This is a genomic window from Cronobacter condimenti 1330, from assembly GCF_001277255.1.
Classification (GTDB): Bacteria; Pseudomonadota; Gammaproteobacteria; order Enterobacterales; family Enterobacteriaceae; genus Cronobacter; species Cronobacter condimenti.
The window spans coordinates 1,899,462-2,360,834 of the sequence record NZ_CP012264.1 but is presented as its reverse complement, the minus strand read 5'-3'; the positions used below and the strand labels follow the sequence as shown (position 1 = coordinate 2,360,834).

Genomic DNA, 461,373 nt, shown 5'->3' with positions numbered 1-461,373 from the left:
CGGTTTCAACGCCCGCTGCTTTAAGCACAGAGGTGATTTGATCCGCATAACCGTTGTTAAACAGGAAGCGGTCAGTCACGATCATGGCGCGTTTGTGACCGTCGGTAATCACTTCGTCCATTGCAATCGGCAGCGAGCCGCGACGGAAGTAGATAGATTTCGGAAGTTTATGCCACAACATGTTTTCAGCTCGCTTAGCAACGGTTTTCTTGTTGATCAGGTGCTTCGGACCAACGTTTTCAGAGATGGAGTTACCACCCCATGAGCCGCAACCCAGCGTCAGAGACGGTGCCAGTTTGAAGTTGTAGAGATCCCCGATACCGCCCTGAGAAGCCGGCGTATTGATGAGAATACGCGCGGTTTTCATTTTGTCGCCAAAGAAGCTGACGCGAGCCGGTTGGTTGTCCTGATCCGTATACAGGCAGGAGGTATGACCGATACCACCCATGGCAACCAGTTTTTCCGCTTTTTCTACCGCATCTTCGAAATCTTTCGCACGGTACATAGCAAGGGTAGGGGAGAGTTTTTCGTGAGCGAACGGTTCGCTCTCATCAACGAGTGAAACTTCACCGATAAGAATTTTGGTGCTGGACGGCACGGTAATACCGGCCATTTCCGCAATTTTCACCGCAGGCTGACCTACGATAGCAGCGTTAAGACCACCGTTTTTCAGAATGATATTCTGTACGGCTTTAAGCTCTGCGCCCTGCAGCAGATAACCGCCATGCGTTGAGAAACGTTCGCGTACGGCATCGTAAACAGAATCGACGACAACAACAGACTGCTCTGAAGCACAGATGACGCCGTTATCGAATGTTTTGGACATCAGTACAGACGCAACCGCACGTTTGATATCTGCGGTTTCATCGATAACCACCGGGGTGTTACCGGCACCAACACCGATTGCTGGTTTACCAGAACTGTAAGCCGCTTTCACCATGCCCGGTCCACCAGTTGCCAGGATCAGATTGATGTCCGGATGATGCATAAGCGCGTTGGACAGCTCGACAGACGGTTCATCAATCCAGCCGATCAAGTCTTTTGGCGCGCCCGCAGCGATGGCTGCCTGCAGGACGATATCAGCCGCTTTGTTTGTGGCGTTTTTAGCACGCGGATGCGGAGAGAAGATAATGGCGTTACGCGTCTTCAGGCTGATCAATGACTTGAAGATAGCGGTAGAAGTCGGGTTAGTCGTCGGGACAATACCGCAGATGATCCCGATAGGTTCGGCGATGGTGATAGTCCCGAAGGTATCATCTTCATCGAGGATGCCACAGGTCTTCTCATCTTTGTAAGCGTTGTAGATATATTCAGAAGCAAAGTGGTTTTTGATCACTTTGTCTTCAACAATACCCATTCCGGATTCGGCAACAGCCATTTTAGCGAGGGGGATTCGAGCATCTGCAGCGGCCAGAGCGGCGGCGCGGAAGATTTTGTCAACCTGCTCTTGAGTGAAATTGGCATATTCACGCTGGGCTTTTTTGACGCGCTCGACGAGGGCGTTTAGTTCAGCGACATTAGTAACAGCCATAATGCTCTCCTGATAATGTTAAACTCTTTTAGTAAATCATCTGCTCGAAACGACAGTATAGTCAGCCCCAAACAGCGTGCGTTACAGACAGGTTTGCCAGCAAAACGACCAGAAACCTCCGCTGATTTACTAAAAGAGCCTTGCCTAAAAACATTCATCTGGAAAATGTTTTACTCCCTGGCGGCATCATCAAGATACTCACTTCTGAGTAGCAAAAGCGTGATCTAAATCAATTTAACCCCATGCTGACTCCTTTCAGCAGCCCTTCTGACGGTAATTCAGCGACGGTTAATATATTTGCTACATCTAAGGAATTTTAACTTACCATAAAACTAACAAAAGAATAACACAGGTCGACGCGGTCAATATGGCGCGAGATCGAGAAAGCATAACGCCGTAATGGCGTAGCGTATGCAGGCCTTTTGGATTACATTACGCGACGCCGTTGCCTACCCAATCTGCGGAGCATCCTTTGAACTCTATGCTGTTTGATTTACCCACGTTTTTTAAATTCTTTATTGGCCTGTTCGCGCTGGTAAACCCCGTGGGCATCATTCCTGTTTTTATTAGTATGACGAGCTACCAGACGGCGGTAGCCCGCAATAAAACGAACCTCACCGCCAATCTCTCGGTTGCCATTATTCTCTGGACATCACTTTTCCTGGGCGACGCGATTCTTCAGGTTTTTGGTATTTCGATTGACTCGTTTCGCATTGCGGGCGGCATTCTGGTCGTCACTATTGCGATGTCGATGATTAGCGGCAAGCTTGGCGAAGATAAACAAAACAAGCAGGAAAAATCGGAGACAGCTATCCGCGAAAGTATTGGTGTTGTACCGCTGGCGCTGCCACTGATGGCCGGGCCGGGTGCCATCAGTTCGACTATCGTCTGGGGGACGCGCTACCACAGCTGGCAGTATTTGATTGGCTTTACCCTTGCCATTGCGCTATTCGCCGCCTGCTGTTGGGGAGTGTTTCGTCTGGCACCCTGGCTGGTTCGGCTGCTCGGGCAGACCGGCATTAATGTTATTACGCGTATCATGGGTTTACTGCTAATGGCGCTTGGTATTGAATTTATTGTGACAGGCATTAAAGCGTTGTTTCCAGGCCTTGTAAGTTAGTCATCTTCCAGCTGATAAAAAGCGGAGCGGAAGCTTCGCTTTTTTCTTCTATTATTAGCATTTCCTATAACACGTCCCTTTCCGCGTTTCGACATATAACTTTATCTGATATTAGCCAAAACTTTATTAAAACAATGAATTACAGGCCCGGTTACATTCATTGCGTACACAAATAAAGCAATCAGTCTGTTATTTCCCTCACATGATACTTTGAGTATTGATGCGGGTTTAACGAAATGTTATTAGTAATTTCAACGCCACTGCAGATAAATGTGCTAATTTTTGTTCAATTGTTAACGTTATGTTGTGGCTGACTGTTGTAAGCATCACACGCCAGTTACTCGACTTGTTTTTTCATCAATGTATTGATAATAAAAAGAAAAATGGGTCATTTTGAGCTTTTAGAACAAGTTGGCGCAACGCCAGGCAATGCGACAAAAGAGAAGCGGTTAACAAATTTGTAAATTGTATTGGCGCACAATTCACGCATTTGATACTTTCCGGCAAAACATTTGCCTGCGAATTATCAGCAGATGAGAATGATTTTCGTATGAAAGCGCTTTCCCTCAACAGGTAGCGCGACAAGAGACTGTCCTTAAAACAGGGAAGGGCAGGAAAAGAATCGACGACAGGCTGCCACAGAGCAACCGTGATAAATAAAGTCGGTGATAGCACGTAGTAAAAATGAAAAACCACCTGGCAGACGCGAAAGCTCCTGCGCTGCACAGGTCCCCATTAGGGGAGAACGGGCTGGCTTTGGTCAGTAATAATAATGAGTGGAGTACCAACACAATGTCCATCATCACAAAAAAAAGTCTGGTAGCGGCGGGGATCCTTTCTGCGCTAATCGCGGGTAACGCAATGGCTGCGAATGTACCTGCGGGTGTGCAACTGGCGGAGAAGCAAACGCTGGTGCGCAATAATGGTTCGGAAGTTCAGTCTCTCGACCCGCATAAAATTGAAGGCGTGCCTGAGTCGAACATTAACCGCGATCTGTTTGAAGGTCTGCTGGTGACTGACGTAGAAGGCCACCCGAGCGCGGGTGTTGCTGAAAAGTGGGAAAACAAAGATTTTAAAGTCTGGACCTTCCATTTGCGTAAAGACGCGAAGTGGTCCAACGGCGAGCCGGTCACAGCGCAGGATTTTGTCTACAGCTGGCAGCGTCTGGCCGATCCGAAAACTGCCTCCCCGTATGAAAGCTATTTGCAGTACGGCCACATCACCAATATCGACGACATTATCGCGGGTAAAAAACCGGCCACCGATCTCGGTGTTAAAGCCATTGATGACCATACGCTTGAAGTAACCCTTAGCGAGCCGGTCCCGTATTTCTATAAACTGCTGGTGCACTCCTCCATGTCTCCGGTGCCTAAAGCGACCGTTGAGAAATTTGGCGATAAATGGACCCAGCCTGCGAACATCGTATCGAATGGCGCGTATAAGCTGAAATCCTGGGTAGTGAACGAGCGCATCGTGCTTGAGCGCAATACCAACTACTGGGATAACGCGAAAACCGTTATCAACGAAGTTACTTATCTGCCTATCTCTTCAGAAGTCACTGACGTAAACCGCTACCGCAGCGGTGAAATCGACATGACCTATAACAACATGCCGATTGAACTCTTCCAGAAACTGAAAAAAGAGATCCCTAAAGAAGTCCACGTTGACCCGTATCTGTGTACCTACTACTACGAAATCAACAACCAGAAACCGCCATTTAATGATCCGCGCGTTCGTACCGCGCTGAAGCTGGGTCTGGATCGTGACATCATCGTGCATAAAGTGAAAAACCAGGGCGACCTGCCGGCTTACGGCTATACCCCGCCTTACACTGACGGCGCGAAATTCACCGAACCGGCCTGGTTCAAAATGACCCAGGAACAGCGTAACGCAGAAGCCAAGAAACTGCTGGCTGAAGCAGGTTATACCGCGGACAAACCGCTGACGTTTGATCTGCTCTACAACACCTCTGATCTGCACAAGAAACTGGCGATTGCTGCCGCGTCCATCTGGAAGAAAAACCTGGGCGTGAACGTGAAGCTGGAAAACCAGGAGTGGAAAACGTTCCTGGATACCCGTCATCAGGGCAACTTCGACGTGGCGCGTGCGGGCTGGTGTGCGGATTACAACGAGCCGACCTCTTTCCTGAACACCATGCTGTCTGACAGCTCCAACAACACCGCGCATTATAAGAGCGAGGCGTTTGATAAGCTGATGGAAGATACGCTGAAGGTGAGCGATGAAGGCCAGCGTAGCGAGCTTTACAATAAAGCGGAGCAGCAACTGGATAAAGATTCCGCCATCGTGCCGGTTTACTACTACGTGAACGCCCGTCTGGTGAAACCGTGGGTCGGTGGTTACACCGGTAAAGACCCGCTGGATAATGTCTACGTTAAAAACCTGTATATTATCAAACATTAATGGCAATTCGTGGGGCAGGGTTTCCTGCCCCACTGTGTCTTATTTTTCCGTGAGTCAAAGGCACACGCCAGAAGGTACGGGCAATGTTAAAATTTATTTTACGTCGCTGTCTGGAAGCGATTCCGACGCTATTTATCCTTATTACTATCTCCTTCTTTATGATGCGTCTCGCGCCGGGCAGTCCTTTTACCGGCGAACGTAACCTGCCGCCGGAAGTCATGGCGAATATCGAGGCGAAATACCATCTCAACGACCCCATCATGACCCAGTACTTCAACTATCTGAAGCAACTGGCGAAAGGTGATTTCGGTCCGTCCTTTAAATATAAGGACTATTCAGTTAACGATCTTGTCGCGTCCAGCTTCCCGGTTTCCGCGAAATTAGGCGCCGCAGCATTTTTGCTTGCTGTGATTTTGGGCGTCGCAGCGGGTGTCATGGCGGCGCTTAAGCAAAACACGAAATGGGATTTCGCTGTCATGGGGGTGGCAATGACCGGCGTAGTCATACCGAGCTTCGTGGTCGCGCCATTGCTGGTCATGATCTTCGCCATCACTCTGCACTGGCTGCCGGGCGGCGGCTGGAATGGCGGGGCGCTGAAATTCATGATCCTGCCGATGGTCGCACTCTCCCTTGCGTACATTGCAAGCATCGCGCGTATTACCCGTGGCTCGATGATTGAAGTCTTGCACTCCAACTTCATCCGTACTGCCCGTGCGAAAGGTCTGCCGATGCGCCGGATAATTCTCCGCCATGCGCTCAAGCCTGCGCTGCTGCCGGTACTCTCCTATCTGGGACCTGCGTTTGTTGGGATCATTACCGGCTCTATGGTTATCGAAACCATTTACGGTCTGCCAGGTATCGGACAGCTGTTCGTAAACGGTGCGCTCAACCGCGACTACTCACTGGTGCTGAGCCTGACGATTCTGGTCGGTGCGCTGACTATTTTGTTTAACGCGATTGTTGATGTGCTGTATGCCGTTATCGATCCGAAAATTCGCTACTGACACTGGAGTACGCCATGATGTTGAGTAAGAAAAACAGCGAGGCGCTGGAAAACTTCAGTGAAAAACTGGAAGTAGAAGGGCGTAGCCTGTGGCAGGACGCCCGCCGTCGCTTTATGCATAACCGCGCGGCGGTGGCGAGCCTGATTGTGCTTGCGATTATCGCGCTCTTTGTGACACTTGCACCGATGCTGTCGCAGTTCAGCTATTTTGATACCGACTGGGGCATGATGTCGGCTGCGCCGGATACGGAATCGGGCCACTGGTTCGGCACGGACTCTTCAGGGCGCGATCTGCTGGTGCGTGTGGCTATCGGTGGGCGTATCTCGCTGATGGTCGGCGTCGCCGCGGCGCTCGTCGCGGTGATCGTCGGCACTCTGTACGGTTCGCTGTCAGGGTATCTCGGCGGTAAAGTGGATTCGGTCATGATGCGTCTGCTGGAGATCCTCAACTCCTTCCCGTTCATGTTCTTCGTTATCCTGCTGGTAACCTTTTTTGGTCAAAACATCCTGCTTATCTTCGTGGCTATCGGGATGGTGTCCTGGCTTGATATGGCACGTATTGTCCGCGGGCAGACGCTGAGCCTGAAACGCAAAGAGTTCATCGAAGCCGCTCAGGTGGGCGGGGTATCGACCGCCAATATTGTGGTGCGTCATATTGTGCCGAACGTGCTGGGCGTGGTCGTCGTCTATGCGTCCCTGCTCGTGCCGAGCATGATCCTGTTCGAATCATTCTTAAGCTTCCTCGGTCTCGGTACGCAGGAGCCGCTTAGCTCCTGGGGCGCGCTGCTGAGCGATGGCGCCAACTCGATGGAAGTATCGCCCTGGCTGCTGCTCTTCCCGGCGGGTTTCCTGGTGATCACCCTGTTTTGTTTTAACTTTATCGGCGATGGCCTGCGTGATGCCCTCGACCCGAAAGATCGTTAAGGAGTGCCGCCATGAGCACCATTGAACTCTCTGCGCAGCAAGCTTCTGCAACGTCATCAGCGACGCTGCTGGATGTGAAAGATCTGCGTGTCACGTTCGGGACCCCTGACGGCGACGTCACGGCGGTCAACGACCTGAACTTCAGCCTGCGCGCCGGTGAAACGCTCGGTATCGTGGGCGAATCCGGCTCCGGCAAATCTCAGACTGCATTTGCGCTGATGGGCCTGCTGGCCACCAACGGCCGCATCGGGGGTTCGGCAACCTTTAACGGTCGTGAAATCCTCAACCTGCCGGAACGCGAGCTCAACCGCCTGCGCGCCGAACAGATCTCGATGATTTTCCAGGATCCGATGACGTCGCTGAACCCGTATATGCGCGTCGGCGAACAGCTAATGGAAGTGCTGATGCTGCACAAAAGCATGAGCAAAGCCGAAGCGTTTGAAGAGTCAGTTCGTATGCTGGACGCGGTTAAAATGCCGGAAGCGCGCAAGCGCATGCGCATGTATCCGCATGAGTTTTCCGGCGGGATGCGCCAGCGTGTGATGATCGCGATGGCGCTGTTATGCCGTCCTAAGCTTTTGATCGCTGATGAACCGACCACCGCGCTCGACGTGACCGTCCAGGCGCAGATCATGACGCTTCTGAATGAGCTTAAGCGCGAATTCAACACCGCTATCATCATGATCACTCACGACCTCGGCGTGGTTGCAGGTATCTGCGATAAAGTACTGGTGATGTATGCAGGTCGTACCATGGAATATGGCAAAGCGCGCGACGTGTTTTACGATCCGGCGCACCCGTACTCTATCGGTCTGCTCAACGCCGTGCCGCGTCTTGACGCCGAAGGGGAATCCCTGCTGACCATTCCTGGCAATCCGCCGAACCTGTTGCGTCTGCCGAAAGGCTGTCCGTTCCAGCCGCGCTGTCCGCACGCGATGGACATTTGCAGCACGATGCCTCCGCTGGAGGAGTTCGCTCCAGGCCGCCTGCGCGCCTGCTTTAAACCGGTGGAGGAACTGAAATGAGCACCCTTGCTGAAGACAGAAAAGTGCTGCTCGAAGTGGCCGATCTTAAGGTGCATTTCGATATCAAGGATGGCAAACAGTGGTTCTGGCAGCCGTCCAAAACGTTAAAAGCGGTCGACGGAGTGACGCTGCGCCTGTACGAAGGGGAAACCCTGGGCGTGGTGGGTGAGTCCGGCTGCGGCAAATCGACCTTCGCGCGTGCGATTATTGGCCTGGTGAAAGCCACCAGTGGTCGCGTGGCGTGGCTTGGCAAAGATTTGATGGGCATGAAACCGAATGAATGGCGCGATGTGCGCAATGACATCCAGATGATTTTCCAGGATCCGCTGGCCTCGCTAAACCCGCGTATGACCATTGGCGATATCATCGCCGAACCGCTGCGAACGTATCATCCCAAAATGCCGCGTCAGGAAGTGCGCGATCGCGTGAAAGCGATGATGATGAAAGTGGGCCTGCTGCCAAACCTGGTGAACCGCTATCCGCATGAATTTTCCGGCGGCCAGTGTCAGCGCATCGGCATCGCCCGCGCGCTGATCCTTGAACCGAAGCTGATTATCTGCGATGAGCCGGTCTCGGCGCTCGATGTGTCGATTCAGGCGCAGGTGGTAAACCTGTTACAAAAACTGCAGCGTGAAATGGGGCTGTCGCTCATCTTTATCGCCCACGACCTGGCGGTAGTGAAGCACATTTCCGATCGCGTTCTGGTGATGTATCTGGGGCATGCGGTAGAGCTTGGCACCTATGATGAGGTCTATCATCATCCGCTGCATCCTTACACCCGCGCGCTGATGTCAGCGGTGCCAATCCCGGACCCGGATCTCGAAAAGAACAAAACCATCCAACTGCTGGAAGGCGAACTGCCTTCGCCTATCAACCCACCATCTGGCTGCGTGTTCCGCACCCGCTGCCCGATGGCTGGCCCGGAATGCGCAAAGACGCGTCCGGTGCTGGAAGGGAGTTTCCGACACGCGGTTTCCTGCCTGAAGGTGGACCCGTTATAATTGCAGGGGCTGGCAGGTGCCAGCCCTTCTTTATAGCGAGGACAACGTGTCAGGGATAACAGAGTTTCGTCAACGCGCTTACCACTTCCTCTTCGACCAGCATCAGCACAGCGGCCGACGCTTTGAAGCGTTCTGCGGTCTGTTCGCGCTCTTTAGCGTGGTGGTCGTTTTTATCGAATCCGGCATCGGCACGCAATATCATCTTACCTATGACGAATGGCATATTTTCGTCTGGCTGGAGATGGGCATTACGCTGATTTTCACGCTGGAATATTTGCTTCGTCTCGCCGTCTGGCCCAATCCGGCGCGCTATGTGCTGAGTTTCTGGGGACTTATCGATCTGGCGACGGTGTTGCCGCTCTATGTGCTTTGGCTCTGGCCGGAGCTTGGCATGAATTATTTGTTTATCTGGCGCACATTGCGTGCCGTACGCGTGCTGCGAATCCTTAAACTGCTGCGCATGATGGGGTCTGCCAGGCTGCTCTGGCAGACGATTGTTAACGCGCGACACCAGCTCATCGTCTTTTACGCGTTTATTTCGATCGTAATGGTGATAGCCGGGGCGCTGATGTATGGCATCGAAGGGGCGTCGAGCGGCTTTAACACGCTCGGTACATCGGTCTACTGGGCCGTCGTCACGGTGACAACCGTCGGCTATGGCGATATCACGCCGCATACTGCTGGCGGGCGCGCCGTGGCGTCACTGCTGATTTTGATAGGCTATTCGGTGATCGCTATCCCGACCGGCATTATCACCGCGCAGATGACCAGTGCGCTGACAGAGAAAAAAGCGGCGCAACGCTGCCCATCCTGCGGCACAACGTGTCAGGAGCAGGCGCATTACTGCCACGCATGTGGAACCAGAATCAAAGAAGAGAAGCAGTAGCGCGGCGACTGCCGCGCGGCGGGGTTATTCACGCCACAGAATGTGGCACAGCTTGTGATCTTTTTCGCGGCACAACAACACACGGGCGAAGACATCAGTTATTTCGTCGCCTTCTTTTTCCGCAAGTCCAATGACAACTTCAGAGAAGAAATCCGGGTTCAGATCGTAATCGACATGTTCATGCCACTCTTCCGACGGGTCGAAAAGTTCGGCACCGCCGCGCTCTTCAAACTGTAAATTAAACAGAATGATATCTGCCGGATCGAGATTGTCTGCCGCCAGCTCCAGAAAAATGTCATAAGCCTGTTCGAGCGTTTCGTCTTCCGTCAGGCGGTTATTCAGATCCATTTCCATCGTGACTACCCCAGTAAATGATGTTGGGCACGTTTTACAGCAACGGGCTGAAGAAGTAAAACAGTCGCTCCACGACGCGCTGCCAGAACGGCCGCTTTACCCACAGGCGCGCATCCAGCAGGCGGGAGCGAGAGATGTAATCATCCTGCACCTCCGCCAGATCCGACCCGAAACCGGTATCGTCGATCACCAGTGTGATTTCAAAATTGAGCCACAGGCTACGCATATCCAGATTGACGGTGCCCACAAGGCTAAGCTCGCCGTCCACCAGAACGCTTTTCGTATGCAGCAGGCCGCCTTCGAACTGATAAATTTTTACGCCCGCCGCCAGCAGTTCGCTAAAAAACGCGCGGCTGGCCCAGCCGACCAGCAGAGAGTCGTTTTTGCGCGGCAAAATAATGCTGACATCAACACCGCGTTGCGCCGCGGTACAGATGGCGTGCAACAGATCGTCGCTTGGCACAAAGTAGGGTGTGGTCATGATGAGGTATTCACGCGCCGCGTACACGGAGGTCAGCAGCGCCTGATGAATAAGATCTTCCGGGAAACCTGGGCCGGAGGCGATGGTGTGGATAGTATGCCCGCTGGCCTGTTCAAACGGCATGATATTGCCATCTGGCGCAGGCGGCAGCAGACGTTTACCTGTTTCAATCTCCCAGTCGCAGGAGTAGACGATCCCCATTGCGGTAGCGACCGGGCCTTCCATTCGCGCCATCAAATCGACCCACTGACCGACGCCCGCGTCCTGTTTAAAATAGCGCGGGTCAACCATGTTCATGCTGCCGGTGTAAGCGATGTAGTTATCTATCATGATCATCTTGCGGTGCTGGCGCAGGTCCATACGACGCAGGAAAACACGCAACAGATTAACTTTCAACGCCTCCACCACTTCGATGCCCGCATTGCGCATCATGCCCACCCAGGGGCTTCTGAAGAACGCGACGCTGCCTGCGGAATCAAGCATCAGCCGGCAATGTACGCCGCGCCGCGCCGCCGCCATCAGTGATTCCGCCACCTGATCCGCCATGCCGCCGGGCTGCCAGATATAAAAAACCATCTCAATATTGTGTCGCGCGAGCTGGATATCGCGAATAAGCGCCTGCATCACGTCATCGGAAGACGTCAGCAATTGCAACTGGTTGCCTTTTACCCCGGCGATGCCCTGACGGCGTTCACACAGCTGGAAGAGGGCGCTTGCCACCGCGCTGTTTTCTTCGGCGAAGATATGTTTGCAGGCTTTCAGATCGTTAAGCCATTTCGCCGTGGAAGGCCACATTGCGCGGGCGCGTTCGGCGCGACGCTTGCCCAGATGCAGTTCTCCCACAGACAGATACGCGACAATCCCTACCAGCGGCAGAATATAAATGACAAGCAGCCAGGCCATGGCGGAGGGCACTGCGCGACGTTTCATCAGGATGCGTAACGTTATGCCCGCGATAAGCAGCCAGTATCCCAGAATGAGCAGCCAACTCACTACCGTGTAGAAGGTTGTCATAGATTAAAAATCCTTTAAAAAGCGTATCGTTAAGAGTTTACGCACAACCCTGTCGCACTCCAATAAGAACGTGCCAGAAAAGCGCTGGTCTGCGGGCCGGAAGGGACTATAATGTCGGCTCTGTTTCAGTCAAGAGTAGTAGAAATGAGGCGTAGTAGAACCGAAGTTGGGCGCTGGCGCATGCAGCGGCAGTCTCAACGGCGTAAAGCTCGCTGGCTGGAAGCACAATCCCGACGCAATATGCGAATCCACGCTATCAGAAAATGTGTTCTGAATCGTCAGCGCAATTCGTTGCTGTTCGCCATCCACGATCGCTAAACGCAGTGAAAGGGCACCGCCTGCGGTGCCCCCGAATGTCTCCTTCACGCTTTTTCATACCGCCTTTTCCCGCCGCGTTAATAACGCCTGTTTTATCCCTTTTTTATCGGCTTTGCTCTTGTCCTGTTCGCGTTAAATTTCCCGAAGCAACTTCTCGCGCCGCGCTAATGGTTTTAAATAAAATTAGGAATATTCTGGTATAAGAATTTGCTTAATAAGGAAGGGCAAATTTGAATATTTCTTGCGTGGGAATATGCTGAATGTTTGCGAGAAAATCCTTAAAAAACAATGCATTGGTAAGGTTTTCAAAACTTAACGTAAATTCACAATTTGAAATATATCCTGTATTCCCGCTGGTGATAATTGCTCTTATGTAAAATGAAGCATTTTTAATGTTATTTCCGGCGATTGTTTCTGGTCTGTCCAGGTTAGATTAACAGCATCGACAGCTTGTATTCCTACAGGTGCTACTTTCATCCGTAACTGATGGAGCGTTTATGACTAAGCAAGAGGAATTTCTGACAGAAATCCATAAATTTTTGTTACGCAAAGGAGCCTGCGGCGCACGACCCAGAACTGTTGAAGACAGAAGTTTAACCAGCGGGATTTTCGGCTTTGCGAAAGAGGCGATTACCGTCAGCCAGCGCTTGCCTGAGAGTGTTTCTGCCTGTGAAGCGGCCCGCCAGTTTGTGACGTCGCATAAATGCCATGCCGGGCGAAACAACGCTTCTGTCACCATGCTGCGACTGGTGCCGGGCGGTAAATAACGCAACGCCTGCAAAACATGACCGCGCAAAAAAGGGCACGACGTCAGTCAATGCCCTTTGCGGTCGCGCAACCTGTACGCGGCTGCGGTCAGAAAACTTTTTTGTAAGGTTTCACTGCCACGGTCTTATAGACCCCTGCGGCGATATACGGATCGGCCTCAGCCCAGGCCTGCGCGGCTTCGAGTGACGCGAACTCCGCAATGACCGTTGAGCCAGTAAAACCCGCAGCACCCGGATCGTTGCTGTCTACCGCAGGCATTGGCCCTGCGGTCAGCAGCCGACCCTCATCACGTAACAGCTGTAAACGAGCCAGATGCGCAGGGCGCACCGACTGGCGCTTCTCCAGAGAATCAGCCACATCTTCCGCATAAATTACATAAAGCACGTCACACTCCTTTTATGAAACGGCGAGGTGAATAACGGTAGGTGAAAGCCGTAAAGTGTGCAACGCAAAGTTAAACGGCCTGTTAAGTCCTTAACATTTAAGCGGTAAATTTCGGCAGTCCATGGAACAAATTGGGCGGATGCGGGCTGAGTTGTTGAATATGATTGCTATTTGCATTTAAAATTAAGCTCTCATTCATTCAGTGAAACGACTATGACTTCAATGACCCTCGATATGCCTCGCCGTTTTCCGTGGCCGACGTTACTTTCCGTCGCTGTCCACGGCGCCATCGTGGCGGCGGCTGTGCTTTATACCTCGGTAAATCAGGTTGTTGAAATGCCCGCGCCCTCGCAGCCGATTTCGGTCACGATGGTGGCGCCCGAAGCGCTTGAACCGCCCCAGCCGGAAGTCGCACCACCGCAACCTGAGCCTGTCGCCGAGCCGGAAGTGGAACCTGAGCCCGTACCAGAGCCCCCAAAAGAAGCGCCGGTGGTTATCGAAAAACCGAAGCCAAAACCGAAGCCGAAACCGAAACCGGTGAAAAAGGTGGAAGAGCAGCCGAAGCGAGAAGTAAAACCGGCCGAGCCGCGACCGGCGTCGCCGTTTGAGAACGCCTCGCCGTCACGAACTACGGCAACGTCAAATCCTGCGCCGTCTGCGCCTAAAAACGTGGCGCCAGCGGGCCCGCGAGCTTTAAGCCGTAACCAGCCGCAATACCCGGCGCGCGCTTATGCGCTGCGTATGGAAGGGCAAGTGCGCGTGAAATTCGACGTTGCGGCGGATGGCAGCGTGGAAAACGTTCAGATCCTCTCCGCCAAACCCGCGAACATGTTTGAGCGAGAAGTAAAACAGGCGATGCGCAAATGGCGCTATGAGGCCGGTAAGCCAGGAACCGGGCTGATTGTGAATATTGTTTTCCGCATTAACGGCGGAGCAACAATGCAGTAATTGCCCTTAAATAAAAAAGCCAGAGCACTGTCTCTGGCTTTTTTATATCGCTATGCCACGGACGGCAGCGGGCGTGGTTTTCCTTCGTCATCCACCGCGACATAGATAAATAACGCTTCGGTGGCGCGATAACGCTGCCCGAGCGGCTCCGAAGAAACTTTCTTCACCCAGACTTCGATATTGATAGTCACCGACGTCGTGCCGCGCTTGACGCAACGAGCGTAACAACACACCACATCGCCAACCGCCACCGGGCGCAGGAAGGTCATGCCGTCCACACGCACTGTCACCACGCGGCCGTGGGCTATCTCTTTCGCCAGGATAGCGCCGCCAATATCCATCTGCGCCATCAGCCAGCCGCCAAAAATATCACCGTTTGCGTTGGTATCCGCGGGCATGGCCAGCGTACGTAACACCAGTTCGCCTTGCGGCGAGGTTTGCTCTGTCGTCATGGGGCTTCTCAATTGTGGTTAGCAGTTACCGGATCCGCGCGAGGGCAATGCCTGAAGGACGCGGAGCGACAAGATGATAACACTACGTATGGCGGGGTGAAGGCAGGAAAAGAAGAGAGAAAAGGGGGCTATCCCTGGCACATGAAAAAGGGAGGCGAATGCCTCCCTGCAAAACAGCAATCAGAAGGACATGGTCACACCGGCATAGTAAGCGCGGCCTGGCTCGTTATAGGTCGATGCGCCTTCGTTTTCACGATAAAGCGTTTTGTCGAACAGGTTACTGATACCGCCGTTCAGGCGCAGATTTTTGGTCAGTTCATAATTGACGCCGACACCGACGATGGAATACGCACCCACTTCTTTACGGGAAAGATTACCATCACCTTCCACACGGATCTCTGCGGCCTGACGCGGCTTCTGGCGGCCATAGAACGTCCAGTTCAGGTTAGTGGAGAGTTTATCGTTCACCTGCCAGTCCAGCATCGTATTGACGGTATATTTCGGAATGACTGACAGCGGATTCCCGTTCTTTTTCATCTCCGATTTAATCATATAAGTCGCGTTTGTACGCCAGTTCAACGCATCCTGCACCAGAGGGATCGTCAGATTACCTTCGAGCCCTTCTACAATCGCTTTACCGCCGTTTTCCCAGCGCAAAATATTATTGCCGTTAGAGGCGTAACCAAGTACGCGATCGCCGGAGACGATTTTGTTCTGGTAGTCGTTACGAAACCACGTCACGCCTGCATCAAAGCCGTCTTTCGTATATTCCAGCCCAATCTCTTTATTAATACTGATTTCCGGTTTCAGATTTTCATTGCCCAGCAGGTAGCAACTGCCGTTTACGCCAATCGGGCAGCCGTTGCCACGCGTAGCGAGCAGATAACCTTTGCTCGACTGATACAGGTTTGGCGCTTTGAAGGCACGTGCAATACCGGCTTTAAGTTTGACATTATCGGTAAGCTCCTGAGAGAGGTTCAGGCTCGGACTCCAGTTACCACCGAACTGATTGTGATGGTCGTAACGCAGGCCCGGGATCACGACAGTGCCGGGCAGCACGTCGATATTGTCTTCAAAATAGACGGCGGCGAGGGTGGCGCTGTTTTTACTGCTACGGGAAGCGGCATTACCGGAGACACCGCCAATCGTGATGTTGCTGGCATTGGTGGACTGCATAGACGCCGGATCGTTGAGCGCTTCGCGATCCCATTCGGCACCCAGCGTCATGGTTTGCTCAACAAGCAGGTTTAGTGGCACGTTGATTTCGCTGCTGGCGCGGTAGTTTTCAAGCCGACTGGTACTGTATTTCTCGTCGGTTATCATGCCCTCATAGCGGCCCGCGGTGCCTTCCTTAAGGCGGGTATTATTGGTTTTTTCATAATAAAACCCGGTCTTTGACTGACCCCAGTCCCAGATGCCGTTATGCGTAATGCCATAGCTCTGGCGATACATGCGGTTGGTTTCGTGCCCGTAAAGTGAAGGCACCAGACCGTCAGCGCTGGCGTCGCTGTTACTGTTTTGTGTATCGCCTGCGTAGATGTTGCCCTGACGGCTGTAACCATATTCAACATCAAGGATCTGTTCAGGCGTGATTTTCCACGACAGCACGCTGTTGATGTCTTTGTTACGCACGCCTTCACGACCGGCGGCATAAGACCCATTTTGTGCGGTATTGATATCGTAATCGTCAGCATCGGTCTTATTGAGGTTGCCAAAGAGACGCATGGTCAGCGCATCGCCCGCCAGCGGGCCGCTCAGGCTGAAATTGGCGCGTCGGGTTGCGCCTTCTTTATCATTTTCAGGCTGGTTGGTGAAAAGCGAAAACGAGCCGTGCCAGTCGTTGGTAGGACGTTTGGTAATGATATTAACCACGCCGCCTGCCGCACCACTGCCGTAGCGTGCCGCCGCCGGGCCACGCAAAACTTCAATGCGTTCTACCATCTCCGCGGGCACCCAGTTGGTATCGCCGCGCGTATCACGCTCACCGCGCCAGCTGTAACGCACCGCATTACGAGAGGTGACGGGGACGCCATCGACGAGGATCAGCGTGTTTTCCGGCCCCATACCACGGATATCGATCTGGCGATTGTTGCCACGACTGCCGCTGGCGCTGTTACCGGTCAGGTTAACGCCCGGCATTTTGCGAATAATGTCTGAAAGGTCGTTGACCGGAGGATCTTTCTCAATGTCATCAGCAGTAATAATGGAAACACCGGGCTGCTGTTTAAGCGCCTGTTCGGCGGTGGCCTGCACCACCATGACGTCGCCGCCGTCCATGCTTTCTGCCTGTGCGGCACAGGCGCCGCTTCCGATGAGCGAGGCCACTGCCAGTGCTAATGGCTTGCGAATGTCATGCTTTATTTCAAACATTATCAATTATTCCATATTGTGTAGAAATGTAATCACTCGCCTGCATGATAATGATAACAATTATCATTACAACATATAATTGTGATTCTCCATGATTTCTCCACAATGGGGTAATAATTGCGCAGGGCATTGTATTTCCTTGAAAAAAGTGTGGGTAAATGGTTTGAAATACGCAAAAAAAAGCCCCCGGGCGTAAGCTCAGGGGCGTTTTTACTGAAGGGCTGCGCGGGTGTTATTTGTCTTCTTGCGGCATATGGCGATACATATAAACGCCGCTCAACAGGGTAAAGACCAGCGTCAGGCCAGGAATGCCGAATACTTTGAAATTCATCCAGACCGCTTCCGGAAGCCAGAACGCGACGTAAATATTAAGCAGGCCGCAGGCAATGAAAAAAAGCGCCCAGGCGAGATTAAGACGAGACCAGGCGTGCGCCGGTAACGTTATCTCTTTACCCAGCATGCTCTGAATCAAGGGTTTCTTCATGACCCACTGACCAATCAGCAGTGCACCGGCAAAGAGCGCATAAATGATGGTCACTTTCCACTTAATGAATTCCGCATTGTGGAAATAAATGGTCAGCCCGCCGAACACCGCGACCAGGGCGAAGGTCACCAGCGTCATTTTTTCGACTTTGCGGAATTTATACCAGCTATAAATCACGGCCAGGGCGGTGGCCACAATCAGCGCCCCGGTTGCCCAGAAAATGTCGTGCAGCTTATAAACGACAAAAAAGACAATCAGCGGCAAAAAATCGAGTAACTGCTTCATACATCGGTTCCATCAAGAGGCCCGCGCACGATCGCCGCGCCCGGGCAAAAAAGGTTATTCCCGGATAAGCATATATAACCGGAATAAATAAATGAGGAGCAGCGCGGTCAACAGGTTGCTCAACGTCCCGGCGACAACCGCGCCTACTTGCGGCGTCAGCGCGGCAAAGGCGGGCGTAAACATCAGCAGGGCGGTTCGGGCCAGCAACCACACCAAAACTGCCGGCGCGACCAGACGCATATTCCGCCACGCGAGACGCATACTGTTGCGCATTGAGGCAAAAATACCCGCTTTATCCTGCGCCAGAATAACCGGTGCCAGCGACAGCACAATGGCGAGGATCACGCCTGGGACCACCACCAGCAAAATACCCATCTGCACCAGGAATGTCGTCAGGAAGATAAGGATAAACAGGCGCGGCAGCATCGGTGCGGCACCCCCAATGGCGCGCAACGCGCTGACGTTTTGCCCGGCAGAGACCGCCTGAATCAGCAGCAGCACGCCGCCTACCAGTAAGGTATTGCCGAACATCCCGGAAAAGGTGGAGGCCGCCGAAGCTTTCAGCAATACCTGCTGCTGTTCCGGCGTCATGTTTTGCACCAGTTCAAACAGACTGGCGCTGCTGCTTAGCGCATCGCCCTCGCTGAGGATAGCGAGTTGATCGGCATCCGGTGTAAACGCCCGGCCAAGAATCATAGAAATAAAGGCGCAAAGCAGCGCAATCAGCAGGATGGTTACGAGCTGATTGCGAAAAAAATTACCCGTGTCACGGTAAACGGATTTTGCCGTGATAGACATGCACTCTCCTTGGGTTGGCAGATATTATTCCGCCGGCAATTGTACCCTGGATGATGGCGCAGTGGCAGCGTTGTAAAGGGGCGCGACAGGTAAGGAATTGTCAGGAAGCGGCGGCAAACCGTAACGGGCGCGGGCGCGATTACACGCCTCGTTCACCACGCCGCCCTCGCCAGACATCGTGAACTCCCGGCATGGCGATGGACGATGTTCATAAACGGTGCAACGCACCGACTCGCCGGGCGTACCCTCGAGCGCTACGCAACGGCTCTGTTTCTGGTTAGTGCCGCACATACAGCGCAGAAAAGGGGTTAACGGCTCAGTGAGATGAACCGGGACAAGGCCGCCCGCGTCATCCGCCTCGGCCCAGTAGAAAGAGACACGAAAAAAAGCACAACAGGCACCGCACGTCATGCACGGGTTGAGATCGCTCATCATTCACCTGCAACTAAACAACGTATCGTTTCAAAATTGTGAAGAAGTTAAATTATTCCCCTCCGGGATGACTTTCAAGAGGGGAAAAGGGGAATATTTTTGGCGTGGCGGCAGGCAAAAATTGACCTGAAATCAAATTCATCGAAGCCGCAGTAAGGGTAAAAATTAATTCAGATCAATGAATGTTAAATTAGCGTCCTGAATGTGATCTGCGTTGGATCACTTCCTAACTCGTAGTGAGTATATTCACCCGGCAAATAAAACCACAGAAGGGAAACGGGAATGAAAAAACTCATAGTGGCGCTGGCGTTAGCGGGTTGTTTTTCAGGTATGGCTTCGGCGCATGAGGCAGGTGATTTCTTTATGCGCGCCGGTACGGCGACGGTTCGTCCGTCAGAAGGCTCAGACAATGTGCTGGGTATGGGCGGTTTTAAGGTTAATAACAATACGCAACTGGGCCTGACCTTTACGTATATGGCGACCGATAATATTGGCGTTGAGCTTCTGGCGGCCACGCCGTTCCGCCATAAAGTCGGGCTCGGCGCGACCGGAGACATCGCGACGGTTCATCATCTGCCGCCCACGTTAATGGCGCAGTGGTATTTCGGCGATTCGCAAAGCAAGTTGCGTCCTTATATTGGTGCTGGGATTAACTACACCACTTTCTTCGACGAAGATTTTAACGACACCGGCAAGAAAAACGGTCTGAGCGATCTGAGCCTGGAGGATTCCTGGGGTGCGGCGGGGCAGGTGGGTCTCGATTATATGGTGAATAAAGACTGGATGATTAACATGTCGGTCTGGTACATGGATATCGACACGACGGTGAAATTCAAAGCGGGCGGTCAACAGCAAAGCATCGATACTCGCCTCGATCCGTGGGTATTTATGTTCTCGGCGGGTTACCGTTTTTAAGCAAGCGACGCCCGTCTTAAGGCATCAGCAATAAAAAACCAACCGCGAAAGGTTGGTTTTTTATTGCTGCCGGGTGAAATGGTAAACCGGCGACTCGCATGTGACCGCGTGCAAGGCTTGCGGACACGAGCTTCAGCGTCTCAGTTAAACGCGCTGGCGGCGGCTTGACGCATAATGCGGTTGGCTTCGTCCCATTTGCGGGCATTTCTTTTGGTTAACGCTTCACGAGCTGCACGGCGAGCTTTGTTCATCATATGCTGGTTAATCATCTTCACCTCCACCCTTTCCCGTAACCGAGCCAGACAACGCTGGTTGCGATTGCGCGTTACGTTTTCACGCGGTTTATGGTCTGAAGTCAGTTGCCACATCGTCCTCCGGCGGCCTTGCCGGGGCGGCGTCTGTGCCGTTGCGGGTGGCTCCAACGCTTATACCAACGAAACCTGCCGTTTCCTTTTAAGGCGGGCTCGCAAGTTGCTGTCGTTTGCGGCCAGGCTTCGTTGTCTTGAGTTTAAGTTTTGGTCAGGAATGCGACACGTGCCTTAAGATTTTGCTCAAAATCAGATCGTATCGCTGGACTCACAGGGGATTTTATGAATGGAACTCTGGATGTGACTGATTAGCAGGGATTTAAAAAGCGCGATCGCTCGCGCTTTTTTGTCGTCAAACGGGTTTACGCAGGCAAACTGGCCGCTTTAAGGTCGTGGACAAACGCTTTTAAGGCGTCCAGCATCGCGGCGCGATCGTCGAGGTTATTCTCGATGATCTTCACGATCGCTGAGCCGGAAATTGCCCCCGCCGCGCCTGCGGCAATCGCGGCTTGCACCTGTGCGGGCTCTGAAATCCCAAACCCCTGCAGCGGCGGCGCGGCGTGGTATTCAGTCAGTTTCGCTATGAGATGATTGAGCGGCAGCGCGGCACGATTTTCCGCACCCGTGACGCCCGCACGCGACAGCAAATACGTATAGCCGCGGCCATACGAGGCAATCTGACGTAGCAGGTCGTCATCGGCATTCGGCGGGCAGATAAAAATCGGCGCCACGTTATGGCGCATTGCCGCCTGGCGGAACGGGGCAGACTCTTCCACCGGCACATCGGCCACCAACACGGAGTCGACGCCCACAGCGGCGCAGCGCGCGTAGAATTCGTCAACGCCGCGGCTAAATACCAGGTTTGCGTACATTAACAGGCCGATGGGCAGCGCCGGGTATTTCTGGCGAATAGCGCCCAGCATTTCGAAGCACTGATCCGGCGTAGTGCCTGCGGCGAAAGCGCGCAGCGTCGCACTCTGAATGGTAGGGCCGTCCGCCAGCGGATCGGAGAATGGAATGCCCAGCTCCAGCGCGTCGGCACCGCCTTCTACAAGCGCATCGATAATCTGTAACGACACTTCAGGCGACGGATCGCCAAGCGTCACAAAGGGAACAAACGCGCCTTCCTTACGGGCTGCCAGGCGGTCAAACAGCTGCTGATAACGCTCCATTACATTTCCCCTCGTGCTTTGAAAATATCGTGAACGGTAAAGATATCTTTATCGCCGCGCCCGGACAGGTTGACTACCAGTAACTGCTCTTTCTCCGGGTCCGCGCGCATCATTTTCAGCGCGTGGGCGAGGGCGTGGGAGGATTCCAGCGCCGGGATAATCCCTTCCTGACGGCAGAGCGTCTTAAAGGCTTCCAGCGCCTCATCATCCGTAATCGACACATACTCCGCACGTCCGGTACTGTTGAGGTACGCATGCTGCGGACCGACAGACGGAAAGTCGAGCCCTGCAGAAATAGAGTAGGACTCTTCAATCTGGCCGTCATCGGTCTGCATCATCGGCGCTTTCATGCCGAAGTAAATGCCTACGCGGCCATGCTTGAGCGGCGCGCCGTGCTCGCCGGTTTCGATACCGTGGCCCGCAGGCTCGACGCCGATAAGCCCCACGCTCGTTTCATTAATAAAGTCCGCGAACATGCCGATGGCGTTAGAGCCGCCGCCGACGCAGGCGATGACAGCGTCCGGCAGACGGCCTTCTTTTTCCATGATCTGCGCGCGAGTCTCCTCGCCTATCATGCGCTGGAATTCACGCACGATGGTCGGGAATGGATGCGGGCCAGCCGCGGTACCGAGCATATAATGCGCGCGATCGTAACTGCCGGACCAGTCGCGAAGCGCCTCGTTACACGCATCTTTCAACGTCGCCGAGCCGCTGTAGACCGGTATGACCTCTGCGCCCATTAGCTTCATGCGAAACACGTTTGGCGACTGGCGCTCGACATCTTTGGCGCCCATATAAATGCGGCATTTCAGGCCGAGCAGCGCGCTTGCCAGTGCAGACGCCACGCCGTGCTGTCCGGCGCCGGTTTCGGCGATGATTTCCGTTTTGCCCATACGTTTGGCAAGCAGGGCCTGCCCCAGCACCTGGTTGGTTTTGTGCGCGCCGCCGTGCAACAGATCTTCACGCTTAAGATAAAGCGTGGTGCGGGTACCTTCGGTAAGGTTTTGACATTTCGTCAGCGCCGTCGGGCGCCCGGCATAGTTTTTTAAGAGATCGGTAAACTGCGCCTGAAATTCCGCGTCGCTCTGGGCGCTGACAAACGCCTCTTCCAGTTGACGCAGGGCGGGCATCAGGATCTGCGGCACATACATGCCGCCAAATTCGCCGAAATAGGGGTTTAACAGTGTGCTCATCATCTTTTTCCTTTAGTAAGCCCGCAGGGTTCTGAAGACCGCCGCCAGTTTTTCGCTGTCTTTTATGCCCGGTGCGCTCTCCACTCCGGAGTTAAAATCAAGTCCCGCGCAGCCAAGCTGTGCGGCCTGCACGCAGTTATCTGCGCCGAGTCCACCCGCCAGCATGACGTTATCAAGCGTCTCGCCTTCCAGTAGCGACCAGTCGAAACGCGCGCCGCTCCCGCCCTGGCCGTTATCCAGCACGTAACGGTCAACATACTGAAGATTGCGGGTTGGGAGCACATGGCTGACGCTTTGCGCTTTCCAGATACCCGTCGTTTCCGGCAGGCTGGCGCGAAGGGCGCTGATATAGGTCTGGTCTTCGTCGCCATGAAGCTGGACGGCGGCCAGTGACAACCCCTTTGCTTTGGCGACGACGTCCTCAAGTGGCGCATCGCGGAACACCCCGACATAGCGCAGCGGGGCGGCGGCAATCACCGCACGGGCTTGGTCATCGTTAATGGCGCGGGGCGACGAGGGGACGAAAATCAGCCCGCCGAAAACGGCACCCGCTTCAAAAGCGCGCTGCGCATCTTGTGCGCGGGTCAGTCCGCACACTTTGTTTTCGCCAAGCAGCACCTGACGAACGGCCAGGTCTAAATCGTCATGCTCCATCAGCGCGGAGCCAATCAGAAAGCCATTAGCGAAACGACTCAACTCACGGACCTGACCATAGGTATGAATGCCGGATTCGCTGATTACCGTCACGCCAGCGCCAAGCCGCGGCGCCAGTTCGCGGGTGCGATTAAGGTCAATAGAGAGATCGCGCAGGTCGCGGTTATTGATACCCACCACTTTTGCTTCCAGACGAATGGCGCGCTCCAGTTCTTCTTCATTGCTGACTTCCGTCAGCACGCCCATGCTGAGGCTATGGGCCACTGCCGCCAGCTGGCGATACTGGTCATCATCCAGCACCGAAAGCATCAGCAGGCAGGCGTCTGCCTGGTAAAAGCGCGCCAGGTAAATCTGATAAGGGTCGATAATAAAGTCTTTGCAGAGCACCGGCTGGGGAGCAATGGCGCTCACGACAGGCAGGAAATCAAAGCTGCCCTGGAAATATTTCTCGTCCGTGAGCACCGATATGGCCGAGGCGTGATGCTTATATACCTGCGCGATACGCGCCGGGTCGAAATCGTCGCGGATCACGCCTTTGGATGGCGACGCTTTTTTGCACTCCAGGATAAACGCAGTGCGGGCGCCATGCAGCGCATCATAAAAGCGGCGGCCGGCTGGCACGACATCATTCTGAAAACTCGCCAGCGGCTGCTGTGCCTTACGGGCTTCCACCCAGCGCGCTTTATCGGCGACGATTTTCGCTAAAACGGTTTCCATCTTTTATCCTCTCGCTGCCAGTGCGGTTACGCGGTCATAAGCGGCGCCGCTGCGCAGCACCTCAAGCACATTGCGCACATTGGCCTGTAAATCCTCTTTGCCGTGCAGACGCATCAGCATCGCGACATTGGCGGCCACGGCGGCCTCGTGAGCGCGCTCGCCTTTACCTTGTAACAGGCGGCTCAGAATGTCACGGTTTTCTTCCGGCGTGCCGCCCGCCAGATCGGCCTGCGCATAAGGCTCAAGACCGAAGTCAGAGGCGGTTAACTGATAGCTGACTATCTCGCCCTCACGCAGCTCCGCCACCTGCGTCGGTGCATGCAGCGACACTTCATCCATGCCGCCGCTGTGCACGACCGCCGCGCGTTGGTAACCGAGTACACGCAGGGTTTCAGCAATCGGCAGCACCAGCTCAGGACTGTAGACGCCAATCAGCGCCAGCGGCGGATGCGCCGGGTTGATCAACGGTCCGAGTACGTTAAACAGCGTGCGGGTTTTCAGCTGCTGGCGCACCGGCATAGCATGGCGAAAGCCGGTGTGGTATTTCGGCGCGAACAAAAAGCAAACGCCCAGTTCATCCAGCGCCTTGCGCGAGGCATCGGCGTTCATCTCAAGGTTAATCCCAAAGGCGGCAAGCAGATCGGAGGAACCCGAGCGGCTTGAGACGCTACGGTTGCCATGTTTGGCGACTTTCAGCCCTACGGCGGCGGCCACAAACGCGCTGGCGGTTGAAATATTAATGCTATTGCTGCCGTCGCCGCCGGTACCCACGATATCGGCAAATGCATAATCCGGGCGCGGGAAGGGCGCGGCATTCTCCAGGAGAGCGCTCGCGGCGCCGGCAATTTCCACCGGATGCTCGCCACGCACTTTCATGCTGACCAGCGCGGCCGCCAGTTGTTCCGGCTTCAGTTCGCCGCGCACTACAGCGCTAAAGAGCTGGTGGCTCTCCTCCAGGGTTAACACTTCCGCCTGGTAGAGTTTCTCAAGGATCGGCTGCACGCTGTTTTGCTGCTCGGCGCGGGTCTGCGCCCAGGCGAGCGTCTGCTCCAGCAGGCGGGCACCCTGGGTGGTAAGAATCGATTCGGGGTGAAACTGAAAGCCGCACACGCGGTCGGCATCATGGCGAACCGCCATCACCATACCGTTGAAATGCGCGTTGACGGTAAGCCCTGCGGGAATATCGCTGCCGACCAGCGAGTGGTAGCGTGCCACCGGCAATGGATTCATCAGCCCGCTGAACATCGCCTGACCGTCATGTTCGATGCTGGAGGCTTTGCCATGCAGAATTTCACCCGCCTGGCCCACATAGCCGCCATAGGCTTCCACAATCGCCTGGTGGCCGAGACAGATACCAATGATTGGCAGTTTGCCACGCAGGCGTGTCAGCAACTCCGGCATACAGCCCGCCTCAGACGGCGCGCCCGGGCCTGGCGAGAGCATCAGCACCGGGTTGTGCATGGTCGCGAGACGCTCAATCAGCGTCTGGGCCGGAATATGGTTGCGGTAAATCACCACGTTATGGCCGTTCGCGCGCAGCTGGTCTGCCAGGTTGTAAGTAAAGGAGTCAATATTATCGAGCAGCAGAATGTCGGCCATCAGAAAGTCTCCTGTGCGTGATGGGCAGCGGCGATGGCGCGCAGTACCGCGCGGGCTTTATTACGGGTTTCGTCAGCTTCGGATTGCGGGACGGAGTCAAGCACTACGCCCGCGCCAGCCTGCACCGTGGCGATGCCGTTCTCTACCCACGCGGAGCGGATAACAATGCAGGTATCGAGATCGCCGTGGCCGGTAAAGTAACCCACTGCGCCGCCGTAGCTCCCGCGCCGCTGACCTTCTGCCTCGGCGATAAGCTGCATCGCACGGACTTTCGGCGCGCCGCTCAGCGTGCCCATGTTCATGCAAGCGCGATAGGCATGCAGAACGTCGAGATCGTGGCGCAGTTCACCCACCACGCGGGAAACCAGATGCATCACAAAGGAATAACGATCCACTTTGGTTAAATCTGCGACGTAACGGCTGCCTGGCGTACAAATCCGTGCCAGATCGTTACGCGCCAGATCCACCAGCATCAGATGTTCAGACAGCTCTTTATGGTCGGTGCGCATGTCAAGTTCGATGCGGCTGTCGAGATCGCGGTCGAGCGACCCGTCTGCGCGACGCCCGCGCGGGCGCGTACCGGCAATCGGGTAGATCTCAATCTGGCGCGAGTCTGCGTCATATTTAAGCGAGCTTTCCGGCGAGGCCCCGAAAAGCGCGAATTCGCTGTCCTGCATAAAGAACATGTACGGGCTCGGGTTGCTCTTCTTCAGCGTGTCATAAGCCGCGAGCGGCGACGGGCAGGGCAGGCTGAAGCGGCGTGACGGCACGACCTGGAAAATCTCGCCTGCGCGAATCGCTTTTTGCATCTCGCGCACGACCGCGCCGAACTCTTCATCGCTCTGGCTGCACTCGCAGCGCATTTGCGGCACGGAATCGACCGGCAGCGGCGCGGGCAGCTCCTGCAACTGAAGCTGGATGCGGGCAAGACGTTCGCAAAGTCGCGCACGTTCCGCTTCATCTGGCGTAAACAGGCTCGCCTGAATGCGGGTGGTGCGCGTCTGGTGATCGATAACCAGCAGCGTTTCCGCAAGGTAAAAGCAGTAATCCGGGCAGCTGTTATTGTGTGAAAGCGGAGGTAAGGCTTCAAAACCGGCGACCAGGTCATAGGCGAACAGCCCACCAAAGAACATCGCTTCGCGCTCGTCCTGTGGCAGCGTGACCAGATTCTGTAACAGCCGGAAGGCGTCAAACACCGATAATGAACACAGGCGTGCGTCTTCATCCAGCAGTGCACTCACCGGCGGGAAGCGCAGCGTGCGGCTCTGCGGGCGGGCTTCAACCGTAATTGTCTCCGGCAGGGTGTTATCAAGCAGTGCCAGAAGCGATGCGCCGTTAGCGCTCAGTGCGTCAATAGTGACAGTGTCACCATATGCGGTAATGCGCAGGGCGCTATCAACCAGCAGCAAGCTTTTCAGATCGTCTTTGCTGTCGATATCCGCCGACTCCAGCAATAACGTTGCCGGACGCGCGCCGCACAACTGGTGGAAGAGTGCGGTCGGGTTTTCGCGATAAAGGCCATCGCAGGTAAGCAGTTCGAGTGCCGGTTTTTCTGTTTGCATGGTCTGCATCTCTGTTTTGTGTTCAAAAAAAAGCCCGCACTGAGCGGGCCGGGTATCTGATTGCTTGCGCACAGGTAAAGATACCGCCCGGGATCAGGAGGTACGCCACCAGCCATGCAGAGAGAAATAATGCGTCATTTTTCAGATACCTTCTTCGTGTGAACTTGCGTACTAGTTAACTGGTTCATGGCGGGAATGTCAACACTGATTTTTGATAATTTCCACAAACCGTTATGATGAGCAAGACGATATAAAAGACCTTAGCCACTGGAGCCGTTTTGAGCGAACCTGAATCAGCGATTATTTACGACCTGCACAGCCACACAACCGCCTCGGACGGCCTGCTTTCACCGGCGGCATTGGTGCATCGCGCGGTCGACATGGGCATTCATACGCTCGCGATAACCGATCATGACACGACCGCCGGGCTGCCTGCCGCGCATCAGGAGATAGCCCGCGCCGGGCTTGCGCTAAGACTCATCGACGGCGTTGAAATTTCCACGCTCTGGGAAAACCATGAAATCCATATCGTCGGTCTGGGGATAGATATTACGCACCCAGAAATGGTGGCGTTTCTGGAGGCGCAGGCGCAGCGCCGCACGCAGCGAGCCGAAATGATCGCCGAACGGCTGGAGAAAGCGCGCATTCCCGGCGCGCTGGAAGGCGCGCGTCGGCTGGCGGCTGGCGGTATGGTTACGCGCGGGCATTTCGCACGTTTTTTGATTGAAGACGGGCGCGCGAATAATATGGCGGATGTGTTCAAACATTATCTGGCGCGAGGGAAAACCGGTTATGTTCCTCCCCAGTGGTGTACAATAGAACAAGCTATTGATGTAATTCATCATTCTGGCGGACTGGCGGTTGTCGCCCATCCGGGGCGTTATCAACTGAGCGCCAAATGGCTCAAACGCCTGCTGAACGTTTTCGCACAGGCGGGCGGCGATGCCATGGAAGTGGCCCAGTGCCAGCAGGCGCCCAATGAGCGCAGTCAGCTTGCAAGCTACGCCGGACAGTATGGGCTGCTGGCGTCGCAGGGATCGGATTTCCATCAGCCGTGCCCCTGGATTGAACTGGGGCGCAGGCTGTGGCTGCCGGAAGGGTTAACGCCCGTCTGGCAACGCTGGTCGCCGGAACTGAGTAAAGAGGGGGCAGTATGAGTCAATTTTTCTATATCCACCCGGACAACCCACAGCCGCGTCTTATCAAACAGGCGGTGGAAATTGTGCGTAAGGGCGGCGTCATTGTCTATCCGACCGATTCCGGCTACGCGCTCGGCTGTAAGCTTGAAGATAAAGGGGCTATGGAGCGCATCTGCCGCATCCGTGACCTGCCGGATGGCCATAACTTTACGCTGATGTGTCGCGATCTGTCTGAGCTGTCGACTTATTCGTATGTGGATAACGTGGCGTTCCGTCTTATCAAAAACAACACGCCGGGTAATTACACCTTTATTCTTAAAGGCACCAAAGAGGTGCCGCGCCGTCTGTTGCAGGAGAAGCGTAAGACTATCGGGCTTCGCGTGCCGTCGAATCCTATCGCGCTCGCACTGCTTGAAGCGCTCGACGAGCCGATGCTTTCTACCTCGCTGATGCTGCCGGGCAGTGAATTTACCGAGTCCGACCCGGATGAAATCAAAGATCGCCTGGAAAAACAGGTAGACCTGATTATCCACGGCGGTTATCTCGGCCAGCAGCCGACCACGGTGGTTGATCTGACTGACGATGCGCCGGTTGTACTGCGCGAGGGCGTAGGGGATGTTAAGCCTTTCCTGTGAGAGTGCTTACCGCTATACTACGCGGCCTGAAATCGGGGGGCGGCCGGAACCTGGCGCGCCCCATCCCGGTTATCCTGTTCGACGCCTGGGAAGGCGACACCTGAAGGAAGCTCCATGAGCGAAAAGTTACAGAAAGTGCTGGCGCGAGCCGGTCATGGCTCCCGCCGTGAAATTGAAGCCATGATCGAAGCCGGTCGCGTCAGTGTCGATGGCAAAATCGCCACCTTAGGCGATCGCGTTGATGTTACGCCCGCCCTGAAAATCCGTATTGATGGCCACCTGATCTCGGTTAAAGAGTCCGTTGAGCAAATCTGCCGCGTCCTGGCCTATTACAAACCGGAAGGCGAGCTATGCACGCGCAGCGATCCGGAAGGCCGCCCAACCGTTTTTGATCGTCTGCCGAAACTGCGCGGTGCGCGCTGGATTGCAGTCGGTCGCCTTGATGTCAACACCTGTGGTCTGCTGCTGTTCACCACCGATGGTGAACTGGCGAACCGCCTGATGCACCCAAGCCAGGAAGTGGAGCGCGAATATGCGGTGCGCGTCTTCGGCCAGGTGGACGAAGCCAAATTGCGCGATCTTGCTCGCGGCGTACAGCTTGAAGATGGCCCGGCGGCGTTTAAAACCATCCGTTTTAGCGGCGGCGAAGGTATTAACCAGTGGTATAACGTGACGCTGACCGAAGGGCGCAACCGTGAAGTGCGTCGTCTTTGGGAAGCCGTCGGCGTGCAGGTCAGTCGTCTTATCCGCGTGCGCTACGGCGATATCCCGCTGCCGAAAGGCCTGCCGCGTGGCGGCTGGACCGAGCTTGATCTGGCCCAGACTAACTACCTGCGCGAGCTGGTGGGCTTGACGCCTGAAACCGCAAGTAAAGTGGCGGTTGAAAAAGATCGCCGTCGTATGAAGGCCAACCAGATTCGTCGCGCTGTTAAGCGCCACAGTCAGGCTACCGGCGGTACGCGCCAGGCTGGCCCTGCACGTCAGACAGGTGCCGCACGTCCGGCAGGCAGCGCGCGCCCGACTGAAAACACCCGCGCAGGCGGGACATCTCGCACCGGTGGTTCTGCTCGCCCGGGCAGCAGTGCTCGCACAGGCGGCGCTGCACGCCCTTCTGGCAACGGTCGGCCGAACAGCGGCAATCGTCGCTCTGGCGGCGGCGGTCGCGGAAACTAACAAAAACGCCCTCAGATGAGGGCGTTTTTTTATGGCCGTTAATAGTCGATGCCGATTTGTGCTTTGATGCCAGCGTCAAACGCATGTTTCACCGGGCGCAGTTCGCTCACGGTGTCGGCCATATCCAGAATATCGCGATGGCAGCCACGGCCCGTAATGATGACTGTTTGATGTGCCGGACGTTCACGCAGGGCTGTCAACACCTCATCCAGCGCCAGATAGTCATACGCCACCATATAGGTCAGCTCATCCAGAATCACGAGATCGAGCGAGGCGTCCGCCAGCATGCGTTTACCGTGCTGCCACACTGCCTGACAGGCGGCGGTGTCGCTTTCACGGTTTTGCGTGTCCCACGTAAAACCAGTCGCCATGACCTGGAACTCTACCCCGTGAGGCTCCAGCAAGTTGCGTTCGCCGTTCGGCCACTCGCCTTTAATAAATTGTACTACGGCAGCTTTTCTACCATGACCGACAGCGCGGGTCGCGGTACCGAATGCGGCGGTTGTTTTACCTTTCCCGTTGCCGGTAAAGACGATAAGGATGCCGCGCTCTTCCTGGGCTGCGGCGACGCGCGCCTCGACTTTCTCTTTTACACGCTGCTGGCGCTGCTGGTAACGTTCATCACTCATTCGGCGATCCCCGGTTTGCGGCCCGGCTGGGCGTCAAAACTTATGCCGGTTTTGCGGCGGCTGTCATCGCCCATCAGCCACAGGTAAAGCGGCATAAGATCGGCGGGGGTTTTCAGTTTATCTGGATCTTCTGTCGGAAAGGCGCTGGCACGCATTTTGGTGCGCGTACCGCCAGGATTGATGCAATTCACGCGCAGATGACGGCTTTGATACTCTTCGGCGAGAACCTGCATCATACCTTCCGTCGCAAACTTCGAGACGGCGTAAGCGCCCCAGTTCGCCCGGCCCTGACGACCCACGCTGGATGTCGTAAATACCAGCGATCCGGCTTCCGATTGCAGCAGCAGCGGCAGCAATGCCTGGGTTAAAAAGAACGTGACGTTGACGTTCACCTGCATGACCTCGCTCCACACATCGGGACGTTGTTTATCCATCGGCACGATGTCTCCCAGGATGCTCGCGTTATGCAGTACGCCATCAAGGCGTGGCACGCGTTCGCTAATCGCCTGCGCGAGGCGCTGGCAGTCGTCTGGCGTGGCGGTAGCGTAATCCAGCAGGAACCAGTACGCCTCAGCGAGTCCTTCCGCGCTGATTTCATGAGCGACAGCGCGCAATTTTTCTTCATTGCGGCCAAGCAGGAGCACGTGAGCGCCGTAGCGCGCATAAGTCAGCGCCGCCTCGCGGCCAATACCGTCGCTGGCGCCAGTGACGAGAATAATTCGATTTTGCAGCAGATCGCGTTGCGGTTGATAGTGCACAGGTCACTCCTTGCTGGGGGCGAAATGGCGCGTGGCCGGGTTTCGCTTCGCATCGGGTAAAAACGCTTTATGCCTTAATCTTACGTGTATTTCAATCAGGCGGGGGGACGGTTGTGTCTGATGCGCTTTATTTGCAACTGTTTCATCAATAAAGAAATCTTCATCGAGACGCCTCGCACAGTTTCGCTTTGCTACAAGACGTGGGCGCGGGCCTCAGTTACACTAACGGCCGAGTCATGCCTGAATAAAAGGTGGAGAAGTGAATTTATTTGCAGAGTATGGACTGTTTTTAGCAAAAATCGTCACGGTGGTAATCGCCATTGCCATCGTTATCGCGCTTATCGCTAATCTTACGCAGCGTAAGAAAGCCCAGCGCGGAGAACTGCGCGTAACAAGGCTTGGTGAAGAGTATAAAGAAATGAAGGAAGAGGTTGCCGCCGCGCTGCTCGACCCTCATCAACATAAGCAATGGCATAAAAGCCAGAAGAAGAAAAACAAGCTTGAGGCAAAGGCGGCCAAAGCACGTGCTAAACGTGGTGACGCGGTGCCAGCCGGAAAACCCACGCTTTATGTCCTCGATTTCAAAGGCAGTATTGATGCCCATGAAGTTCGCGCGCTGCGTGAAGAGGTGACAGCCGTGCTCGCGGTGGCGAAGCCGCAAGATGAAGTGCTGCTTCGTCTGGAAAGCCCGGGTGGCGTCGTCCACGGTTATGGACTTGCCGCCTCGCAATTACAGCGGCTGCGTGAGCGTCAGATCCCACTGACCGTCGCCGTGGATAAAGTGGCTGCCAGCGGTGGGTATATGATGGCCTGCGTAGCAGATAAGATTGTGGCTGCGCCTTTTTCGATTATCGGCTCCATCGGTGTCGTGGCGCAGATCCCAAACTTCAACCGGCTCTTAAAGCGTAATGATATTGACATTGAACTGCATACAGCAGGGCAGTATAAACGCACGCTGACGTTGCTTGGTGAGAATACCGAAGAAGGACGTGAGAAATTCCGCGAAGATCTCAACGAGACGCATCAGCTCTTTAAATCGTTTGTACATAGCATGCGTCCTTCGCTCGATATCGATGCGGTTGCTACTGGCGAACACTGGTATGGGGTGCAGGCCCAGGAAAAAGGGCTGGTGGATGACATCAGCACCAGCGATGACCTGATTATTTCCCGTATGCAGGACCGCGATGTAGTCAGCCTGCGTTATATGCAGCGTAAACGGTTAATGGACCGCTTTACAGGAAGCGCTGCGCAAAGCGTGGATCGTCTGCTACTGCGCTGGTGGCAGCGCGGGCAAAAGCCGCTGCTCTGAAACGAAAAAAGCGAGGCGTTAAACCTCGCTTTTTTTATGAAAGAAACATTGGCCGTACTGTTATGCAACTCGCTTCAGGGTTGCAAATGGTATTTTTCAGAGAGCTGGTGCGCCAGGTATTTAAACATATTAAATACTGCTGTGGTTTTAGCTGTAGGCAACCCCTGGTCATCCATAAAATATTCGCCACGGAAAACGAGCACGCCATTTTTTTGCTCAACATCGGTGGCCTCCATGCCGACAATATAGTCCTCATGTTCACGGATCATTTTATTGGCATGAGCCAGCAGGGAAGCACGATCGATGGGTTGAGTTATCTCTTGCATAATCATCTCCTTACAAACAGGGTAATAGTGTACGCCCCGCCGGGTATAAGGGGCAAATTTTCCCTGCTGCCGGAAGGGCTTTTCAGGCGGGGCCGTTGGTGGCGTTTATCACTTTTGCATGCTAATAAAGTTGCGTAACGAATTTTATCAGGTAGAGTGTGACGCTTTCGCAAATCTGGCAACAGAATTGCTTGACATTCGACCGAACTTCCGTCGTGCTGTAGCGCATTTGCACGATAAAACCTGACAACTCAGCCACCTGCAATAGCGCAACCGCGTTGGGTGATGGATTAAGGGGTTGATAAGCTTTGCGACGGCCTCAATATACCAGGCTTGTCGCCAGAGAAGGCGAATCAACGTGCGACGTATTCTGGAAGAATCAAATCAGGTAAAGGTGAATATGGGTAAAGCTCTCGTCATCGTTGAGTCCCCGGCAAAAGCCAAAACGATCAACAAATATCTCGGTAAAGACTACGTGGTGAAATCCAGCGTCGGTCACATCCGTGATTTGCCGACCAGTGGCTCCGCCCCTAAAAAAAGCGCTGAATCCGCCTCGACTAAGACGGCTAAAAAAGTCAAAAAAGATGAACGTGGCGCGTTAGTCAACCGTATGGGCGTCGACCCGTGGCACAACTGGGAAGCCCAGTATGAAGTGCTACCCGGTAAAGAAAAAGTGGTCTCCGAGCTGCAAGCGCTTGCTGAAAAAGCCGACCATATCTATCTCGCAACCGACCTTGACCGCGAAGGGGAAGCCATTGCATGGCACCTGCGGGAAGTGATCGGCGGCGACGAGACGCGTTACAGCCGCGTCGTTTTTAATGAAATTACCAAAAATGCCATTCGCCAGGCTTTTGATAAACCGGGCGAGCTCAACATCGATCGTGTGAATGCTCAGCAGGCGCGCCGTTTTATGGACCGCGTCGTGGGGTATATGGTTTCTCCGCTACTGTGGAAGAAAATCGCCCGCGGTCTGTCTGCAGGCCGCGTACAGTCTGTGGCCGTTCGCCTGGTGGTTGAGCGCGAGCGCGAAATTAAAGCGTTCGTACCGGAAGAGTTCTGGGAAGTGGACGCGCTGCTGTCGACCCCGAAAAGCGATCAGCTCACTGTTCAGGTCACGCATCATAAAGATAAACCGTTCCGCCCGGTAAACCGTCAGGATACTGAAGCGGCAGTCGCGCAGTTAAAAGGGGCGAGCTACCAGGTTGTCGAGCGGGAAGATAAACCCACCAGCAGCAAACCTGGCGCGCCTTTTATTACCTCTACACTTCAGCAGGCAGCCAGCACCCGTCTCGGCTTTGGCGTTAAGAAAACCATGATGATGGCCCAGCGTCTTTATGAAGCAGGGTATATTACTTATATGCGTACTGACTCCACGAACCTGAGTCAGGATGCGGTAAGCATGGTGCGTAGCTATATTGGTGAGGAGTTCGGTAAGAAGTACCTGCCGGAAAACCCGAACCAGTACGCCAGCAAAGAGAACTCCCAGGAAGCGCATGAAGCCATTCGTCCTTCTGATGTAAGTGTGCTGGCGGAATCTCTGAAAGACATGGAAAACGACGCGCAGAAGCTCTATCAACTGATCTGGCGCCAGTTTGTCGCCTGTCAGATGACGCCTGCACAGTATGACTCCACCACGCTCACCGTTGCGGCGGGGGATTTCCGCCTGAAGGCGCGTGGCCGTATCCTGCGCTTTGACGGCTGGACGAAAGTCATGCCTGCGCTGCGCAAAGGTGATGAGGACAGAACGCTGCCGGCGGTAAATCAGGGCGATAAACTTTCTCTGCTTGAACTGACGCCTGCGCAACACTTCACCAAACCGCCTGCGCGCTTTAGCGAAGCGTCTTTGGTTAAAGAACTTGAGAAACGCGGTATCGGTCGTCCTTCAACCTATGCTTCTATCATTTCGACAATCCAGGATAGGGGCTATGTACGTGTAGAAAATCGCCGTTTCTATGCAGAAAAAATGGGTGAAATCGTCACCGATCGCCTGGAAGAAAACTTCCCGGATCTGATGAACTTTGACTTCACCGCGCAGATGGAAGATTCGCTCGATCAGGTAGCCAACCACGAAGCCGAGTGGCGCGCGGTGCTGGATACGTTCTTCGACGATTTCACCAAGCAGCTTGATACGGCGGAAAAAGATCCGGAAGAAGGCGGCATGCGCCCGAACCAGATGGTGCTGACCAGTATCGATTGCCCGACTTGCGGTCGTCCTATGGGGATACGTACGGCGAGCACCGGTGTGTTCCTCGGGTGTTCGGGTTACGCGCTGTCGCCGAAAGAGCGCTGCAAAACCACCATTAACCTGGTGCCGGAAAACGAAGTGCTGAACGTGCTGGAAGGTGACGACGCGGAAACCAACGCGCTGCGCGCCAAACGTCGCTGCCAGAAATGTGGTACCGCGATGGACAGCTACCTTATCGATCCGAAGCGCAAGCTGCATGTGTGTGGTAATAACCCGACCTGCGACGGCTATGAAGTCGAAGAGGGCGAGTTCCGCATTAAAGGCTACGACGGTCCGGTCGTTGAGTGTGAGAAGTGTGGCTCTGAAATGCACCTGAAAATGGGGCGTTTCGGCAAGTACATGGCTTGCACCAATGAAGAGTGCAAAAATACCCGTAAGATCCTGCGTAACGGTGAAGTAGCCCCGCCGAAGGAAGATCCGGTGCCGCTGCCGGAACTGCCGTGTGAGAAGTCGGATGCGTACTTCGTACTGCGCGATGGCGCCGCGGGTGTATTCCTCGCCGCTAACACGTTCCCGAAATCGCGCGAAACCCGTGCGCCGCTGGTTGAAGAGTTACAACGCTTTCGCGATCGCCTGCCGGAAAAACTGCGTTACCTGGCTGATGCGCCAGCGCAGGATCCTGAAGGCAACCCGGCCGTGGTGCGCTTTAGCCGTAAAACCAAACAGCAGTATGTCGCCTCTGAGAAAGAGGGCAAAGCGACCGGCTGGTCTGCGTTTTACGTCGATGGCAAGTGGGCAGAAGGGAAAAAGTAAACCTGACGGTAGTCAGAGTAAAAAGCCAGCGTATGCTGGCTTTTTTGCTTTTATAACAACCTTACTATTTTTTTTGATGACCTATACACAGAAGCTATAAATGATATAGTGGTTATAGTATCTTCCTTTCTTATTATGAAATCGTCTTAAGCCTGTGTTCCAGGCGTCTCTGATTCTGGATGGTCGGTCATGAAACTACAGCAGTTGCGCTATATCGTTGAGGTGGTGAACCATAACCTGAATGTCTCATCCACGGCGGAAGGGCTCTATACCTCCCAGCCTGGCATCAGTAAGCAGGTGCGTATGCTGGAAGATGAGCTGGGAATTCAGATTTTCGCCCGTAGCGGCAAGCATCTGACACAGGTTACGCCGGCAGGTCAGGAAATTATCCGTATTGCCCGCGAAGTGCTCTCGAAAGTGGACGCCATAAAATCGGTTGCGGGTGAGCATACCTGGCCGGATAAAGGCTCTCTTTATGTCGCCACAACGCACACGCAGGCACGATACGCGCTTCCGGGTGTCATCAAAGGCTTTATCGAGCGTTATCCGCGCGTGTCGCTGCATATGCATCAGGGTTCACCGACACAGATTGCCGAGGCGGTTTCTAAAGGCAATGCGGATTTTGCTATCGCTACTGAAGCGCTACATCTTTATGACGACCTGGTCATGCTGCCGTGTTATCACTGGAACCGTTCGATTGTGGTGACACCCGATCACCCGCTTGCCTCTAAAGAGAGCGTCAATATCGAAGAACTGGCGCAATATCCGTTGGTGACTTACACCTTTGGCTTTACGGGCCGTTCAGAACTCGACACCGCCTTTAACCGTGCAGGCTTAACGCCACGAATCGTCTTCACGGCGACCGATGCGGATGTGATTAAAACGTATGTGCGGTTGGGACTCGGAGTAGGGGTCATTGCCAGCATGGCGGTCGATCCAGTCTCAGATCCGGATCTGGTGCGCCTTGATGCGCATGATATTTTCAGCCACAGCACGACCAAAATTGGTTTTCGCCGCAGCACATTCCTTCGCAGTTATATGTATGATTTCATTCAACGTTTCGCGCCACACCTGACACGTGATGTGGTTGACGCCGCCGTAGCGTTACGCTCGAATGAAGATATTGAAGCAATGTTTAAAGATATCAAATTACCCGCCAAATAATTCCCTCGCGTACCTTTCGACTGGTTCAAAGGTACGCCTGTTTTACCTTCCTTATTCAAATTAAAAACATAATCATTCGCACTAAGTGAAACTATTAATCCTGTTTCTCCATATTAAGAGTGCGGGCAAGGTGTCGTCTCGTCACGACAAAAGTAGGAAATAATCTCTGAGCGCGCAAATTCGGAACTTCAATAATTTATTTCACGTCAAAAGATTGAATATTTCCTCCAAAAATGATCGTAAATACGCTGGATTTTTTACGCGATTAGCTTTAGGATTTATCTCAACTGATGATTACTTCTGCCAATTGTTTGGTGACCATATGATAAGCAATGTCGATTGTACGAGGTTAGCCATGCCATCAGAAAGCGACGAATCGCAAAGAGATCCTGATCTTAAGCGTAAAGCGTGGCTGGCTGTGTTCGGCATCTCAGCCCTGTTCTGGATTGGGATTGCGCTCATGGTATGGACATTTTGGGGTTAAGCATGGCTTTACAACAGCACGCTTTCACCCATTCGCCAATATGTCAATCTGATGACAGGCATGAAAACGGCCCAAAAGCAGGTTTTGCCTCCCTTCCTGCGGGCTGGAAGCTTACAAAAGAGCAACAAGATTTTATCGCTTTATTTGCTGAAGAAGATCACAAAAACAATAATCGCTGAATGGCGTAGATAATAAAAAACAAGAATTTAATTTATCTTAAATTTATCTCTTCTTGTTGTTAACGCAGCGAGAAAAATTACACACAGCAATCCTAACAAGTCTGGCCTCGCCAGAATGATCAACGGTATAAATTATTGGTGTAATAGGTATGAATAATCAGCTCACACTCAAATACTGGTCATGGATTGGCGCGTTTATGGTTTCCTCCCTGTTCTGGTGTCAGCTTGTCTGGATGCTTGCTCACTGATTCCACTGCGCCTGGCTTTCGCCGGGCGCTTTGCTTTTCCCCCTCTGTTTTTCCCCACTTTTAGCGATTTGGGTTGTTATCAAATCGTTACGACATGTTTGTGTTATCTTTAATACAGACCCTGATAACAATCGGGGCATCGCTATCTCAGGACTGAAGGAGGAGCTATGTCGTCGACCCTACGCGAAACCAGCAAGGATACTTTACAGGCGCAGGATAAAACCTATCACTACTACAGCCTGCCAAAAGCTGCTCAGGAGCTGGGTGATATCGCGCGGTTACCAAAATCACTGAAAGTGTTACTGGAGAACCTGCTGCGCTGGCAGGATGGTGAGACCGTAACGCTTGAAGATATTCAGGCGCTTGCGGGCTGGCTTGAACATGCCCATACCGATCGTGAAATTGCCTACCGGCCTGCACGCGTGTTAATGCAGGACTTTACCGGCGTTCCGGCTGTCGTTGATCTCGCGGCCATGCGTGAGGCCGTGCAGCGTCTTGGCGGGGATGTGTCTAAAGTCAATCCGCTCTCACCGGTCGATCTGGTTATCGACCACTCAGTGACCGTCGACCATTTCGGGGACGATAACGCGTTTGAAGAAAACGTGCGTCTTGAGATGGAGCGCAACCACGAACGTTATGCCTTTCTTCGCTGGGGCCAGCAGGCGTTCAGTCGCTTCAGCGTTGTGCCGCCCGGTACGGGCATTTGCCATCAGGTGAACCTTGAATATCTGGGTAAAGCCGTCTGGAGTGAGATGCAGGACGGCGCGATGGTGGCCTACCCCGATACGCTCGTCGGCACCGATTCCCATACCACCATGATTAACGGTCTCGGCGTGCTGGGCTGGGGCGTGGGTGGCATTGAAGCGGAAGCGGCAATGCTTGGCCAGCCGGTTTCTATGCTTATCCCCGATGTCGTAGGTTTTCGTCTGACCGGCAAACTCAGCGAAGGCATTACTGCAACCGATCTGGTACTGACCGTTACTCAGATGCTCCGTAAACATGGGGTGGTGGGCAAATTTGTGGAATTTTTTGGCGACGGCCTCGATTCGCTGCCGCTGGCCGACCGCGCCACCATTGCCAACATGGCACCGGAGTACGGCGCAACCTGCGGTTTCTTCCCGATTGATGATGTCACGCTCGGCTATTTGCGCCTGAGTGGGCGCAGCGAAGAACAGGTCGCTCTGGTAGAAACGTACGCAAAAGCGCAGGGCATGTGGCGTAACCCGGGGGACGAACCCGTTTTCACCAGCACGCTCGAACTGGATATGGGAACGGTCGAGGCGAGTATCGCGGGGCCAAAACGCCCGCAGGACCGTGTCGGGTTAGGCGATGTGCCGAAAGCCTTCGCAGCCAGCACCGAGCTTGAAGTCAATTCGCCAAAAAATGATCTGCATTCCGTCGGCTATGTGTTGAGCGGGCATCAGTATGAATTGCCGGACGGCGCCGTGGTCATTGCGGCGATCACCTCGTGCACTAATACCTCTAACCCAAGTGTGTTAATGGCCGCAGGTTTGCTTGCGAAGAAAGCCGTTAAGCTTGGTCTCAAGCGCCAGCCATGGGTCAAAGCATCCCTGGCGCCAGGCTCGAAAGTGGTCTCAGACTATCTGGCCCATGCCAAACTTACCCCGTGGCTGGATGAGCTTGGCTTCAATCTGGTGGGCTACGGCTGCACGACCTGTATCGGTAACTCTGGCCCGCTACCGGAGCCGATAGAGCAGGCTATCAAGAAGGGCGATCTAACCGTCGGCGCAGTGTTATCGGGTAACCGTAACTTTGAAGGCCGCATCCATCCGCTGGTGAAGACCAACTGGTTGGCGTCACCGCCGCTGGTGGTTGCGTATGCGCTGGCGGGTAATATGAATATCAACCTCGCAACCGATCCTCTCGGCCACGACCGCAAAGGCGATCCGGTTTACCTGAAAGACATCTGGCCGAGCGGGCAGGAGATAGCGAAGGCGGTAGAGGAAGTCTCTACCGATATGTTCCGTAAAGAGTATGCGGAAGTCTTCGAAGGCAGCGAGGAGTGGCGTTCTATTAAGGTGGAAGCCTCCGACACCTATGACTGGCAGAATGATTCAACCTATATTCGCCTTTCACCGTTCTTTGATGAAATGCTGGCCGAACCGGCACCGGTACAGGATATCCATGGCGCGCGTATTCTTGCGATGCTCGGCGATTCTGTTACCACCGATCATATTTCACCTGCAGGCAGCATTAAGGCAGACAGCCCTGCCGGGCGTTACCTGCAAAGTCATGGTGTTGAGAGAGGCGATTTCAACTCCTACGGCTCGCGACGCGGTAACCATGAAGTCATGATGCGCGGGACGTTCGCTAATATTCGTATTCGCAACGAGATGGTGCCGGGCGTCGAAGGCGGCATGACGCGCCTTATTCCGGGCAACGAGGTGATGTCGATTTATGACGCCGCCATGCGTTACCAGGCGCAGGGCACGCCGCTTGCGGTCATTGCCGGTAAAGAGTACGGCTCAGGTTCAAGCCGTGACTGGGCGGCCAAAGGTCCACGATTGCTGGGCATTCGCGTCGTCATTGCCGAGTCGTTTGAGCGTATTCACCGCTCTAACCTTATCGGGATGGGGATATTGCCGCTGGAGTTTCCGCAGGGCGTGACGCGTAAAACACTTGGGCTCACGGGTGACGAGACGCTCGATATCGGTGCTTTGCAAAGCCTGACCCCGGGCGCGACCGTACCCGTAACCTTAACGCGCGCCGACGGGAGTCGCGACGTTCTGGAGTGCCGTTGCCGTATCGACACCGGCAATGAAATGACCTACTACCGTAACGACGGCATCCTGCATTATGTGATCCGCAATATGCTGCGCTAACGGCGTGCGCAATTAAGAAATAAAAAGGCCTGCATCAGCAGGCCTTTTTTATTGCACTATTGCACCGGTTATTTACCGGAGAGCAGATGCCCCATTTTGGCGGCTTTAGTATCGAGATAGTGCGCATTATTTGGGTTGCGCCCGACAATCAGCGGGACGCGCTCCACAATGTTAATGCCTGCTTCCGTGAGAATCTCTACTTTGTGCGGGTTGTTGGTCAGCAGGCGCACTTCGTCGACGCCCAGCAGCTTGAACATATCTGCGCACAGCGTGAAATCACGCTCGTCCGCCGCAAAACCAAGCTGATGATTCGCTTCAACCGTGTCGTAGCCCTGATCCTGTAAGGCATAGGCGCGAATTTTATTGAGCAGACCGATATTACGACCTTCCTGGCGATGATAGAGCAGCACGCCGCGTCCGGCTTCGGCGATGTGCGACAACGCCGCTTCAAGCTGGAAACCGCAGTCGCAGCGCAGGCTGAACAGCGCATCACCAGTCAGACACTCTGAGTGCACGCGGGCGAGTACTGGATCAGCACCGGTAATATCGCCGAAAACCAGGGCCACATGATCCTGTCCGGTGGCCAGTTCTTCAAAACCTACCATCAGGAAATCGCCCCAGGGGGTTGGCAGTTTGGCTTCTGCCACACGTTTAAGCTGCATGTGATTCTCCGGATATTCTGACGCCCGCAGGCGTCTGCCAGTCTGTTGGCTTTCTGTTGTTACTGTGTATTTTGCCACATCCCGCCGGGATTCGCCTCACCATGACGTGCGCTGTTGAACAATCATATCAATAGCTAACTATCCTGCCGGACGCGATTTTCGGTTATTCTTGAAAGACTTCAGGAAAAAGGAGAGAACATGCTGGCAATTGCAAAACGTACCGCGGTGGGTGCCGCGCTGCTGCTTATTATGCCCCTGACCGTCTGGATTTCAGGCTGGGAGTGGCAACCGGGCGGCGGTTCGCTGTGGCTCAAAATGCTGTTCTGGGTAACGGAGACCGTCACGCAGCCCTGGGGCATTATCACACACGTTTTGCTGTGCGGCTGGTTCCTGTGGTGTCTGCGCTTTCGCCTGCGGCCGGCGCTAATGTTGTTTGCTATTCTCGGGCTCGTGATTACCGCTGGGCAATGGTCTAAGTCCTTGATTAAAAATAAAGTTCAGGAGCCGCGACCGTTTGTTATCTGGCTTGAAAAAAACCGTAACATCCCGGTAGACGAGTTCTACAATTTAAAACGTAAGGAACGAGGCGCGTTAGTTAAAGCGCAGCTTCAGAATGAAACGGATATTCCGGGCTGGTTGCGCAAACACTGGCAGAACGAGACGGGGTTCGCGTTTCCTTCCGGGCATACCATGTTCGCGGCGAGCTGGGCAATGCTGGGGTTTGGTCTGTTGTGGCCGCGTCGGCGCACGTGGACGCTGGCTATCCTGACCGCGTGGGCCATTGGTGTCATGGGCAGCCGGATGTTGCTGGGTATGCACTGGCCACGCGATCTGGTCGTAGCGACGCTGCTGTCATGGCTGCTGGTAACCATTGCCGTCTGGCTTGCGCAACGTCTGTGCGGCCCACTGACGCCGCCTGTGGAAGAGAAGGTGGAAATTGCGCGGCGAGACGCCGAAGAGTGACGGCGACTTGAGTTTCGCCGTTACGCCCCTATTTATAAAGAATGTCCTGGCGCTTTACCATTTCACGCGAAGGGTGGAAATGATAACGTATAGCGCGTTGAGCCGAGGCCGGGACATTGGTCGCACAAAACACATACGGGATGTCATGTGAAATATCTGATTATTTTTTTACTGGTATTAGCGATTTTCGTCGTTTCCGTCACGCTGGGCGCGCAAAACGACCAACAGGTCACGTTTAACTACCTGCTGGCGCAGGGCGACTATCGTATCTCTACACTGCTGGCGACACTTTTCGGTGCAGGGTTTATTATCGGCTGGATCATCTGCGGGCTGTTCTGGCTGCGTGTTCGTTTGCAGCTCGCGCGGGCTGAACGCAAAGTGAAACGCCTTGAGCAGCAGCTGACGCCTGCAGAGCCTGTCTCTGTCAGCACCCCTGCGCCTGCTGTTAAGGATTAACCCTCTATGCTGGAGTTGTTGTTTCTGCTGTTGCCTGTCGCCGCTGCGTATGGCTGGTATATGGGCCGCAGAAGTGCGCAACAGGATAAAGAGCAGGAAGCTAACCGCCTCTCGCGCGATTATGTGGCGGGCGTAAACTTCCTGCTTTCTAATCAGCAGGATAAAGCGGTGGATCTGTTCCTTGAAATGCTCAAGGAAGACACCGGCACTATCGAAGCTCATCTGACGCTCGGCAACCTTTTCCGCTCTCGTGGCGAAGTCGATCGGGCTATCCGTATTCACCAGTCACTGATGGAAAGCGCGTCGTTGACCTATGACCAGCGTCTGCTGGCCGTTCAGCAACTGGGGCGCGACTATATGGCTGCGGGTCTCTATGACCGTGCCGAAGATATGTTTAATCAACTGGTGGATGAAACCGATTTCCGCGTCGGGGCGCTCCAGCAATTGTTGCAGATTTATCAGGCGACCAGCGACTGGCAAAAGGCAATTGATGCCGCCGAGCGACTGGTGAAGCTTGGTAAAGAGCATCAGCGTGTTGAAATTGCGCACTTCTACTGCGAACTGGCCCTGCAGGCCATGAGCAACGAAGACATGGATCGCGCCATGTCATTCCTCAAAAAAGGCGCGGCGGCGGATCGCAACAGCGCACGCGTTTCTATCATGATTGGCCGTATTCTGATGACCCGCGGCGATTATGCTCACGCGGTAGAGATGCTTGAAAAAGTGATCGTGCAGGATCGCGAACTCGTGAGCGAAACGCTGGAGATGCTGCAGGTCTGTTATCAGCAGCTCGGGAAACCGGACGAATGGGCCGAATTTCTCAAGCGGTGTGTGGAAGAAAACACGGGCGCTGAAGCGGAGCTGATGCTTGCGCAGGTGCTGGAGCAGCGCGAAGGCGCGGACAGTGCTCAGGTTTATATTACGCGCCAGTTGCAACGACATCCGACGATGCGCGTCTTCCATCGACTGATGGATTACCATCTTCACGAAGCGGAAGAAGGGCGCGCCAAAGAGAGCCTGATGGTGCTGCGCGACATGGTAGGCGAGCAGGTGCGCACCAAGCCGCGCTATCGCTGCCAGAAATGTGGGTTCACCGCGTTTACACTCTACTGGCATTGTCCGTCGTGCCGTGCGTGGTCAACCATCAAACCTATCCGCGGCCTCGACGGCCAGTAAAGTCTTTCTTTGACTCTGCCGCACATCCCTGCCGCACATCATTGTTGCGGCACTAATCAACACTGCTTTTAGTTACAACATACTTTTAAGGGTAAAATACCGTTGCAACCACGGTGATCCACATCCGCAAAACCCGCTCGTCAGGGCTGTCTCGATCTCGCCTGTAAATTTTGCCTGTCGGCGGGTAGAATGCTTGCCGTTTATCAACTTCGCGCCGCGCCGGTGCGCCTGTCAGAAGGTCTGGTCATGACGTTAATTGCATCCTCCTCTCATTCTGTAACTCACTCCCCTGTGGTTGTCGCGCTTGATTACGACAACCGCGACAGCGCGCTGGCCTTCGTGGATGGCATCGATCCGCGTGATTGCCGGCTGAAAGTTGGCAAAGAGATGTTTACGCTGTTCGGCCCACAACTGGTTCGTGAACTCATCGCACGCGGCTTTGACGTTTTTCTCGATCTGAAATTCCATGATATCCCCAATACGACAGCGCGTGCGGTTGCGGCGGCGGCGGAACTTGGGGTCTGGATGGTGAACGTTCACGCAGGGGGTGGGGCGCGGATGATGACTGCGGCCAAAGAGGCGCTGGCACCGTTTGGTAAAGATGCGCCGCTGCTGATTGCCGTTACTGTGCTGACCAGCATGGAAGCGGAAGATTTACAGGGGTTGGGTATTACCCTTAGCCCGGCCGACCAGGCAGAACGCCTGGCGCGCCTTACGCAGCAGTGCGGGCTGGATGGCGTGGTTTGCTCCGCGCATGAGGCGGTGCGTTTTAAGGCCACGTTTGGTCACGACTTCAGGCTGGTGACGCCTGGCATTCGCCCGGCTGGCAGCGAGGCAGGCGATCAGCGCCGCATTATGACACCCGCCGAGGCGCAGCAGGCAGGCGTAGACTATATGGTAATTGGACGTCCCGTCACCCGTGCAGCCGACCCGGCAAAGGCGCTGCGAGATATTCTGGCCTCACTGAAGCAGGAGGGATAATGCGCGATAATAACAGCCGTCTGGTTTATTCCACGGAAACCGGCCGTATCGATGAACCCAAAGCCGCGCCAGCACGACCCAAAGGCGATGGTGTGGTGCGTATACAACGCCAGACCAGCGGACGTAAAGGGAAGGGCGTATGTCTTATTACCGGCATTGACGCTGATGACGCTACGCTAACAGCCCTTGCGGCAGAGCTTAAGAAAAAATGCGGATGCGGAGGCGCGGTCAAAGACGGCGTGATTGAAATTCAGGGGGACAAACGAGATTTAATTAAAAGCCTGCTGGAGGCGAAGGGAATGAAAGTTAAACTCGCGGGCGGTTAATTGTCAGCCACGGCGAAAACGCCGTGGCTATTTAGTTATGTTACTGCAGTATAGCCAGACCTGTAATTATTCGGTGATGCGAGTAATACGTCAAAGCGTTATGCTTTTGCGGGCCGCAGATTAATCAACCTGGTGACCGATAATACCGCCTACCGCTGCGCCGCCAAGGGTGCCGAGCGCGCTGCCATCGGTCAGCACGGAGCCACCGATTGCACCTGCACCCGCGCCGATCGCGGTGTTGCGGTCACGTTTGGACCAGTTAGAGCATGCGCTCAGAGAGGTTGCCAGAGTAACGGCCAGCAGTGCCGCGGCCACTTTTTTGTAATTTAATGACATAATACTTTCTCCTGAATAATTGATTCACGGAAAGGTGTTTCACTTTAAGTATAGTGGTTAATTCACATCTTAAAGTTCCTCACCGTGAAACGGTGCAGCGACACGGAATAAAATCACGCAGGTGACAATCGCCATCCAGTAATATCGCTAATGTTAATTTTAATTTCTTAAGCGAATTCAGACAGGTAAAAAGTCTTAATTGGCGCTGAGAATAGTCTCAAGCGAAGGCGCGCCTATCCTTGCGCGCCGGTGATGATTCAGGCTGGAAAAGGCGAGAGGATATCGAGCGTTAAACCGCAGGCGCTGAGCGTGTCACGCGCATCGTCATTCAGATTGCTGTCAGTGATGACGCGACTGAAGCGTGAAACGGGCCCTAGCGTATAAGGATGTACCGCGCCGAATTTGCTGCTGTCTGTAAGGATAATCGCCTCGCTGCCTTTTTCCAGCACGGCGTTGACCACATCCGCGCGCATCATGTCGCGACCGGTAAAGCCAGTCTGCGCCGACCAGCCATCAATACCAATAAACGCTTTAGAAAAGTGCACCTGCGAGATGTACTGGCGCGTTAACGGCCCGACCATCGTTTCGCTTTTCTTCTGATAAATCCCACCAAGTAAAATGATTTCACAGGATGTTTCTTTCAGAAGGTGTGCGATAAAGCTGCTCACGGTGATGAGCGTTATCTTTTTTTGTTCTGCCAGCGCGCGCGCCAGGAGGGCGTTAGTGCTGCCATTTTCAATGAACACCGTTTCACCATCATTTACGAGCGAACACGCGAAATCAGCGAGCCGACGCTTGAGTGCAAAATTGTTCATCATCCGGGTTTCCACATCATCGCTGTCCAGCGGAACCGCGAAACCGTGGGTACGGCGCAGATAACTTTGCTTTTCAAGAAGGTTAAGATCCTGACGAATGGTAACTTCAGAAACACCGGTGGTTTTTGCGAGATCCGCCACGCTCATGCGGCCGTGGTCAATCACCATCTGTAAAATGATTTGTTGTCGGGAGTTCATATCAGCATCGTTATGCGCGGTGGCATGACGCCACCGCGGTTTCATTTAAAGCGTATGTTCGGTACGGGCGATAATATCATCCTGCGCATCAGGGGATAAGGCCGTAAAGAACGCGGAGTAACCCGCCACGCGCACCACCAGATCGCGGTACTTATCCGGGTGTGCTTTGGCGTCCAGCAAAGTTTCACGCGACACAATGTTGTACTGAACATGCCAGCCTTTATGCACTTCAAAAAAGGTGCGCAGCATCTGCATCAATTTTTGGCGATCGCGTAAGTTGTCCAGTGTGGACGGGTTAAGCTTCTGATTCAACAGCACGCCGCCAAGAATTTTCTCAGCGGGCAATTTGCCGACTGAGTTAATCACCGCCGTTGGCCCCAGCCTGTCAGTGCCGGAGGCGGGGCTTGCGCCTTCCGCGAGCGGCGTTTTGGCTTTGCGTCCGTCCGGGGTTGCCATGGTGGCTGCGCCAAAGGGCACATTAGCGGAAATGGACGATGTCCCTGCGTAATAGGTGCCGCCAACCGGGCCGCGCCCGAAGCGGGTATTATGATATTGCTTCAGTTCGTCAATGTAGGTCTGGTAGGCGCGCGCCAGCAACAGGTCGACATCATCATCATCGTTACCGTATTTTGGAGCGCTGTTTATTAACCGCTGACGTAACTGCTCCCCGGTAAGCCCTGAAAAATCGTCATCCAGCGCTTGCGCAAGCTGTTGCTGGGTCACCACGCCTTTTTCAAACACGAGTTTACGCACTGCCGCAAGGCTATTGCCAAGGTTAGCAATGCCGACCTGCAAGCCCGACACCCAGTCATATTTCGCGCCGCCTTGCTTAATGCTCTTGCCACGCTCAATACAATCATCGACCAGCGCCGAGCAGAGAATATCGTGCGCGTTCTCCTCAAGCACGGTATCTACTACGCACTCAATCTCGATCGATTTACGGGTGTAGTAACGGATTTGAGTATCCCAGGCATCCATGACTTCATTAAATCCGTGGAAATTGCCTGCAGAGAGCGCCTTGTCCTGCGCCAGGAAGATTTTACCGGTGGTAGCGTCGCGGCCGCCTTCCAGTGCCGCCAGCATAACGCGCGCAAAGTTAATAAAGCTCATGCCGGTGCAGCGGTAACCCCATTTACCGCCGACTGCCGTTTCAATGCAGCCGATGGCCGCATAGTCATACGCGTCTTCACGGCTCACGCCGAGTTTGATGAACTCCTCAATGACAATTTCATCATTGTTAAAGGCGGGCATTCCGAAGCCGCAGCGGATCACCTGTACGCACGCATCGAGGAAATCACTGCTCATGCCTGCGTGATAGCGCACGCTGAGATTTGGCTGCGTTGAGCGCAGACGGCCGCACGATTCCAGCACGGCCCAGGAGAGCGGGTTGACGGCATCCACGGGCTTATTGTTTTGTAGCCGCTGACCGCCGATGGTGACGTTCTGGTAAAGCGGGCTGCCCGCTGAGGCTTTCGAATGGGAGCCGGATCGAATTTTATTCACCTCCAGCAGCTTCAGCCAGCAGCTCTGTAACAGTTCAATCGCGCGCTCGCGCTCAAGCGTATGCTCAAGCTCCACATCCCGGCGATACCACGGATAAAGATATTGATCGAGACGGCCAAAGGAGACCGAGTGCCCATTGGATTCAATCTGCAGTACCAGTTGTACGAAATAACAGAGCTGCAATGCCTGCCAGAATGAGGCGGGGGGCTGATGGGCGATATGCTCGCAGTTCGCGGAAATCGCCAGCAGTTCGTCACGACGCGCCGGGCGGTTCTCCTCTTGCGCCATACGAGCGGCAAGCCCGGCGTAGCGAAGGATATGCTCGCTTAACGCGCTGAAGGTGATATCGATAGCCTTCAGGAACTGTTCTTTGTGCAAGTCGGCCTGATCGGTGAGAGCCAGACGTGCGCGACGCGCCGCAACTTTTGCCCGCAACCCGTCGAGCCCTTTTTCCAGCAGCAACGGGAAATTGACCGCCAGATGGGCGTCGCCGGAGGTCATGTTGCCTTCAGCTTTGATAATGCCAGACGCCAGCAGCGCTTTTTGTTCATCGGTAAAGATGCCGTAGCAGCGATCCTGTACGGTCTGGCCGCGCCACCACGGGCAAATGTCATGCATCACGGCTTTATTCTCTGCGCTGACGGAGAACCCAGCGCCGGGACGATCAGCGAGGTCGTCAATCTCATGCTCAATCCAGCTGACGGTATATTCCGGGAAGAAGGGCGCCGCGCGCACCTGGCTTGCCTGGTTACCGACAATGAGCTCGTCATGTTTTATCCAGATGGTTCTGCTGGTCAGGTGGTGCGCCAGTGCCAGCGCGCGACGCACCGGCAGCGGCTTATCCTGATGCTTCTGATACATATCCGTGTAATGTTGCGCACGTTCGGTACAAACGGGCGGACGGACGATTTGCACCAGCGCCGCTTTATGCGCTTTGATGCGCTCGGGCAGAAAATCGAGATTCAGTTCAGTCATGGTAGTTATCCTCTTATCCAGGCGGTGAGTCCTTTCTGGCAGGCGTAATCTTCGGCGAATGCCAGCAGCGCCGGTTCATCAAGCGGCGTCGCCGGGGCCAGATAAGGCCAGTCCAGCAGGCGGTACTTGTTAATGCCAAGGGTGTGGTAGGGCAGAAAGTGAATATTTCTGACGCCTGCTTCATCGGCGGCGAAATTGGTAATGGCGCGAACTGACGCTTCATCAGCGTTAAAACCGGGGATCAACGGGACACGAATCGTTATCTCCGTGCCCGCTTTTGCCAGTCGCCGGAAATTATCCAGCACCCGTTCGGCGCTGCCGTCGGTCCAGGCGTGAAAGCGCTGCGGGTCGACATGTTTCAAATCGGCAAGGAGGAGATCAAGAAACGGCAGCGATGGGGCGATATGCTTCCACGGAACATGGAGACACGTTTCCACCGCGGTATGAATGCCTGCCTCGCGGCTACGCTGCAACAGGGCCTGCGCCAATTCAGGCTGCATAAACGGCTCGCCGCCCGAGAGCGTGATCCCGCCACCGCTGCGCGCATAAAAGGGACGGTCGCGCAGCACTTTTTCCATAATGTCTTCGACGCCTTGCGTTTCGCCGCAGACGCTGAGCGCCTGGGTCGGACAGCAGTCGACCAGCGCGTCAAGCGCAGCATCATCAAGTGCCGTGCGGTCAATCATCAGAGTCTCGCCGTGTCGACGAATTGCCTGCGGGCATGTTTGCGCGCACAACGCGCAGCCGCTCAGGCAGAGGCGTTCATCAAACAGCACGTCACGCAGGCGGCGTCGGCTTTCGGGGTTCTGACACCAGCGGCAACCCAATGAGCAGCCTTTAAAGAAGACGACGGTACGGATGCCCGGACCATCGTGCGTGGAATAGCGTTGCAGATTAAAAATCATCATCGTTGCGCCCGTTAACTTTCTTATGAAAATAATCTTACTTTCAAATGAAAGTTTTCTTGATGGCGATCAGCTTTATCTGCCAACGCTGATTTAAGATGGCGACAATGTTAACTTGCTCAAAACAGGAGTCGTTATGGAGCTGTATCTCGACACGGCGGACGTCGCGGCCGTCAAACGTCTGGCCCGCATTCTGCCGCTACAGGGCGTGACCACAAATCCTTCTATCGTGGCGCGCGCAGGCGTCAGACTCTGGGAGCTCCTGCCCGCGTTGCAGGAGGCGCTGAACGGCGAAGGCAAGCTTTTCGCGCAGGTGATCGCAGTGAGCGCATCAGAGATGGTGCGTGAAGCGGAGCGACTGGCGCAGAGGATCCCGGGTATCGTGGTGAAAATCCCGGTGACGGAAGAAGGGCTGTCGGCAATGAAAATCCTCAAACCATCTGGCATTCCGCTGCTCGGTACAGCGGTTTACGGCGCGGCCCAGGGATTGATGGCAGCGCTGGCGGGGGCTGACTATGTCGCGCCTTACGTTAACCGCCTGGATGCGCAGGGCGGAGATGGCGTGGCGACGGTGCGCGCCCTGCAGCAGTTGTTGACGCTACACGCGCCGCAATCAAAAGTACTGGCCGCGAGCTTTCGCACGCCGCAACAGGCGCTCGGCTGTTTGCTGGCAGGGTGCCAGTCCATTACCCTGCCGCTGGATGTCGCAGGGCAACTGCTTAACACGCCTGCCGTGACCGCCGCGGTAGACGCCTTCGGGCGCGAATGGCAGCAGGCGTTCGGCAGTCAGAGCTTATAATCTTCACAAGGCGTCAGATTTCCCAGGGCGCCTTCGCTTTTTTCTCGCCCGCCGTCTCTTCCTGCTGGCTCTGCGCCAGCAGTTCAGCCTTCAAAATTTCCAGATTATGGATGGCGGAGTGGTAATCGCCCGCCACCAGAATATCCAGAACGGTATCAATTCGGTCAGCCAGTTGTTGCGGATTTACTGTTGGCATCGTGTTTCCTTTTTCTGGTCGGTACAGTCCCCATGATGCAGAAAAGCGGCGTCAAAGAGAAGCCGTCTGCCGCTCTAATACCTCTTCTGACTCAATCATTTCGCGTTAAAAGATAAATAATGGTTATAAAACAGACCGGCATCCCGTGCGAAAAGCTGGCGTGAATTAGTCTGATCCTGCGCATAACGCGTTAACTTAACTGAGGAAAGACTATGTCAGTATTCAACCAATCGACCTGCAAACTCTTTACCGATACAGCGCGTTTCACCCAACTTTCCGGATTTTATGAGGAAGAACGGCGCATTATCTGGATGATGTTGCGGGCTCAGCCGCGTCCGTGTTTTAACCATGTCCTGATTGAAGAGATTATGAACTTAAGTTATCTGGTGCAGGAGGCCAGGCTGGAGGTTGATTTCTGGGTCACCGGATCGCTGGTTCCGGGCATGTATAATACGGGCGGCGATTTACAGTTTTTTGTTGATTGCATTCGCAACGGCAAACGCGAAGCGCTGCGCGCTTATGCCCGCGCCTGCGTGGATTGCGTACACGCCGCCTCGCGCGGTTTTGACTGTGGCGCTATCAGCCTTGCGATGGTGGAGGGTAGCGCGCTCGGCGGCGGTTTTGAGGCTGCCCTTGCGCACCATTTCGTACTGGCCCAGCGCGACGCGCGCATGGGGTTTCCGGAAATCGCCTTTAATCTCTTCCCCGGAATGGGCGGGTATTCACTGGTGACGCGCCGTGCCGGTATGCGGCTTGCCGAGGAGCTGATTTATCAGGGCGAATCGCACACCGCCGAGTGGTATCACCCACAAGGGCTGGTGGATCTGCTGTTTGAGCCGGGGCAGGGGTTCGTGGCCACTCGTACCTTTATCGATACGCTTAAGCCGCGTCTCAACGGGGTGAGGGCGATGCTCCGCGCGCGTCAGCGCGTGCTGCGGCTCTCACGTAACGAGCTGATGGAGATAACGGAAGACTGGGTAGATGCGGCGTTCAGCCTTGAGCCGAAGGATGTCAGCTACATGGAGCGTCTGATCCAGCTGCAAAACCGTCATACCGCCGCGGCCCTGCGTAAAGCAGGCTAACGGGATGCACCTCAGACGCCGTTTACGGCGTCTGTTTCCTGGCCCGATAGCGCCTATACCAGCGTTCTATCGCGCCTGCGGTCATGGGTCTTGCAAACAAAAAGCCCTGACGCGCATCGACCCCGTTTTGCGTCAGAAAGGCATCTTCCTCATGGCTCTCCACGCCTTCGGCAATCACCTGCAGATCGAGCGCCTGCGCCACAGCGACGATAGCGCGTACCAGCGACTGCGACACCGGTTGTTTATGGATATCGCGCACAAAGCTTTGATCGAGTTTTATGGCATCGAGTGGAAAGCGCGCCAGTTGTGAAAGCGATGAATAGCCGGTGCCAAAATCATCCAGATGCACTTCGGCACCGAGCGTGCTGAATTCATTAATCACCGACAGTGCCAGTTCGGCATTCTCGATCAGGCAGCTTTCGGTTATCTCCACATCAATAGGGCTTTTTGAGAAGCGCATATCGGCAAGCGCCTGGCGCAGATCGCTCAACAGCGTCTGATCGGCGAGCTGGCGTGCTGACACATTCACCGCGACGCGAAGCATAATGCCCGCCTCGCGCCACTTCGCTATCTGACGCACAACGTCCAGCATGACCCAACGCCCGAGCGGCACGATAAGCCCGGATTCTTCAGCATACGAGATAAAATCCAGCGGCGGGATCAGCCCGCGCTCCGGCGACTGCCAGCGCACCAGTGCTTCCAGACTGAGCACTTCACCCTGTGTTGTGATTTTGGGCTGGTAGTGAATGACCAGTTGGTTCTTCTCAAGCGCCTTACGCAGATTTGTGTCCAGCCAGAGATATTCAAACACCCGTTGGTTCATTTCCGGGCAGAAGACGCAGAATTTGCCACGTCCGTTCTCTTTGGCCGTATACATCGCCGTGTCGGCGTTACGGATAACGCTTTCGCGATCGTCACCGTGTTGCGGCGCAAGCGCGATGCCAAGCGAACAGCCGGTATAGACTTCGATAAGGCCGATGCGAAACGGATGCTTAAGCCGGGTGATGATGCGCGAGGACATTGCCTCCAGCGCCGCCTGAGACGTGTCGGTCGCCAGCACGATAAATTCATCGCCACCGAGGCGCGCCAGGACCTGGTCTTTCTCAAGGCAGCTTAATATCGCAAGCGACACGGCCTGCAATAACTGGTCGCCAAACATATGCCCGTAGGCATCGTTCACCTTTTTGAAGTTATCGAGATCGAGATAGACAATGCCAACCTGGGTGTCGCCACGACGGGTGATAGCATCGCTTATCATCTCGTGAATGGCGTTGCGGTTTGGCAGGCCGGTAATGGCGTCAGTATTGGCAAGCGTGCGTAATCGCTCCTGAGCGCGCCGCTCTTCAGTGATATCGGTACCGGAGCAGATGAGAAAGATTTCATTTCTGCCGCTACCGCTGTGAACAAATTTATTGCGAAACAGAAAGAGGCGCTGGCCTTTGCGGGTTTTGACCCAACGTTCAACCTCATAAGAACTGCCATTGCGAAAAAAACCGGTGATATTGCGGCGCGAAGCCGAGGCTTCGGCGGGCGTCATAAAGAGTTTGAAAACGTTCTGCCCGATGACTTCCTGCTCTTTCAGGCCGGTGTACTCTTCGCTCAGACGGTTGAAACGCTGAATATTGCCGTGGCGATCCAGAATGACAATGACCGAATTAGCCTCTGACACGACCTGCTCTGCAAACGACAGGCCCTGCACCAGGTCGCGCGCCACGGATGTCGTGTCGTTCCACGCAGACGCTGTACCTTCCCATTCTTTGCGGGAAACTTTTCGGCCCACCAGATGAACGGGCACCAGTTCGCCGAACAGCGACAGCGATAGCGTGACGCTTGAGGTGATGACCCCCATGGCACGGATTTGCGCGGCCTGTTCTGGGGTCAGCGGTACCACATGACTGGTGGCGGCCGCTTCCGTCGCGGCAAGCTGTAACGCGTTACTGTCCAGTGGCAGGCGCCAGTAGGGGCTTGCCGCGCCGGAATAGCGGTACAGCAGATTATTCTCCAGGTCGTCTTTCATGCTCTCTCCCGAACCCACACCAGGTATTACGCAAACGGCACGGCCGGGCTCTGCCGGCAATAACAGGCAAAACGTTTGTTTTTACGGGAATATATTTTTAGCGATGGCAAACACCAGGTGGTAAAGCGGCCATTTCGCTTAATTCTCAATGCGTTAAATTACGACGCACTCTGTTAGTGTGATCGTTTTTTGAAAAAATGCCCAAGTGAGACGGGAAAAATGTGCGCGCTCACACAGAGGAAAAACGGAGCGGGGGAAAGGAGAAACTCCCCGGCGGTGCCGGGGAGTCGAGGGTCAGGCAACCGGACGCGCGATAATACTGCGGGTTTCCATACGCACTTCTGCGATGGTGACGTCGATAACGTCGGTGACTTTATAGACGGTTTCGCCTTTGATCTGGACGGTACCATTTTCCTGGCTGCAGGCCAGTTCATCGCGCACCGCGTGCAGGAATGGCGCAGGGATAAAGGCAACCGCACCGTTATCCACCAGACGCACGCGCATGCCACCACGGCTGACATCGATAATTTCCGCAGCAAAACGGGTATCGGTGCCGGCTTTGTCTTTCAGGAAACGCGCATACAGCCAGTCACCGACATCGCGTTCGGCCATACGGTTAAGACGACGGCGCTCAGCCATCTGAACGGTAGACGCTTCCTGCGGACGTGTCGCACTCTCGCCTTTAATAATGGCTTTCAGCAGACGATGGTTAACCATATCGCCATACTTACGGATCGGAGAGGTCCAGGTGGCATATGCCTCAAGGCCAAGACCAAAATGCGGACCCGGCTCGGTGCTGATCTCTGCAAAGGACTGGAAGCGGCGGATGCGGCTGTCGAGGAAGCCTGACGGCTGCGCGTCCAGCTCGCGACGCAGTTTGCAGAAACCAGGCAGCGTAAGCACATCATTGGCGTCAACATGCATACCGTGGCTCTGCAGCAGCGTGGCCAGCTGTTCGGTGCTTGCCGGGTCGAAGCCCGCGTGGACGTTGTAAACGCCAAAGCCCAGCTTGTCGCGCAGCACGCGCGCCGCGCAGATGTTCGCCGCAATCATGGACTCTTCCACAATACGGTTAGCGATACGACGCGGCTCGGCAACGATATCCAGCACTTCGCCTTTCTCGCCCAGCACGAAGCGGTAATCAGGGCGGTCTTTAAAGACCAGCGCGTGTTTCTGACGCCAGGCGCTGCGGCGCTGGCAAATCTGTTGCAGCAGACGGATCTGCGCGGCGATAGCCTCGCTACCCGGCTGCCAGTCGCCTTTCTCTTCCAGCCAGTCGGAGACATTGTCATAGGCGAGCTTGGCTTTGGATTCGATGGTGGCGGCGAAGAAGTGAATCTCGTCGCTGATAGCGCCTTCGGCGTCAATAATCATGCGGCAAACGAGTGCCGGACGCGCTTCGCCTTCGCGCAGCGAACAGAGGTCGTCGGAAAGCTCGCGCGGCAGCATCGGGATATTAAAGCCCGGCAGATAGTTAGTGAACGCGCGTACTTTTGCGATGTTATCGAGTTTGCTGCCTTCGGCTATCCACGCTGTCGGGTCGGCAATCGCGACGGTCAGTTGCAGACGATCGCCATCCAGCGTTTCTACAAACAGGGCATCGTCCATATCTTCGGTGCTGGCGCTGTCGATGGTGACGAAATCCAGCGCGGTCAGATCTTCACGCGTCAGGTTTTCATCCAGCATTTCGGTCGCCACGCCATCCGGCGCTTCACGTTCGAGGTTATGACGCGCAAGAGTCACCCACCACGGCACGAAGTGATCGTCGCTAAAGGTAATAAACTGGGTGAGTTCGGCATAAAAGCCGCGATCGCCTTTCAGCGGATGACGACGCATTTCGGCCACAGCCCAGTCGCCATTCTGGAAATCATGGCTCACGCCGCGTTCAGCGCGACACGGGATGGCATCTTTCAGTAGCGGATGATCGGGAACAATGGAGAGACGATCGTCTTTCTTTTGCACCCGGCCCACAAAGCGGGTGAGGAAGGGTTCGATAAGCTCTTCCGGCTCGGCGGATTCTTTTTCCTTTTCCGTATGGATAACGGCAATGACGCGATCGCCGTGCATCACTTTCTTCATCTGCGGAGGCGGAATGAAGTAGCTTTTCTGCGCGTCAACCTCAAGGAAACCAAAACCTTTTTCCGTGGCTTTTACTACCCCTTCGGCGCGCGGCGTCTGGGAATGCAGTTGCTGTTTAAGCTGCGCAAGCAGCGGGTTATCCTGAAACATAGTGTCGAATTTTCGTGGCCAAAAGAGCGGCTGACAGTTTTACGCGATTGCGCGGCTCCCGGCAAGCGCTCTTTAGACCGGGGCGGCGCTACGCCGTGACGCCAAGCGCGAGTCGCAGGCGGTTGACCCAGCCGCAGGCGCTGCCGTAAGCAAGCAGGCGCAACGCGTCATGCGCGTCAACATCAGCCTCCAGGAGTGGCATAAGCTGTGCGTGGCTGAAACGTTCCGGCGCGCGGGTAAGCATTTGCATCGCCTGAATAATGGCGCGCTCGCGCGGGTGCTGATGACTCCAGGCGAGGATCGCGCGTTCACCGTTGCGCACGGCGTCAGGCAGATATGGCTCACGGCGTAAGCGCCGGGCGGCTTCGGCAAAGCAACTGGCGCTACCGTTGATGCGCGCAGCAAGCATTTCGGCAAGCGCCGCGTCCTCATCCGCTATTCCCGTACGTAGCGCATTAAGCAATCGTGCAAGGCCGTGGAGCGCACAGGCGTCATGCGCCAGTAGCGACAGCATTGGTTGCAGCAAGGCGTCGTTAAGGCCAACGTTATAGGCCTCCTGCTGTTCCTCGCTGGCCCAGCCCATTTCAAGGGTCGGTAGATCGGGCTGCCAGCGCGGGTCGGGCGCGTTGAACAGGCTTGCTGGCGCGTCTTGCTGCATATTGATGCCCGGCAGCCAGCGTGCCGGCTGGCCTGGCTGTGCCTGCAACAGCGCCACCGCGCGGGCCTGAAAGCCCACAAACCCAATAATCTGCGTGAAAGTGACGATGTCGTGGACTGAGAGACCTGCCTCTTCGAGCTGCGTACGCGCTGCGCTGTCGATAAGCGTAGGGGAGCTTGCGAGCTGGCGGGCCGTCTGGGTGAGTAAAGTCAGGCGACGGTTGCTTTCACGCGATGAGTCTGGCCCCGGCTCCGGCGCCAGACGCGCGGCGTAGTGGTTGCACAGCCGCTGTACGCCATAGACCTGGGCCACCGTCAGCGCGGTGCTGAGGCGATCGTAGACGCTTAAAGTATGCAGACGGGTGACGCTGCAGGTTTCGGGAAGAAGCGAGGGGATCATCGCGCGAGCGGCGTCACACCACGACAGATGTGCCGCACGTTGGGCGTCGTCCAGCGGCAGATCGAGCAGAAAACGGTCCTCCACCTTAGCGGCTTCGGGAACTAACGGCAGCGGATCTGCCGGACAGAGGCTGGACTGGGTTTCATGATACCAGTGGCTTTTGCCGGTAAGGCGGCGTTGTTCCATGGTCGTTCCTTGTCTGAAAATGAGCGCCCGGAACGGCTGACAACAACACAGAGGCGCCGGGCAGGTCACGCATGACTATCCTGGCGTAACACCTCGCGGCGATAAAAGATTGTTCGGTGATAACAAATATCAGAAAGGCATAAATAAAAAGGGCAGGTTGAAAACCTGCCCTTGCGCGAGAAGCCGGAGGATTATTTCAGTTCCAGCTCGTTCATCGCTGCGATGCTGAAGCCGCCGTCAACGTGCACCACTTCACCGGTGATACCACCGGAAAGATCAGAGCACAGGAACGCCGCGGAGTTGCCGACGTCTTCAATGGTGACAGTGCGGCGAATCGGGGTGACCGCTTCGCAGTGCGCCAGCATTTTACGGAAATCTTTGATACCGGATGCCGCGAGGGTGCGGATCGGGCCTGCGGAGATGGCGTTAACACGCACGCCGTCCGGACCCATCGCGTTCGCCATGTAGCGTACGTTCGCTTCCAGGGACGCTTTTGCAAGGCCCATCACGTTGTAGTTCGGGATAGCGCGTTCTGCACCCAGGTATGAAAGGGTCAGCAGGGCGGCATTCGGGTTCAGCATGCTGCGGCAGGCTTTCGCCATGGCCACGAAGCTGTAAGCGCTGATGTCGTGCGCAATTTTGAAGCCTTCACGGGTTACGGCGTTAACGTAGTCGCCGTCCAGCTGGTCGGCCGGTGCGAAACCGATGGAGTGCACGAAACCGTCAAATTTCGGCCAGACTTTAGCAAGCTCGGTGAACAGCGCGTCGATGCTTTCATCTTCCGCAACGTCACACGGCAGCACGATGCTGGAGCCCAGTTGAGCGGCAAACTCTTCCACGCGGCCTTTCAGCTTGTCGTTCTGGTAGGTGAACGCCAGTTCAGCCCCTTCACGGTGCATAGCTTGTGCAATACCGTACGCGATGGACAGTTTGCTGGCAACGCCAGTCACCAGAATGCGCTTACCGGTAAGAAAACCCATAGCTTTTAATCCTTATGTCATTGTTATGGCGGCGGGCTGAAAGCGCCAGCCGTCGTTAAAACGCGGCGATTCTAACATGACTCGCCGAATGAGTTAATCCGACCACTACAGATGGCGGATTAGCGGTCTTTTCGCCAGGCATCGGCGGTTAAGGCTTCGCCGAAATGACTGGCGATAAGCCGCCGGGTTAAATCGTGCAGCGGAGAAGCCAGGACATCGGCGGTACTGCCGCGCTCCACCACTTCCCCCTGATGCATCACCATGACCTGATCGCTGATGTGTTTCATCATGCCGATATGCTGGGTGACATAAATATAAGAGATACCCTGTTTTTCCTGTAATTCCAGCATCAGGTTGATTAACTGCGAACGCATCGACATATCAAGTGAGGCCAGCGCTTCGTCAGCGATGATGACTTTGGGACGCAGGATCAGCGCACGCGCCAGGCCCAGACGCTGCTTCTGGCCGGGTGCCAGCATATGCGGATAATAACTGACGTGGTCCGGCAGCAGGCCCACCATGCGCAGCGTCTCTTTAATACGCTTTACGCGTGCGTCAGGCTCCAGATCGGTATTGAGGCGCAGCGGGAAGTCGAGGATTTGCGAGATGCGCTGACGCGGGTTCAGCGAGGTCGACGGATCCTGGAAAATCATTCGGATGCGCTGGCTGCGAAATGAGTAGTCGCCAAACGTCAGCGGGTGATCGTCAATTACCAGATCGCCGGTGGTCGGCTCCACCATCCCGGCCAGCATTTTTGCAAGCGTAGATTTGCCTGAGCCGTTCTCGCCAATAATGGCAAGCGTCTGACGCTCGCGCAGGGTAAAGCTCAGCGGCTTAACCGCCTCGACGGTCTGGCGGCGAAACCAGCCGGTGCGATAGCGAAAGGTTTTGCTCAGGTTACGAACCTGCAACAGCGTTTCTACCATCTCACTCTCTCTCCATGTTCAGCGGGAAATGGCAGGCGAAAAGATGATTTTTCGGCCCATCGAGGCGCGGGGTTTCAATGCATTTGCGCTGGGCATACGGACAGCGCGGCCCAAGGCGACAGCCAATCGGCAAATGCTCCAGCAACGGGATTGCGCCCGGTAGCGTGTTAAGCCTGCTTTTATGCGGCATTGCGCTGCCAAAATCGGGTATCGCACGAATAAGCGCCTGCGTGTAAGGGTGGTGCGGCGTGGAGATAAGCTCTTCGCTCGGCGCCGTTTCGACCGTCTGGCCGCAGTAAAGCACATCGATGCGGTCAGCCCACTGGCTCAGCATCTGCATGTCATGGCTAATCAGCAAAATCGTGGTGTTGTTATTCTGGTTAAGCCGTGAGAGCAGACGGAAAATCTGTGCCTGGGTGGTCGGCTCCATTGCGTTGGTCGGTTCATCGGCAATCAGCAAACGCGGCTGATTAGCAAGCGCGATGGCGATCATGACCTTCTGGCATTCACCTTCGGTCAGTTCATAAGGGAAGCTTCGCATGGCATCTTTATGATCTTTAATGCCCACCCGGTGCAACAATTCAATCGCGCGTCGTTTGCGCCAGCCAAAGCGCTGCCACCAGCGGCCTTTATAAGTCCAACTGGGGATATTCTGCATAAGCTGACGGCCGACTTTCTCTGAAGGATCGAGGCAGGATTGCGGCTCCTGAAAAATCATCGATACGTTATGACCGACCAGGCGGCGGCGCTCGCCGGGTGACAGACGCAGCAGGTCGATATCATCAAAGCGCATGCGGTCGGCCGTAATGCGCCAGTTATCTCTCGTAACGCCGCAAATGGCTTTGGCGATAAGGCTTTTACCAGAGCCAGATTCGCCTACCAGCCCGCGAATCTCGCCTTCCGGCAGGCTCAGGCTCACGCGATCTACCGCCTTCACCCAGCCTTCGCTGGTGTTAAATTCAATGGTTAAATTACGGATATCCAGCAGCGGCATTATTCCACCCCCGCGTCAATGGCGCGACGAATGCCGTCGCCAAGCACATTTACCAGCAATACGCTCACCATAATCGCCGCACCCGGCAGCATAACTGTCCAGGGGGCGACATAAATCAGCTCCAGCGCGTCGCCCAACATCGCGCCCCATTCGGGCGAGGGAAGCTGGGCGCCGAGGTCGAGGAAACCCAGCGCCGCAATGTCGAGAATCGCAATCGACAGCGCACGCGTAACTTCACCCACCAGCAATGAGGCCGTGTTAGGCAGCACGGCGAAGAACAGGATGTTAAAGGTCGTCGCGCCGTCAAGACGCGCGGCGGTCACATAATCTTTTTCCAGCTCGTCATGTACCATGCTGTAGACCGAGCGCACCATGCGCGGCAGCAGCGCCAGCCAGACTGCGAACATTGCGTGGCTGAGCTGCGGGCCTGCGAAGGCGACAACGATAATTGCGAGCAACAGTGACGGGATGGAGAGCAACGTATCGAGCACATGGTTGAGCACCGCCGAGCGCAGCCCGTGGGTCGCCCCGGCAAGTACGCCGAGCAGCAGTCCGCAAACCGTGGCCGCAAGCGTGACGACAAACGCACCACCGATGGTCGGGGCTGCGCCGCTCAGTAAACGGCTTAATAAATCGCGCCCTAAATCGTCGGTGCCAAGGAAGAACGAGACTTCGCCGTAACGCGACCATGACGGTGGCAGCAACTGGTAACCCAGGAATTGCTGATCGATGCCGTAGGGCGAGAAGACCCGCCCGAAAATGCAGAGCAGTGCCAGACCCGCGCAGCCGTAGAGACCCACCATCGCCACGGTGTCGCCATAAAATTTGCGCCAGACGGTACGCAGCGCGCCCGGCGGGCGTTTTTCGCGATAGACGCTATCGTAAGGCATACCATTCCTTATGTTTCAGCGGGTTCGCCAGCGCGCCCAGAATATCAGACAGCACATTCACCAGAATCACCAGCGATCCAATCACCATGACGCCTGCGGAAATCGCGGCGTAGTCCTGTTGACGAATTGCGTTAATCAGCCAGCGGCCAAGCCCCGGCCAGCTAAACACCATTTCGGTGATCATCGCGAGCGTCAGCATGGTGGAAAACTGCAAGCCAAGACGGGGGATAACCGGCGGCAGGGCGTTGTGTAAGACATGGCGACGCAGGATAGTCAGACGCGACAGCCCGCGCGTGGCCGCCGCTTTGATGTAATTGCGCTCCAGGATCTCTACCGTACTGACGCGCACCAGACGAATGACTTCAGTCGTCGGCGCGACAGCAAGTGTCAGTACCGGCAGCACCATATGGCGCAGGGCGCTTAAAATCATCTCGTGACGCCATGGCGAGTCAGACAGCCAGGCGTCAATAAGCGCAAAGCCTGTGACCGATTTTACTTCATAAAGCAGATCAAAGCGGCCTGAAACCGGGAACCAGCCGAGCGTAAGCGAAAAGAAGAGAGTAAACAGCAGCGCCAGCCAGAATACCGGAATAGAGAAGCCGAGCAGGGCCAGCGCACTGATAAGTTTATCCTGCCATTTATGGCGCAGCGTACCCGCGACCATGCCAACAGGAATACCCACCAGCAGCGCCAGGCCAAACGCCAGCACGCAGAGTTCCATGGTGGCCGGGAAAACTTCACGCAACTGAGTGGAAATTAACTGACCGTTAATACTGGAGACACCGAAATCCCAGTGCAGCACGCTGTCGCACCAGAACAGCCAGGCATTCCACAACGACGCGCCCTGTAACGGCGCGTGGGGCGTGAAATAGCTCAGGCAGAACCCCACGATAGTCAGGAAAAACAGCGTAATGACCAACAGCGCCAGGCGGCGCAGGGTAAAAATAATCATGGCTGTTGCTCCTGCGTTTTCTCACGCGAAACGCCCGCGAATGAGGCGTTGCCGAACGGGCTTAATACCAGACCTTGCATATCGTAACGGTAGGCCTGAAGCCGCAGCGACGACGCCAGCGGCAACACCGGCAACTGGTCGGCGAGAATAGTCTGGGCGCGCGTATAGGCTTCAATACGATATGCCAGCTGCTGTGAGGAGAGCGCCGCCTGGAGCACGCCGTCGAAATCACGATCGCACCAGTGAGCGTAATTGGTCTGCGAGCGGATAGCCGCACAGCTTAGCAACGGGCGGAAAAAACTGTCGGGATCGTTACTGTCCGTCGCCCAGCCCGCAAGCGTCAGGTCGTGGTTCATATCCATCAGACGCGCCTCCTGGAACCGGCCTTCCACCGGCACAATCTCCACCGTCACGCCCACCTGCGCCAGATCGGCTTGCAGCAATTCGGCGGTTTTCAGCGGGCTTGGGTTCCAGGCCTGCGAGCTGGTCGGCACCCAGAGCTGAAGCGTCAGATTTTCAAGGCCCAGCGCTTTCAGTTGCGCGCGCGATTTTTCCGGATTGTATTCGGTGATTTTCGCATTGTTGTCATAGGCCCACGAGGCGCGCGGCAGAATCGACGCCGCCGTCTCGGCAGTGCCGTAATAGATAGACTGCATCAGGCGCTGGTTATTTATCGCGAGCGCCAAAGCATGACGCACTTTAGGGTTATCCAGCGGCGGTTTATGCGTGTTAAACGCCAGATACGCGATATTCATGCCAGGGCGTAGCGTCAGGCGCAGGCGCGGATCGTCTCTGAGGCTAGTGAGCTGGCTTGCGGCAGGCCAGGCGAGCACATCACACTCACCGGTCAGCAATTTTGACAGACGCCCGGTACCGCCGGAGCCGAGATCAATCACCACCTGAGGCATCTGCGGTTTGCCGCGCCAGTAATCGTCGTGGCGTTGCAGGCGGATAAACTGCCCGGCGCGATATTCGCCGAGGCGGAAAGGCCCGGTGCCGACAGGTTCGCGATCCATCTCTTCCTGATTGCCGCTGCGCTCAAGCGCGGCGGCGTATTCCGCCGACATGACGGATGCGTAATGGGTGGCGAGATGCCATAAAAACGAGGCGTCTGGCTGGCGCAAGCGAAACTCTACCGTACGGTTATCAAGTTTACGCACGCTGCGGACGTTATCGGCAAACTGCAGACTGTCGAAATAGGGATAACTGGCGCCGTTGACGTTATGCCACGGGTCTTTCTCATCGATAATGCGCCTGAAACTGAATACCACGTCGTCGGCGTTGAGCGCGCGCGTGGGGGTAAACCAGTCAGTGCGCTGAAACTGTACATTCGTGCGCAGACGAAAACGCCAGGTAATGCCGTCATCCGGCGTCTCCCAGCTTTCAGCGAGTTCCGGCACCAGACGATAAGTGTAAGGGTCGACATCCAGCAGCCGGTCATAGAGCTGCGCGGCGAGCGTATCAACCGTCAGTCCGCTGCCTGCTTTTTGCGGGTTAAAGGTATTGACCTGGCCATTAACGCAATAGACAAATCCGCTCTGGCGAATATCGCCGGGCGAATCAGGCCCGGCGGGAGGCGCAGCAAAAGCCTGAACGCTCAGGAACCCGAGCGTCGCTAATAAAGGGGAGAGAATTCCGCGCATAAGTTTTTGAGTTGTTTTAGTCACCAGGCAAAGTGTATCGCACTTACGCCAGCTTCGTAAAAAACTCTGCGGGCGTTTGGGTTAAAAGTATCCGCCCTTAGCGAATTTCATGTTTTTTCAGCAGCGCCCGGAGCTGGTGATAGGTCAGGCCGAGCAGTTCGGCGGCATGTTTCTGGTTATATTTCGCCGCTCTCAGGCTCTCTTCAAGCAGCCGTTTCTCTTCTTCATGCTGCCATTTACGCAAGTTCAGCGGAAGCGTCGGGCCGCTTGCGGCTGCATCCGGCGCCTCACGCAGCGTAGGAGGCGGCATTTCACGGCGAAACGGATCGAGAATAATGTTATCGACGGGCTCGTCGCTGCTGGCGTGGCGATAGACCGAGCGCTCCACCACGTTTTTCAGTTCGCGAATATTACCGGGCCAGCGATAGCCGAGCAGCGTCTCACGCGCGCGTTCGGTAAAGCCCGGGAAGAGCGGCAGGCCCAGTTCGCGGCACATCTGGATGGCGAACTGATCGGCAAGCAGCATAATGTCTGCATCGCGCTCACGCAGGGCAGGGAGCAGCACCACATCAAATGCGAGGCGGTCGAGCAGATCGGCGCGAAATTTTTCTTCTTCCACAAGTTGGGGCAGGTCTGCGTTGGTGGCGCAGATAAGCCGTACGTTTACCTGCAAAGGCTGACTGCCGCCGACGCGCTCCAGCTCCCCATACTCAATCACGCGCAGCAGCTTTTCCTGGACCAGCATCGGCGCGGTGGCCAGTTCATCCAGAAAGAGCGTGCCGCCATCGGCGCGCTCAAAACGTCCCGGGTGCCGCTTTTGCGCGCCGGTAAACGCGCCTGCCTCATGACCGAACAGTTCTGAATCCAGCAGGTTTTCATTCAGCGCCGCGCAGTTGAGTGAGATAAACGGCCCCTGCCAGCGGCGTGATAAATAATGCAGGCGATGCGCAATGAGCTCTTTCCCCGTTCCGCGTTCACCAATAATCAATACGGGTTTATCCAGCGGCGCAAGCTGTGAGACCTGTTCAAGCACTTCCAGAAAGCGGTTCGCCTCACCAATAAGGTTATCTTTGTATTCGGCCATGATGAAATTCACTATTTAGTAGCGTATATCACTACTCTAGCCTGGTTGTACGGATCGGGCCAGTTGAGGTTGGTTAATAAAATCAATGCGTTAAAAAGTTGGCACAACAATTGTATTAAGTACAGCAGCAAGGGCTTTGCCCGTCTTACTAAGTAGAGGATGAAATTATGGGTATTTTTTCTCGTTTTGCCGACATCGTGAACGCCAACATTAACTCCCTGCTGGAGAAGGCTGAAGATCCGCAAAAACTGGTCCGCCTGATGATTCAGGAAATGGAAGATACGCTGGTAGAAGTGCGCTCTACCTCTGCCCGTGCACTGGCAGAGAAGAAGCAGATAGCGCGCCGTATTGAGCAGGCGAACGCACAGCAGGCCGAATGGCAGGAAAAAGCCGAGCTGGCACTGCGTAAAGATAAAGACGATCTGGCCCGCGCTGCGCTTATTGAGAAACAAAAACTGACGGACATTATCCGTACGCTGGAAGATGAAGCGACGCAGCTTGATGAAACCCTGGCGCGGATGAAACAGGAAATCGGCGAGCTTGAGAATAAACTCAGCGAAACCCGTGCCCGCCAGCAGGCGCTGACGCTGCGTCATCAGGCGGCATCTTCCTCACGCGATGTTCGCCGTCAGCTCGACAGCGGAAAAATCGATGAGGCGATGGCGCGTTTTGAATCCTTCGAACGCCGTATCGATCAGATGGAAGCCGAAGCGGAAAGCCACGGCTTTGGTAAGCAGAAATCGCTCGATCAGCAGTTTGCCGAGCTGAAAGCTGATGATGACATCAGCGTACAGCTGGCGGCGCTGAAAGCGAAAGTGCAGCAGCGCGACGGCGAATAATCGCCCATGTCGACAAGGAGCGCGGCGGCGCAAGTCGTCGCATTATCTACATCTAAGGAGAACACATGAGTGCACTGTTTCTGGCTATTCCTTTAACGCTGTTTGTGCTGTTCGTGCTGCCCGTCTGGCTGTGGCTGCATTACACCAACCGGTCGGGCCGCGACGCGCTTTCCCAAAGCGAGCAACAGCGTCTGGCGCAGTTAAATGAAGAAGCCCAGCGTATGCGCGAGCGTATTCATGCACTGGAGCAAATTCTTGACGCCGAGCACCCGAACTGGAGAAATCAATGATGACGCGCACGTTTAGCGGCAAAAAGCTGGGACGCCTTCCTCGTGAGGGCATGGTAAAGGGGGTGTGCGCCGGTATTGCGCACTATCTCGATGTGCCGGTGAAACTTGTCCGGCTGATTACTGTGCTCTCAATGCTCTTTGGGCTGTTCTTTATCACGATTGTGGCCTACATCGTGCTGACCTTTGCGCTCGATCCGCTTGATGAGTCGCAGGAAGGGGAGGGTACACCGACCAGCAGCGAGCTGTTGAATGCGGTTGATGTCGAACTTGCCGCCGGGGAGCAGCGTCTTCGCACGATGGAGCGCTATGTCACCTCGGATGCCTTCTCGCTGCGTAGCCGGTTCCGCCAGCTATAATGACACTACAGGGGGCGATGCCCCCGGTATTAAAGGAGTCGCCATGAATTCGACCACTCGCTGGCAGCGTGTCTCGCGTCGCGCAAAGCCGGGTCTTAAAATCGCCGGAAAGCTTGCGTTGATGACGGCGCTACGCTACGGCCCGGCGGGGTTTGCCGGCTGGGCGATAAAATCCGTTGCTCGTCGCCCGTTGAAAATCGCCCTGGCCTTTGCGCTGGAGCCCTTACTGAACCGTCTCGCCCGACGCGTCTTCGCGCGTTATATCAATAAACCTTCCCGCAAATAGCCCGAGCCCCTCGGGCTTTGTTGTGTTCCTGCACTCTGCGCCTTCAGTTATTATCGCTTCGACTACAAGCGTTCTGTTTCTTGTGATCTACAGAACCTTTTTGCCCCATCATTTAAGAAGGTAAAAATGACACTGGTATTTATCCCTGCGCTCATCGTTTTGCTGGCTGCAAAAGAAAAAGCATTGGGGCGCGACTTGACCCGTGATGAAGTTGAAACACTACGCGACAATGCAACCGCGATGGCAATGCCTGAAGACGTGGCGTTAAAAATGAATGAGAGCCGTGGCTATTCTGACGTTGACCCAGAAAACGTCTGGAATGATTGGCTTGCTTATAAACGTGCTGCGGATGACGAATAAAGCGATAACGTTTTTGACTATAGGCTCCCTACATTATTGCCCATACTCACGCTGAGATTAACAGGGTATCATGGCCTGTGAGTCTGGCTCAATCCAGGCTGAATGAAACGGCTTCATAGGCGGTATGCGGTCGTCTTTTTAAAATCCGCTCCATACCCCTTATTACTTTCCTGATTTCTGGCTTTTTTGCGCTACTTCACAATTACTCACGCTCCTTTCCGGAAACCGAGTTTAATTCCTAAAAGCAAACTTTACTCGCGTTGACACACCATTTTGCCGGGAGTAGCCTTTCTGCGTGGGACCGCTACCATGAGAAATGTTATCAATGGAAAAAATAACAAACGATGCATTAAATATTCAGGCAATTAAAACGCTGGTTACGAATATTTACGGCGATAATTTTAACGAGCAACAGTTTAGTACGCTGGAAAAACATATTACGCAAGCGCGTAATGAAATAAGCATGCCACGTAAAAAGGGCTGGGATGAAACGGACGTTGTATTAATTACCTATGCCGATCAATTCAGCGCCCCGGGTGAAAAACGCCTCGCCACCTTACAGCGGGTCTTTGAGTGCTGGTTAACACCGTATTTTTCACATATCCATTTGCTGCCGTTCTATCCATGGTCGTCTGACGACGGGTTTTCCGTGGTGGACTACCATCGTGTCGACCCGCTGTGCGGTGACTGGGACGATATTGCACGGCTTGGCCGCCACGCACGGCTAATGTTCGATTTTGTCTGCAATCATATTTCCGCGCAAAGCGACTGGTTTGCCGCCTGGCTCGCGCAAAAGGCCGGTTATGAAGATTTCTTTATTGCCGTGGACCCAGACACCGATTTATCTGCGGTTACCCGGCCCCGCGCATTGCCATTATTAACGCCGTTTACGCTTAACGACGGGCGTGTAAAACATCTGTGGACCACGTTTAGCGAAGATCAGATTGACCTTAATTTCGCAAGCCCGGTCGTGCTGCTGGCCATGGTTGATGTGCTGCTACATTACCTTCGCGAAGGGGCGCAATATATTCGGCTGGATGCGGTCGGTTTTATGTGGAAAACACCTGGAACGTCCTGTATCCATCTGGAAAAAACACACCAGTTAGTGAAACTTTTCCGCGCGATTGTGGATGCCGTCGCGCCCGGTACGGTGATCATCACCGAAACCAACGTGCCGCATAAAGACAATATCGCGTATCTCGGCAATGGGTTTGATGAGGCTCATATGGTCTATCAGTTCCCGCTGCCGCCGCTGGTGCTACACGCAATTCATACCGCGTGCGCCCGCACCTTGTGTGAGTGGGCGCAGAACCTCAGTGAAAAACGCGTCGGGGAAACTACCTGGTTTAATTTTCTTGCCTCTCATGACGGCATTGGGCTGAATCCGCTTCGCGGTATTCTGCCAGAGGCGGAAATTGTGGCGCTGGTAGAGGCATTACAGGCCGAAGGTGCGCGGGTAAACTGGAAAAATAACCCGGACGGCAGCCGAAGCCCGTACGAAATAAACGTGACGTATATGGATGCACTCAGCGCGCGCGCAGACACCGATGCACAGCGCCTGGCTCGTTTTCTGCTGGCCCACGCGCTGCTATTAACGTTTCCGGGCGTACCGGCGATTTATATTCAAAGCATTCTTGGCTCGCGCAACGATGACGCCGGCGTAAAAAGGCTCGGTTATAACCGGGCTATTAATCGCCAGAAATATACCGAAGCGGAAATTAACGACGCGCTTAAAAACGAAGGCGGTTTACGTCACGCCACCTTGCAGCAACTTGGGAAATTAATCACGCTGCGTCGCCAGTATGCGGCTTTCCATCCTGATAGCGCCTTCTCCGCTCGCTGTATTAATGACAGTATTATGGAAATAATTCGCACCCCCGAAAAAGGTGAGCCGGTTACGGCGTTGTTTAATGTGAGCGATAGCGTGCAAGTAATTCCCTTTAACGCAAACGGGCTGCGTGAATTACTTTCTGGCGTAACAGTAAATAACGACTCACTGACTCTCGCCCCCTGGCAAGCAATGTGGCTTAGCAAAGCCTAAAAGGACTTAATATGCGAAATAACAACAGCGTGCTGATTTCAGCACTGGTTGCGTGCGCCCTGATTTCAGGTTGTAACGATGAGAAAAAAGATCATGTCGTCATTGAATTTATGCACTCGTCGGTTGAACAGGAGCGTCAGGCGGTCATTACGCAGCTTATTGCCCGTTTTGAAAAGGCAAACCCGGATATCACGGTGAAACAGGTCCCGGTAGAAGAGGATGCCTACAACACCAAAGTGACTACGCTCGCCCGTTCCGGTGCGCTGCCAGAGGTCATTGAAATCAGCCATGACTATGCCAGGGTGATGGACAAAGAACAGCTACTGGATCGTGATGCTATCAAGGCCGCCATCACGCAAGTGGGCGAGACGCAGTTCTTTGACGGCGTGCTACGCATCGTGCGGACTGAAGACGGCACAGCATGGACCGGAGTGCCGATAAGTTCGTGGTTACAAGGCGTCTGGTATCGTAAAGCCCGCTTAGCGCAGGCAGGGATCGCCGAACCGCAGGACTGGCTGTCACTGCTTAACGCCGCCACGCTGCTTAATAAACCCTCCGATAAAAAATATGGAATCGCGCTGCCGACGGCGGAAAGCGTCATGACGGAACAGGCGTTTTCACAATTTGCGCTCTCAAACGGCGCCAATGCCTTTGATGCTAACGGCAACATCACGCTCGACACCCCTGAGATGCGTGAGGCGCTGGAATATTACCGCCAGCTCGCCGCGCTCTCTATGCCAGGCTCCAGCGACGTGATGGAAATTAAAGACGCCTTTATGAACGGCACCGCGCCGATGGCGATTTACTCCACTTACATTCTGCCTGCCGTATACAAAGAGGGTGACCCACAGGATCTCGGATTTATCGTTCCGACGAAAAAATCCTCCGCCGTCTACGGCATGCTGACCTCGCTTACCATCACGGCCGGGCAGCGCGAAGAAGAAACGCAAGCCGCGAAGAAATTCGTGGTCTTTATGGAGCAGGCTGAAAACGCCGCCGACTGGGTGCTGATGTCGCCAGGCGCGGCGCTACCCGTGAATAAAGCGGTCGTAGAAACGCCCGTCTACCAGCAAAACCCGGTTATCAAAGCCTTCAGTGGGCTCACTCGCGAGCTCATCGCGCAGTATCCCAACGTGCAAATCTTCGGCTCGGTCGGTGACAAAAACTTCGCCCGCATGGGAGATGTCACCAGTTCCGGTGTGATCAACGAAATGGTCAACAGCGTCACTGTTGGCGGCGCGTCGCCAGCGACGGCACTGGCTAACGGGCAAAAACGCCTTGATGCGATGGTCGCCAGACCGTGAACCCGACGCAGGAAATGGCACTTATGAAAAAATTACCGTCAGGCAGCGCTGATCTGCCCTTCGCGATGCTGCTTCTGGCCCCCAGCTTGCTGTTGCTGGGCGGCCTGGTGGCGTGGCCGATGATATCGAATGTTGAAATCAGCTTCTTACGTCTGCCGCTCAATCCCCGACTGCCGTCGCAGTTCACCGGACTTGAGAACTACCTGAACATCCTGGCCGATCCAGGGTTCTGGCACTCGTTGTGGATGACATTCTGGTATACGGCGCTGGTTGTCATTGGGAGCACCGCGCTTGGGCTGGCGGTGGCTATCTTCTTCAACCGCGAGTTCCGGTTTCGTAAAACGGCACGCTCGCTCGTGATCCTCTCCTATGTCACGCCATCCATCTCACTGGTGTTCGCCTGGAAGTACATGTTCAACAACGGCTACGGCATCGTGAACTGGATAGCAGGCGACCTGCTGCACCTCTATCAGCACGCGCCGCTGTGGTTCGATAACCCGTCCAGCAGCTTTGTTCTGGTCGTGCTGTTCGCCATCTGGCGCTATTTCCCGTATGCCTTTATCTCGTTTCTGGCCATTTTGCAGACGATCGACAAATCGCTGTACGAGGCGGCGGAAATGGACGGTGCCAGCACCTGGCAGCGGTTTCGCATCGTAACGCTGCCCGCGATTATGCCGGTGCTGGCGACGGTCGTGACGCTGCGCACCATCTGGATGTTCTACATGTTTGCCGACGTGTATCTGCTCACCAGCAAGGTCGATATCCTGGGGGTTTATCTCTACAAAACCGCCTTCGCATTTAACGACCTTGGCAAAGCAGCCGCGATCTCCGTCGTGCTGTTCATCATCATTTTCGCAGTGATCCTGATTACCAGAAACCGGGTGAATCTCCATGGCAACAAATAACCGTCTGTTACGCCGCGTCGGGTTTTATCTCGGCCTTGCACTGTTCCTGATAGCGACGCTGCTGCCTTTTTTCGTGATGCTAATGACCTCGTTCAAAAGCCCAAAAGAGGCTATATCGCTGCATCCGACGCTGTTTCCACAGCACTGGACGCTCGCACACTACCTCGACATCTTTAACCCGATTATCTTTCCCTTCGTCACCTATTTTCGAAACAGCCTGGTGGTGTCGGTTATCGCGTCAGGCGTCGCGGTGTTCATCGGCATTCTTGGGGCTTACGCACTCTCGAAACTGCGCTTTAAAGGTCGAATGACCATTAACGCCAGCTTCTACGCGGTGTACATGTTTTCCGGCATTTTGCTGGTGGTACCGCTTTTCAAAATCATCACCGCGCTTGGCATCTATGACACCCAACTTGCCATCATCGTGACCATGGTGACGCAGACCTTGCCGACCGCCGTGTTCATGCTCAAAAGCTACTTCGACACCATACCGGATGAAATAGAAGAAGCCGCGATGATGGATGGATTAAACCGGCTGCAGATCATCTTTCGGATCACCGTGCCGTTAGCGGTATCCGGGCTGGTTTCAGTGTTCGTCTATTGCTTCATGGTGGCGTGGAATGACTATCTCTTCGCCTCGATTTTCCTCTCCAGCGCCTCGAATTTCACGCTGCCTGTCGGGCTTAACACGCTCTTTAGCACGCCTGATTACATCTGGGGTCGCATGATGGCGGCTTCGCTCGTGACCGCGTTGCCGGTTGTGGTGATGTACGCGCTTTCCGAACGTTTTATCAAAAGTGGTTTGACCGACGGCGGCGTTAAGGGCTGACCGGGTCATTTTCAGGGAGAAAGTAATGAAAAAATTAGTTGCTCAGGCACCGCGCGTCGCCGCGCTGGTGGATTATCAGGATAGCAAGGTGGCGGATAACGAAGTCAAAATCCGCGTTCGCTTCGGTGCGCCAAAACACGGCACCGAAGTGGTGGACTTTCGTGCCGCCAGTCCATTTATTGACGAAGCGTTTTCCAGCGAATGGCAGCTTTTTACGCCGCGTCCTGCAGACGCGCCGCGCGGCATTGAGTTTGGCCACTTTCAGCTCGGGAATATGGTCGTCGGGGACATTATCGAGTGCGGTGCGCAGGTCACCGACTATGCCGTAGGCGACAGGGTTTGCACTTACGGTCCGCTGATGGAAACCGTCATCGTCAACGGCATTGATAACTATAAGCTTCGCAAAATGCCGCAGGACGCAAGCTGGAAAAATGCCGTCTGCTACGACCCGGCACAGTTCGCCATGAGCGGCGTGCGTGACGGTAATGTGCGCGTCGGGGATTTCGTCGTGGTCGTCGGGCTCGGCGCTATCGGCCAGATAGCCATTCAGCTTGCCAAAAAAGCAGGCGCGTCAGTGGTGATTGGGGTTGATCCTATTGAGCACCGCTGCGCCATTGCGCGCCGTCACGGCGCAGACTACACGTTCACTCCGGCAGGCACCGATATCGGGCTTGAAATCAAAAAGCTCACCGGTAAGCAGGGTGCTGACGTCATTATCGAAACGAGCGGCCATGCCGATGCGCTGCAGGCGGCGCTGCGCGGCATCGCTTATGGCGGCACTATTTCCTACGTGGCGTTCGCCAAGCCGTTTACCAGCCTCAACTTTGGGCGCGAAGCGCACTTTAACAACGCGAAAATCATCTTCTCCCGCGCCTGTAGTGAGCCAAACCCCGATTATCCACGCTGGAACCGCAAACGTATCGAAGAGACCTGTTGGGCGCTGCTGATGAACGGCTATCTCGACTGTGAGGATCTGATAGACCCGGTGGTCACTTTCGCGCAGAGCGCGGAAAGCTACATGAAGTATGTCGATAAGCACCCTGAACTGAGTATCAAAATGGGCGTCACTTTTTAATTCATGGATGAAACCACAATGAAAATCGCAACACAAAATCAGGCTTTTTTCCCGGAAACGATCCTTGAGAAATTCCGCTATATCAAGGCCATGGGGTTTGAGGGTTTTGAAATCGACGGCAAGTTGTTGGTAGATAACCTTAACGAGGTCAAAGCGGCCATCAAAGAGACGGGTCTGCCGGTGACCAGCGCCTGCGGCGGTTATGACGGCTGGATTGGGGATTTTATCGAAGAGCGCCGCCTGAACGGGCTTGCGCAAATCACCCGGATTATGGAGGCGCTGGCAGACGTCGGCGGTAAAGGGATTGTCGTGCCTGCCGCCTGGGGCATGTTTACGTTCCGCCTGCCGCCAATGAAATCGCCGCGAAGCCTGGCGGGCGACAGAAAAGCGGTCAGTGATTCGCTGCGCTATCTCGACGAAGTTGCCGCTCGCACAGGCACCTGCGTTTTCCTGGAGCCGCTTAACCGCTATCAGGATCACATGATCAACACGCTGGCCGACGCCCGGCGTTATATCGTCGAAGGCGGCCTGAAGCATGTCAGGATCATCGGTGATTTCTACCATATGAATATTGAGGAGGATAACCTCTGCGCCGCGTTTCATGACCATCGCGATCTGCTGGGCCACGTTCACGTAGCGGACAACCACCGCTACCAGCCCGGCAGCGGGGCTATTGATTTCCGCGCGGCGTTCAACCAGCTGCGCACCGATGGCTATGACGGCTATCTCGTGTACGAGTGCCGCATACGGGCAGAGGATCCGGCGCAGGCTTACCGGCAATCGCTCGATTTTCTGCGTCAGTGCTAAGAGGCGGCGTGCGAAATGAGTGCTTACCCAAACTCGCTACTCAGGGTCGCCATTATTGGCGCCGGACAGGTGGCTGATAACGTTCATGCCTCGTTTTACCGCACGCGCGAAGAAGTGCAACTGGCGGCTGTCTGTGACAGCCGCCCTGAACAGGCGCAGGCGTTCGCAGAACGCCACGCTATCAGGCACATTTTCGCCGATGTCGGTGCGATGTTGTCAAAGATTCGCCCTGATGTGGTCAGCGTCTGCTCGCCGAACCGTTTTCATTATGAGCATGTGATGCAGGCGCTGGCGGCAGGGTGCCATGTTATGTGCGAAAAGCCGCCAGCCATGACCCCTGCGCAGGCCGATGAGATGCGCGAGGCTGCCCGACGCGCCGGACGCGTGCTGGCTTACGATTTCCATCACCGTTTTGCGCGCGATACCCGGCTGCTCCGCGAGCAGGTGGCGAACGGCACGCTTGGCGATGTCTATGTCACTACCGCGCGGGCGCTGCGCCGCTGCGGCGTGCCGGGATGGGGCGTGTTCACTAATAAAGCGCTGCAGGGCGGCGGGCCGCTGATTGATATCGGGGTGCACATGCTCGATGCTGCGATGTTTGTCCTGGGGTTTCCTGCGGTTGCGCGCGTGACGGCCCATTCGTTCCAGAAACTTGGCACCACCAAAAGCAGCGGGCAGTTTGGCCACTGGGATCCTCAACATTACACGGTGGAAGACGCGCTGTTTGCGACGCTGACGTTCGCAAGCGGCGGCATTTTGCGCCTTGAAACCTCTTTTGCGTTGAATATCGCGCCGCAATCCATCATGAACGTGGAGTTTTGCGGTGAGAAAGCCGGGGCCACGCTCTTTCCAGCCCATATTTATCAGGATAATGACGGTGAGCTTTTAACGCTGTTGCAGCGTGAGAAAGCGGACGATCAACGCCATCGGCGCAGTATGGAGGCCTTTCTCGACAGCGTGCAGGGCAAACCCGCGCCGATTGCGGATGGCGAACAAGGCTGGCAGATCCAGCGGCTGGTGGCGGCCATCTATCAGGCGGCAGAAACAGGGACGTGCGTTGAACTATGAATCCATTAACCACGCTGGTCGAAGCGCGCTTTGACCCGCATTGTCACAATAAATACGCCACGCTGATGGCGACAGGCAACGGCGCGCTCGGTGTGCGCGCCACGCATGAGGAGCCTTACACCACCCAGACGCGCGGTATGTTTCTGGCAGGCCTGTACCACGGGGCAGGTGAGGGCGAAACCAATGAACTGGTCAACCTGCCGGATCTGGTCGGTATGGATATCGAACTGAACGGTGACATTTTCAGTCTCCTTAGCGGTGAAATTCTTGCCTACCGCCGTGAACTCCATTTTGAAAGCGGCGCACTGACACGTGAGGTGCTGTGGCGCTCGCCGCAGGGGCAACGCTTCGCCATCAACAGCGCGCGGTTTGTCTCCGCTGCGCGGCTGGGTTTTTTGGGCCTGCGGCTTGCGATTACACCGCTCGACGGCACGGCTACGATCCGGGTTGCCACCGGCATCGACGCGACGCAAACCAACAGCGGGCGGCAACATCTGGCAGAGCGCGAGTTGCGCGTGTTTGAAAATAGCTATCTGCAGGGCCGCTACCGCACACTCGATAATGTCAGCGACGTCATCCTCGGTTGCGCATGTCGCGTCAGCCCACAGGCGCAGGTAAGTTTTTCCGCAAAAAACCGGCGCTTATTGCAGCATACGCAGCAGACAGTCGGCAAAGGTGAGCCATTTACGCTTGAGAAATGTGCCTGGGTCTGTGCGTCACTCGACGGGCCGGATGACAACGCCGTGGCACCCGCGCTTACCGCGCTGCGCGCGTGCGTCAGCGCAGGTTTTGATGCGCTGCTGGCAGAATCCTTACAGGCCCGTCGTAACTGGTGGTTACACGCACGCGTCGAGGTGCAGGGCACTTGCAGCCAAGATCAACAAGCGCTCGATTTCGCGCTCTATCACCTGCATGCCATGACGCCACGTCATGACGAACGCAGCAGCATCGCAGCCAAAGGGTTGACGGGCGAAGGGTATAAAGGCCATGTGTTCTGGGACACCGAGGTCTTTCTGCTGCCATTTCAGCTGCATACCGCGCCGCAAATAGCTCGTCAGCTATTGCGCTACCGCTGGCTGAACCTGGCGGGCGCGAAACGCAAAGCAGCGCGCGGCGGATGGCAGGGCGCGCTGTTTCCATGGGAGAGCGCGCGCAGCGGGGATGAAGAAACGCCGGCGTTTGCCGCCATCAACATCCGTACCGGGGAGCGGCAGAAGGTGGCCTCCGCCGAGGCGGAACATCATTTGGTGGCGGATATCGCCTGGGCTGTGGCGGCGTACGGGCAGGCTACCGGTGATGAGGTGTTTATGGCGCGGGAAGGACGCGCATTGCTGGAAGAAACCGCGCGTTTTTGGCTCAGTCGTGCGCAGGCGGTTAACGGGCGGCTGGAATTGCTTAATGTGATCGGCCCTGACGAATACACCGAACATATCAATAATAACGCCTATACCAGCTACCTGGCGCACGACAATGTCAGGCTGGCATGTGAGCTTCGCCGCCATCTCTGCGTGCCGGATGATGATTTCACGGCGCAGTGTGAAGATTTTCTCGCACGGCTGTACCTGCCCGCTCCGCGCGCCGACGGCGTGATCCCGCAGGACGACACCTTTTTCAGCAAGCCGGATATCGATCTCACGCGCTACCGCGAGCACGCTGGCAATCAGTCTGTCCTGCTGGACTATTCGCGCGCCGAAGTAAACGACATGCAAATCCTCAAGCAAGCGGATGTCGTCATGCTGCTCTATATGCTGCCGTGGCGATTTGATACCGGCACGCTTGCCGCCAACCTTGATTATTACGAGCCGCGGACGATTCACGACTCCTCGCTCAGCAAAGCCATTCACGGCATCGTGGCCGCCCGCTGCGGTCGGTGTGACGATGCTTACCGATTCTGGCGGGCAGGCTGTGAGATTGATCTGGGCAATGCCCCACACAGCAGCGACGACGGCATTCATGCCGCGGCGACCGGGGCGATATGGCTCGGAGCGGTGCAGGGTTTCGCAGGCATCAGCGTAAAACAAGGTCTGCTTTGCGTGACGCCGTCACTTCCCCCTCACTGGCAACGGCTTGCCTTCCCCTTCTGCTGGCAGGGAAGCACGCTGCGTTTCGTTATTACCCAGGACACCGTAACCGTAGTCTGCGACAGACCCGTGACGCTGCTTATCAACGATGTTGTGGTCGTGGCAAAAGGTGAAACGGCTTTTGTCCTTAGCGACCCTGCGGTGCGCAAGGAGGCGCAATGAAACCTGATGCAGTGATTTTCGATCTTGATGGCGTAATAACCGACACCGCGCATCTGCACTTTATCGCCTGGCGACAAGTGGCGTCGGAAATTGGCATCACTATTGATGAATCTTTCAATCAACAGCTCAAGGGCATCAGCCGAATGGATTCGCTTGAGCGCATTCTTGTGTATGGCGGGAAGCGCACACAGTTCAGTGCGGCAGAGAAAGCGGCGCTGGCGGCGCGAAAAAACGCCTGTTATGTCGAGGCTTTACGCACGCTGACGCCGCACGCCGTGTTGCCGGGCATCACGTCGTTACTGGCAGCACTGCGCCAGGAAGGCGTCGCAACGGGGCTCGCCTCGGTATCGCTTAACGCGCCCACGATTTTGCGCGCGCTGAAGCTTGCCTCGCAGTTTGATTTTTGTGCCGATGCTGCCCGGTTAACCCATTCAAAACCGGACCCGGAAATTTTTCTGGCTGCCTGTTCGGGGTTGGGGGTTGCGCCTGAGTGCTGTATCGGTATCGAAGATGCCCAGGCAGGCATTGACGCCATTAATGCCTGCAAAATGACGGCCGTCGGGATTGGCGCGGGGCTGCAAGGCGCGCAGCTTCGGCTGGATGATACTGCTCAACTGACCTGGTCGCGGCTTCACGCATTCTGGAATCAACAACGGCGCGCGGCGACGCGCTGCCAATAAGGATAGGGTATGGCTCAACTTTCGTTAAAACACATTCAGAAGATTTATGACAACCAGGTTCACGTTGTTAAGGACTTCAATCTGGAGATTGCCGATAAAGAATTTATTGTCTTCGTCGGGCCATCGGGATGCGGAAAATCGACCACGCTTCGCATGATAGCCGGGCTTGAGGCCATCAGCGGCGGCGAGCTGCTCATCGACGGCGTACGTATGAATGATGTGCCTGCCAAAGCGCGCAATATTGCAATGGTCTTCCAGAACTACGCGCTCTATCCGCACATGACGGTATACGACAACATGGCATTCGGGCTGAAAATGCAGAAAGTCGCACCGGAAGTCATTGAAGAGCGTGTCACCTGGGCGGCGCAAATCCTCGGGCTTAAGGAGTACCTTAAACGCAAACCGGGGGCGCTGTCGGGCGGCCAGCGCCAGCGCGTGGCGCTTGGGCGAGCTATTGTACGCGAAGCGGGCGTCTTCCTGATGGATGAGCCGCTTTCCAATCTCGATGCCAAGCTGCGCGTGCAGATGCGTGCGGAAATCAGCAAGCTTCATCAGAAGCTCAATACAACGATGATTTACGTCACCCACGATCAAACAGAAGCGATGACGATGGCGACCCGCATTGTCATTATGAAAGATGGCATTGTACAACAGGTCGGCGCGCCCAAAGAGGTGTATCACCGTCCGGCAAATATTTTTGTGGCGGGGTTTATTGGCTCGCCTGCCATGAATTTTATTCGCGGGGCGATTGACGGCGACTATTTTGTTACTGAAACCCTTAAGTTGCCGCTGCCAGCCAGTAAACTTGCGCAAATTAATACCAGCGACTATCAACGTAAGGCTGTCATATTAGGCATTCGCCCGGAAGATATTATGCCAGGCGCAACGGGTGAAAATGCCATCGAAGCGAAAATTACGGTCGCTGAATTAACCGGTGCGGAATTTATGCTCTACGCCACCGTCGGCGGACATGAAATGGTGGTGCGCGCCAGCGCCGATAAAGATTATCAGGCCGATCAGCGTATCCCCATTGTCTTCGATATGAATAAATGTCATCTCTTCGACAGCGACTCAGAAATAGCGATTGCCTGAAGTGAAAGAGAATAAGAAAAGCTCCGCATCAGGCGGAGCTTATTTTTTAAATCATCCTGGTGGGAATATGCGTTCTGGCGGGCACGCTTTCTCCGGCGATACGGGCAAACAGCAGCGCGCTGCTGACATCGCCTAATTGCCGGGTGGGAATATCAATACCGCCGGGCGGCGGGGTGAGCAGAAATGACAGCGTTTCATTACTGTAGCCGACCACCATTAACGCATCCGGGATGATAATGCCGCGCTCGGCGGCTGCGCGGTAGAGGCTCATCAGCTTCAGGCTGTCGGTCGCGAATACCGCATCCGGCGGTTCGGGCATGGCTAACAGCTGGCGTGCGGCTTCCAGCGCGCTTTCCTGGGTATAACCACCATCAACAACAAGCGCAGGATCGTCAACGCGCTGATGCGCCGCAAGGCTCGCGCGAAACCCGGCAAGACGGTCAACTGACACATGATAGTCCAGCGGGGCGTGCAGGCAGGCGATGCGCTGACAGCCTTTTGCAATCAGGGTATCGGTTAACGCGATGCTGTCGTGGTAATTATCAGTATCTACCGAACAAATATGCTGATACTCGCCCGCGACGTTACCGATCACCACCACGGGAATACCGCACGCATCAAGACGCGCGTAAAACGTTTCATCCCTCGGTGAACTCAGCATAATAATGCCTTTGATCATTTTCTGGCGAATACGCGTCAGGCATTTCTGCAGGTCATCTTCGCTATTACGTGATGTCTGAAGAATAACGTCAAAGCCAGTCTCTTCCGCCCGCGCCATAATCGCGTGCAGCACTTCGGAAAAATAGGGATTACCGGCCGTCGTTTTTGTGGAACGGGTGGAAATGACCATGATGGCGTCAAAGCCGGAAGAGGTCAGGGCGCGCGCCAGTTTATTAGGCTGATACTGCAATTCTTCAATGGCTTTTAATACCCGCTCTCGCGCCGCGTCGGAAATATTAGTCTGATTATTCAGGACGCGCGACACGGTCGATTTCGACACTTTCGCCACGCGGGCAATATCGTAAATGGTCGGGGACATTCGACCGTGCTCCATCACATCGATTTGAAAATTATCTTACTGAAGCCCCGGCAGGCTGTCCATGCAGCCCGTTTTTGTAAATCGACGTTAGCGGCGCTTGAATCGCCGGGATCGGGCCTTACCTGTTACTATCAGAGGAAATAACGCATCGGGGCGAAGGGATATGATCAAACAACTTCAAAGTGAAATGCAGGCGCTGATGAATCGCAGCGTAGATAGGCATCTGCGCCTGGCCGTAACGGGTCTGAGCCGCAGCGGGAAAACCGCGTTTATCACCGCCCTAGTGAATCAACTGTTATCGGTGAATACCGGCGCGCGGTTACCGCTCTTTACGCCGGTGCGTGAGGAGCGCCTGCTTGGCGTTCGTCGCGTGCCGCAGCAGGATATGGGCGTGCCGCGCTTTACCTATGACGAAGGCCTGGCGCAGCTTTACGGCACGCCACCCGCCTGGCCGACGCCGACGCGTGGCGTCAGCGAAATTCGTCTCGCGCTACGCTACCGGTCTCGGGATTCGCTACTGCGCCACTTCAGGGATACTTCCACTCTCTATCTCGACATTGTTGATTACCCCGGCGAATGGCTGCTCGATTTACCGATGCTGGCGCAGGATTACCTGAGCTGGTCTCGTCAGATGACCGGCCTGTTACAGGGCGACAGGGCCAGATGGGCGCAGCGCTGGCGCAGCCTTTGCGAAGGGCTCGATCCGCTCGCGCCGGGGGATGAAAATCGCCTGGCGGAGATAGCCGAAGCCTGGACGGATTACCTGCTGCAATGCAAACGTGAAGGACTGCATTTTATTCAGCCGGGACGTTTTGTGCTGCCAGGCGATCTGGCGGGCGCGCCGGTACTCCAGTTCTTCCCGTGGCCAGGTGTGGATGAGACAGGCGAGACGAAACTCGCGCAGGCGGCCAAAACCACCAATATCGGCATGCTGCGCGAGCGTTATCATTATTATTGCGAAAAGGTCGTGAAAGGGTTCTATCGCGATCATTTTCTGCGTTTTGATCGTCAGATCGTGCTGGTGGATTGTCTGCAGCCTCTGAACAGTGGGCCTCAGGCGTTCAACGATATGCGCCTTGCGCTCACCCAACTGATGCAAAGTTTCCATTACGGGCAGCGTACGCTGTTTCGACGACTCTTCTCGCCGGTCATCGACAAGCTACTGTTCGCTGCCACTAAAGCAGATCACGTCACGCACGATCAGCATGCGAATCTGGTCTCATTGCTCTCACAACTGGTACAGGAAGCGTGGCAAAACGCGGCCTTTGAAGGCATCGAAATGGATTGCATGGGCATCGCGTCGATACAGGCGACCGAAAGCGGCATGGTAGAAAGCCATGGTGAGCAGGTGCCTGCGCTGCGCGGGCATCGCTTAAGCGACGGCGCGCCGTTGACAATCTACCCGGGCGATGTGCCCGCTCGTCTGCCCGGCAGCGCGTTCTGGCAGCAGCAGGGCTTTCAGTTCGAGGCGTTTCGCCCGCGCGTGATGGATGTTGACCGGCCCTTGCCGCATATCCGCCTGGACGCGGTGCTGGAGTTTTTAACAGGAGACAAACTGCGATGAGCGAGATTAAACCGCGACGCGAATTTGACGAGCCGCTGCGCCCGGAACAGGGGCCGACACTGCGCGCCACCCAGGCGTTTGATGAGGCGCAGGCGCAACAGTTTATTCCGGTAGCGGAAGAAGACATGGCGGCCGCCGATGCGCCGGAACAGGTGGTGGAAAACGCCCTTAGACCCCGGCGCAGCCTGTGGCGGCGCATGGTGACGGCGGGGCTTGGGCTGTTTGGCGTAAGCGTCGTGGCGCAGGGCGCACAGTGGGCGATGAACGCCTGGCGCACGCAGGACTGGATAGCGCTCGGCGGCTGTGTCGCGGGTGGGCTGATTGTCGCGGCAGGCGTCGGCGCACTGGCAAGCGAGTGGCGGCGGCTTTACCGGCTGCGTGAGCGCGCCGTAGAACGTGACGAGGCGCGCGAGCTTCTGGCAAGCCACGGTAATGGCAAGGCGCGCGCGTTTTGTGAAAAGCTCGCCCAGCAGGCGGGGCTGACCCAGAGCCATCCGGCGCTGGCGCGCTGGCATGCCGCCATCCATGAAACCCACAGCGATCGCGAAGTGGTGACGCTGTACGCGCAGATTGTTCAGCCGGTGCTGGATGTCCAGGCGCGCAGCGCCATCAGCCGCTCGGCGGCGGAATCGACGCTGATGATTGCCGTCAGCCCGCTGGCACTGGTGGATATGGCGTTTATCGCCTGGCGCAACCTGCGGCTGGTCAACCGTATCGCTGCGATATATGGCATTGAGCTTGGGTACTACAGCCGCATTCGCCTGTTTCGCCTGGTGTTGCTGAATATGGCCTTCGCAGGCGCGAGCGAGATGGTGCGTGAAGTCGGCCTTGACTGGATGTCACAGGATCTTGCCGCGCGCGTCTCGGCGCGGGTGGCGCAGGGGCTTGGCGCGGGGCTACTCACCGCGCGCCTTGGCGTGAAGGCGATGGAACTCTGTCGGCCGCTTCCCTGGACCCAGGATGACAAGCCGCGCCTCGGCGATTTCCGCCGCCAGTTGCTCACGGAAGTGAAAGCGACGCTGCAAAAGCAGAAGCGCGAGCGCGACGACTAAGCCCAAGGGCGTCATGCCTGCTCAGGTTTACAGCATGACGCCGCTTTTTACCGCAGTCTGTCAATTTTTGTTGACAGAGCACTCCCCCGGCTGCGGCATCTGAAGTATTATCTCGCCATTCGTTGGCTCAATGCGTGAAGGTGCTGCCATGCGTCTTGAAGTGTTTTGTGAAGACCGCCTCGGTCTGACCCGTGAATTACTCGATCTCCTGGTGCTGCGCAGTATCGATTTGCGCGGTATTGAAATCGACCCGATCGGGCGAATCTATCTCAATTTTTCCACGCTGGAATTTAATGCCTTCAGCAGCCTGATGGCGGAAATCCGCCGTATTCCCGGCGTCACCGACGTGCGCACCGTGCCGTGGATGCCCTCAGAGCGTGAGCATCGTTCGCTGAGTGCGCTGTTAGAAGCGCTGCCGGAGCCGGTGTTCTCAGTCGATATGAAAAGCAAAATCGAGCTTGCCAACCCCGCCAGCTGCGCGCTGTTTGGCCAGAGCGAAGCACGGTTGCGTAACCATACCGCCGGCAGCCTGATTAATGGCGTTAATTTCCAGCGCTGGCTAGAGAGTAGCCCGGCGGACTCCCACACCGAACATGTGGTGATCAACGGCCAGGATTTCCTGCTGGAGATTACGCCTGTGCATCTGGAAGAAGAGAGCGGCGGGAGCGTGCTGACCGGCGCGGTGGTAATGCTGCGCTCCACCGTGCGCATGGGGCGGCAGTTGCAAAACCTCACAAGCCAGGATCTGCATGCGTTCAGCCATATTATCGCTGTCAGCCCGCGCATGAAGCAGGTGGTAGATCAGGCGCGTAAACTCGCGATGCTGAACGCCCCGCTGCTCATCACCGGTGACACCGGCACCGGCAAAGATCTGCTGGCTCACGCATGTCATCTGGCGAGCCCGCGCGCGGATAAACCGTATCTGGCGCTCAACTGTGCATCTATTCCTGAAGATGTGGTGGAAAGCGAGCTGTTCGGTCATGCGCCTGGCGCCTACGCCAATGCACACGAAGGGAAAAAAGGCTTTTTTGAGCAGGCTAACGGCGGTTCAGTGTTGCTTGATGAAATCGGTGAAATGTCACCGAGGATGCAGGCCAAACTGCTGCGTTTTCTCAACGACGGCACGTTCCGCCGGGTGGGTGAAGAGCATGAGGTGCATGTTGATGTGCGCGTAATCTGTGCAACGCAGAAAAACCTCGTGGAACTGGTGCAAAAAGGCGCGTTTCGTGAGGATCTCTATTATCGTCTGAACGTGCTGACGCTGAACCTGCCGCCGCTGCGCGACCGTCCGCAGGACATCATGCCGCTCACCGAAATGTTCGTGGCGCGCTTTGCCGATGAACAGGGCGTACCGCGCCCGAAACTGGCAAGCGATCTCGGCAGCGTATTGACACGCTACGGCTGGCCGGGCAACGTGCGTCAACTGAAAAATGCGATTTATCGCGCGCTGACACAGCTTGAAGGTTATGAACTGCGCCCGCAGGATATCCTGTTGCCGGATTTCGACGCCGCCGCGCTGCCGGTCGGCGAAGAGGCGATGGAAGGCTCGCTTGACGACATTACCCGCCGCTTCGAGCGCTCGGTGCTGACCCAGCTTTACCGCAGTTATCCGAGTACCCGAAAACTTGCCAAACGTCTCGGTGTCTCGCATACGGCCATCGCGAACAAACTGCGCGAATACGGCTTAAGCCAGCGCAAGGGCGAAGAATAACGCACCCACAAAAAAGCCTCCGCATGCGGAGGCTTTTTTTTAAACTGAAGCTTACGCTTTCAGCGCGTTCAGCGCCGCGTCGTAGTTCGGCTCGTGGGTGATTTCATTCACCAGCTCGCTGAATACCACTTCATCATTCTCATTGACCACCAGCACCGCGCGCGCGGTCAGGCCTTTCAGCGCGCCTTCTTCAATGCCAACGCCGTAAGACGCGGCAAATTCAGGGTTACGCAGCGTGGAGAGGGTAATGACGTTGCTCAGGCCTTCCGCGCCGCAGAAGCGGGACTGTGCGAATGGCAGGTCAGCAGAGATGCACAGCACCACGGTATTTTCCATACCGGTTGCCAGCTGGTTGAATTTGCGCACGGACGCGGCGCAAACGCCGGTGTCGATGCTCGGGAAAATGTTCAGCACTTTACGCTTACCGGCAAACTGGCTCAGTGAGACGTCAGACAGATCTTTTGCCACCAGGCTGAACGGCGCCGCTTTGCTGCCAGCCTGCGGGATCTGACCTACCACGGAAACCGGATTGCCCTGGAAATAGACGATTTGTGACATAGTTATCTTCCTGTTTACATATAGTTAACGTCGCCGCTAGTGTATGTGATCCCGTCAGCGATGAATATAAAAAACTGTCCCGGCAGGCTAACTTTCCAGCCGCTATACTGAGGCAAAGCCCGTTGCGAGGAAAATAATGAGAAGCGTAAACGTGTATCAGGAAGCCTGGCCGCTTCATTCGCCGTTTGTGATTGCCCGCGGCAGCCGCAGTGAAGCGGTGGTGGTCGTGGTGGAGCTGGAAGAAGAGGGCGTGCGTGCGTACGGCGAATGTACGCCGTATCCGCGCTACGGTGAAAGTGTCGCGTCAGTGCTGGCGCAAATAATGACGGTAGTCCCGCAGCTTGAAGCCGGGCTCGACAGGGCTGGCCTCCAGCGCCTGTTGCCCGCCGGCGCGGCGCGAAATGCCATTGACTGCGCCCTCTGGGATCTGGAAGCCAAGCGCGCCGGACAGACGCTGGCGGCGCATTTATCTGTCACTCTGCCGGATAAGCACGCTACTGCCCAGACGGTGATTATCGGCGCGCCGGAGCAGATGGCGGTTAATGCCGCGCTGCTGTGGGATAAGGGTGCGCGGCTTTTGAAAATCAAACTCGACGATACCTTCATTACCGAGCGCATGGTTGCTATTCGTGAAGCGGTGCCGGAGGCGACGCTGATTGTCGATGCCAACGAATCCTGGCATGCGGAGGGGCTGGCGGCGCGTTGCCAGCTGCTCGCGGATCTTGGTGTCCACATGCTGGAGCAGCCGCTGCCCGCCTCGGACGACCGCGCGCTGGAAAATTTCATTCATCCCTTGCCCATCTGCGCCGATGAGAGCTGCCACACGCGCGGCAGCCTGAAGACCCTCGCCGGACGCTATGAGATGATCAACATTAAGCTCGATAAAACCGGTGGCCTGACCGAAGCGCTGGCGCTGGCACGCCAGGAGACGGAGGAGGGGTTTACGCTGATGCTCGGCTGTATGCTCTGCACCTCACGCGCAATCAGTGCCGCACTGCCGCTGATCCCGCAGGCGCGCTTCACCGATCTCGACGGGCCAACCTGGCTTGCGGCGGATGTCGAACCCGCCTTACGCTTCACGCCAGGTCAGCTTTATCTTCATCCCGACGCCGGGCCTCAGGCGTTATCGTCGTAATGCAACAGCGCGGTCATCGCCGCCAGATAACGCTCAGTGGCGTCGTCGGCGGAGATGGCCGGAAACTCGGCGGTAATGCAGGTCAGCCCCAGATCCGCACACCAGCTGCCGAAGGACCCTGGCGTTTCATAGCCAACGCTTGTGACATGCGGCAGACCAAACGCGCCGGCAAGCCACTGGCCAAGCGGTGTTTGCCGAGGATCGTCGATACAGCCGAGCGGATCGTGAAACGACACGACCCAGGCCGGTTTCAGCTGATGAATTAACTGACACAGCGCCGCGGTTTCCGGCTCTGAACCCGGTTTTTCGCCGGTCGATAGCGTGACATCGCGCGCTTCAGCGGCGCTGTTCCAGCGATAAACGGTTTCACCAGGCTGCCAGTTCGCAGCCGGAAAATTGCGGTTGAGATCGACCCCACGAGCGTTGGCGCGCAGGCCAAGCTGGCAGCCGTCGGGGTTTACCGCAAGCACGACATGATGCCGCCGGTGCGCGGGCGCAAGGGTGCGCAGCGCGCAGGAGAGCGTCACCAGCGCCGCGTTCTCATCGCCATGCGTGCCCGCGATAATAAGCCCTGGCGCGCGTTGCGCCTCAGGGGCCGGAAACCAAAGCAGCGGCGCGCCAAGCACCGATTCGCCGTAACGTCTGGCGTCGTCAGATAAGGGGCCGCGCTGGGCACGGGGTCGAAGCGTGGTCTGGGTGGTCATAAGGGGCCGCCATCAAAGGGAGATAACAGGAGTGTTGACGACAACCCGCCGAAATTCAACAGCCTGACGGCAAATGCTCGTGGGCATCTGATGCGGGCGGCATGGCATTAACACGTTGATCTGGCGCGGGGTTAGTACGCAAAATCTGGGCCAGCGGTTTGCAATTTATATTCATCCAACAAATAATTCCCCGACAGCGCGCCCGGAGAGAGCGGTTCGGCGCGGGACTAAAGAGAACGAGGACCTCATGAAAATTCCTGTAAGTTTCACCCTGAGCGCATTATGCGTCGCGACCGCGCTGACCACGGCTTTTGCCGCCGACGTGCCGCCTGGCACTGTACTTGCCGAACACCAGACGCTTGTGCGTCATCTCAAAGACGAACCCGCGTCGCTGGATCCGGCAAAAGCGGTCGGGCTGCCGGAAATCCAGGTGCTGCGCGATCTTTTTGAAGGGCTGGTAAACCAGAACGAGAAAGGCGAACTGGTGCCAGGAGTCGCAACGCAGTGGCAGAGCAGTGATAACCGCATCTGGACCTTTAAACTGCGCGACAACGCGCAGTGGTCTGACGGCACGCCGGTGACCGCGCAGGATTTTGTCTACAGCTGGCAGCGCATGGTGGATCCTAAGATGACGTCGCCTTTCGCCTGGATTTTCTCGCTGGCGGGCATGACGCACGCGCAGGCTATTATCGATGGCAAGCAGTCGCCGACAACGCTTGGCGTCAGCGCTGTAGATGCGCATACCCTCAAAGTAACGCTGGATAAACCGCTGCCGTGGTTCCCGGCTCTTGCGGCCAATGTGGCGCTCTACCCGGTGAAAAAAAATAACGTAGAGCAGGGCGGTGACTGGACGCGGCCGGGTAATCTCGTTGGCAACGGCGCGTTCGTTCTTAAAGATCGCGTGGTCAATGAAAAGCTGGTGCTGGTTCCCAACAGCCACTACTGGGACCACGCGAAAACGGTCCTGACGCAGGTGACTTTTTTACCGGTCAATCAGGAGTCTGCGGCGACCAAACGCTATCTGGCGAACGATATCGACATCACCGAATCTTTCCCTAAAAACCTCTATCAGAAGCTGAAAAAAGAGATCCCGGACCAGGTCTTTACGCCACCGCAGCTCGGCACCTATTACTATGCGTTTAATACGCAGAAAGGGCCGACAGCGGACGCCCGCGTGCGTCTTGCCCTCAGCATGACCATTGACCGCCGCCTGATGGCGGAAAAGGTGCTTGGCACCGGTGAGAAGCCAGCCTGGCGCTTTACCCCGGATGTGACAGCCGGCTTCACGCCCGCACCGTCTGAATGGGAGGAGATGAGCCAGCAAGAGCTGAACGCGCAGGCCAAAACGCTGTTGCAGGCGGCCGGTTATGGCCCGTCGCGCCCGCTGGATCTGACGCTGCTCTACAATACGTCCGAAAACCATCAGAAAATCGCTATTGCCGTGGCGTCGATGTGGAAGAAAAACCTCGGGGTGGAGGTGAAGCTGAAAAACCAGGAATGGAAGACTTATATCGACAGCCGCAATACGGGGAATTTCGATGTGATCCGCGCCTCGTGGGTTGGCGACTATAATGAGCCGTCAACATTCCTGTCGCTACTGTCTTCTACCCATAGCGGCAATATCGCCCGTTTCAATAACCCGGATTACGACAAAATTTTGCAACAGGCCGCGCAGGAAACCTCCGCCACCGCGCGTAATGCCGATTACAACAGCGCCGAGCGCATTATTGCCTCGCAAGCGCCTATTGCCCCCATATACCAGTACACCAATGGCCGGTTAATTAAGCCGTGGCTGAAGGGTTATCCCATTAATAACCCTGAAGACGTAGCTTACAGCCGCACCATGTATATTCTTAAGCATTAACGTAGACGGCGTCAGCGTTGCACTGACGCCGAACTCGTTCAAATCTTCGTTATTTCTGTTCTGCCAGTGGATGAATCAGCGCCAGCTCTTCGGTGCGGCGCTGGTTCATCTTCATGACGCAGCTTAACGCGTGGGCGCTAAGCCAGGGCGTCCCGGCGGCTGATGCGCTCGCGGCAGTACAGAAGGCGTCCCGGGCCTCGGTCCACTGCTGCTGGCTGATTTTCAACGCCTCCACCATCTGCGTGCGGCGGGCCTCGTCACCTTGTGGCCAGCGGGTGTAGTCAAAATTTTGCAGCTCAGTTATTTTGGCATCAAACGCCTGTCGGAGCTGGTTGTCTGACGCTAGCCCTGCGGCTTCAAGGCAGTCACTGCTGTTTTCACCGGCCTGTTTGATACAGGCATCAGCGGCCGCACTGTGGGTGATTTCCTCTGCCTGTACGCAAACGGCGCTTAATGCCAGCGCAAGCAGAGCGGTATTCAAAAGGGTTTTCACCGGCATGAATTCCTGTTTGTTGAAAGGAATAAGACATTACCACGTCGCTAAGACAACGTATCGAATCAGGATTTTCCCATGCGACAGCGGGAAATACTATGTGAAACGCCTTATGGGTTAATGCAATTGAAACGGGCAAAACAGCAGCTTACAGGCGTGCCGGTAAGCGCAGCGATGCACCTGTTGTTGTTGATTGCCGGGACAGTGGGTATTACAACGTAAAAGGGTTTGCCAGAAGTCGGCGTTATAGGAAAGGGTGCGGTAGAGCGTTAACGTCACGGATTGGTCATTCACGGTTATTGCTTCACCTGCGATGGAGACATTATCGCCAGTAGATAAATAAAATGTCGCTTTATACCAGAGGATCCGTTTGATGGATTGTCGCGAGGCAATTAACGTAAATACAGAATTGGTGTCGGTGCTTACTACAGAATCAACAACCCGCCAGGTCATTCTACCCTCCATCATGGTTTCACGTAATACAGTGGCGTGCGCATCGGCTCAATGATGCGAATGCGTTAATTGTAACGTTATTAAAGTAAAGTTTTTGCGGGAAACAAGCAGCAGTGAAGAGAAGGGTAAAGAAGCATAATATATGCTTAACAGTCACTGTTGGTTTTATCGGCGAAATTATTTTGGCTGCAACTATAAATCCCTGTTTAAATTTTCTTTCTAATAATTACGTCGCTGCAATTATACAAAGATAATGGTTCAAGTTTGTCATATCTTAACGAAATAACGAATTTGTAGGCTTGCTGCATATAATTTGGCCAGCCCGCAGGACGACACCGTCAAATCGTGCCGCTTGTGATAGTGAAAAAAATTTAACTTAAAAAAAGCAACCGTTTGCTCAGTAAAACATCGACCGGGCGGACCCGGTCGGTGTTCTGTTGCAAAACGCCATCACCACGCGTAACTGACCGTTGCGGTGAGGGTGCGGCCCACGCCATAGAAACAGGCAGTATCAGACGCGCAAGCAGAGACATATTTTTTATCCGCCAGGTTGTTGACGTTAACCTGCAGCGCTGCGCTTTTGAGCTGGCCGTTAAGCGCGCCCAGGTCGTAACGCAGCATGGCGTCATACAGATCGACTGACGGCACTTTAAACGTGTTTTGCGCATCGCCATAGCTGGTGCCAATGTATCGCACACCCGCCCCTGCGGTCAGACCTTTTAACGGCCCGCCGGGTAAGGTATAGCTCGCGAAGGCGGAAGCCATATGCGCAGGAATGCGCGCGGGCGTTTTACCTTCGGTGCCTGCCACAGTAGTGCTGACATTTTCGGCATCGGTGTAGGTATAAGAAGCAATCAGATTCAGGTTGTCGTAGAGCGTGGCATGAAGCTCCATCTCCACACCTTTCGATTCCACTTCACCGGCGTTTTCAAAATAGCCCAGCGTGCTGTTGTACGTCGCCACGTTAGTCTGCTTCAGATCATAGAGCGCCAGTGACATCAACACGCTTTCGGTCGGCTGATATTTCAGACCCACTTCGGTCTGTTTACCTTCCATCGGTTTGAACGGCGCGGTGCCGTCGGCGCGGTTGGTTTGCAGGTTCGGTTCAAATGAGGTGCTGTAGCTGATATAGGGCGAGAGACCAAAATCAAACGCGTAGAGCAGGCCGGTACGCCAGGTGAATTTGTTATCATTCTGCTGAGTCACGGTGTCCTCCAGCAGATCGGTCGTGCGCACCTCTGAGACATCATACCGCCCCGAGAGCAGCAGCTCCCAGCGGTTCCAGCTCAGCTGGTCCTGCAAATACAGCCCCATCTGGTCCAGATCCTGTTGCTCGTTGGTGACGGGCGTGAGCGCGCTGTCCGAAATCGCGAGCCCGTAAACCGGGCGCGTCCAGTCCATGTCGTAGCGTGCGCCGCTGTCGCGCGCGAGGCGCTGATGATCGCGGTTTTGTTTATAGTCAAAACCGGTCAGGAGCGTATGGCTGACATCCGCTGTTTCGAAACGCGCCTCCAGCTGGTTATCCAGCCCGAACTCCTGGGTATCGCGCTGTTCATGCTGCGGGCGTCGCTGCAGGAGGGTCGACGCCGGGCCGCTGTTGGCGTAAACCAGATAACGGTACTCCTGCGTGATATGGCTGTAGCGAGCGTTCTGTCGCAGGGTCACCGCGTCGTTAAGCTGATGCTCAAGCTCATAACCGACGGAGGTTTGCTCACGGCGCGACGTATTGTAAGCAGGGTCGCTGACGTTGAAATCGCGCGCGATGGTGCGCCCGTCAGCGGTAGCTTTCACCGTACCGTATGCGGGCAGGAAGTTGCGATAACCCGCATCGGGGTCTTTCTGGTAGCTGGTCAAAAGCGTAAAACGTGTCTGATCGTTAGCATACCAGGTGAGGGCGGGGGCAATCGCCACACGTGACTCTTTATAATCTTCCACCTCATTATGCTGCGCGCGACCCAGTCCATTAAGGCGCCACAGCACGTGGCCTTCGTCATCCAGCGCGCCGCCCACATCGAACGCGCCTTCCGCCAGCCGATGGTTGCCGGTGCGCAGTTGTACCTGTTGCGTGGCATCCAGGGACGGACGTTTGCTGGTCATGCTAATCAGCCCGCCGGGGTTGACCTGGCCAAACAGCACGGACGCCGGGCCGCGAACCAGTTCGACGCGCTCAAGCAGCCACGGGTCAACCACACCGGTCTGCGAGCCGGCGGTGGCTCCAAAACTCAGCCCGTCGAGAAACTTCGGCACGTAGCTGAAACCACGCACAAACACTTCATCGTTGCGGTTAGAGCCGCCGCGATATTCCGTGAAGGCACCCGCGCTGTAGCGCAGCGCCTGCGATACCGAGGTGACGTCAAGCGCGGACATCTGATCGCGCGTCACCACCGAAACGGACTGCGGCGTACGCACAAGATCCGCGCTGGTTTTCGTCGCCGAGAGCGTTTTTGTGGCGACCAGGCCTTTAAGCGGCGCATGCGGATCTTCTGCCACGCCGTTGGTGACGACCATCGTCTCTTCACCCGGTTTGGCCGCAAGCGCACCCGAGACGCCCGCTGCAGCAAGACTGAGAATACCCAACTTAATTATCTTCTTATTTTTAAAGACCATTTCTTTCTTTTTCCTTGTCTTCATCATCAACCTGCGTCGCCCCGTCAACCGGCACGACGCGTAAATCACCACCCCACAAACCGCTTGATGATATTGAAAATCATTACCATTTGCATTAAGTTGTAAACAATTTTTTAGGGAGAGTCGAGTGAAGAGGACAACGTTCGCGATAAGTCTGCTGCTGGGGATGGCTGCATCACCTGGCGAAGCGGCGTCATGCCTGAAGAGCGCGGTTGACGGCGAGCTTGCCGGGACGTTTGATAACCGGGGACGCGTTTGCATTATCCAGCCGGTTCTCGGCGAAAATTATGTCGCCGCAACGCTGACCGGCGCGCGCGAGGCGCAACTGATGGATGGACAGCAGCAGCCGTTACGACGTCTGGTGACGCGTGGCCCGGCAGACGGTACCCATTCGTTGCTCTTTGCGCTGCCGGTCCGGCAGCCTTCCACGCTGATCCTGGAGGGGGCGGCAGGCACGACATGGTCTTTACGCTGGCAGGCCCAGGAAACGGTGCCGCTGGCGCGCGAGCAAGCGCCAGAACCCGTAAGCCCGACGCTTCAGGCGCTGGCGCGCCACCTGAGCGGCGGCGGCGATACGCAGGCGTTCTGGCGCAACATTGCGGAACGCGGCACGCCGCTTGTGGAACCCGTTGATGACAACCATCGACGCATCACATTTTTATGGCGCGGGGCCCGAAAAAACGTCTTTATTCTGGGCTCGCCCGCAGGCGACCACGATCCACTGTTTCGGCTCGGGCTGTCGGATGTCTGGTTTCGCAGCTATGTAGTGCCCGCCGATACGTTGATGCAGTACAAGCTCGCGCCGGATGTGCCACAAATCCACGGCACCCCGCGCGAGCAACGTCGCGCTATCCTTGCAACCGCTCAGGCGGATCCGCTGAACCCGCAGCAGTTTCTTCCTTCGCAGGAGGACCGCTGGAACCGTTATTCCTTAGTCACGATGGGCGGCGCACGCCAGTGCGGGGCGGCAGGCGATTTGAACGGCGTGCGAAACGGCACCCTGACGCGCCACGCGTTTACCAGCGCGCGGCTTAATAATACGCGCGACATTCAGCTTTACCGCCCGGCAACCCCCGCACGCTGGACGCTCATGGTCTTTGACGGCAACACTTACCAGGACGACTACCGGCTGGCATCCGTGGTCGATCGCCTGATAACCGCCCGACGCCTGCCACCGCTCAATGTGGTGTTTATCGACAGTCTGGATTTCACCCGACGCAGCAAAGAGCTGCCGCCTAACCGTGATTTCGCCGATATGATGGCGCTGGAGCTTCTGCCCTGGCTTCGCGCGCAGGGCCTCGCGCCGCAAGGGCGACGCACTATTGTCACAGGCTCCAGCTATGGCGGTCTGGCGGCGTCATGGGTGGCGCTTCGCCATCCGACGGTTTTCGGTAATGTCTTAAGCCTGTCAGGGTCGTACTGGTGGGCGCCAAAAGGCGAGCCGGCAAGCTGGCTGACACGCGAGTATGAGCGCGCGCCGCGCCTGACTGTGCGTTTCTGGCTAGAGGCCGGACGGTTCGAAACGCAGGGACCTGATGGAGGAATTTATCAGAATACGCGTGAGTTTGAGCACGTGCTGCGAGAGAAGGGCTACGCGGTGAGTTTTCACCCGTGGGCGAGCGGGCATGATTATGTGAGCTGGTGCGAGGCGATGATGCAGGGGGTAAAGTATCTCACCGAAAGCCGCCGTGAACACGGCGGCAGCGGGTAATTACAATGCGCTGAGTTCGCGGTACAACGCGCTCGCGTTTTTATCAAGCTGAGGAAACAGGCTCTGCGGCCAGAGGTCGGGCAGGGTATTATCTGACGCCTGGGTGAGAAAGCGATCCGGCTGGTTCACGCTATAGCTGAAACTGGCAAAGGTGGTAGTCGCTTTGACTTCGACATCGGCAAGGGCGGGCGCGGCACCCTTGTTAAAACGCCAGATATACAGCAGTTCAACGTTACGGATGCTCACTTCGCTCATCACGCGGGCCACATCCTCGCGATGGGCCGAGCGCCAGCGTGACGTTGTGTTCTGTTCAACCAGTTGATTGCTGTGCTCACGGTATTGCGCGGTTAAGGCAGCCAGTTCCGGGGCCGGTAGCTGGCAGGAGTAGAGCACCACATCGCGTCCGCCTGCGTCTTCAAAGGTGCGCCATTCGCCCTGCACGCAGTCGGTGCGGGCCGCGAAAACCTGGCCGAGGGAGCGGTCGCCGACGCTTAGCGACTGCACCTGGTCGATGCTGTTTGCATCACACCCTTGCAACAAAAACATTGCCCCGACTAAAGCCAGAATGCCGGACCGTTTCATCTCACTCTCCCTTGTCCTGCCAGCACGATGACACGCATCCCCGCTGACAGGTGTGATGGTTAGCTGGTGTGGCGTACCGGGATCCGCCAGCCGCAGGTTACTGCTTTCATGCTTATCTGTTATCGGCCGCGTTTCGCATCGCTTTAATTTTATTGATAAAGTCAGAAAGTTGCCGGATGCCGCTTCCCCTGGAAACACAAGGGTGAACTACACTTACCCTAACTGAGTCACGCGGGGAGCCGCTATGCCTTCTATCCAGTTGCATTTGAAAGACCGCCCGGAAGTGGATTTTACCGCCACCTATAGTGTCAGTGAACCCGATGCCGTCACCCAGGAAACGGTGAAAACCTTTGAGGTTGATAAAGCGCAGCAGATTGACGCGTTTGCGGGGCTGCATACAGGGGCGTCGGTATGTGTTGTACTGCCAAGCGGGGAGGCGCAGGAGGTATTTTTGCAAGAAGAAACGGCGCAAAACTATATCTTTAGCACAAGGCATGAATAACGCGGCAAGTGCCGCAATGGTTTTTTATAAAACCGAGTAAATGTCTTTATAAACACAATAAAAAAGAGAGCGCCAGACGCTCTCTTTAAATACCCTGATGTAAAATGGCCTGTTGATTATAGAACGCCTGCGATACTCCCGGCAGCGTTCCTTTCAGGCGAGGTGATAAATATCAGGAGCGACCGCCGCCATGACTATTTTCACCCCCTTTGCGCCCCGCCTCGGAGGCGCGTTCGCGGTCATTTTTAAAGTTACCGCCACTCTGCTGACCGCCTTTTTGGCCTGCTTCTGAGGCGCGTTTGGGGTCTTCTGCGAAATTACCTGAACCACCACGATGCTGAGTCATACATATTCTCCTCATGTTGTTGGTCTTGCTTAATTCAGCAGCGTTTGACTGCTGTCGAAAAGGTATTAGTAACTGTAGTCATGGCTTATACATGCTGCAAGTTAAATGATGGATAAAAATATCATCGCCGCTCAAAAGGTCTGTTTTTCGGTGAATTTTTTTGCGTGATGTGAGGCTTTTTTTAATTTTACGCTTCGCCTGATTATCGCTTGAAAATAAAAATTAAAGGTGTGGCAAATAAATTAATCGCTTTATATAAAACGCAATAAAATTAATCCTGTGAAACGTCATGACATATTTTGTCGTATTCAGGCGCCGTCGCAACAACCTCCTGGTCAGCACGAAAGGGGAGCGAATCTGATGGGCAGAGGGGCGCGGAAGGCCGCTAAACCAAGGAGGCGCAGGGGCAGGGTCAACAAGGAGGCATTACAGGATAGTGAGAAAAAGCGGTTCTTCCGTGAACCAATATTGTCCCGGGTGATGGCAAAGATAACCTTAGTAAAAGGCTAAGGTATGAGATAAGCGTAGACGGGAAATATTGCAGCATGAAAAAATTTATTTATTTAAGTGTGTCTGATCACACAATGCCGCAAGGTAATAATTTGAATGTGTATTAATATACATTTTGTCCTGACGTGAGGGGTGTCTTTAATTCCGCAGTAACTGGCGGGTTATTTTGTCAGGGGAAATATCCGGTGCGTAACGCACCGGAAAATAACAGTTATATCCATTGTGCGATAAAGTCAGGCTCTACCGGGCGGGAGAAGAAATAACCCTGCGCTTCATCGCAGCCGAATTCCAGCAGTAAACGTGCGGTTTCTGCATCCTCAACACCTTCTGCCAGCACGACGTAATCAAGTTCTTTAAGCATCTGAATGACATTACGCACGATTATCTGGCTGCTACGATCGTCGGCGATGCGACTGGTAAGCGAGCGATCCAGCTTAATGATATCGATAGGAACACGACGCAAGTAATTGATATTGCTGTAGCCCGCGCCAAAGTCATCCAGCAGGATTTTAAAGCCGCGCAATTTAAGCATATCCATTTCGCAAAGCGCGGTTTCACTCTCCAGCGCTTTTTCGGTTTCCAGACATTCGATGCGGATATCGTTTGGCGACAGGCCCGCGCGCAGGACGCGTTCTTCCAGCGCGTCGGCAAAGCCGCTGCGCGAGAGATCGCTGACGCTGATATTGACCGATACTGGCAGCACGATGCCCTGGCAGCGCCACTTTTGCAGTTGCAGCAGCGCGGCGCCGATGACCCATTGGGTGATTTCATCCATTAGCGTCGTGTTCTGCGCAAGCGGAATAAACACGCCCGGCGGAATTTCGCCACGCGTCGGGTGCCGCCAGCGCAGCAGCGCTTCAACCCCCACCGCTTTGTTGGTACTGAGTTTGATTTTCGGCTGATACATCAGATACAGCCCACGATTTTTGGCGATGCTTTCGCTAAGATCGTGCAGGAGCTGGAAATCGACGTTGCGTTTCTCATCGCGCTCGGCATCAAACGTCATATGCCGCTTATTAAGCCAGATAGCCTCATGCAGCGCGCTGATGGCGCGACGCAGCGCTTCGTTGGGCGTAGTTTTGTCAGGCTGCCAGCCCACTTCGCCCGCAAAAATATTAAGCCGGATATTGATGCCCTGCAGCATTCGCGCGTTAACCAGCGGGAGCATCGCGGCATTGCGGCGAATCGCTTTCTGGTTACGGGTTTTCAGCAGCAGGGCGTAGCGACCGGTCGCCACGTTATACAGTACGGTTTCGTTCTTGAGTCGCAGTTTCATGCGAAGCAGCGGGCCGAGATCGTTAAGCAGCGTTTCCAGCGCCGGCATACCGAGCGAACGCGCCAGTTCATACGCGGTAGGCATGTCGATGCAGTCAAAAATCATCAGGGTATAGCGCTCGGCACTGCCGCTTGCGGACAAGCGCTCCATATCCGCCAGCAGTTTCTGGCGGTTTGGTAAACGCGTGACTGGATCTAAAAAACCTACTGCATTGAGCGTTTCAAGCCACGCCCCGGTAAGCCCGGCGATAAGAGCGAGGGTGTGAGCGCGTTCGTCATCAAAGGGCTGCGGCGTCGGGTGCGTGATGCCGATGGTGCCGGTCAGGCTGCCGTCGCGCGTGCGCAGCGGCGCGCAGGCGTAAAAGCGCACGTCAGGGACGGCCAGCGGGTGCGAACGTCCCGGCTCATCAACCGCGGTATCGCTGCACCAGACGGCTTCGCCAGGCGCGCACAACGGCCTTGTCAGTATGGCGGGGTCAACCTGTAACGGCTCCGGATGGGCAAGGTGCACCGGCAGGCCTGCTTTGTCCACGACGGCAATAAAACAACCGGGTATGCCGAGCGCCAGACTCGCAAGCCTGGCAAATTGCAGCAGTACCGGGTCCTGATGCCCGTGATCACCCCGGAGCATGTCCAGGGCTGCCATGCGTCTGGCATCTTTTCTGTCGATGTGGCTAAACATAAGGGTGCTACCTTTAAGCGCGGCTTCTTTACAGGCGCGAGCGCCTCAGCTGTTACGGTCAACGCGGGCGTTGGTGTTATCTGCATCATCGGCAAGGCAGCGCGGAGCTTTAACCCTAAACGCGGTTTTCATCTTCTGGCGGGCACAGCAAAGCAGGGCGCGTCATCCATGCACCCCGTTCTGGCAACGTATCAGGACGTCAGAAATAACGTCGCGCAGGCCACTTCATACAGGCAAAACACCACCAGGCGATGATGTTCAGACCCGGCATCGTCAACAGCAGCGCCATCGACCAGCCAAAACCTGCCCGACGGGCGATTTTATAAGAAGGGATAAAAATCAGCAGCCAGACCGTAAAGGCCAGCGCAAGCGTGGGTATTCCAGTTTGCATGAGGGGCTCCCCCGTCCATTTTCAGTAGGTTATCGGCAGACAGGGGCGAAAGTTGAGAATTTTCTGAAAAAATTAACGTACCGCAAGGACGGTCAGAGGCGCCCGTAGCATAGTGAATATCTGAAACTGGCTGGCGTCCGAGACATCGCGGAGCACATCGCCGTTGCGGTAGATAAGGCTTTTGATATGCCCGAGCTGACGCCAGACCACGATGGCGGAGGCTATCAGCGAACAATTCTGTTCCGTTTGAATACACTCCAGCGTGGCGTACTGCGTTTCATCTAACTGATTGATAAAAACCTGCAACGCATCAGCGGGAATAATGGCTTTAATGTCATCGAGCATGGTGTCGCTGACGGCGTGGGAAAGACGTAACGTGACGCGCGTGGTTCTCATTGCGATGGAGCAGCCTCTGGTTGTAACTGATTCGATATACCGACGTTAACATATCACGTACGGATTTGATTCATCCTCGTAAACGGTGCGGGGCAGGTGAAGCAGATCAACTTTTACTGTTTCGTCATAAGAATTGATACTTGATCTGCGTCATAAAAAATCGCATATTGCGACCGCACTCTCAGTATGGATACGCAATCATGATGCTCTACCAACATATGCTCGTTTTTTACGCCGTCATGGCGGCGATCGCGGCGTTGATTACCTTTTTCATTGCGAAAGATAAAACCAGCATCAAGCTGCTTTGCGCCACGCTTATCGGCGCGACGTGGCCGATGAGTTTCCCCGTCGCGCTGCTGGTGGCGCTGTTTTAAACCGCAACCACCACGCTTTGGCTTGAAATTCCTGCGCAATGTACGACCATAAAGGCCAGTTAAATGACCGGAGCGTACTATGCTGCCTGAAAATTACTCCTCCCGCAGCGATGCGGAAAAACGTCTGCTGGCGGTAAACGCCGCGCTGGAACTGATTAAAGCCTCGGTGGCCGCGCCTAACAATTACGAAGGGCGCGATAAGCTTGCCAAGGATATCGAATATACCCGCCATCATCTGGCTGAACTGGCCGACGCCATTCAGGACGCGCTGGAAAACCGTTAACGCGGATTTCATGCGACGTGGCGCTGGCGCCCGCCAGCTTTTATTACCCCAATGAATCAGGAGATGCGATGGAGGCCATTAAGGGCTCTGAAGTCAACGTGCCGGACGCGGTCTTTGCCTGGATGCTGGATGGACACGGCGGCGTAAAGCCGTTACAGAATGACTGCCTTATCGATAAAGACCATCCCTGCTGGCTGCACCTGAATTACACCCATTCGGAGAGCGCGCAGTGGCTTTCCGAGACGCCGCTGCTGCCAAACCTGGTGCGCGACGCGCTGGGGGGTGAAAGCCTGCGACCGCGCGTAACGCGCATGGGCGAGGGCACACTCATTACCCTGCGCTGCATTAATGGCAGTACCGATGAGAGGCCGGATCAACTGGTGGCGATGCGCCTTTATATTGATGAGCGGCTCATCGTTTCCACGCGACAGCGTAAGGTGCTCGCCCTTGACGATATTATTCACGATCTCAACGAAGGCAGCGGCCCGGCGGACGTCGGCGGTTGGCTTGTGGATGCTTGCGACGCGCTAACCGATCACGCCAGCGAATTTATCGAAGAGCTGCACGATAAAATTATCGATCTCGAAGATAACCTATTGGAAGAGATCGTGCCGCCGCGCGGCGTGCTTGCATTACTGCGCAAACAGCTGATTGTGATGCGCCGGTATATGTCGCCGCAGCGGGATGTCTTTTCACGTCTCGCCAGCGAGCGGTTCAGCTGGATGAGCGATGATAACCGTCGCCGCATGCAGGATATCGCCGACAGGCTGGGACGCGGGCTTGATGAAATCGATGCCTGTATTGCGCGCACAGCGGTGATGGCCGATGAAATTTCGCAGACGATGCAGGAATCGCTGGCGCGGCGCAGTTATACGATGTCGCTGATGGCGATGGTGTTTTTGCCAAGCACGTTTCTCACCGGGCTGTTTGGGGTGAACCTGGGCGGTATCCCCGGCGGCGGCTGGCATCTGGGCTTTAGCGTATTTTGCGTGGCACTGGTGCTGGTGATAGGAGGTGTTACGTGGTGGTTACATCGAAGTAAATGGTTGTAAAAAATCGCTTTTTCTACACCTAAAGTATGAAAAAGGACCCCGATGTTGAGCGACATCAAGAAATGGCACGTCGTTTCACGGCATTATTCCTGTCGCAGGTGAATGCAACGTCAAGCGATGGGCGTTGCGCTCCATATTGTCTTACTTCCTTTTTTGAATTACTGCATAGCACAATTGATTCGTACGACGCCGACTTAATTAAGTCGGCTTTTTTTTGTGCTTTTTTCACCTTCCCGGCGGTGCGCGTTTCGCGTTTCGTTTCGCCTGTGCTGCGCGGGCAGGTGGCGAAGGCGGGCGCCTGCGTCGGCGTTACGAATTAATATAAACAATATATATCTTTTATTAATTATTCCCTTCATCAATATAAATACCTTTTATTACAAATCCAGAAAGAATGAATTGTCATTCTGAAATCGCCAAATTACAAAAATGGATATTCTCTTCTGGCGCCCACGGGTTGCATAACCAGTGAAATCAATTCCAGAGTGAACAGTAATGAAAAATAAATACAACAGGGTCGTTGTGGTTCTTCAGGTCATTCTTCAGCTCTCTACGTCGCTTTTTCCCTTTGCCGCGTTTGCGCACAATAGCGATCCGCCGCTGACCGTTTCTACAGGACCAGGCGGCCCGCAGAAGCAGGACGGCACGCTTGAACAGGCACTCTCCGGTGCCGAAAGCTATGGGGGGCAGTCGCTTGAGCGCTGGCTTAACCAGTGGGGCACCGCTCAGGTGTCGTTGAATGTCGATAATGAGGGTGACTGGGACGGCAGCGCTATTGATCTGCTCACGCCGCTCTGGCAAACCCCCAAAACACTGTTTTTCGCCGAGGCCGGTTTTCGCGCCCCGGATGGCCGTAACACCGGGAATATGGGCCTTGGCATTCGCCGCTTTCTCGATAGTCAATGGATGATCGGGACCAATATCTTTTTCGACGACGATTTCAGCGGCAATAACCGGCGCGTGGGAATAGGGCTCGAAGCCTGGCGGGATTATTTAAAATTATCTGCAAATAGTTATTTCGGCACTACCGGATGGCATCGCTCGGCGGATTTTGACCATTATCAGGAAAAATCTGCCGACGGTTTTGATTTACGGGCCGAAGGTTATTTACCGGCCTGTCCGCAACTCGGCGGGAAAATAATTTACGAGCACTACATTGGCAATGACGTGGCGTTGTTTGATAAAAACGACCGCCAACGTTATCCATCGGCAGTAACGCTTGGCATCAGTTATACGCCGGTACCGCTTATCAGCCTCGGCGCGGATTACCGGCGCGGCGAAAGCGCACGCGATGACGCGGCCTTTACGCTTGACCTCCATTATGAAGCTGGCATGTCCTGGGCTGCGCTCATCAACCCGGATAACGTGGCCGCCCAGCGCACCCTCACGGGCAGCCGTACGGCGCTGGTGGCACGTAATAATGAGATTATCCTGCAATATCGCCAGGAGCACGAGACACGTGCCATGGGTAGCTTCACCCTGCAACGTCTCACGGACAACAGCCCGGCGGATGGTGTGACCAGTAACCGCATCACGCTTCACGCCTCTACGCCTGATGGCGCGCCCGCGCCGAATATTCCTGTGCAGTGGCGGGCCAGCGGCCATGCGGCGCTCGGCACGGCGAATGGCGTCACCGACGCGCGCGGCGTTGCCGAAACCACGCTTACGGATACGCTCGCTGAGCCGGTTACGGTCGAGGCCACCGCTGGCGGCATCACGCATTCTGTGGTGAGCCATTTTGGTGAGAGCCAGGCGGCGCTGACGCTCGCGATGGAAAAAGACAACAGCCCGGCGGACGGCGTCAGCCAGAACCGCGCGCGGGCGCGCCTCACCAGCAGCGATGGCAAACCACGTGCGGGCGTGAAAGTGAGCTGGTCGACGAGCGGCAGCGCGACGCTTACAAACCTCACATCGGTGACGGATGAAACCGGCAGCGCCACCGTGGCGTTAACCAGCCAGACGCCGGGCGCGGTAACGCTTCGCGTCAGCGCCGACGGCAAAACGGCAACGACGACCACAACGTTCAGCGCGCCGCAGCCTGCGGGGCTGAGTCTTAGCATGGTGAAAGACCAGGTTGTTGCGGATAACCAGAGCCGCGCTCTGGCGCAGGCGCGCGTGACGGATGGGCAGGGCAGGCCACTGCCGGGCGTCACCGTACAGTGGCGTATTGATGGCAGCAACACCGCACAACTGACGTCACCTGCAAGCGTTGTGACCAGCAGCGACGGTATTGCGCGCGTAAGCCTTAAAGATCGCGTCGCCGAGGCCGTCACGCTCAGTGCGACAGCGCGAGACATGCACGGCTCGGTTGTCGCCACGTTTGTCGCCGCGCCACCCGCCGCGCTGACTGTCTCAATGACGCTTAACCACCAGCTTGCGGATAATCTTGCCATCAACCGCGCGCAGGCGACGCTTACCGATACGACAGGGCAGCCGGTCGCAAACGCCGCGCTGCACTGGCGTCTTGAGGGGAGCGCAACCGCAAGCCTTGCTTCGCCCGCGGATGTCACGACGGACGCCAGCGGCCATGCGACGGTGAACCTGAAAGATCCTGTCGCAGAGAGCGTAACCGTTATCGCAAGCGCAGGGCGTCTTGAAGGGCAGGCGACGGCGAGCTTTAGCACGGTGCCGGTGGGCGGCGTGACGGTCACGATCCCCACCAATAATGCCCCGGCAGACGGCGGGAGCGTGAATGAGGCGCAGGTAGTGGTAAAGGATATCCACGCAAGGCCGATGTCCGGCATCAGCGTGAGCTGGACGCTGAGTAGCGCCACCGCGCACGCGGCAAGCCCGGTCACCGTAACTACTGATGCACAAGGCCAGGCGCGGCTTACCTTCACCGACACGGTGCCGGAGACCTTATCCGTCACCGCGAGGGCGCAGGGTAAAAGCGGGTCGGCTGATGCACGGTTTACAGCGGTGGTTGCTAAAAATCTGGTGCTCAGTGTGCTTTCAGATAACGCTCCGGCAGATAACGCTTCAGTAAATCGTGTCAAAGCGCTGGTCACTGATGGCAGCGGTAAACCCGTTAATGGCGCCAGCGTGGCGTGGAGCATCAGCGGTAGCGGTACGGCGAAACTGACAACGCCCGCCTGGACCACCACGGACGCGCAAGGCGTCACCACGGCTGAGCTTAAGGATTCGGTCGCGCAACCGGTGAGTGTTATCGCAAGCGCAGATGGCATCACCAATCGCGCCACGGTGAACTTCGCGGCAGTTAGCCGGTAGCCGTTGAGGCACCCAATAAACGCCCGGCGTGTCCGGGCGTTTATTGCGCCACGTTCGCGGTGCGCTTTCCCCTTCGGCTACACATCCTCTACGCTTAGAGTATCCGCAACCACAAGAGGAAGAGGTTATGCATCATCCATCTGTGACGACTATGAGTGACCCGGTCCCTGTCGACCCGGTGCCGGTACCGGATCCTATCCCCACACCGCAACCCGTTCCCGACCCACCGTCGCCGGATCCGCGTCCTATTGACGATCCGCCGCCGCACATGCGTTAAGCGCAAAAAAATGCCCTCGTAAGAGGGCATCAGACTTATTTAATTTCCAGCACATCGAGGCGCTGCATCGGCGGGGCCTCTTCATCTTCCGGCGTCCAGCCAGCAGGCATTAACGGGATCTCTTCGCGGTCAAACGCCAGATCGCCGCCATTCACCACGTCCGAACCGTGATGAATGCCTTTGAAATCGAACAGTTCAGTATCGCACAGGTGGGACGGCACCACGTTCTGCATCGCGCTGAACATGGTTTCGATGCGCCCCGGATAGCGTTTATCCCAGTCGCGCAGCATATCGGCAATCACCTGACGTTGCAGGTTCGGCTGCGAGCCGCAAAGGTTACAAGGAATAATCGGGAAGCCTTTCGCCTGCGAGAAACGCTCAATATCTTTTTCGCGGCAATAGGCCAGCGGGCGGATAACGATATGTTTACCGTCATCGCTCATCAGCTTCGGCGGCATGCCTTTCATCTTGCCACCGTAGAACATGTTCAGGAACAGCGTTTGCAAAATGTCATCACGGTGATGCCCCAGCGCGATTTTGGTCGCTCCCAGTTCAGTTGCGGTGCGGTAGAGAATACCGCGGCGCAGGCGTGAGCACAGTGAGCAGGTCGTTTTACCTTCCGGGATCTTCTCTTTAACGATCCCATAGGTATTTTCCTCAACGATTTTATATTCCACGCCAAGGGTTGCCAGATAGTCCGGCAGGATATGTTCCGGGAAGCCCGGCTGCTTCTGGTCGAGGTTAACCGCCACCAGCGAGAAATTGACCGGCGCGCTCTGCTGCAAATTACGCAGGATCTCAAGCATCGTGTAGCTGTCTTTGCCGCCGGAGAGGCAGACCATAATGCGGTCGCCTTCTTCGATCATATTGTAATCGGCAATCGCCTCGCCGACGTTGCGGCGCAGACGCTTCTGCAATTTGTTCAGGTTGTACTGTTCTTTTTTGCTAATTTCTTGAATTTCAGACATTTAAAAGTGGCTCAGTTCTGCGTTGCGGCGCGCTCTGGCGGGTTGCCCGGCGCGCGAGTTCACCGTTGGCTTGCCCGCGCGCAGCGTTTATTGCTTCTCGCGCCAGCAGGCCCGAATGTTCAGGGTGTGCGTGGCGTGTATGGTACGGATTACGGCGACGAATGCCAGCGCGTTTTGCGCAAGCCACCCTGTTTTGAAGCCGTAACATTTTGCTGCCACACTCATAGCGGACGTAACGCCAGGCGCGGTGGCTGGCGGCGATGGATTACCATAACGGGAGGGGCTATGCGTCTGGCGTCATATAACGTTGAAAACCTGTTCGATCGCGCACGGGTCATGTCGCAGGGGAGCTGGTCGCAGGGGCGGCCGGTGCTGGAGAAATTCGCGAGGCTTAATCAGCTGCTAGGTGAGATAACCTACACCGAGGCCAGCAAAAAAGAGATGGTAAAACTGCTGGTGGCGCTTGGGCTTGAGAAATCGGATACCGGGCCGTTTGTCATTCTGCGCCGCAACCGCGGCAACCTGCTAAAACGCCCGCGCGACGGCGGTATTGACATTATCGCCAGCGGCCGCGCCGACTGGGTTGGGTCGCTCGAGCTTATTGAGTCGCCGGTCGATGAAGTCGCGATGCGCATCACGGCGAAAGTCATGAGCGATTTAAAGGCCGACGTGCTGGCGGTCGTGGAGGCGGAGAGCCGTCCGGCGCTGGCGGCGTTTAACCAGGAAATCATCGCAGCGCTCGGCGGTGAGCCGTTTTGCCACGTCATGGTGATAGACGGCAACGACAGTCGTGGCATTGATGTCGGCTTGCTGACGGGCCCCGATTACCCCATCGGGCCGATGCGCAGCCATGTCGACGACCGCGATGCCCGCGGGCAGCTAATTTTCTCACGCGACTGCCCCGAATATTCGGTACCGCTCGCCAACGGCGAGATGCTGTGGGTGATGGTCAATCATCTCAAAAGTAAAGGCTACGGCGGCAAAGCGGAATCGGATGCGAGACGTAAAGCGCAGGCGCAGCGGGTCGCCGCTATCTATCAGGCCCGGCGCGACGCTGGCGAGCGCTTTATCGCTATTGCCGGTGATTTTAACGACACGCCGGACAGCGACACGCTGGCACCGCTCCTGAAAGAGACCGATCTGCGTGACGCGTTCACGCACCCGTCTTTCGACAATGGCGGGTTCCCGGGCACCTGGGGCAACAGCGCCAAAAATAACAAGCTCGATTACATCCTTTTATCGCCCGCGCTCTGGGAATGCGTGACCGCAGGCGGCGTCATCCGTAAAGGCATGTGGCCCGGTGAGCGCCCCGTAAAATGGGAAGTCTATCCGGAGCTGAAAAAACCGCAGCAGGCCGGGTCCGATCACGCGGCGTTATGGGTGGATCTGGCGATATAAACGTAGCTTTCTTTCCTGTCGGGCACCGCATGTCGTTGCCCGACGTTATTATTATGACGTGATAAAGCATTCGCACTAATAAGCAAAAGTAAAACGCCTAAGAATATTTCGGTGTAAATCAAACCGAGAGTGAATTATTTAACTCATTGTTTTGTGTGTTTTTTATTGCATTTACTCCCGCCTCGATTAGCGTCATTTTTAAAACGTCGCTGCGCCTGAAAATAACCCCTCGCGGCGAATAAAAATTACCCGTCTGGTTTCCCGCTTCGCTTGCATAAATATCTCGTCAACTATACTGAAACCTGATTTTAACGTTGGCGCTCCTTAGCGTCAGGTTCCTGAAACCCGGATGTCTTTCGTGCTCAACCTTTTTTACAGGGTGCGAAAGGAAAGAAACAGGAGAGAAAACCATGACGACACGTCCACAACCGCCATTCCCTGAACAGCAACAACAGGTTCCAGGCACAACCGCCGACATGCAGCCGACGCCGGATCACGGCGAAACCAGCTATAAAGGATCAGGCCGTCTTACCGGTAAAGCCGCCATCATTACCGGCGGTGATTCAGGTATTGGCCGCGCGGTGGCGATTGCCTATGCCCGCGAAGGGGCAGATGTGCTGATTTCTTATCTTGATGAGCATGACGATGCCAAAGATACTGCGCGTCTGGTCGAAGAAGCCGGCCGTAAAGCGGTACTGGTGCCAGGCGATATCACCGATGCTGACCACTGCCGCGCGCTGGTGCAGAAAGCCGCCGATGCGTTCGGGAAGATAGATATCGTGGTCAACAACGCCGCCTTCCAGATGACACGCGAATCGCTTGATGAAATCAGCGATGACGAATTCGACCGCACCATGAAAACTAACCTCTACGGCATGTTCTGGATCTGCAAAGCCGCCGTGCCACATATGCCTGCGGGTGGGTCTATCATTAACACCGCGTCGGTAAACGCCGACCAGCCGAAGCCGAAACTTATCGCGTATTCCGCCACCAAAGCGGCCATTGTGAACTTCTCCGGCAGTCTTGCCGCGCTGCTTGCCGAAAAAGGTATTCGCGCCAATGCGGTCGCGCCAGGCCCTATCTGGACGCCGCTTATTCCGTCAACCATGCCGCCGGAGCAGGTCAAAGAGTTCGGCAGCCAGGTGCCGCTGGCGCGCGCCGGTCAGCCTGCGGAACTCGCGCCGGTTTATGTCATGCTCGCAAGTGATGAAGCAAGCTATGTGTCCGGCGCGACGATCGCTGTGACCGGTGGCCAGGCGGTTATCTGACAAGGAGAGAGGGATGCTCAACTATCCGCTGACGCTGACCACGCCGCTTGCGACCCATATCTTTGGCGGCACGCGCATTAAAACGCAGCTCGGTAAAGCGGAACTGCCGGAAACGCGCGTCGCCGAAACCTGGGAAGTGAGCGATGTGGACGGCATGATAGCGACCGTAACCAACGGCCCGCTTGCCGGTACCACGCTTCGTGAGCTGGTGACGCGCTATCCTGAAGAACTGGTCGCGCCGGGATGGCGCGGCCCGCATTTTCCTTTGCTCAGTAAATTCATCGACGGCAGCGGGATGTTGCCGGTGCATCTGCACGCGAACGATGAGATGGCACAGCGTCTTGAAAACCAGCCTAACGGTAAAACCGAAGCCTGGCATATTCTCTGGGCCGCGCCCGGCGCGACCTGTCTTGCGGGCATCAAAACTGGCATGAAGACAGAGGCCATCCGCGAGGCGTTGCTGGCAGGGGACTATGACCGCGTCATGTACCGTCTGCCGCTTAAAACCGGCGACACCCTTTATGTGCCCGGCGGCCAGCTCCATTCGTTCGGGCCGGATACGCTTATCTATGAAATCGAGCAGACCTCTGACATTCAGCAGCACGCGATGCCGTGGAATATGGAGGATGGCTCGCCGGTCCCGCCACAGGAGCAGGCCCGTAATATTGATAAGCTGCTTGAGGAGTTACGCCCGGCACTGCTGACCCAGCCGCAGCGCGGTCTGGTGCTGGAAGAGTGTTCGGCTGTGCAGCGTCTGCTGTGCTGCGCCGGGCCTTACTTCGCGCTGGAACGCTGGCGCTTTGACACCTGCTATGACTATCACTTTGCCTCGGTGCGCATCGTCACCAATATCGGCGCGCCGGTCACCATCAATACCGGTGGCAACGTGATGACCCTTGAGCGCGCGCAGTCCGTGATTTTACCCGCCGCACTTGGCGAGGCGGAGTTCTGCGGCAAAGGGGAGTTGCTGGTGGGCTATGTGCCTGATCTGGCGCAGGAGATTCTCGCGCCGCTGCGTGCAGCCGGTTATCCGCAAAACGCTATTGAGGCGCTGGGCGATGTGAGCGGGCGGCTGCGTTAACGTGCGGTCGCCCGTTGTTTCTCAAGCCGCCGGTAGAGTGTGCTGCGCGATACGCCAAGCTTGCGCGCTGCCTCGCTCATATTGCCCTTGACGCTATTTAACACGGCATCCACATCCACATCCGGTGCCGTCTGTTCAACAGGCGGCGCCGTTTCTTTACTGGCAGGCAGACCGTAGGAGGGCGGTAAATCGCTTAGCGTGACAACGTCACCTTCGTCCGCCAGGGCCAGCAGGACTTTCAGCAGGCTTAAAAGCTGGCGCACATTGCCAGGCCAGGGGAGGCGTGCGATATGCGCGATAAGATCATGCGAAAGCGTCACCCCGCGGCTTGTGCCGCCAAGCTCCTGCCAGAGCCGCTGCACGAAACGCGGCAGGGCGGGCCATTCGCGAAGCGGAGGAATACGCAGACGATATTCTTCGATGCGGTAAAAGAGATCTTCACGGAACGCGCCGCGCGCGACCATGTCATCAAGCGGGCGGTGGGTTGCGCAGATAAGCGTAAAGGCCACCGGCACCGCGCGCGTGCCGCCAAGCGGGACGACGCTTTTCTCCTGCAACACCCGCAACAGGCGGGTTTGCATCGCAAGCGGCATATCGCCAATTTCATCAAGAAACAACACGCCACCATCGGCTTCACGAATTTTGCCGATATAGCCGCGGCTGCTGGCACCAGTAAACGCCCCGGGCTGATAGCCAAAAAGCTCCGATTCAATCAGCTGTTCCGGCAATGCGGCGCAGTTTATCGCGACAAAGGGGCCGTCGCGCCACTGGCTTTGCTGGTGCAGGCGGCGGCTCAGATGCTCTTTACCGCAGCCGGTTTCGCCGGTAATGCACAACGCGATGCCAGCGTTGAGGAGGCGCAACGCTTTTTCGGTTTCAACACCGCTCTCTTCTTCCGGCGTGCGGGGCGGCTGCGCGGTCCAGACGCGTCGGGCCGGTCGTTGACTGCGGGCGTGGTAGCGGCGCTGATTAATGGCGGTGAGCGAGGCGTGCTCATCCGTCGCACGCGCCTGCGGGAAAAGCGCATCCAGCGAGAGCGTGCCGATATGCGCCGTAGAAAGGTTAAATTCATCCATCGCAAGCTTATTCGCGGCCACCAGTCGGTCATCGCGAAACGCCAGCAGCAATTCCTGCGCCGAGCCGAGCGCGCGCGGGTCGGCGTGCAGACTCAGCAGCCACTGCTGTGCGTCAAGCTGGGCGACCACCCAGTCATGTTCGAGTTGTCGCACTGCCTGGCGCATCAGTCTGCCGGCTTCCGGTACCGGTTGCTGCGCAGGCGTCGAAAGATCCAGCACGCCCGCTATCTGCCCGTCCGGGCGGAACACCGGCACGCCGTAGCAATACAGTCCGGCGTTTTGATTAAGAAAATGCTGGTCCCTGTGGACTTCGCACGGCGCGTGCAGCGCCAGCGCCGTACCGATGGCATTGGTACCGCGGGCGTGTTCGCCCCACAAGTTTCCGGGCGCGAGCGCGACACGCTGCGCCTTATGCAAGAACTGCTGGTTGCCGAACGTGTCCAGTACCAGGCCCGTATCGTCCGAGGCGACAACCACCGAGGGGACGCGGTTGAGGTTCTCGCCGAGCCGTTCCATGAGCGGACGGGCAAGCTGTTTCAGCCAGCCATGCTGGGAGCGTGCCTCTTCAAGCAGCGCACGGGTGACAAACGAGGTGGCGTCGTCGCTGCGGGTCAGGCCGTAGCGCTGGCTGCGCTGCCAGGAGTCGTTCACAAGACACGGAAAAGACCGCTCGTCGCAATACGGCGTTAAGCCTGCGGAGGTTAACGTGGCGCTGTGCGGCATGGCGTTCTCCCGTGAGTGCATATGTTTCAAATATGTAGCATTTAAGTGTTCCATGTGTTGCGACACATGACACAGTTCCGCGACATTTTCCGCAGGACGGCCCAGGCGCCACGGCATCTGCGCTTTCGGGTAGACATTTAACGTTATGTTTTGATTCGGGATTTTAAATTTTACTTTCTGTCCCGTTACTCTGGCATAAGAACTGCTTATCTCAGGCTGTCGCACAGCAGACTGTGCTTAACCGATTGTCGCTACACTGAGGAATCTGCCATGAAATACGCTCACCCCGGTCAGCCTGGTGCTCTCATTAGCTTTAAAACGCGTTATGGAAACTATATTGGCGGTCAGTTTGTCGAGCCTGTCGAAGGACACTATTTTACGAATACCACGCCGGTGACGGGCGCGACCGTGGCGGAGTTCCCGCGCTCTAACGGGGCGGATATCGAACGTGCGCTTGATGCCGCACATGCCGCCGCGCCTGCCTGGGGCAAAACCAGCGTGCAGGAGCGCTCAAACCTGCTGCTCGCGATTGCCGATCGCATGGCGGGCCATATCGAACAGCTGGCCCTTACCGAAAGCTGGGATAACGGTAAACCAATTCGCGAAACGCTGAACGCGGATATTCCGCTGGCGGTGGATCACTTCCGCTATTTCGCCGGTTGTCTGCGCGCCCAGGAGGGCAGCGTAGCGGAAATCGATCAGTACACGGTCGCCTATCATATCTACGAACCGCTTGGCGTCGTCGGCCAGATAATCCCGTGGAATTTCCCGATCCTGATGGCGGCATGGAAACTTGCGCCTGCACTGGCGGCGGGTAACTGCGTCGTGCTGAAACCCGCCGAGCAGACCCCGCTGGGTATTTCAGTGCTGATGGAGCTTATCGGCGACTTACTGCCGCCGGGTGTGGTCAATGTGGTGCACGGGTTCGGGCAGGAGGCGGGCGAAGCGCTGGCGCGCAGCAAACGTATTGAGAAAATCGCGTTTACCGGCTCAACCCCGGTCGGACGGCATATTCTTGCATGCGCGGCGGAAAATATTATCCCCAGCACCGTCGAGCTTGGCGGAAAGTCGCCTAATATTTACTTTGCCGACATCATGCAGGCAGAGCCGGAATTTATTGAGAAAGCGGCCGAAGGCCTGATTCTGGGCTTCTTTAACCAGGGGGAAGTGTGCACTTGTCCTTCCCGCGCCCTGATTCAGGAATCTATCTACGAACCCTTTATGGAACGTGTGCTGGCGCGTATGGCCAACATTCGTAAAGGCGACCCCTATGATACGGACACCATGATTGGTGCACAGGCCTCTCAGGAGCAGTTCGACAAAATCCTCTCATACATCGACATTGCACGCGGTGAGGGCGGCCAGATCCTTGCGGGCGGTTCGCGGCTCAACCACGGCGCAGCGCTGGAGAAAGGCTTCTACATCGAACCGACGCTGATTAAAGGCGAAAACGAGATGCGCTTCTTCCAGGAAGAGATCTTCGGGCCGGTTATTGGGATAACCACCTTTAAAGACGCGGATGAGGCGCTGCGACTGGCGAACGCCACCGAATTCGGCCTCGGCGCGGGCATCTGGACGCGCGACACCAATCTTGCCTGGCGTATGGGGCGCGAAATCAAAGCGGGCCGCGTCTGGACTAACTGCTACCACCTGTATCCCGCCCATGCCGCCTTTGGGGGATACAAAAATTCCGGTATTGGCCGCGAAACGCATAAGAAAGCGCTGGAACATTACCAGCAGGTGAAAAATCTGCTGGTCAGCTACGACATCCAGCCTCTGAACCTTTTCTGATCCATCTGAACAACATCTGAACTATCCGCTAACGAGGTGACTGATGAAAGTGATGAAAATGAAAGCGGCGGTTGTAAAAGCCTTCGGGCAGCCGCTTGAGATCCAGGAAGTCTTGGTACCGGAAGTAACGCCGGGCAAGGTGCTGGTCAAAATCGCCGCGACAGGCGTATGCCATACCGATCTGCACGCCGCGGAAGGCGACTGGCCGGTAAAACCGAACCCGCCGTTTATTCCGGGCCATGAAGGCGTAGGGCACGTCGTGGCGGTGGGCCAGGGGGTCACGCACATTAAAGAGGGCGATCGCGTCGGGGTGCCGTGGCTCTATTCCGCCTGCGGCCACTGCGAACATTGCCTCGGCGGCTGGGAAACCCTCTGCCACGGCCAGCAAAACTCCGGGTATTCGGTCAACGGCAGCTTTGCTGAGTATTGCCTCGCCGATGCTAACTACGTCGGTATTCTGCCGGACAATGTCGATTTTAACAGTATCGCGCCGATTCTTTGCGCGGGTGTCACGGTCTACAAAGGGCTGAAGATGACCGACACCAAAGCAGGCGACTGGGTAGTGATTTCCGGCATCGGGGGCTTAGGGCACCTTGCTATCCAGTACGCCACGGCGATGGGGCTGAACGTCGCGGCGGTGGATATCGATAACGATAAACTCGACTTTGCCAAACGTCTCGGCGCGCAGGTCGTGGCGAATGCGCTGGAAGTTGACCCAGGTAGCTATTTCCATGACACGTTCGGCGGCGCGAAAGGCGTGCTGGTGACGGCGGTGTCGCCAAAAGCGTTCGCCCAGGCGACCACCATGATGCGCCGTGGCGGCACGATGGTGTTAAACGGTCTGCCGCCGGGTAAATTCGATCTTTCTATTTTCGATATGGTACTGGATGGTACGACGGTGCGCGGATCGATTGTGGGAACACGTAAGGATTTGCAGGAGGCGCTGGATTTCGCCGGGCATAAAAAGGTGGCGGCGGAAATTGCCGTGGAACCGCTTGAGAATATCAACGATATTTTCGACCGTATGCGTAACGGGAAAATTACCGGGCGTATTGTGGTGGATATGTCGCTGTAAAAACACCAGCGCCGCAGGGATGCGGCGCTGGTGTGTAGGATTAACGCTTACGCTTTTTCATCGCCATGACGATAAAAATAACAATCAGTGCGCCAATAATCATTCCTAAAGTATGCATCTCTTCCTCGTATGTCACCGTAACACCCGTTTCAGGCAAGCGGCGAAGTATAGCCAATAACACCTTGAGATTATACCTGGTGGCCTCTCTTAATTCAGGGAGGGACAGTGGTTATGATTATATAAAACCCAATAGTGACTACGGGTAATTAAACCTGTGCGGTCAGGTTGCCACTAAAATTATTACTCATTATGGTGGGCGCCTATCACATTCGTTTTCAGACACAGGGAAGGTCATGTTCGCTTTACTGCATAAACTGTCGCGCCAGCTGCCCGCGCTTATCCTCTTCTGGAGTGTTAACTGGGTCATTACGCTCGTGCTGCTTGCTCTCGCTAATAAAACCCACCACCCGTCGCTCGTGGGCGCGGCGGTCTGGTTTAATATGCTGTGGATCTGTGCGTATCTCATCGAATATCAAGGGCGCGCGGCGTTTCACGCTCAGGAGCGCAAACGCCTGAAGCGGTTTTTACCGCGCCAGCAGTACAGCCGTGTGAAAGGGCTGATAGCGATGGCAAGAGCCACAATGGTTTTGCTCTCGGCAAGCTTTCTGCTGGCGGTCGCGCATGCGTCGGGTACGGTGGTGTGGTCGCTGGTCGCGGCCTGTTGCCTGTTAGGCGCCATCTGCCTTGTGCGCTTTTATTTGCTCTGTACATCAGTGTTGACGCCGCCAGTGGCCTCCATTCTCGGGAAAGCCTGGCCGCTGGTGCTCGCACTGGTGCTCTTTTTCGCCAAAATGCTGGCCAGTGCGGTGCTCATCGAATCCTGGGATATTTCGTCAGCGCAAATGCCCTATACCGCCTGGTGTCTGACGCTATTTATGGCCGCGTTTATTGCTTTTAATATCTCCTATATCTTAATCATGCTGGTTTCCGTTTTTATAGAAGCCAGCGTGCGGCGACGTAAAAAACGCGTTTCTGTTCCTATGAGCAGTCAGATATTACTGGTAGCGGCATTCGCCAGCGTGATGCCGGGTTTGATCATGGCAAATACCCGCACAATTGGCGGTGCGTTATTAAATTCCTTTTATCAGTTCGATACCCGCACTACCTTCCGCTGCGGCGAACGTTATCAAACCATTTATGAGCTTGGCGAAAAAGCGCGTTATTTAGCGGTGGGTGAAAATCAGTACCGTGGTTTTTTTATTAAGGACGGGGATCTACACGGCGTGGCGGTAAAATGCACAACAGGTGATAAATTTACCTGGTATCGGGTGTTAAGCCGGGAAGAGCTGGGTGAGAACGCCCCTGCCAAAAACAGGGGCGATAACGCGAAGCACTAGAACTATTCGCTGACCTTTTCGGCTTTGCCCGCAAGCTGCGCCAGGAAGTCGTAGCGTTTTTGCAAATCGGCCGCCGCGTCTTTCCAGAGCTGCTCTGCCACCTCCGGCTGTTGGGCGTTAAGCCGACGGAAGCGCTGCTCGGTCAGCAGGGTTTCTGCGAGCGCGTCTGACGGCGGGCGCGAGTCGAGCGAGAGCGGCAGCTTGCCCTCGTCGGCACGGCGCGGGTCGAAGCGATAGAGTGGCCAGAAGCCGGTCGCCGTGAGCTGGCGCATCTGGTCGTGGCTCAGCGCCAGATCGTAGCCGTGTTCCTCACAGGGGCTGTAGGCGATAATCAGCGACGGCCCGGGGTAGGCCTCCGCCTCCTGAATCGCTTTCACCGTCTGATTCAGCTGCGCGCCGAGCGAAATCTGCGCCACATAGACATGACCGTACATCATCATGCTGACGCCGAGATCTTTACGCGCTTTGCGTTTGCCATGCTCGCCAAATTTCGTCACGGCGCCAAGCGGTGTCGCTTTCGAGGCCTGGCCGCCAGTGTTCGAGTAACACTGCGTATCGAGCACCAGAATGTTGACGTTCTCAGTGAGGCTCAGCACATGGTCAAGTCCGCCAAAGCCAATATCATAGGCCCAGCCGTCGCCGCCAATCAGCCAGATAGATTTTTCCACCAGCGCGTCGGCGTCGGTCAGCAGTTCCTGCGCGCCTTCCACGCCCTGCAACTGCTGACGCAACTGCGCCACGTGTTCGCGGCGCGCCTCGGGCGTGGCCTCGGTTCGCAGCGCGTCATTCAGCGCCGGCGTCAATTGGCTGGCAAATTGCGCCAGCAGGCGTTCGACGCGCGCTTTATGCTGATCGACCGTCAACCGAAAACCGAGCCCGAACTCCGCGTTATCCTCAAAGAGCGAGTTCGCCCAGGCCGGCCCGCGCCCGTTTGCGTCGGTGGTGTAAGGCGTTGAGGGCAGGTTACCGCCGTAAATTGACGAGCAGCCAGTGGCGTTGGCGATAAGCAGCCGGTCGCCATAAAGCTGGGTCAGCAGCTTGATATACGGCGTCTCGCCGCAGCCGGAACAGGCACCGGAGTATTCAAAGAGCGGTGTGATGAGCTGCGAGGTGCGAATGTCGATGCGTTCCAGTTTGCTGCGGTCAATCTCCGGCAGGCCCAGGAAGAAACCGTAGTTGCGCTTCTCAACTTCAACATGTTCCAGACGCGACCGCATGTTGATAGCTTTGATCGCCGGATCCTGGCGGTCCTTCGCCGGGCAGACCTCGACGCACAAATTACAGCCGGTGCAATCTTCCGGCGCGACCTGCAACACATATTTCTGACCGCGCATGTCGCGCGATTTCACATCCAGCGAGGCCAGCGAGGGCGGCGCGTCGGCAAGGTCATCCGGGGCCACAACTTTGGCACGGATGGCGGAGTGCGGACAGGCGGCGACACAGTGGTTGCACTGGGTGCACAGCTCTTCTTTCCAGACAGGGATCGCTTCCGCGATATTGCGTTTCTCCCACTGGGTGGTGCCGAGCGGCCAGGTGCCGTCCGGCGGCAGCGCCGACACCGGCAGCGCGTCGCCAAGCCCTGCGAGCATCGCGGCGGTCACGGTTTTAACGAAATCCGGCGCGGCGTCGGAAACCACCGGCGGGCGCAGGTGGCTTTGTGTATCAACGGCCTCGCGGGGAACGTCATAAATTGATTCGCGCGCCAGCGCCAGCGCCTGCCAGTTGCGCTCCACCAGCTCCTGGCCTTTGCTGCTGTAGCTTTTGGCGACAGCGCCCTGCAATGCCTGAAGGGCGCTGTCGCCCGGCAGGATCTGCGTGAGGTGGAAAAACGCCATCTGCATGACGGTATTGATACGCGCCCCGAGCTGGCATTCGCGGGCGATTTTCGCGGCGTTAACTACGTAAACCCGCGCCGCTTTGTTATTCAGCACCGCCTGTACCTCCTGCGGCAGCCGGTGCCAGACCTCTTCTGGCGGGTAGGGGGTATTGATTAAGAAAATACCGCCGGGCTTCAGGCGCTCGGCCATCTGGTATTTATCGAGGAACTGCAGCTGGTGGCAGCCGACAAAATCCGCCTGGTTTACCAGATACGCCGAGTTAATCGGGCGCTCGCTGACACGCAGGTGTGACACCGTCAGGCCGCCCGCTTTTTTGGAGTCGTAGACGAAATAGCCCTGCGCATACCACGCAGTGGCATTGCCGATAATTTTGATGTTGTTTTTAGTCGCCGAGACGCTGCCGTCACTGCCAAGCCCGTAGAACAGCGCTTCGAGACGCGCGCGCGAAGGCAGGGTGTTTTCCGGCAGCGGCAGGGAGAGGTGCGTCACATCGTCGTAAATGCCCACGGTAAAGCGCGGTTTCGGCTTTTCAGCACGCAGTTCAGTAAACACCGCCAGCGCGCACTCCGGGCCGAACTCTTTTGACGACAGCCCGTAGCGCCCGCCAGTCACGCGAGGCAGGGTGTCGCGCTCGCCGCTGTTGAAGGCTTCTGCAAGCGCGGTCATCACATCAAGATACAGCGGTTCCGCCAGTGCGCCGGGCTCTTTGGTCCGATCCAGCACCGCGATGCGCTGCGCGCTCGGCGGTAGCGCCGCCAGCAGGTGACGTGCGCTGAACGGGCGGAACAGGCGCACTTTCAGCACGCCCACTTTCTCGCCGCGGGTGAGCAATTCATCGACCACTTCTTCACAGGTCCCGCAGGCCGAGCCCATCAGAATGATGACGCGCTCGGCCTGCGGATGACCGTAATACTCGAACGGCTTGTACTGGCGGCCCGTCGCGGCGGCAAAATCGTTCATCGCCTGTTCGACATGGTCATAAACCGCGTTATACCAGGGGTTGGTCGCCTCGCGGGACTGGAAATAGGTATCCGGGTTGGCGGACGTGCCGCGAATAACCGGGTGCTCCGGGTTCAACGCGCGGGCGCGATGCGCGTCGATCTCCGCCTGCGGGAGTAAATCGCGGATCGTCTCATCGGCGAGCGGCGCGATTTTATTGATCTCGTGCGAGGTGCGAAAACCATCAAAGAAGTGAATAAACGGCACGCGGCTTTTCAGCGTGGCGATATGGGAAATCAGGGCAAAATCCTGCGCCTCCTGCACGCTCGCTGCGCACAGCATCGCACAGCCCGTCTGGCGCACGGCCATGACGTCTGAATGGTCGCCGAAAATCGACAGCGCATGGGTGGCGACGGTGCGCGCCGCAACGTGCAGCACAAAGGGGGTTAACTGCCCGGCGAGCTTATAGAGCGTCGGGATCATCAGCAGTAGCCCCTGCGAGGAGGTAAATGAGGTAGACAGTGCACCGGTCTGCAACGCACCGTGGACGGTGGCGATAGCCCCCGCCTCGGACTGCATCTCCACCACGCGCGGTACGTCGCCCCAGACGTTTTTCATACCGTTGCCTGCCCAGGCGTCTGCCTGTTCCGCCATGGTGGAACTCGGCGTGATGGGATAAATCGCGATAACTTCACTGGTGCGAAACGCGACTGACGCGACTGCGCCATTGCCGTCGAGAGTAATCATAAAAGATCCTTACATTGCGCCACATGTGCGATCTGCGCTGTCACAACAGACCCTGTAGTAATAAGGGAATTTTAGCAAAGGGGTGGGCGCGGCATTTTCGTTTTTGTGTACTGACTATTCGCGAGGTGAATGATTTCATGCGCAGGATCAAGAGCGCGAGGCTGAAAATGGCAAAAAAATGTGTCTTCGTCCAAAAAAGCAGCAGAGTGAATCTCGACGCGCCGCGTCGGGCGGCCTATGATGCTCAGGTTTTGCTTGTCAACGAAAGGGGAGAACCATGCGAGCAGCGTTTTGGGTAGGATGTGCCGCGTTAATGTTATCGGCATGCAGCAGCGAACCCGTTCAGCAGGCTACTGCGGCCCACGTGCCGCCGGGAATGCGGGCTGCGATGTCGAACGCAGGTCAGGCGAACTGCGCGATGGTTGGAGGCTCGCTGTCGGTCGCGCGTCAGCTTGATGGCTCCACGACCGGCATGTGCGCGCTGCCCAACGGCAAACGTTGCAGCGAAGCGGCGCTCGCCACCGGTGCCTGCGCCGCGTACTGATTTGCTACATCAGATCCGCCAGTTTATAGACCAGACTGAACTGGCGGTACTTCAGGGTGAGTTGTTGTTTCTCCACGCTCACCGTCGCGCCCTGGCTTAACATCTCATTTATCAGTTTATCCAGCTCATTAAGCTGTTGCTCAGCGCACAGCATCCGTGTTGACGCCAGCCCGTTCACCTGCAGCGTATCGCCATTCAGTTCGCCCTGGCCCATAAAGCGGTTACACATACTGCCTGATACATGCATGTGCTCGCCAAAGCTTAACTCCGGCACGCGGCGTGTCGCGTCAAGCGGCGCGCCATTAACGGTTTGCAGGACGTAACGGTGATGTTGCAGCGTCTGCGCAGTGACGTGCGAGGCGGTAGAAACGCTGTTGCAGCCCGCAAGCAGCATGCCTGCCAGGAATGTCATCAGGATTTTTTTCATGGGTGTCTCCCTGAGGTCAAGGACGCGACGCGCCAGAGGGCGCGCCGGTCTGGATCACACGACTTCGTTAGGGCAGGTTTCGCCGCGCTCAAGCTGGCGCAGGTTTTCAAGCGTGGTTTCAGAGATGCTGATTAATGCTTCTTCCGTCAGAAATGCCTGATGGCCGGTAAAGAGCACGTTGTGGCAGGCGGAGAGACGGCGGAACACGTCATCCTGAATCACATCGTTGGATTTATCTTCAAAGAACAGATCGCGTTCGTTCTCATAGACGTCCATACCGAGGGCGCCGATTTTCTGGCGTTTAAGCGCGTCAATCGCCGCCTGAGAGTCAATCAGGGCGCCGCGGCTGGTATTAATGATCATCACGCCGTCTTTCATCTGTTCGAAGGCGTTCTGATTTAGCAGGTGATAGTTTTCCGGCGTCAGCGGGCAGTGCAGGCTGATGACGTCAGACTGTGAAAGCAGCGTCGGCAGATCGACATATTCCACGCCAATTTCCAGCGCGGCGGCGCTCGGATAAGGGTCAAATGCCAGCAGACGCATACCGAAGCCTTTCAGGATGCGCAGCGCCGCGACGCCGATTTTACCGGTGCCGATAACACCCGCCGTTTTGCCGTACATGGTAAAACCCGTCAGCCCTTCGAGGTTAAAGTTGGCATCACGGGTGCGCTGGTACGCGCGGTGAATGCGGCGGTTCAGGCACATCATCATGCCCACCGCGTGTTCCGCCACGGCTTCCGGAGAGTAAGCCGGGACGCGCACCACCTTGAGTCCGAGATCTTTCGCCGCATCAAGATCGACATTGTTAAAGCCCGCGCAGCGTAGCGCGATAAATTTCACGCCGTGTTTTTTCAGCTCTTCCAGCACCGGACGGCTGCCGTCGTCATTCACGAAAATGCAGACGCCCTCGCACTGAATCGCGGTTTTCGCTGTACGCTGGGTTAACAGGAAGTCATAAAATTCAAGTTCGAAGCCATATTCCTGGTTAACATGCTGCAAATACTTTTTGTCGTACTGCTTTGTGCTATAAACCGCCAGTTTCATAAGACTTTCTCCAGTGATTTTCTGTGATCACGTTAGCATAGTTAAAATTATCTTACAAAGTTTAAAAATTAATTGTTGAACAGTCGCTTACCTCTAATTCTAGGTCAACTATGCTTTCAGAGCCGCCCTGGCTTCACCTGGCCTGCCAAAACTGTCACAATACTGGCTTTCTTCGGCATAATTTCTCGCTGAATCAGGATATTAACGGCCCATGAAGGGTAAATACAGAGCCGTCATCGCTTTATTACTTCTGGTTGTGCTGCTCCCGCTGGCGCTGCTGTTAACCGCAGGCTACTGGTTGCCGACGCTCGCCGGTATCTGGCTGCCAAAAGGCACGCGCATTGCGCTTGAAGCGCGTCCACGCCTGACCCGCTCTGCGATAGTGCTGCCGGATCTGCGCTATTTCGCGGGGAATTGTGAACTTGCCTATGCGCAAAACGTGGTGTTAAGCCATCCGTCGCGCTGGCGGCTGCATCTTGACGCACTCTCGCTCAACACGGATTGCTTGAGCGCCATTCCCGACGACCCCGCGCCCGGTGCGCCGCGCACGCTGGCCCAGTGGCAGGCAATGTTGCCGCAAAGTGAGGTCGATATCGCACGGCTCACGCTTGCCTCTCTGCCGGATTATGTCGGCGCGCTCAAGGCGAACTTAAGCTCGCAGGCGCAGGTGGTGACATTCAGCGGTAACAATATTGATATCAAAGCGCGGCTGGTAGGCCAGGCGCTGAAGGTTGAACGATTACGTGTTCATGCTTTTGACGGCCAGCCGCCGGTCACGCTGCTGGGCGATTTCACGCTCGCGCTGATGCCAGACGGCATTCCCACAAAAGGCGAGGCGCAGGCGCAGTTTTCCCTGCCGCAGGCACCGTATCACGCCCGCGCAGAGCTGGCGTGGCGTGGCGGAGAAGGGCAACTGCTGGTCTTTGCTGAAGATGACCCCGATCCGCTGCTGGATCTTCCCTGGCAGGCGGGGCATGACGCTTTCGCCTTCAGCGACGGACGCTGGCACTGGCCGTATCAGGGCTTTCCGTTAAGTGGCCGCGTGGCGGTGCGCGTGGAGAACTGGCGCGGCGGCATTGAAGCGGCGCGCCTCAGTGGGCGCATGAACGTGGTTACGCAGGGCAATGCCGGTAAGGGCAACGCGGTGCTTACCTTCGGGCCGGGTAAACTGAGCCTGCGTGAGAGCAATATGCCGCTGCGCATCACTGGCGAGGCCAAACAGGATGCGCTGGCGTTTTATGCCACGCTTCCCGCCACGCTTCGCGGCCCGCTGCTGTCACCCGCGCTGCATTTCCAGCCGGGCGCGCTGCTGCGCTCGCGCGGGCGAATCATTGATGCGCTAAATATTGAGGAGATCCGCTGGCCGCTGGCGGGCGTGACGGTGACGGAAAAAGGCGTCGACGGACGGCTTCAGGCCATCGCACGCGCCAGCGAACCCGGGCAGGGCGACATGCTGCTGCATCTCGATGGGCGTGCCGAGGATTTTCTGCCGGATGCCGGGCGGTGGCGCTGGCGCTACTGGGGCGAGGGCACGTTTGTGCCGATGCGCTCGCGCTGGTCTGTCGGCGGGCGCGGCGAGTGGCGCGACGATGTTATTACGCTCAGCGAACTCACCACGCAGTTTGACCAGTGGCAGTACGGCAGTATGGAGATAGCGCATCCGCAACTGGCGCTCAGTTCGCCGGTGCGCTGGGTACGCGCAGGCGCGTCACCGTCGCTTGACGGCGCGCTGACGCTTAAAGCGGGTGCCACACGCTTTACCAGCGGTGCGAGTCTGCCGCCTTCAACGCTCAATTTCAGCATCAACGGGCGCGACCCGAGCGCGTTTTTGTTTAAAGGCGACCTGCACGCCGGAGCGATAGGGCCCGTGCGCGTTAATGGCCGCTGGGACGGCGAACGGCTGCGCGGGCAGGCCTGGTGGTCGCCGCAGCCGCTGGCGGTGTTCCAGCCGCTGATCCCGCCAGACTGGAAGCTGTTGCTGCGCGACGGTAATTTTTACGCGCAGGTGGCGTTTTCTGCCGCCAACGGTCAGGGCTTCGAGGCGGGGGGCCACGGCGTGGTGAAGCAGGGCAGCGCCTGGACTAAAGACAATCAGTTCAATGGCGTGGATTTCGTGCTGCCGTTCCGGTTCAGCGATTCCACCTGGCAGCTTGGCACGCGCGGGCCGGTGCGCCTTAACATCGCAGAGATTGCAAGCCAGGTGCCGGCGCGGGATATCACGGCGTCGCTACAGGGCAGTTACCCGTGGAGTGAAGCGCGTCCGCTGGTGTTAAGCGATGTCAGCGCGTCACTTCTCGGCGGTAAAATCCGGATGCAACAGCTCCGCATGCCGCAGCACACGCCCGCGCTGCTGCGCCTTGAACATATCTCGTCGAGCGAACTCATCACCGCCACCAATGTGAAACAAGTGGCGCTGTCGGGTGCGATTAACGGCGCGCTGCCGCTGTGGCTTAACCATCCGCAGTGGATAGTTCATGACGGCTGGCTTACCAGCCCCGGCCCGCTGACGCTGCGTGTGGATAAAGAGATGGCCGACGCGATGGCGCGCGATAACGCTGCAGCCGCGGCGGCGGTGAACTGGCTGCGCTATATGGAGATTTCACGCTCATGGACGCGGCTTGATGTTGATAATCTCGGCGTGCTGCGGATGCGCTCGGAATTCCAGGGCGAAAGCCATGTGGAGGGTAAAACCAGCGGCGTGCGGCTTAACTATCAACATCAGGAAAACCTTTTTACGCTCTGGCGTAGTTTACGTTTTGGCGACAATTTACAGTCCTGGCTTGAGCAACACGCAGCGCTACCCGCCGCACGCTGCACGGCAACGTCAGGGAAGACCTGCGAGGAACAACCATGAAACCGCTGTTTATGCTGCTTTGCGGCATCACCGCCACGCTGCTTTGCGGCTGCACGCCGCGCATCGAGGTGGCGGCACCGAAAGAGCCCATCACGATTAATATGAACGTGAAAATTGAGCACGATATCCATATCAAAGTGGATAAAGACGTCGAAGCGTTGCTGCAAAGCCGCAGCGATCTTTTCTGAGGAGGCGCGACGATGAGAAACCTGCTCGTCTTAACCCTGACGCTGCTGCTGGCAAGCCCGGCCAGTTTCGCGCTGACGCTTGAGGAAGCCCGCGCTGCCGGGCGCGTCGGCGAAACGCTGACTGGCTATCTCGCGCCGGTCACGCAGGACGCCGACACCACGGCGCTGGTGGCGCGTATCAATCAGGCGCGGGCGGAAAGCTACCGTCAGGTGGCCCGCCAGAACGGTCTGCCGGTGGATGACGTTGCCAGAATGGCGGGGCAAAAGCTGGTTACCCGCAGCAAGCCTGGCGAATATGTTCGCGGTATTAATGGTCAGTGGATGAAAAAATAGTACCGCTACCCCCCACGGGTAACAGACGTTGACGCGCGTCTGTGTCACGCTCAGAACGCGTTTTTAAAGGAGAAACGTTATGGCAACCGAATATACACTGGCGCTTGACCCGAGCCGGGCGTCGTCATTATCCGCCATCGCGGATACGCTACGCGCCAACGCAGGGCTGTTTAAAAAGCTGGTGATGTCCGAGCACCCGGATGATATCCGCTATGCGTATCAACCGGAGTCGTTTGAGATAACCGATATCACCGACAGTACTTTCACCTTCCGCTGCCTGGTGCACTATTTCGAACCGTGCTGCGATCGCAATATGCACGATCCGTACACCTATACGATCCGGTATCAGGTGCGCGATAACACGCTGGGGTTTGCACTCGACGAAACGCCGTGGGTGGTAGTGTAACGCGCTATCGTGCGTATAAAAAAACCGCCCCGAAAGGCGGTTTTTTTGTCTCAGGCGAGACGTAAACTCAGGCAGAGACCAGCGCGTCGATAGCCGCTTTTGCATCGCTCTGCGCTTTGGTCGCCATTTCCGGGCCGTAGGCAATGCCTTCGGCGAACACGAAGTTCACGTCGTTGATGCCGATAAAGCTCAGGAACAGGGACAGATACGGGGTCACCAGATCGGTCGGGGTATCTTTATGGATGCCGCCGCGGCTGGTCAGGATGATGGCGCGTTTACCCGTTACCAGACCTTCCGGCCCTTTCTCGGTGTAACGGAAGGTCACGCCAGCGCGCGCCACCAGGTCAAAGTAGTTTTTCAGCTGCGTCGGGATGTTGAAGTTGTACATCGGCGCGGCAATCACGATTACGTCGTGCGCTTTCAGCTCAGCAATCAGTTCATCAGACAGCGCCAGCGCGTCCTGCTGACGGGGCGTCAGCGGCGCATCGCTCGGGCGCAGGGCACCAACCAGTTCGCCATCCAGCACCGGAACCGGGTTCGCCGCGAGATCGCGCACGGTGATTTCGTCCGCGCTGTGTTTTTCACGCCACTGGTCGACGAAATAGTCGGAAAGCTGGTTGGACTGGGAGTAACCTGCCAGAATACTGGACTTCAGAACGAGTACTTTGCTCATTGGGTGTTCCTTTTTGATTTGGTTGTCAGGGCGGTTGCCCCCGTTGCTTGACGACAACTCTATTCACAAACCGATTACAGTGATAGCGCAATATATCGAATTCTATGTTCTAATTTTTTGAACAAGCCGCGCCAGAGCGTGGTGTGATATTCTACGCTTAATGAAACCTTTAGCTTTGACGGGCCGTTAACAGGCCATATAACTCAATGATGGAAAAACAAATTATTACGCTCTCCGCCCTGACGACGCGTCTTGACGATTTGATGCTGCGCGATAAAAGCCGCTTCGCACGTCGTCTGCATGGGGCAAGAAAGATTAAAAATACTGAATCTCAGCAGGCGCTTTTCGAACAGCTTTCCCAGGAGATGACCGAGGCGGCAGGGAAAGTCCTGCTGCGCGAAGCCGCACGACCTGCCATCACCTACCCGGAAAACTTGCCGGTCAGCCAGAAGAAACAGGATATTCTCAACGCGGTACGCGATAACCAGGTGGTTATCGTGGCGGGTGAAACCGGCTCCGGTAAGACGACACAGCTGCCTAAAATCTGTATGGAACTGGGCCGCGGCGTGAAAGGGCTGATTGGCCACACGCAGCCGCGCCGTCTTGCGGCGCGTACTGTCGCCAACCGTATCGCCGAAGAGCTGCAAACCGAGCCGGGCGGATGCGTAGGCTACAAAGTGCGCTTTAGCGATCACGTCAGCGACAACACGATGGTCAAGCTGATGACCGACGGCATTCTGCTGGCGGAGATCCAGCAGGACCGGCTGCTGATGCAGTATGACACCATCATTATCGATGAGGCGCATGAGCGCAGCCTGAATATCGATTTCCTGCTGGGCTACCTGCGTGAACTGCTGCCAAAGCGTCCCGATCTTAAAATTATCATTACGTCAGCGACCATCGACCCGGAGCGTTTCTCACGTCACTTCAATAACGCACCGATTATCGAAGTCTCCGGGCGCACGTACCCGGTAGAAGTGCGTTATCGCCCGATTGTTGAAGACGCAGACGACACCGAGCGCGATCAGCTCCAGGCGATTTTCGACGCTGTCGACGAACTGGGCCGCGAAGGGCCGGGCGATATCCTGATCTTTATGAGCGGCGAGCGCGAAATTCGCGACACCGCCGATGGCCTCATGAAACTGAATCTGCCGCATACCGAGGTGCTGCCGCTTTACGCGCGGCTCTCCAACAGCGAGCAGAACCGGGTGTTTCAGTCTCATGCCGGGCGGCGTATCGTGCTTGCCACTAACGTGGCCGAAACATCGCTCACGGTGCCGGGCATTAAATATGTGATTGATCCGGGCACAGCGCGTATTAGCCGCTACAGCTATCGCACCAAAGTGCAACGGTTGCCTATCGAGCCGGTCTCCCAGGCCTCGGCCAACCAGCGTAAAGGCCGCTGCGGGCGCGTCTCGGAAGGTATCTGTATTCGTCTTTATTCCGAAGACGATTTCCTCTCACGCCCGGCCTTCACCGACCCGGAGATCCTGCGCACTAATCTGGCGTCCGTCATTCTGCAAATGACCGCGCTGGGGCTTGGTGATATCGCGGCGTTCCCGTTTGTCGAAGCACCGGATAAGCGCAACATTCAGGATGGCGTGCGCCTCCTTGAAGAGCTTGGGGCCATTACCACCGACGAACAGGCGACGGTGTACAAGCTGACGCCGATGGGCCGCCAGCTCAGTCAGCTGCCGGTGGACCCGCGTCTGGCGCGTATGGTGCTGGAGGCGCAAAAACATGGCTGCGTGCGCGAGGCGATGATTATCACCTCCGCCCTGTCGATTCAGGATCCGCGCGAGCGGCCGCTCGATAAACAGCAAGCCTCAGATGAAAAACATCGCCGTTTCCACGATAAAGAGTCCGATTTCCAGGCCTTCGTGAATCTGTGGAACTATCTTGGCGAGCAGCAAAAAGCGCTCTCCTCAAACCAGTTCCGCCGCCTGTGCCGTACTGACTATCTGAACTATCTGCGCGTGCGCGAATGGCAGGATATCTATACCCAGCTTCGCCAGGTGGTGAAAGAGCTTGGTATTCCGGTTAACAGCGAACCGGCGGGTTACCGCGAGGTGCATACGGCGCTGCTGACTGGTCTACTGTCGCATATCGGCATGAAGGACGCCGATAAACAGGAGTACACCGGTGCGCGCAACGCCCGTTTCTCTATTTTCCCAGGCTCCGGGCTTTTCAAAAAGCCGCCGAAGTGGGCGATGGTGGCGGAGCTGGTTGAAACCAGCCGCCTGTGGGGACGCATCGCCGCGCGTATCGATCCGGAGTGGATCGAGCCGGTAGCGCAGCATCTTATAAAGCGCTCTTACAGCGAGCCGCACTGGGAGCGCGGGCAGGGCGCGGTTATGGCGAGCGAGAAAGTCACGCTGTACGGCCTGCCGATAGTCGCTGCGCGAAGCGTGAACTACAGCCAGATTGACCCGATACTGAGCCGTGAGCTGTTTATCCGTCATGCGCTGGTGGAAGGCGACTGGCAGACCCGCCACGCGTTCTTCCGTGAAAACCAGCGACTGCGCGCCGAAGTGGAAGAGCTGGAGCATAAATCGCGCCGCCGCGACATTCTTGTGGATGATGACACGCTGTTTGAGTTCTATGACCAGCGCATCGGCCACGAGGCGATTTCCGCTCGCCATTTCGATACCTGGTGGAAAAAGGCGAGCCGCGACACGCCGGATCTGCTTAATTTCGAAAAGAGCATGCTGATTAAAGAGGGCGCGGAGAAAGTCAGTAAGCTCGACTACCCGAACTTCTGGCATCAGGGCAACCTGAAGCTGCGCCTGACCTACCAGTTTGAGCCAGGGGGCGATGCCGACGGCGTGACGGTGCATATTCCGCTGCCGCTGTTAAATCAGGTGGAAGAGGCGGGCTTCGAATGGCAGGTGCCGGGAATGCGCCGCGAGTTGATTATTGCGCTTATCAAATCGTTGCCTAAACCGGTGCGCCGTAATTTTGTGCCCGCGCCGAACTATGCCGAAGCGTTTTTGGGGCGTGTGACGCCGCTTGAACTGCCGCTTTTTGACGCGCTGGAGCGCGAATTGCGCCGCATGACCGGCGTCACCATCGACCGAGAGGCGTGGCAGGCCGAACAGGTGCCCGATCACCTGAAAATGACCTTCCGCGTGGTGGATGAGAAAGGACGCAAACTGCGCGAGGGCAAAGATCTCAGCGCGCTTAAAGAAGGGCTGAAGGAAAAGGTACAGGAGACGCTGTCTGCGGTGGCGGATGACGGTATTGAACAGAGCGGGCTGCATATCTGGAGTTTCGGCGCGCTGCCGGAGCGCTATGAACAGAAACGCGGCGGCTACCAGGTGAAAGCCTTCCCGGCGCTGGTGGATGAGAAAGAGAGCGTCGGCATTCGGCTGTTTGATAATCCGCAGGAGCAGCAACACGCCATGTGGCGCGGGCTGCGTCGGCTGTTATTGCTGAACATTCCGTCGCCCATTAAATACCTGCACGAGAAGCTGCCGAACAAAGCGAAGCTTGGGCTTTACTTCAACCCGTACGGTAAGGTGCTGGATCTCATAGACGACTGTATCTCCTGCGGCGTCGATAAACTGATTGCGGAGCACGGCGGGCCGGTATGGACGCAGGAAGGCTTCACGCAGTTGCATGAGAACGTGCGCGCGCAGCTGAACGACACCGTGGTAGACATCGCAAGACAGGTGGAGCAGATCCTGACTGCGGTTTTCAATATCAACAAACGTCTGAAAGGGCGAGTGGATATGACGATGGCGCTCGGGCTTTCAGATATCAAAGCGCAGATGAGCGGGCTTGTGTATCGCGGGTTTGTGACCGGCAACGGGTACAAACGCCTGGGTGACACGCTGCGTTATCTTAACGCGATTGAAAAACGCCTTGAGAAAATGGCCGTCGATCCGCACCGCGACCGCGCGCAGATGCTGAAAGTGGAGGCCGTGCAGCAGGCCTGGCAGCAATGGCTTAACAAACTGCCGCCTGCACGACGCGACGAGGATGACGTGCAGGAGATCCGCTGGATGATTGAGGAGCTGCGCGTAAGTTATTTCGCCCAGCAGCTCGGTACGCCATACCCTGTTTCCGACAAACGTGTGTTGCAGGCGATGGAGCAGGTGGGCGGATAATCCAGAGAGTGACCGTGAAGGTGGGTGACACTTCACCCACCGCTGCGAGAAAATCGTCTATTTTACGACCGCGAGCGTAAAGCCGTCCCAGCCTTTATGCCCCACGGTTTGCAGCGCGGTGGCGCGCAGGCGTGGGTGGTTGCCGAGCATCTCGATAAACGTGCGCACGCCCTGAACGCGCAAATCCTCGCTTTGCGGGTCAGTGACTGCGCCGCCGCGCACGACGTTATCGCCGATAATCAACGTCCCGGAGCGGGAAAGCGATAACGCCCATTCCAGATAAATCGGGTTACCTGGCTTATCGGCGTCGATAAAAATCACATCAAAGGGCGGTTCGTCCACATACAACGGCAGGCTTTCTACGGCCGGACCGACGCGCAACTGCACTTTCGGCGTGACGCTCGCAAGCGCCAGGTTTGCCGCAGCCACCTGAGCGTGTTCAGCATTGGCCTCAAGCGTCACCACAAGGCCTTCTTCCGGTAATGCGCGCGCGAGCCATATCGTGCTGTACCCGCCAAGCGTGCCGATTTCCAGCACCCGCCTGGCGCCGGTCATCATCACCATGAGTGCCAGAAATTGCCCCTGTAACGGCGAGACATCGTGCGGGGGTAAACCCGCCAGTCGGTTATTTTCCAGTACCTGCGTCATCAGCGGATCGGTGGGAATTAGCGCCTGCGCGAGATACTCGTCCACTTCGCTCCATTCTTGTTGCTGCATCGAACCGCTCTCCAGAAAGCGCGCCGCGAAGGCGCGTTAAACTACGGGTGGGGGTTATAAGCAGCATAGCCGGGTTTCTCGCTCTGCGCCGCTGCGCCCGGCCATCCGCCGCCGAGCGCACGGTAGAGATCCACCTGCGCCAGCAGCAGATTATTTTTCACCTGCACCACATTGAGCTGGGCGCTGAAGAGCGTTCGACGCGCGTCCAGCTCGTCAAGGTAAGAGGCGTAGCCGTTCTGGTAGCGGTTATGCGCAATGCGCAGCGTCTCCTGCGCCGCCTGTTCCTGCGCCTGTAATTCGGTGAGCTGTTCGCCAAGCCGCTCGACGGCATCGAGACTGTCGTTCACCTCTTTAAACGCGTTACGTACGGTGCTTTCATAACTATATAACGCCTGATTTTTCTGTGACGTTGTCACGTCAATCTGTGCATTTAACGCCTCGCGGTTTAACAGCGGGGCGAGTACGCTCGCCCCGACGCTCCAGAGCCGTAGCGGGTTGGCGAGCAATTCCGGCAGGGTGTTCTCCTGAAGCGACCCCGACGCGGTGAGATTAATCCCCGGTAACAGGCGCGCACGGGCGACGGCCAGCTGTGCGTCGCTTGCCACCAGCGTCTGTTCCGCCTGCACAATATCCGGCCTGCGGTTTAACAGCGATGACGGCAGCCGTGAGGGGATAGGCAGCGGGCTTAAGGCATCAAATTCGCCACCGCGCGCAATGGGGCCGGGGTTCTGGCCAGTCAGGATGCTGAGCGCATTTTCCTGTGCCGTGATCTGGTGCTGGATCTGCGGGATTTGCGCCCGGGTGGCGCGCAGCTCCGATTCTGACTGCATCAGTTCCAGGCGCGAGCTGTAACCTGTTTCATACTGACGCTGCGCCAGTTTTAGCGCGTCCTGGCGCGAGGCGAGCGTTGAGGTTGTCACGCGTAACTGCGCATCAAGCGCCAGAAGGGTGATATAGCCGCTTGCGACCTGCGAGGCCACCGTCAGGTTTGCGGCGGCGGCGGCGGCTTTCTGGGCTTCCAGGCTCGCTTTGGCGGCATCGGCGGCGCTGCGGTATCGGCCCCAGATATCGACGTTATACGTCGCGTTCAGGTTGCCTTTGTAAAGGTCGCCGTACACCGGCAGGCCCGTCGCGGCAGATTGCGAGCGGCTGCGCCCGGCGCTGAAGCCCGCGTCGAGTGTCGGAAAGCGGTCGCCCAGGGCCGCCTGCACCTGCGCCTGATACTGATTCACCCGTTCGCGGGCGAGCAGCACATCGCTGTTATAGCGCAGCGCCTGATCCACATAACGGTTCAACGCCACATCGTGAAAATTACGCCACCAGAAGCCTTCGGTGGGTGACGACGGCCCGACTGCGGCGCGCCAGGCGGGGGGGATGATGAGCGACGGGCGGGCCTGCTCAACCCTACTCGTATGACAACCCGTCAGCAGCAGCGCGGCGGCAATGAGCGAATAAGGGCGACGCATTATTTCTCCTCGCTGCGCGTGTTTATGGTGACCTGCACCGACATGCCGGGGCGCAGACGGGCGCGTTTGTCGGCGTCGCCGAGCACGTCAATACGCACCGGGATCCGCTGGGCGATTTTCACAAAATTGCCGGTCGCGTTATCCGGCGTAATTGCGCTGAATTCGACGCCTGTCGCCGGCGAAATGCTCTGCACGCGGCCTTCAAATTTTTCATCGTTCAACGCGTCCACGGTAAAGGTCACCGGCTGGCCGGTTTTCACATCGGCAAGCTGCGTCTCTTTTAAATTTGCGATGACCCAGTTCTGCGGCGGCACCAGTGAGGTAAGGCGTGTCCCCGCAGTGACATAGCCGCCCTGACGTACGGCAATCTGGCCGAGCTGCCCGTCACGCGGCGCGATAATACGGGTGTTTTGCAGGTCTATCTCAGCAAGCTCCAGCGCTGCACGGGCATTTTCCACATCTGCTGCCAGCGAGGCGCGGTTCACAATCACGCTTTGCAGGTTCTGGCGCGAGACTTCAAGCTGTGCGGCGGCCTGCTCGACGCTCGCGCTGCCCTGGGCGGCGCTCGCAATAGCAGCGTCACGCTCGCGCACCGACAGCGACCCGTCCTGCGTCAGCTCTTTAACGCGGCGCAAATCCGCCTGATTATGCAGGCTCTGGGCGCGGGCGCTCGCCAGCGCCGCTTTATTCTGCTCGATGGTCGCCTCGGCGCTGCGGCGCTGTTGCAGGTTATTGGCAAGAGCGGCTTCACGCATGGCAAGCGTCGCTTTCGCCTGGTGTACGCGCTGTTTGTAGATGCGGTCATCGATGGTCATCAGCACATCGCCCTGTTTGACCTGCGCGAAATCCTGCACGTTCACGGCGGTGATATAGCCGTTGACCTGCGGGCTGATAAACGTCGTCATGCCGCGCACGTAGGCATTATCGGTGGATGCCGCATGGCGGGTGAACGGCGGCAGTTGCCAGGCGTACATAATCACCAGCAGACCGACCAGCCCGATGGCACCGGCGGCAAAAAAAGACACCACGCGCAGGTTGTTTTTTTCCGGCGACGCGGGGGTGGGGGCGCCTTGTTGGCTCATCACTACTCCAGAATTATGTCAGTCAAAAAATCGTCAGGTTACTGGCCACTCTGCATGGCTTGCTTTAGCGCCCGTCGTGCGGCGAGCCGCAGGCGGATAAGCCGCCAGAAAATCCACAGCAGCGTGGAAGCGGCGATGGCCGCCGTCAGTAAACAGGTATCGTTATAGGCCAGAATATTCGCCTCGGTGCTCGCGACGGTCTGCAACTGCTGTACCGCCTGGGCGTTAAGTAAGGTCGGATCGTTAAGCACATTGCCCCACAGGCTGCTGTACTGCGACAGCCGTTCGTTTACCAGCGGGTTAAGGGTGGTCAACTGATCGGCCAGCAGGCTGGAGTGGTATTTCTCACGCCAGGTCTGGAAGGTGCCGAGAAGGGCCGAGCCGATAAGCCCACCGAGGTTCTGGCTCATGCCGAACAGCACAGAAAAACTCACCAGGTTGCGCGGGTCGGCGATAACGCCGCCGATGCCCGCAAGCATCGCCGGCGCCAGAAAAAACGCGCTGCCAAAACCAAGCAAAAACTGGCTTATCAGCATTTGGTCGGCGCGGGTCTGGCTGGTGGCCTGACTGTCCATCAAGGAGGCGATAATCATCAGCGCCAGCGAAACCACAATCGGCCAGACGGTTTTCTGCGGGTTAATGGTTAGCGCGCTGGTGACGATGCCGCAGATAACGCCCGCCAGTATCGCCAGCGCAAGGTGCGTCATCTGCTCATTTTGCAGGCCGACATACTGGAGCCAGCCGATAGGCCCGGTGTTTTGCTCGGCCAGCACAATGCGAATCAACACCATGATAAGCCCGAGGCGCACGATGCTGCCGCTGGAGAGCCAGCGGGTGTTAAGCAACGGGTTACTGCGGTTATGTTCAAACGCAATCGCTGTCACGATGAGCACCAGCGCGCCGCCGAGCGCCCAGCCTATCCACGGGGCCTCAAACCACCAGTCGAGCCGCCCGAGTGACAGCGCGCCGCAGAGCAGCGCCATGCCCGGCGCCATCAGGCAGAACGTGATGAAATCCTTTTTCTCGAACACTTTGCGGCGATCGCCCGGCGGCAGTTTGAGCGCGATGACGCAGGCGAGCGAAATCATCGCCAGCCCCAGTTCAAACAGATACAGGCCGCGCCACTCTTCCAGCTCCAGTAATTCGGTGGAGAACAGGCGGGCGATGGGGATAGCAAGCTGCGATCCCGTAATACCGATAGTCAGTGCCTTAAGGCGGTGCTTCGCAGGCCACGCCTGGATCTGGTAATAGATGCCAAGGGAACTCAACGCCGCGCCCACCATCCCGTGGGCGGCGCGCACCATGATGGCCGTATTGATATCGTTAACGAAGAGGTGGAAAAACGTCACCAGCACATAGAGCACCAGGAACCCTTCGGTAAAGGCGCGCAGCCCGTACTGCTGGCGAAATTTCACCAGCAGCAGGTTGATGGAGACGTTCGTCATCACATACACCGCGGGCAGCCAGGCAATTTCCGTCGACCAGGCGGCGAAGGTGCCCTGCAAATTTTGCAGATTGGCGGTGACCATCGCATTACTGAGCGCGCCGGTCAGGCACACCAGCAGCCCCACGATGCCATAGGCGATACGCTTATAAGACGGGTGGTGCGGCGTCGACGGTGAGCCGAGCAGCATCGGTTTTTCATGGGGCGCCCACTCTCGCGGCGCGTAAGGGTCGTGTTTCACCGATCGCATGACTGTTTTTCGATTTCCTGCAACAAACGGTCCAGTACGCGACGCGTCACGGCCAGTTCTTCCGGGGGAATGGTGGAAAGGATAGTCTCCCTGAGACTGTCTGCCTCCACTTTCACTTTCGCAAACAGCGCCTGGCCCTGCGGGGTCGCGACCAGCAGGCGCTTGCGGCGATCGCCCGGTGGCGTGACGCGCTCAATGAGTGACTGCGCCACCAGCCGGTTCAGCAATGGCACCAGCGTAGCGCTCTCCACACCAAGCTGTTGCGCCAGTTCGCCCTGCGAGAGCGGAGTTTCATGGCGCGCGATAGCGGCGACAGCCACCCAGCTCGCCTGGCTCATGCCAAGCCCCTTCAGGCGGCGATCGACCGCCAGCCGCCAGTGATGGGCGGTCATCCAGAGCAGGTGAGAGAAGTTAAGGTCACGCGTTTCCACGGCAGGTATCCATTTCGTTAGTGCTCTAACTATTCTAGGGCCCGCTGTTTTAATAATTCAAGTGAATGTAAATTAATCTTTAAGTAATTCAGTGAATGTCTGAAGCGTGTTGTCTGAATTCCCACAGCACGTTTTACCGCTGCGCTATGCTGTCTGGAGGGGCGGATACCCTGATCACGAGAGAGAACAATGCCTGATTACCTGATAGAACCGACCGACCCGACACACCCGGATGCGATAGCCCTGCTGGCGGCCCTCTCTGAAACGCTGGCGGCGCTGACCGGCAGTTCCGGGCGACAGTCGTTTGATAATGACGATGTCCGTGCTGAAGGCGCGACATTTCTGCTGGCGCGAAATGCGCAGGGTGTGGCTGTTGGTTGTGTGGCCTGTCGGCCGCTGAAGCCCGGCATTGCAGAAATCAAACGCCTGTTCGCATTGCCGGACAACCCCGGCGCAGGCAGCCAGCTGTTAGGCGCGGCGGAGGATTTTGCCCGTAATTATGGCTACGATCAGGCGTGGCTGGAAACCCGGCGCACCAATCAGCGCGCGGTGGAATTCTACCTGCGGCGCGGCTATGAGATTATCGACAATTACGGGCGCTACGTGGGCCAGTGCGACGCGGTCTGTTTCGCGCGTCCGTTACAGGAGACGCCAGACGATGCTGACGGGGCTTAACCATCTGACGCTCGCGGTGGGGGATGTCGGGCGAAGCGTCGCGTTTTATCACGCCCTGTTGGGGCTGCGCCTGCACGCCCGTTGGGACGGCGGTGCGTATCTCTCCTGCGGTGAGTTATGGCTCTGCCTGTCGCCTGACGGCCAGGGCAGCGCGCCTGCTGGCTATACCCATTACGCGTTTAGCATCAGTGAAGCCGATTTCCCGGTCATGTCTGAGAAACTGACGCAGGCGGGAGTGCGCACGTGGAAAACCCATCGCAGCGAAGGGGATTCCTGGTACTTCCTCGACCCGGACGGATATCAGCTTGAGCTGCATGTCGGCAACCTTGCCACGCGCCTCGCCGCCTGCCGTGAACGGCCATACCAGGGAATGACGTTTTATAAAGGCTGACATAAACGACGAGCGCGATTTACTAAACACCCTGTTCAGCAAACCCGGTGTTCAGAAAGACAGATTTTCAGCAAGAAGAGTGCAGCCCAGGCCGTTTTAATTTCCTGAGTGCGCTTTGTTTTACCCAGCAAACATTATGCACGGTATACCCTTCAGTACTGTCTCTCTCCGCTTGCTCGCTCATGCCGTCTTAGAGCGCAGCAATGCGTCATGATTTGGAATTTGTAACAATTAACGGACCGCGTTGCCGGGAGATTAGGAGCTCTCCGGTAGGGGGGCTGTGCGGTGGTGGTTACGCTTAATGCTGGCTTTTTAAAAGGAGGTCACCATGAATATGATGCCTTTTCCTCTGCTTTCGGAAGGCACGCTGGCGCGCGTAAATCTGATTGGCAACTGGCTCGCCCGCAATGATTTTGCCACCGCACCTGGGGCTTCTGACGCGCAGCTTATTGTGCTGGCGGGCAACGCGGTGTTGCCGACCGTCGATGCTGCCGCGCGGCTTGCCAAAGAGAGCGGGTTGCCACTGCTTATCACCGGCGGGCTTGGTCACTCGACGACATTTCTCTATGCCGCCGTGGCACAACATCCGCGCTATAACCATTTGCGCACGACCGGGCTTACCGAAGCGGGCATTCTGGCCCGTATTGCCCGCGATTGCCATGAGGTGCCCGAAGCACAAATTATTGTTGAAGAAAAATCGACCAACAGCGGTGAAAACGCCCGCTTTACCCGCGCGCTGCTGGAGAGGCGCGGCGAGCGTCCGGCGCGGGCCGTGTTGATTCAGGATCCGGTCATGCAGCGACGGACACACGCCACTTTCACTCGCGTCTGGCGTGATGCTCCACACGCCATTCAGTGGCTGAGTTACCCGGGCGTTCAGCCGGTCCTGGAAAACGGCGCGCGAGCGGTGAGGTTCCGTGAACCGTCTGAAGGACTGTGGCCGGTTGAGCGTTATTTGTCGCTGGTGCTCGGCGAAATCCCGCGTCTGCGTAACGACGCTGAGGGCTACGGCCCGGCGGGCCGCGACTTTATCGATGCGGTAGACATTCCGCCTGCGGTCCTGGAGGCCTGGCAGGCGCTGCACGAGGAGCCACAGCTCACCAGCTTTCTGCGCCATCGTTCGCTTGCCTGACGTGAGCGCTGCCCGTTTGTGCGTTTTATGGCGCAAACGGGCAGTGGCATGTTGCTCTTTTGTTACTTTTTACGGCGTTATTCGACACATTTCCCAAGCTACCTCACAATTTCAGCCAAAACGCTTCGCACTATGGCCTGTTATTCGTAGTTTTTTAACAAACCATTCACCTGTTAAAAACATCAACGCGACAGCAGGAGTAAGCGATGACAGCATCCGTACAACATCCGATGTATATCGACGGTCAGTTTGTTCAGTGGCAGGGCGATGCGTGGATCGATGTCGTCAACCCGGCAACGGAAGAGGTGCTCTCCCGTATCCCGGACGGGACGGCGGAAGATGCACGCCGCGCCATCGACGCCGCCGCCCGCGCACAGGACGCCTGGGAGGCGCTACCTGCGATTGAGCGCGCCGGATGGCTGCGAAAAATTGCAGCGGGCATTCGCGCAAAAGCGGCGGAGATAAGCGCACTCATCGTCGCCGAAGGCGGAAAAATCCAGCAGCTCGCGGAAGTGGAGGTTAATTTCACTGCCGATTACATCGATTACATGGCTGAGTGGGCGCGCCGTTACGAAGGCGAAATCATTCAAAGCGATCGCCCGGGCGAAAACATCCTGGTCTTTAAACGCGCGCTTGGCGTCACCACGGGCATTCTGCCGTGGAATTTTCCGTTCTTTTTGATTGCCCGCAAAATGGCGCCCGCGCTCATTACCGGCAATACCATTGTCATCAAACCAAGCGAGTTCACGCCGAATAACGCGATTGCTTTTGCGCAGATTGTCCATGAAGTGGGACTGCCCGCGGGTGTGTTTAACCTCGTGCTGGGACGCGGCGAAACCGTGGGCCAGGAGCTTGCGGGCAACCCGAAAGTCGCGCTGGTCAGCATGACCGGCAGCGTTGGTGCCGGTGAGAAGATAATGGCGGCAGCGGCGAAAAATATCACTAAAGTCTGCCTGGAGCTTGGCGGTAAAGCGCCTGCGATTGTGATGGACGATGCCGATCTGTCGCTTGCCGTGAAAGCGATTGTCGATTCACGCGTCATTAATACCGGGCAGGTCTGTAACTGCGCCGAGCGTGTTTACGTGCAAAAGGGCATTTACGATCGCTTTGTAAGCCAGCTTGGCGAAGCGCTGAACGCTGTTGAGTATGGCAATCCGGCGGCGCGTACTGATATCGCCATGGGGCCGCTTATTAACGGCGCGGCGCTTGAGCGAGTGAAAGAGAAAGTGGCGCGGGCGGTCAGTGAAGGCGCAACGGTTGTGCTTGGCGGCAAAGCGGTCGAGGGCAAAGGCTATTTCTTCCCGCCCACGCTGCTGGTGGATGTGCGCCAGGAGATGAGCATTATGCATGAAGAGACCTTCGGCCCGGTGCTGCCGGTTGTCACCTTCGATACGCTGGAAGAAGCCATCGCGATGGCGAATGACAGCGATTACGGTCTTACCTCGTCGGTTTACACGCAGTCGCTTGCGACCGCGATGAAAGCCATTAAAGGCCTGAAGTTTGGCGAAACCTACATCAATCGTGAAAACTTCGAGGCGATGCAGGGCTTCCACGCGGGCTGGCGCAAATCCGGCATTGGCGGCGCGGACGGCAAACATGGGCTGCATGAATATCTGCAAACCCAGGTCGTCTACCTGCAAAGCTAAGCATGAACGGGCCGCCCACGAGCGGCCCGTTTACGCGAGCTTGTCTTCCAGCCAGTTCATCAGCAATTCCGGCCAGATATGCGCCGGTAAGTCCAGCGCATCGCGGATGCCAAACCCGTGTCGCCCTTTCTCGAACAGATGCATCTCCACCGGCACGCCGTGTGCGTGCAGCGCGTTAAACATCCGCAGACTGTTTTCCACTTTCACCGCCGGATCGTCCACCGCATGCAGTAAAAACGCGGGCGGCGTACGGTCGTTCACGGCGGTCTCTGGCGAATAGCGACGAATTGCCGCCTCATCAGGCATTGTGCCGATAAGCGCCTGACGGGAGCCGGGGTGTGCGTCAGGGGCCTCCATGGTCATCACCGGATAGACGAGCCCCATAAAGGCCGGCCGGGCGCTGCAGGCGTCCGTTTCATCAAGCGGTACGTAGACCGCGTCGTTCCAGCGCGTGCCGAGGCTTGCCGCCGCGTGGCCGCCCGCCGAAAACCCGAGTACGCCGAGCTTCTGTGGATCAAGCTGCCAGCGTGCGGCCTGGGCGCGGATAAGCCGCATGGCGCGCTGGAGATCGGCAAGCGGTGCGTCGGCGCCCTCGGCGTGGTCGTCATCCGGCAGGCGATAGGTCATCACAAACAGCGTATAGCCGCGATCGTTAAAGGCGGGCGCAAGCGCGCTGCCTTCTTTATCCAGCACCACGCGACGGTAAGAGCCACCGGGCGTGACGAGAATGCCCACACCATTAGGCGTTTGCGGCGCGTATACCGTGATGCGCGGGGCGCGAACGCCGGTGACCGAACGGTCAAGCTCGCTTGCCCCGGTGTGATGCGCTTCAAGGGTAAACACCGTATGGCTTGTCTGTGCGCCAGGGGCCTCGCCCTGCGGCCAGACGGACAGGTCGTGGGCGTGGGCGACGGCCTCGCGCATACGCGCCAGTAAGGCTTCCCGGGCGTGAGGGTCGTGTTTCATGCGCGCTCCTTTCTGCAATTGTTGAGTGAATGTATTAAAACTAATGAATATTTAATCTTCTGCCGTTATCCTGGTGTTTTCGTTGCGTTTAATCAGGATAGTCTTATGCGCAGTAAATACACGTCGTTGCAAATCACGCTTCACTGGCTGGTGTTTATTCTGGTGGTGATGGCTTATGCGGCTATGGAATTACGCGGGCTGGTGCCGCGAAGCGTCGGGCGAATGTTTATCTGGACGCACTTTAGCTGCGGCATCGCCATTCTGGTGCTAATGGTGGCGCGACTTGTGGTTCGCGTGAAATATCCGGCACCGGCTATCGTCCCGAAGCCCCGGGCGATGTATATCGGGCTTTCCCATCTGGTGCATCTCATCATTTACCTGATGTTTATTGGCCTGCCAGTGCTGGGTATCACCGCGAAATATTATGGGGGCGGTGAATGGTTCGCCTTTGGCATCCGCATGCCGGTGGCTGCTGAGCCGAATGAAGATCTGGAAATGGAACTGCGCGCCATCCACGCGTTTATCGCTAACCTCAGCTATTTTGTGATTGGGTTACATGCGGGTGCTGCGCTGCTGCACCACTATTTCTGGAAGGACAACACATTACTGCGCATGATGCCGGGCAAACGCAACGCGTCCCGGGGATAACACCGCGTCGAAAGTGTGATCGCGTCTGCTTTTTACGCGCGGTGGCGCGGCGGCGGTCACATTTTGTACGCCGAAAAGTGGGCGGTCTTGCTGAGGCGGCTTATAGATCTATATCTATTATAGAAACACAGCGTGCGCGGTGAGCCGCCGCGCCAGCCGGGAGAGTCATCATGACGCGGTCAGTGCAACGTGAAGTAGCCGGGACAGACGCAGACGAACAGGCGCAGCTGGCGCGCAAATTACGCAAGGTGTTACTCGCGACCGGCGTCGGCCATTTTGTCGAGTGGTTCGATTTCGGGCTCTACGGGACGCTTGCAGCCATCATCGGGATGCAGTTTTTCCAGACCGGCGACCCGGCGGCGGCGCTGCTTTCTTCCTTTGCCGTGTTTGGCGCAGGGTTTGTGATGCGCCCGCTGGGTGGGCTCTATTTCGGTTCGCTCGGCGACCGGATTGGCCGCAAGCGGGTACTGGCGACGGTGATTTTGCTCACTTCCGGCGCGACCTTCGTGATGGGGTTGTTGCCGACCTACCATCAGATTGGCCTGCTGGCGCCTGCGCTGCTGGTGCTTACCCGCCTGGTGCAGGGCTTTGCGGCGGGCGGCGAAACCTCGGGCGCCACGACGTTCCTTGCCGAATATGCACCGGTGCATAAGCGCGGTTATTTCACCTGCTGGATAGACAACTTCGGCTTTATGGCGTTTGTGGCAGGCTCCGGGCTGGTGTTTCTGCTCACCGCCGGGCTTGGCGAAACAACGATGAATGACTGGGGCTGGCGCATTCCGTTTTTGATTGCCGGGCCGCTTGGCTGGGTGGGATTGTATCTGCGTACGCACCTTGAAGACACGCCAGAATTTCAGGCAGCGGCGAAAGCAGGCACGACGCAGGCCGCGCCGCTTCGCACGTCGCTTAGAAGCGCCAGCGGCGCGCTGCTGTTCTGTGTGGGGTTTGTGGTTATCAAAGCCGTAGGGCACTGGATGCTGCAAACCTTTATGCCAGGCTACCTGATAACCCAGATGCATTTCAGCAAGCTTGATGCTTACGCCATTACCACCATCGGCCTGTTCGGCATTGCGGTGCTGGTGCCGTTTATGGGCTGGCTTTCTGACCGCTTCGGCCGCCGCCCGCTGATGCTGGCAGGGTGCGGCGGATTTATCCTTTTTACCTATCCGGCGCTGATGGTGATGGCTAACGGCGATATGCTCTCTGCCGTGCTGGCGATGCTGCTGCTGGGCGCGTTTATCGCCGCGTTTGACGGCGCGTGCAGCGCGGCGATGGCAGAACTCTTCCCGACCAGCGTACGTTACGGCGGCTTGTCAGTGGCGTATAACCTCTCGGTGGCCTTTTTTGGCGGTATCACGCCGTGGTTCTCGGCATTTCTTATCGCCTCGACCGGCAATCTCTTCTCGCCCGCGTTTTACGTGATGGGCGCGGCGCTGATTACCTTTATTACCGTCATGCGCGCTAAAGAAACCGCCGGTTTGCCGCTGCGGCGCTAGCACTTTGCTGCATGCCTGCAGTTAGTCGCGAAACCAGGTAATATCCACGGGCCAGGCGTTGCGCACGCGCAGAAGCTCGAAGCGTACAAACTGCGCCTCGCGGGTATACCAGAAGCCAAACGCGTGCGTCATCTGGTCGTTTACCGTGCGGTTCATCCTGACGAAGGGAAATCATTCTATTATTTCGTCGAATTTTACCGCCGCCGGTTTCAAATGCCTCGTGCCCCCAGGCCTCCTGCTTTTTACACCGCGCCGTGATGACCTTCTGTAAGAGGTTCCGCAATGAGCTATATCATGCTGATGATTTAGGTGAGGTAGTACAGGCAGAGGTAAACATTTTTTGTTCAGGAACATAGATGTGAACCACTTACAGCTATCGGGCAGAGAATAGTAATGCAAAGAGATAAAGCCGCCTTATCGACTGCCTTATGGAACATTCAAAAATGCGCTTATTTGAAGCGTGCAAACGGTAGTCGCGATAAATAACAAATTACAAGGCTGTTCAGGAAGAGGGCGGAAATTAACAGTATTGTTATATGAATATTATCCCATGCGACCGCATCTGTTTCTGTCTGTATGCCGTAGATAAGATTATAAAGTGATTCCTCAGGAATTATGACGAAAAGAAACGTAAGGATAATGACATACACGGCCGTGTAAAAATGCCAAATGAGTAAGTTTTTCAGGATGTTCATTAATATACCTGTATTACGCCATAGGCCCTAAGCGAGGTACCCACCATAACGGGTGGTGAAGCCAGCAATGCACTTCGCAATGTAATGAAGTGATCTTTTGAAGGCAGGGTAATGCAACCTTTACTGATTCCTGCATAACCCGCAGGATGAAGCCTGAAGAGGCCGGAAAAAAGCCGACGCCAGGGCAGCTCAGGTTTGAAAGCGGCTGGCTATTCAAATAAAATTTACAACGAAGCATTACGCATTCCTTTCTATTTAATAAAAATATCAATGACTCCATGAAAAGCATTAGAGCATCTTATTACCCTTGCCGAATATGATAACCGTCTTATGCCCAGATGCTTTTACACCTAAAGTAGGCTTCTTACGCCAAAATTGATTAACAAAAGGAGTTATTTTATTTGTCAATAAGTTCACTGCTCTTCAGTATTTATCAATGATCATAAAGATATTATTGCTGTTAATAATTTGCAGGGAATGCCAGCGAAGCGATTCTACTGGCATTGAGGGCGTACTGCTAAATGTTTCAGTCCTGACTTGCTAAAGCCAGCGTCTATCTACCCAAGCGCCATATACTCGATAAAGGCGGCAATTGGTTAATATTCTTAGATTTAAAACAGACGGTTACGCGCAGTACCTGGAAAGCCCGGGGGGTGATGCCGTAAGGATCGAATGACTTCAGAAGATGATGACGGAATTTTCGATGTGATCACACAGGCTGAAAATGACATGAGAACAAGCGTATTTGCAGATAAACCGGTGGTGTGAGGGATTGGAGCGCGCACATTCTGGGGCAGTTTGGCAGCGGTAAAAAGTCCTCGGTATCCATAGTACCTTCCTCCAGAGCGGATAAGTGTGCAGTAAATTTATGAATATTAATGCCTGCATAAACGTATTTAAAGTGATACCATACCCCCCTATAGTATCAATGAGGCCAACGCTATGCCACATTCTCCTGAGGACAAAAAACGCATTCTGACCCGTGTGCGCCGCATTCGCGGACAGGCGGAGGCGCTGGAGCGCGCGCTGGAGGCGGGCGAACCGTGTATCGCCATTCTTCAGCAAATCGCCGCCGTGCGCGGCGCTGCCAACGGCCTGATGGGCGAGATGGTGGAAATTCACTTAAAAGATGAGCTGGTCAGCGGCGACACCACGCCCGAGCAGCGCGCGCAAAAGATGGCAGAAATCGGTCAGCTTTTGCGCGCTTATCTAAAATAACTACGACGACTCATTAAAACGGAAGGACATTATGAAATCACGTGCAGCAGTCGCATTTGGCCCCGGCAAGCCGCTGGAAATCGTTGAAATTGACGTGGCACCGCCGCAAAAGGGCGAAGTGTTGGTCAAAATTACTCATACCGGCGTGTGTCACACCGATGCCTTTACGCTCTCTGGCGAAGATCCGGAAGGGGTATTCCCGGCCGTGTTAGGCCATGAAGGCGGCGGCGTGGTCGTGGAAGTGGGCGAAGGCGTCACCAGCCTGAAGCCGGGCGATCATGTGATCCCGCTTTATACCGCAGAGTGCGGCGAGTGTAAGTTCTGTAAATCTGGCAAAACGAACCTCTGCCAGGCGGTGCGCGCCACCCAGGGCAAAGGCCTGATGCCGGACGGTACCACCCGTTTCTCCTACAACGGCGAGCCGATTTACCACTACATGGGCACCAGCACCTTCAGTGAATACACCGTGGTAGCTGAAATCTCGCTCGCGAAAGTAAACCCGCAGGCGCCGCTTGATAAAGTCTGCCTGCTCGGCTGTGGCGTGACCACCGGCATCGGCGCGGTACACAATACGGCTAAAGTGAAAGAGGGCGACACCGTTGCGGTGTTCGGTCTTGGCGGGATTGGTCTTGCGGTTATTCAGGGCGCGGTCCAGGCGAAAGCTGGTCGTATTCTGGCGGTCGATACCAACCCGGAGAAATTCAAACTCGCCGGTGAAATGGGCGCGACCGATTTCGTTAACCCGAAAGATTACGACAAACCGGTTCAGGACGTTATCGTTGAGATGACCGATGGCGGTGTTGACTTCAGCTTCGAATGCATCGGCAATGTCAACGTTATGCGCGCGGCCCTGGAATGCTGTCATAAAGGCTGGGGTGAAAGCGTTATCATCGGTGTTGCAGGCGCGGGTCAGGAGATCAAAACGCGTCCGTTCCAGCTGGTCACAGGCCGCGTCTGGCGCGGCTCTGCGTTCGGTGGCGTGAAAGGGCGCACCCAGTTGCCTGGCATGGTGGAAGATGCGATGGCAGGCAAGATTGACCTCGATCCTTTCATCACGCACCGTCTGCCGCTTGAGCAGATCAACGAGGCGTTTGACCTGATGCATGAAGGGAAATCGATTCGTACCGTTATTCACTTCGGCGATAAATAACCTTATTTACCAGCGGCTTAACGGTCGCTGGTTTTTCCTCTCCCCCGACTTTAGTCCTTCTTTTCGAATCTGTGAGCCAGGTATCGCTTTTTAGGGTAAGCGTTTACGCAAATCTGCCGATGTCATAAAGGCAAGACTTTATTTGCATCTTACCCAAAGGGAAATCGTGGCCATGAATAAAACAACAACCCGTGATTCAGGGGCGCTAAGCTTCTGGCATCACATTCGGCTTGTCCCGCTGTTCTCTGTCATTCTGGGAGGGATTCTGGTGTTGTTCGCTCTTTGCGGCGGGCTGGCAGGATACTTCCTCATGCAGGGCGATAGCGCGCTTAATAACGTAACGCAGGAAATTCAGATCCGCAGTGGGCTTGCGGATAGCGCCAACCAGCTTCGCACGGCGCGTATTAATATGATCCACGCGGGTGCCGCCAGCCGTGTGGCGGAGATGGATGCGATGAAGCGCAACATCGCCGACGCAGAAAAGGCGATAGCGCAGGCTAACAAAGGCTTTAAACAGTATATGGATCGCGAGTCGCATGCGGCGTCGGAAGAGGCCGTCGACAGTGAACTCAAATCCCGCTATGACGCCTATATCAGCGGGCTTACGCCGATGCTGAAATTTGCCAAAAACGGCATGTTTGAAGCGATCATTGAACACGAAAACGAAACGGCCCGTAAGCTTGACGACGAGTATAACCAGGTGCTGGCGAAAGCCCTGAACAGCCGGGACGAGCGCGTGGAACAGCTTCGCAGCGACGCCAGCAGCCGCACCCATTTCAGCCTGATGGTGATGGTCGCTGCCTTTATCGTTGCGCTGGTCATGACGCTCCTGACCTTCGTGGTGCTGCGCCGCGTCGTTATCGTGCCACTGCAACACGCCGCGACCCGCATTGAAACTATCGCGAGCGGCGATTTAACGCTGCCGGAAGAAGCAACCGGCCGCAGTGAAATTGGCCGCCTCAGCCAGCATTTGCAGATGATGCAGCGTGCGCTGGTGAAAACCGTCAGCGCTGTGCGCGAAGGCGCGCAGGCGATTTATCAGGGCACCAGTGAAATCTCTGCCGGTAATACCGATCTCTCCTCGCGCACCGAGCAGCAGGCTGCGGCACTGGAGCAGACGGCCGCCAGCATGGAGCAACTGACCGCCACCGTGAAACAGAACGCCGACAACGCCCACCACGCCAGCAAACTGGCGCAGGACGCGTCCGGAAAAGCCACCACCGGCGGACAGATTGTCTCCGGCGTGGTGACCACCATGGGTAACATTTCCAGCAGTTCGAAGAAAATCTCGGAAATCACTGCGGTGATTAACAGCATCGCCTTCCAGACCAACATCCTTGCACTGAACGCCGCGGTGGAAGCGGCGCGCGCGGGTGAGCAGGGCCGCGGGTTTGCGGTGGTGGCAAGCGAAGTGCGTACGCTTGCAAGCCGCAGCGCCCAGGCAGCCAAAGAGATTGAGGGGCTTATCAGTGAGTCCGTCGCGCTTATCGATCGTGGCTCCAGTGAAGTCGTGAACGCAGGCGATACGATGAAAGGGATTGTCGAGGCGGTGAAACGTCTTACTGACATTATGCTTGAAATCGCTTCTGCGTCTGATGAACAGCGCCAGGGCATTGAGCAGGTGGCGCAGGCCATTGCCGAAATGGATAACGTCACCCAGCAGAACGCCTCGCTGGTCGAAGAAGCCTCGGCCGCCGCCGTTTCGCTCGAAGAGCAGGCCGGACGACTGACCCAGGCGGTAGGCACCTTCCGCTTAAGCGGCGTCTCTGCCACTCGTCACGTCGAACCGCAGGCATCAGCTGCGCAGCCGCTGGCGCCGGTCGTACCGCGCGCCGCACTCGCGAAAAGCGAACACTGGGAAACATTCTGATCCATCAAAGGCAGCGCAGTCTGCCCAACGCTCTACTCTTAGCCTGACCTTCGCCGCTCCCGTGAGCGGCTTTTTTTTGCGTATCGTTTTCGGAATATGCTGTATCACTTTTCGCGTTTGCCGCCTGGCTTGTTTTCGCGATCCTTGTCCAGGCTTAAAGGGCTTTACTTTTGATAACCCTAATGGAGGCAAGAGATGCAGATCAAAACCGCTCAGGATCTTTTTGTACATTTACTTTCAGACACCTATAGCGCAGAGAAACAGCTGACCCGCGCTCTGCCGAAGCTGGCGCGTGCCTCTTCTGATGAGAAACTGGCCGCCGCCTTCCGCGCTCACCTTGAGGAAACCCGGGGCCAGATCGAGCGCATCGATCAGGTGGTAGAAAGCGTGCCTGAGCTTAAACTGCGCCGTATCAAATGCGTGGCGATGGAAGGGCTGATTGAAGAAGGCCAGGAAGTCATTGACGAGATTGAACAAGGCCCGGTACGCGACGCTGGCCTTATCGCCGCCGCGCAGAAAGTCGAGCATTATGAAATCGCCGCTTACGGCACACTGTGCACGCTGGCGGAACAGTTAGGCTATAAAGACGCGAAAAAACTGCTGGCAGCAACGCTTGAGGAGGAGAAATCCACCGACGGCAAACTGACCACCATTGCAGAAACTGCAGTCAACGCCAAAGCGTCTAAAGCAGCGTAATCCCGCTTGCACGCGCTTTTACCTTCAATCAGGTAAAGCGTGACGCGCCCAACCCCCGGCTTGCCGGGGGTTTTTTTATGGCTTAAGCGAGCAAAGAAAAGGGCGCTTGCGCGCCCTGATGTGTTTACCCTTGCGATGCGCTTACTGCGCGTCGTCGTCCAGAAAAGGGTAGTCGGTGTAGCCGGTTGCGCCTTCGGCGTAGATAGTCGCGTCGTTAAGCGGATTGTACGGCCCGTTGCGGCGAAAACGCTCTACCAGATCGGGGTTGGCGATATAGAGCTTGCCGAAGGCGGCCGCGTCCGCTTCGCCGCTCGCAATCACTGCTTCGGCGCTCTCTTTGGTCAGTCCTTCGTTGGCAATCCACGCACCGCTAAATTTATGGCGGATTTGCGGACCGACACGATTAGGCGTGTCCAGCGCCTCGCGCGAGAACACAAACGCCAGACGGCGCGCATCCAGTTGCTCCAGCACATAGCCGAACATCGCAACCGGGTTGGAATCCTGCATGGAGTAAGAGTCAGACATCAAATTCAGGTGCACCCCGACGCGGTCGGCAGGCCATTCCGCCAGCAGGGCGTCGACGGCCTCCAGCAGAAAGCGCGCGCGGTTTTCAATGCTGCCGCCGTATTGATCGGTGCGCTGGTTAGAGCCGTCATGCAGGAACTGATCAAACAAATAGCCGTTTGCCGCGTGAATTTCCACGGCGTCGAAACCTGCGCGCTTGGCGTTGATCGCAGCGCGGCGGAAATCTTCAACGATGCCTGGGATCTCGTGCGTTTCCAGTGCGCGTGGGGTTTCATACGGGCGTTTGGGGCGCACGGTCGTCACGTGGCCTTCCGGCGCGATGGCGCTCGGCGCGACCGGTTTTTCACCATTTAAAAAGACCGGATCAGAAACGCGGCCCACGTGCCAGAGCTGCAACACCATTCTGCCGCCCGACTGATGCACGGCATCGACGATTTCACGCCATGCGCCGACCTGTTTTTCTGACCAGATGCCCGGCGTATTCGGATACCCGACGCCCTGCGGGGTTACCGACGTGGCCTCGGTAAAGATAAGCCCGGCGCTTGCACGCTGGCTGTAGTAGGTTTTCACGACCTCGCCCGGCGTACGATCGTTCACCGCACGCATGCGCGTCAGCGGTGCCATGACGACGCGATTTTTTAATTCAAGCGCGCCGATGTTTACCGGTTCTAACAGCGTTGACATCACAACTCTCCCGTCAGTATGAAGGCTTAACTGTCATTTAAACGATATCGCGCGCCAGATGGCAAGCCTGGCGTCTTATTACTTTTCACGATAAGGGATGCCGCCACGGCGTGGCGGACTCAGTTGAGCATCGATTTGCGGATGAAAGAGAGAAGCGCACGCGCGCCCTGTGAGAGCGGGGCATCGACGCGGGTAAGGATGCCTATCGGCTCGCCAGGCCCTGGAATAGCGACCGGCAGCGCGGTCAGCGTCCCCTGGCGTAAATCCTCTTTCACCGCGCCGGAGGGCACAAACCAGACATAGTTGTAATCGACGGTTAGCTGGCGCGACAGCGACGCTGACAGCGTCTCGATACAGGTAGCGGGGAGTTCGCACCCCTGGCTTGCCAGCAGCGTTTCGGCATTATCGCGCGGTACGGTGCCTTTCGGCGAGACCACCACCGGCCACTCCATCACGCGGCTTAGCGTGACGGTATCCTGCAACAGCGGATGACCGGGGCGCACAACAAGCTTCAGGGACTCCATAAACAGCAGTTCGTAATTGAGCCCGGTCATCAGTTCCGGATCGGACATCCGGCCCACGCCAATATCCAGCTCGCCTGATTTCAGGCCCGCCAGCAGCATGGTGTTATTCATGATGGCGACCTGCAGCGTGATATCGCTCTGCTGCTTATGGAACGGGCCTATCACCGCAGGCAACACCCCGAGGGCGGCGGTGGGCAGAGCGCCGATACGCACCACGTCGCAGCCTTCGTCCGGCTTGCGGTTGAGCGCCTGACCGGCGTGGTTTAGCGCATCCAGTACCTTCAGCGCATGGGTGAGGAACTGCTCGCCGGTGAGGGTGAGCTGGGCGCCGAGGCGTCCACGTTCAAACAGCCGCGAGCCGGTGAGCTGCTCCAGCTCGTTTAGCGTCTTCGAGAGTGCAGGCTGGCTCAGATTAAGGGTTTCTGCCGCGCGCCCGAGGGTTCCCTGCTGAGCGACGGCCACGAATGTATGCAGATGGCGCAAGCGAATGCGCTGGGAGAACAAACCGTTTTTTTCCATATCTGATGTTAAAAACAGAGCGGTAGCGGTGACAAGATAACTTGTTTAATTTTGATAACTTGCTAGCAAAATAATATTAACAAAACAGATAAATTTTCAACATCATCTTCCGGTGGGCAGAAGAGATATCCATAAGGCGGCCGCGTAAGCATATTTCCCTGTTATTGATTGTAAGCCAGACGGCACGCGGCTGGCGTCTATTACTCTGCGTTGTCTTTTGTTTTGTCGTGCTTTTTGCCGTCTGTGCTGCTCCGCGCGCGTTGTTACGTTTTGGATCACAAATTGTAAATTCTTCACCGCTGAAACTGCCGCCGTTCTCTACAATCTCAGCAATATTCACTGGAGGCACGACACCATGGCGAACAGCATCACGGCAGATGAGATTCGGGAACATTTTTCACAGGCCATGTCGGCCATGTACCAGAAGGAGGTGCCGCAGTATGGCACCTTGCTGGAACTGGTGGCGGACGTGAACCTGGCGGTACTGGAAAGCCACCCGCAGCTGCATGAGCAGCTCGCCAATGCCGATGAGCTGGCGCGGCTGAACGTCGAGCGCCACGGGGCGATTCGCGTCGGCACCGCCGCTGAGCTGGCGACGCTGAAGCGCATTTTCGCCATTATGGGGATGCACCCGGTCGGTTATTACGATCTCTCCGAGGCTGGCGTGCCGGTGCATTCCACCGCCTTTCGCCCGGTGGATGATATGGCGCTGGCACGCAACCCCTTTCGTATTTTTACTTCCCTGCTGCGCCTTGAACTGATTGAGGATGAAAAGCTGCGCAAACGCGCCGCCGCGGTGCTCTCCCGGCGCGATATTTTTACCCGCCGCTGCTATGAACTGCTCAATATGTATGACGAGCAGGGTGGGTTTGACGCCGCGCAGGCAGAGGAGTTTGTGCAGGAGGCGCTGGAAACGTTCCGCTGGCACAGCCATGCGACGGTGGATGCCGCAACCTATCACGCGCTTCATGATGAACATCGGTTGATTGCCGATGTGGTGTGCTTTCGCGGCTGCCACATTAACCACCTCACGCCGCGCACGCTTGATATCGACCGCGTGCAGGCGCTCATGCCGGAATATGGCATAGCGCCAAAAGCGGTGATAGAAGGGCCGCCACGCCGTGAATTTCCTATCCTGCTGCGCCAGACGAGCTTTAAAGCGCTGGAAGAGCCGATTCGTTTTGGCGGTGACAGCCCCGGCACGCATACCGCGCGCTTTGGCGAAATCGAACAGCGCGGCATGGCGCTGACGCCCAAAGGCCGGGCGCTCTATGACGAGTTGCTGGCGGCGGCGGGGAGCGGCAAGGATAACCTGACGCATCAGCTCCAGTTACAGGAGACGTTCAGCCGCTTTCCCGACAGCGATACGCTGCTGCGCCGCCAGGGCCTGGCCTATTTCCGCTACCGCCTGACGCCCGTTGGCGAAACGCACCGTCACGCCATTCGCCCCGGCGACGATCCGCAGACGCTCATTGAACGCGGCTGGCTGGTGGCGCAGCCGATTATTTATGAAGATTTTCTGCCGGTCAGCGCGGCGGGGATTTTTCAGTCTAACCTCGGCGACGAGGCGCGAGCGCGCCGTCACGGCAATGCCAGCCGTGACGCCTTCGAAGCGGCGCTCGGTTGTCCGGTGCTAAATGAGTTTACGCTCTACCAGGAAGCGGAAGATCGCAGCAAACGACGTTGCGGTCTGCTCTGAAACGGCTACGCTCCCAGGATTGCCATTAAAAAAGGAAGCGATGATGTGCAACCTGGAAGAGCCGATTGTGGCGACCACGCACGGCGATGTGCGTGGCAGTATTGATGGGGCGACGGCGGTTTTTAAGGGGATTCCCTACGCCGCGCCACCCGTAGGCGAGCGCCGCTGGCGCGCGCCGCAACCACCCGAGCCTAGGGGGCAGACGCGGGATGCGACGACCTTTTCCGCAGCCAGCTGGCAGAATGCCGAATTTTGTCGCGAACTGGCGGGGGGCGACCCGGGGGCGTTTAGTGAAGATTGTTTATACCTGAATGTCTGGACGCCGGTCGAGCGCGAGGAGCCGCTGCCGGTGATGGTCTGGCTGCATGGTGGGGGCTTTACGCTCGGCGCAGGCAGCCTGCCGCCGTATGATGGCCGCGCGCTGGCACGTCGCGGCGTGGTGCTGGTCACGCTCAATTACCGCCTGGGACACCTCGGTTTCTTCGCGCATCCTGCGCTTGAGGGCGAAGATACTGCCGGGCCGGTCTACAACTTCGCTTTGCTGGATCAGATAGCTGCCCTGCGCTGGGTGCAGGAGAACATTGCCGCCTTCGGTGGTAACTGTGACAACGTCACGTTATTTGGTGAATCCGCCGGCGCGCGCAGCGTGCTCTCGCTCATGGCCTCGCCGCAGGCGAAGGGGCTGTTTCACAAAGCGATTATCCAGAGCGGTTATACGCTGCCCGATATTCCTCGACGCAAAGCGCTGGCAAACGGCACGGCGCTGACACGCCATCTCGGTTTAAAAAACCCGACGGCGGCGGACCTGCGCGCGCTGCCCGCAGACACGTTCTGGCAACTGACCTCGCCTTATGTCATTGGTCCGGCACCGATTGCGGGTGATATTGTCCTGCCGGAACCGATGCTGGAGACGTTTTTCGCCGCACGCCAGCACCCGGTGCCGGTCATGGTCGGGAGCAATAGCGACGAGGCCAGCGTGCTGGCGTATTTCGGGGTGAATCTGGAAGAGCAGATCCGCAAGTTGCGCCGAGAGCGGCGCTTCGGGCTTGGGCTTATCCGGCTGCTGTACCCTGGCGTTCGCGGCGACCGGGAGCTTGGACGCCAGGTGTGTCGTGATATGGCGTTTACCACGCTGGGTTTTGTCGTCATGCAGGCGCAAAGCCGGCGCGGCGTGCCCTGCTGGCGTTACTGGTTCGATTATGTGGCAGAGGCGGAGCGCGATACCTACGCCCATGGCACCTGGCATGGCAATGAAGTGCCTTACGTTTTCGATAATCTCGCGCTGGCGGACCCGGTTAAAGACTACGCGACGCAGGCGGATCATGCCTTCGCTGCGCAGGTCGCGGATTACTGGGTGCGTTTTGCAAAAGAGGCGGGGGCGCAAAGCCAGGTGCTCGAAGGCCCGGTGCGCTGGCTCGCCTGCGTGCGCGGACGCGATCGCCTGCTGCGTATCGGGCGTAATAAAAAGGCGGGCTGGCGGCTGGAAAATCGCTTTATGCGCGCGCGCATGGCGCTGTTTAAGCGTGTGATGCGCCATCACGTGACGCTGGACTAGCCCAAAAACAAAACCCCGCGCCGGGGCGTGGGGTTATGGACGGTGTTTCCCGAAAGAGAACCCGGCCAGGCCGGGCCACCGTGAGCTATCATCATTAAAATTATGGTGTTGGCCGAAGGTTTTGTATCGTGCTGGTATCGGCCCCTCCCACAGGGAGGAATATAGGCATATACAGGGGCCTGAACGGCGTTACGCCGTCAGTCTCTGCGACGCCAGAAACTATCCTGTCGCGGTGCGGCTGGCAAGAGGACGTGTCATTGTTTTTTGTGATGGCTCTCCCGAATGCGCCTGAAACCCGGCGCTGGTCCTGCATTGCGGGATGTGTAGTAATTAACCGATTGATTTTCAAGCCTGGCATGCCCGCGCGATTGACATAAATTTACCCATCTTTATTCATCTATTCGCCTGAAATATAAGAATTTATCTAATTTTTCCGCCACCTGTTGGCTTCGTCCTGAATTTTGTCTAGAGTGGGCGGTCATATTGCTTGTAACATTTGCCGCCGCCAGGCTCCGGCCTTGCGAAATACTTCGACAAAAAAGGACGGTTTTTCAGGCATGAACCGCAGACGTTTCATCAAGGCCTCGATGGCCCTCGCCGCGGCATGCGGCACTCCAGGTCTCGCCACGCTTTTCTCACGCAACGCCTGGGCGCAGGAGTCTGATATTGCAGACGGCCAGACGCGCGCCTTTGATTTCAAAGTGTTGCAATCCATGGCTGCTGAACTTGCAGATAAACCGTGGGGCGGCGCGCCACGTCCGCTGCCGGAGACGCTCGCGACGCTGACGCCGCAGGCGTATAACAGCATTCAGTATGACGCGGGACATTCGCTGTGGAATAACCTTGATGGCCGCCAGCTCGACGTGCAGTTTTTCCACGTCGGCATGGGTTTTCGTCGCCGCGTGCGCATGTTCTCGCTCGACCCGGCCACCCGTCAGGCGCGGGAAGTGCATTTCCGCCCTGAACTCTTTAACTACCACGACGCGGGCGTCGATACCCGTCAGCTGGAAGGGCAGACCGATCTCGGCTTCGCAGGTTTTCGTGCGTTTAAAGCGCCGGAGCTGGCGCGCCGCGATATTGTCTCCTTCCTCGGCGCAAGTTACTTCCGCGCAGTAGACAGCACGTACCAGTACGGGCTTTCCGCCCGCGGTCTGGCGGTAGATACCTTCACGGATACGCCGGAAGAGTTTCCGGATTTCACCGCGTTCTGGTTTGAAACCCCGAAAGCGCAGGACACGACGTTTGTCGCGTATGCGCTGCTCGACAGCCCGAGCGTGACCGGCGCTTATAAATTCATCATCCACTGCGAATCAAGCCAGGTGATCATGGAAGTCGAAAACTTCCTGTTCGCGCGCAAGGATATCAAGCAGCTCGGCATCGCGCCGATGACCAGTATGTTTAGCTGCGGCAACAACGAGCGCCGCATGTGCGACACGATCCACCCGCAAATTCACGACTCCGACCGTCTCGCCATGTGGCGCGGTAACGGCGAGTGGGTGTGCCGTCCGCTCAATAACCCGCAGCGCCTGCAATTTAACGCGTTTTCCGACGAAAACCCGAAAGGCTTTGGCCTGTTGCAGACCGACCATAAGTTTGAGAGCTATCAGGATGTGATGGGCTGGTATAACAAGCGCCCCAGCCTGTGGGTGGAGCCGCGCAACCGCTGGGGCAAGGGGACCGTCGCGCTGATGGAGATCCCGACCACCGGTGAAACGCTCGATAACATCGTCTGCTTCTGGCAGCCGGAAAAACCGATCCGCGCTGGCGACAAACTGAACTTTCAGTACCGGCTTTACTGGAGCGCGGACGCGCCGGTACGCACGCCGCTCGCGCGCGTGTACGCGACCCGTACCGGGATGGGCAGCTTCCCCGAAGGCTGGGCGCCGGGCGAACATTTCCCGACGCAGTGGTCGCGCCGTGTCGCGGTGGATTTCGTGGGCGGCGATCTGAAAGGTGCTGCGCCGCGCGGTATCGAACCGGTGATTACGCTCTCCAGCGGCGAGGCGAAACAGGTGGAAATTTTGTATGTGGATCCTTTTGACGGCTATCGCATTCAGTTCGACTGGTATCCGACCTCCGATTCCGTAGACCCGGTCGAAATGCGCATGTACCTGCGCTGCCAGGGCGAGGCCATCAGTGAAACCTGGCTGTGGCAATATTTCCCGCCCGCGCCGGACAAACGCCAGTATGTCGATGACCGACAGATGCGTTAAACGCGCTCTGCAAGCCCCGTTTTGACGGGGCTTTTTTATAAGCGTCATACCGGCTGCGGCCACCGGTTCTCTTTCCTGTTTTCCGGCGCATCCCTACGGATTCAGGCAGTGTTTTCATGCCGTCGGCTATGGTAACTGTAGTGACTTACTCAACAGAAGGAGCCTCCCCTGGAAAACGCAACCAGCCTGACCTGGCAGGATGAGATTCTCACCGTCAATGACCGCATCGAACTGCATTCTGTTCATGAACGTTTCGCGCAACCGCTGTTTGATCTGGTGCAGCGCAACAAAGCGTGGCTGCAAAAAGCGATGTACTGGCCGCAATATGTGAACAAAGTCGAGGATACGTTTCAGACCATTCAGGGCAACTATATGTTGCACCACCGCGGCTACGCCAAAATGTTTATGATTTTGCTGGAGGGCGAGCTGGTCGGCGTAGTGTCGTTTAACCAGATTGAGCCTACCAACAAGGCGGGTTACATCGGCTACTGGCTTGATGAGCAACATCAGGGGCAGGGGATCCTCTCCAGCGCGCTGCAAACGATGATTACGCATTACGCCCAAAACGGCGAAGTGCGGCGCTTTGTTATCAAATGCATTGTGACCAACGAGGCGAGCAACCGCGTGGCACAGCGTAACGGCTTTACGCTGGAAGGGCGTTTAAAAGAGGCCGAATACCTCAACGGGCAGTTTCACGATCAGCATATTTACGGGCGGATTATCGACCCGGACAACGCCTAAGCCAGGCCCGGAAGGGGCGTGCGCAGGATGTGTGCGTTCCCGGTCAGCGTTTTAAATCCGCACAGCCGGATGGTTTCGCCGGGCGGCGCGGCGACCACCACGTCATCATGCAGGGTCACGCTATCTTCAATCATCACTTCGCCGCGCACGTGTGCGCGCCCGGTGATAGTCACATGGTTGTCGAGACGTACCGGGCCGCCGGTAACGACGGCGTGTTCATCCACACGCACATGATGGCCGAGCAGACAGTCGCCCTCAATGAGGGCGTTGCCCGCGACTTCTGAGCTGTAGCGCACCGTCGGCGAGGCGTTTTCTTCAACCCCCGCGACCAGCCGCGCGTTACCATGAATTTTCGCGCAGTCGCACACCCAGACATCGTTGTCGGCGTTGCCTTCAAGAATTGCGTTTTCAAACACCTCGGCCCGATGCTCAATAAACGCATGCGTGACCAGCGCGCGCCCGTAAATTTGTGCCTGATGTACCACGCGTGAGGCGCTCACCGTGGCATTGCCGTAAATACGCAGCGCGCTGTCGGCATCGGCGGTCAGCCCTTTGGCGCCAACGACCAGGCTGTTCTGCATCACCCGCGCCTCGCCAAAAAGATGGCACTCGCCACGCACCGTTGAACACTGCACCATGGCGCGCCCGCTCACATGCGCGCCATCGCTGATGTGCGCGCTGTCTATCCAGGCGTCATCGCTGATGACCGCGGCGTGATGAATCACGCACGTCTGGCTGACACGCGCATTTCCGCGGATTTTCGCGCCGGCGAACACGACGCTGTTATGATCGTAGACCCAGCATGTGCCCTGCTGGCTGAGGTTCTCCGGTGATTCCACCCAACCGCCGGGCGACCCCGCGCTCACATCGGCGAAATCACGCAGCGCAATAAGCTGACGCAGCGTCACATGGCAGGGTTCGCCGTTGTGCGTATAGCGGTAGACGCGCGTGGCCTCGCTCAGCTGGTATTTATTCATCATGGCTTCCTTCGGGGGCGATAATTAACCGTAGCAAATTTTAGCGTGACGGGAAGACGATAGCGTTCAGGACGGAATTTTTATAAAATGCATTCAAAATGTATCTTTACCGCCTCGCCGACAGGCCGCTGTGGCCATCGATCTCTGGCGGTCTCTTTGAGGAAATGCCATGAACGTTCGCGCTGACAATTATTTCACTGAAAAATATGGCCTGACGGCCACGCACTCTGATGTGGTTAACGCCATTAACTACGTGCAGCCTGGCCGCGCGCTGGATCTCGGCTGCGGCAACGGGCGTAATAGTCTCTATCTTGCCGCCCGCGGTTTTACGGTAACGGCGTGGGATAAAAACCCGGCGAGCGTCGCGAATCTTGAGCGTATTGTGGCCGCTGAAGGGCTGAATAATCTGCACACGGCGGTGAAAGATTTAAATACGCTGCATTTTGACGGTGAATATGACTTTATTCTTTCCACCGTCGTAATGATGTTTCTTGAGCGCCAGGCTATTCCGGGGCTGATTGCTAATATGCAACGCTGCACCGCGCCGGGCGGATATAACCTGATTGTGGCTGCGATGGATACTGACGATTATCCGTGCACAGTGGGGTTCCCGTTTGCCTTCCGTGAAGGGGAGTTGCGCCAGTATTATGAGGGCTGGGATCTCATTAAATATAATGAAGATGTTGGTCAGCTTCATAAGACCGATGCCAGCGGCAATCGTATCAGCCTGCGTTTTGCGACCATGCTCGCGAAAAAACGCTAAGATCTGCGGCGCAGCCGGAGCCCTTCGTCTCTGGCTGCCACTCATTTTTATAAACGGCGTATATTAATTTTATAATTGGCATCACATTTATTTATTGTTCTTATCCTATTTTACGTCCGCGATCGCTTTTTCTTCTCGCGTCTCGTTTTTTCACGATCTCTTTGCGCGCCCGTTTGCTATAAATTCAGTGCTCACCCACTCACAGGGATTTTCTTATGCACAGCACATCGTTATTTAAAGCTTCCGGACTGGCGGCGCTTTTGCTGCTGGCGGGTTGTTCATCGAGCGTCACCAAACCTGAACAATATTCTGGCTTCCTGAAAGACTATTCCGGTCTTGAAAAGGTCACCTCGGCTACCGGCAAACCGGCTATGCGCTGGGTCGCGCCGGGTTTTAACCTGAATAATTACGACTCGATTGTCTATAACCCTGTCGTTTATTACCCGACGCCAAAACCGACCGCGCAGATTTCACAAAAGGTACTGGACGGCCTGCTCAATTACACCAATACGCAGCTTAAAAACGCGGCCGCCAGCCGCAAACCGCTGGTGACCACGCCAGGTCCACGCAGCGTTATTTTCCGCGGTGCCATCACGGCGGTGGACAGCAGCAAAGAGGGCCTGCAATTTTATGAAGTGCTGCCGGTAGCGCTGGTGGTGGCCGGCACCGAGGTGGCGACCGGCCATCGCACCATGGATACCAGCCTGTTTTTTGAAGGTGAGTTGATTGACGCGACAACGCAAAAAACCGTGGTAAAAGTGGTGCGTAAAGGCGAAGGCAAGGAACTGAATAACGAGAAAACACCGCTTACGGTGGAGAACCTTAAGCAGGTTATCGACGATATGGCGACCGACGCGCGCATGTTTGACCCCACGCCCAGGTAATCGCATAACAGAGGGAGCCAGGCTCCCTCTTTTTATTTCGCCCGGCGCGCCAGCAGCGCGTAGCTTATCCCACCCGCTACCAGCCCCCAGAAAGCCGAACCGACCCCCAGCAGCGTCACGCCTGACGCCGTCACCAGAAAGGTTATCAGCGCCGCATCGCGGGCGCGCTCGTTCGCCAGCGCCTGATGCAGACTGCTGCCGATGGTGCCAAGCAGTGCCAGCCCGGCCAGCGTCTGTAGCCAGGGCGGCGGCAGGGCCGTCATCAGCGCGCCAATTGAGCCGCCGAACACGCCCGCCAGCAGATAAAAGACGCCTGCCATCGCCGCCGCCATCCAGCGTTTTTCCGGCACTGGATGCGCCTCCGGGCTCTGGCAAATGGCGGCGGTGATCGCGGCAATGCAGACAGAAAAGACGCCGAACGGCGCGAGCACCAGCGCCGTCAGCCCCGTCGTCACCATCAGCGGGGACACCGGCACGCGGTAGCCGGATGCCTGCAATGTGGCGACGCCCGGCGCGTTTTGCGAGGCCATCGTGACCAGAAAGAAGGGCAGGCCGACGCCGAGCAGCGACGAGAGGGTGAACACGGGCGATACGAATTCCGGGGGCGCGAAGCGAACCTGCAGCGCCCCGGTATTTATTTCGCCCTGCCAGAGACAGACTGCGACGCCCGCCAGCAGTGCAGCCACCACGGCATAGCGTGGGGCGAATGCTTTGCAAAAAAGCCACGCGCCCGTCATGGCGGCACACAGCGCGAAATGCCCGTCCAGCGTGGCGAATGCCTGCAACCCGAAGCGCAGCAAAATGCCTGCCAGCATGGCGGCAGCCAGGCCTGGCGGGATTATTTTCATCAGTCGGGCAAACAGCCCGGTGGCGCCGCATATCACGATAAGCGCAGAGGCGACGATAAATATTCCGATAGTTTCATGCAGATTGCTGCCGACAGGGCTTGTTGCCAGCAGCGCCGCGCCGGGCGTTGACCACGCGGTCAGCACCGGGGCGCGATACCACAGGCTTAACGCGAGCGTACTCACGCCCATGCCGATACCCAGCATCGTCATCCATCCGGCGGTCTGTGCGGATGTCGCGCCTGCTGCCGTGGCGGCCTGCCAGATAATCGCGGCAGAGCTGGCGTAACCGACCAGCACTGCGACAAAGCCCGCGATCACGGCGGGTGCGGGGGGGAGTGCTAAGCGCGGACGGGGAAAAGACATAAAAACTCCGCTGTGCGTTATAACGTCCAGAGACTCTAGCATCGTGCGCTATAACGCACAAGGCGCTATACTGGGCGCGACAAAGGAGAGCCTATGGATATCACCGCCCATCTTGCACAGACGCTGAAAACGCTGCGCCAGCAGAAATCATGGAGCCTGACGCAGGCCGCCGATGCGACCGGCGTGTCAAAAGCGATGCTCGGGCAGATCGAGCGCAATGAATCAAGCCCAACCGTCGCGACGCTCTGGAAAATCGCCACTGGTTTCAACGTGCCGTTTTCTGTGTTTATTACGCCGCCTGCGGCGGGCGCGCGTCCGGTGTTTGACGCGGAGCACGCCATGATTGTCGAGCCGCTCTTTCCGTGGGATGAACAGCTGCGCTTTGATATGCTCGCCATTACGCTCGCGCCCGGCGCGCAGAGCGACTCTACGCCGCATGAGAAGGGCGTCACGGAGCATGTGGTCGTGATTGAGGGCGAGCTGGAATTGCACACCGAAGGCGTCTGGCGGCGGCTTGGCCCCGGCGAAGGGCTGAAGTTTGCAGGCGACAGGGCGCATGGCTATCGTAACCCGACGCCGCTGCCGGTGCGCTTTCACTCACTGATCCACTACCCGCGGGCATAAAAAAAGCCGCAAGCGAACTTGCGGCCAACGACAATTTGCAACGACACGATGAAACTGAGGTGATAATTCAGGAATACCGCGCAATCGTACACCGTCTTGCGCGCCGCGCGAACGAAACCTTTGTGCAATACTTTCCCGCAGACTGGCAAACGGGCAGCCGCGCCGTGAAACAGTTTCCGTACGCCCCGAATGTGACTACAATAGCCGTCTTTCAAATAACGGATAACGACGAATTATGCGCCTGCAATCGCATCACCTTGAACTGCTCAGCCCCGCCCGCGATACCGCCATCGCCCGCGAAGCCATTCTGCACGGCGCAGATGCAGTCTATATCGGCGGCCCCGGTTTCGGTGCCCGCCACAACGCCAGCAACAGCCTCCAGGACATCGCAGACCTGGTGCCGTTCGCCCATCGCTTCGGCGCGAAAGTGTTTGTCACGCTCAACACCATTCTGCACGACGACGCGCTGGAGCCGGCCCGTAAGCTTATCGGCCAGTTCTACGACGCGGGCGTTGACGCCCTGATCGTGCAGGATATGGGCATCATGGAGCTGGATATTCCGCCTATTGAGCTGCATGCCAGCACCCAGTGCGATATCCGCAGCGTGGAGAAAGCGAAGTTTCTCTCCGACGCCGGTTTCTCGCAAATCGTGCTCGCGCGCGAGCTGAACCTCAATCAGATCCGCGCTATCCATGAAAACACCGATGCCACCATCGAATTCTTTATTCATGGCGCGCTCTGCGTGGCTTATTCCGGCCAGTGCTATATCTCTCACGCGCAGACCGGGCGCAGCGCCAACCGCGGCGACTGCTCGCAGGCCTGCCGTCTGCCGTACACCCTGAAAGACGACCAGGGCCGCGTCGTGGCGTATGAAAAACACCTGTTGTCGATGAAAGACAACGATCAGACTGCCAACCTGGCGGCGCTTATCGACGCGGGCGTGCGCTCCTTCAAGATTGAAGGGCGCTACAAAGACATGAGCTACGTGAAAAACATCACGGCACATTATCGTCAGATGCTGGATGCCATTATCGAAGACCGGGGCGATCTTGCGCGTGCTTCGGTGGGCAATACCGCGCACTATTTTGTGCCATCCACCGACAAAACGTTCCACCGCGGCAGTACCGATTACTTCGTGAATGCCCGAAAAATGGATATCGGCGCGTTCGACACGCCGACGTTTGTCGGCCTGCCGGTTGGCGAAGTGCTGAGCGTCGGGAAAGATTATCTGGATGTCGAGGCCACCGAGCCGCTCGCGAACGGTGACGGGCTGAACGTGATGATTAAGCGCGAAGTGGTGGGTTTTCGCGTTAACGTGGCGGAAAAAACGGGCGAAAACCGCTACCGCGTTTTCCCGAACGAGATGCCGGCCGCGCTGAAAACCCTGCGCCCGCGTCATACGCTTAACCGCAATCTCGATCACAACTGGCAGCAGGCGTTGCTGAAAACCTCCAGTGAACGTCGCGTGGCAGTGGATATCGAACTTGGCGGCTGGCAGGAACAGCTGATCCTGACCTTAACCTGCGAAGACGGCGTCAGCGTGACGCACACGCTGGACGGCCAGTTCGATGAAGCAAACAACCCGGAAAAAGCACTGACCAGCCTGAAAGAGGGGCTGGCGAAACTCGGGCAGACGATTTATTTCGCCCGCGACGTGCAGGTTACGCTGCCGGGCGCGCTGTTCGTGCCGAATAGCCAGTTGAACGCCTTCCGTCGAGAGGCCGTCGAGGCGCTGGATGCCGCGCGCCTGGCAAATTATCAGCGCGGCGTGCGCAAACCTGTCTCTGTGCCGCCGCCGGTCTACCCGGAAACGCATCTGAGCTTCCTCGCGAACGTTTACAACCATAAAGCGCGTGAATTCTACCAGCGTTATGGTGTGCAACTGATTGACGCGGCCTATGAAGCGCATGAAGAAAAAGGCGACGTGCCGGTGATGATCACCAAACACTGTCTGCGCTTCGCCTTTAACCTCTGCCCGAAACAGGCGAAAGGCAATATTAAGAGCTGGAAGGCGACGCCGATGCAACTGGTGCATGGCGATGAAGTGTTAACGCTGCGCTTTGACTGCAAACCCTGCGAAATGCATGTGGTGGGGAAAATCAAAAACCACATTCTGAAAATGCCACACCCTGGCAGCGTGGTCGCGTCTATCAGCCCGGAAGATCTGCTGAAAACACTGCCAAAACGCAAAGGCGCTTAACTTTCCTTACTCGTTAAAACCAGAGCTTATGCTCTGGTTTTTTTTCGCCTGTACCTTTTACGCCTGCATTTTTCGCGCTGGATCCTGACGCCCTCAGAGCCGCCGCGCATTTTCCTGTACTGAGGATCGCTACGATCCGCTCAGTAAAACCACAAAAATGGTCATTCTCCAGGCAATTACGCCGCTTCGCTTAAAAATAGGGTTGTCAGAATACCGCAATTCAAACTACTGTATATAAACACAGTAAACAATAACATAATAAACGGATGGAGCACGCCATGTTAATGATGCGTCTCTTGCCACAGCCTGATGCTGAGGGTTTGCCACTGTTTCTGGAGAAGGTGGCCTGCGGGTTTCCCTCACCCGCGCAGGATTACGTTGAAAAGCGTGTCAGTCTGGATGCGTATTGCATTGTGCATCCCAACGCCACCTATTTTCTCTGGGCGTCCGGGGAGTCGATGAACGGCGCCGGGATCGAAGATGGCGATCTTCTGGTGGTCGACAGCGCTTTAAAGCCGCAGGAGGGCGATATCGTCGTGGCGGCGCTGGAAGGGGAGTTCACGGTGAAAACCTTGCGCCTGCGCCCGGTAGCGCAACTGGTGCCGATGAACCCGGATTTCGCGCCAATAAACCTTGGAAGCGACGCCGAAGTGGTTATTTTCGGCGTGGTGACCTGGGTGCTGAAAAAGAGGCGCTGAGATGTACGCGCTGGTCGACGTCAACAGCTTTTACGCCTCGTGCGAGACCGTATTCCGCCCGGACCTGCGGGATAAACCGGTCGTGGTGCTGAGCAATAACGACGGTTGCGTGATTGCCCGCAGTCGCCAGGCGAAAGCGCTCGGCATCACTATGGCGGAGCCTTATTTCAAACAGCGCGCGCTCTTTGAGCGCCACCAGGTGACGGTATTTAGCTCCAACTACGCGTTTTATGCCGATATGAGCAAACGCGTGATGGATATTCTCGAAGAGATGGCACCGCAGGTGGAGATCTACTCGATCGACGAGGCGTTTCTCGATCTGCGTGGTGTCAGTAACGTGGTGTCGCTGACCGCCTTCGGCCAGACTATCCGCGACCGGCTCTGGCGCGAAGCCCATCTGCCGGTGGGCGTCGGCATAGCGCCTACCAAAACGCTCGCCAAGCTTGCCAATCTCGCGACCAAAAAATGGCCGAAGTCAGGCGTTGTGGTCGATCTCTGCGATCCGGCCCGGCTTCGCAGCGCGCTGCCGCATTTTAAGGTAGGCGACGTGTGGGGCGTCGGGCGCAGGCTCAGCAAAAAACTGGAGATGATGGGGATTGAAACCGCGCTTGATCTGGCGAACACGCCCTCGTGGGTCATCCGCAAAAACTTTAACGTGGTGCTGGAGCGCACCGTGCGCGAGCTGCGCGGCGAGCCGTGCCTCGCGATGGATGAATTTGTCGCGCCGAAGCAGCAGATCGTTTGCAGCCGATCGTTCGGCTACCGCGTGACGGATTACCAGGACATGCGCCAGGCGGTCTGCGCCTGGGCCGAGCGAGCGGCGGAGAAGCTGCGCCACGAGCATCAGTTCTGCCGTCAGGTGGCGGTGTTTATTCGCACCAGCCCACATGACGATCCGCAGGCGCGCTACAGCAATCAGGCGCTGGGGCAGGCGCTGACGCCCACGAACGACACCCGTGAAATTGTGCGCCTCGCCGTGAGCGCGCTGGACGCCATCTGGCGCGAAGGGTATCGCTATATCAAAGCGGGCGTCATGCTCGGGGATTTTTTCAGTCAGGGTGTGGCGCAGCTCAATCTCTTCGACGAACATCCGCCGCAGCCCAACAGCGCGCCATTGATGCATCTGCTGGATGAATATAATCGCTCTGGCAAGGGCAAGCTCTGGTTTGCAGGCCAGGGGATAGTCAAACCCTGGGCGATGAAACGCGAGTTTCTCTCACCCGGCTACACTACCCGGTTTAGCGAACTGCCGCGCGCGAGTGTGTGGTGAGGCACCGCTCCACCAGCTCGAACTCCTCGAACATCAAGGCCATATCGGGTGCAAAACAGCCGGCGCGAGTAAAAAATGCCTCATGTTCATTCCGCCAGTACTCAAGGCTTAAATCGCCTTCACCCTCCAGCGCTGCGAGTGGGGCGGTCACATCGCAGAATTTCACCAGGCGCAGCGTATGGGTGCGGATCACGCACAGCGGTTCGCCCGCGCCGTTGAGGATGATATGGTAATCCCCCGGCAGGGTTGGCTCGGCATCCTGCCGCCAGGCGTGGTAATCGCTGCATGTCGCGCGTTTGACACCGTGCGCCACCAGCGCGCCCAGCTCGTCCGCCATGTGCGGTGAATCGCCAAAGCCCCAGGCACGCGCACCGGAATATTTCTGTTGCAGTTCGTCTAAGGTCATCCTGATACTTCCTTGTTAACTTAATGTAAGAAAATAGCATATCGTGAAAATACACAGGCAGCTAATGATTAATTAATCTGCTGTCGTGATTAATTAATCAGGACTATAAATTAAGGCGCTGTTTTTACCGGAGTAAAACGTTAAAGTTTGCCGGTAAAGTCGTGTAAATGGGTTGAGAAAAACCTGACGGCATGGTTTAATTCCGGTGTGTTTGACTACCGAGGACATTTTTTTCCGCAACGACGAGAAGCAAGACCGCGGATAAATTGAATGATTATGGACAACCTGTTCAACCGCTTTATTTCATCGTTTTACGTTTTCTCTACACCTTTCCCTGCTGTTTTCGCCTGCGGCGAACAACACTGGCGCAACGCGCTGTAGTCAGTTTCTCTCTTTTTATTTCGACTCGGGCCGTCTTTGCGCGCCTGCTGCTATTTGTCGTTTTCGTGATGCGTATTAACGCGCCATCAGGTATGCCTGTTTATTTTTTTTCAGGCAGGAGAGAGACCATGCTTTACTGGATTTTATTAGCTCTGGCGATTATCGCCGAAATTACCGGAACGCTGTCATTAAAATGGGCAAGCGTGGGCGGTGGCCCCGTCGGATTTATTTTAATGCTGGTGATGATTTCCCTTTCTTATATTTTTCTTTGTTTTTCTGTTAAGCGTATTGCGCTGGGTGTGGCGTATGCCTTGTGGGAAGGTGTTGGGATTATCTTAATTACGCTTTTTAGCGTGCTGCTGTTTGATGAAACCCTGACGCTGCAAAAAAGCCTGGGGTTACTGGTGCTGATTGCCGGCATTTTACTGATTAAAACCGGCACCCACACCCAGAGCCATAAACCGGAGGTGCGTCATGTCGCAGGTTGAGTTACAGCATATTCTCTGGCTGCTGCTCGCGATAGGCCTCGAAATTATCGCCAATATCTGGCTGAAATATTCAGACGGTTTCCGTCGCCCGCTGTATGGCGTGGCGTCGCTTGCGGCGGTGCTTTGCGCGTTCAGCGCGCTCGGTCAGGCGGTGAAAGGTATTGCTCTGGCGGTCGCGTATGCGCTGTGGGGCGGGTTTGGAATAGCCGCCACCGTGGCGGCAGGCTGGATAATGTTCGGCCAGCGCCTTAACCGCAAAGGCTGGGCAGGGCTTGTTTTGCTGCTGGTGGGCATGGTGATTATCAAACTGGCGTAAGGCCGGACAGAGAAAAGGGGCGCTCGGCGCCCCTTTTTTATTCGTCTGCCAGCGCTTCGAGGCGCTCGCGAAAACCGGTCACCGAAATCGCGCGGTTATCGGCGCGCCAGCGGTCTTTGGCGGCGGGTGCCGAGCTTTGCACGCCAATTAACTGCCAGCCACTGTCGGTGCGCAGCATGAGTGGCGAACCGCTGTCGCCTGGCAGCGTGTCGCACTGGTGCGCCAGCACAGCATGCTGCGCCCAGCCGGTAATAAGGCAATCCTGATGGCTGTAGAGCGCATCGAGATGATCTTCCGGATAGCCCGACTGCGTAACGCGACGGCCTGTGGCCTTCAGCGCGCGGGACAGCGCCGCGCGGTCGCCTTCAAACAGCGGCAGCGGCGTCAGGCCGGATGGCGGGTTGCGCAGAATAATCAGCCCAAAATCTTCGGGTGCGGCAGAAGACGGCACAATCCAGCCATCGCCATCCGGCTTTAGCTTGCGGCCAAGCGACGGCGCAACGCGTCCTTCAATGCTGTGAATTTCATAACGCCACTTTCCCTTTTGCGAGACAAAGCGCAGCGCCACGGGGCGATCCGGCGTGCCGTCCGGCGGCGTCAGCAGACAGTGGCCAGCGGTTAGCGCCAGATGCGGGGAGATAAGCGTGGCCGTGCATAAATTGCCGCTCTCGGTTTCGAGCTGGCCAATAGCGTCCCACGGGGAAGAGGCCGGATCCGGCACGGGCGTGCGGTCGTCATGGCCAAAAAAGAGGGTTTGCACCTCGCTGGCGGCTTCTGAGGCGTCATCGCCCTCATCGGCGTGCGTAATAAAAGCAGGTAATAATAGCGATCCCAGTAACAAGAAAACGGTTTTGCGCATATCACTCTCTGGTGGGGCAATTATGATTATTAAAGTAACCCTGTGAGGTAACTATAGACGTGACGCGAGCAAAGTGAGAATAAAATCAGCGTGCTAGCGTGGTTCACCAGTAAAAAAAGGCCGTCAGCGCGCCGCACAGCAGCAGTAGCGTCAGGATTATCTCGAACTGATAACGGCGGATCATGTCGGGCCTCCGGAAACCGCGGCCCGCGCGTCCGGCGCAAACGGCAACGTGCGTGCCTGAGCGCGCAGGCCTGACAAAAGCGACGAAGAAAAAACGGCGGGGCGTGACAAAACTATAACGGCGCAGCGGGGGAGACGTCCGTAGGTGATTAGTATCGGCGTGTAACGGAATGTACAACGCCGGGCGCATGGCCCGGCGACAGGAAGGCGGCGTTACAGATAACGCTCAGTAAGATGTGCCTGGAAGTGGCGCGGGTTGAGATCTTCACCGGTAGCGTTAATCAACAGCTGCGAGGTGCTAAAGCGGCTGCCGTGCTGCCACACCGACTGGCGCAGCCAGTCGAACAGCGCGCGCAGGTCGCCTTCAGCAATGGCGGCGTCGAGGTTCGGCAGCGCCTTGCGTGCGGCCTGAAAAAGCTGTGCGGCATACATCGCGCCAAGCGTGTAAGAGGGGAAGTAGCCGAAACCGCCATCGGTCCAGTGGATATCCTGCATGCAGCCGTCGCGGTAATTGCCAACCGTGGAAAGCCCAAGCCAGCGCTGCATTTTTTCATCCCACAGCGCCGGAATATCTTCAACCTCAATATCGCCATCGATAAGCGCGCGCTCAATCTCATAGCGCAGCACGACGTGTGCCGGATAGCTGACTTCGTCAGCGTCCACACGAATGAAACCTGGCTTCACGCGCTGGTTCCAGGCGAGGTAGTTCTCTTCCTCAAGCGCGGGCTGCATCCCGAAACGCGCCACGACCTGCGGCAGCAGCAGTTTCAGGAACGGGCGGCTGCGCCCGAGCTGCATTTCAAAAAACAGGCTCTGGGATTCGTGGATAGCCGTTGAGCGCGCAAGCTGCACCGGCTGGCCCGGCCATTCGCGCGGCAGGTTTTGTTCATAGCGGGCGTGGCCGGTTTCATGGATAACGCCAAACAGCGCGCTGAAAAGCTCGTTTTCGTCATAACGCGTGGTAATACGCACATCTTCCGGCACACCGCCGCAGAACGGGTGCGCGCTGACATCCAGGCGGCCACCGTCAAAATCAAACCCGAGCAGACGCATGGCCTCAAGGCCCAACTCGCGCTGTTTCGCAACCGGGAATGGCCCTTGTGGGGCGGTCAGCGGAGTGCGCTGCTGTTTTTCCACCGCGCGGGCGAGGAGATCCGGCAGCCAGCCGCGCAGATCGCCAAACAGCGTATCAAGACGGGCGCTGGTCATGTCGGGTTCAAAAAGATCAAGCAGCGCGTCATAACGCGAGCAGCCTTTCGCCCCGGCGCGGATGGCGGCTTCTTCACGGCTTAGTCTGACCACTTCTTTCAGGTTTTCCGAGAAACCGTCCCAGTCGTTGGCCGGGCGCTGGCTGCGCCAGGCGTGTTCACAACGGCTGCCGGCGAGCGATTTGGCTTCGACCAGTGACGCTGGCAGCAGCGCCGCTTGCTGATAATGGCGTTGCATTTCGCGCAGGTTCGCCTGTTCAAGATCGTTAAGATCTTCCTGCTCGGCACCGCGTAGCCACTCGGCCATGTTTTTATCCGTCAGGATCTGATGCTGTAGTACGCTCAGTTCGGCGAGGGCTTCGCCGCGCGCGTGGCTGCCGCCTGGCGGCATCATGGCGAACATATCCCAGCTCGCGATAGCCGAGAGATGAGAGAAGCGGGAGAGCCGCAGGAACGTGCGGCTAAGCTGTTGATAATTTTTGTTTTCCATAAGGCCTCGTGACGTTGTCGGCAAGCTGAAAAGGTAGCATTAACCCTGACGAAACACGAGGCCTGCGCGCCGATTACCGGACGCGATGGTGCAGTCGGTTACCCACCAGCAGCGCCAGCACCAGCAGCAGGGCGATAAACCCGCCCACGCCGTTCCAGCCGAAGCGATGCCAGAACAGCCCGCCGAGCGTGCCCGCAACGCTTGAGCCTAAGTAATAGCTGAAAAGATAGAGTGACGAGGCCTGGCCTTTGGCGCGCCGCGCCCGGGGGCCAATCCAGCTACTGGCGACGGAATGCGCGGCGAAGAACCCGGCGGAGAAAAGCAACATACCTGCGAAAATCAACCACAGCGACGAGAGCAGCGTCAGCAGCAGCCCGCACAGCATCATGGCGGTAAAGCCGAGCATGACCGGGCCGCGCCCGAATCGCGCGGTCATCGCGCCTGCTTTTGGCGAGCTCCAGGTGCCGGTGAGGTAGGCAACCGACAGCAGGCCAACCGCTGCCTGGCTCAAATGCCAGGGCGTAAGCATCAGGCGGTAGCCGATATAGTTAAACAGCGTAACGAACGCGCCCATCAGCAGAAAGCCTTCGGCGAACAGCAGCGGCAGCCCGTCGTCGCGCCAGTGCAGACGGAAGTTAATCAACAGCGTGCGCGGGCGCAGTGAAGAGGCGCGAAAATGGCGCGAGGCGGGCAGGATCTTCCAGAACATCAGCGCGGCCGCCAGCGCGAAACAGCCAATAACAGCCATTGCCACGCGCCAGCTGGTGAAATCTGTGATCACACCGCTCAGCAGGCGGCCGCTCATGCCGCCGATGGAGTTGCCGCTGATGTAAAGCCCCATCGAAAACGCGACAACGCTTGGGTGGATCTCTTCTGAAAGATAGGTCATACCGACTGCCGCCACGCCGCTTAGCGAAAGCCCAATCAACGCGCGCATCAGCAGAATGCCGTGCCAGCTGTGCATCATGGTGGCAAGCAGGGTGCAGACAGAAGCCAGCAGCAGCGAGGTGACCATCACGTTTTTCCGCCCGATGGCGTCGGAAACGGGCCCGGTAAAGAGTAAACCGACCGCGAGCATGACGGTCGCGACCGACAGCGAAATACTGCTGGCGGCGGGCGTGATGCCGAACTCCTGTGACAGCACCGGCAGGATCGGTTGTACGCAATAGAGCAGGGCGAACGTCGCAAGACCTGCGGAGAAAAGCGCGAGGGTTACGCGCATGAAAGCGGGCGTGCCGCGTTTGATATATGTCGCCGGCGCGGCAATAACAGCATCGTCAGCAGCCTGCGCCGGCGCGGCGCTGACGGAAGTGGTACGACTCACAGCAGATCCTTACTTAACATCCCCGCGATTGTTGGCCGACGGGTAAGGCACACACGAAGAGTAGAAAGCGGCGAATCATCTGTCTAATATATTAATAATCTCAAATGATATGAATTAAATATGAATATAGAACTGCGTCATTTGCGCTATTTTGTCGCCGTGGCTGAAGAGCTGCATTTTGGCCGTGCCGCCGCCCGGCTGAATATCTCACAACCCCCGCTAAGCCAGCAGATCCAGGCGCTGGAGGCGCAAACCGGCGCGCGGTTACTGGCCCGCACCAACCGCAGCGTCAGCCTCACGGCGGCGGGCAGGCAGTTTCTCGCCGACAGCCGCCAGATTTTAAGCGAGGTCGAGGCGGCGGCGGTGCGGGCCGCAAGGCTGCATCACGGAGAAACCGGCGAACTGCGCATCGGCTTTACCTCGTCGGCCCCGTTTATCCGCGCCATTTCCGATACGTTGTCGGTGTTTCGTCGCCGTTATCCGGATGTGCATTTACAGACCCTTGAGATCAATACCCGCGCTCAGATAGCGCCACTGACGGAAGGGCGGCTCGATGTAGGGCTGATGCGTAATACGCCGCTGCCGGAGACGCTCGCCTGGCAACTGGTGTTGCGCGAGCCGCTGCTGGCGCTCATCCCGTGCGATCACCCGCTCGCTGCGTGCGAAGCCGTGTCGCTGAGTGAGCTGGCGGGCGAGCCGTTCGTCTTTTTCGACCCACACGTCGGCACCGGCCTGTATGACGATATTCTCGGGCTTCTGCATCGCTACGGCGTGCAGCCGCGCATCACGCAGGAGGTGGGCGAGGCGATGACGATTATCGGGCTTGTCGCGGCCGGGCTTGGGGTGTCGATTCTGCCAGCGTCCTTTCAGCGCGTGCGGCTTGAAGAGATGCGCTGGGTGAAACTGCGCGAACCGGACGCCATTTCAGAGATGTGGCTGGTCTGGGCACGTCACCGTGAACAGAGCGCAGCGGCACAGCGTTTCATTTCTCAACTTCTGGATGCGCCAGGGCAGGCGGAAACGGCCCTGGAACCCCGCTAAAATGTGCAGTAAATCACAAGGCTAAGTAAAAATTTGACGCGCCCTGGCGAAGTGCTTCACCATAGCCGAATGTTTATTTCGAAGCGCGAAAATAAGGGAGTGAGACGTGGTTGCTGATAGTCAACCGGGCCATATCGATCAGATAAAACAGACCAACGCAGGCGCAGTGTATCGCCTGATTGATCAGCTTGGCCCGGTGTCACGTATCGATCTTTCCAGACTGGCGCAGCTCGCTCCTGCCAGTATTACAAAAATCGTGCGCGAAATGCTCGAAGCGCATCTGGTGCAGGAGACGGAAATCCAGGAGCCGGGCAGCCGTGGGCGTCCGGCGGTGGGGCTCGCGGTGGAAACCGACGCCTGGCACTATCTTTCGGTGCGTATCAACCGTGGCGAAATCAACCTCGCGCTTCGCGATCTTAGCAGTAAACTGGTGGTAGAAGAGCAGCTCGACCTGCCGCTGAAAGAAGAACGCCCGCTGCTTGATCGAATTATTGACCACATCGATCGCTTTTTTATTCGTCACCAGCGTCAGCTGGAAAGACTCACCGCTATCGCCATTACGCTGCCGGGCATTATTGATACCGAACACGGGCTGGTGCGCCAGATGCCGTTTTACGATGTTCTCGATATGCCGCTCGGCGTTGCGCTGGAAACCCATACCGGCGTGCCGGTATTTGTACAGCACGATATCAGCGCCTGGACGATGGCGGAATCGCTGTTTGGCGCCTCGCGCGGCGCGCGCGATGTGATTCAGGTCGTGATTGATCATAACGTTGGCGCAGGCGTTATCACCGATGGTCGCCTGCTCCACGCGGGCAGCAGCAGTCTGGTGGAGATTGGTCACACGCAGGTCGACCCTTACGGCAAGCGTTGCTACTGCGGCAACCACGGCTGCCTTGAGACGATAGCCAGTATTGACAGTGTGCTGGAGCTTGCTCAACAGCGCATGAATCAGTCGATGGGCTCGATGCTGCACGAACAGCCGCTTGGCGTGGCCTCGCTGTGCGATGCAGCGCTGGCAGGCGATCGCCTGGCGCGCGACATTATTCTCGGGGTTGGGACGAATGTCGGGCGCATCCTCGCCATTATGGTGAATCTGTTTAATCCGCAAAAAATTCTGATTGGTTCGCCGCTCAACCGGGCGTCAGATATTCTGTTCCCGGCGATAGCGGAATCTATCCACCAGCAGTCGCTGCCTCTCTACAGCCGTAATATTAGCGTCGAAAGCACTCAGTTCTCCAATCGCGGCACGATGGCCGGCGCGGCGCTGGTTAAAGACGCAATGTATAACGGTTCGTTGTTGATTCGCCTGTTGCAGGGGTGACAACTTTTCCCTGATCCACTAAAAATTGCGCTATCTCAAGCTGACCCTGAAAGTCTTCTTTTAGACTTTTGCCACTGGATCATTCTCTTTAATACAATGGCAGATGGAGTCAGCGATGCTTAAGCGCGTCTTTATTACCGGTACAGATACCTCCGTCGGGAAAACGGTGGTTTCCCGCGCCCTGTTACAGGCGCTGGCCGCCACCGGCAAACGCGTGGTGGGCTATAAGCCGGTGGCTAAAGGGAGCAAAGCCACACCGGAGGGGCTTCGCAACAAAGATGCCCTGGTGCTGCAAAGCGTGTCCACCCTGACGTTGCCGTATGAGGCCATTAACCCGATAGCCTTCAGCGAAGAGGAAAGCAGCGTGGCGCATAGCTGCGCTATCAATTATTCCCTATTGTCAAAAGGCCTTGCACAACTGAGCGAACAGGCAGATCACGTGGTGGTGGAGGGCACGGGCGGGTGGCGTAGCCTGATGAACGATTTACGTCCGCTTTCCGACTGGGTCGTACAGGAACAACTGCCGGTTCTGATGGTGGTTGGCATTCAGGAAGGGTGTCTGAACCATGCCCTGTTAACCGCTCAGGCGATTGCGAGCGACGGCCTGCCGCTGGTGGGTTGGGTGGCGAACCGTATAAACCCGGGGCTTGCGCACTATGCGGAAATTATCGATGTGTTAAGCCAGAAACTTCCCGCGCCGCTGATAGGTGAGTTGCCGTATCTGCCGCGCGCCGAACAGCGCGAGCTGGCAAACTGGGTGGATGTCACGCGTTTCGGCGCGACCGATCCGTTACGCACCGCCGTGTAAAACGTTTAGAGCAGAGGGGTTATGGTGGGTGGCGCTGCGCTTACCCACCTTACCTAAAGCGTGATAGAGATAACAGGGCGGGTACGCGCAGCGCCACCCGCCATTACGCTAAACACTTGCCGTTACCTCACACACCCAACCCCAACTTAACTTTCATGAATATTGAGCGCCCGACGGGTGCGGCCAGAGCTTAAATAATCCGCAATATAATCCTGCGAAATCTCCCCGCTATAACGTCCTTCTTCATCGACAATCGGCATCCAGACGGTGTTGTGCTCATAAAGGCGTGACAACACGACGCGCAGGTTATCCTCGGCTTTGCCGGTCACCCGGAAAGGATGCGTGATATCGGCACAAACCCCCGTCGCCCCGCGCGCTTCGCGGCGTTTTACAAATCCGAGCGGCTTCTCGCCGTCATCGACCACCGTTATCGAACGCATGTCGTTGTCATCCATCAGCGCGAAAGCTTCCGTAAGCGGCGTTGAGGTACGTACCGTGATGGTCGGCTGTTTATCGGTCACATCGCCTGCCTGGATCAGGAGCAGGCGTTTAAGCGTTCGATCCTGGCCCACGAAAGAGCCGACAAACTCATTGGCCGGTTTCGCAAGCAGCTCATCCGGGCTTGCGCACTGGATAATTTTCCCCTGGCGGAACACCGCAATACGGTCGCCGAGCTTCAGCGCCTCGTCAATGTCATGGCTGACCAGCATCACGGTTTTCTTGAGCTGGCGCTGCATTTCCAGAAACTGATTCTGGATGACCTCACGGTTAATCGGGTCGACCGCGCCGAACGGCTCATCCATTAGTAATACCGGCGGATCCGCAGCCAGCGCGCGGATAACGCCAATACGCTGCTGTTGGCCGCCTGACATTTCACGCGGATAGCGGTTCAGGAAGCGTTTTGGGTCGAGTGCTACCATCGCCATAAGCTCGGTCGCCCGCGCCTTGCAGCGCGCCTTATCCCAGCCAAGCATTCGCGGCACCACGGTGATGTTCTCCTCAATCGTCATGTTCGGGAACAGACCAATTTGCTGGATAACGTAGCCAATGTTGCGGCGCAGCGTCACGGTGTCGAGATCGGTCGTATCTTCGCCATTGATGAAAATTTTGCCGCCAGACGGCGCGATAAGGCGGTTAATCATTTTAAGCGTCGTGGTTTTGCCGCAGCCGGACGGCCCAAGAAGCACGCACATCTCGCCTTCCGGCACGTTAAGATTCACGTTATCCACGGCGTTAAACGTCTGGCCGTTTTTCTGCACAAACTGTTTGGTGAGGTTTTCAAGTTTAATCATTATCGGATCCCCTTAGGCGTCAGTACGACCTGCAAGCGGTGCAGTAACCAGTCCAGAATGATGGCCAGTAAACAGATCATCAGCGCACCGGCGATAAGCATACGGATGTCGCTTCCGCCGATGCCGTTAAGCAGTAATAAACCCAGGCCGCCTGCGCCGATGACGGCGGCTATCGCCATCACGCCGATATTCATCACCACGGCGGTGCGGATGCCGCCGAAAATGACCGGCAGCGCCATCGGGATCTCCACCCAGCGCAGACGCTGCCAGAAGGTCATACCGATACCGCGGCCCGCTTCACGCAGACCCGGCGGCAGGCTGTCGAGCGCGGTGTGCGTGTTGCGCACAATCGGCAGCAGCGAGTAGAGAAACACCGCGGTGATCGCAGGCAGGGCGCCAATGCCCTGGCCTATCAATGAAAAGAGCGGGATCATCAGCCCAAAAAGGGCGATAGAAGGAATGGTCAGCACCAGCGTCGTAAGCCCCAGCACCGGCGTGGCAAGCCACTTATGGCGCACAATCAGAATGCCGAGCGGCACACCGATAACGATCGCGAATCCTACCGCCAGCAGCACCAGCCATAAATGCTGGAGCGTCAGGCTTGCGAGAAAACCGGCGTTATCGATCATATAGTGAATAGTCTCCATCATCCCTCCTTAAAGCAGACCTTTGGCGCGCAGGAAGTCGCGGGCGACCTGTTGCGGCGTCTGGTGATCGATGTCCACCTTCGCGTTAAGCGAGGTGATGGTGTCGTTATCCATCAGGCCGGAGAGCGTATTAAGCGCCTCCTCAAGCCCCGGGTTCGCCGCGAGCGTGTCTTTACGCACCACCGGCGTGACGGCATAGCTTGGGAAAAAGCCTTTATCATCTTCCAGCACCTTCAAATCAAAACCCTTCACACGCCCGTCGGTGGCGTAAACCAGGCCCGCATCCACAAAGCCATCGCGGATAGCGTTATACACAAGTCCTGGGTCCATCTGGCGGATTTGCGGGCGGTCAAGCGGCATGTTGTAAGCCTTTTGCAGCGGCTTCATGCCGTCGCTGCGCCCGTAAAATTCCAGATCCAGCGCCAGCATCCAGTTTTTGTCCGGGTCGGCTTTACGCACCTGTTCAACCTTTTTGGCGAGTTGCGAAATGGTGGTGATGTGCTCTGCCTCGGCACGCTTGCGCTGCATCGCGAATGCGTAAGTGTTGTTCATGCTGGCAGGCTTGAGCCAGACCAGGCCGAGCCTGGCATCGAGCTTTTTCACGGTGTCGTAAGTCTCCTCAGGCGACATCCGCTCATTGATATGGTTGAAGATAATCAGCGACGTGCCGGTATACTCCCAGGTCATATCCACCTGTTTGTTAATCATCGCATTGCGCGAAATCACGGTCGCGATATTGGTGCGTGGCTCCACCTGGAAGCCTTTCTTTTGCAGATACTGCACTGTCATGGCGGAAAGAATATGCTGCTCGGTAAAGCTTTTAGTGGTCAGAACCAGCGGCGCGGCGCTGGCGGCGCTCGCAAACAGCAGGCCCGCAGTGGCGATGGCCAGCAGACGAGGTAACAGGGTCATCGGAAGCTCCTTATCATCAGGCGGTATGCGGGCTGAGCACCCGGCCAAGTGCGGCAAGCGCCATATCCAGAATCAACGCGAACAGGGCGGTGGCGGCCGCGCCCAGAATAAGCGTCGGGAAATCGTTCAGGTAAATGCCCGGGAAAATAAGCTCCCCAAAGCTGCTGGCGCCGATAAGAAATGCCAGCGGGGCGGTACCGACGTTTATCGCCGTTGCAATGCGAATACCAGAGAGCATGACGGGCCATGCGTTGGGCAGCTCCACCTGGCGCAACCGCTGGCCTTTGGTCATGCCGATGCCGTTCGCGGCTTCGATAAGCGACCCCGGCACAGAGCAGAGCCCGGCGTAGGTGTTGCGCACAATGGGCAGCAGAGAGGCGAGAAAGAGCGCCACGATGGCAGGTTTGTCGCCAATGCCCACCACCACCATCGCCAGCGCCAGAACGGCCAGCGGCGGCAGCGTGTTACCGACATTAAAAATCTGCATCGCATATTCCGCAAAGCGGCGGGCGGCGGGGCGACTTAACAGGATCCCGCTTGGGATGCCGACCGCGAGCGCGAGCGCCATAGAGCTGAACACCAGCAACAGATGTTGTTTACCGAGATAGAGCAGATCTTCACGGCGGGCGGCGATAGTCTCAGGGCCAATGCCCCAGACCAGCAATCCGATAACCGCCGCGAGGCCGGCCAGCGCCCCGATGGCGCGTAGAGTCAGTGAGGCTTTCTGCATGAGGCATTGTCTCCCTGGTGCACGTTTTATGGCGACAGTGTCGCCTGTTGTTATGCCGTGTTTCGGCAGGGTGTGTTGAGCTATAGCAACCTGTCGGGCAGGATTCCAGCTGGCGTGACGATTAACGGGCTAATGGTTTATCCCGGCAATTAACGATTTGCCCTTACGCCGTCTCGCTTGCGCGCTGAAAAAGAGAATTATCTTAAAAAGACAGGTTGTGAAGTGACACCGTAACAAAAAAGGAGCGTCCCGTGAAAAAATCCCGGCATGGCGCGCAGTTATGGTAGGGTCGGAAAAAACCGAAACGAGAAGACGGAACCTGAAACCATGGGGTTGCTGATAAAAGCACTGCTCGGCGCGGCGGTGGTGGTGTTGATAGGCATGCTGTCAAAAACGAAGAATTATTATATCGCGGGTCTTATTCCGCTCTTTCCGACTTTTGCGCTGATTGCCCACTATATCGTGGTCACCGGGCGCGGCGTGGAGGCGCTGCGCACTACGGTGATTTTCGGCATGTGGGCAATCATTCCTTATTTTGTCTATCTGGCGTCGCTCTGGGTGCTAAGCGGCTGGGTGAAAGTGCCGCTGGCGCTGGGCGGCGCGGTCGCGTGCTGGTGCCTGAGCGCCTGGATACTGATTGCGCTCTGGGGCCGGTTTCACTAGCGGTACAGCGGCTTTTGCGCCACCGGCATGACTAAAGCGCTGCGCCAGCAGGCAAACGTGGCACGCGTCAGTTCGCCAAGCGCGCCGTAAAACGGGTGTTGCGCCTGTGCGCAGAACACCTCCAGAAAACGCGGCGCGAACGGCAGCAGATGCCAGGCTAACAGTTCTTCAAGTTCCCGGGTTTTGGATTGTTCCGCAAGCCAGGCCGCCAGCAGCAACAGCAGGCCGATGTGATCGGCGGGCTCCTGTAGCGGCGTTTCGAAAGTGATGGCGTTATCACGCAACCAGTGTTGCAGGGCAAGCGTGGAGTCACCGAAAAGCACCGATTCACGATCCAGCCAGACGGAGCCCCAGGGCGGCGCAGGCAGCGCGTGCGGCCCAATGAACAACCGCTGCCAGGCCTGCGCGAGTGTTTCGTCTGGCACTGGGGGCGCACAAAATCCATCGATGATGGCAGCATCACACGCGTACGGCCATTCATGCTGCCAGCCGGGCGCGCGCAGCGCGTCGACGATGCCGCTCGCTTGCGGGGCATCGGGCGCATAATAAAAGAGTGCGCCGAGCACGCGGGCGCTGCAGGCAATATCAGAAAGCATCGTTTTCACTGTCGTTATTATCCTTAAAAAACCGGGCGGCCAGGCCGCCCGGGCGTTAACCTGCGATGGCCATGCCGACCGTCATGTGCAGACCATAAAAGAGCCCGCGACCGATAAGCTCGCCCATCAATACCAGTACAAACCCAAGCGCCAGGCCCCATGCCCGCGGCGGTACGCGGCGTACCAATGGACAGAGCCAGCACCCGATTCCGAGCGCGAGCAGCACCATACGCCATGCCTGCCATAAGCCGTAATCGGGAAGCAGCGCGCTTGCCTGCTGCACCGAGCTGTGAATACCCGCAAGGCTTGCGCTCTGCATCAGCGCCGCCGCGAGGCTTATCAAAAACGCCAGTACGCAGACCGCTGCCGAAACCCGGTGGGGCGTAACGTCTGCGAGCGTCAGCAGGAGCGCGCCCAGCAATGGCCCACCGAGCAACGCCGTCATGAAAAAGCCGAGAGTGGTATAGCCGTTATGCCAGGTCGGCACCGTGTCTATTTGGTAGACGCGCGTCATCGCAAAAATAAACACCGCACCAAGCGCCATCGCCACCGCGAGCCAGATTTTACCGACCGTCTCGGGCAGTTTGCCGAGCACCGCCGTGAGCCACCACAACCCGCCGACCGCGAAAAACAGCGATCCGCTGGCAATCTCATTGCTGAGCGGCGAGTGGCCGAGACGATTCAGCGAGTTAAAAGCGCGCAGCGGCGAGCCGAGATGCATGACCGAGGCGAGAAACGCCACCGCCATCAGTAGCCAGAGAAAAAACATGGCGCGCACAATGCGCGGGCGCGCGTCATGTGGACCTGCATACCACGCAAACCCGGTGACGATAAGCCCGCCGGCCACGCACTGGCCAAGCACCGTAAAAATGACGAGCGGCCATTCATGCCATCCGCTTCCCATGTTATACCTCCTTCGGATTCGCCAGACGGCCCGTGGTATCCCCGGTCGGGCGGCTGTTCGCGTTAGGTTTAATGACGATATTCGGACGGGTGAAGTGCGCCGCAGGCAGCGGAGCCACCTGCGCCAGCACGCCATATTTCTCGCGAAGCTCGGCTATGGGGGCCATATCCAGGGCGCGCAGCGGGCACGATTCCACGCAAATCGGTTTTTTGCCCTCATGGATGCGCTCATAACAGCCGTCGCATTTGGTCATGTGGCCTTTCGCGGCGTTGTACTGCGGCGCGCCGTACGGGCAGGCCATGTGGCAATAGCGACAGCCAATGCAGACATCTTCATTCACCACCACGAAACCATCTTCGCGTTTATGCATCGCGCCGCTCGGGCAGACTTTCGTGCAGGCGGGATCCTCGCAGTGGTTACAGGCAATCGAAAGGTAATAGGCGAAAACATTTTGATGCCAGACGCCGTTGTCCTCCTGCCAGTCACCGCCTGCGTATTCATAGATGCGGCGAAAGCTCACGTCAGGGGTGAGATCTTTGTAATCTTTACACGCCAGCTCGCAGGTTTTGCAGCCGGTGCAGCGGCTTGAATCGATATAAAAGCCATATTGTGTCGTCATCGTGACTCCTTAAGCCCTGGCAACCTGGACCAGGTTGCTGTGGGATGGATTGCCTTTTGCGAGCGGTGAGGGCCGCTGTGTCGTCAGTACATTGATGGACCCGGCGTGATCGACGCCGCGATCGTCTGGCTGGTACCACGCGCCTTCGCCGAGCGCGACCACACCCGGCATAACGCGGGGAGTGACTTTGGCTTCAACCTGCGCTTCGCCGCGCCCGTTCCAGAGACGCACCCGATCGCCATCCGTAATGCCGCGCTGTCGGGCATCCAGCGGATTGATCCAGACCTGCTGGCGGCAAGCGGCCTGTAAAACATCGACGTTGCCGTAGGTGGAGTGAGTACGGGCTTTGTAGTGAAAGCCGGTGAGCTGGAGCGGGTACTGTGCAAGCAGCGGATCGCTTACCTGTTCAAAACCGGGGCTGTACACCGGCAGCGGATGAATCACATCGCCTTCCGGCAACTGCCAGTGCGCGGCGATATCCGCAAGGGCGGACGAGTAGATTTCGATTTTGCCTGAGGGGGTAGTGAGCGGGTTGGCGGCAGGATCCTCGCGAAACGCCTGATAGGCGACGTGATGCCCCTGCGGATCGCGCAGCTTAAAGATGCCCTGTTTACGGAAGGTGTCGAAATCGGGCAGTTCGGGGATAGCCTGGCGCGACTGCGCATACAGGTGGCGCAGCCAGCCCTCCTGCGTGCGGCCCTCGGTGAAGCGCTCACCTACACCCATCCGCACGGCGAGCGCGCTGGTGATGTCATAAATCGTGCGGCATTCAAAGCGCGGGGCGATCGCCTGATCGGCGAAAATGACATAAGCCATGTTGCCGCAGGAGGCATCAAGCGCGAAGTCCATCTGTTCTGAGGCGGTGCAATCCGGCAGCAGGATATCGGCATAGCGCGCCGAGGCGGTCATATGGCAGTCGATTACCACAATCAGCTCGCACTTTTTATCATCCTGCAAAATCTCATGGGTGCGGTTTATCTGGGAGTGCTGATTGATAAGGCAGTTACCGGCATAGTTCCAGAGAAGCTTAATCGGCACGTCGAGTTTATCTTTACCGCGCACGCCGTCGGCAAGGGCGGTCATCTGCGGGCCGCGCTCAATGGCGTCAGTCCAGGAAAACATCGAAATGCTGGTTTGCACGGGGTTTTCAAGCGTTGGCATGCGTGCAAACGGGAGTTGAAAGGCGCCTTCGCGTGCGCCGCTGTTGCCGCCGTGGATGCCGACATTACCGGTCAGAATAGGCAGCATCGCAATCGCGCGGCAGGCCAGTTCGCCATTGGAGTGGCGCTGTGGCCCCCAGCCCTGGGCGATAAACGCCGGTTTTGCCTCGCCGATTTCGCGGGCGAGTTTGACTATTCGCTCTTGCGGAATGCCGGTGATGGTCGCGGCCCATTCGGGGGTTTTGGCGATGCCGTCCGGCCCGTCGCCCAGAATATACGCTTTGTAGTGGCCATTGGCGGGCGCGCCTGGCGGCAGCGTTTTCTCGTCATAGCCAATGCAATAATTATCAAGAAACGGCTGATCGACATAATGCTCGGTGATAAGCACCCACGCCAGCGCGGCGGCCAGCGCAGCGTCGGTGCCGGGACGAATGGGGATCCACTCATCTTCGCGCCCGGCGGCGGTGTCGGTGTAGCGCGGATCAATGACTATCATCCGCGCCTGGGATGCCGCGCGCGCCTGTTCGAGGTAATACGTCACGCCACCGCCGCTCATGCGGGTTTCACCGGGGTTATTGCCAAACAGCACCACCAGTTTGCTGTTTTCAATATCTGACGGGCTGTTGCCGTCGGCCCAGCCGCCATAGGTGTAGTTAAGGCCGGCGGCAATTTGCGCGCTGGAGTAATCCCCATAATGGTTGAGATAACCGCCGCAGCAGTTCATCAGGCGGGCAATCAGCGTTTTGCCCGGCGGCCAGGAGCGCGTCATCGTGCCGCCGAGCGTGCCGGTGCCATAGTTAAGATAAATGGCCTCGTTGCCATACTCGCTGATGATACGTTTCATGCCCTGCGCGAGCGTATCCAGCGCCTCTTCCCAGCTAATGCGCACAAATTTCCCTTCACCGCGCTTGCCGATGCGTTTCATCGGGTATTTCAGGCGATCCGGGTTATAGACGCGCCGCCGCATGGAGCGCCCGCGCAGGCAGGCGCGTACCTGATGCAGCCCGTGATAGTCATCGGTGCCGGTATTGTCAGTTTCGACATAGCGGATTTCGCCGTCCACCACATGCATACGCAGCGGGCAGCGGCTGCCGCAGTTGACGGTACAGGCGCTCCAGACGACGCGTTCAGGTGCGCTGACGGCGCGTCCTACCGCCGCCGCCGCGTGCCTGAGCCCAAAGGGGAGAGAGAGGCCGCTTGCGGCGAGCGCCAGCCCACCGTACGCCGTGGATTTCACCAGCGTACGGCGGCTGATCCCGGCCGGCCGATCGGTATTTGACATAGTCACTCCTTTTCCTCCTTCACGGAGGGTAAATGTGCTTCCTGTTGTTATGGTTTTTTGAACATCCGCGTGTCAGATCTTCTCTATCTGCACCAGATTGGTGTGTTGCGGGTTGCCTTTGGCAAGCGGCGACGGGCGCTGCGTGGTGAGTACATTGACACAGCCGCCGTGGTCTATCCGGTCGCCGCTCATGTCAGCCTGATGCCACGCGCCCTGGCCCATCGCGCTGACGCCAGGCATGATGCGCGGGGTCACTTTGGCCGGAAGGCGCACTTCGCCGCGGGCGTTAAAGACGCGTACGGGATCGCCGTTCTCAATGCCGCGCTGCGCGGCATCAATGGGATTGAGCCAGACCTCCTGACGGCAGGCGGCCTGCAGGACGTCGATGTTGCCGTAGGTGGAGTGGGTACGGGCTTTGTAGTGAAAGCCGAAAAGCTGAAGGGGGTACTCCTGGCGCGCGGGCGAGTCCCAGCCTTCAAATGTCGGGGCGTAGACCGGCAACGGACTGATCGTTTCATCGTCGCGCAGCGTCCAGGTGCGGGCTATCGCGGCAAGCGGGGCGGAGTAGATCTCAATTTTTCCTGAGGGCGTTTTAAGCGGATGGGCGAGCGGATCTTCACGAAACGCCTGATAAGCAACGTAATGACCGTTAGGGTCCTTTCGCTTATAAATGCCCTGTTGTTTGAGCGCCTCATACTCCGGTAGCGCCGGGTCGCGGGTACGCATTTTCGCATAGAGATACTGTAGCCACTGCGCCTGTGTGCGCCCTTCGGTGAAACGCTGGTGCACCTCAGGACCGAGACGTTTCGCCACTTCGCTCATCATCCAGTAGATAGGTTTGCGCTCAAATTTCGCTGACGTCGCAGGCTGGGTGAAGATGAGATACCCCATGTTGCCAGCGTAATCGTTAGGGATGATGTCCTCCTGCTCTACGGTCATTAAATCCGGCAGCAGAATGTCGGCGTAGCGAGCCGAGGAGGTCATAAAGTTTTCAATTACCACAATGGTTTCGCATTGCGTATCGTCCTGCAAAATCTCGTGGGTGCGGTTGATATCTGAATGCTGGTTAGTGATGGTATTGCCTGCGTAGTTCCAGATGAACTTAATCGGCACATCGAGTTTTTCTTTGCCGCGTACGCCGTCGGCGAGGGCGGTCATCTGCGGGCCGCGGGCGATGGCGTCGGTCCAGCTAAAGCAGGAAATCTGCGTTTTGACCGGGTTTTCCAGCACCGGCATCCGCTCGATAGTTATCGTGTAAGTAGATTCACGTGCGCCGCTGTTACCGCCATGAATGCCGACGTTGCCGGTAAGGATGGCGAGGATCGCGATAGCGCGGGAGGTAAGCTCGCCATTCGCCTGACGCTGCGGCCCCCAGCCCTGGCAGATGTAAGCCGGTTTCGCACCAGCGATTTCGCGTGCGAGTTTCACGATGCGCGCTTCAGGAATACCGGTGATGCGCGCAGCCCAGGCGGGCGTTTTAGCGATGCCGTCGTCGCCCTGGCCGAGAATATACGCTTTGTAATGCCCGTTGGCGGGCGCGCCCGCCGGGAGCGTTTTCTCGTCATAACCCACGCAGTAACGATCGAGGAAGGGTTGATCGACTAAATTTTCGTCGATCATGATCCAGGCGAGCGCAGAAACCAGCGCGGCGTCGGTACCGGGACGGATCGGGATCCATTCATCTTCACGCCCGGCGGCGGTATCGGTATATCGCGGATCGATAACAATCATGCGCGCCTGCGAGCGTTCGCGGGCCTGTTCGAGATGATAGGTGATCCCGCCGCCGCTCATGCGGGTTTCCGCCGGGTTGTTGCCGAACATCACTACCAGTTTGCTGTTGACGATGTCCGAGGTGCTGTTGCCGTCGTTCGAGCCGTAGGTGTAAGGCATCGCGCAGGCGATTTGCGCGGTGCTGTAAGTGCCATAGTGGCTAAGAAACCCGCCATAGCAATTCATAAGCCGGGCCACCAGCGAGGCGTAAGGCGAGGAGCGGGTGATATTGCCGCCCACGACGCCAGAGGTGTAATTGATATACACCGCTTCATTACCGTATTCGCTGACAATTTTCTTAAGGCTTATGCTTATCGTATCCAGCGCTTCGTCCCAGCTGATACGCTCGAATTTGCCTTCGCCGCGCTTGCCGACGCGCTTCATCGGATAATTCAGGCGGTCAGGGTGGTTGATGCGCCGGCGAATGGAGCGCCCGCGCAGGCAGGCGCGCACCTGGTGATCGCCATAGGTATCAAGCCCGGTATTGTCCGTTTCGACGCGCCAGACGGTGTCGTTGCGAACATGCAGCCGCAGTGCGCAACGGCTGCCGCAGTTTACCGAACAGGCGCCCCAGACCACCTTATCAACAGGTGGGGTGACGGCGATGTCTACCGCGGCGGCAATGCGGGTAAAACCGAAGGGTAGCGTAACGCTGCCCGCCGCCAGCGCGAGGCCGCCGAGTGAGGTGGTGGTAAGAAACTGACGGCGGCTAATGCCCTCGTGATGTTGTGCCATAACTCGCTCCCTGACGGGTCGCTTAAGACGCAGGGCGGCCCTGAAGTAAGAAAATCAGAAGATTAGAGCGCTAATGATTAGCGAAATAAGAGTTTTACCCAGAATGGAGTAGAAAACGTTAACGAGGGTCAAGAGATGGGGCTTACTGGGCGGCAAGAATAAAAAAAAGGGGCCGAAGCCCCTGATGCGTTTACTGTGTTTACTGCGGTTCGCTCGCCGCACCCTGCGACGTGGCGCCGCCCGCCGCGTTACCGCTTTGCGTGCGGGTATAGAGAATTTTTTGTGTATCGTTGGCGCAGTGGCCAACAACCTGTGCATCCGGCTGGTCAGCCTGATCGTTAGGAACGATAGTTAACGTAAACCCGTTTTCTGGTACGCCGTTATTAATGATGCGCTGTTCAATATCGGCTTTTACCCGTTCACAGGAGTTTTGCGCGGCGCTGACCGGCAACGTGGCGGCCAGCAGCAGGGCGCCTGCCCAGTAACGTTTCTTCATGAAAGACTCCTTATTGGCGTAAAACAGATGTTCTAAGCATAGCAGTTGTTATATATATCACTGACTTTTCAGATATCATGCCGCTTTTGGCGAGGCCGCAGAAGGATAATAAAGACGTGAATAAATACGTGACGGTAATGATGATGGCGTGGGTATTGACCGGCTGTGATAAGCCTGACGCGCTCGCGCCGTTTAGCCCCGAAATGGCGAGTTTCTCAAGCGAGTTTAATTTCGATCCGCTGCGCGGCCCGGTAAAAAACTTCACGCAGAAGTTGATCAATGATGATGGTGAAGTGGAAACCGAAGTGAATGGCACGCTGTCTGAGGAAGGGTGTTTCGAAACACTAACCTACGTCGATAAGCCGAGCAACAGCCATCTTTCGCTGGTACTGGATGCGAACTATTACCTTGATGCGATGACCCACGAAAAGCGCATTCGTCTGCAGGGCAAATGCCAACTGGCGGAGTTACCTGCGGTCGGCATGATCTATGAAACCAACGAGCACGACTTCGTAGTGAAAGGGCATACGCCGGAAGTCACCGTCAGCTACCGGTACGATGACGAAGGCTATCCGCTTGGTAAAACCAGCAAAGCCAAAGACGCGGAACTTGCCACGTTCGCCACGCCGAGCGATAAGCGCAAAAAGCATGACTATACGTCTGTGACCAAACTCAACAATAAAGTGATCGATACCGCCGAACAGCGCTGTGAATATGACCGCCATCTTAACCCGTTAAGCTGCGTACTGGCGCTTACCGACACCGGCACGACGCCGCCGAAAAAGCATAAATTCACGATCCAGAACGAAATCAATTACTACTGACAGACGATAAAAGCGCAGGGCACCCTGCGCTTTTTTTATTGTGCGGTGGGTTTGAGCAGGCTGTTTCCGGCCGGTTTGAGGTGCGTCAGGTACTGATGCTGGAAGATGCACATGCGGATGGTGTTGCGGTACTCGCCATTAATAAAAAATTCATGGACCAGTTCGCCTTCCACCATAAACCCAAGCTTGCGATAAATATGAATCGCTTTAGCGTTCTCTTTATCGACGATGAGATAGAGCTTATAGAGGTTTAATACCGTAAAGCCGTAATCCATCGCGAGTTTGGCCGCGCGGCTGGCAAGCCCTTTGCCCTGATGCTCTGGCGAAATAATAATCTGAAATTCGGCGCGGCGGTGTACATGGTTAATTTCAACCAGTTCCACCAGGCCCGCTTTATCGCCGTCACACTCCACCACAAAGCGGCGCTCGCTCTGATCGTGAATATGTTTGTCGTAGAGATCGGAAAGTTCGACGAACGCCTCATAAGGCTCTTCAAACCAATAGCGCATGACGCTTGCGTTGTTATCGAGCTGGTGGACGAAACGCAAATCTTCACGTTCCAGCGGGCGCAGTTTGACTTCAACGTACTCTGTCATTGTTCATCCTTTTATGCGCGAAAAAAACGGCCCCCGCGAGGCGGGAGCCGTCAGGCAGGCGGGGTTACGGATTAATGACGCGGCCGGTGCGGCGGTCAAGACAACGCAGCGTATTGGGTTCCCAGTAAGCGTTGAGGTTCGCGCTTTTTTCGCAGTTATCCTGAGCGTCAAAAGCGACATCTGCTTTATCCCACTCTTTTTCAGCGCGTTTGTTCACTTTTTGGCGTAAAGAACGGGTGTCATTCCATTGCTCTTTATCCATCGCAGCGTCCTGGCGGGTCCGAGCGTTATCGCCGGACTCAATAATCAGTTTATCGGTTTGCGCGTGAGCCACACTGGTCAACGCACCGGTCAGCAGCGCCAGCAGCAGTGAGTGGCGAAGGAAGTTTTTCATGGCGATATCCTTTATGAAGCTGTTCTTGTCGTGAAGCCGACACGCTTTACTATATCATCGTGCGCGAATCACGCACAGCGGCGACAGTTGCCGATATTATCCACAACGAGCCTCAATATGATTAAAACCACTTTGCTGTTTTTCGCCACCGCGCTTGCAGAAATCATCGGCTGTTTCCTGCCGTGGCTGTGGCTGCGTAAGGGCGCAAGCATACTCTGGCTGTTGCCGGCCGCGCTGTCGCTTATGCTGTTTGTCTGGCTCTTGACGCTGCACCCGGCGGCAAGCGGGCGGGTATATGCCGCCTACGGTGGCGTCTATGTCATGACTGCCTTGCTGTGGCTTCGAATCGTGGACGGCGTGCGGCTGAGCCTTTATGACTGGGCCGGGGCAGCAGTCGCCTTGTGTGGCATGCTGATTATTGTCGCAGGCTGGGGCCGCGCCTGACGCTTTCCTGTTGTCATCCCTTTATCCGACATGAAAATGCCTTCACGCTTTGTGAAGCTCCACGCATTTTTCTGCGCATTCAACTTGTATGGTAGTTATATCAGTTGATCGTAATGCGTACAGTTACGCGCAGTTTCGTGTTGAAAAGGGAGCACTATGAAAATCAGTAAGGCGGAAGTATTTGTGACGTGCCCGGGGCGCAATTTTGTCACGCTTAAAATCACGACTGAGGACGGCCTGATCGGGCTTGGCGACGCCACGCTTAACGGACGCGAGCTGTCGGTCGCCAGTTATCTGCGCGATCATCTCTGCCCGCAGCTTATCGGGCGTGACGCGCAGCGTATCGAGGATATCTGGCAGTTTTTCTACAAAGGCGCGTACTGGCGGCGCGGCCCGGTCACGATGTCGGCGATTGCCGCTATCGACACCGCGCTTTGGGATATCAAAGCCAAAGCTGCCGGGATGCCGCTCTATCAGCTGCTCGGCGGCGCGTCGCGCGACGGTGTGATGGTCTATTGCCACACCACCGGGCATTCCATTGATGAGGTGCTGGACGATTACGCGCGCCATAAAGAGCTGGGTTTTAAAGCCATTCGCGTACAGTGCGGCGTGCCGGGTATGAAAACCACCTACGGCATGGCAAAAGGCAAAGGGCTGGCGTATGAACCGGCCACAAAAGGCCAGTGGCCGGAAGAGCAGTTCTGGTCAACGGAAAAATATCTCGATTTCACCCCGAAACTCTTCGAGGCCGTGCGCGATAAATTTGGCTTCCATGAGCATTTGCTGCACGACATGCATCACCGCCTGACGCCCATCGAGGCCGCGCGGTTTGGTAAAAGTATTGAGGATCACCGCCTGTTCTGGATGGAAGATCCCACCCCCGCCGAAAACCAGGCCTGTTTCCGTCTCATTCGTCAGCACACCGTCACACCGATTGCGGTAGGGGAAGTCTTTAACAGTATCTGGGACTGCAAACAGCTTATCGAAGAGCAACTGATTGATTACATCCGCACGACCGTCACCCACGCGGGCGGCATTACCGGCATGCGCCGCATTGCCGATTTTGCGGCGCTTTATCAGGTACGTACCGGCTCGCACGGCCCGTCGGATCTCTCCCCCATTTGTCACGCTGCCGCGCTGCATTTTGATCTCTGGGTACCAAATTTCGGCGTGCAGGAGTTCATGGGGTATTCCGAACAGATGCTGGAGGTGTTCCCGCACAGCTGGACGTTCGACCATGGCTATATGCACCCGGGCGACAAACCAGGGCTTGGCATCGAATTTGACGAAAAACTGGCGGCGAAATACCCCTACGATCCGGCTTATTTGCCGGTCGCCCGCCTTGAAGACGGCACGCTGTGGAACTGGTAACACCACAGATAGCCTGAAATGAAATAATAACGATAACCTCCGGAACCCTACCCATGAAAATCAGAAAATTACGCTGGTATATGATAGGCCTGGTGTCATTAGGCACGATTATTAATGCGCTGGCGCGCAGTTCGCTGAGCGTTTCCGCGCCAACCTTATTTACCGAGCTTCATATCAACGAGCAGCAATATTCGTGGATATTAAGCGCCTTTCAGTTTGCCTATACGATAGCGCAGCCGCTGTGCGGCTTCTTTATTGATGTGGTGGGCTTAAAGCTCGGCTTTTTTATTATGATCATTGCCTGGTCACTCACAAATATGGCGCACGCCACCTGTCATTCGTGGGGCGGACTGGCGTTTTTGCGTGGCCTGATGGGCCTTAGTGAAGCGTCTGCTATTCCGGCGGGCGTAAAGTGTAATTCTGAATGGTTCCCGGCGAAGGAGCGTGGGATTGCAGGCGGGGTGGCGAATATCGGCACGTCTATTGGCGCGATGCTGGCGCCGCCGTTAGTCGTCTGGGCCATCATGGCGTACAACTGGGAGATGGCGTTTGTCATCACCGGCGCGCTCGGTCTTGTATTCGCCGTTATCTGGTGGTTCGGCTATGAAGCGCCGTCACGCCACCGCCGGTTAAGCGCGCAGGAAGCCAGATATATTGAAGAGGGGCAGGAGAAGCATCTGGAGGCGGACGGCACGAAACCCTCCATATTGCAGATCCTGCGCCAGCGAAACTTCTGGGGTATTGCGCTGCCGCGCTTTCTTGCCGACCCGGCGTGGGGAACCATTAACTTCTGGTTGCCGGTTTATCTGATGACGGTGCGTCATATGCCGCTCAAAGAGATTGCGCTGTTCGCCTGGCTGCCGTTTCTGGCTGCCGATTTCGGTGGCATGGCGGGCGGCTTTTTAAATAACGTGATGATGAAGCGCTGGAATATTTCCACCATCAACGCCCGCCGTATTGGCTTTAGCATTGGCGCGCTGCTGATGCTGCCGCTGGCGTTTGTCGGATTTGTCGAAAGCGCGTATCTGGCGGTCGGGCTGGTTTCTGTCTGCGCTTTCGCGCACCAGATGCTCTCCACCCAGGTCATTACGATGGCAACCGATCTTTTCAGACGCAACGAAACCTCGACCGTCAGCGGGTTTGCCGGTACCGCCGGGTGGACAGGCATTTTCATCTGCACCCTAATCATGGGCGGACTGGTAAAAACCGTCGGTTACAATCCGTTCTTTATTATCCTCAGCATGATGGATATTGTCGGTGCGATCATCCTCTGGACCTTCGTCAAAGAGCGCGCCGTGACCCGTCTTGCCGCAAAACCTGTCGCTGTCTAATTCCCAATACCGATCCTGATTACCCGTAAAGCGTGATGAAAGTCACACTTTACTACCATTCTAGTTAATGTAGTGCGTAAAAACTGTCGCAAATCATAAAGCGCGCCGCTACGGCGCGTAGTCTTCATACAAATTACTTTATTTATCAATCGGGTCTTTGTTATGAAATCCACGCTTTTGAATGCTCACGCTGTGCTTCCTCTCTACGATCGTGACGCGCTGGTCGCGCGTATCGTTCACCTTGGTTTTGGCGCGTTTCATCGCGCGCATCAGGGCGTTTATACCGATATTCTGGCCGCTGAGCATGGCAGCGACTGGGGCTATTGCGAAGTTAACCTGATTGGCGGTGAGCAGCAGATAGCCGATATCCGTCGTCAGGATAATCTCTATACCGTAGCGGAGATGTCGGCAGATGCCTGGCGCGCCCGTGTGGTGGGTGTGGTAAAGAACGCGCTGCATGCGCAGGTGGATGGGCTGGAGGCGGTGCTCACCGCGCTGTGTCAGCCGGAGGTAGCGATTGTGTCGCTCACCATCACGGAAAAAGGCTACTGCCATTCGCCCGCGACCGGCGAACTGATGCTGGAAAACCCGCTTATCGCCGCCGATCTGGCGCATCCGCAACAGCCGTCGTCGGCGCCCGGGGTGATTGTCGAGGCGCTGGCGCGCCGCAAGGCCGCCGGGCTTAAAGGGTTCAGCGTCATGTCCTGTGACAATATGCCGGAGAACGGCCAGGTGGCACGCAAGGTGGTGACGGCGTATGCCCGCGCGGTGGACGCGAGCCTGGCGGCCTGGATTGAGGCAAACGTGACATTCCCGTCCACGATGGTGGATCGCATTGTGCCCGCGGTCACCCCGGAGACGCTTGATAAAATCGAGCAGCTTACCGGCGTGCGTGACCCGGCAGGTGTTGCCTGTGAGCCGTTCCGCCAGTGGGTGATTGAAGATAATTTCGTGGCGGGTCGCCCGGCGTGGGAAAACGCAGGCGCGCAGCTGGTGCGCGATGTGGTGCCGTTTGAAGAGATGAAACTGCGTATGCTCAACGGCAGCCATTCGTTTCTCGCGTATCTGGGCTATCTGGCCGGGTATCAGCACATTAACGACTGCATGAATGATGCGAATTACCGTCGCGCGGCCCATGCGCTGATGCTGAAAGAACAGGCGCCGACGCTCAGCGTGCAGGATGTTGATCTCGCAGGCTACGCGGATCTGTTAATTGAGCGCTACAGCAATCCGGCGCTGCGCCACCGCACCTGGCAGATAGCGATGGACGGGAGCCAGAAATTGCCGCAGCGCTGGCTGGATTCGCTGCGCTGGCATCAGGCACACGGCGGCGCGAGCGCGCTCTTAACGCTCGGCGTGGCAGGCTGGATGCGTTATGTCGGCGGGGTGGATGAAGAGGGCAACCCCATTGAGGTGTGCGACCCGCTGCAGGATGTAATTCAGCACGTGGTGCGCGCAAGCGAAGAGGGTGAAGCCCGCGTGCAGGCGCTGCTCGGCATCAGTGCGATTTTCGGCGAGGATCTCGCGCGTCAGCCTGCGTTTGTTGCGCAGGTCACGCAGGCGTATACGATGTTGCAGGAAGCGGGCGCGAAAGCCACGGTGGCGCATTACGTAAAACAGTTTGCCTGATGGCGCAGGACGGATAAGCCTGGCGCCATGCGCCCGTTGAATGAAACGTCTGCCTGAAAAAAATGCCGCTACAGCGGCATTTTTTGTTTTACGCCGGGCGGGTAAACCTGACGCTACCCGCCGCACGAAATTAATGTAACCCCAGACGAATCAGCGCGATCGGCTCGAATTTACCTTCGCAACCTTCCACTTCAACAGTGCGCCCGCGACGGATCTGCTCCGGCGTCATCCCTTCGCCATGGATAGCTTTAATGACGCCAGTCTGGCCGGATGTACTAATCATCACGCGGCTGCCGGTAGTAATAGCGTTACGGTTGCGATCGTAGGTCATCATGGTGATTTCTCCTCTGAACAGGTGGTAATGATCCAGACGAGCCCCATTTTAAAAACCGCAACCGGAAAAACGTTAATCTCGATCAAAAACGAGGCATTTGTGTGATGAATGTCACGTGCCGAAATTACTCGCCCGCTGGTGCTCTGCGCACAATATTTCCGCTGGCAATATCGATATCTATCGTGGCCACCACCGGTGCCACTTCTGGATCCGCACCACCGCGACATCCGTCGCGCGTATGATCCTCGCGCACCAGCAGGCGAAAAAGGCCGCCGTCCTGGGCATTCTCATAGAAAATGCACTGACCGTTGGGATTAAGCGCCAGCGAAACGGTACGCGTCACGCGGGCAAGCGGGCTTGGGCTGATATCGTCACGCCAGCGCTCGCCATCGCCGGTGGCGCGCAGCGCCGGGGTTTCAAGCCAGCCCCTGACGATTTTCCCGTCTTTCCCATACCAGGTCGCCTCGCTGAATCCGGCATCCGGCAGCGCGCGCGTCACGCTTACCGTATCGCCTGCGACCAGAAACAGCTGCGTATCACGACACTGTGCGTCAGGCGCGGAGTAGAAAAAGCGGCGGCCGCCAGTGACCTGATAACGGTTGGCCGCCTCGGGTGTGTCCTGCACGCCGTCCAGGTCGCGAAGGCGGGCAGCGCAGGCGCCTTGCGGTGTCAATAACGCGGGTTGTTCGCGCAGCGATGAGGTATCCATCCAGCCTGTTGCCACGCGTCCGGCGGCGTCGCGATAACTTACCCAGGCGAACGAGGCTGTGGCCTCGCCACCGGCTGGTTTTGCCAGGCGATAAACCTGCACCGTATCGCCAGGCACCAGGAACGCGTCCAGCTTGCACGCGGCGGATGGCGCGGAATAGAAAGGCGCGTGGGGCGCGCCAGTCACCGTTCTGACGGAGTAGGTAAATTCAGCCGCGGCCACGGCGTTGGCCTCCGTTTGCAGGCAATCCGCCAGCAGTGGAGAAGAGAAAAGGGCGCAGCCCAGTAGCAGTAACGCACGCATCGCATCCATCCTTTGACGAAGTAAAACGCCGCGTGGTTACTCTTCGCTGAACCAGTCGCGGTTTTCCTGGCGGATCAACAAAACAGATTCGCTGATCTCCTGAAGATGCAGGCGCATCGTTTCATCCGCGGCCTGCGCGTCGCGCGCTTCCAGCGCGTGAAAAATATCGTTGTGCTGGCGCAGCAACATCTCGGGCGGAGAAACATGATCGAGGCTCATGTAGCGCACCCGATCAATGGTGGCCTTGATATTCTCGACTGTGTCCCAGGCAAGCTGGCAATCTGCAACCTGCGTCAGGCGGTAGTGAAATTCATCATCGAGCTGAAAGAAATCGCCCAGTTGTTTGCGATCGATAGCCGTGCGCTGCTGATTAAGGTTTTGCTCAAGCTGGTAGAGGTCAGCGTCGGTTACCATCGTCGCGGCACGCTGGACGACGGCGCGCTCAATGGCCTGGCGGACAAAGCAGCCGTTGCGCACCTGGCGCAGAGAGATTTTATTGACGAAGCTGCCCCGCTGCGGGCGGATCTGAATCAGACCGTTTTCCGCAAGCTTAATAAAGGCCTCACGCACCGGCTGGCGCGACACGTCAAAGCGTACCGACACCTCTTTTTCAGAAAGCGGCGTGCCGGGGGGGATCAGGCAATGCACGATATCGCGGCGCAGGATGCGGTAAATCTGTTGACTCACCGGCTGGGTCGGGTTGAGCGGGGTTTCAGCGGCCATTCTTCAGTCTTTATTTGCGGGTAACTGCGGCAATTTAACATTAATTGCCCACCCCGCCCAGCAAAGGCGCGGGGAACGGGCATAGGGGAACTACTGGCGATGCACGCTAAGCCCGGCGAAGCTCTGGCTGACCGGCATCATCTCAACGGTGTTGATGTTCACGTGCGCAGGCAGCGACGCGACCCACCAGACCGCTTCAGTCACATCTTCCGGAGTCAGTGCGTTAGTGTTTTCGTAGGTTTTACCCGCTTTCGCATCGTCACCTTTAAAGCGCACGTTGGAAAACTCCGTCCCACCGACCAGGCCCGGCTCGATATCGGTCACGCGTACCGCAGTACCGTGTAAATCGGTGCGCAGGTTCAGGCTGAACTGGCGCACAAAAGCTTTGGTCGCGCCATAGACATTGCCGCCCGCGTAAGGCCAGCTGCCTGCGGTGGAGCCGATATTAATAATATGTCCCCGGTTACGCTCGACCATGCCAGGCAGAACGGCGCGGGTCATGTACACCAGGCCTTTGTTATTGGTGTCTATCATATTTTCCCAGTCTTCAACGCTCGCTTTATGCGCAGGCTCCATTCCCAGCGCCAGCCCTGCGTTATTCACCAGCACGTCGATGTCGCGCCACTCCAGCGGCAGGCTTGCGATCGCCTCATCAATAGCCGCGCGGTTGCGCACGTCAAGTTGCAGCGTCAACACGCTCTCGCCAAGCTCATCCTTCAGCGCGTCGAGACGCGCCTGACGGCGGCCTGTCGCAATGACTTTATGACCGTTTTTCACAAAGCGACGGGTAATGGCCTCGCCAAAACCCGCCGTGGCGCCGGTTACCAGAATAATCATCTCGCTGTTCCTCAAGGCTTTTTCAGAACAGTTACCTTAGCACGCCCGGCGCGCCCTGTGGAATATCACTTCCTGATAGCTTGCCGCGTGAAACCATTGCCGTTTCCGGCGCGGCTGCATAAGCTGTGATTTTGCCATCACGCTTTTTGCGGGAGAAACTCATGCCGGTGACCACCCCTTTTTCTTCAGTGAGCACGCTGCCTTATGGCGCGCCGCCGTTCGATGCGATAACCGATCAACACTATCGTCCCGCCTTTGATGAGGCGGTGCGCCAGAAGCGCGCCGACATCGACGCTATCGCCAGCGACACCGCCGCGCCGACGTTTGAAAACACCTTTCTGGCGCTGGAGCGCAGCGGCGCGATGCTCGCGCGCGTCACCAGCGTCTTTTTCGCTATGACCTCAGCGCACACCAACGATTATCTGCAAGCGCTTGATGAGGCATTCTCCACCGAGCTTGCGGCGCTTGCGGACGATATCCACTTTAACGACACTTTATTCGCACGCCTCAATACCGTGTACGAAGCGCGTCACGCGCTGGGGCTCGATGACGAGTCTTTGCGTCTGGTCGAGGTCGTCTGGCAGCAGTTTATGCTCGCCGGCGCAACGCTTGGCGCAGACGAGAAAGCACAGCTTAAAGCACTTAACCGTGAAGCGGCGCAGCTCACCAGCCAGTTCAACCAGCGCCTGCTGGCGGCAGATAAAGCTGGCGGGCTGCTGGTCACCTCACAGGCGGCGCTGGCGGGCCTGAGTGAGGCGGAAATTGCCGCCGCTGCCGAGGCCGCGCGCGAAAAAGGGCTGGAAGGCCGCTGGCTTATCGCGCTTCTTAACACCACTCAACAGCCTGCGCTACAGTCGCTCGCTCATCGCGACACGCGCGAGGCGCTTTTTAAAGCAGGCTGGCACCGCACCGAGAAGGGCGATGCCAACGATACCCGCGCGCTGGTGCTGCGCCTTGCACAACTGCGCGCGCAACAGGCCGCGTTACTGGGCTTTGAGGATTTCGCGGCCTGGACGCTCGCCGATCAGATGGCGAAAACGCCGGACGCGGCGCTGCGCTTTATGCGTGACATCGTACCTGCGGCAACCGACCGCGCTAAACGCGAGCTTGCGGATATTCAGCAGGCTATCGACAGCCAGCAAGGGGGTTTTCAGGCGCAAGCCTGGGACTGGGCGTTTTATGCCGAACAGGTGCGACGCGAGAAATACGCGCTTGATGAGGCACAGATCAAACCCTATTTCGAGCTCAATAATGTGCTTATCCACGGCGTTTTTTACGCGGCCAGCGCGCTGTTTGGCTTACGCTTTACCGAACGCACCGACATCCCGGTGTATCATCCTGACGTGCGCGTCTGGGAGATTTTCGATAAAGACGGCAGCGGGCTTGCGCTCTTTTACGGCGATTTCTTCGCGCGTGACAGCAAAAGCGGCGGCGCGTGGATGGGCAATTTCGTCGAGCAGTCGACGCTTGCCGGTCACAAGCCGGTCATCTACAACGTCTGCAACTATCTTAAACCCGCCGCCGGACAGCCTGCGCTCATCTCCTGGGATGATGTCATCACGCTGTTTCATGAGTTCGGCCATACGCTCCATGGATTATTTGCACGTCAGCGTTATGCGACGCTCTCCGGCACCAATACGCCGCGTGATTTCGTGGAGTTCCCGTCGCAAATTAACGAGCACTGGGCAAGCCAGCCGGAGGTGTTCGCCCATTACGCGCGCCATTATCAGACCGGCGAGCCGATGTCCGAGGCGCTTCGTGAAAAACTTTTCCGCGCGGTACGTTTTAACAAAGGCTACGACATGACCGAGCTGCTGGCCGCGGCCCTGCTGGATCAACACTGGCATAGCCTCTCGCCGTCCTCTGCGCCTGATGACGTCACCGCTTTTGAGGCCGCCGCCCTCGCGCAGGAAAATATCGCGCTGCCCTGTGTGCCTCCCCGCTATCGCAGCACCTATTTTGCGCATATTTTTGGCGGTGGTTATGCGGCGGGCTATTACGCCTATCTCTGGACGCAGATGCTGGCTGACGATGGCTATATGTGGTTTGTAGAGCAGGGCGGGCTGACGGCGCAAAACGGCGAGCGTTTTCGTGAGGCGATTTTGTCGCGCGGTAACAGCAGCGATCTCGACGCCTTGTGGGTGGCCTGGCGCGGGCATGCGCCGCGCATCGAGCCGATGTTGAAAAACCGTGGTTTAAGTGAATAACGCCACGTTTAGGCTACGTTGAGCCCGCGCGTGCGATGATCCTCTCATAAGCGCGATGTTGAGCGCAGGACAATAAACGATCCATGCAAGCCTTACCGTCAGGTCATCCTGGCGGTATTTTTTTATCTCACGCTCAGTCATCCCATTTGTTGCTGCAATACGCGGCAAGAAACCCCACCAGTAACACGATCCCCGGCATACAGATAAACAGATCGGCGGCACCCGGCATCACGCCTCCCGCTTTATAGTCGCACCATCCTTTAACAAAGCCCGTCAGGTGTGACGAAAAGACGACAGTTCGGTAACCGTTTTACGAAACGTGCAGGAAAGGGAACTAAGCCTCGGTGGGGCTTAGTAAGTTGAGAAGGCGCTGTCGTCGGCGCTGTCGTCCGGCAGGTTAGCGGCGTCAGGCAGCTCAGGGGGCGCGGCGAAACCGGCACCTGCGCTGAAGAGCGGCATTCCATCAAGCTGCCACTGCTGCCAGAGCGCAAGCTGTGCGGGCGTCAGCGGCACGTCGCTGTAGATAAGGTAATGGTCTGCTTCAAACTGGGTAAGATCCGGCAGCGGCACGGGTTTGTGCATGACGTCAATGCGAAACCCTTCACCCGTGAAGCGGATCGCTTCCAGCCAGACATCGAGCGGATCGTGGCTGTTCATCGCTATTACCACCAGCCCGGAAGCCGGACGCTTGCGCAGCGACTGCATCAGAAACGTGGCGTATTCAATAATCAGCGTGTCAAAGCGGGCGCGGCGGGTCAGCTGGGCGCTGGAATTACCGTGGCTTAGCCACAGACGCAGCGGCAGCACAACATTGTCCAGAAGCAACGCGGCTGGCAGCTCACGGCCCATTTTACGCAGCAGCGTGCGGGCTTTTTCCATGCGGGTTTTCTCAAGCGTCGCAAGCAATTGCTCCTGCCACACTTCCCACTGGCTGACCAGCGCGCTTTGCTCGCCCTTTAATATTCGGGCAACTTCGTTAAGCGGCAGACCGCGATCAAGCCATTTCAGGATGGCATGAATGCGCATCAGATGGCTGTAATCAAAATAACGTCTGCCATTATCGTCACGCGCCGGCTTGAGCAATCCAGACCGTTGCCAGGCGCGTAAATTCGGCATGCTGACTCCGCACTGATCGGAGAGCATTTCGATCGTGAAATGAGACATGGCGATTCCTTAATGCCAGGCTGCAATACAAAACAGGAGAGGAAAAGACCCTTACTGGAGAAACGAAGGGAAGAGGTGAACAGGATCTACGCTAACACAATTCATAGACCCTGCTAATCATTTACTGTGAATTATTCATTATTAATAGAGAATGCGGCTATTCATTAGGTAAGCTGATAATGCCGGTTCGGCAAGAGCTTTGTCGGCTTGTGTGACTCGTTATTCATTTCGCGCAGGTCAATTTCAATGTTATTACAGAGCGCATCCAGCGGCAGGTCGTTGTCTTCCGTTCCAAAAGGATCTTCGAGCTCTTCTGCCAGCGTATCAAGCGCAATAAATGTGTAAGAAATAAACACGGAAACAAACGGTGTCATAAAGTGCAGGTCGGTCACCAGCGCAAAGGGCAGCATAATGCAAAAGCAATACACGGTGCGGTGCAGCATCAGCGAATAAGCAAAAGGCGGTGGGGTATTGGCGATGCGTTCGCAGCCTGCAAGCACCGCCGAAAGCTGATTAAGGTGCCCGTCGAGCGTCTGGAAAAGGATGTCAGAGAGCCCGTTGCGTTGCGCCGCGAGCCATTCGCCCATGATAAGCAACAGCGTGTTACACGGCGAATTGCTTTGCATCACGCGCGCCATTTCACTGCGGGTCAGATAACGGTCGAGCACGTTATCCAGTTTTTTGCGCCGCAGCGTCAGGCGCAGGCAGTGGCAAAACGCGACTTCTAAATTTACCAGATGATGCAGCTCCTGCGTGTTATCGGGCATCAGCGTACGGGCGGTGCGCAGCAGCGACCGGCAATGGATAACCAACTGGCCCCAGATCTGACGCGCCTCATTAAAGCGGGCAAAGCAGGTGCTATTACGAAAGCCGAGGAAAATCGCAATCGCCACGCCAAGAATACTGAACGGCGCGGTCGTAAGTTTAATTCCGAGCGCTTCATACCACGGTAAAAAGAAAATAACCGTCACAGAGAGCAGGAAATTAAGGAGTAGGCGTGTAGAAATTTTGGCTAATACAGAGCCATGCCAGACGAAGAGTCGGGCGAACCAATGCTGGGGGGGACGAACAATCATGATACTCACAGGGGGTTAACAAAAGCGCTACATATTAAACGGGATAGCGCTTTTGTCTGCAACCAGAAAACGCAGCGGTTTACCCTAAAGGAATAAAATTTGCTTTCTCCCGGGCGAGCCAGTCGCGGGACTTCCTGAGCGATCCGCCTTTGCGGAACAGCAGAAAAACATCCTGTCCCATGATTAACACCATAAACCGGTCTTTTAACTTCATGGTGGGGCAGCAGTACCATTTCTGTTTCATTAATCACTCCTCATCGGAAATTAAATCAACGAACGACACTTCGCAGATAAAGAATAGACCTCAGTGAAACGGTGAAATAATTAACGCTTTCTTTTAGGAGTTTTCTTATTAAACGGAGGGGCGCAGACAGAAATTCCTTTGCCATTCAGGAGATAAAAGCGACAGGGTGAATATATCTTGGGCAGCGTAGCGGTAAAATACATATCGACGGCTTATGTAACTTGCGAAACGGGAATGCAAGCCTATAGTTAGTTTTGCGTTCGCACTGTGGGGACGCGGTTTAAATTATCTCTGCTTATCCGAGGAGAATATTATGGCTCAACATCGTGGTGGTTCAGGTAATTTTGCTGTAGATCGTGAACGCGCTTCTGAAGCCGGTCGTAAAGGCGGCCAGAATAGCGGCGGTAATTTCAAAAATGACCGTGAGCGTGCAGCAGAAGCTGGCCGTAAAGGCGGCAAAAGCAGCAGCCGTTCGTCTTCCTGACAGACCGGCAGGCCGCATGCGCCCGGCATAACGTCTCTCCGGTATGGGTTAATGCTCATACCGGAGATCGTTTCGCGCATGACGTAAATACCTTCAGCAATCTGATTACTTTATGAAATTACAACGCGCATTAAAAATAACGTTACTTCCGTTACTTTCCGTCGCCTTTTTTGTTCAGGCAGAAAAAGACACGCCGCCCGGCGCCAGTAAAACGACGCATACCAATTTACTCGAAACCGGGGCCGCGGTGCTGCAAAGTAATGCTCCCTTAAAAGGTTTTGATATATATCTGGTCGGCTTTCACCCGATGAAAGAGATCCCCGAAAAACAGATGGAAGCCCATCATTATTGCCATCAGGTGAATGAAGACTTTGCCCAATGCGTCTTATTTGATGGCAATACTAAAGACGCTAACATGAATGGCGTGGAATATATCATTTCCGAAAAGCTCTTTAATGAACTGCCGCCGCAGGAAAAACAGTACTGGCATCCGCATAACGGCGAAATCCTTAGCGGCCAGCTGATTGCCCCGGGCATTCCGGCACCGGTTGAGCATCGTCTGATGCAGAGCAAAATGAACAGCTATGGTAAAACCTGGCATGTATGGCATACCGGCGGGCCGGGCGATAAGGGTGATGCACTGCCGCTGGGGCCGCCGATGCTTGCCTGGTCTTTCAGCCGCGACGGCGAGGCGAAGCCGGAGCTGGTCACCGAGCGTGATAAAAAACTCGGCGTGAATACCGAAGAGATCCGCCGCTCGCGTGCCGATTTGGAAACGCTCGCTAAACCGCAAAGTGGGGTGGACGCGCTCAAAGGGCAGTTTAAACGTGAGACCAAAGACATACCTGGCGTCGTGGACAGTGACGCCGCTTCAAAAAAACAATAATCATGATTTGTGCCTTTCACTTTCCCCACTTCGGTGGGGATTCTTTTACATGAATTTTTTTCAACACCCATGAAATTTCCTCGTTTGCCTGATGCAGGGCGAAATGCCATTCTTTGGACATGTAGCCATCCAGACGGCCAAATATTCAACAATTGAACTATCACCTGACGTGATCATCGCGCCAGGCTACGAGGAGAACACCATGCAACGTCAACATGCCCCGTTCCGTGCCGATATCGTCGGCAGCTTTTTACGCCCGGATGCTATTAAGCAAGCCCGCCAGCAGTTTGCGGCAGGGGAAATCGACGCCGCGCACCTGCGCCGTGTGGAAGACGAGGCGATTCGTCATGCCGTCGAACAGCAGTGCGCGTGTGGCCTGCATGTGGTGACGGACGGTGAATTCCGCCGCGCCTGGTGGCACATGGATTTCTTCGCGGCGCTGCAAGGCGTGGAGCTGGTGGAAGTTAATCAGGGCATCCAGTTCAACGGTATCCAGACCAAAGCGCAAAGTGTGCGCGTGACCGGTAAAGTCGCGTTTGGTGAACATCCGATGCTGGAAGATTTCCGCTTCCTTAAAAGCGTAAGCGGCAACGCCGAGCCGAAGATGACGATCCCAAGCCCGAGCGTTCTGCATTTTCGCGGCGGCGCAGCGGCCATCGACCGCACCGTGTACCCTGACCTGAGCGACTATTTTAACGATCTTGCCACGACCTGGCGTGACGCCATCCGCGCGTTTTACGATGCCGGCTGCCGTTACCTGCAGCTTGACGATACGGTGTGGGCATATCTGTGCTCCGACGAACAGCGTCGTCAAATCCGCGAGCGCGGTGACGATCCTGACGAGCTGGCGCGTATTTACGCCCGCGTGCTGAACCAGGCGCTGGAAGGCAAGCCTGCGGATCTGACTATCGGGCTGCATGTCTGCCGCGGGAATTTCCGCTCAAGCTGGATTGCTGAAGGCGGTTACGAGCCGGTCGCGGAAGTGCTGTTCGGCACCGTTAATGTCGATGCGTTTTTCCTGGAATATGATAATGACCGCTCCGGCGATTTCGCGCCGCTGCGCTTTATTCGTCCCGGTAACCAGCAGGTTGTGCTGGGGCTTATCACCACCAAAAATGGCGAGCTGGAGAACCCGGAGCTGATTAAAGCGCGTCTGGAAGAGGCGGCGAAGTATGTCGATATCAACCAAATCTGCTTAAGCCCGCAGTGCGGTTTCGCCTCTACCGAAGAAGGCAACAGCATTACGCCCGCCGAGCAATGGGAAAAAGTGCGCCTCGTGACCGGCGTGGCAAGCCAGGTGTGGTAACAAGCCACCAGGCGTCATCGATGATTTAAGAGGGGCGTATGACACGCCCCTTTTTATTAGTGGTAAGCAAAGCGCAGCCATCGTTTAACCGCGTGCTCGGCGTGTTATCTCCTTCTCTTCGCAGGGGGAAGGGGCAAAGCGTCAGCGCGGCGCATATTAATATCTCCTCTCTTAACCATCATGAAATCTTATTCCTGATGCTGTCCTTCATCATTTTTATTACCTCCTGAGCGCATTGCACATTTATGACGCACCGTTGCACCATAATGAAAGGGATTCGTGATAATAAGCACTGAAAAAGCAAATAATCGCACCGAGAATACCTCATAAAATATCCATCTATTTGAAATTAAATGATTTTTTAAAACTGGCATTCCCTTTGCTAAATAACTTCCATCTTGTATACCAGATGGGATGCCAGTTATGTCACAGAGTTCACCGCTTTTTACGCCGCTGACGCTTGCTGAGTGGCGCAGGGAATATCAGGATGACCCGAAGCGCATTGCCGAAATATATTCCGCTGCTTTTCCTGAAACTGAAAACACCGATCCGGCGTGGATAACGCGCGCCAGCGCTGAGCATATTCAGGCGCAGGTAGCGACGCTGGTGGCAGCGCTTGACCAGGGTAAAACCCTGGTGGATTTTCCGCTTTTCGGCGTGCCGTTCGCGGTGAAAGACAATATCGATGTGGCGGGCCTGCCCACGACGGCGGCATGCCCGGCATTTGCCTATACCCCGCAGGAAGACGCCGCCGTGGTGGCGAACCTCAAAGCCGCCGGGGCTATCGTGCTTGGTAAAACCAATCTCGATCAGTTCGCCACAGGCCTGGTCGGCACCCGTTCGCCGTATGGCGCGGTGCCGAACACCTTCAACCCGGCTTATGTCAGCGGCGGCTCCAGTTCCGGATCAGCCTCAGCGGTTGCGCGCGGTCTGGTGGCGTTTGCGCTCGGCACCGATACCGCAGGCTCCGGGCGCGTGCCCGCCGGGTTTAATAATATCGTCGGCCTTAAGCCCACCAAAGGCTGGCTCTCTAACCGCGGCGTGGTGCCCGCGTGTCGGCTGAACGACACCGTCTCGGTGTTCGCCTTAACCGCCGACGACGCTGCACGGGTGGCAGACATCGCAGGGGGCTACGACGCACAGGATGCTTACTCGCGACATCACCCGCGCACCGCGCCTGCGCGCCTGCCCGCAACACCGCGTCTGGCGGTGCCGGACATTCTCGAATTTTACGACGACTCTCACAGCGAGGCGGCGTTCCGCCAGAGTCTGGCGCGGCTGGAGGCGCTCGGCGCCACGCTAATACCGGTGGATTTTACGCCGTTTCGCACGCTGGCTGAGCAGCTCTATCAGGGGGCATGGGTGGCAGAGCGCACGGTGGCGGTGGGTGAAATGCTCAGCCAGCCCGCAGAAACTATGGACCCGACCGTGCGCGGTATCGTGGCAGGCGGCCTGAACTATACCGCTTGCGACGCCTGGCAGGCGGAATACACCCGCGCCGCGCTCGCGCGCCAGATTGCGCAAGTGCTGGAAGATGTCGACGCGCTGGTGGTGCCCACATCGCCCACCATTCATACGCTGGACGAGATGAAAGAAGAGCCGGTGCGTTACAACTCGCACTTTGGCTACTACACCAACTTCACTAACCTTGCCGACCTTTGCGCGCTGGCGTTACCAGGCGATTTTCGCGCCGACGGCCTGCCGGCGGGGATCACACTTATCGCGCCCGCCTGGCACGACGCTGCGCTTGCGCATTTCGGCGCGCGCTGGCAGCAGGCGACGCGGTTGCCGCTCGGTGCCACCCATAAAGCGCTGCCAGGCGTGCAGCCGCAGCCGATATCACCACACCATGTCCGCCTTGCGGTCGTCGGCGCGCATCTTCGCGGCATGCCGCTTAACCACCAGCTCACCACGCGCGGCGCGGTATTTATCGAAGAGACGACCACATCCGGGGACTATCGCCTCTACGCGCTTGCAAATACGACGCCACCAAAGCCCGGGCTTGCGCGTGCCGGTGACGGTCAGCCGATTGTGGTTGAGCTGTGGGACATCCCGCTTGCGCGCTTTGGCGAGGTAGTCGCGGAGATCCCGGCGCCGCTTGGCATCGGCACGCTGACGCTCGCGGATGGGCGCGATGTGAAAGGCTTTATCTGCGAACCGCAGGCGCTGGCGAGCGCCACCGACATCACCGAATGGGGCGGCTGGAAAGCCTGGCTTGCCCGCCATCAGCGCGCCTGAGGAGACCACTATGTTCAGCAAAGTGCTTATCGCTAACCGTGGCGAAATCGCCTGCCGCGCCATCCGTACCCTGAAGAAAATGGGCATTGTCAGCATCGCGGTCTATTCCGACCCGGACCGTAACGCACAACATGTGCGCGACGCCGACATTGCGCTGGCGCTGGGCGGCGATGCCGCGCGCGACAGCTACCTTAACGTCGATAAAATCCTGGCGGCAGCAAAAGAGAGTGGGGCGCAGGCGATTTTCCCGGGCTATGGATTTCTCTCGGAGCGCGCCGAGTTCGCGGCGGCCTGCGAGGCCGCAGGCATCACGTTTATCGGCCCAACGGCGCAGCAAATCAGTGATTTTGGACTAAAACACCGCGCACGGACGCTGGCCGCGCAGGCGGGCGTCCCTATGACGCCAGGCACCGGGCTGCTGCACACCGTCGACGACGCCATACAGGCGGCAGGTGAAATAGGTTACCCGGTAATGCTGAAAACCACCGCCGGGGGCGGCGGCATTGGGCTGACGCGCTGTGAGGATGAGACAGCGCTGACCGAGGCCTGGGCGAGCGTGAAACGCCAGGGGCAGCAGTTTTTCGGTGATGACGGCGTGTTTATTGAAAAATTCATTAGCCGCGCCCGCCATCTCGAAGTGCAAATTATCGGCGACGGCCAGGGCTGCGTGGCGGCACTCGGCGAGCGCGATTGCTCCCTGCAACGCCGTAACCAAAAAGTAGTGGAGGAGACGCCCGCACCGGGCCTGCCGCAGGCGACGCGCGCCGCTCTGCACGCTGCGGCGGTGGCGCTTGGCGAATCGGTGAACTACCGCAGCGCCGGGACGGTGGAATTTATCTACGACGCGCAAAGCGATCGCTTCTGGTTTCTTGAGGTAAATACCCGCCTGCAGGTAGAGCACCCGGTCACAGAGGCCGTCACCGGGCTTGATCTTATCGAGTGTATGCTGAAAGTGGCTGCGGGTGAGCCGCTCGACGAGGCGCGACTCGCAAAGGCTCCGCAGGGCGCGGCGATAGAAGTGCGGCTGTATGCCGAAGATCCACTGAAAAACTTCCAGCCGTCACCGGGCGTGCTCACCGACGTGCATTTTCCTGACGGCGTGCGGGTAGATAGCGGGGTGAGCACCGGCGCGGAGGTCAGCGCGTTTTACGACCCGATGATCGCGAAAATCATTGTGCACGGCGACGATCGCCCGCAGGCGCTGGCGAAACTGCGTCAGGCGCTGGACGCCACGCGGCTGCACGGCATCGCCACCAATCTTGATTATCTGCGCCAGATTATACGTCTGGAGGCGTTTGAAAACGCCACGATGTGGACGCGTCTGCTGGACGACGTGCGTTATGAGGCGCAGGCCATCGAGGTGCTGGAGCCGGGCACCTGGAGCAGCGTGCAGGATTATCCGGGCCGTCTCGGCTACTGGGATATCGGCGTGCCGCCGTCGGGGCCTATGGACGATTACGCGTTCCGGCTGGCAAACCGTATCGTCGGCAACGCGCCGGAGGCTGCAGGGCTTGAGTTCACGCTTCAGGGGCCGACGCTGCGTTTTCACAGCGACGCTATTTTTGCGCTCACCGGCGCCGACTGCGACGCCACGCTTGACGGCGAACCGGTCGCCTGCTGGAAGCCGGTGACCGCCCGCGCCGGACAGACCCTGACGCTTGGCCGGGCCCGAAACGGGTGCCGGGGGTATCTGGCGGTGCGTAATGGCATCGATGTGCCGCAATACCTGGGCAGCCGCTCGACCTTCGCGCTCGGGCAGTTCGGCGGGCACGCGGGCCGTACGCTGCGCCCTGGCGATGTGCTGGCCCTTTCCCGCCCGGCGCTTGCCGCCTGCACCACGCCTGCACCCATCGCCCTGCCGCAGGTGCCGGAGCCGGGGCTCATCCCGCACTATGGCGATCTGTGGGATATCGGCGTGCTCTACGGGCCGCACGGCGCACCCGATTTCTTCACCCCTGCGTCGATGGATACGTTTTTCGCCGCTGAGTGGCAGGTGCATTACAACTCCAACCGTCTTGGCGTGCGTCTGGTCGGCCCGAAACCGGAGTGGAGCCGCGCCGATGGCGGCGAAGCGGGCCTGCATCCGTCTAACGTTCATGACTGTGAATATGCCATCGGGGCGATTAACTTCACGGGCGATTTCCCGGTGATCCTCACCCGCGACGGGCCGAGCCTCGGCGGGTTTGTCTGCCCGGTTACCATTGCGCGCGCGGAGCTTTGGAAAGTAGGCCAGGTGAAGCCCGGCGACCGGATCCGTTTCCATCCGATAAGCATTGATCATGCGCAGTCGCTGGAGCTCGCGCAGGACGTGGCGTGCCATCATCTGCGCGCCGTCAGCGCGCGTCCTGGCGACACGCCGTCAATGCTGCCAGCTACCACCGCCAGTGCGGCGATCCTCGCTGCGGTGCCTGCGCAAAACGGGCTGCCCGCCGTGGTGTGGCGGCAGGCTGGGGACAGCTACATCCTTATCGAATATGGCGACAACGTGCTGGATCTGGCGCTGCGGCTTCGGGTGCATCTGCTGATGAAAGCGATCCGCGCAAGCGACGTCGATGGTGTGGAAGAGCTGTCGCCCGGCGTGCGTTCGCTTCAGGTGCGCTATGACGGCCAGCGCCTGGGGCAGCAGCAACTGCTGACGTTGCTGATGAGCCTTGAAAAACAGCTTGGCGATGTTGAATCGCTGAAGATCCCCTCGCGCATCGTCTGGTTGCCGATGGCGTTCGAAGACAGCGCCACGCTCGGTGCCGTTGAGCGTTACCAGCAAACGGTTCGCGCCCAGGCGCCGTGGCTGCCGAACAACGTCGATTTTATCTGCCGGGCCAACGGGCTTTCGCACCGCGACGAGGTGAAAAAAATCGTCTTTGACGCGAGCTACTTGATCTTAGGCCTTGGCGATGTGTACCTCGGCGCGCCGTGCGCCGTGCCGGTCGACCCGCGCCATCGTCTGCTGAGTTCTAAATATAACCCGGCGCGCACCTGGACTGCCGAGGGCACCGTCGGCATTGGCGGGATGTATATGTGCATCTACGGCATGGATTCACCCGGCGGCTATCAGCTGGTGGGGCGCACGCTGCCTATCTGGAATAAATTCCTCAAAAACCCGCAGTTTGGCGACGAGCCGTGGCTGTTGAAATTCTTCGACCAGGTGCGTTTTTACCCGGTGAGTGAAGCGGAGCTGAACGATTTCCGTGACGCCTTTCGGGAGGGCCGTGCGGCGATCCGCATTGAAGAGAGCGAATTTGATTTCGCCGAATACCGCGCGTTTTTAGACGCCAGCGCCGCAGATATCGCCGCGTTCCGCGCGCGCCAGCAGGCAGCCTTTAGCGCTGAGGTGGCGCACTGGCAGATGCAGGAGCCGGAGAGCGAGACGCCAGCGCAGCGGGTGGACGACGAGGCGGACAGCGCAGGGCAACTGGTGAGTGCCGATCTTAACGGCAATATCTGGAAGATCCTCGTCGAGCCGGGTCAGCGCGTGAAGCAGGGCGAACCGCTGATCGTCGTGGAGGCGATGAAGATGGAGCTGATGGTGCACGCGCCGGTGGATGGCGTGGTATCGAAAATCCGCTGTCAGCAAGGGTGGCCCGTCGCCCCCGGCGATGCCCTCCTGTGGCTGGGCTGACCGGGCTTACTGGTCAGAGTGCGCCTGGGCTGTACTCACTCTGACGGCGCCGCCAGCGGTCAGCGACGAGGCGAATATTCAGGGCGGGTGGCGCACCCGCCGGGCACAGGGCACACAGAAGGAGTCGCTATGCCATTAACAGCAGGACGCCGGGCGCCACGCCCGGAAGCCCAGGGCTATCGCATCTACCGGCTACTGAAGCAGGAGATTTTCGATTTCCACCTGCTGCCCGGGGATCGCTTTAGTGAAAACGATATCGCGGCGCGTATGGGGGCGAGCCGTACGCCGGTGCGTCAGGCGCTGCACCAGCTGGCGCAGGAAGGCTATCTCGACGTGCAGCCGCGCAGTGGCTGGCAGGTCAGGCCCATCGATTTCGACCACCTTGAAGCGCTCTACGATCTTCGCGTGGTACTTGAAACCGAGGCGGTAACGCGGCTTTGCGCACTCCCGGCGCACGTTACGCCGCTGCCGCTGCAAGAGCTTCGCGCCTTCTGGATTGACCCGGCGCCGCTCGGTGCGGGTGTAGATGTCGCGCCCTTTGACGAGGCGTTTCATATGACACTCGTCGGGGCAGCGGGCAATCCAGAGATGGCGCGGGTACACCGTGACGTCACGGAGAAAATTCGCATCGTGCGGCGCATGGATTTTACCGAGCCGTCACGCATCAGTGCCACCTATGCCGAGCACGGCCAGATCCTGCTCGCCATCCTTGAACGACACACAGAGGAGGCCCGGACCCGACTGCACGACCACATTGCCCAAAGCCAGAAAGAGGTTCGCAAGATAACGCTCCACGCCCTGCAACAGGCACGGCGGGAGACACGAGATTAATTCTACACACAGCCCTTAACACACAGGAGTGAAGTTATGCATCGTCGTACCTTGTTAAAAGCGTTCGCCCTTTCCGCGTCGGTCATCAGCATGGGGTTTGCCTTCAGCGCCCAGGCCGCCGACACCATTAAAGTGGGCATCATGCACTCGCTCTCCGGCACGATGGCGATTTCCGAAACGCCCCTTAAAGACGTGGCGCTGATGACTATTGACGAGATCAACGCCCATGGCGGGGTACTTGGCAAAAAACTCGAACCGGTGGTGGTCGACCCGGCCTCCAACTGGCCGCTGTTTGCGGAAAAAGCCCGGCAGTTGCTGAGCCAGGACAAGGTCGCGGCGGTCTTCGGTTGCTGGACGTCGGTGTCGCGCAAATCAGTGCTGCCGGTTTTTGAGGAGCTTAACGGCCTGCTGTTCTACCCGGTGCAATACGAAGGTGAAGAGATGTCACCGAATGTTTTCTATACCGGGGCGGCGCCTAACCAGCAGGCGATCCCGGCGGTGGAATACCTGATGAGCGAAGACGGCGGCGAGGCGAAGCGCTTCTTCCTGCTCGGCACCGATTATGTCTACCCGCGTACCACCAATAAAATTTTGCGCGCCTTCCTGTATTCGAAAGGCGTGCAGGATAAAGATATCGAAGAGGTCTATACGCCGTTTGGCTACAGCGACTACCAGACCATCGTCGCCAGGATAAAAAAATTCTCCGCGGGCGGTAAAACAGCGGTGGTTTCGACCATCAACGGCGATTCCAACGTGCCGTTTTACAAAGAGCTGGCAAACCAGGGCCTGAAGGCGACCGACGTTCCTGTGGTGGCGTTCTCGGTCGGTGAAGAGGAACTGCGCGGTATCGATGCGAAACCGCTGGTCGGTAACCTGGCGGCGTGGAACTACTTCGAATCGGTGGATAACCCGGAAAACAAGAAATTTGTGGCTGATTACCGTGCGTATGCCAAAGCGCACAATCTGCCGAATGCGGGCACCGTCGTGACTAACGACCCGATGGAGGCAACGTATGTGGGTATCCATATGTGGGCACAGGCGGTGGAGAAGGCGGGCACCACGGATGTCGACAAAGTGCGCGAGGCGATGGCAGGGCAATCTTTTAACGCGCCGTCCGGTTTTACGCTGACGATGGATAACACCAACCACCATCTGCACAAGCCGGTAATGATTGGCGAAATCGAAGGTAACGGCCAGTTCAACGTGGTGTGGCAGACCGACGCCCCCGTTCGTGCCCAGCCGTGGAGCCCGTATATCGCCGGTAACGATAAAAAAGCCGACGCGCCGGTGAAAACCGCGAGCAATTAAGCACCCGCGTGAGCGAAGCGCCCCTGACCCTCTCCCGCTGGGGAGAGGGAGCCGGTCGGCGTAGAACGCAGGGCAGGCCAAGGGCAGCGTCACCTGCTGTGCAGGGCGCTGACCCACGCCCTGAGGCCATAACGGTTCAAAGGAGATAACCATGACATTATTTCGCTGGCTGATGATTGCCGCCTTGCTGCTGCCGTGGCTCGCCCACGCGGCCGATGCCGATGATTTCGCAGCGGCCAGCCGCAGCCAGCAGGCCACGCTGCTGCAAACCTGGGCGACAGCGCCGGATCCTGCGCGTTTACCGCTGCTGGTCTCGCTTCATCAGGAAAACCTCATGGTGGATGCGCAAAAACACCCGTTCGCACAGCATGCCGACGGCGTAACGCCGCTTGGCCGCGCCACCGAGCCCGAAGGCGCACTGAAACCGTTGCGCCTGACGAACCGCCTGCGAAACCTCGCCGCGGCAGCGCTGGCGACCCACCGCCTGGTGAGTGACAACGTCACGGAAAGGCTCAATGCTGCCCGCGCGCTGCAACGTGATGGCGACCCGGAAATGGCGGCTTTGCTGGCGCAGCGCCTTGAGGTTGAAAAGGAAAACGACGTGCGCGAGGCGCTCGCCACCGCGCTTGCCACGCTCCAGCTTGCAAGCCCGGATGCCGCGCTACGCCTGCAGGCCGTCACGCGGCTTGGTGAGTCGGGCGACCCGCAAACCCGCGCCCGGCTTCAGCCCTTTGCCGAGGCGGCAAACGAGCCTGACGGGCGAGTACGTGAGGCCGCCGCCGCAAGCCTGCGTGCCATCGACCATCGCCTGCTGGTGGGCGACCTGCTCGGCCAGGCGTTTATGGGGTTATCGCTCGGATCGATTCTGCTGCTCGCCGCGCTCGGCCTTGCGATTACCTATGGCCTGCTTGGCGTCATCAACATGGCGCATGGCGAAATGTTGATGCTCGGTGCGTACGCCACCTGGTGCGTGCAAAACGCGCTGGCCGCGCTGGCACCGCAGTGGCTCGCGTTTTATCCGTTGCTGGCGCTGCCGGTCGCGTTTCTGGTGACCGCCTGCGCCGGGATGGTGCTTGAGCGCACGATCATTCGCCATCTCTACGGACGCCCGCTGGAAACGCTGCTCGCCACCTGGGGCATCAGCCTGATGCTCATTCAGCTGGTGCGAATGGCGTTCGGCGCACAGAACGTTGAGGTGGCCAACCCGGCGTGGCTCTCAGGGGGCATTCAGGTTTTACCTAACCTGATCCTGCCGTGGAACCGGCTGGTGGTGATGGGGTTTGTGCTGCTGGTGCTGTTTTTCACCTGGCTTGTGCTTAACAAGACGCGGCTTGGCATGAACGTGCGGGCGGTGACGCAAAACCGCGCGATGGCGGCCTGCTGCGGCGTGCCGACCGGGCGCGTCGATATGCTCGCGTTCGGGCTTGGTTCGGGTATCGCGGGCCTTGGCGGCGTCGCGCTGTCCCAGCTTGGTAACGTCGGGCCGGAACTGGGCCAGGGCTATATCATCGACTCGTTCCTGGTGGTGGTGCTGGGCGGCGTCGGTCAGCTGGCAGGCAGCGTCGCGGCGGCGTTCGGGCTTGGCATCTTTAATAAAATTCTTGAGCCGCAGGTGGGCGCGGTGCTGGGCAAAATCGCCATCCTGGTGATGGTTATCCTGTTTATCCAGAAACGCCCGCAGGGGCTGTTCGCACTCAAAGGGAGGGCCGTGGAATGACGCAGCCGATGACCTTAACGCTGGTTCAGAAAGCGCCGCGCCTGAGCCTTATAGCGGGCGGCCTCGCGCTGGCGGCGCTGTTTGCGCTGCCGTTTCTGACGCTTTTGCCCGCAAGCCACCCGCTGGCGGTCTCGACCTGGACGCTGACGCTGATGGGCAAAATTCTCTGCTACGCGATTGTCGCCGTGGCGCTGGATCTGGTCTGGGGATATGCCGGGTTACTGTCGCTCGGCCATGGGATCTTCTTCGCGCTCGGCGGTTATGCGATGGGCATGTACCTGATGCGCCAGGCTGCGGGTGACGGGCTGCCCGCGTTTATGTCGTTTCTCTCCTGGAGCGAGCTGCCGTGGTACTGGTGGGGCACCTCGCATTTTCTCTGGGCGCTGCTGTTAGTGGTGCTGGTGCCGGGGCTGCTGGCGCTGGTGTTCGGGTTTTTCGCCTTCCGCTCGAAAATTAAGGGCGTCTATTTCTCCATCATTACCCAGGCGCTGACGTTCGCGGGCATGCTGCTCTTTTTTCGCAACGAAACCGGCTTTGGCGGCAACAATGGGTTTACTGGCTTTACTACGCTGCTTGGGTTTTCGCTCACTCATACCGGCACGCGGATTGCGCTGTTTATCGCCACGCTCGCGCTGCTGCTGGCCTGCCTCGCGGTCGGGTTCTGGCTTGCGCGCAGCAAGTTTGGCCGGGTGCTGACGGCGGTACGCGACGCTGAAAGCCGCCTGATGTTTTGCGGCTACGACCCGCGCGGGTTCAAGCTTTTGGTCTGGACGCTGTCGGCGGTGATGTGCGGGCTGGCGGGGGCGCTCTATGTACCGCAGGTGGGCATTATTAACCCCGGCGAAATGTCGCCGACCAACTCCATTGAGGCGGCTATCTGGGTGGCGCTCGGCGGGCGCGGCACGCTGGTGGGGCCGGTATTTGGCGCGCTGCTGGTGAACGGCGCGAAAAGCCTCTTCACCGTCGTGATGCCGGAATACTGGCAGCTTTTTCTGGGGCTGATTTTTATCGTCATTACCCTGTTTTTGCCGCGCGGTATCGCGGGGCTTCTGCGCCGGGGAGAGAAATAATGCATACCCACGATACGCTCTACACCCGCCAGTATGAGACCGACCGTTTCCGCGCGCAGACCGATCCGGTACTGCAACTCGATAATATCAACGTCAGCTTTGACGGTTTTAAAGCGTTAACCGATTTGACGCTTGCCATCGGTGTTGGTGAGCTGCGCTGCATTATCGGCCCGAACGGCGCCGGGAAAACGACGCTCATGGATGTGATAACAGGTAAGACGCGGCCCCAGAGCGGCAGGGCGATTTACGATCAGGAGACTGACCTGACGCGCCTTGATCCGGTGGATATCGCACGGCGCGGTATCGGGCGAAAATTCCAGAAACCAACCGTGTTTGAGGCGCTGACCGTGTTCGAGAATCTGGAACTGGCGCAAAAGAGCGATAAAACGGTGCGCGGCACGCTGCGTGCGCGGCTAAGCGGCGAACAGCGGGATCGCATCGACGAGATGCTGTCAACGCTGCGGCTTTCCAGCGAGCGTCGCCGCCCGGCGGGCGCGCTGTCGCACGGGCAAAAGCAGTTTCTTGAAATCGGCATGTTGCTGATGCAGGAGCCCCATCTGCTGCTGCTTGATGAGCCAGCGGCGGGAATGACCGACGCTGAAACCGAATACTCCGCCGAGCTGTTTCGGGCGCTTGCCGGCAAGCATTCGCTGATGGTGGTGGAGCACGACATGGGTTTTGTGGAAACCATCGCCGATAAAGTCACGGTTTTGCATCAGGGCCAGGTGCTGGCTGAAGGCTCGCTTGCTGAAGTGCAGGCGAACGAGCAGGTGATTGAGGTCTATCTGGGACGCTAAGGAGCCGCCATGTTAGAAGTGCATGAACTGAATCAATATTACGGCGGCAGCCATATTCTACGTGGCGTCTCGCTTGAGGCGCGCACCGGCGAAGTGACGTGTTTGCTTGGGCGCAACGGGGTGGGCAAAAGTACGCTGCTTAAATGTCTGATGGGGCTGATTCCGGCGCGTTCCGGCTCGGTGACCTGGAAGGGCAACGTGATTACGCGGGATAAACCGCACCAGCGTGTCGGGGCGGGGATCGCCTATGTGCCGCAGGGGCGTGAGATTTTCCCGCGCCTGACGGTGGAAGAAAATCTGCTGATGGGGCTGTCGCGCTTTCACGGCGCCCAGGCAAAGCGGGTGCCGGAGGAGATCTATACGCTGTTTCCGGTGCTGAAATCGATGCGCCAGCGGCGCGGCGGGGATCTCTCGGGCGGGCAGCAACAGCAGCTCGCTATCGGGCGGGCGCTGGCGAGCCGCCCGCAATTGTTGATCCTGGACGAACCCACCGAAGGCATTCAGCCGTCGGTCATTAAAGAGATAGGAGCGGTTATCCGTGAACTGGCGGCGCGCGGCGATATGGCCATTCTGCTGGTAGAGCAGTTTTACGATTTCGCCGCAGGGCTTGCTGATAACTACCTGGTGATGTCGCGAGGTACGGTTATTCAGCGCGGGCGCGGCGCGGATATGGAGGCCGAGGGCGTAAGAGGGCTGGTGGCGATTTAGCGCGGGGCTCAGGGCTGGCAGGATGCTGGCCTTTTTTGGTACATCATTACGGGTTAAATATTATCTGATAAAAACCCCCTCGTTTCTTATTGTGCGTAGCGAACAGCGTAGAGTGCATGACACTATCACTGCAAAAGGAAACGCAATGAAAAAGTCTGAGCACATCATAAATGGAGGCGCATATCAGTTCCAGACAGAGAATGGCATAACGCATCTGGTGCATTATTCATATACTCGTCCTGTGGCAGAATGTTACGTCGAAACGGTTTACATTCCTTCCTGCAAAATTATTACTCGTGCGAATGGCGATATATTATTTGCACTGGAGTTAAACAAAAATGATACTTTTGAAATTATTACAGCTCAATCTTTATACGATCGATATGCCTGGCAGTGGTTTGAGCCGCTGGCAGAAAATTTTCATCGCCTCGTTTATATAAATAATGCACCTGAGATTCAGAGCGCCTACAAGCATTTCAGCTGGCAAGACATTATTGATTTTGCTGAAACAGACCGCCCTTCCTTCTCATTCGCCTCGGGAATGCCCGGAGACTGGAAAGCCAACCCCGCTGGTGCCGACGGTTACCTGCTTGTGATGATTGATGGCAAGCCCTACTGGGCAGACGCTATTGGACAGATCCCATTTGCCGTTGATACTTATAGGGCTACACACTCTATTGAGCAGACGCTGGAAACTGGGAAACGATGGGCAGACGGCACATTTACAAGTGCTTACGATGATTCTGACACCTATGATAATTTTTTTGTCCTGCGCGGCGCGTTGTATGCCAGTAAAAGGTTTACGTATCGCGTGGTCACTAACGATCAGGATTATCCGCGTGTACAGGTGTATGAAAATAAGTGGCCTGTAAGCAGCGAATCGATTTCAAATAACATTACCGCCGAGGAATGGTTACGCTTCGGGAAAAAGGGATGACAGGCATGGATAAGGATTTCAGGCGATTTTTCTGTGAGGTAGTTTGTCGACCTGCAATGGTATTCGCCCCGATGTTATGTGTGCTTATACTGCACGACGCGGGGTATCATTATTTTTATCGTGAGGCTTTTGGCCGTTATGGCGTTGGCGTGATTATCGCGCTGAATCGGGCGCTGTGGTACGGCATGTTGCCGACCTTTATTTTGATGGCGCTTTTACCGCTTCGATTAATAAAAGCACATTATTTGCTGGTGCTTTTAATACCGGGCGTTCTGTTTGGTTTCGGAGGCTCAACACATTTCACGCTCTGCGTTCTGCTAAGCCTCTACTGGCTTACCGGTTGTCTGGTGATGTTTTTTATAAAGTACGCGGTCTATCGCAGGATCGCGCAGCGCTTCAGCCTTTCTCCTTTATAAACCGTCTACATAGCGCGGGCGGGATATCCTCCCGACCCGCACCCCACTTAGCCCGGCTGCATCACCCCAACGGCTTTCACGCGCATGCCTTTATACATCATCAGATAAGCTATGGCCGCGAAGACCATCAGCGAGGCGAAGAGTGACCACGACGGCAGCGTCGTTAACATAAAGCCGCTGTACATCGGGTTAAACGCCGCGCCCAGCCAGCCGAGCGACTGCACGGAGAAGTAACCCGCTTTCAGGCCCGGCGGGGCAATATTATCGATAAGCATATATTCGCCAGGCGCATAGATGATTTCGCCCAGTGTGAATACGGCCGCCGCCGCGCCCCATATCCAGAGATGCGTGCCTGCCATCAGGAAACCACCGAGGCCGAGAATAAAGCACACGGTGCCAAAGAGCATCAGGCGGCTCAGGTTATCGGCGCGCAGGTTTTTCCCGACCAGATATTGCAGCGTTACGACCAGTATGGCGTTCACCGGCAGCACAACCGCGACAATCTGCTGCGCCAGCGCGCTGTCGGAAAAGGTGAGCACATATTGCGAGATGCAGATGGCAAAAGAGCCTGCCACCAGCGAGCCGAGAAACGCCGAGCCGGTAAACCACAGCAGGCGCGGGTCGCGCCACAGCAGCGACAGCGGCGGCGGGCCTGCGGGCGAATCCGCGTGCGGGTGCGCGGGCGCAACACGCTGCACGAACACGGTTATCACCATAAACGTGATGGCGGACGTCACCGCCGAGAGCCAGAACGGCATATTCAGGCCATAGACCATCAGCAGCGTGCCAACAGGCGGGCCGACCGTCCAGCCGATATTCAGAAAGGTATAGTTAAGCGAAAAAATACGCGCTTTGGCCGCAACACCCAGCGTATCGGCGAAATAGCTTTTCAGCACGGTAGAAAACACGGAGTACGCGCAGTTAATGATGGCGAAAAAGAGGATAACCAGCAGGGCATTATGGGTAAGCGGAATCGCAATAAAACCCGCCACGAATACCGCAATGGCGATAAGCATATAGCGCTTTTTATCGAAGCGGTCCGCGAACACGCTAAAGGCCAGACTGAAAAACACGCCTGCAGTCATGGCGCTGGTGAGCGCGATGCCGATTTCATCGACCGACATTGCGAATCGCTTCGCAAGGTAAATCGCCATAAACGGCAGGGTGGCACCGCGACCGATAGTCAGTAATAACGACGAGCCCAGCAGCGCGGCGGTGGAACGCGTTTTCTTTGATAACATTTTCTTATCTTTTTAGAGAGTGAGCGGGAGCGATAACCTGATTCAGGCCTCTTTTTAAGCAATAACATGCACTCGGGGCGCTGTACACCCTCAAACGTGTTAAGAGGTGCTTTACTTTCCCCCCATAAATTAGTGATCTGTCTCTCATCGGAAGATTCCGGTATGGTGAGGTATTAACATAATTTTAATAATTGACAGGGGCAGAGGATGACGCGCAAAGACGGGCTGCTGGCACTACTGGTGGTGCTGGCCTGGGGTGTGAATTTTGTCGTGATCAAAGTCGGACTGCACGCCATGCCGCCGCTGTTGCTGGCAGGGCTGCGGTTTTTGCTCGTCGCTTTTCCCGCGCTGCTGTTTGTGGCGCGCCCTAAAGTGCCTTTGCGCCTGCTGCTTGGCTATGGGCTGACGATAAGCTTCGGGCAGTTCGCCTTTCTCTTCAGCGCCATTAAGTTTGGTATGCCCGCAGGGCTCGCCTCACTGGTGCTGCAGGCGCAGGCGTTTTTTACGATTGTGCTTGGCGTGTTTGCGTTTCGTGAGCGGTTACAGGCCAAACAGCTGACCGGCATTGCGCTTGCTATCGTCGGAATGCTGGTGCTCATTGAGGGGAGTCTTAATGGTCAGCATGTCGCGCTGATCGGTTTTCTGCTGACGCTCGCCGCGGCGCTGAGCTGGGCGTGCGGCAATATCTTTAATAAAAAAATCATGCAGCTTGAGACGCCGCCTGCCGTGATGTCGCTGGTGGTGTGGAGCGCCCTGATCCCCGTTCTGCCGTTTTTCGCGGCCAGCCTCTTTTTTGATGGCGCGCAGACGGTCATCCAGAGTCTGGTGGCTATCGACAGCGTCACAGTGTTATCGCTGGTTTATCTGGCGTTTGTCGCGACCATTCTCGGCTACGGCATCTGGGGGACATTGCTTGGTCGTTATGAAACCTGGCGCGTGGCGCCGCTCTCGCTGCTGGTGCCGGTGGTGGGGCTTGCCAGCGCCGCGCTGCTGCTTAATGAGCGGCTCTCGCTGTTGCAGATTGTCGGGGCGTTGCTGGTGATGGCGGGGCTGTATATCAATGTTTTTGGCTGGCGGATACGACGGGCCGTGAGCCGGGCATAAAAAAACCGGGCTTATGCCCGGTTTTTTATTTACAGCGACTGGTTGTAGTACGGTACGCCCAGCTCGTCCGATTTATCGCTGCCCGCTCTACGGTGGCTGAGATCCAGCGATTCGTGATGCTCAATCGGCACCGTCATTGTACTGTGATCGCTGGCACAACGCGCCGTTTTCGGGCTGCCTGCCAGCGCAGAGCCGGAGGTCAGTGCCAGAATGAGCGCAGCGGCGCAAGTTACGGATTTCATAATGTCCTCGGTTATCTCCCGCAGGAGAAAGGTAACGGCGGAGTGCCGCCGTCGGCGTTTTTTACGGCTCAGTGATTCAGCGGGTGAAGGTATTTGCCTTCGCCCGGCATCCGCGTCACACGATATTTATGCGGCGGCACGGAGAAATAGTTCTTGAACGTACGGGTCAGCGTCTGTTGGGATTCAAACCCATAACGCTCGGCCAGATAGAGAATAGGCTCGTCACTCTCTTTGAGCTTCAGGGCTATCTCGGTCAGTTTCCGGTTGCGGATATACTGCCCCAGCGAATGGCCGGTCTCTTTTTTGAACATACGTTGCAGGTGCCATTTTGAGTAACCGGAACGTGCCGACACTTTCTCGAGGGAAAGGGGAGATTCCAGGTTATCTTCAATCCAGTCCAAAATGCTATGAATAGTAATGGCATCATTATTGCGTCTGGACATCGTTTTACCTCTTTGCTGTTACGGCAGCACCCTTTTAAGCAGGTATTCGAGGGTCGCCACTTCGTCTGCCGTCAGATTTTTTGTTAGTTCTTGATGCAGGTTTTGTCCTACCAGCTGATGACACTGTTCACACAGCGCCGCGCCTTCTTCCGTGAGTTCAATCAATATGCCGCGTTTGTCGTTCGGGTTGGGCAGCCGTGCTATCCACCCCTTACAGACCAGACGGTCAAGCATGCGCGTCAGAGCGCCCAAATCTACCGAGAGCACCTTTTTAAGCTCCCCTGGTGCGATACGACCGGGGCAGCGAATGGAGCAAAGCACCTTAAACTGCGCGGCGGTGATATCAAGCGGAGCGAGATACTCGTTGAGCAGGCGATCCTTTTTCTGATTCACCAAATGAATCAGTCGTCCTAAAGGAATAATGTCGTTAAACAGATCGCTGTTATTTTCCAAAATATTTGCCCAGGCAAGTAGATTAGTCACGCGAGATATTATTGCCCAGGCAAGCATAAGTCAACCGAATGATTTTTGAGATCACACGAACTGCTAAAACGTGACAAAAATCCTTCAGAATCAAAGGTGAAGCTTTGGCTATCAGTGCGATAGTCACTGCCTTTTAAGGAAGGGAAACCGTAACGTGAAGCGCGTAAAACCGGTGCCAGGAAATAAAAACGCCGCCTGAATCGGCGGCGTCATACTTAACTGTGGTGCGGCTGTTCGTCGGGAAGCTGTACCGGCCATCGGCGGAAAATCACAATCGCCCAGATAAACGCGGCAAGCGCCGGGATGGCACCCATATAGCCGATGGACGACATAGACATTTGCAAGCTGACCTGGTTGCCGACAAGTGCCCCTGCGCCGATACCGATATTAAAAATGCCGGAGAAGAGCGACATCGCCACATCGGTGGCGTCCGGTGCCAGCGCCAGTACTTTCACCTGCATCCCAAGACCGATGAGCATAATCGCAATGCCCCAGAAGGCGCAGAGCAGCGTGAGGTTCATCGTACTGTGCGAGGCAGGCAGCAGCAGCAGCAGGCAGATGACCAGCACGCCAATGGCGCTGCTGATAAGCCCGGAGGCGTGCAGGTTACCAAGCTTGCCGAAAATCACGCTACCGATAATCCCGGCCGTGCCGAGTACCAGCAGCAGGAACGTGGCGAAGTTCTCGCTTAAGCCCGCGACATTCTGCACAAACGGCTCAATATAGCTGTAGGCGGTGAAGTGCGCGGTCACCACAACAGCCGTCAGAATATAAATGCACAACAGCGCCGGACGGCGGAACAGGGCCGGCAAACTCGACAGCGAGCCGGAGTGTTCGCTTGGGATTTTCGGCAGCAGTTTCACCAGGCAGGCGAGCGTAATCAGCGCGCCAATGCCGATGGCGAAAAAGGTGGTGCGCCAGCCGAAATATTGCCCGACGATGCGCCCGATGGGCAGACCCAGAACGGAGGCGAGCGCCGTGCCGGTCGCAATCAGGCTCAGCGCCTGGGCGCGTTTGCCGGGCGGCGCCAGACGGATGGCCAGCGACGCGGTAATCGACCAGAAAATGGCGTGGGCAAAGGCGATGCCGATACGGCTAATCACCAGCACGTCGAAGCTCCAGGCCATAAACGACAGCATATGGCTTGCGATGAACACCACAAACAGCGCAATCAGGAGCTTGCGGCGCTCCACCTGACTTGTCAGCAGCATAAACGGCAGCGACATCAAAGCCACCACCCAGGCATAAATCGTCAGCATGATGCCCGCCTGTGCGGATTCCATCTGGAAACTCGCGGCAATATCGGAGAGCAACCCCACCGGCACAAACTCGGTGGTGTTAAAGATAAATGCCGCGACCGCAAGCGTAACTACCCGCAGCCACGCTGTTTTGCGAGAGACTGTATTCATCGTCATAAAAAAGATTCGCGCTGGTCAGAAGTGAATAAGAAGCAAGCGATCTTAAAACCATCGCCGGGCCGGATACAACCATTTTGTGACGTAAATCTCATTTTGCGCTTGTTATGAAACAAACGGAGCGGCAAAAAGGCGCGCCTCGCGCGGTGTTTTCTCTGCCGTGATAGGGTGTTAAACACGGTGACTTCAGTAATCAGGGCGGGAGTAGCTATGCAATCAATTGATTTTTATTTGGTGGATGCGTTTGCTGATAACACCTTCGGCGGCAATGCTGCCGCCGTGTGTCCGTTAATCGAATGGCTGCCGGATGAGACGCTGCTTGCGATGGCGAAGCAGCATAACCAGTCGGAGACCGCGTTTTTCGTGCGCACCGATGAGGGCTTTGAACTGCGCTGGTTCACGACGTGCGATGAAATTAACCTGTGCGGTCACGCCACGCTTGCCGCCGCGCACGTGATTTTCGAGCATCTCGATTATCCGCACAGCGACATCCGTTTCTCGACGCGGTTTGTGGGTGATCTTACCGTGACGCGCAGCGGCGACTGGCTGACGCTCAATTTCCCGGCCTGGCAGACGCAGCCGGTGGAGACGCCCGCGCTGTTACTGTCAGCGCTCGGCATTACAACACCGGTGGCGGTGCGCGCCGGGCGTGACTATCTGGTGGAGCTGGCAAGCCAGGCGCAGGTGGAGGCACTGACGCCGGACATACACGCCATGCTGTCGCTCGGCAAAACGGTGTGCGTGACGGCGCCCGGCACGCCGGGTGGCCCGTATGATTTCGTGAGCCGCGTTTTTTGCCCCGGCGAAAGCGTTGCAGAAGATCCGGTCACCGGCTCCGCGCACAGCATGCTTATTCCTTACTGGGGAGAAAAGCTCGGTAAAACGAAGATGCGGGCGTATCAGGGAGCCGCGCGGGGCGGCGAATTGCGCTGTGAATGGCAGGGAGAGCGGGTGTTTATTGGCGGGCAGGCAGTGACTTATCTTATCGGGCAGGTGTTGTTGCGCTAATGGTATCGGCGCCCGCTGCGGGCGCCTTCGCATGGTCAGGGCAGGCGGGCAATATTCTCTTTAATCACCGCTGCCGAATGCAGGAACTTCGCCTGCTCATCGCCCTGTAGTTGCAGTTCAATAATCTGCTGCACGCCGTTTTGCGCCAGCACGGCCGGTACGCCGATGGCAACGTTTTCTACGCCATATTCCCCGTCCAGAATGCAGGAGACCGCCAGCGCCCGGTGGCTGCCGGTAAAAATATTGCGACAGATTTCGGCTATCGTCCCGGCAATACCGTATTCGGTACAGCCTTTACGCGCGTAAATTTCAAACCCTAACTTACGCACCCGGTCTGCCAGCGCGGCGGTATCAAGCGGCTGGCCGGTCTTGCGTTCGTAAACCTGCGCTACGGGCGAGCCGTAGACCGATGAGTGCGACCAGACCGGAAACTGGGTGTCGCCATGCTCGCCGAGGATAAACGCATCAATGCTTTGCGGCCCAATATCGAGCGCTTCGGCGAGCGTGCGGCGCAAGCGCGTGGTATCGAGCCACACGCCGGTGCCAATAACCTGGCTGCGCGGCAGGCCAGAGAGTTTCCACACCTGCCAGGTGATGATATCGCACGGGTTGGTTGCCACGAGAAAGATACCGTTGAAGCCGCCCGCCATCATTTGCGGCACGATCTGGTTGACGATGCGCGCCGTATTGGTGAGTTCGTCAAGGCGCGTCTGGCCCGGTTTGAGCGCGCCACCTGAGACGGTAATGACCGCGATATCGACATCGGCGCAGTCGCGGGCCTGGCGTGCGGAAATTTTTACCATCCCCGGCATATACGCGGCGGCGTCGCGCAGATCCTGGCAGTGGCCTTCCACACGGGCAGCGTCCAGATCCACCAGAATCAGCTCCTCACCGATATTCTGGTTCAGCAGCGCCCAGGCGGCGGCGGTACCGACATTGCCTGCGCCGATAATCATCACTTTTCGTGCTTTGTTGTTCATGGCGTCATTCCTTGTTAACCCTCTGGCGCACAGAGTACCCCTACAACCCGGTGCCCGGAAATCCCCCGGAACGATTTAAACGTGCACTATAAGACAATCCTCTGACCATGGGGTTGCACGGCCGGGACGAGCCGGTAAAGCTAATAAAAACAAAAAACAGGAGCGCACCCATGTATCAGATAACGCTTGCGTCGCCAGACAGCGCCGAGAGCCGGGCGCTGATCGCTGCCCTTGATGCTTACCAGAACACGCTGTATCCCGCCGAGAGCAACCATCTGGTCGATCTCGCCGGGGTTGCCGACGACACGCTGATTTTTATGCTGATCCGCCACGCCAGCACCGCCGTGGGCTGCGGCGCTGTGCTGCTGACTGGTGACGGGTTTGGCGAAATTAAACGGGTGTATATCGATGAGCGCCATCGCGGGCAGAAACTCGGGGAAAAACTGATGGCGGCACTGGAAGCCGCCGCGCGTTTACGCGGCTGCCATACGCTGCAGCTTGAAACTGGCATCCACCAGAACGCGGCGGTGAAACTCTACGCGCGCTGTGGGTATACGCACACCGGGCCGTTTGCGCCGTACCAGCCCGATCCGCTGAGCCTGTTTATGCAAAAGCCGGTGTCGGACATGTCGGCAGAAGCGCGCTAAACGCCTCCAGCTGGCGGGTTTTCGCACCGCGCCGCCAGATAAGCCAGGTATCGATATAGCGCCATTTGTCAGCAAGCGGCCACGCCTGCACCTGATGGCTCCCCGGCATACTTTCCAGCATGCTGCGTGGGATCATCGCCACACCGGCGCCAGCGACCACACATGCCAGCATACCGTGGTACGACTCCATCTCATGGATTTTGCCCGGCATCGCCTGATCTTCTTTAAACCAGCTTTCAAAATGTCGACGGTACGAGCAATTCGCGCGAAAGGCGTAAATGCTCGCGCCGTTGATCGTCTGCGCGCGGGTCACCGGCGGGTGTCCGGCGTGCGCCACCAGCATCATCTCTTCCTGATAAACCGGCATCCCCTCAAGATTAGGATGCAGCACCGGCCCGTCAACAAACGCTGCGCTCAGTTCACCCGCCAGCACGCCGTCAATCATCGTACCGGACGGGCCGGTGGCCAGATCAAACTGAATCTTCGGGTAGCGCTGGTTAAAGGCGGCCAGCACAGCCGGGATGCGCACCGCGGCGGTACTCTCAAGTGAACCGAGCGAGAAAATGCCCTGCGGCTCATCGCCGGACACCACTTCGCGCGCCTCCTGCACCAGTGCCAGGATGCGTTTGCTGTACGCAAGGAAACTGTGGCCCGCAGGCGCCAGCTTCAGACGCTGGTTTTCGCGGATAAACAGATCCACCCCTAAATCTTCTTCGAGCTGGCGGATGCGGGTGGTCAGGTTCGAAGGCACCCGGTGCACGCGCTGGGCGGCGGCGGTGATACTGCCGGTGTCGGCCACGGCGTTGAACATTTCAAGCTGGGTTAAATCCATTGCATTCTCTCCGGGTGAATGGAATCGTCAATATTATTCACTTTTCAGAAATACCAGAGCAGGCCAGGCTATGCCAATAGTTTTGACGGTGTCGTGTAAAAAACCGTCATGCGTAGCCAATTAGAAGAGAGGCCTGTTGATGAGCATTTCCCCTGCAACCCATGCGATTTCTGTAAACCCGGCAACGGGCGAAACCCTGGCGGCGTATCCGCTTGCGAGCGCCGATGAGGTTGAACTGGCGATTAATCGCGTCGCTGAAGGTTTTCGCCGCTGGCGTACGGTGAGCATCGACCAGCGCGCGCAAACGCTGCGTGATATCGGCAACGCGCTGCGCGCCCGCAGTGAAGAGCTGGCGCAGCTTATCACCGCCGAGATGGGGAAACCTGTCCGTCAGGCGCGGGGGGAGGTGGCGAAATCCGCTGCGCTTTGCGACTGGTACGCAGACCATGGCCCGGCCATGCTTGCCACCGAACCCACGCAGGTAGAAAACCAGCAGGCGGTCATTGAATATCGCCCCCTTGGACCTGTGCTCGCGGTAATGCCATGGAACTTCCCGCTGTGGCAGGTGATGCGCGGCGCCGTTCCGATTCTGCTGGCGGGAAACACCTATTTGCTCAAGCACGCGCCGAACGTCATGGGCTGCGCGCAGCTGATTAACGCCATTTTTGAAGACGCAGGCGTGCCGGACGGCGTATTTGAGGTTATTAACGCCACCAATGACGGCGTGAGCCAGGCGATTAAAGACTCGCGTATCGCTGCGGTGACCGTGACCGGTAGTGTGCGCGCCGGCGCCGCGATTGGCGCGCAGGCAGGGGCGGCGCTGAAAAAATGTGTGCTGGAGCTTGGCGGCTCCGATCCGTTTATCGTCCTGGCGGACGCCGATCTCGACGAGGCCGTGAAAGCCGCGGTGGCGGGGCGTTACCAGAACACCGGACAGGTTTGTGCCGCCTCCAAGCGGTTTATTGTCGAAGCCAGCATCGCCGAGGCGTTTACCGGGAAGTTTGTGGCCGCCACGCAGCAACTGAAAATGGGCGCGCCCACGGATGATGACACCTTCCTCGGTCCAATGGCGCGTTACGATCTGCGCGACGAACTCCACGCGCAGGTGACCGCCACATTGAGCGAAGGCGCAACCTTGCTGCTGGGCGGTGAGAAAGTGGCCGGCGCAGCCAACTTTTATGCGCCGACGGTGCTTGGCAATGTGACGCGTGAGATGACCGCCTTTCGCCAGGAGATGTTCGGTCCGGTGGCGGCTATTAGCGTGGCGCGCGACGCCGAACACGCGCTGGAGCTTGCCAACGAGAGCGAATTTGGCCTGTGCGCGACGGTTTATACCGCGAATGAAGCACTCGCCGAGGATTTTGCGGCGCGCCTTGAGTGCGGCGGCGTCTTCATTAATGGCTACTGCGCGAGTGACGCCCGCGTGGCGTTTGGCGGCGTCAAGAAAAGCGGGTTTGGCCGTGAGCTGTCGCATTTCGGCCTGCGTGAATTCTGTAATATCCAGACGGTGTGGAAGAATCGCCGCTGAATCGGGGCTTCATACTGCATTTCAGGGCCGCACAGGCGGCCCTTTGTCATACCGGTGACATGATTCTGTCATTTTTGCTTTGTAGACTCGCGGAGGTTTTCGCTGTTTAACGAAGAAAAACATGAACCTAACTAAAATTTCCCGTGCCTTCCGGCGCGTTATGCCGCGTACCCGCTTCGGGCTCATGGCAGGCATTCTGTGTATTATTACGCTTTTCTCCGCACTGCAAATTCTCTCCACCATCATGCTCTCATCGCTCCTTGGCGAGACGCAGCAGCAGGTTGAACACCGCGAGGCGCAACGCCAGCAGCAAGCGGCAATGGACGACGCCCGCGTCACGCTCCTGATGGCAAGCGATCTGCTGAACCGTGCCGGCATCTATTTCATGCAGGATAAAGAGACGGGCTCGGTGGGTAGCTGGAACAGCCTGATGGATGAGGCACAGGCGGCGCTGAAACGCTCCCATGCCTCGTTTGAGCGCTACGGGAAACTCAACCCCGCGAAAGACGATCCGCTGAAGGCGAGTTACCAGAACTTCTATAGCGCGCTGAAAGAGCAGGCAGACGGGCTGGTTACCACCAACAGCATCGATGCGTTTTTCGCCGTCCCTGTGCAGGCGTTTCAGGCGGATTTCAACGATAACTTCGCCCACTATCAGCATGCCAGCGCACAGCGCGCGGATACCGACAGCCATGAATTGCTGGGCGGACTTGAGCAGGCGCAGCGACTGTTCCTTGGGGCGCTCGGCATATTGCTGGTCATTGCGCTACTGGTGTGGCGCAGCATGGCCGTCTGGGTTATCCGCCCGCTCAGGCAGCTTATCGACCATATTAATCGTCTGGCAGCAGGCGATCTCTGTGCGCCGCTGCCGACAGGCAAGCTCGTCAACCTTGAGATAGCCGAGCTTAGCCAGAGCATTCATCAGATGCAGGGCGGCCTGCAACAGCTCGTCAGCGATGTGCGCGAGGCGACATCGGCGATGGTGGCGAATATCAGTGAACTGGCCGCGGGCAACGAACAGCTTTTCAGCCACTCGGCGTTACAGGCGGAAGAGTTGCGTAAAGTGACGTCGCATATTGAAACGCTGGAAGCGCATGTAGAAGAAAACAGTGAATACGCCCGTGTTGCGAATGCCCGTGCCGATGAGGCGCGCGGTATCGCCGCCGGCGGCGACGCGATGATGCAAACCGTGAATGAATCGATGCAGGATATTGTCTCGCGCTCCGCCGAGATGCGCGGCATCGTGGCGATGATAGACAGCGTCGCCTTCCAGACGAATATTCTTGCGCTTAACGCGGCGATTGAAGCCGCCCACGCCGGGAATCACGGACGCGGTTTTGCGGTCGTTGCCAAAGAGGTGGGGTTGCTTGCACGTAAGAGCAGCCAGTCAACGCAGACGATTCAGGCGCTGATCCATCACTCTGTGCAGGGCATTGAAAAAGGATCACAGGCGGTGTCGACGCTTGAAGAAAACCTGCGTCGGGTTATGGCGCTGGTAAGCCATCTGACAGGACTGCTTGGCGAAATCGCGGTTGCGACGGTCAGCCAGGGGGACAGCATTCATCAGGTGACGCAGCGCATTGGCGCGCTCAACCAGGTCGCTGGCGAAACCGGAACGCTGGTGCAACACACCACCCAGGCGTCACTGCGCCTGCGCGAAGGGTCACGCCGCCTCTCGGATGCCGTCTCGCGCTTTCGTCTTCCTGCCTGAGATTGGTATACTCCCGGCCCGAACGATATTCGCGCCGGGAGTTAACGGTGACCAGGCTTAACAACGATTTACTGGCTTCAATTCTTGAACAGGTTCGCCCGCTTGCCGCCAGTGGCAAAGTGGCTGACTATATTCCGGCGCTGGCCGATGTGCCTGCCGACCGGCTCGGCATTGCCGTCTGTACGGTGTCCGGGGATTGCTTTTCGGCAGGCGATGCCGATGAGCGCTTCTCTATTCAGTCTATTTCCAAAGTGCTGAGCCTCATCCTCGCCATGGATCGTTATGACGATGACGAGATCTGGCAGCGGGTGGGGAAAGACCCGTCCGGTCAGCCCTTTAATTCGCTGGTGCAGCTTGAGCTGGAACAGGGCAAACCGCGCAACCCGTTTATTAACGCAGGCGCGCTGGTGGTGTGCGATATGCTGCAAAGCCGTCTTAGCGCACCCAAACAGCGTATGCTGGAAGTGGTACGTAACCTCTGCGGCGCGCAGGATATTGTCTATGACACGCGTGTCGCGCGCTCGGAGTTCGAGCACTCGGCCCGCAACGCCGCCATCGCCTATCTCATGAAATCGTTCGGCAACTTTGATAACGATGTGATTACCGTTCTTCAGAACTATTTTCACTACTGCGCGCTGAAGATGAACTGTGCAGAGCTTGCCCGCACGTTTTTGTTTCTGGCAAATCAGGGACGGGCGCCGCACCTTGATACGCCGGTGATAAGCCCGCTACAGGCGCGTCAGGTAAATGCCTTAATGGCGACCAGTGGCATGTATGAAAGCTCCGGCGAATTTGCCTGGCGCGTCGGGATGCCGGGCAAATCAGGCGTCGGCGGGGGCATTATCGCCGTGGTGCCGCATGAGATGTCGATTGCGGTCTGGAGCCCGGCGCTGGATCACGCAGGGAACTCGCTGGCGGGCATCGAGGCGCTGGCTATCCTCGCGCGCGAAATTGGCCGTTCGATTTTCTGAGGAGGCAGAATGGATGCGCTGTTTGCGCGCCTGAATCGCTCCGCCTTTCGTCGACGTTTTCATCTCGGCGCGAAAGAGCGGCAATATTGCTGGGATAAAGGCCCGGAAGTGATAGACCAGCACGCGGCGGATTTTATCGCCAGACGGCTTGCGCCCGCGTTGCCCGCTAACGACGGCAAACAGACGCCGATGCGCGGGCATCCGGTGTTTATTGCCCAGCATGCAACCGCTACCTGCTGTCGCGGGTGCCTTGCCAAATGGCATAACATCCCGGCGGGTGTGGCGCTCAGTGCATCGCAGCAGACCTATATCGTCGCCGTGATCCACCGCTGGCTGGTGCAGGACATGAACCGCTGACGGCGGGGCGATTTCGGCGTCCTTCTGAAACACAGGCAGATTTGTTATCAAAACGTGTTAAGCTTACTGCTATTCCGTTATCCCGGCGACGTCTCTCTGCCGCCGCCCGCAGCCGTAAGCGAAAGATTATGATTAACCAGGCGAAGTTGACTGGTTTTCGTCAAGACAAGATGCTGTTCAACGCATCACTCCTTTTTCTTCTGACCACGCTGTTCTACTTCCTGGGCGCCATGATGCGTCTGGTCGAACCTTTGTCGCTCTTCTGGCCGCTTAATGCCGTCATGGCGGCGGTGTTTGCCCGTTTCCCGTACCTTAACCGGCCTGGTTATTACGCTATCTGTTATGTGGCGATGCTCGCTTATGACGCGATAACGACCAGCTGGGGTTCAGCGTCGCTGCTCATTAACTTCTCAAATATGGTGTTTATCGTGACCGTCGCGCTGCTGCTGGTGCGCGATAAACGGCGCGGTCCGGCGTTGTCACGCCCGATGAACGCGTTGCGGCTCTTCACTTACTGCCTGCTGGGGGCCGTGTTGTGCGGGTTTTTTGGTGCGATGGGCAGCCTTGGGATTAATGCGCAGGGGTTTCTGCCACTCCTGTGCGACTGGTTTAGCGAGCAGTTCTCCACCGGCGTGCTGTTGATACCGTGGATCTTAACGCTCGCCCGGCCGCGCATGCCCACGCGGGTGAAGCTTGAAACGCTCTGGCCGCTGCTGGCGCTGGTGGCGTCGCTCGCCGCGTCGGTGGTGATTGGCGGTGCGGGGTGTCTGGCATTCCCGGTCGCCGCGCTTATCTGGTGTGCGGTGCGTTATCCGTTGAATGTGACGTGTTTTTTAACGCTCTGCACCGGCGTGCTGCAAATTATCCTCGTCAGTTACGGGATCATCGAAATCAGCTCCGCGAAGCTCTCGGTCGGCAGCCAGATGTTCTCAACACGTCTTGGCGTGGCGACGATTGCTATTTGTCCGGCGATTGTGGCGGTGAGCGTCAGTGCGATTAACGAACTGCTGGCGCAAATCTCCCGGCGGGCGAATTACGATCATCTCACCGGCGTGTATTCGCGCTCCGGGCTTTATGACACGCTGGCGCGGGACGACATTAACCCGTCGCTTGCCGGCAAGCCCCTGTGTGTGATGCTCATGGATCTCGACCATTTCAAGAGCATTAACGATAACTACGGGCATGCCTGTGGTGACGCAGTGCTAACGGCATTTGGTAGAAAGCTGCGGCAGATAGCGGGCGATGAGGCGCGCGTGGCGCGTATGGGCGGCGAAGAGTTTGTCGTGGTCTACCCGGATGTGAAACTCGATCGCGCCTGCCAGCTTGCTGAAACTATCCGCCAGCAAATCGCACAGGAACCAATTATCTACGGCGAACAGACCGTGTCTGTCAGCGTCAGTATCGGGCTTGGCTATGACGCCCATCCGCGCGAGCGCGTGAGCGAGACGTTCAACCAGCTCATGCGCCAGGCAGACGGCCTGTTGTATCAGTCAAAACGGCAGGGTCGTAACCGTACCTCGGTGCAGGAGGCGCATCAATCCACGCTGCGTCTGACACAGCATTTGTCATAACGTTATCGTAACGACTCAGTGACAATGTCACGCGAATAAGATATTGAACTGCCGTTTCTTTTCAGAATCTGACCGATTGTTTATCGAAGCGCTTTAAAGTACTTGCCGGTACGATCCTGGGTTACTAAGATGGCTGGGTTTCGTCACCGGATACTGGTATGAAGAGCGCATCTGAGCAGCTAAACCGTCATCAGCATTCCTCCGCGCTCAGGTTCGTCAGGCGCATGTTTTTCATGCGCCAGCTGGGCACCACGCTCTGCTTTATCCCACTGTACGCGCTGCTGCTGGAACAACAGCGTCCGTTATGGACGCAGGCGTTGCTGGCGGCTAATGCCTTTCTCTGGCCGTGGGTGGCAGCGCAGCGCGCCCGCCGCGCCAGCTCCCCCGCACATACCGAACTGCAAAATTTGCTGGCGGACGCCGCGGCAGGGGGTTTCTGGATTGCCCAGACGGCAGTTTCGCCGCTGACGTCGGTGGTGATAGCCACGATCCTGCTTTCTGATAGGCTCGCGGCGGGCGGGGTCGCGTTGATGCGCCAGGCGGCGTTTATGATGGCCCTGATGTTCGGCGCGACCTGGCTTGCGCTGGATATGCCGCTGCAGGCGGCGGTTTCGTCGCGCACGCTCTATGCGACCCTGCCGCTTATCGCCATTTATGTCCTGGCGCTGAGCCTGGTGAGTCATTCGCTCGCGCAGCGGCTTCGCCAGAAAACCCGTGAACTTGAGCGCCATGCTAATACCGATCCGCTGCTGAATATTGCCAACCGGCGTCAGCTGGAGCGAGATATTCACCGGGCGTTGCAACACTGCGGCAAGGGGGCACAGCCCGCGGCGTTGATGTTTATTGATATTGATGATTTTAAAGCCGCCAACGATCGCTACGGTCACGAGGCGGGCGATCGGCTTCTGGTGCGGTTTTCCGAGATCCTGCGGCACGCCACGCGTCCCGGCGATACGGTAGCGAGGTTTGGCGGTGACGAGTTTGTCGTGCTGCTGCCGGATACGCCGCTTGCCAGCGCCTGTGGGGTGGCCGATCGGATCATGGCGCAGGCAGCCCAGGTGGATGTCTTTCCAGACAACGCGCTTCGCTGCACGCTCAGTATTGGTATCGCGCGTGCCACACCGCAGATGAGCGGGGCGGCGCAATGGCTGAAAGCCGCGGATGACGCGCTTTACAGTGCCAAGCGCGAAGGAAAAAATCGTATTTATGCGCTTTGACGGCGGCGGTCTCTTTGCCTGATGCCGGATACGCTATGCTTCAATTAAACAGTGCTTACAGGTTGCGCAATGAAAACACCCGATATCCCGGTTAATGAGCAGGCGCGTCTTCAGTCCCTGCATGATTCTGGCCTGCTTGATGCGGCGCCGACAGAGCGTTTTGACCGTCTTACCCGGCTTGCGAAGCGCCTTTTCGACGCGCCGGTGGCGCTTATCAGTCTTGTGGATCAAGAACGGCTCTGGTTAGCCTCCTGCGACGGGGCCGCGCTCGATCCCATCCCGCGCCGCGTCTCGTTCTGCGGCCACACTATTTTGAGCAACGCGCCGCTCATTATTACGGATACGCAAAGCGATGAGCGCTTTCGTGATAATCCGCTGGTGAATGGCCCGCCGCATATCCGTTTCTATGCTGGCTGTCCGGTGCGCTTGCCTGATGGTGCGACCGCCGGTTCGCTGTGCATTATCGATACCGAACCGCGTGACTTTAGCGAGGCCGATTCGCACCTGCTGCGTGACCTGGCCGCCATTGTCGAAGATGAGTTTACGGTTCTGAGCGTGGCGACCAGCGACGAGCTGACCGGGCTTTTGAATCGCCGGGGGTTCGCTTCGCTTGCCGGTTATGCGTTTTCTACGCATCGTCGTCGCAGCGAGCCGATGTCGCTTGGGTTTATCGACCTCGACGATTTCAAAGAGATTAACGACACCTGGGGCCATGCGGCGGGTGACGAGGCGCTAAGCGCGATGGCGGCGCTGATGAAAAATGCCTTCCGTGACAGTGATTTGCTGGCGCGACAGGGCGGTGATGAATTTGCCGTGTTATTTAATGATACCGACGATAAGGGCGCCTGGATTGCGATGCAGTATCTGGTCGAGCAGACCGACGCCTTTAACCGTGACAGCGGCAAGCCATGGCGTCTCGGCTTTTCCTGGGGCGTAGTGCAGTTTGATGATGATAAACATCAGGATCTCGCGGGGCTGCTGAAGGCGGCCGATAACGAGATGTATCAGATGAAAACGGCGCATAAAAACGCCGGAAAATAAGATTTTCCTCTGACCGGCTTCTGCTTTTCTCCGTCATGATAGCGGTTATCAGATAACACCTTGATAACCCTACATGGCGGAGTCGTTATGACCTTACCCTTTACCGTGCGTCGCTTAAGCGCCGCCGAAATTCCCTCCCATCTTGATGCCCTGTGCGATGTGCTGATCGACTGCGTGGAAGGCGGCGCGTCGGTGAGCTTCATGCTGCCCATCAGTCGTGAGAAAGCGCGTGAATTCTGGCTTAACGTGGCACAAAGCGCCGCCCGCGATGAACGTATCGTCCTGGCGGCGCTGGGGGCGGACGGCAGCGTTGTCGGTACGGTGCAACTGATACTAAGCCAGCCTGAAAACCAGCCGCATCGCGCGGATGTCTCAAAACTGCTGGTTCATCGTCGGGCACGCCGAGGCGGTATTGCGCAGGCGCTCATGGAGATGCTGGAAAACGAGGCGCAGAAAGCCGGTAAAACGGTCCTGGTGCTCGATACGTCCACCGGCAGCGATGCCGAACGCTTCTATTCACGACATCAATGGCAGCGGGTCGGTGTTATCCCGCATTACGCGCTGATGCCCGACGGCGAATCCTGTGGCACGACACTTTTTTTTAAGCACCTATAAAATTTTTCAATAAATCAGCTCAATTTGATCGAAACGGGGTTTCATTAATCTTTGATCTGATAGCGTGGAGGCAGTTTCAGTCAGTAAATGGCTCTTAATCCATCAAGGAACACATTGTGAAAACATTGAATCGTCGTGATTTTCCCGGCGCGCTCTATCCAGAGCGCATCATCCAGTTCGGTGAAGGGAACTTCCTGCGTGCTTTTGTCGACTGGCAGGTTGATCTTCTCAATGAACACACCGACCTGAATGCCGGGGTGGTTATCGTGCGTCCTATCGCCAGCGATTTTCCGCCATCGCTCAGTACGCAGGACGGGCTCTATACCACGATCATTCGCGGTCTGAATGAGAAGGGTGAAGCGGTCAGCGAGTCCCGACTCATTCGTTCTGTGAATCGTGAGATTGCGGTATACGAGGAGTACGATGCGTTCCTGAAGCTCGCCCATAACCCGGATATGCGGTTTGTATTCTCTAATACGACCGAAGCGGGTATCAGCTATCACGCGGGCGATAAATTTGAAGACGCCCCGGCGGTCAGTTACCCGGCGAAACTGACGCGTCTGTTGTTCGAGCGTTTCAGCCACTTTAACGGCGCGCAGGATAAAGGCTGGGTGATTATTCCTTGCGAGCTGATTGACTATAACGGTGAGGCGCTGCGCGAGCTGGTGCTGCGTTATGCGCAAGAGTGGGCGCTGCCGACGGCCTTTACCGAATGGCTTGAAAGCGCGAACACCTTCTGTTCTACACTGGTTGACCGTATCGTCACCGGTTATCCACGCGATGAAGTTGCGGCGATTGAAACGCAGCTTGGCTATCACGACGCGTTTCTCGATACCGCTGAGCACTTTTACCTGTTTGTCATTCAGGGGCCGCAGTGGCTCGCGCAGGAGCTGCGCCTTGATAAACTGCCGCTTAACGTGCTGATTGTCGACGACATCAAACCGTACAAAGCGCGTAAAGTCGCTATTCTCAATGGCGCGCATACCGCCCTGGTGCCGGTGGCTTTCCAGGCGGGACTGAATACCGTTGGCGAAGCGATGGAAGATGCGCAGGTCTGCGCATTTGTTGAGAAGGCGATCCACGAGGAGATTATCCCGGTTCTGGATCTGCCGCGTGACGAGCTGGAATCTTTCGCCGATGCTGTGGTGAGCCGTTTCCGCAACCCGTATATCAAACACCAACTGCTGTCGATTGCGCTCAACGGGATGACGAAATTCCGCACCCGCATTCTGCCGCAACTGCTGGAAGGGCAGGCGCAACAAGGAACGCTTCCGCCGCGTCTGACGTTTGCACTGGCAGCGCTGATTGCGTTTTATCGCGGTGAACGCAACGGCGAAAACTATCCGCTGCAGGATGATGCCCACTGGCTGGAGCGTTATCAGCAGTTGTGGACAAAGCTTGGCGATAAAACCATATCGCTGCGTGAGCTGGTGGATGCAGTCCTTGCGGACTGTGAACACTGGGAGCAGGACCTGACTGCTATCCCAGGGCTTGCGGAGCACGTTACCCGCGATCTCGACGCCATCCTCAGTAAAGGGATGCGCAACGCTGTCGCGCCGCTGTGCTAATCCCTTTCCCTGTTAAGTGACCCGGCTCCGGCCGGGTTTTTTTATACTGATATCATTTTAGTTACAACATTCTTTTAATGCGTTCAAAAACCTGGTTCTGTAACCACGGCGTTGTCATCGTTCAGGCAGAACGGAAAAGCTAAATCGTCATATTCCTCGCGCAGACTCTCAATTCCAGGTGTAAACCCGGTGCGCTTGCAGAAACGCTCTACACTCAATAGCGCAACTCATTTATTTCATTACCTTTGGAACGCAGGAGCGCGTATGTCATTTCCTCTTTCTGGTCTCTCTGTACGGGTGGGGCTGACGCTGGGCTTAGCCTGTGGCTTAGCTGCCCCAGCCGCCGCCTGGGACAACCTCTATATCTTTGGCGACAGCCTGAGCGATACCGGCAACAATGGCCGTTATACCTTCGACAGCAATCGCTATCCGCTGTATGACGAAATTCTCGCCAGTCACTATGGCCTGACGCTCGCGCCATCCGACAAGGGCGGCAATAACTACGCCGCAGGCGGCGGTGTTGCGGTGCCGGCGCTTAACGCCGATAACACCCAGGATCAGGTGCAGCGTTATCTGAGCCAGACGAATGGGCGGGCCGACAGCAACGGGCTTTATATCCACTGGGTTGGCGGTAACGATCTGGGTGCGGCGGTGCTTAATCCGCTGCAGGCATCATCGATTGTGACCGGCAGCGCGACGGCGGCCGCCTCGCAGGTGCGCACGCTGCTGGATGCCGGCGCGGGCACCGTGATTGTGCCTACGGTGCCGGATGTTTCCGCCACGCCAACGATGATGGAATCGGTCATTCAGTTGGGTACGGGCGGCAATACCGCAGCGCTACAGGCCGCATTTGCCTCACTGAACAGTGCCCAGACGCCGACGCTTGCCGCACGTCAGGAGGCCATCCGCGCCGCGTTTTACGCCGCAGCGGGCGAAATTAGCGCACTGCCTGCGCTGCAACAGGCGCTGGGCGACGGGCTTTACAGCGCGTATCAGACACTCGCGGAACAAGTCTCTGCCTTGAGTACGCTCTATAACACCACCGAAGAGCAGGCGCTGGTCGCGAACGGCGGCGGTAATATTGTGCGTGCCGACATCAATAAAATCTTCAACGAAATTCTCGCGAATCCGACACAGTTTGGTATCACCAATACCGCCGGAATGGCATGTCCGCCGGGGCTATCCTCAGCGGAGTGTACGTCATCCAGCGCCGGGTTTGACGCAAGCCAGGCGTGGCTTTTCGCCGATCACTTACACCCAAGCCCGCAGGTACACAGCCTGATGGCCGATTATATTCAGTCGATCCTGGCCGCACCGGCGCAAATCGCGCTGCTGAACAAGGCGACGGCTGCGCAGGTGCAGAATAGCCGCGCCACACTCGACAGCCGTTACCAACAGCGCCGCGCCGAACAGGCGGAACAGGGCAGCGCGGGGGTGTTTGGCGGTTATAGCGGCCAGTACGGACGCTATACGGCCAATGAAACCGGCGACGGCAGCGCCACAACCAATAATCTCACTCTGGGTGCGGATTATCGGATAACGGAAAACTGGCTGGTCGGGGCGCTTATCGCCGGTTCGCTTGATGACCAGCGCCCGACGGATAACCTGAGCTTCGACGCGCGCGGTTATCAGGCGGCGCTCTTTACCTCCGTTGATTTCGGGCCTGGTTGGGTCAATGCTGATGTGCACTGGCTTAAAGGCGAATACCGGAATATCCATCGCCGTGTCGAGTTAGGGCCGCTGACACGCACGGAAACCGGCGAAACGGATGCAAACCTCTGGGGCGCGCGCCTGACTGCCGGGCTGGATCTGCCTGTCACCGACGCGCTGACTACCGGGCCGGTGGTGCAATATGCATGGGATTACAGCCATGTCGATGGCTACAGCGAAGCAGGTGACGACAGCACCGCAATGCGTTTTCGCGACCAGAATTTCCATTCACAGATTGGCAGCATCGGCTGGCGTCTTGATGCCGACATCGGGCCGGTGAAACCCTATGCGCAGGTCGATTACCGTCATCAGTTCGGCGATTCCGTCTGGCGTGGTCAGGGCGGGCTGAAATCCACGTCGCTCACCTTTAGCCGTGACGGCGCAGAGGATGACAAAAACTGGATGGATATCACTGCAGGCGCAAGCGTAACGCTGAGTCGTAACGTCTCCGCCTTTGCGGCGCTCTCGCAAACCGCCGGGCTTAGCAGCGGCGAGCAGACGCGTTATAACATCGGGATTAGCGCCTCGTTCTGAGTGCGCTTACCATTAAAAAGGGCAGCCGTAGGGCTGCCCTTTTTCGTTGTCGCTGTGTCGCTGTACCGGGTTACGGCTCGCCGTAAAGCGCAATAAGACGGCGCGTCACACCGTTAGTCCAGCCGAAACCGTCCTGAAGCGGGTATTCGCCACCGCCGCCGGGGCGCGGTGAGTAGTCCGCGATATGATACTTTTCAATCAGCTTATGGTTTTCGTTGTAGAAACGTTTCACCGTACGCAACCAGTTATTGGCGATAATGTCAGCCAGCGGATCGTCGCCATAATTTTTAAAGCCCTGAATGGCCATCCACTGAAGCGGTGCCCAGCCGTTAGGTTTATCCCACTGCTGTTCGGTTTCCACATCGGTCGTCAGGATCCCGCCCGGAGAGAGCAGCCGCTCGCGCACATTGACTGATATCCGGTCAGCCTGCGCATAGCTTGCAAGGCCCACATACAACGGGACCACACAGGCCGCGGAGAACGACGCCAGACGCCCGCGACGCCAGTCATAATCGCGATACGAGCCCATTTCGTCATCCCACAGATAACGGTTGCACGCCTCGCGCCGATCAATCGCTTTTTTGCGAAAGACGGTGGCGGTCGCCGGGATCCCTTTCAGCTGCGCAATATTCGCAATCGCGGTTTCAAGTTTGTAGAGAAACGCGTTGAGATCCACCGGCAGGAAATGGGTGGTGCGAATACTGGCCAGACGGTCCGGGTCGCGCAACCAGCGGGAAGAGTAGTCCCAGCCGGACGCCGCGCCTGCGCGCAGGTCTCGGTAGACTTCATTCGCCGGGCGTCCGGACAACTTCGCGGTTTCGACGTCTTCACGCCAGGACTCATCGCGCGGCGTGTCGCGGTCATCCCAGTAACGGTTCAGCAGCACGCCATCCGGCATTTTCACCACATGACGCCAGGCTTGCCCCGGCTCAAGATTCTCCGCGCCGTCCATCCAGAAGGCGTATTCCATCATCAAATGATCAAGATAGCGCCGCGCGCCGCGCACGCCGTCCTCTTCGAACAGTTCGACCATCAGCGCAAACACGGGCGGCTGCGAACGGCTCAAATAGTAAGTGCGGTTGCCGTTCGGGATATGCCCGTAGTTCTCAATCATCCATGCAAAGTTATCCGCCATACAGCGCAGCAGATCGTTACGGCCGCTTTCGGCAAGGCCGAGCATGGTGAAATAGGAGTCCCAGTAATACGTCTCGGTAAAGCGCCCACCCGGCACGATATAAGCCTGAGGCAGCGGCAGCAGCGAGGAGTTTTCCAGATGCTCATGCGGCTGGCGCGTCAGGATAGGCCAGAGATTATCAATATGCTCCGTCAGCGTGCGGTTAGGGTCGGAGACATACGGGTTTGTGTTAATGACCGGAAAGTAAAAGTGTTCTTCCACAAAGCGGCGCAGATCGAAACCCGGCAGGCGTTTCGCCTGGCGATAATTCATCAAAATAGTGAGCGGCGACGTCTTCGGCGCGCAATCCGGAAACGTTTTACTGTCTGCGAAAATACGGGAGGCCTGGACATGCTCAAACAGCTCTAAATAGCGGTCGGCGGGGGTCAGCGCATCCGGGGAGGGCATCCCCTCAATGGATTCAGGCTGCGGCTCGACATCGCGGGCATCCGGGATAAGTTCGCCAGATTCAGGGTCCATACGCACCTTCTCAGCTAACTCCTCTGTAAAAGGTAAGCGTGTTGTCTGTTGAAACATGCTAATACGTACCTCCAGAGTGGCGTTCGTTTCAGATTCTGTAAGTTTAGCAAATCGTTATCGCTCTTTAACCGGACGGCAAAGAGTTTAAGAAGAGACTGAACGCCACGGGGCGTCCAGCTTGCGCTATTAATGCGTTACGCCTCAGGGCGCGACGGTGGTTTCATAGAAATTTCGGCCAACCGTTTTGCCTTGCGAATCAAGGATTTCATATTCTATACGCAGCGCGCCAGGGGCGGAGGGCGTGAACGTCAGTTGTGCCACCTGGCGACCACTGTCAGGCGGAAGGGTCATCGGTTTGCTCTCTTGCTGCTCGGTTTTACCGGGCATTTTTACGCGCCAGCGCAGTGTACACCTGTCACAGGCGGAAAAACCATCGTTTACTGCCCATAATTTCACCACCCCAGGCGTGTTAGCGCGCCAGGAGAGCGTCACCGGTTCGATGGAAGGCAAAAGCGGCTGATAGGCGCGCTGAAGGGCGTAATAGCCCGCTTTTGGCTGGCGCAGATAATCCACTACGCCCCAGTTAATTGACGGCCAGGTTTCGACAAACATAAAGTGGAACAGCGCGGTGACAGGCTGATAGCGCTGGCGACGGTAGCTCTCTGCCGCCATGCCGACCAAATCGGCCTGATATTTCTGCGTGTTATGAATGAATTCATCCAGATTGTCGCCGCGCGGGATCTTCGCAAAGCCGAAGGTCTGGAACGGCTGGAAGTTATGGTATTTCCACACGGTCCAGTCTGGGTCATCCGGGCGGGTTGAGGCGGGCCAGCGCTTGTCGGCCGGGATAATCGTCTCAAGCGTTGCGCGTTTTGGCAGCGCCTGAGCGCCAAACTCCGTAATGATGCCCGTTTTTGCCGGTTGCAACACATCCGTCATGACGCCGAAGTACCAGCCTTGCCAGTAGTGTTCTTCCACCGCTGAAAAACGATGCACGATACGGCTGTCATCTTTCGCCAGCGCGTCTGCCACACGCGCCGTCAGCACGCGGTTGAGATCCTTGTGCCAGTCCGGGAAGCGCTTTTCCATCCACGGTGAATTCCACGGCGGTTCGTTATGACCGCCCCAGGCGATAATGGCCGGTGAATTGCCAATCTGCTCGGTCATCTCCAGGCTCTGACGTGCAGCGTTCTCGGCGAATTCCGCGCTGTCGTTATAGCCCCACTGAAGCGGGACGTCCTGCCAGATCATCAGCCCCATCTCATCCGCCATACGATAGAGCGGGCGGCCTGCCACATGCCCGTGCACGCGAATGGCGTTGGCATTCATGTCCAGCACCAGTTGAATATCGCGACGGTATTTTTCTTCCGTCATCTCGCTGAGCCACGGCGAGCCAATGTAGTTGCTGCCTTTGATAAAAATCCGCTTGCCGTTCAGTACCCAGCCTTTATTGTCTGGCTGTTCGATAATCTGACGCAGCCCGGTGCGGCTGGCTATCTGCTCCATTACCCCCTGGTTGTCATGAAAGACTGCGCTTACGCGATAAAGATGGGGAAAGCCATAGCCGTCAGGCCACCAGAGTTGCGCGTTTTCCATCGGCAGGGTAAACGTCAGCCGCTGCGGCGTTGCGCCGGTGGCGTTAAGGTGTACTTTCTGCTTTTGCTCAAAGCGCGCTCCTGCAAAATTAGCGGGGCGGGCACGCAAGGTAAGATCCACCTCGCGCGCGGTGGTCGCGCGGTAAACCAGTTCAACGCGCAGCTGCGGTCTATCAAGCCCGTGCTGCCAGTCAGGGCGCAAGATAAGGTTATCGACTGTGACCCCGCGGCTTAAATGCAGCCGTACTGGCGCCCAGATCCCGCCTGAGTTGGCATCCTGCCCACTCGGCGACCACGCGCCGCCGGGGCGGGTATCGTGCTGATTCAGCACACCTTTCACCATTGTTTTATGTAGCGGCCAGATCGTTTTTGGATCTTCAAAAGGGCTGTCAACGCGCACCGTGAGCTTATTGTGACGTTGTAACTTATCGCTGATGTCATACGAGAAGCGCTGGAAATAACCCTCATGTTTTCCAAGGGGCTGACGGTTAAGCCAGGCCTCAGCGTAGTAATCGACGCCATCAAACTGCAGCGTCGTCATGGTGTCCTTCGGGAGCGGCGGAAGGGTAAACTCGTGACGGTACCAGAGCACGCCCTGATGATCCCAGCCTGCCGTATACCAGTTCGCCGGCACACGCAGCGTGCGCCAGTCGCGCACCGGGCCTTGCTGTCCCGCAAATGCGGCATCGTTGCCGTCGTGCGCGTGCCAGTCGCCCGCAAGCGACCAGCTCACCGGTAACGGCACCGTAAGCTCAGGGGCGGGTTTCGCCTCAATCGCGCCGCTCATCAGCAGTAATACGCCACAGGCCAGACGTTTCATCACCCCTCCAGCAGTTGGATCAGAAATTCACGCACCCGACGCTGCGCGGTGGCGAGCGCCTCACGCCACGCGGCACGCACTGTTGGCGCCGCGCCTGGCTCCTGGGTTTCTATCTCCTGAAGCAGCGTTGTCAGCCCTTCAAAGCCAAATGTCGCCGCTTCGCCGCGCAGTTTATGCGCCAGACGATGCGCCTGTTCGCCGTCGCCACTGGCAAGCGCGGCGTCAAGCAGCGCCGCCTGCTCGTCAAACCCTTCGGCAAACAGCCCGAGCAGCTCTTTAAGCAACCCCATGTCACCATCAAACGCCGCCAGCAGTTGCGCGCTGTCCGGCAGACCGTCGGGCGGCGGGGCGCTTTGCGGGGCGAAGCGTGACAACTCTTCTGCGAGCGCCACCAGGGTCACGGGTTTTGAGAGATAGCCGTCAAACCCCATTGCCAGACAACGCTCTTTGTCGCCCTGCATCGCGTGGGCGGTCATCACAATCGCGACCTGATGCCCGCCGCGCACTACCTCTTCCTGGCGCAGCGCGCGGATAGCCGCTTCGCCGTCCATGACCGGCATCTGCAAATCCATCAGCAACATATCCCAGCCCCCCTGACGCCAGTGCTCCAGCGCCAGCAGACCGTTATCCACCGTCACACATTCATGGCCGAGCTTCTCCAGCAGGCGCACGGCCAGTAGCTGGTTTACCGGGTTATCTTCCGCGAGCAGAATGCGCATCGGCGCCGTTTCCGGCCATACGTGCGCAGGGGTGACAACGGCCGGCGCGGGCGCGGGTTTTTCCGGTGCAGGGCGCAGCGCCTCGCCAAGCGCGCGCGCAAGCTCCTGCTGATCGACCGGTTTGTTGAGGTACCAGGCAATGCCGGTGCGACGCAACGTCGAGAGATCAAGATCCCGGCTCATGGAGCTCAGCATGATGATTTTGCTGCGCGACGCCTGGGGCAACACAGAAATTTCCAGCGCCAGTGAAATGCCGTCCATCTCCGGCATCTGGGCATCAAGCACAATGACCGGGAAATCGCTGTCGCTCTCAAGCAGCGCCAGCGCGCCCGTGGCCCCCGAGACACAAACCGGGTTCAGCCCAAGCTGGTTTAGCATCGCCTGCATCAGGCGGCGGTTGGTGGCGTTATCATCGACCACCAGCACTCGCTCGCCATTAAAATGCGTGGGCGGCTGTTCTTCCGCCACGCCCTGCGCCGCGCTTTGCAGAGGCAGAATAAAACTAAATTCGCTGCCCTGATCCGGCTCGCTCGTCACCGTAAGCTGGCCGCCCATCATCGCCACCAGCCGCGCGGAAATGGTCAGCCCCAGCCCGGTACCGCCGTAGCGCCGCGTGGTGGACGTATCCGCCTGGCTGAATGCCTCAAAAATGACCTGCTGTTTTTCCGTGGGAATGCCAATACCGCTGTCACGCACCCGAAAACGCCATTCATCGGGCTGGGCGCCGGGGGCGACCGCCAGCAGGATCTCGCCCTGGTGCGTAAATTTCAGCGCGTTGCTAAGCAGGTTGGTCAGCACCTGGCGCAGCCGCACCACATCAACATGCAACATGTCCGGCACGCGCTCGTCGATATCGACCAGCAGTTCGATCGTTTTATCACTGGCAAGCGGCATCAGCGGGCGTACCAGCGACTGTATAAAGGGACGCAGCGCCACATATTCTTCATGCAGCACAATTTTGCCGGCCTCGATTTTCGAAAAGTCGAGGATGTCATCGATGATATGCAGCAGTGACTGCGCCGAACTCATGACCAGCGACAGGTACTCGCGCTGTTCGCCGTTTAAATCGGTGTCCAGACACAGTTGCGTCATGCCAAGGATCCCGTTCATGGGGGTGCGGATCTCATGGCTCATATTGGCAAGAAACGCGCTTTTGGCTTCATTGGCCGCCCGCGCGGCATTGGCTGCCTCACGCGAAATCAGCTCTGCCTCTTTACGCCGGGTGATGTCCTGCAACGTGCCAATGAGCCGCTCAATCTGCCCGGTGACGGTAAGCGCGATGATCTGCCCGGAAAGCAGCATCCAGAGCCATTGTCCGCTGCGGTGTTGCACGCGAATTTCACATTCGAATACCGGCATCTGGTTTTCGCCGGCGCGCTGCATGGCACTCTTCAACAGATCCCTGTCTTCCGGGTGGATCAGCGATAACAGAAAGCGGCTATTGTGTTGCAGCTGACCGCGCGGCTCGCCGAGCAGGTTAAGAAAGGCGTCGTTGAGGTGCAGCACGTCAGTCGTGATTTGCCAGTCCCAGATGCCGATATGAATAGATTCCGCCGCCAGCAGGAAATCGTCATGTAACAGTTGCCGGTTGCTTTGCACGGTATCAAGCGCGGTAATGTCGGTATGCAGGCTGATAATGCCGCCATCGGCGGTGCGCTGATGCTGAATAAAAAGCCGCCGCTCATGCAACTGGCGCACTTCACAGTGGTTATTCTGGCGGCAATTGGCCAGTAGCGAGGCGATCAACGCGTCACGGCTGCGGCGATCGGTGTGAAAGCCTGCATTAACGAACTCCGCCGCCAGTGCGCTTAACGTGACACCGGGTGTAAGGTGGGCACCGACACCAGGATAAAAGCGGCTGACCTGCGCATTCCAGGCAACCAGACGCTCCTCGTTATCGTAAAACAGCAGGGCGGCGGGCAGCGCGTCGAGCGCATCCGGGAAGGCGTGGCCGTTCATGGCTGCGCTCCCGGCTGGTAGTTCAGCTCCGCCTGACGGCGCATATATTCAAGCCCCGGCGCAATCGTCATCGCCCAGGCGGTCAGCACCTCTTCATCACAGTCAGGATCAAGCTCGGCCACGGTATCGAGAATTGCCCGGCGCCAGTGCGCAAAAAAATTCGGCGGCAGGCGCACGCCGTTGCTTTCCCGCTGACGCGCCAGACGCTCCAGAAAATCGGGCACCATCAGAACGCCATCGACCATCAGCATCGCGAAGAAGCTCTTGTAAACAAACCGACGCAGCGTTTGTGGGTCGACCGCCGCAAAGTGATTCTCCGTTTCCGGCGTCATATGAATAAAACGGGTATAAAAGCGCTCGAAAAACGGTTCTTTATTGTCACCGGGAAAGAGGCGGCTATAGCTTGAATCAAAAAGATCCCGATAGAGCATCATGGGCGAACCTCCGGGCGGCTCTCGCCAGGCAAACACTGGCGCAGGGGGTTAAACACGTCGCTCAGACGGCGGCTGAAATAGCTGCCGGGGGCGGGCGCATCGCTGTCAAGCAACGGGCCGCCGTTCGCTTTATAGAACAGCGCCTCCAGCACGGTGGCGTTAGTTGAGAGCGTCAGCGACCGGTTATAGTCGCCGGTCGCCTCGACGCGGCCTTCGTACCAGCCGCGTTTTTCGTCATACATCAGCCGGGTCGCCTGCATCAGGGCGTCGGTATAAGGCGTGTCCCACAACACCCAGAGCGAAAACACGGCTTTGGTCGAAACCTGCGCCAGGCGCGGATACTCTTTGCCGTCATCGCCAAGCGTATTCCACGCATAACCGTTGGCCCAGACGGTGTCCGAGGCGTGCCAGGGCGCGGCGCTGGTACTGAAATCGGCGCGGGCGGTGAGGATATTCTCCCGTTGCCAGCGGCTCTCCTGGCTCAGGTACACCAGTTTTGCGCGCTCGCGCAGGTTATTGATTTTCTCCCGATCGACGCCCGGCACCTCCCAGCCAAATTCGAGCCCGGGCAGTGTGTAGGGCAGCGTCGTAATAAGCGACGGTTGCCAGGTGGTGCGCGGGTCGCGGGCATCCACCGGTAAGGCGCGGTCATACATGATAACGTTCTGCGACGGCGGCCCCCAGGCTTTCGCCGGGCTAAACCCCCACAGGCTGAAGCCCGCCGCGGCATATTCGCTTTCGCCAAGGCGGATTTCATCACGCGGCGACAGTAGCCCGTTTTGCATCTGCGCGGCATACAGTGTGCCGTCTTTATCGATGACCGGGCAGAAATTCCAGCGCATCACCACCCGCTCAAGATATTCGCTGTACTGCGGGTGATATTGCGCGACAAGGCGCAGCGCCAGCATCAGGCGGGCCATGTCGCGCGCCGACCAGCCCATCACGCCGGGCTTGCCGGTGAAATCCACCATGGTGGGCGTCCAGGTGGAGTAAAGCCGGTTTGGCGTCTGGCGGGCGGTCAGCGGCAGGCGATTGAGCGTACCAAGCAGGCGCGTCAGCCGGGCGTCGAAGGTTTTTTCATCCACCAGGTTCAGCTCGCGGGCGGCGGTTAGGGCAATCAACGCGTCGCCCATCTGCCAGAGCGAGGCGACAGGGCGTTTGTCGCTGCCGTTCACCAGCCCCGTTGCTTCCTGGGTGTTGTTCTCAAAATAACGCCAGGCGATGGCGGCCCATTCGCGCTCCTGGGGCGTAAGGGTGCTGATGCGCGCCGTGGTATGCCACCCGCCATGTGTAAGCCAGCGCCAGCCCGCACGGTCGTCGCGCAAAAGCAGCCAGGCCATCACCAGGCCCAGAATGGCGAGGATAAGCAGCAGACGGCTTACTGTTTTAAGCATGTCGCGGTTACCGGTGGCAGTTTCACAGGTTCGTCATCGTTACAGGTTGCGCACTGGCAGGCCTGACAGGTCGGTTTGCTGCGCACCGCAGTGCCGCTCTGCTGGCACCAGTTTTGAATACCCGGCGTCATATTCAGGAACGGACGGTTGCGGCGGGTGTTGTTCTCCTCAAAGAGATCGACCAGTTTTTTCTCCCACAACGACGGCGCGTACTCTTTATTCTTCGGATCGTTGGTATTAAAGCGCAGCAGCTTGCCCTGTTTTTTATAGAGCAGCGCTTCAAGCATGATGCCGTTGTTATTGCCGGTGAAGGCGTTAATCGGCCCGTCGCCGTTCTCATAGATGCCTTCGTAATAGCCCTGTTTCGGGTCGTTAGCGTTCTCAATGGTGGTGAAGAGGCGGTCGGTGTAGGGTGAATCCCACAACACCCACATGCCGAGCGCAGCCTTGAGCGATACCGCCGCAACCTGCGGCACGAACTGGCCTTTATCGGTAATCGTGTTCCAGTTAAAGCCGTCGCTAAAGACGGTGTCGTAAACGAAGTACGGCGATTTATCGAGCTGATGTTCGGAGCGGGCGGTCATCACCCCGGTGATGGTGTAGCGGTTCTCCTGCGCCTGATACACGCGGTCAGCGAAATCCTTCATCCACGGGTGCGTATAGGTATTCGGGCTGTCGTCGCGATCTTTGGCGGTGTCCCAGCCCATCTCCAGGCCGTAGAGCAGGTAGGATTCCGTCACCACATAGTTGTGCTGGCTGGTCCGGCGAGGGTCGCGCGAGTCATACGGCACCAGTACGCAGTAAATATCGGCCAGGGCATACGGCTCCGGGCGGTTCGCCTGACAAGTGTTGAATCCCCAGAGCTGATAACCTGCCGCGCCATACTCTTCATACCCCAGACGGCCTTCCTGGACATATTTCGGCTGATTATTTTCCAGATACGAGCCATACATCGTGCCGCAGGGGTCCACTACGTTCGTGAAATCCCAGCCCAGCACGATGTTATCGACGCTGTTGCCATATTCCGGGTAACGCTCTTTGATGATTTTCAGCCACAGCAACATGCGCCCGATATCCAGCGCCGAGAAGCCGATTTCACCCGGCTTGTTCAGGTAGTTCACCTTCTGGGCGGTAATCGTGTTGTACGCCTTGTTTGGCACCTGGCTGCGGAAGAGATCGAGTTTATTCAGCGTGCCGAGCAGCTTTAGCATCCGGCGGTCGAATTCGGCTTTATCGATAATGCCAAGCTCACGGGCAGCGACCATCGCGCCGATATAAGAACCGGTATCCCACATGGTGGTGGAAGGATACTGGTTGACCGCGTTCACCAGTCCCGTGGTGGGCTGGTAGTTCACCACGAAATATTGCCAGGCGTTTTTCGCCATCGCCATTTCACGCGCGGTCAGCTCACCATGCCGCGCCGGGTAGTCATTGGCGGGCAGTTGACCGCGACCCTGCGCCGTCACTGCGCAGCCCAGGAGCAAGAAGATGCAGGCGCAGAGGCGAATAAACAGGGGTAAAGATTTCAGAATCATGGCGTAACTCCCGCAGAAGCATGGGCGGTGGAAGGCGTGTACTGGCATCCCAGACAGAGCAGTTGCCCGCCGGTGATATAGGCAAGGCTCTCCAGCACTACCGCGTTGGTGTCGGCATCAATCACGTTATTCACGCTGTTATTAAGATTCAGACCACGTTGCCAGCCTTTACCTGGCACCAGCAGCGGTTGCACCTGCAGGCGCAGGGCTTCGCTCCAGCCGTTACGAAAGAGCGCATACCACGCGAAGGCAGAGCGGGTTGAGGTGATGGCGGTGCGCTCCGGCGCGGTTTTATCGTAGGCGGTTTCGCCCGGCTCCCGCTGTGGCTGACGGTCAGGAATGGCTGCGGCAAAATCGGGCGCCTGTTCGGCGTAATCCGTGCTGATAGGCGGTTTACGTACCCGCAGGCTGTGACGCCGCTGCTGAATTTGCATAATGCGCCAGGCCACTTCACCGCTTTGCGCATCAAACCCCAGCTCCAGGCCCGTCAGCAGCCACGGCAGGCTTACCAGTGACGGCTGTTTGCCCCACGGGGTGCGCAGGCCTTCATCCGGCACCATAATGCCGTCGATATCGATCATGTTCTGGCCTTCCGGCGGCTGCGTGACGGCAAGCCCGGCCGTAGTGTTAATCAGGCGCAGCGTGTGGCTTGCATAGGTGCGATAACCAAAGCTGTCACGCGGCTCGTCGGTCGGGATCACCCAGTGACGTACCGCAAGCGCCGCGCTGGTATTTTTGGCGTCAACAAAAAGCGCGTCGAGATGCCAGCGCGACACCAGTGCATTCACGGCGGGCGCGTGTTGGGGGTAGTGCCACAGCAGCACCTGCAGCGCCATCAACAGACGGCCAACGCCGATCGCGCTACTCTGTGGCTTACCGAGTATTTCCGCCGGGCTGTTGCGGTAATAGGCGGCGGGCAGACCGTCCGGTGTCAGTGGCAATTCGCCGAGCGCATAAAGCGCCTGCGTGACGCGCTCATCAAACTCGTCGCGGGTGATAACCTCAAGCCGGTAGGCCGACACTGCCGCCAGCAGATAGCTACCGGTACTCCAGAGACTGAACCACGGCGCGCCGTTCTGGGCGTTCACCAGCCCGTCGGGGCGGGTATTGTTGATAAAATATTGCCACGCCACGCGTGCCCAGACAGCCTCGTCAAATGTTAACTGGCGCGACTCCGGCAGCGGCGGGAAATCTTCACTTAGCGTAATGCCGCTACTGCTTTCCACGCGCGTCGGCATCTGACGCTCCACCCAGACCACCACGGCGAAGCCAATCAAAAAGCCCACCAGAATCGTGATGTAACTGCGCGCGCTCAGCAGGGCATCAGAGACTTTCATGCGCCGTTCTCCTCATCCGCCGGCTGCCACATAGCGGCCATGATCATCGGCAGCATGGCAGCGATATTCACCGCGCCCCAGAAGATGTTAATCACATAGCCCGATGGGTCATCCACCGCGCCGCGCGCCACCTGAATTCCGCCCCAGATAAGGCCGATTAACGTGAGCACCACGATGGCGATTTGCGGCTTCACCAGATAGAGAAAACGCCCCGTCTGACGCTCTTTCGGAGTCACATGGAACTTAATCTGCTCGCCGCGCAGCACCGTATCGAGCGCCTTTAAATTCATCGAGAAAAACGCCAGGTACGAGGCACGGCCATCCCAGGCGGAAATGCCCCAGGTGCCAAACATAAACGCCAGTTCCGAAACGATAAAAAACGGCAAAAAATGCAGATAGAAGGGCGTGGACCAGGCGGAGACGGGCGGGATGCCGGTAAAGAGATAAATCAGCGGCGAGATAAGAAACACCGTATTCCACACGCAGGCGAGATAAGACCAGAAGGTCGTGGCGTACATTAGCGTTTGCGGCAGCGAGAGCTTAAAGCGACGGCGGCTGAAGATGTTGTCATGAAACAAAATATCGAGCGAGCCGGCCGCGTACTTAAAACGCTGAATGATCCAGGTGAGCATATCCTGTGGCGAGAGCATTTTAGATTCGATACGCGGATGCATCACCGAGCGCCAGCGGCGGGCGCTGTCGCCATGCAGTACGATGGAGGTGTAGATATCTTCCGACACGTGGAATTTATAAGGCGTAAGCTCAGTATCATAGAGCACGTGCGGGCGCATGGCGTCCTGCAGGGCTTCACGCATGGACGGGTCGCGGATGTCGCGCGTGTGACGGTCGATTTCTTCCTCAACCGTCCACACATAACTGCGCAGCGCCGCCTGCATAATAGCCTCGCGGCGATGCACCGACGCCGCACCGCAGCAGAAGGCGGCATTCGCCCAGTTACGACGCCGCAGGATCACATCATAAAACATGCGCGGATCGTTAAAGAACGGGTCGCGACCCATCGTCACCGGGCCGACGACTTTCTCCGACAACCAGCCGAGCGCGTAACCCGGTTTACCCACTTTACGCGCCAGCCAGCGCGGCAGACGTTCGCCTTCGGGCAAGTCGAAAAACCATTGCGGCGTCTGCACCCACGCGACATCCGGGTCGCGGAAATAACCAAGCGTATGCTCAAGCAACGTCGGAAACACCCGCGTGTCGGCGTCGCAAATCACAATAAAATCCCCGTCTGTCTGTTCAAGGCCGTTGCGCAGGTTGCCTGCCTTAAAGCCAATATTGCTTTCACGCGTGATGTAGTTAACGCCTTCTTCTTCACAAACCGCGCGCATCGCCGGACGGCGGCCATCATCAAGCACGTGAATGCGGTAATCGAGCGGGCCGGGATAGCGTATTTTCAGGGCGTCCTGAATGGACAAACGCACCAGCTCTACATCTTCGGAGTAGGTGGCAATGAAGAGATCGACACGCACCGGGCGCGGCTCGGTACGGTCATTCTCATTCAGGCAGTCGTTAATATCGTGCGGAGCGGGCTGCTGTGGCGGATCGTCCTCACGCCAGATGTTGATGGTAAAAAGCACCGTGCCAATCCAGGCGCAGGTTTCTGCGATGACCAGCGGCAGCGCATACCACAGCGCATCCATGTTGAGCGATTCAGTCCAGCGCCAGCGAATATAATTCGCACCCAGCACCAGTGCCGCAACGGACAAGATCTGCCAGAGCGTTTTTACCACGCGCGGCGTTTTTAACGGCTCCGGTGGTTTCCTGTCTTCAAAGCGGGAGAAATAAAAGCCCATAGCGGTATCATCATCCAGACACAACACAGACAGTGGCGGCAAATAATTGTTGAGCGCAACTATTTTACCGTCAGCGAAATATCTCTGGCGCAACAAAACATTGGTTTTAAGTTTATGAAGTGATTGTAGATGCCCGCGCTAAACTTTCCAGCACGATAAATTTATCGCCCGACCTGTGCCGCTTCGTTTAAAAAAAAAGCGATCAGAAAATATATTTTCCGCGAAACACTGACACTCGCTTATTGCCGTATACACTTTTCTGATAATACTCAGAATATATTGCGCTGCCGAGGAAAGGGCGGCCCCAGCCGATAAGAAACCGTGCCGATGAGCGATTCAGCAAGCGTTGCTTCAACCCGCGATATCCCGCGCGCGCGCGTCTCCTGGCGCTATGTAGCGGCGGACCGGCGCGATCTGCGTATCGACCTGATGCGCGGTATTGCGCTTGTCATGATGGTTGTCGCACACACGGAAGTGATGTCGATATTGAATATATTTACCTGGGAGCGTTTTGGATTAACCACAGGCGCTGAAGGGTTTGTGATTCTGGCGGGTTTTATGCTTGGAATGCTTAATCGTCAGCGGTTACAAAAGGCGGTATTACTGACGGTAGGCTGGACACTCTGGCGGCGCGCCTGGAAGATCTATCTGGTTAATATCATTATTATTCTGAGTGTATTGTTGTTATCGAAAATACCCTTTATCAATACATTTGAAATAACGCACTTTGTCGATCGTTTCTCCGGAAATAGCTGGTCATTGTTTCCCGCAACGCCACAAATTAAAGAAACCTGGTTCAACATTATTTTGTTTTTGCAGATTGGCCCGCACCAGACGCAGATTCTGGGTCTGTACGTCTTTCTGCTGCTGCTAAGCCCGCTCTATCTGGCGCTACTGCAATATCGTAAAACCCCATGGCTGATTGCCGGTTCGGCGCTGGTTTATGGTCTCTATCAGCTAACGCCGTACCGACTGACCGCCAGCGAATTTGAATTCGCCTTCCCGCTCATGGCCTGGCAGTTTATTTATGTGCTCGGCATGTGCTGCGGCTGGCATAAAGAGGAATTGCTGTCGCTTGCCCGAACGGGACCCGGAAAAGTGACCGTGACGGCGATGGTCATCTGTGCGCTGGTCATGATGTTTATCGCCCAGAATCATACCAACCCGTTTATGCCGCCAGGCTTGTTGATGCATGCGATTCCGCCTGCCGATTTTAACGCGCTCTACCACACCTGGGCTGCCAAAAATGGCCTGGGACCACTGCGCGTATTGAACGACTTTAGCCTGATGGTAACGGTCTATCTGCTGCTGACCTGGTGCTGGACGCCCATTTACCGCCTGGCAGGGTGGTTTCTGATCCCGCTCGGCCAGCATTCGCTCTACACCTTTATCTTGCATGTGTATGTGGTGTTGCTGGTAAGCCAGGTGGTGCATTTCGATTTGTGGCATCAGGCCTGGCTTCTCAATACGCTGGTCCACAGCGTGGCGCTGGGCATTCTCTGGCTGATGGCGAAGTATGACGTCGCCGGACGCTGGATCCCTAATTAAGGAACGACACGGGTATGACGAGGGTTTATCACTACTTCGGCCTTGCAACACTCGCACTGGCGACACCGTCGGGCTTTGCCGCACAGACCCAAGCCAGCGCGCAGGCGGCTGCCAGCGCAGATACCGAGGCAGAGCCTATCCAGGCGGGTGTATTCACCAGCCGCTGGGGACGGCTGTTCTCCGGCAATGACAACACCTTCTCCGGCGCGCTGAGTTTCAACAGCGGGCTGAAAGAGCAGTATGTGACGATCCCTAACAGCGGCGATACCGCATCGCAGACCAATAAAATTAACCAGACCGTCAATCTGAGCCTGCAATATTCGCCGTGGAGTTTCCTCTTTGCCAACATCACGATGCGCGCGCCGGTGCGCGATTTAAGCCGCTATACCAGCGATTTTCGCTACAGCTTCGGCTATGACGACTGGCACGCTAACACGTTCAGTCTGGTCTACAGCAACTACGGCGATAACCACATCTGGCCGTCGGGCAACAAGCGGCACACCTATTTTGAGCAAGGCGGCATTACGGCGGCGTATAAGTTTTCTCTGCCCAAACCGCTGGAGCGCCATCTGCTAATTAACAAAGGGGATTCCATTATTTGTCAGGCAGGCTATACCTGGGTGCCGCGCTATTACGATCTGGACAGTAACGCCATCCGAAGCAATAAAAATGTTGTACTGGGCGGCTGTGGCTATACGTATAAACAGCATTACTTTGTACGTGCGACCGCATTCTGGTACCCCGACAGTAGCCAGCAGCAGCCGTGGAACGGCGACTACAGTTACAGTTTTGGTTATGCAGGCTATAAGCCGGGCACGTTCTCTTTGCAATATGCCAACTACAGCGGCACGCGCTACCCGGGCCATAAGAGCGGTAACGGTAAGTTTCGCGAGGGCACCGTCAGCCTTATCTGGTATTTGCCATTCTGAGGAGCCACGATGCCGCACAGACAGCGGGTGTTAATTGTTGATGACTCAACCGTTTACCGGCGACTGCTCGGCAGTATGCTTGGCAAATGGGGCTATGAGGTGCTGGAAGCGGTGAACGGGGCGGCAGCGCTGGATGTGCTGGCCACGCAGCCCGTTAATATGGTGCTGAGCGACTGGGAGATGCCCGTCATGGATGGGCTGACGCTCTGCAAGGAGATCCGCGCCCGCTTTCAGGAACACTATATCTACCTTATCGTGCTCACCGCGCGGGAAAGCGTGGACGACCTGGCGCTCGGTTTTGAAGCGGGTGCCGATGACTTCCTGAGTAAACCGGTGAATCAAAGCGAGCTGCGCGCAAGGCTGCATGCGGGGGAGCGCATTCTGGAGCTGGAAGCGACGCTCGCGGCACGCAACGCCCGGCTGCGTGAGGCGCTGACGCAAATCGAGAGCGATCTCCAGGCGGCGGCGCAGCTTCAGCGTTCGGTATTACCGGGGCGACGTATGCAATACGACGGTTTCTTCGCCGACTGGCTGTTTGTTCCTTCGGCGTATGTCTCCGGCGATATTTTTAACCTGTTTTCGCTCGACAGCCACCTGGGCTTTTACTGTGTGGATGTGGCGGGGCATGGCGTCGGGGCGGCGATGATGTCGCTTGCCGTGGCGCGCCAGTTCCTGCACGGACGGGCAGTAGAGCGGTTTTTATTTGATGGTGACAACGTAACCGCGCCGCACGAAGTCATCCGTATCCTGAATGAGCGGTTTTGTCATGACGACACCGAGATTGTCAGCTATTTCACGATGGTGTACGGCGTCATCGATATCAACACAGGTGAGGGGAAACTCTGCCAGGCCGGTCACCCGACGCCGTTTATTACACACCCCAACGGCACCATTACTCAGATAGGCAGCGGCGGGGCGCCGGTAGGCTTGCTCGCAAGCCTGAGCTGGGAAGACGCCACCTTCACCTTGCGCCCGGGCGACCGGCTCTGCCTTTACAGCGATGGCATCACCGAGTGCGAAAACCCACAGCACGAACAGTTTGGCCAGGCGCGACTGGAGAGTTGGTTACAGCGTCACGTTCCCAGCCCGCTCGATGCGATCTTCCCGGCGCTACAAGAAAAACTGGTGGGCTGGCGCGCCGAAAAGCAGGGCGATCAGGTGGCGATGGCCGACGACGTATCACTATTAATTATCGAACGAAGCATTGAGGGAGAGCGCGATGAATCTTGAGACTGAACAGCAGGACGGCATCAGCGTCATCACGCCAGTGGCGCGACGCCTTGACGCCTCGGTCGCCGCGGCATTTCGCCAGGGCGTAAGCGACGAAATCGGCCGCACCACAGGTGGACTCGTTATCGATTTCTCGCGCGTGGATTTTATCGACAGTAGCTGCCTCGGGACGCTGATAGCCCTGTTCAAGCAGATGAACGGCAAAGGCGAAATGGCACTCTGTTCCCTTAACAGCAACATTATGAATATGTTCAAACTCACCCGCATGGACAGGGTGTTTATTCTCTGCCCGGATCGCGCCGCCGCGCTGGCCCGGCTGCAAAAAGGCTAAACGGATGAGCGCCGCCCTGACGCTCCCGGCGCGCCTTGACGCGCTCGGCCCGCTCGCCGACGCGCTGGCGCACTTTATGGCGTCGCTGCCGGCAGACGACGGCTGGCGCTTCGCGCTCGATCTCGCGGTGTGTGAGGCGGCAGCAAATGTGATTCGTCATGCGCTGAACGAGACGCCGACACGCCATTTCACCGTAGAATTCCAGCGCGACGACACTTGCGCGCGGGTGATCTTCACCGATGATGGCAAGTCTATCCCCGACGGTAAGCTCGATGACGCGCGTCACAATGCGAACGTCGACGACACGGCGCTGATGAGCGAAGGCGGGCGAGGGCTAATGCTGATTGTGGCCTGCGTTGATGAGGTAACGTATCAATCAGGCACAGTAAACCGCCTGACACTCTGCAAGTGGTTTACGGCAGGTGAATCAAGTGACGTTGTCACGTAAAATGCTGTTTGAGCCAGATTTTCTTATAAAGAATGCCAGGTTGAGACGCCTGGGCGGGATGAACGCAGACAGGAGAACGCTAATGGCGGGACGGCAAATTACGCTTGAACCTTACGACCCCGCGTGGCCCGCGCGATTTGATGAAGAAGCGCAAAGGGTGCGCGCCACACTCGGCGCAGTGGCGCGGATCGTTCACCATATTGGCAGCACCTCGGTGCCAGGGCTTGCGGCCAAACCGGTCATCGACATGCTGCTTGAAGTGAGCAGCCTTGCCGCGCTTGATGCCTGTAACGCCAGGATGCAAGCGTTAGGGTATACACCGCGTGGCGAACACGGCATTGCCGGCAGGCGATACTTTATTAAAGGCGATAGCGCACGCACGCATCACCTCCATGCCTTCGAAACCGGCAGCGAACACATTACGCGCCACCTGGCATTTCGCGATTATCTGCGCCGCCATGACGATGCGGCGAACGAATATCAACGCATAAAATTTGCAGCGGCCCGCGACAGCGGATTTCAGTCAGATAGTTATAGCGAACAGAAAACGGCATTTATCGAGAGAATAGAGCGGTTGGGGACAGGGGGGTTAACGCTCATAAAATCGAATGCAGAGTAAGTTTGTCGACGCTAAAATCTTGCCTTGAAAGAAATAGCAAGGGCTCGCCTCATGGCCAGCCCTTGTTTTATTTCTCATTACTGGCCGAAACGATAACGGCTTTAAGGAAAGTCTTTTAAAAGGAAGGGCAATGAAAAAATGTACGTTAGCTTTCGTCATACTTGCTTTTTGTGGCGCTGCAAACGCGGCTACACCCGCTGAATCCGCACCTGCGCCCATTGCTCTTGTCGCGATAAAACCAGGCAGTCAGCCGTACATCAGCATATGTAGCGCCTTTAAAGACACCTGTAAGGGCAGCGCGGCTATCTGGAAAGCAAAAAACAGCGATGACAGTTTTTATTTAATCCTTCCGGGCACACGATTAATGGAAGTCCAGCGTGAGGGCGACACATTGACGAAAGTCGCCATGTGGGATTTTTCAGGATATAAAACAGAGCACACACCCGATGAAGATTTAACGCAAGACGAAAATTATATCTATCCGGCGCTTTATCCTTTGAGCAAAACCAAATGGGCGGTTGCCATAGTATCCAGATGGTCTGCTGGCTATTCTGGCGGTGGTCGTTCAGAAGAAATCGCCGATTTTATGATGCTAAACCGCGATGGTTCCTATCAACCGGCATTTAAAAATGTGCCTTTTTCATCGGCCGCCATAATTCGTGCATGTTTTACGGAAGCGGATTACGCAAAAAGCGCACATTGTCATGATGAAAGCTGGAGCGTTCTGCGCCTTAAAATTACCGATACCGCAAAAGCGTTTTACTCATGGCGATTCATTACCACGTCATATAGCTGGCCTGCCTTTAAAGATAAAAAGGCGACGGAGAAGAAAACCATTGTCAGGGTTGAATACCCGTTTCAGCAAGCGTTACACGCACCAGACAAGGCCAGTGCCAGCACACAAGAAAACTGAGCATGGCTGAACATCCCGATGCCGATCTCGTGCTGGAAAAGATGTGGCACTAACAACGCCGATGGAGGATGTCTTTGCAACGTTCAGGGTTGAGCGAAGGCGTGTTGAAACGCAACATGTTATCCGCCACGGGCTTTGCGCAATCCCGCTGATAAACTTTCACGTGCGCCAGATTCACCCTGAGAATGCCATGGCGTCAGCAAGGGCTGGCTGCAGGTGGAATCGTTGATCGCGGGCATTGGCCGTACTGAAAGGTAAATTTCCTCAACAGCTCCATTGGTGCGCATAATGTATATTATGTTAAATTGCATTTTATATCCGAACTGCGTCGTTTTGAGCTTCTCCATCTTCTACGCCACGCCTCTGCCCTACAGTTGTTGATGTGCAGATTTCAGCATGCCGCAGGAATTTGCCGGTGCGCTACGCGAAATCTGCCTGGCTCAGCCTCACGACTTTTCTCAGAATTCACGTAGCGCACCGTTTTGTTGACGCAGTTCAGCGGTTTTTAGACGCTAATCGCGCTGTCGCCTGCACAAACTTATGTTGAAACGCGCGGCTTCTTCCATAAATGGCGCATGAGCGTAACTGGCATAAATGCTGACGGTATACGCGGGCTAAATCTTTGCAGTGACGCCGTCGGGTTTACCCGCGCATCGTGCCTGCCGTAAATAATGAGCAACGGACGTGCGTTGTTGTGCCGGTACCTGAATCTTTGGAACGATACGCTGCATAGTCCTGGATGCCAACGCCGCCTCGCCAGCAGACGTTCAAACGTCTTGCGCTCAGGCTCCTGATAAAAACACCATGGAAAAAACGCGCGTTCACCATTGAGATGAATTGTCAGACAGGCGGGCCATCGCCTGCCCTCACGCAACGCGGCGGACCGTCAGGCTTGTCGGAAAGTTCGCGACCACGTAAAGCCAAAAGCACTGTAACTGCGATGGTGCGGCGTTTTGCCCGGCGAGCCAGTCAGTATTACCGCCTCAAAGATATCGACGCACAGATAAGCGAACTTTCGCAGCGTAAGCGCGCCTGCTGGAAACGTGTTGTCATAATAGCGCGGTGTCCGGGTCAACCGTGACAGACCAATAACCCTATTGTTCATCAAGGTTATAATTTACTGAACGCAAGGTGATAATTGACAGGCGTGATCACATAGCGTTAATTTATTATTCGCACTAATTGCCCGCGTATTGTAAAGCCCCATCTTTATTTAAGTTGTTTCTGAACATGAATATCTTCGTCAAAAAGCGATTTTTACGGAATAATATTTCCCCACAATGTCAGTAATTGTAAAGCATGAAAAAGGGCTGGCGATGAAAGGCATTTTTAGTAAAAATTCCGGCTCCGAATATGTCAAACCTGCTGTCAGTGAGTCGATATGGATTTCCGCGCTAAACCTTTTTTTGCCCTTTTAGTCTGCCTTTACCTGACAGGATGTGCTAATAACGCGCCGAAACCAAAACCTATCGCACCACTGCCACACGCCAGTTCATCCAGCCATCGGCCCGATCTCATCCCGGTTATCGCCGCCCTTCATGACCAGATGAACACCTGGCACAACGCGCCGTATGCCTGGGGCGGAACCGAGATTGACGGCATTGACTGCTCCGGTTTTGTCTGGCGCACGTTGCGTGACAGATTTAATTTACCGATGGCGCGCGTGACCACGCATGAATTAATCCAGATGGGTAAAAACGTTGATAAAAATAAGCTCCGTCCCGGCGATTTAGTCTTCTTCCGTATTAAAGGCGCGCTGCATGTTGGCTTTTATGATTCAGACGGAAAATTTATTCACGCGTCAACCAGCAAAGGCGTCACCCGCTCCTCTTTAGATAATCCGTACTGGAAAACCGTCTATTTAGAGGCGCGCCGTCTGCCGGATAATATCAGCTCCGTTATTACAATGAATCATCGTCAGCCGCCCGATCTGGCAAGCCGTTAATCTCCCGGCGTGAAGGCATCACCGCCGCGCATCCGTGTATATCACGCAGTGCGGCGATGACGCCTGCGCTTACACCGCTGGCGGGTTATCGTCGCCACCTTTATCGCTCAGTTCATTGAGCATGATTTCTTTGGCGGGTGCGTTTTCCAGTTTGCCTGCATACTCATCAGAGACGTCTGGCAGACTGGTGAACTGGCCATCAAGAAACAGAAAAGTCAGGTGTCCGGCGATATCGTCAAGCACCGCCGCGGCGCTCGAAAGCCCTTCGCCCTGCTCCTCATTGCCATCAAGCCGCCAGGTGAAAGCGCCGCGCTCTTCCGTGGCTTCGCCGAGGTCGACAATCTGGCCGTCAATGTTTTGCGACAGGACGCGCCCCTCGCACAGAAACAGAAAATACGGCATCCCGTCGCGGTTGGTTGGTTCCGGCATCGTTAACTCCTTGTTATTCAGCTTCGCTGGTTGAAAGAATAAAAAGTATAGCAGGCGGCCTGGCGCCCTCTTTGAAAGGAACAGGCCGCACGCGGCGGCCTGTGAGTTACTGCGCTGCGCTGACGCGCCAGATGGCATCACCGGCATCATCGGCAATCAGCAGCGCGCCGTCGTTATCCTGCGCGACACCGACGGGCAGCCCGCGCACCTGCTTCTGATCTTCGGTCAGAAACCCGGTCACGACGGGCTGCGGCTGGCCGACCGGCTTGCCGTTTTCGAATTTAACCCACACGACCTGATAGCCATTGAGCGGCGAGCGGTTCCAGCTGCCGTGCTCGCTCACAAACGCGCCGCCGCGATACTGCGGCATGTTATCGCCGGTGTAGAAATGCAGGCCGAGCGGCGCGACGTGCGAGCCGAGCGCGTAGTCCGGTTTGATGGCCTTCTCAACGAGATCCGGGCGAGGCGGTTTTGCGCGCGCGTCCACATGCTGGCCGAAATAGCTGTATGGCCAGCCGTAGAAGCCTTTCTCCTGCACCGAGGTCATATAATCTGGCACCAGATCGGAGCCGATTTCATCACGCTCGTTCACAATCGCCCACAGTTTGCCGCTCTGCGGCTCCCACTGTAAGCCAGTCGGGTTACGCAGACCGCTTGCATAGATACGGCTGGCGCCGGTCGCGGCGTCCACTTCCAGCACGGCGGCGCGACGGTATTCCGCCCCGATGCCGTTTTCGGTGACATTACTGTTTGAGCCTACGCCCACATAGAGTTTGCTACCGTCCGGGCTTGCCAGCAGCGCTTTGGTCCAGTGGTGGTTAATCGGCCCACCCGGCAGTTCAGTCACCTCTTCACCCGGCGTGCGGATTTCCGTCTGCCCTTCCTGATACGGGAATTTCACCAGGCTGTCGGCGTTCGCCACCCATAGCGTATTGCCGGTGAGCTGAATACCGAACGGCGCGTTGAGGTTTTCAATAAAGTTATGCTTTTCCCACTTGCCGTTGACGTTACGCAAAAGCGTGATGCGATTGCCGCCTGGCCCACCTTTACCAGACGACTTCTGGACAATCCCCATAATGAGCTGCTTAGGGCGCGTGGTGGGTTTTGGCGTACCGTTAGACTCCGCGATAAGAATATCGTTATTCGGCAGCACATAGACCTGACGCGGATGCATCAGCCCGTCCGCGATTTTCTCAATCTTCAGCCCCTGCGCGACTTTCGGCTTTTCGCCCTCTTTCCAGGCGACGCCTTCCGGCACCTCCATAGGTGGCAGCAGGAAGTTTTTCGCTTCCGGCAGCTCCGGGTTCGGCCCGACCTGTTTTTGCGGATCGAGCGTGGCGCTGTTATCACAGCCGCTGAGCAGAACCCCCAGCGAGACGGCAAGCGCAAGACGATGAATGTTTTTCATGCGGGCTTCTCCTTAAGCAGTGCGTTGGCGTAACGCGAGTTGAACGTTGGCGAGCAGCATCAGCACCACAACCAGCGTTGAGAGAATGACGCCCGCCGGCACTACGGCGTAAGCATCCCGACTGTGAATAAAGGCGTTAATGATAGCCAGCACAATGGCCACCAGGTTCAGCCAGAAATGTAGCCGCTGCGCCGGGCCGTGCAGATGGCGACGCCCCGGCCAGATCTGCCCAAGGCTAATAAGGCGCGGAATAATGGCGATGACCAGACCGAAAGCGATGAGCCAGCTGGCGGCATGCGTCCACATCAGCACAAAGCTTTTCATGTAGATGATGTCGAAAATCCAGGCGGCCACAAAGAAGCCTAAGGGAATGGGATTGAGCAGTTCATAAAGCGCCACGGCGGCGGCCGGGGATCGTGAGGTTGTGTGAGGATGCATGTCCGTCTCCTGAAGTCATCCAAAACCAGCGACGGCAGCGCCCAGGCGCCGCGCGTCGGCGTGCCTGTAAAAGCGTAGTCAAGATGAACGGGAATGACGGGAGAATCGGAACAACGTTTTAGCTTTCTGGCGCGCCGACGGCGTGAAACCGCCGTCAGACGGGCAGCGACGGGCAAAAACTATTGCATAATATTATCGCCCCACTTCACTGCTTCATGCGTCATATCAATGATATCCCGCTCGGTGAGGTTCAGTTCTTTGGCAACCTCGACCACTTGCGGCCATTCGGCGCGCTCGAAGGCTTCACACAGTCGAACCAGTGTACCTGGCACGCCCTCACGGTTAATCAATGCTTTTTTGACCTCTTTAGAGACGTAGATCTGCTCAAGCAGCGCATCCATGGGAATATCCAGAATGGCGTCGAGGCGCGAGAAAAGACCGGCGATAAACGCATCGTCTTCACTCACCCCGCTGCCAATACGGTGCGCCGCCAGTTCGCAGAAGCGCCCATAGACCAGGCTTACGTTGTAAAGCTCACTTACGGTCGGATCGCTGATATGCGTGACCGCAAGGATTGTCACGAACCGTTTGAGCTCATAGAGGCCCAGAAACGCAAAAATGCTGCGAAACGGCAGCGATTCAGCATTAGCGTGGTAGTTATGCTGATACTTAATGTTATTCACATAGCGCATCAGTTTATACGTGATGGCGACATCACGACTGATCAGTTTCTCGATCCTGGCAATGTCTGGCCGCGCTGCATTCACCTCGCGGATCAGATCAAGAATAAAGACTTTTTGTTCAGGAAGCTTTTTGGTCTTAATGAGTTCCGGCTTGCTGTAGAAATAGCCCTGGAAGAGGTGAAAACCGAGCTGCTGATACTGAATAAGCTCTTCGCGGTGCTCCACTTTTTCAGCCAGCAGTTTGCAGCGCAGATTAGGGTGCGCGTGCAAAAACGCCTTAATCTGCGCAACACTTGTGGACTGAATATCAAATTTGATAACGCTGATATACGGCAGAAAACGGCTCCATTCGCTGTCCAGCGTAAAATCATCCAGCGCGAAGCAATACCCCTGTTCGTACATATCGCGCACGGTCGTAAACAGCGCGTTATCCGGCACACTGTCTTCAAGAATTTCAATCACGACGTTCTGACGCGGCAGCGACTGCGCAAGCCCGTTGACGATCATTTCATAAGGGAAATTGATAAATGACGTATGTTTCCCTGACAGACGCTGTAATGGCGTCACCAGAAAATGATCGGCGAGCAGCTGGCTTGTGGCGAACTCGGCGGTGACTTGCGGGAAGGCGTTCGTCAGCCCGTCCCGGTAAAGTAACTCATAGGCCACCGTGTTCAGCGACGCATCAAAGATAGGCTGTCGCGCTATGAAGGAATACATTTAAACCTCCGGTTTCGTTTTTCGGCGTCCATTACAGCGTTTCGCTGCTTGTTCGACCGGCACTAAAACGTTCCTGACTAAACCCCTCCGGCATGCTGCCGGCAGACCTCAAAGCAAGGCGGAAGCTCCCGAGGTATTTTCTCCCGCCTGACGCGCCGGAAAAGCGCGGCTTTATAAGACTTTTATCGGCTTACACTATGCTTTCTTGAGCATATATCTCGGTAAGCTTAGGTTTTACCTTCAGCCGGTAAACAGAGTGTGAGCACCGGCAAAGCGCCAAAGCAGCCGAGAGCCACGAGGCCGCCTGTGGCATCAAGCAGCATGCCAAAGATAGCCGACCCCAGCATCTGGCCAATCGCCAGCAGCAAAAACACCGCGCCGAGCCCGGCTGCCGGAAACTCCGCTGCGGCACTCACCCCACTGACGAGCAACACCCCTGAGAGCGTGATATACGCAAACCCATACAGCGCCGCCACACCCCAGCACAGCCACGGATGCCCCGAGGAGAGCGCCAGTAATCCTAACGCGGCGAGCGTCAGGAGTTGCATTACCCGGTGCGCAGCATTAATGCCCACCCGGCCGGTCAATACGCCAGTGAACACGCCAAAACAGCCAGCAATACCGGTCACAAGCCACATCAACGTGACGCCATGTTCATTCATGCCCGCCAGCGACTGAAACATCAACGGTCCGAAAGACCAGTACGCCGCGCTGACCACGCCGCTTAACAGCGCGACAATAAGGGGCGGGCGCAACGCTGGCCGTCGGATGGCGGCCAGCTGGTTTTTTATCGACACCCGCGCACCGCTCGCCCCCGCCGGCATGGCGCGCAAGGCCATTAACGTCGGAACGACGGCAACCGCGGCAAAAATCAGCCAAATCTCGCGCCACTGGCCTGGCATCAGCAACACCGCCAGGGCAGAAAAGATGATCCCACCGCCGGTTCCGGCATTAATCACGGTGTTGATGCCGGGTCGCTGCGCTTGCGCAACATTGCGGTTCACCGCCTCGGCCATCGGGGGAGATACCAGACCGGAACTGACGCCGCCAAAGACGACCCCGACCAGCAGCCAGAGCGGGCCTGACGCCTTTGCCAGGATGATAAGCCCGGTGATAGCGAAGAGACCGGCCAGTAACGCGGGTAGCTTTGGCCCGGTGCGGGCGGTGCAGAGCGATGCCACCACGCTTGCCACGCCATAGGCGGCGAACGACGCCGCTGAAAGCGCGCCAATAAGCGTGGAGGACATCGGGATGTCCCGAATGACCGCCGGGAGTAGCAGTCCCCACGAGAAGCGCGCCAGCCCATAGGCGGCGGCAATCAGTGAAAACCCACTCAGGGCAAGGAATGTGTATCGGAACAAAAGCGACCTCACAGTAGTGATGTTAATCACTGAGTGTAGCCGCCAATGCGATCTCCGGTAGCGCGCTTAGCGCATCAGGCGGGCAAGCGCTTCGCCGCAAGTCTGCGGATTGGCGGTAAGCGCATTGCGTTGGGTTTCATCAAGCCCTTTCCACGTGCGGATGACTTCGCGGCCGAGCTCAGAGGAATAGTGTTGTTTTTGCAGGGCGTAGTCATTGTTGCTGCCTTCGACGACATTTTCCATGCTCGCGGCCCAGTCATCGCCCCCCTGCGCCTGGATAGTACAAAACACGGAGGCGTAATAGCCTTTGTCTTCTTTATTGTAATGCGGCGTCAGCCACCAGTACGCCAGCGCCGCGCAGGCGATAACGGGAAGGATAATGCGCGTGGAAAGCAATTTCATAAGTCGTTTCTGATAAGTCCGTGAGTAGCGCGGCAGCGCCGCGGCAAACAAACAGTATAACGCCCTTCCTTAAACCCCGGTTCTACGGGTAAGGCGGCGGCCGGTTTTCTGCTGCTACACTAAAACCAGAGATAACCGGAGGGTGCATGAAATTAGGTTTCGCGTGTAAGTTTTTAGATTCAGGGCTTAAGCAGGAGTTTCCGTTTAAATCGACGACCCGCACCCGTTTTTTAAGCCTCAGCCATGAGCAACGGCTGACGCTGTTATATCAGCTCTCTGAGACCAATCTCAGAAACCTCTATTCAACGTTTGAGCAGCTCGCGCCGTTACCGCCTGCGTTGCGCATGATGCGTATCGGCAGCGATCTCTTACCGCTCTTTACCGTGCCCGAGGCAGGCCCGGTCTATCAGGAGTTTTTAGCCGATCTCGCGCCGCAGTTTACCCGCTGCGGGGAATATGCGCGGGAACAGGATATTCGCCTCTCCTTTCATCCCGGCCAGTATTCCGTCTTAGCGTCAGATAACCCTGATGTGGTCGACCGCGCCATCGAGGATGTGGAATATCATGCTACCTGTGCGGTGATGATGGGCTACGGGCAGCGTTTTCAGGATTTCAAAATCAATATTCACATGAACGGTAAGCGCGGGTTCGAAGGGTTTCGCGACGCCTTTAACCGCTTAAGCCCGCAGGCGCAGAAGATGTTAACCGTGGAGAACGACGAAATCTCCTGCTCGCTGGATGACGTGCTCCAGGCGCAGGCGCTGTGCCCTGTCGTGCTGGATATTCATCACCACTGGGTCAAAGAGAATGCGTTTATTACGCCGGACGATCCGCGCATTGAGCAGATAAAAGCCTCCTGGCGCGGCGTACGCCCGGTTTTGCATTATTCCATCTCTCAGGAAGGGCTTATCCCTGAACAGGGTTACCCGGAGCAGTCACAACTGGGCATTCCTAAAACCAAACTGCGCGCGCATTCCGATTATTATTTCAACAGTACGCTGAACGACTGGGCGCTGTCGTTTACCGATTTCGACATCATGTGCGAAGTGAAAATGAAGAATATCGCCCGCGACCGCCTCTACGATTATGCGCTCCTGAAAGGCGTGATGAAGGTCGCGTGATTTTTGCGTGCGTCATACCGGTGGGTGCGCCATTTTGGGTACAGCGATGTAGGGCGGGTAAGCTTGCGAACCCGCCTGGTTAACCCGATGGTGGGTGCGCAAGCTTACCCACCCTACCAATCCGTTATGAATAATCGATATCAAGAAGTTCGTAATCGCCAGGATCGACTTCTTTTTTTAATTTTTTAAACGGATTGCCGCAATCTAAAACAAAAAGCTTATTAACCTTTCGATTAGCTAACAGCGCAGGGGAGTTGGTTATTTTCTTGCTATTAATAATTTCCACTTCTTTAATATTCGGTATTTTATCAAAAATGCTACAATCAATTTCGCATTCTGCACTGTTAATGAAAATAGCTTCCAGGTTGCTCAAACCTTCGAGTGAATGTAGATCTATGGTTTTATCTACGCCGATAAAACTTAGCCCAATGGCGTTTCTTACAGTGTCTGAATTAATTTCATCCTTGGTGATGCAATCTATACTAATTAATTCGAAACGTTTATTATTATCGATCAGCGTTACAAGTTTCCCATTTTTTGCAGAATCGTAAGAGAGGAATGATAAATTCAACATCTGAAAGTCACTAACGCAAGTGAAAGCAGCGCAGGATTCTGATCCAAAATCATTTTGCAAAGTTAACGCTTCTAATGCAGTCGATTCAGCAAGCGCCCTCCATGCAATAGGAGCGTAATAACGACTTGTTTCATAATGAACTAACATTAAACTTTTAAGTCCGACGGGAAGATCTCCCGGCTCCATATTTACCATTAACTCAAGTGGCATTTGCAGAAACGTTAGCTTAGCTAAGCCTGCCAGCCACTTAGGAGGTCTACCCTTCAGCGATTTCACATTTTTGTCGGTCAGTTCCAGTCGAAGAGAGACGACATCATCATCAAATTCTGGAGCCTTAGACCAGGGTATAATTTTTGCGCCATCCTCAGCAAAATGTTGGCAGACGGTTTTATTTCCCATGCAATAATATCCATTATTTTTATCGGGCAAATAATGATACGTGATAGCACTGATGCTCATGATGTTATATATTTTTTATCGCCATTATATATCTATTTTCTTTCACCAATTATGCCTGTTGTTATTCCACAATATCTGAACATAAATAATTTTTATCGTTATGATATGGAGAGGGGCAAAGTAATTCACTGAATGTTGTACCATGAGGCGGTATGCAAGATGAAAGATCGCAGTTATCAAAACAAATCTTTTTCCATGTCGACATTGAAAAATCAATATTTTTCATAGTGTTAACACTAGAGTTTTGCGTTAAATCACTAACGTATTTACCATGAAAGACAACATCTTCAAGCTTGCCTTTAAATTTACAATCTTCGAAGCAACTGGCTTTAAAATCTGTACCTTTAAACTTACACTCATCAAAAAAAACAACCAGATATCGCTGGTTGATAAAAGTAGCCTTTCCGAAAGTCGCATTTAGTAAAAGTGCAATTTTTATACAAACCACCGCCAGCCCCAATCGTAACATTACGTAAGTCTACGCCTATAAAAACACAACTTTCAAAATGACAATGATATAATCGCCCGCCAGAAAACTTTGTTTTTTCGAAGCGGCAGTTTCGGAACGTTACATTATTGAAGATGGGTGAGTTTAAATCAACACCAGTGAAATCCTCCCCTTCAAACACTTCATTCTCGTTGGTGGTTTTTGCAGCCCAGTTTTTCTCGATGTATTTTGCCCGCATTTTATTCCTCAAAATAATTGAGAGATTTATCACTTCAGGTCTACGCCGTTCTGCGCCTTGCAAATGACTTAATGCAGCTCAATGGTGGGTGCGCAAGCTTACCCACCCTACATTAACTACTGCTTTTAAATAATCTTGTAATCCTGTAATGATTCCAGTCTGAATTTAGCCAATTCACTAGTAATAGTAGCATTCAGCGAGTCCATATTCATTAGCTGGCGAACATCTTTCGCCCACTGCTCTGCTCCTCCAAACCTTTTCTGAGCATTTTCCGGCCAGGAGTCTATAATTACGCGATATTTAGTAATTTTATTTTCACATGATATACCGTCGTTACGCCAAAAAGAAAGCAACACACTGTCTGTCATAGCCTGCAAGGGGAATTCAATGGAGTTATGAATGTAATCGTCATAGAACTCCATAACCATATTAAAGTTCAGTTCTTCCTCAAATGCCACAGGACACTGAGCTTTAAAATCTATAACGAGTTTTTCCAATTGCTTCTCATGTCTCGAAAAGCTAATTGACTCGGTCACATTTTTACTGTTTTGCAACGCTTTCGGGCAATTAATGCTTATGACTGGAAACGGAGTCATAAGAGAATGCGTATGGAAAACAGGGACGTAATGTTCCCCGCCATACATAGGTTTAAAATAAACCCCCGTTAAAAGTGGGCCGTTGCGCTTAAGGAAATTTTCTCGTTTATATCTTTCATATATTGATAACGCATTCAACCAGTCATTATAGATTTTTTTGTTTTGAGAATAAGTGATTTTTGACATTGTAGTTTTCGATATTGCTTTACGGCACATTTTGCGATTAATTATTGGGTAAACATGCAGGGCGGATAATTTTGCGTACCCGTGGGTGGGAATATTCCTCATGAATTCACAGCCCAATCCCAATCAGGGTTTTTCTTACAAATCTCGACAAAATCACCACCTCTAATTATAAGGTCAAAATCATTATCAATAACAACATTGTCTTTGCCAGCAACTTCTGCCAATATTTTCTTTAAAAAATTTATATTTTTAAAATTAACCATGTAAAAAATCAGCTCCCCATCAATTAGCCCTCTAATTTTTTTTATTTCATCATCATCGTAATAATCAAGTAGTTGATCATTACGAACTAACTCAATAAAATCCCCTTGATCATTTTCTATCCACACATTGCTTTCACCTTCAATGACCTTATATTTCAAATCGCGAAAAGAGCGAAAAAGAAGATCATCTGCGGTAATAATCATAATGTTTCTCATTTATCAACACCTTTTTCCTGTGCCTGGGTTTAATTTCATATCACTGATGAGATCATCGACATTATCAAACACCTTGAAACCCTTGGCCGTCGCATCTTTAATAATGGAGGGTTTAACTCTTTTACTTGACCCAATGAGACTATTAGCATCAAATCCAACAACTTCTTTGCCAATCGTTATTTCTTTACTGGTCTCTAACTGGCCTACCAGTCCTTTGCCGCCACCAGTCTTAACCTGAATAACATGCGTATCAGTTACAATATCTAAGTCAGTATATAAAGTTCCATTAGGCCTGGCGATCCCAATTTCAACTTGTTTCACTGCACCTGGTAGCCTTGATTCAATAGCATCTATTAATTCAGCTAGCCCTGGATCTTTGGGAGAGAATTTACTTAATCCCAAAGGGTCAATCCACATCAATGGATTAGGAGCGTAGCGATACGGGTTCCCCCCACCCAGCATCCCTATCGGGTCCTGGCGGATATAGGCGGCTATCGCCGGATCATAGTAACGGTAGCGGTTGTAATGTAAACCCGTTTCCGGGTCGAAATACTGCCCCTGGAAGCGCAGCGGGTTATCGATGCGGCTGGCAAAAACCTTGCCTTTTTCGCCCCACGCGCCGGTGCGCTCCGCCCAGACAATTTCCCCGCAGACCGACGTCAGGCGGACCGGCGCGCCGTTCGGATCGCAGTGGTAGTGCCAGCTCTCCCGCAGAGATCCCTCCTGCGTCAGGAGCGCCAGCGGGCGGAAAGTGCCGGGGTAATAGACGTATTCACGCATCCGATGAAAGAGCGCCGCCTGGGCCTGCTCGCGTTTGATGCGCCCGCCGGTGTCGAAGAGGCTTAAGGGCGCAAGCGATGCCGCCGTGCGCGTGACCGTTTCGCCCGCCAGCGCATCGCCCTGCCAGTAGAACCAGCGCGTCTCGTCCGGTGTCTGCTTGAAGACGCGGCGTCCGAGCGCGTCATAGCCGTAGCGCACCTGATGCTCGCCCTTGCGCACTGCAATCAGCTGGCGGTTCTCATCCCAGAGGAAATCCTCTTTCGCCTCGCCGGTGTGCAGGTTCCGGCGCTGGCGCAGTTCGCCCGCCCGGTCGAAGACGTAACGCACGCCCTCATGAACGCCTTCTCGAAACCAGCCGCCCGGCGAATCATCCACCGCCTGAACGTGCGTGTGCAGATGATTGCCCGCGGCGTCGTGTATAAACTGGCGCAGCGCGCCGTCGGGCTCGCTGTGCGCCACGAGACGCCCCACCGGATCGTAACGGTAGCGGTCATCGCCCCACTGGCTGTCCTGCCGTCGCGTCATATTCCCGGTGCGGTCGTAGGCGAAACCGCTTGTGAACAGCGGCATGTCGCCCTGCGTCACTTCTTGTGTTGTCAGCCTGCCCTGTGTGTCATACGCCATCGCGCGCCGCAGGGTCGGCGAAAGCTGCTCGCTCGCGAGCCTGCCCGTCTCGTCATAACGCAGCTCCACAGGCGCGTCGTCGTTAAGCTGCACACGAATGAGCCGGTCGTCGTCGTCCCACGTATAGGCCACCCGGTGCCCGGCGTCGCTCTCGCGCCGTACCGGCAGGCCGCGCGCGTTATAGTCATAGCGCAGCTGAAAACCGTCCTGATCTTCACACAGCACGCGGCCTGCGCGGTCGTAGCGCCAGGCGAGCCGCCGCCACGGGTTTTCGCACAGCGTCAGGCGGCCGCCGTCGTCGTAGTGGTAACGGGCGGTGAGCGTGTCGCCGCTGCGCCGTTCCCGCAGGCGGCCAGCGGCGTCGTAGCCGTAGCGCACCTCGCGCTCCAGCGGGTCGAGACGGCGTATCAGCCGGTCGCCTTTATCCCATTCGTAGCGTGTCGCCTGGCCCCAGTAATCGGTTTCCGTCACCACGCGGCCCAGCGCGTCGCGGGCCAGCGCCCAGCGTTCGCCGTTCTGGTTGATAACGGCCAGCAGGCGGTCTTCCGGATCGTATTCATAACCCGTTTGCGTGCCGTCCGGTGTGTGGCAGGCCGTCACCATGCCGGTGGCGTTATAGATAAAACGCGTCTCGCGGCCGACTTCATCGGTATAGCGCACCGGTTCGTCTTCGCGGTTGTACTCGACGCGGATCTCCTGCCCCTCCGGCGTCTGCATCGCGACCAGCCTGTCTTTCATATCCCAGAAGTAACGGGTGACGCCGCCGCTCGCGTCGCGTTTCTCCAGCAGATTACCGCGCAGCGAGTGGCGCAGCCGCGTTTCGCCCGTGCCCGCCTGCGCAATAAGCGTCAGAAAGCCGTAGCGATCGTAGTCGTAGCGCGTTACGGGTTGGCCCGGCACGTCGGCCTCGCGCAGCTGGCCGAGCGTATCGTAAACGTAGTGCGCAGACACGCCCGTCGGGTCGCACCCCACGATGAGATTGCCCGCCGCGTCATAGTCTGATGTCCACTGCGCGCCGCTCTCGTCCGTGACGCACAGCGGCTGGCCGAAATCGTTGAACATGGCGCGCACCACGCCGCCACCCGGCAGATGCTCCGCCGTCATCCGGCCCTGTGCGTCATATTCCCAGCGGTGCTGGCTGCCGTCGGGCTCCGTCACTTCCAGCGTGCGGCCTACGTCGTCATAGCGAAACACCGTGTTGCCGCCGAGCGGATCAATCTCGGACACCGGCAGGCCGTTGTCATCAAAGGTGATTCGCGAGAGGTTGCCGAGCGAATCGGTAACCGCGACTTCGTTAAGCAGCGTGTGGTACTCGAACCGGTAATCCCAGACGTTGCCGTCGCCCCAGGCGTGCACCACGCGCCAGGCGTCATCGAAGGTGTAATGAAACCCCTGCCCGTTACGATCGACGTGGCTTATCATGCGCCGCTGCTGGTAGCGAAAGCGCCGGGGATGCGAGAGCGCGTCGATTTCCGCAACCAGCTGGCCCGTCTCGTCATATTCATAACGGGTGAGCGGCGTCACGTCGCCGTCCGACGCATTACGCAGCCGCAGCGCCTGCAAGCGGCCCTGCTCGCAGGTCACGAGGATCTCGCGCCCCGTCGGGCCTTCGGCGCTGAATTCGCGCAGGCGCGTCAGCACGCCCGCGTCACGTTCAAACTGCCAGCGGTTGTGGTTGCGATCGGCCACGGCATCGACGCACAGCCGCCCGTCGCGTCCGGTAAACTGCCAGCACAGCGCGCTCTCCTGCTCCACCTGCCAGCAGGGCTCGCCGTCGCGCAGTTCATACCAGAGGCGGCTGCCGTCCGGCAGACCAAACACCGCATGCTCGCGCCCAGGCTCTTGAGGCAACCCGACGAACAGCGTCACGCCTTCCGGCTCGGTGAGCAGCGCCACGCCGTCGTCGCGCATCACCTCAAGCGTGGTATCGGCAGGCGTCAGCCAGCCGTAGCCGCACAGCCCTTCCTCGTTAATATCCGCCGAGGAGTAAAAACGTCCCCAGTCGAGCGGCAGCCGCCCCGGCAGCAGGAAATCGCGATGCTCAAGATGGACGCTGCCGTCGCGAATATCGACCGGCTCGGCGCGCAGCACCCGGCATTTAAGAAATCCGGGTTCCATATTGCGGAACAGTTTCTGGCGAAACTTCGTAAACCGGCGCATAAAGAGCCGCCACTGGGGCGTCTTTTTGAGCTTTTTCATGCCCTTGCCGAGGCCGCTTAAGCCCGCGCGCATCAGCAGCGCCATCAGGTTGACGGTCGGCGGCCCGCCGACGATAACGTTATTGGGCAGCGCCAGGTTGAAGGTCAGCGGCAGCGTCAGCGACGGCAGCTTCGGTTTGGCGGCGCGTTTGGGCCGGAACGGCGGCACCATGCCGACGACGTTGCAGCTCAGCACCGGCATCCCGATACGCGAGAACGGCTCGCCGTCCACCGCCACGGTTTTGCTGCCCATAAAGAGTTCATCTTCGAGCTGCGGGCCACCCGGTAAACGCAGCGGCGGTACCCACGCCCCGCCGGTAGGAATATGAATCGCAATGCCGCCGGTGCCCGCGCTGGCGCGTCGGATGCCGTTCACGTGAACCGTGGTGCCGATAAACGGCAAATAGTCGAAGACGTCGAACACCAGGCCAATATGTGGCGTCGGCAGCGGCCACGGGTAAAGGTGGATATCCAGGCCGAGCTGCGGGTCGAAATGGGCACCGGAGTGCATCGCGTTACCTTCAGAATAAGGCGCGGAGCAGCGCGCGCAGGAAGGTGCGGATCTCTGTGGCAAGCTCACTGTCAGAGATGCTTAAAAACAGCATGGCGAGAACAACCGCCACGACAATCACGATAGCTTTGGTTTTGAAATGGTTATCACGACGTTTCATACGTTGTTGCTTCCTGCAGGTTCAGATAACGGGGCCGCGGGCGCGTTCGCGCGCCAGGCGGGAAGAGAGTGCCATTCGCCCGGCGGGACGTCGAACGGGTGCGCGACATCCGGCAGGCCGTTCCAGTGCGGGTGGAGCAGATCGCGGGCGAGGCGCACCGTCTGGCGAAAACTCTCATCGCCCTGCGCGATTAACGCTTCTCGCTGCTGGCGCAGCGCCAGAAACGCGGCCTCAAGGCGCAGCTGCAACCGCCGGTCAACCTGCTTAACGGCGGCGGCGGTGGCCGGGTTCAGCGTACTGACGGCAGTTTCTGCCTCAAGGAGCAGTTGCTTGCTCGCCTGCTGAAAACGCGCGGCGGCGGCTTCCAGGGCCTCGCTGCGGGGCTTATCCTGCATACGCAGCAGGTCGGCGAAGACCAGCGGCAGCGTGGTCTGGCCGCGTTCTTCCTGCGCGATAGCGTGAGCCGCCCGGACCGCCGCCGCGTAATCTTCCATCGCCACGGTGCGGTGCCCCGCCTGCCAGAGCGCGAACCCGGCCATGCGGCAGCCTTCCAGCTCGAAGAGCGGATGCGGGATCTCGCGCGCAAGCGCGGCGGCGCGGCGGTAGTGTTTCGCCGCCTCGGTGTAATTTTTATCGGCAAACCAGGCGCCCGCCTCGCCAAACGCGCCCTGCACCGCGAGCTGGCCGCGCACCGGCACATCGGCGACGCGCGCCGCTGCCGACTGTGCCTGTTGATAGTGCGCCACGGCCTGCGGCGTGTTTTTCGCCTTCAGCCACGCCCCGGCGACCAGATGATGCAGTAGCGCCTCCTGATCCGCCCAGCCGCGCCGCCGGGCAATCGGCATAGCGAGCGCCGCCCGGCTGGCAACCTGCGCGGCGCTGCCCTTTTCGAGCAGCAGCATGGCGTCGGCGAGATAGCGGCGAAACAGCAGGCGATCGCTGTCCGGGTCGGTCTGCTGGCGCGCCGTCTGCTGCATCACCTGCATCGCGTCGGGGGTATCGGTGAGTAACAACACCTGCGGCCCGTGCGCGTCAATAAGCGGTTGCCAGAGTGGTTGCTCGGTCGTGTCCGTCAGCAGCAGGCGCACGCGCGCTGCCGGGGCGGCGAGCCACTGCGCGAGCCAGCGCTGATATGCCGCGATGTCGCTGACCGCCGCCGGTTTCAGGATGACGATGAGCGTCGTGAAATCCTCTGCGTGAACGCGCGCGAAATCGTCCAGCATGGCGCAGAGAGCGGCTGTGCTGAAACACGGCAGAAAAGCCTCGCCCGTCCAGGGACGCGCGTCGGGGGTCGCCTCGACGCTTTCCAGAAAATCGTTGGCGAGCGTCTGGCTGTAGCCGTAGCCGGTCTCAAATGGCGTATCGAGCGTAATGAAAAGATCCGCGAGGCTTCGGCCTTCCGGGTGCTGTTGCAGCGCGAAAAAGCCGTTCAGCAGGCTTTCACCGCTCGCCGGCACGCGCCAGACAATAACCCTGGCCGCGCTGTTTTCTGTGCGTTCGAGCCAGCTGATTTCCAGTTCGCTGATGGCGTTTTCGGTCGGGTTTTTCGCACTCATCCGGGCATCCTGTCAGGCGTTAAGCTCGATTTTCTTGCCGTTGACCATGACGCCTGCGGCATTAATGGTGATACTGGCGCCGCCAGCGGTTATCTCGATACTGCCGTTGCTGATAAGGATCCCGCTCTCGCCGACGTTTATCTGAAACGTGGTGGTGGCGCTGTCGGCGACGCTGCCTTCGGTAAAACGGGTGTCGCCGCCGGTAATGGTCAGCGTGCGCCCCGCGCCAATAGAAACCACCTGTTTCTGGCTCACCACGCGGTTTTCATTGCGGCTAACCGTGACGTCGCGATTGCCGGTGACGTTCAGCGTCTGGTTGCCGGTGACCGCGACGGTGCGGTTTTGCTGTACCTGCACCTTTTCATTGCCGTTGACAGTACGGGTGCGATCCTGATTGACCGTCAGCGTCTGATGGCCTTCCACGGTGCCGGTGTGGTTGCTTTTCACGGTCGCCGTGTGGTTGCCGGTGATGGTTTCGTCGCGATTCTGCTCGACGCTCAGGGTCTCATTGCCCTTGACGGTTTCGGTGCGGTGCTGGTTCACCGTTGTGGTTTCGCTGCCCTGAATGGTTTTGGTGCGATTCTGGCCTACCGTGACCGTTTCGTTGCCATCCACGGTGCGGGTGCGGTTCTGCTTAATGTGGCTGGTTTCGTCTTTGCCGACGGTTTTGGTGCGGTTTTGGCCCACCGAGTGGCTTTCATCCTGCTCCACTTCGGTATCCATATTGCGCTCGGCATGAAGCCAGAACTGCTCCTCGCCGGGTTTATCCTCAAAGCGCAGGGCGTTGGCATTATCCGGCGAGCCATCTTTCGAGCGGCTCATAAAGCCCATCTGCGTGGCGGCGGCGGGCAGTTCCCAGGGCGGCATTCGCGCCTCGTTATAGACGCGCCCGATGATAATCGGCCGGTCGGGCTCGCCGTTGATAAAATCGACCACCACTTCATCGCCCACGCGCGGGATCTGAATACCGCCGAAACCCTGGCCTGCCCAGGCGCTGGAGACGCGCACCCAGCAGGAGCTGTTCTCATCGCCAGGGCTTAAGCGATCCCAGTGGAATTTCACCTTCACGCGGCCATAGCGATCCGTCCAGATAGACTCGCCCTTCGGCCCCACGACGCGCGCCGTTTGCGGGCCATAAGTGCGCGGCCACGGCGTGACGGGCGCGGGGCGAAAAGGCGTCTGCGCCGGGATCACGGTGAAATCGATCCGCTGGCGACCTTCGCCGGTGCCGCCGGAGGTATAGGGGTTCTCTTCGAAGTCATACTGCGCGCCGACGACCAGCCAGTCGGCGTTATCCGCCACGTGCGGCGCTTTGATAAGCCGGAAGGTGTGCCCCGGCGCGATGCCGCTGGCGGTGCCTGAGCCGCGCGTCTGCTGCTGTTGCGCCTGCCACGCCTGCTGGCGAATACGGGCGTAAGCTTCGCCGTCGCCGTGCTCCACAAAACGCCCCGGCCAGTCGTAGACATCGATTTTACCGGGGTTTGGCGATACCGGGTTTTGCAGGGTTTGCAGCATCCAGGCGTGTGGTTTGCGAAAGTCGTAATCGTCGGTGCTGTAAAGACCGGGCGTGACCACATGGCTTGCGGTGAGCTGGCTGACGCCCTCTTCTTCAACCACCCCGCCGCCGCTGGTGGCGTGCCAGGGGATCACATCGTAGCCCGGAAACGGCGACGCGCTGGTGTAGTCATCCATCAGCACCAGGGTGTGTCCGTCTTTATCGTGGCGGAAGAGATAACTGATGCCTTCGAGCTCCAGCAGACGGCTGACGAATTCGAAGCTGCTTTCACCGTACTGCACACAGTAATCCCACTGGCGGTAGCTGCGGGTGAGTTTGTCTTCGAGTTTAACGTCGTGTTCGGAAAAGAGCGTTTTGACGATATCCGGCACGCGCTGCTGCTGGAAAATACGGAAATTGCGATCGCGCATCATCGGCCAGAAATCGGGCTCGAGTGTCAGCTGATATACGGCGTAGCGCTTGCTGTCGAGCTCTTCGCTGCGCACCGTCACCGCGGTGATTTTACCGGTCAGGTAGCGCGGCGCGAGCGTCTGGGTGGGGATAGTCACGCTCATCGGCTGGCCCAGTAGCCGCTGCCTGTCGAGCGTGAAGTCCTCACTCAGCAGATCAAGCTGAAAACGAAAGGGCGCGCCGAGGTGCTCTTCGCCTTTCAGCGCCCAGAATAATAGCGAGTCAGGCGCGGCTGGTGATGTCGCAATAATACGATTAACCATGATAACGCCCCATGATGGTATTCATCAGAATGTCCGCATGACAAAATCCGGTTAATCGCATGGTGATATTCCCGTAATGACGCGCGAGCCTGTCTCCGGCTATTTCAAAAGAAAAAAGCAGAAGGCATACGCGTGAATTAATCGCTTTCGGGTGGTGAAGATAAAACCATACTATCGGCATTATGCCGCCCGCCTAGTGGGAAAATTCCCATTCGGCGCGGCCTGCGTACAAAGCGAGAGGCGCATCACAGGCAGACAGGCGCGAAAGGAAACAAAAAAGAATGAAACGCGTAACGCGGGCAATTAATTCATTTTGCGATTATCCCTATCGCGCGGATAAATATATTCCCCGCATATAACGGCCTTAAGTGAAATATCCCGGCCATTAAACAGCGCCGGGAAATATAAACGTCATTTATTGGCTGAGCGTTAATGATTCGCCGTCATCGCCTCAAATTGCGTGGGCGGCAGCAGCGCGAACGATTTTTTCATTTCGCGGGTTTCGGCTCCCGGCGTACGGCCAAACAGGCGGCGGAACTCGCGGTTGAACTGCGAGGGGCTTTCATAACCAACGCGCACCGCCGCCGTAGCGGCGCTGAGGTTATCGCGGATCATCAGAAGGCGAGCCTGGTGCAGGCGCACCGCTTTGATGTATTGCACGGGTGAATTGCTGGTGACCGCTTTGAAATGCGCGTGAAACGCAGGCGCGCTCATGCCCGCCTCGGCGGCAAGCGTCGCAACATCCAGACGCCCGGCGTAGTCGGCATGAATGCGTTGTAGCACACGTGAGATCCGGCCAAATTTGCCAACGCTTGCCAGCGCTGCGCGGATGGCGCCGCCCTGCTCACCCATCAGCACCCGGTAGTACAACTCTTTGACAATCGCGGGCCCGAGGATCTGCGCCTCCTGCGGGTGGCTTAGCGCGCGCAAAAGGCGCAGTGTGGCGTCAGCAAGTGGTTCGTCAAGCGGCGTGGAGAGAATGCCTTCGGGAGAGGCGGCACGCCGACCCTGCTCGCCATCGAGCGCCAGCACCAGTTCAGCCACCACTGTCATATCAAGGCGCACCGCGACGGCCAGCAGCGGCGCCTGCGGCGTGGCGTCGGTTTCAGTCGAAAACGGCAGCGGCACCGAGAGCACCAGATAATGACTGGCGTTGTAGGTATAGACATGGTCGGCGACATATCCGCGTTTACAGCCCTGGCAGACAATCACAATGCACGGCTCATAGAGCACTGGCGTGCGCGGCAGCGCGCGATCGGATCGCATAAAGCGCACGGTATCCAGCAGCGAGCGGGTATATCCCTCCTGCGGAGCCAGTTTTTCCAGTAAAGCGATCGTTTCTTGTTGTCCCGACAGCATCGTCATGGCGGCATCTCCGTTATAGGTTGTTGCAAGGATTGTGGCACGTTGCGCGCAATGCTTCACCAGGGGAAATAGGATTAGGCAATAGCCCGAGAGGAATGGCGCTGTCGGGCAGCGGCAGGCGGGCGTAGGCTTTATGCATACGGCGCCGGCAAACCCGCCGGGCCTACCAACGACGGAGTAAGCACCATGACGATGACCGACGAACGCAAAGTTATCCTGCTCACCGGCGCCAGTAGTGGGATCGGCGAAGCCACGGCGCGCCTGCTGGCGATGCAGGGCTACCGTTTACTGATTGGCGCGCGCCGCACCGACCGTCTGGCGGCGCTGTGCGAAGAGTTACGCGTTAACGGCGCGCAGATTGACTACGCCGCGCTGGACGTTACCCGACTCGACAGCATGGAGGCGTTTGTGCAAACGGCGCTCGGGAAATATGGCCAGATTGACGCGTTTATCAATAACGCGGGCGTGATGCCGTTATCGCCGCTCGCCTCGCTGAAGGTGGATGAGTGGAACCAGATGCTGGATGTGAACGTGCGCGGCGTACTGCACGGCATCGCCGCCGTATTGCCGGTGATGCAGGCGCGCAATCGCGGGCAGATTATTAATATCGCCTCGATAGGCGCGTATCGTGTGTCGCCCACCGCCGCGGTTTACTGCGCTACCAAATATGCCGTACGCGCCATTACCGACGGGCTGCGCCAGGAAAACGACGCCCTTCGCGTGACGTTAATCAGCCCCGGCGTCGTGGAATCGGAGCTTGCGACGCATATCACCGATGAGACGGCGCGTGCGGCGATGGACGATTTCCGGCGCATCGCGCTACCCGCCGATGCGATCGCCCGCGCTATCGCTTACGCCATCGAACAACCAGATAACGTGGATGTCAGCGAGATTGTTGTTCGCCCGACGGCAAGCCCGTATTAATTAATTCCCCTCGCCGGCGTTCGCGCCGGCATTTTTTTGTTTTTCCGCCCGTAACTACTCATTTCCCCCCTTTGCGGTTTTTTACAGCGCCTTTACCAGGCTGGACACTGACACGCCGCGCGTTAGCTATAGTCAAAAGCCATTACTGATGAAAATGTTAAGGAGAAACCGCCTGTGTCTTTACGTCTGTCCAGCGCGGCGCTGCTCTGCGCCCTTGTCACCCCAGCCTTCGCCGACACCCCTGCTTATGGCCCGGAACTGGAAGGATTCGATTATGGCTGGCCGGTCGAGCGTTTTACGTTTGAATCCCAGCGCCAGCCAATGCAGATGGCATACATCGATGTAAAACCCGAGAAGCCCAACGGGCGTACCGTGGTGCTGATGCATGGCAAAAACTTCTGTGCCGGGACCTGGGACACGACGCTTCGCACGCTGCGTGACGCGGGATATCGCGTTATCGCACCGGATCAAATTGGTTTTTGCAAATCGACCAAACCTGAGCGCTATCAGTACAGTTTCCAGCAACTGGCGCAGAACACCCATGCGCTGCTTGATAAACTCGCTGTGAAAAAGGCGACGATCATTGGCCATTCCACCGGTGGGATGCTGGCGACGCGTTATGCGCTGATGTACCCCGACGAGGTCGAGCAACTGGTGATGATTAACCCTATCGGGCTTGAGGACTGGAAAGCGAAAGGCGTGCCGTCGCAGTCGGTGGATGCATGGTATGAACGGGAGCTGAAAACCAACGCCGAGGGCATTCGCAAATATGAACAGAACACCTATTACGCCGGGCAGTGGAAACCGGAATATGATCGTTGGGTGAATATGCTGGCCGGGATGTATCAGGGCGAAGGCAAGGCGCGCGTCGCCTGGAACTCCGCCCTGCTTTACGACATGATTTATACCCAGCCCGTGGTCTATGAGTTTGGTCAGTTGAAGATGCCGACGCTGTTGCTTATTGGCAATAAAGATACCACCGCGCCGGGTAAAGATGCCGCGCCGCCCGAGGTGCAAAAAACGCTTGGCGACTACCCGACACTGGGCAAAGAGGCCGCGCGCGCGATCCCTCACGCCACGCTCGTCACTTTTGATGACCTGGGCCATGCGCCGCAGATCCAGGCGCCGGAGCGTCTGCATAAGGCACTGCTTGAGGGACTCAAAACGGTTAAATAATCCTCAGCCCGCCGCGCTGGCGGGCCTTTTCCTTCAGATAAACCCGTAAAATCCCTCTCTTTCTCCCTGCCTCTCCCAGGCTTTCTATACTGTTGCCGGGAGGTTCACTATGTTCAGAATATTTCGTTCGCTTTTTACCAGCCCGGAAAAGCTGGTTCATGCCGTTCATCCGGCGCATATCCAGGATGCTATCGACGAGGGAGAGCGCATTATCATTGATGAAGACGGCAATGCTTCGGTGAATATTGAATGTCTTGCCGTGCAGGAAGATTTCGCCCGTCACGTTGACATGCTGAAGAGGGCTTAAGATGGGAACGGCGATTTTTATGGTGCTGATGGTGTGCGGCTACTGGTATACCAGCCGTGACCTCTCCACCCGTTTTAAATTTATGCGCACCTCCGGGTGGGATGTCTATTTCCTGGTGGCGCTTTACGGCTGCATCTTCGTCCTGCAAGGGGTACTCGCGACTGGCCTGCTGTGGCTCGCGTTGCTTATCGTTTCAAGCGTGCTGAACGCCTTTCCGGCGTGGTCCGGCAGCGACGATTATCACTACCAGATGGCGTTTATGAACTGGAGCTTTCTCGGCATCCAGGCACCGGTAGTATTGATGCTCGGGTTCGCTATCCTGTTTTGTCTCTACCGTGCGAACTGGTCGCCCACGGCAAAGCTTGATAACAGTGGCCGACGCACACTTTACCGGACGCTCTCACGCGCCAACGGCATTGAAGGGCTGCTGTATGAGTGCATGGAAGAGGGTGAGCTTATCTGGATAACCATGAAATCCCAGCGCGTCTATATCGGGATGATCCACAGTGCGACGTTCGACAGCACCCGTAGCGACATCAGCAATCTGGTGCTGATCCCGATGCTGAGCGGCTATCGCGACAATGAAACGCTGGACTTACGCGTCGAGCATAATTACAGCGCGTGGTATGACAGTCACGATATTACGCTGCAGGCCGGGCCGAACTCGGCGCTGGCGTACCGCAAAGTCATTTTACTCAATCAGATAGAGAGCCTGTCGCTGTTCGATCCGGCACAATCACTGGCGCTTGGGATGCGAGACACGTAGCGCAAAACCGGCGGGTAACGGCTGTGCTACCCTGCCCGCTCATTACACAAAAGGTTATGCGTATGAACGACTGTCATTCCCACCTTGCGCCGGTGTCGCTCGATAAAGCGTACCGGCTCATCAATCATGGTCCGACGGTGCTGGTTTCTGCACGTCATGATGGCGTTGAAAACGTCATGGCGGCGGCCTGGGCGTGCGGACTTGATTTTGCGCCGCCTAAAGTCACAGTGGTTATCGATAAGATAGCCCGCACCCGCGAGCTGCTGGAGCGCAGCGGCACGTTTGTGTTGCAGGTGCCGACTGTCGCACAGCGCGAAATGACCTGGCAGTTAGGCACGCGTAGTCTTCATAACGAGCCGGAAAAACTTCAGCATGCAGGTGCAACGCTATTTCAGATGGACGGTGTGAATGCGCCGCTCGTCGCTGGCTGCGCCGCATGGCTTGCCTGCGAGCTGATACCTGAGCCGCATAATCAGCAGCAGTACGATCTTTTTATCGGCCAGGTGACCGCCGCCTGGGCAGATACGCGCGTTTTCCGTGATGGCCGCTGGCATTTTGAGAACGCCCCGCCGGAAATGCGCAGCCTGCATCACTTTGCAGGCGGGCATTTTTACGCTATCGGCGAGGCGTTTGCGCGCCCCGACAGCGACATCTGACACCCCCAGTGACGCGCATTTTAAAGCCAGCCTCGCTGGCTTTTTTATTGCCTGCGTACAACCGAAACCACGCTGCCCGCTTTTTTGTACTGTTAAGCTATTCAGGCGGCGCGGCGCTAACCACATATTGTTCGGATCGTTTTTAGCATGTTGTAACTAATGCGGCGTATTGTCGTTCGTTTTAGCGGAATCAGAGTTTTTATGCGCGGTTTTACGCGGTTTTTTCTCGGGCGCGCGGCGTGCAGCGTCTGTTCCTTCCCGCGCCCAACGCAACAGTTCGTGATTATCCTCCACCAGCTCTTCAGGGAGGCGGTAGTAACCGAGCGCCACCTCCTGCTGACCGCCGCTGCGACGGGTCGTGACATAGGTAAAGGGCGGGAAGCCCGCTGCAATAAACTGCGCGCGGTTCTTCTCATCAGCCTTGATATAGAGCTGCGCATCACCATCCACCAGCGCAAACATCCTGCCCGCCTGAAACAGCGCCACGCAGCCAAACATACGGCGAGTTTCCACTGCGCCGAGCGGCGCGAGTTGATCGAGTATAAACGTGACGTATTCACGAGAAACCTGCATTTCTCTCCCCTTACCCGACTCGCGGGCACTCTCTGGCCGGTTACATTAAGAATTCAGCCTGCCTGTTTCATGCAAAACGATCCCAAAACGTGACAGGGTTGCTGCGTCTGCATCCCGAACGATCCAGTGGGATCGTCTATCAGGATATTTTTTGTTCACTTTGCACATGTTATCCACAGGCAAGCGGAGCCGCAGAACAATATCTTTATGATAAATGACTAACCAATTGATAAGCAAAATGAAAACCCCTCTTCCGATCCCCCGCTTTATTCGCAGCGCGAAAATTTGGCTTAGGTCACATTTTTTAATGACTTTTTAATTTAGAGAAAACAGCCGCTTACGAATGATTAGCCGCCAATCACTTGCGAAGCACGTAATGAATGCCAGAGTTAACAATGACTTGATGATTAAGCACAGCATTGTGCCAGACACTGAAAAGGAGGATGTATGAACCGTTTTCAAGAAAAAGTGGTGGTCGTGACAGGTGCCGGGTCAGGAATTGGTGCGGCGGCAGCGCGACGGTTTGCCCGTGAAGGCGCAAGCGTCGTTTTGGTCGGGCGTACTAAAGAGAAGCTGGATAAAGTGGCGGCAACGCTAACCCAGGGCAAACATCTGGTTACGCCTTGCGATGTCTCTGATCCCGCGCAGGTGCAGGCCCTGGCTCAGCGTGTGGCCGATGAATTTGGTCACGTTGATGTGCTGGTGAATAACGCAGGCGTGATCGTGCAGGGGAAAATCCACGAGATTAAGCTTGAGGACTGGGAAACGCTGATGGGCACCGACCTTAATGGCGTCTTCTATTGCCTGCACGCGTTTATGCCAGGTCTGCTGAAGACTAAAGGTAACGTGATTAACATTTCGTCGGTGTCAGGGCTTGGCGGCGACTGGGGCATGAGCGTCTATAACGCGGCGAAAGGCGCTGTCACCAACTTTACGCGGTCGCTGGCGATGGATTACGGCGCCGACGGGGTACGCGTGAATGCTATCTGCCCGGGCTTTACCTTTACTGAGCTGACGGAAGATATGAAGCAGGATGAGGCGCTGCTGCAAAAATTCTACGACCGCATCCCGATGCAGCGTGCGGGCGAGCCGGAGGATATCGCAGATGCTATCGCGTTTCTGGCGAGTGACGACGCCCGTTATATCACTGGCGTGAATCTTCCCGTCGATGGCGGCCTGACGGCGTCAAACGGCCAGCCGAAACAGGCGTAATAAAAAAGCGGGCCATCAGGCCCGCTATATCTTTTTGCCAGCATTTTACGCTGTGGTGATGGGTGCCAGCCGCGCCCCTTGCTGGAGCGAGGCCATATCAATCACAAAGCGATATTTCACATCGCTTTTCAGCATCCGTTCCCACGCTTCATTGATTTCCTGAATGTTGATTACTTCGACGTCGGCGGAAATATTGTGCTTCGCGCAAAAGTCGAGCATCTCCTGCGTTTCGGCAATCCCGCCAATGCAGGACCCCGCGACCGTGCGACGCCCGGTAATCATCGGCAGCGTACTGACCGGCGGTTCGACATCGCCGAGTAAACCGACAAAGACCAGCGTACCGTCAATCTTGAGTGTCGCGAGATACGGGTTGATATCGTGCGCATACGGTACGGTATCGATAATCACATCGAAATGTCCCGCCACCTGGTTCATCTGTATTTCATCTTCCGAAATAACCACGTGGTGCGCGCCAAGCCGACGCGCATCCTGCTCTTTGCCAGGCGAACGTGTAAAGAGCGTTACCTCCGCGCCCAGGGCATGAGCAAGCTTCAGCGCCATATGACCAAGCCCGCCAAGACCAATGACTGCCACCCGGCTGCCTTTCCCCACTTTCCAGTGTCGCAGCGGCGACCAGGTGGTGATCCCGGCACAGAGCAGCGGCGCGGCGCCTTTGAGATCGACCCCATCAGGAATACGCAACACGAAATCCTGCGAGGCGAGGATAAGTTGCGAATAACCGCCAAACGTCAGTTCCCCGTCGTGACGATCGATGCCGTTATAAGTCTGAATGTTGCCCTCAAGGCAGTATTGCTCAAGACCCGCGCGGCACGGGTCACAGGTACGACAGGAATCGACCATACAGCCGATGCCCGCCAGATCGCCGGGCTTAAATTTTTTCACCTCACTGCCGACCGCCGTTACGCGGCCAATAATTTCGTGTCCTGGGACGATTGGATACTGGCTAAAGCCCCAGTCGTTGCGGGCCTGATGGAGATCGGAATGGCAGACGCCGCAGTAGAGGATCTCCAGCACCACATCATCTGGGCGCGGGGCGCGGCGGGTAAATTCAAAGGGGGCCAGCGGCGCCTCGGCGGTCTGCGCGGCATAGCCCAGCACTTTCATCGTCATTGTCATCTCCGGTTACGCGTATCAGCGGTGTTTATTTCTTATACTGCCCTTCGATGACTTTTGCCAGGCATCGGGCGACGACTGACGCCCGATGTCCGAGAGGGGAATCTGCTAACCGTTTGATATTACGAAAGCCTCTCCCCTCCCCCACCGCGTGCGGATTATTCTGCTTTAGGAAAATCCACCACGGTGTCGTTTACGCGGTTCACCATATTGGTAAAGAGAATCGCGCTGATGGCGCTCAGGATCTCAATGACCTGTCGGTCGTCAAAACCTGCGGTGCGCAGTGAAGTCACCTCACTTTCCGGCAGCGTACCGCGGGTCGTCACGACCGTTTTCACAAAGCGCAGTAGCGTGTCGATATGCGCGTCCGCCGCAAAATGCCCGGCGCGTAGCTCGCGGGTTTCCTGCGCGCTGTACCCGGCCTTTTTCGCCATCAGCGTGTGCGCGGCGAGACAGTAATCACAGCCCGTGGTTTCGCTCACGACCAGATTGATGGCCTCAAGCTCCCGGGCGCTCAACGCACCTTTTTTAAGCGCCATATTATGTTGCAGCGCCTGGGAGAGGATCTCCGGTGCGTTGCTGCCAATGGTGGCGTAAGCATTCGGGACTTTACCCATCGCGCTTTTCAGCGTATCAAACAGTTGGGCGGTTTTACCGGTGGCGGCGTCGGTCGCGATTGTCTGTAAACGGCTCATCATGCACTCCTTATTGACTGGATGCCCGTCGTCGGGCGTTGAGTGCATACTACGCCTGCGATGAGAGTCCATCTGCCGCGCGGCGTCTCGCCTTTTGGTCTTATCGTCTCAGGAGAGTTATGGATAGCCTCAGCCAGCTCATCACCCTGCTTGCGCCGGAAAGTTCGGTCGATTTGCACTGCCGTTTTGCCGGACGCTGGCAGTCGAGTCATGGGCAACGCCCGGTCGGCCAGATCCCCTGGCATGCCATTCTCGACGGCCATGCCCGGCTTGTGCTGCATGGCGAGGTCTTCCTTGCGCGCGCCGGCGATATTTTTCTGCTGCCCCACGGCACGCCGCACCGGCTGGAGAGTCATCAGCAAGAGGGCGTGATGGCAACGTTTCGGCGTCGTGATAAGGGTACGGTGACGGAAATGGTTACTGATGGCGACGACGCACCACTGGTGATGCTCTGTGGCGAGTTCAGTACGGGGGTGAGCGGCGCGCTGCTCTTTAGCGGGCAGCCTGCCGTGCGGCATATTGCGACAGGCGCGCGGAAGGACTGTCGTTCGCTTGCCGCGCTGTTAACGATGTTGTCTGACGAGAGCCTTAGCGAACTACCCGGTGCGGGCGCCATTGTACGTGAACTCTCATCCACCCTGCTCACGCTGGTGCTGCGCGCCTTATTAAGCGATACGCAGGAGGCGCCTGGCATGTTGCCGCTTCTTGCCGATAAACGGCTCGCGCCGGCGGTGAGCGCTGTACTGGCGAACCCGGAACAGCCCTGGACACTGGCGAGCATGGCCGCACGCTGTTTTCTCTCCCGTGCAACCTTCGCCAGACATTTCGCGAGCCGTTATCCGCTTACGCCGCAAGGCTGGCTCAGTCAGGTACGGATGGCGCGCGCCGCGCGACTGCTGGAACGTGAGCCCGACGCGATTGGGCGAATAGCGGAAGCGTGCGGCTATCTGACCCAGTCCTCGTTCAGTAAGGCGTTTAAGAGCGTGTGGGGAGTGACGCCCGGCCAGTTCCGCCAGCAGCGTCCCGTGGATTAAGGGTTATCGCGGCGCAGTGCCGCCATCATGGCGCAGAAAGCCTCGCACGACACGCCATGTGTCGGATGATCGAAACGCATGCCGAAGTCTTTTTGCAGAGATTCAAAGACCGCCGCGTCATCGGCAAGGGTGCGGCTCTCGCCATTGACATTAAGCCGGTCGTTAAGCAGCTTCAGGGGCTTTTGGCCGGGTGGGTGCAGCGCCGCCAGAAGATGATGGCGAAAATGCGATGCCGGCCAGTGGGCGATAAAGTGGTTCGCCATCAGGTAGTCTGCCGGGTACTGACGCGCCTGATCGAAGCGATAGAGCGCATGCCAGTCGTTTCCTTCTTCTTTTAGCAACAAAAACTCGCTCTGCTGGCTTTCAATACGAAACCGCCCTTCTGACCCTGCGATTTCGGCGCCGTGCGCCAGCGGGATAGGCGCGCTGAGCGTCGCTCCGCCAAAGCCGACATCCGCTATCCACGGCTCGCCATCAAGCGTCACCTGCACCAGCCGATGGGTGCGCGGCGGCATAGCGGTCGGGTCGGCTATTAATACGCGCGCTGCCAGCGCTTCAACGGCAAATCCGCATTCCGCGAGCGCCCGTGAAAACAGCGCGTTTTGTTCAAAGCAGTATCCCCCGCGCCCCGCTTCCACCAGCTTGGTAAAGATGGCGTCGTCATCCAGCAGGATTTCGCGGCCCAGTAAAACATCAAGGTTTTCGAAAGGGATTGTTGCAGTGTGGCACTGATGCAGCGCGTTAAGCGTGGCGAGCGTCGGTTGCGGCTCGCCGGTGAAGCCAATACGTGAAAAGTAGTCCTGTCTTTTGAATGCCATTACGGGTTCCTTAATCTGTATCCTTTCCGTGTTGCCTGAATGAGGATAGCTGCTTTCGCGCCGGTAAGCCGGCTCGTGTTACAGGGTATTGAATCTGATAGAAGAAAGGCCTCGCCGGGCCCGCTTAAAATAAAGCCAAACGCGCTTAATGAAGCTTGCGTAAATTCTTTCAGCCGCTTCGCTTAATAATAATAAAATAATCAGCAACATTAAATGCAGGCAGGATAAATAGCGTACAAATGCAATTATTCATTTATTGAAGTTATACACGACATCACAAGACGTCCATATTAAGAGGCTAACTGAATAATAATCATCCAGTTAATTTGACTTAAGATAACTCTCAAAAAACAGAATATCCTGGTTTGCCGCTTCCGTTCGAAAATATCTGCTACGCTTTTAAGTGCGTAACAAATTTATTAAGTCTGTAGAGACGCATAAAAAATTTCTTTACAGGTAACTATTTATTCCGGAAGAGGTGATTTATGACGACATACGAAGAACATTATCATGACTGGCTCCGTGACGCTCATGCAATGGAGAAACAGGCAGAACAGATGCTGGAATCCATGGCGTCCCGTATCGAACACTATCCGGATCTCAAGGCACGTATTGAACAGCACATCGAAGAGACTCGCCACCAGCTGCAAATCATTGATTCCGTTATAGAAAGGAACAATGTTTCCAGCTCCGTCGTGAAAGACACCATGAGCAAAATGACAGCCATGGGCCAGGCGGTTGGCGGCATGTTCGCCTCTGATGAAGTCGTTAAAGGTGCTATCAGCGGCTATGTGTTCGAACAGTTTGAAATCGCCTGCTATACCTCGCTGATTTCTGCCGCAAAAGCGGTAGGCGATGAACAAGGCGTAGTTGTGTTCCAGCAAATTCTGGAGCAGGAAATCGCGATGGCAGAATGGTGCCTGAAACATTTACCGGATGTCACGCAGCAATTCCTTAACCGTTCTGCTGCTCCCGGCGTTGAAGCGAAAAAATAATCCCCCGACTAATTTGCCTGCCAGTCCGCTGGCAGGTTTATTTTGAGTGTTGTCGTGTAAACAGGAGATCCTGATGTTCCGACATGTAAAACAACTGCAATATACGGTCCGCGTCGCGGGACCGAATCCGGGTCTGGCAAATTTATTGCTGGAGCAATTTGGTGGTCCGCAAGGCGAACTTGCCGCCGCTACCCGCTATTTCACCCAGGGCCTGGGTGATGAAGATCCGGCACGTAAAGAAATGCTGATGGATATCGCGACAGAAGAACTGAGCCATCTGGAAATTATCGGTTCCCTTGTGGGGATGCTCAACAAAGGCGCCAAAGGCGATCTGGCGGAAGCGACGGAATCGGAAGGCGAATTGTATCGCTCGATAACCGGCGCGGGGAACGACAGTCATCTGACCCAGGTGCTCTACGGAGGCGGTCCACCGCTGACCAACTCTGCCGGTGTGCCCTGGACGGCCGCGTATATCGATACGATCGGCGAAATCACGGCAGATCTGCGCTCGAACATCGCGGCGGAAGCTCGCGCGAAGATTATCTATGAGCGTCTGATTAACCTGACGGATGACCCGGGTGTGAAAGATGCGCTGGGCTTCCTGATGACCCGTGAAGTCGCCCATATGCTGTCCTTCGAGAAAGCCCTCTACTCTATTCGTAATAACTTCCCGCCGGGCAAACTGCCGCCGGTGGAACAGTACACGAATGTTTACTACAACATGTCTAAAGGCGATGACCTGCGCGGCAGCTGGAACAGCGATGAGAACTTCGAATACGTCGCCGATCCGCAACCGGCAGTGAACGGAGGTGACGGTATGATTGATATTCAGCTTTCGCCGGATCAGCAGGCAAGCGTGCTTAATATGGCGCAGCGTCTTCAGTCCGATCCGGGTATCAACCCGGTGACCGGTGCAGAGATGGGCGCGTCCGTACCGCCTGTTGAACGCCAGTCAAAAAAACCATTTGAGAAAAAGTAACGCATCCGGAAAAGACAAACCCTGCCTCGGCAGGGTTTTTTTGGCTTACATTTCATAGCCAGGTTTACGCGCCAGATGTGCTTTGTTGGGCGCAATCTCTTGATCCCACACCTGTGTCTTCCACTGGTCCGGCTGCACTTCATTAAGCGCTACCGAGACTGAACTCTCTTTGCTCTGCAGATGTTTGACGATGACCTGTGTTAACTCGTCGGCGAAGGCCTGTTGCTGAGCGTCACTGAGATCGCGCGGGAAAAATTTCACATCGATATGGGGCATTAGAGTTTCCTTAGAGTGATGTCGTTCTTCGATAATGCCTGAAAGCGGCCGCGTATTTCATGTCTTTTTCGCCACGCCCCTCTTAGTAGGTGACAACGTCACGCGTTTTTGCATTTTTTGCCGCTTAGCGTCGCAGTAGGCCGTCGCGGGTGTTGCCACCGTCTGGTTTAGGCTACTATCGGTGCCCCTGATTAAGACAATAACAGTGCAACCTGCCCGTGCCTGTCCCGTACTGGCCCGGCATTCAACCAGGAAACGCGTATGAACCTTAACGACATTATTCGCACACGCCATACCAGCAAAGCCTATGACAACAGCCGTAAGCTGACGACAGAACAGCAACAACAACTGCTGGATCTGCTGCGCTTTAGCCCTTCCTCTGTGAACTCGCAGCCGTGGCATTTCTTTGCCGTCACCAGCGATGAAGGCAAAGCCCGCATCCTGCCTGCGCTCATGGACGCAAACCAGGTCAAAGCAAGCAACGCCGCCATGACCGTGGTATTCACCATCAAAGAAGAGCTGAACGAAGCGCATCTGCTGCAACTGCTTGAAAAAGAACAGCAGGATGGCCGTTACCCGAACGAAGAAGCCCGCGCCGGCAATGATAAAGGCCGCCGCTATTTTGTGGGCCTGAACAGTGAAACCCCGGAACAGCAGCGCGAGTGGATGACCCGCCAGGCCTATCTCGCCCTCGGCTTCCTGCTGCTGGGCGCGGCCGCGATGGGCCTTGATGCAACCCCTATCGAAGGTTTCCACCCGGAGAAAATGGACGAGGTGCTGGGGCTTAAAGAAAAAGGCCTGCGCAGCGTGGTCGTGGCGACGATTGGTTATCGCAGCGATGCCGATTTCAATGCCACCCTGCCGAAATCCCGCCTGGATCAGGATGTGGTTATCACGCAGCTTTAAGGTGCGCGATGCATGACAAGGCCGCCCGAGGGCGGCCTTTTTTATGGCCGGGCGTGTTCCAGTTCCTGCACTATCTGGTAGGCCGCCTTCACGCGGTCGTCATTCGGAAACCATTTATTGGCGAGCATAATCAGCGCGATGCGCTTTTCGGGAATAAACACCGCGTAGGCGGAAAATCCGTTTGTTGAGCCAGTTTTATTATACCAGGCGGCCTGCGGCGCGTTTTGCGGCGGCGTAATGACCGTCGCGCTAAGCCCTTTCATGATCCGCTGGCTGCTGTTGCCGGCAAGTAACGTCTCAGGGGATGACGGCCACGGATAATATTCCCACATCATACCCTGCGTAAATTCACCGCTGCGGTAATAGCCCTGGTGCGTGGCGTCAAGTGCGGCGCGCCAGCGTGGGGAGACCTCGCGCTCGCCAAGCTGAATCTGCAGATAACGCAACAGGTCGGCGCTGCCCGATTTTAACCCGTAGGATTCAGCGTCCAGCGGGCCGGGCGTGACCCGTACCGGTTTATCATCCTTGTTATAGCCCTGCGCGTAATCTTTCATGGCCGCGGCAGGCACATTCACATAACTGTGTGTCATGCCGAAATCGGCAAGCAGCCCCTGCTCCATCAGTTCGCTGAAGGGTTTATCCAGCGCGTTTGCCGCGATCATTCCAAGCAATCCGATACCGAGGTTTGAGTACACCCGCACGGTGCCCACAGGCTGTGCTGGCTGCCAGGCACGGTACCACGCCATCAGTTGCGGCGTATTTTTTACGGTATCCGGCACAAACAGCGGCATCCCGGAGGTATGGGTGGCGAGATTCAGCAACGAGACGCCATCCAGCGCGCTGCCTTTCAGTTCCGGGAGATAGTGGTTAGCAGGCGCGCTGAAATCGAGCTTACCTTCTTCATGGGCGTAAGCCGCAAGCGTCGCGGTAAACGTCTTACTGAGCGAGCCAATCTCAAAGAGCGTGTTTTCATCCACCGGCGTGCGGGTTGCCTTCGACGCCACGCCGTAATGCCAGTAGTGTGCTTCGCCATTCACTGACACGGCCACCGCCATGCCCGGGATCTGGTAATGCGCCATCAGGGGTTTTATTACGTCATCCGGGGGCGCAACGGTCGCGGCCTGCGCGCTCCCGGCGACCATCATCATCGTTAACAGTACACGTGCCTGACGTTTCATCGGCTCTCCTCGCCACGGTTTTGCAGAAAAACCGTCATTATCAGGGTTTTCTTTCCCGTGGCAATATGGCAGTGCGCTGCGCGTTAATTCACCTGTTTTTGCACACGATGCAGGCAACATCCCCGGCGACGTTATGGGCTAATAAGTTCTGGTTCACACCCTCACTGGTAGGCTTTGCGAAGTCCGGAATTTGAGGTTAGGATGCTGCGCCATGTTTTGTCTTATCCGCACAACATAATCACAGGAAAGACGGACATTTGCCGTACAAAAAACCAACACAGGCAAACGTTTGGTTGGTTTACGGCGGGCGGTTATTTTGGCTCGTTCAGGTTCAGACAGGACTACAGGAAAACCAATGAAAACAACGAAGCAAAACGCGGCTGAGCATCGCGCTGCGAAAAGACGCTGGTTGAACTCTCATGAAGAGGGTTATCACAAGGCGATGGGCAACCGTCAGGTGCAGATGATAGCGATCGGCGGTGCCATCGGGACCGGCCTGTTCTTAGGCGCAGGCGCACGACTTCAGGCCGCTGGCCCCTCGCTCGCGCTGGTCTATCTCGTGTGCGGCATCTTCTCGTTCTTTATCTTACGCGCGCTGGGCGAACTGGTGCTCCACCGCCCGTCGAGCGGCAGCTTTGTATCTTACGCCCGTGAGTTTCTCGGCGAAAAAGCCTCTTACGTCGCAGGCTGGATGTATTTCGTAAACTGGGCGATGACCGGTATCGTCGATATCACCGCCGTGGCGCTCTATATGCACTACTGGGGCGCGTTTGGCGATGTGCCGCAATGGGTGTTCGCACTTGGCGCGCTGGCGATTGTCGGCACCATGAACCTCATTGGCGTGAAGTGGTTCGCCGAAATGGAGTTCTGGTTCGCGCTGATTAAAGTGCTGGCCATCGTGGTGTTTCTTATCGTGGGCGTGGTGTTTCTTGGTACCGGTAAACCGCTTGACGGCAATGCCACCGGCTTTCATCTGATAACCGACAACGGCGGTCTCTTCCCGCACGGCCTGTTGCCGGCGCTGGTGCTGGTGCAGGGCGTAGTGTTCGCCTTCGCCTCTATCGAGCTGGTCGGTACGGCGGCGGGCGAATGTAAAGATCCGCAGACCATGGTGCCGAAGGCCATCAACAGTGTTATCTGGCGTATCGGCTTGTTCTATGTGGGCTCCGTAGTGCTGCTGGTGCTGCTGCTGCCGTGGAACGCCTACCAGGCAGGACAAAGCCCGTTTGTGACCTTTTTCTCCAAACTCGGCGTGCCGTATATCGGCGACATCATGAACATGGTGGTGCTGACCGCCGCGCTCTCAAGCCTCAACTCTGGCCTTTACTCCACCGGCCGTATCCTGCGCTCGATGTCGATGGGCGGCTCTGCGCCGAAGTTTATGTCGAAGATGAGCAAATCGCAGGTGCCGTTTGCAGGCATTCTGGTGACGGTCTGTGTTTACGTCGTCGGCGTATTCCTGAACTATCTGGTGCCTTCGCAGGTGTTTGAGATTGTCCTGAACATCGCGTCGCTCGGCATTATCTCTTCCTGGGCCTTTATCGTGGTCTGCCAGATGCGTCTTCGCAAAGCCATCAAAGAAGGCAAGGCCGATGACGTGGCCTTTAAGCTGCCGGGCGCGCCGTTTACCTCCTGGCTGACGCTGCTGTTCCTCGCCACCGTCCTGGTGCTGATGGCATTCGATTACCCGAATGGCACTTACACCATCGCTTCTGTTCCGCTCATCGCCGTGCTGCTGGTAGCGGGCTGGTTTGGCGTGCGCAAGCGTGTGAATGAAATTCAAAGCACCGCGCCGCAGCAACATCCGGAATAACGTGTCCGTCGTGACGGTCGTGAAAAAGGAGCCATCAGGCTCCTTTTTTATGCGTACTATTACTGGTAGTTGCCCGAAACGCCGCCGCGCTGCACGCTGTTGCGCTGCAAAAGACACAAGGAATCGTTATGAAATCCGCCTACTGGCGAAGCCTCGCCCTCTCACCACTCTGTTTCGCTCTGTCCGCCGCCGCCGCGTCCCCGGCGCGCGATGTCTTCAGCCATAAAGACTGGTCAATGGTGTGCGATAACACCGGCACCTGCCGGGTCGATGCCTATGAAGCGAACGACGGCACCGGCGGCTCGCTGCTGCTGACCCGCAAGGCCGGGCCGAACGCGCCGGTGAGCGCCAGGATGCGCCTCGGTGAAATGGACGAGGGTCTCAAACCCTCGCAGGGCGCGATGCACCTGAAAATTAACGGCCAGGATCTCGGCACGCTGAAGGAAAATCGGGAAGACGAAAGCTGGCAGCTTAGCGAAGCACAGATAGCGCCGCTGCTGAAAGCCGTCAAAGGCAGCGGCGGCGTGGTGTTTGCCTCAAATAACCGCCAGTTCGAACTGTCGGCGGACGGCGCTAACGCTGTGCTGCTGAAGATGGATGATGTTCAGGGCCGTATCGGTACGCCGGGCGCGCTCGTGAAAAAAGGCGATAAACCGGAAAGCGCCGTTCCGGCGCCGGTGCCAGCGCCAGTCATTCATGCCGCCGCCGTAAGCCGCAGTGAACCGGTCACCCTCACTGGCGCGGCGCTCAACGCGCTGCTGCCGCGTCTTAAGGCCACCAAAATCGACGGCGATGCCTGCGACGGGCTGAGCGATGACGATTTGCGTAACGAGCCGGTCACCGTCACCCCGTTGAGCAACGGCAAAGCTGTTGTTGCCGCCACCTGCTGGCGCGCCGCCTATAACGAAGGTATGGGCTTTTGGGTCATCGATGAGGCGCTCAAAGGCAAGCCGACGCTGGTTACGATAAGCGGCAGCGACTACGACCGGGGCACTATCATCTCCGTTCAGCGCGGGCGCGGCATCGGCGACTGCATGGGCGGTGAAAACTGGACGTGGAACGGCGAGTCATTTGTGAAGAGCGATGATTATCGCACCGGCGAATGCCGGCTCATTCGCGCAGGCGGCGCGTGGGAAATGCCCACCTGGGTCACAACCGTGATTCCGGCAAAATAATTTGCCGGGCTGCAATACGGCACACGCCGAAGATACTCGCCGCCTCGCGCAGTCCGTCAGCATGCCGCACTAAAAAAGCCCCGCCGAAGCGGGGCTTTTTTTACAGCGCGATGCGAAGAACATCATCCGGGCTGGTCGCTTCCTGCTGGCGGCTGGAAGCCTGTTTAACGGTGACAAAAAGCGTGTTGCCATCCGCAGAGAGCGCCAGGCTGTTAGGATGTACCGGCGTCTTAATGGTTTTGGTGACAACGTAACGCTTAGTGTCAATAATGCTGACGCTGCCCGCGTCGCGGTGCGTCACATAGACTTCATTACGCGCCGGATTGAACAACACGGCAAGGCCGTTCGGCACGTCAATGCGCTTCATCACGTCGCCGGTACGGGTATCGACCACCAGCAATTGCGGCTGTTCGGAATCTGCCACAAACGCGCGATGGCTTGCCGTATCAAGACTCAGATTAATAAAGAAATGCGCTTTACCGTCATCTGCGAGTTTTTTACGGGTGAGCACCTTGTGGGTGGCGGTATCAATGGTGATGAATTCGCCGTCGGCGTTGGTGGTGTATAACCGCTTCGCGGCCGCATCCAGCGCGAGGCCTGCGCTAAACGTGCCAAGCCCGGTAATGATGTCGCGCTTTTTCAGCGTCTCGCCATCCACCACCCAAATCTCGCTTTCGTTGCCGATGCCGCCGATGTAAACCGTATTGGTGGTCTCATCCACCGCCAGCTCGCGCGGCTGTAGCGGTTTAACACTTTCCGAGCGGGCACGTCCATCAAGCACCAGACGCCCTTTCACCTCACCGGTTTTCGCGTCAATCGCTGTCACCGCGCCATTCACGGTATTACCGAACCACAATGTATTGGTTTTGGTATTAATGGCAGCGCCGAACGGTTTGAGATCGTTATGCATCACCTGAGTGATGTCGAGCGTCGTCGGATCAAGACGATACACCACCCCGCCTTTATCGAGCTTACGGCTCTGCGACGTGGCCACAAACAGCGCCTGTTCCGTCGGGCTGTACGCCATCTCGTAGGCGCCTTTGCCAACTGGCTTGCGCAACATCTCCTGCGCGGCATGCGTCGTGAATGTGGCAAACGTGCTGGCAAACAGCAGCGCGCCGAGCAGCGCGCGCGGCGTGGAAAGGTGACGTAACTGCATAAGAACTCCCTTTTTGGCAAACAGATTGGGCTGCATCACATTGAATCCAAAAGCGTTGCACGGCCCTGCCGTGCTTTTAATTATGAATGAGAATAATAATCATTATTTCTGTGAAGGGAAGCCTTTTTATGACAGACCCACGCCGACATGTCGTCTACGCTTAGAGAGTTAACGCAACGTGCCGTTTAGTTTTTCAAAAATTTACATAACGTTTAAGATTACGTCACAGATTTTCTTCTTTTTATTACTTCCGGGATTGAGTAAACCGCATGAATATCAACCGCGCCGTCTACGCGCCCTTCGCTTTTCTGTTACCCGTCGCGCTATCACATGCGCAGGCTGCAACCGCCGATGAACAAACAATGATTGTGACCGCCGCACCCGGCGGGATCTCTGAGCTTGATACCCCTGCCTCCGTGAGCGTGGTCAACGGCGAGGATTTGCGCCATGCCGCCCCGCAGGTCAATTTCTCTGAAAACCTCGGCAGCGTGCCGGGGCTGCAAATCCAGAACCGACAAAACTACGCGCAGGATTTACAGCTCTCGATGCGGGGATTTGGTTCACGTTCCACCTACGGTGTGCGGGGCATCCGCCTGTATGTTGATGGTATTCCGGCCACCATGCCGGATGGACAGGGCTACACCTCAAACGTCGATTTGAGCAGTGTTGAGAGCGTGGATGTTCTGCGCGGGCCGTTCTCGTCGCTGTACGGCAACGCCTCCGGCGGCGTCATCAACGTGAAAACCGAAACCGGCCAGCAACCACCGAAGATCGAAGCGGGCACCTGGTATGGCAGTTTCGGCAGCGTGCGTTACGGGCTGAAAGCCTCCGGCGCGACCGGTGATGGCACGCACCCAGGCGATGTGGATTACACGGTCTCCACCACCCGTTTCACTACGCATGGCTATCGGGATCACAGCGGCGCGCGGAAAAACCTCGCCAACGCGAAGCTCGGCGTGCGCCTCGATGAGGCGAGCAAGCTAACGCTGCTGTTTAATAGCGTCGATATTAACGCCAACGATCCGGGCGGTCTGACCCGCGATGAGTGGAAAGCGAATCCGCGTCAGTCGCCGCGCGGTGATGAATTCAATACCCGTAAAACCACCAAACAGACCCAGGCGGGCCTGCGTTATGAGCGGGCATTAACCGCCAATGACGATATCAGCGTGATGGCGTATGCAGGCGAGCGTAAAACGACGCAGTTTCAGTCGTTTAAACAGGGCTTTCAGGTGGCCCCGACCAACCCCGGCGGCGTCATCGATCTCACCCGTCACTATCAGGGCATCGACAGCCGCTGGACGCACCGCGACGCGGTGATGAGCCTGCCCGTGAGCGTTACGCTGGGTCTCGATTATGAAAACATGAGTGAAGACCGCAAGGGCTTTGAAAACTTCCATAAGGTCAACGGCGCGCCTGAATATGGCAAAAAAGGGACGCTGCGCCGCAATGAACGTAACCTGATGTGGATCGTCGATCCGTATCTGCAAACCTCATGGCAGCTCACCGATAAGCTCAGCCTCGATGCGGGTGTGCGCTACAGCAATATCTGGTTCGATTCGAACGATTTCTACGTCAGGCCAGGCAACGGCGATGACAGCGGCGAGGCGAACTATCACAAATGGCTGCCGGCGGGGTCACTTAACTATGCGCTGACCGACGCCTGGAATGTGTATGCTTCCTACGGTCGCGGCTATGAGACACCGACCATTAACGAACTCTCCTACCGCTCCGACAAGCAGAGCGGCCTGAACATGGCGCTGAAGCCGTCCACCAGCGACACCATGGAAGTGGGCAGCAAAACTCGCATCGGCAATGGTCTGCTGACTGCGGCCTTGTTCCAGACCGATACCGATAACGAAATTGTGGTGGATAAGAGCGTGGGCAGTGGCCGCAGCAGCTACAAAAATGCCGGTAAAACGCGTCGTCAGGGTGTCGAACTGGCGCTCGATCAGCAGTTCGGCGAGGCGTGGAAAGTGAAAGCCGCCTGGACCTACCTTGACGCCACCTACCGCACAAATGTCTGCCGCACGGGCGACTGTCGCGGTAACCAGATGCCGGGCATCGCCCGCAACATGGTTTACGCCTCGCTTGGTTATGTGCCGGAAACGGGCTGGTACGCAGGTGGTGACGTGCGCTACCTCGCAAGCGTCATGGCGAACGACGCCAACGATGCCAAAGCGCCGTCCTACACGACCGTTGGCCTGAACACGGGCTATAAAGTGCAGCGCGGCAACTGGATGCTGGACGTGTTTGGCCGTGTCGATAACCTGTTCGATAAATCCTTTGTCGGCTCGGTCATCGTTAACGAAAGCAACAGCCGCTACTATGAACCCGCGCCGGGCCGTAATTACGGCGTTGGCGCGACCGTAAGCTACCGTTTCGAGTAACCCCAACGGGCGGCCTGTACGCCGCCCGTCTGTTTTCTTCGCCGAAACGGCGCGCATTTTTTAGCCCTTTCCCCGTCCCGCCTATACTTAAAGCTGATTTCCGCCAATAGGAGTCCGCTTATGAGCCGTCTGTGGCACCAGAACGCCGTCATTTACCAGATCGATCCCACGCGTTTTTTTGACAGTAATGCCGACGGCTGGGGCGACCTGCGCGGCATTGTCGAAAAGCTCGACTATGTCGAATCGCTTGGCGCGACCGCCATCTGGCTGACCCCGTTTTATCTCTCGCCGCGACGCGATAACGGTTATGACGTGGAAAACCATATTGAGCCCGATCCGCGCATCGGCTCGCTTGACGATGTGGAGTGGCTTATCGCCGAAGCGGACAAACGCGATATCCGGCTGATTATCGAGCTGGTGGCGCAGCATACCGCCGATACCCACAGCTGGTTTCTGGAGGCCCGTAAGGGCCGCGACAGCCCGTTTCACGATTTCTACCTCTGGCGCGACACGCCAGGGCCGGATGAACCTGCGCCGATGTTTCCGACCGTCGAGCCGCATATCTGGCGCTTTGATGAACAGGCACAGCGTTATTACCGCCATCTCTTTTATCATCACGAGCCCGATCTCAATCTGCGCCACCCGGATGTCATTCAGGCGGTGGACCGCGTGCTGCGCTTCTGGGCCGATAAAGGCGTGGCGGGGTTTCGCATCGATGCGGCCTCGCACATGGTGGAACAGGCAAGCCTGCCAGGCGACCGGGAGAGCGGTTACCGGCTCTTTAACCACTTCTACGATCTGCTGACAGTCGATCACCCCGATATGATTTTGCTCGGCGAGGTGGACGTCAACGTCTCCGAATTTCAGGATTTTTTCGGCGGCGGTGAGCGCCTCACCACGCTGCTTAACTTCTGGATCAACAAAAACACGATCCTTGCCCTGGCCCGCGAAGACGCCGCGCCGCTGGTGAAGGCATTAAATGAATTGCCGATGCCCCCTGCCAATGGCGGTTACTGTTTCTGGCTGCGCAACCATGACGAGCTTGATATGGAAGACCTCTCTGAAGAGGATTACGACTTCGTGATGGACAAATATGCCCCGGACCCGGATATGCGCATCTACGGCCGGGGGATCCGCCGCCGTCTGGCCCCGATGCTTGGCGGGAACGAACGTCATCAGGCGATGGCGCACGCCCTGCTTTTCTCACTGCCCGGCACGCCCGTGGTGCGCTATGGCGCGGAGATAGGCATGGGGGATCTGCTTTCGCAGCCGGAGCGCGAGTCGGTACGCACACCCATGCAGTGGCACGCAGGGCCAGGCGCCGGGTTTTCTTCCTGCGATCCTGCCCGGTTTGTGGAGCCGTTAATCAGCGACGGTCCGTTCCGCTATCAGGCTATCAATGTTGAAGAACAGGAGGCGCGCGACGGTTCGCTGTTGCACGGTATCCGCCACATTATCGCGGTCTGGCGCACGTTGCCGGAGATCTGCTACCAGCATTTCCATCCGTTCACAGTGCAAGAGAAGAGCGTATTCGCGGTGCGCTATCAGAATCACAATGTCGCCACCCTGATGCTGACAAATCTGAGTGCTGAACCAGTGACGGTAGATTTAGGCGAGCTGGATTTAGAAGACGCCTGCGAGATACTGGCGGACGAAAGTTATCCGCCGGTATCCTGCGAGCTTCGCATCAACGGTTACGGCTACCGCTGGCTGCGCGTGCGGTAAATCATCGGCGGCGGAATACCGATTTCAGCACCAGTCCGACTATCGCGACCGCCGCCACCCCCATGACCCGTGAATCGACAGCAACGGCTTTGTTTCTCGCCTGGCTGTCGAAACGCCCGTGCGCCTGATGGCCGTTCTCCAGCGGCTGGAACAGATAATCCGGGCGCTGCGTCGGTTCGGTTTCGTCGGTAAGCTGCCCCTCCCAGGTTTTTGTTACGTAGCGGTCCAGCAGACCGGGGAAGAACATATTGCCGACAATGGACATAACGGTGTTCTTGCCAAGCCAGACTTCACGCGGGGGGCGGCGCGCCACGGCGGTCTCGTAGATGGCTTTGGCGGCCACTTCCGGTTGATAAATTGGCTCTATTGGTTGCATCCGGTGGTGGAATTTATTACGCGCCCAGTTGAACTGGGTCGTGTTGATGGCGGGCAACTGCACCATCGATACACGCACGCTGCTTTTTTGATGCAGCAGTTCGCAACGCAGTGAATCCGTGAAAGCGCGGATCGCCGCCTTCGCCCCGCAATAGGCCGACTGCAACGGAATGGAACGCCACGCAAGCGCTGAACCCACCTGAATAATGGTGCCACTGTCGTGCAGTTGCATGTAACGCAGCGCACTGCGCGTGCCGTTAACCGCGCCAAGATAAGTCACTTCGGTCACGCGGCGAAATTCATCAAAGCTGATATCTTCCACCGGCGCCAGCACCGTCGTCATGGCGCAGTTGACCCACACCGCCATCGGGCCGAGTTCTTCTTCGATACGCTGTGCGGCGTTATTCATCTGCTGAGGGTCCACGACATCAGCACAGATGCCAAGCACCCGGCCGCCGTAGCGTTTTAAATCGTCTGTGGCCTCCGCCACGCCCTGCTCTCCACGGGCTATGATCGCCACATCATAGCCAGAGGCCGCAAAGTAACTGGCTGTCGCGCGCCCGACTCCTGAACTGCCGCCGGTCACGACAGCAACAAAGGCGTTTTTTGTCATGTCGTTATCCTGATTTGCGTTAAGGGTAACGAAAGCTTAGTACAGCGGGGGAAAAGTGAGCGCCCGGCAAGCCGGGCGCGAGAAAAGAAAACGCAAGTTCAGGCCTAAAAGGTCAGAATGTCGTCCAGCCCTCGTCCGTGACCGCTTTACGCGGTGCGTCTGGCGCAAGGCGCGCCACCGGACGGGCCGGCGCGACGGGTGGGCGTGGCGCCGCGCCCTGTGCTTCCAGGCGGAACGCGCCGACCAGACCGCGCAACCGCGCCGCCTGAGCGTCGAGATCGCCCGCCGCGCTTGCGGATTCGCTCACCAGCGCGGCGTTTTGCTGCGTGGTGGCGTCCAGTTCGCCTACGGCGCGGGCAATCTGTTCAATACCGCGGCTCTGCTCCTGCGAAGCGGACGAAATCTCCTCCATGATGTCGTTTACCCGGGTGACAGAACTCACCACATCATCCATGGTTTCGCCTGCGCGGGCGGCGAGCGTACTGCCGGTTTTAATGCGGTTGACCGACTCATCAATCAGCCGCGCAATGTCTTTCGCCGCCTGAGCGCTGCGCTGAGACAGGCTGCGCACTTCGGAGGCGACGACGGCGAAGCCACGGCCATGTTCGCCCGCGCGCGCCGCTTCCACCGCCGCGTTCAGCGCCAGGATATTGGTCTGGAAAGAAATGCTGTTGATGACCTCGGTGATATCGGCAATTTTGCGCGAGCTGGCGGAGATCTCCTGCATCGTCTGTACCACATCGCGCACCACGTCACCGCCGCGCCCGGCGGTTTGCGAAGCCTCGGCTGCAATCTGGCTGGCGTGACGGGCGTTGTCGGCATTGTTCTTCACGGTCGCGGTGAGCTGCTCCATGCTGGCTGCCGTCTGCACTACGGCGCTGGACTGCTGCTCGGTACGGGCTGCCAGCGCACTGTTGCCGGAGGCGATTTCGCCTGCCGTGTGGGTCAGCCGCCCGACGCTTGCGCGAAGCTCGCCGGTCATTTCACGCAGCCGCGCGTTCATGCGCGCCATCGCACCGGTGAGCTTGCCGAATTCATCATGCCGGTCAGTTTCAATCTGCGCGCTGAGGTCGCCATCGGCGATCCGCTCGGCAAGCGCCAGGTTTTTCATCAGCGGGCGGACAATCTGGCGGCTGATATACCACGCCACTAACACGCCGAGCAGAATAGCCAGCGCCCCGATGATCATCGCAAGCGTGGAGGAGCCAAACGCCAGCGCGTCGTTCTGCGCTTTGGTGAGCGTGACCATCTGTTTAATGGCCGCGCTGCTGCGATCGCCTGCTGTTTTCACCGCGCTTTCCGCGCCTTTGAGTGATTCCCAGGCGGTATAGTAGTCGCGGCTTAACGTCTGGTAGCGCACCGTATCCTGCCACAGGCCCGCGAACGGCGGCAGCAATTCGGGCGACAACCGGCCCGTAAGCGCCTGGTACTGCCCTTCGACTGCGCTAAACCGGGTTTGCAGCGCCTGATTCGCCTGATCCGTGCCGTTAAAGCGCAGCGCGTAGGCGTAATCACGCAGATTGCTGATGGCAAAGAGCAGATCGTAGATGGCGAAAGAGAGTTCAGTGTCAGCGACCGGCGTGCGGATAAGCTGGGTATAGCGGGCGGTTTCATCCTGACCGGCCAGCGCGTCGAGCTGGCTTCTTATCTGCCCGAGCTTGCTGGTGGCGTCGCTCATCGCGGTGATGCTGCCCTGGAAACTTTGCAGATAACGGTTGATGTCAGCGACGATAGCACGCTCGCTGGCAGACCAGTCCAGCGCCTGCGCTTCGCCGGTTTTGGCAAGCGCCGAGTCGACATAGCGGCTCATCAGCGCGCGGGCGTCGTCATCGCCGGTATAGAAATATTTAAGCCGGTTAATTTTGGCCTGAAAGACATCGATATTGATGTCGTAGATAAGATTAGTTTTGACATAAACGTCGCGGATGGCCATAAAACGCGCCACAGAGAGCGCGGTCGCCAGCGCCACCAGCAGCAGCACCACGCCAAATCCGGCGGCGAGCTTGCGGGTTATGCGAACGTTCCGTAATCGGTTTACCAGTACAGCCATCCTGCCTCCTGTTTTACGATAAAAGGCCCGCCAGAGAAGGCCACAGGAGGTTATCGGCTAAGCTGCCGATTTTTTTAGCAAAATGTGGAAATAATCGGCAAAAGAAATGGCCTTTATCCGAAAACCTCGTGAGAAGCCGTCGGGATAAAGGCCACAGGCGGCGTGCATAACTCGTTCCAGTAACGTAGCCGGATACCGCGTCGGTATCGGTTAGCGCTGGCGATGCAGCCCGGGGTCGATATTGCCGAAATCAATGCCATAGAGATGTCCATACGGAATAAACGATTCCAGCATCAGGGCGCGCACTTCAGGCGGCTGAGGGAACCAGGCGCTGAGCTTACGGCGCAGGCGTGAGCGTAACGCAGGACGTCGTTCGGGGGTATGCATCATGATGATCGCCTCCTCGGCGGGTATGCAGGCGCTGTGCTGCCTTGTCAGTAAAGCGCCGGGGAGACGAAAAAGGAAATGCGCATTCCGGCAATGATTTGCCGGTGTGCGTATTAGCTGAAATATTGTTTTTTAAGAATAACCGCACCGTCGTTAATCGATTTATGGACTGCGCGTACGCAAGCCGCGCCGTCGCCCGCCTCTAACGCTTCCAGCAAATCGTCATAATTATGGTGACCGCGCACAAAATCTTCTGACTGCGGGTAGAGATAGTTAAAACACGGGCCGATGCGCATCCAGAGCTGCTCAATCAGCGCTACCAGCGTTGGCATCTCAGCCCAGCTGTAAATCTGAAAGCGAAACGCGCGGTTGGCCTGTAGCGCCTGCTCAACATTCCCCGCAAGCTTGGCGTCGCGAAACGCGTCGCAGAGTTCACGCAAATGGGCCATTCGCGCCGGCGTAATATATTGCGCCGCGGCCTCTACCGCCATCCCTTCCAGGTTTTTGCGGATCTGCGTGACCTCGTCATAGCGCGCTTCGCTGATTTCCGGCACCAGAAACGCCTGCGCGGGCGTGGCATTCAGGGCACCGGAAGAGACCAGACGCAGCAGCGCTTCGCGTACCGGCGTAATACTGATCCCCAGCTGATCGGCGATTTCCTTCGTCACCAGACGCGCGCCAGGACGCAGGCTGCCGACGATAAGGGCATTTTTCAATCGTACTTCCACTTGCATGGTTAAACTTAAGCGTTGCGCTTTTTCCAGATCCAGCATGTTTATTTCCTGTCGTAAAAAATTTACTTTGTATTAGCAGGCGCTTAACTAACGTCTCGTCATCCTGACCAGAGGATATATTCTATATCTTTGATAACATGGCTTTAGGGGTCAGGAAAACCCAAAATAATCAAAATCTTCACTGACCAGTACGACAACCATTAAGGTAGTGACCTAATGAAACGACTGTCCCGTAAGCTTCTCTCTCTTTCTGTGGCGCTCTCATTATTCGCTCCGCTCAGTCAGGCCAGTTCACTGACTATTGCGCAGCCGACTTCCGCCACCGCCATGGATCCCGGCTTTCTGAAAGAAGCCGCGACCCTGGTGGATAACGTTTTCGATACTCTGGTGCTGCGCGATGCGCAGATGCAACTCAAACCCGGCCTCGCCACGCACTGGGAAGCCATTAACGACACCACCTGGCAGTTCGATCTGCGCAAGGACGTGAAATTTACTAACGGCGAGCCGGTTAACGCCGCGGCGGTAAAATTTTCCATCGACCGCATTCTCGACCCGGCCAACCATGCCCCCACCATTTCGTATATTCGTACTATTAAGTCGGTGGAAGTCACCGGCGACTATCAGGTGCGAATTCACACCAACGGGCCCGATCCGCTCCTGCCCACACGTATGAGCCGTTATCCGGCCTATATCGTGCCGCCTGGTTATGTAAGTAAAGTCGGTGCTGCGGAATTTGCACGAAAACCTGTCGGAAGTGGCGCTTATATCGTCAAAACTTTCGTGCCGGACGAACGCGTGGTGATGGAAGCGAACCCCAACTACTGGCGCGGCAAGCCGTCGATTGACGAAGTGATCTGGCGTCCAGTACCGGAAGCCACCGCCCGTATTACCGCGCTGCTGACCGGCGAGGCGCAACTGGTGGAAGGCGTACCGGCGGATCTCGCGCCGCTTGTGAAAAGCAAACCGGGCGTGAAGCTTGAGCAGGTGAAAGGCGGTGGACTGACAATTTACCTCGGCATCAAAAATAATCAGCCGCCGCTCAATGACGTGCGCGTGCGCCAGGCGCTGTCGCTGGCGCTAAACCGCGACGCCTATACTCAGTCGCTGCTGCACGGTTTCGGTACACCGACCGGCACACTCGCGGGCCCGAAAGATTACGGCTATAAAGCGATTCCGGCCCCGAAACAGGATCTGGAAAAAGCGAAAGCGCTGCTAAAAGAGGCCGGTTATGCGCAGGGTTTTACGCTGAAATTCCAGGCGCCGCGCCGCTATATCGCAAGTGCTGAGGTAGGTCAGGCGATTGTGCAGGATCTGGCCGCGATTGGTGTGAAGGTGCAGCTTGAAGTGCCGGAATGGTCGGTCTACACCCAGCAGGTCGCCTCCGGTAAGCAGGCCGCGCTCTATATGCTGGGCTGGGGCTCCACCCAGACGCTGGACGCCGACGCCGCGCTTTACCCGGTACTGCATGCAGGCGAGCCGTATTCCACGGTAAGCGATCCGACGCTCGATAAGCTTCTGAATGAGAGCCGTGCTACGGTCGATGCCGCAAAACGCAAAGCGCTGCTTGAACAGATTCAGGATCGCGTGGCCGCCGAACAGCCGCTTATCCCGCTTTACCGGGAAGACGCTATTTACGCCTCAAGTGACAACGTCACCTTCAAAGGGCGTGAAGACGCGCGCGTTTCGCTGTTCGACATGAGGGTGAAATGATCTTCAGAGGCCGTTACGCATCCCGAACACGTCGCCGTCCCCTGCCGGGGGACGGCCTTCTTGGCGGTACGCTGTTAGCATTGCTTATCCTGGCCGCGCTTCTCTCCCCGTGGCTCCCTTTACCCGACCCGCTACACAGTGACCTGAGCGCCGTCTTTCAGGCGCCCGGCGCAACGCACTGGCTGGGCGCCGATCAGCTCGGGCGCGATCTGCTCTCGCGCATTCTCGCGGGTGCCCGGCTGTCGCTTTTTGTGGTCATTGTCGCCGCCCTTATCGCTGCCACGATGGGCACGCTCATGGGCATGGTCGCCGGGTATTTCGGCGGCTGGGTCGATGCGCTGATTATGCGGCTTATCGACATACAGCTGGCCGTGCCGTTTATTCTGCTGATCCTGCTCGTGATGGCGCTCTTTGGCACCTCACTGAGCAATATTATTGTGATTATGGGGGTGACCAGCTGGGCCATTTACGCCCGCGTGGCGCGCGCCCGAACGCTTGAAATTCGTGAGCTGGAATACATTGAAGCCGCCAAAACCATGGGGTTTTCACACCTTCGCATTATGCTGCGCCACATTTTACCGGCGCTCGCCACCCCGCTCCTGGTGCTCCTCACACTGGATATTCCCCGGCTGATTGTGCTTGAGGCCTCGGTCGGTTTTCTTGGCATGGGCATCCAGCCGCCGACACCGACGCTTGGCAACCTGATTGGCGAAGGCCGCGCTTATATGCTGCTCGCCCCCTGGCTCGTCGTCTGGCCGGGCTGCGCCATCGCCATGCTGGTGGTGGGCTGCAACCTGCTCGGTGACTACTGGCTGCGCGTGACACAGGCGAGGGTCGAATAATGGCAGGCTATCTGATCTCGCGGTTTTTCCAGGCGCTACTGGTGATGTTCGGTGTCTCGCTGCTGATTTTCTTTAGTCTGCACCTGACAGGCGACCCGGCAGCCGTCATGATGCCGCCCGGCGCAACCACGCAGGAGATTAACGATTTCCGCCATGCGATGGGGTTTGACCGCCCGTTACTTACGCAATATGCCGATTACGCAGGCCAGTTGCTGAAGGGCGATCTGGGCGACTCCCTGCGCTTTGGCCAGCCGGTGACGACGCTCATTGCCGAACGTCTGCCCGCAACCGCCCTGCTGGCGCTGACCGCGCTTGCCTGGAGCACGCTTGCAGGGCTGGCGCTTGGGCTTGTCAGCGCCCTGTGGCGCGACACGGTATGGGATCTGCTGGCGCGTCTCGTGGCGTTCAGCGGTCAGGCGGTGCCGGTATTCTGGCTGGGGCTTCTGATGATTTTATTCTTCAGCCTGCAGCTGCGCTGGCTGCCCTCTGGCGGCTACGGCGAACCGTTGCAGCTCATCATGCCTGCCGTCTGTCTTGGTGCATACTATATGAGCGCGATGGCGCGTCTGGTGCGCGCCAGTCTGATTGACGTGCTGGACCAGGATTATATCCGTACCGCGCGCGCCAAAGGGCTAAGCGCCTGGCGCGTGCTGGTGCGTCACGGGCTTCGCAATGCGCTGATCCCGGTAGTGACGGTGCAGGGCATTTCGCTCGCCGCCCTGCTCGGCGGCGCGCTGGTTACCGAGATTATCTTCGCCTGGCCCGGCATTGGCCGCCTCGCGGTTCAGGCCATCCAGAACCGCGATTTCCCGCTGGTGCAGGGCGTGGTGCTGCTCGCGGCGCTGACATTTGTGGTAGTGAACCTGCTGATTGATTTGCTTTACCTGGTATTAAACCCGAGGATCCGTTTATGACTGTTCAGCCGCATGCCGATGTGGATGCGACCCTGGAACTGCTGTCGTCACTCACCGCGTGGCAAAGCGTGGCGGACCAGCCTGACGAACAGCGTTCGCTGGCCGCCTGGCTGGAAGCCTGGCTTGTGGAAGAACTTGAGGCCGACGTGGTGCTGCCGGTCGCGCAGCAACCCGCCGACAGCCCGCCGCTGGTGCATGTGCGGGTGGACGTCGGCGCGCCGGATACGCTTGTGCTCTACAACATGTATGACGTCATGCCCGCCGACCCGCAAGGCTGGCAGGTTGACCCGTTCACCGGCGGTATCCGCCACTGGCGTGATAAGGGCGACGTGTTTATCTCCCGCGGTGCGGAAAACAACAAAGGGCCGCTCGCCGGTATGCTGACCGTGGTGCGCGAGCTGTGGCAGAACGGCCTGCTCGCGACCAATCTGGAGATCCTGCTTGAAGGCGAAGAGGAGTGCGGCAGCGGCGCGCTCAGGCGTTACCTCGCCCGCACGCCCTGCCCGATCTCACCCGCACTGGCGGTGCTCTTTCCGTCGCTGTGTGAATATGGCGGCGGTGCCCCACGGCTTTATCTCGGCTTTACCGGCATGACCACAGGGCGGCTGCGCGTCGCAGGTGGTGACTGGGGCGGGCCGCAGGCGGCGATTCACGCCAGCAACGCGGCCTGGATTGCCAACCCTGCCTGGCGGCTGGTGCAGGCGCTCGCCGCTATCGCCCCGGCCGGTCGCAACGGCGTGCTGGAAACGCTCCCTCTGGATGATGATGCGCTACGCATTCTCGACGAACTTGCGCCGCAGTTCAGCATTGCCGATGAACTGGCGATGCGCAAAAGCGAGCGTCTCACCGTTCCGGGCGACAGCCGCGAGGCGCTGGCGTTTCTGCTTGGCAGCGCGGTGCTGAATCTCAGTGAACTTCGCACCACGCCGCTGCCGGGCCGCGGCATTATTCCCCCGCTCGCCTGCGCTGAATTTGCGCTGCGCACACCGCCTGGCAGTTCGCCCAGGGCGTTACTGAACGCCATGCGCGAGCAGCTTTCTGTGCAGGCGATCGCCGGCGCCGAACTTATCGTGGACGACAGCTATCCGGGACGCCGGTTTTCCGTTGACGACGCGGGCGTGCTGGAGCTTATCAACAGTTATCACCAGCAACAGGCCCGCCCGCAGATTTGGCCGTGGGCGCCCGGTTGCGCCCCGGCCTACGCGTTCGCGCCCGTGGCCCCGGCGTTTCTTATTGGCGGGCTGGGGTATGGCGGTAACGCGCACGGCGTGAATGAGTTCGTTACCCTGCGCGGGCTTGCGCGTTATACCCGCTCGCTTCGTGACTGGCTGCTTTCATTCTGACGACACCCGGAGATAACCATGCGATTTCTCACCGGCCCGCAAGTGGCCGCGCTCGGCGGGCTTGATCCGCATGCGGCGTTGCAGGATGTGACTGACGCGGTGCGGCTACTGGACGCAGGTGACGCCATGATGCCTGCCGAAACGCACGTGCCGCTCGACACGCCGCCGGGTAAGGTTTACGCGTTACCGGCGCGCGTTGGCGGGCGCTTTAACGCCAACGGCGTAAAATGGACAGCGCACCGCCCCCAGCCGCAGGACGGGCTGCCGATGGCGCTCACCGTCACGCTTATTAACCGCGCCGACAGCGGTCTGCCGGTCGGTCTGATAGAGAGCGGCGGGCTTACCGCGGTGCGCACCGCGGCGGTGTCGGCGCTGGCGCTCTCATACGCAGCCCCGCGCCCGGTACGCCGCGTGCTGCTGTTGGGTGCGGGCGTGCAGGCGCGCGCCCACCTTGAAATGCTGCGCGCGCAGTTTCCTTCACTCGACGTTCTGGGGCTGTGGAACCGCACGCCCGCGCGGCTTGAGGCGTTAACCGCTGACCCGCTGCCGTTCCCGTACGAACGCTTTCAACACCTCGATGAGGCGCAACCACTGTCGTGGGACGCCATTATTACCTGCACCGGTGCGCAGGCGCCGTTTCTTGGCCCTGAATGGATAGCCCCTGGCAGGCTGGTGATGCAGATTGGCTATCACGAGGTGTGTTTTGCGGCCATCGATCGCGCCGCGCATGTGGTGGTGGATGCCTGGGGCGAGTTTCGCCACACCAGCGCCAAGAGCCTGTTTCAGATGTATCGCGCGGGAGCGTTTGCCGATGACGGCTGGGCGGCGGATCTCACAGACCTGCTGGCAGGCCGCTTTCGGCCTGCGCCCGACGACAGCGTGTACTTTTCCTCGTTCGGGCTGAACATATTCGATATTGCGCTGGCCGCGCGGGTATTGCAGGCCGCAGCGCGCGAGAACATCGGCACGGCGCTGCCGCTTTTCGCCGCGCCCTAAGCGGTGTCGCGCAGGCGCAGCGCCTGATGGATATCGGGCGCGCTGTCGATAAGCCGTTGGGTGTACGGGTGCGCCGGCGCCTGTAACACCTGGCACGCAGGCCCTTCTTCCACCACCTCGCCGAGATAAAGCACCAGCACGCGATCGCAAAGCTGGCGCACCGCCTGTAAATCGTGGCTGATAAACAGCACCGACAGGCCAAGCTTATCGCGCAGTTCCGCCAGCAAACGCAGGATTTGACCGCGTACGGGCAGGTCGAGCGCCGCCACGGCTTCATCGGCCACCAGCAGATCCGGCTCCAGCGCCAGCGCGCGGGCGATGGCAATGCGCTGGCGCTGGCCGCCCGAGAAGGCCGCCGGGCGACGCTGCGCCCATTCAGGCTTCAGCCCCACCAGCGTCATCAGTTCACTGACGCGCGCCGCGATGCCATCGCCCTGGCGCAAGCCGTGCACCCGCAGCGGCTCGGCGAGTTGTTCGCCGACGCTCATGCGCGGATCGAGGCTCGCGTAAGGATCCTGAAATATCATCTGCGCGCGGCGGCGCACGGTACGCAGCTCGGCGCGACTGGCCTGCGCCATATCCACGCCGTCAAAGAAAATCGCGCCGCTATCCGCCTCGATAAGGCCGATGGCGGCGCGCCCGAGCGTGGTTTTACCGGAGCCGGATTCGCCGATAAGCCCGACGATTTCACCCCGCGCCACGCACAATGACGTCGGGTGCAGCACGCGCTGACGCTCAGGCGGAAAAAACGGAAGCCGCTGGCGGCGCGGAAAACTTTTGACGATATCGGTGACCTGCAACAGGGGTGGCGTCTCATGCGACACGGTTCGCGCAGGGGGCGTTTGCGGCAGCGATGCGGCAATCAGCCGCCGTGTCCAGTCCGCCTGCGGGGCGGTAAAAAGCGTCCCGACCGGCCCCTGCTCAACGATTTCCCCGCCGTTCATCACGCAGGCGCGGTCGGCATAGCGCGCCACCACGCTCAGATCGTGCGTGACCAGCAGCACGCCCATGCCCATCTCCTGTTGAAGGTTTTTAAGCAGGCTCAGGATCTGCGCCTGAAGCGTCACATCGAGCGCGGTCGTGGGTTCATCGGCAATCAGCAAATCCGGCTTGCCGCTGATGGCGCTTGCTATCATCACGCGCTGGCGCATGCCGCCGGAAAGCTGGTGGATATACTGGCGCGCGCGCTTTTCCGGCTCGCCGATGCCGACGTGGCCAAGCAACGCGACCGCTTCGCGCCAGGCCGCCTTCCAGCCCAGCCCGCGATGGCGCACCAGCACTTCAGCGATTTGTTCGCCCACTTTCAGCACCGGGTTCATACTGCTCATCGGCTCCTGAAAAATCATGGCGATGCGTCGTCCGCGCAGCCCTTTCGGGTAAGGCACATCGGGGCGTATCGTGGTGGTATCGTCAAAACAGATTTCGCCGCCGCTTTGCCAGACGCCGCGCGGGAGCAGCCCTGTGATGGCAAGCGAGGTGAGGGTTTTGCCGCAGCCGGATTCACCGACCAGCGCGACCATTTCGCGCCGTTCGACCGTCAGGCTGACGTCATGAAGTAAAGCAGCCTGCGGGCTTTGCAGGCTGAGGTGGGATACGGTTAACAGCGGCACAGGCGGCTCCCGACAACAGGCATAGCCCGAGGATATCGGCAGCCGCCGTGGTTAACAAGTTGTTATTTAGCTGGTTTATGATTCGTCACTGGCGACGCGGATCACCAGCTTGCCGAAGTTTTTCCCCTCCAGCAGGCCGATAAACGCCTCCGGTGCGTTCTCCAGCCCATCGACAATCTGCTCGCGGTAGTGGACTTTCCCTTCTGACACCCAGTGGCCCATCTCGCGCTGGAACTCTTCAATGCGGTGACCATAATCCTGGTTGATGATAAAGCCCTGCATACGGATGCGTTTTTTAAGAAGCGTCCCCATCAAAAGCGGCAGACGGTCTGGGCCTGGCGGCAGATCGGTGGCGTTATAGCCTGAAACCAGGCCACACAGCGGCACGCGCGCGCCGGTATTGAACAGCGGGAGTACGGCGTCAAACACTTTGCCGCCGACGTTTTCATAATAAACGTCAATGCCCTGCGGGCAGGCTTCGGCGAGTCTGGCGGCGAAATCCGGCGCCCGGTGGTCGATGCAGGCATCAAAGCCCAGGTGCTCTACCGCGTAGCGGCACTTCTCTTCGCCGCCGGCAATACCCACCACGCGACAGCCTTTGATTTTACCGATCTGGCCGACGCTTGCGCCCACCGGGCCGGTTGCCGCGGCAACCACCAGCGTTTCGCCCGCTTTCGGCGCGCCAATATCCAGAAGCCCCATGTAGGCGGTAAAGCCGGGCATGCCGAGCACGCCCAGGAACCAGGACGGATGCTCCGGCGAATCCCCGAGCGGTGAGAGTTGTTTGCCATCGCAGATACAATAATCCTGCCAGCCGCTGTAACCGAGCACCCAGTCGCCGGGGTGGAAATCCGGGTGGTTGGAGGCTTCCACGACACCCACGGTGCCACCCACCATAACTTCGCCAATCTCAACCGGCGGGGAATAGGATGGCTCGTCGCTCATGCGCCCGCGCATATACGGGTCAAGCGACAGGTAGACGGTGCGCACCAGCACCTGGTTTTCGCCAGGCTCGGCAACGGTGTCTTCTTCAAGACGGAAGTTATCCGCCACAGGCGCGCCGTGCGGACGAGAAGCCAGCACCCAGCGGCGATTACGGGAAGCGTGTTGCGTCATGATGTTCTCCTTATTTTCAGGACATCCAGAAAGCGTAGTGCATTCACATCAACTGGCGACGTTATTCAGACGCACGACCAGATAGACGCACGGCGCGTCGCTCTGATTGATGAAATGGCACTCATTTGGCGGGCCAAGCTCCAGGCAGTCGCCCTCGCGCATGGCGTGATGCGTATCGCCTTCGCGAAACACCAGTTCGCCACGCTGCACCCAGATAAGCTGGCGGGCGAAGGCATAGGCCGAGGCGGGCATGGGAATATCGCTGCCTGCCGGCAGCTCGACCTGCACAAGATCAAGCGGCAGATCGGATTTGGGCGAGACGTGGCGGCGCAGATAGTGGCTCTGCGGATCCTGCCAGACGGGTTGATCCGCAAAGCGCAGCAGGCGCCCTTCGTTCATTTCTGCGCGGGCAATAAGCGTCGACATGCTAAGCCCCAGCGCGCCGGAAAGGCGGCCCAGCAGCGTCGCCGTCGGGCTGCTCTCCCCGCGCTCGATTTTATGGATCATGGCGCGTGATACGCCCGCGCGTTCAGCAAGCTCGCTCAGCGACCAGCCGCGGGTTTCGCGCTCAATACGGATGCGCTCACCAATCCGTTGATTTAATGTGTCGATTATATTATTCATAACGTAACATTATAGTGTACAACAGCCGGGGTTCAACGATGCTTATTCGCAAGGCCACCGCGGACGACTGCGCCGCCATTGCCGAAATCTATAACTACGCGGTGTTGCATACCGCCGCCATCTGGAACGACGCCATCGTCGATACTGAAAACCGTCTCGCCTGGTTTTATCAGCGCGGCAACGCAGGTTATCCGGTGCTGGTGGCGGTCGAAGGCGATACCGTTGTGGGCTATTCGTCCTTCGGCGACTGGCGTGCATTCGATGGCTTTCGCCATACCGTCGAGCACTCCGTCTACGTGCACCCGGATCATCACGGTAAAGGCACTGGCAAAGCGTTAATGACGCGACTGATTGTCGAGGCGCGGGCTATCGGCAAGCATGTCATGGTCGCCGGGATTGAGTCGCAAAACACCGCTTCCATTGCGCTACACGAAAAGCTCGGTTTTACCATCACCGCGCAGATGCCGCAGGTCGGCACCAAATTTGGCCGCTGGCTCGATTTAACCTTTATGCAGTTGCAGCTTGATAACCGCAGCGAACCGGACGCTATCGGATGAATTCGTCGCTGAGCCTGTTGTTTCTCGCCGCCGCCGGGGTCGGTCTGGTGGTGCAAAATATGCTGATGGTGCGCATAACCCAGTCGGCCTCAACAATCCTGATTGCGATGCTGCTCAATTCACTGGTGGGGATAGTGCTCTTCTGCGCCATTCTGCTGGCGCGTAACGGTACGGCGGGTTTCAGCGAGCTGATTACCACCGTGCGCTGGTGGACGCTGCTCCCCGGCCTGCTGGGATCGTTTTTTGTGTTCGCGAGTATTAATGGCTATCAGCATCTGGGCGCAGCCACAACGATTGCGGTACTGGTGGCAAGCCAGCTTATCGGCGGGTTGTTGTTTGATATTGCACGCACAAGCGGCCTGACGCTGCGTATGGTGGCAGGCCCGGTAGCCGGTGCGGTGCTGCTGGTCGTAGGCGCCTGGCTGGTCGCCAGACGCACGTTCTGAGCGTTACGGTTTGGTTTTCTGCCCGCTGCGCCGCGCGCTGACGGTCGCGAGCGCCGCCCAGTCGAGCTTTTCATCGCCGTGGGCCAGCGCGTCGAGATAGTTATCGCGCAGTACGCCCGCGATCCCCATCGGCACGTTTTTACTCTCCGCCGCCTGCTGCGCCAGGCGCACATCTTTGAGCCCAAGCTTCATGGTAAAACCAGCCGGCGTATAGCGGTCTTCGGCAATCATTGCCCCGTAATTCTTATAGGCCGGTGCGGCAAACAGTGTGCTGGTGAGCATACCGAGGAAATCCCCTTTGCCGACGTCATACGCCTCAACCAGCGCTGAGGCCTCGCCCATCGCCTCAATGGCGCTCGCGAGCATAAAGTTAGCGGCAAGTTTTACCGCGGCGGCCTGCGCAGGGCTGTCGCCGAAGTGCCAGGTTTTCTGGCCGAGCACGTCAAAAATCGGCTGCGCTTTCGCACACAGCTCCGGCTCGCCCGCAGCGAGGATATTGAGATTCCCGGCGGCCGCGACATCCACGCGCCCCAGTACCGGCGCGGCCAGATAGCCGACGCGTCGTTCACGGGCAAGCGCTTGCATCGCGTCGGTAAAAGCCACGGAGACAGTCGCCATGTTGATCCAGAGCGCCCCTGGCGCGAGCGAGGCCAGCGCTCCCTGCGTTACCACCACGTTTTCTGTCACGGCATCATCGGCGAGGATGGTGATTAACACATCGGCGTCAAAAATAGCCTTCGGACTTTCTGCCACCCGGGCACCCTGCGCGCGCAGCGCCTCTACCGGCGCGGGCGAGCGATTCCACACCGTCACCGTAAAACCCGCTTTCACCAGATTTTCCGCCATCGGCTGACCCATGCCACCGAGGCCGAGAAATGCAATATGCATAGCTATTCCTTATAAAATGGTACCGCCTCGAGTCAGTTCCGCCAGGCGCTCCGCCGCCTCGCGCTCGCGATCTTCTTTGTGCTGACGCCCGTGATGGGCAATGGCCACGCGCAACCGCTGCTGTTCGCCGTAGCGGGCTTCACGGGTCAGTTCCGTGTCATCGCTCAGTTCAATCAGCAATTCATTCATGTGCGCAATCACATGTTCTTCAATCGCCGCATCGACGCGGCGTTTTACGTCATCAAGATGAGCCATTGTCGCCTCCTTAAACGCATCGCCGCGGCAGAAGCCGCGGCGCAGTACTTAGTTCAGTTTCGCTTTCGAGAAGTCGCTGCCCATGAGGCTTACGCTATATCCCGTCACGTTGCTGCGGGTCGCGTAGAAAGTGCGACCGTTGGCAAGCGGTATCCACGGAGCCTGCTGGTAGAAAATCTCCTGCGCCTGCTCGTAGAGTTTAGCGCGGGCGTCCGGCGCGCTCTCACGTTTGGCCTCGTCGATAAGCGTTGTGTATTGCTTATCGCACCAGCGTGCGGCATTCGATCCGCTCTGGATACTGTCGCAGCTTAACAGCACATCGGCAAAGTTATCCGGATCTCCGTTGTCAGACATCCAGCCATAAAGCGCGGCGTCGTGCTCGCCTTTACGGATGCCGGAGAGGTACTCGCCCCACTCGTAGCTGATGATTTTCGCCTTCACGCCTACTTTCGCCCAGTCGCTCTGGATCATCTCAGCGATACGCTTCGAGTTCGGGTTATACGGACGCTGTACCGGCATTGACCACAGCGTAGCTTCAAAGCCTTTTTCCAGCCCGGCCTGTTTCAGCAGCGCTTTGGCCTTCTGCGGATCGTAGTCATAGGTTTTCAGGTCTTTGTTATAGCCCATCATGTTAGGTGGAATAGGCGATTTAGCGACGCTGCCGCTACCCATAAACACAGCATCAATGATGGATTTTTTATCCACCGCGTAATTGAGCGCCTGGCGCACCAGCACGTTATCAAACGGTTTTTTCTCGGTATTGAAGGCGAGATAACCGACGTTCAGCGCCTCGACGCTGTGCAGCGTCAGATTTTTGTCCGATTTGATCTGGTCAAACTGAACGGGGCTCGGCGCCGGGATAATCTGGCATTCGTTAGTTTTCAGTTTAGCCAGGCGGGTTTCGACGTTTGGCGTAATTGAAAAAATCAGGTGTTTGGTCGGTACTTCTCCATCCCAGTAGTTCGGGTTGGCGATGTAGCGAATAAGCGAATCGACTTTGTACTGCTGCAGCGCGTACGGACCGGTACCCACAGGCCAGTTGTCGACATTCTCCGGCGTGCCTTTTTTCATCATCGCGTCTGCGTACTCTGCCGACAGGATCGAGGCGAAATCCATGCCCCAGTCGGCCAGGAACGCGGCGTTCGGCTCGCTCAGGGTAAACTGCACGTGGTAATCGTCGAGCTTTTTCACGTCGGTGATAAGTTTATCGAGTCCGACGTCCTGGAAGTATTCGTAGTTGCCCTGCGACACCTTGTGATACGGGTGGTTAGGGTCTTTCTGGCGCATTACCGAGAAAATCACGTCATCGGCGTTAAAGTCGCGCGTCGGTTTGAAAAATTTATTGCTGTTGAACTTCACACCCTGACGCAGCGTAAAGGTCCAGGTTTTGCCATCCGGGCTCACTTTCCACTCGGTCGCAAGCGACGGCACGGGCATGTTTGTTTTCGGGTCAAAATTCACCAGGCGGTTATAAAGCACCTGGGAGCTTGCCACGAAGCTTGGGCCGGAGCTCGCGATTTGCGGGTTGAAGGACTCAGGGGAGGCTTCGGAGCAGTAGATAATCGTATCGCTGTTCGCCGCGATAGCGCTTGCCGGTAACAGGGCGCTTAACAGCAGCCCAAGCAGTGTTTTTCCTGTCTTCATCATGTGCCTTTTATTTTACTTTTCAGGAGGAAAGCCATCTCATCACAGCCTGCGCGAGCTGGCAAATAACAAAAAACTGTAGCTTTATGCCTTTCTGGCATTTTTCGCCTGAATATCAGCCAATTTTAGATAAAAATGATTTACGCTCCGGTTAAGTCGCGTTATCACCGCGAATTTTTCTTTAAGTCAAGAAAATTCCTGGTTATCAATGAGCCGAGAATTTACGATTTTTCGCGTTTCTTTCGCCCTTTGCTGGACGGGTCTATCGTTCAAAGTAGAGCCGTGAAAAAGTTTTTCTAGCAGAGATAATGACGTGGCAAAAATTCTATTGCGTAGTGGCGACCTCGACGACTTCCAGTCAGTAGGCGAAAACGGTCAGGCGGTTTTCGAGTCTGCACTGCAAATCCGTGAAACTCTTCGCCTGCGCAAACAGCCGCTGGTGGAGACGCTTGCCATCCCTCAGCTTAATGAAGAGGGCGACCGCGTGGACTGGTATTCGCCGGTCAGCGGCAAAGTAATGGGCTGGGCGTCTGCCAGCAGCGACGAGCGCGAGCGCGCCCTGCGCTTTCTGGAAAGCGCCCTCTCCAGTGCCCGCGCGCTGAGCAAACGCTGCCTGGAATCGGATAAAACCGCCCAGCAGCTTTTCGGCGCGCTGCTTGCCAAGGCGGTGCAGTTCCCCGGCGCGAATTTTCTCTATCTGGTAGACGGCAAACCCGTTATCACTTTCTGGGGCTTCGTCAACTTAAACCAGGGCGCGCGCGATGACGTGCTGGATTGCCTGCGTGAGGTAGAGCCGAGCGAGCCGGAAATTATCATGACGCAGGAGGAAGAGCCGGAGCCGGAACCTGCGCCGGTGATGATGGCCGAGCCAGACGCCCCGCTGCTGGCAACGCCACCTGCCGCCGTACCGCCCCCTGCCGCCCCGCAACCGGTGTCAGCTGCGGCCGCACAACACTCTGCGGCGCTGCTTGCGGCCTATACCACCGACGCCGAGGCCGCGCCAGAGCCGGAAGACACTACGCCCGCGCCTGCCGCCGCCCCTGCGACGGGCTCTGCCCGTCGTGCGCGGATCCCGCTCTGGACCTGGCCACTCGCGGCGGCCGTGGTAGTGGGCGCCGTCGCCGCCCCGCTCACCTGGTATACGCTGCAGCAGAAAGCCACGCCTGCGCCAACCGTACCGGTCGAGCAAATCAAAGCGCTGGAGATTGCGCCAGCGCCCGTGAAATCGGTCGACGCGCCGCCTGCTCCGGTGGTGACACCGGCCGCTTCCCTGCCGCTTGCCGCCGCCGAAGTGACGCCGCCCGAACCGGTGGTGGAAGAGAAGCCGGTCGCGCCCGCCCCGGTGGATAAAAATGCGCTGGTCATGGATGCAAACCAGGTGAAAGCGGGCACGACCCGTTTCCTGAACGGCAACTGGCGTCTTACCATCGGCAGCCCGGATCCGATCACCGGTAAAGCGACCTCGATGCGTATTGAGATGAAAAACAATAAAGGCAGTGCCCGTGTTACGCTTGGCGACAATGTCGTATGTAAAGTTGAACTGTTTTCTGGCCTGCATCAGACGGGAGAGCTGATGATTAAACCGCGTAACAAAGCCCGTTGCAGCGACAACTCGCGTTATCCGATGCCGGAAATCTCCTGCAAAGCCGGTCCGAACGATGTTGCCGAATGTACCGGTCGCTATGATGAAAAGACCGTTCTGCCCCTGACTATAAAGAAAGTGAGCGCCTGATTTATGCTGGCAAACCTGTGTGATTACAAACAGAGCGTCACCCTGATTGAAAACAGCGGGGTGCAATTTCTTGATTTTGGCCTGACACCCGTCGAGGCGCCCCACGACGGGCGCTTTGTGCGTAAAACCGCGAACGGGCCGCTGCTGCGCCTCGATTACGATATCGCCTCCGGCAAATTTACCCTGCCCGCCCGCCACGGCGGTCAACCGGAAGTGGTTAAACCGGAAAGCAGCGTGGCGCTGAGCCAGTCTCTTGCGATACTGGATGGCGTCTGGCTGCCGGTGCCGGTGCTGCGCTTCAATCCGCCACGCACTTTTGTACACGGCCCCGATAACTGGGCGCGCGTGCAGATCCGTAAACTCAGCGAGCCGGACAGCGCAGGCAATACCCACCGCGTGACCTTCGCCTTCGATACCCAAATCCAGCATGATGAAGGCACAGCCGCGCAGCTGGCTCCGGTTGAAAATGACGTGCGTAACGGCACCCGCTTCGCCCTCGCGTGGCGGGATGATGAAGTCGCAGATTTCCTCGACCAGACCTGGGTCGACGGCTGGCTTCGCGAAGCGTTTACCCAGTATGTGGGCACCCAGGAAGCACGCAGCGAGCAGGAGATCCAGCGCGCGCTGAAAGTCTTTGAATACCAGGCGCACTGGCTCAACGTGATGTCCCTGCTTGGCCACCAGTTAAGCGTGCCGGAGCTCAAAATCGTCACCGGCACCCTGAGCTCGCCGGCGGTCGCCGTCGACCTTATTCTGGATGTCGGCAACACCCATACCTGCGGCGTGATTATTGAAGATCACGGTGAAGCCAACGATGGCCTGCGCCAGACGATGGAGCTTCAGGTGCGCTCGCTGAGCGAGCCGCAATTTATGAACGCGCTGATGTTCACCAGCCGTCTCGCCTTTGCCGAAGCGCGCTTTGGCAAACAGCATTTTTCTGTCGAGAGCGGACGCGACGAAGCGTTTGTCTGGCCCTCCATCGTGCGCGTCGGTGACGAAGCCCGCAAGCTCGCGATGCAGCGTCTTGGCACCGAAGGCAACAGCGGCATCTCAAGCCCGCGCCGTTATTTGTGGGATGAAACCCCGGCGGCCCAGGAGTGGCGCTTTAACCTGATGACCCCGAAAACTCAGCGTGAGCCGCTCGCGACCGCAGGCCCGCTGATGAACCTGATGAATGACGACGGCGAGCCGCTCTGGCAACTGCCGCCGGAAGAGCGTCTGCCGGTATTTTCGCCGCAGTACAGCCGCAGCTCCCTGATGACCCATATGCTGTGTGAACTGCTCGCTCAGGCGGTGTGCCAGATCAACAGCGTCGCCAGCCGACTGCGCATGGGCAACGCCAGCTCGCCGCGCCAGCTGCGTCAGTTGATCCTCACCCTGCCTTCGGCGATGCCAAAACAGGAGCGTGAGATTTTCCGCCGCCGCATGCAGGAAGCCATCGCCCTCGTCTGGAAAGCGCTGGGCTGGCACCCGCACGATGACGATTTCAGCGCTGAAAAAGGCCAGCGCCAGAGCCGCGTGCCGGTACCGGAAATCCAGATGGAGTGGGATGAAGCCAGCTGTGGCCAACTGGTGTGGCTCTATAACGAAGCGATGGTACATTTCGCCGGTCAAACTGAGCGCTTTTTCGCAAGCCTCGCGCGCCCTGACCGTGAAACGCCGACGGGTGCTACGCCGGGGCGTCAGCTGCGCGTCGCCTCGATTGATATTGGCGGCGGCACCACCGATATGGCGATTGCCGAATACCAGCTCGATGACGGTGTCGGCAGCAACGTTAAAATCAGCCCGACGCTGCTCTTTCGCGAAGGGTTCAAAGTCGCGGGCGATGACATTCTGCTGGATGTGATTCAGCGCTGCGTGTTGCCTGCCTTGCAGGAACAGTTGCAAAAAGCGGGCGTCGCCGATGCGGCAACGCTGATGTCTACGCTTTTCGGCGATTCCGGACGGATGGACACACAGGCGATTTTGCGCCAGCAAACGGCACTGCAACTGTTTATGCCGCTTGGTCATGCCATTTTGTCGGCGTGGGAAAACAGCGACCCGGCCGACCCACAAAGCGGCCTGTACACCACCTTTGGCGAGTTGCTAAAGCAGCCGCCAACCCGCAACGTGCATAATTACCTTCATCAGGCCATTGAACATGCGCTGCCTGCGGGTAGCCCGGCGTTTAACGTGCTCGATGTACCGCTGCAGGTGAGCTTCAGCGAACTCGAAGAGGCGCTGCACGCCGGTAAGTTTAGCATCTGCGCGCCAATCCAGGCGCTGTGCGAGGCCATCTCCTATTACTGCTGTGATGTGCTCCTGATAACCGGCCGCCCGGGCTGTTTGCCGGGTCTGCAATCGCTTATCCGCCTGCTCCAGCCCGTACCGGTAAGCCGTATGGTCTGGCTTGATAATTACGAAGTGCATGAGTGGTATCCCTTCAGTCAGCACCGTCGCGTGGGCAACCCGAAATCCACTGCCGCCGTCGGCGCGATGCTCTGTAGCCTGGCGCTTGATCTGCGCCTGCCACGCTTTAACTTTAAAGCTGCCGATATCGGCGCGTACTCGACTGTGCGCTACCTCGGCGTGCTGGATAACGTGGTAAACACGCTGCGCGACGAAAACGTCTGGTATCGCGATATTGACCTTGACGCACCGGGCGCTAAGCTTGATGCCCGCCTGCACTTTCCGCTGCGCGGCAACGTCACGCTCGGCTTTCGCCAGCTGGATAACGCCCGCTGGCCTGCCACACCGCTCTATACCCTGTCGGTGAATTCGCCCGAGCTTGCGAAAGCGATTGCCGGCGACGGCGTGCTAAATGTCCGCCTGCAATTGACGGGCGGCGGTAAACAACAGGCGCCGGAAGGCTTTGCCCTGAGCGAAGCCTGGCTTTCCGACGGCACCCGCGTGCCGCCGGAGCAGGTCACGTTTAAACTTAATACTCTGGCTGACCGCCGCAGTTCCGGCAGCCACTACTGGATCGACAGCGGGAGCGTTTATCTTAAATGACAGTGTCTACCCTCATTAACAAGACAACCACGACACCTGCCGCCCTGACCCAGTGGGTCGAAAAAACCCGCGCGCATGCGCCGCTGCTGGATGAAGAGGCCGGCCCGCTGCTGGCGCGCCTGAGCGCGCTGAACGCCCAGGCCCAGACGCTGGCTGCGCTGGCAAACGAACCGCGCACGCTTGGCATTTATGGCCACTCCCAGGCGGGCAAAGCGCACCTGCTCGCCACCCTCGCCCGTGGATCACAGGGCCAGGTGGCAGTAGCGCCCGGCGATAAACATCTCGACTGGCTTACCCATATCAACCCCGGTCACAGCACAACGGCGATGGCAGTACGTTTTACCCGCACGCCGCAATCACTGCCGGATGAATTCCCGCTGCGCCTTCGGATCTTCAGCGAGGCGGAGCTGGTACAGATTTTCCTCGCCCACTACCAGACCAGCGGTCAGGCACGCGCCGTAAGCGAGGAAGAGCTGCGTCAGCGTTTAGCGCAGTTGCAGACGCTGGGCCAGACGCAACCCCATCCGGCCATCAGTGCGCCGGAAGTTATGACGCTCGCCGCCCGCTGGCGCGAACTGACGCCCGCCCGCCAGCGCACGCTTGGCGACGATGCCTGGCATCAGATGGCGCTGCTGCTGCCTGCCCTTACGCTTCCTGAGCGCGTGCGCCTTTACGCGCTGCTGTGGGGCGATATAGCTGACCTGACGCAGCAGTTTATGACGCTGGCCGAAGGCCTGTTGCTGCTGGGCCACGCTCGCGAAGTTGCGGCGCCGCTGAGTCTGCTTGTTGATAACTTCTCCCTGCCGGTTGAAGGTTTTTTATTGCCTGCCGGCTCCGGCGAAGAGGCACTGCCCGACGAAGTGCTGGTGCGCGCGCTTGAACAGCATCAGTTGCAGGGAATGGTGAGCCTGCCGCTCACCACCCTGACGCTGCTCTGCGCCGAACTGACGCTGCCGCTTGCCACCCCTTCCGTGCCGGAAGGCGTCGATCTGCTGGATATCCCTGGCGCGACTTACAGCCAGCACGACAGCCTCTCCGCCAGCAAAATAGCGTTTCTGCTCGACTACTATCGCCAGCATCAGCAGCCGGACGTGCTGATGGTGTGCAATGCCGTCCAGAGCCGCGCCGATATCGTGCCAGTCGCCCGCGCGCTGATGCGCTGGGTCAGCGCCACGCAGCCTGCGTCAGTAGACGCGCTGCCGGGTCTGGTCTGGGCCATCACGCCGCATGACGCCCGCTTTCTTGACGGTCAGCATCTCGACGAAGGCGTACAGCGTCTGCTTGGCAAACCAGGCCACACCTGGGGCACGTTACAGGCGCTTGACGGACGTAACCTGCAACGGCTCACCGAATGGCTTTCCCAGGCGCTGAGCGACAGCAGCCGCGAGCGCCGTCTCGCGCAGCTTAACGCCAGTGCGCAGGCGCAACCCGCCCTGCTGTTCAGCCGTTATCTCGCGCCGCTGACCGCCGATGAGGCGACGCTGCGCGCCACGGCGGAAAATGGCGTGCGTACCTTGCAGCGCCAGGCCGCACGACACGGTGACCTGCTGCAAGCACTGCTGCCCGATCCGGCAGCGTTGCAGGCCCTGTGCGAGACGGAAGAGCGTCATGAAGAGACGCCGCAGGGACTGTTCAGCGCGGAAATCGATCTTTTTGGCGAATCGGTGGCAACACGCCCTGCGGACACCGTTTCCGGCGCATCACTTGCCCGCCGCGCGCACCGCCTGTGGGTAAACCACGTCCGTCAGTGGATGCAGAACGAGGAACATGCCGCGCAGCTCGGTATCGACGCGGCCACGCTGCACTGGCTCGGCGACACGCTGATTATCGCAAGTTACCGGCTCGACCTGGCGGCACGTCTGGAAACGCTGGCCGCGCACGAAGGGCTTTCCGGGGCGCAGCTTCGTGCCGAGCTTGGCAATTTCGTGAGCTGGCTCGGCTTTGAGCGTGTGCCGCAGGCGGAGCGCCCGGCGAGCCGCGTCAACCCGAACGAGCGCCTCTTCGCCTCGGCCATTGCGCACGATAAGCGCCTGACGCGCCTTGGCGAAAAACCGGTGCATGCTGCCACGCGTTACGTTTACGACTGGCTGGTGGCGCTCTACACGCGCGCCATTGAAAATATCGGCTATGCGCATCCGCTTGATATCAAACCCGCTGACCGCAAAGCGCTCGCCAAAATCATCGGCCTGCGTTAACCCCTCCGCCGGCGCATCCGCGCCGGCGTTTATTTGCCGATAAGCCTGTTTTCATACTCCGCCAGGCGATTATGCGCTACGTCATCCCGGGCGTCCTTGAAGCCTGGAGAAAATGGCCTTTCCGTCGTCGCCGCCGCAGCCCAGGGCGCTTTCGCATCATAACCCGTATCAATGACGGAATGACGCACCAGGGCCTGCCCGTTGGCAGTGTGACCAGGCCGATAGCCGGTTTCGCGCGCGCCGTGATCCCACGCGCGGCCAAGCTTTGCCAGCAGCGCCTCACCAAACCCGCTGTCAGTCGTAAACCGGCACTGCTGCGCCAGAAAACCGAACGGACAGTCATAAGGGGTGGAAGGTGCCAGTACGAACGCTTCGCCTGCACCGCGTGAGGACACCGTATGAAAATGAACATCATCAAAAACCGCGCTCGCCGGACCAAAAACGTAATCGACATCGCCTTCGATATAACAGCCCTGCACCCGGACGCGGCTAATGTGCGACGCTCTGCCGTCCGGCGCACTGCGGCTATTCAGGTAAAGTGTGTCCTGACGACTGATAAGACGCAGGTGCTCAAGCTGCACCCTATCGCCGTCAGTCCGCAGGGCGACTGCCTGATGCGCGCCGCCATCCACGCTATCAAGCAAGGTATTCACAACGCTCAGGTTCGCGAGCTGAAAGTCATCCGACTGCGCATGCACAACAGCCGTCGCGCTGGTGCCAATGCGCTGCGCGCCTGATCCGGCGATGCGCTGATACTCCGCCCATGCCGGGTCGCCCGGCTGGAACGCGCCATGGGCATTGACCGCCGACTGGTATTGTTGCGGCGTAAGGCGCGCATTTAGCGCAAGCTCAAGGCGCACCTGCGAAGGCGTTTCCCCCGTGCCATAAATCGTTACGGGCGGCGCATTCGCGGGGATATAGACGACGCCGCGATACACCCCCGGGGCGACGGCAATGCAGATGCGCGTTTTGCATGTTGTGCCGGTCAGCGCCGCGTTTATTGCCTGCTGCACCGTGCGGTACGGGCCGTGGCGGGCATCCACCACCAGCGCGTCTGGCGCTGGGATTACAGGGGAAGGCAGCCATGGGCCATCCGGCGCGTGTAGCCAGCCGCCCTGCGCAAAGAGATGCTCCGGCGTGTAACGCGCGGCCTCCTCGCGACTCAACATCGGGCGGAGAGGCCCCGCCAGCACGGTTTTCGGTACAGCTTCCATCAATGTGTTCTCCTGCGGCCCGGTCTGTTTACACACTGCACGGGGTTGCCCGTGCTTTGACGCTGGCCTGCCTGGTTATTTATACAGTCATCATGCCGCGACGCGCCAACCGCAGCAAACTGGCGTGACAATTTTGCGAGACGTCTTCCGAAGTCTGAAATCCAGGAGAAAGCGCAATCGTTTTTTGTTGCCGCTATGCTGAAATAGCGCAGCTCCACCAGACTGAGGAAAGGTTATGAAAACAACACGTCTGAGCGCGATGGCGCTCCTGCTCGCCGCATTTACCCTGAGCGCGACGCCTGCGCTTGCCAACCCTGGCAATGGCAATGGCAATGGCAATGGCAATAGTGGCCATCATGGTAAGGGTCACGGCAATAATGGCAAAGGCGCTGATCACAAAGAGAAACATCACGGCAATGCGTCTGCGCGTAAAAATTACGGCAAACCTGACCATGTTGAGGCAGACATCAGCTTCAGCCGGGCACGCAGCCTGGCGGTCAATTACGGCCTGACGGGCTACGACGCCCTGCCGCCGGGGATTGCAAAAAACCTCGCGCGCGGCAAACCCCTGCCGCCGGGCATCGCCAAAAAAACGGTTCCCGCCAGTATGCTCAACGACCTGCCGTATTATCCCGGTTATGAATGGAAAATTATTGGCGACAACCTGGTACTGATAGCGCTCAGCACCGCGCTGGTCACCGCCGTCATCAATAACGTTTTTGATTAAGCGTGACGCCGGGCGCTCGCCCGGCTGCTCTACCCACGTGAGGTGAGTCCGAGCAGCGCGCGTGCCGCCTCGCGGTCATGCTGCCCCCCCGCATAATCCTCAAAGTTGTGTTCAGACACTCTGATAATGTGTTCGGCTATAAATTTTGCCCCTTCCCGCGCGCCGGTTTGGCCCTCTTTCAGGCAGCACTCCCATTCGAGCGTTGCCCAGCCCGGATAGTCGTAGCGCGCCAGTTTGCTGAAGATACCTTTGAAATCGATCTGCCCGTCACCCGGTGAGCGAAAACGTCCCGGACGATCAACCCAGGGCTGATAGCCACCATAAACGCCGCTGTTCGCCGAGGGGTTAAATTCCGCATCTTTGACGTGAAACGCGCGAATGCGCGAGTGCCAGCAGTCGATAAAACCTAAGTAGTCCATATGCTGGAGCAGCATATGGCTTGGGTCATACAGAATGTGGCAGCGTGGGTGCTCGCCGGTGAGTTCGAGAAAGCGCCCGAACGTCACACCGTCGTGCAGATCTTCACCCGGGTGCAACTCAAAACAGAGATCGACCCCCGCCTCATCAAAACGATTGAGGACAGGCAGCCATCGGCGCGAAAGCTCACGAAACGCTTCGTCGACCAGCACCGGATTATGCGGTGGCCACGGGTAAAAGAAGGGCCAGGCGAGCGAGCCGGAAAAGGTAGCGTGGGCCTTGAGCCCGAGGTTGCGCGAGGCGCGTGCTGCCAGCATAAGCGTGCTCTCGGCCCACTGCTGGCGTGCAACTGGATCATGGCGTACCGCCTCTGGCGCAAACCCTGCGAAAGCCTGATCATACGCCGGATGCACCGCGATGAGCTGCCCCTGAAAGTGGGTTGAGAGTTCACTGATTTGCAGCCCGACGTTGCCGAGCGTTTCACACACCTGCGCGCAGTAGTCCAGGCTGTTCGCCGCTTTCGCGAGATCAAAAATATGCGGCAGATGGGTCGGCAGTTGCACGGCTTTATAACCCAGCCCCGCCGCCCAGGCCGCCATCGTGTCGAGCTGATTAAACGGAGGCCTGTCACTGATAAATTGCGAGAGAAAAATAGAGGGGCCCTGTAGCGTTTTCAATGTCGCTCCTTAGCGCCTTCGCGCATCGCTAAACCGGTGTAAAAACCCTGCGTTAAGCATAGCTGGTGAAGGATAAGCCAGACGTATCACGTTCGCTTCATTCATAAGCCTTTGTTTTATTGGGTTAAAGGCATTTAACCTAAATTTTTTGCGTGCCAGACCGATAACCGCTTCATGGCGCTCTGCATTTTCAGAGCAGCCGGATCGTTGTGTTACAACCTCACGCAAGGGAACAACATGTCAGTAAGGCGCTTTTCATTTCTCGTTTTCAGTCTTTTACTTTTTATCTTTCTCGTCAGTACCGTGTCTAACCTCTGGTCGCTTACCCGCAGCAACCAGTCGCTGGATAACGTGAATAAAGAAATTCGCGTGGTGCTTTCGGTGATTGATCCGATTAACCACAGCCGTACCCTGCGCGTGCGCCTGATGGAGGCAATGATCAACGCCTCTCTCGGTGATGCCCAGAAAACGCAGGCGTCGCTTGAGACCGCCAACGAGGTGATGCAAAAAGCCACCGCGGCGTTCAATAACTACAAAGCAGCCCCTGCCGTTGAAGGCGAAGAAGCGCTGGCCGCGCCGTATCGCCAGGCCTGGCAGGCTTACGTTGACGATGGTCTGCGTCCGCTGATGGACGCGGCGAGCCGCAACGACACCGCGCGTTTTAACCAACTGGTGAGTACGACTATCCCGCAACTGGATCGCCAGTTTGAAATTACTCTCGATCAGCTGCTGGCGTTCCGTGAGAAGTATGCCCAGCGCCTGAACCAGGATGCGCAGGACCGCTTCGTCAACAGTATGATCACCATTGGCGTGTTCGCCCTGCTGTTTACGCTGCTGATTGGCGCCATGTTTATCCTGCTTAAGCGTCGTGTTCTGGCACCGCTGGATGCCGCACGTCTTCACTGCCAGCAAATGGCAGAAGGCGAGCTTCACACGCCGGTGGAATCAGGTTCGAAAGATGAGATTGGGGATATGCTCGGCTCGCTGGAGCAGATGCGTTTGTCGCTGGTCAATATCATCGCCCAGGTTCGTGACTCCAGCCACAGCGTGGCGCATGCCGCAGAAGAGATTGCTGCGGGTAACACTGACCTCTCCGCACGTACCGAAGAGCAGGCCGCGTCGCTTGGTGAAACGGCTGCCAGCATGGAACAGCTGACTTCAACCGTGAAGCACACCTCGGAAAACACCGCCGAGGCGAACAAGCTTGCGGGCACCATGCGCAGCGCCGCGCAGGAAGGTAATGCGATTGTCGAAGAAGTGGTCGTTTCCATGCAGGAGATTGAATCCAGCTCCAGCAAAATCGACAACATTATTGGCATTATCGAAGACATTGCCTTCCAGACCAACATCCTGGCGTTGAACGCCGCAGTAGAAGCTGCGCGCGCGGGCGAACAGGGTCGTGGTTTCGCCGTGGTGGCAAGCGAAGTGCGCAACCTGGCGCAGCGCTCATCAGTCGCCGCGAAAGAGATCAAAGAGCTTATCGAGCAGTCCGGCGAGCAGGTCATGCTCGGCAGCGACCGTGTAGCGCGTGCAGGCGAAAGCATGAAGCGCATCATCGGCTCGATTAAACAGGTGTCTGAGCTGATGTCTGAAATCGCGCTCTCCACCGGCGAGCAGAGCCGCGGCATTGAGCAGATTAACCAGGCCGTCGCACAGATGGACTCAGTGACCCAGCAGAACGCCGCGCTGGTGGAAGAGGCTTCCGCCGCCGCACACTCCCTGAAAGAGCAGTCGCAACTGCTAAACCAGGCTGTCGCGGTGTTTAAACTGAACTAACCGTTATAAAACGCGTAAGGGCAGGCGCGGGCCTGCCCTTTTTTTATTACGCTCAGAGCGGCTTATCGAGCTTGATTACCCACAGATCGTTTTGCGAATCGGGTTTTTCCAGCGGTTTGATGCCAATTTTGCTCGCGACCGGCTGGCCGTCCAGGGTCAGGTGGCCTTTGCCGTCCACGTTATAATCATCCATGTCTTTTTTATCGCCCTGCGGATCCAGCAGCTCTGACTGCAGACCAAAATCGTTGTCGTTGATGACCGCGATGGTTTGGGGATCGATAAGCGCCAGCCCTTCGGCCTTCTCCTGCTGCCAGCCGACAGCGCGCAAATCCACCGCCAGCGTTTTACTGGCAAGCTTCACCCCACGCGCGTTGAGTTTTTCGGCGTCGTCAAACTCCGGCGGCTGGGTGTTATCCATCTCGCTGAGGTCTGTCGCGTTGCTGAGATCCACCACATAGACGCGGTTGCGCATCGTTTTATTTTTGTCGCCGCCCTGCTCAATTAACAGCAGGCGATGGTCATCCAGCGCCACGATATCGCCGATTTTCGCATCTTTCGCTTTTTTATAGACATCAATGTCAATCGGGTAACCGTACATGGCCGTTTTGCCGGTGGTGGGGTCAAAACTCACCAGCCGGGTAAAGCGCGCCGTGTTTTTGGTTTTACCGTCGATATCCAGCGTGCTCTGTACCGCGGCGATAATGCGCCCATCCGGCATGCGGGTCAGCCCTTCAAAACCGCGGTTAGGCTGACGCCATTTGAGGATGTTCGGCAAGCCGCCCGCCACGCCTTCTTCGCCTTTTTCCGCCTGAGGCCCATGTTTGGCGATAATCGCGCCGTTTGCGTCAACATTAATGATAAACGGGCCATATTCGTCGCAGAGCCAGTAGCCGCCTTTCCCGTCTGGCGTAATGCCTTCGGTGTCGAGCCCGCGTTTGTCGCTCTTCAGGGTTTGCAGCGCGTCGTTCAGCGCAAGCTCGTTGGTTGAGCCGATAAGCCCGGCCGGCAGCGGCAGGCCGCTGATATTGCCCTGCGCGTCATGAAGCGGCATCGGGTCGCTGGCCTGCGCCTTGTCTTTTGTGACGCGAATTGTCATCAGCAGCGGCGTGAATTCGGGGCTTGCGAAAATTTTCGACTCCTGCTTGCCCATTTTCGGGGAGTCGGCGTTCGGGCCGCGATCGGTGACGGTCGCGAAAATCAGTGCATCTCCCTCTTTACGCAAAAAAAGCAGGCCTGAGCCGACGCCTACCGGCAGGCCCTCGGGAAAGGCGTTCGCGTAGTTGCCGGAATAAATCACATGATCTTCATGCGGAAACGTGACCACATATCGTTCCACCTGCGGGTCGGCAGCCTGTGAACAGAGCGGGAAAAACGCGGCGAAAAGGAGCGCAAGGGGTTTAATTTTCATCATTCTCAGATCCAGAGTCGGGGTGGCATTGTTATAAGGCGCGCGCGTGACAGATTAATGACAACACCGTTTTCCCCTGTGGATTCAGAGAGTCATCGTTTTAACCGCCGCGCATACCGAAGCCGTGGCGCCTGCAAAGCGGGCAGCGCGTCTCGCTCGCCGCCCAGGCACGCCAGGGTTCGCCACAGCTGACGCAGCGCGCGGTCGTAAACCGGAGGCGAGTAACCGAAAACGTCTCGCCTGCCGCCACCGACACGGCATCAACCGGACAGACTGCCGCACAGTCGCCGCAGCCGTGGCAGCGCGACGGATCAAGCGTGAGCGTCCCCTCGTTAAACCGGATGACTCCTTCAGGACAAATATGCCCACAGGCGCCGCACAAAAGGCACCGTCCGGCATCCAGCGTCACGCCAAATGATAAAGCGTACGCGCCTGCCGCGCGGCGTGACGTGACATCGTGCGGTACTCGCCCGCGCGGCATTGCTAATAAACGGCGTTTCATCTCACCTGGCGTCGCAGGTGGCACCATGCATTGCCAGCCAGGCTCGCCGCGCTGGCGCAGCAGCAGGTTGAGTTCGGCAAGTGGGCGTAGCCAGTGGGTGTCGTGCGTCAGATCCACCGCGATTGCGCGAATGGCGTAATGCGCGTGCCAGAGCAGCAGTTCTTCCACCGCGACCGGCAACGTAAAAGGCCCGAAGAGCACGCCATCGCGGTAAAACCGCGTGAGCGGAGCAAGGTGCTCCAGCGCGTCTGCCGGACAGGCGAAGAGGCAGATCCCGCAGCCTGTGCAGCGATCACGCGCAAGTGTAATCACACCGTCGTGAAGCGCCAGCGCGCCGGTCGGGCAGCGCGTGATGCAGCGATCGCAGCGGCTGCGGCGCAGGCGTTTTCTGGCGCAGCGTGCGCCCACACCGGGTGGTGCGGGCGCGAGGGTTGCAAACAGATCCATCAGGCCGCGATGCTGAAGAACGCCAGACGCAGCAGCAGTTCGCCTGCCAGTATCAGCAGACTGCCCCCCACCTGGCTCGCGCGCGGCCCCTGCGTGCGCGTCATATTCAGCACGAGCACCATCGCGCCGCCGACCGAGCAGCACCAGCCCATAAGCCGCAGCCCCGCACTGGCGTCAAACGCGGCCAGTGATGGCAGTGGAAACGTTACCGGCACCGCCACGTGCGCCAGAAAGTGATAATACGCGGGCTGGATCAGCAGCCGGATGAGTACCATTGCCAGCGCCAGCAGCGTCAGGCGTCGCTCCAGCCTCAGGTTCGCCTGGGTATTACCTGTCGGCCGTAACGCGAGACGCAGTTGCATAACCGCAGCGCCGATCAGCACCACCGACCCTAAGAACATCGCCCAGGTGTTAACGTGCTGCCAGGTCGCCACTGATGCATGGCAGTAGATGGAGGCCATCGCGACAATATCCGCCATGCCCGCCAGCGCGGCGAGCCACAGCAGCGGCCACGGCATGCGACGCTTTGTCATGGTAAGCAGCACGCCGAGGCCAAGCAGCGCCATAAACACACCCGCGAGGGCAATTTCCCGGCTAAGCCAGGAACTGGAAAGGTGGCGCAGCGCATTAAATGCATTGAGCGGATACCCCAGATGCAGCGTCGAGGCGAGTAACCCAAGACCGCCCGCCAGTGCCGTGCCCAATACCGCCGGAAACGTCACAAGCGTGGCGTTTCCGGTGCGCGGCAGTTGCCCGGCGGTAAGGCAGAGCATCAGCGTAAACCCCACCGCGCCCTGCATCAGTAATGTAAAAAGAACTAACGGAAACTCATGCATCATGCTGTTCCTCCTGCTGCGCGCCCTGATGCGGTTTGATAACCAGGTTTGGTTTGGTGACAGACGACGGCGGCAGGCCTTTGACGTCGCACAACGTACCGTAACGGGCACGCAGCGCGGCAATCGGCCCGAACTGGATAGCGCCGAGCGGACAGGTGGCAACGCACATGGGTGCCTCGCCCTGCGCCAGCCGGTCAATGCAGAAATCGCATTTCGACATCTGTCCGGTTTGGGTGTTGCGCTGTGGTGCGCCGTAAGGACATGACCAGGCGCAATAGCCGCACCCCACGCATTTGTCAGTGTTCACCCGTACGATGCCGTCACCGGGGCGCTTGTGCATCGCGGTGGTCGGGCAATTACGCGTGCAGACGGGATCTTCGCAATGGTTGCAGGAGACAGACAGCGTGTAGGCGAAAACATTGTTGATAAGCCCGCCCTCGCCGGTTGGAGTGAAACCGCCGCCGTGCACTTCATAGACCCGGCGATAGCGACGCCCCACCTCCAGATTGTTTTTGTCCTTGCACGCTACCTGGCAGGCTTTGCAGCCCGAACAGCGCGAGGAATCGATAAAAAAGCCCAGCTGCTCCTCGCTTACCGGGGCGTATTCCTTAAACTGACTCATGTTTAGCTACCTCAACCAGCAGGGTTTGATGGGCATTACCTTTGGCAAGCGGTGTGATGCGCGTGCTGGTCAGCACGTTTGGACAGCCGCCGTTATCCACGCCGTCCGCATCGGGCTGCCACCAGGCCCCCGCCTGCATTGCCACCACGCCGGGAATGATGCGCGGCGTCACTTCCGCCGGGATTTGCACCACGCCGCGATCGTTATAAATCCGCACCGTGTCGCCCTGGTGGATGCCGCGCGCCTGCGCGTCGAGCGGGTTTATCCAGAGCTGCTGGCGCTGCACCTCCTGAAGCCAAGGATTGGCGTACTGCGTCGAATTGGCGCGGTTTTTTCCTTTCCAGGTGATGAGTTGTAAGGGGTATTTTTCACGTAATGCGTCCTCAGGGCCTTCCGGCGCGGGCACGTAGTGAGAAAGCGCCGGGATCTCCGGGTGATGCATCTCCCAGAGGCGCTTTGAGAAGATCTCGATTTTGCCGGAGGGTGTCGGGAACGGATGGTTGTCGGGATCGCGGATATTCTCTTCAAAAGCGACATATGGCGGCGCCTTGAGATACACATGCGGGTTTTGGCAAAGCCCGGCGAAATCTGGCAAATCGTGGTCCGCCAGCGCCTCGCGGGTTTTCTCCCAGATATGTTCTACCCACTGCTTTTCACTGCGCCCTTCGCTAAAGCGCGCTTCAATACCGAGTTTGCGGGCGACCTCACGGAGCCAGTCGTAGTCCGAGCGGCGCTCAAATTCAGGCTCTACCAGCTTTTGCGACAGCAATAAGTAGTTGCCGGTGCCCCACGTCTCGCCAATATTCCAGCGCTCCATAAAGCTCGTTTCCGGCAGCAGCAAATCGGCGTAACGGGCGCTCGGCGTGAGGAAGAGATCGCTCACCACAATGAACTCTACCCGGGTTTCATCTTCCAGCACCTCTACGGTCTGGTTGATATCCGGGTTCTGGTTCGCCAGATAGTTACCGGCCAGATTAAAGATGAATTTGATATTACCGCTGAGCCTTTCGGCGCCTTTCAGACCGTTTTCCGGGGTTATCTGACTCGCGTCATCGCACGCCTGCACCCAGTTCATAATGGAGATTTTCTCGGCGACCGGGTTGGGCACGCTATAAGGATCGGCGCAAAAAAGCCGGTTGCCGATGCCGCCATAGCCTGCCGCCCAGCCGCCTTTGATGCCCACGTTGCCGGTGAGGGTGGCGAGCAGCGTGGAGCCGCGCGCCGTGCGCTCGCCGCAGATATGACGCTGCGGCCCCCAGCCCTGAATGAGCGCGGCCGGTTTAGTGGTAGCGTAATCGCGCGCAAGCTGGCGGATGGTCTGCGCCGGGACATGCGTGATGCGCTCCGCCCACTGCGGGGTTTTCGCGACGCCATCTTTTTGCCCAAACAGATAGGCCTTCAGCGATTCGCCAGCCGGTACGCCCTCGGGCATTGAGTCTTCATCAAACCCAAGCGTGTAACGGGCCAGAAAGGCGCTGTCGTGCAGGTTTTCACTGATGATGACGTACATCATCGCATCCATCAGCGCGTTATCGGTGGTGGGCAGCAGCGGCACCCACTGGTCGGCGAGGGATGCAACGGTGTCGGAGTAGCGCGGATCGACCACAATAAACCGGGTGCCATTACGCTTCATCTGCTGAAAGTAATGGTTTGTGTGGCCGAATACGGTTTCGTTCGGATTATGGCCCCAGAGGATAACAAGCGGCGTGTGGCTAAGGGTATCCAGCGAACTGCCGCTCGCGGCGGTGCCGTACGTATATGGCGTGGCCGCGGCGGTATTGCCCATACTGACCGAGTGATAAGACTCCAGATAGCCGCCGGTCAGATTCAGCAGACGCCGCGCCATTTTGTCACCGGAAAACGCCCCGCCGGATAGCGCCGTGTCGGTGTGCATAAAGCGCGATGCCGGACCATATTTTTCCGTAAGTCGCTTGAGGTTATCGGCAATCAGCGTCGTCGCCTCATCCCAGCTGATGCGCTCGAATTTGCCTTCGCCGCGTCTGCCCACCCGCTTCATGGGGTATTTGAGCCGGTCGGGATGGTAGACGAACTGCCGGTAGCCACGGCCGCGCACGCAGGCGCGCATCAACGGCATCGCCGGGTCGACGTCATTATCCGGACAGGTGGAGATACGCGTCACCACGCCATCCTGTACGTGAGCGCGAATATCGCATTTGCCGCCGCAGTCAAACGTGCTGCAGGTTGGGACGATCTGCTCAGCTGCTATCGCCGCCGCAGCCGGTACGGCGGCCTGCGACGAGCCAGAGGCCGTAAAGAGCGGCACCGCCGCCAGCGCTGACGTCGCACGCAGAAAGTCGCGCCGCGACAGCCCGCCCTCGCCCGTTTCATCCTTTTTACGTTGTGGTTTCATCATGCTCCCTCATCAAAAGGGCGTATTCTGCAAAGCCCGACGATGAGAAAGCTTGATAGTTATCAATGGGAAAAAATGAAACGACCGGTAGCCGAAAGTTTCAGAAAAACGGGTGGGAAGAAATGGCGGAAGCAAACGGCGCCGCCATATCTGGCAGCGCCGCGCGCCCTACTCTTTATGCTGCCATTGGCGAGCGTCTTTGACCTGGTCTGGCGTCACCGGCGCGGCGTGGTTACCGAAGCTGCCGCGAATGTAGTTGGTGACGTCAGCCGCGTCCTGATCGCTTAACGCCCAGCCGTAACCCGGCATGCTGTACGGGAGATGGCGCTCAGTGACAGCGGTTTTGCCGCCCTCCAGCACCACGCGCAGCAGCGTCAGCGGATTATCAGCATTGACGGTCAGGTTGTCCTTCAGCGCCGGAACCGCGTAATCCGCGCCTTCGCCGTTGCTGGCGTGGCAGGTCGCGCAGTAGCGGGCATAGAGCTGATGACCGTTTTCAAGCGCGGCCTGCGAGAGATGCGGCGCCTGGGTTTTCACCGGTTCGCTGCCGGGCAGGCTTAACAGATAACTTGCAATAGCGCGGTTATCGTCATCGCTCAGGTATTGGGTGCTGTTGGTGACGACCTCGTCCATTGGCCCGCTGAGCGCGGCGTGCTTGCTGCGCCCGTCGCGCAACAGCAAGGTCAGATCCCCCTCGGACATCTTCAGCCCGCGCAGCGATGGCGCATACCAGCCGTTGAGTTCTTCCCCCGCGAGGAACTGCTCATCGCGCTCGTCAAAGGCTTTCTCCTGCATCCCGATGCCGCGCGGCGTATGACAGGCGCCGCAGTGTCCCGGCCCCTGCACCAGATAGGCGCCGCGGTTCCACTGCGCGCTTTTATCCGCACGCGGGGTAAACGGTTTTTCATCGGCAAAGAGGCTATTCCAGATACCGAGCGGCCAGCGCATTGAGAGTGGCCAGGGGATATCGCTGTCACGGTTTGCCGTGGCCTGCGGCTTCACCTCGTTCATAAGGTATTCGTAGAGCGCGCGCAGATCCTCATCGCTCATTTTCGCATACGACGGATACGGCATCGCCGGGTAGAGGTGATGTCCGTCTTTCGCCACACCCTCGCGCATCGCGCGTGCGAAATCTTCATAGCTGTAGCCGCCGATACCGTGGGTGTTATCAGGCGTGATATTGGTGGAGTAAATATCACCAAGCGGCGTGGCGAATTTTACCCCGCCTGCCAGCGGCGCGCCGTCTGCCGCCGTGTGGCAGGCCATGCAGTCGCCCGCGCGCGCCACATATTCACCGCGCGACATCGCCTGCGCGCCCGCGTGCGTAGCCCAAAGGGCCAGCGCCAGAACTGTTATCCGCTTCATGCGCTCTCCTTCGCCATGTCGTGCAGCTCTTTTACCGCGCGATACCCCTGATCGATAGCCGAGTTGGCATAGGGGCTCCAGTCGGCATCGGAGTTTGCAATCGTGATACGCCCTACCGGCTGGCGAGCCTTTTCTATGATTTTCTGTGAGCCTTCTTCGTCATCAAAGAGGCCGCTGAAGAAGTAGGAGTAGCCGTGTGACCAGCGGTTAACCGTGATCGCCGCAATATCGCGCTCATGGTCAAACCCGGCCGCGCCAAACATGCCCTGTAGCTGATCGCGGATCATTTTCTCGTGCACCTCAAACGGGGTGCCAAGCAGAAACGCGCGCCCCTTGCGGAACTGTTCACGGGCGCTGAGCTCGCTGCCGGGGAACGTCGGCACGTAGACCATGTGCAGGCCGATGGGCGCATTTGGATCGCGCGGGTGCTGATAGCCCCCCATATCCACCGGATAGTCGAGCTTGACGCGGCTGTACGGCGCGGCAGGCGAATAGATCTCATGTACACCAAGCTTGATAAACGGTTGCCAGTTGCGGATGACTACTTTGCTGTAGACCAGCGGCGCTTTGACGTTCTGCTTCAGCGCCTCCTGCTGGTCATGCGGAATTTCCGGCACCAGGTACGGGATCATCATGTTATAGCCTGCCATGACCGTTTGCCCGGCTTTGACCTTGTGCAGTTTACCGTCGCGCAGATAAGTCACTTCAACGCCGCCCGCCACGTTCGCGGCATGCACGCCAGTGCTGTTAAGGCGCAGGCGCACCGGGTGCTCGGGTTTATCGAGCTGGCTGTAGTCGAAGGTTGCCACCACGATGTCGTCCATGCTGTCCCCTGGCGCCACCGCGGGGATCAGATGACGCACCATCAGGCGCGCCAGTCCGGCGTTGCCGTCCGGGAAGTGATAGATATAGGGCTCTTCGAGATCGGCCAGCGATTCCGCATCAAGCGGCGGGAGATCCATGCCGTCGAGCCCGGGCAGCGCACAGATACGCGCGTCGCTCGCCGACGTACCGTCAATGCCAATGGCCTGGAAATCATTGGTGCGCTGCTGGAAGTAACGAATGGCGCTGTCGCTCAGGCCCACTTTTTCACTGAGGAACTGCCGATAGCTGTGTGAATCGAGCCAGGCGACTTTATCGTCCACGCTCATGCCAGCGAGATAATCTTTTTTCTCGGTATGCAGCGCGATAAGCGCGTCGCGATCGTCCTGAGGCAGCGGGAAGTCGTTAATAAACGCGCGGATATCGCGCGCATTCATACGATCGGGCGGGATATCGTCCGCCACCGCGCGGCCCGGATCGCCGCTGACGATTTTATCCACACCGAAATTGGTTTTATCGAAATAGACGCCGCGACTTAAGTTGAGATCCGGGTAGAACGTCTGGTCGAAGCTTTTCGCCATGCGCTCAATGCTGACGTTGAGCGTTTTGAGCAGCCCCATCGCGGTTTCACTGAAATTATTGGCGGGCGACTGGAAGGACTCGCTGCCGCCGTAGCCGAGCACGGTTTTCCCGTCGACGTGAAATTCGTTGCGTTTGGCGTGACCGCCGAAATCATCGTGGTTATCAAGCAGCAGAATACGCTGCTGTTTACCGCGAAGCTCCTGCCAGAAGCAGGCAGCCGCAAGGCCGCTGATGCCGGCACCGACAATCACCAGATCGTAGGTCTCTTCCACTGGCACGCTTGCCGGATCGAAATGCTTACCTTCACGCCCCAGCGCGTGCGCCTGTTCGAACGAACCCGGATGGTTGCCGCGAAGGCCCGTAAGGGTTGGCGGATAGTAAAGCGACTGCGTCGCCGTTTGCGGCGAGGCGCGCAAAATGTGCCACGGCGTCATTCCTGCGGCCACGGTAATAGCGACGCCGTTGAGAAAATCACGTCGGGTGATTGCCATAGAACTTCCTTAAAGGACAAAAATTATTGTTTTCAGTTTGTTATATAATGGTACAGAATTTTTGCCTGCCAGGCACCCCGGCAGGCGCGGAGTGGCGAAGGTTTAAGCGGAAAGTTTGCCGGTCTGGGCGACTTCGTCCAGTCGCTGCTTCATATCGTTGAGATTGCGCAGCAAATCGTGGTCTGCGTCGGTCGCCGTGTCGCCCTTTCCGGTAATGACAAAATGATAGTGTTCTTCACGACAGGTCGCCGTGTATTCATACGCCCCGTCCGGCAGCGCTTTTTTGTCGATTGACAGTGACATACATCCTCCTTTCAGTCGGTATCTCTTAAAAGGTAGAGTATTTTCGCCCGTCGCGTCGGCCTGCGCGCGCGTTATGGGATGGCAGAAAGCTCGGCAAGCCGGAAATGGTCCGGTTTGAATACACGCGTGCGACATGGCGCCTGAAAAAGCCAGGTTTCATCCGGCGCCAGATGAAAGGTAATCGCGGTGGTATAGCCCACCACCATACCGTTACGCAGCAGGTTAAACGCCACATAGACCTGGCGGAATGAGTGATCGGTGAGGTTTTTTACCATGCCTTCAATACGCAGTTTACCGGCTTCGGATTTAACAAAATGCACGTCGGTGAGCGCGACGGAATGCAGGCCGGCAATCGCTACGGGCGCGACATCCGCCTGCGCGGTGGGCATAAGGAGTGAGCACACGAGCGCACACAGGATTAACATTTTTTTCATGGGATCTCGGGTTACACTGCGGACAACCACGCCCGCGGTCAGGTTTGCGCAAAATGCTAACCGATTCATAACCCCGATTTAACCAGTAAATCCGCTAAAGGGTAAAGGGATATGAATTTCTGCGTAAGGGCAGCTTTTGCTGGCAGATCATTAAAGCGCTTAAAAGAAGGTCCAACAGCCATGCAAAGCGTCGTCGTGCTGTGCCTGGCGCTGCTTGCAGGCTGCGCGCCGGGCGAACACCTTGATAAGCGTTACACCCATGAAACGCCTGTTGCGGTGGACCGTCAGGGGCAAAACTTCTGCCTGCGCCTGCCGCTGCAAACCGGTGAGCAAATTGTCTTTGCGATGGTTTACAACGTCAATGTCCCCCAGCAGCAGGTTATGCTGCCGAAAACCAAGCAGGCGTTGTCGGGTGCGTTTTGCGTAACCCCCGCTGAGTTCAGGTTTATGCCGGGCGAGAATTATCTCATGGTGATCGAAGCAAACTCGGCCAGTGATAATAAGAAATCTACCCGCCGCGCCTTTAGGGCGGCGATTCACCCGTAAACTAACGCGCGTAAGTAAGGCTGTCTTAAAACAAGCGTGGAATGCAACACTCACGCGCTTTCAGCAGCTGATTTTCAACGTTTGCAGGAGAGGGATGTCGGTTAAAAATGGCGAGCGCATCGCCGTTCTCAACGCACGTTTGACCTGACAGCCCCACTGGTGCCCCAGCGGCAAAGTGGCTGATATCTCACTATCCATTTTATCAACCACTTCACCTGGCGTTAGTGTTTTATCATCACATGGCGCACCACGGTGTAATCCTCCAGCCCGTACATCGACATATCCTTGCCGTAGCCGGAGAGCTTCTGGCCGCCGTGGGGCATTTCGCTCACCAGCATAAAGTGGGTGTTAACCCAGGTGCAGCCATATTGCAGGCGGGCGCTGAGGCGATGCGCGCGGCCAACGTCGCGGGTCCACACCGAGGACGCGAGACCATATTGCGAATCGTTGGCGAACGTCAGCGCCTGGGCTTCATCCTCAAACGGCGTTACGCTGATAACCGGGCCGAACACCTCACGCTGCACAATGGCGTCCTCCTGCTTTGCGCCTGCCAGCACCGTCGGCTTGAAGAAATAGCCCGGTCCGTCAACCTTCTCGCCGCCCGTCACCACGCGAATGTGCGCCAGCGCTTTCGCGGCCTCTACCGCCTGGCTTACACGCTCCAGATGCGCCTGCGAACTGAGTGGCCCAAGCTCGGTCGTTTCATCGTCCGGCGCGCCATATTTCAGGCTGCTCACCGCCGCCCCGAGTTTTTCCACCAGCGCGTCGTAAATCCCCTGCTGTGCATAAATGCGACACGCGGCGGTACAATCCTGCCCCGCGTTATAAAAACCGAAAGTACGAATGCCTTCCACAACCGCATCAATATCGGCATCGTCAAACACCAGCACCGGCGCTTTACCGCCAAGCTCCATATGGGTGCGCTTAATCGATGACGCGGTGCGACTAATAATATGTTCGCCTGTGGCAATGGAACCGGTCAGCGACACCATGCGGACTTTTTCATGGCCGGTCAGCGGATCGCCCACCGTCTGGCCGCGGCCAAACAGCACATTCAGCACGCCCGCGGGGAAGATATCGCGGGCAATCTCTGCGAGTTTAAAGGCGGTCAACGGCGTGATTTCAGACGGTTTCAGCACCACACAGTTACCCGCCGCCAGCGCGGGCGCAAGCTTCCAGGCGGCCATCATCAGCGGGTAGTTCCAGGGCGCGATAGAGGCTACCACCCCCACAGGATCACGGCGGATCATGGACGTGTGGTCCTCCAGATATTCACCTGCCGCGAGGCCATTTAAGCAGCGCGCAGCGCCCGCAAAGAAGCGAAACACATCCGCCACCGCCGGGATCTCATCACCGGCCACGCAGTGCAGCGGTTTACCGCAGTTTTTTGATTCGAGCTGCGCCAAAATCCCGGCGTTCGCCTCGATAGCATCCGCGAGTTTCAGCAGCGCCTCAGCGCGCGCTTTTGGCGTGGTGAGGCGCCAGGTTTCAAACGCCGCGTCGGCGGCATTGACCGCCGCGTCCACCTGCTGTGCGCTGGCTTCCGCAATCTCAATCAGCACCTCGCCGGTGGCGGGGTTATAAACCGGCAGGCGTTCGCCCTGGCCTTCCACCAGCGCGCCGTTAATCAGTAATTGACTCTGCATAGCGTATTCCTTTGAGGTTATTTGCCGCTACCGGCGACAGTTTCATCATCGCGCGTCAGCCACCAGGCCCCGAGGATAGGGATCATGGTGAGGAGCATGACACACAGCGCCACCATGTTCGTCACCGGCACATCACGCGGTCGCCCAAGCTGGTTAAGCAGCCACAGCGGCAACGTGCGCTCGTGGCCTGCGGTAAACGTGGTGACAATAATTTCATCAAACGAGAGCGCGAAGGCGAGCATACCGCCCGCCAGCAGTGCCGTGCCGAGGTTGGGCATGACCACATAGCGAAAGGTTTGCCAGCCGTCGGCGCCCAAATCCATTGAGGCCTCAATTTGGCTCCAGGCGGTACGCCGCAGCCTGGCGATAACGTTATTGAACACGACAACCACGCAGAAGGTGGCGTGGCCGACCACCATGGTGAGAAAGCCGGGTTCAATGTTGAGCTGATTGAAGGCGGTTAACAGCGCGATACCGGTGATGATCCCCGGCAGCGCGATGGGCAACAGTAGCAGCAACGACACCGCATTTTTGCCGAAAAACTCCCGCCGCCAGAGCGCGGCGGCGGCGAGCGTACCGAGGATCATCGCCAGCAATGTCGCCAGCAGCGCCACTTTAAGTGACAACGTCACCGCATCGAGGATATCTTCACGCTGCGCGGCCAGTGCAAACCACCGCAGCGTGATGCCCTTTGGCGGAAAACTGAAGGCCGACGCTTCCGTGTTAAAGGCATAGAGCGCGATGATGGCGAGCGGAAAGTGCAGGAAAACCACACCACCCCAGGCGGCGAGTTTAAGTAACCAGGGCGCGCGTTCAGAGTGCATTAAACGCTCCCAGGCGCTTCACGAACGCCAGATAAATCGCAATCAGGACAATCGGCACCAGCGTAAACGCGGCGGCCATCGGCATATTGCCAATGGCGCCCTGCTGGGAATAGACCATGTTGCCGATAAAAAAGCCCGGCGGCCCGACCAGCTGCGGCACGATGAAATCGCCGAGCGTTAATGAAAAGGTAAAGATCGATCCAGCCGCAATGCCCGGCACCGCCAGCGGCAGCACGACATGGCGGAAGGTTTGCGCGGGTTTGGCACCGAGATCGGCGGAGGCTTGCAGTAACGATGGCGGCAGCCGTTCCAGCGCCGCCTGCACCGGCAGGATCATAAACGGCAGCCAGATGTAAACAAACACCAGAAACCGCCCAAGCCCGGAGGTAGACAGCGTGTTGCCGCCGATCCCAGGCACCATCAGCAGCGCGTTCAATGCGCCTTCCAGCCCCAGATGTTGCAAAAACCATTGTGCCACGCCGTCGCGTGCCAGCAGCAGCGTCCAGGCGTACGCCTTTACGATATAGCTCGCCCACATCGGCAACATGACTGCGATATAAAAAAACGCCTTCAGCTTGCCGCGCGTGTAACGCGCCATATACCACGCCATCGGAAACGCCAGCACCGCACAGGCAATGGAGACCGCGATCGCCATCACCAGCGTGCGCAGGATGATGTCATAGTTGGCCGGACTGATAAGCGCGTACAAATTGGCGAGCGTCAGATCCGGCGTCACTGACATCGTAAAGTCATCGAAGGTGTAAAACCCCTGCCAGAGGAGCGTCAGCAACGAGCCAAAATAGACTATCCCGAACCACATCAGCGGCGGCAGGAGCAGCAGGAACAGCCAGAGGGTCGGTCGCTGCCATAAGAACGTGGCGCAGCGGCGCAGCGGGCCGCCGGTACGCGCAGGAGGTGAAAGCGTCATATCCATCTCACCCCTCCCCGCGAAGCGGGATCATCGCGGCACGCGCCCATGAGGCGGTCACCGCCTGGCCTGCCCGCAGCCACGCGGCTTCTGGCGCGGGTGACGAATTGGCCTGGCTGACCAGCAGTTTTTCGCCATTCTCCAGCACCAGTTCAAAACGTGTGGCCGCGCCCTGAAACTGCACCGCCTGTACCGTACCGCGCACTTCGATTTCACCGGGTTCGTTAAGCCGGATATGCTCCGGGCGCAGCGAATACTGACCCGGCGCGCCGCCAACCTGTTGCAACAGGGCGTCGCCGAGCACATTAGCGGTGCCGACGAAGCCCGCGACAAACGGCGTACGCGGATGCATGTAGAGTTCGCGTGGCGCATCGACCTGCTCAATACGCCCGTTGTTAAATACCGCCACGCGGTCGGACATCGACAGCGCTTCACCCTGGTCGTGCGTGACAAACACAAAGGTGATGCCGAGCGCGCGTTGCAGATTTTTCAGCTCTACCTGCATCTGTTCGCGCAGCTTAAGATCGAGTGCGCCGAGCGGCTCATCAAGCAGCAGCACGCGAGGCTGGTTAACCAGCGCCCGGGCGATGGCGACGCGCTGACGCTGCCCGCCGGAGAGCTGGGACGGTTTGCGCGCATGGGTAAACCCGAGCGCGACCCTCTCCAGCGCCTCGCGAGCGCGGGTAAGCCGCGTTTTCTTATCAATGCCTTTAACCATCAACCCATAGGCGACATTCTCCAGCACCGACATATGCGGGAACAGCGCGTAATCCTGAAAGACGGTGTTGACGTCGCGCTCCCACGGCGGTAGCTCGCTCGCTTCGCGACCGAAAAGCCGGATAGCGCCTTCGCTGAGCTGTTCAAAACCCGCAATCATGCGCAGACAGGTCGTTTTGCCGGAGCCGGATGGCCCAAGCATCGAGAAAAACTCCCCGTCTTCGATGGTCAGACTGACATTATCCACCGCGCGCACGTCACCGTAATGGCGCGACACCTGCTGAAATTCCACTGCATATGCCATACGTCCCCCGCGCTTAGCGACCGCCCATAATGGCGATGTAATCCTGCGTCCAGCGGCTGTACGGCACATATTTACCGCCCTGCGCGACCGGCGTTTTCCAGAAGGCGATTTTGTCGAAGAAGGTGAAACCGTTTGTGTCGCAGCCTTTCTCGCCAAGCAGCGTGCTGGCCTTACAGCCTTCCGGCACCGCCGGAAGCGAGCCGAACCAGGCCGCCACGTCACCCTGCACTTTTGGTGTCAGCGACCAGTCCATCCATTTGTAGGCGCAGTTGGGGTGTTTCGCGTCAGCGTGCAGCATGGTGGTGTCCGCCCAGCCGGTGACGCCCTCTTTCGGGAAGACGGTCGCAATGGGCTGGCCTTCGTTTTTCAGCGCGTTCGCCTGATACGGCCAGGCGCTGGCCGCCACGACACCTTCGTTTTTGAAATCGCTCATCTGTACCGTGGTGTCGTGCCAGTAGCGGTGGATCAGCTGATGCTGATCGCGCAGCACTTTCAGTACCGCGCCGTATTGCGCCTCAGTAAGCTGGTAAGGGTCGGTGATGCCGAGTTCCGGCTGGGTTGCTTTGACGTAGAGCGCGGCGTCAGCGAAATAAATCGGCCCGTCATAGGCCTGCACACGGCCCTGGTTTGATTTGCCGTCTGCAAGCGTCTGTTTCACAAACAGTACGGCCCAGCTTTCGGGCGGCGTCGGGAAGGCTTTGGTGTTATACATCAGCAGGTTCGGCCCCCACTGGTATGGCGTGCCATACACTTTACCGTTCAGGTTGAACCACTCGCCCTTCACAAGCCGCGGGTCAACGTTTTTCCAGTTAGGGATAAGTGCGGTGTTAATCGGCTGGACACGTTTGCCCATGATCAGGCGCAGTGAGGCATCGCCGGAGGCCGTCACCAGATCGTAACCGCCTTTCGCCATCAGGCTTACCATCTCATCCGATGTCGCGGCGGTTTTCACGTTCACGCGACAACCGGACGATTTTTCAAACTCGGTCACCCAGTCGTAGGCTTTGTCTGTCTGGCCGCGCTCAATGTAGCCAGGCCAAGCGATGATATCGAGGCGGCCTTCACCCTGGCCGATTTCAGAAGGCGGCTCGGCGGCGCTGACGACGCAGGTCGTCAGGCACAGCGCAGCAGCCGCGCTAAGCGCGAAGGATTTGCTCATGTCGTTACTCCTGTCTGAATTATTTGTCGGCCGCCGTGCCGTAAAAATATCTCCCAAAATAACCATATACAGGCGTCGATAAACGCGCCTGCGGGTGTCTGTGGAATTTATTCAGGTTGTGACAAACCGCGCACTGTTTATGGTTTCATGCCCTATGTTGCATAAACGACGTGACGGTTTTTCACAGTGTAGACAGGCGCTTAGCGATGTGAAGGCTTTTCCGTTAACTATTATGATTTCGTATGCGTGCGCGCCATCACTATTAACAGAAATAATCCCCTGGAATACGCCTTCGGGGTGAATGGTTTTTTATTTCGGCAATAACCTGTTCTTTATTTGAGAATATAAATACAGCGCACAATGCGCATTATCGCGCGCCACTTACGACTGCGGCGCGGCGGCAAGGGCGTCGCGGATGAGCGTGCCTAAGGTTTTGACCGCCTGCTCTTCACGCTCGCTCCAGGCCCAGGAGGCATTAAAGCGGAAATAGTTATGCCACAGCGCGCCGGTGGTAAACATTTTCCCAGGCGCGATGCTTATCTGATGCGCCAGCGCGCGCTCGTGCAGGTGACCGGCATCAAGGTGTGCAGGCAGCTCAACCCACAAGAAATAGCCGCTTTCGCTGCGGTGGATTTTGACGGCCTGCGGAAAATGGCGGCGCAGCGACTGCCACGCGGCCTGTTTACGTTCGGCAAGAAGACGCCGCAATCGCCGCAGATGGCTGTCGTAGCGTCGGGTGGCGAGATAATCCACCAGCGCCATTTGCATCGGCGAGCTTGTAGAGAGCGTGCTCATGAGCTGCAACTGCTGGATGCGCTGCGCATGACGTCCCGCCGCCACCCAGCCGATGCGAAACCCGGCTACCAGACATTTAGAAAATGAGGAGCAGTGCAGTGTTAGCCCCTGATTATCCCAGGCTTTGACCGGCAGCGGCTTTTCACGTCCATAATAAAGTTCGCTGTAAACGTCATCTTCAATCAACACCACCTGATGCTTTTCGAGCAGCGCCATCAATTGCTGCTTTTTCTCCGCGCTCAGCGTGAAGCCGAGCGGGTTCTGGGCATTGCTCATCAGCCAGCAGGCTTTCACCGGATATTCCTCAAGGGCTTTTTCGAGTGCGTCGAGATCGATGCCTTGCTCTGCATCGGTGGCGACCGACAATGCCTTGAGCCGCAAGCGTTCCAGCGCCTGTAGCGCGCCGTAAAAACAGGGATTTTCGACAATCACCCAGTCGCCGGGCTCAGTCACGGCCTGAAGGCTTAAATTGAGCGCCTCCAGCGCCCCGGCAGTGATGACAATTTCGTCCGGCGAGATATTCATGCCCTGCATCGCGTAGCGACGGGCGATAGCGTGGCGCAGCGCCTCATTGCCCGGCGGCAGATTTTCGATAACGCTCATGGCGTTGGCCGAGCGGCTGACGCTTGAGAGCGAACGGTTAAGCTGCGCCAGCGGAAAGAGGCGCGGGTCCGGGAAAGCGGAGCCAAACGGCACGACGGCGGCGTCGGTGCTCGCCTGCAGGACATCGAAAATGTAGGTGTTGATATCGACCTGTTCGTCACGCGTCACCTGTTCAAGCGCCTGCGGCGCGCGAAGCGTCGGTGTTGGCGCCACGTAATAGCCCGACTGCGGCCGCGCCACGATGATGCCCTGGCTCTCCAGCGTCTGATAGGCGTGGCTGACGGTCATAAAGCTCATACCGCTGTTCGCCACCTGCTCGCGAAGCGAGGGCAGACGGTCGCCGGGGTGCCAGACTCCAAGCGCTATCTGATCGGTGATTTGCTGCGCCAGCCGCTGGTATTTTTTCATCGCACCTCACGGCATCCGGCCGCATGGAAAAGAGTTAACGGAAGGCGGCTATCATCGTGCCGTCTGGTTAGATCAGGCAAGCAAAATCGCAACTTTTTATTTAACTGTTATAGTCAAATAACCTCGTTCTGTTTCTGCACGTTCGTGCCGGCCCTGATTACCATGAACACGGACAACTTTCTGTCATGAGGTTTGCATGTTTGGTTTAGATGCGTTTCATCTGGCAAGGATACAGTTTGCCTTTACTGTCTCTTTCCACATTATTTTCCCCGCGATTACCATCGGTCTTGCCAGTTACCTCGCAGTGCTGGAAGGGCTGTGGCTGAAAACGAAAAATCCCGTCTGGCGCTCGCTCTACCATTTCTGGTCGAAAATCTTCGCGGTTAACTTCGGCATGGGCGTGGTCTCGGGCCTGGTGATGGCTTATCAGTTCGGCACCAACTGGAGCGGTTTTTCCCAATTCGCCGGGAGTATTACCGGCCCGCTGCTCACCTATGAAGTGCTGACCGCCTTCTTCCTCGAAGCCGGTTTCCTCGGCGTGATGCTGTTTGGCTGGAACAAGGTGGGGCCAGGCCTGCACTTTTTCTCCACCTGTATGGTGGCGCTCGGCACGCTGATTTCTACCTTCTGGATCCTCGCGTCCAACAGCTGGATGCACACGCCGCAGGGTTTTGAGATCCACAACGGCCAGGTGGTGCCGGTGGACTGGGTGGCGGTCATTTTCAACCCGTCGTTCCCCTACCGCCTTCTGCATATGTCCATTGCCGCGTTCTTAAGCAGCGCGTTTTTTGTCGGCGCGTCCGCCGCCTGGCATCTGCTGCGCGGTAACGACACGCCCGCGATTCGCAAGATGTTCTCGATGGCGCTGTGGATGGCGCTGCTGGTCGCCCCCATTCAGGCGATGATTGGCGATATGCATGGCCTGAATACGCTTAAATACCAGCCTGCGAAAATTGCCGCTATCGAAGGCCACTGGGAAAACCCGCCAGGCGAGGCGACGCCGCTGACACTGTTTGGCATCCCCGATATGGACGAAGAGCGCACTAAATACGCGCTGGAAGTGCCGAAACTCGGCAGCATTATCCTGACGCACAGCCTGGATAAACAGGTCCCCGCGCTAAAAGCGTTCCCGAAAGATGAGCGGCCAAACTCCACTATTGTCTTCTGGTCGTTTCGCATTATGGTCGCGATGGGGCTGTTGATGATCCTGCTCGGCGTGGTGAGCGTGTGGCTGCGCTATAAAAACCGGCTCTACACCTCAAGACCGTTCCACCATTTCGCGCTCTGGATGGGGCCTGCCGGGCTTGTCGCGATTCTTGCAGGCTGGGTGACAACCGAAGTGGGTCGCCAGCCGTGGGTCGTGTACGGGCTACAACGCACGCGTGACGCGGTCTCCGGCCATGGCGATCTGCAGATGAGCCTGAGCCTGATTGCCTTTATCGTGGTTTATACCTCGGTCTTTGGCGTTGGCTACAGCTATATGGTGCGGCTTATCAAGAAAGGACCGCAGCCGCTGGATGATATCCCGTCCAGCACCGACGGCAGACCCGCGCGCCCGCTGTCGGCGGCAGGCGAATCTCTGGATAGCGCCGAGGAGAAAGCATAATGGGCATCGACCTCTCTATCATCTGGTTTGTGATTATTGTCTTCGCCACGCTGATGTATATCGTGATGGACGGCTTTGATCTGGGCATCGGTATTCTGTTTCCGTTTGTGCGCGACGGTCATGACCGCGACGTGATGGTGAACAGCGTGGCCCCCGTCTGGGATGGCAACGAAACCTGGCTGGTGCTGGGTGGCGCGGGCATGTTCGGCGCCTTCCCGCTGGCGTATGCCGTTATCATTGACGCCCTGACTATTCCGCTCACGCTGATGCTGATTGGCCTTATCTTTCGCGGCGTGGCGTTTGAGTTCCGCTTTAAAGCGACACCAGCGCACCGCCCCTTCTGGGATAAAGCGTTTCTGAGCGGATCTATTCTCGCCACTTTCTGTCAGGGCATCGTGGTAGGGGCGGTGATCAACGGCTTTAAGGTGACCGGTCGCACGTTTAGCGGTTCGGCGCTGGACTGGCTGACGCCGTTTAATCTGTTCTGCGGTGTCGGTCTGGTCGTGGCGTATGCGCTGCTTGGCGCAAGCTGGATCGTAATGAAAAGTGAAAACCAGCTGCACCACAATATGCGTCGCCTGGCGCGCTGGCTGCTGCTGGCGTTGCTCGCGGTTATCGCTATTATCAGCGCCTGGACACCGCTTGCGCATCAGGCGGTGTCGGAGCGCTGGTTTACGTTCCCGAACCTCTGGTTCCTGCTGCCGGTGCCGGTACTGGTGGCGCTCTTCAGCCTCTGGCTGTGGCGGCAACTGGCGAATACCGAAAGCCACACGCTGCCGTTTGTACTGACGCTTGGGCTGATTTTCTTAGGGTTCAGCGGGCTTGGCATCAGCATCTGGCCGAATATCATTCCGCCCGACATTACCCTGTGGGAAGCCGCGGCACCGCCGGCAAGCCAGGGCTTTATGCTGGTCGGGGCGCTGCTGATTATCCCGTTAATCCTGGTCTATACCTTCTGGAGCTACTACGTGTTCCGCGGCAAAGTACAGCATGGGGAGGGTTATCACTGATGCAACGTCACGATTCTCCTTACTGGAAAAAACTGCTGTGGCTGGTGGTTATCTGGTCGGCAAGCGTTCTGGCGCTGGGCGCAGTCAGTATGGTGCTGCGCCTGTTGATGAGCGCGGCGGGATTAAAAACACATTAATGTCTCTGGGCCAGCCGCGACGCTGGCCTTTTTTCTGTACGCTTTTCTCGCCTGTCCCCCTGTTGCTAACCCCCGTAAAACCGTTTATCATTAAACAATCCATCCAGACGGATTGTTAATATGAGCCAGGCACATCATCGTTCAAAATCGCCCGACATTATGCGCCAGACGCTGCTCGACTGCGCCGCACAAATCATTACTGAGCAAGGCCTGACGGGGCTTACGCAGGAGAAAGTAATCCGCCTCGCGGGTGTCAGCAAAGGCGGCTTACAGCATCACTTTCCTACCCGCCAGGCGCTGGTTGACGGCGTGGTGGCGCATTTACAGCAGGCGCTGCTTGAGGAGATCCACGCGCTAATGGCGCAGGATCCCAACCCGAAGGGCCGCGCGACGCGTGCTTACATTCATGCCTGTGTCAGAGCGATGCCGGACAGTGAACAGGCAGTGCATCGCGCGCTGATGACCGCGCTCTTCGCCGACCCGGCGTTGCAACAAAACTGGGGACGGTTTATCAGTGAAACCTTGCCGCGCGATGAAGACGAGAGCGCAGCCCCTGACATCGCCCGGCGTCGCCTGCTTTGTCGCATGGCCGCCGACGGGCTTTGGTTTACCGCGCTGTGTGGCGATCACACGATGCCGCCAGACGATCGGGCAGCGTTAATTGAAACCTTATTAGCCATGACGGAGTGATGTTATGACGTGGGTATTACTGGTAGTCGCGATTATTTGTGAAGTGATTGGTACGACATTCCTGAAACTCTCGGAAGGCTTCAGCCGCCTTGTACCAACGCTTGTTACCGCCGTCTGTTACGGCATCGCTTTCTGGTGTCTGAGTGTAACGATGCGCACGATCCCAACAGGCATTATCTACGCCATCTGGTCTGGTATCGGCATTGTGCTGATTGGTATCGTCGGCTGGATTTTCCTAGGCCAGAAACTCGACCTGCCCGCCATGCTCGGTATGGGATTGATTATTGCCGGTGTGCTGGTGATAAACCTCTTTTCACGCACCGTGGTGCATTGATACGCCGCCGGGCGACACCGCCCGGCTATCGCGTTTTCTTATACTTACTCCGCTGCGCCTTACCGTTGCGATTACCTTGCTCTCTTTCTCACCCTGTCACTCACTTTATTCTTTCCGCGCTCCTTGTCATTCGGGCCTATTCAATAGCTCCACCCTAAGGATATTCTTAACTCTTTCAGAATATATTCTCTGAACCGAAACATGATAGGCACATCTTTATTATGCCTATAAACGCGCTGGCTCGGTAAATAACATAATAAAATAAGCGAGACTATTTCTTGCAAATATAATCACCAACCGAAATAGTTATCACGCTGCGCCCTATTTCATTCGAAATAGGGGTATGTAATTTTTTGTCATTTATATGGATGAGATGCGGCATTTATAAAATATAAAAAGCGCGCCACATCGCACCGGGTATTCCTCCGCTACCTTATGCTCACCCTGGCTTTCAGGTTATTCATTCAACGAGGTTTATCATGGTGCAGCAATCAGCAGTGCTGGATAAAGTGGCTCCTGCCCAGGACCGGCTGACGGTCAGGGAGAAATTAGGTTTCGGTTTTGGTGATGCGGCCTGCAATATGAGTTGGGGCCCGGTAACCATGTTTTTAACCTGGTTTTATACCGATATATTTGGATTAAACGCGGCGCTGATTGCCACCATGTTTTTAGTGGTGCGTCTGCTTGATGCGTTTATCGACCCGGTCATTGGCGCGCTCGCTGACCGTTATCCTACCCGTCACGGTCGTTTCCGCCCGTGGATCCTCTACGGCTGCGTGCCGTTTTGTACCATCTGTATTTTTGCTTTTTATACGCCTGAATTAGGCACCGGCGCGAAAGAGATTTACGCCTTCGTGACCTATTTGCTGCTGTCGGTACTTTACAGCACCGTGAATATTCCTTATTGCTCGCTTGGCAGCGTGATTACCGCAAACCCGGTAGACCGCGTGGCCTGCCAGTCCTACCGCTTCACGATGGCCAACAGCGCTGTGCTGCTCTGCTCGCTGACCCTGCTGCCGCTGGTGGATTATCTTGGTGGCGGCAACCAGCAGAAAGGCTTTTTTATTACAAACGCCATGTTCTCCGTGATTGGCCTGTGCCTGTTTTTACTGTGCTTTTTTAATACCCGCGAGCGCATTTTGCCGCAGCGAGAAAAACAGGAAAATATCGTCCGTAATTTCCGCTCGGCCTTTAAAAACGACCAGTGGTTAATGGTCGTCGCCGGGATGTTTATTGGCTGTATTCCCGCCTTTGTCTGCGGCGGCGCGACTATCTATTTCACCAAATATTTAATGCATCTCGATAACACCATGACCACGCTGTTTATCAGTATTGGCGTGGTGGCCTGTGTTCTCGGAAATCTCGCGACCAGTTTCGTCACCCGTTATATTTGCAAGGTGAAACTGTATATCTCGGTAGGTTTTATTACGGCGGCGATCTCAGTCCTTATTTATTTCGTCGACCCACAAAATGTGATGCTGATCTTTATTTTGAACACCCTGCGGGCCTGGATTGGCGCGATCACGGTACCGGTATTCTGGTCGTTTATCGCTGATGCCGACGATTACGGTGAATGGAAACTTAAAAAACGCATGTCCGGTATTTACGCCTCCGGCAACCTGTTCGCGCTGAAAGTCAGTCTTGCCATCGGCGGCGCTATCACCGCGCTGGTCTTGTCTGCCACCCATTATGTGCCGGAAGCCGCCATACAGACGCCCGCCACACAACAGGCCATCATGATGCTGATTACGTTTATTCCGGCCATCGGCGGCGTACTGACCTCGACTATTTTCCTTTTCTACAAGCTGGACAAAAAGACGATGCAGAAAATTCAGGACGATCTGAGCGTCGGGAAATATGCCAGCGATTCCGCCTTTCGTTAATAAGGAGACGTTATGACCACGTTATCGTTCACGCTCGACCCGCAGAACGTCATTTCCGCCATCGACCCGCGACTGTTCGGCTCGTTTATCGAACACCTGGGCCGCGCGGTTTACACCGGCGTTTACGAGCCAGAACACCCGCAGGCGGATGAAGATGGCTTTCGTCAGGATGTGATTGAACTGGTAAAAGCGCTGCACGTGACCACCGTGCGCTACCCTGGCGGCAACTATGTATCCGGCTTTAACTGGCGCGACAGCATTGGCCCGAAAGAAGAACGTCCTGTGCGCCTCGATTACGCCTGGATCAGCAAAGAAACTAACCAGTTCGGCATTGATGAGTTCGCGCGCTGGTGCGAGAAAACCGGCGTCGAGCCGATGATCGCCGTGAATCTCGGCACCGGTACGCCGCAGGAGGCGGGCTACTTTGCGGAGTACTGTAACCATCCCGGCGGCACGACGCTTAGCGATTTGCGCATTCAGCACGGGCGCCGCGAGCCGTATAACTTCCACCTGTGGTGCCTTGGCAATGAAATGGACGGGCCGTGGCAGACCGGGCAGATGAACGCCAAAGAGTATGCGATTAAAGCGCGTGAAACCGCGAAAATTCTGCGCTGCATCGACCCGCAAGCGCAACTGGTGGCCTGCGGCAGCTCAAGCTCGGCGATGACGACGTTCCCGGAGTGGGATCGCATCGTGCTGGAGGAGTTGTACGACTACGTCGATTTCATCTCCTGCCATCAGTATTACGAGAACGAAGGCAGCGAGACGGATTTCCTCGCCTCGTTTGTGAATATGGACAATTTCATCGAAACCATTGTCAGCACCGCCAACTATGCCAAAGCCGTGCGGCGCAGCAATAAAGACATGATGATTTCGTTTGATGAATGGAACGTCTGGTATCTGCGCGGCGATCCGTGGGACGCGCCGATGAAAGATCCGGCGAACCGCTTTCGCGTCGCCCCGCCGCTGCTGGAAGATCGCTACTCGTTCCTGGACGCGCTGGTCATGGGCGGCCTGCTCTGCTCGCTGCTTAATCATGCCGACCGCGTGAAAATGGCAAGCCTCGCACAGCTGGTGAATGTCATCGCACCGATTTTCACGGAACCTGGTAAAGGCGCGCTCTGCCAGACGCTGTTCTGGCCGTTCGAGATGGTCGCGAGTGTAAGCGACGGCGTGGTGCTGCGCCACCAGCTGCCGGTACCGACGTTTACCAGCAAATATGGCGACGCCCGCAGCGTGCAGTCATCGGTGGTATACAACGAGGCGCGCGGGGAGATTTATCTCTTTGCGGTGAACTGCGATTTCACAACGTCGTTTGAGCTGGATATTAACCTGCCTGCGTTTAGCGACTGTCGCCTGAAAGAACACAAAGTGCTGCGCAGCGACGATCTCTACGCCAAAAACACGTTTGACGATCCGAATCGCGTGAGTCCGGACATTATCGATTACCCGCATGGCAGCCTGCGTGAGAATACGGTCACGCTTGCGCCACTGACCTGGAACCGCATCACGCTGTCGGTCGCCCGCGCGTAAGGAGTTCGTCCGCGCCGCTGGCGCCCAATCACCTCTGAAAGGCCCGAACCGCCGTTTTTGAACGGCGGCAGGGCCACCGTATGCCTGAAAACTGAAAACAATAAGAGAGTCCCCATGAAAAAGATGATGGTACTGCCCTGTGTCTTAAGTCTGCTGGCGCCTTGTGCAATGGCGGAAATGAAAGTCAATACGCCGCAGGGCGATCTTAAATTCTACGGCGATGTGGAATTTAACGTGGATGCGGCAAGCCGCACCGGGCACCTCACCTCAATTCGCACGTCAGATGATAAAGACTGGAAGCCAGGCGACCACGAAAAGTGGGACGTGAATGGCCGTATTCTGCTGGGCGTTGACGGTTACCGTGAGAAAAACGGCAACTTTGCAGGTTTTACGGTGCAGCCGCTGGCAGATCTCTCCGGCCACACCAATCTGGATGACGCGGCGTTTTACTTCGGCCAGCCGCAGGCATGGAAGATTAAGGTGGGCCGTTTTGAAGCCTACGACATGTTCCCGCTCAACCAGGACACCTTCATTCAGTACTCCGGCAACACCGCGAACGATATTTACGGCGACGGGTTTGGTTACGTCTACATGATGAAAGAAGGCCGCGGGCGCAGCAGTAACGGCGGCGCGGTGCAGTTCAGCGGCGAATACGGCAACTGGTATTTCGAGCTGAATAATATGGTTAAAGACGGCACCACGCTGTTTGCCGAGGATGCATACCACGGCAACGCGCTGGAAAATAAAAAGAACGTTATCTATATGCGCCCGGTGATCGCGTGGCGCGATGACCATGTTTCCGCCGCCGTGGCGATGGAAACCAACGTCGTGAGCAATGCCTATGGTTATAACGACGCACAGGGACGCTTTCAGGATCAGTCAGACCGCACCGGCTATGGCGCAACCTTTACCTGGAATAGCCTGAAGAACAATCCGGATGACGGCACGGTGATTAACATCAATACCGCCTATATGGATGCAACCGATGAAACCGACTTCAGCGCCGGTGCTAACGTGCTGTGGCGCCATCTGGAGCTTGGGTATATCTACGCCCATAACAATATTGATGAGTTTAATGTGTCGAGCATAGGAGAAGAGGACGGCCAGCTGAAATACCCGGGTAAATATGACATTCACACAGTGCATCTCTCTTACGGGTTCACCAACGTGATGGATATGGATAACTTTAATATCTACCTTGGCGCGTACTGGTCACAACTGTCGCTGAAAGACAGCGAGTACGACAACGAGGGTGATAAAGACCGCTACGGCGCGCGCGTGCGCTTTAAATATTTCTTCTGATCCTGCCCTCGCCCCTTCGTGCCTGCGAAGGGGCGATAATCCCGCAGTAGCAATTAGCGGTTAAACGGGCTGTCGCCGTTGAGTACAGCGTCAATCACCTCAAGCGCGCCGCTGTCGTTGTTAGAACCCGTCGCGTAACGCGCTGTCTCTTTCACTTGCGCCGCCGCGTTAGCCATCGCAAAGGAATATTTCGCAAGACGCAGCATTTCGAGATCGTTAGCGCTGTCGCCCACCGCCACGCACGCCTCCGGCCCGATCTCCCAGCGCGCCATCAGACGTTCAAGACCGCTCGCCTTGTGTGAGCCGGGAATGATGAGATCAACAAACCCATAGCCGCTGGTAACCGGCTTCACAACACCTTCCAGTTCGTTATGCAGGTTTTCAATCAGCGCCGGGATCTGATCATCGGGCAGGTTGAGCGAGAATTTAAAAATGATGTCATCAATAGCGAACAGATCGTCCACCGGCTTCAGGCGATGATAGTGTTTGGACATCAGGCTGATGAACGCCTCCGGCGCGCCCGCCTGGTAATAGGCGCTCTCAAGCCCGCACACCACATAGTTGAAATCCCCCTGCGCCGAGAGTGTGGTGATGACCTGATGATATTGCTCGCGGGTCAGTTCGCCGTGATGAATACGTTCGCCGTGGTCGTACACCAGCGCGCCGTTTTCGGCGACAAATGCGATGTCGTCTTTGATCTCGGGGAAGAAAGAGATGAGCTGGTAATACTGGTTACCGCTCGCTACCACAAACCGGATCCCCTGCGCTTTTAGCGCGGCGTACTGCGTGGTGAACCGCGCTTTATCATACTGCTTATTATCGTTAAGAAAGGTGCCGTCCATATCTACTGCGATGAGCTGAATTTTCATACTGCCTCATAAAGTCATTACCACATAAGCGGCTCATGCTAACACTGTTTAATCCGGTTTTTATATGAATAAAGGACGAATCATTTTCATATGAAACCTGTCTGATACAACGGTGCGTACCCACTAAAGATAGCGGAAACCGCAATCGCGTGAGGCGAGAAGCAGGCTGATAACCGGGCGGTGAACGCCCGGTGAAGGCTAACGGCTGCGTTTGGCGTGGCGTTCCCAGTTTTCCAGTTTCGCCTCGGCAGATTTTTTCAGCGCAACATAACAGGCGCCGTTGCCGCCGTGGTGGGTAAGCGCGGTACAAAACGCCTGAACGTCATCAAGCTCGGTGAGCCAGCGCGCAAGATAGCTGCGAATAACGTTGGCGTGAGCGTTTTCCTCCCGCCCTTTGCCATGAATGATGAGCAAATTACGTAGTCCGTCGTGCTTTGCCTGGTGCACAAAGGCGAACAGCATCTGGCGGCACTGCTCGACCGGCTGGCGCAACAGGTTAAGGCTTGCCTGCTGGGTATATTTGCCAAGTCGCAGTTTATCCAGCACGCCCTGCTGTAGCCCTTCACGGCGGAATTCCAGCGGCTTGTCGAGCGGGATAAGATCCAAAAACCCCGTTGTCAGCGGGTTATCAAGCTGGAGGGTGTCAATGCGCGCGGCTGTGCGGTCAATTTTGGGTTTCATCCACGGCGCCGTGTCGGCGTTCTTCAGGGGTTTGACATCTTCCATGGCGTCAAGAAAGAGTGATTTGTCGTCAGGGTTCACGGTCAATCCTCCAGGACTTCGTCAGGGCGCACACTATAGCTTCCCTTTCAGAATGGCTCAATGCGCAACATTGTGCGGAATATTTACATCAGGTCTTCACGAAGGGGCATTAAAGCGAAACGGGAATAGCAGAGAATGACGTTATGGATCAAGGCTCACCCGAAGGGGTTATACGGGGTGATGCGGGATCACATTATTCAGTTTCCCTAATGCTTCTTGTTAAATATATGTGAATGAAATCACCCCTTCGCTGTGACAATGTGCATTTATGTTGCTATATATTTCTTATCCGCATGTTAAGGAAAAATAAAGGCGGTACAAAGCCTGGAAGCGCTGCTGTGTGTACTGTAGAGCCTGAATACGATGTCTTCAGGCTCTATTTTTTATTTTCCAGAAAAAAGAAAGTTCGCTTTGTTTTATCTGGAAACGCAGGCGGCACAGCGCAGGCGTTTTATCCCTTTCTTTGGCGCTCATGATGACTCACGCGCGCGGCTCTGGCCGCTCAGGGCAATGGAATGCCTGTTTTTTCCCTCCTTTACTCCTCCTGTGGCGGTATGGTGAGTGCGTGAGCGCCATGCTATTTTTGACGCCTTAACAAGGAGAACGCCAATGCTGACTTTACTGGAAGATAAAATCGACACGCCGCTTGGGCCGCTCTGGGTCATTGCCGACGAACAGGCGCGCCTGCGAGCCGTCGAGTGGGAAGAACACAGCGATCGCATGGAGCAACTGCTGGCTATTCACTATCGTCAGGAAGGCTTTCGCCGCGTGGGCTGTGCCAATCCCGGCGGGCTGAGTGACACGCTACGGGCGTGGTTTGAAGGCGAACTTGCGGTCATTAATGACCTCCCCACTGCGACGTCGGGAACGCCTTTTCAGCGCGAAGTATGGCAAATGCTGCGCACTATTCCTTGCGGCCAGGTGATGCATTACGGCGAGATGGCGCAGCGTCTTGGTCGTCCAGGCGCTGCGCGAGCCGTCGGCGCGGCGAACGGGTCCAACCCTATCAGTATTGTGGTGCCATGCCATCGGGTTATCGGGCGAAACGGCACATTAACCGGTTATGCGGGCGGCGTTGCGCGAAAAGAGTGGCTTTTACGTCACGAAGGTTATTTGCTAATTTAATTCAGCCCCTGAAATAATATTTTTCAGCAATTATTAAATACGACGCATTTCAGTCGGATGGCATTAAACGCCAGATTTAAACCAGGATCTTTTCTCTTATTGCGCATTAGCCGGATTTACCTGTACGGTCAAAAGATGTTAAAATTGACCAATATCAATTAAGGCTTGAGCGAACTTATGATCCCGGAAAAGCGAATTATACGACGCATTCAGTCTGGCGGTTGTGCCATCCATTGCCAGGATTGCAGTATCAGCCAGTTGTGTATCCCTTTTACTCTGAATGAGCATGAGCTTGATCAGCTCGATAATATTATCGAGCGCAAAAAGCCCATCCAGAAAGGGCAGACGCTGTTTAAAGCGGGCGATGAATTAAAATCGCTGTACGCTATCCGTTCCGGCACCATCAAAAGCTACACCATCACTGAACAAGGCGATGAGCAGATAACTGGCTTTCACCTCGCAGGCGATCTGGTCGGCTTTGACGCTATCGGCACTGCGCATCACCCAAGCTTCGCTCAGGCGCTCGAAACCTCAATGGTCTGTGAGATCCCGTTTGAAACCTTAGACGACCTCTCCGGCAAAATGCCGAGCCTGCGTCAGCAGATGATGCGTCTGATGAGCGGCGAAATTAAAGGCGACCAGGATATGATCTTGCTGCTCTCCAAAAAGAATGCGGAAGAGCGCCTCGCCGCCTTTATCTATAACCTCTCGCGTCGTTTCGCAGAGCGTGGCTTCTCGCCGCGTGAGTTTCGACTGACGATGACCCGTGGTGATATCGGTAACTACCTCGGCCTGACCGTGGAAACCATTAGCCGCCTGCTGGGCCGCTTCCAGAAGAGCGGAATGCTCGCGGTTAAAGGCAAATATATCACCATCGAAAACCACGAAATCCTGGCGGAACTCGCCGGTCAATCCCGCAACGTCGCATAAGCTTTTCCTCGCCGGCCGGATCGATAAATTTTGCTGATTTATTGATCCGGCTGGGAATTCTCTCCTGTTTCATTCACATCTTATGGGTTACTCTTAAACGACAAACTGTGGGTAAGCAGTTGTAAGGAGACCCTGTATGGCAAGGTATCAAAACATGCTGGTGGCCATCGACCCCAATCAGGATGACCAACCGGCTTTACGGCGAGCAGTTTATCTACACCAGCGAATCGGCGGGCGAATCAAAGCCTTTCTGCCGATTTATGACTTCTCCTATGAAATGACCACCCTTCTGTCGCCCGACGAGCGCACCGCCATGCGTCAGGGGGTTATCAGCCAGCGCACCGCATGGATACGCGAGCAGGCGAAATACTATATCGACGCGGGCGTTCCCATCGACATCAAAGTGGTCTGGCACAACCGTCCCTTTGAAGCCATCATTCAGGAAGTGATAAGCGGCGGCCACGATCTGCTGCTGAAAATGACGCACCAGCACGAGCGTCTGGAATCGGTCATTTTCACACCGACCGACTGGCATCTGCTGCGTAAATGTTCGTGCCCGGTCTGGATGGTGAAAGACCAGCCGTGGCCGGAAGGCGGTAAAGCGGTCGTCGCGGTGAATCTCGCCAGCGAAGAACCCTACCACACCGGCCTTAACGAAAAGCTGGTGCGCGAAACGCTGCACCTGGCCGAACAGGTTAACCATACCGAAGTCCATCTGGTCGGCGCTTACCCGGCGACGCCTATTAACATTGCTATCGAACTTCCTGATTTCGACCCGAGCGTATATAACGACGCCATTCGCGGACAGCATCTGCTGGCGATGAAAGCGCTGCGCCAGAAATTCAGCATCAGCGAGCGCATGACGCACGTTGAAAAAGGGCTGCCTGAAGAAGTGATCCCCGATCTCGCCGAGCATTTGCAGGCCGGGATCGTGGTGCTCGGCACTATCGGGCGTACCGGCCTTTCCGCTGCGTTTCTCGGCAATACCGCGGAACAGGTCATCGACCATCTACGCTGCGATTTGCTGGTCATCAAACCCGATGATTTCCAGAGCACCGTCGAACTGGATGATGAAGAGGACGACGACGACTAAAACGTCGCGCTGTGTTCGCTAAACCCGCCGCCTGGCGGGTTTTTTATTGCCTGCGCGTCAATGCGACGCAAAAAAACAACCGCCAGCAGGCTGGCGGTTTCAAACCTTTCGGCCTTACAGGGCTTTCAGGATAGCGTCCACGCTCGCTTTCGCATCGCCAAACAGCATCTGCGTATTCTCTTTAAAGAACAGCGGGTTCTGAACGCCTGCGTAGCCGGTGTTCATAGAACGCTTAAAGACGATAACGTTTTGCGCCTTCCACACTTCCAGCACCGGCATGCCGGCGATGGGGCTTCTCGGATCGTCCTGTGCCGCCGGGTTGACGGTATCGTTCGCACCAATGACCAGCACCGTATCGGTGTCGGTGAAATCGTCGTTGATTTCATCCATTTCAAGCACAATGTCATACGGCACTTTCGCCTCGGCCAGCAGCACGTTCATATGCCCTGGCAGACGGCCCGCGACCGGGTGAATACCGAAGCGGACTTTGATGCCGCGCGCGCGCAGTTTCTCGGTAATTTCCGCAACCGGATATTGTGCCTGCGCTACCGCCATGCCGTAGCCCGGCGTGATGATGACAGAGGTCGAGTTCTTCAGCATTTCTGCGGTCTCTTCTGCCGTTATCTCGCGGTGCTCACCCACCTCATCGCTCTCGCCAGTGGACGAGCCATCGGTGCCGAAACCGCCTGCAATCACGCTGATAAACGAACGGTTCATCGCTTTACACATGATGTAAGAGAGAATGGCGCCCGAAGAACCTACCAGTGCGCCGGTCACGATCAGCAGATCGTTGCTCAGCATAAAGCCCGCCGCAGCGGCCGCCCAACCGGAATAAGAGTTGAGCATGGAAACCACCACCGGCATATCGGCACCGCCGATGGACGCCACCAGGTGCCAGCCGAACGCTAACGCAATTAGCGTCATCACAAACAGCGCAAATACCTGTGTACCGGTGCTCTCCGTCTGCACAAAAATAAGCAGCAGGATAAAGGACACGACCAGCGCCGCCAGGTTGAGCTTATGACGGTTTGGCAGCATCAGCGGTTTAGACGAAATCTTGCCGCGCAGTTTTCCAAACGCCACCACCGAGCCGGTAAATGTCACCGCACCGATGAAAATGCCGAGGAAGACTTCGGTCAGGTGAATATTCACCAGCACTGGCGCGAGCCCTGGCTCGTGATGCAGGTAGCTGTTAAAGCCCACCAGCACCGCCGCCAGGCCTACGAAGCTGTGCAGAATCGCCACCAGCTCCGGCATTTCTGTCATTTCGACACGTTTAGCAAGACGGATCCCGATCGCGCCGCCAATTGCCATCGCGATGATTATCCAGCCGACATTACTGGCATACGGCCCGAAAATGGTCGCGACCAGCGCAATCGCCATCCCCGCGATACCGAACAGGTTGCCCTGTCGTGAGGTTTCGTGCTTAGAAAGCCCCGCCAGGCTGAAAATAAAGAGAATTGCGGCGACAATATACGCAGCCGTAACTAATCCTCCAGACATGACTTACCCCTTAGTTCTTCCGGAACATTTTCAGCATGCGCTGAGTGACGGTGAAACCACCAAAAATATTAATGCTGGCGATGAGGATCGCGATGAAGCTCAGGAAGCTTATCCAGCCGCCATCGCCAATCTGCAGCAGCGCGCCAACGACGATAATCCCTGAAATAGCATTGGTGACGGACATCAGCGGCGTATGCAGCGCATGGGAAACGTTCCACACCACGTAGTAGCCAACCACGCAGGCGAGCGCAAAGACGGTGAAGTGGCCGAGGAACTCCTTCGGCGCGACATTAGCAAGCCAGCCAAACAAAATAATGGCAAGGGCAATCAGCGCATATTTACGCCACGGCGACGCAGGCGCAGGCGGCTCAACCGGCGCGGCTTTTGGTTTTGCCGCCGCGGCCTGCGGCTGTGCGGAAACCTGAATCGGCGGCGCAGGCCAGGTGACTTCGCCTTCGCGGATCACGGTTACGCCACGCACCACGACGTCGTCAAAATCGACGACGACCGCGCCGTCTTTCTCTTTGCATAAAAGCTTCAGCAGGTTCACCAGGTTGGTGCCGTAAAGCTGGGAGGATTGCGTCGGCAAACGGCCCGGCAGATCGGTATACCCGATGACCTTCACGCCGCCAGGCGTGACAAAAACTTCATTCGGCACGGTGTATTCACAGTTGCCGCCGTTTTGCGCGGCGAGATCGACAATCACGCTGCCTGGCTGCATGGAATCAACCATTTCACGGGTAATCAGCTTCGGTGCCGGTTTGCCCGGAATCAACGCGGTGGTCACGATAATGTCCACCTCTTTCGCCTGGGCGGCGAAAAGCGCCATTTCCGCTTTGATAAACGCCTCGGACATCACTTTGGCGTAGCCGTCGCCGCTGCCCGCTTCTTCTTTAAAATCGAGCTCCAGGAACTCGGCGCCCATGCTCTGCACCTGCTCTTTGACTTCCGGGCGGGTGTCGAACGCGCGAACAATCGCACCAAGGCTGTTGGCAGCGCCAATCGCGGCAAGACCTGCAACCCCTGCGCCAATCACCATCACCTTGGCGGGCGGCACTTTACCGGCTGCGGTGATTTGACCGGTGAAGAAACGACCAAACTCGTGTGCGGCTTCCACAATCGCGCGATAGCCTGCGATGTTAGCCATGGAGCTTAAAGCATCCAGCGACTGCGCGCGGGAAATACGCGGCACAGAATCCATCGCCATCACGGTGACGTTTTTCGCCGCCAGTTTTTCCAGCAGTTGTGGATTCTGGGCAGGCCAGATAAAGCTTATCAGCGTCGTGCCCGGGCGCAGCTGCGCAATTTCGTCATCCTGCGGCGCGTTCACCTTCAGGATAACATCCGATTCCCAGACCTCAGCGGTTTCCACCACGCTTGCGCCCACGGCACTGAACGCCTCATCATCGAAACTTGCCAGTTTACCGGCATCACGCTCCACCGCGACGCTGAAACCCAGCTTCAGCAGCTGTTCCACCGTTTTTGGGGTCGCCGCGACGCGGGTTTCCAGCGCGACCCGCTCTTTTGGTACACCAATACGCATAGTATTCCCTTCCATCGATTTTTAAGATGGTCTGTCACTCGCTTAGCAGACGAAAACGACCGGCGAAAAAGCGCGACGCCGTGGTATTCGCCATCCATATCGTTGTCACAAACTTTCTATAACCTACTGAAATAAACGCCTTCGATCCACCGTCCGGGACAACTATTTAAGGGTTAATGAGTGAAAGTGTAGCGTCTGGCCCGTCTGACAGGGATTTTTGCTTAAATATGGCCGTGAGCCGCTACGTTTGCGCTCTTAACGGTGAGGAAAAAACGATTCTGCGCCGCTGAAGCGACGCGGTTTAACAAGGATTTAACTTAAAAAGTCATAAGCTTTATCAATTTAACTGGTCAGCGGAGGATTTTCACCATTCATAACCTGAAGTTATTTATAAACCGCAGACGGCAGCATCAGGTGTGAAAAATGGCGCAGACATGCGGCACCTTTCAATGCAATAATCAACGACTAACCAATTACACACAGGCTGTATCAGTACCTGTTTTGCGCAAGGTGAAGGACTATTTTTATGAAGCTCAAGAACACCCTTCTGGCGACCGCTCTGTTTTCCGCGGCCTCGCTGTCAGCTCAGGCGGCGACAGAGTTAACGCCGGAACAAGCCTCGGCGCTGAAGCCGTATGACCGTGTTGTTATCACGGGCCGCTTCAACGCCCTTAACGAAGCGGCGAAAGCCGTTTCCCGTCGCGCAGATGATATGGGCGCGGCGTCTTTTTATATTCTGGACACCAGCGACACAGGCAACAGCGGCAACTGGCGCGTCGTGGCGGATGTTTACCGCGAAAATGCCCCGAAAGCGGAGGCCCCGCAAAACCGTGTCATCAATGGCGTGGTTGAGCTTCCTAAAGAGCAGGCCATCGCGCTTGAGCCGTTCGACACGGTGACCGTACAAGGCTTCTACCGCAGCCAGCCGGAAGTGAATGACGCCATCACCAAACAGGCGAAAGCCAAAGGTGCGGCCTCCTTCTGGATTGTGCGCCAGGTTGACACCAACCAGGGCGGCAATCAGCGCATCACGGCATTCATTTATAAAGCCGACGCCAAAAAACGCGTGCTGCAAAGCCCTGATGCCATCCCGGCCGATTCCGAGGCTGGCCGCGCAGCTATCGCCAAAGGCGGCGAAGAAGCCAAAAAAGTCGAAATTCCGGGTGTAGCAACCACCGCTACCCCAAGCAGCGATGTCGGCCGCTTCTTTGAAACGCAGTCCTCGAAAGGCGGGCGTTACACTGTCACTCTGCCCGATGGCACTAAAGTAGAAGAAGTGAATAAAATCACCGCAGCCCAGATGGTGCCGTTTGATAGCGTGAAGTTCACCGGCCACTACAGCAGCATGACCGATATCTCCTACAACGTCGCGAAGCGCGCGGCGAAGAAAGGCGCGAAGTACTACCACATTACCCGTCAGTGGGAAGAGCGCGGCGGAAACATGACCATCAGCGCCGATCTCTACAAGTAAGACCCCTCTCTCAAAAAAAAGCGGCCCTGGCCGCTTTTTTTGTTTTTCCGCTACATTTTGTGTATGTCGCATTGCAAGCGAGCTTCGCACTCCGTAAAATCCCGCGCCTTAGTGCAATCCACCATTTTTATGCGCTCTGGCACAATAATTATTCTGGTTCTCCCCTTTTGCAAAACAGGTTGTCTATGGAAAAGAAGCTTGGCCTCGCCGCGTTAACCGCGCTTGTTTTAAGTTCCATGCTGGGTGCTGGTGTATTCAGTCTGCCGCAGAATATGGCCGAGGTAGCAAGCCCGGCAGCGCTGCTGATTGGCTGGGGAATTACCGGTGTGGGGATCCTCCTGCTGGCGCTGGCGATGCTCTTTCTTACCCGCCTGCGTCCTGATCTTGATGGCGGCATCTTTACCTACGCACGCGAAGGCTTCGGTGAACTGGTCGGTTTCTGTTCCGCCTGGGGTTACTGGCTGTGCGCCGTTATCGCCAACGTTTCCTATCTGGTTATCGTATTCTCCGCGCTGAGCTTCTTTACTGATTCACCCGAACTGCGTCTTTTTGGCGACGGCAACACCTGGCAGGCTATCGTCGGCGCCTCGGTGCTGCTGTGGGTCGTACATTTTCTGGTGCTTCGCGGCGTGCAGACGGCGGCGAGCATCAACCTGGCCGCGACGCTTGCTAAGCTCGTGCCGCTCGGCCTGTTCGTTGTCCTGGCGATTATCGCGTTCCGCCTGCCGACGTTTACGCTCGATTTTACCGGCGTCGATCTCGGCGTGCCTGTCTGGGAGCAGGTAAAAAACACCATGCTCATCACGCTGTGGGTGTTTATCGGCGTGGAAGGCGCTGTGGTGGTCTCCGCGCGCGCGCGCAATAAAAAAGATGTCGGCATGGCCACCCTGCTGGCCGTACTGGCCGCGCTGGTCGTCTATCTGCTGGTGACCCTGTTATCGCTTGGCGTTCTGGCACGCCCGGAGCTTGCGCAAATGCGCAACCCGTCAATGGCAGGCCTGATGGTGAAAATGATGGGGTCGTGGGGCGAGGTTATCATTGCCGCAGGGCTTATCGTCTCCGTGTGCGGCGCGTACCTGAGCTGGACCATTATGGCTGCCGAAGTGCCGCTGCTGGCTGCGCAATATAAAGCGTTCCCGCGCCTTTTCGCCCGCCAGAATGCGCGCAATGCGCCGTCGGCATCGCTCTGGCTGACCAACGCCAGCGTGCAGATCTGTCTGGTGCTTATCTGGGCAACCGGCTCCGATTACAACACGCTGCTGACCATCGCCTCCGAGATGATTCTGGTGCCCTATTTCCTGGTCGGCGCTTATCTGCTGAAAATCGCCAGACGTCCTCTGCACAAGGCGATTGCTGTCGGGGCGTGCATTTATGGTTTATGGTTGCTGTATGCCTCAGGCCCGATGCATCTGCTGCTGTCGGTAGTGCTTTACGCGCCGGGCGTGGTGTTCTTCCTCTACGCGCGCCGCACCCATGTAGAAAACGTGGCGCTGAAAGGCCAGGAGAAAATCGTGATCGGCCTGCTGCTGATCGCCGCGCTGCCCGCCACCTGGATGCTGGTGCGCTAATCTCCTCGCCGTTAAAGCCTAAGGAGAGTCAGGATGAAAAAACTGGATAAGCCCATTGTTATCACCGGCGCGGGCCGCCGAATCGGTCTGGCGCTGGCGCACCATTTCCTGGCGCAGCACCATGATGTGATTGTGAGTTACCGTACCCGTTACCCCGCGATAGATGTGCTGGAAGACGCAGGTGCAGTCTGCATCGAGGCCGATTTCTGCCATGACGACGGCATTCTCGCCTTCGCCGAAGAGGTAAAGGCCCGCACCACGCATATCCGCGCGCTACTGCATAACGCCAGCGCGTGGCAGGCGGAAAGCCCGGCCGTTCCGCCGTCTGAAGTGCTGTGCGCGATGCTGCAAATTCACGTTCACGCGCCCTATCTCCTGAACTTTGCCCTGGAACCCCTGCTGCGCGGTCAGGGACACGCTGCCTGCGATATTATTCACTTTACCGATTATGTCGTGGAGCGCGGCAGCGACAAACATATCGCGTATGCGGCCAGCAAAGCGGCGCTTGATAATCTCACCCGCTCGTTTGCGCGCAAGCTGGCGCCGGAGGTCAAAGTGAACGCCATCGCACCGTCGCTTATCCTCTTTAACGAGCATGACGACCCGGAGTACCGCCAGAAGGCCCTCAACAAGTCGCTGATGAAAATCGCGCCCGGCGAAAAAGAGATTATCGATCTCGTCGATTACCTTCTTACCAGCCGTTACGTGACGGGTCACAGCTACCCGGTGAACGGCGGTCGTCCGCTGCGTTAACCTGTTGAGGCGCTGTTGCTGGCATGGCGCGCCCGCGCGGTGTATCCTGGTGTTTTTACTCCAACGCAGAGTGCTATGAGCAAGATCGTTTTTGTTGAAGATGACCCGGAAGTCGGCGAGCTTATCGCCGCCTATCTGGGACGCCATGATATGGACGTGATTGTCGAGAGCCGCGGCGATCGCGCCGAGGCGGTGATTGCGCGCGAAAATCCCGATCTGGTGCTGCTGGATATTATGCTGCCGGGCAAAGACGGCATGACGCTCTGCCGCGACCTGCGTACGCACTGGCAAGGGCCGGTGGTGCTGCTAACTTCGCTCGACAGCGACATGAACCATATTCTGTCGCTCGAAATGGGCGCGAATGATTACATTCTGAAAACCACCCCACCTGCGGTGCTGCTGGCCAGGCTGCGTTTGCACCTGCGCCAGCGTGTAACCACGCCTGCGCCTGCCGACAACTCGCCCACACGACAACCGCACAAAGCGCTGCGCTTTGGCACGCTCTGTATTGACCCTCTGAATCGCCAGGTCACACTGGTGGGTGAACAGGTGGCGCTTTCTACCGCCGATTTCGACCTGCTCTGGGAACTGGCAACCCACGCCGGGCAGATAATGGACCGCGACGCGCTATTAAAAAACCTGCGCGGCGTGAGTTATGACGGGCTCGATCGCAGCGTGGACGTTGCGATTTCCCGCCTGCGAAAAAAACTTAACGACAGCGCCACCGAGCCTTACCGCATCAAAACTGTACGCAATAAAGGCTACCTCTTCGCGCCGCATGCCTGGGAAAGTGAAGCATAATCGCCGCGCCGCGTTCACCACGCGGCGCTAATGCCTTTAAATCTGCGCCATCCCGCCATCGACAAACAGTTCAACGCCATTCACGTAACTCGCGTCCACGGAGGCCAGGAACAACACCGCGCGGGCGATTTCATCGGGTTGTCCGACACGCCCAAGCGGAATTTGCGCGGTGAAGTCATTTTTCACGTTTTCTGCCAGATCGCCGCCGCCAAAAAGCGCATTCAGCCCGGCAGTCTCCGTCACACCAGGGCTGATGGCGTTTATGCGGATCCCGCGGTCTTTGACATCCAGTATCCAGTTACGGGCAAAGCTGCGCACCGCCGCTTTTGTCGCTGAATACACGCTGAAGGCTGGCGTACCGGTGGCACTGGTGGTGGACGACGTCAGAACAATCGATGCCCCGTCGCGCAGGAGCGGCAGCGCTTTTTGCACCGTGAACAATACACCTTTGACGTTGGTGTCGAAGGTGTCCTGATAGTGCGCCTCCGAAATCGCGCCAAGCGGCGCAAACTCGCCGCCGCCCGCGTTAGCAAAGACGACATCGATATGACTGTGGCGCTGCTGCACCGCTTCATACAGGCGATCGATATCAGCAAGCTTGCTCATATCGCCACGCACACCCGTGACGTTGTCACCTAGCTGGCGCAGCGCGGCGTCGAGTGCGTCCTGTCGGCGGCCTGTGATAAAGACGTGCGCGCCCTCATCTGCGAAGGCTTTTGCGCTCGCAAGCCCGATACCGCTGGTGCCGCCTGTCACGATAACAACTTTCTCATTAAAACGTGCGTTCATGTTTTTTCCTCATGTTGAATGACCGTTTGTTCTGGGCTGAGAATAAGCGCTTCCCATCGGGCTGTGTACCAGGACAAAATGGCACCCTGCGTTCTGTTTGGGGAACGATGATGCAACCCGATCTTAATGACTATTTTTATTATGCCGAAGTGGTAAACCACGGCGGTTTTGCGGCGGCCAGCCGGGCGCTGAAGCAACCCAAATCTAAACTGAGCCGCCGTGTAGCGGGGCTTGAAGCGCAGCTTGGCGTGCGGCTGATTGAGCGCTCCAGCCGCCGCTTTCGGGTAACGGATATTGGTCAGGCGTTCTATGAGAAATGCCGTGCCATGCTGCTTGAGGCAGAAAAGGCGCAGGCGGTCATTGCACAGGCGCGTAAAGAGCCGCAGGGTGTGGTGCGTTTTAGCTGCCCGACGGGTTTAGTGGAGATAATCTCCGCGACCCTGCCGGTATTTATGAACCGCTATCCGCAGGTGAAGCTGCAAATCATCGCCATTGACCGCCCGGTTGATCTCATTGAAGAGCGCGTGGACATTGCCCTTCGCGTGCGTACTGAACTGACCAGTGACACCGAGTTGATTATGCGCTCGCTTGGAACCTCGAGCCGCATCCTTGTGGCAAGCCCCCGACTCGCCAGCCAGCTCGACAGCGAGGTTGACGCCCTGACCTGCCATCCGACGCTCGGTACCAGCGATGAGCCCGGCGAAATCACCTGGGCGCTGGAACATGCGCAGGGAAAACGTTGTCTGATTCGCCACGCGCCGCGGCTCAGTTGTGCCGATTTCACGGCAATCCGCGCCGCCGCCATCGCAGGGCTTGGCATCGCGCTGCTGCCGGACCATGTCTGCGCGCAGGCGCTGAAAAGCGGCGAGCTGGTGCATGTCTATCGCGGCTGGCAAGGCCAGCGCGGGATCGTGCACCTGGTGTTTACAACGCGTCGGGGTCTGCCGCCCGCCGTCAGAGCTTTTATCGATCATCTGGCAACCCATTTCCCTTTAACTACCTCGGCAATAGCGTAACCGCGCCGCGCGGGTGAGACATCACGATGAAAAAACTTTTTATTCAGTTCTATTTGTTGCTGTTTGTCTGTTTTCTGGTGATGACAATGATGGTCGGGCTGGTTTACAAGTTCACCGCCGAGCGCGCGGGCCGTCAGTCGCTGGATGACCTGATGAAAAGCTCGCTCTATCTGATGCGCAGCGAACTGCGCGAAATTCCGCCGCACGAGTGGAATAAGACCATCAAAGAGCTGGATTTGAATCTGTCATTCAAATTGCGTATTCAGCCGCTCAGTCAGTTCCATCTGGACGAGATCAACAGCCGCCGCCTGCGCGAGGGCGATATTGTCGCGCTGGATGATGAATATACGTTTATCCAGCGCATTCCACGCAGCCACTACGTGCTGGCCGTAGGCCCGGTGCCCTATCTCTATTTTCTGCACCAGATGCGGCTGCTGGATATTGCGCTGATTGCGCTGATTGCTATCTCACTCGCCCTGCCGGTGTTTATCTGGATGCGCCCGCACTGGCAGGAGATGCTGCGTCTGGAGGCGGCGGCGCAACGGCTTGGGAATGGGCATCTTGATGAGCGTATTCATTTCGATAAAGCTTCAGGGTTCTCGCGGCTCGGGGTCGCGTTTAACCAGATGGCGAATAACATTAACGCGCTGATTTTAAGTAAAAAACATCTGATTGACGGGATTGCGCATGAGTTACGTACGCCACTGGTGCGTCTGCGTTACCGGCTTGAGATGAGCGATAACCTGAGTGCTACGGAATCGCAGGCGCTTAACCGTGACATTGGACAGCTTGAGGCGCTGATTGAAGAACTCCTGACCTACGCGCGCCTTGATCGCCCGCAAACCGAGCTGCACCTGACGCACCCGGTGCTGCCACGCTGGCTGCATGATTATGTGGATGACGCACGCCTGCTGCATCCTGAGCGCGAGCTGCTGCTGGCGCGGGTCGATGAAGGCGAGTACGGCGCGCTGGATATGCGTTTGATGGAGCGCGTGCTGGATAATCTGGTGAACAATGGGCTGCGCTATAGCGAGCAGCGGCTGAGAATTGGGTTGTCGCTTGAGGGCACGCAAGCGACGCTTGAAGTGGAGGACGACGGCCCTGGCATTCCTCAAGAGGAGCGCAACCGGGTCTTTGAACCGTTCGTACGCCTCGACCCAAGCCGCGATCGCGCCACCGGCGGTTGCGGTCTGGGTCTCGCCATTGTGCATTCTATCGCGACCGCCATGAACGGTCAGGTGAGCGTTAGCCAGAGCGCACTTGGTGGCGCGCATTTTCGTTTCCAGTGGCCCGTGATGACACCCGTTGCGGATGTGAAGTGATAGCAGGCGCGCTTTTGAGAAACTAATGACAGATGGTTTTTGTTAAATAACAGGTAGCGGGTGCGCAGCGCCTACCCGCCCTCCTTTTATTCATCCGTTTTAACCTGAATGGCGGGTGCACAGCACCGCCCTCTGTCATCCCGCCTCAGCCATTTTCCCCGCCCTGCGCCTAAACACAGCCTTTCGCCTGCTATTAAATCCTCTTCATGCCTTTTTCTTGCCTGACGACGGATATCGCGATGGTCAATGTGGGCAGAATTGTGCTAAATATAAAGTATGTTGTAACTAATTAGAGAGCATCATGGCCCGTTACGATCTGGTTGAACGTCTCAACGTCACATTTCGCGAATTAGAGCACGCGCTGATGGCCATGCGCGACGAACTGGCGGCTTGTCGCTTGTTGGCAGCGCGCGTCTTTACCCTGCCTGAGGTGGAAAAAGGCAAAGAACACGATCCGCTGCTGACTGTCGACGTCACGCAAAAAATCGGCAAAGCGGCGCAGGAAGCCGCGCTGCGCCACTTTACGCACCTTTTTATTCAGCAACAGTCGGAAAAACGCAGCAGCAAAGCGGCGGTGCGCCTGCCAGGTGCCGTCTGCTTCAGCGTTGATAATGCGCAGCATGAAGCCCTGCACGCGCGGGCTGAGCGCATCAACACGCTAAAAACAGAGCTTGAAGAGATTATTACTGTGGAGTCGGGCCTGCCCTCCACCCAGCGTTTTGAGTGGGTTCACCGCTATCTGCCGGGGCTGATTACACTCAATGCCTACCGCCGACTGACGGTGCTGGATAACCCCGCCACGCTGCGTTTCGGCTGGGCGAACAAACATATCATCAAAAACCTGACGCGCGATGAGGTGCTTACGACACTGGAGCGCGGGCTTAAATCGCCACGTGCGGTGGGCGGCTTAACCAAAGAAGAGTGGCACGCCCGGCTGACGCAGGAGTACAACGACATCGCCGCACTCCCCCAGAAGGCGCGTCTTAAAATTAAGCGGCCGGTGAAAGTCCAGCCGGTTGCGCGCGTCTGGTATGCGCAAAACCAGCGACAGGTGCAGTATGCCTGCCCGTCACCGCTGATTGTGCTATGCCATGAAACGCGCGGCGGCAGCGTGCCGGATATCGGCGAGTTGCTGAATTATGATGCCGAAAACATCCAGCACCGCTATAAGCCGCAGGCGGAGGCGCTTACGCTGATGATCCCCCGCCTGCATCTCTACCTTGCCCCGTGATCAGGGCTTCATGCTGCCGACCATCGCTTCAGGGCGCACCCAGGCATCAAACTCCTCCTCGCTGAGATAACCCAGCTTCAGCGCGGAGGCCTTAAGCGTCAGCCCCTCTTTATGCGCTTTCTTGGCGATTTCCGCCGCTTTGTCATAGCCGATATGCGTATTGAGCGCCGTCACCAGCATCAGCGACTCGTTTAGCAACTGGCTGATGCGATCGCGATTCGGTTCAATGCCAGTCGCGCAGTGGTGATTAAAGCTCTCCATGCCATCGGCCAGCAGGCGCACCGACTGCAGGAAATTATGAATAACCATCGGGCGGAACACGTTAAGCTCGAAGTTGCCCATTGCCCCGCCCATATTGACCGCCACGTCATTACCCATCACCTGACAGCACAGCATTGTCAGCGCCTCGCACTGGGTCGGGTTGACTTTGCCCGGCATAATGGACGACCCCGGTTCGTTTTCCGGAATAGCGATTTCACCAATGCCGCAGCGCGGGCCGCTTGCGAGCCAGCGAACGTCATTGGCGATTTTCATCAGCGACGCCGCAAGGCCCTTAAGCGCGCCGTGGGCATGCACCAGCGCGTCGCAGGTGGCCAGCGCCTCGAATTTGTTCGGCGCGGTCACGAACGGCTGGCCGGTAAACGCGGCGAGTTCCTTAGCGACGCGCTCGGCATATTCCGGGTGTGTGTTAAGCCCCGTACCTACCGCCGTGCCGCCGAGCGCCAGTTCCGCCAGATGAGGCAGGCTATGGTCGATATGTTTCAGGTTGTGCTCAAGCATCGCCACCCAGCCAGAGATCTCTTGTCCAAGCGTCAGCGGCGTGGCGTCCTGTAAATGGGTGCGACCAATTTTGACGATGTCGCTAAAGGCGTTCGCCTTCTCGCTCAGGGTTTTATGCAGCACTTTTAGTTGCGGAATAAGCTGTTCACGCAGCGCGATAATCGCAGCGACATGCATCGCTGTCGGGAAGACGTCGTTTGAGCTCTGGCTTTTGTTCACGTCGTCATTCGGGTGTACTTTGCGCGCCATACCGCGCTCGCCGCCCAGGATTTCGCTCGCGCGGTTAGCCAGCACCTCGTTCATGTTCATGTTGGTCTGCGTGCCAGAGCCGGTTTGCCAGATGGCAAGTGGAAATTCCTCCGGGTGCGCGCCTTCGAGTACCTCGTCTGCCGCGCTGATGATGGCATTGCCGCGTTCGGCAGGCAGAAGACCGAGGTCCATATTAACCTTCGCGGCGGCGCGTTTGGTCAGCGCCAGCGCCTGAATCAACGCCGTCGGCATTTTCTCGGTGGAGATGCGGAAGTGTTCCAGCGAGCGCTGCGTCTGCGCGCCCCAGAGTTTGTCTGCCGGCACATCGATGGCACCCATGGAATCTTTTTCACTGCGATAGGCGGTCATTACTTTCTCCTTGATAACAAAGATGGGATGGCTCACATGCTTAAGGAATAAGTATTGATGCGTTGAGAAAACCTGCACGGCGCTTTGTGCGCTCTTTTGTGGGCAAGCGGTGTTGGGGCAGGTGTCGGTGGGCCCCTTTGTGACCCGATTTACATCGCGAAAGGACGGCCTCACCTGCAGGCCGGGTAAGCGCAACCGCCAACCCGGCCTGGCGTCACATTACTTCAGGCAGGCCGAACACTGCCCCGCCTGGATCTGCTGGAAGAAATCATTGCCTTTGTCATCCACCAGGATAAACGCCGAGAAATCTTCCACTTCGATTTTCCAGATAGCTTCCATACCAAGCTCCGGATATTCGACACATTCCAGATGACGAATACTGTTCTGCGCAAGCACGGCCGCCGGGCCGCCGATGCTGCCCAGATAGAACCCACCATGTTTTTTACAGGCGTCAGTCACCTGCTGGCTGCGGTTTCCTTTCGCGAGCATGATCATGCTGCCGCCGTTCGCCTGAAGCAGATCCACGTAGGAATCCATACGACCGGCCGTGGTCGGGCCGAGCGAACCGGAGGCATACCCTTCCGGCGTTTTGGCAGGGCCTGCGTAGTACACAGGATGATCCTTCACGTATTGCGGCAGACCCGCTCCGCTGTCGATTCGCTCTTTCAGCTTCGCGTGCGCAATATCGCGCGCCACGATAATCGTGCCGGAGAGCGACAGGCGGGTGGAGACCGGATACTGCGACAGCTGCGCCAGAATCTCGCTCATCGGACGGTTGAGATCCACCCGCACCGCTTCGCCCTCACCTGCGCGGCGCAGCGATTCAGGAATGTACTTGCCAGGGTTACTTTCGAGCTTCTCGATCCAGATGCCATCGCGATTGATTTTGGCTTTGATATTACGGTCCGCCGAGCAGGATACGCCCATGCCTACCGGGCAGGACGCGCCGTGGCGCGGCAGGCGGATCACACGGATATCGTGGGCGAAATATTTCCCGCCAAATTGCGCACCGAGACCCAGATTACGCGCCTCCTGCAACAGCTCTTCTTCAAGCTGGGTATCGCGGAACGCCTGGCCGTGCTCGTTACCCTCCGTCGGCAGGCCATCGTAATATTTGGTCGAGGCGAGTTTCACGGTTTTCAGCGTCGCTTCCGCCGAGGTGCCGCCAATGACAAACGCCACGTGATACGGCGGACAGGCTGCGGTGCCGAGCGTGCGCATTTTCTCTACCAGATACGCTTTCAGTTTGCCCGGCGTCAGCAACGCTTTGGTCTCCTGATACAGGTATGTTTTGTTGGCAGAGCCGCCGCCTTTGGCGATGCAGAGGAATTTATATTCGTCGCCGTCAACGCTGTAGAGATCGATTTGCGCCGGCAGATTCGTGCCGGTATTGACCTCGTTGTACATATCCAGCGCCGCGTTTTGCGAATAGCGCAGGTTATCCTGGGTGTAGGTCTCGTAAACGCCCTGCGACAGCGCGGCTTCATCACCGCCGCCCGTCCAGACGCGCTGGCCTTTTTTGCCCATGATAATCGCGGTGCCGGTGTCCTGGCAGGTCGGCAGAATGCCTTTCGCGGCGATCTCTGAGTTGCGCAGGAATTGCAGCGCCACATATTTGTCGTTTTCGCTGGCTTCCGGGTCGCTCAGGATATCGGCCACCTGTTGCTGATGCGCCGGGCGCAGCATAAACGAGGCGTCATGAAAGGCGTGGCGAGCCAGCAGCGTCAGCGCCTGCGGTTCAACTTTCAGGATTTCCTGACCTTCAAACTCAGAAACGGAGACATGATCGCGGGTTAACAGGTAATACTCGGTCTCGTCCTTTTTCAGTGGAAAAGGCGCTTGCCAGAAGAAGGGTTTGCTAGACATTGCACTCTCACTTACAGCTTCAGTTATGAAATTCGTCATTCCGCCACTGGTTCCGTGTGCGGCATTAAAAAGCGAGTCGCCACATCGTACACAATTTTTTAACAAAAACTGAGACTAAACCGACTTTTTACCCAGCCGGGTTACTTCGCCGCGCTTTATTGGTTTAATACCAAAAAATATTTTCCTTCGAACACAGGGACCGATGATGAAAAAACTCATTAACGCAGTGCAGAACTACGCCTGGGGCAGTAAGACGGCGTTAACGGAACTTTATGGTGTGGAAAACCCGGACGGCCTGCCGATGGCAGAGTTGTGGATGGGGGCGCACCCAAAAAGCAGTTCGAAAGTGCAGGACGCGCAGGGCCAGACGCGTGCCCTGCGCGACGTGATTGACGCTGATAAAAGCGCCCTGCTCGGCGCGCCGGTGGCCGCGCGCTTTGGCGAACTGCCGTTCCTGTTTAAAGTACTGTGCGCCGATCAGCCGCTCTCCATCCAGGTGCATCCGAACAAGCAGGCGTCTGAGGAAGGTTTTGCACGCGAAAACGCAGCGGGTATCCCGCTCACCGCTGCCGAGCGTAACTATAAAGATCCGAACCACAAGCCGGAGCTGGTTTTCGCCCTGACGCCGTTTCTGGCCATGAATGCGTTTCGTGAGTTTTCTGACATTGTCTCTCTGCTTCAGCCGGTCGCGGGCGCGCATACCGCTATCGCGCACTTCCTCGCCGCCCCTGACGCTGACCGCCTGCGCGATCTGTTTGCGGGCCTGTTGAATATGCAGGGCGAGGAAAAATCCCGTGCGCTGGCCGTACTGAAAGCGACTGTGGCAAGCCAGCAGGGCGAACCGTGGGACACCATTCGCTTTATCGCCCAGTTCTACCCGGACGACAGCGGCCTCTTCTCCCCGCTGCTGCTGAATGTGGTGAAACTCAACCCAGGCGAGGCGATGTTCCTGTTTGCTGAAACGCCGCACGCTTATCTTCAGGGCGTGGCGCTGGAAGTCATGGCCAACTCAGACAATGTCCTGCGCGCGGGCCTGACACCGAAATATATCGATATCCCGGAGCTGGTCGCGAACGTGAAATTTGTCGCCAAACCAGCGGCAGAACTGCTGACCCAGCCGCAGAAACACGATGGCGCGCTGGAATTCCCTATCCCGGTGGATGATTTCGCTTTCTCGCTGCATGATCTTGGCACGCAGCCGCAGCGCCTGGCGCAGGAGAGCGCAGCTATTCTGTTCTGCGTCGAAGGGGAAGCGGTACTCAGCAAAAACGACGAGCGTCTGGTACTGAAACCGGGCGAATCCGCCTTCGTCGCGGCGAACGAATCCCCCGTCAGCGTGAGCGGCGTGGGCCGTCTTGCGAGGGTTTATAATAAGCTTAACTAAGTTACTGATCTTTTAAGCAAGGATTGCTAAGCTTGTTACAATTATTGCCAGTTATGCCAGACGGATCGCCGTCTGGCTTCGTTTTAAGGGAATTGGACTATGAAAAAATCGCTGGTCGCCGTGGGCGTTATCGTTGCACTCGGTGTTATCTGGACAGGTGGCGCGTGGTACACCGGGAAACAATTTGAAAAACATGTCGGCGAGATGGTGGCGCAAGCCAATGCGCAGCTTAAACGCAGCGCGCCGCAGCCCGGGCTTGAGTTGAGCTATCAGGATTACCAGCGTGGTCTGTTCAGCAGCCATCTGCAACTGGTGGTCAAACCCGCGGCAGGCCAGCAGGAAGCGCTGCTGAAGCCGGGTCAGAGCGTGGTGCTTGAGCAGGTCGTCAGCCACGGCCCGTTCCCACTCGCCGATCTGAAAAAACTCAACATCCTCCCTGCGATGGCGTCGGTCCACACTACGCTTGTGAACAACGACACGACAAAGCCGCTGTTTGATATGGCTAAAGGCAAGTCGTTTGCCGACATCCAGACCCGTATCGGCTACGGCGGCGCGACATCCAGCGATATTCAGTTGCAGGCACTGAACTACGATACGCCGAATAAGAAAGTGGCGTTCAGCGGCGGCGACTTCCAGCTTGATGCGGATAAAGACGGTAACGACGTGAGCCTTAAGGGCGAAGCATCAAGCGGTCTGGTCAACGCGGTAAATGAATACGGTCAGCGCGTTCAGCTCACGTTCAATGGCCTGAAAGCCGATGGCAACGCGAAGATGACAAGCTTTAACGAACGCGTCGGCGAACAGAAGCTGAGCCTCGAAAAACTGGCGGTCGCGATTGAAGGTCAGGAGATGGCGCTGCTTGAAGGGATCAGCCTGAACGGCAAATCGGACGTGGCAAAAGATGGCAAGAGCATCGACAGCCAGATGGATTACGTCATGGATAGCCTGAAGGTGCAGAATCAGAATCTCGGCAGCGGCAAAATGACGCTTAAGATCGGCAACATCGACGGCCAGGCCTGGCATCAGTTCAGCCAGCAATATAACGAGCGCAGCCGTGCGTTGATGGCGCAGCCAGGCATTATGGATAACCCGGAGCTTTACCAGCAACAGGCGACCGAGAACCTGGTCTCTTCCCTGCCGCTGCTGCTGAAAGGCAACCCGGTAATTACTATCGCGCCGCTTAGCTGGAAAAACGCGAAAGGCGAAAGCACCTTTAACCTGTCACTGTTCCTGAAAGATCCGAGCCAGGCGCCGGTCAGCGCAACTCAGGCAGACCCGGCAGAGCAGCTGGATCGCGTGGTGAAAAGCCTTGAGAGCAAGCTTGTGATCCCGGTGGATATGGCAACCGAGATGATGACCCAGGTCGCGAAACTGGAAGGTTACCAGCAGGCAGATGCCGAGAAACTGGCGGCGCAGCAGGTCAAAGGCCTGGCGGCGATGGGCCAGATGTTCCGCATCACCACTATGCAGGACAATAACATCGTGACCAGTCTTCAGTACGCGAATGGTCAGGTGAACCTGAACGGGCAGAAAATGCCGCTGGGCGAATTTGTCGGTATGTTCGGTCTGCCGGGGATTAGCGCGCCGGAACCTCAGGCAGTGCCGCAACCGGGCGAGCCTGAAAGCGCGCCGCGCGGCCCTGCACTCTCTGTTCCGCAGCAATAAACCGCGAAACGGCCTCTCAGGAGGCCGTTTTTTTTCGGTTTAAAGCGTGCTTAGCGATATGCCACCAGCCGCGGCCCGAGAATCAAACTCCCTGCCGATTCATCGCCGTGCGTTATGCGCTGCATAATACGCTCCGCCACGCAGTGCCCCATTTCACGGGCGGGTGTGGTAACCCAGGTAAGCGGCACTTCATCCAGCCGGTCTTCCGGTACCTCGGCAAACGCCGCCAGCGTCACGCTGTTTTCGAAGTAGCTCTCATAACCGGCCTCGCCGCTCTGCCGTCCGGCACGCATCAGACCGAACCATGCGCCCATCGCAACAGTGCTGTTGTGACACAACACGGCGGTAATGGTTGGGTTCAGGCGTAGCAACTCGGCGATGGCCTCCGCCGCCGGTTTCTGCCCGGGCGGGCATTCGACAACCCATTCGCTGTGAAACGGCAAACCATATTGCAAAAGCGTCGCGCAATAGCCGCCAAGCCGTTCGGCGCGGGTCAGCGAAGAGCTGGCACCACCAAGCCAGGCGATGCGCTGATGACCACGGCGGATGAGATGTTCAGTCAGCATTCGCGCTGCCTGCTGGTTATCCGGGCGTACGGTATCGACTTCATCGTGATGGCTGGCGCGTGAGGCAAACAGTAACGGAATACCCCGCTTGCGGGCCTGCGCAAGCCACATCGCCCCTTGTCCCCCGCCGCCTGCGATCACCACGCCGTCGACGCCCTGATCAAGAAGCGTATCAAGGCAGCGCTGCAGGTGCGTTTCATCGCGCCCGCCCTGTAGCAGAAATAGCATTCGCCCTTGTGATTCGAGTGCCTCGGATAGCCCGGCGGTCAGCTCGGCGTAAAACGGCGTGGTGAGATCGCGCACGATAAGACCAATCACGCCGCTCGGCCCGCCGCGCAGTGCCGAAGCCTGGCGATTGCGCACAAACCCTAATTGTTCAATGGCCTCATTGACGCGTTGCCCGGTGGCACCAGAAATGCGTCCTTTGCCGCTCAGCACCAGCGATACGGTGGCGACCGACACCCCCGCTGCTTGCGCGACATCATTGATAGTGATTCTTTTCGCCTGTGTCATTGGCTACGCTTTTTGCTCCACTACTGGCAGATAAAACCTTTTACCTGAACCGCTATTATAGCCTTCAGGCCTGGGTAATGTTCTGTGATTAAGCGCGCATTAAAATTTGGTAAAACGTTTTATCTTGCGATTCTTCGTTCAGACGATGGGTTCAATTCACGTGAGGAGTCGTTAATGACGGCGCAGACGGGTCAAAAAATTACGCTTTGGGGATTCATGCAGCAGCTCGGCAAAACCTTTATGTTGCCGGTGGCGCTGCTGTCGTTTTGCGGTATTTTGATGGGGATCGGCAGTTCGCTCAGCAGCCATGACGTCATTACGCTCATGCCCTTTCTCGGCAACGGCGTGTTACAGCTTATCTTTACCTGGATGAGCAAAATGGGCTCGTTTGCCTTCAGCTTTCTGCCGGTGATGTTTTGTATTGCTATCCCACTGGGACTTGCGCGTGAGAACAAAGGCGTGGCGGCGTTTGCCGGGTTTGTAGGCTATGCCGTGATGAACCTGGCGGTTAATTTCTGGCTGACCGCTAAAGGGATCCTCCCGTCGCAGGACGCTGCGCTTTTGAAAGCAAACAACGTGCAGTCGGTGCTCGGCATCCAGTCTATCGATACCGGTATTCTCGGCGCGGTGATCGCAGGCGTCATCATCTGGCTGCTGCATGAGCGTTTTCATAAAGTACGCCTGCCGGATGCGCTGGCCTTCTTCGGTGGCACACGGTTTGTTCCTATCGTCACAACCGTCGTGATGGGCCTGGTGGGTCTGACCATTCCGCTCATCTGGCCTTTCTTTGCGAAAGGCATTAACGCGCTGGGATGGCTTATCAACAGTGCTGGCAGCTTCGCACCGATGATTTTCGGCACCGGCGAGCGCCTCCTGCTGCCGTTCGGCTTGCAGCATATTCTTGTCGCACTGATCCGCTTTACGGAGGCTGGCGGCACGCTGGACGTTTGCGGGCAGAACGTGTCGGGCGCGTTGACGATTTTCCAGGCGCAGCTTAACTGCCCGACCTCACACGGCTTTGCCGAAAGCGCGACCCGTTTCCTCTCCCAGGGCAAAATGCCTGCCTTCCTGGGTGGCCTGCCTGGCGCTGCGCTGGCGATGTATCACTGCGCGCGTCCAGAAAACCGACATAAAATCAAAGGGCTGTTGATATCAGGCGTCATCGCCTGCGTGGTTGGCGGCACGACGGAGCCGCTCGAATTCCTGTTCCTGTTTGTGGCGCCAGCGCTCTATCTTATCCACGCGCTGCTGACCGGTCTGGGCTTTACCATGATGGCGCTGCTTGGCGTTACCATTGGCAATACCGACGGCAATATTATCGATTTTGTTGTGTTTGGCGTGCTACATGGTCTGTCGACCAAATGGTACTGGGTGCCGGTGGTGGCGGGCGTCTGGTTCGCGGTCTATTACGCGATTTTCCGCTTCGCCATTGCCCGTTTCAATATTAAAACGCCAGGCCGCGAGGCCGAGAGCGCGACGCCTGCCGTCGTTTCCTCAGGCATTATCGGGAAATCAGGCTATGACGTTCCTGCCATTCTCCAGGCGCTGGGGGGCGCTGATAATATTACCTCGCTTGATAATTGCATTACCCGCCTGCGCCTGACAGTCAAAGAGATGGCGCGCGTAGACAGCGCTGCGCTTAAGGCGCTGCGTGCCATCGGCGTGGTACAGCTCAATCAGCATAATTTACAGGTGGTCATCGGCCCGCAGGTGCAGTCGGTGAAAGACGAAATGGACAGCCTGATGCATTCGGTGCAGGCGTAACGCAGGGGGCGAGATGAGTGATTTTTCACAAGCCGTGGATCGCTGCGGCACCTGGTGTACCCAGTGGGATTATGTGGCAGACCGTTTCGGCGTAGACAGTCTCTTGCCTTTTACTATCTCGGACATGGATTTCCCGACGGCGCCGTGCGTGCTGAACGCCATCTCAACGCGCCTTATGCACGGCGTGCTCGGCTACAGCCGGTGGCAAAATCCCGAGTTTATCGGCGCTATCGAACACTGGTACGCGACGCGATTTCATTGCGCTATCACCCGCGAGACGCTGGTATACGGGCCGTCGGTCATTTACATGGTGTCACAGCTGATTCGTCAGTGGTCGGCGCCGGGTGACGAAGTGTTGATCCACACGCCCGCTTATGATGCTTTCTGGAAAACCATTGAAGGGAACGGACGGCGTGTGCTCAGCGCCCCGCTCACCCAAACCGCCCTGGGCTTCCAGTGTGACATGAACGCGCTGGAAGCCCGGCTGGCGCGCCCGGAATGCAAAATCATGCTGCTTTGCAGCCCCCATAACCCGACCGGTAAAGTCTGGCGTCGGGATGAGCTGGACACGATGGCCGCGCTTTGCGCGCGCCACGGCGTGCGGGTGATAAGCGATGAAATCCATATGGATATGGTATGGGGCGAGCACCGGCATATTCCCTGGAGCGTGACAGGTCAGGGTCACTGGGCGCTATTTTCGTCGGCCTCGAAGAGTTTCAACATTCCGGCGCTCACCGGCGCATGGGGGTTTATCGCACAAGAAGAGGATCGTAACGCGTATTTTCAGGCGCTGAAAGGCCGCGACGGGCTCTCTTCCCCCGCGGTACTGTCGCTGGTGGCGCATATTGCCGCCTATCGCGAAGGCGCGGTCTGGCTCGATGCGCTGCGTGATTACCTTCAGGCGAATCTGTGTTTTGTAGCACAGCAACTGAACGGCGCGTTTGCGCAACTTAACTGGCAACCCCCGGAGGCAACATATCTGGCGTGGATCGATTTGCGCCCGCTCGGGATCGATGACGATGCACTACAGAAGGCGCTTATCACGCGCGAGAAGGTCGCTATTATGCCGGGTTATACCTACGGTGAAGAGGGACGCGGCTTTCTTCGGCTCAATGTAGGTTGCCCGCGCAGCAAACTGGAACAGGGTGTGGCGCGGCTTATTTGCGCAATCCGGTCACTTTGAACGCAAAAGGGGCGATTACCGCCCCTCTTTTGTTGCGCAACGTAGCTTTCTGCCGGTAATTATTTTTATAATGGTATGCACTTTATTCTAAAAAAGAGTGCCATCATGATTGATACCCGCCTTCCCCTTACCGACCTCCATCGCCATCTTGACGGCAACATCCGCGCCCAAACCATTCTCGACCTGGGCCGCCAGTTTAATCTTGTCCTGCCCGCCGATACGCTGGAGACGCTGCGTCCGCACGTACAGATAACCAAAAATGAACCCGATCTGGTGAGCTTCCTCGCGAAGCTGGACTGGGGTGTGAAAGTGCTTGGCTCCCTGGATGCCTGCCGCCGTGTGGCTTATGAGAATATGGAAGATGCCGCGCGCAACGGCCTGCACTATGTAGAGCTGCGTTTTTCGCCGGGTTATATGGCGATGACGCATAACCTGCCGGTGGCAGGCGTTGCGGAAGCCGTTATTGACGGCGTGCGTCAGGGGGCGCGCGATTTCGGCGTTGAGGCCCGTCTTATCGGCATACTGAGCCGCACTTTTGGGGAAGAGGCATGTGTAGCCGAGCTGGAGGGCTTGCTGGCGCATCGCGACCATATTACCGCGCTGGATCTGGCAGGTGACGAGCTGGGCTTCCCCGGTAGCCTGTTCCTGAATCACTTTAACCGCGGACGCGACGCGGGCTGGCATATTACGGTTCATGCGGGCGAGGCAGCAGGCCCGGAGAGCATCTGGCAGGCCATCCGCGAACTTGGTGCTGAGCGTATCGGTCACGGTGTCAAAGCGGTCGAAGATCCCGCACTGATGGATTTCCTTGCAGAACAGGGTATTGGCATCGAATCCTGCCTGACGTCTAATATCCAGACCAGTACGGTGGCGTCGCTCGCGCATCACCCACTGAAGCAGTACCTTGACCACCAGATCCTCGCGACCATCAATACGGACGATCCGGGCGTTCAGGGCGTGGATATCGGGCATGAATATCAGGTGGCGGCCCCGGCGGCTGGCCTGAGCCAGGCTCAGATCCGCACCGCACAGGAAAATGGCCTGAAAATCGCGTTCCTGACGGATGCAGAAAAACAGGCGTTGATGAAGAAAGTCAGCGCGGCCTAAACCGCGCATCAGGTCAGGAGGCAGATGCCTTCTGGCCTGTTTTATTTGCCTGCCGGCGAGCGTAACGCTGCGCCATAACGGCACACACCATCAGCTGGATTTGATGGAAAATCATGAGCGGTAGCACCATAATCCCCACCTGACTTGCCGGAAACAGCACATTCGCCATTGGCACGCCGTTCGCGAGGCTTTTCTTCGAGCCGCAAAAGACGATGGTAATTTCATCTTCTTTATTAAAGCCAAGCAGTCGTGCCGTCCAGACGTTGACCACCAGCACAATCGCCAGCAGTACCAGCGACACAATCAGCACCGAAAGCAGCGCAAGCCCGGTGACCTGATGCCAGATCCCCTGCACCACTGCCTCACTGAACGCAACATAAACCACCAGCAGAATTGACGAACGGTCGGTCATACCAATGAGTTTTTTATGTTTGTCGACCCAACGGCCAATCCACGGGCGCGAAAGGTGCCCGATGACAAATGGCACCATCAGTTGCAGGATAATTTTCCCGATGGCTTCAAGCGTGTTGGTATCGCCCTCTTGCGCCTGCATCATCACGCCCACTAATACTGGTGAGAGGAAAATACCAAGGATGCTCGACGCCGAGGCGCTGCATACCGCTGCGGCCACATTGCCGCGCGCAACAGACGTAAACGCAATGGCGGATTGCACGGTAGCCGGTAATGCGCACAGATAAAGAAAGCCCATATAGAGCGATGGCGGCAATACACTGTGCGGAATGAACTGCATCGCCAGCCCCAGCAGTGGAAAGAGCACAAAGGTGCTGAGAAATACCACCAGGTGCAGTCGCCAGTGTCCCATTCCCGCCAGAATCGCCTCGCGAGAGAGCTTCGCGCCATGCATAAAGAACAGCAGCGCGATGGCGGCGGTCGTGAGATATTCAAAGACTGTTTTGACGTTCCCTTCACACGGAAACAGCGACGCGACAACCACGACGCCTATCATAATCAGTAAAAATGTGTCGATTTTAAGCCGCTGCAGCCAGCCCATTGTCAGTTCCTTGTTGTGTTGCAGGTGACATTACTTTGCAACAAAAAGCCGATCCTCGCGAGTAAACCTCGTAAAACGGCGCGCCTGGGTGACGCGCCGTTTAGATTGTCGTACAGCGAAGAAACAGAAAGGCACCCCATGACGCCGGGGCGAATGCATCAACCGCGCAGACATATCGCCGTGCGGCGTTTGGCGGATTCGATGCCAGCTTCGATAAGTTCCATCACGACAATGGCCTGGCTTGCCGGGACGGGATTTTCACCTTCGCCACGAATGGCGCTACGCACCGCCGCATAATAAGCCGGATAGTTGCCCGGCACCGTCAGCAGGGTCTGTTCATCAAGCAAGTCGCCCCTGGCAAGCGTTAACACGCCGTCGCGCATGTCATAACCCCAGTTCTCTTGTGGCGGACGCGCACCGGCTTTCAGGCGCTCCTCCTGCGGGTCGAGACCAAATTTTACATAGCTTCCACGCGTGCCATGAACGATATAGCGCGCCGATTCCGCCGCGGCCAGCATGGTGCCATGCAGCACGACACGCCGCTCCGGGTACGCCAGTACCGCGTGGAAATAGTCTGTGGCTTGCGCGCTTGGGCGAAGCTCTGCTAAATCGACATAAATACTCACCGGCAGCCCGAATAACTGTACTGTCTGGTCCAGCAGATGCGGCGCCAGATCGTACCAGATGCCGCTACCCGGCCCCGCCTGTTCGCGCCAGCGATCGCGCACCTGCGGACGAAAACGGTCAAAATGAGATTCGAAATACGCGATCTCTCCGATTTGCCCCTCGTTAATGATCTGCTTAAGCGTCAGGAAATCGCTGTCCCAGCGTCGGTTGTGAAATACTGACAGTACGAGCCCCAAACTTTTTGCGAGCGTCTCAAGCTCCCGCGCCTGAGATAGCGTGACCGTAAAAGGCTTATCCACAACCACATGTTTGCCAGCTTCCAGCGCGGCTTTTGCGAGCGGAAAGTGGGTATCGTTAGGCGTGGGAATGACAATGAGATCAAGATGCGGATTGTTAAACAGTTGTTTAGGGTCTGATACCACAGGCATCCCAGGCCAGTCAGCGTGCACTTTAGCGGCATCGCTGCTGGAGACGGCAGCAAGCTCCATCCCAGGCGTGCCCGCGATAAGCGGCGCGTGAAACGTTTTGCTGGCGTAGCCGTAGCCAATTAATCCTACCCGGACCTTATCGTTCATGTTCATTCCTCTGCTGGGTTGACTTCGGTATTTGACACCATTAGCCCGCAAGGCTCAACGGTTTCATAACCAAACGGAAATAAACGGCTTATTTCAGAATCTTCATCATTTCAAAATAGGTTGAGGGCATTTTTCGCAAACTCAGAAGCCCAATGGGGATTAGGCGATGTTAGTCCATGCATGCATGGAGGCAGTGATGTGAGCGATTTATTGTTTTGATGAAATAAGCAACATGACTTAAAAGAAATAGCGTGGCGTTAATCGCGCAATTAATGGCGCACAAAAAATCATGAATAATCCTTAAGCATTACCCGTTTATCCTTCGCTTCAGGAAGGGTCTGCGTCGTGACCCGAAGCCGGGGAGTAGAGACCGGCTGAGCGGTCTGTCACCGCCGTCCAACCCCACACGCCGCTTCATTTACATATTGTCGTAAAAAGGGCACATTCCACCACAGCGCAGATATTGCCAGCTATACCGAAGCGCGTTACTCTTTCGCCTCTATATGGAACGGGCCTGCGTTAATTCTCAAGGAAAACTCTTAAATGTTATTCAGGCTTTTATTAAACCTGCATAACGGCGTTTTTGCGTTTATTCTTTACCCGGCCGGCCTTTCCTGGCGAATCCCTTTATTATTTTATTGCGCGGATAACAATTAACATGACCGTTCAGGACTATTTATTAAAGTTTCGTAAAATCAGCACGCTTGAAAGTCTGGAGAAATTGTTCGATCACCTTAATTACACGCTCACTGACAATCAGGAAATTATCAATATGTACCGGGCTGCGGACCATCGTCGCGCGGAGCTGGTGTCAGGCGGGCGTCTGTATGACTTAGGGCAAGTGCCGAAAACCGTCTGGCGCTATGTCCAGTAAGCCGCAAAGGTAGCAATCAGACAGAAAATCCTTATAATCTTTGCGCTGTAATTATGCTTTAGCCATTTGTTGAATTTATACCCCGGGAGGTAATATGACCGACGCATCCCCGATGCGCATCGGAGGCTGGTTGCTTGCCCCTCTCGCCTGGTTATTGATGTCGTTACTCAGCACCACGCTCGCCGTCGCGCTCTATATTATGGGGCTTGCTTCACCGCAGCTCCATCAGACGCTTAGCGCGCAGGGCACCTCAGCCCTGATATGGTGGTATGCCTCAATGCTGTGCGCGATGGCGATGTGGGGATATACACTCTGGCTGACTATCGCTTTTTTCAAACGCCGTCAGGGCGTGCCGCGCCACTATATTATCTGGCTGCTGCTCACTGTGCTGTTGGCGATAAAATCGTTCGCGTTCTCGCCAGTCAGCGATGCGCTGGCAGTGCGCCAGTTGCTGTTCCCGCTTCTGGCCGCAGCACTTCTGGTGCCTTATTTCAAACGCTCGGTGCGCGTAAAGCAGACGTTTGTCAGGGCAAAATAACCTTACAGATTCTCCGTTGTCGCCCTCGGTCGTATGTCCGATAATGAGCGGCTTTTTTCGTTTCAGGTCGAATAATGACTGATTATTTGCTGTTGTTTGTTGGAACGGTGCTGGTCAATAACTTCGTGCTCGTGAAGTTTCTCGGCCTGTGTCCGTTTATGGGTGTTTCCAAAAAACTCGAATCGGCGATCGGCATGGGAATGGCGACCACGTTCGTGATGACGCTCGCGACCATTTTTTCCTGGATTATCGATCACTGGATCCTGGTGCCGCTGGAGCTCGTCTACCTGCGTACGATGGCATTTATTCTGGTTATCGCCGTCGTGGTGCAGTTCACCGAAATGGTCGTACGTAAAACCAGCCCGGCGCTCTATCGTCTGCTTGGCATCTATCTGCCGCTGATTACCACCAACTGCGCGGTGCTGGGCGTCGCGCTGTTGAGCATTAATTTCAATCACACCTTTATGCAGTCCGCGCTGTACGGTTTTTCCGCCGCGGTCGGTTTTTCGCTGGTCATGGTGCTGTTTGCCGCCATTCGTGAACGTCTGGTGGTCGCCGACGTGCCGCTGCCGTTTCGCGGCAACGCCATTGCGCTGGTGACAGCAGGTCTGATGTCGCTGGCCTTCATGGGTTTTAGTGGTCTGGTGAAGTTCTGATGGAAATGATTGTTGTCGCGGTTATCGCGCTGACGCTTCTGGCCCTGCTCTTCGGCATGTTGCTGGGCTACGCCTCGCGCCGCTTCGCCGCAGAAGAAGATCCGGTGGTCGACCAGGTCGACGAGCTGCTGCCTCAGAGCCAGTGCGGCCAGTGCGGCTATCCAGGATGCCGTCCGTACGCTGAAGCCGTTGCCAACAATGGCGAACAGATTAACCGTTGCGTCCCTGGCGGCGAGCCGGTGATGCAGAAAATCGCCACGCTGCTTAACGTCGAACCGCAGCCGCTTGACGGCGGCGCTGAAGCCGCACAACCCGTGCGCATGCTGGCAGTTATCGACGAGCCGAGCTGTATTGGCTGCACTAAATGTATTCAGGCCTGCCCGGTGGATGCGATTGTCGGTGCCACTCGCGCCATGCACACCGTCGTAAGCGACCTCTGCACCGGCTGCAACCTATGCGTGGATCCGTGCCCCACGCAGTGCATTGAACTGCGTCCGGCCGCCACCACAACGGAAAACTGGAAGTGGGATCTCAACACGATCCCGGTGCGTAACATTCCTGTGGAACACCATGCTTAAGTTATTTTCTGCGTTCCGAAAAGAGAAAGTCTGGGATTTCAACGGCGGCATCCATCCGCCAGAGATGAAAACCCAGTCTAACGGCACCCCGCTGCGCCAGTTGCCGCTGCCGGGGCGTTTTATCATTCCGCTAAAACAACATATCGGTAATGAAGGCGAGATTTGCGTAGCGCCAGGCGATAAAGTCCTGCGCGGCCAGCCGCTGACCCTTGGCAGCGGACGAATGTTGCCCGTGCATGCACCAACGTCCGGCACGGTGACGGCCATCATGCCGCACCCTACCGCTCACCCTTCCGCCCTGCCGGAGCTTTCAGTGATTATCGACGCCGATGGCGAAGACCGCTGGATTGCCCGTGAAGGCTGGAGCGATTATCAATGCCGCAGCCGCGAGGCGCTGATTGAGCGTATCCACCAGTTTGGCGTGGCGGGCCTCGGCGGCGCCGGGTTCCCGACCGGCACCAAACTCCAGGGCGGCGGCGATAAAATCGAGACGCTTATCATCAACGCGGCGGAGTGCGAGCCCTACATTACCGCCGATGACCGTCTGATGCAGGATTGTGCTGCGCAGATCATGGACGGTGTGCGCATCCTCGCGCATATCCTTCAGCCGCGTGAAGTGCTTATTGGTATTGAAGACAATAAACCGCAGGCGATCTCCATGATGCGCGCGGTCCTGCATGGCGAGCATAAAATTCGCCTGCGCGTTATCCCGACCAAATATCCGTCGGGCGGTGCAAAGCAGCTCACCCAGATCCTGACCGGTAAACAGGTGCCGCACGGCGGCCGCTCTTCTGATATCGGCGTGCTGATGCAAAACGTCGGTACCGCCTTTGCCGTCAAGCGCGCCATTATCGACGGTGAGCCGCTCACCGAACGCGTCGTCACACTCACCGGCGAGGCCGTGGGCCGTCCGGGTAACGTCTGGGCGCGTATTGGTACGCCGGTGCGTCACCTGCTGGAGCATGCCGGATTTATTCCCACCAGCGAACAACTGGTGATTATGGGCGGCCCGCTGATGGGCTTTACCCTGCCGGGCCTTGATGTGCCGGTCGTAAAAATTACTAACTGCCTGCTGGCCCCGTCAGCGACCGAGATGGGCACACCGCAGGAAGAGCAGCACTGCATCCGTTGCAGCGCCTGCGCTGATGCCTGCCCGGCGGATCTCCTTCCGCAACAGCTTTACTGGTTCAGTGTCGGCCAACAGCATGACAAAGCCACTGCGCATAATCTGGCGGACTGCATTGAGTGCGGGGCGTGCGCCTATGTCTGCCCAAGCAATATCCCTCTCGTGCAATATTTCCGTCAGGAAAAAGCGGAGATCCGTGCTATTGCGGAAGAAGAAAAACGCGCGGCAGAAGCAAAAGCCCGCTTTGAAGCACGCCAGGCGCGTCTGGAACGTGAGAAAGCCGCGCGGCTGGAACGCCATAAAAAATCGGCAGTTCAGCCTTCCGGCCAGGATCAGGACGCTATCCAGGCCGCGCTCGCCCGGGCACGCGAGAAAAAAACCGACGATAAACCGATTATGGTGACCGCAGGCGAGAAACCGGATAACAGCGCTGCGATCGCCGCCCGTGAAGCGCGCAAAGCCGAAGCCCGCGCGCGACAGGCAGAAAAAGTGCAGCAGGAGATGGCCGCTAACAGCTCGGTGCCAGCGATGGAAGCCACTGAACCGGTAGCCGAAACCGATCCGCGCAAAGCGGCCGTTGAAGCCGCCATCGCCCGCGCCAAAGCCCGTAAAGCCGCGCAGACCACAGAAAGCGCGCCGGTGGACGCTACGCCTGCCGAACCGGTTGACCCGCGCAAAGCGGCCGTTGAAGCCGCCATCGCCCGCGCCAAAGCGCGTAAAGCCGCGCAGAACACGGAAAGCGCGCCGGTGGACGCTACGCCTGCCGAACCGGTTGACCCGCGCAAAGCGGCCGTTGAAGCCGCTATCGCCCGCGCCAAAGCCCGTAAAGCGGCGCAGAACACGGAAAGCGCGCCGGTGGACGCTACGCCTGCCGAACCGGTTGACCCGCGCAAAGCGGCCGTTGAAGCCGCTATCGCCCGCGCCAAAGCCCGTAAAGCGGCGCAGACCACAGAAAGCGCGCCGGTGGACGCTACGCCTGCCGAACCGGTCGACCCGCGCAAAGCGGCCGTTGAAGCCGCTATCGCCCGTGCCAAAGCGCGTAAAGCCGCGCAGGCGAACGAACGTGCCCGGGCGGCGAATGAAGAAGATGATGACGACGCACAGGACCCGCGCAAAGCCGCTGTCGCCGCTGCGATAGCCCGCGTGCAGGCGCGTAAAGCAGCCGAAAAGGTTGTTAACGAGGATTAAATGGTTTTCAGAATCGCAAGTTCCCCTTATACCCATAACCAGCGCCAGACGTCGCGTATCATGATGCTGGTCACGCTCGCCGCCATGCCGGGCATTGCCGTGCAATGGTACTTTTTCGGCTACGGCAGCCTGGTGCAGATTCTGCTAGCCATCGTCAGCGCGCTTGCCAGCGAAGCGCTGGTGCTGCGGTTGCGCAAACTGCCCCTTAAAAGTCATCTTGGCGATAACTCTGCGCTGCTCACCGGTCTGTTGCTGGGCATCAGTATTCCGCCGCTGGCGCCGTGGTGGTTGGTCGTGCTTGGTACCGCTTTCGCGGTGATCATCGCAAAACAGCTTTACGGCGGGCTCGGCCATAACCCGTTCAACCCGGCCATGATTGGTTATGTTGTGTTACTTATCTCCTTTCCGGTCCAAATGACCAACTGGCTGCCGCCGCAGCAGATTGCGGCAACGGCACCCGGTTTTCTCGATGCACTACAGGTTATTTTCCACGGCGTTACCACCAATGGCGACACCATGGCGCAACTGAGGCTCGGTATTGACGGGGTGAGCCAGGCGACGCCGCTGGACACGTTCAAAACGGGTCTGCACGCGGGGCACCCGGCAGGTGAATTGCTCGCGCAGCCGATTTATGGGGGAACGCTGGCGGGTCTTGGCTGGCAGTGGGTAAACCTCGCGTATCTGGCAGGCGGCCTGTTCCTGCTGGCGCGCGGCACAATCCGTTGGCATATTCCGGCAAGTTTTATCGTGACGCTTGCCGTGTGCTCAACGCTCGGCTGGCTTATCGCGCCGGAAAAATTCCTCTCGCCGCTGATGCATCTGCTCTCGGGCGCGACGATGCTTGGCGCGTTTTTTATTCTGACCGACCCGGTCACCGCCTCCACCACCAACAAAGGGCGGCTGCTTTTCGGCGCGCTGGCCGGTGTGCTGGTGTGGCTTATCCGAAGCTTTGGTGGTTATCCTGATGGCGTGGCGTTCGCCGTACTGCTCGCAAATATCACCGTGCCGCTTATTGATTACTACACCCGTCCGCGGGTTTATGGTCACCGGTAAGGAGCCGTCATGCTAAAAACTATCCAGAAACATGGCGTGACGCTCGCCGTTTTCGCCGCCCTGACCACCGGCCTTACGGCGATGGTGAACGCGCTCACCAAAACCACGATTGCTGATCAGGCGACGCTTAAGCAAAAACAGCTATTCGACCAGGTGCTGCCGCCGGAGATGTATGACAATGATATTCAGCAAAGCTGCTATCTTGTAACGTCACCTGCGCTCGGCAACGGCGAAAAACAACTGTGGGTCGCGCGTAAAGGCGAAACGCCGGTGGCGGTGGTGATGCAGGCCACCGCCCCGGATGGCTATTCGGGCGCGATACAACTGCTGGTCGGCGCCGATTTTAAAGGCACCGTGCTCGGCACCCGTGTTACGCAACATCATGAAACGCCTGGGCTTGGCGATAAAATTGATACGCGCATTAGCAACTGGATAACCGGTTTTACGGGTAAGGTCATTCACGGCCAGAATGACAGCCGCTGGGCGGTAAAAAAAGATGGCGGCCAGTTTGACCAGTTCACCGGCGCAACCATTACCCCGCGCGCGGTGGTCAATGCCGTGAAACGTGCGGGCCTGTACGCGCAAACGCTGGAGCCACAGCTGTCCACCCTGTCTTCTTGTGGAGATACCCATGAATGACGTGAAATCGATTCTGGTTAACGGATTATGGAAAAATAACTCGGCGCTGGTGCAGTTGCTCGGCATGTGCCCGCTGCTGGCCGTAACGTCTACCGCCACTAACGCGCTCGGTCTTGGTCTTGCGACCACTCTGGTGCTGGTACTGACCAACGCCTCGATTTCCGCCTTTCGTCGATGGATGCCGGCTGAAATCCGTATTCCGATTTACGTGATGATTATCGCGTCGGTGGTCAGCATCGTGCAGATGCTTATCAACGCTTATGCGTTCGGGCTCTATCAGTCACTGGGCATCTTTATCCCCCTTATCGTGACCAACTGTATCGTGGTGGGTCGTGCAGAGGCGTTTGCGGCCAAAAACGGTCCGTTGCTCTCGGCGCTGGATGGTTTCGCCATTGGCATGGGTGCGACTGGCGCGATGTTTGTTCTCGGCTCACTGCGCGAGATCCTTGGCAACGGCACGCTGTTTGATGGCGCTGACGGGCTGCTTGGCAGTTGGGCACGCGTACTGCGAATTGAAGTCTTCCATACCGATACGCCGTTCCTGCTGGCGATGCTGCCGCCTGGCGCGTTTATCGGTCTTGGCATGATGCTTGCCGTAAAATACCTGATCGATGAGCGAATGAAGCGCCGCGCCGCGAAACCTGTCGTGGTGGAGGCCAGCCCGGAAAAAGCATCATGAACCAGGCCAAGCGCATTGAGATCCTGACCCGGTTGCGGGCCAATAACCCACATCCGACCACCGAACTTCACTTCAACAGCCCCTTTGAGCTGCTTATTGCGGTGCTGCTTTCCGCCCAGGCGACTGACGTCAGCGTTAACAAAGCCACGGCAAAACTCTACCCTGTGGCGAATACGCCGCAGGCGATGCTCGCACTCGGTGTGGATGGCGTGAAGGAGTACATTAAGACCATCGGGCTGTTTAACAGCAAAGCCGAAAATGTGATTAAAACCTGCCGCATCCTTATTGAGCAGCACGCAGGCGAGGTGCCAGAAGATCGCGCGGCGCTGGAAGCGCTGCCGGGTGTAGGCCGTAAGACGGCCAATGTGGTGCTAAACACGGCGTTCGGCTGGCCAACGATTGCCGTAGACACGCATATCTTTCGTGTCAGTAACCGGACGAAATTTGCGCCGGGTAAAAATGTTGACGCCGTTGAAGAGAAACTACTGAAGGTCGTGCCGAAGGAATTTAAGGTCGATTGCCATCACTGGCTCATTCTTCACGGACGTTATACCTGTATCGCCCGTAAGCCACGCTGCGGCTCCTGCATCATTGAAGATCTGTGCGAATACGCAGAAAAAGTTTACGAGTAACCCGGTGGGCAGCGGCTGTCACCTTTGTCACATCCACTGCCCTTCTTTCTTGCACAATTCCCTTCACGTTGCTTTTACTGCACCTCATTATCCCGCGCTAAATCAGCTCGCCAGGTTAATCGTTTTTTTTCGACGGGAATTTTCTATAGATTTGTGAGAATTATCACACTTGCAACATCTTGTTAAATTAACGTTGCGTTATTTAGCTGCAAGCCTTGCGGCACCTCGGTTATTACTGTCACGAATAATACAAACATCGGACATTTTCCTGTATTAAGGTCTATATCACTGCTTACACGGCAAATCAGCAGAACATATAACCATACCGCATTTCATTACGGCTTTAGGCAGTTAAAAAAACTACAATACTTACTATCATGAAATTTAACGCTGACTCTTAGCGAAGCGACTGGCTGATTATCCCGCCTGGCTTATATGTAACAGATTATTACAAAAGCCTTGTGCCAGCGGTCAGGATAGTGAACATTACCCGCCGTTTCTCACTTCATATAACAATAAAAGCGCATGCCGCCAGGCACTACGCGCATACCACCCCCGCAGTTACTGCGGGCTGTAAAAAAAGAGGTATATGTGTCGACTGCAAACAAAAAACCAGCAGAAAGCGTCAGCCTGAACGCTTTCAAACAACCTAAATCGTTCTATCTCATTTTCTCTATCGAGTTATGGGAGCGTTTTGGTTACTACGGTCTGCAAGGGATTATGGCCGTTTACCTGGTAAAACAGCTGGGTATGTCGGAAGCGGATTCCATTACATTGTTCTCCTCCTTTAGCGCGCTGGTTTATGGTCTGGTGGCTATCGGTGGCTGGCTGGGCGATAAAGTGCTCGGCACCAAGCGCGTTATTATGCTTGGCACTATCGTGCTGGCGATTGGCTATGCTCTGGTAGCATGGTCCGGGCACGATGCCGCCATTGTCTACTTTGGTATGGCGACCATCGCGGTCGGTAACGGCCTGTTTAAAGCCAACCCGTCTGCTCTGCTCTCCACCTGCTATGAAAAAGACGATCCGCGTCTCGACGGCGCTTTCACCATGTATTACATGGCGATTAACATTGGCTCGTTCTTCTCCATGCTTGCAACGCCCTGGCTTGCTGACCAGTTCGGCTGGAGCGTAGCGTTCTCACTGAGCTTCGTTGGCATGTTAATCACCCTGGTTAACTTCATCTTCTGCAAGAAGTGGGTTAAAGATTACGGCTCCAAACCTGACTTTGCTCCGCTGCAGGTTGGCAAACTGATAGCGACTGTCGTCGGGATTGTCGTCCTGGTGGCTATCGCCACCTGGCTGCTGCACAACCAGGGTATCGCGCGTATGGTACTGGGCGTGGTCGCGCTGGCTATCGTGATTATTTTCGGTAAAGAAGCGTTCGCGATGAAAGGCGCTGCACGTCGCAAAATGATCGTGGCATTTATCCTGATGCTTGAAGCGATTGTGTTCTTCGTCCTTTATCAGCAAATGCCGACCTCTCTGAACTTCTTTGCTATTCGCAACGTTGAGCACGCTATCTTTGGCGTCACGTTCCAGCCAGAGCAGTTCCAGGCGCTGAACCCATTCTGGATTATGATCGGTAGTCCGATTCTTGCGGCTATCTACAACAAAATGGGTGACCGCCTGTCAATGCCGTTCAAATTCACCATCGGCATGCTGCTGTGCTCTGGCGCGTTCCTGGTGTTGCCGCTGGGCGCGAAATTCGCGTCTGACGCAGGTATCGTCTCTGTGAACTGGCTTATCCTGAGCTATGCGCTGCAGAGCATCGGTGAGCTGATGATCTCCGGCCTTGGCCTTGCAATGGTCGCTCAGCTGGTTCCTCAGCGTCTTATGGGCTTCATCATGGGCAGCTGGTTCCTCACCACGGCGGGTGCGGCGATGATCGCGGGTAAAGTCGCGAATCTGATGGCTGTACCGGAAAATGTCACCGACCCGCTGCAGTCGCTTGCGGTCTATGGCCACGTCTTTATGCAGATCGGTATCGTGACGGGCGTCATCGCTCTTCTGATGCTGGTTACCGCGCCGCTGCTTAACCGCATGACGCAGGAAGACAAAGCGGAAGAAACGAAAACCGCACACGCATAATTTTTTGAGAAACACCCTTAAGCCGTCAGATTTCATGCTGACGGCTTTTTTTTTGCGCGTTCGCGCTCTACCATAATTTTGTTTATTCATGAGAAGGGAGCATTGCCATGAAATTGTTTTACAAAGCCGGCGCGTGTTCGCTTTCGCCGCATATCATTCTGCGCGAAGCGGGTATTGATTTTACGCTGGTGGCAGTCGATCTGGCTGCGAAACGCACGGAGAACGGCGAAGATTATCTGACTATCAACCCAAAAGGTCAGGTGCCGGCGCTGCTACTGGATGACGGCACACTGCTGACCGAAGGTGTCGCTATCGTTCAGTACATCGCAGATAAAGTGCCAGACCGTCAGTTGCTCGCGCCAGTCGGTAGCATGACCCGCTACCATACGCTTGAGTGGCTGAACTATATCGCGACTGAACTGCACAAAGGTTTTACGCCGCTCTTTCGTCCTGGTACGCCGGATGAGTACAAAACCATTGCCCGGGAACAGTTACAGAAGAAATTCGAGTATGTGAACGAGGCGCTGGCGCAAAAACAGTGGCTGATGGGGCTGCGTTTCAGCGTGGCGGATGCCTATTTATTTACCGTGCTGAACTGGGCGAAAGCGGTGGGGCTGGAAATGCAGGCTTATGACAATATCGCTGACTACCAGGCCCGTGTGAAAGCGCGTCCTGAAGTGGCGGCCGCGCTGAAGGCGGAAGGACTGAGCGCCTGAGGACATTAAACGCTGCGCCACTTCTGGCGCAGCGTTTTTTATAGTTTTACTGCCGTAAAGTAGTGCTCCGGCTGTGCAATACCGTCCTGGGCCGCCACGACCTGCAATTCATATTCTTCCATGCGTTTGGTGGTCACCATAATGTCATAGACCGCCGCCGTCACATGCTCCAGCGCCTCGCGAAGCGTCGCGCCCTGTAGCAGTTTTACCAGCAGCAAGCCACTCGTCACATCACCGACGCCGACAGGTTGACGCGCGCCGAAATCAACGAGCGGACGGCTGATATGCCATGCTTCTTCTGCCGTCACGAGTAGCATTTCAAAGCGGTCCTGCTGATAACCGGCTCGCGCCAGATGTTTTACCAGCACAATTTGTGGGCCACGGCTAATCAGTTCGCGTGCGGTGGCGACCGCCTCATCGACACTTCTCACTGAATGGCCGCTCAACATTTCAAGCTCCAGCAAATTCGGCGCGATGATGTCGCTCGCCGGCAGCGCAAAACGCGCATGAAACTCGGCAACGCCCGGCGCCACGATACAGCCTTTTTCAGGGTGGCCCATCACCGGATCGCAGAAATATTTCGCTTTCGGGTTGGACGCTTTCACCTGGCGGACAATCTCAAGAATATGTTCGCCCTGCTCCGCCGATCCCAGATAACCACTCAGCACCGCGTCACAGCGTGACAGCTGACCGATAGCTGCAATGCCCTGCACGATTTCAGTCAGATGCGACGGCGGCATGACGGTGCCGGTCCATTGCCCATACTGCGTGTGGTTGGAAAACTGCACCGTATTAAGCGGCCAGACGTTGGCGCCAAGACGGCGCATCGGGAATTCAGCCGCGCTGTTGCCGGCGTGACCAAACACCACGTGAGACTGAATGGCAAGGATATTCTTCATTTTTTTCCGGGTGAAACGAGGGGTCGGGTTAAAAATAAAGGGCGTGGTTTCCCACGCCCTTGACTGGCAGAGTGTTATTTCCAGCAGACGAGGCAGTAGTTTTTCTTACCGCGACGCAGCAGCGTATAGCGGCCAAAGAGGCGGTCGCTGTCGCTAAAGGTATATTCCGGGTCGGCCTGCTTCTCACCATTGATGGTAATAGCGTTAGAAGCGATAGTTTTACGCGCCTGACCGCGGGACGGCTGCAGTTCGGAATCCACCAGCGCCTGCATCAAATCCGCGCCTTTTTCCATTTCGATCATCGGCACACCATCCTGCGCGAGCTGCTCGAAATCCGCTTCGCTCAGCGCATTAAGATTGCCGTTAAACAGACTTTCAGTAATGCGTTTAGCCGCAGCGAGACCGTCATCGCCATGCACCAGACGTGTCACTTGCTCCGCCAGCACGTACTGAGCGCGCGGCGCTTTGCCGCTGTTTTTATCTTCTTCTTCAAGCGCGTTGATTTCTTCAAGGCTCATGAAGGTGAAGAATTTCAGGAAGCGATAAACGTCAGCATCCGCAGTGTTGATCCAGAACTGGTAGAATTTATACGGGCTGGTTTTCTTCGGATCCAGCCATACTGCGCCGCCTTCGGTTTTGCCGAATTTGGTTCCATCAGATTTTGTGATAAGCGGTACGGTCAGGCCAAACACCTGATTCTGGTGCAGACGACGGGTCAGGTCGATGCCAGAGGTAATGTTGCCCCACTGGTCGGAACCGCCTATCTGCAGCGCCACGCCGTGCAGTTTATTCAGGCAGGCAAAATCGTAACCCTGCAGCAGGTTGTAGGAAAATTCGGTGAAGGAGATGCCAACATCGTCGCGGTTCAGACGCTGCTTGACCGCTTCTTTGTTGATCATCTGGTTGACCGAGAAGTGCTTGCCGATATCGCGCAGGAAGGTCAGCACGTTCATGTTGCCAAACCAGTCAAAGTTGTTTGCGGCGATAGCGGCGTTGTCACCGCAGTCAAAATCCAGGAACGGTGCCACCTGACGGCGGATTTTGTCCACCCACTCCTGCACGGTATCTTCGGTATTCAGTTTACGTTCGGTCGCTTTAAAGCTTGGATCGCCAATCAGACCGGTTGCGCCACCGACCAGTGCAACCGGTTTGTGCCCGGCCATCTGAAAGCGCTTAAGGCACAACAAGGGAACCAGATGGCCCAAGTGCAGGCTGTCGGCGGTGGGATCGAAGCCGCAATAAAGGGCGATCGGCCCCTGCGCCAGTCGCTGCGCTAACGCTTCTTCATCCGTCACCTGAGCCACAAGGCCCCGCTCCTGCAATTGTTTAATCAAATTGCTGCTTGCCATCAATTTCTCCATGTATTTACGACTGCACCTTTGCCGGTACACGGCTTTTCGCCCACTGGCGAAAGAATAGAATTCAGGGAGGCATAGAATAAAGCGCAAGCCCTGGGAGCGCCAGCGCTTGCATAAGAAAATCGCTCACTTACGGGGCAAGACGGTCGATTTTCCAGCCGTCGGCGTCACGCTGGTATAAAAAGCGGTCATGGAGACGGTGCTCGCCGCCCTGCCAGAATTCCACCTGTTCAAGGCTTACACGAAAACCGCCCCAGAAACTTGGCAATGGCACTTCGCCCTGCTGGAATTTCTGCTTCAGCTCAAGGAATTTACTCTCCAGTACGCCTCGCGCAGAAATACGGCTCGACTGCTTCGACACCCATGCGCCAATCTGGCTGTCACGCGGACGGCTGTGAAAATATTTCACCACCTCAAATGTTGAAAGGCGCTCGGCCTTTCCCGTCACCATCACCTGACGCTCCAGCATATGCCACGGAAAGAGCAGGCTGATGCGGGGGTTGTTTTCAAGATGATGCGCCTTGCGGCTGCCAAGATTGGTGTAGAAAACCATGCCGCGCTCATCAAAATGCTTGAGCAGCACGATACGCTGATAAGGCTGGCCCTGTTCATCAACCGTGGCGACGACCATGGCGGTGGGATCAGCGAGTTTTGCTTCACAGGCCTGCGCGAGCCAGCGTTCAAACAGCGGCAGCGGCTGGTCGGTTAAGTCGCGGCGGCGCAGCCCGCCTTTGGTATATTCGCGGCGCAAATGCGCAATCTGTTGCAGATGATCAATATCAGACATAGCGTGAAACCAGTGAGGATCGGGTGGCGCTATTGTGCGCCCCACCCGTTAAAATCTCAACGCTTCGGGTTTTGTAACTGGCAGTGATTTAACACAATATTGTCGCGATGGTAGACGGTGGCTTCGTCGCCTTTCGACCAGAACGCATAGATACCATCGGTATAGCGTACGCCTGAAGCGGAACGGCCTTCGTTCAGATGCAGCACCTTATCATCCAGCACGAAACTTACCTGCTGGCGCGTATTATTGAGTGACACCGTTAGAGGTTTTTCATCACAGCGGTATTCAAGCGTATCGGTATTCATGCGCTCAACCATAGCGTGATAGTAGCTACAGCCGGCGAGCAAGGCGGGAAGCAAAACGACAAGCAGTTTCTTCATGGCATATCCTAAAGCGTAATTCTGAAGGGGGCGGTGCGCCCCCGTAACGCATTCAGTCTATCTGCCTGACGAGGCCGGAAAAGTCGGCAAAGTCCGATTATTTAAGGGGTTGGCCGGGAAAATGGCACCAAGCACGCTTGGCGCGCGCGCCCCCGTGACCGACGGCAGATTGCCAGATTTACCGCTTAGCGTACGGTAAGCAAGCCAGGCAAAGGCCAGCGCTTCCATATCGTCACCCCGGATCCCCATCTCATCGGTAGATGAGACTTCTGTTCCCGGCAAAAGCGCTGCCAGGCGCGCCACCAGCCGCGGATTACGTCCGCCGCCGCCGCAAATCATTAGCCGCTCCGCACCGCCACTTAGCTGAACTTCTCGCGCAATGGTACTGGCGGTGAGTTCCAGTAGGGTCGCCTGCACATCCTGCGCCGCAAGCCCCGCAAACAGCGAAAGCTGGCGTTCAATCCAGCCATAGTTGAAATACTCTCGCCCGGTGCTTTTGGGCGCCGGGGCCGCAAAGTACGGGTCGCTCAGCATCTGCTGGAGCAGCGGGCGCACCACATTGCCGCTGGCGGCCCATTCGCCGTCGTTATCGTAAGGTTTACCCTTCTGGCGCCAAATCCAGGCATCCATCAGCATATTTCCGGGCCCGGTATCGAATCCTTTGACAGGCTGGCCGGGGAACAGCAGCGACAGATTGGCGATACCGCCGATATTGAGCACCATACGTCGCTCGGTCGGGTGCGCCAGTAACGCCTGATGAAATGCGGGAACGAGCGGCGCGCCCTGCCCGCCCAGCGCCATATCGCGACGGCGGAAATCGCCTACCACGCTTACCCCCGTACGCGCGACAATCTGATTGTTATCGCCTATCTGCATTGAATGCGGCGCGCTGCCGGTGGGTTCATGCCAGACGGTCTGTCCGTGGCAGCCGATCGCCATTACATCTTCCGGGTTCAGGTTTTGCTGCTGCATCAGCGCGTTGACCGCATCGGCGAACAGGCAGCCTAACTGATGGTCGAGGCGGCCAAGCTGTGACAGCGTCAGCGGCTGGCCCTGACAGATATCGAGAATCGCCTGTTTAATGGGGTGCGGCATCGGCCAGCTCAGGCTCGCCTGTTGCGCCACCATATGTTCGTCAATGGCAGCCAGCACCACGTCCACCCCATCGAGGCTGGTGCCAGACATGACTCCAATGTAGCGACCTGATTTCATATGCCTTCCTTACCCTGTTTAACACGCACGGCGTGCAAACACGCCGGCCATCCGCCCTCAATCATAAACATTCACCCTGATTCAGCAACGGAATAATCCCGCCTGGTCTAAAAAGCGAGCTTTCCCGCAACCGTTGATTTGCCGTTCAGGTGGGGCATTTTACGATTTTTATCATCGACCCCGTGAACAATGTGAAATATCGCGGTCATATGCCATATAATTTGAATATGATGGATGCTCAGGTGAGCATTTGTTGGTGAACAGGAGATTTACATGATTTCACGTGTACTGGTTGTTTCGCTGGTAGGTTTAACGCTGGCGGGCTGCGTCAACAATGATAGCCTTTCCGGTGATGTCTATACCGCCTCTGAAGCCAAACAGGTACAGAACGTCACTTACGGGACTGTCGTAAACGTTCGTCCGGTGAAGATCCAGGGTGGAGATGATACCAACGTCATCGGCGCACTCGGCGGCGCGGTTCTGGGTGGCTTCCTCGGTAATACCGTCGGCGGCGGCACGGGTCGTTCGCTTGCCACTGCAGCAGGCGCTATCGCAGGCGGCGTAGCAGGCCAGGGCGTTCAGGGTGCGGTGAACAAAACCCAGGGCGTTGAGCTGGAAATCCGTAAGGATGACGGTAATACCATTATGGTTGTGCAGAAACAGGGTAATTCCCATTTCTCCGCAGGTCAGCGCGTTGTGCTGGCAAGCAACGGCAGCCAGGTTACCGTCTCTCCGCGCTAAGCTTTCCCCGGGTTATCAGGGCCATAAACAGGAACGGAGGAGCATCAGGCTCCTCCGTTTTTTTATGCGTATCGTCAATGTCAGTTTGACGTTTTTACTTCATAGGGCTGTCAAACGTGCCGGTTACTCTTTGGCCGACAGCGCCAAAATGTTTTTCTCAAGTCGGGCCACAATGCGCAGCATCTGATCGTGCTCTTCCTGCGTAATGCCAGAGAGGATTTCACCACGCGTTTTCAGAATCACGTCTTCCAGTTGAGAAATGATAGGCGCGGCTTTTTCTGTCAGCTTGATGCGTTTGGCGCGTCTGTCGCTGGCGCAGGTATGACGGGCAATAAGCCCCTTCTCTTCCAGCTGATCGAGCGTGCGCACCAGCGACGGTTGCTCAATGCCGATGGCCTTAGCCAGTTGAATTTGCGACTGATCGGGCGGCAGCGCGTGGATATGATGAAGTGTCACCCAGTGGGTCTGCGTTAATTCCAGAGGCTTCAGGCGATGGTCAATCAGAGCACGCCAGATGCGCACCAGTCTTGTCAGGTCAGAGCCTAATGGCGATTCCAATTTCATCTCCTTATAATTAGCTTGCTAAGTTATTATGCTGATTTTAGACTAGTGTGCAGTATTTAGGTAGCTAAAACAAATAGCCCGCGCTGGCGGTTAATACCGCGACGTCTATAATTCTAGACCAGAACGGGGCAACTGAAATGGCCGCCATCTCTCCGGTTTTAAAGGATTAATGTCTCGTGATATCGCGCTTTTTCACATCAGGCTTTGCGCTTTCGGATCTCGTGGCCGGTGCGTCGGTCTATTTCCCTCCGCTTTTTAAGGCCGTCATTCTCGGTTTTTTTATCTGGCTGATGGTGCATCGCCTGCTGCGTGACTGGATCTACGCGGGTGACATCTGGCACCCCACCCTGATGGATCTCTCCCTGTTCGTCTTATCAGTCAGCCTCGCGCTGCTGATTTTCATTGCGTGGTAAGCTCATGCGCCTCAACACTTTGAAATATTTTTCCACGTTGTTCGTGGTCGCCGCCGCCGTGCTGGCAGGCTGGCTGGTCTGGAATTACTACATGCAGTCCCCCTGGACGCGGGATGGCAAGGTCCGCGCCGAACAGGTCAACATCACCCCACAGGTATCCGGCACCATCACTCGTCTGCTGGTGCGGGATAACCAAAAAGTTAAAGCGGGCGACGTGCTGTTTACGATTGACGATACGCCTTACCACATCGCGGTACTGAATGCGCAGGCACAGCTCGCCCGCGCGCAGTCCGATCTCGCTAAAGCCAATAACGAGGCGAATCGCCGCCGTCATCTGCCGCATAACTATATCTCCGCTGAAGATCTTGATACCGCCAACATCAACGTTAAAGCCGCTCAGGCGGCGTTGAAGATGGCCGAAGCATCGCTGGAACAGGCGCACTGGCAGCTTGAGCAGACGCGTGTTGTGGCCCCTGTCGATGGCTGGGTAACCAATCTTTCAAGCCGCGCCGGCAATTATGCCTCCGAGGGTCAGCCAGTGTTTGCGCTGGTAGACAGCCACTCGTTCTACGTGGTCGGCTATTTTGAAGAGACCAAGCTGCGGCATATTCGCGAAGGCGCCAGCGCGCAAATTCTGCTCTACAGCACACATACACCGCTACACGGGAAAGTTGAGAGCATCGGACGTGCGATTTACGATCAGAGCGTGGAAAGCGACAGCAGCCTGGTCGCAGACATCAAACCCAATGTGCCCTGGGTGCGCCTTGCGCAGCGCGTACCGGTGCGTATCGCCCTCGACGGTCTTCCGGAAGGCGTGACGCTCATCTCCGGCACCACTTGCACCGTGTCGCTCAATAACTAAGCCCGCTCATGAACCTCGACTGGCTGACCTGGCAGCACTCTCCCTGGGGTAAAGCGACACCCGCGCAGTGGCGTTATGCGTTGCGTAACGGCATCGCGATGTCGCTTGCTCTGACCATTGCGTATGTGCTGGAGCTTGACGAGCCCTACTGGGCGATGACCTCCGCCGCAGTGGTCAGCTTTCCGACCGTCGGGGGCGTTATCAGCAAAAGCCTTGGGCGCATTGTGGGCAGCCTGCTGGGTGCGAGCGCGTCGCTGATTATTGCCGGTCATACGCTCAACGATCCGTGGCTGTTTACATGGGCGATGGCCTTATGGCTCTCGCTTTGCACGTGGGTCTCCAGTTATTTTCACAATAATGCCGCCTATGCCTTTCAACTGGCGGGCTATACGGCCGCCATCATCGCCTTCCCGCTGGTAAACACCATAGAAACTACTGAGTTGTGGAATATCGCCCAGTCGCGCGTTTGCGAGGTAATCGTCGGGATCCTGTGCGGTGGGCTGATGATGATGGTCATGCCGGGCCAGCCCGACAGCGTGACATTTCTCGGGGCGCTTCGAAAAATGCAGGGCCGGCTGCTGGAGCATGCGAGCCTGCTGTGGAAACCGCAAACGACCGACGCCATCCGGACCGCGCATGAGGGCGTCATCACACAGGTCTTAACGCTTAATCTGCTGCGTATTCAGGCGTTCTGGAGCCACTATCGCATCCGCCAGCAAAACCAGCTACTCAATCATCTTCTCCATCAGCAGCTCCGCCTGACCAGCTACATTTCCGGGCTGCGTCGTCTGCTCCTGAACTGGCCGCAGCCGCCGGAGAGCCTCTGGGCGGGGCTTGATACTTTATTGCAGGAACTTGGCACGACGACACCGTGTCCACTGCGCGTGGCGCGGATCCTGGTTATGCTCGCGCCGCCTGAAAACGGCGATTTTCGCCATCAGGCTTTCTGGCTACGGCTGCGCGATTTCTGCCGGGTCTGGATGAACTGCCAGCGCTGGATAGCCCGCCTCGACAACCCGGTACCCGACGATCGCATCAGCGTCCCGGCTGCCCCACCGCTTGCGCGCCATACTGACAATACCGAGGCGCTCTGGAGCGCGCTGCGTACCTTCTGCGTCATCTCGCTGATTGGCGCCTGGTCTATTAATACCCGCTGGGAATCGGGCAGCGGTGCACTGACGCTCGCGGCCATCAGCTGCGTGCTCTACTCCGCCTCGCCATCGCCGCACAATTCACTCAACCTGCTGCTGCGCACGCTTCTGTTACTGACCTTGTTCAGCTTTGTGGTGAAGTTCGGGCTAATGGTGCAGGTTACCGACCTCTGGCAATTCCTGCTGTTTCTGTTTCCACTGCTCACCACCATGCAACTGATGAAACTTCAACAGCCGCGGCTCGCCGGGCTGTGGGGTCAGCTCATCGTGTTTATGGGTTCGTTTATCGCGGTGACCAATCCGCCGGTTTACGATCTGGCGGATTTTCTTAACGATAACCTCGCGAAAATTTGCGGCGTGGCGTGCTGCTGGGTGGCGTTTGCGGTGCTGCGTCCAGGCTCGGATCGGCGCAAAGGGCTGCGTCATATCCGCGCGCTGCGCCGTGGGTTTATCGATCAGCTAAGCCGCGTGCCTCAGCGCGGCGAAGCGGCGTTCGAATCGCTGGTGTATCACCACATTAGCCAGCTCAGTAACAGTAAAGACGACGCCACGCGCCGCTGGCTGCTGCGCTGGGGCGTTGTGCTGCTTAATTGTTCACACGTTGTTTGGCAATTGCGTGAATGGGAAACCCGCGCCGACCCGCTCTCCCAGGTGCGTGATATTTGCATTGAAACATTACGGGATGTGATGAGCGTGAAAGGGGTACGTCAACGGCCGCTTGCGGCGGCGATCGGCGAACTTGAACGCATCAGTCTGACGCTCGCCCGGCACCACCAACCCGACGCACGACGTCTGGCTGGGATCATCTGGCGGCTGTGGTGCTCGTTGTCGCAACTGGAACAAGCGTCGCCTTCACCGCAGGAAGACGACGCCCGACGTACCGTTAAATAACGCCGCAGGCGTAACGGCCACCACCACCGCCAAGCGGTTTAGGATGATCGGCCATGTTATCACCACCAACGTGTACCATCAGCGCCTTGCCTTTGACTTCATCAAGCTTTTTGATACGCGGTGCCGTTACCGTGTCGGTGGCTTTTCCGTCATTGTTAACAGCAAGCACCGGCAGGTCGCCCAGGTGGCCGTTCCCTTCCGGGCCTAAGTGTTTGCCGGTGTTTTGCGGGTCGAGATGGCCACCTGCCGCTTCAGCCGCCACCATTTTGCCGTCTTTCATCGCAGGCTCGCAGCTGCCTTTGGCGTGAATGTGAAAACCGTGGTCGCCTGGCGGCAACCCTTTCAGGTCGGGCGCGAATTCTAACCCGTGGTCGGTTTCGGTGATTTTCACCGTACCGACGGACTCGCCGATGCCCTTATCGGTGACGAGGCGCATATCTACTTCTTCGCTGGCGGCCTGTGCCGCTCCGCAAACCAGCAGCGCCATCGCCGCCAGAGTCAATCGCTTCATATTCCCTCCAGGTTTCAGGTGATTCCCGTTAAGTCTATATCACAGCAGTGGATTTCACCGGAAAGGAGGGAACATGGCGTCTTAAGGCACGTCGTAACCGAGCGCAGCTTTGCGAATGCGGAACCACTGCTGACGAGTAAGCTCAAGCGACAGCGCGCCAAGGGCGCTCTTCACGCGCTCAATTTTACCGGAGCCGATAATCGGCAGCGGACGCGACGGTAACCGCATTACCCAGGCATACACCACCTGTTCAATGGTCTGCGCGCCAGTCTCTTCTGCGACCTGTTGCAGCTCGGCGCGCAGTGGGGCGGCGTTTTCGTCATGAAAAAGCCGTCCACCGCCAAGACAGGACCAGGCCATCGGGCGGATGCGTAACTGCTGGAGCAGATCCAGCGTGCCGTCCAGCAGCAGCGGCTGGTGGACGGGAGAAATCTCGACCTGATTCGTGGCGAGCGTAAACGGCAAACGCGACTGTAACAGCGAAAATTGCGCAGGGGTGAAGTTAGACACACCGAAGTGGCGCACTTTGCCACTCTTGTGCAGGGCGAGAAACGCTTCGGCGATTTCATCGGCATCCATCAGCGGGTCGGGGCGGTGGATCAAGAGCAGATCCAGCACGTCGGTATTCAGGTAGCGCAGTGAATTCTCCGCGCTGTGCAAAATATGCGCGCGATCGGTAATGTAATGCCCAATTACGTTTTCAGGCTTTGCGGTCGTGGCGATGCCGCATTTAGTGACGATCTCCATTTTCTCACGCAGGTGCGGCGCAAGGCGCAGCGCCTCGCCGAAAGCGGCTTCACACTGGTAGCCGCCGTAAATATCGGCGTGGTCAACCGTCGTGATGCCAAGCTCAAGATGTTGTTCGATAAACCCTACCAGCTCGCGCGGGGAATAATTCCACTCCATTAAACGCCAGTAACCCATGACCAGACGTGAAAACGTCGGCCCCTGGGGCGCCATAAGAATACGCTCAACCATAAGTACTTACCTCAGAAAGGAAAATTGCCGGGAATTATACGCAAGTGGTGTCATTAAAACAGTGAAGGCTGCTGCGGTTCGTCGTCGGGCTCGGCACGACCGGCGCGCAGTTTTCGCAGCATGCGCTGGTGACACAGACGCAGCACCTCCTGTTTCTGGGCGTCGTTCATTTTCTGCCAGTTAAAGCGCTCATCGCGGCTGCGCATACAGCCACGGCAATAGCCGCGTTCATCTGACTGGCAGATACCGCGACAGGGGCTGGGGACGGGGAAAAATTCGAGCTGCTCGGCCACGACGGCTCCTGGTTAACATGATAGTTACAATTGAAGCCCGAACTGCGCCGGGATGCAAGTCCGGTCGCCGTTGCGTCGCGGCATCGCGCAATTGGCCTTGTCGTTGAGCATTGATTGATATTGTAAGGCTCTTCGTTACACTTAGGTTAAGGTTTCACTAATCTTTGCGCCGTAGACTGCCGCCATCGTAAAGGAGTCTCCATGATGGCAACCATTAAAAAACTACGCTTGAGCGATCTGGGTTTTAATCTGTTTAGCGCCCTGCTCTTCACGCTAATGAATGCGCTGTTTGTTACGCGCTGCTGGGCGCTTATCGCGCCGCAACATCTTCACGACGTGCTGTTTGCCGCCACAGTGCCTCTGGTCCTGTTTTGCGCCTGGCTGGTCATTTTTAGCATTATTAACCTGCCGTGGCTGCGAAAGCCGGTGCTCATCATCCTGCTGGTTGGCTCTGCGGCCAGCACGTTTTTCATGTACACCTACGGAGCGGTAATTGACCAGAACATGATGGTCAATATTTTCGAGACGGACTCGCAAGAGGCGACCGCGCTGATTACCCCACAGCTTATTTTATGGCTTGTGGTGGCAGGCATCGCGCCCGCGTTCTTGTTAAGCCGTATTGAGATTGTCTCCGGCAGCCTGCTCTGGACGAGCCTGCGCCGTCTTGTCAGCGTTCTGGCGAGCCTGCTTGTGATTATTCTCGTGGCGTCGCTCTTCTATAAGGACTACGCCTCGCTGTTTCGCAACAATAAAAACATCGCCAAGATGGTGACCCCCGCCAACTATATCAGCGGCATTATGAAATATACCCACTCGCGCTTTTTTGCAGGCGACCAGACGCTGGTACGTATCGGAGAAGATGCGAAAAAAGGGCCGGTTATTCGTCAGCAAGAGAAGAAAACCGTGCTGGTGCTGGTGATTGGCGAAGCCTCCCGTGAGCAGAATTATTCACTCGGCGGTTATACGCGTGAAACTAATCCGCAACTGAAGAAACAGGGTGTGGTGTTCTGGCCGCATGCCACCTCCTGCGGCACTGAAACCGCCGTGTCGGTGCCATGTATGTTCTCTGGCATGCCGCGCAGTCATTATGACGCCGAGCTGGCGCATCATCAGGAAGGCCTGATGGATGTACTGGCCCACGCAGGCGTTAATGTGCTGTGGCGCGATAACGATGGCGGCTGTAAAGGCGCCTGCAATCGCATTCCGCATACCGATATGACGCAGTGGAAGCTCAATGACGTCTGTAGTGAAGGCTCCTGTCTTGACGACGCCCTGCTGCATCGTTTCGATAACGTGCTGGATGGCCTGAAGCAGGACTCCGTTGTTGTGCTACACCTGATGGGCAGCCACGGCCCGGCCTATTACCGCCGCTACCCGGATAATTTCCGTCGTTTCACACCGACCTGCGACACTAATCAGATCCAGGACTGCGATCGTCAGGCGCTGATCAACACCTACGATAATACGGTGCTGTACACCGATGGCGTCCTGAGCCGGACGATTGATGCGCTTCGCAAACGCGAAGCGACGATGAATACGGCGCTGGTCTATCTCTCGGATCATGGCGAATCGCTGGGTGAGAACGGTATTTATCTGCACGGCACACCGTATATGCTCGCGCCAGAACAGCAAACGCATATTCCAATGGTGTTCTGGCTGTCTGGCGATTATGCGCGACACTACGGCGTTGATACAGAGTGTCTCAGTAAACGTGCGGCGACCGATGACGTCTCCCAGGACAATCTCTTCTCGACCGTGCTTGGGATCATGAACATCCAGACTTCGCTTTATCAGCCGCAGCAAGATATGCTTAGCGCCTGCCGGAAAAATTAACGTTTCTGGCGCTTTTCGATAAGGTGACTTGCATTAGACCGACCGGTCTACTAAATTGAGGCGTATGAACCGAACACCTGAACATGACACACGTGAACACCTTCTGGCGACTGGTGAGCAGCTCTGCCTGCAACGCGGTTTCACCGGCATGGGATTAAGCGAACTGTTAAAAACCGCGGGCGTGCCAAAAGGCTCCTTCTACCACTACTTTCGCTCAAAAGAGGCGTTTGGCGTGGCGATGCTGGAGCGCCATTACGCCCGGTATCAGGCAAGCCTGGAGGCGCATTTCAACCCGGCAGGCCCGGCGCGCGAGCAGCTTATCGCGTGGTTTGAAGAGACGCTGCATCATTATTGCCAGACCGGCAAAATGACGGGCTGCCTGACGGTGAAGCTCTGTGCGGAAGTGTGCGACCTGTCTGAAGATATGCGCGACGCGCTCGATAAAGGCTCAGCGCAGGTCATCAGTCTGCTGGCAGGTGCGCTTGAACGTGGACGCGACGCCAGTACGCTAACGTTTAAGGGCAGCGCGCAGCAGCAGGCGCAGGTGTTATACGTGCTCTGGCTCGGTGCCAGCCTGCAGGCCAAAGTGTCGCGCAGCGGTGTACCGCTGGAAAATGCGCTGGCGCACGTCAACGATATTCTTTAAGTAAGCGCCTGCCGCTGGCAGCGCTTTTTTATTTCGCTCGTTACAAGACGACCGGTCTACTCAGGAGTGACTATGCAAGACGAAAAGCTTTTTACCCCGCTGAATGTGGGCGCGATTACTGCCCCTAACCGCGTATTTATGGCGCCGCTGACCCGCCTGCGCAGCATCGAGCCGGGCGACATTCCTACCGCGATAATGGTCGAATATTACCGCCAGCGCGCCAGTGCCGGGCTGATTATCAGCGAAGCTACCCAGATTTCCGCGCAAGCAAAAGGGTATGCCGGCGCCCCGGGCCTGCACAGCGACGAGCAAGTTGCGGCGTGGAAGAAAATCACCGCCGCGGTGCACGAGGCCGATGGCCGCATCGCCGTACAGCTCTGGCACACGGGTCGCATCTCTCATAGCAGCCTGCAGCCAGGCGGTGAAGCACCGGTCGCCCCTTCGGCTATCAACTCAGGCACCCGCACTTCCCTGCGCGATGAGAACGGCAAAGCTATCCGCGTCGATACCAGCACCCCGCGCGCGCTGGAAACGCACGAAATCCCGGGTATCGTCGATGATTTCCGCAAGGCGGTCGGCAACGCCCGTGACGCCGGTTTTGATATGGTTGAACTGCATTCCGCCCACGGTTACCTGCTGCATCAGTTCCTGTCGCCGTCTTCTAACCAGCGCACCGATCAGTATGGTGGCAGCGTGGAAAACCGCGCCCGTCTGGTGCTCGAGGTCGTCGACGCGGTGAGCAAAGAGTGGAGCGCCGACCGTATCGGCATTCGCGTATCGCCAATCGGCAGTTTCCAGAACGTCGATAACGGCCCGAACGAAGAAGCCGACGCGCTGTATCTGATTGAAGAACTGAACAAGCGCGGTATCGCATACCTGCATATGTCCGAGCCAGACTGGGCAGGCGGCGTGCCGTATACCGACGAATTCCGCCAGAAAGTGCGCGCGCGTTTTGACGGCGCCATTATCGGCGCGGGCGCGTATACCCGTGAGAAAGCCGAAGCGCTTATCGCCAAAGGGCTTATCGATGCGGTAGCGTTTGGTCGTGATTACATTGCCAACCCCGATTTGGTTGAACGTCTGCGTAAAAAAGCCGAACTCAACCCGCAGCGCCCGGAATCCTTCTACGGTGGCGGCGCGGAAGGCTACATCGATTACCCTACCCTGTGATCCAAATTGATAGCGGCGGCCTTCCGCCGCTATACTAAAATACGGTTTCATACCGACGCTTCATCACATTCCGTTTATTTAAGAGGATCTTATGCGCTTACTTCACACCATGCTGCGCGTTGGCGACCTGCAACGCTCCATCGATTTCTACACCAACGTTCTTGGCATGAAACTGCTGCGCACCAGTGAAAACCCGGAATATAAATATTCGCTGGCGTTCGTTGGCTACGGCCCGGAGAGCGAAGAAGTGGTCATTGAGCTGACCTACAACTGGGGCGTGGAAAGCTATGAGCTGGGTACGGCCTACGGCCATATCGCCATCAGCGTGGACAATGCCGCAGAAGCCTGCGAGCGTATCCGCAATAACGGCGGCAACGTTACCCGTGAAGCAGGCCCGGTCAAAGGCGGCTCCACGGTTATCGCTTTTGTAGAAGATCCGGACGGTTACAAAATCGAGCTTATCGAAGAGAAAGACGCGGGTCGCGGCCTCGGCAACTGATCCCTCCGGCGGGCGTTCTGCCCGCCTTGCTGCATCCCGTCGTGAAATTTGCCATAATGCGCGCTGCTTTAATTCCCCAAACTTAAGAGACGCTGATGTCCGATAACGCTCAACTGACCGGTCTGTCCGACCGTTTTCGTGGCTTTTACCCTGTTGTCATCGATGTGGAAACCGCCGGTTTTAATGCTAAAACCGATGCGCTGCTGGAAATCGCCGCCATCACCCTGAAGATGGATGCCGATGGCTGGCTGACCCCTGATGAAACGCTACATTTTCACGTTGAGCCTTTCGAAGGCGCGATCCTCCAGCCGGAAGCGCTGGCATTTAACGGAATCGATCCGCATAACCCGCTGCGTGGCGCCGTCAGCGAATATGACGCGCTGCACGCCATTTTTAAAATGGTGCGCAAGGGTATGAAAGAGAGCAACTGCAACCGCGCGATTATGGTGGCGCATAACGCAACGTTCGATCACAGTTTCATGATGGCCGCGGCGGAACGCGCATCGCTTAAGCGCAACCCGTTTCATCCGTTCGTGACCTTCGATACCGCCGCGCTGAGCGGCCTGGCGCTGGGTCAGACGGTACTGGCGAAAGCCTGTATCGCAGCCGGTATGGTGTTTGACAGCACACAGGCCCACTCGGCGCTTTATGACACTGAACAAACCGCCCTGCTGTTTTGTGAAATCGTCAATCGCTGGAAACGCCTGGGCGGCTGGCCGTTGCCGATGGTTGAGTCTGACAACACGCCTGCCGACGGCGAATAAGCGGAACGACGCGCAAAAAAAAGCGGCCCTGAGGCCGCTTTTTTATTCGCGTCTGAGACAAAACGCGGATCCGTTACGCCATTACTCTGCGCTCGGGGTGTCTGACTGATGCTTCGCCGCGGTTTCTTTGATCAGCTGCTGCAGTTCGCCGCGCTGATACATTTCAATCACGATGTCGCAACCGCCAACCAGCTCGCCATCAACCCACAACTGCGGGAAGGTCGGCCAGTTCGCGTATTTCGGCAGTTCAGCGCGGATATCCGGGTTTTGCAGAATATCTACATACGCAAAACGCTCGCCACAGGCTGACAGCGCCTGTACAGCCTGTGCGGAGAAACCGCAGCTCGGCAGCTTCGGGGAGCCTTTCATGTACAGCAGAATCGGGTTTTCAGCGATCTGGCGTTGAATTTTTTCAAGCGTAGTGCTCATTGTCTTACTTCCTCAAGCGTCATTACGGCGTTAGCTTTACATTGTAGCGGCTCCGGAGCGTCTCGAAAATGCATAATCTTGCGCTTAAGCCCGGCGCCGTGCCGTGGTGAAAGAGAAGAAAATAATAACACTTTTCTTTGCGCTGCCGATATTCTCTCCTGAAGAGGCGCGCTAAAATGCGCTCCACCGCAGCGGTAACTGGCGAAAAATGTTGCGCCGGTTAACGAAACTGCACTGCGAAGGTGATTTGCTGCTTAACTTTGGACATTTCTTTAGATTAGAATCAGCAAGCTCTTAAAATTCATCCGTTGGCATGATTGCCGGCTTTATGCAGGGGAATGCTCAGTGGCGCGCAAAACAAAACTTGCTCTCACGCTCTGTGCTTTGTTAATGACTTCATCACTGGCTTTTGCGCCTGTCGCGCATGCGTCGGAGCAGACGCACGCCTCAAAGGTGCAAAAAGCGCACGCCAGTACGGTGAAAAAGAAAACCAGCACAAAAACCCGTCAGACCGCCAAAAAAAGCAATAACGCAACGAAGACCAAAACGGCGAAATCCGCCAGCGAGAAGCGAAACACCACCGCGAAACGCACCAGCAAATCCTCTTCTACCGCCAGTAAAACCGCTTCCCGTCGCGCTTCCAGCACTTCCGTTAAACAGGCAAGCTCTCGTCTGACTGCACAAACGTGCGCTAAGACCCACAAAAATCGCAAAACTAAATGTGTGAACGGGCCGCTGACCATTGCGGACGCGCATAAAGCGCGCGTGAAAAAAGCCCAGACGACGGCCATGAACAAACTGATGAACCAGATTGGCAAGCCGTATCACTGGGGCGGTACCTCACCGCGTACCGGGTTCGACTGTAGCGGTCTCGTCTGGTACGCCTATAAAGATCTGGTGAAATTCCGCATCCCGCGCACGGCGAACGAAATGTATCACCTGCGTGATGCCGCGCCGGTGAACCGCGGCGAGCTGGAAAGTGGCGATCTGGTGTTCTTCCGCACCCAGGGCCGCGGCACGGCGGACCACGTGGGCGTTTATGTTGGTAACGGCAAATTCATTCAGTCACCGCGCAGCGGTCAGGAAATCCAGATAACCTCACTGAGCGAAGATTACTGGCAGCGCCATTACGTCGGCGCCCGCCGCGTGATGACCCCACGTACGATCCGCTGACCGCACTCACGTTACCGTGATCATAAAAAAACGGAGAAGGTCCCCCTTCTCCGTTTTGCTTTTTATGACGTGCTGGCATTATTCAACACGGCACGCCGTTTGCGCCTCCCGGCGGCTGGAAAGCAGCACCAGCAGTAAGCCAAGTGCGGCAATCAGCGCCCCCATGACCGGCACCACGCTGTAGCCAAGCCCCGCATGAATGACCGCACCACCCGCCGCCGCACCCAGCGCGTTGCCAAGATTAAACGCACCGATATTTACCGAAGAGGACAGTCCCGGCGCTTCGCTGGCCACGCGCATCACGCGCATCTGCAGCGGCGGCACCACAGCGAACGTCGCTGCTCCCCAGACCACCATGGCGATCGCCGCGCCGATTTCGGTTTTCGCAAGCCAGGGGATCGCTGCCATGATAACGATAAGCAGCAGCAGAAAGCCCTTCAGCGTACCGCTCACTGAGCGATCCGCGAGGCGGCCCCCCAGATAGTTGCCGATGGAAAACCCGACGCCTATCAGCACAAGCATTGCGGTCACGAATGCCGCACTGGCATCAGTGATGTGGTGCAACACCGGCGCGATGTAGGTATAGAGCGTGAACATCGCGCCGGCGCCAAGCACCGTGGTCAGCAGCGCGCTTACCACCTGCGGGTGCATCAGCACCGTCAGCTCGCTTTTCACATCCGGACGCTCGCCGCTGCCGCCTTTGGGCAGGGAGAACCAGAGGCTCGCCATCGCCACCAGCCCAAGCCCGGCGGTCGCAAGAAACGACATACGCCAGCCTATCGTTTCACCAAGCCAGGTCGCGGCGGGAACGCCACCGATATTCGCGATAGTCAACCCCATAAACATGGTGGCCACGGCGCTCGCCTGCTTCTGTTTTGGCACAACACTTGCCGCGACGACCGAACCCAGCCCGAAGAACGCGCCGTGATTGAGACTGGTCAGGATGCGCGACGCCATCAGCGTCATGTAGTCAGGTGCCAGGGCCGAGAGCACATTGCCGAGGGTAAAAATCGCCATCAGGAAAATGAGCGCACTGCGTCGGGCGCGATGCGACAGCAGCAGCGTCATAAGCGGTGCGCCAACCATCACGCCGACCGCATAGGCGCTTATCAGCATACCGGCTGCGGGAATCGACACATTCACGCCATTCGCTATCACCGGCAGCAGTCCCATCGGGGAAAATTCGGTCGTGCCAATGCCAAAAGCACCAATAGCCAGTGCCAGTAACGGGAAATTGACTTTCATTAATTGCTCCAGAAATTGTACAACAGCGCCGAATACACCGGCGTAACAGCAGGACGCAGAAAGGATGGCATGTTCAGACCGAATCGATAAGTAACAAAAACAGCAAAATATTATTGCGTATATGTTAAAGATTACGCAAATAGTGTTATTAGCGAATCATAAGGGAATAACGTGAAAAAGAAAGGCAACAGCGAAGGAAAGTGCGTTAAGCGCAGGAATTGTATAAAGAGAGCGGGAGAACGGACGCGTTCTCCCGCGACACGCTTAATGCAGGATGGCAGTAAACGCGCCTGCCACAATTAAACCCAGCACAACAACAGTCGTCACCAGCGAAAATTTCAGATCGGTACTCATGGTATTCTCCTCAAAGACCCCACAAAAAACAGGTAGAGCGCATTTTTACATAATCGGGCCGAAAAATCCTGCGACATTTAACCAGATATGCGTTTTCCCTCTTCCCCTTTCGATAAAGATAAGCCAAAATTCGTCGCTACTTTATTCGGTACCGGCCATCGACCCCTCCTCACGCTAAATGTCGCGTTTCCCGGCATGCCGCACGTCCCCTCGTGGCACACAGGGGTGTGTACAGGCAAACGATTAACCCGTGATTTTACAGGGCTCAGCCAGGGGTCTGGAGTAATTATTAATGGCAACAATTAAAGACGTCGCGAAGCGAGCAAACGTTTCTACAACAACAGTCTCACATGTAATTAACAAAACCCGTTTTGTGGCGGAAGAGACGCGCAACGCGGTATGGGCAGCGATTAAAGAATTACACTATTCGCCAAGCGCCGTGGCGCGCAGCCTGAAGGTGAACCACACCAAATCTATCGGGCTACTCGCGACCAGCAGCGAAGCGCCCTATTTCGCAGAAATTATCGAAGCCGTTGAAAACAGCTGCTTTGCGAAAGGCTATACGCTTATCCTTGGCAACGCGCATAACAATCTGGAAAAGCAGCGGGCGTACCTGTCGATGATGGCGCAAAAGCGTGTGGACGGCCTGCTGGTGATGTGCTCGGAATACCCGGAGCCACTGCTGGCAACGCTTGAAGAGTATCGTCACATTCCGATGGTGGTAATGGACTGGGGCGAAGCCAAAGCGGACTTCACCGACTCGGTTATCGATAACGCTTTTCAGGGCGGTTATCTCGCGGGTCGTTATCTCATTGAGCGCGGGCATCGCGATATCGGCGTGATCCCGGGCCAGCTTGAGCGCAACACCGGCGTGGGACGTTTCTCCGGCTTTATGAAAGCACTGGAAGAAGCAGCTATTAACGTGCCGGAAAACTGGATTGTGCAGGGCGATTTTGAGCCAGAATCCGGCTACCGCGCGATGCAGCAGATCCTCTCGCAGCCGCAGCGCCCGACAGCCGTCTTCTGCGGCGGTGATATCATGGCAATGGGCGCGATTTGCGCCGCGGATGAAATGGGGCTGCGCGTGCCGCAGGATATTTCCATTATCGGCTACGATAATGTGCGTAACGCCCGCTTCTTTAGCCCGGCGCTGACGACAATTCATCAGCCAAAAGAGACGCTGGGCCAGACCGCCTTTAATATGCTGCTGGACCGAATCGTGAATAAACGCGAAGAGTCACAGACCATTGAGGTGCATCCACGCCTTATCGAACGCCGCTCGGTGGCGGACGGTCCGTTCCGCGACTATCGTCGTTAATCCCCGCCGGGAGCCTGTTTACGCAGGCTCCCGCAGCCACTCCCGGTTCAGCGTTTCACTGTCCCCCAGATAATCAAGCAACCAGCGCAGCGCGGGCGAGGCATCACTCTGGCGCCACGTCAGGCAACAGGCCGCATCAGGAAAGGGATTGTCCAGCGTCAGCGCGTGCCACGCCCCACTATCAAGCCATGGCTTCGCAAAGTGCGTCGGCACCATACCGATACAGAGCCCCTCGCCAAGCGCGTCGGCAGCGCAGTACCAGTCCGGCACCACCACGCGCCGTTGGTTATCCAGAAGCCAGGTGATGCGTTTGGGCAGCGAGCGCGAGGTATCCTCCAGCACCAGCGACGGGTAATCGCGCAGTTGATCGTCAGTCAACGCGCCCGCCTGTTGTGCCAGCGGATGGTGGCTCGCCACCACGCAGCGCCAGCTCAACGCCCCCATATCGCGAAACGCAAAGCGCCCGCCCCCGACCGGGATAGCCTGCGTGGCGCCGATGGCAAGCTCTACGCGCCCGTCGGCCAGGGCATCCCAGACGCCGTTAAACACCTCCTGCGACACCAGTAACTCCACATCGGAAAAGTGTCGGTAGAAATCGAGTACCAGACGGCGGGTACGTTCAGGGCGCACAATATTGTCCACGGCGATGGAAAGCTGGCCGCGCCAGCCGTTCGCTATCTGCTGGCACTGTTGTCGGGTGATCATCATTTTTTTGATAACAGAACGTCCTTCACGCAAAAACCAGCTGCCCGCAGGCGTCAGGACCACATCGCGGTGCCGACGCTCAAAGAGCGCTACCGCGAGCCACTCTTCGAGCTGACGTACCGTATAGCTGACCGCAGAAGGCACGCGGTGAAGTTCTGCCGCCGCCGCGCTGAAGCTGCCGTTGCGCGCCACGGCGTCCACCACTTCAAGAGAATATTCGGACCACATTTTCTGCCTGCAAAAAATTTGAACGGAAACGGCAAATATTAGCGTTTCACAAGCCGGATTGCACTCCGTACACTCCTGGCTCTTTCGCGTATTAAGAAGTGAGTTAACGTTATGCGACCTACAAAAGGATTTCTTTGCTGGCTCGCCGGGCTGAGTGTGCTTGGTTTTCTGGCGACCGATATGTATCTGCCGGCGTTCGCCGCCATCGAAGCGGATCTCCACACTGCACCTTCGGCCATCAGCGCCTCCCTAAGCCTGTTCCTTGCGGGCTTCGCGCTCGCGCAATTAGTCTGGGGCCCACTCTCTGACCGCTTTGGCCGCCGTCCTGTGCTGCTGGCAGGACTTGGGATTTTCGCCATAGGCTGTCTTGGCACCGTATGGGTGCAGAGCGCAGGCGCCCTGCTGGCGCTGCGATTCCTTCAGGCTGTCGGTGTTTGCTCGGCGGCGGTAAGCTGGCAGGCGCTGGTGACCGACCGCTACCCGGCCCAACAGGCACGCCGTATCTTCGCCACCATTATGCCGCTGGTCGGACTTTCTCCGGCACTGGCACCGCTGCTTGGCAGTTGGATCCTGAACCATTTTGACTGGCAGGCGATTTTCGTCGTGCTGTTTGCGATTACGCTGGTGTTAATGATCCCGGCGCTGCGTCTGCCTGCGGGCGCGCCGCAGGGCAACCACGACGGTGTACCGCTGAGCTTTGGCATGCTGCTGCGCTCTAAAGCTTACAGCGGCAATGTGCTTATCTATGCTGCCTGCTCCGCCAGCTTTTTTGCGTGGCTCACCGGCTCGCCGTTTATCCTTCACGAAATGGGGTACAGCCCGGCCGTGATTGGTCTGAGCTATGTGCCGCAAACAATTGCATTTATGGTGGGCGGCTACGGTTGTCGCAGCGCGCTGCAAAAATGGCAGGGAGAAAAACTTCTGCCCTGGCTGCTGGTGGGCTACGCGCTGAGCGTTGTCGCGACCTGGCTTGTGGGGTTAAGCGACACGGTGACGCTTACCACGCTCTTAATCCCCTTCTGCCTGATGGCGATGGCAAATGGCGCAATTTATCCTATTGTGGTGGCCGCGGCGCTGCTGCCATTCCCGCAGGCGACCGGGCGCGCCGCGGCGCTGCAAAATACGCTGCAACTGGGCTTGTGTTTTGTGGCGAGTCTGGTGGTCTCCTGGCTTGTGGCAACGCCGCTGCTTTCCACCACCAGCGTGATGCTGTCAACGGTACTGCTGGCGTGGCTTGGCTGGTACCTGCGCGGAGGCCGCGTCGCGCAGGGGTAATCAGGCGAGCGATAATATGCATTTTTTGTTATTAGCTTGCTAACCATCAACGGTTGAATCATCGAAAAGCGAGGCCTATACTGGTTCGCGGCTCTTTGATAATTACCATAAATATTATGTAGTAACGGGAGCCGCTGGCTCCCGTTTTTGTTTGGAATGACATTTCTGGCAAGGGTCATCCCCTTCCTCTGTTCTACGTCGGATATCAGGCTCACGGACCTTTCCGTGATATTTCTCACACACCGAAAATTGCGACTACGCTCTTTGAAGGTTCTGATCACAGTAGTGATGGAGAAGCTATGAGTTCATCGTGTATAGAAGAAATCAGCATACCGGACAACCACTGGTATCGCATCGCATCTGAACTGCTCAGCCGGGCCGGGATCGCCGTTAACGGCGCTGCGCCTTCCGATATCCAGGTGAAAAACCCTGATTTTTTTAAGCGAGTTTTACAGGAAGGCTCACTCGGGCTTGGCGAAAGCTATATGGACGGCTGGTGGGAATGCGAGCGCCTCGACCTGTTCTTCACAAAAGTGCTGCGCGCCGGGCTTGAAGACCAGCTGCCCCATCACCTTAAAGATACGCTGCGCATTCTGGGCGCCCGCCTGTTTAATCTGCAATCGAAAAAGCGCGCCTGGATTGTCGGTAAAGAGCATTACGATCTTGGTAATGACCTCTTCAGCCGCATGCTTGATCCCTACATGCAGTATTCGTGCGGCTACTGGAAAGAGGCGGATAACCTGGTGGACGCCCAGCAGGCGAAGCTGAAACTTATTTGCGAAAAACTGGAATTAAAACCCGGCATGACACTGCTGGATATCGGCTGCGGCTGGGGCGGGCTGGCAGCGTTCGCGGCGCGCCATTATGGCGTTTCGGTCACCGGCGTGACCATTTCCGCCGAGCAGCAAAAAATGGCACAGGACCGCTGTGAGAGGCTGGACGTAACTATCCTTTTGCAGGATTACCGCGATCTTGATGCGCAGTTTGACCGTATTGTGTCGGTGGGCATGTTCGAGCACGTCGGGCCGAAAAACTACGCCACTTACTTTGACGTCGCTGACCGCAACCTGAAGCCTGACGGGCTGTTTTTACTGCATACCATCGGTTCGCGTAAGACCGACAATAATGTCGACCCGTGGATTGATAAGTATATCTTCCCGAACGGTTGCCTGCCGTCGGCGCGCCAGATTGCCGCCGCCAGCGAGCCGCATTTTGTGATGGAAGACTGGCACAATTTCGGCGCTGACTACGACAAAACGCTGATGGCGTGGTACGCGCGTTTTCTGGCTGCCTGGCCTGATATCGCCGATAACTATTCTGAACGCTTTAAACGCATGTTCACTTACTACCTTAATGCCTGTGCAGGCGCATTCCGTGCGCGGGATATTCAGCTCTGGCAGGTGGTGTTCAGCCGCGGCGTCGAAAACGGCCTGCGCGTTGCCCGATAAGCATTAACCCCGGCGCACGCCGGGGGCTTTTTGCCACTGTCGTTTCCGCGCTTTGTGACACTTCTCACGCTTTCACGACGTTTCCTTCAATAAAAGTGATCCCGCCAACAATCAAGCAACAGATGCATGGAAACCGGTTTCCATTTTGTTTCACACTGAGCGCCATTCCCCCTGCCTGATAAAGGAAACGCCTCATGAGTCTGTACCAGAGTATGGTCCATGTTATTGAAAACAAAATTACGCCGCTGGCGGGCGCGATGGGTTCGCAGCGTCATGTCGTGGCGATCAGGGACGGTTTCCTTGCCGCCCTGCCGTTTATGATTATCGGTTCGTTTCTGCTGGTGTTTATCTTTCCGCCCTTCTCGCCGGACACCCAAATCGGCTTCTGCCGCGCCTGGCTCGATCTCTCGCTGAAATATCGTGAACAGCTGATGCTGCCGTTCAATTTAAGCATGGGTGTGATGACGTTTTTTATCTCGGTCGGGATTGGCGCAAGCCTTGGCAAGCACTACAAGCTTGACCCGATCATGACTGGCCTGCTGGCATTTATGGCGTTTCTGCTGGTCGCTGCCCCTTATAAAGACGGCACTATTTCTACACAATATTTCTCCGGTCAGGGCATTTTCACCGCGCTGATTACAGCCATTTACGCAAGTGAAATGTATGCGTTCCTGAAGCGTCACAACATTACGATTCGCCTGCCGAAAGAGGTGCCAACGGGCGTGGCGCGTTCGTTTGAAATCCTGATCCCGGTGGTGGTGATTGTCTTTACGCTGCATCCGCTCAACCTGATTATCGAATCCACCACCGGCATGATCCTGCCGGAAGCGATTATGCACCTGCTCTCACCGCTGGTAGCCGCCTCCGACTCGCTGCCGGCGATCCTGATTTCCGTTTTAATCTGCCAAATTCTCTGGTTTGCCGGTATTCATGGCGCGCTTATCGTTACGGGCATCATGAATCCCTTCTGGATGGCGAATCTCTCTGCCAACCAGGCCGCGCTGGCGGCAGGTGGTGCGTTACCGCATATTTATCTGCAAGGCTTCTGGGATCACTACCTGCTGATTGGCGGGGTGGGCTCAACGCTGCCGCTGGCATTTCTGCTGCTGCGAAGCCGCGCCATACACCTGCGTACGATTGGCAAAATGGGCGTCGTGCCAAGCCTGTTTAACATCAACGAGCCGATTCTTTTCGGCGCGCCGGTCATCATGAACCCAGTTTTCTTCCTGCCGTTTATTCTGGTGCCGATGGTCAACGCAGTCCTGGCCTGGACTGCGACCAAACTCGGCTGGCTGGCGCAGGTCGTCTCGCTGACGCCATGGACCACACCGGCGCCTATCGGGGCCTCGTGGGCGGCAAACTGGGCCTTCAGCCCGGTAGTCATGTGCCTTATCTGTATGGTGATGTCGGCGCTGATGTACTACCCGTTTGTGAAAGCCTATGAACGCACACTACAGAAACAGGAATCAGCACAAGAGTCGCCCGCAAGTGACACCGTCACGAACAACGCCTGATTTTTTCACGCCTGCCCTGTTGGCAGGCGTTTGACTGAGCTATGAGGATGGATATGCACTACTCATTTCCTGAAGGATTCTGGTGGGGCAGCGCCAGCTCGGCGCCGCAAACGGAAGGTGAAAGCCTGAGCCACGGCAAAACGCCCACCATCTGGGACCACTGGTTCCGCCTGCAGCCGGAGCGCTTTCATCACGGGGTCGGCCCGGCGCAGACCTCGACGTTTTATGAGCACTGGAAAGAGGATATTGCGCTGCTAAAAGCGCTCAATCACAACACCTTCCGCACGTCTGTCTCATGGGCGCGACTGATCCCGGACGGCACAGGCGCGGTGAATCAGGAGGCTGTCGCGTTCTACAATCAGGTGATTGACGAGCTGCTGCGCCAGGGCATCACGCCATTTATTAACTTGTTTCACTTCGACATGCCACTCTCGCTCCAGGAGCAGGGCGGCTTTGAGAATCGCAAGGTTATCGATGCGTATGAAGCATATGCCCGCACCTGTTTTGAGCTGTTTGGCGATCGCGTAACGCACTGGTTTACCTTCAACGAGCCGATTGTGCCGGTAGAAGGCGGGTATCTGTATGATTTCCACTATCCGAACGTGGTCGATTTCCGCCGCGCGGCGACGGTGGCGTACCACACAATGCTGGCGCATGCCCGTGCGGTAAAGGCCTATCGCGAACGTAACGACGGTGGCGAAATCGGCATCATCCTGAACCTCACGCCCTCCTACCCGCGCTCGCAAAACCCGGCGGATGTGAAGGCTGCGCATATCGCCGATCTCATGTTCAACCGCAGCTTCCTCGACCCGGCGCTTCGCGGCAGCTACCCGGAGGATCTGGTAGCGCTGCTGTCTCAGTACGATCAGTTGCCCGCCTGCCAGCCTGGCGACAAAGAACTGTTGGCCGCCGGTGTGGTGGATCTGCTCGGCATCAATTACTATCAGCCGCGGCGTATTCAGTGTCGTGATTCGCAGGTTAATCCTGACAGTCCGTTTATGCCGGAGTGGTTCTTTAGCGCCTATGAAATGCCGGGGCGTAAAATGAACCCGTATCGCGGCTGGGAAATCTATGAGAAAGGCATCTACGACATTCTCACCCGCCTGCGTGTAGAGTATGGCAACCCGCGTTGTTATATCTCAGAAAACGGCATGGGCGTTGAAAACGAACAGCGCTTTGAACAAGACGGACAGATTCAGGACGATTACCGCATTGCGTTTGTGCGCGATCACCTGAAATGGCTGCATAAAGGCTTAAGCGAAGGCAGCCGCTGTCTGGGCTACCACATGTGGACCTTTATTGATAACTGGTCCTGGTGCAATGCGTACAAGAACCGCTACGGCTTTGTGTCACTCGATCTGGAAAGCCAGAAACGCACGATTAAAAAGAGCGGTGAATGGTACCGCCAGGTGGCGGCAAAGAACGGGTTTGATGAGTAACCGAGTGGCGGCCATAGTGCCGCCACACTTTGCAGGAAAATACGATGTCCACCATCAATGATGTCGCGCGCCTGGCGCGCGTTTCCAAAGCCACCGTCTCACGGGTGCTGAGCGGCAATCGCGGCGTCAAGGAAGAGAGCCGTCTGGCCGTGCTGCGCGCCGCTGAAATGCTCAACTATCAGCCGAACGCCATCGCGCAGTCGCTCTCCAGTCAGACGACAAATTGCATTGGCGTAATTTGTGCAAGCGAACATATCCAGCAGGCGACCTGCTGGCTGCAGGCGCTGGAAAAACAGCTCAGCCAGCACGGGAAACATCTGCTGCTGCGCTTTGCGAGTAACGCGCAGGAGGTCACGCGCGCCCGCGCCGAACTCGATTCCGGTTTATGCGACGCGCTGATGATTGTCGGAGCCCGTTTTCCCCTCCCGTCGCTTGATGACGATGTCATTCTGGTGGATTGCCTGAGCGCGGCGACTGGGCAGGGCATTCAGTATGACTGGCTGTACGCCGCCCAGACGGCAGTGCAATACCTGTGCAGCCACCAGCGGCGCGACATTGCCCTGATTAATTTCCCGTCAGGCGACGCCGCGGCGGAGATCTTACAAGGATATCGCCAGGCGGCGGAAAACCATCTGGTGCCCTTTCATCGCCAGCGCGTGATTGAAGACGAACCGGTGCTGCGCATCGCGCTGCAAAAGCTCATTAACAGCGGCGTAAAATTTAATGCGTTGCTGGTCACCGACGACAGACAAGCCCATGAGGCGATGGCAATGCTGCGCGAATATCGCTTTGCGGTGCCGGAGCAGGTATTGGTGTTCAGCCTGGAGAGCTCGGGCCGCGGCGTGGGCCTTGAGGGTGTGCCAGCGATTACTTATTCGCTGGAAAGTATCGCCCGTCAGGCGGTGGCGCTGCTGGCCGGCGGCGCGACGGGCGAACGGGTGCGGGGAACGCTGGTGAGCGCATAAGCCCCGCGCACAGGTTATTCGGCGGGATGCAGTTGCGCAGTGATCGCCGCTGCGGCCTCGCGGGAGGCCAGTACACGTTCTACCGTGTCTACTACCGCCTGGGTTTGCGGGTCGATTTCGATATTGACTCGCTGGCCCAGCTTCTTCGTGCCAAGCGTGGTGCGCTGGAGCGTTTCCGGGATCAGATACACGCAAAAACGCGTCGCCGTGACCTCACCCACCGTCAGGCTGATGCCGTCGATGCCAACATACCCTTTGTGCAGGATATATTTCATCAGCGTCGGGTCCTGTAATTTAAACCAGATCTGCCGGTTATTTTCAGACGTCAGGATCTTCGCAACCTCAGCGGTGGTCATAATATGTCCTGACATTAAATGACCGCCAATTTCATCGCTGAATTTTGCCGCGCGCTCAATGTTTACCACGTCACCCGTCTGTAAATCACCGAGATTGGTAATACGCAGCGTCTCTTTCATTAAATCAAAGCTCACGCGATTGCCGTTAATTTCCGTCACCGTCAGGCAGCAACCGTTATGCGCGACCGACGCGCCCGTTTCCAGCCCCGGCAGCAGCGCGTCCGGCAGCTCCACCACATGGGTGCGGAAATTCGGTTTCTCATCAATGGCCACCACTTTCGCCGTGCCCTGAACAATACCGGTAAACATATTTGCTACTCCTGGATTCGCTAAAATGGCGGCGCGCAGCCGCAAGATTCATAACCAGAACAATAACAGGTGGAATATCCCCTTGCCAGCCTGCGCGCCCTTAAGCGCATTATTTCACTGGCTTAATAGTGAACTCTCGCTACAATAGTCTGACACATTCCCCTGCATTTTCTTCTTGCTGCCCGTTGCGGCGGCTTTTTTGTCTTTCAAATAACAACAATATACAGGTGTTCACGTGCAGAAGTATTTTGTCGAAGCGCGTCAGTTATTAGCTCTGGCAATCCCGGTGATTTTCGCGCAAATCGCCCAGACCTCAATGGGGGTTGTCGACACGGTCATGGCGGGCGGCTACAGCGCCACCGATATGGCGGCGGTCGCCATCGGCACCTCTATCTGGCTGCCTGCGATCCTCTTTGGTCACGGCCTGCTGCTGGCCCTGACGCCCGTTATTGCCCAGCTTAACGGCTCCGGGCGTCGCGACCGCATCGCGCATCAGGTTCAGCAAGGCTTTGTGCTGGCAGGCCTGGTTTCTGTGCTGATTATGCTGGTGCTGTGGAACGCCGGACATATCATCCGCGCGATGCATAACATCGATCCTGTACTTGCCGACAAAGCGGTTAACTACCTGCGCGCACTGCTGTTGGGGACGCCGGGTTATCTCTTCTTCCAGGTGCTGCGTAACCAGTGCGAAGGGCTTGCCAAAACAATGCCGGGCATGGCGATGGGTTTTATCGGCCTGCTGGTGAATATTCCGGTGAACTACATCTTTATTTATGGCCATTTCGGGATGCCCGAACTGGGTGGCGTCGGCTGCGGGGTCGCGACGGCGACAGTGTACTGGGTGATGTTTATCTGTATGCATTTCTGGGTTAAAGGCGCAGGCTCAATGCGTGATATCCGTATGCAGCCCACTGCGAGCAGCTTCGACTGGCCGGTTATCCGCCGTCTCGCGCAGATAGGCCTGCCGGTCGCCCTGGCGCTCTTTTTCGAAGTGACGCTCTTCGCCGTGGTGGCGCTGCTGGTGTCACCGCTTGGGATAGTCGACGTGGCGGGCCACCAGATAGCGCTCAATTTCAGCTCGCTGATGTTTGTTTTGCCGATGTCGATGAGTGCCGCCGTGACTATCCGCGTCGGTTTTCGTCTGGGGCAGGGTTCGACGCTTGAGGCACAAACCTCCGCGCGTACAGGCATTGCGGTCGGGATCTGCCTTGCGGTGCTGACGGCGCTCTTCACTGTCGTTTTCCGCGAGCCTATCGCCCTGCTCTATAACGACAATCCGGCGGTGGTGGCCCTCGCCTCGCACCTGATGTTGCTGGCGGCGATTTATCAGATCTCCGATTCAATCCAGGTGATCGGCAGCGGCGTGCTGCGTGGCTATAAAGATACCCGTTCGATTTTCTTTATTACCTTCATCGCCTACTGGGTGCTGGGACTGCCGAGCGGCTACATACTGGGGCTGACTGACTGGGTCGTCGAGCCGATGGGCCCGGCTGGGTTCTGGTTCGGCTTTATTCTCGGCCTGACGTCTGCCGCCATCATGATGATGTGGCGTATGCGCTACCTGCAACGCCAGCCCTCGGAAACCATTCTTGCGCGCGCTGCGCATTAATATCAGCGCCGCCCTTCGGGGCGGCGTTTTTGTCTGCCGCTGACCCGCTGTATATTGACCGCGTCACGCCCGGCCGATCACTTTGTCAGCATTCTGCGCAAATACGCGGCAATCGCGTGAATTCTGAAAGAAAATTGACGTTTGCCCCTTGCCAGGCGTCGGGGCTGCCGTTAATATTCGTCCCCGCTGCAACACAGCATTGCGTTCATAGCTCAGTTGGTTAGAGCACCACCTTGACATGGTGGGGGTCGTTGGTTCGAGTCCAATTGAACGCACCATCCTAATGTGCGTCCGTAGCTCAGTTGGTTAGAGCACCACCTTGACATGGTGGGGGTCGGTGGTTCGAGTCCACTCGGACGCACCATTCTGCTTATCCCGGTAGTTCCTGATTTCTCCTTCTGCTGAACATCACTTCTTTTCCTGCGAAATAAGCGTACAGCGTTACCGCGCTCGTTTTAAAAACCCTTTTCTCTCGTCTGTAAAAACACATCACGCGGCACGCCTGAAGGCAAAAAAATGATTAACGTTTTTTCTTCGCGCCCGGTATGATTTTCGCTCTGGATATGTTCATTTTTACACACTTAAGCCGGTACCTGCCGGTACGTGAAGATTGATTAACAGGAGCGTTCTGATTGGACATCGGTAAATCGCATAGCATGGATGAAATTTACAGAGCGATAGGACATGCAGTGTCCCGCTTAATTGCCTCAGGAACCCCGGTGCAAACGGAGAACATCCTGGCACAACTCAAACAATCCGAAGCACATTCGGTCGATGGCACGAAGAAAATATACGCCGAGGCCATCCGTTTTGTCGCAGAAGGAATGAACCGGCCTTTCCCCGAACAGACCGCCTGACGCGTTAATAGGCGCGATCGTGACAGACACGTCGCGCCTCAGCAGTAGTTACCGTTTAAGCGCGTCACCCCCATTCGGGAAACGGCGTAATCACGCCTGCTGCGGGTACATGTTTTTAACATTATGCCGTACGGCATCAAAGATGCACTGTTGCGCTGCGCTACCACTGATATTCGCTGACATACGCTTTTTTCTTCGCCTTGTCATAAAGACACATCAGGCTCACCTTCTGCTTTACCTTCGCCATCCTGCCCTTTAGCAGCAGCGCCACTTTGCCGGTTTCGTCCGGGAACAGCACCGGTTTAGAAGTTTGAACCTCCGTCATTCCGGCCTCGCTCAGGCAGGCACGATTAAGGTCTGCAACGAGCGTTTGCCAGCTCTCATCGCTTGAGGCAAACGCAGGAAGGCTCATGAAGAGACTTACGTAAAGCAATAAAGCGTGGCGTTTTTTCATAACGCGCTCCTTTATCATCAGTAAAACGGTGTATCAGGTGCGGGCCGTGAGCCTGCTGTACGCGGAAGGCGTCATGCCGGTCACCCTGAAGAATACGCGACGCATGACATCCGCGCAGGAAAACCCGCTCATCTGCGCCAGCGTTTTCAGCGGCAGGTTTTTCGCTTCAAGCAATTGCCGGACGCGGGCTACACGCTCGCGCTCTAACCACTGGCGCGGTGTCATGCCAAGCTCCTGCTGAAACAGCCGGTTCAGGTGGCGTTCGCTCATCTCCAAATGCGCCGCCATCATGGCGACCGTTTTCACCGTATCCAGATGGGTTATTGTCCAGCGCTGCACCTCCTGAAGCGCGGTGCGCCCGGTCAGCGACACCTCGCGTGCACGGCTAAAATGAGACTGATTCACCGGCCGGCGGAAAAACATCACCAGTTGCGCGGCTAACTCCAGCGCCACGTCGCGCCCGAGATCTTCTTCCACCAGTCGCAGGGCCAGATCCAGTCCGGACGTCACGCCCGCAGCGGTGCGCACCTGCCCGTCTGCGATATACAGCGCATCGGCATCTACTTTCACCTGAGGATACCGCGCCGCGAGTGTTCCCACGCACGCCCAGTGGGTAGTAGCGCGACGCCCATCCAGCAAGCCCGTGCGCGCCAGCAGCAGCGCGCCGCTGCATACGGAGCCAAATCGGCGGCTTCGCTCGCAGAGCGCGCGGATCTGCGCTACTGCCGCAGGCTCCGGATCCACCTGCTCAATGCCAGGCGCCCCCGCGACCAGAAAGGTGTCCGGGGTATAAAATGACGTAGCGCCAAGCGTCATATCCGCGGTCACCCGCACGCCGGAAGAGGACGCAATGGTCTCGCTCTCAAACGCTATCAATTTAGGAAGATAGATCTGGCGCTTCATCAGCCGGTTGGCCTCGGCGAACACATCCAGCGGGCCGCTGACATCCAACAGTTGTACGCCTGGCACCGCCAGGACGGCGATTTCATGGCCCATGTTCATACTCCGTGTCGCAAACCATCACTTTGTCTTAAATCGTCGTTATAAGACGCTTTCGGACATCAAGCATGCGCTCTATCTTACGCAAACACAACCCACAGGAGCGTACTATGAGTCTTAACATCACCGGCATCCGCCTTCCCGACAGCCAGATGGCGCGCGACGCCACCGCCTTTATCCGCGACACCGAATCTGATTTACTCTTTCATCACTCCAGCCGCGTTTATTACTGGGGGGCGCTTGCGGGCATGCAGCGCGGCCTCAATGTCGATCAGGAGCTGCTCTATATCGGCTGCATGTTCCACGATATCGGCCTCACCCATGAGCATTGCAGTTGCGATAAGCGCTTCGAGGTAGACGGCGCGAATGCGGCGCGTGACTTCCTGCAACGTTACGGCATTGATAGCGCGGATATAGATAAAGTCTGGACGGCGATCGCTTTGCACACCACGCCGGGCATCCCGGAGTTTATGGCACCCGAAATTGCGCTGGTGACGGCAGGCGTGGAGATGGACGTACTGGGGATAGGCTTCGAGCATTTCAGCGAAGCGGAGATCACGGCTGTTACCGCGCAGCATCCGCGCCCGGCGGCATTTAAAGAAGAGATCATCGAGGCGTTCTATAACGGCATCCGCCATAAGCCGCAGACCACCTTCGGCAATGTCAAAGCCGATGTCATTAAGGACAAAGACCCCGGCTTTACGGCGCTTAACTTCTGCCAGGTGATTCGCCAGTCACGCTGGAAAGGCTAACAAACTCTTCACATTTTAAGCGTAACCTGCTGAACTGACACTACACTAAATCCGGGCCTGTTTGCGCAGGCCCGGATTTGTGGTTCGTCAGATCTATAATTTCCGGAGTGATAGCAAGAATGGCCGCTGAGAAAAGTGCTGATCTAAGTGATATTCATCATAACGACTGGGTGGACCGCTGGTTCTCTCCCGCTTTCCGGCCCTATTTGCGGCTGGCGCGTGTTGACCGCCCTGTAGGGATCTGGCTGACCCTCTTCCCCTGTATCGCCGCCCTGTTTCAGGCCGCCCACGGCTGGCCTGCGTTAGATACCGCGATCATTTTCTGCCTTGGCGCATTTCTGATGCGCAGCGCAGGCTCCACCATTAATGACATCGCCGATCGTCATTTCGACGCGCATGTGGAAAGAACGCGGTTTCGCCCGCTCGCCAGCGGCACGATCTCCGTGCGCAAAGCCATTGCGTTTTTCGTTATACAGTTGCTGGCCGCCGCATCGCTGCTGTGGTTTCTCACCCCGCTGACGCGCCTCATGGCCGTGTGCGTGGTACCGCTGGTTATCCTCTATCCGTTCTGCAAACGCTTTACCTACTGGCCGCAGGCCATTCTGGGCGCGGCGTTCAACTGGGGCATGCTGATGGCCTGGACGCAGATTAACGGCACCGTACCCGCCGGCGCGCTTCTGATGTGGCTTGGCACCGTCGCCTGGCAGATAGCCTACGACACGGCGTATGCCTACGCGGACGCGCAGGATGATAAACGTATCGGCCTCAAATCCACCGCCCTGCTCTTTGGCGAACACGGGAAAATGATTATCGCCGGGTTTTATCTGGCAACGCTGCTGCTGTGGTCCATTGGCGGCGCGCTGCTCGGTATGTCATGGCTTTACGCACTCGGCATGGTCATCATTGCCGCGTATCTGCTCTGGCAGACGTGGCATCTGGATCTCACCAACCGCGCCCAGAGCTTTAACCACTTCCTGCATAACATCCTGACCGGCGTGTTGCTGGCGCTCGCAGCACTGGCAGGCACGCTCTGACCTCTGAGCGCGCTTATCCTTCATCCGGGGTAAGCGCGCCGTTCATTGTGGCCCGATTACATCGAAGAATGACCACTGGCCAGCTCACGCTGTCATTATCCCTTTTTTATACTCTCTGCCATCGGGTCCGACGTTCCGGCCCCTTTCGCGCACGGAGTGACTATGAAACTGACACAAATACGCAACGCCACCCTGAAACTGGAATATGCAGGTACGCGTTTTCTTATCGATCCTATGCTTGCAGAAAAAGAGGCCTGGCCTGGGTTTGCCGGTACGGCGCAGTCTCATCTGCGTAATCCGCGGGTCGCGCTGCCGGTAAGTGTTGAATCGCTGCTGGATGTGGACGTGATTATCGTCACGCACACGCATCCGGATCACTGGGACGATGCCGCGCAGACCCTTATTGCAAAAGACCAACTTATTTATACGCAACATGCGCAGGACGCGGCCCTGTTACGCTCGCAGGGGTTTACGCAGGTACAGGCACTTACGCCGGAAACCCTTATTAACGGCGTGTGCGTTACCAAAACCGATGGCCAGCACGGCAGCGATGCCGCCTATGCGATCCCTGAGCTTGCCGAACGTCTGGGCGATGCCTGCGGTCTGGTATTGCAACATGAAAGCGAAAAAACGCTGTATATTGCAGGCGATACGATCTGGGTGACGCCCTATGAAGAGAGCCTGACAACGTTCCGCCCTGACGTGGTGGTACTGAACACCGGTTTCGCCACGGTCGATGGCGTGGGCGCTATCATCATGGGTAAAGAAGATGTGCGGCGTACGCATGAACATTTACCCGACGCGGCTATTGTGGCCTCGCATATGGAAGCCGTAAACCACTGCCTGTTAAGCCGCGATGAGCTGCGCGAGTATGTCGCGCAACACCATATTCAGGACAGCGTGTTTATCCCGGAAGATGGTGAAACCCTGAACTTCTGAGAGGGCCCGTGCCGGGTGTCGCCTGCGCCCGGCCTGTTTTAAAAAAGGAGACCGCATGTCCGCACGCACCGTTGTCGTGATTGCCACGCGCGGGTTTAGCCCGTTCCACTTTTCTGTCCCGTCAATGGTATTCGATAAAGCCATGCCCGTGGACGGCCTTTTTCGGGTGGAAATCTGCGCGGAAACGCCAGGCGTCGTGGAGTCAGATATCGGGATCTCCATTAACGTGTCGCGGGGGCTTGGGCTGCTTGAAACTGCCGATATTGTAATCGTGCCGTTCTGGGAACATCCCGCGCAGCGCCCATCGCCAGCACTGCTCACGGCGTTACAGGGCGCCTGGGCGCGCGGCGCCGAAGTGGTGGGATTATGTCTTGGTGCGTATGTGCTTGCCTATGCCGGGCTGCTTGACCATCACCGCGCTTCCACGCACTGGGAATTTGAGCACGATTTCGCCGCCCGTTTCCCGGCGGTAACGCTTGACAGCAACGCGCTTTATACGCGGGACGAGCGGTTAATTACGTCGGCAGGTACGGCGGCAGGCATCGACTGCTGTCTTAATATCGTGCGGGAACACTGCGGTTCCGCTATCGCCAACCGCGTGGCAAGACGTATGGTCACGCCGCCGTATCGGGAAGGCGGACAGGCGCAGTTTATTGAACGCGCGGTGCCCGCGACCACGCGCGACAACACCATCAATGAGCTGCTGGAATACCTGCGCCGCAATCTCGATAAACCGCATGACCTTGATACGCTTGCACGCTACACCAGCATGAGCCGCAGAACGTTTACCCGCCATTTCACCAAAGCGACGGGTATGACCGTCGGGGAGTGGCTGAACGCGGAACGTCTTCAGCGCAGCCAGGAGCTGCTTGAAACCACGGATCACAGTATCGACACCGTAGCGACGCTTGCGGGCTACCCTTCGCCGGTGACCTTCCGGCAGAATTTCAAAGCGAAATTTAACGTAAGCCCACGCGAGTGGCGCCGCACGTTTCGTGGCCCGACGCCGCTTCAGTAACCGCGACGCGGCCGGTAGGTTTACGACCGGCACGTTTCTGCGCGCCGTTGTTACCCGGCGCGCTGCCTTACAACCCGCTTAAGAGGTCTTCATCCGCTTTGCTGAGCCGACGCCAGGTGCCGTTGCGGATAGCCGTAATGGCATATGCGGCCCGCGCGGTTCTGCCGTTGCCATCCGGGAACGGGTGCCAGCCGGTTATCCAGGCGAAAAGCGATTGCGGGTAGAGCGGCGAGTGATCGGAAACGGCGCGTTTCGCCAGCTGCTGGCTGAATAATTCTCGCCCTGAAAAAGAGGACGGCACCGGCGTGTCGTTAGGCACAATGCCGCGGGGCGTGGTGCTGGCCCCAGGGGCGACCCGGCGATGCAACTCGTCAACATCCACAATGGAAGAGATAGAAAAATCAAAGGTCAGGTAGTGGTTGAGATAGCTTTTAATCAGCGGAGCGCTTATCGCCGCCGAGTTGGATGCCCCGGCAATCCACTGCGCCGCATCTTCAATTGCCTGCTCTTGCGTCTGCTCTGTATTGGCCGCGCCCGGATGCGCGGGGCGTAAGCGCTCAAAGTGGCCCGCAAGCTTCGCGAGCTTTTTACACTCGACTTTTAACAGGTTGCCCAGCATCTCTTTATCTTCCACGCCCAGCGCGCGTACCGTATGCGCAATAAGCTGACCGGCAGGTCCGCTGCCAATGGCGTGCGTCAGTTCGTTATAGCCTTCGGCTTTGGCATAGTCGCTCGGTTTTAGCATTCGACGTCCCTCATCGTTTTCTGTCTGTTTCAGTCCCGCCCGGCGGGCCGGACGGAGAAAATAACAGTATTGCGCGCATTGGGACTGGCTGCCTGAAGAGATGCCGCAAATGAGACTCACCGTCAGGTTAACAGGCGGTTTCAGAATAACCTCATACTGTCGTCATAATCCGCGCAGGCGGCATTAGCCAATGAAACGGGATATCAAGGGTTATCTGGCGCCGCGCAACTGCGTGGCGCCAGAGAGGAAACGGTGCGGGGTTAAAACATGGTGTTGTTATTAGCCGCTTTCTCCGGGACGTTCTGAATAATATCCCAGTGCTCCACAATCTTGCCGTCGCTCACGCGGAAAATATCCAGCACCGCCTGCCCCTTATCCTGCTTGCCGTTCGTCGAATGCACCTGCAACCAGACCAGATCACCGTCGGTGGCGCTGCGAATAACTTTCGCGCGCGACTGCGGGTTTTCCTTAAAGAATCCGCTGAAGTAATTCACAAACGGCGCCTTGCCGTCCGGCACATCCGGGTTGTGCTGGCGATAGTTTTCCGCCACGACGTCTGCCGCGCCCGTGTCATGCTGATTGAAGAAGCGGTCATAAAACTTCAGCACCAGCTTACGGTTCGCCTCTTCGGCCGCCGGTTGATGCGCCGCCGGTGCCGCCACCGCCATCCCTGCCGTCAGCAGGCTGCCCGCCAGTAAAACGCCCTGAACAACTTTTTTCATCGTAGTCTCCTTAATATTGTGCCTGCGGCGCGTATCAGTGGTGCGCCTTGCAGTCGCGTAATCATACCTGGTCACAGAAATAGACCTTTAGGGAGGCGAATGGTACATTGCCTGCAACATGGCAACAAGAAGTCACGCGCGTCGTACTAAGTCACACGACGCTGACTATTGGCAAAGGGTTCAGGCATGACGATGACGAAAAAAGAGTATGACGATATCGCGCAGTTCGGGCAGCCATGCCCTATCCGCGACGTGTTAAATCAGATTGGCGATCAGTGGAGTTTGCTGATTCTGGAAGCGCTGGCGGGGCGCACCGTACGCTTTAATGAACTGAACCGGGAAATTGGTGATATTTCGCGCCAGATGCTCTCACGCACGCTGAAGCGGCTGGAAACCGACGGTTACATCAGCCGGACGGTCTACCCGGAGGTGCCGCCCAAAGTGGAATATGCGCTGACCGAACTGGGAAACTCCTTTCTGGAGCCGATGCAAAAGCTGGTGCAGTGGGCAGATGAAAATCACGCCCGCATCTGTCGGGCGCGTCGGTTGCAGCATACGCAGAGCCAGCCGTAACGCCCGCAGCGCGTAACACGGCTCACAGTTATTCGCCAACCAGCCCCTGACGGCGCGCCGCCGCAATGACGTCCTGCGCGTCCACCGCTATCCACTGGTCGGGATCCGGTTCCCCTTCATCGCGAAGCCAGGCGGCGACCATCTCATAACCGAGCGTATAGCCAAACCATCGCGGTAGCGACCCGCTGCCAAAAAACCACGCCGCGTGATCGTAGCGGGCATCGGCAAGCGTGGCGCTACTGACCGGTACCGCCGCGAACGCAGCGCTGTTTAGCGCACATTCCCAGGGCTCCGGCTTGCTGCCCATAAGCCATGCCACAAACTGTCCCGCCAGCCCTTCGCTTACCATCGCCTCGCCAGGCGTCCAGCCATAGCCTGGCCCGGCCATCCGCAGGCAGTGGTGCACCTCATGCAGAATTTGTCGTCTGAGCGTGCCGTCGGTGAGCGACATACTGAACTGGGGATTATCCTCATCGATACCCACACTAAACAGCGCGCCATGATACGCCCGGCCCGCCATGCCGATTTCCGGGATAACCTGCCCTGGCGCGCGGTGCACCAGAATATCGAGACGCGGCGGCGTCATCACCTTCGCGAGCGTGTGATACGCCGCGGCGCATTCTTCGGCAATCTTTGCGCGATACGCCGTCAAATCGCCCTGCGCTTCCAGCCAGTGCAGCGTCCAGCGTTCCATGGTGAGGCCTCCTTTCAGGGGAAAAATAAGGCCACTTGCGTGGCCTCATTAGGGTTACAGCTCCGGGAACACCAGGTTATTACCCGGTGCCTCGCGATGGAGGTGGATAAAGTTAAGGTGACGCTCGTACTGATCGAGAATATCGATGATCACCTGCTCTTTATTGTAATCCATCAGGTCATTGCCCTGGCTGCCTTCCAGCAGGAAAGTTTCCAGACGGTAATAGTGGGATTTCCCGCTGCGGGCGCGATAGGTAAAGCCCGGCACCGAATATTGCTGCGGCCAGACCTGATACACAAAATCCTGCTCCTCGCCCAGATGCACGCGCAGATCCAGATAGCCCAGCGGCGTTTCTTCTTCTGCGTCCACTTTACGAAGCGACACGCGCCCGCCGCGCAGTTCCAGCTCCTTCGCGACATCTTCCATCGCCGGAAAAATCACGGTTTCCATCATTTGCTGCGTATAGCGCATCCCCGGATAATTCATCAGGCGTGAGAGGCGTTTTTTCCAGCTCAGGCGATCGTTGCCCGACGGAATATACGGCGCGGTATCGCGGCTGGCGCTGGCGCGACGATGATCTTCTACCTTCAGCGATTTCCAGAGCCCGGCCATAACAAAGAAAATCACGAAGCTGAACGGCAGCCCCATAATGACCGTCGTATTCTGCAGGGCCGAAATTCCGTTGGTCATGAGCATGCCCATCGTCAGCACGCCGATGGCGACCGACCAGAAAATACGCAGCCAGTTAGAGGCATCGCTGTTGATGTCTTTAAGCTTCGAGGTGAAATTCGCGAGCACCAGCGATCCGGAATCCGCCGAGGTGACGTAAAACAGCATCCCGGTGATGGTCGCGACCGACGCGCTCAGTTTAAAGGCCGGGTATTGCGCGAGCAGGCTGTAGAAGCCGCGCTCCGCATGGGCGATAACTTCCTGCGCAAATCCGGCGTCGCCGTGAATGATTTCATACAGCGCAGCGTTACCGAACACCGACAGCCACAACAACGTAAAGGTAAACGGAATAATCAGCGTCCCGACCACGAACTGACGGATCGTGCGACCGCGCGAAATACGCGCCAGGAACAGACCGACAAACGGCGACCACGCGACCCACCAGGCCCAGAAGAAGAGCGTCCAGCTGTTCATCCACTGCGTCGGTTTATCAAAGGCGAACGTGTTGAGCGTCATGCCCATAAAGCGGTTGTTGTAATCGCCGATGTTGAGCACCAGCGCGTTGAGCAGAAAATCCGTTTTACCCATAAACAGCACAAACAGAATAAGCCCGAGCGCCAGGATAACGTTGAGTTCAGAAAGAAAACGGATCCCTTTATCGACCCCGGAGGTGACCGAAATCGTGGCGATAATCACCGACAGTCCAATCAACGCAAGCTGCGCCGTCAGCCCTTCAGGAATATCGAACAGCACTTTCAGGCCGTAATTAAGTTGCACCACGCCAATGCCGAGCGTCGTGGCGATACCAAAAATCGTCCCGATCACCGCGGCGATATCGACGGTATGCCCGATAGGCCCGTTAATGCGTTTGCCGAAAATCGGATAGAGCGCTGAGCGAATCGTCAGCGGCAGGTTATAGCGATAGCTAAAGTAGCCGAGCGCAATGCCCATCAGCGCATACATCGACCAGCCCGTTAGCCCATAGTGAAAGAGCGTCCAGACCATCGCCTGACGCGCGGCCTCGATAGTCTCCCCGGCGCCTGTTGGCGGCTGCATATATTGCGTGACCGGTTCCGCGACCGAGAAGAACATCAAATCAATGCCGATACCCGCGGCAAACAACATGGCCGACCAGCTCAGCAGGCTAAATTCCGGTTTGGACTGTTCCGGCCCAAGCTTGATATCGCCATAGCGTGAACAGGCCATGAAAACCACAAACACAATGTAGAGCGTAGCAGCCAGCATGTAATACCAGCCGAAGGTGGCGGAAACCCAGTTCACTGCCAGTTGGATCCAGGCCGCGGACAGTTCACTGAAGAAAATAGTGACCAGTGAAAAAATCAGAATCAGTACGGCAGACGTGTAAAACACCACGGGGTTAATTCTGTTTTTTTCACTGGCAGGTGAAGTCGTCATCGGTTACCTCTGGTTAATTTCCTGTCAAAAATGAAATCGATAGCGTGATTGTTGTTATCCGCCTCGCCAGGCGCCTCTCTTCTCCTCCCGGTAATTCACAACGGTGATTAATCGCTTCATAGCGTAGCTTACCGCTCCGCTTTTGCGACAATTTAATCACAACATCTTAACAATTTTCTTTTTTATATTGAACGTCCAATCAAAAAAAGTTTAAATAGTCTCTAACATTGTGGTGAAGCTGGAGTCTGGGGTCATGCCAAAAGTGGGAATGCAGCCGATACGGCGCAGGCAGTTAATTGATGCAACGCTAAGCACCATCAATGACGTCGGGATCAACGACGCCACTATCGCGCAGATTGCGCGCCGCGCGGGCGTATCGGCCGGGATAATCAGCCACTACTTCAAAGACAAAAACGGTCTGCTGGAAGCGACCATGCGCGACATTACCCGGCAGTTGCGCGACGCCGTCGCCGCCAGGCTTAAGCCGCTGACGCAGGCCAGCACCGAGGCGCGCCTGCTTGCGATAGTCGAAGGTAACTTTGACGACACCCAGGTGCACAGCGCAGCGATGAAAGCCTGGCTCGATTTCTGGGCCAGTAGCATGCATCAACCGCAGCTTGGCCGTCTGGAGCGCGTCAGCAGCCGCCGGCTGTTTTCCACCCTCGCCGCTGAGTTTCGTCGTGAATTGCCGCGCGAACAGGCGCGACTGGCGGCGCATGGTCTGGCCTCGCTGATTGATGGCCTGTGGCTGCGCGCGGCGCTGAGCGGCAAGCCGTTTAACCTGGAGATTGCCAGAACGCTCACCACCCAATTCATCCGTCAGCAACTGGCTGGCGCAGCGCACTATTGAGAAGGAGGAATCATGTCCCGATTCGCAGAACAGCAGCTTTATATCGATGGCAAATACGTACCGGCTGCGGCGGGTAAGACATTCCAGACCATCAACCCGGCAAACGGCGATGTACTCGCTGATGTCCATGAGGCGGGCCAGGCGGATGTCGACTACGCCGTAGAAGCGGCCCGTAAAGGCCAGAAAATCTGGGCCGCGATGACCGCGATGGAGCGCTCGCGCATTCTGCGCCGCGCCGTCGATATTCTGCGCGAGCGCAACGATGAACTGGCCGCGCTTGAAACACTCGACACCGGTAAACCGCTAAGCGAAACCGCTGCGGTCGATATCGTCACCGGCGCGGACGTGCTGGAGTACTACGCCGGGCTTATCCCTTCCCTTGAAGGGCAGCAGATCCCGCTGCGGGAGACTTCGTTTGTCTATACCCGCCGCGAACCGCTCGGCGTCGTAGCCGGTATCGGCGCATGGAACTATCCGATCCAGATTGCCCTGTGGAAATCCGCCCCGGCGCTTGCCGCTGGCAACGCCATGATTTTCAAACCAAGCGAAGTTACCCCGCTCAGCGCCCTGAAACTGGCTGAGATTTACACCGAAGCAGGCGTGCCGGACGGCGTCTTCAGCGTGCTGAATGGCCAGGGCGCCATCACCGGTCAGTTGCTGACCGACCATCCGGGTATCGACAAAATCTCGTTTACCGGCGGTGTCGCGAGCGGAAAAAAAGTGATGGCGAACGCCGCAGGCTCGACGCTGAAAGAGGTCACCATGGAGCTTGGCGGTAAATCGCCGCTCATCATTTTTGACGATGCGGATCTCGATCTTGCCGCCGACATTGCCATGATGGCGAATTTCTACAGCTCTGGTCAGGTCTGCACTAACGGTACGCGCGTGTTTATCCCGGCTAAATGGCAGGCGGCGTTTGAAGCGAAAATCGCCGAGCGCGTGGCGCGTATCAGGGCCGGTGACCTCAACGATCCGGCCACCAACTTTGGCCCGCTGGTGAGCTTCGCGCACCGCGATAACGTGATGCGCTATATCGAGACCGGCGTCCGCGAAGGCGCGCGCGTGCTCTGCGGCGGCAAACGAATGACTGGCGAGGGTTTTGATAACGGCGCGTGGGTCGAGCCGACTGTCTTTACCGACTGTCGCGATGACATGACCATCGTGCGTGAAGAGATCTTCGGCCCGGTCATGTCGATTCTGACCTATGAGGACGAAGCAGAAGTTATCGCCCGCGCGAACGCCACCAACTACGGCCTCGCGGCCGGGGTGGTCACGCAGGATCTCAACCGCGCGCACCGCGTCATTCACCAGATTGAAGCCGGTATCTGCTGGATCAACACCTGGGGCGAATCCGCCGCCGAAATGCCGGTGGGCGGCTACAAACACTCCGGCATTGGCCGTGAGAACGGGCTGATGACCCTCCAAAACTACACGCAGGTCAAATCTGTACAGGTCGAGATGACCCGCTTTCAGTCCGTATTTTGATTCACGTTTAACCTGAGGAACGACTAATGGAATTTGATTACATCATTATCGGAGCCGGATCCGCAGGGAATGTTTTGGCAACAAGACTGACCGAAGACAGCGATGTCACCGTATTACTGCTGGAAGCGGGCGGCCCTGATTACCGTTTTGACTTTCGCACACAAATGCCTGCGGCGCTCGCCTGGCCGTTACAGGGAAAACGCTACAACTGGGCGTACGAAACCGAGCCTGAGCCATACATGAACAACCGCCGCATGGAGTGCGGACGCGGTAAAGGCCTTGGCGGCTCGTCGCTGATTAACGGCATGTGCTACATCCGCGGCAACGCGATGGATCTCGACAACTGGGCGCAACAGCCAGGCCTTGAGCACTGGACCTATCTCGACTGCCTGCCCTACTACCGTAAATCGGAGACGCGCGATATCGGCGAGAACGATTACCACGGCGGCGACGGCCCGGTGAGCATCACCACCTGTAAGCCTGGCAACAATCCGCTGTTCGCGGCGATGATTGAAGCGGGCGTGCAGGCGGGCTACCCGCGCACCGACGATCTCAACGGCTACCAGCAGGAAGGGTTTGGCCCGATGGATCGCTTCGTGACGCCGAAAGGTCGGCGCTCCAGCACCGCGCGCGGCTATCTTGATACCGCCAAAACGCGCCCGAACCTGAAAATCATCACCCATGCAACGACCGACCGCATTGTGTTCGACGGCAAGCGCGCGGTGGGCGTGGACTATTTACAGGGCGCAGGCGACACGCGCCATAAAGCGATTGCGCGTCGCGAAGTGCTGCTTTGCGCCGGTGCCATCGCCTCGCCGCAGATCCTTCAGCGCTCCGGTGTTGGTAACGCGGAGCTGCTTAAACAGTTCGATATTCCGGTCGTGCATGACCTGCCCGGGGTGGGCGAAAACCTTCAGGACCACCTGGAGATGTACCTGCAATACGAATGTAAAGAGCCGGTGTCGCTCTATCCGGCACTGAAGTGGTGGAACCAGCCGAAAATCGGCGCGGAGTGGCTCTTTAACGGCACCGGTATTGGCGCCAGCAACCACTTTGAAGGCGGCGGGTTTATTCGCAGCCGCGAGGAGTTTGCCTGGCCGAACATCCAGTACCACTTCCTGCCGGTCGCCATTAACTACAACGGGTCGAATGCCGTCGACGCGCACGGTTTTCAGTGCCACGTCGGCTCCATGCGTTCACCCAGCCGGGGTCATGTGCGGATCACATCGCGCGACCCGCGCCAGCACCCGGCGATTTTGTTTAATTACATGTCGCATGAGCAGGACTGGCAGGAGTTCCGCGACGCCATTCGCATCACGCGCCAGATAATCAACCAGCCAGCGCTCGATAAATTCCGCGGGCGTGAAATCAGTCCTGGCATTGACTGCCAGACCGATGAACAGCTCGATGAATTTGTGCGTAACCATGCAGAAACGGCCTATCACCCGTGCGGCACCTGCAAAATGGGCAGCGATGACATGGCCGTGGTCGATGGCGAAGGCCGTGTACATGGGCTCGAAGGGCTGCGCGTGGTGGATGCGTCCATCATGCCGCTTATCATTACCGGCAACCTGAACGCGACCACTATCATGATTGGCGAGAAAATTGCCGACGCTATCCGTGGCCGCACGCCGCTGCCGCGCAGTACCGCGAGCTATTTCGTGGCAGGCGATCGTCCCGTTCGCGGCGAACCGCTTCGCGCGTAACTCCCTCGCACCGGTAAACGTCCGTTTACCGGTCTCGCGCATACTGCCTTTTCCGCGGCCTGTCAGGCCGCGTCACCCGCTCCCTGGCTCATCGTTATCGTCTCGCACAACCAACGTTCAAACGCCTCAAGCGCCGGGTCGCTGATGCCGGAGACAACAGGTTTTATCAGGCAGAACATTTTGCTGAGGCTCACCGCTTCAGGCCAGGGTGCTACCAGCGCGCCTCGCGCCAGTTCATTTTCTACGTAAATCTTCGGCACCAGTGCGACCCCCTGCCCTGACAGCGCGGCGGCAATCGCCATCTCGTGCAACTCGTAGCGCGCACCCTGCGCCGGGTTATCGAGCTGCATTCCGCTTTCATTCGCCCATTGCAGCCAGGCGTCCGGGTTCTGCCGTCGGTGCAGGCGCGGCAGCGTGTTCAGCGGGTGAAGCCCATCGCCCCGCGTCAGCAGCGCCGGATGGCAGACCGGGATCAGCCGCTCCTCAAACAGCGGCGTAACGCGCATGCCCGCCCAGGCGGAATGTTCAAAGTGCAGCGCGGCATCAAACCCGCTGCCGTTCAGGATGAACGGATCGGTACGGGCGGCGATATTAAGCGTGATAGCCGGGTGGCGGGCGCGAAACCCACCCAGACGCGGAATGAGCCAACGGCTGGCGAAAGTGGGTAGTGCGGCAAGCTCAAGGCTTTGGCTGCCTTCTGGCATCCCGCTCACAAACTGGGTGTCATGCTCAAGCCGCTCCAGCGTCTCGCGAACACGGGACGCATAACGTGCGCCTACCGGATTAAGCCTCACGCGGCTGCCGGTGCGGTCGAACAGCCTGCAACCGAGCAGCGCCTCCAGCCGCGCAATCTGGCGGCTTATTGCCCCTTCCGTGAGCGCCAACTCCTGCGCGGCGCGAGCGAAATTACCATGCCGGGCGGCAGCCTCGAACGCCTGGAGCGATGCATTACTGGGGATTTTCCTGCGCACAGACGCGCCTCCATGCTGCGGCTTTCGCCATTCAGTGACAAAACATCATTAATACGTGAAATAGTATCGCTTCCGGAGTGGGATAACAGCCTTTAGCATGACGAAATATCACTACAGCGCAACAATTCTGTCAGAGGTTTTCATGCAGCATCTCGCTTTTCCTTCCCGCCAGATCGGCGATTTTGAGGTCACCGCGCTTAGCGACGGCGCCATGGCGGCAAGCCTTGATTTGCTCAGCGGCATCGACGCGCTAAGCGCTGGAGATATCCAGCACGCCGCGGGCATCACGCCGCCCGGCACGATTCACATCAACAGTTATCTGATCCGGGGCCGGGGACGCGTCATACTGGTGGACGCCGGTACTGGCGGGCGTAATAACGCAGGCGGACAACTGATTGGCGCGTTACGCAGACTCGGCATCGCGCCGCAGGCGATAGACACCGTGCTTCTCACCCACGGGCACCCCGATCATCTTGGCGGGCTACTGACCGACCAGGGCGCGGCGGTTTTCCCGCGTGCCACGCTCTGGCTGCATCCGCTGGAGGCCGCCTTCTGGCACGATGAGGCGCGCTTCAGTCGCGCAAACGAGCGGGCCCAGCGCAATATCACGCTCGCCCGACGCACGCTGGAATGCTATGCGCCGCGCCTGCGCTTAACAGACGAAAGCGCGATTTTGCCCGGCATTTACCCGGTCTGGCTGCCAGGGCATACGCCGGGGCACACGGGCTTTCAGATTGAATCGGGCGGGGAACGCCTGCTTATCTGGGGCGACATCGTGCACTACCCGCATATCCAGACCGCCTGCCCGGATGTTTCTATCGCTTTTGACAACGATCCGGCGCAGGCCGAAGCCACCCGCCATGCGCTCCTCGCTAAAGCGGCCAGCGAGCGCCTGCTTATCGCCGGTATGCATCTGGGGTGCGCGGGGTTTGCCTTTCTCCATGCGACAGACACCGGTTATCGGCTGGCGTATGCCGAAGCCGCCGCGTCTGTCTCGTGAATCAGGATTTTGCGGGGATATAGCGTAAGTAGCCTGCGACGCCGCCGCCCCCATCGTTAGGATGGTGGATCCCTTCGGTGACGGTAACTTCAGGAAAATCGAACGGCGATACGCCGTCGAGGCAGGCCACATTTACCCCAAACTGCGTGGGATCGGAGCGTTGGCGATGAAAAGTATAGATACCGCACACCGAGCAGAAATAGTGCGCCGCCTCGCGCGTATTAAAACGGTACTCTGTCAGTTTTTCCTTACCCTCCAGCACGGTAATGCCATTATGCGGCGCAGAAACCGTAATCGCGCCGCGCATCCGGCAATAAGAGCAATTACAACGTCGGGCGGTATTCAGGCCGTCCGATAATTCCACGCTAAATTTCACCGTACCGCAGTGGCACTGACCGTTCATGGTATTCATGTTGCCGTTCTCCTCACAGGTTAATTTGGGCTTTTAAGTTTATGCGTCTCTCGCGCCGCTAAACGGCCGCCTTTAAAATTATGCGAGTGAACCGACTGTTTTACGCAATCACGTCCGCGCAACCGTGTCGGTTATCGTATATATATTATGTACCCCTGTTTTGTTTATAACCGATATGACCTGAACCCCTTCGCTGCGCCCTACGGCGCGGTTGCCGTGCGGCGAGCGATGGCGTACAGGCTTTTACTGGCGCGCTGCGCTTATTTAAGACTACACAACATTGCCCGTGCTTTTCCCGCTGGTATGCTGGGAAAGCAAAGGAGGAAGGCTTATGAATAATATGATTTACAGCATGATTGCTAAAATCTCGAAAATGGATGCGGAAGCAAAAATTCTCACAGCACAGGTGGAAGCACAGGCGTTACTGCTTAGCGCAATGATGCTGACGATTGGTAAAAACGGCGGAATGGAGGAGATGATTGCTGGCGTGAAAAAGGCGATTAACGCCGCGCTGGATGCAGAAGATAATCCATTAAAATCGGATACCGAAATATTACTGAGCCAGTTTAACGAGCTACTGTCTATTGCCTGCGTGCTGGATAATGAGAAGCCGGAACTGGATATTGAAGCTTTGCGTAAACTCTCATCCTCACTCACCAGCGACAAACGTTTCTGACATAAAAATATACCGCTACAGGGGCACTGCCCCCGTAGCGACGCATTAATAAAATTGTCTAATAGCGCTTTCGGTTTCCTGATCGCTCACCAGACCCGAGAATCGGGCTACCAGGTAGGTTTCACCGCCAAGCTTATAACTCTCAATGGGCAATTCTAGCGTTGCGCCCTTCTCACCGCTGATTCGCATTGTTGCTAATTCATCTGCGACAGCAATATGCTCAACCTGTCCGCCCGGTAAAATTGCCACGACGTTCTTTGGCATACATTAGCCCTCTGTTGTGATTAAAAATCGACCTTAACACAGGCCAGACGGGTGCGCCTGATTTTATAACCCGCTCAGAAATGCGGGAATGGCGCGGGTTTTGGCTGCCAGCGCGCGATAGCACTGACAATATCGCGTTTCGCCGGCTCATGATCGGCCGTACCAATCAGATAAGTCTCACCGCTATCGGCAAGCCAGGCGGTGATAAAGAAGGTTACGTCCCCTTCATCAGGGGCGCGGGCGGGCACTGTCAGCGTTCTGACGCCCTCTTTTACCTGGCCGGTTTCGCCCGACCATCCATGACCAAATAACATGACGTCAAACATAAGCCTCCTTAATCATTATTGCGCCGCGCAGAGCGGGCTGTGGGTAGCGGCGTTATTCATCGTCTGATAACCCCGCAATGGGCTTTACGTGGTGACGTAGTGGCGTGCGGTTTTGCTGTGTTGACGCCTCAGAAAAGAAAAGGTCACGTCGGCGCGCGACCCTGGGAGCAGTAGATTCTGCCTGATTCACTGGCCGGTGCTTTGCCCACACAAGCGAAGCACAGTCGGCGAATGGGCTCTGTCGGTGGTGTTTGCAGTTGTGACAGCGCTCATTAACACCCTAACACAATATCGGTATCATCAATAGATGATAAATATTTAATTGATGAAACCAATTAATATAGCGTATTCCCTTTTCCTCTGGCACGAAGTAGTAAAGTCAGTCATCGCACAGCAGAAATGATCATATTACCAGCATTTTATGCTGCAACAGGATGATGAAATACCATGCGGCGCCCGCTTTGCATGATCATCTTTCATTGCTGCTTAACGCAATGTTACTGCGGGACACATACTAACGGCGCGTTAAGCGGCTAAGACTACAGGCAAGCGCCAGCAATGACGCCAGCGCCGCACACCACAGCGCAAGTTGTACGCTATGCGCCCCGGCGAGTGGCGCAGGTTCTGGCGCGCCGAGTGTCAGGATAATGCCTACCCCTGCCGCCCCCAGACACTGTCCGAAGGTGCGCATAATGGCCAGCACGCCCGAGGCGTAACCGCTGTGCTCGCGGGAGGCGCTTGCCAGCATTTCGCGGTTATTGGGACTTTGAAAACAACCAAACCCCGTGCCGCACAGCAACCCGCGCAGGCTGATATCCCACGCGCTGGCGTGGTCAGGCAACATCGCCAGCGCCACCAGCCCCGCAACGAAAATCGCCAGCCCAAGCGTAGCTATCGCAGCAGGTGCATAGCGATCGGCGAGCCGCCCGGCATGCGGCGCCACCAGAATGATCCCGACGGGCCAGGCGGTAAAGAGCAGCGCGGCCTGAAGCGCGTTGTACCCGTAGACACTCTGAAAGAGAAACGGCAGCGCCACAAAGGTCATGCCCTGACTGATAAACGAGGCAAGCGACGTCAGCGCCGCCAGCGTAAACCGGGCGCTGGCAAAGAGCTGCGGCGGCAACAGCGGCTCCGGTGCACGCCTGAGCTGCCAGACCAGCGCCGCGCCCGCTGCCACCGCCAGCACGCTGAAACCGAGCATCACGGGCAGCGCCTGCGCAGCAGACGCCATTACGACAGCGCCCAGCATCAGCGCTGATAGCAGCGCGCCCGGAACATCGAACGGCCCGCGCGCGGGACGACGCTCCTGCGGGATGGTGCGCAGTGCCAGTATCAGCGCCACGGCTCCCGGCACGAGATTAATGGCGAACAGCCAGGGCCAGCCGAGCGCCGAGAGCAGCACCCCGCCAAGCACGGGTGCTACAGCGGTACTCGTCGCGATAAGCAACGCGTTCATGCCAAGGATCCGCCCGAGCAGGCGAGTGGGGAAAACGGTACGCAGGATAGCGGGCGCGATGCTGAGCGTTGCCGCTCCCCCTACCCCCTGCAGAAAGCGCATTGCGACTAACATCGTGAGTGAATCCGCCAGCGCGCAGCCGAGCGAGGCGAGCGTAAAGAGCGCCACACCTGCGGCAAACAACCTGCGAAAACCGACGCGCCCGGCAAGCGCCGCGAAAATTGCAAGCGTCATCGCAGCGGAGAGTAAATATCCGTTTGCGACCCATACGGCGTCGGCCGCCGATACCTGCAACGCGCGCGCGAGATCCGGCAGCGCAATATTCACCATCGCGCCGTCAAATACCGCCATCGTAGTGCTGGTCATTACCGCCAGCATCGCCATGGCACGCTCGCGCCCTGGCAGCCCTTCATCGCCGGGCTGGTTTGAAAAAAGTGTCATTGTCACTCCCGTAAATTACGTCTGTGCCCTCACTCTACTGTTGCGCGATACATGGCGGAAGGCGCAACGATTGCATTAATATGTTGCATGAAACGCTTTCTCTGACGCGGCACACGGAGCCAGACCATGAACGATCCGGATTTAAATTTGCTGTTCGCGCTCGATGTGTTGCTCACCGAGCAAAGTGTGGCCGCGGCTGCACGGCGGCTGGGGTTAAGCGCCTCCGCGATGAGCCGCACGCTGAGCCGTCTGCGCGACGCCACCGGCGATCCGCTGCTGGTGCGAGCGGGCCGTCAGATGGTGCTGACGCCTTACGCCGACGCTATCCGTGAACGCACCCGACAGGCCGTTTTCGCCGCGCGCGCTGTGCTGCGCCCTGCGGCACAGGCCTTTGATATCGCCCTCCACCAGCAGACGTTTACGCTGCGCGCCAATGACGGATTCGTTGAGGCGTTCGGCCCGCATCTGATAGCCCGTCTTTCGCATCTGGCCCCTGACGTGCGCCTGCGTTTTGCGCCAAAGCCATCAAAAACCGACCGTCCTCTGCGTGAAGGCGATGCCGATCTGGAAATCGGCGTGCCCGGCGACATGGGGCCGGAGATCAAGCAACAGCGCCTTTTCCAGGACCGGTTTGTGGGCGTGGTAAGACGTGGGCATCCGCTCGCAGGCGCATCAGACGTGACGGCAGCGCAGTTCGTCGCCTGGGCGCACGTGGTGGCATCGCGCCGCGGTGTACTGACGGGACCGGTAGATGAAGGGCTGGCGGCCCGCGGGCTGAAACGGCATATTGCCGCCGTCGTGCCCGGGTTTCCCGCCGCGCTCGCGGTGGCGCGCGGGACGGAGTTCATTGCTCTTGTGCCCGCGTCGTTTCTGATAAACCTGCCGCCCGAGCCAGGCATCGTGTGGTTTGAACTACCGGTGCCGACGCGTCCTATTGCCGTGTCGCAGATGTGGCACCCGCGCCTGGACGCGGACCCGGCGCACCGCTGGCTACGCCAGTTTATGCTCGCAGAATGCCGCACGCTGATGCCGAAGGGTTGAGCGGCAGGCAAAAAAAATCCCCCTGACGGGGGATTTATTACTCCTACCTTCACTGTCTCTTTACCCCAGCGCGGACTCCCGTAGCCGGGTTTTCAGCGCGTTATACTCATCAATCACATACTGCTCGGCGGCACGCTGATCGCGAATCGGCTCGACACGTACGGCGCAGTATTTATACTCCGGCGTTTTCGTGATCGGGCTTAAGTTCTCCGCCACCAGTTCGTTACAGGCGCCAATCCACCATTGATAGGTCATGTAGACGGCCCCCTGGTTCGGGCGATCGCTCACCTGCGCGCGGGTGATGACTTTACCTTTGCGCGACACGACCCACACCAGCGCCTCGTCCGCTATGCCCAGTCGCGCTGCATCAGCGCTATGAATTTGCGCGTAGCCCGGCTCATCGGCCAGCGCCGCCAGCGCGGCGCAGTTCCCGGTCATCGAACGGCATGAGTAATGCCCTACTTCGCGTACGGTAGAGAGCACAAGGGGGTATTCCTCATTGACCCTGTCAAGCGGCGGCGCCCAGTCGCAGGTGAAGAACTGCCCCAGACCGTTCGGCGTGGAGAACGCTTTCTCGAAGAGATAATCGGTGCCCTGATCGGCCTCAGACTCGTCACGACACGGCCACTGGATATAGCCAAGCTCACCCATTTTTTCATAGGTGGCCCCATAGAAATCAGGGCAGAGCGCGCGCAGCTCATCCCAGATCTGTTTGGTATTGTCGTAATGCATCGGGTAGCCCATGCGGGTGGCAATTTCGCTGATGATCTGCCAGTCGGTTTTGAGATCCCACTGCGGCTCTACGGCTTTAAAGAAACGCTGGAAGCCGCGATCCGCCGCCGTATAAACCCCCTCATGTTCGCCCCAGGACGTGGACGGCAAAATGACATCTGCCGCCGACGCGGTTTTCGTCATGAAGATGTCCTGAACGATAACCAGCTCCAGATCCGCAAACGCCTGGCGCACCGCGGACAGTTCGGCATCGGTTTGCAGCGGGTCTTCACCCATAATGTAGGCGGCGCGCACCTCGCCATGCGCCACGCGATGCGGTAATTCGCTGATGCGATAACCGGTGTGTGCGGGCAGCGACGCTACTCCCCAGGCTTTGGCGAACTTCTCGCGATGTTCCGGGAATTTGACGTACTGGTACCCTGGGTACGTATCCGGCAATGCGCCCATATCGCACGCGCCCTGTACGTTATTTTGCCCACGCACCGGGTTGACGCCCGCACTCGGTTTGCCAAGGTTGCCGGTCAGCAACGCGAGGCTTGTGAGCGAACGCACCGTCTCAACGCCCTGGTAGAACTGCGTGACGCCCATGCCCCAGAGAATGGCCGCCTTATCCGCCTTCGCATACAGCCGCGCCGCCTGGCGAATATCATCGGCGCTAACGCCGGTTATCGTTTCCACCGACTCCGGCGTATAGCCTTCGACGATTTTGCAATACTCCTCAAAACCTTCGGTACGCGCGGATACGAAAGCGTGGTCCCAGAGATCTTCTTTAATGATGACGTGCCCCATCGCGTTCAGCAGCGCGATGTTTGAGCCGTTTTTCAGTGCCAGATGCATATCGGCAATGCGCGCCGTTTCGATTTTACGCGGATCGCAGACAATAATTTTTGCGCCGTTTTTCTTCGCTTTAATGACGCGATTGGCGACGATAGGATGTGAATCCGCCGGGTTATACCCGAACACAAAGACTAAATCGGTATTTTCAATGCCCGTGATGGAATTGCTCATGGCGCCGTTACCGACCGACTGGTGCAGACCTGCAACCGAAGGGCCGTGTCAGACGCGCGCGCAGCAATCGACGTTATTGGTGCCGATAGCCGCGCGGGCAAATTTTTGCATCACATAGTTTGTTTCGTTGCCAGTACCGCGTGAGGAGCCGGTCGTCATGATAGCGTCCGGGCCATACTTGGCTTTAATGGCGCTAAGACGCGCGGCGACATAATCCAGCGCCTCGCTCCAGGAGACAGCTTCCAGCTTGCTGCCGCGCTCGCGGCGGATCATTGGCGATTTGAGGCGCGGGGTCAGGATCTGGGTATCATTAATAAAATCCCAGCCATAATAGCCCTTCAGGCATAAGTCCCCCTGATTGGTTTTCCCCATTGCCGCTTCCGCCTTAACGACCTTGCCGTTATCGACGACCAGGTTGATTTTGCAACCCGACGCGCAATAGGGACACACCGTGACGACTTTCTTCATCGGTCTTGCTCCAGAGTTAACTACATAGATAGTGGAGCGATAATGCAGAAACCGTGCCACCTGAGCGAAGGCGGTCACAGCGCGGGATGATGGAGGTAGAGACAGATAAAGCGTGTCGAGGGAAGCGCCTTTCGTCAAAACTGACGTGACGAAAGGCGCGGCAAGACTAGCGCGCAGGCAGCGCGTCGTAGCCTTTAATACGGTAGTTCAAAAGCGACAGCGCCCAACAGAGGATAAACAGGCCGACCACGATAAACCCGGCGTCGCCCAGATTGTCGTTGACGCCTGCAACCCAATCCCAGATGCCCCCGGTCAGACCACATTTATCCATCAGCAGCCCCAGCGCCTCCAGCCCGCCAATAAACAGCGCGACCACAACCGACGTGCCAGTGATGGTCATGTTGTAGTAAAGCTTGCGCTGCGGTTTGCTAAACGCCCAGCCGTACGCGCCTACCATCACTATGTTGTCGAAAGTATCAACGAGCGCCATGCCGCTGGTAAAGAGCGCCGGGAAGACCAGAATCGACCAGACGGACATCCCGTTTGTCGCCCCGGCAGCCGACATCCCCAGCACGCCTATCTCGGTTGCGGTATCAAACCCCAGTCCAAAGAGAAAACCGACCAGATACATATGCCAGCTTTTATTCACCAGGCGAAACGTGGCGCGAAAGAGCCAGCTCATCGGGCCGCCTGCAGTGAGCGTCTCGGCGTCAGGAGCAATCGGCTCGCCGCGTTTGAGCCTGCGGAAACTGCGCCAGACGCCGCGCAGGATAAGCAAATTGACCAGCGCCATCGCCAGCAAAAAGACCGCTGAAACCGTGGTGCCGATGACACCGCCGACATCATGAAACCAGGCCATATCCTCTTTGATAGCCGCCGCCGTCGCCGCAATCGCGATGGACGCCAGTACGACAATCGTCGAGTGGCCAAGCGAAAACCACGCGCCGACGCCAAACGGGCGTTTGCCCTGCTGCATCATTTTGCGCGTCACGTTATCGATAGCGGCGATATGGTCGGCATCTACCGCGTGGCGCAGCCCATAGCCCCAGGCGAGCAGGCTTGCGGCCATCAGCGCGGGGCTGTGATGAAAGGCGTAAAACGCCCACACCCAGGCGGCCAGGTTGGCGATGCCCAGCGCGGCCAGCAGGGCCAGCGCGCGGGGATGATTACGTAGCAGTGGAGTCAGCATGACAACATTCCTGTGAGTTAAGAATAAATAGCAGCGGCAATCGCCGCCTGGCCGAACGCTATCGCACCGTCGCCCGCAGGCAACGACTGCGGCAGCAACAGCCGGAAATCGTGGAGATAAAAGGCAAGCCGTTCACGCAGTAGCGCGTTGTGTAACACGCCGCCGCCGCAGGCGATGGTCGTGATGCCGCGGGCACGGGCATGCCGTCGCGCAAGCGCTGCCAGGCCACACGCAAGCGCGTCGTGAAAGGCCCAGGCGCGGGCGGCGACAGAGGCATCGAAGGCAAGCAGGCTTTGCCAGAACAGCGGCATGTCAAAAGCATTTCCCTTAAGTGACAACGTCACATCGTGATGGACCGGACCGTGGCGGCGCGCCAGTGCTTCCAGGCGGCAGGCCGCCTCGCCTTCGTAGCTTTGGGCCGCGGGCGCGACGCCAAGCATGGCCGCTACCGCGTCAAACAAGCGCCCGGTGGAAGACGCGCGCGGCGCATTAATGCCCCGCTCAATGGCGCGTGCCAGCGGCTGCCAGGGGATATCCAGCAACCCTGCGGCCTGCGGCAGCGTTTGCCAGTCGGGGACAAACGCGAGCCACTGCGCCAGCCAGTTACGCCAGGGCTGGCGCGCGGCCAGATCACCGCCCGGCAACGCCACCGCAGGCAGGCCGCCAAGCCGTTCGCAACGCACGTAATCCGCGAGCAGGCATTCACCGCCCCAGAGCTGCCCTGCTTCGCCCATCCCGATACCGTCGAGCGCGAGCGCAATCACGGGGCCCGCATCCCGCGCCCAGCGATGTTCTGCAAGACACGCGGCGATATGGGCGTGGTGATGGCGTACACGCAGCACCGGCAAGCCCATTGCTTCGCCAAGCGCTGTACTGCGATAGCCGGGATGCGCATCAACGACAATATGCTCTGGGTGAAAATCATATATCTCGCGAAACAGCGCCAGCGCCTGGCGCCACTGCGCCTGCGTTTGCGTGTCGCTAAGATCGCCCAGATGCTGGCTCAGCACCGCTTCGTCGCCGCGCGCAAGACAAAAGGTGTTTTTCAGGTCAGCGCCCAGGCAGAGCGTGGCGGGAACAGCGGAAAACCCTGGCGGCAGCGGCAACGCGTCCGGCACAAAACCCCGCGCCCGGCGCAGCATCTCGCCGTTCGGGCGCATCACCGAATCGTCCATCCGTTGCAGGATGTCGCGGTTGTGCAGCAAGAAACCATCAGCAATCTCACTGAGCTGCGTAAGCGCCTGCGCGTTAGTGAGCGCGGGCGGCTCACCGCTACGGTTGCCGGAGGTCATTACCAGCGGACGCCCGACGCCCTGCATCAGCAGGTGTTGCAGCGGGTTGGCAGGCAGCATCACACCGGTTTCGGTAAGCCCCGGCGCAATGGCGTCGCACAGGGGCGGCAGGGTTGCGTTATCCACCAGCACGATGGGTGCGGCAGGCGTGTTGAGGCGCGCGCGTGCGTCATCCGCAAGTCCGGCGTCGCTTTCGAGCATCACCGCAAGCGGTTTGGCCGGGCGGCGCTTGCGCGCCCGAAGCCTCGCGACGGCGTGCGCATTTTGCGCGTCACAGGCGAGATGAAACCCGCCGAGGCCTTTTATTGCGACGATCTGCCCGTTCTTCAGCGCCGTAATTGCTCCCTGTAGCGCCGCTTCTTTTCCGGCAGTCTTTTCGCCCTCCAGCCAGGAAAGCTGCGGGCCGCATGTCGGGCACGCCACAGGTTGAGCGTGAAAACGCCGATCGGCCGGGTCGCGGTATTGCGTGGCGCACCCGGAACACAGCGTAAACGCCGCCATCGCAGTATTGGGCCGGTCGTAGGGCATCGCCTGGATAATGGTGAAACGCGGGCCGCAGTGGGTGCAGTTGATAAACGGGTAGCGCCAGCGGCTGTCGGTCGGATCGTTAAGTTCGCGCAGGCACTGCGGGCAGGTTGCGGCATCCGGCGTGATTTGCGTACGCATCGCTCCGCCGCCGCTTTCCCGAATGGAAAACGCCTGCGGCACCGCCTCCCAGCGAAACGGCGCAGCGAGAACGCTGTCGATACGCGCAAGCGGCGGACAGTGCTGGAAAAGTGCGGCGATAAACGCACCCTCGCCGCGCGTCAGGCGCACTTCCACGCCCGCTCCGTCGTTACAGACGTCGCCGGTGAGCGTTAACTGCTGCGCCAGTTGCCAGACATAGGGGCGAAAACCCACCCCCTGTACCCGGCCCTGGATACGTAAAATCGTGCCGTTATGGTTCATGGTCTTATCAAAAAAAGCGCGGGCGCGAGGCCCGCACCGGGTTAGCTATACCGCCGCGGCGTCGCGCAGGCGTGCCTTCATGCTGGTATAGGTTGTCTGAACATAAGCCTCGGCATTGCGCTGATCGGCAATCGCCTCAACATTCACTGCGCAATACTTGGTTTCCGGCGTTTTGGAAACCGGGTCAAGGTTGTCCTGCGTGAGTTCATTACAGGCACCGATCCACCACTGGTAAGTCATATATACCGCGCCGGGGTTGATGCGTTCGTTGACGTCCGCACGGCTGATGACACGCCCGCGACGCGAGCTAACCCACACCAGTTGCCCGTCACGCACACCGAGACGCGCCGCATCCTGCGGATGCATCTGCACGCGGCCCGGTTCGTCGGCGAGCGTTTGCAGCGCGGCGCAGTTGCCCGTCATGGAGCGACAAGAGTAGTGTCCGACTTCACGGACCGTGCAAAGCACCAGCGGATAGTCGGCATCAGGCTGTTCTGCAGGCGCACGCCATGCGGCGGCAAAAAGCTGGCCTTTGCCGCTCGGCGTATCGAAGCGGTTGCCTGTGTAGAGGTACGGCGTGCCGGGATGATCAAGCGTCGGGCACGGCCACTGAACATGACCCATGTCGCCCATTTTCTGATAGGTAACGCCGTAGAACAGCGGGCAGAGCTCGCGCATTTCGTCCCAGATCTGCTGGTTATTCTCGTAATGCATCGGGTAGCCCATGGCGGTTGCGATAAGGCTGATGATTTCCCAGTCGCGTTTGACGTCGTATTTCGGCTCAATGGCTTTCTCAAAGCGCTGGAAACCGCGGTCGGCGCAGGTGAAAACACCGCCGTGTTCGCCCCAGGAGGTCGCAGGCAGCAGCACATCCGCAACTTCGGCGGTTTTGGTCATAAAGATGTCCTGCACCACCACGAAATCGAGCGCGTCAAAGCCCTGGCGCACGAGGCCGAGATCGGCTTCGGTCTGCAGCGGATCTTCGCCCATGATGTAATAGGCTTTGATTTTGCCTTCAAGCGCCAGGTGCGGCACTTCGGTGATGCGCACGCCGATTTTATCGTCCATCGTTGCCGGGTCGATTCCCCAGGCATGCGCGAATTTTTCACGCACCGCCGCGTCTTCAACATCCTGGTAGCCCGGGAACTGATTCGGCAGCACACCCATATCACACGCGCCCTGCACGTTGTTCTGTCCACGAACCGGACCAACGCCGACATGCTCACGGCCAAGGTTACCCGTCAGCAGCGCGAGGCTCGAAAGCCCTTTCACCACATCCACCGCCTGACCAAACTGCGTTACGCCCATCCCCCACATGATGGTGGCAGACGGCGCGGCGGCGAAAGTACGCATCGCCTGGCGGATCTGCTGGGCGCTCAGGCCGGTGAGCTGTTCTACCGCCTCCGGCGCATAGTCTTTCACCGTTTCGCGGTAGGCTTCCAGCCCTTCGGTGTACCGTGCCACGTACTCTTTGTCGTAAAGCTCTTCTTCAAGCAGCACATAGCCAAAGGCATTGACCAGCGCCATGTTACAGCCGTTATTAAGCTGCAAATGCTGATCGGCGATGCGCGCCGTTTCAATTTTACGCGGGTCGCAAACGATAATTTTTGCGCCGTTTTCTTTGGCTTTCAGCACGCGACGCGCCACGATCGGGTGGGAATCCGCGCAGTTGTAGCCAAACACCAGCAAACATTTGGAGTGTTCGATATCGCCGATGGAGTTGCTCATCGCGCCGTTACCCAGTGTCTGCTGGAGGCCGGCCACTGACGGGCCGTGGCAGACGCGGGCGCAGCAATCGACGTTATTGGTCTTCAGCACCGCACGGGCAAATTTTTGCATCACAAAGTTGGTTTCGTTGCCAGTACCGCGCGAGGAGCCGGTGGTCATAATGGCCCGCGGACCATATTGCTCTTTGATAGCCAGGAGCCGTTCAGCCGTATAGCGAATCGCTTCATCCCAGGAGACCGGCGTCAGCGCGCCGCCCTTCTCATAGCGGATCATGGGTTGGGTCAGGCGCGGGGTCAGCAGCTGGGTATCGTTAAGAAAATCCCAGCCGTAGTAGCCTTTCAGGCAGAGCTGGTTCTGGTTGGTGACGCCTTCGGCCGCCTCGGCGCGAATGATTTTGTTGTTATCCACGACGAGCTTGAGTTTGCAGCCCGCACCACAGTACGGACAGACGCTGGTGATTTTTTTCATCAGTAACAGACCTGTTAAAAGTGAAATCGCGGCTTAAAAAGCCAGGGATGAGAGGCCATCGAGCGCAGCACGGCGGCGGCGTTCGGCGCTGAGCGCTTCCAGGCGGTTGCGATCGATACACACAATGGCGTTGGTCGGGCATGCGTCAATGCAGGCCGGGCCTTCAGCGCGGTGATGGCAGAGATCGCATTTATTGGCTTCGGCTTTTTCTGCCAGCACGTTAAGCCCGGCGCCGCTGTTGCGCACGACCGGGCGCACCACGACTTCCATCGCACCGTACGGGCACGCCACCACGCAGGTTTTGCAGCCGATGCAGCGCTGCTGGTGAACGTGAACGAAATCGCCGTCGCGGCTGATAGCGCCATTCGGGCAGACGCTGGCGCAAGGCGCGTCTTCACACTGGCGGCACATCGTTGCGGTCGAGACATTCACGCCTTTGACGACATGAATACGCGGCAGAAAGGTTTGCGGGGTAAGCGCGGCGCAGTCCTGGTTTTCCTGGTGCGACACCACGCACGCCACCTCGCAGGTGCGGCATCCAATACATTTACTTGAATCAGCAATGATGAAGCGGTTCATCATGATCTCCGGCTGTGGGTTGAACCCACTTTGCAATACACGATCCGTGCCAGATTTTAATATGCTGATATTTAAAGGGATTATTTCTCAGGGGTAGCGCATTGAGGTGTCATCGACATTAATGACGATGAAAGTGACGGGATTTCAGGCAACAAAAAAGCGGGTCTGATAACCCGCTTCGTCGGTAATACGTTTAATAACTTACGCGCACAGCTCCGTTTCACGCTGGACAGCAACGAGACTCTGCTGCAGCCCTTGTTTACGGTAGTAGTTGTAACGCTCACGGAACCAGGCGGATTGCGCCTCGCTCATATTGCCGGTGACGGCGTCGATATCAATACGGCGTCCTTCTCCGTTCATACGGGCAAAACTGCAAGCCAGAAAATCAAAGTTTTTGAACGAATAAATATCGTGTCTGTTCATCAGTTTCTCCCTCCATTTGTATCAACTGTATACGAAGCCAGAGCGCGCTTTTTTTATTCAGAAGATTCCTGGCGCAAAACTGGCGGTTTCAGAGAGTTCTGGCAGGGTGCGCCACCGGGCCTGGCCATTGATGTTATTGGGAAATTGAGCGGAAAATGGACGCAATAAGCAGGAAGAGTGATTTTAAAAAAATATTGGCAGGTGTGGATGATAAAAGAGGGTTGCGGCTTCGCTTATGCGTCTTACGACTCGCTCATGGTTCGGGTTTGCAAGGCGGGCACGCAACGCCGTACCCGCCATCAGCACTACGCGTTCTCCCCGACGTCGAGCGACGCAAAGCCGCCATTACCCTCCCAGTGCGCCAGACGCTGGTACACCGTATCCACAGCCGTTTTCACGGCGTCGGTCATGGGGTAATAAAACCCGACGATATCGGGCTGAATACCGAGAAAAATCACCTCGCCGGTATCATCACGAAGCTGATCCACCAGATAATTCAGCGGCATGTTGTGGGTGGTCATCATAAACATGTCAGCGATGTCGTCCGGGTCGATAAGACGGATCTCGCCGGGGCTGAGCCCCATATCTGTCGCATCAACGATAAGTAAACGCTCAGGGCGCAACTCGCGGATAGCACCGATGTCATTTTCTGGCGCGCTACCGCCGTCAACCAGTACCCATTCGCCCTGTGATGCTGCGCGAAATTTTTCCGCCAGCAGCGGTCCCGCGCCGTCGTCACCCATCATGCTGTTGCCCACACATAACAAAACGTCAGTCACGATCTCTCCTTACCATCACATACACCGCCGGTTCACGCTGGATAGCCTGCAGCAGCCCCAGCAGCTCGCGACTCCACGCCTGTTGTTGCTCACTCTGGCGCGCCAGCGCCTCGTCAAACGCCCGCGCCAGCAGCGAGACGTGGTTTTGGTCGATAACGATCTCACCGTAGCGTGGCACGCCCAGCATTTTGCGCTGCGCCTCGCCGGGGGCGAGCGTTGCAATCCACGCCTGATAGTCGTCAAACGGACAGACGAGGGACGCCTTGAGGCAATCAATCACGCCCAGGTGATGGCCTATTGCAAGGCTGTAGTAAATGACCTGCTGCGCCTGCGGCGGCGTGGCCTCGTTTTCATCAACGAATTTACGTGACAGGCGGCTGAACACGACGGTTTCGCTCATCCTATGCGCTCCTGGGCCACCACCTCGTCGAGACGGGCGACGATTTCGTTCAGGCGCGGGTCATTTTCCTGTGACAGCCAGCCCGCCAGGCTGTCGTTGCCAAGCGTCAGGTGGCGCATATAGTCATCGGCAATCTGGCGGCCATAACGATACCCGGCGAGGCGGCGTGCGGCGCGGTCGACGCGCACACGCAGCGGCTGCACCATGTCCGGGTGCAGGATCTCTGCGGGCTGGTTGTCCTGCTCGCCTGGCGCACGCGCGTGGATTTTCTGCTCAAGCAGCCCAAGCGCCATGGCGAAGCCGTAAAGGGTGGCGGCAGGCGTCGGCGGGCAGCCGGGAATATAGACATCCACCGGCACGATTTTGTCGGTGCCGCCCCAGACGCAGTAAAGGTCGTGGAAGATGCCGCCGCTGTTACCGCAAGCACCGTAGGAGATGCAGATTTTCGGGTCGGGTGCGGATTCCCAGGCACGCAGCGCAGGCGAGCGCATCGCACGCGTCACCGCGCCGGTAAAGAGCAAAATATCGGCATGGCGCGGCGAGGGGACGACTTTGATCCCGAAGCGTTCGGCATCAAAAAGCGGCGAGAGCGTGGCGAAGATTTCAATTTCGCACCCGTTGCAGCCGCCGCAGTCGACGCGGTAGACATACGCGGAGCGTTTGATGTTTTTAAGCAGCGACGTTTTCATGCGCGCGATGGATTCTTCCACCGTTACGGGCACCGGAATATTGTTGCTGTCGCGTGGGCCGAGCAGGTTCATCACACCGCCTCCTTCATTTCGCGGGTCAGATCGATAAGTTCTGAAGGTGCCAGCCCCTGCTGACGTTTGCAGTCAGGACAGGTTTCAAAGCTGGCGCGGTGGCGTTCTGCCCGTTCGTCGCCGTTGTGTGCCAGCAGAGCGATGGCGTAATCCACCTCTTTTTGCACCGCGAACGGCTGCTGGCAGACGCGGCAGCGGCAGAGCGCAAAGCTTGCCTGCTGGAGAAAATCCTCTTTGCGCCAGACGGCCAGTTCGTACTCCGGCGTCAGAAGAATAGCCGCTGTCGGGCAGACCTCTTCACAGCGACCGCAGAAGATGCAGCGTCCGAGATTGAACTGCCAGTTAAGACGGTCATGCTCAAGATCGGTGTCAACCGTCAACGCGTTCGACGGGCAGGCGTTCACACACGCCGCGCAGCCGATGCACTGCTGTGGATTATGCTGCGGTTTACCGCGAAAATTTTTATCGACCGGCATCGGCTCCAGCGGATAAGACTGCGTCGTGACGCCGGTTTTGAGTGCTTTTTTGATAAACGTAAACATGTTCACTCCTGTCGCCTGGGCGACGATTTCAGCGCGGGTGGTGCTGCGCTTACCCGCGCTGTGCTAACCTGCCCCGTCCCCTGTGGGAAAAGGGCCAGGGTGAGGGATACCAGAACCGCGCCGCCTATTTCAGCGGCGAGTTGGTGCGCTCAATGCTGTAGCGCTCCAGTTCCTTGTACGGCACCACTTTGCTTTTCTTCTTGCGGACATCCACCACCGTCATGCGATCGGTGCAGGAGTAGCACGGGTCAAGGCTGCCGATAATCAGCGGCGCGTCAGAAACCGTATTGCCCCGCAGCATATAGCGCAGCGTCGGCCAGTTGGCGTAGGTCGCGGCGCGGCAGCGCCAGCGGTAAAGCTTCTGGTTGTCGCCGGTCATGCTCCAGTGAATATCGTCACCGCGGGGCGCCTCAGAGAAGCCAAGCGCGAAGCGATTCGGAATATAGGTGAACCCCTCCACCAGCAGTGGCCCACCGGGGAGATTGTCGAGCCCGAAATCGATCATGTTGAGCGCGGTAAACACCTCGTTGATACGCACCTTCAGGCGGGAAATCACATCGCAGCCCTGCTCGCTGTGCACCTCCATCGGCAGCAGGCCATAACCCACGAATGGGTGATCGGCGCGGGTGTCGCGAGCGTGGCCACTTGCGCGCACCATCGGTCCGACGTTACTGAAATCGCGGGCGATTTGCGGGTCGAGTCGGCCAATCCCGGCGGTACGCTGTTCGATATTGGGCGTGCTGAGCAGAATACTTACCAGATCCTGCACTTCGCGGCGCATCTGCTGGGCAAGCAAACGGGTCTGGACCATATCGTCTTTCAGCAGATCGCGGCGGATGCCGCCAATCAGGTTCATGCCGTAAGTTTTACGCGCGCCGGTCAGGATCTCGGCCATCTTCATGGAGGTTTCGCGAACCCGGAAAAACTGCATAAAGCCGGAGTCGAACCCGACGAAATGGCAGGCCAGGCCGAGGTTCAGCAGATGACTGTGCAACCGCTCCACCTCCAGCAGAATGGCGCGAATGGCCTGGGCGCGTTCGGGCACCTGAATGCCCATCGCATTTTCTACGGACGTGGTATACGCCGTGCTGTGGGCAAACCCACAGATGCCGCAGACGCGATCCGAGAGAAACGTCACTTCGTTGTAGCCCATTCGGGTTTCGGCGAGTTTTTCCATGCCGCGATGCACGTAAAAGAGCCGGTAGTCTGCATCGATAATGTTTTCGCCATCGACAAATAACCGGAAATGGCCCGGCTCATCGGACGTCACATGCAGCGGGCCGATAGGCACCACGTTGTTTTTGGCATCACCCAGCTCATTGATGAATTCATATGTTTCTTTATCGCTGGTAGGCGCCGGGCGCTGGCGATAATCCATGCTGTCTTTACGCAGCGGATAAAGATCATCCGGCCAGTCGTCCGGCAGCACCAGTCGGCGCTCATCAGGCAAACCGACCGGGATCAGGCCGTACATGTCGCGCACTTCGCGCTCGCCCCAGACGGCAGCCGGTACGCGCGGCGTAACGGACGGAAACTCTGGTTTCGCGGCATCCACCTCCACCCGTACGGTTATCCAGCATTTAACGCCCTGCTCCATCGACAGCACGTAATAGACCGCAAAGCGCCCGCAGAGTTTGCGCTCGTCATTGCCAAACAGCACCGACAGCCAGCCCCCTTGCTGGTAGTACAGAAATTCCACCACTTCCGGCAGATAGTTAATTTTCACCGTGACGGTAAGCTGATCGCGGGTCTGCCAGGCTTCATCGAGCACCACGCCCGGAAACGCTTCATGCAGCGCGCGCAGATAGTGTTGCCCTGTTTTTTCTTCAGACATCATTGAGTTCTCTTCATCACGCCGCCAGCAAGGAGACGAAAGCTAAAAAGGCAAAGCCGAAACCGGCCCAGGTGACGCGCGACACCGCGGAAAACCGCAGACGCGCCATGCTGTTTTCAAAAAGCGCGATAATCAGCACGCCCGCGAGCAGTTTTACGACGGCCAGCACCAGCGCGAGCAGCGCGCCGCCTGCACTGAACGTCATCATCTGGCCCCACGGCAAAAACACGCCGACAAACATCTGCAACACCACCAGTTGCTTGAGGCTGACGCCCCATTTCAGGAGCGCAAAACCCGCGCCGCTATACTCCGACAGCGGGCCTTCCTGCAATTCCTGTTCCGCTTCGGCCAGATCGAAGGGCAATTTGCCCATTTCAATAAAGGTGGCGAACGCGCAGGCGGCCAGGGCAAGGAGAAGCGTGAGGCTCTGCGCGACCGGCCAGTGATAGACCGTCGCGGCGATATTGCTGATGTGGGTTGAGCCAGCGACCGTCGCCGCAACCCACAGGCCGAGCAGTAAAATTGGCTCCACCAGCACACCAAGCATCGCCTCGCGGCTTGCCCCTATCGCCGTAAACGGGCTGCCGGTATCAAGCCCGGCGATGGCGAAGAAGAAGCGCGCGATAGCAAAGAGATAAATAAGCGTGATGAGATCGCCCGCGCCCGGCAGCGGCGAGTGCACAGTCACTACCGGCAGTGCGGCGGCGATGGTCAGCATCACCGCTACCATGGCAAACGGCGTGAAGCGAAACACCCAGCCGGATGCCGCAGGCGCCACGCTCTGGCGGCCCAGCAGCTTAATCAGATCGCGATACTCCTGCAGTACGCCTGGCCCACGGCGGTTATGCAGGCGCGCGCGCGCAACGCGGGTCACGCCGGCAAGCAGCGGCGCGCATGCAAAGAGCACCAGCGCCTGGATGAGAGAAAAAAGGAAATGTTGCATGTCAGACTCCCCGGGAAATCACAACCACCAGCAGCACGGCCAGTTCGACCACAGCCAGCCGGCGACATAGCGCGGGCAGAGAGGCGCTCTGCCAGCCCGGCAGCCAGCGCGCCGGATTAAGGGTTTTG

At 57.1% G+C, this 461,373-nt stretch carries 426 protein-coding genes, 2 tRNA genes, 1 pseudogene and 1 other annotated feature (2 of these 430 running past the window's edge); of the genes and pseudogenes, 226 read left to right on the top strand and 203 right to left on the bottom strand.

All coding sequences use genetic code 11. From position 1 onward, the window contains the following. Nucleotides 1-1,531 carry the 5' portion of a bifunctional acetaldehyde-CoA/alcohol dehydrogenase gene (adhE, locus tag AFK62_RS10750; RefSeq protein WP_053531899.1) on the bottom strand. 1,148 nt of this gene lie to the left of the window's left edge, so 1,531 of the gene's 2,679 nt are visible here — the first part of the coding sequence; the start codon lies at nt 1,529-1,531; its stop codon lies beyond the left edge, outside the window. A 481-nt stretch (nt 1,532-2,012) separates the two neighbouring features. On the opposite strand from adhE, the gene AFK62_RS10745 reads away from it, so the two are divergent. The 7 genes from AFK62_RS10745 (at nt 2,013) to AFK62_RS10715 (ending at nt 9,911) form a co-directional block, all read left to right on the top strand. Continuing rightward, nucleotides 2,013-2,651 (top strand): YchE family NAAT transporter, encoded by a 639-nt coding sequence (locus AFK62_RS10745; RefSeq protein WP_032984471.1) that lies wholly within the window; start codon nt 2,013-2,015, stop codon nt 2,649-2,651. A gap of 792 nt (nt 2,652-3,443) precedes the next feature. Continuing rightward, entirely contained in the window at nt 3,444-5,072 is a 1,629-nt protein-coding gene (gene oppA, locus AFK62_RS10740; protein ID WP_053531898.1) for an oligopeptide ABC transporter substrate-binding protein OppA, read from the top strand. Nucleotides 5,073-5,155: 83 nt separating this feature from the next. Next, nucleotides 5,156-6,076 carry an oligopeptide ABC transporter permease OppB gene (gene oppB / locus AFK62_RS10735; protein ID WP_007673995.1) on the top strand — a complete coding sequence of 307 codons (921 nt, stop codon included), beginning with the start codon at nt 5,156-5,158 and terminating at the stop codon, nt 6,074-6,076. 14 nt (nt 6,077-6,090) lie between these two features. Beyond that, nucleotides 6,091-6,999 carry an oligopeptide ABC transporter permease OppC gene (oppC, locus tag AFK62_RS10730; protein ID WP_007673991.1) on the top strand — a complete coding sequence of 303 codons (909 nt, stop codon included), beginning with the start codon at nt 6,091-6,093 and terminating at the stop codon, nt 6,997-6,999. Between the two features lie 11 nt (nt 7,000-7,010). Next, a complete protein-coding gene (oppD, locus tag AFK62_RS10725) occupies nt 7,011-8,024 on the top strand; it encodes an ABC transporter ATP-binding protein (RefSeq protein ID WP_007673988.1) in 1,014 nt (337 codons plus the stop codon). Further along, nucleotides 8,021-9,025: a murein tripeptide/oligopeptide ABC transporter ATP binding protein OppF gene (gene oppF, locus AFK62_RS10720; RefSeq protein WP_007673981.1), complete on the top strand. Its 1,005-nt coding sequence runs from the start codon at nt 8,021-8,023 to the stop codon at nt 9,023-9,025. The genes oppD and oppF overlap by 4 nt, the downstream gene beginning before the upstream one ends. Before the next feature lie 46 nt (nt 9,026-9,071). Then, complete coding sequence (locus AFK62_RS10715) at nt 9,072-9,911, top strand: ion transporter (RefSeq protein ID WP_007673979.1); 840 nt, start codon at nt 9,072-9,074, stop codon at nt 9,909-9,911. A gap of 24 nt (nt 9,912-9,935) precedes the next feature. Here the strand turns inward: AFK62_RS10715 and AFK62_RS10710 are convergent, their stop codons facing one another. After that, nucleotides 9,936-10,265 carry an HI1450 family dsDNA-mimic protein gene (locus AFK62_RS10710; protein WP_007673977.1) on the bottom strand — a complete coding sequence of 110 codons (330 nt, stop codon included), beginning with the start codon at nt 10,263-10,265 and terminating at the stop codon, nt 9,936-9,938. 34 nt (nt 10,266-10,299) lie between these two features. Continuing rightward, nucleotides 10,300-11,760, bottom strand: coding sequence for a cardiolipin synthase (gene cls / locus AFK62_RS10705; RefSeq protein ID WP_007673975.1), 1,461 nt, complete (start codon nt 11,758-11,760; stop codon nt 10,300-10,302). A 144-nt stretch (nt 11,761-11,904) separates the two neighbouring features. Between cls and AFK62_RS21190 the strand changes: the two genes are divergently transcribed. Continuing rightward, nucleotides 11,905-12,078 carry a YciY family protein gene (locus AFK62_RS21190; protein WP_129232567.1) on the top strand — a complete coding sequence of 58 codons (174 nt, stop codon included), beginning with the start codon at nt 11,905-11,907 and terminating at the stop codon, nt 12,076-12,078. Nucleotides 12,079-12,575: 497 nt separating this feature from the next. Next, the gene (locus AFK62_RS10700) at nt 12,576-12,845 is read left to right on the top strand and encodes a hypothetical protein (protein WP_007673974.1); all 270 of its coding nucleotides are present in this window, start codon (nt 12,576-12,578) and stop codon (nt 12,843-12,845) included. 88 nt (nt 12,846-12,933) lie between these two features. Here AFK62_RS10700 and AFK62_RS10695 read toward each other — a convergent pair whose 3' ends face one another. Beyond that, a complete protein-coding gene (locus AFK62_RS10695; protein WP_007673973.1) occupies nt 12,934-13,230 on the bottom strand; it encodes a YciI family protein in 297 nt (98 codons plus the stop codon). Between the two features lie 213 nt (nt 13,231-13,443). Here AFK62_RS10695 and tonB point away from each other — a divergent pair, with 213 nt between their 5' ends. Then, a complete protein-coding gene (gene tonB, locus AFK62_RS10690; protein WP_167338249.1) occupies nt 13,444-14,178 on the top strand; it encodes a TonB system transport protein TonB in 735 nt (244 codons plus the stop codon). A 50-nt stretch (nt 14,179-14,228) separates the two neighbouring features. On the opposite strand, the gene yciA is transcribed toward tonB, so the two are convergent. From yciA to AFK62_RS21185, 5 genes are all read right to left on the bottom strand, one after another. After that, nucleotides 14,229-14,630 (bottom strand): acyl-CoA thioester hydrolase YciA, encoded by a 402-nt coding sequence (gene yciA / locus AFK62_RS10685; protein WP_007673970.1) that lies wholly within the window; start codon nt 14,628-14,630, stop codon nt 14,229-14,231. A 180-nt stretch (nt 14,631-14,810) separates the two neighbouring features. Then, a complete protein-coding gene (locus AFK62_RS10680) occupies nt 14,811-17,000 on the bottom strand; it encodes a TonB-dependent siderophore receptor (RefSeq protein WP_007673967.1) in 2,190 nt (729 codons plus the stop codon). Nucleotides 17,001-17,232: 232 nt separating this feature from the next. Next, complete coding sequence (locus AFK62_RS10675; protein WP_007673958.1) at nt 17,233-17,769, bottom strand: septation protein A; 537 nt, start codon at nt 17,767-17,769, stop codon at nt 17,233-17,235. A 54-nt stretch (nt 17,770-17,823) separates the two neighbouring features. Further along, nucleotides 17,824-18,567 carry a YciC family protein gene (locus AFK62_RS10670; protein ID WP_007673954.1) on the bottom strand — a complete coding sequence of 248 codons (744 nt, stop codon included), beginning with the start codon at nt 18,565-18,567 and terminating at the stop codon, nt 17,824-17,826. A 24-nt stretch (nt 18,568-18,591) separates the two neighbouring features. Beyond that, nucleotides 18,592-18,999, bottom strand: a complete 408-nt coding sequence (locus AFK62_RS21185; protein ID WP_007673950.1) for a YkgJ family cysteine cluster protein — start codon at nt 18,997-18,999, stop codon at nt 18,592-18,594. 282 nt (nt 19,000-19,281) lie between these two features. Between AFK62_RS21185 and ompW the strand changes: the two genes are divergently transcribed. After that, a complete protein-coding gene (gene ompW, locus AFK62_RS10665; protein WP_007673948.1) occupies nt 19,282-19,914 on the top strand; it encodes an outer membrane protein OmpW in 633 nt (210 codons plus the stop codon). Nucleotides 19,915-20,054: 140 nt separating this feature from the next. On the opposite strand, the gene AFK62_RS10660 is transcribed toward ompW, so the two are convergent. The 7 genes from AFK62_RS10660 to trpL all read right to left on the bottom strand — a co-directional run bounded on the left by AFK62_RS10660 (nt 20,055) and on the right by trpL (nt 27,257). Continuing rightward, nucleotides 20,055-20,282 (bottom strand): hypothetical protein, encoded by a 228-nt coding sequence (locus AFK62_RS10660; RefSeq protein ID WP_007681341.1) that lies wholly within the window; start codon nt 20,280-20,282, stop codon nt 20,055-20,057. Between the two features lie 302 nt (nt 20,283-20,584). Continuing rightward, nucleotides 20,585-21,394 (bottom strand): tryptophan synthase subunit alpha, encoded by an 810-nt coding sequence (trpA, locus tag AFK62_RS10655; RefSeq protein ID WP_007681343.1) that lies wholly within the window; start codon nt 21,392-21,394, stop codon nt 20,585-20,587. After that, the gene (gene trpB / locus AFK62_RS10650; RefSeq protein ID WP_004385017.1) at nt 21,394-22,587 is read right to left on the bottom strand and encodes a tryptophan synthase subunit beta; all 1,194 of its coding nucleotides are present in this window, start codon (nt 22,585-22,587) and stop codon (nt 21,394-21,396) included. Before trpB ends, trpA begins: the two co-directional genes overlap by 1 nt. Nucleotides 22,588-22,599: 12 nt before the next feature. Beyond that, entirely contained in the window at nt 22,600-23,958 is a 1,359-nt protein-coding gene (trpCF, locus tag AFK62_RS10645) for a bifunctional indole-3-glycerol-phosphate synthase TrpC/phosphoribosylanthranilate isomerase TrpF (protein ID WP_007681348.1), read from the bottom strand. A gap of 3 nt (nt 23,959-23,961) precedes the next feature. Then, nucleotides 23,962-25,557, bottom strand: a complete 1,596-nt coding sequence (gene trpD / locus AFK62_RS10640; protein ID WP_007681349.1) for a bifunctional anthranilate synthase glutamate amidotransferase component TrpG/anthranilate phosphoribosyltransferase TrpD — start codon at nt 25,555-25,557, stop codon at nt 23,962-23,964. After that, a complete protein-coding gene (locus AFK62_RS10635; protein ID WP_053532115.1) occupies nt 25,557-27,119 on the bottom strand; it encodes an anthranilate synthase component 1 in 1,563 nt (520 codons plus the stop codon). Before AFK62_RS10635 ends, trpD begins: the two co-directional genes overlap by 1 nt. A 24-nt stretch (nt 27,120-27,143) precedes the next feature. Further along, nucleotides 27,144-27,236, bottom strand: a sequence feature (Trp leader region). Then, the gene (gene trpL, locus AFK62_RS23080) at nt 27,213-27,257 is read right to left on the bottom strand and encodes a trp operon leader peptide (RefSeq protein WP_071884429.1); all 45 of its coding nucleotides are present in this window, start codon (nt 27,255-27,257) and stop codon (nt 27,213-27,215) included. Its footprint overlaps the feature before it by 24 nt. A 140-nt stretch (nt 27,258-27,397) precedes the next feature. Between trpL and rnm the strand changes: the two genes are divergently transcribed. The 3 genes and pseudogenes from rnm to rluB form a co-directional block, all read left to right on the top strand. Continuing rightward, entirely contained in the window at nt 27,398-28,276 is an 879-nt protein-coding gene (gene rnm, locus AFK62_RS10630) for an RNase RNM (protein ID WP_007681354.1), read from the top strand. Continuing rightward, nucleotides 28,273-28,893 carry an L-threonylcarbamoyladenylate synthase gene (locus AFK62_RS10625; protein WP_007681357.1) on the top strand — a complete coding sequence of 207 codons (621 nt, stop codon included), beginning with the start codon at nt 28,273-28,275 and terminating at the stop codon, nt 28,891-28,893. Before rnm ends, AFK62_RS10625 begins: the two co-directional genes overlap by 4 nt. A gap of 114 nt (nt 28,894-29,007) precedes the next feature. After that, nucleotides 29,008-29,865 (top strand): annotated as a pseudogene (gene rluB, locus AFK62_RS10620) (23S rRNA pseudouridine(2605) synthase RluB); the annotation flags it as partial. A gap of 239 nt (nt 29,866-30,104) precedes the next feature. Here rluB and cobO read toward each other — a convergent pair. Then, nucleotides 30,105-30,695, bottom strand: coding sequence for a cob(I)yrinic acid a,c-diamide adenosyltransferase (gene cobO, locus AFK62_RS10615; protein WP_007681361.1), 591 nt, complete (start codon nt 30,693-30,695; stop codon nt 30,105-30,107). Continuing rightward, on the bottom strand, nt 30,692-31,453 hold the full coding sequence (locus tag AFK62_RS10610; protein WP_007681363.1) for a YciK family oxidoreductase: 762 nt from the start codon (nt 31,451-31,453) through the stop codon (nt 30,692-30,694). The genes cobO and AFK62_RS10610 overlap by 4 nt, the downstream gene beginning before the upstream one ends. Nucleotides 31,454-31,712: 259 nt before the next feature. Between AFK62_RS10610 and sohB the strand changes: the two genes are divergently transcribed. Further along, complete coding sequence (gene sohB, locus AFK62_RS10605; RefSeq protein ID WP_007681364.1) at nt 31,713-32,762, top strand: protease SohB; 1,050 nt, start codon at nt 31,713-31,715, stop codon at nt 32,760-32,762. Nucleotides 32,763-32,836: 74 nt separating this feature from the next. Here the strand turns inward: sohB and AFK62_RS10600 are convergent, their stop codons facing one another. After that, nucleotides 32,837-33,088 (bottom strand): YciN family protein, encoded by a 252-nt coding sequence (locus AFK62_RS10600; RefSeq protein WP_007681366.1) that lies wholly within the window; start codon nt 33,086-33,088, stop codon nt 32,837-32,839. Between the two features lie 400 nt (nt 33,089-33,488). On the opposite strand from AFK62_RS10600, the gene topA reads away from it, so the two are divergent. The 6 genes from topA to acnA all read left to right on the top strand — a co-directional run bounded on the left by topA (nt 33,489) and on the right by acnA (nt 41,004). Further along, entirely contained in the window at nt 33,489-36,086 is a 2,598-nt protein-coding gene (gene topA, locus AFK62_RS10595; RefSeq protein ID WP_032984924.1) for a type I DNA topoisomerase, read from the top strand. 189 nt (nt 36,087-36,275) lie between these two features. After that, nucleotides 36,276-37,250 carry an HTH-type transcriptional regulator CysB gene (gene cysB / locus AFK62_RS10590; RefSeq protein WP_004387670.1) on the top strand — a complete coding sequence of 325 codons (975 nt, stop codon included), beginning with the start codon at nt 36,276-36,278 and terminating at the stop codon, nt 37,248-37,250. 355 nt (nt 37,251-37,605) lie between these two features. Next, nucleotides 37,606-37,734 carry a YmiA family putative membrane protein gene (locus tag AFK62_RS21175; protein WP_007681371.1) on the top strand — a complete coding sequence of 43 codons (129 nt, stop codon included), beginning with the start codon at nt 37,606-37,608 and terminating at the stop codon, nt 37,732-37,734. 2 nt (nt 37,735-37,736) lie between these two features. Beyond that, complete coding sequence (locus AFK62_RS22455) at nt 37,737-37,913, top strand: hypothetical protein (RefSeq protein ID WP_007681376.1); 177 nt, start codon at nt 37,737-37,739, stop codon at nt 37,911-37,913. Between the two features lie 149 nt (nt 37,914-38,062). Beyond that, the gene (gene ymiC, locus AFK62_RS22840; protein ID WP_226991955.1) at nt 38,063-38,161 is read left to right on the top strand and encodes a small membrane protein YmiC; all 99 of its coding nucleotides are present in this window, start codon (nt 38,063-38,065) and stop codon (nt 38,159-38,161) included. Nucleotides 38,162-38,328: 167 nt separating this feature from the next. Next, on the top strand, nt 38,329-41,004 hold the full coding sequence (gene acnA, locus AFK62_RS10585; RefSeq protein WP_007681378.1) for an aconitate hydratase AcnA: 2,676 nt from the start codon (nt 38,329-38,331) through the stop codon (nt 41,002-41,004). A gap of 68 nt (nt 41,005-41,072) precedes the next feature. On the opposite strand, the gene ribA is transcribed toward acnA, so the two are convergent. After that, complete coding sequence (gene ribA / locus AFK62_RS10580) at nt 41,073-41,666, bottom strand: GTP cyclohydrolase II (protein WP_007681380.1); 594 nt, start codon at nt 41,664-41,666, stop codon at nt 41,073-41,075. A gap of 198 nt (nt 41,667-41,864) precedes the next feature. Between ribA and pgpB the strand changes: the two genes are divergently transcribed. The 5 genes from pgpB (at nt 41,865) to yciH (ending at nt 45,568) form a co-directional block, all read left to right on the top strand. After that, a complete protein-coding gene (gene pgpB / locus AFK62_RS10575; RefSeq protein ID WP_053531897.1) occupies nt 41,865-42,629 on the top strand; it encodes a phosphatidylglycerophosphatase B in 765 nt (254 codons plus the stop codon). 147 nt (nt 42,630-42,776) lie between these two features. After that, nucleotides 42,777-43,085 carry a LapA family protein gene (locus AFK62_RS10570; RefSeq protein ID WP_007681384.1) on the top strand — a complete coding sequence of 103 codons (309 nt, stop codon included), beginning with the start codon at nt 42,777-42,779 and terminating at the stop codon, nt 43,083-43,085. 6 nt (nt 43,086-43,091) lie between these two features. Beyond that, nucleotides 43,092-44,261: a lipopolysaccharide assembly protein LapB gene (gene lapB, locus AFK62_RS10565; protein WP_007681385.1), complete on the top strand. Its 1,170-nt coding sequence runs from the start codon at nt 43,092-43,094 to the stop codon at nt 44,259-44,261. A gap of 246 nt (nt 44,262-44,507) precedes the next feature. Further along, nucleotides 44,508-45,242, top strand: a complete 735-nt coding sequence (gene pyrF / locus AFK62_RS10560) for an orotidine-5'-phosphate decarboxylase (protein ID WP_129232568.1) — start codon at nt 44,508-44,510, stop codon at nt 45,240-45,242. Further along, nucleotides 45,242-45,568: a stress response translation initiation inhibitor YciH gene (yciH, locus tag AFK62_RS10555; protein WP_007681388.1), complete on the top strand. Its 327-nt coding sequence runs from the start codon at nt 45,242-45,244 to the stop codon at nt 45,566-45,568. Before pyrF ends, yciH begins: the two co-directional genes overlap by 1 nt. Before the next feature lie 120 nt (nt 45,569-45,688). On the opposite strand, the gene osmB is transcribed toward yciH, so the two are convergent. The 4 genes from osmB to AFK62_RS10535 all read right to left on the bottom strand — a co-directional run bounded on the left by osmB (nt 45,689) and on the right by AFK62_RS10535 (nt 50,300). Next, nucleotides 45,689-45,904, bottom strand: a complete 216-nt coding sequence (gene osmB, locus AFK62_RS10550) for an osmotically-inducible lipoprotein OsmB (protein ID WP_007681389.1) — start codon at nt 45,902-45,904, stop codon at nt 45,689-45,691. Between the two features lie 257 nt (nt 45,905-46,161). After that, nucleotides 46,162-46,917, bottom strand: coding sequence for a DNA-binding transcriptional regulator YciT (gene yciT, locus AFK62_RS10545; RefSeq protein WP_007681391.1), 756 nt, complete (start codon nt 46,915-46,917; stop codon nt 46,162-46,164). 45 nt (nt 46,918-46,962) lie between these two features. Then, complete coding sequence (locus AFK62_RS10540) at nt 46,963-49,395, bottom strand: formate C-acetyltransferase/glycerol dehydratase family glycyl radical enzyme (RefSeq protein WP_007681394.1); 2,433 nt, start codon at nt 49,393-49,395, stop codon at nt 46,963-46,965. Nucleotides 49,396-49,400: 5 nt separating this feature from the next. Continuing rightward, entirely contained in the window at nt 49,401-50,300 is a 900-nt protein-coding gene (locus AFK62_RS10535) for a glycyl-radical enzyme activating protein (RefSeq protein WP_032984925.1), read from the bottom strand. A 136-nt stretch (nt 50,301-50,436) separates the two neighbouring features. On the opposite strand from AFK62_RS10535, the gene fsa reads away from it, so the two are divergent. After that, nucleotides 50,437-51,099 carry a fructose-6-phosphate aldolase gene (gene fsa / locus AFK62_RS10530; RefSeq protein WP_007681400.1) on the top strand — a complete coding sequence of 221 codons (663 nt, stop codon included), beginning with the start codon at nt 50,437-50,439 and terminating at the stop codon, nt 51,097-51,099. Between the two features lie 13 nt (nt 51,100-51,112). Here the strand turns inward: fsa and AFK62_RS10525 are convergent, their stop codons facing one another. After that, nucleotides 51,113-51,295, bottom strand: a complete 183-nt coding sequence (locus AFK62_RS10525; RefSeq protein ID WP_007681403.1) for a YciZ family protein — start codon at nt 51,293-51,295, stop codon at nt 51,113-51,115. A 212-nt stretch (nt 51,296-51,507) separates the two neighbouring features. On the opposite strand from AFK62_RS10525, the gene AFK62_RS10520 reads away from it, so the two are divergent. Further along, the gene (locus AFK62_RS10520; protein WP_007681405.1) at nt 51,508-52,377 is read left to right on the top strand and encodes a crotonase/enoyl-CoA hydratase family protein; all 870 of its coding nucleotides are present in this window, start codon (nt 51,508-51,510) and stop codon (nt 52,375-52,377) included. A gap of 22 nt (nt 52,378-52,399) precedes the next feature. Here the strand turns inward: AFK62_RS10520 and pdeR are convergent, their stop codons facing one another. The 10 genes from pdeR to pspF form a co-directional block, all read right to left on the bottom strand. After that, nucleotides 52,400-54,394: a cyclic di-GMP phosphodiesterase gene (gene pdeR, locus AFK62_RS10515; RefSeq protein ID WP_053531896.1), complete on the bottom strand. Its 1,995-nt coding sequence runs from the start codon at nt 54,392-54,394 to the stop codon at nt 52,400-52,402. Between the two features lie 294 nt (nt 54,395-54,688). Beyond that, the gene (locus AFK62_RS10510) at nt 54,689-56,623 is read right to left on the bottom strand and encodes an exoribonuclease II (RefSeq protein WP_007681414.1); all 1,935 of its coding nucleotides are present in this window, start codon (nt 56,621-56,623) and stop codon (nt 54,689-54,691) included. Between the two features lie 88 nt (nt 56,624-56,711). Then, the gene (locus tag AFK62_RS10505) at nt 56,712-57,866 is read right to left on the bottom strand and encodes a carboxymuconolactone decarboxylase family protein (RefSeq protein ID WP_007681417.1); all 1,155 of its coding nucleotides are present in this window, start codon (nt 57,864-57,866) and stop codon (nt 56,712-56,714) included. Between the two features lie 191 nt (nt 57,867-58,057). Continuing rightward, the gene (gene fabI, locus AFK62_RS10500; protein ID WP_007681418.1) at nt 58,058-58,846 is read right to left on the bottom strand and encodes an enoyl-ACP reductase FabI; all 789 of its coding nucleotides are present in this window, start codon (nt 58,844-58,846) and stop codon (nt 58,058-58,060) included. A gap of 119 nt (nt 58,847-58,965) precedes the next feature. Then, nucleotides 58,966-59,772: a putrescine export ABC transporter ATP-binding protein SapF gene (sapF, locus tag AFK62_RS10495; RefSeq protein ID WP_007681419.1), complete on the bottom strand. Its 807-nt coding sequence runs from the start codon at nt 59,770-59,772 to the stop codon at nt 58,966-58,968. Nucleotide 59,773: 1 nt separating this feature from the next. Beyond that, nucleotides 59,774-60,766: a putrescine export ABC transporter ATP-binding protein SapD gene (gene sapD, locus AFK62_RS10490; protein ID WP_007681420.1), complete on the bottom strand. Its 993-nt coding sequence runs from the start codon at nt 60,764-60,766 to the stop codon at nt 59,774-59,776. Further along, nucleotides 60,766-61,656 (bottom strand): putrescine export ABC transporter permease SapC, encoded by an 891-nt coding sequence (gene sapC / locus AFK62_RS10485; RefSeq protein ID WP_007681421.1) that lies wholly within the window; start codon nt 61,654-61,656, stop codon nt 60,766-60,768. The genes sapD and sapC overlap by 1 nt, the downstream gene beginning before the upstream one ends. After that, nucleotides 61,643-62,608: a putrescine export ABC transporter permease SapB gene (gene sapB, locus AFK62_RS10480; protein WP_007681422.1), complete on the bottom strand. Its 966-nt coding sequence runs from the start codon at nt 62,606-62,608 to the stop codon at nt 61,643-61,645. Before sapB ends, sapC begins: the two co-directional genes overlap by 14 nt. Next, nucleotides 62,605-64,251 (bottom strand): ABC transporter substrate-binding protein SapA, encoded by a 1,647-nt coding sequence (sapA, locus tag AFK62_RS10475; protein ID WP_053531895.1) that lies wholly within the window; start codon nt 64,249-64,251, stop codon nt 62,605-62,607. Before sapA ends, sapB begins: the two co-directional genes overlap by 4 nt. A gap of 97 nt (nt 64,252-64,348) precedes the next feature. Continuing rightward, nucleotides 64,349-65,335, bottom strand: coding sequence for a phage shock protein operon transcriptional activator (gene pspF / locus AFK62_RS10470; RefSeq protein ID WP_007681424.1), 987 nt, complete (start codon nt 65,333-65,335; stop codon nt 64,349-64,351). A 167-nt stretch (nt 65,336-65,502) separates the two neighbouring features. Between pspF and pspA the strand changes: the two genes are divergently transcribed. The 15 genes from pspA (at nt 65,503) to AFK62_RS10395 (ending at nt 79,510) form a co-directional block, all read left to right on the top strand. Then, entirely contained in the window at nt 65,503-66,174 is a 672-nt protein-coding gene (pspA, locus tag AFK62_RS10465) for a phage shock protein PspA (RefSeq protein ID WP_007681425.1), read from the top strand. Between the two features lie 65 nt (nt 66,175-66,239). Further along, nucleotides 66,240-66,464, top strand: a complete 225-nt coding sequence (gene pspB / locus AFK62_RS10460) for an envelope stress response membrane protein PspB (protein WP_007681426.1) — start codon at nt 66,240-66,242, stop codon at nt 66,462-66,464. Then, complete coding sequence (pspC, locus tag AFK62_RS10455; protein WP_032984926.1) at nt 66,464-66,820, top strand: envelope stress response membrane protein PspC; 357 nt, start codon at nt 66,464-66,466, stop codon at nt 66,818-66,820. Before pspB ends, pspC begins: the two co-directional genes overlap by 1 nt. A gap of 43 nt (nt 66,821-66,863) precedes the next feature. Further along, a complete protein-coding gene (gene pspD, locus AFK62_RS10450) occupies nt 66,864-67,106 on the top strand; it encodes a phage shock protein PspD (RefSeq protein ID WP_007681429.1) in 243 nt (80 codons plus the stop codon). A 126-nt stretch (nt 67,107-67,232) separates the two neighbouring features. Beyond that, the gene (locus AFK62_RS10445) at nt 67,233-67,466 is read left to right on the top strand and encodes a hypothetical protein (protein WP_007681431.1); all 234 of its coding nucleotides are present in this window, start codon (nt 67,233-67,235) and stop codon (nt 67,464-67,466) included. A 325-nt stretch (nt 67,467-67,791) separates the two neighbouring features. Then, nucleotides 67,792-69,507, top strand: coding sequence for a sugar phosphorylase (locus tag AFK62_RS10440; protein ID WP_053531894.1), 1,716 nt, complete (start codon nt 67,792-67,794; stop codon nt 69,505-69,507). An 11-nt stretch (nt 69,508-69,518) separates the two neighbouring features. Then, complete coding sequence (locus tag AFK62_RS10435) at nt 69,519-70,811, top strand: ABC transporter substrate-binding protein (protein WP_007675535.1); 1,293 nt, start codon at nt 69,519-69,521, stop codon at nt 70,809-70,811. Between the two features lie 23 nt (nt 70,812-70,834). After that, a complete protein-coding gene (locus tag AFK62_RS10430; protein ID WP_007675532.1) occupies nt 70,835-71,716 on the top strand; it encodes a carbohydrate ABC transporter permease in 882 nt (293 codons plus the stop codon). Then, nucleotides 71,703-72,545 (top strand): carbohydrate ABC transporter permease, encoded by an 843-nt coding sequence (locus AFK62_RS10425; RefSeq protein WP_007675527.1) that lies wholly within the window; start codon nt 71,703-71,705, stop codon nt 72,543-72,545. The genes AFK62_RS10430 and AFK62_RS10425 overlap by 14 nt, the downstream gene beginning before the upstream one ends. A gap of 25 nt (nt 72,546-72,570) precedes the next feature. After that, nucleotides 72,571-73,620: a zinc-dependent alcohol dehydrogenase gene (locus AFK62_RS10420; protein WP_007675524.1), complete on the top strand. Its 1,050-nt coding sequence runs from the start codon at nt 72,571-72,573 to the stop codon at nt 73,618-73,620. 18 nt (nt 73,621-73,638) lie between these two features. Next, a complete protein-coding gene (locus tag AFK62_RS10415; protein WP_007675521.1) occupies nt 73,639-74,427 on the top strand; it encodes a sugar phosphate isomerase/epimerase family protein in 789 nt (262 codons plus the stop codon). A 15-nt stretch (nt 74,428-74,442) separates the two neighbouring features. Then, nucleotides 74,443-75,495: a Gfo/Idh/MocA family protein gene (locus AFK62_RS10410; protein ID WP_007675519.1), complete on the top strand. Its 1,053-nt coding sequence runs from the start codon at nt 74,443-74,445 to the stop codon at nt 75,493-75,495. Further along, on the top strand, nt 75,492-77,738 hold the full coding sequence (locus tag AFK62_RS10405; protein ID WP_007675516.1) for a glycoside hydrolase family 65 protein: 2,247 nt from the start codon (nt 75,492-75,494) through the stop codon (nt 77,736-77,738). Before AFK62_RS10410 ends, AFK62_RS10405 begins: the two co-directional genes overlap by 4 nt. Beyond that, on the top strand, nt 77,735-78,418 hold the full coding sequence (pgmB, locus tag AFK62_RS10400; protein WP_007675513.1) for a beta-phosphoglucomutase: 684 nt from the start codon (nt 77,735-77,737) through the stop codon (nt 78,416-78,418). The genes AFK62_RS10405 and pgmB overlap by 4 nt, the downstream gene beginning before the upstream one ends. Before the next feature lie 9 nt (nt 78,419-78,427). Continuing rightward, nucleotides 78,428-79,510 carry an ABC transporter ATP-binding protein gene (locus tag AFK62_RS10395; protein WP_007675510.1) on the top strand — a complete coding sequence of 361 codons (1,083 nt, stop codon included), beginning with the start codon at nt 78,428-78,430 and terminating at the stop codon, nt 79,508-79,510. Between the two features lie 46 nt (nt 79,511-79,556). Here the strand turns inward: AFK62_RS10395 and AFK62_RS10390 are convergent, their stop codons facing one another. Beyond that, nucleotides 79,557-80,549 (bottom strand): LacI family DNA-binding transcriptional regulator, encoded by a 993-nt coding sequence (locus tag AFK62_RS10390; protein ID WP_007675507.1) that lies wholly within the window; start codon nt 80,547-80,549, stop codon nt 79,557-79,559. Nucleotides 80,550-80,712: 163 nt separating this feature from the next. On the opposite strand from AFK62_RS10390, the gene AFK62_RS10385 reads away from it, so the two are divergent. The 3 genes from AFK62_RS10385 to tyrR all read left to right on the top strand — a co-directional run bounded on the left by AFK62_RS10385 (nt 80,713) and on the right by tyrR (nt 84,876). Further along, on the top strand, nt 80,713-82,113 hold the full coding sequence (locus tag AFK62_RS10385) for a YcjX family GTP-binding protein (protein ID WP_007675505.1): 1,401 nt from the start codon (nt 80,713-80,715) through the stop codon (nt 82,111-82,113). After that, nucleotides 82,110-83,165: a YcjF family protein gene (locus AFK62_RS10380; protein ID WP_007675502.1), complete on the top strand. Its 1,056-nt coding sequence runs from the start codon at nt 82,110-82,112 to the stop codon at nt 83,163-83,165. Before AFK62_RS10385 ends, AFK62_RS10380 begins: the two co-directional genes overlap by 4 nt. 148 nt (nt 83,166-83,313) lie before the next feature. Continuing rightward, entirely contained in the window at nt 83,314-84,876 is a 1,563-nt protein-coding gene (tyrR, locus tag AFK62_RS10375) for a transcriptional regulator TyrR (protein ID WP_053531893.1), read from the top strand. 51 nt (nt 84,877-84,927) lie between these two features. Here tyrR and tpx read toward each other — a convergent pair whose 3' ends face one another. Next, the gene (gene tpx / locus AFK62_RS10370; RefSeq protein WP_007675493.1) at nt 84,928-85,434 is read right to left on the bottom strand and encodes a thiol peroxidase; all 507 of its coding nucleotides are present in this window, start codon (nt 85,432-85,434) and stop codon (nt 84,928-84,930) included. Nucleotides 85,435-85,570: 136 nt separating this feature from the next. On the opposite strand from tpx, the gene ycjG reads away from it, so the two are divergent. Further along, nucleotides 85,571-86,569: an L-Ala-D/L-Glu epimerase gene (ycjG, locus tag AFK62_RS10365; RefSeq protein WP_032984547.1), complete on the top strand. Its 999-nt coding sequence runs from the start codon at nt 85,571-85,573 to the stop codon at nt 86,567-86,569. Here ycjG and mpaA read toward each other — a convergent pair. Then, on the bottom strand, nt 86,551-87,273 hold the full coding sequence (gene mpaA / locus AFK62_RS10360; RefSeq protein WP_007675491.1) for a murein tripeptide amidase MpaA: 723 nt from the start codon (nt 87,271-87,273) through the stop codon (nt 86,551-86,553). The genes ycjG and mpaA overlap by 19 nt on opposite strands. Before the next feature lie 247 nt (nt 87,274-87,520). Between mpaA and AFK62_RS10355 the strand changes: the two genes are divergently transcribed. Beyond that, entirely contained in the window at nt 87,521-89,137 is a 1,617-nt protein-coding gene (locus AFK62_RS10355; RefSeq protein WP_007675490.1) for a peptide ABC transporter substrate-binding protein, read from the top strand. Nucleotides 89,138-89,186: 49 nt separating this feature from the next. Here AFK62_RS10355 and AFK62_RS10350 read toward each other — a convergent pair whose 3' ends face one another. The 3 genes from AFK62_RS10350 to AFK62_RS10345 all read right to left on the bottom strand — a co-directional run bounded on the left by AFK62_RS10350 (nt 89,187) and on the right by AFK62_RS10345 (nt 92,690). Next, nucleotides 89,187-89,630: a lysozyme inhibitor LprI family protein gene (locus AFK62_RS10350; RefSeq protein WP_032984550.1), complete on the bottom strand. Its 444-nt coding sequence runs from the start codon at nt 89,628-89,630 to the stop codon at nt 89,187-89,189. A gap of 117 nt (nt 89,631-89,747) precedes the next feature. Further along, nucleotides 89,748-90,083, bottom strand: a complete 336-nt coding sequence (gene iraM / locus AFK62_RS21160; protein WP_007675487.1) for an anti-adapter protein IraM — start codon at nt 90,081-90,083, stop codon at nt 89,748-89,750. A gap of 450 nt (nt 90,084-90,533) precedes the next feature. Next, on the bottom strand, nt 90,534-92,690 hold the full coding sequence (locus tag AFK62_RS10345; protein WP_007675485.1) for a TonB-dependent siderophore receptor: 2,157 nt from the start codon (nt 92,688-92,690) through the stop codon (nt 90,534-90,536). A gap of 187 nt (nt 92,691-92,877) precedes the next feature. Here AFK62_RS10345 and AFK62_RS10340 point away from each other — a divergent pair, with 187 nt between their 5' ends. Then, complete coding sequence (locus AFK62_RS10340; RefSeq protein WP_050555043.1) at nt 92,878-94,422, top strand: alpha/beta hydrolase-fold protein; 1,545 nt, start codon at nt 92,878-92,880, stop codon at nt 94,420-94,422. Here the strand turns inward: AFK62_RS10340 and AFK62_RS10335 are convergent, their stop codons facing one another. Then, nucleotides 94,423-95,004, bottom strand: a complete 582-nt coding sequence (locus tag AFK62_RS10335) for a hypothetical protein (protein WP_007675479.1) — start codon at nt 95,002-95,004, stop codon at nt 94,423-94,425. It abuts the gene before it with no gap. A gap of 244 nt (nt 95,005-95,248) precedes the next feature. Between AFK62_RS10335 and AFK62_RS10330 the strand changes: the two genes are divergently transcribed. Then, the gene (locus tag AFK62_RS10330; protein ID WP_007675476.1) at nt 95,249-95,506 is read left to right on the top strand and encodes a hypothetical protein; all 258 of its coding nucleotides are present in this window, start codon (nt 95,249-95,251) and stop codon (nt 95,504-95,506) included. Nucleotides 95,507-95,678: 172 nt separating this feature from the next. Here the strand turns inward: AFK62_RS10330 and AFK62_RS10325 are convergent, their stop codons facing one another. The 4 genes from AFK62_RS10325 to AFK62_RS10310 form a co-directional block, all read right to left on the bottom strand. Continuing rightward, on the bottom strand, nt 95,679-95,852 hold the full coding sequence (locus tag AFK62_RS10325; protein WP_007675475.1) for a con-10 family general stress protein: 174 nt from the start codon (nt 95,850-95,852) through the stop codon (nt 95,679-95,681). Nucleotides 95,853-96,573: 721 nt separating this feature from the next. After that, nucleotides 96,574-98,319, bottom strand: a complete 1,746-nt coding sequence (locus AFK62_RS10320) for an EAL domain-containing protein (protein ID WP_007675474.1) — start codon at nt 98,317-98,319, stop codon at nt 96,574-96,576. Nucleotides 98,320-98,518: 199 nt separating this feature from the next. After that, on the bottom strand, nt 98,519-98,710 hold the full coding sequence (locus AFK62_RS10315) for a hypothetical protein (RefSeq protein ID WP_007675473.1): 192 nt from the start codon (nt 98,708-98,710) through the stop codon (nt 98,519-98,521). Between the two features lie 72 nt (nt 98,711-98,782). Then, a complete protein-coding gene (locus AFK62_RS10310) occupies nt 98,783-99,106 on the bottom strand; it encodes a hypothetical protein (RefSeq protein ID WP_007675472.1) in 324 nt (107 codons plus the stop codon). Between the two features lie 200 nt (nt 99,107-99,306). Between AFK62_RS10310 and AFK62_RS21155 the strand changes: the two genes are divergently transcribed. From AFK62_RS21155 to AFK62_RS22450, 5 genes are all read left to right on the top strand, one after another. Further along, nucleotides 99,307-99,480, top strand: coding sequence for a GhoT/OrtT family toxin (locus AFK62_RS21155; protein ID WP_007675462.1), 174 nt, complete (start codon nt 99,307-99,309; stop codon nt 99,478-99,480). Nucleotides 99,481-99,559: 79 nt separating this feature from the next. After that, nucleotides 99,560-99,763, top strand: coding sequence for a hypothetical protein (locus AFK62_RS10305; protein ID WP_007675460.1), 204 nt, complete (start codon nt 99,560-99,562; stop codon nt 99,761-99,763). Nucleotides 99,764-99,831: 68 nt separating this feature from the next. Next, a complete protein-coding gene (gene zntB / locus AFK62_RS10300) occupies nt 99,832-100,815 on the top strand; it encodes a zinc transporter ZntB (RefSeq protein ID WP_032984545.1) in 984 nt (327 codons plus the stop codon). Between the two features lie 495 nt (nt 100,816-101,310). After that, entirely contained in the window at nt 101,311-104,043 is a 2,733-nt protein-coding gene (locus tag AFK62_RS10290) for an Ig-like domain-containing protein (protein WP_007675458.1), read from the top strand. A gap of 127 nt (nt 104,044-104,170) precedes the next feature. Beyond that, the gene (locus tag AFK62_RS22450; RefSeq protein WP_158408826.1) at nt 104,171-104,320 is read left to right on the top strand and encodes a hypothetical protein; all 150 of its coding nucleotides are present in this window, start codon (nt 104,171-104,173) and stop codon (nt 104,318-104,320) included. Between the two features lie 35 nt (nt 104,321-104,355). Here the strand turns inward: AFK62_RS22450 and ttcA are convergent, their stop codons facing one another. Next, nucleotides 104,356-105,288: a tRNA 2-thiocytidine(32) synthetase TtcA gene (gene ttcA / locus AFK62_RS10285; protein ID WP_007675457.1), complete on the bottom strand. Its 933-nt coding sequence runs from the start codon at nt 105,286-105,288 to the stop codon at nt 104,356-104,358. Between the two features lie 285 nt (nt 105,289-105,573). Here ttcA and AFK62_RS10280 point away from each other — a divergent pair, with 285 nt between their 5' ends. From AFK62_RS10280 to AFK62_RS10270, 3 genes are all read left to right on the top strand, one after another. Next, nucleotides 105,574-106,686 carry an endonuclease/exonuclease/phosphatase family protein gene (locus AFK62_RS10280; RefSeq protein WP_053531892.1) on the top strand — a complete coding sequence of 371 codons (1,113 nt, stop codon included), beginning with the start codon at nt 105,574-105,576 and terminating at the stop codon, nt 106,684-106,686. Nucleotides 106,687-107,096: 410 nt separating this feature from the next. Beyond that, nucleotides 107,097-107,954, top strand: a complete 858-nt coding sequence (locus AFK62_RS10275; RefSeq protein WP_007675447.1) for an SDR family oxidoreductase — start codon at nt 107,097-107,099, stop codon at nt 107,952-107,954. A 13-nt stretch (nt 107,955-107,967) separates the two neighbouring features. Continuing rightward, the gene (locus tag AFK62_RS10270) at nt 107,968-109,035 is read left to right on the top strand and encodes a class I mannose-6-phosphate isomerase (protein WP_007675443.1); all 1,068 of its coding nucleotides are present in this window, start codon (nt 107,968-107,970) and stop codon (nt 109,033-109,035) included. On the opposite strand, the gene AFK62_RS10265 is transcribed toward AFK62_RS10270, so the two are convergent. Beyond that, nucleotides 109,032-110,834, bottom strand: coding sequence for a sigma-54-dependent Fis family transcriptional regulator (locus tag AFK62_RS10265; protein WP_007675441.1), 1,803 nt, complete (start codon nt 110,832-110,834; stop codon nt 109,032-109,034). The two genes, AFK62_RS10270 and AFK62_RS10265, sit on opposite strands and share 4 nt — an antisense overlap. A 270-nt stretch (nt 110,835-111,104) precedes the next feature. On the opposite strand from AFK62_RS10265, the gene exaC reads away from it, so the two are divergent. Both exaC and adhP read left to right on the top strand, forming a co-directional pair. Continuing rightward, complete coding sequence (gene exaC / locus AFK62_RS10260; protein ID WP_007675439.1) at nt 111,105-112,625, top strand: acetaldehyde dehydrogenase ExaC; 1,521 nt, start codon at nt 111,105-111,107, stop codon at nt 112,623-112,625. A 43-nt stretch (nt 112,626-112,668) separates the two neighbouring features. After that, nucleotides 112,669-113,700, top strand: a complete 1,032-nt coding sequence (gene adhP, locus AFK62_RS10255) for an alcohol dehydrogenase AdhP (RefSeq protein WP_007675436.1) — start codon at nt 112,669-112,671, stop codon at nt 113,698-113,700. 40 nt (nt 113,701-113,740) lie between these two features. Here the strand turns inward: adhP and AFK62_RS22990 are convergent, their stop codons facing one another. Beyond that, nucleotides 113,741-113,875, bottom strand: coding sequence for a hypothetical protein (locus tag AFK62_RS22990; RefSeq protein WP_264358477.1), 135 nt, complete (start codon nt 113,873-113,875; stop codon nt 113,741-113,743). Nucleotides 113,876-114,053: 178 nt separating this feature from the next. Between AFK62_RS22990 and AFK62_RS10250 the strand changes: the two genes are divergently transcribed. After that, entirely contained in the window at nt 114,054-115,097 is a 1,044-nt protein-coding gene (locus AFK62_RS10250; protein ID WP_007675426.1) for a hypothetical protein, read from the top strand. 2 nt (nt 115,098-115,099) lie between these two features. Here the strand turns inward: AFK62_RS10250 and nifJ are convergent, their stop codons facing one another. Further along, nucleotides 115,100-118,621 carry a pyruvate:ferredoxin (flavodoxin) oxidoreductase gene (gene nifJ / locus AFK62_RS10245; protein ID WP_007675425.1) on the bottom strand — a complete coding sequence of 1,174 codons (3,522 nt, stop codon included), beginning with the start codon at nt 118,619-118,621 and terminating at the stop codon, nt 115,100-115,102. 277 nt (nt 118,622-118,898) lie between these two features. Between nifJ and AFK62_RS10240 the strand changes: the two genes are divergently transcribed. Then, nucleotides 118,899-119,165, top strand: coding sequence for a putative hemolysin (locus AFK62_RS10240; RefSeq protein ID WP_032984544.1), 267 nt, complete (start codon nt 118,899-118,901; stop codon nt 119,163-119,165). Between the two features lie 4 nt (nt 119,166-119,169). Here the strand turns inward: AFK62_RS10240 and hslJ are convergent, their stop codons facing one another. Both hslJ and AFK62_RS10230 read right to left on the bottom strand, forming a co-directional pair. Then, nucleotides 119,170-119,592, bottom strand: coding sequence for a heat shock protein HslJ (gene hslJ, locus AFK62_RS10235; RefSeq protein ID WP_007675422.1), 423 nt, complete (start codon nt 119,590-119,592; stop codon nt 119,170-119,172). A 54-nt stretch (nt 119,593-119,646) separates the two neighbouring features. Then, complete coding sequence (locus tag AFK62_RS10230) at nt 119,647-120,636, bottom strand: 2-hydroxyacid dehydrogenase (protein ID WP_007675420.1); 990 nt, start codon at nt 120,634-120,636, stop codon at nt 119,647-119,649. 211 nt (nt 120,637-120,847) lie between these two features. Here AFK62_RS10230 and AFK62_RS10225 point away from each other — a divergent pair, with 211 nt between their 5' ends. The 4 genes from AFK62_RS10225 to AFK62_RS10210 all read left to right on the top strand — a co-directional run bounded on the left by AFK62_RS10225 (nt 120,848) and on the right by AFK62_RS10210 (nt 124,417). Next, on the top strand, nt 120,848-123,490 hold the full coding sequence (locus AFK62_RS10225; protein WP_007675416.1) for a YdbH family protein: 2,643 nt from the start codon (nt 120,848-120,850) through the stop codon (nt 123,488-123,490). Beyond that, nucleotides 123,487-123,678, top strand: coding sequence for a YnbE family lipoprotein (locus AFK62_RS10220; protein WP_007675414.1), 192 nt, complete (start codon nt 123,487-123,489; stop codon nt 123,676-123,678). Before AFK62_RS10225 ends, AFK62_RS10220 begins: the two co-directional genes overlap by 4 nt. 12 nt (nt 123,679-123,690) lie before the next feature. Further along, complete coding sequence (locus AFK62_RS10215) at nt 123,691-124,011, top strand: YdbL family protein (protein ID WP_007675413.1); 321 nt, start codon at nt 123,691-123,693, stop codon at nt 124,009-124,011. A 79-nt stretch (nt 124,012-124,090) separates the two neighbouring features. Continuing rightward, nucleotides 124,091-124,417 carry a hypothetical protein gene (locus tag AFK62_RS10210; RefSeq protein WP_007675409.1) on the top strand — a complete coding sequence of 109 codons (327 nt, stop codon included), beginning with the start codon at nt 124,091-124,093 and terminating at the stop codon, nt 124,415-124,417. Nucleotides 124,418-124,484: 67 nt separating this feature from the next. Here the strand turns inward: AFK62_RS10210 and azoR are convergent, their stop codons facing one another. Then, nucleotides 124,485-125,090: an FMN-dependent NADH-azoreductase gene (gene azoR / locus AFK62_RS10205; protein WP_007675405.1), complete on the bottom strand. Its 606-nt coding sequence runs from the start codon at nt 125,088-125,090 to the stop codon at nt 124,485-124,487. Nucleotides 125,091-125,296: 206 nt separating this feature from the next. Between azoR and hrpA the strand changes: the two genes are divergently transcribed. Continuing rightward, nucleotides 125,297-129,199, top strand: coding sequence for an ATP-dependent RNA helicase HrpA (gene hrpA / locus AFK62_RS10200; protein ID WP_053531891.1), 3,903 nt, complete (start codon nt 125,297-125,299; stop codon nt 129,197-129,199). Between the two features lie 57 nt (nt 129,200-129,256). Here the strand turns inward: hrpA and AFK62_RS10195 are convergent, their stop codons facing one another. From AFK62_RS10195 to AFK62_RS10175, 5 genes are read right to left on the bottom strand one after another with little or no spacing between them, the layout of a single operon-like run. Then, nucleotides 129,257-129,916 carry an O-methyltransferase gene (locus AFK62_RS10195; RefSeq protein WP_007675396.1) on the bottom strand — a complete coding sequence of 220 codons (660 nt, stop codon included), beginning with the start codon at nt 129,914-129,916 and terminating at the stop codon, nt 129,257-129,259. 41 nt (nt 129,917-129,957) lie between these two features. Continuing rightward, entirely contained in the window at nt 129,958-131,382 is a 1,425-nt protein-coding gene (locus AFK62_RS10190) for an efflux transporter outer membrane subunit (RefSeq protein ID WP_007675392.1), read from the bottom strand. Further along, nucleotides 131,382-132,464, bottom strand: coding sequence for an HlyD family secretion protein (locus AFK62_RS10185; RefSeq protein ID WP_053531890.1), 1,083 nt, complete (start codon nt 132,462-132,464; stop codon nt 131,382-131,384). Before AFK62_RS10185 ends, AFK62_RS10190 begins: the two co-directional genes overlap by 1 nt. Before the next feature lie 38 nt (nt 132,465-132,502). After that, the gene (locus AFK62_RS10180; protein WP_007675386.1) at nt 132,503-134,158 is read right to left on the bottom strand and encodes an MFS transporter; all 1,656 of its coding nucleotides are present in this window, start codon (nt 134,156-134,158) and stop codon (nt 132,503-132,505) included. Beyond that, complete coding sequence (locus AFK62_RS10175; RefSeq protein WP_007675384.1) at nt 134,146-134,589, bottom strand: MarR family winged helix-turn-helix transcriptional regulator; 444 nt, start codon at nt 134,587-134,589, stop codon at nt 134,146-134,148. The genes AFK62_RS10180 and AFK62_RS10175 overlap by 13 nt, the downstream gene beginning before the upstream one ends. Before the next feature lie 189 nt (nt 134,590-134,778). Here AFK62_RS10175 and AFK62_RS10170 point away from each other — a divergent pair, with 189 nt between their 5' ends. The 4 genes from AFK62_RS10170 (at nt 134,779) to aldA (ending at nt 138,433) form a co-directional block, all read left to right on the top strand. Continuing rightward, the gene (locus AFK62_RS10170) at nt 134,779-135,264 is read left to right on the top strand and encodes a GNAT family N-acetyltransferase (protein ID WP_007675382.1); all 486 of its coding nucleotides are present in this window, start codon (nt 134,779-134,781) and stop codon (nt 135,262-135,264) included. Further along, entirely contained in the window at nt 135,248-135,655 is a 408-nt protein-coding gene (gene fos / locus AFK62_RS10165; protein WP_053531889.1) for a fosfomycin resistance glutathione transferase, read from the top strand. Before AFK62_RS10170 ends, fos begins: the two co-directional genes overlap by 17 nt. A 328-nt stretch (nt 135,656-135,983) precedes the next feature. Beyond that, entirely contained in the window at nt 135,984-136,787 is an 804-nt protein-coding gene (locus AFK62_RS10160) for a YdcF family protein (RefSeq protein ID WP_007675376.1), read from the top strand. Nucleotides 136,788-136,993: 206 nt separating this feature from the next. Next, entirely contained in the window at nt 136,994-138,433 is a 1,440-nt protein-coding gene (aldA, locus tag AFK62_RS10155) for an aldehyde dehydrogenase (RefSeq protein WP_007675371.1), read from the top strand. A gap of 30 nt (nt 138,434-138,463) precedes the next feature. Here aldA and AFK62_RS10150 read toward each other — a convergent pair whose 3' ends face one another. Beyond that, on the bottom strand, nt 138,464-139,399 hold the full coding sequence (locus tag AFK62_RS10150) for an alpha/beta hydrolase (protein ID WP_007675369.1): 936 nt from the start codon (nt 139,397-139,399) through the stop codon (nt 138,464-138,466). A 105-nt stretch (nt 139,400-139,504) separates the two neighbouring features. Here AFK62_RS10150 and cybB point away from each other — a divergent pair, with 105 nt between their 5' ends. Continuing rightward, entirely contained in the window at nt 139,505-140,047 is a 543-nt protein-coding gene (gene cybB / locus AFK62_RS10145) for a cytochrome b561 (protein WP_007675364.1), read from the top strand. 170 nt (nt 140,048-140,217) lie between these two features. Next, nucleotides 140,218-141,543, top strand: coding sequence for an MFS transporter (locus AFK62_RS10140; protein WP_007675362.1), 1,326 nt, complete (start codon nt 140,218-140,220; stop codon nt 141,541-141,543). Nucleotides 141,544-141,564: 21 nt separating this feature from the next. Here AFK62_RS10140 and AFK62_RS22985 read toward each other — a convergent pair whose 3' ends face one another. Then, a complete protein-coding gene (locus tag AFK62_RS22985) occupies nt 141,565-141,699 on the bottom strand; it encodes a hypothetical protein (RefSeq protein ID WP_007675357.1) in 135 nt (44 codons plus the stop codon). Between the two features lie 1,481 nt (nt 141,700-143,180). Here AFK62_RS22985 and AFK62_RS10130 point away from each other — a divergent pair. The 4 genes from AFK62_RS10130 to AFK62_RS10115 all read left to right on the top strand — a co-directional run bounded on the left by AFK62_RS10130 (nt 143,181) and on the right by AFK62_RS10115 (nt 147,172). Beyond that, the gene (locus AFK62_RS10130) at nt 143,181-143,456 is read left to right on the top strand and encodes a metal/formaldehyde-sensitive transcriptional repressor (RefSeq protein ID WP_007675354.1); all 276 of its coding nucleotides are present in this window, start codon (nt 143,181-143,183) and stop codon (nt 143,454-143,456) included. Nucleotides 143,457-143,487: 31 nt separating this feature from the next. Continuing rightward, complete coding sequence (locus AFK62_RS10125; RefSeq protein ID WP_007675350.1) at nt 143,488-144,606, top strand: S-(hydroxymethyl)glutathione dehydrogenase/class III alcohol dehydrogenase; 1,119 nt, start codon at nt 143,488-143,490, stop codon at nt 144,604-144,606. A gap of 172 nt (nt 144,607-144,778) precedes the next feature. Beyond that, on the top strand, nt 144,779-146,476 hold the full coding sequence (locus tag AFK62_RS10120) for a methyl-accepting chemotaxis protein (RefSeq protein ID WP_053531888.1): 1,698 nt from the start codon (nt 144,779-144,781) through the stop codon (nt 146,474-146,476). A 195-nt stretch (nt 146,477-146,671) separates the two neighbouring features. Continuing rightward, complete coding sequence (locus tag AFK62_RS10115) at nt 146,672-147,172, top strand: YciE/YciF ferroxidase family protein (RefSeq protein ID WP_007675345.1); 501 nt, start codon at nt 146,672-146,674, stop codon at nt 147,170-147,172. A gap of 141 nt (nt 147,173-147,313) precedes the next feature. Here the strand turns inward: AFK62_RS10115 and AFK62_RS10110 are convergent, their stop codons facing one another. From AFK62_RS10110 to AFK62_RS22835, 3 genes are all read right to left on the bottom strand, one after another. Beyond that, nucleotides 147,314-148,381 carry an alkene reductase gene (locus tag AFK62_RS10110; RefSeq protein WP_007675340.1) on the bottom strand — a complete coding sequence of 356 codons (1,068 nt, stop codon included), beginning with the start codon at nt 148,379-148,381 and terminating at the stop codon, nt 147,314-147,316. A 119-nt stretch (nt 148,382-148,500) separates the two neighbouring features. Continuing rightward, nucleotides 148,501-149,424 carry a LysR substrate-binding domain-containing protein gene (locus AFK62_RS10105; protein WP_032984542.1) on the bottom strand — a complete coding sequence of 308 codons (924 nt, stop codon included), beginning with the start codon at nt 149,422-149,424 and terminating at the stop codon, nt 148,501-148,503. 76 nt (nt 149,425-149,500) lie between these two features. Then, entirely contained in the window at nt 149,501-149,764 is a 264-nt protein-coding gene (locus AFK62_RS22835; protein ID WP_235509453.1) for a hypothetical protein, read from the bottom strand. Nucleotides 149,765-149,779: 15 nt separating this feature from the next. On the opposite strand from AFK62_RS22835, the gene hglS reads away from it, so the two are divergent. From hglS to rimL, 4 genes are all read left to right on the top strand, one after another. Beyond that, nucleotides 149,780-151,123, top strand: a complete 1,344-nt coding sequence (gene hglS, locus AFK62_RS10100) for a 2-oxoadipate dioxygenase/decarboxylase HglS (RefSeq protein WP_053531887.1) — start codon at nt 149,780-149,782, stop codon at nt 151,121-151,123. A gap of 43 nt (nt 151,124-151,166) precedes the next feature. Then, nucleotides 151,167-152,678 carry a carboxylesterase/lipase family protein gene (locus AFK62_RS10095; RefSeq protein WP_007671477.1) on the top strand — a complete coding sequence of 504 codons (1,512 nt, stop codon included), beginning with the start codon at nt 151,167-151,169 and terminating at the stop codon, nt 152,676-152,678. A 557-nt stretch (nt 152,679-153,235) separates the two neighbouring features. After that, nucleotides 153,236-154,891 carry a glucan biosynthesis protein D gene (locus tag AFK62_RS10090; RefSeq protein WP_007671476.1) on the top strand — a complete coding sequence of 552 codons (1,656 nt, stop codon included), beginning with the start codon at nt 153,236-153,238 and terminating at the stop codon, nt 154,889-154,891. 168 nt (nt 154,892-155,059) lie between these two features. Then, complete coding sequence (gene rimL / locus AFK62_RS10085) at nt 155,060-155,632, top strand: 50S ribosomal protein L7/L12-serine acetyltransferase (protein WP_032984363.1); 573 nt, start codon at nt 155,060-155,062, stop codon at nt 155,630-155,632. On the opposite strand, the gene ydcK is transcribed toward rimL, so the two are convergent. Beyond that, entirely contained in the window at nt 155,629-156,609 is a 981-nt protein-coding gene (gene ydcK, locus AFK62_RS10080; protein WP_053531886.1) for a YdcK family protein, read from the bottom strand. The two genes, rimL and ydcK, sit on opposite strands and share 4 nt — an antisense overlap. Nucleotides 156,610-156,778: 169 nt before the next feature. Between ydcK and tehB the strand changes: the two genes are divergently transcribed. Together tehB and AFK62_RS10070 are read left to right on the top strand one after the other, a co-directional pair. Continuing rightward, nucleotides 156,779-157,372: a tellurite resistance methyltransferase TehB gene (tehB, locus tag AFK62_RS10075; protein WP_007671472.1), complete on the top strand. Its 594-nt coding sequence runs from the start codon at nt 156,779-156,781 to the stop codon at nt 157,370-157,372. A gap of 215 nt (nt 157,373-157,587) precedes the next feature. Beyond that, nucleotides 157,588-158,256: a DUF3313 domain-containing protein gene (locus tag AFK62_RS10070; protein WP_007671469.1), complete on the top strand. Its 669-nt coding sequence runs from the start codon at nt 157,588-157,590 to the stop codon at nt 158,254-158,256. 32 nt (nt 158,257-158,288) lie between these two features. Here AFK62_RS10070 and AFK62_RS10065 read toward each other — a convergent pair whose 3' ends face one another. Then, nucleotides 158,289-159,467, bottom strand: coding sequence for a benzoate/H(+) symporter BenE family transporter (locus AFK62_RS10065; RefSeq protein WP_032984361.1), 1,179 nt, complete (start codon nt 159,465-159,467; stop codon nt 158,289-158,291). 93 nt (nt 159,468-159,560) lie between these two features. Between AFK62_RS10065 and AFK62_RS10060 the strand changes: the two genes are divergently transcribed. From AFK62_RS10060 to umuC, 4 genes are all read left to right on the top strand, one after another. Next, complete coding sequence (locus AFK62_RS10060; RefSeq protein ID WP_007671465.1) at nt 159,561-160,091, top strand: helix-turn-helix domain-containing protein; 531 nt, start codon at nt 159,561-159,563, stop codon at nt 160,089-160,091. A gap of 235 nt (nt 160,092-160,326) precedes the next feature. Continuing rightward, entirely contained in the window at nt 160,327-162,291 is a 1,965-nt protein-coding gene (locus AFK62_RS10055; RefSeq protein ID WP_053531885.1) for a peptidase U32 family protein, read from the top strand. Between the two features lie 278 nt (nt 162,292-162,569). Beyond that, on the top strand, nt 162,570-162,989 hold the full coding sequence (gene umuD, locus AFK62_RS10050; protein ID WP_007671462.1) for a translesion error-prone DNA polymerase V autoproteolytic subunit: 420 nt from the start codon (nt 162,570-162,572) through the stop codon (nt 162,987-162,989). A gap of 1 nt (nt 162,990) precedes the next feature. Continuing rightward, nucleotides 162,991-164,259 carry a translesion error-prone DNA polymerase V subunit UmuC gene (umuC, locus tag AFK62_RS10045; protein WP_053531884.1) on the top strand — a complete coding sequence of 423 codons (1,269 nt, stop codon included), beginning with the start codon at nt 162,991-162,993 and terminating at the stop codon, nt 164,257-164,259. Here umuC and AFK62_RS10040 read toward each other — a convergent pair. Then, nucleotides 164,228-164,665, bottom strand: a complete 438-nt coding sequence (locus AFK62_RS10040) for an ASCH domain-containing protein (RefSeq protein WP_007671458.1) — start codon at nt 164,663-164,665, stop codon at nt 164,228-164,230. The two genes, umuC and AFK62_RS10040, sit on opposite strands and share 32 nt — an antisense overlap. Nucleotides 164,666-165,174: 509 nt before the next feature. On the opposite strand from AFK62_RS10040, the gene mdtJ reads away from it, so the two are divergent. Continuing rightward, nucleotides 165,175-165,534, top strand: coding sequence for a multidrug/spermidine efflux SMR transporter subunit MdtJ (gene mdtJ, locus AFK62_RS10035; RefSeq protein WP_007671456.1), 360 nt, complete (start codon nt 165,175-165,177; stop codon nt 165,532-165,534). Beyond that, on the top strand, nt 165,521-165,850 hold the full coding sequence (gene mdtI / locus AFK62_RS10030; protein WP_053531883.1) for a multidrug/spermidine efflux SMR transporter subunit MdtI: 330 nt from the start codon (nt 165,521-165,523) through the stop codon (nt 165,848-165,850). Before mdtJ ends, mdtI begins: the two co-directional genes overlap by 14 nt. Nucleotides 165,851-165,887: 37 nt before the next feature. On the opposite strand, the gene AFK62_RS10025 is transcribed toward mdtI, so the two are convergent. From AFK62_RS10025 to AFK62_RS10015, 4 genes are all read right to left on the bottom strand, one after another. Next, nucleotides 165,888-166,709, bottom strand: coding sequence for a trypsin-like serine peptidase (locus AFK62_RS10025; protein ID WP_007671451.1), 822 nt, complete (start codon nt 166,707-166,709; stop codon nt 165,888-165,890). Nucleotides 166,710-166,812: 103 nt separating this feature from the next. Then, nucleotides 166,813-166,893: a small membrane protein YdgU gene (gene ydgU, locus AFK62_RS23140; RefSeq protein ID WP_455708993.1), complete on the bottom strand. Its 81-nt coding sequence runs from the start codon at nt 166,891-166,893 to the stop codon at nt 166,813-166,815. Between the two features lie 212 nt (nt 166,894-167,105). Continuing rightward, nucleotides 167,106-168,590 (bottom strand): carboxypeptidase M32, encoded by a 1,485-nt coding sequence (locus AFK62_RS10020; RefSeq protein ID WP_007671449.1) that lies wholly within the window; start codon nt 168,588-168,590, stop codon nt 167,106-167,108. Between the two features lie 73 nt (nt 168,591-168,663). Continuing rightward, entirely contained in the window at nt 168,664-169,914 is a 1,251-nt protein-coding gene (locus AFK62_RS10015) for an MFS transporter (RefSeq protein WP_053531882.1), read from the bottom strand. A gap of 120 nt (nt 169,915-170,034) precedes the next feature. Between AFK62_RS10015 and AFK62_RS10010 the strand changes: the two genes are divergently transcribed. The 3 genes from AFK62_RS10010 to bioD all read left to right on the top strand — a co-directional run bounded on the left by AFK62_RS10010 (nt 170,035) and on the right by bioD (nt 173,087). Continuing rightward, nucleotides 170,035-170,955 carry a LysR family transcriptional regulator gene (locus AFK62_RS10010; protein WP_007671447.1) on the top strand — a complete coding sequence of 307 codons (921 nt, stop codon included), beginning with the start codon at nt 170,035-170,037 and terminating at the stop codon, nt 170,953-170,955. Nucleotides 170,956-171,061: 106 nt separating this feature from the next. Then, nucleotides 171,062-172,279: a sugar metabolism global transcriptional regulator Mlc gene (mlc, locus tag AFK62_RS10005; RefSeq protein ID WP_007671446.1), complete on the top strand. Its 1,218-nt coding sequence runs from the start codon at nt 171,062-171,064 to the stop codon at nt 172,277-172,279. A 115-nt stretch (nt 172,280-172,394) separates the two neighbouring features. Next, nucleotides 172,395-173,087, top strand: a complete 693-nt coding sequence (bioD, locus tag AFK62_RS10000; RefSeq protein WP_007671445.1) for a dethiobiotin synthase — start codon at nt 172,395-172,397, stop codon at nt 173,085-173,087. A 146-nt stretch (nt 173,088-173,233) separates the two neighbouring features. Here the strand turns inward: bioD and osmV are convergent, their stop codons facing one another. The 4 genes from osmV to osmY are packed head-to-tail and all read right to left on the bottom strand — an operon-like array spanning nt 173,234 to nt 176,668. Then, on the bottom strand, nt 173,234-174,379 hold the full coding sequence (osmV, locus tag AFK62_RS09995) for an osmoprotectant ABC transporter ATP-binding protein OsmV (RefSeq protein WP_007671443.1): 1,146 nt from the start codon (nt 174,377-174,379) through the stop codon (nt 173,234-173,236). Next, a complete protein-coding gene (osmW, locus tag AFK62_RS09990; protein ID WP_007671442.1) occupies nt 174,379-175,026 on the bottom strand; it encodes an osmoprotectant ABC transporter permease OsmW in 648 nt (215 codons plus the stop codon). The genes osmV and osmW overlap by 1 nt, the downstream gene beginning before the upstream one ends. A gap of 9 nt (nt 175,027-175,035) precedes the next feature. Beyond that, the gene (locus tag AFK62_RS09985; RefSeq protein ID WP_007671441.1) at nt 175,036-175,938 is read right to left on the bottom strand and encodes a glycine betaine ABC transporter substrate-binding protein; all 903 of its coding nucleotides are present in this window, start codon (nt 175,936-175,938) and stop codon (nt 175,036-175,038) included. Nucleotides 175,939-175,954: 16 nt separating this feature from the next. Continuing rightward, nucleotides 175,955-176,668, bottom strand: coding sequence for an osmoprotectant ABC transporter permease OsmY (gene osmY, locus AFK62_RS09980; RefSeq protein ID WP_007671440.1), 714 nt, complete (start codon nt 176,666-176,668; stop codon nt 175,955-175,957). Nucleotides 176,669-176,995: 327 nt separating this feature from the next. On the opposite strand from osmY, the gene AFK62_RS09975 reads away from it, so the two are divergent. Beyond that, the gene (locus AFK62_RS09975; protein WP_007671439.1) at nt 176,996-177,331 is read left to right on the top strand and encodes a GlpM family protein; all 336 of its coding nucleotides are present in this window, start codon (nt 176,996-176,998) and stop codon (nt 177,329-177,331) included. On the opposite strand, the gene dmsD is transcribed toward AFK62_RS09975, so the two are convergent. From dmsD to AFK62_RS09945, 6 genes are all read right to left on the bottom strand, one after another. Beyond that, on the bottom strand, nt 177,328-177,936 hold the full coding sequence (gene dmsD, locus AFK62_RS09970; protein ID WP_007671436.1) for a Tat proofreading chaperone DmsD: 609 nt from the start codon (nt 177,934-177,936) through the stop codon (nt 177,328-177,330). The two genes, AFK62_RS09975 and dmsD, sit on opposite strands and share 4 nt — an antisense overlap. 46 nt (nt 177,937-177,982) lie before the next feature. After that, nucleotides 177,983-178,831, bottom strand: a complete 849-nt coding sequence (locus AFK62_RS09965; RefSeq protein ID WP_007671434.1) for a DmsC/YnfH family molybdoenzyme membrane anchor subunit — start codon at nt 178,829-178,831, stop codon at nt 177,983-177,985. 1 nt (nt 178,832) lies between these two features. Next, on the bottom strand, nt 178,833-179,450 hold the full coding sequence (locus AFK62_RS09960; RefSeq protein WP_007671430.1) for a DMSO/selenate family reductase complex B subunit: 618 nt from the start codon (nt 179,448-179,450) through the stop codon (nt 178,833-178,835). Between the two features lie 9 nt (nt 179,451-179,459). After that, a complete protein-coding gene (gene dmsA, locus AFK62_RS09955) occupies nt 179,460-181,892 on the bottom strand; it encodes a dimethylsulfoxide reductase subunit A (protein WP_007671428.1) in 2,433 nt (810 codons plus the stop codon). Nucleotides 181,893-181,964: 72 nt separating this feature from the next. After that, on the bottom strand, nt 181,965-184,397 hold the full coding sequence (ynfE, locus tag AFK62_RS09950) for a selenate/tellurate reductase subunit YnfE (protein WP_053531881.1): 2,433 nt from the start codon (nt 184,395-184,397) through the stop codon (nt 181,965-181,967). Nucleotides 184,398-184,596: 199 nt separating this feature from the next. Then, nucleotides 184,597-184,893 (bottom strand): DUF1161 domain-containing protein, encoded by a 297-nt coding sequence (locus AFK62_RS09945; RefSeq protein WP_007671423.1) that lies wholly within the window; start codon nt 184,891-184,893, stop codon nt 184,597-184,599. Nucleotides 184,894-185,009: 116 nt separating this feature from the next. On the opposite strand from AFK62_RS09945, the gene AFK62_RS09940 reads away from it, so the two are divergent. Then, on the top strand, nt 185,010-185,717 hold the full coding sequence (locus tag AFK62_RS09940; protein WP_007671417.1) for a YnfC family lipoprotein: 708 nt from the start codon (nt 185,010-185,012) through the stop codon (nt 185,715-185,717). A 35-nt stretch (nt 185,718-185,752) separates the two neighbouring features. Here the strand turns inward: AFK62_RS09940 and speG are convergent, their stop codons facing one another. Together speG and AFK62_RS09930 are read right to left on the bottom strand one after the other, a co-directional pair. Beyond that, entirely contained in the window at nt 185,753-186,313 is a 561-nt protein-coding gene (gene speG / locus AFK62_RS09935) for a spermidine N1-acetyltransferase (protein WP_007671415.1), read from the bottom strand. A 64-nt stretch (nt 186,314-186,377) separates the two neighbouring features. Beyond that, nucleotides 186,378-186,707, bottom strand: a complete 330-nt coding sequence (locus AFK62_RS09930; RefSeq protein WP_007671411.1) for a DUF1283 family protein — start codon at nt 186,705-186,707, stop codon at nt 186,378-186,380. Between the two features lie 117 nt (nt 186,708-186,824). On the opposite strand from AFK62_RS09930, the gene AFK62_RS09925 reads away from it, so the two are divergent. The 4 genes from AFK62_RS09925 (at nt 186,825) to AFK62_RS09910 (ending at nt 191,482) form a co-directional block, all read left to right on the top strand. Further along, entirely contained in the window at nt 186,825-187,151 is a 327-nt protein-coding gene (locus AFK62_RS09925) for a YnfA family protein (protein ID WP_007671409.1), read from the top strand. Nucleotides 187,152-187,307: 156 nt separating this feature from the next. Continuing rightward, nucleotides 187,308-188,522, top strand: coding sequence for a D-mannonate dehydratase ManD (manD, locus tag AFK62_RS09920; protein WP_007671407.1), 1,215 nt, complete (start codon nt 187,308-187,310; stop codon nt 188,520-188,522). A 53-nt stretch (nt 188,523-188,575) separates the two neighbouring features. Then, the gene (locus AFK62_RS09915) at nt 188,576-189,853 is read left to right on the top strand and encodes an MFS transporter (RefSeq protein ID WP_007671403.1); all 1,278 of its coding nucleotides are present in this window, start codon (nt 188,576-188,578) and stop codon (nt 189,851-189,853) included. 162 nt (nt 189,854-190,015) lie between these two features. Beyond that, the gene (locus AFK62_RS09910) at nt 190,016-191,482 is read left to right on the top strand and encodes a mannitol dehydrogenase family protein (RefSeq protein WP_007671401.1); all 1,467 of its coding nucleotides are present in this window, start codon (nt 190,016-190,018) and stop codon (nt 191,480-191,482) included. A 130-nt stretch (nt 191,483-191,612) separates the two neighbouring features. Here the strand turns inward: AFK62_RS09910 and ydfZ are convergent, their stop codons facing one another. The 4 genes from ydfZ to ydfG form a co-directional block, all read right to left on the bottom strand. After that, nucleotides 191,613-191,816: a putative selenium delivery protein YdfZ gene (gene ydfZ / locus AFK62_RS09905; protein WP_007671399.1), complete on the bottom strand. Its 204-nt coding sequence runs from the start codon at nt 191,814-191,816 to the stop codon at nt 191,613-191,615. 124 nt (nt 191,817-191,940) lie between these two features. Continuing rightward, nucleotides 191,941-192,828: a hypothetical protein gene (locus AFK62_RS09900; protein ID WP_007671396.1), complete on the bottom strand. Its 888-nt coding sequence runs from the start codon at nt 192,826-192,828 to the stop codon at nt 191,941-191,943. Nucleotides 192,829-192,864: 36 nt separating this feature from the next. Next, nucleotides 192,865-193,551, bottom strand: coding sequence for a GntR family transcriptional regulator (locus AFK62_RS09895; RefSeq protein ID WP_007671393.1), 687 nt, complete (start codon nt 193,549-193,551; stop codon nt 192,865-192,867). Nucleotides 193,552-193,641: 90 nt separating this feature from the next. Then, a complete protein-coding gene (ydfG, locus tag AFK62_RS09890) occupies nt 193,642-194,388 on the bottom strand; it encodes a bifunctional NADP-dependent 3-hydroxy acid dehydrogenase/3-hydroxypropionate dehydrogenase YdfG (RefSeq protein ID WP_007671389.1) in 747 nt (248 codons plus the stop codon). Between the two features lie 161 nt (nt 194,389-194,549). Here ydfG and dcp point away from each other — a divergent pair, with 161 nt between their 5' ends. Beyond that, nucleotides 194,550-196,595: a peptidyl-dipeptidase Dcp gene (gene dcp / locus AFK62_RS09885; protein WP_053531880.1), complete on the top strand. Its 2,046-nt coding sequence runs from the start codon at nt 194,550-194,552 to the stop codon at nt 196,593-196,595. A 133-nt stretch (nt 196,596-196,728) separates the two neighbouring features. Here dcp and mgtS read toward each other — a convergent pair whose 3' ends face one another. The 4 genes from mgtS to AFK62_RS22585 form a co-directional block, all read right to left on the bottom strand. Then, on the bottom strand, nt 196,729-196,824 hold the full coding sequence (gene mgtS / locus AFK62_RS22170; protein ID WP_032982055.1) for a protein MgtS: 96 nt from the start codon (nt 196,822-196,824) through the stop codon (nt 196,729-196,731). A 122-nt stretch (nt 196,825-196,946) separates the two neighbouring features. Further along, nucleotides 196,947-197,759 carry a MerR family transcriptional regulator gene (locus AFK62_RS09880; protein ID WP_007671384.1) on the bottom strand — a complete coding sequence of 271 codons (813 nt, stop codon included), beginning with the start codon at nt 197,757-197,759 and terminating at the stop codon, nt 196,947-196,949. 164 nt (nt 197,760-197,923) lie between these two features. After that, complete coding sequence (locus AFK62_RS09875; RefSeq protein WP_053531879.1) at nt 197,924-198,835, bottom strand: bestrophin family protein; 912 nt, start codon at nt 198,833-198,835, stop codon at nt 197,924-197,926. A 79-nt stretch (nt 198,836-198,914) separates the two neighbouring features. Continuing rightward, complete coding sequence (locus AFK62_RS22585; RefSeq protein ID WP_007671379.1) at nt 198,915-199,079, bottom strand: hypothetical protein; 165 nt, start codon at nt 199,077-199,079, stop codon at nt 198,915-198,917. Nucleotides 199,080-199,392: 313 nt separating this feature from the next. Between AFK62_RS22585 and AFK62_RS09870 the strand changes: the two genes are divergently transcribed. The 13 genes from AFK62_RS09870 to AFK62_RS09805 all read left to right on the top strand — a co-directional run bounded on the left by AFK62_RS09870 (nt 199,393) and on the right by AFK62_RS09805 (nt 215,396). Next, nucleotides 199,393-199,563, top strand: coding sequence for a con-10 family general stress protein (locus AFK62_RS09870; RefSeq protein WP_007671377.1), 171 nt, complete (start codon nt 199,393-199,395; stop codon nt 199,561-199,563). 112 nt (nt 199,564-199,675) lie between these two features. Further along, the gene (locus AFK62_RS09865; RefSeq protein WP_053531878.1) at nt 199,676-200,449 is read left to right on the top strand and encodes an OBAP family protein; all 774 of its coding nucleotides are present in this window, start codon (nt 199,676-199,678) and stop codon (nt 200,447-200,449) included. 202 nt (nt 200,450-200,651) lie between these two features. Then, entirely contained in the window at nt 200,652-201,755 is a 1,104-nt protein-coding gene (locus tag AFK62_RS09860; RefSeq protein ID WP_032984360.1) for a cobalamin-independent methionine synthase II family protein, read from the top strand. Between the two features lie 423 nt (nt 201,756-202,178). Continuing rightward, on the top strand, nt 202,179-203,993 hold the full coding sequence (gene atzF / locus AFK62_RS09850; RefSeq protein WP_007671373.1) for an allophanate hydrolase: 1,815 nt from the start codon (nt 202,179-202,181) through the stop codon (nt 203,991-203,993). A 10-nt stretch (nt 203,994-204,003) separates the two neighbouring features. After that, nucleotides 204,004-207,612 (top strand): urea carboxylase, encoded by a 3,609-nt coding sequence (uca, locus tag AFK62_RS09845; protein ID WP_053531877.1) that lies wholly within the window; start codon nt 204,004-204,006, stop codon nt 207,610-207,612. Between the two features lie 129 nt (nt 207,613-207,741). Then, nucleotides 207,742-208,443 (top strand): GntR family transcriptional regulator, encoded by a 702-nt coding sequence (locus AFK62_RS09840; RefSeq protein WP_007671366.1) that lies wholly within the window; start codon nt 207,742-207,744, stop codon nt 208,441-208,443. A gap of 36 nt (nt 208,444-208,479) precedes the next feature. Continuing rightward, nucleotides 208,480-209,751 carry an urea ABC transporter substrate-binding protein gene (gene urtA, locus AFK62_RS09835; protein WP_007671364.1) on the top strand — a complete coding sequence of 424 codons (1,272 nt, stop codon included), beginning with the start codon at nt 208,480-208,482 and terminating at the stop codon, nt 209,749-209,751. 151 nt (nt 209,752-209,902) lie between these two features. After that, nucleotides 209,903-211,468 (top strand): urea ABC transporter permease subunit UrtB, encoded by a 1,566-nt coding sequence (gene urtB, locus AFK62_RS09830; RefSeq protein WP_007671362.1) that lies wholly within the window; start codon nt 209,903-209,905, stop codon nt 211,466-211,468. Next, nucleotides 211,465-212,538 (top strand): urea ABC transporter permease subunit UrtC, encoded by a 1,074-nt coding sequence (gene urtC, locus AFK62_RS09825; protein WP_053531876.1) that lies wholly within the window; start codon nt 211,465-211,467, stop codon nt 212,536-212,538. Before urtB ends, urtC begins: the two co-directional genes overlap by 4 nt. Then, complete coding sequence (gene urtD / locus AFK62_RS09820) at nt 212,538-213,335, top strand: urea ABC transporter ATP-binding protein UrtD (protein ID WP_007671358.1); 798 nt, start codon at nt 212,538-212,540, stop codon at nt 213,333-213,335. Before urtC ends, urtD begins: the two co-directional genes overlap by 1 nt. A 9-nt stretch (nt 213,336-213,344) precedes the next feature. Beyond that, entirely contained in the window at nt 213,345-214,043 is a 699-nt protein-coding gene (gene urtE / locus AFK62_RS09815; RefSeq protein ID WP_007671357.1) for an urea ABC transporter ATP-binding subunit UrtE, read from the top strand. A 145-nt stretch (nt 214,044-214,188) separates the two neighbouring features. After that, complete coding sequence (locus AFK62_RS09810) at nt 214,189-214,980, top strand: hypothetical protein (RefSeq protein ID WP_032984359.1); 792 nt, start codon at nt 214,189-214,191, stop codon at nt 214,978-214,980. Beyond that, nucleotides 214,977-215,396 (top strand): hypothetical protein, encoded by a 420-nt coding sequence (locus AFK62_RS09805; RefSeq protein WP_226991896.1) that lies wholly within the window; start codon nt 214,977-214,979, stop codon nt 215,394-215,396. Before AFK62_RS09810 ends, AFK62_RS09805 begins: the two co-directional genes overlap by 4 nt. A 47-nt stretch (nt 215,397-215,443) precedes the next feature. Here AFK62_RS09805 and ydeE read toward each other — a convergent pair whose 3' ends face one another. Then, entirely contained in the window at nt 215,444-216,637 is a 1,194-nt protein-coding gene (gene ydeE, locus AFK62_RS09800) for an efflux MFS transporter YdeE (RefSeq protein WP_007671349.1), read from the bottom strand. A gap of 207 nt (nt 216,638-216,844) precedes the next feature. On the opposite strand from ydeE, the gene eamA reads away from it, so the two are divergent. Beyond that, nucleotides 216,845-217,741 (top strand): O-acetylserine/cysteine exporter, encoded by an 897-nt coding sequence (gene eamA / locus AFK62_RS09795; RefSeq protein WP_007671346.1) that lies wholly within the window; start codon nt 216,845-216,847, stop codon nt 217,739-217,741. Nucleotides 217,742-217,770: 29 nt separating this feature from the next. On the opposite strand, the gene marB is transcribed toward eamA, so the two are convergent. The 4 genes from marB to AFK62_RS09775 all read right to left on the bottom strand — a co-directional run bounded on the left by marB (nt 217,771) and on the right by AFK62_RS09775 (nt 220,324). Then, on the bottom strand, nt 217,771-217,983 hold the full coding sequence (gene marB / locus AFK62_RS09790; protein WP_007671343.1) for a multiple antibiotic resistance protein MarB: 213 nt from the start codon (nt 217,981-217,983) through the stop codon (nt 217,771-217,773). Between the two features lie 68 nt (nt 217,984-218,051). Next, nucleotides 218,052-218,426, bottom strand: coding sequence for an MDR efflux pump AcrAB transcriptional activator MarA (gene marA, locus AFK62_RS09785; RefSeq protein ID WP_004384918.1), 375 nt, complete (start codon nt 218,424-218,426; stop codon nt 218,052-218,054). Between the two features lie 18 nt (nt 218,427-218,444). Next, nucleotides 218,445-218,879, bottom strand: coding sequence for a multiple antibiotic resistance transcriptional regulator MarR (marR, locus tag AFK62_RS09780; protein ID WP_007671335.1), 435 nt, complete (start codon nt 218,877-218,879; stop codon nt 218,445-218,447). 245 nt (nt 218,880-219,124) lie between these two features. Further along, nucleotides 219,125-220,324 carry a sugar transporter gene (locus AFK62_RS09775; protein ID WP_032984358.1) on the bottom strand — a complete coding sequence of 400 codons (1,200 nt, stop codon included), beginning with the start codon at nt 220,322-220,324 and terminating at the stop codon, nt 219,125-219,127. 210 nt (nt 220,325-220,534) lie between these two features. Between AFK62_RS09775 and AFK62_RS09770 the strand changes: the two genes are divergently transcribed. Beyond that, complete coding sequence (locus tag AFK62_RS09770) at nt 220,535-221,332, top strand: PhzF family phenazine biosynthesis protein (RefSeq protein WP_007671324.1); 798 nt, start codon at nt 220,535-220,537, stop codon at nt 221,330-221,332. Between the two features lie 35 nt (nt 221,333-221,367). On the opposite strand, the gene AFK62_RS09765 is transcribed toward AFK62_RS09770, so the two are convergent. Then, nucleotides 221,368-222,312, bottom strand: a complete 945-nt coding sequence (locus AFK62_RS09765) for an L-lactate dehydrogenase (RefSeq protein WP_007671322.1) — start codon at nt 222,310-222,312, stop codon at nt 221,368-221,370. Between the two features lie 170 nt (nt 222,313-222,482). Here AFK62_RS09765 and AFK62_RS09760 point away from each other — a divergent pair, with 170 nt between their 5' ends. Continuing rightward, a complete protein-coding gene (locus tag AFK62_RS09760) occupies nt 222,483-222,959 on the top strand; it encodes a GNAT family N-acetyltransferase (protein WP_007671320.1) in 477 nt (158 codons plus the stop codon). Here the strand turns inward: AFK62_RS09760 and ptrR are convergent. Next, nucleotides 222,916-223,791, bottom strand: a complete 876-nt coding sequence (gene ptrR / locus AFK62_RS09755) for a putrescine utilization regulator PtrR (protein WP_053531875.1) — start codon at nt 223,789-223,791, stop codon at nt 222,916-222,918. The genes AFK62_RS09760 and ptrR overlap by 44 nt on opposite strands. A 139-nt stretch (nt 223,792-223,930) precedes the next feature. Between ptrR and sad the strand changes: the two genes are divergently transcribed. The 10 genes from sad (at nt 223,931) to AFK62_RS09705 (ending at nt 236,614) form a co-directional block, all read left to right on the top strand. Then, nucleotides 223,931-225,319, top strand: coding sequence for a succinate-semialdehyde dehydrogenase (gene sad / locus AFK62_RS09750; protein ID WP_053531874.1), 1,389 nt, complete (start codon nt 223,931-223,933; stop codon nt 225,317-225,319). 121 nt (nt 225,320-225,440) lie between these two features. Continuing rightward, nucleotides 225,441-227,030, top strand: coding sequence for a methyl-accepting chemotaxis protein (locus AFK62_RS09745; RefSeq protein ID WP_032984357.1), 1,590 nt, complete (start codon nt 225,441-225,443; stop codon nt 227,028-227,030). Between the two features lie 47 nt (nt 227,031-227,077). Next, the gene (gene glsB, locus AFK62_RS09740) at nt 227,078-228,001 is read left to right on the top strand and encodes a glutaminase B (protein ID WP_007671301.1); all 924 of its coding nucleotides are present in this window, start codon (nt 227,078-227,080) and stop codon (nt 227,999-228,001) included. 9 nt (nt 228,002-228,010) lie between these two features. Further along, nucleotides 228,011-228,358 (top strand): DUF4186 domain-containing protein, encoded by a 348-nt coding sequence (locus AFK62_RS09735; protein WP_007671300.1) that lies wholly within the window; start codon nt 228,011-228,013, stop codon nt 228,356-228,358. 128 nt (nt 228,359-228,486) lie between these two features. Next, on the top strand, nt 228,487-229,929 hold the full coding sequence (locus AFK62_RS09730; RefSeq protein WP_032984356.1) for a GGDEF domain-containing protein: 1,443 nt from the start codon (nt 228,487-228,489) through the stop codon (nt 229,927-229,929). Nucleotides 229,930-230,153: 224 nt separating this feature from the next. Further along, a complete protein-coding gene (locus tag AFK62_RS09725; protein WP_032984364.1) occupies nt 230,154-231,146 on the top strand; it encodes a sensor domain-containing diguanylate cyclase in 993 nt (330 codons plus the stop codon). A gap of 69 nt (nt 231,147-231,215) precedes the next feature. Then, entirely contained in the window at nt 231,216-232,187 is a 972-nt protein-coding gene (locus tag AFK62_RS09720; protein ID WP_007671295.1) for a sensor domain-containing diguanylate cyclase, read from the top strand. An 87-nt stretch (nt 232,188-232,274) separates the two neighbouring features. After that, nucleotides 232,275-232,802, top strand: coding sequence for a GNAT family N-acetyltransferase (locus tag AFK62_RS09715; protein ID WP_007671292.1), 528 nt, complete (start codon nt 232,275-232,277; stop codon nt 232,800-232,802). A gap of 116 nt (nt 232,803-232,918) precedes the next feature. After that, nucleotides 232,919-234,370, top strand: coding sequence for a tagaturonate reductase (locus tag AFK62_RS09710; RefSeq protein ID WP_007671289.1), 1,452 nt, complete (start codon nt 232,919-232,921; stop codon nt 234,368-234,370). A gap of 264 nt (nt 234,371-234,634) precedes the next feature. Further along, nucleotides 234,635-236,614, top strand: coding sequence for an autotransporter domain-containing esterase (locus AFK62_RS09705; RefSeq protein WP_007671284.1), 1,980 nt, complete (start codon nt 234,635-234,637; stop codon nt 236,612-236,614). Nucleotides 236,615-236,684: 70 nt separating this feature from the next. On the opposite strand, the gene AFK62_RS09700 is transcribed toward AFK62_RS09705, so the two are convergent. The 8 genes from AFK62_RS09700 to AFK62_RS09665 form a co-directional block, all read right to left on the bottom strand. Then, complete coding sequence (locus tag AFK62_RS09700) at nt 236,685-238,325, bottom strand: alpha,alpha-trehalase (protein ID WP_032984355.1); 1,641 nt, start codon at nt 238,323-238,325, stop codon at nt 236,685-236,687. Between the two features lie 144 nt (nt 238,326-238,469). Continuing rightward, on the bottom strand, nt 238,470-240,683 hold the full coding sequence (locus AFK62_RS09695) for a glycoside hydrolase family 2 protein (RefSeq protein ID WP_053531873.1): 2,214 nt from the start codon (nt 240,681-240,683) through the stop codon (nt 238,470-238,472). Beyond that, nucleotides 240,683-243,361, bottom strand: a complete 2,679-nt coding sequence (locus tag AFK62_RS09690) for a hybrid sensor histidine kinase/response regulator (RefSeq protein WP_007671276.1) — start codon at nt 243,359-243,361, stop codon at nt 240,683-240,685. The genes AFK62_RS09695 and AFK62_RS09690 overlap by 1 nt, the downstream gene beginning before the upstream one ends. Continuing rightward, nucleotides 243,358-243,795, bottom strand: coding sequence for a globin (locus AFK62_RS09685; protein WP_007671275.1), 438 nt, complete (start codon nt 243,793-243,795; stop codon nt 243,358-243,360). Before AFK62_RS09685 ends, AFK62_RS09690 begins: the two co-directional genes overlap by 4 nt. Next, the gene (locus AFK62_RS09680) at nt 243,792-245,189 is read right to left on the bottom strand and encodes a DUF3131 domain-containing protein (RefSeq protein WP_053531872.1); all 1,398 of its coding nucleotides are present in this window, start codon (nt 245,187-245,189) and stop codon (nt 243,792-243,794) included. The genes AFK62_RS09685 and AFK62_RS09680 overlap by 4 nt, the downstream gene beginning before the upstream one ends. After that, nucleotides 245,174-246,724, bottom strand: coding sequence for a DUF3131 domain-containing protein (locus AFK62_RS09675; RefSeq protein ID WP_007672932.1), 1,551 nt, complete (start codon nt 246,722-246,724; stop codon nt 245,174-245,176). The genes AFK62_RS09680 and AFK62_RS09675 overlap by 16 nt, the downstream gene beginning before the upstream one ends. Next, on the bottom strand, nt 246,721-248,061 hold the full coding sequence (locus AFK62_RS09670) for a DUF3131 domain-containing protein (RefSeq protein ID WP_053531871.1): 1,341 nt from the start codon (nt 248,059-248,061) through the stop codon (nt 246,721-246,723). Before AFK62_RS09670 ends, AFK62_RS09675 begins: the two co-directional genes overlap by 4 nt. Beyond that, complete coding sequence (locus AFK62_RS09665) at nt 248,058-249,872, bottom strand: glycosyltransferase family 2 protein (protein ID WP_032984419.1); 1,815 nt, start codon at nt 249,870-249,872, stop codon at nt 248,058-248,060. Before AFK62_RS09665 ends, AFK62_RS09670 begins: the two co-directional genes overlap by 4 nt. A gap of 327 nt (nt 249,873-250,199) precedes the next feature. Between AFK62_RS09665 and opgC the strand changes: the two genes are divergently transcribed. The 8 genes from opgC to AFK62_RS09625 all read left to right on the top strand — a co-directional run bounded on the left by opgC (nt 250,200) and on the right by AFK62_RS09625 (nt 257,835). Further along, complete coding sequence (opgC, locus tag AFK62_RS09660; protein WP_007672943.1) at nt 250,200-251,420, top strand: OpgC domain-containing protein; 1,221 nt, start codon at nt 250,200-250,202, stop codon at nt 251,418-251,420. A 14-nt stretch (nt 251,421-251,434) separates the two neighbouring features. Continuing rightward, the gene (locus AFK62_RS09655; RefSeq protein WP_053531870.1) at nt 251,435-252,349 is read left to right on the top strand and encodes a hypothetical protein; all 915 of its coding nucleotides are present in this window, start codon (nt 251,435-251,437) and stop codon (nt 252,347-252,349) included. A 9-nt stretch (nt 252,350-252,358) separates the two neighbouring features. Further along, nucleotides 252,359-253,579: a PP2C family protein-serine/threonine phosphatase gene (locus tag AFK62_RS09650; RefSeq protein WP_053531869.1), complete on the top strand. Its 1,221-nt coding sequence runs from the start codon at nt 252,359-252,361 to the stop codon at nt 253,577-253,579. Then, nucleotides 253,569-253,910, top strand: coding sequence for an STAS domain-containing protein (locus tag AFK62_RS09645; RefSeq protein ID WP_007672951.1), 342 nt, complete (start codon nt 253,569-253,571; stop codon nt 253,908-253,910). The genes AFK62_RS09650 and AFK62_RS09645 overlap by 11 nt, the downstream gene beginning before the upstream one ends. Before the next feature lie 4 nt (nt 253,911-253,914). Continuing rightward, nucleotides 253,915-254,358 (top strand): ATP-binding protein, encoded by a 444-nt coding sequence (locus tag AFK62_RS09640; protein WP_007672954.1) that lies wholly within the window; start codon nt 253,915-253,917, stop codon nt 254,356-254,358. 82 nt (nt 254,359-254,440) lie between these two features. Further along, nucleotides 254,441-254,977, top strand: coding sequence for a GrpB family protein (locus tag AFK62_RS09635; RefSeq protein WP_050555020.1), 537 nt, complete (start codon nt 254,441-254,443; stop codon nt 254,975-254,977). A 130-nt stretch (nt 254,978-255,107) separates the two neighbouring features. Continuing rightward, nucleotides 255,108-255,890, top strand: a complete 783-nt coding sequence (locus tag AFK62_RS09630; protein WP_050555021.1) for a hypothetical protein — start codon at nt 255,108-255,110, stop codon at nt 255,888-255,890. Between the two features lie 1,381 nt (nt 255,891-257,271). Next, entirely contained in the window at nt 257,272-257,835 is a 564-nt protein-coding gene (locus AFK62_RS09625) for an NlpC/P60 family protein (protein WP_007672969.1), read from the top strand. Nucleotides 257,836-257,904: 69 nt separating this feature from the next. On the opposite strand, the gene AFK62_RS09620 is transcribed toward AFK62_RS09625, so the two are convergent. The 6 genes from AFK62_RS09620 to AFK62_RS09595 all read right to left on the bottom strand — a co-directional run bounded on the left by AFK62_RS09620 (nt 257,905) and on the right by AFK62_RS09595 (nt 263,273). Continuing rightward, nucleotides 257,905-258,264, bottom strand: coding sequence for a hypothetical protein (locus AFK62_RS09620; protein WP_007672971.1), 360 nt, complete (start codon nt 258,262-258,264; stop codon nt 257,905-257,907). Nucleotides 258,265-258,370: 106 nt separating this feature from the next. Continuing rightward, a complete protein-coding gene (locus AFK62_RS09615) occupies nt 258,371-259,672 on the bottom strand; it encodes a PQQ-dependent sugar dehydrogenase (RefSeq protein ID WP_007672973.1) in 1,302 nt (433 codons plus the stop codon). Between the two features lie 12 nt (nt 259,673-259,684). Next, complete coding sequence (locus tag AFK62_RS09610; RefSeq protein WP_007672975.1) at nt 259,685-260,110, bottom strand: DUF2231 domain-containing protein; 426 nt, start codon at nt 260,108-260,110, stop codon at nt 259,685-259,687. A 179-nt stretch (nt 260,111-260,289) separates the two neighbouring features. Beyond that, entirely contained in the window at nt 260,290-261,510 is a 1,221-nt protein-coding gene (locus AFK62_RS09605) for an EAL and HDOD domain-containing protein (RefSeq protein ID WP_007672977.1), read from the bottom strand. A 227-nt stretch (nt 261,511-261,737) separates the two neighbouring features. After that, nucleotides 261,738-262,871 (bottom strand): MFS transporter, encoded by a 1,134-nt coding sequence (locus AFK62_RS09600; RefSeq protein WP_226991900.1) that lies wholly within the window; start codon nt 262,869-262,871, stop codon nt 261,738-261,740. 66 nt (nt 262,872-262,937) lie between these two features. After that, nucleotides 262,938-263,273: a hypothetical protein gene (locus AFK62_RS09595; RefSeq protein ID WP_032984426.1), complete on the bottom strand. Its 336-nt coding sequence runs from the start codon at nt 263,271-263,273 to the stop codon at nt 262,938-262,940. Between the two features lie 146 nt (nt 263,274-263,419). On the opposite strand from AFK62_RS09595, the gene uvsE reads away from it, so the two are divergent. Continuing rightward, nucleotides 263,420-264,394, top strand: coding sequence for a UV DNA damage repair endonuclease UvsE (gene uvsE / locus AFK62_RS09590; RefSeq protein WP_007672985.1), 975 nt, complete (start codon nt 263,420-263,422; stop codon nt 264,392-264,394). A 124-nt stretch (nt 264,395-264,518) separates the two neighbouring features. Here the strand turns inward: uvsE and AFK62_RS09585 are convergent, their stop codons facing one another. From AFK62_RS09585 to AFK62_RS09555, 10 genes are all read right to left on the bottom strand, one after another. Beyond that, nucleotides 264,519-265,367, bottom strand: coding sequence for a hypothetical protein (locus AFK62_RS09585; RefSeq protein WP_235509470.1), 849 nt, complete (start codon nt 265,365-265,367; stop codon nt 264,519-264,521). Between the two features lie 121 nt (nt 265,368-265,488). Continuing rightward, a complete protein-coding gene (locus tag AFK62_RS22155; RefSeq protein ID WP_129232573.1) occupies nt 265,489-265,896 on the bottom strand; it encodes a pentapeptide repeat-containing protein in 408 nt (135 codons plus the stop codon). Beyond that, complete coding sequence (locus AFK62_RS23075) at nt 265,787-266,113, bottom strand: pentapeptide repeat-containing protein (RefSeq protein ID WP_071884308.1); 327 nt, start codon at nt 266,111-266,113, stop codon at nt 265,787-265,789. The genes AFK62_RS22155 and AFK62_RS23075 overlap by 110 nt, the downstream gene beginning before the upstream one ends. 125 nt (nt 266,114-266,238) lie before the next feature. Continuing rightward, a complete protein-coding gene (locus tag AFK62_RS09580) occupies nt 266,239-266,895 on the bottom strand; it encodes a hypothetical protein (protein WP_032984427.1) in 657 nt (218 codons plus the stop codon). 98 nt (nt 266,896-266,993) lie between these two features. Continuing rightward, nucleotides 266,994-267,362, bottom strand: a complete 369-nt coding sequence (locus tag AFK62_RS09575; protein WP_007672988.1) for a hypothetical protein — start codon at nt 267,360-267,362, stop codon at nt 266,994-266,996. Nucleotides 267,363-267,377: 15 nt separating this feature from the next. Further along, nucleotides 267,378-271,487, bottom strand: coding sequence for an RHS repeat-associated core domain-containing protein (locus AFK62_RS21130; protein ID WP_235509469.1), 4,110 nt, complete (start codon nt 271,485-271,487; stop codon nt 267,378-267,380). 10 nt (nt 271,488-271,497) lie between these two features. Continuing rightward, nucleotides 271,498-271,647: a hypothetical protein gene (locus tag AFK62_RS22580; protein ID WP_007675185.1), complete on the bottom strand. Its 150-nt coding sequence runs from the start codon at nt 271,645-271,647 to the stop codon at nt 271,498-271,500. Beyond that, the gene (locus tag AFK62_RS22575) at nt 271,644-273,203 is read right to left on the bottom strand and encodes a tetratricopeptide repeat protein (protein WP_007675182.1); all 1,560 of its coding nucleotides are present in this window, start codon (nt 273,201-273,203) and stop codon (nt 271,644-271,646) included. Before AFK62_RS22575 ends, AFK62_RS22580 begins: the two co-directional genes overlap by 4 nt. Nucleotides 273,204-273,215: 12 nt before the next feature. Further along, nucleotides 273,216-275,432 (bottom strand): type VI secretion system Vgr family protein, encoded by a 2,217-nt coding sequence (locus AFK62_RS09560; RefSeq protein WP_007675179.1) that lies wholly within the window; start codon nt 275,430-275,432, stop codon nt 273,216-273,218. A 429-nt stretch (nt 275,433-275,861) separates the two neighbouring features. Next, nucleotides 275,862-276,797 carry an AraC family transcriptional regulator gene (locus tag AFK62_RS09555; protein WP_007675173.1) on the bottom strand — a complete coding sequence of 312 codons (936 nt, stop codon included), beginning with the start codon at nt 276,795-276,797 and terminating at the stop codon, nt 275,862-275,864. A gap of 186 nt (nt 276,798-276,983) precedes the next feature. Here AFK62_RS09555 and AFK62_RS09550 point away from each other — a divergent pair, with 186 nt between their 5' ends. From AFK62_RS09550 to AFK62_RS09530, 5 genes are all read left to right on the top strand, one after another. Beyond that, on the top strand, nt 276,984-277,721 hold the full coding sequence (locus AFK62_RS09550) for an SDR family oxidoreductase (protein WP_007675165.1): 738 nt from the start codon (nt 276,984-276,986) through the stop codon (nt 277,719-277,721). Between the two features lie 174 nt (nt 277,722-277,895). Continuing rightward, complete coding sequence (locus tag AFK62_RS09545; RefSeq protein ID WP_007675160.1) at nt 277,896-278,897, top strand: alpha/beta fold hydrolase; 1,002 nt, start codon at nt 277,896-277,898, stop codon at nt 278,895-278,897. A gap of 109 nt (nt 278,898-279,006) precedes the next feature. Continuing rightward, on the top strand, nt 279,007-279,204 hold the full coding sequence (locus AFK62_RS09540) for a hypothetical protein (RefSeq protein ID WP_007675158.1): 198 nt from the start codon (nt 279,007-279,009) through the stop codon (nt 279,202-279,204). Nucleotide 279,205: 1 nt separating this feature from the next. After that, nucleotides 279,206-279,970: a hypothetical protein gene (locus AFK62_RS09535; protein ID WP_007675157.1), complete on the top strand. Its 765-nt coding sequence runs from the start codon at nt 279,206-279,208 to the stop codon at nt 279,968-279,970. Nucleotides 279,971-280,032: 62 nt separating this feature from the next. After that, the gene (locus AFK62_RS09530) at nt 280,033-280,626 is read left to right on the top strand and encodes a flavin reductase family protein (protein WP_007675155.1); all 594 of its coding nucleotides are present in this window, start codon (nt 280,033-280,035) and stop codon (nt 280,624-280,626) included. A 156-nt stretch (nt 280,627-280,782) separates the two neighbouring features. On the opposite strand, the gene AFK62_RS09525 is transcribed toward AFK62_RS09530, so the two are convergent. Then, a complete protein-coding gene (locus tag AFK62_RS09525) occupies nt 280,783-281,199 on the bottom strand; it encodes a TfoX/Sxy family protein (protein WP_007675152.1) in 417 nt (138 codons plus the stop codon). Between the two features lie 447 nt (nt 281,200-281,646). Here AFK62_RS09525 and AFK62_RS09520 point away from each other — a divergent pair, with 447 nt between their 5' ends. Then, nucleotides 281,647-282,411 (top strand): SDR family NAD(P)-dependent oxidoreductase, encoded by a 765-nt coding sequence (locus AFK62_RS09520; protein WP_007675151.1) that lies wholly within the window; start codon nt 281,647-281,649, stop codon nt 282,409-282,411. 45 nt (nt 282,412-282,456) lie between these two features. Here the strand turns inward: AFK62_RS09520 and AFK62_RS09515 are convergent, their stop codons facing one another. Further along, nucleotides 282,457-283,542 (bottom strand): NAD(P)-dependent alcohol dehydrogenase, encoded by a 1,086-nt coding sequence (locus AFK62_RS09515; protein WP_007675149.1) that lies wholly within the window; start codon nt 283,540-283,542, stop codon nt 282,457-282,459. A gap of 161 nt (nt 283,543-283,703) precedes the next feature. Then, nucleotides 283,704-284,240: a carboxymuconolactone decarboxylase family protein gene (locus AFK62_RS09510; protein WP_007675147.1), complete on the bottom strand. Its 537-nt coding sequence runs from the start codon at nt 284,238-284,240 to the stop codon at nt 283,704-283,706. A 119-nt stretch (nt 284,241-284,359) separates the two neighbouring features. Here AFK62_RS09510 and AFK62_RS09505 point away from each other — a divergent pair, with 119 nt between their 5' ends. Next, nucleotides 284,360-285,274, top strand: a complete 915-nt coding sequence (locus AFK62_RS09505) for an AraC family transcriptional regulator (protein WP_007675145.1) — start codon at nt 284,360-284,362, stop codon at nt 285,272-285,274. Here AFK62_RS09505 and AFK62_RS09500 read toward each other — a convergent pair. Continuing rightward, the gene (locus tag AFK62_RS09500) at nt 285,271-286,092 is read right to left on the bottom strand and encodes an arylamine N-acetyltransferase family protein (protein WP_007675144.1); all 822 of its coding nucleotides are present in this window, start codon (nt 286,090-286,092) and stop codon (nt 285,271-285,273) included. The genes AFK62_RS09505 and AFK62_RS09500 overlap by 4 nt on opposite strands. Nucleotides 286,093-286,577: 485 nt before the next feature. Here AFK62_RS09500 and AFK62_RS09495 point away from each other — a divergent pair, with 485 nt between their 5' ends. Further along, the gene (locus AFK62_RS09495; protein WP_007675142.1) at nt 286,578-287,087 is read left to right on the top strand and encodes a ferritin-like domain-containing protein; all 510 of its coding nucleotides are present in this window, start codon (nt 286,578-286,580) and stop codon (nt 287,085-287,087) included. Between the two features lie 73 nt (nt 287,088-287,160). Beyond that, on the top strand, nt 287,161-288,066 hold the full coding sequence (locus AFK62_RS09490) for a manganese catalase family protein (RefSeq protein ID WP_007675140.1): 906 nt from the start codon (nt 287,161-287,163) through the stop codon (nt 288,064-288,066). Between the two features lie 45 nt (nt 288,067-288,111). On the opposite strand, the gene pptA is transcribed toward AFK62_RS09490, so the two are convergent. Then, a complete protein-coding gene (gene pptA / locus AFK62_RS09485; protein ID WP_007675138.1) occupies nt 288,112-288,342 on the bottom strand; it encodes a tautomerase PptA in 231 nt (76 codons plus the stop codon). 261 nt (nt 288,343-288,603) lie between these two features. On the opposite strand from pptA, the gene nfsB reads away from it, so the two are divergent. Next, nucleotides 288,604-289,248, top strand: coding sequence for an oxygen-insensitive NAD(P)H nitroreductase (gene nfsB, locus AFK62_RS09480; protein WP_007675134.1), 645 nt, complete (start codon nt 288,604-288,606; stop codon nt 289,246-289,248). A gap of 41 nt (nt 289,249-289,289) precedes the next feature. Here nfsB and ampC read toward each other — a convergent pair whose 3' ends face one another. Then, complete coding sequence (ampC, locus tag AFK62_RS09475) at nt 289,290-290,426, bottom strand: class C beta-lactamase (protein WP_007675122.1); 1,137 nt, start codon at nt 290,424-290,426, stop codon at nt 289,290-289,292. 355 nt (nt 290,427-290,781) lie between these two features. Between ampC and ansP the strand changes: the two genes are divergently transcribed. Together ansP and AFK62_RS09465 are read left to right on the top strand one after the other, a co-directional pair. Continuing rightward, on the top strand, nt 290,782-292,239 hold the full coding sequence (gene ansP, locus AFK62_RS09470; protein ID WP_007675118.1) for an L-asparagine permease: 1,458 nt from the start codon (nt 290,782-290,784) through the stop codon (nt 292,237-292,239). Nucleotides 292,240-292,367: 128 nt separating this feature from the next. Further along, on the top strand, nt 292,368-293,414 hold the full coding sequence (locus AFK62_RS09465; protein ID WP_007666965.1) for a DUF1176 domain-containing protein: 1,047 nt from the start codon (nt 292,368-292,370) through the stop codon (nt 293,412-293,414). Nucleotides 293,415-293,514: 100 nt separating this feature from the next. Here AFK62_RS09465 and yncE read toward each other — a convergent pair whose 3' ends face one another. Next, entirely contained in the window at nt 293,515-294,573 is a 1,059-nt protein-coding gene (yncE, locus tag AFK62_RS09460) for a 7-bladed beta-propeller protein YncE (protein WP_007666968.1), read from the bottom strand. Between the two features lie 269 nt (nt 294,574-294,842). On the opposite strand from yncE, the gene pqqU reads away from it, so the two are divergent. Further along, nucleotides 294,843-296,960 carry a TonB-dependent receptor PqqU gene (gene pqqU, locus AFK62_RS09455; protein ID WP_007666970.1) on the top strand — a complete coding sequence of 706 codons (2,118 nt, stop codon included), beginning with the start codon at nt 294,843-294,845 and terminating at the stop codon, nt 296,958-296,960. A gap of 120 nt (nt 296,961-297,080) precedes the next feature. Then, the gene (locus AFK62_RS09450) at nt 297,081-298,685 is read left to right on the top strand and encodes an alpha-amylase family protein (RefSeq protein WP_053531867.1); all 1,605 of its coding nucleotides are present in this window, start codon (nt 297,081-297,083) and stop codon (nt 298,683-298,685) included. A gap of 1 nt (nt 298,686) precedes the next feature. On the opposite strand, the gene AFK62_RS09445 is transcribed toward AFK62_RS09450, so the two are convergent. The 4 genes from AFK62_RS09445 to AFK62_RS09430 all read right to left on the bottom strand — a co-directional run bounded on the left by AFK62_RS09445 (nt 298,687) and on the right by AFK62_RS09430 (nt 302,883). Then, nucleotides 298,687-299,673 carry an SDR family oxidoreductase gene (locus AFK62_RS09445; protein WP_007666976.1) on the bottom strand — a complete coding sequence of 329 codons (987 nt, stop codon included), beginning with the start codon at nt 299,671-299,673 and terminating at the stop codon, nt 298,687-298,689. 112 nt (nt 299,674-299,785) lie between these two features. Further along, complete coding sequence (locus AFK62_RS09440) at nt 299,786-301,723, bottom strand: methyl-accepting chemotaxis protein (protein ID WP_007666978.1); 1,938 nt, start codon at nt 301,721-301,723, stop codon at nt 299,786-299,788. Between the two features lie 210 nt (nt 301,724-301,933). Further along, nucleotides 301,934-302,113: a hypothetical protein gene (locus tag AFK62_RS09435; RefSeq protein WP_007666981.1), complete on the bottom strand. Its 180-nt coding sequence runs from the start codon at nt 302,111-302,113 to the stop codon at nt 301,934-301,936. Nucleotides 302,114-302,223: 110 nt separating this feature from the next. Then, nucleotides 302,224-302,883: a GntR family transcriptional regulator gene (locus AFK62_RS09430; protein WP_007666984.1), complete on the bottom strand. Its 660-nt coding sequence runs from the start codon at nt 302,881-302,883 to the stop codon at nt 302,224-302,226. Nucleotides 302,884-303,060: 177 nt separating this feature from the next. Between AFK62_RS09430 and AFK62_RS09425 the strand changes: the two genes are divergently transcribed. Genes AFK62_RS09425 through AFK62_RS09405 form a run of 5 tightly spaced genes read left to right on the top strand, consistent with a single transcriptional unit; the run spans nt 303,061 to nt 308,649 of the window. Beyond that, a complete protein-coding gene (locus AFK62_RS09425; protein ID WP_007666987.1) occupies nt 303,061-304,554 on the top strand; it encodes an ABC transporter substrate-binding protein in 1,494 nt (497 codons plus the stop codon). Continuing rightward, nucleotides 304,551-305,396: an ABC transporter permease gene (locus AFK62_RS09420; RefSeq protein WP_007667004.1), complete on the top strand. Its 846-nt coding sequence runs from the start codon at nt 304,551-304,553 to the stop codon at nt 305,394-305,396. The genes AFK62_RS09425 and AFK62_RS09420 overlap by 4 nt, the downstream gene beginning before the upstream one ends. Next, the gene (locus AFK62_RS09415; RefSeq protein WP_007667012.1) at nt 305,396-306,310 is read left to right on the top strand and encodes an ABC transporter permease; all 915 of its coding nucleotides are present in this window, start codon (nt 305,396-305,398) and stop codon (nt 306,308-306,310) included. Before AFK62_RS09420 ends, AFK62_RS09415 begins: the two co-directional genes overlap by 1 nt. Next, nucleotides 306,307-307,653 carry a M20/M25/M40 family metallo-hydrolase gene (locus AFK62_RS09410; protein WP_007667015.1) on the top strand — a complete coding sequence of 449 codons (1,347 nt, stop codon included), beginning with the start codon at nt 306,307-306,309 and terminating at the stop codon, nt 307,651-307,653. The genes AFK62_RS09415 and AFK62_RS09410 overlap by 4 nt, the downstream gene beginning before the upstream one ends. Nucleotides 307,654-307,671: 18 nt before the next feature. Further along, nucleotides 307,672-308,649: an ornithine cyclodeaminase family protein gene (locus AFK62_RS09405; protein WP_007667018.1), complete on the top strand. Its 978-nt coding sequence runs from the start codon at nt 307,672-307,674 to the stop codon at nt 308,647-308,649. Here the strand turns inward: AFK62_RS09405 and AFK62_RS09400 are convergent. The 3 genes from AFK62_RS09400 to AFK62_RS09390 all read right to left on the bottom strand — a co-directional run bounded on the left by AFK62_RS09400 (nt 308,646) and on the right by AFK62_RS09390 (nt 311,999). Continuing rightward, the gene (locus AFK62_RS09400) at nt 308,646-310,259 is read right to left on the bottom strand and encodes a dipeptide ABC transporter ATP-binding protein (protein WP_053531866.1); all 1,614 of its coding nucleotides are present in this window, start codon (nt 310,257-310,259) and stop codon (nt 308,646-308,648) included. The genes AFK62_RS09405 and AFK62_RS09400 overlap by 4 nt on opposite strands. Before the next feature lie 75 nt (nt 310,260-310,334). Beyond that, nucleotides 310,335-311,375, bottom strand: a complete 1,041-nt coding sequence (locus tag AFK62_RS09395) for an NADP-dependent oxidoreductase (protein ID WP_053531865.1) — start codon at nt 311,373-311,375, stop codon at nt 310,335-310,337. A 48-nt stretch (nt 311,376-311,423) separates the two neighbouring features. Next, the gene (locus tag AFK62_RS09390; protein WP_007667032.1) at nt 311,424-311,999 is read right to left on the bottom strand and encodes a helix-turn-helix domain-containing protein; all 576 of its coding nucleotides are present in this window, start codon (nt 311,997-311,999) and stop codon (nt 311,424-311,426) included. Nucleotides 312,000-312,037: 38 nt separating this feature from the next. On the opposite strand from AFK62_RS09390, the gene AFK62_RS09385 reads away from it, so the two are divergent. Then, entirely contained in the window at nt 312,038-312,556 is a 519-nt protein-coding gene (locus tag AFK62_RS09385; protein WP_007667034.1) for a GNAT family N-acetyltransferase, read from the top strand. Then, nucleotides 312,553-313,002, top strand: coding sequence for a DMT family transporter (locus AFK62_RS09380; protein WP_007667037.1), 450 nt, complete (start codon nt 312,553-312,555; stop codon nt 313,000-313,002). The genes AFK62_RS09385 and AFK62_RS09380 overlap by 4 nt, the downstream gene beginning before the upstream one ends. Before the next feature lie 3 nt (nt 313,003-313,005). On the opposite strand, the gene AFK62_RS09375 is transcribed toward AFK62_RS09380, so the two are convergent. Genes AFK62_RS09375 through AFK62_RS09365 form a run of 3 tightly spaced genes read right to left on the bottom strand, consistent with a single transcriptional unit; the run spans nt 313,006 to nt 315,789 of the window. Beyond that, nucleotides 313,006-313,890: an NAD(P)-dependent oxidoreductase gene (locus tag AFK62_RS09375; RefSeq protein WP_053531864.1), complete on the bottom strand. Its 885-nt coding sequence runs from the start codon at nt 313,888-313,890 to the stop codon at nt 313,006-313,008. Nucleotides 313,891-313,899: 9 nt separating this feature from the next. Continuing rightward, nucleotides 313,900-314,145: a DUF2526 family protein gene (locus tag AFK62_RS09370; protein WP_007667047.1), complete on the bottom strand. Its 246-nt coding sequence runs from the start codon at nt 314,143-314,145 to the stop codon at nt 313,900-313,902. A gap of 48 nt (nt 314,146-314,193) precedes the next feature. Further along, nucleotides 314,194-315,789: an ABC transporter substrate-binding protein gene (locus AFK62_RS09365; protein ID WP_053531863.1), complete on the bottom strand. Its 1,596-nt coding sequence runs from the start codon at nt 315,787-315,789 to the stop codon at nt 314,194-314,196. Between the two features lie 313 nt (nt 315,790-316,102). Between AFK62_RS09365 and AFK62_RS09360 the strand changes: the two genes are divergently transcribed. Genes AFK62_RS09360 through AFK62_RS09350 form a run of 3 tightly spaced genes read left to right on the top strand, consistent with a single transcriptional unit; the run spans nt 316,103 to nt 322,707 of the window. Further along, the gene (locus AFK62_RS09360; protein ID WP_032984096.1) at nt 316,103-317,521 is read left to right on the top strand and encodes an SrfA family protein; all 1,419 of its coding nucleotides are present in this window, start codon (nt 316,103-316,105) and stop codon (nt 317,519-317,521) included. Between the two features lie 3 nt (nt 317,522-317,524). Beyond that, nucleotides 317,525-320,512: a virulence factor SrfB gene (locus tag AFK62_RS09355; protein ID WP_053531862.1), complete on the top strand. Its 2,988-nt coding sequence runs from the start codon at nt 317,525-317,527 to the stop codon at nt 320,510-320,512. Next, the gene (locus tag AFK62_RS09350; RefSeq protein ID WP_053531861.1) at nt 320,509-322,707 is read left to right on the top strand and encodes a virulence factor SrfC family protein; all 2,199 of its coding nucleotides are present in this window, start codon (nt 320,509-320,511) and stop codon (nt 322,705-322,707) included. Before AFK62_RS09355 ends, AFK62_RS09350 begins: the two co-directional genes overlap by 4 nt. A 29-nt stretch (nt 322,708-322,736) precedes the next feature. Here the strand turns inward: AFK62_RS09350 and AFK62_RS09345 are convergent, their stop codons facing one another. Continuing rightward, entirely contained in the window at nt 322,737-323,921 is a 1,185-nt protein-coding gene (locus AFK62_RS09345) for a putative acyl-CoA thioester hydrolase (protein WP_007665312.1), read from the bottom strand. 235 nt (nt 323,922-324,156) lie between these two features. Here AFK62_RS09345 and AFK62_RS09340 point away from each other — a divergent pair, with 235 nt between their 5' ends. Next, nucleotides 324,157-324,648, top strand: coding sequence for an anti-virulence regulator CigR family protein (locus AFK62_RS09340; RefSeq protein ID WP_032983963.1), 492 nt, complete (start codon nt 324,157-324,159; stop codon nt 324,646-324,648). A gap of 29 nt (nt 324,649-324,677) precedes the next feature. On the opposite strand, the gene AFK62_RS09335 is transcribed toward AFK62_RS09340, so the two are convergent. Continuing rightward, complete coding sequence (locus AFK62_RS09335; protein WP_053531860.1) at nt 324,678-325,742, bottom strand: sugar phosphate isomerase/epimerase family protein; 1,065 nt, start codon at nt 325,740-325,742, stop codon at nt 324,678-324,680. Between the two features lie 237 nt (nt 325,743-325,979). On the opposite strand from AFK62_RS09335, the gene AFK62_RS09330 reads away from it, so the two are divergent. Continuing rightward, nucleotides 325,980-327,518, top strand: a complete 1,539-nt coding sequence (locus tag AFK62_RS09330) for a methyl-accepting chemotaxis protein (RefSeq protein ID WP_007665323.1) — start codon at nt 325,980-325,982, stop codon at nt 327,516-327,518. Between the two features lie 52 nt (nt 327,519-327,570). Here the strand turns inward: AFK62_RS09330 and AFK62_RS09325 are convergent, their stop codons facing one another. The 9 genes from AFK62_RS09325 to AFK62_RS09285 all read right to left on the bottom strand — a co-directional run bounded on the left by AFK62_RS09325 (nt 327,571) and on the right by AFK62_RS09285 (nt 337,701). Further along, nucleotides 327,571-328,926, bottom strand: coding sequence for an esterase-like activity of phytase family protein (locus tag AFK62_RS09325; RefSeq protein ID WP_032983969.1), 1,356 nt, complete (start codon nt 328,924-328,926; stop codon nt 327,571-327,573). A 100-nt stretch (nt 328,927-329,026) separates the two neighbouring features. Continuing rightward, nucleotides 329,027-329,875, bottom strand: a complete 849-nt coding sequence (locus AFK62_RS09320) for a 4Fe-4S binding protein (protein ID WP_032983964.1) — start codon at nt 329,873-329,875, stop codon at nt 329,027-329,029. Then, the gene (locus tag AFK62_RS09315; protein WP_053532114.1) at nt 329,875-330,711 is read right to left on the bottom strand and encodes a dimethyl sulfoxide reductase anchor subunit family protein; all 837 of its coding nucleotides are present in this window, start codon (nt 330,709-330,711) and stop codon (nt 329,875-329,877) included. The genes AFK62_RS09320 and AFK62_RS09315 overlap by 1 nt, the downstream gene beginning before the upstream one ends. Further along, nucleotides 330,704-331,333 carry a DMSO/selenate family reductase complex B subunit gene (locus tag AFK62_RS09310; protein WP_007665333.1) on the bottom strand — a complete coding sequence of 210 codons (630 nt, stop codon included), beginning with the start codon at nt 331,331-331,333 and terminating at the stop codon, nt 330,704-330,706. The genes AFK62_RS09315 and AFK62_RS09310 overlap by 8 nt, the downstream gene beginning before the upstream one ends. Continuing rightward, the gene (locus AFK62_RS09305) at nt 331,320-333,704 is read right to left on the bottom strand and encodes a DMSO/selenate family reductase complex A subunit (protein WP_053532113.1); all 2,385 of its coding nucleotides are present in this window, start codon (nt 333,702-333,704) and stop codon (nt 331,320-331,322) included. Before AFK62_RS09305 ends, AFK62_RS09310 begins: the two co-directional genes overlap by 14 nt. A 168-nt stretch (nt 333,705-333,872) precedes the next feature. Continuing rightward, nucleotides 333,873-335,069 carry a cytochrome c gene (locus AFK62_RS09300; protein ID WP_007665341.1) on the bottom strand — a complete coding sequence of 399 codons (1,197 nt, stop codon included), beginning with the start codon at nt 335,067-335,069 and terminating at the stop codon, nt 333,873-333,875. Next, nucleotides 335,066-336,964, bottom strand: a complete 1,899-nt coding sequence (locus AFK62_RS09295) for an NAD(P)-binding protein (RefSeq protein ID WP_007665344.1) — start codon at nt 336,962-336,964, stop codon at nt 335,066-335,068. Before AFK62_RS09295 ends, AFK62_RS09300 begins: the two co-directional genes overlap by 4 nt. 102 nt (nt 336,965-337,066) lie before the next feature. Then, complete coding sequence (locus AFK62_RS09290; protein WP_007665347.1) at nt 337,067-337,267, bottom strand: hypothetical protein; 201 nt, start codon at nt 337,265-337,267, stop codon at nt 337,067-337,069. A 71-nt stretch (nt 337,268-337,338) separates the two neighbouring features. Next, complete coding sequence (locus AFK62_RS09285) at nt 337,339-337,701, bottom strand: FxLYD domain-containing protein (RefSeq protein ID WP_032983966.1); 363 nt, start codon at nt 337,699-337,701, stop codon at nt 337,339-337,341. A gap of 180 nt (nt 337,702-337,881) precedes the next feature. Here AFK62_RS09285 and AFK62_RS09280 point away from each other — a divergent pair, with 180 nt between their 5' ends. Beyond that, nucleotides 337,882-338,247 carry a putative T6SS immunity periplasmic lipoprotein gene (locus AFK62_RS09280; protein WP_007665351.1) on the top strand — a complete coding sequence of 122 codons (366 nt, stop codon included), beginning with the start codon at nt 337,882-337,884 and terminating at the stop codon, nt 338,245-338,247. A gap of 221 nt (nt 338,248-338,468) precedes the next feature. On the opposite strand, the gene patD is transcribed toward AFK62_RS09280, so the two are convergent. From patD to AFK62_RS09250, 6 genes are all read right to left on the bottom strand, one after another. Next, complete coding sequence (gene patD / locus AFK62_RS09275; RefSeq protein WP_007665356.1) at nt 338,469-339,893, bottom strand: aminobutyraldehyde dehydrogenase; 1,425 nt, start codon at nt 339,891-339,893, stop codon at nt 338,469-338,471. A gap of 17 nt (nt 339,894-339,910) precedes the next feature. Beyond that, on the bottom strand, nt 339,911-340,717 hold the full coding sequence (locus tag AFK62_RS09270) for an ABC transporter permease (protein ID WP_007665358.1): 807 nt from the start codon (nt 340,715-340,717) through the stop codon (nt 339,911-339,913). Beyond that, nucleotides 340,707-341,651, bottom strand: a complete 945-nt coding sequence (locus AFK62_RS09265; protein ID WP_053531859.1) for an ABC transporter permease — start codon at nt 341,649-341,651, stop codon at nt 340,707-340,709. The genes AFK62_RS09270 and AFK62_RS09265 overlap by 11 nt, the downstream gene beginning before the upstream one ends. Before the next feature lies 1 nt (nt 341,652). Continuing rightward, entirely contained in the window at nt 341,653-342,666 is a 1,014-nt protein-coding gene (locus AFK62_RS09260; RefSeq protein ID WP_032983967.1) for an ABC transporter ATP-binding protein, read from the bottom strand. A gap of 13 nt (nt 342,667-342,679) precedes the next feature. Next, a complete protein-coding gene (gene ydcS / locus AFK62_RS09255; RefSeq protein ID WP_007665364.1) occupies nt 342,680-343,825 on the bottom strand; it encodes a putative ABC transporter substrate-binding protein YdcS in 1,146 nt (381 codons plus the stop codon). A gap of 381 nt (nt 343,826-344,206) precedes the next feature. Continuing rightward, entirely contained in the window at nt 344,207-345,631 is a 1,425-nt protein-coding gene (locus AFK62_RS09250) for an aminotransferase-like domain-containing protein (protein ID WP_007665367.1), read from the bottom strand. A 196-nt stretch (nt 345,632-345,827) separates the two neighbouring features. Between AFK62_RS09250 and AFK62_RS09245 the strand changes: the two genes are divergently transcribed. The 8 genes from AFK62_RS09245 to AFK62_RS09215 all read left to right on the top strand — a co-directional run bounded on the left by AFK62_RS09245 (nt 345,828) and on the right by AFK62_RS09215 (nt 354,126). Then, entirely contained in the window at nt 345,828-347,237 is a 1,410-nt protein-coding gene (locus AFK62_RS09245) for a cytochrome ubiquinol oxidase subunit I (protein WP_007665371.1), read from the top strand. Next, complete coding sequence (gene cydB, locus AFK62_RS09240) at nt 347,237-348,247, top strand: cytochrome d ubiquinol oxidase subunit II (RefSeq protein WP_007665373.1); 1,011 nt, start codon at nt 347,237-347,239, stop codon at nt 348,245-348,247. Before AFK62_RS09245 ends, cydB begins: the two co-directional genes overlap by 1 nt. Further along, on the top strand, nt 348,247-348,384 hold the full coding sequence (locus AFK62_RS21120) for a DUF2474 domain-containing protein (RefSeq protein WP_007665374.1): 138 nt from the start codon (nt 348,247-348,249) through the stop codon (nt 348,382-348,384). The genes cydB and AFK62_RS21120 overlap by 1 nt, the downstream gene beginning before the upstream one ends. A 120-nt stretch (nt 348,385-348,504) precedes the next feature. Beyond that, nucleotides 348,505-349,074 (top strand): TetR/AcrR family transcriptional regulator, encoded by a 570-nt coding sequence (locus tag AFK62_RS09235; RefSeq protein ID WP_007665377.1) that lies wholly within the window; start codon nt 348,505-348,507, stop codon nt 349,072-349,074. A 4-nt stretch (nt 349,075-349,078) separates the two neighbouring features. Beyond that, nucleotides 349,079-349,408, top strand: a complete 330-nt coding sequence (locus tag AFK62_RS09230) for an SMR family transporter (RefSeq protein ID WP_007665379.1) — start codon at nt 349,079-349,081, stop codon at nt 349,406-349,408. 479 nt (nt 349,409-349,887) lie between these two features. Further along, the gene (locus AFK62_RS09225) at nt 349,888-351,291 is read left to right on the top strand and encodes a glycoside-pentoside-hexuronide (GPH):cation symporter (protein WP_007665380.1); all 1,404 of its coding nucleotides are present in this window, start codon (nt 349,888-349,890) and stop codon (nt 351,289-351,291) included. 12 nt (nt 351,292-351,303) lie between these two features. Continuing rightward, nucleotides 351,304-352,824, top strand: a complete 1,521-nt coding sequence (arfA, locus tag AFK62_RS09220; protein WP_007665382.1) for an arabinosylfuranosidase ArfA — start codon at nt 351,304-351,306, stop codon at nt 352,822-352,824. Between the two features lie 114 nt (nt 352,825-352,938). Continuing rightward, nucleotides 352,939-354,126 (top strand): carbohydrate porin, encoded by a 1,188-nt coding sequence (locus AFK62_RS09215; protein WP_032983968.1) that lies wholly within the window; start codon nt 352,939-352,941, stop codon nt 354,124-354,126. Between the two features lie 53 nt (nt 354,127-354,179). On the opposite strand, the gene AFK62_RS09210 is transcribed toward AFK62_RS09215, so the two are convergent. Together AFK62_RS09210 and smrA are read right to left on the bottom strand one after the other, a co-directional pair. Continuing rightward, complete coding sequence (locus AFK62_RS09210) at nt 354,180-354,995, bottom strand: Cof-type HAD-IIB family hydrolase (protein WP_007665386.1); 816 nt, start codon at nt 354,993-354,995, stop codon at nt 354,180-354,182. A gap of 198 nt (nt 354,996-355,193) precedes the next feature. Then, nucleotides 355,194-355,757 carry a DNA endonuclease SmrA gene (gene smrA, locus AFK62_RS09205; RefSeq protein ID WP_007665388.1) on the bottom strand — a complete coding sequence of 188 codons (564 nt, stop codon included), beginning with the start codon at nt 355,755-355,757 and terminating at the stop codon, nt 355,194-355,196. A gap of 609 nt (nt 355,758-356,366) precedes the next feature. On the opposite strand from smrA, the gene ogt reads away from it, so the two are divergent. The 3 genes from ogt to uspE all read left to right on the top strand — a co-directional run bounded on the left by ogt (nt 356,367) and on the right by uspE (nt 358,905). Next, nucleotides 356,367-356,882, top strand: a complete 516-nt coding sequence (gene ogt, locus AFK62_RS09200; RefSeq protein ID WP_007682100.1) for a methylated-DNA--[protein]-cysteine S-methyltransferase — start codon at nt 356,367-356,369, stop codon at nt 356,880-356,882. 177 nt (nt 356,883-357,059) lie between these two features. Then, nucleotides 357,060-357,812, top strand: coding sequence for a fumarate/nitrate reduction transcriptional regulator Fnr (fnr, locus tag AFK62_RS09195; RefSeq protein ID WP_004385865.1), 753 nt, complete (start codon nt 357,060-357,062; stop codon nt 357,810-357,812). Between the two features lie 136 nt (nt 357,813-357,948). Continuing rightward, the gene (uspE, locus tag AFK62_RS09190) at nt 357,949-358,905 is read left to right on the top strand and encodes a universal stress protein UspE (RefSeq protein ID WP_007682104.1); all 957 of its coding nucleotides are present in this window, start codon (nt 357,949-357,951) and stop codon (nt 358,903-358,905) included. Between the two features lie 114 nt (nt 358,906-359,019). Here the strand turns inward: uspE and pntB are convergent, their stop codons facing one another. Beyond that, nucleotides 359,020-360,408 carry a Re/Si-specific NAD(P)(+) transhydrogenase subunit beta gene (gene pntB / locus AFK62_RS09185; RefSeq protein WP_007682109.1) on the bottom strand — a complete coding sequence of 463 codons (1,389 nt, stop codon included), beginning with the start codon at nt 360,406-360,408 and terminating at the stop codon, nt 359,020-359,022. A 10-nt stretch (nt 360,409-360,418) separates the two neighbouring features. Next, complete coding sequence (gene pntA, locus AFK62_RS09180; RefSeq protein ID WP_007682113.1) at nt 360,419-361,951, bottom strand: Re/Si-specific NAD(P)(+) transhydrogenase subunit alpha; 1,533 nt, start codon at nt 361,949-361,951, stop codon at nt 360,419-360,421. A gap of 526 nt (nt 361,952-362,477) precedes the next feature. Here pntA and ydgH point away from each other — a divergent pair. From ydgH to rstA, 4 genes are all read left to right on the top strand, one after another. Further along, nucleotides 362,478-363,422, top strand: coding sequence for a DUF1471 family protein YdgH (ydgH, locus tag AFK62_RS09175; RefSeq protein ID WP_053531858.1), 945 nt, complete (start codon nt 362,478-362,480; stop codon nt 363,420-363,422). Nucleotides 363,423-363,607: 185 nt separating this feature from the next. Then, entirely contained in the window at nt 363,608-364,990 is a 1,383-nt protein-coding gene (locus tag AFK62_RS09170) for an amino acid permease (protein ID WP_053531857.1), read from the top strand. A 33-nt stretch (nt 364,991-365,023) separates the two neighbouring features. After that, complete coding sequence (gene folM / locus AFK62_RS09165) at nt 365,024-365,743, top strand: dihydromonapterin reductase (protein WP_007663109.1); 720 nt, start codon at nt 365,024-365,026, stop codon at nt 365,741-365,743. A gap of 75 nt (nt 365,744-365,818) precedes the next feature. Then, on the top strand, nt 365,819-366,544 hold the full coding sequence (gene rstA, locus AFK62_RS09160; protein WP_007663106.1) for a two-component system response regulator RstA: 726 nt from the start codon (nt 365,819-365,821) through the stop codon (nt 366,542-366,544). Between the two features lie 36 nt (nt 366,545-366,580). Here rstA and AFK62_RS09155 read toward each other — a convergent pair whose 3' ends face one another. After that, nucleotides 366,581-367,333 carry an SDR family NAD(P)-dependent oxidoreductase gene (locus AFK62_RS09155; protein ID WP_007663104.1) on the bottom strand — a complete coding sequence of 251 codons (753 nt, stop codon included), beginning with the start codon at nt 367,331-367,333 and terminating at the stop codon, nt 366,581-366,583. Between the two features lie 110 nt (nt 367,334-367,443). Between AFK62_RS09155 and AFK62_RS09150 the strand changes: the two genes are divergently transcribed. From AFK62_RS09150 to tus, 3 genes are all read left to right on the top strand, one after another. Then, a complete protein-coding gene (locus AFK62_RS09150; RefSeq protein WP_007663101.1) occupies nt 367,444-368,349 on the top strand; it encodes a LysR family transcriptional regulator in 906 nt (301 codons plus the stop codon). A gap of 26 nt (nt 368,350-368,375) precedes the next feature. Further along, complete coding sequence (gene rstB / locus AFK62_RS09145) at nt 368,376-369,671, top strand: two-component system sensor histidine kinase RstB (protein WP_007663100.1); 1,296 nt, start codon at nt 368,376-368,378, stop codon at nt 369,669-369,671. Between the two features lie 301 nt (nt 369,672-369,972). Next, the gene (gene tus / locus AFK62_RS09140; RefSeq protein ID WP_007663099.1) at nt 369,973-370,902 is read left to right on the top strand and encodes a DNA replication terminus site-binding protein; all 930 of its coding nucleotides are present in this window, start codon (nt 369,973-369,975) and stop codon (nt 370,900-370,902) included. Here the strand turns inward: tus and fumC are convergent, their stop codons facing one another. Next, on the bottom strand, nt 370,903-372,300 hold the full coding sequence (fumC, locus tag AFK62_RS09135) for a class II fumarate hydratase (protein ID WP_007663098.1): 1,398 nt from the start codon (nt 372,298-372,300) through the stop codon (nt 370,903-370,905). 219 nt (nt 372,301-372,519) lie between these two features. Then, complete coding sequence (gene fumA, locus AFK62_RS09130) at nt 372,520-374,166, bottom strand: class I fumarate hydratase FumA (RefSeq protein WP_007663097.1); 1,647 nt, start codon at nt 374,164-374,166, stop codon at nt 372,520-372,522. Between the two features lie 205 nt (nt 374,167-374,371). Between fumA and manA the strand changes: the two genes are divergently transcribed. Both manA and AFK62_RS09120 read left to right on the top strand, forming a co-directional pair. After that, nucleotides 374,372-375,550 carry a mannose-6-phosphate isomerase gene (gene manA, locus AFK62_RS09125; RefSeq protein WP_032983852.1) on the top strand — a complete coding sequence of 393 codons (1,179 nt, stop codon included), beginning with the start codon at nt 374,372-374,374 and terminating at the stop codon, nt 375,548-375,550. A gap of 99 nt (nt 375,551-375,649) precedes the next feature. Continuing rightward, nucleotides 375,650-377,215 (top strand): YdgA family protein, encoded by a 1,566-nt coding sequence (locus tag AFK62_RS09120; RefSeq protein WP_053531856.1) that lies wholly within the window; start codon nt 375,650-375,652, stop codon nt 377,213-377,215. Between the two features lie 50 nt (nt 377,216-377,265). On the opposite strand, the gene AFK62_RS09115 is transcribed toward AFK62_RS09120, so the two are convergent. Then, nucleotides 377,266-378,294 carry a Mal regulon transcriptional regulator MalI gene (locus AFK62_RS09115; protein ID WP_007663094.1) on the bottom strand — a complete coding sequence of 343 codons (1,029 nt, stop codon included), beginning with the start codon at nt 378,292-378,294 and terminating at the stop codon, nt 377,266-377,268. Nucleotides 378,295-378,468: 174 nt separating this feature from the next. Between AFK62_RS09115 and malX the strand changes: the two genes are divergently transcribed. From malX to add, 3 genes are all read left to right on the top strand, one after another. Beyond that, nucleotides 378,469-380,058, top strand: coding sequence for a maltose/glucose-specific PTS transporter subunit IIBC (gene malX, locus AFK62_RS09110; protein WP_007663093.1), 1,590 nt, complete (start codon nt 378,469-378,471; stop codon nt 380,056-380,058). Between the two features lie 13 nt (nt 380,059-380,071). Then, nucleotides 380,072-381,241 (top strand): MalY/PatB family protein, encoded by a 1,170-nt coding sequence (locus tag AFK62_RS09105; RefSeq protein WP_007663091.1) that lies wholly within the window; start codon nt 380,072-380,074, stop codon nt 381,239-381,241. A 105-nt stretch (nt 381,242-381,346) separates the two neighbouring features. Further along, nucleotides 381,347-382,348: an adenosine deaminase gene (add, locus tag AFK62_RS09100; protein WP_032983851.1), complete on the top strand. Its 1,002-nt coding sequence runs from the start codon at nt 381,347-381,349 to the stop codon at nt 382,346-382,348. Between the two features lie 13 nt (nt 382,349-382,361). Here add and AFK62_RS09095 read toward each other — a convergent pair whose 3' ends face one another. Beyond that, nucleotides 382,362-383,360, bottom strand: a complete 999-nt coding sequence (locus AFK62_RS09095) for a bile acid:sodium symporter family protein (RefSeq protein ID WP_007663085.1) — start codon at nt 383,358-383,360, stop codon at nt 382,362-382,364. 158 nt (nt 383,361-383,518) lie between these two features. Next, nucleotides 383,519-384,562: an oxidoreductase gene (locus tag AFK62_RS09090; RefSeq protein WP_007663083.1), complete on the bottom strand. Its 1,044-nt coding sequence runs from the start codon at nt 384,560-384,562 to the stop codon at nt 383,519-383,521. Nucleotides 384,563-385,220: 658 nt separating this feature from the next. On the opposite strand from AFK62_RS09090, the gene ydgT reads away from it, so the two are divergent. From ydgT to gstA, 11 genes are all read left to right on the top strand, one after another. Then, complete coding sequence (gene ydgT, locus AFK62_RS09085) at nt 385,221-385,436, top strand: transcription modulator YdgT (RefSeq protein WP_007663080.1); 216 nt, start codon at nt 385,221-385,223, stop codon at nt 385,434-385,436. A gap of 94 nt (nt 385,437-385,530) precedes the next feature. Continuing rightward, nucleotides 385,531-385,974: a DUF2569 domain-containing protein gene (locus AFK62_RS09080; RefSeq protein WP_007663075.1), complete on the top strand. Its 444-nt coding sequence runs from the start codon at nt 385,531-385,533 to the stop codon at nt 385,972-385,974. A gap of 74 nt (nt 385,975-386,048) precedes the next feature. After that, a complete protein-coding gene (rsxA, locus tag AFK62_RS09075) occupies nt 386,049-386,630 on the top strand; it encodes an electron transport complex subunit RsxA (protein ID WP_007663058.1) in 582 nt (193 codons plus the stop codon). Next, on the top strand, nt 386,630-387,208 hold the full coding sequence (rsxB, locus tag AFK62_RS09070) for an electron transport complex subunit RsxB (RefSeq protein WP_007663054.1): 579 nt from the start codon (nt 386,630-386,632) through the stop codon (nt 387,206-387,208). The genes rsxA and rsxB overlap by 1 nt, the downstream gene beginning before the upstream one ends. Continuing rightward, nucleotides 387,201-389,522 (top strand): electron transport complex subunit RsxC, encoded by a 2,322-nt coding sequence (rsxC, locus tag AFK62_RS09065; protein WP_053531855.1) that lies wholly within the window; start codon nt 387,201-387,203, stop codon nt 389,520-389,522. Before rsxB ends, rsxC begins: the two co-directional genes overlap by 8 nt. Next, nucleotides 389,523-390,575 (top strand): electron transport complex subunit RsxD, encoded by a 1,053-nt coding sequence (gene rsxD / locus AFK62_RS09060; RefSeq protein ID WP_007672876.1) that lies wholly within the window; start codon nt 389,523-389,525, stop codon nt 390,573-390,575. Nucleotides 390,576-390,584: 9 nt separating this feature from the next. Further along, on the top strand, nt 390,585-391,214 hold the full coding sequence (gene rsxG / locus AFK62_RS09055; RefSeq protein ID WP_007672874.1) for an electron transport complex subunit RsxG: 630 nt from the start codon (nt 390,585-390,587) through the stop codon (nt 391,212-391,214). After that, on the top strand, nt 391,207-391,893 hold the full coding sequence (locus tag AFK62_RS09050; RefSeq protein WP_007672872.1) for an electron transport complex subunit E: 687 nt from the start codon (nt 391,207-391,209) through the stop codon (nt 391,891-391,893). Before rsxG ends, AFK62_RS09050 begins: the two co-directional genes overlap by 8 nt. Beyond that, entirely contained in the window at nt 391,890-392,525 is a 636-nt protein-coding gene (gene nth / locus AFK62_RS09045; protein WP_007672870.1) for an endonuclease III, read from the top strand. The genes AFK62_RS09050 and nth overlap by 4 nt, the downstream gene beginning before the upstream one ends. A 591-nt stretch (nt 392,526-393,116) precedes the next feature. After that, a complete protein-coding gene (gene dtpA, locus AFK62_RS09040) occupies nt 393,117-394,616 on the top strand; it encodes a dipeptide/tripeptide permease DtpA (protein WP_007672865.1) in 1,500 nt (499 codons plus the stop codon). A 107-nt stretch (nt 394,617-394,723) separates the two neighbouring features. Next, nucleotides 394,724-395,332 (top strand): glutathione transferase GstA, encoded by a 609-nt coding sequence (gstA, locus tag AFK62_RS09035; RefSeq protein ID WP_007663292.1) that lies wholly within the window; start codon nt 394,724-394,726, stop codon nt 395,330-395,332. A 38-nt stretch (nt 395,333-395,370) separates the two neighbouring features. Here gstA and pdxY read toward each other — a convergent pair whose 3' ends face one another. The 5 genes from pdxY to anmK all read right to left on the bottom strand — a co-directional run bounded on the left by pdxY (nt 395,371) and on the right by anmK (nt 399,968). Then, nucleotides 395,371-396,231, bottom strand: coding sequence for a pyridoxal kinase PdxY (gene pdxY, locus AFK62_RS09030; RefSeq protein ID WP_007663293.1), 861 nt, complete (start codon nt 396,229-396,231; stop codon nt 395,371-395,373). A 74-nt stretch (nt 396,232-396,305) separates the two neighbouring features. Then, nucleotides 396,306-397,580, bottom strand: coding sequence for a tyrosine--tRNA ligase (gene tyrS, locus AFK62_RS09025; protein ID WP_032983858.1), 1,275 nt, complete (start codon nt 397,578-397,580; stop codon nt 396,306-396,308). Between the two features lie 139 nt (nt 397,581-397,719). Further along, nucleotides 397,720-398,376, bottom strand: coding sequence for a pyridoxamine 5'-phosphate oxidase (gene pdxH, locus AFK62_RS09020; protein ID WP_007663299.1), 657 nt, complete (start codon nt 398,374-398,376; stop codon nt 397,720-397,722). Between the two features lie 56 nt (nt 398,377-398,432). Beyond that, nucleotides 398,433-398,756 (bottom strand): C-type lysozyme inhibitor, encoded by a 324-nt coding sequence (gene mliC / locus AFK62_RS09015; protein WP_007663301.1) that lies wholly within the window; start codon nt 398,754-398,756, stop codon nt 398,433-398,435. Nucleotides 398,757-398,813: 57 nt separating this feature from the next. Beyond that, complete coding sequence (gene anmK, locus AFK62_RS09010; RefSeq protein WP_007663304.1) at nt 398,814-399,968, bottom strand: anhydro-N-acetylmuramic acid kinase; 1,155 nt, start codon at nt 399,966-399,968, stop codon at nt 398,814-398,816. A 273-nt stretch (nt 399,969-400,241) separates the two neighbouring features. Here anmK and slyB point away from each other — a divergent pair, with 273 nt between their 5' ends. Continuing rightward, nucleotides 400,242-400,709, top strand: coding sequence for an outer membrane lipoprotein SlyB (gene slyB, locus AFK62_RS09005; protein WP_007663307.1), 468 nt, complete (start codon nt 400,242-400,244; stop codon nt 400,707-400,709). Nucleotides 400,710-400,832: 123 nt separating this feature from the next. On the opposite strand, the gene slyA is transcribed toward slyB, so the two are convergent. After that, on the bottom strand, nt 400,833-401,273 hold the full coding sequence (gene slyA / locus AFK62_RS09000; protein ID WP_032804568.1) for a transcriptional regulator SlyA: 441 nt from the start codon (nt 401,271-401,273) through the stop codon (nt 400,833-400,835). 176 nt (nt 401,274-401,449) lie between these two features. On the opposite strand from slyA, the gene AFK62_RS08995 reads away from it, so the two are divergent. Genes AFK62_RS08995 through AFK62_RS08985 form a run of 3 tightly spaced genes read left to right on the top strand, consistent with a single transcriptional unit; the run spans nt 401,450 to nt 404,590 of the window. Next, entirely contained in the window at nt 401,450-401,686 is a 237-nt protein-coding gene (locus AFK62_RS08995; RefSeq protein ID WP_007669096.1) for a DUF1656 domain-containing protein, read from the top strand. Nucleotides 401,687-401,690: 4 nt separating this feature from the next. Next, on the top strand, nt 401,691-402,548 hold the full coding sequence (locus AFK62_RS08990; RefSeq protein WP_007669093.1) for an efflux RND transporter periplasmic adaptor subunit: 858 nt from the start codon (nt 401,691-401,693) through the stop codon (nt 402,546-402,548). Between the two features lie 8 nt (nt 402,549-402,556). Beyond that, nucleotides 402,557-404,590, top strand: coding sequence for an FUSC family protein (locus tag AFK62_RS08985; RefSeq protein WP_007669090.1), 2,034 nt, complete (start codon nt 402,557-402,559; stop codon nt 404,588-404,590). Here AFK62_RS08985 and sodC read toward each other — a convergent pair. From sodC to AFK62_RS08970, 3 genes are all read right to left on the bottom strand, one after another. Then, nucleotides 404,583-405,101 (bottom strand): superoxide dismutase [Cu-Zn] SodC, encoded by a 519-nt coding sequence (sodC, locus tag AFK62_RS08980; protein WP_032984199.1) that lies wholly within the window; start codon nt 405,099-405,101, stop codon nt 404,583-404,585. The two genes, AFK62_RS08985 and sodC, sit on opposite strands and share 8 nt — an antisense overlap. Before the next feature lie 81 nt (nt 405,102-405,182). Continuing rightward, nucleotides 405,183-406,079 (bottom strand): aldo/keto reductase, encoded by an 897-nt coding sequence (locus tag AFK62_RS08975; protein ID WP_007669085.1) that lies wholly within the window; start codon nt 406,077-406,079, stop codon nt 405,183-405,185. 53 nt (nt 406,080-406,132) lie between these two features. After that, nucleotides 406,133-406,372, bottom strand: a complete 240-nt coding sequence (locus tag AFK62_RS08970) for a DUF1289 domain-containing protein (protein ID WP_007669081.1) — start codon at nt 406,370-406,372, stop codon at nt 406,133-406,135. Nucleotides 406,373-406,576: 204 nt separating this feature from the next. Between AFK62_RS08970 and eptA the strand changes: the two genes are divergently transcribed. The 5 genes from eptA to rnt all read left to right on the top strand — a co-directional run bounded on the left by eptA (nt 406,577) and on the right by rnt (nt 411,284). Next, entirely contained in the window at nt 406,577-408,205 is a 1,629-nt protein-coding gene (gene eptA / locus AFK62_RS08965) for a phosphoethanolamine transferase EptA (RefSeq protein WP_032984200.1), read from the top strand. Nucleotides 408,206-408,269: 64 nt separating this feature from the next. Then, the gene (locus AFK62_RS08960; protein WP_007669078.1) at nt 408,270-408,851 is read left to right on the top strand and encodes a TetR/AcrR family transcriptional regulator; all 582 of its coding nucleotides are present in this window, start codon (nt 408,270-408,272) and stop codon (nt 408,849-408,851) included. 72 nt (nt 408,852-408,923) lie between these two features. Further along, a complete protein-coding gene (gene nemA / locus AFK62_RS08955) occupies nt 408,924-410,021 on the top strand; it encodes an alkene reductase (protein ID WP_007669076.1) in 1,098 nt (365 codons plus the stop codon). Between the two features lie 91 nt (nt 410,022-410,112). After that, nucleotides 410,113-410,520, top strand: a complete 408-nt coding sequence (gloA, locus tag AFK62_RS08950) for a lactoylglutathione lyase (protein ID WP_007669073.1) — start codon at nt 410,113-410,115, stop codon at nt 410,518-410,520. Between the two features lie 95 nt (nt 410,521-410,615). Beyond that, nucleotides 410,616-411,284 (top strand): ribonuclease T, encoded by a 669-nt coding sequence (gene rnt, locus AFK62_RS08945; protein ID WP_007669071.1) that lies wholly within the window; start codon nt 410,616-410,618, stop codon nt 411,282-411,284. 81 nt (nt 411,285-411,365) lie between these two features. On the opposite strand, the gene AFK62_RS08940 is transcribed toward rnt, so the two are convergent. Then, nucleotides 411,366-411,713 carry a Grx4 family monothiol glutaredoxin gene (locus AFK62_RS08940; RefSeq protein ID WP_007676590.1) on the bottom strand — a complete coding sequence of 116 codons (348 nt, stop codon included), beginning with the start codon at nt 411,711-411,713 and terminating at the stop codon, nt 411,366-411,368. Between the two features lie 345 nt (nt 411,714-412,058). Between AFK62_RS08940 and AFK62_RS08935 the strand changes: the two genes are divergently transcribed. Continuing rightward, entirely contained in the window at nt 412,059-412,886 is an 828-nt protein-coding gene (locus AFK62_RS08935; protein WP_007676580.1) for a C40 family peptidase, read from the top strand. A 78-nt stretch (nt 412,887-412,964) separates the two neighbouring features. On the opposite strand, the gene AFK62_RS08930 is transcribed toward AFK62_RS08935, so the two are convergent. Together AFK62_RS08930 and cydH are read right to left on the bottom strand one after the other, a co-directional pair. Then, on the bottom strand, nt 412,965-414,131 hold the full coding sequence (locus tag AFK62_RS08930; RefSeq protein ID WP_007676579.1) for an MFS transporter: 1,167 nt from the start codon (nt 414,129-414,131) through the stop codon (nt 412,965-412,967). Nucleotides 414,132-414,395: 264 nt separating this feature from the next. Further along, complete coding sequence (gene cydH / locus AFK62_RS22145; RefSeq protein WP_032984622.1) at nt 414,396-414,485, bottom strand: cytochrome bd-I oxidase subunit CydH; 90 nt, start codon at nt 414,483-414,485, stop codon at nt 414,396-414,398. Between the two features lie 292 nt (nt 414,486-414,777). Between cydH and purR the strand changes: the two genes are divergently transcribed. Then, on the top strand, nt 414,778-415,803 hold the full coding sequence (gene purR / locus AFK62_RS08925) for an HTH-type transcriptional repressor PurR (protein ID WP_007676578.1): 1,026 nt from the start codon (nt 414,778-414,780) through the stop codon (nt 415,801-415,803). An 18-nt stretch (nt 415,804-415,821) separates the two neighbouring features. Here the strand turns inward: purR and punR are convergent, their stop codons facing one another. Continuing rightward, the gene (gene punR, locus AFK62_RS08920) at nt 415,822-416,736 is read right to left on the bottom strand and encodes a DNA-binding transcriptional activator PunR (RefSeq protein ID WP_007676577.1); all 915 of its coding nucleotides are present in this window, start codon (nt 416,734-416,736) and stop codon (nt 415,822-415,824) included. A gap of 111 nt (nt 416,737-416,847) precedes the next feature. Here punR and punC point away from each other — a divergent pair, with 111 nt between their 5' ends. The 5 genes from punC to AFK62_RS08895 all read left to right on the top strand — a co-directional run bounded on the left by punC (nt 416,848) and on the right by AFK62_RS08895 (nt 423,377). Next, nucleotides 416,848-418,011 (top strand): purine nucleoside transporter PunC, encoded by a 1,164-nt coding sequence (gene punC / locus AFK62_RS08915; protein WP_032984620.1) that lies wholly within the window; start codon nt 416,848-416,850, stop codon nt 418,009-418,011. Between the two features lie 299 nt (nt 418,012-418,310). Next, on the top strand, nt 418,311-419,459 hold the full coding sequence (cfa, locus tag AFK62_RS08910) for a cyclopropane fatty acyl phospholipid synthase (protein WP_053531854.1): 1,149 nt from the start codon (nt 418,311-418,313) through the stop codon (nt 419,457-419,459). Between the two features lie 194 nt (nt 419,460-419,653). Continuing rightward, nucleotides 419,654-420,973, top strand: a complete 1,320-nt coding sequence (locus tag AFK62_RS08905; RefSeq protein WP_053531853.1) for a PTS sugar transporter subunit IIC — start codon at nt 419,654-419,656, stop codon at nt 420,971-420,973. A gap of 53 nt (nt 420,974-421,026) precedes the next feature. Continuing rightward, nucleotides 421,027-422,412, top strand: coding sequence for a glycoside hydrolase family 1 protein (locus tag AFK62_RS08900; protein ID WP_007676567.1), 1,386 nt, complete (start codon nt 421,027-421,029; stop codon nt 422,410-422,412). A gap of 44 nt (nt 422,413-422,456) precedes the next feature. Next, nucleotides 422,457-423,377 (top strand): LacI family DNA-binding transcriptional regulator, encoded by a 921-nt coding sequence (locus AFK62_RS08895; RefSeq protein ID WP_053531852.1) that lies wholly within the window; start codon nt 422,457-422,459, stop codon nt 423,375-423,377. Between the two features lie 14 nt (nt 423,378-423,391). Here AFK62_RS08895 and AFK62_RS08890 read toward each other — a convergent pair whose 3' ends face one another. Next, nucleotides 423,392-424,042 carry a riboflavin synthase gene (locus AFK62_RS08890; RefSeq protein ID WP_007676562.1) on the bottom strand — a complete coding sequence of 217 codons (651 nt, stop codon included), beginning with the start codon at nt 424,040-424,042 and terminating at the stop codon, nt 423,392-423,394. Between the two features lie 235 nt (nt 424,043-424,277). Between AFK62_RS08890 and mdtK the strand changes: the two genes are divergently transcribed. From mdtK to AFK62_RS08870, 4 genes are all read left to right on the top strand, one after another. Continuing rightward, on the top strand, nt 424,278-425,651 hold the full coding sequence (gene mdtK, locus AFK62_RS08885) for an MdtK family multidrug efflux MATE transporter (protein WP_053531851.1): 1,374 nt from the start codon (nt 424,278-424,280) through the stop codon (nt 425,649-425,651). Between the two features lie 201 nt (nt 425,652-425,852). Continuing rightward, a tRNA-Val gene (locus AFK62_RS08880) sits at nt 425,853-425,929 on the top strand. A 9-nt stretch (nt 425,930-425,938) separates the two neighbouring features. Beyond that, nucleotides 425,939-426,015, top strand: a tRNA-Val gene (locus tag AFK62_RS08875). A 268-nt stretch (nt 426,016-426,283) separates the two neighbouring features. After that, nucleotides 426,284-426,508, top strand: a complete 225-nt coding sequence (locus tag AFK62_RS08870) for a hypothetical protein (protein ID WP_226991925.1) — start codon at nt 426,284-426,286, stop codon at nt 426,506-426,508. 160 nt (nt 426,509-426,668) lie between these two features. On the opposite strand, the gene AFK62_RS08865 is transcribed toward AFK62_RS08870, so the two are convergent. Next, entirely contained in the window at nt 426,669-426,962 is a 294-nt protein-coding gene (locus AFK62_RS08865) for a hypothetical protein (RefSeq protein WP_007676540.1), read from the bottom strand. A 33-nt stretch (nt 426,963-426,995) separates the two neighbouring features. Further along, nucleotides 426,996-427,958, bottom strand: a complete 963-nt coding sequence (locus AFK62_RS08860; protein ID WP_007676539.1) for a GlxA family transcriptional regulator — start codon at nt 427,956-427,958, stop codon at nt 426,996-426,998. 113 nt (nt 427,959-428,071) lie between these two features. Between AFK62_RS08860 and AFK62_RS08855 the strand changes: the two genes are divergently transcribed. From AFK62_RS08855 to AFK62_RS08840, 4 genes are all read left to right on the top strand, one after another. Then, nucleotides 428,072-428,713, top strand: coding sequence for an HD domain-containing protein (locus AFK62_RS08855; protein ID WP_007676535.1), 642 nt, complete (start codon nt 428,072-428,074; stop codon nt 428,711-428,713). A gap of 119 nt (nt 428,714-428,832) precedes the next feature. Further along, the gene (gene ubiA, locus AFK62_RS08850; protein WP_007676534.1) at nt 428,833-429,747 is read left to right on the top strand and encodes a 4-hydroxybenzoate octaprenyltransferase; all 915 of its coding nucleotides are present in this window, start codon (nt 428,833-428,835) and stop codon (nt 429,745-429,747) included. Between the two features lie 162 nt (nt 429,748-429,909). Beyond that, the gene (locus AFK62_RS08845) at nt 429,910-430,686 is read left to right on the top strand and encodes an MBL fold metallo-hydrolase (RefSeq protein ID WP_007676533.1); all 777 of its coding nucleotides are present in this window, start codon (nt 429,910-429,912) and stop codon (nt 430,684-430,686) included. 55 nt (nt 430,687-430,741) lie between these two features. Next, nucleotides 430,742-431,704 (top strand): GlxA family transcriptional regulator, encoded by a 963-nt coding sequence (locus AFK62_RS08840; protein ID WP_007676532.1) that lies wholly within the window; start codon nt 430,742-430,744, stop codon nt 431,702-431,704. Nucleotides 431,705-431,771: 67 nt separating this feature from the next. Here AFK62_RS08840 and AFK62_RS08835 read toward each other — a convergent pair whose 3' ends face one another. Together AFK62_RS08835 and AFK62_RS08830 are read right to left on the bottom strand one after the other, a co-directional pair. Next, nucleotides 431,772-432,449 (bottom strand): Fic family protein, encoded by a 678-nt coding sequence (locus AFK62_RS08835; protein WP_053531850.1) that lies wholly within the window; start codon nt 432,447-432,449, stop codon nt 431,772-431,774. A gap of 260 nt (nt 432,450-432,709) precedes the next feature. Then, nucleotides 432,710-433,171 carry a nuclear transport factor 2 family protein gene (locus AFK62_RS08830; RefSeq protein ID WP_007676530.1) on the bottom strand — a complete coding sequence of 154 codons (462 nt, stop codon included), beginning with the start codon at nt 433,169-433,171 and terminating at the stop codon, nt 432,710-432,712. 192 nt (nt 433,172-433,363) lie between these two features. Here AFK62_RS08830 and AFK62_RS08825 point away from each other — a divergent pair, with 192 nt between their 5' ends. After that, nucleotides 433,364-433,744 (top strand): winged helix-turn-helix transcriptional regulator, encoded by a 381-nt coding sequence (locus tag AFK62_RS08825; protein WP_032984636.1) that lies wholly within the window; start codon nt 433,364-433,366, stop codon nt 433,742-433,744. Between the two features lie 28 nt (nt 433,745-433,772). On the opposite strand, the gene AFK62_RS08820 is transcribed toward AFK62_RS08825, so the two are convergent. Together AFK62_RS08820 and AFK62_RS08815 are read right to left on the bottom strand one after the other, a co-directional pair. Continuing rightward, nucleotides 433,773-434,438: a DUF2268 domain-containing putative Zn-dependent protease gene (locus tag AFK62_RS08820; RefSeq protein ID WP_007676525.1), complete on the bottom strand. Its 666-nt coding sequence runs from the start codon at nt 434,436-434,438 to the stop codon at nt 433,773-433,775. 54 nt (nt 434,439-434,492) lie between these two features. Then, on the bottom strand, nt 434,493-436,523 hold the full coding sequence (locus AFK62_RS08815; protein ID WP_007676524.1) for a choline transporter: 2,031 nt from the start codon (nt 436,521-436,523) through the stop codon (nt 434,493-434,495). A gap of 253 nt (nt 436,524-436,776) precedes the next feature. Here AFK62_RS08815 and betI point away from each other — a divergent pair, with 253 nt between their 5' ends. The 3 genes from betI to betA are packed head-to-tail and all read left to right on the top strand — an operon-like array spanning nt 436,777 to nt 440,564. Beyond that, a complete protein-coding gene (gene betI / locus AFK62_RS08810) occupies nt 436,777-437,373 on the top strand; it encodes a transcriptional regulator BetI (RefSeq protein ID WP_007676523.1) in 597 nt (198 codons plus the stop codon). 12 nt (nt 437,374-437,385) lie between these two features. Next, nucleotides 437,386-438,858 (top strand): betaine-aldehyde dehydrogenase, encoded by a 1,473-nt coding sequence (betB, locus tag AFK62_RS08805; RefSeq protein ID WP_007676522.1) that lies wholly within the window; start codon nt 437,386-437,388, stop codon nt 438,856-438,858. Nucleotides 438,859-438,884: 26 nt separating this feature from the next. After that, complete coding sequence (gene betA, locus AFK62_RS08800) at nt 438,885-440,564, top strand: choline dehydrogenase (RefSeq protein ID WP_007676521.1); 1,680 nt, start codon at nt 438,885-438,887, stop codon at nt 440,562-440,564. Nucleotides 440,565-440,626: 62 nt separating this feature from the next. On the opposite strand, the gene AFK62_RS08795 is transcribed toward betA, so the two are convergent. Continuing rightward, entirely contained in the window at nt 440,627-441,535 is a 909-nt protein-coding gene (locus AFK62_RS08795; RefSeq protein WP_007676520.1) for a LysR substrate-binding domain-containing protein, read from the bottom strand. Between the two features lie 142 nt (nt 441,536-441,677). Between AFK62_RS08795 and AFK62_RS08790 the strand changes: the two genes are divergently transcribed. Then, nucleotides 441,678-442,535 carry an MBL fold metallo-hydrolase gene (locus tag AFK62_RS08790; protein ID WP_007676519.1) on the top strand — a complete coding sequence of 286 codons (858 nt, stop codon included), beginning with the start codon at nt 441,678-441,680 and terminating at the stop codon, nt 442,533-442,535. A 1-nt stretch (nt 442,536) separates the two neighbouring features. On the opposite strand, the gene AFK62_RS08785 is transcribed toward AFK62_RS08790, so the two are convergent. Further along, nucleotides 442,537-442,947: a GFA family protein gene (locus tag AFK62_RS08785; RefSeq protein WP_007676517.1), complete on the bottom strand. Its 411-nt coding sequence runs from the start codon at nt 442,945-442,947 to the stop codon at nt 442,537-442,539. A gap of 331 nt (nt 442,948-443,278) precedes the next feature. On the opposite strand from AFK62_RS08785, the gene iraP reads away from it, so the two are divergent. Further along, entirely contained in the window at nt 443,279-443,623 is a 345-nt protein-coding gene (gene iraP, locus AFK62_RS08780) for an anti-adapter protein IraP (protein WP_007676516.1), read from the top strand. 45 nt (nt 443,624-443,668) lie between these two features. Here iraP and AFK62_RS08775 read toward each other — a convergent pair whose 3' ends face one another. From AFK62_RS08775 to AFK62_RS08765, 3 genes are all read right to left on the bottom strand, one after another. After that, nucleotides 443,669-443,887: a hypothetical protein gene (locus AFK62_RS08775; protein WP_007676515.1), complete on the bottom strand. Its 219-nt coding sequence runs from the start codon at nt 443,885-443,887 to the stop codon at nt 443,669-443,671. Nucleotides 443,888-443,961: 74 nt separating this feature from the next. Beyond that, nucleotides 443,962-444,213: a hypothetical protein gene (locus AFK62_RS08770; protein WP_007676514.1), complete on the bottom strand. Its 252-nt coding sequence runs from the start codon at nt 444,211-444,213 to the stop codon at nt 443,962-443,964. A 514-nt stretch (nt 444,214-444,727) separates the two neighbouring features. After that, entirely contained in the window at nt 444,728-446,110 is a 1,383-nt protein-coding gene (locus tag AFK62_RS08765) for an MFS transporter (RefSeq protein ID WP_053531849.1), read from the bottom strand. A gap of 126 nt (nt 446,111-446,236) precedes the next feature. On the opposite strand from AFK62_RS08765, the gene AFK62_RS08760 reads away from it, so the two are divergent. After that, nucleotides 446,237-447,151 (top strand): LysR family transcriptional regulator, encoded by a 915-nt coding sequence (locus tag AFK62_RS08760; RefSeq protein ID WP_053531848.1) that lies wholly within the window; start codon nt 446,237-446,239, stop codon nt 447,149-447,151. A gap of 60 nt (nt 447,152-447,211) precedes the next feature. On the opposite strand, the gene fdhF (AFK62_RS08755) is transcribed toward AFK62_RS08760, so the two are convergent. The 13 genes from fdhF (AFK62_RS08755) to hycC all read right to left on the bottom strand — a co-directional run. Next, nucleotides 447,212-449,359: a formate dehydrogenase subunit alpha gene (gene fdhF / locus AFK62_RS08755; RefSeq protein ID WP_082363063.1), complete on the bottom strand. Its 2,148-nt coding sequence runs from the start codon at nt 449,357-449,359 to the stop codon at nt 447,212-447,214. 166 nt (nt 449,360-449,525) lie between these two features. Further along, entirely contained in the window at nt 449,526-450,548 is a 1,023-nt protein-coding gene (locus tag AFK62_RS08745; protein WP_007676508.1) for a HoxN/HupN/NixA family nickel/cobalt transporter, read from the bottom strand. A gap of 17 nt (nt 450,549-450,565) precedes the next feature. Beyond that, nucleotides 450,566-452,788 (bottom strand): carbamoyltransferase HypF, encoded by a 2,223-nt coding sequence (gene hypF, locus AFK62_RS08740; protein WP_053531846.1) that lies wholly within the window; start codon nt 452,786-452,788, stop codon nt 450,566-450,568. A gap of 45 nt (nt 452,789-452,833) precedes the next feature. Continuing rightward, nucleotides 452,834-454,984 (bottom strand): formate dehydrogenase subunit alpha, encoded by a 2,151-nt coding sequence (gene fdhF, locus AFK62_RS08735; protein WP_053531845.1) that lies wholly within the window; start codon nt 454,982-454,984, stop codon nt 452,834-452,836. A gap of 33 nt (nt 454,985-455,017) precedes the next feature. After that, on the bottom strand, nt 455,018-455,563 hold the full coding sequence (hydN, locus tag AFK62_RS08730; RefSeq protein WP_007676505.1) for an electron transport protein HydN: 546 nt from the start codon (nt 455,561-455,563) through the stop codon (nt 455,018-455,020). A 201-nt stretch (nt 455,564-455,764) separates the two neighbouring features. Next, nucleotides 455,765-455,986: a cell surface composition regulator GlgS gene (glgS, locus tag AFK62_RS08725; RefSeq protein ID WP_007676504.1), complete on the bottom strand. Its 222-nt coding sequence runs from the start codon at nt 455,984-455,986 to the stop codon at nt 455,765-455,767. Between the two features lie 305 nt (nt 455,987-456,291). Next, nucleotides 456,292-456,765 carry a hydrogenase maturation peptidase HycI gene (gene hycI, locus AFK62_RS08720; RefSeq protein WP_007676497.1) on the bottom strand — a complete coding sequence of 158 codons (474 nt, stop codon included), beginning with the start codon at nt 456,763-456,765 and terminating at the stop codon, nt 456,292-456,294. After that, a complete protein-coding gene (locus AFK62_RS08715) occupies nt 456,758-457,165 on the bottom strand; it encodes a formate hydrogenlyase maturation HycH family protein (protein WP_007676495.1) in 408 nt (135 codons plus the stop codon). The genes hycI and AFK62_RS08715 overlap by 8 nt, the downstream gene beginning before the upstream one ends. Next, the gene (locus AFK62_RS08710; protein ID WP_032984608.1) at nt 457,162-457,929 is read right to left on the bottom strand and encodes an NADH-quinone oxidoreductase subunit B family protein; all 768 of its coding nucleotides are present in this window, start codon (nt 457,927-457,929) and stop codon (nt 457,162-457,164) included. Before AFK62_RS08710 ends, AFK62_RS08715 begins: the two co-directional genes overlap by 4 nt. Continuing rightward, nucleotides 457,926-458,468, bottom strand: a complete 543-nt coding sequence (locus tag AFK62_RS08705; protein ID WP_007676475.1) for a formate hydrogenlyase complex iron-sulfur subunit — start codon at nt 458,466-458,468, stop codon at nt 457,926-457,928. The genes AFK62_RS08710 and AFK62_RS08705 overlap by 4 nt, the downstream gene beginning before the upstream one ends. Before the next feature lie 124 nt (nt 458,469-458,592). Further along, nucleotides 458,593-460,302, bottom strand: a complete 1,710-nt coding sequence (locus tag AFK62_RS08700) for a hydrogenase large subunit (protein ID WP_053532112.1) — start codon at nt 460,300-460,302, stop codon at nt 458,593-458,595. 16 nt (nt 460,303-460,318) lie between these two features. Further along, nucleotides 460,319-461,245, bottom strand: coding sequence for a respiratory chain complex I subunit 1 family protein (locus AFK62_RS08695; protein WP_007676459.1), 927 nt, complete (start codon nt 461,243-461,245; stop codon nt 460,319-460,321). 1 nt (nt 461,246) lies between these two features. Next, nucleotides 461,247-461,373, bottom strand: the 3' portion of a protein-coding gene (hycC, locus tag AFK62_RS08690; RefSeq protein ID WP_007676458.1) for a formate hydrogenlyase subunit 3. Its footprint extends 1,700 nt past the window's final position; the window shows 127 of its 1,827 coding nt (coding positions 1,701-1,827); its start codon lies beyond the right edge, outside the window; the stop codon is at nt 461,247-461,249.

Coding starts and splice junctions, on each gene's coding strand:
- AFK62_RS10745 (WP_032984471.1), top strand. CDS start 2,013: ATGCTGTTTGATTTACCCACGTTTTTTAAATTCTTTATTGGCCTGTTC.
- oppA (WP_053531898.1), top strand. CDS start 3,444: ATGTCCATCATCACAAAAAAAAGTCTGGTAGCGGCGGGGATCCTTTCT.
- oppB (WP_007673995.1), top strand. CDS start 5,156: ATGTTAAAATTTATTTTACGTCGCTGTCTGGAAGCGATTCCGACGCTA.
- oppC (WP_007673991.1), top strand. CDS start 6,091: ATGATGTTGAGTAAGAAAAACAGCGAGGCGCTGGAAAACTTCAGTGAA.
- oppD (WP_007673988.1), top strand. CDS start 7,011: ATGAGCACCATTGAACTCTCTGCGCAGCAAGCTTCTGCAACGTCATCA.
- oppF (WP_007673981.1), top strand. CDS start 8,021: ATGAGCACCCTTGCTGAAGACAGAAAAGTGCTGCTCGAAGTGGCCGAT.
- AFK62_RS10710 (WP_007673977.1), bottom strand. CDS start 10,265: ATGGAAATGGATCTGAATAACCGCCTGACGGAAGACGAAACGCTCGAA.
- cls (WP_007673975.1), bottom strand. CDS start 11,760: ATGACAACCTTCTACACGGTAGTGAGTTGGCTGCTCATTCTGGGATAC.
- AFK62_RS21190 (WP_129232567.1), top strand. CDS start 11,905: ATGAGGCGTAGTAGAACCGAAGTTGGGCGCTGGCGCATGCAGCGGCAG.
- AFK62_RS10700 (WP_007673974.1), top strand. CDS start 12,576: ATGACTAAGCAAGAGGAATTTCTGACAGAAATCCATAAATTTTTGTTA.
- tonB (WP_167338249.1), top strand. CDS start 13,444: ATGACTTCAATGACCCTCGATATGCCTCGCCGTTTTCCGTGGCCGACG.
- yciA (WP_007673970.1), bottom strand. CDS start 14,630: ATGACGACAGAGCAAACCTCGCCGCAAGGCGAACTGGTGTTACGTACG.
- AFK62_RS10680 (WP_007673967.1), bottom strand. CDS start 17,000: ATGTTTGAAATAAAGCATGACATTCGCAAGCCATTAGCACTGGCAGTG.
- AFK62_RS10675 (WP_007673958.1), bottom strand. CDS start 17,769: ATGAAGCAGTTACTCGATTTTTTGCCGCTGATTGTCTTTTTTGTCGTT.
- AFK62_RS10670 (WP_007673954.1), bottom strand. CDS start 18,567: ATGTCTATCACGGCAAAATCCGTTTACCGTGACACGGGTAATTTTTTT.
- AFK62_RS21185 (WP_007673950.1), bottom strand. CDS start 18,999: ATGAGCGATCTCAACCCGTGCATGACGTGCGGTGCCTGTTGTGCTTTT.
- ompW (WP_007673948.1), top strand. CDS start 19,282: ATGAAAAAACTCATAGTGGCGCTGGCGTTAGCGGGTTGTTTTTCAGGT.
- AFK62_RS10660 (WP_007681341.1), bottom strand. CDS start 20,282: ATGTGGCAACTGACTTCAGACCATAAACCGCGTGAAAACGTAACGCGC.
- trpA (WP_007681343.1), bottom strand. CDS start 21,394: ATGGAGCGTTATCAGCAGCTGTTTGACCGCCTGGCAGCCCGTAAGGAA.
- trpB (WP_004385017.1), bottom strand. CDS start 22,587: ATGAGCACACTGTTAAACCCCTATTTCGGCGAATTTGGCGGCATGTAT.
- trpCF (WP_007681348.1), bottom strand. CDS start 23,958: ATGGAAACCGTTTTAGCGAAAATCGTCGCCGATAAAGCGCGCTGGGTG.
- trpD (WP_007681349.1), bottom strand. CDS start 25,557: ATGGCCGACATTCTGCTGCTCGATAATATTGACTCCTTTACTTACAAC.
- AFK62_RS10635 (WP_053532115.1), bottom strand. CDS start 27,119: ATGCAAACAGAAAAACCGGCACTCGAACTGCTTACCTGCGATGGCCTT.
- AFK62_RS10625 (WP_007681357.1), top strand. CDS start 28,273: ATGAGTCAATTTTTCTATATCCACCCGGACAACCCACAGCCGCGTCTT.
- cobO (WP_007681361.1), bottom strand. CDS start 30,695: ATGAGTGATGAACGTTACCAGCAGCGCCAGCAGCGTGTAAAAGAGAAA.
- AFK62_RS10600 (WP_007681366.1), bottom strand. CDS start 33,088: ATGCAAGAGATAACTCAACCCATCGATCGTGCTTCCCTGCTGGCTCAT.
- topA (WP_032984924.1), top strand. CDS start 33,489: ATGGGTAAAGCTCTCGTCATCGTTGAGTCCCCGGCAAAAGCCAAAACG.
- cysB (WP_004387670.1), top strand. CDS start 36,276: ATGAAACTACAGCAGTTGCGCTATATCGTTGAGGTGGTGAACCATAAC.
- AFK62_RS21175 (WP_007681371.1), top strand. CDS start 37,606: ATGCCATCAGAAAGCGACGAATCGCAAAGAGATCCTGATCTTAAGCGT.
- AFK62_RS22455 (WP_007681376.1), top strand. CDS start 37,737: ATGGCTTTACAACAGCACGCTTTCACCCATTCGCCAATATGTCAATCT.
- ymiC (WP_226991955.1), top strand. CDS start 38,063: ATGAATAATCAGCTCACACTCAAATACTGGTCATGGATTGGCGCGTTT.
- acnA (WP_007681378.1), top strand. CDS start 38,329: ATGTCGTCGACCCTACGCGAAACCAGCAAGGATACTTTACAGGCGCAG.
- ribA (WP_007681380.1), bottom strand. CDS start 41,666: ATGCAGCTTAAACGTGTGGCAGAAGCCAAACTGCCAACCCCCTGGGGC.
- pgpB (WP_053531897.1), top strand. CDS start 41,865: ATGCTGGCAATTGCAAAACGTACCGCGGTGGGTGCCGCGCTGCTGCTT.
- lapB (WP_007681385.1), top strand. CDS start 43,092: ATGCTGGAGTTGTTGTTTCTGCTGTTGCCTGTCGCCGCTGCGTATGGC.
- pyrF (WP_129232568.1), top strand. CDS start 44,508: ATGACGTTAATTGCATCCTCCTCTCATTCTGTAACTCACTCCCCTGTG.
- yciH (WP_007681388.1), top strand. CDS start 45,242: ATGCGCGATAATAACAGCCGTCTGGTTTATTCCACGGAAACCGGCCGT.
- osmB (WP_007681389.1), bottom strand. CDS start 45,904: ATGTCATTAAATTACAAAAAAGTGGCCGCGGCACTGCTGGCCGTTACT.
- yciT (WP_007681391.1), bottom strand. CDS start 46,917: ATGAACTCCCGACAACAAATCATTTTACAGATGGTGATTGACCACGGC.
- AFK62_RS10540 (WP_007681394.1), bottom strand. CDS start 49,395: ATGACTGAACTGAATCTCGATTTTCTGCCCGAGCGCATCAAAGCGCAT.
- AFK62_RS10535 (WP_032984925.1), bottom strand. CDS start 50,300: ATGATTTTTAATCTGCAACGCTATTCCACGCACGATGGTCCGGGCATC.
- fsa (WP_007681400.1), top strand. CDS start 50,437: ATGGAGCTGTATCTCGACACGGCGGACGTCGCGGCCGTCAAACGTCTG.
- AFK62_RS10525 (WP_007681403.1), bottom strand. CDS start 51,295: ATGCCAACAGTAAATCCGCAACAACTGGCTGACCGAATTGATACCGTT.
- AFK62_RS10520 (WP_007681405.1), top strand. CDS start 51,508: ATGTCAGTATTCAACCAATCGACCTGCAAACTCTTTACCGATACAGCG.
- pdeR (WP_053531896.1), bottom strand. CDS start 54,394: ATGAAAGACGACCTGGAGAATAATCTGCTGTACCGCTATTCCGGCGCG.
- AFK62_RS10510 (WP_007681414.1), bottom strand. CDS start 56,623: ATGTTTCAGGATAACCCGCTGCTTGCGCAGCTTAAACAGCAACTGCAT.
- AFK62_RS10505 (WP_007681417.1), bottom strand. CDS start 57,866: ATGGAACAACGCCGCCTTACCGGCAAAAGCCACTGGTATCATGAAACC.
- fabI (WP_007681418.1), bottom strand. CDS start 58,846: ATGGGTTTTCTTACCGGTAAGCGCATTCTGGTGACTGGCGTTGCCAGC.
- sapF (WP_007681419.1), bottom strand. CDS start 59,772: ATGGTAGAAACGCTGTTGCAGGTTCGTAACCTGAGCAAAACCTTTCGC.
- sapD (WP_007681420.1), bottom strand. CDS start 60,766: ATGCCGCTGCTGGATATCCGTAATTTAACCATTGAATTTAACACCAGC.
- sapC (WP_007681421.1), bottom strand. CDS start 61,656: ATGCCTTACGATAGCGTCTATCGCGAAAAACGCCCGCCGGGCGCGCTG.
- sapB (WP_007681422.1), bottom strand. CDS start 62,608: ATGATTATTTTTACCCTGCGCCGCCTGGCGCTGTTGGTCATTACGCTG.
- sapA (WP_053531895.1), bottom strand. CDS start 64,251: ATGCGCGGAATTCTCTCCCCTTTATTAGCGACGCTCGGGTTCCTGAGC.
- pspF (WP_007681424.1), bottom strand. CDS start 65,335: ATGGCCGAATACAAAGATAACCTTATTGGTGAGGCGAACCGCTTTCTG.
- pspA (WP_007681425.1), top strand. CDS start 65,503: ATGGGTATTTTTTCTCGTTTTGCCGACATCGTGAACGCCAACATTAAC.
- pspB (WP_007681426.1), top strand. CDS start 66,240: ATGAGTGCACTGTTTCTGGCTATTCCTTTAACGCTGTTTGTGCTGTTC.
- pspC (WP_032984926.1), top strand. CDS start 66,464: ATGACGCGCACGTTTAGCGGCAAAAAGCTGGGACGCCTTCCTCGTGAG.
- pspD (WP_007681429.1), top strand. CDS start 66,864: ATGAATTCGACCACTCGCTGGCAGCGTGTCTCGCGTCGCGCAAAGCCG.
- AFK62_RS10445 (WP_007681431.1), top strand. CDS start 67,233: ATGACACTGGTATTTATCCCTGCGCTCATCGTTTTGCTGGCTGCAAAA.
- AFK62_RS10440 (WP_053531894.1), top strand. CDS start 67,792: ATGGAAAAAATAACAAACGATGCATTAAATATTCAGGCAATTAAAACG.
- AFK62_RS10435 (WP_007675535.1), top strand. CDS start 69,519: ATGCGAAATAACAACAGCGTGCTGATTTCAGCACTGGTTGCGTGCGCC.
- AFK62_RS10430 (WP_007675532.1), top strand. CDS start 70,835: ATGAAAAAATTACCGTCAGGCAGCGCTGATCTGCCCTTCGCGATGCTG.
- AFK62_RS10425 (WP_007675527.1), top strand. CDS start 71,703: ATGGCAACAAATAACCGTCTGTTACGCCGCGTCGGGTTTTATCTCGGC.
- AFK62_RS10420 (WP_007675524.1), top strand. CDS start 72,571: ATGAAAAAATTAGTTGCTCAGGCACCGCGCGTCGCCGCGCTGGTGGAT.
- AFK62_RS10415 (WP_007675521.1), top strand. CDS start 73,639: ATGAAAATCGCAACACAAAATCAGGCTTTTTTCCCGGAAACGATCCTT.
- AFK62_RS10410 (WP_007675519.1), top strand. CDS start 74,443: ATGAGTGCTTACCCAAACTCGCTACTCAGGGTCGCCATTATTGGCGCC.
- AFK62_RS10405 (WP_007675516.1), top strand. CDS start 75,492: ATGAATCCATTAACCACGCTGGTCGAAGCGCGCTTTGACCCGCATTGT.
- pgmB (WP_007675513.1), top strand. CDS start 77,735: ATGAAACCTGATGCAGTGATTTTCGATCTTGATGGCGTAATAACCGAC.
- AFK62_RS10395 (WP_007675510.1), top strand. CDS start 78,428: ATGGCTCAACTTTCGTTAAAACACATTCAGAAGATTTATGACAACCAG.
- AFK62_RS10390 (WP_007675507.1), bottom strand. CDS start 80,549: ATGTCCCCGACCATTTACGATATTGCCCGCGTGGCGAAAGTGTCGAAA.
- AFK62_RS10385 (WP_007675505.1), top strand. CDS start 80,713: ATGATCAAACAACTTCAAAGTGAAATGCAGGCGCTGATGAATCGCAGC.
- AFK62_RS10380 (WP_007675502.1), top strand. CDS start 82,110: ATGAGCGAGATTAAACCGCGACGCGAATTTGACGAGCCGCTGCGCCCG.
- tyrR (WP_053531893.1), top strand. CDS start 83,314: ATGCGTCTTGAAGTGTTTTGTGAAGACCGCCTCGGTCTGACCCGTGAA.
- tpx (WP_007675493.1), bottom strand. CDS start 85,434: ATGTCACAAATCGTCTATTTCCAGGGCAATCCGGTTTCCGTGGTAGGT.
- ycjG (WP_032984547.1), top strand. CDS start 85,571: ATGAGAAGCGTAAACGTGTATCAGGAAGCCTGGCCGCTTCATTCGCCG.
- mpaA (WP_007675491.1), bottom strand. CDS start 87,273: ATGACCACCCAGACCACGCTTCGACCCCGTGCCCAGCGCGGCCCCTTA.
- AFK62_RS10355 (WP_007675490.1), top strand. CDS start 87,521: ATGAAAATTCCTGTAAGTTTCACCCTGAGCGCATTATGCGTCGCGACC.
- iraM (WP_007675487.1), bottom strand. CDS start 90,083: ATGACCTGGCGGGTTGTTGATTCTGTAGTAAGCACCGACACCAATTCT.
- AFK62_RS10345 (WP_007675485.1), bottom strand. CDS start 92,690: ATGGTCTTTAAAAATAAGAAGATAATTAAGTTGGGTATTCTCAGTCTT.
- AFK62_RS10340 (WP_050555043.1), top strand. CDS start 92,878: ATGGCTGCATCACCTGGCGAAGCGGCGTCATGCCTGAAGAGCGCGGTT.
- AFK62_RS10335 (WP_007675479.1), bottom strand. CDS start 95,004: ATGAAACGGTCCGGCATTCTGGCTTTAGTCGGGGCAATGTTTTTGTTG.
- AFK62_RS10330 (WP_007675476.1), top strand. CDS start 95,249: ATGCCTTCTATCCAGTTGCATTTGAAAGACCGCCCGGAAGTGGATTTT.
- AFK62_RS10325 (WP_007675475.1), bottom strand. CDS start 95,852: ATGACTCAGCATCGTGGTGGTTCAGGTAATTTCGCAGAAGACCCCAAA.
- AFK62_RS10320 (WP_007675474.1), bottom strand. CDS start 98,319: ATGTTTAGCCACATCGACAGAAAAGATGCCAGACGCATGGCAGCCCTG.
- AFK62_RS10315 (WP_007675473.1), bottom strand. CDS start 98,710: ATGCAAACTGGAATACCCACGCTTGCGCTGGCCTTTACGGTCTGGCTG.
- AFK62_RS10310 (WP_007675472.1), bottom strand. CDS start 99,106: ATGAGAACCACGCGCGTCACGTTACGTCTTTCCCACGCCGTCAGCGAC.
- AFK62_RS21155 (WP_007675462.1), top strand. CDS start 99,307: ATGATGCTCTACCAACATATGCTCGTTTTTTACGCCGTCATGGCGGCG.
- AFK62_RS10305 (WP_007675460.1), top strand. CDS start 99,560: ATGCTGCCTGAAAATTACTCCTCCCGCAGCGATGCGGAAAAACGTCTG.
- zntB (WP_032984545.1), top strand. CDS start 99,832: ATGGAGGCCATTAAGGGCTCTGAAGTCAACGTGCCGGACGCGGTCTTT.
- AFK62_RS10290 (WP_007675458.1), top strand. CDS start 101,311: ATGAAAAATAAATACAACAGGGTCGTTGTGGTTCTTCAGGTCATTCTT.
- AFK62_RS22450 (WP_158408826.1), top strand. CDS start 104,171: ATGCATCATCCATCTGTGACGACTATGAGTGACCCGGTCCCTGTCGAC.
- ttcA (WP_007675457.1), bottom strand. CDS start 105,288: ATGTCTGAAATTCAAGAAATTAGCAAAAAAGAACAGTACAACCTGAAC.
- AFK62_RS10280 (WP_053531892.1), top strand. CDS start 105,574: ATGCGTCTGGCGTCATATAACGTTGAAAACCTGTTCGATCGCGCACGG.
- AFK62_RS10275 (WP_007675447.1), top strand. CDS start 107,097: ATGACGACACGTCCACAACCGCCATTCCCTGAACAGCAACAACAGGTT.
- AFK62_RS10270 (WP_007675443.1), top strand. CDS start 107,968: ATGCTCAACTATCCGCTGACGCTGACCACGCCGCTTGCGACCCATATC.
- AFK62_RS10265 (WP_007675441.1), bottom strand. CDS start 110,834: ATGCCGCACAGCGCCACGTTAACCTCCGCAGGCTTAACGCCGTATTGC.
- exaC (WP_007675439.1), top strand. CDS start 111,105: ATGAAATACGCTCACCCCGGTCAGCCTGGTGCTCTCATTAGCTTTAAA.
- adhP (WP_007675436.1), top strand. CDS start 112,669: ATGAAAGTGATGAAAATGAAAGCGGCGGTTGTAAAAGCCTTCGGGCAG.
- AFK62_RS10250 (WP_007675426.1), top strand. CDS start 114,054: ATGTTCGCTTTACTGCATAAACTGTCGCGCCAGCTGCCCGCGCTTATC.
- nifJ (WP_007675425.1), bottom strand. CDS start 118,621: ATGATTACTCTCGACGGCAATGGCGCAGTCGCGTCAGTCGCGTTTCGC.
- AFK62_RS10240 (WP_032984544.1), top strand. CDS start 118,899: ATGCGAGCAGCGTTTTGGGTAGGATGTGCCGCGTTAATGTTATCGGCA.
- hslJ (WP_007675422.1), bottom strand. CDS start 119,592: ATGAAAAAAATCCTGATGACATTCCTGGCAGGCATGCTGCTTGCGGGC.
- AFK62_RS10230 (WP_007675420.1), bottom strand. CDS start 120,636: ATGAAACTGGCGGTTTATAGCACAAAGCAGTACGACAAAAAGTATTTG.
- AFK62_RS10225 (WP_007675416.1), top strand. CDS start 120,848: ATGAAGGGTAAATACAGAGCCGTCATCGCTTTATTACTTCTGGTTGTG.
- AFK62_RS10220 (WP_007675414.1), top strand. CDS start 123,487: ATGAAACCGCTGTTTATGCTGCTTTGCGGCATCACCGCCACGCTGCTT.
- AFK62_RS10215 (WP_007675413.1), top strand. CDS start 123,691: ATGAGAAACCTGCTCGTCTTAACCCTGACGCTGCTGCTGGCAAGCCCG.
- AFK62_RS10210 (WP_007675409.1), top strand. CDS start 124,091: ATGGCAACCGAATATACACTGGCGCTTGACCCGAGCCGGGCGTCGTCA.
- azoR (WP_007675405.1), bottom strand. CDS start 125,090: ATGAGCAAAGTACTCGTTCTGAAGTCCAGTATTCTGGCAGGTTACTCC.
- hrpA (WP_053531891.1), top strand. CDS start 125,297: ATGATGGAAAAACAAATTATTACGCTCTCCGCCCTGACGACGCGTCTT.
- AFK62_RS10195 (WP_007675396.1), bottom strand. CDS start 129,916: ATGCAGCAACAAGAATGGAGCGAAGTGGACGAGTATCTCGCGCAGGCG.
- AFK62_RS10190 (WP_007675392.1), bottom strand. CDS start 131,382: ATGCGTCGCCCTTATTCGCTCATTGCCGCCGCGCTGCTGCTGACGGGT.
- AFK62_RS10185 (WP_053531890.1), bottom strand. CDS start 132,464: ATGAGCCAACAAGGCGCCCCCACCCCCGCGTCGCCGGAAAAAAACAAC.
- AFK62_RS10180 (WP_007675386.1), bottom strand. CDS start 134,158: ATGCGATCGGTGAAACACGACCCTTACGCGCCGCGAGAGTGGGCGCCC.
- AFK62_RS10170 (WP_007675382.1), top strand. CDS start 134,779: ATGCCTGATTACCTGATAGAACCGACCGACCCGACACACCCGGATGCG.
- fos (WP_053531889.1), top strand. CDS start 135,248: ATGCTGACGGGGCTTAACCATCTGACGCTCGCGGTGGGGGATGTCGGG.
- AFK62_RS10160 (WP_007675376.1), top strand. CDS start 135,984: ATGAATATGATGCCTTTTCCTCTGCTTTCGGAAGGCACGCTGGCGCGC.
- aldA (WP_007675371.1), top strand. CDS start 136,994: ATGACAGCATCCGTACAACATCCGATGTATATCGACGGTCAGTTTGTT.
- AFK62_RS10150 (WP_007675369.1), bottom strand. CDS start 139,399: ATGAAACACGACCCTCACGCCCGGGAAGCCTTACTGGCGCGTATGCGC.
- cybB (WP_007675364.1), top strand. CDS start 139,505: ATGCGCAGTAAATACACGTCGTTGCAAATCACGCTTCACTGGCTGGTG.
- AFK62_RS10140 (WP_007675362.1), top strand. CDS start 140,218: ATGACGCGGTCAGTGCAACGTGAAGTAGCCGGGACAGACGCAGACGAA.
- AFK62_RS22985 (WP_007675357.1), bottom strand. CDS start 141,699: ATGAACCGCACGGTAAACGACCAGATGACGCACGCGTTTGGCTTCTGG.
- AFK62_RS10130 (WP_007675354.1), top strand. CDS start 143,181: ATGCCACATTCTCCTGAGGACAAAAAACGCATTCTGACCCGTGTGCGC.
- AFK62_RS10125 (WP_007675350.1), top strand. CDS start 143,488: ATGAAATCACGTGCAGCAGTCGCATTTGGCCCCGGCAAGCCGCTGGAA.
- AFK62_RS10120 (WP_053531888.1), top strand. CDS start 144,779: ATGAATAAAACAACAACCCGTGATTCAGGGGCGCTAAGCTTCTGGCAT.
- AFK62_RS10115 (WP_007675345.1), top strand. CDS start 146,672: ATGCAGATCAAAACCGCTCAGGATCTTTTTGTACATTTACTTTCAGAC.
- AFK62_RS10110 (WP_007675340.1), bottom strand. CDS start 148,381: ATGTCAACGCTGTTAGAACCGGTAAACATCGGCGCGCTTGAATTAAAA.
- AFK62_RS10105 (WP_032984542.1), bottom strand. CDS start 149,424: ATGGAAAAAAACGGTTTGTTCTCCCAGCGCATTCGCTTGCGCCATCTG.
- hglS (WP_053531887.1), top strand. CDS start 149,780: ATGGCGAACAGCATCACGGCAGATGAGATTCGGGAACATTTTTCACAG.
- AFK62_RS10095 (WP_007671477.1), top strand. CDS start 151,167: ATGTGCAACCTGGAAGAGCCGATTGTGGCGACCACGCACGGCGATGTG.
- AFK62_RS10090 (WP_007671476.1), top strand. CDS start 153,236: ATGAACCGCAGACGTTTCATCAAGGCCTCGATGGCCCTCGCCGCGGCA.
- ydcK (WP_053531886.1), bottom strand. CDS start 156,609: ATGAATAAATACCAGCTGAGCGAGGCCACGCGCGTCTACCGCTATACG.
- tehB (WP_007671472.1), top strand. CDS start 156,779: ATGAACGTTCGCGCTGACAATTATTTCACTGAAAAATATGGCCTGACG.
- AFK62_RS10070 (WP_007671469.1), top strand. CDS start 157,588: ATGCACAGCACATCGTTATTTAAAGCTTCCGGACTGGCGGCGCTTTTG.
- AFK62_RS10065 (WP_032984361.1), bottom strand. CDS start 159,467: ATGTCTTTTCCCCGTCCGCGCTTAGCACTCCCCCCCGCACCCGCCGTG.
- AFK62_RS10060 (WP_007671465.1), top strand. CDS start 159,561: ATGGATATCACCGCCCATCTTGCACAGACGCTGAAAACGCTGCGCCAG.
- AFK62_RS10055 (WP_053531885.1), top strand. CDS start 160,327: ATGCGCCTGCAATCGCATCACCTTGAACTGCTCAGCCCCGCCCGCGAT.
- umuD (WP_007671462.1), top strand. CDS start 162,570: ATGTTAATGATGCGTCTCTTGCCACAGCCTGATGCTGAGGGTTTGCCA.
- umuC (WP_053531884.1), top strand. CDS start 162,991: ATGTACGCGCTGGTCGACGTCAACAGCTTTTACGCCTCGTGCGAGACC.
- AFK62_RS10040 (WP_007671458.1), bottom strand. CDS start 164,665: ATGACCTTAGACGAACTGCAACAGAAATATTCCGGTGCGCGTGCCTGG.
- mdtJ (WP_007671456.1), top strand. CDS start 165,175: ATGCTTTACTGGATTTTATTAGCTCTGGCGATTATCGCCGAAATTACC.
- mdtI (WP_053531883.1), top strand. CDS start 165,521: ATGTCGCAGGTTGAGTTACAGCATATTCTCTGGCTGCTGCTCGCGATA.
- AFK62_RS10025 (WP_007671451.1), bottom strand. CDS start 166,709: ATGCGCAAAACCGTTTTCTTGTTACTGGGATCGCTATTATTACCTGCT.
- ydgU (WP_455708993.1), bottom strand. CDS start 166,893: ATGATCCGCCGTTATCAGTTCGAGATAATCCTGACGCTACTGCTGCTG.
- AFK62_RS10020 (WP_007671449.1), bottom strand. CDS start 168,590: ATGGAAAACAAAAATTATCAACAGCTTAGCCGCACGTTCCTGCGGCTC.
- AFK62_RS10010 (WP_007671447.1), top strand. CDS start 170,035: ATGAATATAGAACTGCGTCATTTGCGCTATTTTGTCGCCGTGGCTGAA.
- bioD (WP_007671445.1), top strand. CDS start 172,395: ATGCTTAAGCGCGTCTTTATTACCGGTACAGATACCTCCGTCGGGAAA.
- osmV (WP_007671443.1), bottom strand. CDS start 174,379: ATGATTAAACTTGAAAACCTCACCAAACAGTTTGTGCAGAAAAACGGC.
- osmW (WP_007671442.1), bottom strand. CDS start 175,026: ATGGAGACTATTCACTATATGATCGATAACGCCGGTTTTCTCGCAAGC.
- AFK62_RS09985 (WP_007671441.1), bottom strand. CDS start 175,938: ATGACCCTGTTACCTCGTCTGCTGGCCATCGCCACTGCGGGCCTGCTG.
- osmY (WP_007671440.1), bottom strand. CDS start 176,668: ATGCAGAAAGCCTCACTGACTCTACGCGCCATCGGGGCGCTGGCCGGC.
- AFK62_RS09975 (WP_007671439.1), top strand. CDS start 176,996: ATGGGGTTGCTGATAAAAGCACTGCTCGGCGCGGCGGTGGTGGTGTTG.
- AFK62_RS09965 (WP_007671434.1), bottom strand. CDS start 178,831: ATGGGAAGCGGATGGCATGAATGGCCGCTCGTCATTTTTACGGTGCTT.
- AFK62_RS09960 (WP_007671430.1), bottom strand. CDS start 179,450: ATGACGACACAATATGGCTTTTATATCGATTCAAGCCGCTGCACCGGC.
- dmsA (WP_007671428.1), bottom strand. CDS start 181,892: ATGTCAAATACCGATCGGCCGGCCGGGATCAGCCGCCGTACGCTGGTG.
- ynfE (WP_053531881.1), bottom strand. CDS start 184,397: ATGGCACAACATCACGAGGGCATTAGCCGCCGTCAGTTTCTTACCACC.
- AFK62_RS09945 (WP_007671423.1), bottom strand. CDS start 184,893: ATGAAGAAACGTTACTGGGCAGGCGCCCTGCTGCTGGCCGCCACGTTG.
- speG (WP_007671415.1), bottom strand. CDS start 186,313: ATGACAGAGTACGTTGAAGTCAAACTGCGCCCGCTGGAACGTGAAGAT.
- AFK62_RS09930 (WP_007671411.1), bottom strand. CDS start 186,707: ATGAAAAACTTCCTTCGCCACTCACTGCTGCTGGCGCTGCTGACCGGT.
- AFK62_RS09925 (WP_007671409.1), top strand. CDS start 186,825: ATGATTAAAACCACTTTGCTGTTTTTCGCCACCGCGCTTGCAGAAATC.
- manD (WP_007671407.1), top strand. CDS start 187,308: ATGAAAATCAGTAAGGCGGAAGTATTTGTGACGTGCCCGGGGCGCAAT.
- AFK62_RS09915 (WP_007671403.1), top strand. CDS start 188,576: ATGAAAATCAGAAAATTACGCTGGTATATGATAGGCCTGGTGTCATTA.
- AFK62_RS09910 (WP_007671401.1), top strand. CDS start 190,016: ATGAAATCCACGCTTTTGAATGCTCACGCTGTGCTTCCTCTCTACGAT.
- ydfZ (WP_007671399.1), bottom strand. CDS start 191,816: ATGATGACCTACGATCGCAACCGTAACGCTATTACTACCGGCAGCCGC.
- AFK62_RS09900 (WP_007671396.1), bottom strand. CDS start 192,828: ATGCGTGCGTTACTGCTACTGGGCTGCGCCCTTTTCTCTTCTCCACTG.
- AFK62_RS09895 (WP_007671393.1), bottom strand. CDS start 193,551: ATGGCCGCTGAAACCCCGCTCAACCCGACCCAGCCGGTGAGTCAACAG.
- ydfG (WP_007671389.1), bottom strand. CDS start 194,388: ATGATTATTCTGGTAACCGGCGCCACGGCGGGTTTTGGCGAGGCCATT.
- dcp (WP_053531880.1), top strand. CDS start 194,550: ATGCCGGTGACCACCCCTTTTTCTTCAGTGAGCACGCTGCCTTATGGC.
- mgtS (WP_032982055.1), bottom strand. CDS start 196,824: ATGCCGGGTGCCGCCGATCTGTTTATCTGTATGCCGGGGATCGTGTTA.
- AFK62_RS09880 (WP_007671384.1), bottom strand. CDS start 197,759: ATGTCTCATTTCACGATCGAAATGCTCTCCGATCAGTGCGGAGTCAGC.
- AFK62_RS09875 (WP_053531879.1), bottom strand. CDS start 198,835: ATGATTGTTCGTCCCCCCCAGCATTGGTTCGCCCGACTCTTCGTCTGG.
- AFK62_RS22585 (WP_007671379.1), bottom strand. CDS start 199,079: ATGAAACAGAAATGGTACTGCTGCCCCACCATGAAGTTAAAAGACCGG.
- AFK62_RS09870 (WP_007671377.1), top strand. CDS start 199,393: ATGGCTCAACATCGTGGTGGTTCAGGTAATTTTGCTGTAGATCGTGAA.
- AFK62_RS09865 (WP_053531878.1), top strand. CDS start 199,676: ATGAAATTACAACGCGCATTAAAAATAACGTTACTTCCGTTACTTTCC.
- AFK62_RS09860 (WP_032984360.1), top strand. CDS start 200,652: ATGCAACGTCAACATGCCCCGTTCCGTGCCGATATCGTCGGCAGCTTT.
- atzF (WP_007671373.1), top strand. CDS start 202,179: ATGTCACAGAGTTCACCGCTTTTTACGCCGCTGACGCTTGCTGAGTGG.
- uca (WP_053531877.1), top strand. CDS start 204,004: ATGTTCAGCAAAGTGCTTATCGCTAACCGTGGCGAAATCGCCTGCCGC.
- AFK62_RS09840 (WP_007671366.1), top strand. CDS start 207,742: ATGCCATTAACAGCAGGACGCCGGGCGCCACGCCCGGAAGCCCAGGGC.
- urtA (WP_007671364.1), top strand. CDS start 208,480: ATGCATCGTCGTACCTTGTTAAAAGCGTTCGCCCTTTCCGCGTCGGTC.
- urtB (WP_007671362.1), top strand. CDS start 209,903: ATGACATTATTTCGCTGGCTGATGATTGCCGCCTTGCTGCTGCCGTGG.
- urtC (WP_053531876.1), top strand. CDS start 211,465: ATGACGCAGCCGATGACCTTAACGCTGGTTCAGAAAGCGCCGCGCCTG.
- urtD (WP_007671358.1), top strand. CDS start 212,538: ATGCATACCCACGATACGCTCTACACCCGCCAGTATGAGACCGACCGT.
- urtE (WP_007671357.1), top strand. CDS start 213,345: ATGTTAGAAGTGCATGAACTGAATCAATATTACGGCGGCAGCCATATT.
- AFK62_RS09810 (WP_032984359.1), top strand. CDS start 214,189: ATGAAAAAGTCTGAGCACATCATAAATGGAGGCGCATATCAGTTCCAG.
- AFK62_RS09805 (WP_226991896.1), top strand. CDS start 214,977: ATGACAGGCATGGATAAGGATTTCAGGCGATTTTTCTGTGAGGTAGTT.
- ydeE (WP_007671349.1), bottom strand. CDS start 216,637: ATGTTATCAAAGAAAACGCGTTCCACCGCCGCGCTGCTGGGCTCGTCG.
- eamA (WP_007671346.1), top strand. CDS start 216,845: ATGACGCGCAAAGACGGGCTGCTGGCACTACTGGTGGTGCTGGCCTGG.
- marB (WP_007671343.1), bottom strand. CDS start 217,983: ATGAAATCCGTAACTTGCGCCGCTGCGCTCATTCTGGCACTGACCTCC.
- marA (WP_004384918.1), bottom strand. CDS start 218,426: ATGTCCAGACGCAATAATGATGCCATTACTATTCATAGCATTTTGGAC.
- AFK62_RS09775 (WP_032984358.1), bottom strand. CDS start 220,324: ATGACGATGAATACAGTCTCTCGCAAAACAGCGTGGCTGCGGGTAGTT.
- AFK62_RS09770 (WP_007671324.1), top strand. CDS start 220,535: ATGCAATCAATTGATTTTTATTTGGTGGATGCGTTTGCTGATAACACC.
- AFK62_RS09765 (WP_007671322.1), bottom strand. CDS start 222,312: ATGAACAACAAAGCACGAAAAGTGATGATTATCGGCGCAGGCAATGTC.
- AFK62_RS09760 (WP_007671320.1), top strand. CDS start 222,483: ATGTATCAGATAACGCTTGCGTCGCCAGACAGCGCCGAGAGCCGGGCG.
- ptrR (WP_053531875.1), bottom strand. CDS start 223,791: ATGGATTTAACCCAGCTTGAAATGTTCAACGCCGTGGCCGACACCGGC.
- sad (WP_053531874.1), top strand. CDS start 223,931: ATGAGCATTTCCCCTGCAACCCATGCGATTTCTGTAAACCCGGCAACG.
- AFK62_RS09745 (WP_032984357.1), top strand. CDS start 225,441: ATGAACCTAACTAAAATTTCCCGTGCCTTCCGGCGCGTTATGCCGCGT.
- AFK62_RS09735 (WP_007671300.1), top strand. CDS start 228,011: ATGGATGCGCTGTTTGCGCGCCTGAATCGCTCCGCCTTTCGTCGACGT.
- AFK62_RS09730 (WP_032984356.1), top strand. CDS start 228,487: ATGATTAACCAGGCGAAGTTGACTGGTTTTCGTCAAGACAAGATGCTG.
- AFK62_RS09725 (WP_032984364.1), top strand. CDS start 230,154: ATGTTTTTCATGCGCCAGCTGGGCACCACGCTCTGCTTTATCCCACTG.
- AFK62_RS09720 (WP_007671295.1), top strand. CDS start 231,216: ATGAAAACACCCGATATCCCGGTTAATGAGCAGGCGCGTCTTCAGTCC.
- AFK62_RS09715 (WP_007671292.1), top strand. CDS start 232,275: ATGACCTTACCCTTTACCGTGCGTCGCTTAAGCGCCGCCGAAATTCCC.
- AFK62_RS09705 (WP_007671284.1), top strand. CDS start 234,635: ATGTCATTTCCTCTTTCTGGTCTCTCTGTACGGGTGGGGCTGACGCTG.
- AFK62_RS09700 (WP_032984355.1), bottom strand. CDS start 238,325: ATGTTTCAACAGACAACACGCTTACCTTTTACAGAGGAGTTAGCTGAG.
- AFK62_RS09695 (WP_053531873.1), bottom strand. CDS start 240,683: ATGAAACGTCTGGCCTGTGGCGTATTACTGCTGATGAGCGGCGCGATT.
- AFK62_RS09690 (WP_007671276.1), bottom strand. CDS start 243,361: ATGAACGGCCACGCCTTCCCGGATGCGCTCGACGCGCTGCCCGCCGCC.
- AFK62_RS09685 (WP_007671275.1), bottom strand. CDS start 243,795: ATGATGCTCTATCGGGATCTTTTTGATTCAAGCTATAGCCGCCTCTTT.
- AFK62_RS09680 (WP_053531872.1), bottom strand. CDS start 245,189: ATGCTTAAAACAGTAAGCCGTCTGCTGCTTATCCTCGCCATTCTGGGC.
- AFK62_RS09675 (WP_007672932.1), bottom strand. CDS start 246,724: ATGATTCTGAAATCTTTACCCCTGTTTATTCGCCTCTGCGCCTGCATC.
- AFK62_RS09670 (WP_053531871.1), bottom strand. CDS start 248,061: ATGAAAGTCTCTGATGCCCTGCTGAGCGCGCGCAGTTACATCACGATT.
- AFK62_RS09665 (WP_032984419.1), bottom strand. CDS start 249,872: ATGGGCTTTTATTTCTCCCGCTTTGAAGACAGGAAACCACCGGAGCCG.
- opgC (WP_007672943.1), top strand. CDS start 250,200: ATGAGCGATTCAGCAAGCGTTGCTTCAACCCGCGATATCCCGCGCGCG.
- AFK62_RS09655 (WP_053531870.1), top strand. CDS start 251,435: ATGACGAGGGTTTATCACTACTTCGGCCTTGCAACACTCGCACTGGCG.
- AFK62_RS09650 (WP_053531869.1), top strand. CDS start 252,359: ATGCCGCACAGACAGCGGGTGTTAATTGTTGATGACTCAACCGTTTAC.
- AFK62_RS09645 (WP_007672951.1), top strand. CDS start 253,569: ATGAATCTTGAGACTGAACAGCAGGACGGCATCAGCGTCATCACGCCA.
- AFK62_RS09640 (WP_007672954.1), top strand. CDS start 253,915: ATGAGCGCCGCCCTGACGCTCCCGGCGCGCCTTGACGCGCTCGGCCCG.
- AFK62_RS09635 (WP_050555020.1), top strand. CDS start 254,441: ATGGCGGGACGGCAAATTACGCTTGAACCTTACGACCCCGCGTGGCCC.
- AFK62_RS09630 (WP_050555021.1), top strand. CDS start 255,108: ATGAAAAAATGTACGTTAGCTTTCGTCATACTTGCTTTTTGTGGCGCT.
- AFK62_RS09625 (WP_007672969.1), top strand. CDS start 257,272: ATGGATTTCCGCGCTAAACCTTTTTTTGCCCTTTTAGTCTGCCTTTAC.
- AFK62_RS09620 (WP_007672971.1), bottom strand. CDS start 258,264: ATGCCGGAACCAACCAACCGCGACGGGATGCCGTATTTTCTGTTTCTG.
- AFK62_RS09615 (WP_007672973.1), bottom strand. CDS start 259,672: ATGAAAAACATTCATCGTCTTGCGCTTGCCGTCTCGCTGGGGGTTCTG.
- AFK62_RS09610 (WP_007672975.1), bottom strand. CDS start 260,110: ATGCATCCTCACACAACCTCACGATCCCCGGCCGCCGCCGTGGCGCTT.
- AFK62_RS09605 (WP_007672977.1), bottom strand. CDS start 261,510: ATGTATTCCTTCATAGCGCGACAGCCTATCTTTGATGCGTCGCTGAAC.
- AFK62_RS09595 (WP_032984426.1), bottom strand. CDS start 263,273: ATGAAATTGCTTTCCACGCGCATTATCCTTCCCGTTATCGCCTGCGCG.
- uvsE (WP_007672985.1), top strand. CDS start 263,420: ATGAAATTAGGTTTCGCGTGTAAGTTTTTAGATTCAGGGCTTAAGCAG.
- AFK62_RS09585 (WP_235509470.1), bottom strand. CDS start 265,367: ATGGGAAATAAAACCGTCTGCCAACATTTTGCTGAGGATGGCGCAAAA.
- AFK62_RS22155 (WP_129232573.1), bottom strand. CDS start 265,896: ATGTTACGATTGGGGCTGGCGGTGGTTTGTATAAAAATTGCACTTTTA.
- AFK62_RS23075 (WP_071884308.1), bottom strand. CDS start 266,113: ATGCGGGCAAAATACATCGAGAAAAACTGGGCTGCAAAAACCACCAAC.
- AFK62_RS09580 (WP_032984427.1), bottom strand. CDS start 266,895: ATGTCAAAAATCACTTATTCTCAAAACAAAAAAATCTATAATGACTGG.
- AFK62_RS09575 (WP_007672988.1), bottom strand. CDS start 267,362: ATGATTATTACCGCAGATGATCTTCTTTTTCGCTCTTTTCGCGATTTG.
- AFK62_RS21130 (WP_235509469.1), bottom strand. CDS start 271,487: ATGCACTCCGGTGCCCATTTCGACCCGCAGCTCGGCCTGGATATCCAC.
- AFK62_RS22580 (WP_007675185.1), bottom strand. CDS start 271,647: ATGAAACGTCGTGATAACCATTTCAAAACCAAAGCTATCGTGATTGTC.
- AFK62_RS22575 (WP_007675182.1), bottom strand. CDS start 273,203: ATGAGTGCGAAAAACCCGACCGAAAACGCCATCAGCGAACTGGAAATC.
- AFK62_RS09560 (WP_007675179.1), bottom strand. CDS start 275,432: ATGGTTAATCGTATTATTGCGACATCACCAGCCGCGCCTGACTCGCTA.
- AFK62_RS09555 (WP_007675173.1), bottom strand. CDS start 276,797: ATGACGATGCTGTCGGGACAACAAGAAACGATCGCTTTACTGGAAAAA.
- AFK62_RS09550 (WP_007675165.1), top strand. CDS start 276,984: ATGACGATGACCGACGAACGCAAAGTTATCCTGCTCACCGGCGCCAGT.
- AFK62_RS09540 (WP_007675158.1), top strand. CDS start 279,007: ATGTTCAGAATATTTCGTTCGCTTTTTACCAGCCCGGAAAAGCTGGTT.
- AFK62_RS09535 (WP_007675157.1), top strand. CDS start 279,206: ATGGGAACGGCGATTTTTATGGTGCTGATGGTGTGCGGCTACTGGTAT.
- AFK62_RS09530 (WP_007675155.1), top strand. CDS start 280,033: ATGAACGACTGTCATTCCCACCTTGCGCCGGTGTCGCTCGATAAAGCG.
- AFK62_RS09525 (WP_007675152.1), bottom strand. CDS start 281,199: ATGCAGGTTTCTCGTGAATACGTCACGTTTATACTCGATCAACTCGCG.
- AFK62_RS09520 (WP_007675151.1), top strand. CDS start 281,647: ATGAACCGTTTTCAAGAAAAAGTGGTGGTCGTGACAGGTGCCGGGTCA.
- AFK62_RS09515 (WP_007675149.1), bottom strand. CDS start 283,542: ATGACGATGAAAGTGCTGGGCTATGCCGCGCAGACCGCCGAGGCGCCG.
- AFK62_RS09510 (WP_007675147.1), bottom strand. CDS start 284,240: ATGAGCCGTTTACAGACAATCGCGACCGACGCCGCCACCGGTAAAACC.
- AFK62_RS09505 (WP_007675145.1), top strand. CDS start 284,360: ATGGATAGCCTCAGCCAGCTCATCACCCTGCTTGCGCCGGAAAGTTCG.
- AFK62_RS09500 (WP_007675144.1), bottom strand. CDS start 286,092: ATGGCATTCAAAAGACAGGACTACTTTTCACGTATTGGCTTCACCGGC.
- AFK62_RS09495 (WP_007675142.1), top strand. CDS start 286,578: ATGACGACATACGAAGAACATTATCATGACTGGCTCCGTGACGCTCAT.
- AFK62_RS09490 (WP_007675140.1), top strand. CDS start 287,161: ATGTTCCGACATGTAAAACAACTGCAATATACGGTCCGCGTCGCGGGA.
- pptA (WP_007675138.1), bottom strand. CDS start 288,342: ATGCCCCATATCGATGTGAAATTTTTCCCGCGCGATCTCAGTGACGCT.
- nfsB (WP_007675134.1), top strand. CDS start 288,604: ATGAACCTTAACGACATTATTCGCACACGCCATACCAGCAAAGCCTAT.
- ampC (WP_007675122.1), bottom strand. CDS start 290,426: ATGAAACGTCAGGCACGTGTACTGTTAACGATGATGATGGTCGCCGGG.
- ansP (WP_007675118.1), top strand. CDS start 290,782: ATGAAAACAACGAAGCAAAACGCGGCTGAGCATCGCGCTGCGAAAAGA.
- AFK62_RS09465 (WP_007666965.1), top strand. CDS start 292,368: ATGAAATCCGCCTACTGGCGAAGCCTCGCCCTCTCACCACTCTGTTTC.
- yncE (WP_007666968.1), bottom strand. CDS start 294,573: ATGCAGTTACGTCACCTTTCCACGCCGCGCGCGCTGCTCGGCGCGCTG.
- pqqU (WP_007666970.1), top strand. CDS start 294,843: ATGAATATCAACCGCGCCGTCTACGCGCCCTTCGCTTTTCTGTTACCC.
- AFK62_RS09450 (WP_053531867.1), top strand. CDS start 297,081: ATGAGCCGTCTGTGGCACCAGAACGCCGTCATTTACCAGATCGATCCC.
- AFK62_RS09445 (WP_007666976.1), bottom strand. CDS start 299,673: ATGACAAAAAACGCCTTTGTTGCTGTCGTGACCGGCGGCAGTTCAGGA.
- AFK62_RS09440 (WP_007666978.1), bottom strand. CDS start 301,723: ATGGCTGTACTGGTAAACCGATTACGGAACGTTCGCATAACCCGCAAG.
- AFK62_RS09435 (WP_007666981.1), bottom strand. CDS start 302,113: ATGATGCATACCCCCGAACGACGTCCTGCGTTACGCTCACGCCTGCGC.
- AFK62_RS09430 (WP_007666984.1), bottom strand. CDS start 302,883: ATGCTGGATCTGGAAAAAGCGCAACGCTTAAGTTTAACCATGCAAGTG.
- AFK62_RS09425 (WP_007666987.1), top strand. CDS start 303,061: ATGAAACGACTGTCCCGTAAGCTTCTCTCTCTTTCTGTGGCGCTCTCA.
- AFK62_RS09420 (WP_007667004.1), top strand. CDS start 304,551: ATGATCTTCAGAGGCCGTTACGCATCCCGAACACGTCGCCGTCCCCTG.
- AFK62_RS09415 (WP_007667012.1), top strand. CDS start 305,396: ATGGCAGGCTATCTGATCTCGCGGTTTTTCCAGGCGCTACTGGTGATG.
- AFK62_RS09410 (WP_007667015.1), top strand. CDS start 306,307: ATGACTGTTCAGCCGCATGCCGATGTGGATGCGACCCTGGAACTGCTG.
- AFK62_RS09405 (WP_007667018.1), top strand. CDS start 307,672: ATGCGATTTCTCACCGGCCCGCAAGTGGCCGCGCTCGGCGGGCTTGAT.
- AFK62_RS09395 (WP_053531865.1), bottom strand. CDS start 311,375: ATGACGCAACACGCTTCCCGTAATCGCCGCTGGGTGCTGGCTTCTCGT.
- AFK62_RS09390 (WP_007667032.1), bottom strand. CDS start 311,999: ATGAATAATATAATCGACACATTAAATCAACGGATTGGTGAGCGCATC.
- AFK62_RS09385 (WP_007667034.1), top strand. CDS start 312,038: ATGCTTATTCGCAAGGCCACCGCGGACGACTGCGCCGCCATTGCCGAA.
- AFK62_RS09380 (WP_007667037.1), top strand. CDS start 312,553: ATGAATTCGTCGCTGAGCCTGTTGTTTCTCGCCGCCGCCGGGGTCGGT.
- AFK62_RS09375 (WP_053531864.1), bottom strand. CDS start 313,890: ATGCATATTGCATTTCTCGGCCTCGGTGGCATGGGTCAGCCGATGGCG.
- AFK62_RS09370 (WP_007667047.1), bottom strand. CDS start 314,145: ATGGCTCATCTTGATGACGTAAAACGCCGCGTCGATGCGGCGATTGAA.
- AFK62_RS09365 (WP_053531863.1), bottom strand. CDS start 315,789: ATGAAGACAGGAAAAACACTGCTTGGGCTGCTGTTAAGCGCCCTGTTA.
- AFK62_RS09355 (WP_053531862.1), top strand. CDS start 317,525: ATGCTGGCAAACCTGTGTGATTACAAACAGAGCGTCACCCTGATTGAA.
- AFK62_RS09350 (WP_053531861.1), top strand. CDS start 320,509: ATGACAGTGTCTACCCTCATTAACAAGACAACCACGACACCTGCCGCC.
- AFK62_RS09345 (WP_007665312.1), bottom strand. CDS start 323,921: ATGGAAGCTGTACCGAAAACCGTGCTGGCGGGGCCTCTCCGCCCGATG.
- AFK62_RS09340 (WP_032983963.1), top strand. CDS start 324,157: ATGAAAACAACACGTCTGAGCGCGATGGCGCTCCTGCTCGCCGCATTT.
- AFK62_RS09330 (WP_007665323.1), top strand. CDS start 325,980: ATGTCAGTAAGGCGCTTTTCATTTCTCGTTTTCAGTCTTTTACTTTTT.
- AFK62_RS09325 (WP_032983969.1), bottom strand. CDS start 328,926: ATGAAAATTAAACCCCTTGCGCTCCTTTTCGCCGCGTTTTTCCCGCTC.
- AFK62_RS09320 (WP_032983964.1), bottom strand. CDS start 329,875: ATGGATCTGTTTGCAACCCTCGCGCCCGCACCACCCGGTGTGGGCGCA.
- AFK62_RS09315 (WP_053532114.1), bottom strand. CDS start 330,711: ATGCATGAGTTTCCGTTAGTTCTTTTTACATTACTGATGCAGGGCGCG.
- AFK62_RS09310 (WP_007665333.1), bottom strand. CDS start 331,333: ATGAGTCAGTTTAAGGAATACGCCCCGGTAAGCGAGGAGCAGCTGGGC.
- AFK62_RS09305 (WP_053532113.1), bottom strand. CDS start 333,704: ATGAAACCACAACGTAAAAAGGATGAAACGGGCGAGGGCGGGCTGTCG.
- AFK62_RS09300 (WP_007665341.1), bottom strand. CDS start 335,069: ATGAAGCGGATAACAGTTCTGGCGCTGGCCCTTTGGGCTACGCACGCG.
- AFK62_RS09295 (WP_007665344.1), bottom strand. CDS start 336,964: ATGGCAATCACCCGACGTGATTTTCTCAACGGCGTCGCTATTACCGTG.
- AFK62_RS09290 (WP_007665347.1), bottom strand. CDS start 337,267: ATGTCACTGTCAATCGACAAAAAAGCGCTGCCGGACGGGGCGTATGAA.
- AFK62_RS09285 (WP_032983966.1), bottom strand. CDS start 337,701: ATGAAAAAAATGTTAATCCTGTGTGCGCTCGTGTGCTCACTCCTTATG.
- AFK62_RS09280 (WP_007665351.1), top strand. CDS start 337,882: ATGCAAAGCGTCGTCGTGCTGTGCCTGGCGCTGCTTGCAGGCTGCGCG.
- patD (WP_007665356.1), bottom strand. CDS start 339,893: ATGCAGAGTCAATTACTGATTAACGGCGCGCTGGTGGAAGGCCAGGGC.
- AFK62_RS09270 (WP_007665358.1), bottom strand. CDS start 340,717: ATGCACTCTGAACGCGCGCCCTGGTTACTTAAACTCGCCGCCTGGGGT.
- AFK62_RS09265 (WP_053531859.1), bottom strand. CDS start 341,651: ATGGATATGACGCTTTCACCTCCTGCGCGTACCGGCGGCCCGCTGCGC.
- AFK62_RS09260 (WP_032983967.1), bottom strand. CDS start 342,666: ATGGCATATGCAGTGGAATTTCAGCAGGTGTCGCGCCATTACGGTGAC.
- ydcS (WP_007665364.1), bottom strand. CDS start 343,825: ATGAGCAAATCCTTCGCGCTTAGCGCGGCTGCTGCGCTGTGCCTGACG.
- AFK62_RS09250 (WP_007665367.1), bottom strand. CDS start 345,631: ATGAAAAAATACCAGCGGCTGGCGCAGCAAATCACCGATCAGATAGCG.
- AFK62_RS09245 (WP_007665371.1), top strand. CDS start 345,828: ATGTTTGGTTTAGATGCGTTTCATCTGGCAAGGATACAGTTTGCCTTT.
- cydB (WP_007665373.1), top strand. CDS start 347,237: ATGGGCATCGACCTCTCTATCATCTGGTTTGTGATTATTGTCTTCGCC.
- AFK62_RS21120 (WP_007665374.1), top strand. CDS start 348,247: ATGCAACGTCACGATTCTCCTTACTGGAAAAAACTGCTGTGGCTGGTG.
- AFK62_RS09235 (WP_007665377.1), top strand. CDS start 348,505: ATGAGCCAGGCACATCATCGTTCAAAATCGCCCGACATTATGCGCCAG.
- AFK62_RS09230 (WP_007665379.1), top strand. CDS start 349,079: ATGACGTGGGTATTACTGGTAGTCGCGATTATTTGTGAAGTGATTGGT.
- AFK62_RS09225 (WP_007665380.1), top strand. CDS start 349,888: ATGGTGCAGCAATCAGCAGTGCTGGATAAAGTGGCTCCTGCCCAGGAC.
- arfA (WP_007665382.1), top strand. CDS start 351,304: ATGACCACGTTATCGTTCACGCTCGACCCGCAGAACGTCATTTCCGCC.
- AFK62_RS09215 (WP_032983968.1), top strand. CDS start 352,939: ATGAAAAAGATGATGGTACTGCCCTGTGTCTTAAGTCTGCTGGCGCCT.
- AFK62_RS09210 (WP_007665386.1), bottom strand. CDS start 354,995: ATGAAAATTCAGCTCATCGCAGTAGATATGGACGGCACCTTTCTTAAC.
- ogt (WP_007682100.1), top strand. CDS start 356,367: ATGCTGACTTTACTGGAAGATAAAATCGACACGCCGCTTGGGCCGCTC.
- fnr (WP_004385865.1), top strand. CDS start 357,060: ATGATCCCGGAAAAGCGAATTATACGACGCATTCAGTCTGGCGGTTGT.
- uspE (WP_007682104.1), top strand. CDS start 357,949: ATGGCAAGGTATCAAAACATGCTGGTGGCCATCGACCCCAATCAGGAT.
- pntB (WP_007682109.1), bottom strand. CDS start 360,408: ATGTCTGGAGGATTAGTTACGGCTGCGTATATTGTCGCCGCAATTCTC.
- pntA (WP_007682113.1), bottom strand. CDS start 361,951: ATGCGTATTGGTGTACCAAAAGAGCGGGTCGCGCTGGAAACCCGCGTC.
- ydgH (WP_053531858.1), top strand. CDS start 362,478: ATGAAGCTCAAGAACACCCTTCTGGCGACCGCTCTGTTTTCCGCGGCC.
- AFK62_RS09170 (WP_053531857.1), top strand. CDS start 363,608: ATGGAAAAGAAGCTTGGCCTCGCCGCGTTAACCGCGCTTGTTTTAAGT.
- folM (WP_007663109.1), top strand. CDS start 365,024: ATGAAAAAACTGGATAAGCCCATTGTTATCACCGGCGCGGGCCGCCGA.
- rstA (WP_007663106.1), top strand. CDS start 365,819: ATGAGCAAGATCGTTTTTGTTGAAGATGACCCGGAAGTCGGCGAGCTT.
- AFK62_RS09155 (WP_007663104.1), bottom strand. CDS start 367,333: ATGAACGCACGTTTTAATGAGAAAGTTGTTATCGTGACAGGCGGCACC.
- AFK62_RS09150 (WP_007663101.1), top strand. CDS start 367,444: ATGCAACCCGATCTTAATGACTATTTTTATTATGCCGAAGTGGTAAAC.
- rstB (WP_007663100.1), top strand. CDS start 368,376: ATGAAAAAACTTTTTATTCAGTTCTATTTGTTGCTGTTTGTCTGTTTT.
- tus (WP_007663099.1), top strand. CDS start 369,973: ATGGCCCGTTACGATCTGGTTGAACGTCTCAACGTCACATTTCGCGAA.
- fumC (WP_007663098.1), bottom strand. CDS start 372,300: ATGACCGCCTATCGCAGTGAAAAAGATTCCATGGGTGCCATCGATGTG.
- fumA (WP_007663097.1), bottom strand. CDS start 374,166: ATGTCTAGCAAACCCTTCTTCTGGCAAGCGCCTTTTCCACTGAAAAAG.
- manA (WP_032983852.1), top strand. CDS start 374,372: ATGAAAAAACTCATTAACGCAGTGCAGAACTACGCCTGGGGCAGTAAG.
- AFK62_RS09120 (WP_053531856.1), top strand. CDS start 375,650: ATGAAAAAATCGCTGGTCGCCGTGGGCGTTATCGTTGCACTCGGTGTT.
- AFK62_RS09115 (WP_007663094.1), bottom strand. CDS start 378,294: ATGACACAGGCGAAAAGAATCACTATCAATGATGTCGCGCAAGCAGCG.
- malX (WP_007663093.1), top strand. CDS start 378,469: ATGACGGCGCAGACGGGTCAAAAAATTACGCTTTGGGGATTCATGCAG.
- AFK62_RS09105 (WP_007663091.1), top strand. CDS start 380,072: ATGAGTGATTTTTCACAAGCCGTGGATCGCTGCGGCACCTGGTGTACC.
- add (WP_032983851.1), top strand. CDS start 381,347: ATGATTGATACCCGCCTTCCCCTTACCGACCTCCATCGCCATCTTGAC.
- AFK62_RS09095 (WP_007663085.1), bottom strand. CDS start 383,360: ATGGGCTGGCTGCAGCGGCTTAAAATCGACACATTTTTACTGATTATG.
- AFK62_RS09090 (WP_007663083.1), bottom strand. CDS start 384,562: ATGAACGATAAGGTCCGGGTAGGATTAATTGGCTACGGCTACGCCAGC.
- ydgT (WP_007663080.1), top strand. CDS start 385,221: ATGACCGTTCAGGACTATTTATTAAAGTTTCGTAAAATCAGCACGCTT.
- AFK62_RS09080 (WP_007663075.1), top strand. CDS start 385,531: ATGACCGACGCATCCCCGATGCGCATCGGAGGCTGGTTGCTTGCCCCT.
- rsxA (WP_007663058.1), top strand. CDS start 386,049: ATGACTGATTATTTGCTGTTGTTTGTTGGAACGGTGCTGGTCAATAAC.
- rsxB (WP_007663054.1), top strand. CDS start 386,630: ATGGAAATGATTGTTGTCGCGGTTATCGCGCTGACGCTTCTGGCCCTG.
- rsxC (WP_053531855.1), top strand. CDS start 387,201: ATGCTTAAGTTATTTTCTGCGTTCCGAAAAGAGAAAGTCTGGGATTTC.
- rsxD (WP_007672876.1), top strand. CDS start 389,523: ATGGTTTTCAGAATCGCAAGTTCCCCTTATACCCATAACCAGCGCCAG.
- rsxG (WP_007672874.1), top strand. CDS start 390,585: ATGCTAAAAACTATCCAGAAACATGGCGTGACGCTCGCCGTTTTCGCC.
- AFK62_RS09050 (WP_007672872.1), top strand. CDS start 391,207: ATGAATGACGTGAAATCGATTCTGGTTAACGGATTATGGAAAAATAAC.
- nth (WP_007672870.1), top strand. CDS start 391,890: ATGAACCAGGCCAAGCGCATTGAGATCCTGACCCGGTTGCGGGCCAAT.
- gstA (WP_007663292.1), top strand. CDS start 394,724: ATGAAATTGTTTTACAAAGCCGGCGCGTGTTCGCTTTCGCCGCATATC.
- pdxY (WP_007663293.1), bottom strand. CDS start 396,231: ATGAAGAATATCCTTGCCATTCAGTCTCACGTGGTGTTTGGTCACGCC.
- tyrS (WP_032983858.1), bottom strand. CDS start 397,580: ATGGCAAGCAGCAATTTGATTAAACAATTGCAGGAGCGGGGCCTTGTG.
- pdxH (WP_007663299.1), bottom strand. CDS start 398,376: ATGTCTGATATTGATCATCTGCAACAGATTGCGCATTTGCGCCGCGAA.
- mliC (WP_007663301.1), bottom strand. CDS start 398,756: ATGAAGAAACTGCTTGTCGTTTTGCTTCCCGCCTTGCTCGCCGGCTGT.
- anmK (WP_007663304.1), bottom strand. CDS start 399,968: ATGAAATCAGGTCGCTACATTGGAGTCATGTCTGGCACCAGCCTCGAT.
- slyB (WP_007663307.1), top strand. CDS start 400,242: ATGATTTCACGTGTACTGGTTGTTTCGCTGGTAGGTTTAACGCTGGCG.
- slyA (WP_032804568.1), bottom strand. CDS start 401,273: ATGAAATTGGAATCGCCATTAGGCTCTGACCTGACAAGACTGGTGCGC.
- AFK62_RS08990 (WP_007669093.1), top strand. CDS start 401,691: ATGCGCCTCAACACTTTGAAATATTTTTCCACGTTGTTCGTGGTCGCC.
- AFK62_RS08985 (WP_007669090.1), top strand. CDS start 402,557: ATGAACCTCGACTGGCTGACCTGGCAGCACTCTCCCTGGGGTAAAGCG.
- sodC (WP_032984199.1), bottom strand. CDS start 405,101: ATGAAGCGATTGACTCTGGCGGCGATGGCGCTGCTGGTTTGCGGAGCG.
- AFK62_RS08975 (WP_007669085.1), bottom strand. CDS start 406,079: ATGGTTGAGCGTATTCTTATGGCGCCCCAGGGGCCGACGTTTTCACGT.
- eptA (WP_032984200.1), top strand. CDS start 406,577: ATGGCAACCATTAAAAAACTACGCTTGAGCGATCTGGGTTTTAATCTG.
- AFK62_RS08960 (WP_007669078.1), top strand. CDS start 408,270: ATGAACCGAACACCTGAACATGACACACGTGAACACCTTCTGGCGACT.
- nemA (WP_007669076.1), top strand. CDS start 408,924: ATGCAAGACGAAAAGCTTTTTACCCCGCTGAATGTGGGCGCGATTACT.
- gloA (WP_007669073.1), top strand. CDS start 410,113: ATGCGCTTACTTCACACCATGCTGCGCGTTGGCGACCTGCAACGCTCC.
- rnt (WP_007669071.1), top strand. CDS start 410,616: ATGTCCGATAACGCTCAACTGACCGGTCTGTCCGACCGTTTTCGTGGC.
- AFK62_RS08940 (WP_007676590.1), bottom strand. CDS start 411,713: ATGAGCACTACGCTTGAAAAAATTCAACGCCAGATCGCTGAAAACCCG.
- AFK62_RS08930 (WP_007676579.1), bottom strand. CDS start 414,131: ATGAAAGTCAATTTCCCGTTACTGGCACTGGCTATTGGTGCTTTTGGC.
- cydH (WP_032984622.1), bottom strand. CDS start 414,485: ATGAGTACCGATCTGAAATTTTCGCTGGTGACGACTGTTGTTGTGCTG.
- purR (WP_007676578.1), top strand. CDS start 414,778: ATGGCAACAATTAAAGACGTCGCGAAGCGAGCAAACGTTTCTACAACA.
- punR (WP_007676577.1), bottom strand. CDS start 416,736: ATGTGGTCCGAATATTCTCTTGAAGTGGTGGACGCCGTGGCGCGCAAC.
- punC (WP_032984620.1), top strand. CDS start 416,848: ATGCGACCTACAAAAGGATTTCTTTGCTGGCTCGCCGGGCTGAGTGTG.
- cfa (WP_053531854.1), top strand. CDS start 418,311: ATGAGTTCATCGTGTATAGAAGAAATCAGCATACCGGACAACCACTGG.
- AFK62_RS08905 (WP_053531853.1), top strand. CDS start 419,654: ATGAGTCTGTACCAGAGTATGGTCCATGTTATTGAAAACAAAATTACG.
- AFK62_RS08900 (WP_007676567.1), top strand. CDS start 421,027: ATGCACTACTCATTTCCTGAAGGATTCTGGTGGGGCAGCGCCAGCTCG.
- AFK62_RS08895 (WP_053531852.1), top strand. CDS start 422,457: ATGTCCACCATCAATGATGTCGCGCGCCTGGCGCGCGTTTCCAAAGCC.
- AFK62_RS08890 (WP_007676562.1), bottom strand. CDS start 424,042: ATGTTTACCGGTATTGTTCAGGGCACGGCGAAAGTGGTGGCCATTGAT.
- AFK62_RS08865 (WP_007676540.1), bottom strand. CDS start 426,962: ATGAAAAAACGCCACGCTTTATTGCTTTACGTAAGTCTCTTCATGAGC.
- AFK62_RS08860 (WP_007676539.1), bottom strand. CDS start 427,958: ATGGGCCATGAAATCGCCGTCCTGGCGGTGCCAGGCGTACAACTGTTG.
- AFK62_RS08855 (WP_007676535.1), top strand. CDS start 428,072: ATGAGTCTTAACATCACCGGCATCCGCCTTCCCGACAGCCAGATGGCG.
- ubiA (WP_007676534.1), top strand. CDS start 428,833: ATGGCCGCTGAGAAAAGTGCTGATCTAAGTGATATTCATCATAACGAC.
- AFK62_RS08845 (WP_007676533.1), top strand. CDS start 429,910: ATGAAACTGACACAAATACGCAACGCCACCCTGAAACTGGAATATGCA.
- AFK62_RS08840 (WP_007676532.1), top strand. CDS start 430,742: ATGTCCGCACGCACCGTTGTCGTGATTGCCACGCGCGGGTTTAGCCCG.
- AFK62_RS08835 (WP_053531850.1), bottom strand. CDS start 432,449: ATGCTAAAACCGAGCGACTATGCCAAAGCCGAAGGCTATAACGAACTG.
- AFK62_RS08830 (WP_007676530.1), bottom strand. CDS start 433,171: ATGAAAAAAGTTGTTCAGGGCGTTTTACTGGCGGGCAGCCTGCTGACG.
- AFK62_RS08825 (WP_032984636.1), top strand. CDS start 433,364: ATGACGAAAAAAGAGTATGACGATATCGCGCAGTTCGGGCAGCCATGC.
- AFK62_RS08820 (WP_007676525.1), bottom strand. CDS start 434,438: ATGGAACGCTGGACGCTGCACTGGCTGGAAGCGCAGGGCGATTTGACG.
- AFK62_RS08815 (WP_007676524.1), bottom strand. CDS start 436,523: ATGACGACTTCACCTGCCAGTGAAAAAAACAGAATTAACCCCGTGGTG.
- betI (WP_007676523.1), top strand. CDS start 436,777: ATGCCAAAAGTGGGAATGCAGCCGATACGGCGCAGGCAGTTAATTGAT.
- betB (WP_007676522.1), top strand. CDS start 437,386: ATGTCCCGATTCGCAGAACAGCAGCTTTATATCGATGGCAAATACGTA.
- betA (WP_007676521.1), top strand. CDS start 438,885: ATGGAATTTGATTACATCATTATCGGAGCCGGATCCGCAGGGAATGTT.
- AFK62_RS08790 (WP_007676519.1), top strand. CDS start 441,678: ATGCAGCATCTCGCTTTTCCTTCCCGCCAGATCGGCGATTTTGAGGTC.
- AFK62_RS08785 (WP_007676517.1), bottom strand. CDS start 442,947: ATGAATACCATGAACGGTCAGTGCCACTGCGGTACGGTGAAATTTAGC.
- iraP (WP_007676516.1), top strand. CDS start 443,279: ATGAATAATATGATTTACAGCATGATTGCTAAAATCTCGAAAATGGAT.
- AFK62_RS08775 (WP_007676515.1), bottom strand. CDS start 443,887: ATGCCAAAGAACGTCGTGGCAATTTTACCGGGCGGACAGGTTGAGCAT.
- AFK62_RS08770 (WP_007676514.1), bottom strand. CDS start 444,213: ATGTTTGACGTCATGTTATTTGGTCATGGATGGTCGGGCGAAACCGGC.
- AFK62_RS08765 (WP_053531849.1), bottom strand. CDS start 446,110: ATGACACTTTTTTCAAACCAGCCCGGCGATGAAGGGCTGCCAGGGCGC.
- AFK62_RS08760 (WP_053531848.1), top strand. CDS start 446,237: ATGAACGATCCGGATTTAAATTTGCTGTTCGCGCTCGATGTGTTGCTC.
- AFK62_RS08745 (WP_007676508.1), bottom strand. CDS start 450,548: ATGCTGACTCCACTGCTACGTAATCATCCCCGCGCGCTGGCCCTGCTG.
- hypF (WP_053531846.1), bottom strand. CDS start 452,788: ATGAACCATAACGGCACGATTTTACGTATCCAGGGCCGGGTACAGGGG.
- fdhF (WP_053531845.1), bottom strand. CDS start 454,984: ATGAAAAAAATCACCAGCGTCTGTCCGTACTGTGGTGCGGGCTGCAAA.
- hydN (WP_007676505.1), bottom strand. CDS start 455,563: ATGAACCGCTTCATCATTGCTGATTCAAGTAAATGTATTGGATGCCGC.
- glgS (WP_007676504.1), bottom strand. CDS start 455,986: ATGAACAGACACGATATTTATTCGTTCAAAAACTTTGATTTTCTGGCT.
- AFK62_RS08715 (WP_007676495.1), bottom strand. CDS start 457,165: ATGAGCGAAACCGTCGTGTTCAGCCGCCTGTCACGTAAATTCGTTGAT.
- AFK62_RS08705 (WP_007676475.1), bottom strand. CDS start 458,468: ATGTTTACGTTTATCAAAAAAGCACTCAAAACCGGCGTCACGACGCAG.
- AFK62_RS08700 (WP_053532112.1), bottom strand. CDS start 460,302: ATGTCTGAAGAAAAAACAGGGCAACACTATCTGCGCGCGCTGCATGAA.
- AFK62_RS08695 (WP_007676459.1), bottom strand. CDS start 461,245: ATGCAACATTTCCTTTTTTCTCTCATCCAGGCGCTGGTGCTCTTTGCA.